Origin of the sequence: Microbacterium sp. NPDC058062 (assembly GCF_042885375.1) — a bacterium.
GTDB lineage: Bacteria > Actinomycetota > Actinomycetes > Actinomycetales > Microbacteriaceae > Microbacterium > Microbacterium trichothecenolyticum_C.
The window spans coordinates 209,016-670,388 of sequence record NZ_JBHVSC010000004.1; the positions used below are offsets into that span (position 1 = coordinate 209,016).

Annotated in this window: 393 protein-coding genes and 3 pseudogenes (2 of these 396 running past the window's edge); 158 read left to right on the plus strand and 238 right to left on the minus strand. The window is 70.3% G+C overall.

What is annotated here, in order from left to right:
* The 6 genes from ACFVSU_RS14335 to ACFVSU_RS14360 all read right to left on the minus strand — a co-directional run.
* On the minus strand, positions 1-1,847 hold the 5' portion of the coding sequence (locus ACFVSU_RS14335; RefSeq protein ID WP_387144084.1) for a CHAT domain-containing protein. 1,090 nt of this gene lie to the left of the window's left edge; the window shows 1,847 of its 2,937 coding nt (coding positions 1-1,847); the start codon lies at positions 1,845-1,847; the stop codon falls past the left edge of the window.
* Positions 1,837-2,550: a hypothetical protein gene (locus ACFVSU_RS14340; RefSeq protein WP_387144087.1), complete on the minus strand. Its 714-nt coding sequence runs from the start codon at positions 2,548-2,550 to the stop codon at positions 1,837-1,839. The genes ACFVSU_RS14335 and ACFVSU_RS14340 overlap by 11 nt, the downstream gene beginning before the upstream one ends.
* 45 nt (positions 2,551-2,595) lie before the next feature.
* The gene (locus ACFVSU_RS14345) at positions 2,596-3,960 is read right to left on the minus strand and encodes a hypothetical protein (protein ID WP_387144090.1); all 1,365 of its coding nucleotides are present in this window, start codon (positions 3,958-3,960) and stop codon (positions 2,596-2,598) included.
* Positions 3,961-3,981: 21 nt separating this feature from the next.
* Positions 3,982-6,234: a CHAT domain-containing protein gene (locus ACFVSU_RS14350; RefSeq protein ID WP_387144093.1), complete on the minus strand. Its 2,253-nt coding sequence runs from the start codon at positions 6,232-6,234 to the stop codon at positions 3,982-3,984.
* Between the two features lie 221 nt (positions 6,235-6,455).
* Entirely contained in the window at positions 6,456-7,118 is a 663-nt protein-coding gene (locus ACFVSU_RS14355) for a YoaK family protein (protein WP_387144096.1), read from the minus strand.
* 94 nt (positions 7,119-7,212) lie between these two features.
* A complete protein-coding gene (locus ACFVSU_RS14360) occupies positions 7,213-11,091 on the minus strand; it encodes a S8 family serine peptidase (protein ID WP_387144099.1) in 3,879 nt (1,292 codons plus the stop codon).
* A gap of 125 nt (positions 11,092-11,216) precedes the next feature.
* Here ACFVSU_RS14360 and ACFVSU_RS14365 point away from each other — a divergent pair, with 125 nt between their 5' ends.
* Positions 11,217-14,102, plus strand: coding sequence for an ATP-binding protein (locus ACFVSU_RS14365; protein WP_387144102.1), 2,886 nt, complete (start codon positions 11,217-11,219; stop codon positions 14,100-14,102).
* Between the two features lie 104 nt (positions 14,103-14,206).
* On the opposite strand, the gene ACFVSU_RS14370 is transcribed toward ACFVSU_RS14365, so the two are convergent.
* Genes ACFVSU_RS14370 through ACFVSU_RS14380 form a run of 3 tightly spaced genes read right to left on the minus strand, consistent with a single transcriptional unit; the run spans position 14,207 to position 16,951 of the window.
* The gene (locus ACFVSU_RS14370) at positions 14,207-14,920 is read right to left on the minus strand and encodes a PepSY domain-containing protein (RefSeq protein WP_387144106.1); all 714 of its coding nucleotides are present in this window, start codon (positions 14,918-14,920) and stop codon (positions 14,207-14,209) included.
* Positions 14,921-14,976: 56 nt separating this feature from the next.
* Complete coding sequence (locus ACFVSU_RS14375) at positions 14,977-16,281, minus strand: sensor histidine kinase (RefSeq protein WP_387144109.1); 1,305 nt, start codon at positions 16,279-16,281, stop codon at positions 14,977-14,979.
* On the minus strand, positions 16,274-16,951 hold the full coding sequence (locus ACFVSU_RS14380) for a response regulator transcription factor (RefSeq protein WP_387144111.1): 678 nt from the start codon (positions 16,949-16,951) through the stop codon (positions 16,274-16,276). Before ACFVSU_RS14380 ends, ACFVSU_RS14375 begins: the two co-directional genes overlap by 8 nt.
* Positions 16,952-17,129: 178 nt before the next feature.
* Between ACFVSU_RS14380 and ACFVSU_RS14385 the strand changes: the two are divergent.
* From ACFVSU_RS14385 to ACFVSU_RS14395, 3 genes and pseudogenes are all read left to right on the plus strand, one after another.
* Positions 17,130-17,588 (plus strand): annotated as a pseudogene (locus tag ACFVSU_RS14385) (O-acetyl-ADP-ribose deacetylase); the annotation flags it as partial.
* Positions 17,589-18,096: 508 nt separating this feature from the next.
* The gene (locus ACFVSU_RS14390) at positions 18,097-18,564 is read left to right on the plus strand and encodes an Hcp family type VI secretion system effector (RefSeq protein ID WP_387144114.1); all 468 of its coding nucleotides are present in this window, start codon (positions 18,097-18,099) and stop codon (positions 18,562-18,564) included.
* A gap of 57 nt (positions 18,565-18,621) precedes the next feature.
* Positions 18,622-19,104, plus strand: coding sequence for a hypothetical protein (locus tag ACFVSU_RS14395; RefSeq protein ID WP_375871499.1), 483 nt, complete (start codon positions 18,622-18,624; stop codon positions 19,102-19,104).
* A gap of 3 nt (positions 19,105-19,107) precedes the next feature.
* Here the strand turns inward: ACFVSU_RS14395 and ACFVSU_RS14400 are convergent, their stop codons facing one another.
* Entirely contained in the window at positions 19,108-19,857 is a 750-nt protein-coding gene (locus tag ACFVSU_RS14400; protein ID WP_387144118.1) for an ABC transporter permease, read from the minus strand.
* Between the two features lie 105 nt (positions 19,858-19,962).
* Here ACFVSU_RS14400 and ACFVSU_RS14405 point away from each other — a divergent pair, with 105 nt between their 5' ends.
* On the plus strand, positions 19,963-20,841 hold the full coding sequence (locus ACFVSU_RS14405; protein WP_387144121.1) for a PhzF family phenazine biosynthesis protein: 879 nt from the start codon (positions 19,963-19,965) through the stop codon (positions 20,839-20,841).
* A 195-nt stretch (positions 20,842-21,036) separates the two neighbouring features.
* Here ACFVSU_RS14405 and ACFVSU_RS14410 read toward each other — a convergent pair whose 3' ends face one another.
* The 6 genes from ACFVSU_RS14410 to ACFVSU_RS14435 all read right to left on the minus strand — a co-directional run bounded on the left by ACFVSU_RS14410 (position 21,037) and on the right by ACFVSU_RS14435 (position 27,963).
* Positions 21,037-22,005 carry a sugar kinase gene (locus ACFVSU_RS14410; protein ID WP_387144124.1) on the minus strand — a complete coding sequence of 323 codons (969 nt, stop codon included), beginning with the start codon at positions 22,003-22,005 and terminating at the stop codon, positions 21,037-21,039.
* Entirely contained in the window at positions 22,002-22,664 is a 663-nt protein-coding gene (locus tag ACFVSU_RS14415; protein ID WP_387144127.1) for a bifunctional 4-hydroxy-2-oxoglutarate aldolase/2-dehydro-3-deoxy-phosphogluconate aldolase, read from the minus strand. Before ACFVSU_RS14415 ends, ACFVSU_RS14410 begins: the two co-directional genes overlap by 4 nt.
* Entirely contained in the window at positions 22,654-23,883 is a 1,230-nt protein-coding gene (manD, locus tag ACFVSU_RS14420; RefSeq protein ID WP_387144130.1) for a D-mannonate dehydratase ManD, read from the minus strand. The genes ACFVSU_RS14415 and manD overlap by 11 nt, the downstream gene beginning before the upstream one ends.
* Positions 23,884-23,961: 78 nt before the next feature.
* Positions 23,962-25,362, minus strand: a complete 1,401-nt coding sequence (locus ACFVSU_RS14425) for an MFS transporter (RefSeq protein WP_387144133.1) — start codon at positions 25,360-25,362, stop codon at positions 23,962-23,964.
* 43 nt (positions 25,363-25,405) lie between these two features.
* Positions 25,406-26,410: an L-idonate 5-dehydrogenase gene (locus ACFVSU_RS14430; protein ID WP_387145241.1), complete on the minus strand. Its 1,005-nt coding sequence runs from the start codon at positions 26,408-26,410 to the stop codon at positions 25,406-25,408.
* A 29-nt stretch (positions 26,411-26,439) separates the two neighbouring features.
* Positions 26,440-27,963, minus strand: coding sequence for a mannitol dehydrogenase family protein (locus tag ACFVSU_RS14435; protein WP_387144135.1), 1,524 nt, complete (start codon positions 27,961-27,963; stop codon positions 26,440-26,442).
* 183 nt (positions 27,964-28,146) lie between these two features.
* Between ACFVSU_RS14435 and ACFVSU_RS14440 the strand changes: the two genes are divergently transcribed.
* The gene (locus ACFVSU_RS14440) at positions 28,147-29,088 is read left to right on the plus strand and encodes a LacI family DNA-binding transcriptional regulator (RefSeq protein WP_387144138.1); all 942 of its coding nucleotides are present in this window, start codon (positions 28,147-28,149) and stop codon (positions 29,086-29,088) included.
* A 77-nt stretch (positions 29,089-29,165) separates the two neighbouring features.
* Positions 29,166-30,038: an SAM-dependent methyltransferase gene (locus tag ACFVSU_RS14445; RefSeq protein WP_387144141.1), complete on the plus strand. Its 873-nt coding sequence runs from the start codon at positions 29,166-29,168 to the stop codon at positions 30,036-30,038.
* Between the two features lie 21 nt (positions 30,039-30,059).
* Here the strand turns inward: ACFVSU_RS14445 and ACFVSU_RS14450 are convergent, their stop codons facing one another.
* Genes ACFVSU_RS14450 through ACFVSU_RS14480 form a run of 7 tightly spaced genes read right to left on the minus strand, consistent with a single transcriptional unit; the run spans position 30,060 to position 40,310 of the window.
* A complete protein-coding gene (locus ACFVSU_RS14450; protein WP_387144144.1) occupies positions 30,060-31,568 on the minus strand; it encodes a sulfatase in 1,509 nt (502 codons plus the stop codon).
* Positions 31,569-31,612: 44 nt separating this feature from the next.
* Entirely contained in the window at positions 31,613-33,253 is a 1,641-nt protein-coding gene (locus tag ACFVSU_RS14455; protein WP_387144147.1) for a sulfatase, read from the minus strand.
* An 11-nt stretch (positions 33,254-33,264) separates the two neighbouring features.
* Entirely contained in the window at positions 33,265-35,025 is a 1,761-nt protein-coding gene (locus ACFVSU_RS14460; protein ID WP_387144150.1) for a sulfatase, read from the minus strand.
* A gap of 28 nt (positions 35,026-35,053) precedes the next feature.
* A complete protein-coding gene (locus ACFVSU_RS14465; protein WP_387144153.1) occupies positions 35,054-35,920 on the minus strand; it encodes an ATP-binding cassette domain-containing protein in 867 nt (288 codons plus the stop codon).
* Complete coding sequence (locus tag ACFVSU_RS14470) at positions 35,917-37,758, minus strand: ATP-binding cassette domain-containing protein (protein ID WP_387144156.1); 1,842 nt, start codon at positions 37,756-37,758, stop codon at positions 35,917-35,919. The genes ACFVSU_RS14465 and ACFVSU_RS14470 overlap by 4 nt, the downstream gene beginning before the upstream one ends.
* Positions 37,755-38,696: an ABC transporter permease gene (locus tag ACFVSU_RS14475; RefSeq protein WP_387144159.1), complete on the minus strand. Its 942-nt coding sequence runs from the start codon at positions 38,694-38,696 to the stop codon at positions 37,755-37,757. The genes ACFVSU_RS14470 and ACFVSU_RS14475 overlap by 4 nt, the downstream gene beginning before the upstream one ends.
* A gap of 57 nt (positions 38,697-38,753) precedes the next feature.
* The gene (locus tag ACFVSU_RS14480; RefSeq protein WP_387144162.1) at positions 38,754-40,310 is read right to left on the minus strand and encodes an ABC transporter substrate-binding protein; all 1,557 of its coding nucleotides are present in this window, start codon (positions 40,308-40,310) and stop codon (positions 38,754-38,756) included.
* A 181-nt stretch (positions 40,311-40,491) separates the two neighbouring features.
* Here ACFVSU_RS14480 and ACFVSU_RS14485 point away from each other — a divergent pair, with 181 nt between their 5' ends.
* From ACFVSU_RS14485 to ACFVSU_RS14505, 5 genes are read left to right on the plus strand one after another with little or no spacing between them, the layout of a single operon-like run.
* Positions 40,492-41,088, plus strand: coding sequence for a PadR family transcriptional regulator (locus tag ACFVSU_RS14485; protein ID WP_387144165.1), 597 nt, complete (start codon positions 40,492-40,494; stop codon positions 41,086-41,088).
* Positions 41,066-42,076: a formylglycine-generating enzyme family protein gene (locus ACFVSU_RS14490; protein ID WP_387144168.1), complete on the plus strand. Its 1,011-nt coding sequence runs from the start codon at positions 41,066-41,068 to the stop codon at positions 42,074-42,076. Before ACFVSU_RS14485 ends, ACFVSU_RS14490 begins: the two co-directional genes overlap by 23 nt.
* Complete coding sequence (locus ACFVSU_RS14495; RefSeq protein ID WP_387144171.1) at positions 42,073-42,774, plus strand: TetR/AcrR family transcriptional regulator; 702 nt, start codon at positions 42,073-42,075, stop codon at positions 42,772-42,774. Before ACFVSU_RS14490 ends, ACFVSU_RS14495 begins: the two co-directional genes overlap by 4 nt.
* Entirely contained in the window at positions 42,771-43,127 is a 357-nt protein-coding gene (locus tag ACFVSU_RS14500; protein ID WP_387144174.1) for a YidH family protein, read from the plus strand. The genes ACFVSU_RS14495 and ACFVSU_RS14500 overlap by 4 nt, the downstream gene beginning before the upstream one ends.
* Complete coding sequence (locus tag ACFVSU_RS14505; RefSeq protein WP_387144177.1) at positions 43,124-43,453, plus strand: DUF202 domain-containing protein; 330 nt, start codon at positions 43,124-43,126, stop codon at positions 43,451-43,453. The genes ACFVSU_RS14500 and ACFVSU_RS14505 overlap by 4 nt, the downstream gene beginning before the upstream one ends.
* On the opposite strand, the gene ACFVSU_RS14510 is transcribed toward ACFVSU_RS14505, so the two are convergent.
* Genes ACFVSU_RS14510 through ACFVSU_RS14520 form a run of 3 tightly spaced genes read right to left on the minus strand, consistent with a single transcriptional unit; the run spans position 43,443 to position 45,858 of the window.
* Entirely contained in the window at positions 43,443-43,910 is a 468-nt protein-coding gene (locus ACFVSU_RS14510; RefSeq protein ID WP_387144180.1) for a heme-degrading domain-containing protein, read from the minus strand. The genes ACFVSU_RS14505 and ACFVSU_RS14510 overlap by 11 nt on opposite strands.
* Positions 43,910-44,827, minus strand: a complete 918-nt coding sequence (locus tag ACFVSU_RS14515; protein ID WP_387144183.1) for a TolB family protein — start codon at positions 44,825-44,827, stop codon at positions 43,910-43,912. The genes ACFVSU_RS14510 and ACFVSU_RS14515 overlap by 1 nt, the downstream gene beginning before the upstream one ends.
* Entirely contained in the window at positions 44,827-45,858 is a 1,032-nt protein-coding gene (locus tag ACFVSU_RS14520; protein ID WP_387144185.1) for a Gfo/Idh/MocA family protein, read from the minus strand. The genes ACFVSU_RS14515 and ACFVSU_RS14520 overlap by 1 nt, the downstream gene beginning before the upstream one ends.
* Positions 45,859-46,016: 158 nt before the next feature.
* On the opposite strand from ACFVSU_RS14520, the gene ACFVSU_RS14525 reads away from it, so the two are divergent.
* Complete coding sequence (locus ACFVSU_RS14525) at positions 46,017-47,549, plus strand: ABC transporter substrate-binding protein (RefSeq protein WP_387144188.1); 1,533 nt, start codon at positions 46,017-46,019, stop codon at positions 47,547-47,549.
* A gap of 92 nt (positions 47,550-47,641) precedes the next feature.
* Here ACFVSU_RS14525 and ACFVSU_RS14530 read toward each other — a convergent pair whose 3' ends face one another.
* Both ACFVSU_RS14530 and ACFVSU_RS14535 read right to left on the minus strand, forming a co-directional pair.
* Positions 47,642-48,301: a TetR/AcrR family transcriptional regulator gene (locus ACFVSU_RS14530; RefSeq protein ID WP_387144192.1), complete on the minus strand. Its 660-nt coding sequence runs from the start codon at positions 48,299-48,301 to the stop codon at positions 47,642-47,644.
* 269 nt (positions 48,302-48,570) lie between these two features.
* The gene (locus ACFVSU_RS14535) at positions 48,571-49,842 is read right to left on the minus strand and encodes an ammonium transporter (protein ID WP_387144195.1); all 1,272 of its coding nucleotides are present in this window, start codon (positions 49,840-49,842) and stop codon (positions 48,571-48,573) included.
* A gap of 268 nt (positions 49,843-50,110) precedes the next feature.
* Between ACFVSU_RS14535 and glnT the strand changes: the two genes are divergently transcribed.
* The 8 genes from glnT to ACFVSU_RS14575 are packed head-to-tail and all read left to right on the plus strand — an operon-like array spanning position 50,111 to position 58,063.
* Positions 50,111-51,481 (plus strand): type III glutamate--ammonia ligase, encoded by a 1,371-nt coding sequence (glnT, locus tag ACFVSU_RS14540; RefSeq protein ID WP_387144198.1) that lies wholly within the window; start codon positions 50,111-50,113, stop codon positions 51,479-51,481.
* Between the two features lie 39 nt (positions 51,482-51,520).
* Positions 51,521-52,462 carry a glutamine amidotransferase gene (locus tag ACFVSU_RS14545; RefSeq protein WP_387144201.1) on the plus strand — a complete coding sequence of 314 codons (942 nt, stop codon included), beginning with the start codon at positions 51,521-51,523 and terminating at the stop codon, positions 52,460-52,462.
* Positions 52,459-53,160, plus strand: a complete 702-nt coding sequence (locus ACFVSU_RS14550; protein ID WP_387144204.1) for a protein glxC — start codon at positions 52,459-52,461, stop codon at positions 53,158-53,160. Before ACFVSU_RS14545 ends, ACFVSU_RS14550 begins: the two co-directional genes overlap by 4 nt.
* A 25-nt stretch (positions 53,161-53,185) precedes the next feature.
* Entirely contained in the window at positions 53,186-54,511 is a 1,326-nt protein-coding gene (locus ACFVSU_RS14555) for an FMN-binding glutamate synthase family protein (RefSeq protein WP_387144207.1), read from the plus strand.
* 4 nt (positions 54,512-54,515) lie between these two features.
* Positions 54,516-55,082 (plus strand): HutD family protein, encoded by a 567-nt coding sequence (locus ACFVSU_RS14560; protein WP_387144210.1) that lies wholly within the window; start codon positions 54,516-54,518, stop codon positions 55,080-55,082.
* A gap of 10 nt (positions 55,083-55,092) precedes the next feature.
* Complete coding sequence (locus tag ACFVSU_RS14565; protein ID WP_387144213.1) at positions 55,093-56,226, plus strand: FAD-dependent oxidoreductase; 1,134 nt, start codon at positions 55,093-55,095, stop codon at positions 56,224-56,226.
* An 11-nt stretch (positions 56,227-56,237) separates the two neighbouring features.
* On the plus strand, positions 56,238-57,473 hold the full coding sequence (locus tag ACFVSU_RS14570; protein ID WP_387144216.1) for an allantoate amidohydrolase: 1,236 nt from the start codon (positions 56,238-56,240) through the stop codon (positions 57,471-57,473).
* Positions 57,470-58,063, plus strand: a complete 594-nt coding sequence (locus tag ACFVSU_RS14575) for a helix-turn-helix domain-containing protein (RefSeq protein WP_374977148.1) — start codon at positions 57,470-57,472, stop codon at positions 58,061-58,063. The genes ACFVSU_RS14570 and ACFVSU_RS14575 overlap by 4 nt, the downstream gene beginning before the upstream one ends.
* A gap of 11 nt (positions 58,064-58,074) precedes the next feature.
* On the opposite strand, the gene ACFVSU_RS14580 is transcribed toward ACFVSU_RS14575, so the two are convergent.
* A complete protein-coding gene (locus ACFVSU_RS14580; RefSeq protein ID WP_387144220.1) occupies positions 58,075-58,395 on the minus strand; it encodes a hypothetical protein in 321 nt (106 codons plus the stop codon).
* 263 nt (positions 58,396-58,658) lie between these two features.
* On the opposite strand from ACFVSU_RS14580, the gene ACFVSU_RS14585 reads away from it, so the two are divergent.
* Positions 58,659-59,435 (plus strand): alpha/beta fold hydrolase, encoded by a 777-nt coding sequence (locus ACFVSU_RS14585; protein WP_387144223.1) that lies wholly within the window; start codon positions 58,659-58,661, stop codon positions 59,433-59,435.
* A gap of 84 nt (positions 59,436-59,519) precedes the next feature.
* Here the strand turns inward: ACFVSU_RS14585 and ACFVSU_RS14590 are convergent, their stop codons facing one another.
* On the minus strand, positions 59,520-59,843 hold the full coding sequence (locus tag ACFVSU_RS14590; RefSeq protein ID WP_387144226.1) for an ArsR/SmtB family transcription factor: 324 nt from the start codon (positions 59,841-59,843) through the stop codon (positions 59,520-59,522).
* A gap of 16 nt (positions 59,844-59,859) precedes the next feature.
* On the opposite strand from ACFVSU_RS14590, the gene ACFVSU_RS14595 reads away from it, so the two are divergent.
* Positions 59,860-60,324, plus strand: a complete 465-nt coding sequence (locus tag ACFVSU_RS14595) for an SRPBCC domain-containing protein (protein WP_387144229.1) — start codon at positions 59,860-59,862, stop codon at positions 60,322-60,324.
* Positions 60,325-60,337: 13 nt separating this feature from the next.
* On the opposite strand, the gene ACFVSU_RS14600 is transcribed toward ACFVSU_RS14595, so the two are convergent.
* The gene (locus tag ACFVSU_RS14600; protein WP_387144232.1) at positions 60,338-61,528 is read right to left on the minus strand and encodes a glycosyltransferase; all 1,191 of its coding nucleotides are present in this window, start codon (positions 61,526-61,528) and stop codon (positions 60,338-60,340) included.
* A gap of 237 nt (positions 61,529-61,765) precedes the next feature.
* Positions 61,766-62,251: a MarR family winged helix-turn-helix transcriptional regulator gene (locus tag ACFVSU_RS14605; protein WP_387144235.1), complete on the minus strand. Its 486-nt coding sequence runs from the start codon at positions 62,249-62,251 to the stop codon at positions 61,766-61,768.
* A 94-nt stretch (positions 62,252-62,345) separates the two neighbouring features.
* On the opposite strand from ACFVSU_RS14605, the gene ACFVSU_RS14610 reads away from it, so the two are divergent.
* Positions 62,346-62,921, plus strand: coding sequence for an NADPH-dependent F420 reductase (locus tag ACFVSU_RS14610; protein ID WP_387144238.1), 576 nt, complete (start codon positions 62,346-62,348; stop codon positions 62,919-62,921).
* A 33-nt stretch (positions 62,922-62,954) separates the two neighbouring features.
* On the opposite strand, the gene ACFVSU_RS14615 is transcribed toward ACFVSU_RS14610, so the two are convergent.
* From ACFVSU_RS14615 to ACFVSU_RS14625, 3 genes are all read right to left on the minus strand, one after another.
* On the minus strand, positions 62,955-64,052 hold the full coding sequence (locus tag ACFVSU_RS14615) for an ABC transporter permease (protein WP_387144241.1): 1,098 nt from the start codon (positions 64,050-64,052) through the stop codon (positions 62,955-62,957).
* Positions 64,049-65,077, minus strand: a complete 1,029-nt coding sequence (locus ACFVSU_RS14620) for an ABC transporter ATP-binding protein (RefSeq protein ID WP_387145244.1) — start codon at positions 65,075-65,077, stop codon at positions 64,049-64,051. Before ACFVSU_RS14620 ends, ACFVSU_RS14615 begins: the two co-directional genes overlap by 4 nt.
* A 125-nt stretch (positions 65,078-65,202) precedes the next feature.
* Positions 65,203-66,213 (minus strand): glycerophosphodiester phosphodiesterase family protein, encoded by a 1,011-nt coding sequence (locus ACFVSU_RS14625; RefSeq protein WP_387144244.1) that lies wholly within the window; start codon positions 66,211-66,213, stop codon positions 65,203-65,205.
* A gap of 216 nt (positions 66,214-66,429) precedes the next feature.
* Here ACFVSU_RS14625 and ACFVSU_RS14630 point away from each other — a divergent pair, with 216 nt between their 5' ends.
* Positions 66,430-67,353 carry a Bax inhibitor-1/YccA family protein gene (locus ACFVSU_RS14630; protein WP_387145247.1) on the plus strand — a complete coding sequence of 308 codons (924 nt, stop codon included), beginning with the start codon at positions 66,430-66,432 and terminating at the stop codon, positions 67,351-67,353.
* An 87-nt stretch (positions 67,354-67,440) separates the two neighbouring features.
* Here the strand turns inward: ACFVSU_RS14630 and ppk2 are convergent, their stop codons facing one another.
* Positions 67,441-68,247 carry a polyphosphate kinase 2 gene (gene ppk2, locus ACFVSU_RS14635; protein ID WP_387144247.1) on the minus strand — a complete coding sequence of 269 codons (807 nt, stop codon included), beginning with the start codon at positions 68,245-68,247 and terminating at the stop codon, positions 67,441-67,443.
* A 223-nt stretch (positions 68,248-68,470) separates the two neighbouring features.
* On the opposite strand from ppk2, the gene ACFVSU_RS14640 reads away from it, so the two are divergent.
* Complete coding sequence (locus ACFVSU_RS14640; protein ID WP_387144250.1) at positions 68,471-68,824, plus strand: hypothetical protein; 354 nt, start codon at positions 68,471-68,473, stop codon at positions 68,822-68,824.
* Positions 68,825-68,990: 166 nt separating this feature from the next.
* Here ACFVSU_RS14640 and ACFVSU_RS14645 read toward each other — a convergent pair whose 3' ends face one another.
* Positions 68,991-72,104 (minus strand): S8 family serine peptidase, encoded by a 3,114-nt coding sequence (locus ACFVSU_RS14645; RefSeq protein ID WP_387144253.1) that lies wholly within the window; start codon positions 72,102-72,104, stop codon positions 68,991-68,993.
* Between the two features lie 236 nt (positions 72,105-72,340).
* On the opposite strand from ACFVSU_RS14645, the gene ACFVSU_RS14650 reads away from it, so the two are divergent.
* Entirely contained in the window at positions 72,341-72,679 is a 339-nt protein-coding gene (locus ACFVSU_RS14650) for a helix-turn-helix domain-containing protein (protein WP_387144256.1), read from the plus strand.
* Between the two features lie 46 nt (positions 72,680-72,725).
* Entirely contained in the window at positions 72,726-74,033 is a 1,308-nt protein-coding gene (ligD, locus tag ACFVSU_RS14655) for a non-homologous end-joining DNA ligase (RefSeq protein WP_387144259.1), read from the plus strand.
* Between the two features lie 69 nt (positions 74,034-74,102).
* Here the strand turns inward: ligD and ACFVSU_RS14660 are convergent, their stop codons facing one another.
* The 12 genes from ACFVSU_RS14660 to ACFVSU_RS14715 form a co-directional block, all read right to left on the minus strand.
* Positions 74,103-74,705, minus strand: coding sequence for a ClpP family protease (locus ACFVSU_RS14660; protein ID WP_387144262.1), 603 nt, complete (start codon positions 74,703-74,705; stop codon positions 74,103-74,105).
* Positions 74,702-75,331 (minus strand): ClpP family protease, encoded by a 630-nt coding sequence (locus tag ACFVSU_RS14665; protein ID WP_387144265.1) that lies wholly within the window; start codon positions 75,329-75,331, stop codon positions 74,702-74,704. Before ACFVSU_RS14665 ends, ACFVSU_RS14660 begins: the two co-directional genes overlap by 4 nt.
* Before the next feature lie 162 nt (positions 75,332-75,493).
* Positions 75,494-76,927 (minus strand): glycosyltransferase, encoded by a 1,434-nt coding sequence (locus ACFVSU_RS14670; RefSeq protein ID WP_387144267.1) that lies wholly within the window; start codon positions 76,925-76,927, stop codon positions 75,494-75,496.
* Complete coding sequence (guaA, locus tag ACFVSU_RS14675; protein WP_387144270.1) at positions 76,924-78,507, minus strand: glutamine-hydrolyzing GMP synthase; 1,584 nt, start codon at positions 78,505-78,507, stop codon at positions 76,924-76,926. Before guaA ends, ACFVSU_RS14670 begins: the two co-directional genes overlap by 4 nt.
* The gene (locus tag ACFVSU_RS14680; protein ID WP_310288618.1) at positions 78,504-79,004 is read right to left on the minus strand and encodes a DUF3817 domain-containing protein; all 501 of its coding nucleotides are present in this window, start codon (positions 79,002-79,004) and stop codon (positions 78,504-78,506) included. The genes guaA and ACFVSU_RS14680 overlap by 4 nt, the downstream gene beginning before the upstream one ends.
* Before the next feature lie 126 nt (positions 79,005-79,130).
* On the minus strand, positions 79,131-82,391 hold the full coding sequence (locus ACFVSU_RS14685; RefSeq protein ID WP_387144274.1) for a metallophosphoesterase: 3,261 nt from the start codon (positions 82,389-82,391) through the stop codon (positions 79,131-79,133).
* Between the two features lie 3 nt (positions 82,392-82,394).
* Positions 82,395-84,314 carry a fibronectin type III domain-containing protein gene (locus ACFVSU_RS14690; RefSeq protein ID WP_387144277.1) on the minus strand — a complete coding sequence of 640 codons (1,920 nt, stop codon included), beginning with the start codon at positions 84,312-84,314 and terminating at the stop codon, positions 82,395-82,397.
* A 269-nt stretch (positions 84,315-84,583) separates the two neighbouring features.
* Complete coding sequence (locus ACFVSU_RS14695; RefSeq protein WP_387145250.1) at positions 84,584-85,390, minus strand: SURF1 family protein; 807 nt, start codon at positions 85,388-85,390, stop codon at positions 84,584-84,586.
* An 80-nt stretch (positions 85,391-85,470) separates the two neighbouring features.
* Positions 85,471-86,589 carry a GuaB3 family IMP dehydrogenase-related protein gene (locus tag ACFVSU_RS14700; RefSeq protein WP_387145253.1) on the minus strand — a complete coding sequence of 373 codons (1,119 nt, stop codon included), beginning with the start codon at positions 86,587-86,589 and terminating at the stop codon, positions 85,471-85,473.
* Between the two features lie 47 nt (positions 86,590-86,636).
* Positions 86,637-88,325: an ABC-F family ATP-binding cassette domain-containing protein gene (locus tag ACFVSU_RS14705; protein ID WP_387144280.1), complete on the minus strand. Its 1,689-nt coding sequence runs from the start codon at positions 88,323-88,325 to the stop codon at positions 86,637-86,639.
* Between the two features lie 191 nt (positions 88,326-88,516).
* Positions 88,517-88,801, minus strand: coding sequence for a DUF2277 domain-containing protein (locus ACFVSU_RS14710; RefSeq protein WP_045297069.1), 285 nt, complete (start codon positions 88,799-88,801; stop codon positions 88,517-88,519).
* Positions 88,802-88,973: 172 nt separating this feature from the next.
* A complete protein-coding gene (locus tag ACFVSU_RS14715) occupies positions 88,974-89,627 on the minus strand; it encodes a TetR/AcrR family transcriptional regulator (protein WP_387144283.1) in 654 nt (217 codons plus the stop codon).
* A 96-nt stretch (positions 89,628-89,723) separates the two neighbouring features.
* On the opposite strand from ACFVSU_RS14715, the gene ACFVSU_RS14720 reads away from it, so the two are divergent.
* Positions 89,724-91,199: an MFS transporter gene (locus ACFVSU_RS14720; protein WP_387144286.1), complete on the plus strand. Its 1,476-nt coding sequence runs from the start codon at positions 89,724-89,726 to the stop codon at positions 91,197-91,199.
* A 50-nt stretch (positions 91,200-91,249) separates the two neighbouring features.
* On the opposite strand, the gene ACFVSU_RS14725 is transcribed toward ACFVSU_RS14720, so the two are convergent.
* Positions 91,250-91,873, minus strand: coding sequence for a TMEM175 family protein (locus tag ACFVSU_RS14725; protein WP_387144289.1), 624 nt, complete (start codon positions 91,871-91,873; stop codon positions 91,250-91,252).
* Positions 91,874-91,983: 110 nt separating this feature from the next.
* Here ACFVSU_RS14725 and ACFVSU_RS14730 point away from each other — a divergent pair, with 110 nt between their 5' ends.
* Positions 91,984-93,129 (plus strand): FAD-dependent oxidoreductase, encoded by a 1,146-nt coding sequence (locus ACFVSU_RS14730; protein WP_387144292.1) that lies wholly within the window; start codon positions 91,984-91,986, stop codon positions 93,127-93,129.
* A 75-nt stretch (positions 93,130-93,204) separates the two neighbouring features.
* Here the strand turns inward: ACFVSU_RS14730 and guaB are convergent, their stop codons facing one another.
* The gene (gene guaB / locus ACFVSU_RS14735) at positions 93,205-94,707 is read right to left on the minus strand and encodes an IMP dehydrogenase (protein WP_310288600.1); all 1,503 of its coding nucleotides are present in this window, start codon (positions 94,705-94,707) and stop codon (positions 93,205-93,207) included.
* Positions 94,708-95,076: 369 nt separating this feature from the next.
* Between guaB and ACFVSU_RS14740 the strand changes: the two genes are divergently transcribed.
* The 4 genes from ACFVSU_RS14740 to ACFVSU_RS14755 all read left to right on the plus strand — a co-directional run bounded on the left by ACFVSU_RS14740 (position 95,077) and on the right by ACFVSU_RS14755 (position 99,200).
* Entirely contained in the window at positions 95,077-96,360 is a 1,284-nt protein-coding gene (locus tag ACFVSU_RS14740) for a branched-chain amino acid ABC transporter permease (protein WP_387145256.1), read from the plus strand.
* A gap of 2 nt (positions 96,361-96,362) precedes the next feature.
* Positions 96,363-97,370, plus strand: a complete 1,008-nt coding sequence (locus tag ACFVSU_RS14745; RefSeq protein WP_387144295.1) for a branched-chain amino acid ABC transporter permease — start codon at positions 96,363-96,365, stop codon at positions 97,368-97,370.
* A 31-nt stretch (positions 97,371-97,401) separates the two neighbouring features.
* A complete protein-coding gene (locus ACFVSU_RS14750; RefSeq protein WP_387145259.1) occupies positions 97,402-98,379 on the plus strand; it encodes an ABC transporter ATP-binding protein in 978 nt (325 codons plus the stop codon).
* A gap of 83 nt (positions 98,380-98,462) precedes the next feature.
* Positions 98,463-99,200, plus strand: coding sequence for an ABC transporter ATP-binding protein (locus ACFVSU_RS14755; protein WP_387145266.1), 738 nt, complete (start codon positions 98,463-98,465; stop codon positions 99,198-99,200).
* Positions 99,201-99,506: 306 nt separating this feature from the next.
* On the opposite strand, the gene ACFVSU_RS14760 is transcribed toward ACFVSU_RS14755, so the two are convergent.
* Complete coding sequence (locus ACFVSU_RS14760) at positions 99,507-100,787, minus strand: ABC transporter substrate-binding protein (protein WP_387144298.1); 1,281 nt, start codon at positions 100,785-100,787, stop codon at positions 99,507-99,509.
* 310 nt (positions 100,788-101,097) lie between these two features.
* Between ACFVSU_RS14760 and ACFVSU_RS14765 the strand changes: the two genes are divergently transcribed.
* Genes ACFVSU_RS14765 through ACFVSU_RS14775 form a run of 3 tightly spaced genes read left to right on the plus strand, consistent with a single transcriptional unit; the run spans position 101,098 to position 104,017 of the window.
* On the plus strand, positions 101,098-101,307 hold the full coding sequence (locus ACFVSU_RS14765) for a heavy-metal-associated domain-containing protein (RefSeq protein ID WP_310288591.1): 210 nt from the start codon (positions 101,098-101,100) through the stop codon (positions 101,305-101,307).
* On the plus strand, positions 101,304-103,670 hold the full coding sequence (locus tag ACFVSU_RS14770) for a heavy metal translocating P-type ATPase (protein WP_387144301.1): 2,367 nt from the start codon (positions 101,304-101,306) through the stop codon (positions 103,668-103,670). The genes ACFVSU_RS14765 and ACFVSU_RS14770 overlap by 4 nt, the downstream gene beginning before the upstream one ends.
* 11 nt (positions 103,671-103,681) lie before the next feature.
* A complete protein-coding gene (locus tag ACFVSU_RS14775) occupies positions 103,682-104,017 on the plus strand; it encodes a metal-sensitive transcriptional regulator (RefSeq protein ID WP_387144304.1) in 336 nt (111 codons plus the stop codon).
* 3 nt (positions 104,018-104,020) lie between these two features.
* Here ACFVSU_RS14775 and rarD read toward each other — a convergent pair whose 3' ends face one another.
* Complete coding sequence (rarD, locus tag ACFVSU_RS14780) at positions 104,021-104,935, minus strand: EamA family transporter RarD (protein ID WP_387145269.1); 915 nt, start codon at positions 104,933-104,935, stop codon at positions 104,021-104,023.
* Between the two features lie 320 nt (positions 104,936-105,255).
* Positions 105,256-105,552: a co-chaperone GroES gene (groES, locus tag ACFVSU_RS14785; RefSeq protein ID WP_045275440.1), complete on the minus strand. Its 297-nt coding sequence runs from the start codon at positions 105,550-105,552 to the stop codon at positions 105,256-105,258.
* A 412-nt stretch (positions 105,553-105,964) separates the two neighbouring features.
* Between groES and ACFVSU_RS14790 the strand changes: the two genes are divergently transcribed.
* From ACFVSU_RS14790 to ACFVSU_RS14800, 3 genes are all read left to right on the plus strand, one after another.
* The gene (locus ACFVSU_RS14790; protein ID WP_387144308.1) at positions 105,965-107,845 is read left to right on the plus strand and encodes an Hsp70 family protein; all 1,881 of its coding nucleotides are present in this window, start codon (positions 105,965-105,967) and stop codon (positions 107,843-107,845) included.
* Between the two features lie 33 nt (positions 107,846-107,878).
* Complete coding sequence (locus ACFVSU_RS14795) at positions 107,879-110,518, plus strand: LuxR C-terminal-related transcriptional regulator (RefSeq protein ID WP_387144311.1); 2,640 nt, start codon at positions 107,879-107,881, stop codon at positions 110,516-110,518.
* Between the two features lie 109 nt (positions 110,519-110,627).
* Entirely contained in the window at positions 110,628-111,497 is an 870-nt protein-coding gene (locus tag ACFVSU_RS14800) for an IniB N-terminal domain-containing protein (protein WP_387144314.1), read from the plus strand.
* Positions 111,498-111,964: 467 nt separating this feature from the next.
* Here the strand turns inward: ACFVSU_RS14800 and ACFVSU_RS14805 are convergent, their stop codons facing one another.
* From ACFVSU_RS14805 to ACFVSU_RS14820, 4 genes are all read right to left on the minus strand, one after another.
* Positions 111,965-113,593 (minus strand): dynamin family protein, encoded by a 1,629-nt coding sequence (locus tag ACFVSU_RS14805; protein WP_387144317.1) that lies wholly within the window; start codon positions 113,591-113,593, stop codon positions 111,965-111,967.
* The gene (locus ACFVSU_RS14810) at positions 113,590-115,542 is read right to left on the minus strand and encodes a dynamin family protein (RefSeq protein WP_387144321.1); all 1,953 of its coding nucleotides are present in this window, start codon (positions 115,540-115,542) and stop codon (positions 113,590-113,592) included. The genes ACFVSU_RS14805 and ACFVSU_RS14810 overlap by 4 nt, the downstream gene beginning before the upstream one ends.
* Positions 115,543-115,647: 105 nt before the next feature.
* Positions 115,648-115,884: a hypothetical protein gene (locus ACFVSU_RS14815; RefSeq protein ID WP_387144324.1), complete on the minus strand. Its 237-nt coding sequence runs from the start codon at positions 115,882-115,884 to the stop codon at positions 115,648-115,650.
* Between the two features lie 122 nt (positions 115,885-116,006).
* Entirely contained in the window at positions 116,007-117,236 is a 1,230-nt protein-coding gene (locus tag ACFVSU_RS14820) for a hypothetical protein (RefSeq protein WP_387144326.1), read from the minus strand.
* A gap of 184 nt (positions 117,237-117,420) precedes the next feature.
* Between ACFVSU_RS14820 and ACFVSU_RS14825 the strand changes: the two genes are divergently transcribed.
* Positions 117,421-118,608, plus strand: a complete 1,188-nt coding sequence (locus ACFVSU_RS14825; protein WP_387144328.1) for an SAM-dependent methyltransferase — start codon at positions 117,421-117,423, stop codon at positions 118,606-118,608.
* A gap of 6 nt (positions 118,609-118,614) precedes the next feature.
* On the opposite strand, the gene ACFVSU_RS14830 is transcribed toward ACFVSU_RS14825, so the two are convergent.
* The 9 genes from ACFVSU_RS14830 to coaA all read right to left on the minus strand — a co-directional run bounded on the left by ACFVSU_RS14830 (position 118,615) and on the right by coaA (position 126,763).
* Positions 118,615-119,031 carry a hypothetical protein gene (locus ACFVSU_RS14830; RefSeq protein WP_387144330.1) on the minus strand — a complete coding sequence of 139 codons (417 nt, stop codon included), beginning with the start codon at positions 119,029-119,031 and terminating at the stop codon, positions 118,615-118,617.
* A gap of 242 nt (positions 119,032-119,273) precedes the next feature.
* The gene (gene tsaD, locus ACFVSU_RS14835; protein WP_387144333.1) at positions 119,274-120,356 is read right to left on the minus strand and encodes a tRNA (adenosine(37)-N6)-threonylcarbamoyltransferase complex transferase subunit TsaD; all 1,083 of its coding nucleotides are present in this window, start codon (positions 120,354-120,356) and stop codon (positions 119,274-119,276) included.
* Entirely contained in the window at positions 120,353-120,856 is a 504-nt protein-coding gene (gene rimI / locus ACFVSU_RS14840; protein WP_387144336.1) for a ribosomal protein S18-alanine N-acetyltransferase, read from the minus strand. Before rimI ends, tsaD begins: the two co-directional genes overlap by 4 nt.
* The gene (gene tsaB / locus ACFVSU_RS14845; protein WP_387144339.1) at positions 120,853-121,512 is read right to left on the minus strand and encodes a tRNA (adenosine(37)-N6)-threonylcarbamoyltransferase complex dimerization subunit type 1 TsaB; all 660 of its coding nucleotides are present in this window, start codon (positions 121,510-121,512) and stop codon (positions 120,853-120,855) included. The genes rimI and tsaB overlap by 4 nt, the downstream gene beginning before the upstream one ends.
* A gap of 200 nt (positions 121,513-121,712) precedes the next feature.
* A complete protein-coding gene (tsaE, locus tag ACFVSU_RS14850; RefSeq protein WP_387145272.1) occupies positions 121,713-122,159 on the minus strand; it encodes a tRNA (adenosine(37)-N6)-threonylcarbamoyltransferase complex ATPase subunit type 1 TsaE in 447 nt (148 codons plus the stop codon).
* Positions 122,160-122,263: 104 nt separating this feature from the next.
* Positions 122,264-123,388, minus strand: coding sequence for an alanine racemase (gene alr, locus ACFVSU_RS14855; protein WP_387144341.1), 1,125 nt, complete (start codon positions 123,386-123,388; stop codon positions 122,264-122,266).
* Positions 123,385-123,765 (minus strand): holo-ACP synthase, encoded by a 381-nt coding sequence (locus ACFVSU_RS14860; protein WP_387144345.1) that lies wholly within the window; start codon positions 123,763-123,765, stop codon positions 123,385-123,387. The genes alr and ACFVSU_RS14860 overlap by 4 nt, the downstream gene beginning before the upstream one ends.
* Positions 123,766-123,866: 101 nt before the next feature.
* A complete protein-coding gene (gene glmS / locus ACFVSU_RS14865; protein ID WP_387144348.1) occupies positions 123,867-125,717 on the minus strand; it encodes a glutamine--fructose-6-phosphate transaminase (isomerizing) in 1,851 nt (616 codons plus the stop codon).
* A 92-nt stretch (positions 125,718-125,809) separates the two neighbouring features.
* Positions 125,810-126,763, minus strand: coding sequence for a type I pantothenate kinase (coaA, locus tag ACFVSU_RS14870; RefSeq protein ID WP_387144351.1), 954 nt, complete (start codon positions 126,761-126,763; stop codon positions 125,810-125,812).
* A gap of 170 nt (positions 126,764-126,933) precedes the next feature.
* On the opposite strand from coaA, the gene ACFVSU_RS14875 reads away from it, so the two are divergent.
* Positions 126,934-128,421 carry a heme peroxidase family protein gene (locus ACFVSU_RS14875; protein ID WP_387144355.1) on the plus strand — a complete coding sequence of 496 codons (1,488 nt, stop codon included), beginning with the start codon at positions 126,934-126,936 and terminating at the stop codon, positions 128,419-128,421.
* A gap of 84 nt (positions 128,422-128,505) precedes the next feature.
* Positions 128,506-129,450, plus strand: a complete 945-nt coding sequence (locus ACFVSU_RS14880) for a Ppx/GppA phosphatase family protein (RefSeq protein WP_387144358.1) — start codon at positions 128,506-128,508, stop codon at positions 129,448-129,450.
* 10 nt (positions 129,451-129,460) lie between these two features.
* Here the strand turns inward: ACFVSU_RS14880 and ACFVSU_RS14885 are convergent, their stop codons facing one another.
* From ACFVSU_RS14885 to ACFVSU_RS14920, 8 genes are all read right to left on the minus strand, one after another.
* Positions 129,461-130,168, minus strand: a complete 708-nt coding sequence (locus tag ACFVSU_RS14885; protein WP_387144361.1) for a hypothetical protein — start codon at positions 130,166-130,168, stop codon at positions 129,461-129,463.
* 283 nt (positions 130,169-130,451) lie between these two features.
* Positions 130,452-132,470 (minus strand): glycoside hydrolase family 32 protein, encoded by a 2,019-nt coding sequence (locus ACFVSU_RS14890; RefSeq protein WP_387144364.1) that lies wholly within the window; start codon positions 132,468-132,470, stop codon positions 130,452-130,454.
* A gap of 85 nt (positions 132,471-132,555) precedes the next feature.
* Positions 132,556-133,521 carry a family 43 glycosylhydrolase gene (locus ACFVSU_RS14895; protein ID WP_387144368.1) on the minus strand — a complete coding sequence of 322 codons (966 nt, stop codon included), beginning with the start codon at positions 133,519-133,521 and terminating at the stop codon, positions 132,556-132,558.
* A 90-nt stretch (positions 133,522-133,611) separates the two neighbouring features.
* Positions 133,612-134,559, minus strand: a complete 948-nt coding sequence (locus ACFVSU_RS14900) for a carbohydrate kinase (RefSeq protein ID WP_387144371.1) — start codon at positions 134,557-134,559, stop codon at positions 133,612-133,614.
* The gene (locus ACFVSU_RS14905; protein WP_387144374.1) at positions 134,556-135,509 is read right to left on the minus strand and encodes a carbohydrate ABC transporter permease; all 954 of its coding nucleotides are present in this window, start codon (positions 135,507-135,509) and stop codon (positions 134,556-134,558) included. Before ACFVSU_RS14905 ends, ACFVSU_RS14900 begins: the two co-directional genes overlap by 4 nt.
* A 1-nt stretch (position 135,510) precedes the next feature.
* Positions 135,511-136,452, minus strand: coding sequence for a carbohydrate ABC transporter permease (locus ACFVSU_RS14910; RefSeq protein ID WP_082497133.1), 942 nt, complete (start codon positions 136,450-136,452; stop codon positions 135,511-135,513).
* A 58-nt stretch (positions 136,453-136,510) separates the two neighbouring features.
* Positions 136,511-137,800, minus strand: a complete 1,290-nt coding sequence (locus tag ACFVSU_RS14915) for an extracellular solute-binding protein (RefSeq protein WP_387144377.1) — start codon at positions 137,798-137,800, stop codon at positions 136,511-136,513.
* 41 nt (positions 137,801-137,841) lie between these two features.
* Positions 137,842-138,903 carry a LacI family DNA-binding transcriptional regulator gene (locus ACFVSU_RS14920; protein WP_387144380.1) on the minus strand — a complete coding sequence of 354 codons (1,062 nt, stop codon included), beginning with the start codon at positions 138,901-138,903 and terminating at the stop codon, positions 137,842-137,844.
* A 222-nt stretch (positions 138,904-139,125) separates the two neighbouring features.
* On the opposite strand from ACFVSU_RS14920, the gene ACFVSU_RS14925 reads away from it, so the two are divergent.
* Together ACFVSU_RS14925 and ACFVSU_RS14930 are read left to right on the plus strand one after the other, a co-directional pair.
* Positions 139,126-140,739: a glycoside hydrolase family 68 protein gene (locus ACFVSU_RS14925; protein ID WP_387144383.1), complete on the plus strand. Its 1,614-nt coding sequence runs from the start codon at positions 139,126-139,128 to the stop codon at positions 140,737-140,739.
* An 81-nt stretch (positions 140,740-140,820) separates the two neighbouring features.
* Positions 140,821-142,461, plus strand: coding sequence for a glycoside hydrolase family 32 protein (locus tag ACFVSU_RS14930; protein WP_387144385.1), 1,641 nt, complete (start codon positions 140,821-140,823; stop codon positions 142,459-142,461).
* A gap of 5 nt (positions 142,462-142,466) precedes the next feature.
* Here ACFVSU_RS14930 and ACFVSU_RS14935 read toward each other — a convergent pair whose 3' ends face one another.
* The 7 genes from ACFVSU_RS14935 to ACFVSU_RS14965 form a co-directional block, all read right to left on the minus strand.
* Positions 142,467-143,507, minus strand: a complete 1,041-nt coding sequence (locus ACFVSU_RS14935) for a LacI family DNA-binding transcriptional regulator (protein ID WP_387144388.1) — start codon at positions 143,505-143,507, stop codon at positions 142,467-142,469.
* A 121-nt stretch (positions 143,508-143,628) separates the two neighbouring features.
* On the minus strand, positions 143,629-145,095 hold the full coding sequence (locus ACFVSU_RS14940; RefSeq protein WP_387144391.1) for a collagen-binding domain-containing protein: 1,467 nt from the start codon (positions 145,093-145,095) through the stop codon (positions 143,629-143,631).
* Between the two features lie 305 nt (positions 145,096-145,400).
* Complete coding sequence (locus ACFVSU_RS14945) at positions 145,401-146,240, minus strand: universal stress protein (RefSeq protein WP_387144394.1); 840 nt, start codon at positions 146,238-146,240, stop codon at positions 145,401-145,403.
* A 147-nt stretch (positions 146,241-146,387) separates the two neighbouring features.
* Positions 146,388-147,746: a phosphoglucosamine mutase gene (glmM, locus tag ACFVSU_RS14950; RefSeq protein WP_387144397.1), complete on the minus strand. Its 1,359-nt coding sequence runs from the start codon at positions 147,744-147,746 to the stop codon at positions 146,388-146,390.
* A gap of 16 nt (positions 147,747-147,762) precedes the next feature.
* Positions 147,763-148,239 (minus strand): 30S ribosomal protein S9, encoded by a 477-nt coding sequence (gene rpsI, locus ACFVSU_RS14955; protein ID WP_203582317.1) that lies wholly within the window; start codon positions 148,237-148,239, stop codon positions 147,763-147,765.
* 25 nt (positions 148,240-148,264) lie between these two features.
* Complete coding sequence (gene rplM, locus ACFVSU_RS14960; protein WP_387144400.1) at positions 148,265-148,711, minus strand: 50S ribosomal protein L13; 447 nt, start codon at positions 148,709-148,711, stop codon at positions 148,265-148,267.
* A gap of 308 nt (positions 148,712-149,019) precedes the next feature.
* Entirely contained in the window at positions 149,020-150,255 is a 1,236-nt protein-coding gene (locus ACFVSU_RS14965) for a DUF222 domain-containing protein (protein ID WP_387144403.1), read from the minus strand.
* Between the two features lie 33 nt (positions 150,256-150,288).
* Between ACFVSU_RS14965 and ACFVSU_RS14970 the strand changes: the two genes are divergently transcribed.
* Positions 150,289-150,621: a hypothetical protein gene (locus ACFVSU_RS14970; RefSeq protein ID WP_387144406.1), complete on the plus strand. Its 333-nt coding sequence runs from the start codon at positions 150,289-150,291 to the stop codon at positions 150,619-150,621.
* A gap of 450 nt (positions 150,622-151,071) precedes the next feature.
* Complete coding sequence (locus ACFVSU_RS14975) at positions 151,072-151,890, plus strand: UTP--glucose-1-phosphate uridylyltransferase (RefSeq protein ID WP_387144409.1); 819 nt, start codon at positions 151,072-151,074, stop codon at positions 151,888-151,890.
* 54 nt (positions 151,891-151,944) lie between these two features.
* Here ACFVSU_RS14975 and ACFVSU_RS14980 read toward each other — a convergent pair whose 3' ends face one another.
* The 3 genes from ACFVSU_RS14980 to ACFVSU_RS14990 all read right to left on the minus strand — a co-directional run bounded on the left by ACFVSU_RS14980 (position 151,945) and on the right by ACFVSU_RS14990 (position 154,305).
* Entirely contained in the window at positions 151,945-152,631 is a 687-nt protein-coding gene (locus ACFVSU_RS14980) for a type II CAAX prenyl endopeptidase Rce1 family protein (RefSeq protein WP_387144412.1), read from the minus strand.
* 88 nt (positions 152,632-152,719) lie between these two features.
* Entirely contained in the window at positions 152,720-153,256 is a 537-nt protein-coding gene (locus tag ACFVSU_RS14985; protein WP_387144416.1) for an LPXTG cell wall anchor domain-containing protein, read from the minus strand.
* Positions 153,257-153,450: 194 nt separating this feature from the next.
* Positions 153,451-154,305, minus strand: coding sequence for a CPBP family intramembrane glutamic endopeptidase (locus ACFVSU_RS14990; RefSeq protein ID WP_387144419.1), 855 nt, complete (start codon positions 154,303-154,305; stop codon positions 153,451-153,453).
* Positions 154,306-154,340: 35 nt separating this feature from the next.
* On the opposite strand from ACFVSU_RS14990, the gene ACFVSU_RS14995 reads away from it, so the two are divergent.
* From ACFVSU_RS14995 to ACFVSU_RS15010, 4 genes are all read left to right on the plus strand, one after another.
* Entirely contained in the window at positions 154,341-154,931 is a 591-nt protein-coding gene (locus ACFVSU_RS14995) for a low molecular weight phosphatase family protein (RefSeq protein WP_387144422.1), read from the plus strand.
* 71 nt (positions 154,932-155,002) lie between these two features.
* Positions 155,003-156,658, plus strand: coding sequence for a polysaccharide biosynthesis tyrosine autokinase (locus ACFVSU_RS15000; RefSeq protein WP_387144425.1), 1,656 nt, complete (start codon positions 155,003-155,005; stop codon positions 156,656-156,658).
* Positions 156,659-156,670: 12 nt separating this feature from the next.
* Entirely contained in the window at positions 156,671-157,555 is an 885-nt protein-coding gene (locus ACFVSU_RS15005) for a hypothetical protein (protein WP_387144428.1), read from the plus strand.
* A gap of 190 nt (positions 157,556-157,745) precedes the next feature.
* Entirely contained in the window at positions 157,746-159,335 is a 1,590-nt protein-coding gene (locus tag ACFVSU_RS15010; RefSeq protein ID WP_387144432.1) for a sugar transferase, read from the plus strand.
* A 237-nt stretch (positions 159,336-159,572) separates the two neighbouring features.
* Here ACFVSU_RS15010 and ACFVSU_RS15015 read toward each other — a convergent pair whose 3' ends face one another.
* Positions 159,573-159,779: a hypothetical protein gene (locus tag ACFVSU_RS15015; RefSeq protein WP_387145290.1), complete on the minus strand. Its 207-nt coding sequence runs from the start codon at positions 159,777-159,779 to the stop codon at positions 159,573-159,575.
* Positions 159,780-159,842: 63 nt separating this feature from the next.
* On the opposite strand from ACFVSU_RS15015, the gene ACFVSU_RS15020 reads away from it, so the two are divergent.
* From ACFVSU_RS15020 to ACFVSU_RS15035, 4 genes are all read left to right on the plus strand, one after another.
* A complete protein-coding gene (locus ACFVSU_RS15020; RefSeq protein WP_387145275.1) occupies positions 159,843-160,589 on the plus strand; it encodes a glycosyltransferase family 4 protein in 747 nt (248 codons plus the stop codon).
* A gap of 261 nt (positions 160,590-160,850) precedes the next feature.
* Complete coding sequence (locus ACFVSU_RS15025) at positions 160,851-162,077, plus strand: lipopolysaccharide biosynthesis protein (RefSeq protein WP_387144435.1); 1,227 nt, start codon at positions 160,851-160,853, stop codon at positions 162,075-162,077.
* Entirely contained in the window at positions 162,070-162,888 is an 819-nt protein-coding gene (locus tag ACFVSU_RS15030; RefSeq protein ID WP_387144438.1) for an alpha-1,2-fucosyltransferase, read from the plus strand. The genes ACFVSU_RS15025 and ACFVSU_RS15030 overlap by 8 nt, the downstream gene beginning before the upstream one ends.
* Positions 162,836-164,134, plus strand: coding sequence for an O-antigen ligase family protein (locus tag ACFVSU_RS15035; RefSeq protein WP_387144441.1), 1,299 nt, complete (start codon positions 162,836-162,838; stop codon positions 164,132-164,134). Before ACFVSU_RS15030 ends, ACFVSU_RS15035 begins: the two co-directional genes overlap by 53 nt.
* A 75-nt stretch (positions 164,135-164,209) precedes the next feature.
* Here the strand turns inward: ACFVSU_RS15035 and ACFVSU_RS15040 are convergent, their stop codons facing one another.
* The 3 genes from ACFVSU_RS15040 to ACFVSU_RS15050 all read right to left on the minus strand — a co-directional run bounded on the left by ACFVSU_RS15040 (position 164,210) and on the right by ACFVSU_RS15050 (position 166,723).
* Positions 164,210-164,803: an acyltransferase gene (locus ACFVSU_RS15040; protein ID WP_387144444.1), complete on the minus strand. Its 594-nt coding sequence runs from the start codon at positions 164,801-164,803 to the stop codon at positions 164,210-164,212.
* Complete coding sequence (locus ACFVSU_RS15045; RefSeq protein WP_387144447.1) at positions 164,796-165,464, minus strand: glycosyltransferase; 669 nt, start codon at positions 165,462-165,464, stop codon at positions 164,796-164,798. The genes ACFVSU_RS15040 and ACFVSU_RS15045 overlap by 8 nt, the downstream gene beginning before the upstream one ends.
* 404 nt (positions 165,465-165,868) lie before the next feature.
* Positions 165,869-166,723: a glycosyltransferase family 2 protein gene (locus ACFVSU_RS15050; protein ID WP_387144450.1), complete on the minus strand. Its 855-nt coding sequence runs from the start codon at positions 166,721-166,723 to the stop codon at positions 165,869-165,871.
* A gap of 620 nt (positions 166,724-167,343) precedes the next feature.
* Between ACFVSU_RS15050 and ACFVSU_RS15055 the strand changes: the two genes are divergently transcribed.
* Genes ACFVSU_RS15055 through ACFVSU_RS15070 form a run of 4 tightly spaced genes read left to right on the plus strand, consistent with a single transcriptional unit; the run spans position 167,344 to position 170,953 of the window.
* Positions 167,344-168,642, plus strand: a complete 1,299-nt coding sequence (locus ACFVSU_RS15055; protein ID WP_387144453.1) for a glycosyltransferase family 4 protein — start codon at positions 167,344-167,346, stop codon at positions 168,640-168,642.
* Complete coding sequence (gene gmd, locus ACFVSU_RS15060) at positions 168,639-169,685, plus strand: GDP-mannose 4,6-dehydratase (protein ID WP_387144456.1); 1,047 nt, start codon at positions 168,639-168,641, stop codon at positions 169,683-169,685. Before ACFVSU_RS15055 ends, gmd (ACFVSU_RS15060) begins: the two co-directional genes overlap by 4 nt.
* On the plus strand, positions 169,682-170,665 hold the full coding sequence (locus ACFVSU_RS15065; RefSeq protein WP_387144459.1) for a GDP-L-fucose synthase family protein: 984 nt from the start codon (positions 169,682-169,684) through the stop codon (positions 170,663-170,665). The genes gmd (ACFVSU_RS15060) and ACFVSU_RS15065 overlap by 4 nt, the downstream gene beginning before the upstream one ends.
* A gap of 3 nt (positions 170,666-170,668) precedes the next feature.
* A complete protein-coding gene (locus tag ACFVSU_RS15070) occupies positions 170,669-170,953 on the plus strand; it encodes a Dabb family protein (RefSeq protein ID WP_387144462.1) in 285 nt (94 codons plus the stop codon).
* Here the strand turns inward: ACFVSU_RS15070 and ACFVSU_RS15075 are convergent.
* A complete protein-coding gene (locus tag ACFVSU_RS15075; protein WP_387144464.1) occupies positions 170,941-171,432 on the minus strand; it encodes a DUF4916 domain-containing protein in 492 nt (163 codons plus the stop codon). The genes ACFVSU_RS15070 and ACFVSU_RS15075 overlap by 13 nt on opposite strands.
* 398 nt (positions 171,433-171,830) lie before the next feature.
* On the opposite strand from ACFVSU_RS15075, the gene ACFVSU_RS15080 reads away from it, so the two are divergent.
* The 6 genes from ACFVSU_RS15080 (at position 171,831) to ACFVSU_RS15105 (ending at position 178,722) form a co-directional block, all read left to right on the plus strand.
* On the plus strand, positions 171,831-171,989 hold the full coding sequence (locus ACFVSU_RS15080; RefSeq protein ID WP_387144466.1) for a hypothetical protein: 159 nt from the start codon (positions 171,831-171,833) through the stop codon (positions 171,987-171,989).
* A 129-nt stretch (positions 171,990-172,118) separates the two neighbouring features.
* Positions 172,119-172,817: a hypothetical protein gene (locus ACFVSU_RS15085; protein WP_387144469.1), complete on the plus strand. Its 699-nt coding sequence runs from the start codon at positions 172,119-172,121 to the stop codon at positions 172,815-172,817.
* Positions 172,818-172,841: 24 nt separating this feature from the next.
* Positions 172,842-173,891: an acyltransferase family protein gene (locus ACFVSU_RS15090; protein WP_387144472.1), complete on the plus strand. Its 1,050-nt coding sequence runs from the start codon at positions 172,842-172,844 to the stop codon at positions 173,889-173,891.
* Entirely contained in the window at positions 173,888-175,174 is a 1,287-nt protein-coding gene (locus ACFVSU_RS15095) for a hypothetical protein (RefSeq protein ID WP_387144475.1), read from the plus strand. Before ACFVSU_RS15090 ends, ACFVSU_RS15095 begins: the two co-directional genes overlap by 4 nt.
* Entirely contained in the window at positions 175,171-176,775 is a 1,605-nt protein-coding gene (locus tag ACFVSU_RS15100) for a lipopolysaccharide biosynthesis protein (RefSeq protein ID WP_387144478.1), read from the plus strand. Before ACFVSU_RS15095 ends, ACFVSU_RS15100 begins: the two co-directional genes overlap by 4 nt.
* Before the next feature lie 438 nt (positions 176,776-177,213).
* Positions 177,214-178,722 (plus strand): HNH endonuclease, encoded by a 1,509-nt coding sequence (locus ACFVSU_RS15105; RefSeq protein ID WP_387144481.1) that lies wholly within the window; start codon positions 177,214-177,216, stop codon positions 178,720-178,722.
* 13 nt (positions 178,723-178,735) lie between these two features.
* Here ACFVSU_RS15105 and ACFVSU_RS15110 read toward each other — a convergent pair whose 3' ends face one another.
* From ACFVSU_RS15110 to ACFVSU_RS15130, 5 genes are read right to left on the minus strand one after another with little or no spacing between them, the layout of a single operon-like run.
* Complete coding sequence (locus tag ACFVSU_RS15110) at positions 178,736-180,412, minus strand: S8 family serine peptidase (protein WP_387144484.1); 1,677 nt, start codon at positions 180,410-180,412, stop codon at positions 178,736-178,738.
* A 4-nt stretch (positions 180,413-180,416) separates the two neighbouring features.
* Positions 180,417-180,992, minus strand: a complete 576-nt coding sequence (locus ACFVSU_RS15115) for an acyltransferase (RefSeq protein WP_387144487.1) — start codon at positions 180,990-180,992, stop codon at positions 180,417-180,419.
* Entirely contained in the window at positions 180,989-182,329 is a 1,341-nt protein-coding gene (locus ACFVSU_RS15120) for a wax ester/triacylglycerol synthase domain-containing protein (RefSeq protein WP_387144490.1), read from the minus strand. Before ACFVSU_RS15120 ends, ACFVSU_RS15115 begins: the two co-directional genes overlap by 4 nt.
* Positions 182,326-183,252, minus strand: a complete 927-nt coding sequence (locus ACFVSU_RS15125) for a glycosyltransferase family 2 protein (protein ID WP_387144493.1) — start codon at positions 183,250-183,252, stop codon at positions 182,326-182,328. Before ACFVSU_RS15125 ends, ACFVSU_RS15120 begins: the two co-directional genes overlap by 4 nt.
* Complete coding sequence (locus tag ACFVSU_RS15130; protein ID WP_387144496.1) at positions 183,239-184,696, minus strand: glycosyltransferase family 4 protein; 1,458 nt, start codon at positions 184,694-184,696, stop codon at positions 183,239-183,241. The genes ACFVSU_RS15125 and ACFVSU_RS15130 overlap by 14 nt, the downstream gene beginning before the upstream one ends.
* 15 nt (positions 184,697-184,711) lie before the next feature.
* Here ACFVSU_RS15130 and ACFVSU_RS15135 point away from each other — a divergent pair, with 15 nt between their 5' ends.
* Genes ACFVSU_RS15135 through ACFVSU_RS15160 form a run of 6 tightly spaced genes read left to right on the plus strand, consistent with a single transcriptional unit; the run spans position 184,712 to position 190,902 of the window.
* Entirely contained in the window at positions 184,712-185,605 is an 894-nt protein-coding gene (locus tag ACFVSU_RS15135; protein ID WP_387144499.1) for a hypothetical protein, read from the plus strand.
* 30 nt (positions 185,606-185,635) lie between these two features.
* Entirely contained in the window at positions 185,636-187,240 is a 1,605-nt protein-coding gene (locus ACFVSU_RS15140; RefSeq protein ID WP_387144502.1) for an O-antigen ligase family protein, read from the plus strand.
* Positions 187,237-188,094: a glycosyltransferase family 2 protein gene (locus ACFVSU_RS15145; RefSeq protein ID WP_387144504.1), complete on the plus strand. Its 858-nt coding sequence runs from the start codon at positions 187,237-187,239 to the stop codon at positions 188,092-188,094. Before ACFVSU_RS15140 ends, ACFVSU_RS15145 begins: the two co-directional genes overlap by 4 nt.
* A complete protein-coding gene (locus tag ACFVSU_RS15150) occupies positions 188,091-188,957 on the plus strand; it encodes an SGNH/GDSL hydrolase family protein (protein WP_387144507.1) in 867 nt (288 codons plus the stop codon). The genes ACFVSU_RS15145 and ACFVSU_RS15150 overlap by 4 nt, the downstream gene beginning before the upstream one ends.
* Complete coding sequence (locus ACFVSU_RS15155) at positions 188,954-189,898, plus strand: glycosyltransferase (protein WP_387144510.1); 945 nt, start codon at positions 188,954-188,956, stop codon at positions 189,896-189,898. Before ACFVSU_RS15150 ends, ACFVSU_RS15155 begins: the two co-directional genes overlap by 4 nt.
* Before the next feature lie 38 nt (positions 189,899-189,936).
* Positions 189,937-190,902, plus strand: a complete 966-nt coding sequence (locus tag ACFVSU_RS15160) for a glycosyltransferase family 2 protein (RefSeq protein ID WP_387144513.1) — start codon at positions 189,937-189,939, stop codon at positions 190,900-190,902.
* Positions 190,903-190,916: 14 nt separating this feature from the next.
* Here ACFVSU_RS15160 and ACFVSU_RS15165 read toward each other — a convergent pair whose 3' ends face one another.
* The 4 genes from ACFVSU_RS15165 to ACFVSU_RS15180 form a co-directional block, all read right to left on the minus strand.
* Positions 190,917-192,110, minus strand: a complete 1,194-nt coding sequence (locus tag ACFVSU_RS15165; protein WP_387144516.1) for a glycosyltransferase — start codon at positions 192,108-192,110, stop codon at positions 190,917-190,919.
* 26 nt (positions 192,111-192,136) lie between these two features.
* Entirely contained in the window at positions 192,137-193,660 is a 1,524-nt protein-coding gene (locus tag ACFVSU_RS15170; RefSeq protein WP_387144519.1) for a sugar transferase, read from the minus strand.
* A 183-nt stretch (positions 193,661-193,843) separates the two neighbouring features.
* A complete protein-coding gene (locus ACFVSU_RS15175) occupies positions 193,844-195,040 on the minus strand; it encodes a glycosyltransferase (protein WP_387144522.1) in 1,197 nt (398 codons plus the stop codon).
* Positions 195,037-195,609: an acyltransferase gene (locus ACFVSU_RS15180; protein WP_387144525.1), complete on the minus strand. Its 573-nt coding sequence runs from the start codon at positions 195,607-195,609 to the stop codon at positions 195,037-195,039. The genes ACFVSU_RS15175 and ACFVSU_RS15180 overlap by 4 nt, the downstream gene beginning before the upstream one ends.
* 207 nt (positions 195,610-195,816) lie before the next feature.
* Here ACFVSU_RS15180 and ACFVSU_RS15185 point away from each other — a divergent pair, with 207 nt between their 5' ends.
* The 6 genes from ACFVSU_RS15185 to ACFVSU_RS15210 are packed head-to-tail and all read left to right on the plus strand — an operon-like array spanning position 195,817 to position 202,669.
* The gene (locus ACFVSU_RS15185; RefSeq protein ID WP_387144528.1) at positions 195,817-197,598 is read left to right on the plus strand and encodes a fatty acyl-AMP ligase; all 1,782 of its coding nucleotides are present in this window, start codon (positions 195,817-195,819) and stop codon (positions 197,596-197,598) included.
* Positions 197,595-199,337: an acyl-CoA dehydrogenase family protein gene (locus tag ACFVSU_RS15190; RefSeq protein ID WP_387144531.1), complete on the plus strand. Its 1,743-nt coding sequence runs from the start codon at positions 197,595-197,597 to the stop codon at positions 199,335-199,337. Before ACFVSU_RS15185 ends, ACFVSU_RS15190 begins: the two co-directional genes overlap by 4 nt.
* The gene (locus ACFVSU_RS15195; protein ID WP_387144534.1) at positions 199,334-200,389 is read left to right on the plus strand and encodes an acyl-CoA dehydrogenase family protein; all 1,056 of its coding nucleotides are present in this window, start codon (positions 199,334-199,336) and stop codon (positions 200,387-200,389) included. Before ACFVSU_RS15190 ends, ACFVSU_RS15195 begins: the two co-directional genes overlap by 4 nt.
* 18 nt (positions 200,390-200,407) lie before the next feature.
* Positions 200,408-200,662 carry an acyl carrier protein gene (locus tag ACFVSU_RS15200; protein ID WP_387144537.1) on the plus strand — a complete coding sequence of 85 codons (255 nt, stop codon included), beginning with the start codon at positions 200,408-200,410 and terminating at the stop codon, positions 200,660-200,662.
* Positions 200,655-201,335 carry a 4'-phosphopantetheinyl transferase family protein gene (locus ACFVSU_RS15205; protein WP_387144540.1) on the plus strand — a complete coding sequence of 227 codons (681 nt, stop codon included), beginning with the start codon at positions 200,655-200,657 and terminating at the stop codon, positions 201,333-201,335. Before ACFVSU_RS15200 ends, ACFVSU_RS15205 begins: the two co-directional genes overlap by 8 nt.
* A gap of 23 nt (positions 201,336-201,358) precedes the next feature.
* Positions 201,359-202,669 (plus strand): UDP-glucose dehydrogenase family protein, encoded by a 1,311-nt coding sequence (locus tag ACFVSU_RS15210; RefSeq protein ID WP_387144543.1) that lies wholly within the window; start codon positions 201,359-201,361, stop codon positions 202,667-202,669.
* A 3-nt stretch (positions 202,670-202,672) separates the two neighbouring features.
* Here the strand turns inward: ACFVSU_RS15210 and ACFVSU_RS15215 are convergent, their stop codons facing one another.
* Positions 202,673-202,948 (minus strand): hypothetical protein, encoded by a 276-nt coding sequence (locus tag ACFVSU_RS15215; RefSeq protein ID WP_387144546.1) that lies wholly within the window; start codon positions 202,946-202,948, stop codon positions 202,673-202,675.
* Between the two features lie 203 nt (positions 202,949-203,151).
* Between ACFVSU_RS15215 and gmd (ACFVSU_RS15220) the strand changes: the two genes are divergently transcribed.
* Both gmd (ACFVSU_RS15220) and ACFVSU_RS15225 read left to right on the plus strand, forming a co-directional pair.
* Positions 203,152-204,195 (plus strand): GDP-mannose 4,6-dehydratase, encoded by a 1,044-nt coding sequence (gmd, locus tag ACFVSU_RS15220; protein WP_387144548.1) that lies wholly within the window; start codon positions 203,152-203,154, stop codon positions 204,193-204,195.
* Positions 204,192-205,175, plus strand: coding sequence for a GDP-L-fucose synthase family protein (locus ACFVSU_RS15225; protein ID WP_387144551.1), 984 nt, complete (start codon positions 204,192-204,194; stop codon positions 205,173-205,175). The genes gmd (ACFVSU_RS15220) and ACFVSU_RS15225 overlap by 4 nt, the downstream gene beginning before the upstream one ends.
* Positions 205,176-205,191: 16 nt before the next feature.
* On the opposite strand, the gene ACFVSU_RS15230 is transcribed toward ACFVSU_RS15225, so the two are convergent.
* Positions 205,192-205,944 (minus strand): SGNH/GDSL hydrolase family protein, encoded by a 753-nt coding sequence (locus tag ACFVSU_RS15230; protein WP_387144554.1) that lies wholly within the window; start codon positions 205,942-205,944, stop codon positions 205,192-205,194.
* A gap of 90 nt (positions 205,945-206,034) precedes the next feature.
* On the opposite strand from ACFVSU_RS15230, the gene ACFVSU_RS15235 reads away from it, so the two are divergent.
* The 4 genes from ACFVSU_RS15235 (at position 206,035) to ACFVSU_RS15250 (ending at position 208,624) form a co-directional block, all read left to right on the plus strand.
* Positions 206,035-207,048, plus strand: coding sequence for a hypothetical protein (locus ACFVSU_RS15235; protein WP_387144557.1), 1,014 nt, complete (start codon positions 206,035-206,037; stop codon positions 207,046-207,048).
* Positions 207,049-207,155: 107 nt separating this feature from the next.
* Positions 207,156-207,518, plus strand: coding sequence for a hypothetical protein (locus ACFVSU_RS15240; protein WP_387144560.1), 363 nt, complete (start codon positions 207,156-207,158; stop codon positions 207,516-207,518).
* Between the two features lie 93 nt (positions 207,519-207,611).
* Complete coding sequence (locus ACFVSU_RS15245; protein ID WP_387144563.1) at positions 207,612-208,235, plus strand: nucleotidyltransferase domain-containing protein; 624 nt, start codon at positions 207,612-207,614, stop codon at positions 208,233-208,235.
* Complete coding sequence (locus ACFVSU_RS15250) at positions 208,232-208,624, plus strand: hypothetical protein (protein ID WP_387144565.1); 393 nt, start codon at positions 208,232-208,234, stop codon at positions 208,622-208,624. The genes ACFVSU_RS15245 and ACFVSU_RS15250 overlap by 4 nt, the downstream gene beginning before the upstream one ends.
* A gap of 104 nt (positions 208,625-208,728) precedes the next feature.
* Here ACFVSU_RS15250 and ACFVSU_RS15255 read toward each other — a convergent pair whose 3' ends face one another.
* Complete coding sequence (locus ACFVSU_RS15255) at positions 208,729-209,253, minus strand: VanZ family protein (protein WP_387144568.1); 525 nt, start codon at positions 209,251-209,253, stop codon at positions 208,729-208,731.
* Between the two features lie 153 nt (positions 209,254-209,406).
* Between ACFVSU_RS15255 and ACFVSU_RS15260 the strand changes: the two genes are divergently transcribed.
* Both ACFVSU_RS15260 and ACFVSU_RS15265 read left to right on the plus strand, forming a co-directional pair.
* On the plus strand, positions 209,407-210,801 hold the full coding sequence (locus ACFVSU_RS15260) for a DUF222 domain-containing protein (RefSeq protein ID WP_387144571.1): 1,395 nt from the start codon (positions 209,407-209,409) through the stop codon (positions 210,799-210,801).
* Positions 210,802-210,870: 69 nt separating this feature from the next.
* The gene (locus tag ACFVSU_RS15265; RefSeq protein ID WP_387144574.1) at positions 210,871-211,812 is read left to right on the plus strand and encodes a nucleotidyltransferase family protein; all 942 of its coding nucleotides are present in this window, start codon (positions 210,871-210,873) and stop codon (positions 211,810-211,812) included.
* On the opposite strand, the gene ACFVSU_RS15270 is transcribed toward ACFVSU_RS15265, so the two are convergent.
* On the minus strand, positions 211,802-211,951 hold the full coding sequence (locus tag ACFVSU_RS15270) for a hypothetical protein (protein WP_387144577.1): 150 nt from the start codon (positions 211,949-211,951) through the stop codon (positions 211,802-211,804). The genes ACFVSU_RS15265 and ACFVSU_RS15270 overlap by 11 nt on opposite strands.
* Positions 211,952-212,241: 290 nt before the next feature.
* On the opposite strand from ACFVSU_RS15270, the gene ACFVSU_RS15275 reads away from it, so the two are divergent.
* Positions 212,242-212,727 carry a hypothetical protein gene (locus tag ACFVSU_RS15275; protein ID WP_387144580.1) on the plus strand — a complete coding sequence of 162 codons (486 nt, stop codon included), beginning with the start codon at positions 212,242-212,244 and terminating at the stop codon, positions 212,725-212,727.
* Between the two features lie 54 nt (positions 212,728-212,781).
* Here the strand turns inward: ACFVSU_RS15275 and ACFVSU_RS15280 are convergent, their stop codons facing one another.
* The gene (locus tag ACFVSU_RS15280) at positions 212,782-214,152 is read right to left on the minus strand and encodes a PqqD family peptide modification chaperone (RefSeq protein ID WP_387144583.1); all 1,371 of its coding nucleotides are present in this window, start codon (positions 214,150-214,152) and stop codon (positions 212,782-212,784) included.
* Between the two features lie 34 nt (positions 214,153-214,186).
* Here ACFVSU_RS15280 and ACFVSU_RS15285 point away from each other — a divergent pair, with 34 nt between their 5' ends.
* The 4 genes from ACFVSU_RS15285 to ACFVSU_RS15300 are packed head-to-tail and all read left to right on the plus strand — an operon-like array spanning position 214,187 to position 218,876.
* Positions 214,187-215,569, plus strand: coding sequence for a polysaccharide biosynthesis tyrosine autokinase (locus ACFVSU_RS15285; protein ID WP_387144587.1), 1,383 nt, complete (start codon positions 214,187-214,189; stop codon positions 215,567-215,569).
* Between the two features lie 41 nt (positions 215,570-215,610).
* The gene (locus ACFVSU_RS15290; protein WP_387144590.1) at positions 215,611-217,401 is read left to right on the plus strand and encodes a DUF4012 domain-containing protein; all 1,791 of its coding nucleotides are present in this window, start codon (positions 215,611-215,613) and stop codon (positions 217,399-217,401) included.
* 10 nt (positions 217,402-217,411) lie between these two features.
* On the plus strand, positions 217,412-217,978 hold the full coding sequence (locus ACFVSU_RS15295; protein WP_387144592.1) for an LPXTG cell wall anchor domain-containing protein: 567 nt from the start codon (positions 217,412-217,414) through the stop codon (positions 217,976-217,978).
* 52 nt (positions 217,979-218,030) lie between these two features.
* Positions 218,031-218,876: a hypothetical protein gene (locus ACFVSU_RS15300; RefSeq protein WP_387144595.1), complete on the plus strand. Its 846-nt coding sequence runs from the start codon at positions 218,031-218,033 to the stop codon at positions 218,874-218,876.
* A 64-nt stretch (positions 218,877-218,940) separates the two neighbouring features.
* Here ACFVSU_RS15300 and ACFVSU_RS15305 read toward each other — a convergent pair whose 3' ends face one another.
* A complete protein-coding gene (locus ACFVSU_RS15305; RefSeq protein ID WP_387144598.1) occupies positions 218,941-220,827 on the minus strand; it encodes a DUF4012 domain-containing protein in 1,887 nt (628 codons plus the stop codon).
* Between the two features lie 58 nt (positions 220,828-220,885).
* A complete protein-coding gene (locus ACFVSU_RS15310) occupies positions 220,886-221,623 on the minus strand; it encodes an endonuclease/exonuclease/phosphatase family protein (protein ID WP_387144601.1) in 738 nt (245 codons plus the stop codon).
* Positions 221,624-221,771: 148 nt separating this feature from the next.
* Here ACFVSU_RS15310 and ACFVSU_RS15315 point away from each other — a divergent pair, with 148 nt between their 5' ends.
* From ACFVSU_RS15315 to ACFVSU_RS15325, 3 genes are all read left to right on the plus strand, one after another.
* Entirely contained in the window at positions 221,772-222,215 is a 444-nt protein-coding gene (locus ACFVSU_RS15315; RefSeq protein WP_387144604.1) for a hypothetical protein, read from the plus strand.
* Positions 222,216-222,267: 52 nt separating this feature from the next.
* Entirely contained in the window at positions 222,268-223,263 is a 996-nt protein-coding gene (locus ACFVSU_RS15320) for a glycoside hydrolase family 6 protein (protein WP_387144607.1), read from the plus strand.
* Between the two features lie 126 nt (positions 223,264-223,389).
* Positions 223,390-224,295, plus strand: a complete 906-nt coding sequence (locus tag ACFVSU_RS15325; RefSeq protein ID WP_387144610.1) for a response regulator — start codon at positions 223,390-223,392, stop codon at positions 224,293-224,295.
* Positions 224,296-224,618: 323 nt separating this feature from the next.
* Here the strand turns inward: ACFVSU_RS15325 and ACFVSU_RS15330 are convergent, their stop codons facing one another.
* A complete protein-coding gene (locus ACFVSU_RS15330) occupies positions 224,619-226,103 on the minus strand; it encodes a glycosyltransferase family 2 protein (RefSeq protein WP_387144613.1) in 1,485 nt (494 codons plus the stop codon).
* 189 nt (positions 226,104-226,292) lie between these two features.
* Here ACFVSU_RS15330 and ACFVSU_RS15335 point away from each other — a divergent pair, with 189 nt between their 5' ends.
* Positions 226,293-227,975 (plus strand): ATP-binding protein, encoded by a 1,683-nt coding sequence (locus tag ACFVSU_RS15335; protein ID WP_387144616.1) that lies wholly within the window; start codon positions 226,293-226,295, stop codon positions 227,973-227,975.
* The gene (locus ACFVSU_RS15340) at positions 227,972-229,147 is read left to right on the plus strand and encodes a hypothetical protein (protein WP_387144619.1); all 1,176 of its coding nucleotides are present in this window, start codon (positions 227,972-227,974) and stop codon (positions 229,145-229,147) included. Before ACFVSU_RS15335 ends, ACFVSU_RS15340 begins: the two co-directional genes overlap by 4 nt.
* On the opposite strand, the gene ACFVSU_RS15345 is transcribed toward ACFVSU_RS15340, so the two are convergent.
* The gene (locus ACFVSU_RS15345; protein ID WP_387144622.1) at positions 229,125-229,718 is read right to left on the minus strand and encodes a hypothetical protein; all 594 of its coding nucleotides are present in this window, start codon (positions 229,716-229,718) and stop codon (positions 229,125-229,127) included. The two genes, ACFVSU_RS15340 and ACFVSU_RS15345, sit on opposite strands and share 23 nt — an antisense overlap.
* A gap of 103 nt (positions 229,719-229,821) precedes the next feature.
* Between ACFVSU_RS15345 and ACFVSU_RS15350 the strand changes: the two genes are divergently transcribed.
* From ACFVSU_RS15350 to ACFVSU_RS15360, 3 genes are read left to right on the plus strand one after another with little or no spacing between them, the layout of a single operon-like run.
* Entirely contained in the window at positions 229,822-230,592 is a 771-nt protein-coding gene (locus ACFVSU_RS15350; protein WP_387144625.1) for a response regulator transcription factor, read from the plus strand.
* Between the two features lie 7 nt (positions 230,593-230,599).
* The gene (locus ACFVSU_RS15355; RefSeq protein ID WP_387144627.1) at positions 230,600-232,261 is read left to right on the plus strand and encodes a sensor histidine kinase; all 1,662 of its coding nucleotides are present in this window, start codon (positions 230,600-230,602) and stop codon (positions 232,259-232,261) included.
* A complete protein-coding gene (locus ACFVSU_RS15360) occupies positions 232,258-233,373 on the plus strand; it encodes a hypothetical protein (protein ID WP_387144631.1) in 1,116 nt (371 codons plus the stop codon). Before ACFVSU_RS15355 ends, ACFVSU_RS15360 begins: the two co-directional genes overlap by 4 nt.
* 7 nt (positions 233,374-233,380) lie before the next feature.
* Here ACFVSU_RS15360 and truA read toward each other — a convergent pair whose 3' ends face one another.
* The 3 genes from truA to ACFVSU_RS15375 are packed head-to-tail and all read right to left on the minus strand — an operon-like array spanning position 233,381 to position 237,866.
* Positions 233,381-234,241 (minus strand): tRNA pseudouridine(38-40) synthase TruA, encoded by an 861-nt coding sequence (gene truA / locus ACFVSU_RS15365; RefSeq protein ID WP_387144634.1) that lies wholly within the window; start codon positions 234,239-234,241, stop codon positions 233,381-233,383.
* Between the two features lie 24 nt (positions 234,242-234,265).
* Positions 234,266-235,699, minus strand: coding sequence for a mechanosensitive ion channel domain-containing protein (locus ACFVSU_RS15370; protein ID WP_387144637.1), 1,434 nt, complete (start codon positions 235,697-235,699; stop codon positions 234,266-234,268).
* A 7-nt stretch (positions 235,700-235,706) separates the two neighbouring features.
* The gene (locus ACFVSU_RS15375; RefSeq protein WP_387144640.1) at positions 235,707-237,866 is read right to left on the minus strand and encodes an adenylate/guanylate cyclase domain-containing protein; all 2,160 of its coding nucleotides are present in this window, start codon (positions 237,864-237,866) and stop codon (positions 235,707-235,709) included.
* Between the two features lie 217 nt (positions 237,867-238,083).
* Between ACFVSU_RS15375 and ACFVSU_RS15380 the strand changes: the two genes are divergently transcribed.
* Positions 238,084-240,105 carry an acyltransferase family protein gene (locus ACFVSU_RS15380; RefSeq protein ID WP_387144643.1) on the plus strand — a complete coding sequence of 674 codons (2,022 nt, stop codon included), beginning with the start codon at positions 238,084-238,086 and terminating at the stop codon, positions 240,103-240,105.
* 244 nt (positions 240,106-240,349) lie between these two features.
* Here ACFVSU_RS15380 and rplQ read toward each other — a convergent pair whose 3' ends face one another.
* The 49 genes from rplQ to ACFVSU_RS15625 all read right to left on the minus strand — a co-directional run bounded on the left by rplQ (position 240,350) and on the right by ACFVSU_RS15625 (position 300,344).
* Complete coding sequence (gene rplQ / locus ACFVSU_RS15385; protein ID WP_387145277.1) at positions 240,350-240,913, minus strand: 50S ribosomal protein L17; 564 nt, start codon at positions 240,911-240,913, stop codon at positions 240,350-240,352.
* Positions 240,914-240,980: 67 nt separating this feature from the next.
* A complete protein-coding gene (locus ACFVSU_RS15390; protein WP_116194480.1) occupies positions 240,981-241,970 on the minus strand; it encodes a DNA-directed RNA polymerase subunit alpha in 990 nt (329 codons plus the stop codon).
* Between the two features lie 163 nt (positions 241,971-242,133).
* Positions 242,134-242,532, minus strand: a complete 399-nt coding sequence (gene rpsK / locus ACFVSU_RS15395) for a 30S ribosomal protein S11 (RefSeq protein WP_018171470.1) — start codon at positions 242,530-242,532, stop codon at positions 242,134-242,136.
* A 34-nt stretch (positions 242,533-242,566) separates the two neighbouring features.
* Entirely contained in the window at positions 242,567-242,941 is a 375-nt protein-coding gene (rpsM, locus tag ACFVSU_RS15400) for a 30S ribosomal protein S13 (protein ID WP_387144648.1), read from the minus strand.
* 158 nt (positions 242,942-243,099) lie between these two features.
* Positions 243,100-243,216: a 50S ribosomal protein L36 gene (gene rpmJ, locus ACFVSU_RS15405; RefSeq protein ID WP_005050492.1), complete on the minus strand. Its 117-nt coding sequence runs from the start codon at positions 243,214-243,216 to the stop codon at positions 243,100-243,102.
* A gap of 64 nt (positions 243,217-243,280) precedes the next feature.
* Positions 243,281-243,502, minus strand: a complete 222-nt coding sequence (gene infA / locus ACFVSU_RS15410) for a translation initiation factor IF-1 (RefSeq protein ID WP_018171468.1) — start codon at positions 243,500-243,502, stop codon at positions 243,281-243,283.
* Positions 243,503-243,652: 150 nt separating this feature from the next.
* Positions 243,653-245,959 (minus strand): choice-of-anchor A family protein, encoded by a 2,307-nt coding sequence (locus ACFVSU_RS15415; protein WP_387144651.1) that lies wholly within the window; start codon positions 245,957-245,959, stop codon positions 243,653-243,655.
* 125 nt (positions 245,960-246,084) lie between these two features.
* Positions 246,085-246,783, minus strand: a complete 699-nt coding sequence (locus tag ACFVSU_RS15420; RefSeq protein WP_387144654.1) for a DsbA family protein — start codon at positions 246,781-246,783, stop codon at positions 246,085-246,087.
* Between the two features lie 10 nt (positions 246,784-246,793).
* A complete protein-coding gene (gene map / locus ACFVSU_RS15425; protein ID WP_375871621.1) occupies positions 246,794-247,636 on the minus strand; it encodes a type I methionyl aminopeptidase in 843 nt (280 codons plus the stop codon).
* Between the two features lie 4 nt (positions 247,637-247,640).
* Positions 247,641-248,234: an adenylate kinase gene (locus ACFVSU_RS15430; RefSeq protein WP_387144658.1), complete on the minus strand. Its 594-nt coding sequence runs from the start codon at positions 248,232-248,234 to the stop codon at positions 247,641-247,643.
* Positions 248,231-249,553, minus strand: coding sequence for a preprotein translocase subunit SecY (gene secY, locus ACFVSU_RS15435; RefSeq protein WP_045301508.1), 1,323 nt, complete (start codon positions 249,551-249,553; stop codon positions 248,231-248,233). Before secY ends, ACFVSU_RS15430 begins: the two co-directional genes overlap by 4 nt.
* Positions 249,554-249,651: 98 nt before the next feature.
* Positions 249,652-250,293 (minus strand): 50S ribosomal protein L15, encoded by a 642-nt coding sequence (gene rplO / locus ACFVSU_RS15440; protein WP_387144662.1) that lies wholly within the window; start codon positions 250,291-250,293, stop codon positions 249,652-249,654.
* Positions 250,293-250,478: a 50S ribosomal protein L30 gene (gene rpmD / locus ACFVSU_RS15445; protein ID WP_018171461.1), complete on the minus strand. Its 186-nt coding sequence runs from the start codon at positions 250,476-250,478 to the stop codon at positions 250,293-250,295. Before rpmD ends, rplO begins: the two co-directional genes overlap by 1 nt.
* A complete protein-coding gene (gene rpsE / locus ACFVSU_RS15450) occupies positions 250,478-251,170 on the minus strand; it encodes a 30S ribosomal protein S5 (protein ID WP_056371379.1) in 693 nt (230 codons plus the stop codon). Before rpsE ends, rpmD begins: the two co-directional genes overlap by 1 nt.
* Positions 251,167-251,526 carry a 50S ribosomal protein L18 gene (rplR, locus tag ACFVSU_RS15455; RefSeq protein ID WP_056371381.1) on the minus strand — a complete coding sequence of 120 codons (360 nt, stop codon included), beginning with the start codon at positions 251,524-251,526 and terminating at the stop codon, positions 251,167-251,169. Before rplR ends, rpsE begins: the two co-directional genes overlap by 4 nt.
* A 2-nt stretch (positions 251,527-251,528) precedes the next feature.
* Positions 251,529-252,065 (minus strand): 50S ribosomal protein L6, encoded by a 537-nt coding sequence (gene rplF / locus ACFVSU_RS15460; RefSeq protein WP_387144667.1) that lies wholly within the window; start codon positions 252,063-252,065, stop codon positions 251,529-251,531.
* 6 nt (positions 252,066-252,071) lie between these two features.
* Complete coding sequence (gene rpsH / locus ACFVSU_RS15465; protein WP_045301501.1) at positions 252,072-252,470, minus strand: 30S ribosomal protein S8; 399 nt, start codon at positions 252,468-252,470, stop codon at positions 252,072-252,074.
* 137 nt (positions 252,471-252,607) lie between these two features.
* Positions 252,608-253,198 (minus strand): 50S ribosomal protein L5, encoded by a 591-nt coding sequence (gene rplE, locus ACFVSU_RS15470; protein ID WP_310288360.1) that lies wholly within the window; start codon positions 253,196-253,198, stop codon positions 252,608-252,610.
* Between the two features lie 2 nt (positions 253,199-253,200).
* Positions 253,201-253,560: a 50S ribosomal protein L24 gene (rplX, locus tag ACFVSU_RS15475; RefSeq protein ID WP_310288358.1), complete on the minus strand. Its 360-nt coding sequence runs from the start codon at positions 253,558-253,560 to the stop codon at positions 253,201-253,203.
* 4 nt (positions 253,561-253,564) lie between these two features.
* Positions 253,565-253,933, minus strand: coding sequence for a 50S ribosomal protein L14 (gene rplN / locus ACFVSU_RS15480; RefSeq protein WP_056371389.1), 369 nt, complete (start codon positions 253,931-253,933; stop codon positions 253,565-253,567).
* Positions 253,930-254,244 (minus strand): 30S ribosomal protein S17, encoded by a 315-nt coding sequence (rpsQ, locus tag ACFVSU_RS15485; RefSeq protein ID WP_056371390.1) that lies wholly within the window; start codon positions 254,242-254,244, stop codon positions 253,930-253,932. Before rpsQ ends, rplN begins: the two co-directional genes overlap by 4 nt.
* Positions 254,244-254,558: a 50S ribosomal protein L29 gene (rpmC, locus tag ACFVSU_RS15490; protein WP_045301493.1), complete on the minus strand. Its 315-nt coding sequence runs from the start codon at positions 254,556-254,558 to the stop codon at positions 254,244-254,246. Before rpmC ends, rpsQ begins: the two co-directional genes overlap by 1 nt.
* On the minus strand, positions 254,558-254,977 hold the full coding sequence (rplP, locus tag ACFVSU_RS15495; protein ID WP_018171451.1) for a 50S ribosomal protein L16: 420 nt from the start codon (positions 254,975-254,977) through the stop codon (positions 254,558-254,560). The genes rpmC and rplP overlap by 1 nt, the downstream gene beginning before the upstream one ends.
* A complete protein-coding gene (gene rpsC, locus ACFVSU_RS15500) occupies positions 254,977-255,759 on the minus strand; it encodes a 30S ribosomal protein S3 (RefSeq protein ID WP_045301490.1) in 783 nt (260 codons plus the stop codon). The genes rplP and rpsC overlap by 1 nt, the downstream gene beginning before the upstream one ends.
* Positions 255,759-256,157: a 50S ribosomal protein L22 gene (rplV, locus tag ACFVSU_RS15505; protein WP_310288351.1), complete on the minus strand. Its 399-nt coding sequence runs from the start codon at positions 256,155-256,157 to the stop codon at positions 255,759-255,761. The genes rpsC and rplV overlap by 1 nt, the downstream gene beginning before the upstream one ends.
* A gap of 22 nt (positions 256,158-256,179) precedes the next feature.
* Positions 256,180-256,461, minus strand: a complete 282-nt coding sequence (gene rpsS / locus ACFVSU_RS15510) for a 30S ribosomal protein S19 (protein WP_045275479.1) — start codon at positions 256,459-256,461, stop codon at positions 256,180-256,182.
* Positions 256,462-256,473: 12 nt separating this feature from the next.
* Positions 256,474-257,313, minus strand: a complete 840-nt coding sequence (rplB, locus tag ACFVSU_RS15515; RefSeq protein ID WP_045301487.1) for a 50S ribosomal protein L2 — start codon at positions 257,311-257,313, stop codon at positions 256,474-256,476.
* 24 nt (positions 257,314-257,337) lie between these two features.
* Complete coding sequence (gene rplW, locus ACFVSU_RS15520) at positions 257,338-257,637, minus strand: 50S ribosomal protein L23 (RefSeq protein ID WP_310288349.1); 300 nt, start codon at positions 257,635-257,637, stop codon at positions 257,338-257,340.
* The gene (gene rplD, locus ACFVSU_RS15525) at positions 257,634-258,296 is read right to left on the minus strand and encodes a 50S ribosomal protein L4 (RefSeq protein WP_387144677.1); all 663 of its coding nucleotides are present in this window, start codon (positions 258,294-258,296) and stop codon (positions 257,634-257,636) included. The genes rplW and rplD overlap by 4 nt, the downstream gene beginning before the upstream one ends.
* Before the next feature lie 4 nt (positions 258,297-258,300).
* Positions 258,301-258,960, minus strand: coding sequence for a 50S ribosomal protein L3 (rplC, locus tag ACFVSU_RS15530; RefSeq protein ID WP_045301481.1), 660 nt, complete (start codon positions 258,958-258,960; stop codon positions 258,301-258,303).
* Between the two features lie 8 nt (positions 258,961-258,968).
* Positions 258,969-259,277 carry a 30S ribosomal protein S10 gene (rpsJ, locus tag ACFVSU_RS15535; RefSeq protein WP_018171443.1) on the minus strand — a complete coding sequence of 103 codons (309 nt, stop codon included), beginning with the start codon at positions 259,275-259,277 and terminating at the stop codon, positions 258,969-258,971.
* Between the two features lie 478 nt (positions 259,278-259,755).
* Positions 259,756-261,363: a hypothetical protein gene (locus tag ACFVSU_RS15540; RefSeq protein WP_387144683.1), complete on the minus strand. Its 1,608-nt coding sequence runs from the start codon at positions 261,361-261,363 to the stop codon at positions 259,756-259,758.
* Positions 261,364-261,919: 556 nt separating this feature from the next.
* Entirely contained in the window at positions 261,920-267,919 is a 6,000-nt protein-coding gene (locus ACFVSU_RS15545; RefSeq protein WP_387144686.1) for a SpaA isopeptide-forming pilin-related protein, read from the minus strand.
* 264 nt (positions 267,920-268,183) lie between these two features.
* On the minus strand, positions 268,184-277,879 hold the full coding sequence (locus tag ACFVSU_RS15550; protein ID WP_387144689.1) for a VWA domain-containing protein: 9,696 nt from the start codon (positions 277,877-277,879) through the stop codon (positions 268,184-268,186).
* A 332-nt stretch (positions 277,880-278,211) separates the two neighbouring features.
* On the minus strand, positions 278,212-278,430 hold the full coding sequence (locus ACFVSU_RS15555) for an Rv0909 family putative TA system antitoxin (protein ID WP_310288339.1): 219 nt from the start codon (positions 278,428-278,430) through the stop codon (positions 278,212-278,214).
* A 177-nt stretch (positions 278,431-278,607) separates the two neighbouring features.
* Positions 278,608-279,801, minus strand: a complete 1,194-nt coding sequence (gene tuf, locus ACFVSU_RS15560) for an elongation factor Tu (protein WP_387144693.1) — start codon at positions 279,799-279,801, stop codon at positions 278,608-278,610.
* Between the two features lie 158 nt (positions 279,802-279,959).
* Positions 279,960-282,074 (minus strand): elongation factor G, encoded by a 2,115-nt coding sequence (fusA, locus tag ACFVSU_RS15565; protein ID WP_387144696.1) that lies wholly within the window; start codon positions 282,072-282,074, stop codon positions 279,960-279,962.
* 74 nt (positions 282,075-282,148) lie between these two features.
* The gene (gene rpsG, locus ACFVSU_RS15570) at positions 282,149-282,619 is read right to left on the minus strand and encodes a 30S ribosomal protein S7 (protein ID WP_056117669.1); all 471 of its coding nucleotides are present in this window, start codon (positions 282,617-282,619) and stop codon (positions 282,149-282,151) included.
* A gap of 5 nt (positions 282,620-282,624) precedes the next feature.
* A complete protein-coding gene (rpsL, locus tag ACFVSU_RS15575) occupies positions 282,625-282,993 on the minus strand; it encodes a 30S ribosomal protein S12 (RefSeq protein ID WP_018171438.1) in 369 nt (122 codons plus the stop codon).
* A 349-nt stretch (positions 282,994-283,342) separates the two neighbouring features.
* The gene (locus ACFVSU_RS15580) at positions 283,343-283,924 is read right to left on the minus strand and encodes a hypothetical protein (protein WP_387144702.1); all 582 of its coding nucleotides are present in this window, start codon (positions 283,922-283,924) and stop codon (positions 283,343-283,345) included.
* Between the two features lie 56 nt (positions 283,925-283,980).
* Positions 283,981-285,555, minus strand: a complete 1,575-nt coding sequence (locus ACFVSU_RS15585) for a DUF5684 domain-containing protein (RefSeq protein ID WP_387144705.1) — start codon at positions 285,553-285,555, stop codon at positions 283,981-283,983.
* Positions 285,552-288,113, minus strand: coding sequence for a transglutaminase domain-containing protein (locus tag ACFVSU_RS15590; RefSeq protein WP_387144708.1), 2,562 nt, complete (start codon positions 288,111-288,113; stop codon positions 285,552-285,554). Before ACFVSU_RS15590 ends, ACFVSU_RS15585 begins: the two co-directional genes overlap by 4 nt.
* Complete coding sequence (locus tag ACFVSU_RS15595) at positions 288,110-289,519, minus strand: DUF58 domain-containing protein (protein ID WP_387144711.1); 1,410 nt, start codon at positions 289,517-289,519, stop codon at positions 288,110-288,112. The genes ACFVSU_RS15590 and ACFVSU_RS15595 overlap by 4 nt, the downstream gene beginning before the upstream one ends.
* A complete protein-coding gene (locus tag ACFVSU_RS15600) occupies positions 289,516-290,481 on the minus strand; it encodes an AAA family ATPase (protein WP_387144714.1) in 966 nt (321 codons plus the stop codon). Before ACFVSU_RS15600 ends, ACFVSU_RS15595 begins: the two co-directional genes overlap by 4 nt.
* Positions 290,482-290,536: 55 nt before the next feature.
* Positions 290,537-296,506 carry an Ig-like domain-containing protein gene (locus tag ACFVSU_RS15605; RefSeq protein ID WP_387144717.1) on the minus strand — a complete coding sequence of 1,990 codons (5,970 nt, stop codon included), beginning with the start codon at positions 296,504-296,506 and terminating at the stop codon, positions 290,537-290,539.
* Complete coding sequence (locus ACFVSU_RS15610) at positions 296,506-297,645, minus strand: serine/threonine-protein kinase (RefSeq protein WP_387144720.1); 1,140 nt, start codon at positions 297,643-297,645, stop codon at positions 296,506-296,508. The genes ACFVSU_RS15605 and ACFVSU_RS15610 overlap by 1 nt, the downstream gene beginning before the upstream one ends.
* A 175-nt stretch (positions 297,646-297,820) precedes the next feature.
* On the minus strand, positions 297,821-298,489 hold the full coding sequence (locus ACFVSU_RS15615; RefSeq protein WP_310288320.1) for a spermidine/putrescine ABC transporter substrate-binding protein: 669 nt from the start codon (positions 298,487-298,489) through the stop codon (positions 297,821-297,823).
* 263 nt (positions 298,490-298,752) lie between these two features.
* Positions 298,753-299,331, minus strand: coding sequence for a hypothetical protein (locus tag ACFVSU_RS15620; protein WP_387144723.1), 579 nt, complete (start codon positions 299,329-299,331; stop codon positions 298,753-298,755).
* A gap of 41 nt (positions 299,332-299,372) precedes the next feature.
* On the minus strand, positions 299,373-300,344 hold the full coding sequence (locus ACFVSU_RS15625) for an ABC transporter (protein ID WP_387144726.1): 972 nt from the start codon (positions 300,342-300,344) through the stop codon (positions 299,373-299,375).
* Positions 300,345-300,457: 113 nt separating this feature from the next.
* On the opposite strand from ACFVSU_RS15625, the gene ACFVSU_RS15630 reads away from it, so the two are divergent.
* Positions 300,458-301,051: a hypothetical protein gene (locus tag ACFVSU_RS15630; protein ID WP_387144729.1), complete on the plus strand. Its 594-nt coding sequence runs from the start codon at positions 300,458-300,460 to the stop codon at positions 301,049-301,051.
* 1 nt (position 301,052) lies between these two features.
* Here the strand turns inward: ACFVSU_RS15630 and ACFVSU_RS15635 are convergent, their stop codons facing one another.
* The 4 genes from ACFVSU_RS15635 to ACFVSU_RS15650 form a co-directional block, all read right to left on the minus strand.
* Positions 301,053-301,667 (minus strand): hypothetical protein, encoded by a 615-nt coding sequence (locus ACFVSU_RS15635; protein ID WP_387144732.1) that lies wholly within the window; start codon positions 301,665-301,667, stop codon positions 301,053-301,055.
* Positions 301,668-301,838: 171 nt separating this feature from the next.
* Positions 301,839-305,711 carry a DNA-directed RNA polymerase subunit beta' gene (gene rpoC, locus ACFVSU_RS15640; protein ID WP_310288308.1) on the minus strand — a complete coding sequence of 1,291 codons (3,873 nt, stop codon included), beginning with the start codon at positions 305,709-305,711 and terminating at the stop codon, positions 301,839-301,841.
* 41 nt (positions 305,712-305,752) lie between these two features.
* On the minus strand, positions 305,753-309,253 hold the full coding sequence (locus ACFVSU_RS15645) for a DNA-directed RNA polymerase subunit beta (protein ID WP_387144737.1): 3,501 nt from the start codon (positions 309,251-309,253) through the stop codon (positions 305,753-305,755).
* 301 nt (positions 309,254-309,554) lie between these two features.
* On the minus strand, positions 309,555-309,902 hold the full coding sequence (locus ACFVSU_RS15650; RefSeq protein ID WP_387144740.1) for a hypothetical protein: 348 nt from the start codon (positions 309,900-309,902) through the stop codon (positions 309,555-309,557).
* 219 nt (positions 309,903-310,121) lie between these two features.
* Between ACFVSU_RS15650 and ACFVSU_RS15655 the strand changes: the two genes are divergently transcribed.
* The 4 genes from ACFVSU_RS15655 to ACFVSU_RS15670 all read left to right on the plus strand — a co-directional run bounded on the left by ACFVSU_RS15655 (position 310,122) and on the right by ACFVSU_RS15670 (position 319,977).
* The gene (locus ACFVSU_RS15655) at positions 310,122-312,740 is read left to right on the plus strand and encodes a DUF4062 domain-containing protein (protein ID WP_387144743.1); all 2,619 of its coding nucleotides are present in this window, start codon (positions 310,122-310,124) and stop codon (positions 312,738-312,740) included.
* The gene (locus ACFVSU_RS15660; protein WP_387144746.1) at positions 312,734-315,373 is read left to right on the plus strand and encodes an ATP-binding protein; all 2,640 of its coding nucleotides are present in this window, start codon (positions 312,734-312,736) and stop codon (positions 315,371-315,373) included. Before ACFVSU_RS15655 ends, ACFVSU_RS15660 begins: the two co-directional genes overlap by 7 nt.
* Before the next feature lie 158 nt (positions 315,374-315,531).
* Entirely contained in the window at positions 315,532-317,733 is a 2,202-nt protein-coding gene (locus ACFVSU_RS15665) for a CHAT domain-containing protein (protein ID WP_387144749.1), read from the plus strand.
* Positions 317,734-317,772: 39 nt separating this feature from the next.
* Positions 317,773-319,977, plus strand: a complete 2,205-nt coding sequence (locus tag ACFVSU_RS15670) for a caspase family protein (RefSeq protein WP_387144752.1) — start codon at positions 317,773-317,775, stop codon at positions 319,975-319,977.
* A gap of 114 nt (positions 319,978-320,091) precedes the next feature.
* Here the strand turns inward: ACFVSU_RS15670 and ACFVSU_RS15675 are convergent, their stop codons facing one another.
* Positions 320,092-321,726 (minus strand): 5-oxoprolinase/urea amidolyase family protein, encoded by a 1,635-nt coding sequence (locus tag ACFVSU_RS15675; RefSeq protein ID WP_387144755.1) that lies wholly within the window; start codon positions 321,724-321,726, stop codon positions 320,092-320,094.
* The gene (locus tag ACFVSU_RS15680) at positions 321,720-322,475 is read right to left on the minus strand and encodes a LamB/YcsF family protein (RefSeq protein ID WP_387144758.1); all 756 of its coding nucleotides are present in this window, start codon (positions 322,473-322,475) and stop codon (positions 321,720-321,722) included. The genes ACFVSU_RS15675 and ACFVSU_RS15680 overlap by 7 nt, the downstream gene beginning before the upstream one ends.
* Positions 322,476-322,566: 91 nt before the next feature.
* Between ACFVSU_RS15680 and ACFVSU_RS15685 the strand changes: the two genes are divergently transcribed.
* The 3 genes from ACFVSU_RS15685 (at position 322,567) to ACFVSU_RS15695 (ending at position 324,597) form a co-directional block, all read left to right on the plus strand.
* Entirely contained in the window at positions 322,567-323,430 is an 864-nt protein-coding gene (locus ACFVSU_RS15685) for a spermidine synthase (RefSeq protein WP_387144760.1), read from the plus strand.
* 97 nt (positions 323,431-323,527) lie between these two features.
* Entirely contained in the window at positions 323,528-324,055 is a 528-nt protein-coding gene (locus ACFVSU_RS15690; protein ID WP_387144763.1) for a hypothetical protein, read from the plus strand.
* A 50-nt stretch (positions 324,056-324,105) separates the two neighbouring features.
* On the plus strand, positions 324,106-324,597 hold the full coding sequence (locus ACFVSU_RS15695; protein ID WP_056372354.1) for a SprT-like domain-containing protein: 492 nt from the start codon (positions 324,106-324,108) through the stop codon (positions 324,595-324,597).
* Positions 324,598-324,603: 6 nt separating this feature from the next.
* Here ACFVSU_RS15695 and ACFVSU_RS15700 read toward each other — a convergent pair whose 3' ends face one another.
* The 4 genes from ACFVSU_RS15700 to ACFVSU_RS15715 form a co-directional block, all read right to left on the minus strand.
* The gene (locus tag ACFVSU_RS15700; RefSeq protein ID WP_387144766.1) at positions 324,604-324,981 is read right to left on the minus strand and encodes a hypothetical protein; all 378 of its coding nucleotides are present in this window, start codon (positions 324,979-324,981) and stop codon (positions 324,604-324,606) included.
* Entirely contained in the window at positions 324,905-325,261 is a 357-nt protein-coding gene (locus tag ACFVSU_RS15705; RefSeq protein WP_387144770.1) for a hypothetical protein, read from the minus strand. The genes ACFVSU_RS15700 and ACFVSU_RS15705 overlap by 77 nt, the downstream gene beginning before the upstream one ends.
* Positions 325,262-325,458: 197 nt before the next feature.
* Positions 325,459-328,257, minus strand: a complete 2,799-nt coding sequence (locus ACFVSU_RS15710) for a LamG-like jellyroll fold domain-containing protein (RefSeq protein ID WP_387144773.1) — start codon at positions 328,255-328,257, stop codon at positions 325,459-325,461.
* 50 nt (positions 328,258-328,307) lie between these two features.
* Positions 328,308-329,867, minus strand: a complete 1,560-nt coding sequence (locus ACFVSU_RS15715; RefSeq protein ID WP_387144776.1) for an Ig-like domain-containing protein — start codon at positions 329,865-329,867, stop codon at positions 328,308-328,310.
* A gap of 300 nt (positions 329,868-330,167) precedes the next feature.
* Between ACFVSU_RS15715 and ACFVSU_RS15720 the strand changes: the two genes are divergently transcribed.
* Positions 330,168-330,677: a hypothetical protein gene (locus ACFVSU_RS15720; RefSeq protein ID WP_387144779.1), complete on the plus strand. Its 510-nt coding sequence runs from the start codon at positions 330,168-330,170 to the stop codon at positions 330,675-330,677.
* 33 nt (positions 330,678-330,710) lie between these two features.
* On the opposite strand, the gene ACFVSU_RS15725 is transcribed toward ACFVSU_RS15720, so the two are convergent.
* Positions 330,711-331,304 carry an NADPH-dependent FMN reductase gene (locus tag ACFVSU_RS15725; protein WP_387144782.1) on the minus strand — a complete coding sequence of 198 codons (594 nt, stop codon included), beginning with the start codon at positions 331,302-331,304 and terminating at the stop codon, positions 330,711-330,713.
* Between the two features lie 139 nt (positions 331,305-331,443).
* Between ACFVSU_RS15725 and ACFVSU_RS15730 the strand changes: the two genes are divergently transcribed.
* Together ACFVSU_RS15730 and ACFVSU_RS15735 are read left to right on the plus strand one after the other, a co-directional pair.
* Positions 331,444-333,186: a hypothetical protein gene (locus ACFVSU_RS15730; RefSeq protein WP_387144785.1), complete on the plus strand. Its 1,743-nt coding sequence runs from the start codon at positions 331,444-331,446 to the stop codon at positions 333,184-333,186.
* A complete protein-coding gene (locus tag ACFVSU_RS15735) occupies positions 333,183-334,508 on the plus strand; it encodes a hypothetical protein (RefSeq protein ID WP_387144788.1) in 1,326 nt (441 codons plus the stop codon). Before ACFVSU_RS15730 ends, ACFVSU_RS15735 begins: the two co-directional genes overlap by 4 nt.
* 112 nt (positions 334,509-334,620) lie before the next feature.
* Here ACFVSU_RS15735 and ACFVSU_RS15740 read toward each other — a convergent pair whose 3' ends face one another.
* Both ACFVSU_RS15740 and ACFVSU_RS15745 read right to left on the minus strand, forming a co-directional pair.
* Positions 334,621-336,099, minus strand: coding sequence for an FtsX-like permease family protein (locus ACFVSU_RS15740; RefSeq protein WP_387144791.1), 1,479 nt, complete (start codon positions 336,097-336,099; stop codon positions 334,621-334,623).
* Positions 336,096-336,878, minus strand: coding sequence for an ABC transporter ATP-binding protein (locus ACFVSU_RS15745; RefSeq protein WP_387144794.1), 783 nt, complete (start codon positions 336,876-336,878; stop codon positions 336,096-336,098). Before ACFVSU_RS15745 ends, ACFVSU_RS15740 begins: the two co-directional genes overlap by 4 nt.
* 139 nt (positions 336,879-337,017) lie before the next feature.
* Here ACFVSU_RS15745 and ACFVSU_RS15750 point away from each other — a divergent pair, with 139 nt between their 5' ends.
* Positions 337,018-337,707: a hemerythrin domain-containing protein gene (locus tag ACFVSU_RS15750; RefSeq protein WP_387144797.1), complete on the plus strand. Its 690-nt coding sequence runs from the start codon at positions 337,018-337,020 to the stop codon at positions 337,705-337,707.
* Between the two features lie 3 nt (positions 337,708-337,710).
* Here ACFVSU_RS15750 and ACFVSU_RS15755 read toward each other — a convergent pair whose 3' ends face one another.
* Both ACFVSU_RS15755 and ACFVSU_RS15760 read right to left on the minus strand, forming a co-directional pair.
* Positions 337,711-338,349 carry a response regulator gene (locus ACFVSU_RS15755; protein ID WP_387144800.1) on the minus strand — a complete coding sequence of 213 codons (639 nt, stop codon included), beginning with the start codon at positions 338,347-338,349 and terminating at the stop codon, positions 337,711-337,713.
* Positions 338,346-339,533 (minus strand): sensor histidine kinase, encoded by a 1,188-nt coding sequence (locus tag ACFVSU_RS15760; protein ID WP_387144803.1) that lies wholly within the window; start codon positions 339,531-339,533, stop codon positions 338,346-338,348. The genes ACFVSU_RS15755 and ACFVSU_RS15760 overlap by 4 nt, the downstream gene beginning before the upstream one ends.
* A gap of 310 nt (positions 339,534-339,843) precedes the next feature.
* On the opposite strand from ACFVSU_RS15760, the gene ACFVSU_RS15765 reads away from it, so the two are divergent.
* The 7 genes from ACFVSU_RS15765 to ACFVSU_RS15795 all read left to right on the plus strand — a co-directional run bounded on the left by ACFVSU_RS15765 (position 339,844) and on the right by ACFVSU_RS15795 (position 347,085).
* Positions 339,844-340,692, plus strand: coding sequence for a nitrilase-related carbon-nitrogen hydrolase (locus ACFVSU_RS15765; RefSeq protein ID WP_310288259.1), 849 nt, complete (start codon positions 339,844-339,846; stop codon positions 340,690-340,692).
* A gap of 30 nt (positions 340,693-340,722) precedes the next feature.
* A complete protein-coding gene (gene hydA, locus ACFVSU_RS15770; RefSeq protein WP_387144806.1) occupies positions 340,723-342,165 on the plus strand; it encodes a dihydropyrimidinase in 1,443 nt (480 codons plus the stop codon).
* Between the two features lie 10 nt (positions 342,166-342,175).
* On the plus strand, positions 342,176-343,195 hold the full coding sequence (locus tag ACFVSU_RS15775; RefSeq protein ID WP_387144809.1) for a TIGR03842 family LLM class F420-dependent oxidoreductase: 1,020 nt from the start codon (positions 342,176-342,178) through the stop codon (positions 343,193-343,195).
* A 10-nt stretch (positions 343,196-343,205) separates the two neighbouring features.
* On the plus strand, positions 343,206-344,135 hold the full coding sequence (locus ACFVSU_RS15780) for an ABC transporter permease (protein WP_387144812.1): 930 nt from the start codon (positions 343,206-343,208) through the stop codon (positions 344,133-344,135).
* Positions 344,132-344,959, plus strand: coding sequence for an ABC transporter ATP-binding protein (locus ACFVSU_RS15785; protein ID WP_387144815.1), 828 nt, complete (start codon positions 344,132-344,134; stop codon positions 344,957-344,959). The genes ACFVSU_RS15780 and ACFVSU_RS15785 overlap by 4 nt, the downstream gene beginning before the upstream one ends.
* 122 nt (positions 344,960-345,081) lie before the next feature.
* Positions 345,082-345,855 carry an ABC transporter permease gene (locus ACFVSU_RS15790; protein ID WP_387144818.1) on the plus strand — a complete coding sequence of 258 codons (774 nt, stop codon included), beginning with the start codon at positions 345,082-345,084 and terminating at the stop codon, positions 345,853-345,855.
* Between the two features lie 51 nt (positions 345,856-345,906).
* Entirely contained in the window at positions 345,907-347,085 is a 1,179-nt protein-coding gene (locus ACFVSU_RS15795) for an ABC transporter substrate-binding protein (RefSeq protein WP_387144821.1), read from the plus strand.
* Positions 347,086-347,111: 26 nt separating this feature from the next.
* Here ACFVSU_RS15795 and ACFVSU_RS15800 read toward each other — a convergent pair whose 3' ends face one another.
* Positions 347,112-347,768 (minus strand): response regulator, encoded by a 657-nt coding sequence (locus tag ACFVSU_RS15800; protein WP_387144824.1) that lies wholly within the window; start codon positions 347,766-347,768, stop codon positions 347,112-347,114.
* Positions 347,765-348,955, minus strand: a complete 1,191-nt coding sequence (locus ACFVSU_RS15805; RefSeq protein ID WP_387144827.1) for a sensor histidine kinase — start codon at positions 348,953-348,955, stop codon at positions 347,765-347,767. The genes ACFVSU_RS15800 and ACFVSU_RS15805 overlap by 4 nt, the downstream gene beginning before the upstream one ends.
* A 178-nt stretch (positions 348,956-349,133) precedes the next feature.
* Between ACFVSU_RS15805 and ACFVSU_RS15810 the strand changes: the two genes are divergently transcribed.
* From ACFVSU_RS15810 to ACFVSU_RS15820, 3 genes are all read left to right on the plus strand, one after another.
* A complete protein-coding gene (locus ACFVSU_RS15810) occupies positions 349,134-349,859 on the plus strand; it encodes a hypothetical protein (protein WP_387144830.1) in 726 nt (241 codons plus the stop codon).
* A 151-nt stretch (positions 349,860-350,010) separates the two neighbouring features.
* A complete protein-coding gene (locus ACFVSU_RS15815) occupies positions 350,011-351,345 on the plus strand; it encodes an aspartate aminotransferase family protein (RefSeq protein WP_387144833.1) in 1,335 nt (444 codons plus the stop codon).
* Between the two features lie 46 nt (positions 351,346-351,391).
* Positions 351,392-352,909, plus strand: coding sequence for a CoA-acylating methylmalonate-semialdehyde dehydrogenase (locus ACFVSU_RS15820; protein ID WP_387144836.1), 1,518 nt, complete (start codon positions 351,392-351,394; stop codon positions 352,907-352,909).
* A 121-nt stretch (positions 352,910-353,030) separates the two neighbouring features.
* Here ACFVSU_RS15820 and ACFVSU_RS15825 read toward each other — a convergent pair whose 3' ends face one another.
* Positions 353,031-353,999 (minus strand): diacylglycerol/lipid kinase family protein, encoded by a 969-nt coding sequence (locus ACFVSU_RS15825; RefSeq protein WP_387144839.1) that lies wholly within the window; start codon positions 353,997-353,999, stop codon positions 353,031-353,033.
* A 101-nt stretch (positions 354,000-354,100) separates the two neighbouring features.
* On the minus strand, positions 354,101-354,547 hold the full coding sequence (locus ACFVSU_RS15830; RefSeq protein ID WP_310289995.1) for an Lrp/AsnC family transcriptional regulator: 447 nt from the start codon (positions 354,545-354,547) through the stop codon (positions 354,101-354,103).
* Between the two features lie 117 nt (positions 354,548-354,664).
* Between ACFVSU_RS15830 and ACFVSU_RS15835 the strand changes: the two genes are divergently transcribed.
* The 3 genes from ACFVSU_RS15835 (at position 354,665) to ACFVSU_RS15845 (ending at position 357,999) form a co-directional block, all read left to right on the plus strand.
* Complete coding sequence (locus ACFVSU_RS15835) at positions 354,665-356,098, plus strand: DUF6421 family protein (RefSeq protein WP_387144842.1); 1,434 nt, start codon at positions 354,665-354,667, stop codon at positions 356,096-356,098.
* Positions 356,099-356,173: 75 nt separating this feature from the next.
* A complete protein-coding gene (locus ACFVSU_RS15840) occupies positions 356,174-356,887 on the plus strand; it encodes an SDR family NAD(P)-dependent oxidoreductase (protein WP_387144845.1) in 714 nt (237 codons plus the stop codon).
* Between the two features lie 41 nt (positions 356,888-356,928).
* Positions 356,929-357,999 (plus strand): threonine aldolase family protein, encoded by a 1,071-nt coding sequence (locus ACFVSU_RS15845; protein ID WP_387144848.1) that lies wholly within the window; start codon positions 356,929-356,931, stop codon positions 357,997-357,999.
* Positions 358,000-358,213: 214 nt separating this feature from the next.
* On the opposite strand, the gene ACFVSU_RS15850 is transcribed toward ACFVSU_RS15845, so the two are convergent.
* The 3 genes from ACFVSU_RS15850 to ACFVSU_RS15860 form a co-directional block, all read right to left on the minus strand.
* The gene (locus ACFVSU_RS15850; RefSeq protein WP_387144851.1) at positions 358,214-359,839 is read right to left on the minus strand and encodes a hypothetical protein; all 1,626 of its coding nucleotides are present in this window, start codon (positions 359,837-359,839) and stop codon (positions 358,214-358,216) included.
* 215 nt (positions 359,840-360,054) lie between these two features.
* On the minus strand, positions 360,055-361,968 hold the full coding sequence (locus ACFVSU_RS15855; protein WP_387144854.1) for a M3 family metallopeptidase: 1,914 nt from the start codon (positions 361,966-361,968) through the stop codon (positions 360,055-360,057).
* Between the two features lie 62 nt (positions 361,969-362,030).
* Positions 362,031-362,618 carry an NUDIX hydrolase family protein gene (locus tag ACFVSU_RS15860; RefSeq protein WP_056372309.1) on the minus strand — a complete coding sequence of 196 codons (588 nt, stop codon included), beginning with the start codon at positions 362,616-362,618 and terminating at the stop codon, positions 362,031-362,033.
* A gap of 88 nt (positions 362,619-362,706) precedes the next feature.
* Between ACFVSU_RS15860 and ACFVSU_RS15865 the strand changes: the two genes are divergently transcribed.
* The 4 genes from ACFVSU_RS15865 (at position 362,707) to ACFVSU_RS15880 (ending at position 365,811) form a co-directional block, all read left to right on the plus strand.
* Entirely contained in the window at positions 362,707-363,375 is a 669-nt protein-coding gene (locus ACFVSU_RS15865) for an alpha/beta hydrolase (protein WP_387144857.1), read from the plus strand.
* A gap of 251 nt (positions 363,376-363,626) precedes the next feature.
* Positions 363,627-365,291 (plus strand): ABC-F family ATP-binding cassette domain-containing protein, encoded by a 1,665-nt coding sequence (locus tag ACFVSU_RS15870; protein WP_387144860.1) that lies wholly within the window; start codon positions 363,627-363,629, stop codon positions 365,289-365,291.
* A 115-nt stretch (positions 365,292-365,406) separates the two neighbouring features.
* The gene (locus tag ACFVSU_RS15875; RefSeq protein WP_387144863.1) at positions 365,407-365,589 is read left to right on the plus strand and encodes a PspC domain-containing protein; all 183 of its coding nucleotides are present in this window, start codon (positions 365,407-365,409) and stop codon (positions 365,587-365,589) included.
* Positions 365,590-365,628: 39 nt separating this feature from the next.
* Positions 365,629-365,811: a PspC domain-containing protein gene (locus ACFVSU_RS15880; RefSeq protein WP_387144866.1), complete on the plus strand. Its 183-nt coding sequence runs from the start codon at positions 365,629-365,631 to the stop codon at positions 365,809-365,811.
* 9 nt (positions 365,812-365,820) lie between these two features.
* Here ACFVSU_RS15880 and ACFVSU_RS15885 read toward each other — a convergent pair whose 3' ends face one another.
* Positions 365,821-366,786: a hypothetical protein gene (locus ACFVSU_RS15885; RefSeq protein ID WP_387144869.1), complete on the minus strand. Its 966-nt coding sequence runs from the start codon at positions 366,784-366,786 to the stop codon at positions 365,821-365,823.
* 175 nt (positions 366,787-366,961) lie between these two features.
* On the minus strand, positions 366,962-367,447 hold the full coding sequence (locus tag ACFVSU_RS15890) for a hypothetical protein (protein WP_387144872.1): 486 nt from the start codon (positions 367,445-367,447) through the stop codon (positions 366,962-366,964).
* Between the two features lie 111 nt (positions 367,448-367,558).
* Between ACFVSU_RS15890 and ACFVSU_RS15895 the strand changes: the two genes are divergently transcribed.
* From ACFVSU_RS15895 to ACFVSU_RS15935, 9 genes are all read left to right on the plus strand, one after another.
* Positions 367,559-372,400 (plus strand): DNA glycosylase AlkZ-like family protein, encoded by a 4,842-nt coding sequence (locus tag ACFVSU_RS15895; protein WP_387144875.1) that lies wholly within the window; start codon positions 367,559-367,561, stop codon positions 372,398-372,400.
* Complete coding sequence (locus ACFVSU_RS15900; protein ID WP_387144878.1) at positions 372,393-373,181, plus strand: DNA-formamidopyrimidine glycosylase family protein; 789 nt, start codon at positions 372,393-372,395, stop codon at positions 373,179-373,181. The genes ACFVSU_RS15895 and ACFVSU_RS15900 overlap by 8 nt, the downstream gene beginning before the upstream one ends.
* A gap of 307 nt (positions 373,182-373,488) precedes the next feature.
* On the plus strand, positions 373,489-374,685 hold the full coding sequence (locus ACFVSU_RS15905) for an ABC transporter ATP-binding protein (protein ID WP_387145281.1): 1,197 nt from the start codon (positions 373,489-373,491) through the stop codon (positions 374,683-374,685).
* Positions 374,686-374,796: 111 nt separating this feature from the next.
* Positions 374,797-375,981 carry a PotD/PotF family extracellular solute-binding protein gene (locus ACFVSU_RS15910; protein ID WP_387144881.1) on the plus strand — a complete coding sequence of 395 codons (1,185 nt, stop codon included), beginning with the start codon at positions 374,797-374,799 and terminating at the stop codon, positions 375,979-375,981.
* On the plus strand, positions 375,974-376,924 hold the full coding sequence (locus tag ACFVSU_RS15915; protein ID WP_387144885.1) for an ABC transporter permease: 951 nt from the start codon (positions 375,974-375,976) through the stop codon (positions 376,922-376,924). Before ACFVSU_RS15910 ends, ACFVSU_RS15915 begins: the two co-directional genes overlap by 8 nt.
* The gene (locus tag ACFVSU_RS15920; RefSeq protein ID WP_387144888.1) at positions 376,921-377,841 is read left to right on the plus strand and encodes an ABC transporter permease; all 921 of its coding nucleotides are present in this window, start codon (positions 376,921-376,923) and stop codon (positions 377,839-377,841) included. Before ACFVSU_RS15915 ends, ACFVSU_RS15920 begins: the two co-directional genes overlap by 4 nt.
* Before the next feature lie 28 nt (positions 377,842-377,869).
* Entirely contained in the window at positions 377,870-378,427 is a 558-nt protein-coding gene (locus ACFVSU_RS15925) for a cysteine hydrolase family protein (protein ID WP_387144891.1), read from the plus strand.
* Positions 378,428-378,539: 112 nt separating this feature from the next.
* Entirely contained in the window at positions 378,540-379,970 is a 1,431-nt protein-coding gene (locus tag ACFVSU_RS15930; RefSeq protein WP_387144894.1) for an NAD(P)/FAD-dependent oxidoreductase, read from the plus strand.
* Positions 379,967-380,308: a cupin domain-containing protein gene (locus tag ACFVSU_RS15935; RefSeq protein ID WP_387144897.1), complete on the plus strand. Its 342-nt coding sequence runs from the start codon at positions 379,967-379,969 to the stop codon at positions 380,306-380,308. Before ACFVSU_RS15930 ends, ACFVSU_RS15935 begins: the two co-directional genes overlap by 4 nt.
* Before the next feature lie 8 nt (positions 380,309-380,316).
* Here the strand turns inward: ACFVSU_RS15935 and ACFVSU_RS15940 are convergent, their stop codons facing one another.
* Positions 380,317-380,667 (minus strand): DUF2695 domain-containing protein, encoded by a 351-nt coding sequence (locus tag ACFVSU_RS15940; protein WP_387144900.1) that lies wholly within the window; start codon positions 380,665-380,667, stop codon positions 380,317-380,319.
* 67 nt (positions 380,668-380,734) lie between these two features.
* Between ACFVSU_RS15940 and ACFVSU_RS15945 the strand changes: the two genes are divergently transcribed.
* Positions 380,735-380,959, plus strand: coding sequence for an Arc family DNA-binding protein (locus ACFVSU_RS15945; RefSeq protein ID WP_387144903.1), 225 nt, complete (start codon positions 380,735-380,737; stop codon positions 380,957-380,959).
* Positions 380,956-381,369 (plus strand): type II toxin-antitoxin system VapC family toxin, encoded by a 414-nt coding sequence (locus ACFVSU_RS15950; RefSeq protein ID WP_387144906.1) that lies wholly within the window; start codon positions 380,956-380,958, stop codon positions 381,367-381,369. Before ACFVSU_RS15945 ends, ACFVSU_RS15950 begins: the two co-directional genes overlap by 4 nt.
* 5 nt (positions 381,370-381,374) lie before the next feature.
* Here ACFVSU_RS15950 and ACFVSU_RS15955 read toward each other — a convergent pair whose 3' ends face one another.
* The gene (locus ACFVSU_RS15955) at positions 381,375-382,958 is read right to left on the minus strand and encodes a PucR family transcriptional regulator (protein ID WP_387144909.1); all 1,584 of its coding nucleotides are present in this window, start codon (positions 382,956-382,958) and stop codon (positions 381,375-381,377) included.
* Positions 382,959-383,126: 168 nt separating this feature from the next.
* On the opposite strand from ACFVSU_RS15955, the gene ACFVSU_RS15960 reads away from it, so the two are divergent.
* The 4 genes from ACFVSU_RS15960 (at position 383,127) to ACFVSU_RS15975 (ending at position 387,307) form a co-directional block, all read left to right on the plus strand.
* Positions 383,127-384,680, plus strand: a complete 1,554-nt coding sequence (locus ACFVSU_RS15960) for a CoA-acylating methylmalonate-semialdehyde dehydrogenase (RefSeq protein ID WP_387144912.1) — start codon at positions 383,127-383,129, stop codon at positions 384,678-384,680.
* A gap of 81 nt (positions 384,681-384,761) precedes the next feature.
* Positions 384,762-386,144 (plus strand): aspartate aminotransferase family protein, encoded by a 1,383-nt coding sequence (locus ACFVSU_RS15965; protein ID WP_387144915.1) that lies wholly within the window; start codon positions 384,762-384,764, stop codon positions 386,142-386,144.
* Between the two features lie 146 nt (positions 386,145-386,290).
* The gene (locus tag ACFVSU_RS15970) at positions 386,291-386,698 is read left to right on the plus strand and encodes a transferase (RefSeq protein ID WP_056372272.1); all 408 of its coding nucleotides are present in this window, start codon (positions 386,291-386,293) and stop codon (positions 386,696-386,698) included.
* Between the two features lie 42 nt (positions 386,699-386,740).
* A complete protein-coding gene (locus tag ACFVSU_RS15975; RefSeq protein ID WP_387144918.1) occupies positions 386,741-387,307 on the plus strand; it encodes a thermonuclease family protein in 567 nt (188 codons plus the stop codon).
* 21 nt (positions 387,308-387,328) lie between these two features.
* Here ACFVSU_RS15975 and ACFVSU_RS15980 read toward each other — a convergent pair.
* Positions 387,329-387,728, minus strand: a pseudogene (locus ACFVSU_RS15980) (DUF1304 domain-containing protein).
* A gap of 35 nt (positions 387,729-387,763) precedes the next feature.
* On the opposite strand from ACFVSU_RS15980, the gene ACFVSU_RS15985 reads away from it, so the two are divergent.
* Positions 387,764-388,522, plus strand: coding sequence for a LysR substrate-binding domain-containing protein (locus ACFVSU_RS15985; protein WP_387144921.1), 759 nt, complete (start codon positions 387,764-387,766; stop codon positions 388,520-388,522).
* Between the two features lie 210 nt (positions 388,523-388,732).
* Here ACFVSU_RS15985 and ACFVSU_RS15990 read toward each other — a convergent pair whose 3' ends face one another.
* From ACFVSU_RS15990 to ACFVSU_RS16005, 4 genes are all read right to left on the minus strand, one after another.
* A complete protein-coding gene (locus ACFVSU_RS15990) occupies positions 388,733-391,222 on the minus strand; it encodes a CHAT domain-containing protein (protein WP_387144924.1) in 2,490 nt (829 codons plus the stop codon).
* 60 nt (positions 391,223-391,282) lie between these two features.
* Positions 391,283-393,001 (minus strand): S8 family serine peptidase, encoded by a 1,719-nt coding sequence (locus ACFVSU_RS15995; protein WP_387144927.1) that lies wholly within the window; start codon positions 392,999-393,001, stop codon positions 391,283-391,285.
* A gap of 133 nt (positions 393,002-393,134) precedes the next feature.
* Positions 393,135-393,602, minus strand: a complete 468-nt coding sequence (locus ACFVSU_RS16000; protein WP_056372401.1) for a hypothetical protein — start codon at positions 393,600-393,602, stop codon at positions 393,135-393,137.
* On the minus strand, positions 393,592-394,209 hold the full coding sequence (locus ACFVSU_RS16005) for an RNA polymerase sigma factor (RefSeq protein WP_045301345.1): 618 nt from the start codon (positions 394,207-394,209) through the stop codon (positions 393,592-393,594). The genes ACFVSU_RS16000 and ACFVSU_RS16005 overlap by 11 nt, the downstream gene beginning before the upstream one ends.
* Before the next feature lie 124 nt (positions 394,210-394,333).
* Between ACFVSU_RS16005 and ACFVSU_RS16010 the strand changes: the two genes are divergently transcribed.
* Positions 394,334-395,077, plus strand: a complete 744-nt coding sequence (locus ACFVSU_RS16010) for a GMP synthase (RefSeq protein WP_387144932.1) — start codon at positions 394,334-394,336, stop codon at positions 395,075-395,077.
* Here ACFVSU_RS16010 and ACFVSU_RS16015 read toward each other — a convergent pair whose 3' ends face one another.
* The 5 genes from ACFVSU_RS16015 to ACFVSU_RS16035 form a co-directional block, all read right to left on the minus strand.
* Positions 395,078-395,878 carry a tryptophan-rich sensory protein gene (locus ACFVSU_RS16015; RefSeq protein WP_387144935.1) on the minus strand — a complete coding sequence of 267 codons (801 nt, stop codon included), beginning with the start codon at positions 395,876-395,878 and terminating at the stop codon, positions 395,078-395,080.
* Between the two features lie 76 nt (positions 395,879-395,954).
* Positions 395,955-396,440, minus strand: coding sequence for a glutaminase (locus ACFVSU_RS16020; RefSeq protein WP_387144937.1), 486 nt, complete (start codon positions 396,438-396,440; stop codon positions 395,955-395,957).
* Positions 396,437-397,630, minus strand: a complete 1,194-nt coding sequence (locus ACFVSU_RS16025; RefSeq protein ID WP_387145284.1) for a cation:proton antiporter — start codon at positions 397,628-397,630, stop codon at positions 396,437-396,439. The genes ACFVSU_RS16020 and ACFVSU_RS16025 overlap by 4 nt, the downstream gene beginning before the upstream one ends.
* 31 nt (positions 397,631-397,661) lie before the next feature.
* A complete protein-coding gene (locus ACFVSU_RS16030) occupies positions 397,662-398,861 on the minus strand; it encodes an alpha/beta fold hydrolase (protein ID WP_387144940.1) in 1,200 nt (399 codons plus the stop codon).
* A gap of 79 nt (positions 398,862-398,940) precedes the next feature.
* Entirely contained in the window at positions 398,941-400,071 is a 1,131-nt protein-coding gene (locus tag ACFVSU_RS16035) for a hypothetical protein (protein ID WP_387144943.1), read from the minus strand.
* 64 nt (positions 400,072-400,135) lie between these two features.
* Here ACFVSU_RS16035 and ACFVSU_RS16040 point away from each other — a divergent pair, with 64 nt between their 5' ends.
* Entirely contained in the window at positions 400,136-400,726 is a 591-nt protein-coding gene (locus ACFVSU_RS16040) for a TetR/AcrR family transcriptional regulator (protein WP_387144946.1), read from the plus strand.
* A gap of 16 nt (positions 400,727-400,742) precedes the next feature.
* On the opposite strand, the gene ACFVSU_RS16045 is transcribed toward ACFVSU_RS16040, so the two are convergent.
* From ACFVSU_RS16045 to xylA, 7 genes are all read right to left on the minus strand, one after another.
* Positions 400,743-401,540 carry a GTP pyrophosphokinase family protein gene (locus ACFVSU_RS16045; RefSeq protein WP_387144949.1) on the minus strand — a complete coding sequence of 266 codons (798 nt, stop codon included), beginning with the start codon at positions 401,538-401,540 and terminating at the stop codon, positions 400,743-400,745.
* Positions 401,541-401,624: 84 nt separating this feature from the next.
* On the minus strand, positions 401,625-402,464 hold the full coding sequence (locus ACFVSU_RS16050; RefSeq protein ID WP_387144952.1) for a transposase: 840 nt from the start codon (positions 402,462-402,464) through the stop codon (positions 401,625-401,627).
* Between the two features lie 117 nt (positions 402,465-402,581).
* Entirely contained in the window at positions 402,582-403,679 is a 1,098-nt protein-coding gene (locus ACFVSU_RS16055) for an SAM-dependent methyltransferase (protein ID WP_387144955.1), read from the minus strand.
* A gap of 145 nt (positions 403,680-403,824) precedes the next feature.
* A complete protein-coding gene (locus ACFVSU_RS16060) occupies positions 403,825-405,447 on the minus strand; it encodes a LuxR C-terminal-related transcriptional regulator (RefSeq protein ID WP_387144958.1) in 1,623 nt (540 codons plus the stop codon).
* Positions 405,392-405,763 carry a hypothetical protein gene (locus ACFVSU_RS16065; RefSeq protein ID WP_387144961.1) on the minus strand — a complete coding sequence of 124 codons (372 nt, stop codon included), beginning with the start codon at positions 405,761-405,763 and terminating at the stop codon, positions 405,392-405,394. The genes ACFVSU_RS16060 and ACFVSU_RS16065 overlap by 56 nt, the downstream gene beginning before the upstream one ends.
* A gap of 328 nt (positions 405,764-406,091) precedes the next feature.
* Positions 406,092-407,396: a xylulokinase gene (gene xylB, locus ACFVSU_RS16070; RefSeq protein WP_387144964.1), complete on the minus strand. Its 1,305-nt coding sequence runs from the start codon at positions 407,394-407,396 to the stop codon at positions 406,092-406,094.
* Positions 407,397-407,503: 107 nt separating this feature from the next.
* Positions 407,504-408,694, minus strand: coding sequence for a xylose isomerase (gene xylA, locus ACFVSU_RS16075; protein ID WP_387144967.1), 1,191 nt, complete (start codon positions 408,692-408,694; stop codon positions 407,504-407,506).
* 98 nt (positions 408,695-408,792) lie between these two features.
* Between xylA and ACFVSU_RS16080 the strand changes: the two genes are divergently transcribed.
* Together ACFVSU_RS16080 and ACFVSU_RS16085 are read left to right on the plus strand one after the other, a co-directional pair.
* The gene (locus tag ACFVSU_RS16080) at positions 408,793-409,800 is read left to right on the plus strand and encodes a LacI family DNA-binding transcriptional regulator (protein WP_387144970.1); all 1,008 of its coding nucleotides are present in this window, start codon (positions 408,793-408,795) and stop codon (positions 409,798-409,800) included.
* 367 nt (positions 409,801-410,167) lie between these two features.
* On the plus strand, positions 410,168-410,476 hold the full coding sequence (locus ACFVSU_RS16085; RefSeq protein ID WP_387144973.1) for a hypothetical protein: 309 nt from the start codon (positions 410,168-410,170) through the stop codon (positions 410,474-410,476).
* Between the two features lie 50 nt (positions 410,477-410,526).
* Here the strand turns inward: ACFVSU_RS16085 and ACFVSU_RS16090 are convergent, their stop codons facing one another.
* Genes ACFVSU_RS16090 through ACFVSU_RS16105 form a run of 4 tightly spaced genes read right to left on the minus strand, consistent with a single transcriptional unit; the run spans position 410,527 to position 416,079 of the window.
* Entirely contained in the window at positions 410,527-412,896 is a 2,370-nt protein-coding gene (locus ACFVSU_RS16090) for a beta-glucosidase (RefSeq protein WP_387144976.1), read from the minus strand.
* Positions 412,897-412,898: 2 nt separating this feature from the next.
* On the minus strand, positions 412,899-413,789 hold the full coding sequence (locus ACFVSU_RS16095; RefSeq protein ID WP_387144979.1) for a carbohydrate ABC transporter permease: 891 nt from the start codon (positions 413,787-413,789) through the stop codon (positions 412,899-412,901).
* Between the two features lies 1 nt (position 413,790).
* On the minus strand, positions 413,791-414,783 hold the full coding sequence (locus ACFVSU_RS16100; protein WP_387144982.1) for a carbohydrate ABC transporter permease: 993 nt from the start codon (positions 414,781-414,783) through the stop codon (positions 413,791-413,793).
* A 3-nt stretch (positions 414,784-414,786) separates the two neighbouring features.
* Positions 414,787-416,079: an ABC transporter substrate-binding protein gene (locus ACFVSU_RS16105; protein ID WP_387144985.1), complete on the minus strand. Its 1,293-nt coding sequence runs from the start codon at positions 416,077-416,079 to the stop codon at positions 414,787-414,789.
* 133 nt (positions 416,080-416,212) lie between these two features.
* On the opposite strand from ACFVSU_RS16105, the gene ACFVSU_RS16110 reads away from it, so the two are divergent.
* Positions 416,213-417,370, plus strand: coding sequence for an ROK family protein (locus tag ACFVSU_RS16110; RefSeq protein ID WP_387144989.1), 1,158 nt, complete (start codon positions 416,213-416,215; stop codon positions 417,368-417,370).
* Positions 417,371-417,548: 178 nt separating this feature from the next.
* Here ACFVSU_RS16110 and ACFVSU_RS16115 read toward each other — a convergent pair whose 3' ends face one another.
* From ACFVSU_RS16115 to ACFVSU_RS16125, 3 genes are read right to left on the minus strand one after another with little or no spacing between them, the layout of a single operon-like run.
* Complete coding sequence (locus ACFVSU_RS16115; protein WP_387144992.1) at positions 417,549-418,628, minus strand: Gfo/Idh/MocA family protein; 1,080 nt, start codon at positions 418,626-418,628, stop codon at positions 417,549-417,551.
* Complete coding sequence (locus ACFVSU_RS16120) at positions 418,625-419,317, minus strand: ThuA domain-containing protein (RefSeq protein WP_387144995.1); 693 nt, start codon at positions 419,315-419,317, stop codon at positions 418,625-418,627. The genes ACFVSU_RS16115 and ACFVSU_RS16120 overlap by 4 nt, the downstream gene beginning before the upstream one ends.
* Positions 419,314-420,528, minus strand: a complete 1,215-nt coding sequence (locus ACFVSU_RS16125) for a Gfo/Idh/MocA family protein (RefSeq protein ID WP_387144998.1) — start codon at positions 420,526-420,528, stop codon at positions 419,314-419,316. The genes ACFVSU_RS16120 and ACFVSU_RS16125 overlap by 4 nt, the downstream gene beginning before the upstream one ends.
* A gap of 75 nt (positions 420,529-420,603) precedes the next feature.
* On the opposite strand from ACFVSU_RS16125, the gene ACFVSU_RS16130 reads away from it, so the two are divergent.
* From ACFVSU_RS16130 to ACFVSU_RS16140, 3 genes and pseudogenes are all read left to right on the plus strand, one after another.
* A complete protein-coding gene (locus tag ACFVSU_RS16130; protein WP_387145001.1) occupies positions 420,604-421,602 on the plus strand; it encodes a LacI family DNA-binding transcriptional regulator in 999 nt (332 codons plus the stop codon).
* Between the two features lie 106 nt (positions 421,603-421,708).
* Positions 421,709-423,112, plus strand: a complete 1,404-nt coding sequence (locus tag ACFVSU_RS16135) for an aspartate aminotransferase family protein (RefSeq protein ID WP_387145004.1) — start codon at positions 421,709-421,711, stop codon at positions 423,110-423,112.
* Between the two features lie 106 nt (positions 423,113-423,218).
* Positions 423,219-423,518: pseudogene (locus ACFVSU_RS16140) on the plus strand (hypothetical protein); the annotation flags it as partial.
* Positions 423,519-423,661: 143 nt separating this feature from the next.
* Here the strand turns inward: ACFVSU_RS16140 and ACFVSU_RS16145 are convergent.
* Both ACFVSU_RS16145 and ACFVSU_RS16150 read right to left on the minus strand, forming a co-directional pair.
* Positions 423,662-423,985: an ATP-dependent DNA ligase gene (locus tag ACFVSU_RS16145; protein WP_387145007.1), complete on the minus strand. Its 324-nt coding sequence runs from the start codon at positions 423,983-423,985 to the stop codon at positions 423,662-423,664.
* A 42-nt stretch (positions 423,986-424,027) separates the two neighbouring features.
* Complete coding sequence (locus ACFVSU_RS16150; protein ID WP_387145010.1) at positions 424,028-424,603, minus strand: TetR/AcrR family transcriptional regulator; 576 nt, start codon at positions 424,601-424,603, stop codon at positions 424,028-424,030.
* Between the two features lie 106 nt (positions 424,604-424,709).
* On the opposite strand from ACFVSU_RS16150, the gene ACFVSU_RS16155 reads away from it, so the two are divergent.
* Entirely contained in the window at positions 424,710-425,738 is a 1,029-nt protein-coding gene (locus ACFVSU_RS16155; RefSeq protein ID WP_387145013.1) for an SDR family NAD(P)-dependent oxidoreductase, read from the plus strand.
* 363 nt (positions 425,739-426,101) lie between these two features.
* Here ACFVSU_RS16155 and ACFVSU_RS16160 read toward each other — a convergent pair whose 3' ends face one another.
* The 6 genes from ACFVSU_RS16160 to ACFVSU_RS16185 form a co-directional block, all read right to left on the minus strand.
* Entirely contained in the window at positions 426,102-427,661 is a 1,560-nt protein-coding gene (locus ACFVSU_RS16160; protein ID WP_387145016.1) for an SLC13 family permease, read from the minus strand.
* 193 nt (positions 427,662-427,854) lie between these two features.
* A complete protein-coding gene (locus ACFVSU_RS16165; protein ID WP_387145020.1) occupies positions 427,855-429,900 on the minus strand; it encodes an FAD-dependent oxidoreductase in 2,046 nt (681 codons plus the stop codon).
* A 25-nt stretch (positions 429,901-429,925) separates the two neighbouring features.
* A complete protein-coding gene (locus ACFVSU_RS16170; RefSeq protein WP_387145023.1) occupies positions 429,926-431,086 on the minus strand; it encodes a cystathionine gamma-synthase in 1,161 nt (386 codons plus the stop codon).
* Positions 431,083-432,114 carry a pyridoxal-phosphate dependent enzyme gene (locus ACFVSU_RS16175; RefSeq protein ID WP_387145026.1) on the minus strand — a complete coding sequence of 344 codons (1,032 nt, stop codon included), beginning with the start codon at positions 432,112-432,114 and terminating at the stop codon, positions 431,083-431,085. The genes ACFVSU_RS16170 and ACFVSU_RS16175 overlap by 4 nt, the downstream gene beginning before the upstream one ends.
* A gap of 159 nt (positions 432,115-432,273) precedes the next feature.
* On the minus strand, positions 432,274-432,891 hold the full coding sequence (gene msuE / locus ACFVSU_RS16180) for an FMN reductase (RefSeq protein ID WP_387145030.1): 618 nt from the start codon (positions 432,889-432,891) through the stop codon (positions 432,274-432,276).
* Entirely contained in the window at positions 432,888-433,748 is an 861-nt protein-coding gene (locus ACFVSU_RS16185; RefSeq protein ID WP_387145033.1) for a sulfurtransferase, read from the minus strand. The genes msuE and ACFVSU_RS16185 overlap by 4 nt, the downstream gene beginning before the upstream one ends.
* Positions 433,749-433,940: 192 nt before the next feature.
* On the opposite strand from ACFVSU_RS16185, the gene ACFVSU_RS16190 reads away from it, so the two are divergent.
* Positions 433,941-434,537: a hypothetical protein gene (locus ACFVSU_RS16190; RefSeq protein WP_387145036.1), complete on the plus strand. Its 597-nt coding sequence runs from the start codon at positions 433,941-433,943 to the stop codon at positions 434,535-434,537.
* Between the two features lie 77 nt (positions 434,538-434,614).
* Here ACFVSU_RS16190 and ACFVSU_RS16195 read toward each other — a convergent pair whose 3' ends face one another.
* The gene (locus ACFVSU_RS16195; protein WP_387145039.1) at positions 434,615-436,756 is read right to left on the minus strand and encodes a DEAD/DEAH box helicase; all 2,142 of its coding nucleotides are present in this window, start codon (positions 436,754-436,756) and stop codon (positions 434,615-434,617) included.
* A gap of 53 nt (positions 436,757-436,809) precedes the next feature.
* Here ACFVSU_RS16195 and ACFVSU_RS16200 point away from each other — a divergent pair, with 53 nt between their 5' ends.
* Positions 436,810-437,178 carry a DUF6412 domain-containing protein gene (locus ACFVSU_RS16200; protein WP_387145042.1) on the plus strand — a complete coding sequence of 123 codons (369 nt, stop codon included), beginning with the start codon at positions 436,810-436,812 and terminating at the stop codon, positions 437,176-437,178.
* A gap of 87 nt (positions 437,179-437,265) precedes the next feature.
* Complete coding sequence (locus ACFVSU_RS16205) at positions 437,266-438,018, plus strand: YidC/Oxa1 family membrane protein insertase (protein WP_387145045.1); 753 nt, start codon at positions 437,266-437,268, stop codon at positions 438,016-438,018.
* 21 nt (positions 438,019-438,039) lie between these two features.
* Here the strand turns inward: ACFVSU_RS16205 and ACFVSU_RS16210 are convergent, their stop codons facing one another.
* Together ACFVSU_RS16210 and ACFVSU_RS16215 are read right to left on the minus strand one after the other, a co-directional pair.
* The gene (locus ACFVSU_RS16210) at positions 438,040-439,095 is read right to left on the minus strand and encodes an FUSC family protein (RefSeq protein WP_387145047.1); all 1,056 of its coding nucleotides are present in this window, start codon (positions 439,093-439,095) and stop codon (positions 438,040-438,042) included.
* 13 nt (positions 439,096-439,108) lie between these two features.
* A complete protein-coding gene (locus ACFVSU_RS16215) occupies positions 439,109-439,735 on the minus strand; it encodes a TetR/AcrR family transcriptional regulator (RefSeq protein ID WP_387145050.1) in 627 nt (208 codons plus the stop codon).
* Positions 439,736-439,794: 59 nt separating this feature from the next.
* On the opposite strand from ACFVSU_RS16215, the gene ACFVSU_RS16220 reads away from it, so the two are divergent.
* A complete protein-coding gene (locus ACFVSU_RS16220) occupies positions 439,795-440,934 on the plus strand; it encodes a Gfo/Idh/MocA family protein (protein WP_387145053.1) in 1,140 nt (379 codons plus the stop codon).
* Between the two features lie 99 nt (positions 440,935-441,033).
* On the opposite strand, the gene ACFVSU_RS16225 is transcribed toward ACFVSU_RS16220, so the two are convergent.
* From ACFVSU_RS16225 to ACFVSU_RS16250, 6 genes are all read right to left on the minus strand, one after another.
* The gene (locus ACFVSU_RS16225) at positions 441,034-441,891 is read right to left on the minus strand and encodes a cation-transporting ATPase (protein ID WP_387145056.1); all 858 of its coding nucleotides are present in this window, start codon (positions 441,889-441,891) and stop codon (positions 441,034-441,036) included.
* Between the two features lie 220 nt (positions 441,892-442,111).
* On the minus strand, positions 442,112-443,389 hold the full coding sequence (locus tag ACFVSU_RS16230) for an ATP-binding protein (RefSeq protein WP_387145059.1): 1,278 nt from the start codon (positions 443,387-443,389) through the stop codon (positions 442,112-442,114).
* A 203-nt stretch (positions 443,390-443,592) separates the two neighbouring features.
* On the minus strand, positions 443,593-444,333 hold the full coding sequence (locus tag ACFVSU_RS16235) for a cupin domain-containing protein (protein WP_387145062.1): 741 nt from the start codon (positions 444,331-444,333) through the stop codon (positions 443,593-443,595).
* Between the two features lie 22 nt (positions 444,334-444,355).
* The gene (locus tag ACFVSU_RS16240) at positions 444,356-445,270 is read right to left on the minus strand and encodes a PmoA family protein (protein ID WP_387145065.1); all 915 of its coding nucleotides are present in this window, start codon (positions 445,268-445,270) and stop codon (positions 444,356-444,358) included.
* The gene (locus ACFVSU_RS16245; RefSeq protein WP_387145068.1) at positions 445,267-446,382 is read right to left on the minus strand and encodes a Gfo/Idh/MocA family protein; all 1,116 of its coding nucleotides are present in this window, start codon (positions 446,380-446,382) and stop codon (positions 445,267-445,269) included. Before ACFVSU_RS16245 ends, ACFVSU_RS16240 begins: the two co-directional genes overlap by 4 nt.
* 79 nt (positions 446,383-446,461) lie before the next feature.
* Positions 446,462-447,778 (minus strand): ABC transporter substrate-binding protein, encoded by a 1,317-nt coding sequence (locus tag ACFVSU_RS16250; protein ID WP_387145072.1) that lies wholly within the window; start codon positions 447,776-447,778, stop codon positions 446,462-446,464.
* Between the two features lie 137 nt (positions 447,779-447,915).
* On the opposite strand from ACFVSU_RS16250, the gene ACFVSU_RS16255 reads away from it, so the two are divergent.
* Positions 447,916-448,923 (plus strand): LacI family DNA-binding transcriptional regulator, encoded by a 1,008-nt coding sequence (locus ACFVSU_RS16255; protein WP_387145075.1) that lies wholly within the window; start codon positions 447,916-447,918, stop codon positions 448,921-448,923.
* A gap of 34 nt (positions 448,924-448,957) precedes the next feature.
* Here ACFVSU_RS16255 and panB read toward each other — a convergent pair whose 3' ends face one another.
* The 11 genes from panB to ACFVSU_RS16310 form a co-directional block, all read right to left on the minus strand.
* Complete coding sequence (panB, locus tag ACFVSU_RS16260; protein WP_387145078.1) at positions 448,958-449,818, minus strand: 3-methyl-2-oxobutanoate hydroxymethyltransferase; 861 nt, start codon at positions 449,816-449,818, stop codon at positions 448,958-448,960.
* Position 449,819: 1 nt separating this feature from the next.
* Complete coding sequence (gene panC, locus ACFVSU_RS16265) at positions 449,820-450,665, minus strand: pantoate--beta-alanine ligase (protein WP_387145081.1); 846 nt, start codon at positions 450,663-450,665, stop codon at positions 449,820-449,822.
* The gene (locus tag ACFVSU_RS16270) at positions 450,662-451,399 is read right to left on the minus strand and encodes a DUF2520 domain-containing protein (RefSeq protein WP_387145085.1); all 738 of its coding nucleotides are present in this window, start codon (positions 451,397-451,399) and stop codon (positions 450,662-450,664) included. The genes panC and ACFVSU_RS16270 overlap by 4 nt, the downstream gene beginning before the upstream one ends.
* 131 nt (positions 451,400-451,530) lie before the next feature.
* Positions 451,531-454,479 carry an exo-alpha-sialidase gene (locus tag ACFVSU_RS16275; RefSeq protein ID WP_387145088.1) on the minus strand — a complete coding sequence of 983 codons (2,949 nt, stop codon included), beginning with the start codon at positions 454,477-454,479 and terminating at the stop codon, positions 451,531-451,533.
* 99 nt (positions 454,480-454,578) lie between these two features.
* Positions 454,579-455,517 (minus strand): DUF4862 family protein, encoded by a 939-nt coding sequence (locus ACFVSU_RS16280; RefSeq protein ID WP_387145090.1) that lies wholly within the window; start codon positions 455,515-455,517, stop codon positions 454,579-454,581.
* Positions 455,514-456,209: an N-acetylmannosamine-6-phosphate 2-epimerase gene (locus ACFVSU_RS16285; RefSeq protein WP_387145093.1), complete on the minus strand. Its 696-nt coding sequence runs from the start codon at positions 456,207-456,209 to the stop codon at positions 455,514-455,516. The genes ACFVSU_RS16280 and ACFVSU_RS16285 overlap by 4 nt, the downstream gene beginning before the upstream one ends.
* Positions 456,206-457,165, minus strand: a complete 960-nt coding sequence (locus tag ACFVSU_RS16290; protein ID WP_387145096.1) for an ROK family protein — start codon at positions 457,163-457,165, stop codon at positions 456,206-456,208. Before ACFVSU_RS16290 ends, ACFVSU_RS16285 begins: the two co-directional genes overlap by 4 nt.
* A complete protein-coding gene (locus ACFVSU_RS16295; protein ID WP_387145098.1) occupies positions 457,165-458,109 on the minus strand; it encodes a dihydrodipicolinate synthase family protein in 945 nt (314 codons plus the stop codon). The genes ACFVSU_RS16290 and ACFVSU_RS16295 overlap by 1 nt, the downstream gene beginning before the upstream one ends.
* 26 nt (positions 458,110-458,135) lie before the next feature.
* The gene (locus tag ACFVSU_RS16300; RefSeq protein ID WP_387145101.1) at positions 458,136-458,942 is read right to left on the minus strand and encodes an ABC transporter ATP-binding protein; all 807 of its coding nucleotides are present in this window, start codon (positions 458,940-458,942) and stop codon (positions 458,136-458,138) included.
* The gene (locus ACFVSU_RS16305) at positions 458,939-461,008 is read right to left on the minus strand and encodes a dipeptide/oligopeptide/nickel ABC transporter permease/ATP-binding protein (RefSeq protein WP_387145104.1); all 2,070 of its coding nucleotides are present in this window, start codon (positions 461,006-461,008) and stop codon (positions 458,939-458,941) included. The genes ACFVSU_RS16300 and ACFVSU_RS16305 overlap by 4 nt, the downstream gene beginning before the upstream one ends.
* 4 nt (positions 461,009-461,012) lie before the next feature.
* Positions 461,013-461,373, minus strand: the end of a protein-coding gene (locus ACFVSU_RS16310; RefSeq protein WP_387145107.1) for an ABC transporter permease. 596 nt of this gene lie beyond the right edge of the window; the window shows 361 of its 957 coding nt (coding positions 597-957); its start codon lies off the right edge, out of view; it ends in the stop codon at positions 461,013-461,015.

Below are 461,373 nucleotides of genomic sequence, written 5' to 3' on the forward strand. Positions count from 1 at the left end.
GTGAGGCGCGTGTCTGCCGAACCCAGCGCATCGAGCACCTCCTGCGTGCTCACCCAGTCCCGCGCGATGGGCTCACCCTCCGGCGGCTCCTCACTCGTCAAGGTCACAGGAAGGCACGCATCGGCGAGCTCGAAAGTGGTGCGAAGCGGCGCGGGTTCTCCACGCTCCAACGCGATCGCGGCCAGGCCCAGGTAGAGGGCGCGGGCGCTGTCCATGATCCAGTCCGCGTCGCGCAGTCGCGTCGCGCGGGCGATTCGATGCTCCACGGCGGTGACCGCGGCGCGGAGTCGATCTTCGGCGGCACGCGTATTGCCGAGCCGACGCTCGATCTCGGCCGCCGCCACCTCCAACGGGATGAGGATCGCAATGTCACTGCGCACCGAATCGAAGGCGGAAAGCACGAAATCCGCGATTGCTAGCGCATTCTCGTGCTCGTCGGTGCGTCGCAGGTCACGGACCAGCTGAATGGCCATCGAGCTCGCCAACATGACGTCACCTTGTGCCACAAGCTCCTGCAGAACCTCGAGCGCGAGAGCGCGTGACTCGCCGGCGAGATCGACGGTCGGCGCATTGAGATACGAGAAGAGAACGTCTAGATCCTGGGTCTCCTCGAAGAGGCGGAAGAGTCGATCTGTCGCTGCTGCCGCTTCGGCGTCATCGCCAGCCTTGTCGAGCGCACTAATCAGGCCGGCAAGAGCGATCATCCGACTTCGCGACTGCTCCGGACGCGCCGTCATGAGCTCCACGTCGGCGTACTCCCTGGCGGCATCCTCCCATCGGTCCTGCCTCATGTAGGCGTGCGCGAGATTGTTCTTGGCAGCCGCCAGCCGCACCTCGTTTCCCGATGACGACTCGGCGATCCGAGCGAAAAGGCTGATTCCCGCGCTGACGCGGCCACGCTTGAGCATGCTTGCGGCGAGGTTCGTCTCGATCTCGAACAGTCTCGCCGCGTCGCCGACTCGGCGACAGCTCTCGATCGCCGCCCGATAGTCCTCCTCGGCCCTCGCGAGGTCGCCGAGATCCTCATACGCGAGCGCTCGCACGTTCAGGATCCGGAGGAGTCGTTCGTGGTCGCCGAACTCCTCACACAGTGGAACCATGCGCGTGAAGAGTTCGACCGCGGCCGCCGGCTTTCCCTGATCTCTGAGGCTGTTCGCGCGCTCCTCCGCCAGCGGAATCATGGCATATGTGAGTTCCAGGTCGGGCTCGTCACCAAGGTCGCCGAGCGCGCCCAACCCCTGACGTTGGCCGAAGGAACGCTGCGCGGCGAGCGCCATCTCCACCAGTTGGGTGTCACCTGTCTCTCGCATGCGAGCGACCCCGAGCGCGAAGTGCCTGATACTGCGATCCGGACGGGCAGCCTCTTGACTGCGGGCATAGGCCACGTGCGCCCAGCCCCGTGCGGACGCGTCGCCGAGGACGCCGATCGCCAGGACAGCCGCAAGGCCACTGGCTTCGTCCGCCACCCCCAGTCGCGCACGCTCCGTGTGCCGCGAAAGGGCCACCCGCATGAAGTCGTCGTCGATGAGCGATCGCGATCGCTTCAGGGCACCCAGGACCAGCGGCCACTCCCCCTCGGCCCAGACGGCGGCCAACAACTCGTTCTGGGCAGCGGTGATACCCTCGTCCTGCTCCCACGCCGCATTCACGGAGAGCTCGTCGTACACGCGCGCGAGGAACTCCGCCTGAGCGGCCTCTGCTGGTCGAGACGCCCCCTCGCGCGCGCCCCACTCCCGAAGGGATCGCGCAACGTCCGGCGGAAGCAGTCGCATCCGCCGAGTCGTGTCGGCGACCTCGGCCAGCGTCTCCAGGTCGAGAAGCCCGCGCACTTCGGCGTCATTGAGCATCGGCCGCTCCCCTCATCTTCGCGAGCGCATCGAGCGCAAGCTCCTCATGCTCGGCGGTCGGCGCTCGACGGACGGCGAGCTGCAGATACGCCTCGGCTTCCGCGTCCTCGCCGCACGAATGGAAGATCGTCCCCAAGTTGTAGGCGTCCTCGAAGCCCCCGTCCTCGATCGCCGCCGCCGCGCGGGCAGTCTCCAGAACGTCGTCGCGTTCTCCGCTCGCTAAGAGGGCGAAGGCGAGGCAGATCGGGTATGTCGAACGCTGCGGGTACATGGCGGCGATCCCACGGAGGTCCTCGAGCGCCTCGCGGACCCGCTGAGGATCACCCGACGAGGCCTCCTCGACTCGGCGCCACGACCACTGTTCGGCGCCCTCAGCCGCCTCTTCACCCGCCGTCCGCGCAGCCGCGAGCACCGCGGAATGCGGGTCGAGCCGACCAAGGCGCCGCGTTGCCGCCTCGAGCTGAGCGGAGTCTCCCTCCCGGCCGGCTGCGAACAGCATCAGCTCCGCGATCGCGACCGAGTCGGGGAATCGGTCCCAGGCTTCCACCAGCACCTGGTGAGCCTCCTCGGCCGGTTCGCCCGGCCCGAGCCGCAGCAGCGACCGCGCCAGCGCTGCGGCGTCGGCGTCCCGACCGTCGATACGGTGTCGCTCCCGTTGCGTGTCGAGCCGCAGCATCCACCATTCATCAACAGTTCGCGCCATCGGTCCACCTCCTTCGACAGGGCCGGATCCCCGACCGCGTCTTGCTCACGTCGCGGAGAGCGCCGTCGCCCACCACAATCGGCCGATCGACGCGTGCGCGATGTCGTTGTGCGCACCGCCCCAGCCGCCGCCCTCGACGTCGTCGATCACGTCGTCGCACTCGACGTTGTAGATGACGCCCCGGTCGAAGTGCGTGTCATCGGAGACATCGCGGAGGCGCAGGTCCTGAGTCCGAGCGCCCTGAGCACCGAACGTGCCGAGCGCACCCCATTTCGGCACCTTCTTCCGGTTGCCGAGCACGAGGTGATCCGGCCCTCCGGGCGTCCACACGGCGGCACGCACACCGGCCGGGTAGAAGCGGGCGAGCGCGTAGTCCCAGCTGCTCTGCGACGTCACGATCGGGCCGTCGACGAACCGACGATCGCGAAGCGGACGGAACCGGCCGCGCCTGCCCGTGCCGTACGCGTCATCAGCGAGGACCCACAGCGACAGCGCCCCCTGCACGAGAAGTACGGAGCCGACAGCCTTCGTTGGCCCTCTGCCTTCTGCCAGCACCGCGCCGCCCACGACGATGCACCCGAAGCTGTGGCCCACGACGTGGACGCGGGCGTTCTCGCCCGCAGCGCGCTGGAGCTCGTTGAGGAGGGGTGCGACACCGGCGGCCCCGATCGTGTACGCCCGCTGCTTCATCTTCCAAAAGGAGAACTGCCGGAGCGCCACCAAGGGAAGCCCGAGGAGTTTCGCCGGCGAGTTCCCACCGAGTACCGGCAGCACCGACCCCGAAACGACCTCGGCGAACGCCACGTCTTCGTCGTCGTCGCTCGGTAGCGGCGGCTCCACCAGGAACGTCGCCTCCTGCAGCTCGCGAAGCCCCTCGCGCCCAGCGGGGGAGCTCTCGAGCGGGGTCCCCGTGGCCTCGGCGACGAGCACTTTGCGCAACGCTTCCCGGATCGCCGTCGTGTCTCCGAGCAGCCGCGCGTACGCATCGATCGCCTCATCGACCGTGACCGGCTCCGAGGTGTCCAGGGACTCCGAACTGTCGGGGGGCGCCGTCGCGCGTGAGGCCGACAGTGTTTTCATCGTGTCCCGCTCGATGCGCGTCGGAGCGAAGGCGAGCGACGGCCAGTGGACCCCGACGAAGAAGGGGCGGAACGGTCGCGGATCCTCGCGCGGCCGGCCCCGCAGAAACGCGCTGACCCACGCGGTGTACTGGTGCTGCGCGCCCTCCCAGCTGCTGTTCCACCCGTGACTGAGCAGGACTACGTCGGTGGCCGTAGAGCGCCCAAGCGCCTCCAGCATCTCCTCGCTGCCGAGCCCCCCGGACTCGAGCACTTCATTGCCGTGCTTGTCGAACTCGATGAGCCAGTATTCGACGTCGCGTCCGCCCGCTGTTGCCCTGACCTGCGCCACGATCCACTCCCTCCGCGTTGCTCACTCGTCGAGGAGACCGGGAATCAGCCGGGTTCCGCTGGCGCCGTGAAGGCCGTACGCCAGGCCGAGGGGATTGCCTCGCTCGAGCATCTGCGTGCGCACGGCGAGCAGCGCCGCACCGACGGTGACGCCGCGCAGGATCTCACCGAAGACCGCCCTGCCGAACTCATCCGCGAAGACGGTGGCGATATCGCATTCGGTGCCGATGACGGTGCGAGCGCCGCGATCGAGGAAGTAGGTGGCGAAGTTCACGCTGAACTGCGGCGAGACGGCGGTCGACTGACACGCGTTCAAGAAGACGAGGGGCCCCTGCTCGAACGACGAGCTCGTGTCGTCCCAAAGCGTCAGCTGCCCGACCGTCACCGGATCCTCGGAAAGCTGCAACCACGAATCGTCGGGGATGGGATCGCCGCCGTCTGTCGTCCCCAGTCCGGCATGACACAGGAAGGCGAGCACCTGATCCCCTGAGCTTGCGCCGAGAGACGAGCGCAGCTCGTCGTTCTTGGTGCGTTCGGCGAACGTGATCGCGGGCGCTCTGTCCATCGCAGCGCGCCAGAACCCCTCCTGATTCGCCACCGCGGGAATACCCTGCTCTTCATCGATCCGTGGGTCCACGTGCAGACCCACAGACAGTCCGTCCTCGACAGAGATCACGGGGCGCGTGCGCCGAGAATTGAGGATCACTTCTTCAATGACATGCCGAAAGCCGATGAAGCGGTCCCATCTCGGTTCGCCTTTCAGCGTGGCGGCCAGATAGAGGGCATGCCACGGGATCGCGAGTCCACGGATGGCGAACTGGATCCGGCGGCTGCCTTCCGCTTCGGCCAGGAGTTCGACAAGGGTGTCGCCTATCGCCTGCGCAGCCGTGTTCTGAGGCCGTAAGTAGAAGAGTTTGCGAAACAGCAGGATGCCGGCCTCGGCGAGCTCGAGCAGCGCCTCAGCCGTGCGCGCTCCATCCATGCCGATGCGATTCTGCGCCGCCGTGTCGTGCGAGACGCGGAGCAGGACCCTTCTCACGTTGAGCACCGCGCTGTTCAGGTCCTCACGGGTCACGTCGAGATCCGCCTCCATGTGGGCGTCGCCCGAGACAACGCAGCGGAATCGGCCGTTCACCTCGGTGAAGGTGAGCCCGAGGAACTGAGAGGTGTCGATCTGCGCCGCGTCGAGCGCACGCCCCACACTCGACACGGGGATCAACGATCCTGGGGCCGTCGGAGCCGGGACGTCGTCGGCCGCCACCTCGAGTGAGAACGACACCTGCGCGACCATGCTCCCGTCTCTCTGGAGAGTCGCGGTGAGATGCGTCGGTCCGGGGCTGCGCGGCGTGACGGTGAACTCGGCCGGGGCTTCCGATGTGCCGTCCCTCCTCATCACGAGAGGCAGTACCGGACGGCGGATGTCGACATTCGACGACGTCAGCTGGACGGCCAGGACAAGCCTGCCCACCCCGGGCGGGAAGGCGATGGAGAAGTCAGCAGATCCGCCGGTGTGCACTCCCGCACTCCGGAGGTCGACGCGAACATTCAGCGGACGATCAACGACGGCGGCGCTTTCGGCCGCCGCAGTGAGTTGCGCAGAGACGACGTCGGCGAACGCCCTCGCCAGCATTTCCCGGTCATCGGCACCCGGTGAGACCTCCAGACGTTCCCGCGCCGAGATTTCGAGCGCCGATCGGAGTCGCCGGACCGCATCGAGTCCCAGTCGGCGGCTACCGGCTCCGCCGGCGCCATCGACAGCGGACGGTCCGTGGGATGGACGCGCCTCGACCGCCGCGAGCACGCCCGGAAGGGTCCAGTCCTGGATAGCGCGACGGCTCAAGGCCGATGCGTACGCACGCGCGAAACGCATCATGGCGTCGGGAGAGTCCGGCCGCCGTTCGAACTCGGCGAGCGCCTCGCTCGACGGTGGGTCCGAGGCGCACAGCGCGTGCGCGTCGGCCGAGGACGCCTCGCCGGCGGCGATCATCGACGCGGAGTATCTGGATACCGCGAGCGCGGCTGCGCTCCGGACAAGCTCGAAGAGCGACTCGTCGTCGCGCAGCACGCTGTCGAGCCCGGCGAGCAGGCGATCGGATGCGGAGCGGATGAATTCCTTCGTCGCGGCGATATCGACCACGCGGACCTGCTCGGGGAACCGTCGAGTGGCCTCGGTCAGCGCGTCCTCGACGGCGGCTCGATCCTGCCGGTTCGGAAGGCGCAGCACGTGCACGACGAGGCCCGCCAGCGGGTTCGCCTCCCTGCGGCGACGCTCCACGCCTGCGAGTGCCCTCGAAGAGCCAGCCCCCATCGATCTCTCGCTTCCCCTGCGAAACATCGTCTGCACACCAGCGCTGGTGTTGTGGAATCGAGGATGCCTCACTGCGTGTCGGCTGTCCATAGGCAGCCCGGCGGCGTCACGACGACGGGCTCATCGACCTATTCGAAGCGGCGAATCAAGCGAACCGCTCCGAGCACCACGGCGAACGGACGGGTGACTCATCCCACGGCGCCGGTGCGCGCACGGCGCGACTCGGCGATCCCACGGATGGCCAGAAGCACGGCCAGCGCGGCCGCGATGATCCAGAGCGCTCCGTGCCCGATCCAGGCGAACGCCGCGGCGCCGAGGACGGCGCCGGAGGCGATCGACGCCCACAGCAGCAGATGCCGCGGCCACCCGGTGCCGGTCTGGCCGCGCATCGCGCCGACGAGACCCTGCCCGACCTTCACCAGGGCGCCCGTCATGTAGGTGACTCCGAACGCGACCTGGCCACCTCGTGCGAAGACGGTGTTGAGCGCTCCCATTGCGAAGGCGAGGCAGCATCCCGTCGCCCACCGCCATTCGAATCCGGCGAGGACCGCGGCGGCACACACGAGGCCGAGGATCAGGAGCAGCACCCGGAGCTGCCCGCGGGCGCGATTCCCGGGAACGAGCGTTCCGGCCATCACGCCCACCACGAACGCGGCGATGAGCGTGAGGGCGAACGCCGCGCTCACGAGCGACAGCAGCGACAGGTCGACGCTCGCGCGAGTGGTGTTGCCGGTCATGAACGAGACGAAGTAGCCGCCGAGGAACACGAACGCGAAGCCGTCGACGTATCCGGCGAGGCCCGCGAGCACCACAGCCGCCGCGAGCCCCCTCCTGCTCAGGCCTCTCACCATGACAGCGAGCGTATCCACCGTGGGGCCACCGGGAACGCCGACGGCCGCCGGACGAGAACGGAGTCCTCGCCCGGCGGCCGCGCCGCCCGGTCGATCAGTCGAACGGGTCGAAGTACGCCACCGTCGCGGCGTCGATGTTGCTGTCGAGTCCGACCGCGTCGAACGCGGTGGTGCTCGCTCCGGTGACGAACACCCGCCGAGTGCCGTCGGCCCGCTGGTCGACCGCCACGCCGTTCGCCCCGTCGCTCGCGCCGGTCGCGTCGTAGTTCGCCGACCACACCTGCTCGCCCGTGACGAGGTCGTAGGCGACCGTGACGTAGTCCCAGGCGGACTCGGCGTCGCGGGACTCGCCGGTGACGACGGCGTGGGTGCCGTCGGCGGTCGGCGCCACGTCGTAGGCGACGTCCAGCCCGTGAGCGGTGCCGTCGTAACGGTTCACCCAGAGCTGCGCGCCGTCGGCCACGTTGTAGGCGACCGACGCGTAATCCATGTCAGCACCGCCCTCGACGTTGCCGACGACCACCACGGTGCCGCCGTCCGGGCTGACCGCGAGCGCCTGCGGCACGTCCGTGCCCGCCTCGCCGTAGCCGGTCGCCCAGCGCTGCTCGCCGGTCGCGAGGTCGTAGGCCACCGTCTCCCAGTCGACCTGGCGGTCGGTGTTGCTCACGACGCCGGCCACGATCACGGAGTCCCCGACGATCGCGATGTTGTCCGCGATGTCGACGTGCCCGTCCGAACCGTTGCGCAGCACATCCCACTTCTGCGCGCCCGTCGCGGCGTCGTAGGCCACCGTGCCCCAGTCGGTGAGACCGGTGCCGTCGCCGGCGCTCTGACCGGTGATGACGACCGTGGAGCCGTCCTCGCTCACCGCGATGCTGCGTGCGTCGTCGGTCCCGTTCACCGGGTCGTCGTACCGCGACACCCAGCGCTCGGCGCCGGTCGCCGCGTCGTACGCGACGGTGGCGTAGTCGAGCTGAGCCTCGCCCGTGGTCTGGTAGCCGGTGACGTAGACGGTCGAGCCGTCCGGGCTGACGGCGAGGTCGTTCAGCGAATCCCCCGCCTGAGCCGGACCGTCCAGTCGCGCGGTCCAGCGCCGCTCACCCGTCGCTCCGTCGTAGGCGACCGTGAGGTAGTCGCCACCGCTGGTGCCGCCGACGTACAGCGTCTCGCCGTCGGGGCTCATTCCGAAGCCCGCGGGCTCGTCAGAACCGCCGTCCGAGGCATCCCACTGCTCCTCCCAGATCACGTCGCCGGTCTCTGGGTCGTACGCAGCAGTCAGGAAGTCGCTCACGAGCCCACCCGCCGACGGCGGACGGCTGAAGCCGCTCATGTAGACGCGCTCACCATCGGGGTGGAGCAGGAGCTCGGTGCCGACATCCGACGAGCTGCCGAACTGCCCGCCCGCTCCGTCGTACCGGGCGGCCCAGTCCTCGTCACCCGGCTGCTTCGCCCGCAGTACGATCGGCGACCGCACCGTGTGCGTGCCGTCGGTCCACGAGAGCTGACCGGCGAGGTAGTCGAACAGCTGGGTCTCCTCGCCGACGGCGAACGTCACCGTGTACGACGCGGTCGCGCCCGGCGCCACTGTGAGCGTGCTCGGCTCGACCGTGACACCCACTCCGGCGAGCCCGGTCACCGTCGACGAATAGGTCGCAGCCTTGTCGTCGACGTTCTTGACCGTGCGGGTGACGGTCTGCGTGCCGTCGAGCAGGCCGATGCCGATCGAGGGCGTGTTCAGGTCGCTGGGGTCCAGCGAGCGCCCTCCCGCCTCGAGGTCGTCGCAGGCGGCGTCGGCCACACTGCGCGTCGAGCCGCACAGGAACGCGGTCCAGTCGTCCACGCCGCTCTCGTAGACAAGGCCCGGGTCCGCCGCGCTCGTGGGCTGCACGTGCCCGGCACCCTGCTTGAAGATGAGGTTCGGGTCGGTGTTCGCCTCGCCGTCCAGCACGTCGGATCCCGTGGTCATCAGCGCCGACTTGATCGCCATCGGCGACCAGTCCGGGTGGAGGTCCTGCAGCAGGGCGGCGAGACCGGCGACGTGGGGCGCCGACATCGACGTGCCGCTCATCAGGTTGAAGTCCATCCCGCCCTGGCCGGGAGGGGCGACTGCGGCGAGGATGTCCTGCCCCGGAGCGATCACATCGGGCTTCAGCACATCGCCGTTGCCGGCGACGAGCGGCCCGCGTGAGGAGAACTCCGCGGTGAAGGGCGCCGTCCCGCCGTTCGCGATGACCGCCTTCTCGATGGTCGCGGTGGCTCCTGCCGTCGCCACGTAGGCGCTGATCGCGCTCCACTCGGTGTCTTGCAGGTGCACCGTGGGCACCGAATGGAAGTCGGCGTTGAGCGAGTTGCCGAAGGCGTTGACGAAGATCATGCCGACCCCGCCCGCCTCGGCGACCGCGCGCGACGAGTTGACGCGGGCGATGTCGCCGCCGCGCTCGCAGAGCACGATCTTTCCGGCGACCTTGGCGGGATCGAGCGCCGGCTTGCCGTTGTTGTCGCTCGCGGGATAGCAGCGGGCACCGGCGCCGATCGAGACACCCGAGAGCCGCGCGGCGGCGCCCGTGATGATCGGCGCGGGGCCGACCGCAGCGCTGCTGAGCGAGACGCCCTCGTAGCGCGCGCCGTTGCCGAGGACGACAGCGCCCGTCGTCGTGCGGTCATGGGTGCCGGCCGCGACCGTGGTCAGCCAGGGACCGGGGTGGGCGACGGTCGCGGCATCAGGGCCGGAGTTGCCGGCGGATGCCGCGACGAAGATGCCCGCGGCGGCGGCGTTGAGGAACGCCGCCTCGGTGGGCTCGAGGAAGTCGGTGCTGGAACCCGAGACCGAGTAATTGATGACGTCGACGCCGTCGGCGACGGCCTTGTCGATCGCGGCGACCATGTCGGACGTGTAGCCGGTCGCGGTGGAGCCGTCCTCGACGGACCAGAGTGCCTTGTACGCGGCGATGCGCGCCCGCGGCGCGATGCCCGAGATCTCACCGAACGGCGCGGCCGGACCCGTCACGTCGACGCCGTAGTTGCCGCCGGCGGTCGAGGCGGTGTGCGTGCCGTGACCGTTGTAGTCACGCGGCGAGAGGAATTCCCAGGGCAGCTGCTGCCTGACGCCCTCGTTGCCTCCCCACGCGGCGTTGAAGTACTGGGCGGTCACGAGCTTGTTGTTGCAGAGGTTGGCGTCCCACGAGTCGTCGCCCACCTTCTCGGCCGACGCGCACGTGCCGCGGAACCCCTGGGGCTTGCCCTGGTACACGAGCTTCTTGTCGCTGCGATCGGAGAAGCTCGCGACCTCGGGCCAGATGCCGCTGTCGATGACGCCGATCACGATGTCCTCGCCGGCTCCCGGCGTCTTCTTGCCGCCGGTCGGACCGCCGAGCTGTGCCCACAGGCCGTCCGGGTCGTCGAGTCCGAGGAACCCTTCCGTGGACGACGTGTCGGTCTCGACCGCCTCGTCGGGGTGCACCGAGATGACGTCCGGCTGCGCCTCGAGCTCTGCGGCCTGTGCGGGGGTGAGCTCGGCCGCGAAGCCGTTGAAGCTGTACACGTAGCTGTACGAGGGCTTGCCGCCCTTGACCTTCGCGAGGGCCGCCCGCTGCTGCCCCTTGAGGTGCGTGCTGTACGCCTCGACCGCGGGATCGGCCGGGTCGACCTTCGCGCCGCCGCGAGGCTTCGTCGACTTCAGCCCCTTCTCGCCGCCCTCGTACGCGACCACGGGCGCGGGCGCCATCTGCACGATGTACGTCTGCGGCTGCGCGGCTTCGCTCACCAGCGCCTGCGCGTCCTCGGCGGTCGTGACCCTCACGCCGCCGGTCCGGTCGCCGAGGTCCTCCACCGCGACCGGCGCCGGATCCACGGCGAGCGCCGCGGTCGGTGCGGCCGGTGCGGCCGTCACCACGAGGGCGAGGGCGGCGGCCGCCGCGATGGTCAGCCGCGTGGAGGCGTGCCTCCGCGGTCGTTGTCTGAGATGTCTGGGCACTGTCTCTCCTCGCACACGGATGATTCGTTTCACACCTTGCGTTGGAGGTTACGGACCGGTGAACGGGGCCTGCATCCGTGACCTACACTGACTTTTGCTCGCGCCCCACGAGACGAATGGCAGTCATGCCTCAGCCCCCCGCTCCACCTCCCGGCGGGGTGTCGCCTGTCCTCGTCGGTCGGCGCGCCGAGTTCGACGCGCTGGCCCGCGCGATCACGTCACCCCCGGCGCTCATCGTCGTCCAGGGCGAGGCCGGGATCGGCAAGAGCCGCCTGGTCCGCGAACTCCTCGCCGCGGCACCACCCTCGTCCGAGGTACTGGTGGGTCAGTGTCAGCCGCTCCACGATCCGTTTCCGCTCGGACCAGTACTGGACGCCTTCCGGCAGCAGCGCGATCGCATCGACGTCCGTGGCCTCAGCCCCGTCGTGGGCAACCTGGCTCCGCTCGTGCCCGAGATCGCCGACCGCCTCCCCGCGCCACCCGAACGCCCGGCCGATCAGCGCGACGCGCGACACCAGATCTTCCGGGCGGCGACCGAACTGATCGAGCATCTTTCCCCCGCGGTGCTGGTGCTCGAGGACGTGCACTGGGCGGACGCCGTCACCTTCGACTTCCTCACCTACCTCATCGCGCACCAGCCGGCCGAGGTGACCGTCGTCGTCACCAGCCGCATCGACCTCGGCGCGACGCCCGTCGGAGAGTCGTTCGCACGCGCTCCGGAGGGCCGGACCCGCACGGCCCGGCTCTCGCCACTCGACGTGGCGCAGGTCGGCGAACTCTCCCGGCACCTGCTCGGGGTGGACGTCCCTGATCCGGTCGCCGCGGCGCTGCACGAGGTCACGGGCGGCGTCCCGTTCGTCGTCGAGGAGGTCCTGCGCACCCTGCTGGCGCAGCTTCCCGCCGCAGACATCCCGACCCACACGAACGCCCTCGCGGCGCTGTCGGTGTCGACGGCGCTGCGTGACGTCGTCGTCCAGAGGCTGATGACGCTGGACGCGACCGCCCGTGAGGTCATCGAGGCGGCCGCCGTGGTCGGGCCGACCGTCGACCCCACCCTCACCGCAGAGCTCACCGAGCGCGACGCCCGGCAGGTGGCGACCGCCCTCACGGCAGCCTATGCCGCGGGCCTGCTGCATGAGCAGGACGGCCGGAGCCGCTTCCGGCATGTGCTCGCGCAGCAGATCGTCTACGACGCCACGCCTCTGCCCACCCGTCAGTGGTGGCATGCCCGGATCGCCCGCGTGCTCGAGGAGCGGCACGACCCGATCCTCTCGGCGCGCATCGCCCACCACTACCAGCGCGCCGGTCTCGTGAAGGACTTCGTCCGCTGGGCGGAGGCCGCGGCCGATGAAGCCGTGCGCCACGGGAACGAGGCCGCAGCGGCCGAGTTCCTCCGCGAGGCGACCGCCGACATGGCCGACCTCTCGATCGACGATCGCGTGCGGATCGCGACCAAGCTCGGTCGTGCCGCCGTGGACGGACTGGCGCACGCCGAGTCGGCCCCGATCCTCACCCGCCTCTTGGAGAGCGAGCAGCTGACGCCGGCAGCCCGCGGCGAACTGCGGTTCGCCCTGGGCCGGCTCTACCGGCAGCAGGGGTTCGCCCGCGACGGATACGGCGAGATCGAGCGCGCGGTCGATGAGCTCGACGAGCGTCCCGACCTCCAGGCGCGTGCGCTGGCCGTACTCGCCGCGCCCGAGACCGTCGTCGATGTGTCACTCGACGCGCATCTGGCGCGGTGCGCGCAAGCCGTGGCGGCGGCTGAGCGCGCCGGATCGGTGGACGTCGAACTCGGGGTGCGCATCGCGCGCGCCTCGCTTCTTCTCGAACAGGGCGATCCGGCCGCGTGGGGGTTGATCGACGCCGCGCGCCGCGATCCCGTGGTGCTCACGCAACCACGAGAACATGCTCGCGCCGCGCTCAACTGGGCGCAGGGCGCCCTCCACATCGGAAACGTGCGCCGCGCGGACGAACTGCTGGCCGAGGGGCTGTCGATCGCCGAGCGATCGCTCTCGCCGCGCCTGCTGGAGGTCTTCGAGCTGGTCGGCGCGATGGTCGACCACGCCGCGGGACGATGGGACGGGCTTGCCGAGCGGGCCGACGCCCTGGCCTCGCGCGCGTTCGGATTCGGCGCCGCCTCTTTCGAGGCGCGATACCTGCACCACCTCGTCCAAGGCTCTCGGGGGAACGCCGCGGAAGCGATCGAAGGTCTCACCGACCTCATCCGGGACTGCGAGCGGGTCGGTGCGGTGTGGCCGCTGGTGCCCGCACGCGCGGCGCTCGCGCGCCTGCGGCTCACGCTGGGCGATCCGCAGGCGGCGTTCGACGAGGCATCCGCCGCCCTCGAGCAGATCCGGCGCAAGGGCACGTGGGCGTGGGCAGCCGACGCCTTGGTCTGCCAGGTCGAGGCCGCGTCGGACCTCGGCACGGTGGACGGTGTCCGCGGGCGGGTCACGGCCGTCGGCGAGCGCGTCCGCGACGCGCAGGCGCCCGCGATCACCGTCGCCGTGACGACGTGCGAGGCGCTGATCGCGCACCACGACGGCGACACCTCCACTGCCGAGGAGCGGCTGTCGCACGCCCGGGCGGCCGCGCATGAGGCGGGACTCGTTTACGTGGCGGCTCGATCGACGGAACGGCTCGGCGACTGGCTCTGCGAACGCGGCGCGGCCGACGGGCCCAACCTCCTCACGGAGGCCCTCACCGCGTACGGCCATCTGTCGGCACGGCAGGACATCGCCCGCGTGACCCGAACCATGAGGCGGCACGGCATTCCCGTGCCGTATCCGTGGCGCGGCGGTCGCCCGACGCACGGCAACGACCTCTCGCGGCGCGAGCAGGAGGTCGTGCAGCGAGCGGCGGCGGGCCGCACGAACCGCGCGATCGCCGCGGAGCTGTACCTCTCTCCTCGCACCGTCGAGACCCACATGTCAAACGCGCTCCGCAAACTCGGCCTGACCTCTCGCGACGAGCTCGACGCGGGCGCTCTCGAGGCCTTGACGAGCGACTGAGCGCGGCCGGCGCGCACCGGCGGTATCCCATCGCGAGCGAGCACCCGACAGGACGCCGAACGGCGGCCGCCCTCTCAGGCCGACCGCCGTCCTCGAACCCACGCTCAGTCGTCGGTGTCGGTTCCCGTGGCCACGACGGCGAACTGGGCGTCGAGGTCGAGCTCGACGAACTCGCCGGCGTCCGTCAGGACCGTGACGTCCCACGGCGACGTGCTGTCGTCGTCGGCCTCGATCTCGACGATGCGACCGTCGGCCTCGGCGAGCGCGGCGTCGACGATCTCGGCGATCGTGTCGGCGTCGAGCACGTTCTGGGGGGCGCCGTCGTCGCCCGCGGATTCCGTGGAGACGACCAATGCCTCGCCGCCGGCGGTGACGCGCACCTCGGTCTCGGCACCATCAGCGGCCTCGAGCGTCACCTCGGCGCTACCGTCGCGCTTCAGATCGATCGACGTGGGCTCGCCCTCACCCTCAGCAGACGCGGCGTCGATCATCGCGACCAGGTCGTCGGCGGAGTCGGTGCCCAGGTTCGACACGTCGCCGCTCGCGCTCGCGTCGTCACTCGAGTCGTCGTCGCTGCGATCGTCGGACAGCGAGGACGTCGTGTCGTCGTCGTCGGCCGCGTCGGCGATCTCCGCGCCGAGGGCGATGCCGCCACCGGCGAGGAACGCCGCGGCGAGCGCCGCACCGCCGCCGATCAACCAGGCGCGCGTGCGGCTGCGCTTCGGAGCGGGTGCGTCGGCCGGCGGCGCCGTGACGACCTCGGTGCGATCTGCGGGCTGAGCGGAGGAAGTCTGGGGGCTGCTGTTCTTGTCATCCATGCTCCGATGGTGCCGAGCGGTCGCTGAAGCAGACCTGAAGTCTGCTGAAGCCGCGTTCAGCGGGCGGCCGGCAGGACGACGGCGAACCGTGCCCCACCGAGCGGCGAGTCCTCGACGCGCACGCTGCCGCCCTCGGCCTCCGCGATCGCGCGGACGATCGCCAGACCCAGACCACTGCCCCCGGCGTCACGCGCGCGGCCCTCGTCGAGCCGCACGAAGCGGTCGAAGATGCGCTCGCGCTCTCCCGCCGGCACGCCTGCTCCATCGTCGTCGACTGTCAGCAGCACCTGTCCGCCCCGCTCGACGACCTCGATCGTCACGGCGCTCCCCGCGTGGCGTGCCGCGTTGTCGGCGAGGTTGCGGACGAGCTGACTCAGCAGGCGGGCATCGCCGCGCACGCGCGCCGCGTGGACGCGGGAGGCATCCACGCCCGTGCCCCCGGCACGCAGCCGCTTCGCCTCGGCGAGAGCGAGGTCGTCCACATCGACGTCGTCCCGCTGCAGCTCCGCCCGCTCGTCGAGCCGGGTCAGCAGCAGCAGGGCGTCGACGAGCTCCTGCATTCTGAGTCCCTCGTCGCGGACCACCTCGGCGAGGTCGCCCACCGAGGTGGCCTTGGGGTGCAGCTGTGCCAGCTCGGCGTGCTGGCGAATCGTCGCCAGCGGCGAGCGCAGCTCGTGGGATGCGTCGGACACGAACCGGCGCTGCGCGGTGGCGGCAGCATCCAATCGGTCCAGCATGCGATTCATCGTCCCCGCGAGCGCGGCGATCTCGTCACCCGACGGCGGCACCGCCACACGGCGGTCGAGGCGGTCGGCCGTGATGTCGTCGACCTCCGCGCGAATGCGCGACACCGGCCGCAGCGCACGCCCGACGACCCACCACGTGGTCGCGGCGACCAGTACGACGACGGCCACGACGGCGACCGCCAGCAGAAGCCCGACTGTCGCGAGCGTCTGCGCGTCGTCTTCCACCGGCAGAGCGAGGAGCAGTGTGCCGTCGTCGAGGTCCTCGCGGACGACGAGCATCGGCTCATCGTCGTAGGTGACGACGGCGGTCTCATCGATGTTCGGCAGGTCGCCGCTGTCGGCCTCCTCGGACGCGGCGACGACACGCCCGTCGTCGTCGAACGCCTGGACGATGTCGTCGTCGAGCTCGGCGACCATCGCGGGGCCCTCGGCGTCGATCCGCGAGGCCAGCTGCTCGGCGCGCGTCTCGGCCGCGCGGACGGTGGCGTTGTGGATGCTGACCGACAGGATGCCGTAGAAGGCCAGGGCGCCGACCACGAGCGCAGCGGCGACGACGAGCGTCGCGGCCCCGGTGATGCGCGTGCGCAAGGAACGGCGGCGCCGCGGCTCAGCCACCGTCGGCCGCCAGACGGTAGCCCGCACCGCGGACGGTCTCGATCGCCTCTCGCCCGAACGGTCGATCGACCTTGCGCCGCAGGTGCCCGACGTACACCTCGACGATGTTCGGGTCGCCCTCGAAGTCGTCGTTCCACACGCCGGCGATGAGGTCGCGCTTGGAGAGCACCTGCCCGCGGTGGCGGATGAGGTGCTCGAGCACGGAGAACTCCCGCGATGTCAGGTCGATCTGGGTGTCGCCGCGCCACACCTGTCGCGCGCCCGGGTCGAGCCTGAGGTCACCCGCTTCGAGCACGGTCGGCCGCTCGACCCCGCCGCGTCGGATCAGCGCGCGCAGCCGGGCGACGAGCACGGCGAACGAGAAGGGCTTGGTGACGTAGTCGTCGGCGCCCGTCTCGAGGGCCTCGACCTGGTCCCATTCGCCGTCCTTCGCCGTGAGCATGAGCACCGGTGTCCAGTTGCGCTCCGCGCGCAGCGCTTCACAGACTTTCCACCCGCTCATGCCGGGCATCATGAGGTCGAGCACGATCGCGTCGTACGCCGTCTCGCGGGCTCGCCACAGTCCGTCCACGCCGTTGTGCGCGACATCCACCCCGAAGCCTTCGGCTTCCAGCCCGCGGCGGATGCCGTCGGCCAGGCGCACCTCGTCATCCACCACCAGAATCCGCATCCGCTCCAGTCTGGCCCGCGGCGCCTGAATCCCGCCTGAAGCGCGCGCTCGCGGCGTTGGCTGCGCGTGGGATGCTGCGGGTGCGACCCCATGCCTCTGCGATGGCGGTGAGCGCAGCATCCATCTCGCTGAAAGCGCTGCAGTCGCGGTCGCCATGGCCCTGCGCGAGACTGGGCACATGGTCACGGTCACCGCCGTTCACGGCGACATCACCCGGCAGCGCGTCGACGCGATCGTGAACGCGGCGAACAACGCGATGCGGGGCGGAGGCGGGGTCGACGGCGCGATCCACCGCGCGGGCGGGCGCGCGATCCTCGATGACTGCATCGCGCGCTTCCCCGATGGACTGCGCACGGGCGACGCCGGCTGGACGACGGCCGGAGACCTCCCGGCGACCTGGGTGATCCACACCGTCGGCCCCAACTATGGCGCCGGCGAGCGCGACCGCGCGCTCCTCGAGTCCTGCTACCGGCGAGCACTGGAGGTCGCCGACGAGATCGGCGCCCGCAGCGTCAGCTTCCCCCTCATCAGTGCCGGGGTCTACGCGTGGCCGCTCAACGACGCCATCGACACGGCGGTCACCACGATCGCGAAGGCTCCGACCCGCGTCGAAGAGGTCGTGCTGGTCTCGTTCAGCGAAGACACGCATCGGCGGGTGCAGTCGCAGGTGCACCGCCTGTTCCCGCCGCCGACGGAACCCGGCTCGGTCGGGGAGCTGTTCGACCGGGCGCCCGCGCAGATGGGCATGCGCGGAGACGCCTACCTGTGGCTCGCTCTCCGCGCGGAGTTCGCCGCGACTCCCCTGCCGTCCACGTGGTTCGAGCTCCGCCCGATGGTCGTGCGGGCAGCGGAAGGAATCATCGGCGCTCCTCTCGCACACACCGATGACCCCATCCACGTACCGGAGTTCGATCCCGGTCACGGGATGTCGGCCGGCAACGTCCTGCCGTCGTGGTGGCACCAGACCGGCATCCCGATCCTCATCGACCGGTTCGAAGCCGCGCAGCAGGCGAACGGTTCGGAAGGTTCGATGGACTGACCGCCGACCCTCTTGCGGGTGCCGCCTGCCGGGAGTATCTGTGAGGTGGTCGCGCGAGCGACCGCGCGACCGGGGGAATCGCGGATACAGGTGGGGAGCGCGTGCGATGGCCGATGAGCAGTTCCTCACGATCGCGTCGATTCCCGGGGAAGTCGTCGACGACCGGCACCCGGGCGCCATCGAGGTCCTCAGCTGGAGCTGGGCGGTGTCGAACGCCGCTCCGGCCGGCGGCGGCGCGGGCGGAGGTCGGGTCGGCAAGCCGACGCTCTCCGATATCGCGGTTTCGCTGCGAATGGATGCTGCGACCCCGCGCCTCTTCGATGCCTGTGCGCGCAGCATCCGTCTGCCCGAAGCGCTGCTGTCGGCACGACGTGTGGGCATGATCGGCGACTACTTCACGGTGCGTCTGGAGGAGGCCGTCGTGACCTCGGCGACCACCGCGTTCGCGGGCGAGGAACCCGCCGTGCAGATCACCCTGGGGTTCGCGACCGTGACCCTGACCTACCAGACGACGCTGCCGGACGGCTCGCTCGGCGATCCGGTCGCGGTCACGATCGGGCGCGCGCAGAGGTGATCGGCCCGGTGTGACGGTGCGTGGAATGCAATCCACCGATCCGAAAGGGAGTCACCGATGAGTTGGAACGAGATCAGCAGCACGGTTCGCATGCTCTCGCTGCTGGGGCGCATCAGGCCGGAGATGTTCGACGTCTTCCCGCCGCACAGCCACCGGGCGCACCTCGCGAGCAGGTTCGATGCGGTGGCGCTCAACCCGCAGCCGCTCCCGCCCCGGTGGATGCTGGCGGCCTCGGAGCTCTCGGGCTACATCGCCGAAGCGGTGCTCGAGGCGGACCTCCGAGGTGAGGACCAGCCCGGCTGGGTGACCGAGGTGCTGGACGACTGGTGCGGCACCGGCTGGCCGCGGCGGCTGCCGATTCCGCTGCCGGGTCCGCGCGGCGAAGGCCCGCAACCCGAGCCGTGGGATGTCGCGGCGGCGCAGATCACGGGCGCGGTGGCATTCGCATCGCTTGCGTCGCGGCTGGCCGGCGGCCACGCGCAGGCGTCGTTCGCCAAGATGGCCGAGAGCCTCGCGGAGGCGTCGAGCAGGGAGATGTAGGCGTCACGCCGGCTGCGTGGGCTTGGTACGGACCGGGCCCATCCACGTCGCGACCAGCACCGACGTGATCGCGCCCGCGGCCATGATCGCGGCGAGCACGACGATCTGGAAGCGACCGGCCTCGATCGGCGAGATGCCGCCGAAGATCGCACCGACGAAGGCGCCGGGCAGCACGACCAGCCCGGTCGTCTTCGTCTGGTCGATCGCGGGCACGAGCGCATCGCGCACGGCGCGGCGTGCGAGCAGCAGAGTCGAGGTTCGCGGCGTCGCTCCGAGCGCGAGCCAGCCTTCCACTTCGTCCCAGTGGTCGACGATCGCGGTCGTGAATATGCGCCCGGTGAGCGTCGCGATGCTCATCGCGTTCCCGATGATGATCGCCCCGATGGCGAGCGCGTAGCGCGGCGTGAGCTCCAGCGCGCCGGTCGCGAACACCACGGTCGTGGCGACGAGGACGCCGACTGCGATCGATGAGGACATCGTGGCGAACCCACGCGTCGACCAGCCGATGCGACCCGTCGCGACGGACGTGGCGATGGTGAACATGACGACGAGCGCGACGGCGATCCACACCGGGTTCGTGATGACGCCCGTGAGGATGACGCTGATCACCGCGAGCTGCACCGCACCGCGCAGGATCGCCACGACCGGCGCCCACATGCTCGGGATGCGGAAGGCCGCCAGGACGGCGGTCGTGACGGCCGCGAGCACCAGCACGCCGACGAGCGTCGGGGCCAGGCCGGCGGGCACGTTCACGATCGGAGCCTACCGACCGGGCGGCGAGCGCCGACGGGCGGACACGGTTGGGGAGGTTCTGCCAGGCTCGTCCTGTCGGAACGCCGCGCGACGGAACGGGATGAGATGGCTGAGCTGCGCTTCTTCTGGGTGGACGTCTTCGCCGAGACCCCGCTGACCGGCAATCCGCTCGCGCTCGTGCCCGACGCCGATGCGCTGAGCGAGCGCGAGATGCGCGCGATCGCGCAGGAGTTCAACCAGTCCGAGACGACGTTCCTCGTCGCGCCGTCGGCCTCCGGCGCGGACCACCGCCTCCGGTCGTTCACCGCCGCCGGCGTCGAGGTGCTCGGCGCGGGTCACAACGCGATGGGCGCCTGGATCTGGCTCGCCGACACCGGCGTACTGCCGCCCGAGCGGAACGAGTTCGCGCAGCAGATCGGCGACGACGTGCTGCCGGTGTGGATCACGCGCACTTCCGGTGGCCGGTCGAGGGTGACGATGCGGCAGGCCGCACCCCGGTTCCTGCACTCGACGACAGAGCACGCGGACTTCGCTGAGGCGCTCGGCCTCACCCCTTCCGCCCTGGCCGATCGACCTGCCGAGGTCGTCTGGACGGGGGCCGAGCACCTCATGCTCGGGCTCCGTACGCGCGCCGACGTCGACGCCGCGGCGCCGGAGCCGGCACGCCTCCGCGCGCTGCTCGCCGGGGTCGGCGCGGAGGGCTGCTACGTCTTCACCACGGAGGGCGGCCGGGACGGCGCCGACGCGTACACCCGGTTCTTCAACCCCACCGTCGGCATCGTCGAAGACCCGGCGACCGGCACAGCCGCCGGGCCTCTCGCCGCACTTCTCGCGCGCGACGGAGAAGCGTCGGGTGGCAGCATCCGTATCCTGCAAGGCCACGCGATGGGAAGGCCGAGCATCCTCGAGGTCGCCGTGGACGGCGATCGCGTCGACCTGTCGGGCAGCGGGCTCGTGGTGGCCGACGGCGTGCTCCGACTCTGACCCCGCCTCGACCTGTGCGCTCCGGGCGAGTCCGTTGAGCCCAGCTTCGGCGCGCCGGGGAGGATCGAGCATGCCCCGGCTCGCACAGAATCGGAGGTTCTGCCCGACACGCCGTGCCGAGCTGTCCGTCACCGGCGAGCCGCCGAGATCCTCCGATTCTGTGCATCCGCGGCGGTCCGCCGGGAACCGTCGGGATCAGCGGCGCACGGGGTCGCTGTCGCCTCCCGAGAGGAACCTCTCGACGTCGCGCAGGGTCGGAGCGGACTCCCAGTCCCCCGGGGAGGTGCACGCGAGTGCGCCGCAGGCATTCGCGCGTCGCAGCCGCTCCGGCACGTCGAGACCGTCGAGCGTGGCGCTGAGGTATCCGGCGACGAACGCGTCGCCGGCGCCCACCGTGTCGACGACGTCGACGACGAAGCCCGGCGACTCGACGGCGCCCGCGGTGGTGTAGACGGTGGCGCCCTCGGCGCCGCGCTTCAGCACGACTTCGGTGCACCCGGCTTCGAGCAGTCGGCGCGCGGCGGTCTCGGCATCCGTCTGCGGGAACAGCAGGCCGAGCTCCTCCACGCCGCCGAACACGACCTCGGCATGCTCGGCGATCTCACGGAAGACCGGGCCGGCTGCCTCGGGGCTCGCCAGCGCCGAGCGGTAGTTGACGTCGAAGCTCACCGCCACGCCGGCGGCGCGCGCCCGATCGACGGCGCCGCGCACGCTCGCGCGCGCCGACTCCGACAGCAGCGGCGTGATGCCCGTGACGTGGAGCAGCGCCGCCTCCTCGACCCAGTCGGCCGGAAGGTCGTCGGGACTCAGCCGCGACCCGGCCGAGCCCGAGCGGTAGTAGTGCACGGCCGTCGATGAGGCGGACGGCCGCTCCTTCACCATGAGTCCCGTCGGCGCGCCGGCGTCGACGACGCCGCGCACGTCGAGTCCCTCGGCGCGGATCTCGCGCACGACGCGCTCGCCGAGCGAGTCGTCGCCGACCCGACCCAGCCACGACGCCGAGACGCCGAGGCGGCCCAGCCCGATGGCGACGTTGCTCTCGGCCCCGCCGATGCCGAGCGCCAGGCCCGACGCGTGACGCAGCGACCCGAACTCGGTCGTGCGCACGAGGGCCATCGTCTCGCCGAGCGTGACGACGGCTCGCCCGTGGCGTGCATCGGTCATCGGTCGCCCGCCTCCGCGCAGACGTCGACGAACGACTTCGCACGGTCGCGGAGGGCTGCGAGGTCGCCCCCGCGGAACGCGTCGCCCAGCAGCGGACCGCCGACGCTCGCGGCGACGGCGCCGGCCTTCAGCCATGCGGCCGCGCCGTCGAGGTCGACGCCCCCCGACGGCATCGCGACGATGTCGGGGAACGGCCCGCGCAGGTCCTTGAGATACGAGGGACCCACCACGCCCGAGGGGAAGATCTTCACCGCGGAAGCGCCGGCCGACCACGACGAGAAAAGCTCGGTGGGCGTGAGCCCTCCGGGAACGATCGGCAGGCCGGCATCCGTCGCCTGCGCGACCAGCGCGGGGTCCGTGATCGGCGTGACCACGTACGCGGCTCCGGCGTCGATGGCCCGGGCGAGGTCGTCCGCGTTCGTCACCGTGCCGATCCCGAGATCGAGCACGCTGTCGTACCGCTCGCGCAGCGCCGCCCACCTGTCGAACGTGCCGGGGGTCGTGAGCGTCAGCTCGACGCTGCGGATACCCGCCTCGACCAGCACGTCGAGCACGCGGTCGTAGTCCTCCGCGCGCTCGGCGCGTGCGACGACGACCAGGCGCGAGGCGACCGTGCGCTCGGGCAGCGCCAGGCGCCCAGGCGCGGCCTCACCAGTCATGGACGGTCCCGTCGAGCAGGCGGTTCACCGGGAGGTAGGCCTTCGTGTACTCGAAGGCCGCGGCGGCGTCCTCGTCGAGCTCGACCCCGAGGCCGGGCGCCTCGCCCGGGTGCAGGAAGCCACGGTCGAACGTGAACGACGTCTGGAACACCTCGAGCGTCTGCTCGTTGTGCGGCATGTACTCCTGGATCCCGAAGTTGTGGATCGCGAGGTCGAGGTGCAGGGCCGCCGCCATGCCGACGGGCGAGATGTCGGTGGGGCCGTGGATGCCCGACTTGATGCCGTAGATCGCCGCGAAGTCCAGCAGCTTCTTCATCGCCGTGATGCCGCCGGTGTGCGTGACCGCCGAGCGCACATAGTCGATGAGCCGCTCGGTGATGAGCGTCTGATAGTCGAACACGGTGTTGAAGACCTCGCCGATGGCGAGCGGCGTCGTGGAGTGCTGGCGCACCAGGCGCAGCGCCGACTGGTCCTCCCCCGGCGTGCAGTCCTCGAGCCAGAAGAGGTCGTAGGGCTCGATGTCTTTGGCGAACCGCGCGGCCTCGATGGGCGACATCCGGTGGTGGCCGTCGTGCAGGATGCGCAGGCCCGTGCCGAAGTCCTCACGGATCTTGGCGAACACGTCGGGCATGTGCGAGAGATAGGTGCGGGTGTCCCACGTCTCCTCGCTCGGCCGGCCGTCGGCAGCGCGCTTGGCGGGCTCGTAGTCGTAGCGGACGCCCGGACCCGCCGACGAGACGCCGTAGATCTGGCCGAGCCCGGGCACACCCGTCTGCACGCGGACCGCGGTGAAGCCGAGCTCCTCGTACCCGGTGATCGCGTTCGCGAGAGCCTGGTAGTCGGTGCCCGAGGCGTGGGCGTAGACACGGATGCCCGTGCGGCTGGCACCGCCGAGGAGCTGGTACAGCGGCATCCCGGCCTTCTTCGCCTTGATGTCCCACAGGGCCATGTCGACCGCGGCGATGGCCGCCATCGTCACGGGGCCCCGACGCCAGTACGGACCGCGGTAGAGGTACTGCCACGTGTCCTCGATGCGATCCTCGTCGCGCCCGATGAGCATCGAGGCGACGTGGTCCGCGAGGTACGAGGCGACCGACAGCTCGCGGCCGTTCAGGGTGGCGTCGCCCCACCCGACGATGCCGTCGGAGGTCACGATCTTGAGCGTCACGAAGTTGCGACCGGGGCTGGTGATGTTGACGGTGACGTTCTCGATCGCCATCTGAGTCTCCTAGGAAGTGTCGGTGCGGCCGCCGCGGAGGACGGCCGCACCAGGGTTCGGATCGGGTGTCCCCGAGGACTACATCGCGGGACGCGGGTCGGTCAGGTCGCGACCGGTCCACTCGGGCGCGACGACCGCCGCGATGAGCGCCGACAGGGTGTACAGCGCGAGGAGCACGATCACCGGGATGACGCTGCCCGTGGTCGCAGCCACCCAGGCGGCGGCCAGCACGGGGCCGATGCCGGTCGCGATGATCGCCGCGATCTCGCGGACGATCGCCGTGAGCGTGTAGCGGTTGCGCGAACCGAAGATCTCGGGGATGGCGATGTTCTCCATCGACGCGAGGCCGAGGACGGCGACGTTGTGGATCACGACGTAGCCGACGAAGATCCAGGCGACCTCCTTGGTGTTGATCGCGAGCATCGTCGGGACGATGAGCACCAGCGCGAGCGAGGTCATGATGATGTACATCCGGCGGCGGCCGAACTTGTCGCCGAGCCAGCCCACGAACGGGATGGTGCCGAACCCGATGAGCGACGAGACGATCACGATCTCGGGCCCGACGCCCTTCTGCACCGCGAGGGTGATCGTGATGAACGAGATCAGGTACGTCTGGATGAGACCCGAGTTGCCGGCCTGCCCGAAGCGCAGGAAGAACGACACGAGGGTGGCCTTGATCGGCTTGCGCTGCAGCGACTCGAGCGTGCGGATGTCGTTGGTCTGCGTCGCGAGGTCGACCATCTCGTCACGCGACAGGGCCTGACCGTCGACGACGTCGGTGCGCTCCTCGAAGACCGGGCTCTCCTTGAGGTTGAGACGCACCCAGACGGCGAACACCATGATCACGGCGGAGGCGATGAACGGGATGCGCCAGCCCCAGGCCAGCACGTCCTCTTCGACCATGACGGCCAGCAGGAGCGCCCAGATCGCGGACGCGAAGAGCGTTCCGCAGTTGGTGCCGAGTGCGACGAGCGAGGCGATGATGCCGCGGCGCTTGGCCGGCGCGTACTCGGCGAGCATGACACCCGCACCCGAGATCTCGGCGCCTGCGCCGAAGCCCTGCGCGAGTCGCAGCAGGACCAGCATGATCGGCGCGATGATGCCGGCCGTCTCGTACGTCGGCAGGAAGCCGATGAGCGTGGTCGCCAGGCCCATGAGCAGGATCGTGTAGAACAGCACCTTGCGGCGGCCGATCTTGTCGCCCATGCGCCCGAAGTACCACGCGCCGAGCGGACGGGCGAGGTAGCCGACGCCGTAGGTGGCCATGGCGAGCACGACGGCCATGCCGGGCTCCTCGCCGGCGAAGAAGAGCTGGCTGAAGACCAGGGCCGCGGCCAGCGAGTACAGCTGGAAGTCCATGAACTCCAGCGCGGTGCCGAGCCAGCCGGAGACGGCGGCGCGGACGAGGTCGCCCGTCGAGCGGGTGACGGTGGGCGGCGGCGCGGGGGCGTCGACGCCGGGGACCTGGGGGGTGCTCATGAGTACTCCTTCGTAGATGAGTGAGCGGTGGAGGGGTGAGAGGTCAGAGTTCGAGCAGGACCTTGGCCGAGGCGGACGAGTCGCGCGCGACCGAGAACGCCTCGACGGCACGGGATGCCTCGATCGTGTGCGAGACGACGGCATCGAGCGCGTCCGATTCGGCGAGCATGGCCACGGCGTCATCGATCTCGGTCGAGAACCGGAACGCCCCGCGCAGGGTGAGCTCCTTCGCGAGCATCGGCGCCAGGTTCACGCCGATCTCGGCGTTCGGGAGCATGCCGACCTGGACGATCGTTCCGGTGCGACGCGCGGCGCGCACCGACTGCGTCAGCGAGACGGCGACGCCGGAGCACTCGAAGACCACGTCGTAGGACTCGTCGGCGATCGTGTCGCGGCCGACGAGCACCAGCTCGCTCGCCCCGAGCGCTGCGGCGCGGTCGAGCGGCTCGGTGCGCACGTCGCTCGCGCCGATGACAGCGGCCCCAGCGTGCGCCGCCGCGGCGACGACGAGAAGTCCGATCGGACCCGCGCCGATGACGAGCACGCGCTTGCCCGTGATGTCGCCGGCGAGGTTGACGGCGTGCAGCGCCACGGCGAGCGGCTCCGCCAGGGCCGCACGCTCGAGCGGCAGCGTCTCGGGCAGCACGCGGATCATGTGCTCCTCGACGACGAGGTACTCGGCGGCGCCGCCCTGACGATGCGGCGTGGTCGCGGCGCTGCCGAAGTAGTCGCCCCCGGGCCGCAGGTGCGGGTGGTCCTCGAGTCCCTGGACGGAGGCACCGTAGCGCGCCGGGTGCACCGTGACCGGGGTTCCCGGCTCGAGACGGCCGGACGGGTCGAGGTCGACCACGGCCGACAGCTCGTGCCCCGGGATCAGCGGCTCCTTGATCGCGTACTCGCCGTTGACGCCGTGGAAGTAGTAGTGCAGGTCGGACCCGCAGATGCCGACGAACCTGACGCGCAGGCGCACCTCGCCGTCGCCGGGCTCGGGAAGCGGGCGGTCCTCCCAGCGGATGTCTTCCTTGCCGTGGATCGCGAGCGCCTTCATGGCGGCTCCTTCCTGGTGCTGTGCCGCGGTCATGCCGAGACCTCGTGACGGATGCCGGATGCGTCGGCCTGCGCGGCGGCTACGCCGTCGGCCACCGCCGCCTCCACGCCGCCAGCGGTGATCGTGTCGATGAGCTCGCCCACCCGCGCGATGAAGGCGGAACGACCCGCGAGCTCCTCGCCGAACAGCTGCAGGCCCGAGATCGCGGCGTCGGCGACGCCCTCGCCGTTGCGCGCGCCCGCGGTGGCCTCGGCGAGACGCGGGCGCGCAGCATCCGTCATCGCATCGGCGAAGCGACCCGGCTGGAAGCCCGGAAGCGGAGCGAAGCACGACAGGTAGGAGGCGACGGTAAGCGCGATCAGGTGCGGCATCGCCCCGTTGTCGAGGGCCTGCACGGCGGGCTCGGGGATGCGCTGGCGGAGCTTCACCGAGCCATCGGTGCCGACCTGCGTCGTGCGGTGGCCGAGAGCGGTGTTGCCCCAGCGCTCGAACAGCTCACGCTGGTAGTCGTCGAAGTCGACGCCCGACGGCATCTCGATCGACGGCGCGTACTCGTCTGCGAGGACGATCCGGGCGGCGGCGTCGATGTCGGCGAGGCCGATCGCCTCGGGGATCGTCTCGACCCCGCGGAGCGCGCCGAGGTAGGCGATGAGCGAGTGGGTGCCGTTGAGCAGCCGCACCTTCATCCGCTCGTACCGGCCGACCTCGTCGGTGAACACGGCTCCCCCGGCCTCCCACGCCGGGCGGCCGGCACGGAAGTCGTCCTCGATCGCCCACATCGTGAAGGGCTCCGCGGGGACGGGGATGTCGTCGCGCGCCCCCAGTAGGTCGGACACACGGGTCTGCAGCTCGGGAGTCGTCGACGGGACGATGCGGTCGACCATGCTCGACGGGAACGACACGCGCTCATCGAGGAACGCGAGCGACTCGGCCCCTTCGATGCCCGGGAGGCTCTGCAGGAACTCGCGCACGAGGCGGCGGGTGTGCGATCCGTTGGCCGCCAGGTTGTCGCAGCTGAGCACCGTGAGCGGAGCACCGGATGCTGCGGCCCGCCGCTGGATGCCGCGTGCGAGCTGACCGATCGTCGAGGTCGGACTGCCGCCCTGCATGTCGGCCGCGATGACCGGGGACGCGACGTCGAGATGGCCGGTCGCGGGCGAGTAGCTGTAGCCGTTCTCGGTCACGGTAAGGGTGACGATGCGGATCGCCGGATCGGCGATGGCCCGCACGACCCGGTCGGGCTCGTCCGCGGCGACGAAGGCGTCGGTGTGGACGGCGGGAACAGCGAGTCGGGTTCCCGCCGGCGAGATCTCGGCGACGGAGTAGAGCATGTCCTGCACGCGCATCGCGTCGACGACCGACCGGGAGCGCGACGCGACTCCCACGATCCCCCAATCATCGCCGCTTCCCGCGGCGAGCGCAGCAGCGGTGTACACGGCCTGGTGCGCCCGGTGGAAGTTGCCGAGGCCGAGGTGGAGGATTCCCGCCGAGCGGGGCGCGTCGGGAACGGCGACCATCGTGGCGTGACCGCGGCCGAGCCGGGCGGCGGTCATGCCGTCGCTCCTGCGAGTGCGCTCGTCCGTCGAGTCGAGGGATCCTCGGTGATCGTCATGGAAAAGATTGTGCATGGTTTGTACAATCTTTGTCAAGGCGTTGCATCACATCGGCATGAGCCATGATGGAAACGCTGGCTGGGCTCGAGATCGGAACGCGGGATGACGGCGACATTGACCGACGTGGCTCGACGCGCGGGCGTGTCGGTCGCGACGGCCTCCCGCGCGTTCGGGGAGCCCGACCGCCTCGCGGTCGCGACGCGGGATCGCGTGCTCCGCGCCGCAAGCGACCTGGGTTACGCGAATCCGCAGGCAGCGACGGCCACGCGCACGATCGGCGTCATCGTCCCCGACGTGGCGAACCCCGTGTACGCCACCCTGCTCAAGGCGATCGAGGGTCAGGCCTGGCACGGCCGCCATCGGATCGTGCTGTTCGACGCGGACGAGGACCTCCGGCGCGAGCGCGAGCAGATCGAGCGCGCGCGCAAGCTCGACGGCATGCTGCTGTGCTCCCCCCGCCTGCCCGACGAAGACGTGCTGGCCCTCGTCGGCAAGACGCCGTACGTCGTGATCAACCGTCTCCTCGAGGGTGCTCCGTGCGTGCTGATGGACCCCGAGCACGGGCCGCGGCAGGCGGTCGAGCACCTGGCCGCCCTCGGCCACCGGCACATCGCCTACGCCGCCGGGCCTATCGGCTCGTGGGCCGACAGCCGGCGATCCGACACGGTCGCGCGCGCGTGCGAGAGCTTCGGCATCCGTCTCACGCGGCTCAGCCACCACGCCGCGTCCATCCAGGGCGGACGCGCCGCGGCGGCGCCCGCGGCCGCGAGCGGCGCGACCGCCGTGATCGCCTACAACGACCTCGTGGCGCTCGGAGTCGAAGCCGGCATGTCGGACCTCGGCCGCTCGTGCCCTGACGACATCAGCATCGTCGGCATCGACGACATCGAGATGGCGGGCGCCGTGACGCCGGGCCTGACCACAGTGCGCATGCCGATCGGCAGGAGCGGGGCCCTCGCCGTCGACCTCCTGCTCCAGGCGATGGCGGGCGCGCCCGTGGAAGAGGCGGCGGTGCTCAACTCGCAGCTGATCGTGCGGGGCTCGACGGCGGCGCCCGCCGCGTGAGGCCGGGCTCCGCCGGAGCGTTGCGCCGGTAGCGAATCCGTCCGGATCCGCCGATCGCGGCGGCGAGGATGGACGCCATGCCCGTTGAAGGTGTGGGAGTCACCGCCGTCGCCGTCGCCGCGGCGCGCGCCCTCGAGACCGATCGCCCCGATCCGCTCGTCGTCGATCCGTGGGCCGCAGCGCTCGTCCGCGAGTCCGGCGTCGCCGTGCCGTTCCCCGAGCACTGGCCCGAGCGCCTCGAGGACACCCCCGCGGTCGAGCACTCGATGCTCCTGGGCGCGATGTACATCGGCATGCGCACGCGGTTCATCGACGACGAGCTGCTCGCCGGCGGGCTGCGGCAGGTCGCCATCCTCGGCAGCGGGCTCGACACCCGCTCGTGGCGCCTCGCCTGGCCGGCGGGAACGCGCGTCTTCGAGCTCGACTCGCCGGAGGTCGTCGACTTCGTCGAGAGGACGATGGATGCTGCGGCCGCGACGCCGACCGCGGACCGCACCGCTCTCGGGGCCGATGTGACGGCGCCCTGGGCCGCCGCCATCGTGCGCAGCGGGTTCCGGCCCGACCAGCCGACGCACTGGGTGCTCGAGGGACTGCTCCCCTACCTCAGCGCCCACGACCAGTCGGCGCTGCTCGACGACATCATCGACCTGTCGGCCCCGGGCTCGCGCGCCGCGATCGAGCGCGCGCCGGCCCTCACCGACACCCCGGAGACGCGGGAGCGACTCGAGACCTTCGCGCTCGCGACCGGCATCCCCTTCGACGAGCTGCTCGCGCGCACCGACCCGCCGGACCCGGCTGAGGTGCTGGGCGCGGCGGGGTGGAGTGTCGAGGAGACCCGGGTCGAGGACCTCGAGCGCCAATACGGCCGGCCTCTCCGCGTCGACCGCGACGAGACCGCGACCGCCGAGCAGCGGGGCGGGTTCGTGAGCGCCCACCTCCCGACCCGCTGACGGCGCCGCGCTCGGGCGACGTCAGCTCGTCGCCCGCACCTCCGACACGTAGTGCTGGACGCGCTCGAGCATGTCGACGTCGTAGGGCCCCCAGGTCGGCTGGGGCGTGTCGGCGCCGACGTAGGGCTCGTCGGCGTAGCGGGCCTGGTACTCGGCCAGCTTTCGCTCGAGCCGCTGCTTGATGTCGGCGTACGCGGGATCGTCGGCGACGTTGCGCACCTCGGTCGGGTCGGACTTCAGGTCGTAGAGCTCCCATTCGGGCTCGAAGATCCGATCCGACGCACCCGGCACGCCGAGCCCCGCGCCGTAGTAGTAGATCAGCTTGTGGTCGTTCGTGCGGATGCCGTAGTGGGCCGGCGCCGCGTGGATGGGGTCGTCGTGCTCCCAGTACCGGTAGTACGCGGCATCCGCCCAGTCCTCGACCTGCTCGCCGCGGAGCAGCTGCCGGAAGCTGCGCCCCTGCGATGACGGCAGCGCACTGGCCGCATCGACGCCGCAGACGTCGAGGAAGGTCGCCGCGAAGTCGACATTCGTGATGATGGCGTCGCATCGTGCGCCCGGCTCGATCTCGGCCGGCCACCGCATCAGCATCGGCATCTGCAGGGACTGGTCGAACATGAGCCGCTTGTCGAACCAGCCGTGGTCGCCCAGGAAGAAGCCCTGGTCGGAGGTGTAGACGACCAGCGTGTTCTCGGCGAGGCCGCGCTCGTCGAGGTGGTCGAGGAGGCGCCCGACGTTGTCGTCGATCGACTGGATGCACTGCAGGTAGTCGCGCATGTAGATCTGGTACTTCCAGCGCATGCGGGCTTCGCGGTTCTCGGGTCCGCGGAGGTGCTCGGGCACCTCGGTCTTGAGGTCGTCCGCCCCCATGTCGTCGGCGATGGTCATGTGCACGCCGCGGACGGCCTTGCTGCGCGTCTCGTAGTCGTCGAAGAACGTGTCGGGCTCGGGGATCGTCCCGTCGGCGTAGAGATGCTTGTGCTTCTCGTCCGGAACCCAGGGACGGTGCGGCGCCTTGTGGTGCACCATCATGCAGAACGGCTGGTCTTCGGGGAGCGAGTCGATCCAGTCCAGCGAGAGGTCGGTCACGATGTCGGTCGCGTACCCGGGAACGACCCGGCTGCCCTCGGCGTCGATCATCTCCGGGTCGACGTAGTCGCCCTGCCCGGGGAAGATCGTCCATGCGTCGAAGCCGCGGGGCAGCGAGACGCCGTGCTCACCGAGGTGCCACTTCCCGAACATGGCGGTCTTGTATCCGCGCGTCTGCAGCACGTCTACGAAGGTGGGCACCCGGTAGTCCATCTCGGTCCAGATCGACGAGACGCCGTTCACGTGGCTGTACGTGCCGGTGAGGATCGTCGCGCGGGAGGGGCTGCAGATCGAGTTCGTGCAGAAGACCGCGTCGAGGCGCATTCCCTCGTCCGCGATGCGGTCGAGGTTCGGAGTGTGGTTGACCCGACTGCCGTAGGCCGAGATGGCGTGCGCGGCATGGTCGTCGGACATGATGAAGATGATGTTGGGACTGGTCATTTCTGCTCCCGAAGTCTGAGGGTCGTCATGGGCGGCGGGTGCGGTCAGACCGGCACCGGGACGCGGACCGGGATGTCGTCGCTCGGCGCGAATCCGATGCGCCAGGCCTTCACCCAGATGGGCTGACCGACGGCCACCGGCCCCGTGTACAGGTTCCAGCTCCGCCCGTCCGGGGCGGGGAGCCCGATCTCGCTCTGGAAGCTCGACGGCTCGGCCGCCGATGCGGGCTCGTCGGGCGTCCAGCCGAGCAGCGTCCCCGGCGTCGTCGCCCGCAGCGACAGCACGCCGGCTTCGAGCGCCACCTCGGGCGGCTCCGTGGCCGGGCGTCGGCCGCCGGGACGCCAGCGCTCCTCGAGGTCGCTCTCGGGGATCGCGCCCAGGTCGCCGTACTCGAGGATCCAGGAGTCGAGCGCGGCGCGGAGGCGCTCCAGGTCGTCGAGGTGCGCCGGTTCGGCCGCCAGGTTTACGGTCTCGTGCGGGTCAGCGAGGATGTCGTACAGCTCCTCCGAGGGCTTGGACTGGGCGACGACAGCGCGCTGCGCGGCAGTCATCGCCGAAGGCAGTTCGCCGCGGGCGCGCTGCTGACATTCGTCGGAGGCCAGCCGGCGGAAGGCGGCCCAGGTCGGCAGCCGATCGGGGTACTCGGTGTGGATCATCGCCGGCTTGTCGGGGAAGTAGTTGCGGATGTAGCGGAACCGAGGGTCCCTCACCGTGCGCGACCGGTCATCTGCTTCGCCCTGGCGGTCACGCCCGCCGAACGTGAACTCGTTCGGCTGCGGTCGCAGCGCGCCCTCGCCGCCGAACAGCGCCACGCCCTGCATCGCCTCGGGGACCTCGAGTCCGGCGAGAGCGAGCATCGTGGGCGCGAGGTCCATCGTGTGGACGAGGTCGGTGACGCCGGCACCGGTCGGGAGGCGATCCGGCCAGCTCACGATGAGCGGCTCGCGCAGCCCCGCCTCGTTCGGCCACCGCTTCGCGCGCGGCATGCCCTTGCCGTGGTCGCTCCAGAACACGACGATCGTGTTCTCGAGGACGCCATCCTCCTCGAGCTCCGCCACCAGACCGCCCACCCAGTGATCCATCTCGGTGATGAGATCGCTGTATCGCGCCCACGCCGTGCGGAAGACCTCGTCGTCCGGGTAGTACGGGGGCAGCGGTGCGTCGGCGGGCAGATGCCGATCGGCCTCGGCGACGTGGGCGGTGGCCGCGGCGAACGCGTCGTCGTCCAGATACAGCTGCGACTCATGCGTCGCCATCCCGTGGAACATCGCGAAGAACGGCGTCTCGGCCGTGGGCCGGTTGCGCCAGTGCGCCTCAGGACTGCAATCGTCGAACACGATCTCGGGCAGGTCGACCTGGAAGTCCGTGAACCAGTTGTTGGTGCAGTAGTAGCCCGCCGCGCGCATGATCTCGGGCAGGAGCCGCACATCCGGCGGCGGCACGGCCTTGGATCGCATGTGCATGGTGCCGATCGACGTCGGGAAGCACCCGGTGATGATCGCGGACCTCGCCGGCGCGCAGATCGGCGCTGCCGCGAACGCGTTGTCGAAGCGCACGCCCCGCCGGGCGAGTGCGTCGAGGTTCGGCGTGCGGGCATACTCCGCGCCGGGCCAGACGCCCGCGTAGCACCCGAGGTCCGGGTTGATGTCGTGCGTCGAGATCCAGACGATGTTCGGGCGCCGCATTCCCGGGATCGTCACGAGACCACCGCCGGTGCGGCGACGAGTGCAAGGTCATCGGCCACGGCGACCAGCGTGCCGGCGTCGATGGCTCCGGCCGCGGCCATGCCGAGGACGCTGGCCCACGGCGTCGCCGTGATGAGCTCGGTGGTGACCAGCCAGGGCATGTGCTCCACCAGCACGGCATGCGTGGCCTCATCCGCCAGCAGTTCGTGCACCGGCGTCTCCAGCAGCTCGAGCGCGGGCAGCTCACTGCGACGCGGCAGCGGCACGGCGATCGCCTGCGCCCGCTGCGCGTCGCGACGCGCGCGGAGGTGCGACTCGTCTGCGTCGCCGTGGGCCGGGAGCCCGAGCCGCACGTACACGCTTTCCGGCGCATCGTTCTCGCGCAGCAGCTCGAGCAGGAGCGCGATCATCTCCCGCTCGACCGCGTCATCGGCGATCGGGGTCGTCTGCGCGGGATCCGTCTCGAGATCCCAGAGCAGCGTGCCGTGTTGCCATGAGTTGATCCGGAATCCGGACATCGCGTCGATCCGCATGGTGCGCAGGCCCTTGGTGAACGCGAACGGCTCGGCGGGCTGCCAGTCCGTGAGCTCGTCCACGGCGAACCGGCTGCGCATGTGCGTCGGCATGAGGGTGTAATCCTCGATCGGGCCGTTCGCGGCATCCGTGCTGGCCCGCATGTACACGTGGCGTCCGTCGGTGACGTTGACGTGGCCGCCGTGGATGCCGAAGAGCGCGCCCTTCTTCCCCTCGCGCAGCGCGAGGTCCTGGCCGAGCATGTCCGGCGTCGGCTCGAGGCCGAAGAACCGCAGCATCGTGGGCGCGATGTCGATCGTCTGGGCGAGCTCGCCGCGACGGGTGTCGGCATCGCCGGTGCGGGGGTCCCAGAGGAACATCGGCAGGCGCACCAGCTCGTTGAACCACGGCTGCACGGACTTCGCCCACCACCCGTGCTCCCCCAGGAGGAACCCGTGGTCGGTGTTGACGAGGAGCATCGTGTCGCCCCACATGTCGTGGTCGTCCATGTAGTCGAGCACGCGTCCCAGCGAGAAGTCGCACATCGACACCAGCGCGGCGTACTCGCGCCGGGCGTGCTCGACCTGGTCCTCGCTCTCGATCAGCTTGCTGTACCCGGGCCAGTCGAACTCCGGCCCGTCGTAGTCGTGGGCGTAGAGGTCCTTGTACTTCTGGTGGGTGAAGAACGGCTCGTGCGGATCGAACAGCTCGATCTGCAGCATCCATCTGTCCGCATGGATGTTCGTGTCGAGGAACTCGATGCCCGCGTCGACCGTGCGCGTCTGCGTGTGCTCCTCCTCCGTCGTCATGTAGCGACGGTTCACCGCGTCCTGCGTCTTCAGCGTCGCCGGGAAGCGCACGCCGCGGAGCGCATCGGCGTCGCCCTTCCAGTTGTCGCCCTCCTGCCCGCGGAAGAACTCCCACGTGTTGTAGCGGGTGTGGTAGGTCCCGCCGCCGTCCTCCCAGTAGTGCTGGTGATCGCTCACCAGGTGGGTGTGCACACCGGCCTCCTTCAGCATCTCCGGCATGGAGTCGTCGAAGGGCTCGAGCGGACCCCAGCTGCGGTGCAGGAAGTTGTAGCGCCCGGTGTGCATCTCGCGCCGTGCGGGCATGCACGGCATCGAACCGGCGTAGAAGTTGTCGAACGTCGCCGCCTTCTGCGCGAGGCGCGCGAAGTTGGGGGCGTCGACGAACGTGTCGGCGTACGGATGCAGCATGTGCCGGTTGAGGCTGTCGAACATGAGGATGATGGCGCGCATCTGCGTCTGGCTCCTGAGGGTCGTGCGGTCACACCGCGATGGTGACGGTGCTGGTCGATTCGCGGTTCTGGCGGGCGAGGAGGGCGTGCCTCTCGGCGCGGCGCTTCGCCTGCAGGCGTGGGTGCGGCACCGGCGCCGCCAGGAAGAGGCGCTGGGTGTACGGGTGCTCCGGCCGAGCCGTGACCTGGTCGGCGTCGCCCCACTCGACGATCTCGCCCCGGTACATGACCGCGACGCGTCGGCTGAGGTGGCGGACGACCGCGAGATCGTGCGACACGAACAGGTACGCGACGCCGGTGCGCTCCTGGATCTCCTTGAAGAGTTCGAGCACGCGCGCCTGGGTCGAGAGATCGAGCGCCGAGACCGGCTCGTCGCACACGATGAGGCGGGGCTGCAGCGCGAGAGCTCGCGCGATGGCGACGCGCTGCCGCTGGCCCCCGCTGAACTCGCGCGGCAGGCGCTGCCCCGCGTTGCTGGGCAGCCGGACCTCGTCGAGGAGGTGTCGCACCCGGGCGCGTGCCTCCTTGACCGGGACGTCGCGCACCGTGAGCGGCTCCATGAGGATCTGCTCGATCGTCATCGACGGGTTGAGCGAGGTGTACGGGTCCTGGAACACCACCTGGATCTCGTCCCCGAGCGCACGGCGCGCCTTCGTCTGCAGCTTCGAGATGTCGCGGCCGTCGTAGGTGATGGTGCCGCCGGTCACGGGCGCGAGCCCGAGCAGCGCACGGCCCAGGGTCGTCTTGCCCGACCCCGACTCCCCGACGAGACCGACCGTCTCCCCCGGCTCGATGTCGATCGAGACCCCCTTGAGAGCCCGGAACGGCTTCTTGCGGAACCCCTTCGCGGGGTACTCCACGACGAGGTCGCGGATGTCGACCAGCTTCTCGGTCACTTCAGCACTCCTTCCGAGGCGCGCGCGAGGTCGGCATCGACCTCGACGACCTCCAGCGGCTCGAGCCCCTCCGGCCCGATCTCCTCGAGCACCGCATCGAACAGCGACTGCGTGTACGGGTGCTCCGGGCGGGCGAAGATGTCCTCGACGGGGCCGGTCTCGACGATCCGGCCGGCGCGCATGACCGACACCGTGTCGCAGAGGTCGGCCACCACCCCGAAGTTGTGGGTGACGAGGATCATGCCCATGTTCAGCTCGGTCTGCAGGCTTCGCAGCAGATCGAGGACGTCGGCCTGGACCGTGACGTCGAGCGCGGTGGTCGGCTCGTCGGCGATCAGCAGGTCGGGGTTGCACGAGACGGCACCGGCGATGAGCACGCGCTGGGCCATGCCTCCCGAGATCTCGTGCGGGTACGCGGCGAACGTCCGCTCGGGCTGGGGGATGCCGACCCGGCTCAGCAGCTCGAGCGCGCGCCGCTTGCCCTCTTTCCTGCTGATGCCGAGCTTCTGGCGCATCGGCTGCACGAGCTGGCTGCCGATGGTGAACGACGGGTCGAGGTTCGACATCGGCTCCTGCGGGATGTAGGCGATCTTCAGTCCACGAAGCCCGCGCATCCTGCTGGTCGACAGCGGGGCGAGATCGACACCCTCGAACTCGATGGATCCGGCGACGATCCGGCCACCCTCCGGAAGGAGGCGCAGCACCGACCACGCGGTCTGCGTCTTGCCCGAACCGGACTCGCCGATCAGACCGTGCACCTCTCCGCGGTGCACGGTCAGTGACACGTCCTCGACCACGGTCTTGACCGAGCCGTCGTCCTGTCCGTAGCCGACCGCCAGACCCTTCACATCGAGCAGCACCTCCGCGTCGGCGAAGCGACTGCCGCTGTGCCGCGCGACCGGCTCCGACGTGATCTCGACCGGAGCGGCGGCCTGCTTGCGCGGGGAACGTCGCGGCGAGCTGCTGCGCTCCAGCGTGTCGCGGAGGGAGTTGGCCAGGAGGACGAGCGACATGCACGTCAGGCCGATCGCGAGGCTGGGCCAGAGCATCAGGACCGGGTTGGTGTAGATGTTCGCGAAGCCCTCGGAGAGCATGCTGCCCCACGTGGGCATGGACAGATCGCCGAGGCCGAGGAATTCGAGCCCGGCCTGGATCGCGATGGCGACGCCGGCGACGAACGAGGCCTGCACGAGTGCAGGGCCGCGGACGACGGTCAGGATGTGCCGTCCGATGATGCGGCCGTCGCTGAGTCCGGAGACCCGCGCGGCGTCGACGTACAGCTCGTCGCGCACGGCCGAGACGGTCGAGTACACGAGGCGATAGAACGCCGGGGAGAGCAGCGCTCCGAAGATCGCCATCGAGGTCCACATCGACGGGCCGAGCACCGCACGCGCGGCCAGCAGCACGACGATGCCGGGCAGCGCCTGGATGAGTCCGACGACCCAGGACGAGGCCCCCTCGAACCACTTGCCGTAGTAGCCGGCGATGAGACCGCTCGTCACGCCGAGGATCGCGGCGACGACCAGGGCGAGGGCGGCACCGGCGATGCTGAAGCGGGTGGCGTACAGCATCCGTGAGAAGACGTCGCGGCCCGCGCTGTCGGTGCCCATCAGGTGCTCGGGCGAGATCGGCCCGAGCACGTTCGCCGCGGACGCCACGTCGGGGTCGTACGGCGCCAGGAGCGGCCCGAAGATCGCGACGAGCACGACCAGCACGAGGAACGAGAGTGAGGCGACGGCGATGGGCTTGCGGACGAGGCGACGGAACAGCGAGCGCGACGAGCGGGTCTTCGCGGCCTGGATCTCGTCGGTGAGATCCCCTGCGAGCGGATCGATCATGACAGACGCACCTTCGGGTTGAGCCAACCTTGCGCGAGGTCGACGAGGAGGTTGAGGATGACGACGAGGATCGCTGTCGCGATGACCAGGCCCATCACGAGCGGGATGTCGCCCTGCGAGGTGGCGGTGACCGCCACCTGCCCCATTCCGGGGATCGCGAAGATCTGCTCGATGATGACCGCGCCGCCGAGCAGACCCACGAAGTGGACGCCGAGCACCGCGAGTCCCGGGCCGGCCGCGTTGCGCAGGACGTGCTGGAGGACGACGGTGCGTCGGCTGAGCCCCCTGCTTTCGAGGGTGCGCACGTAGTCGTGGCGGAGCGAGTCGAGCATCGAGCCGCGGATCTGCTGCGTGACGGCGGCGATGCCGCCCAGTGACAGCGCGATGACCGGCAACGTGATGGAGGCGAGCCAGCCGGCGGGCGAACTCGCGAACTGGACGTACCCGGTCGGGTTGAACCACCCGAGGTTGATCGCGAAGACGAGGACGAGGCCCATGGCGATGAGGAAGGCCGGAATGGCGGTGCCGACCAGCGAGAGCACCTGCACCACCGAGTCGATCCACCCGCGCCGGGTTGCCGCGAGCACACCGAGGATCACGGAGACCACGGCGATCAGGATGGTGGCGCCGAACACGAGCGACAGCGTGACCGCGAGACGACTGAGGATGGCGTCGGTCACCGGCTGGCTCGTGAACCACGAGGCGCCGAAGGAGCCCTGGAACACGCCCGCCGCCCAATCGGCGAACTGCGTCAGCAGCGGCTGGTCGAGCCCGAGCTCGTGCGCCTTCTGTGCGACCGTCTCCGGCGAGGCGTCCTCGCCGAGCAGCCGGCGGGCGATGTCGCCGCCGCCCGCGTAGAGCAGCAGGAAGGCGATGACGCTGATGGTCAGCACCAGGAGGATGCCCGAGACCACGCGTCGGGCGATGAACGAAAGCATGTCGTATTCCTTCGAACGGCCGGGTGGAGGCCGCGCGGCGACCTCCACCCGGTGACGTCATCCCTTGGGGACGAAGTTCCAGAGGTACGGGTAGGCGTTCCCGGTCTGCGTCTGCACCGATGTGTTCGCGTCGGTCGCGTACGTCTGCTGGGGCCGGTACAAGGGCGCGAACCACGCTTGCTCGACGATGTACTGGTTCAGCTCCTGCGCGGCCTTCGCGGCCTCGTCCTCGGAGCCGGACTGGATCGTCGCAGCGAGCTCGGAGACCTTCGGGTCCTCGGTGTGGAACGGGTTCCACCCCGCGGTCGGCAGCAGGTCGAGGGTCAGGGTCTCCCACGACGACGGCGCGGCCTTCAGCTGCATGACGGTGCTCGCATACTTCGCGGCGAGCAGATCGGCCAGGAAGCTCGTCGGCGCGACGTTCACTTCCTCGACCTTGATGCCGATGTCGCCGAGGTACTGCTTGGTCAGCGCATAGGTGGCGGGGGTGAATCCGGACGACGTCGGCATCGTCAGCGTGATGTCGCCGTCGCCGTAGCCGGCCTCGGCGAGGAGGTCCTTCGCCTTGTCGGGGTCGTACGTGTAGTACTGGTCCGCGTCCGCGTCGTAGCCGGAGGAGTCCGGCGAGAAGATGGACGACGTCACGTCGCCGTACCCCTGTCCGACCGCCTCGAGCATGGCGTCGCGGTCGAAGGCGTAGTTGATCGCCTGCCGGACGCGCACGTCGGCGAGCTCGGGCGCGATCGCGCCGTCGCGGTCGAACAGCAGCAGCCCGAAGAAGTTCAGCTGCTGCCCGTTCGCGGTGTACTTGGCGGCCTCGATCTGGCTGATCATCGAGTTGTCGGTGAGCGGTGCGCCGTTGATCTGCCCACCCTTGATGGCGTTGAGGATCGCGGTCGGCGTGGAGTAGACGTTCATCACGAGCTTGGCGTAGTGCTGCTGCTCAGGGGCGAAGTAGTCGGGGTTCTTCGTGAACACGTACGTGGACCCGACGACGGTCGCGCCCTTGTCGAGCACGTACGGTCCGGTGCCCACGGGGTTGGTCTGCTCGTCCGCCGCGCCGAAGGTGGCGGGACTCTGCTGCAGACCGGGGTTCTGCGTGAGGAACGACAGCAGCGACGGGTTCGGGGCGCTCAGCGTGAGCTCGAGCGTCGTCGCATCGATCGCCTTGGCGTCCGCGAGGGTCGCGAGGTACGCCTTCTGCGGCGAGGTGCCGTCGCGGAAGCGCAGGAGGTTCTGGGCGGCCACCGAGGCATCGAACTTCGTGCCGTCGGTGAATTCGACGTCGTCGCGCAGCGTCATCGTGAGGACGGTGTTGTCGTCGTTGTACGACCACTCCGTCGCCAGCCAGGGCTGCACCGTGCCATCGGGGTCGGCGTGGAGCAGCGTGTCGTAGACCGCCTGAAGGTACGGCGACTCGTTCGCCCACGCGGACTTGTTCGCAGCGAACGTCGTCGAGGCCACGATCGTGCCGATCGTGAGCGTGCCGTCACCGGAGGCGGCGCCGCTGCCGGCGGTGCCTCCCGACGCGGTGCCCGCGCACCCGGACAGGGCTGCTGCCGCGATCGCTGTCGCCGCTATCGCGGTCGCCCAGCGCTTCCTGAAGTTGAACATCGATGTCTCTTCCGGTGCCGTGCGGTCCTCCATGGACCGACCTTGCGGCGAAGGTAACAGGATTCGGGGAACTATTCAACAAGTTGAGTAAAAAAGTCTCCATTTGTGGAATACTTGACTCAGGCCGAAGCGCGGCGGATCTAGGCTGATCCGCAATCGGCCGATAGCTGAAGGAGCTGCCGTGAAGCTGGAGCATCTGCTGCTGGGAATCCTGCTCGTCAAGCCGCGGACGGGTTACGACCTCTCGCGGTACATGGAGATGGAGGGCGTCTTCATGCGCCCGCGCACGCAGATGAGCCAGGTCTATCGATCGCTCAGCCAGATGGCGGATCGGGGCTGGGTGGCGTACACCGTCAGCAGCCGCCCCGGAGCCCAGGACGCCAAGATCTACACGGCGACCGAACTCGGGCGCGAGGTCTTCATGAAGTGGCTCGTCAGCCCCTACGAACCGGTGATCGAGCAGGTCAACTTCGAGTTCCGGGCCCGCGTGTTCTTCTCGGGCTTCCTCGGCGAGGAGTCGCTCATCCAGCTGCTCGACACCGAGATCAACGCTCGCCGACGGCAGATCGCGAAGTACCGCTACCGCGACCGCACGATCGAGGCCGACCCGAACGCTGCGTTCGACGTCGAGTTCGTGACGGAGGTCGAGGACTTCATGCACGAAGGCGGAGCGGCGTCGATGGATCTCATGGTGGCGAACCTCGAGCGCCTGCGGGAGGCCGTCCAGCGGCGCCTGAGCGAGAAGGAGAGCGTCGATGACGAACGCCTCCGAGCCTGACTCCGGCTGCGGCGCCGCCTGCGCGTGCGGCGCGCCGGGCCGATCGCAGTTCGTGACGCTCTCCGCACCGTCGGCGTCATCTTCCCGCGCGGCCGGTGGTCGGCACACGGTCGAGCAGGCGCACGTGCCGGCAGGCGTGTTCACGATGGGCGACTCGTCGGGCGACCGCAACCCGGGTGATGGCGAGACCCCCCTGCACGACGTCGACCTCGACGGCTTCGACATCGACGCGACCACGGTGACCAACGACGACTTCGCACGCTTCATCGAATCGACCGGGTACCGGACCGAGGCGGAGACGTGGGGCTTCTCGGCCGTCTTCCACCTCGCCGTGGACGCCGACTCGGACGACATCATCGGGAGCGCCGCGGGCACTCCCTGGTGGAGAGGCGTGCGGGGTGCCGACTGGGCGCACCCCGGAGGTTCGCGCACCTCGCTCGACGGCCTCGGCGATCACCCGGCCGTCCACGTCAGCTGGAACGACGCCGTGGCCTACTGCGCGTGGGCAGGGCGCCGCCTCCCGACGGAGGCGGAGTGGGAGTACGCCGCCCGTGGCGGGCTCGCGGGGGCGAAGTATCCGTGGGGAGACACCGAGGTCGACGCCGGCGGCTGGCGGGCGAACATCTTCCAGGGTGAGTTCCCGCACCGCAACACCGTCGAGGACGGCTGGCCGACGACGGCCCCGGTCCGCTCGTTCGAGCCGAACGGCTACGGGCTCTGGCAGCCCGTCGGAAACGTCTGGGAGTGGTGCGCCGACTGGTTCGACCCGCGCTACTACTCGCGGTCCCCCGCACGGGAACCCCGGGGTTCGTCGCGCGGGCAGGCCCGCGTGCTCCGCGGCGGCAGCTACCTCTGCCACAGCTCGTACTGCAACCGGTACCGCAACTCGGCCCGCTCCTCGAACACGCCCGACTCGTCGATGGGCAACGCGGGCTTCCGTACGGTCTCGCTCCGACCTGGCGGTGCCGGAGACGAGGCGGGCGCATGACCGAGGAGGTCGCGCCGGCGGGCTGCGACCCGAAGCCACAGGAGTCCACCCGGCGAGCGCGGGGACCGTACAGCAAATCGTCCGAGACGCGGCAGCGCGTAGTCGAGGCCGCCGTCGTCGAGTTCGCGGAGAACGGATACAACAGCGGCTCCACCCAGCGCATCGCCTCACGCGCCGGCCTCTCGTCTGCGCAGATCTTCTACTACTTCCCCAAGAAGGAGGATCTGCTGTACGCGGTGCTCGACCACCGCGACGTCGTCTCGGACGAGATCGTCGCGGCGGGTTCGGGAAGGCCGGAAGACGCACCCGAGACGATCCTGCAGATCGCGGCCGCCAATGAGGCGATCCCCGGCTTCATCAGCCTCTACATGATCCTCTTCGCCGAATCCACGACTCCGCGGCATCCCGGCAGCGACTACTTCCGCGCTCGCTACCGGCGCCTCCGGCGCAGTTTCGCCGAGGCGTTCCGCGAGATGGAGGATGCCGGGATGCTGCGCCCCGGCGTCGATGTCGACTACGCGGCGATCTCCACGCTGGCGTCGTGGGACGGCATCCAGCTCCAATGGATGCTCGAGCCCGCGGAGATCAACGTCGTCGAGCACCTGCGACGGCACCTGGGCCAGATCCTGATCCCCGGCGCCGCGTCGGGGTCGGATGGACCGATCGCGACGGATCGCGACAGCGGGTCGACCGCATGAGCAGATTCCCCCGTGCGCTCTATTCGCGCGGCGAAGAGCCGGACCCGCGGTTCACCCTGGCGAACGAGCGCACGTTCCTCGCCTGGATCCGCACGGCGCTCGCGCTCCTGGCGGGAGGCGTCGCCCTCGAGGTGCTCGGCCTCGATCTCCACCCGCAGCTGCGGCTCAGCGCCTCGCTGGTGCTCATCGTCGCCGGCCTGCTGACCCCCGCGCTCGCGTGGATCGGCTGGTTCCGCACGGAAGCGGCCATGCGCGCAGGCACACCGCTGCCCGCATCCCCGCTCGGTCCGGCCCTCGCGATCGCGGTGACCGCTGCCGGCATCCTGGTGACCCTCGCGGTGCTGCTGAAGTGAGCGGGCCGTGGGATGCGGGACTCCAGCCGGAGCGGACCGAGCTGGCGTGGCGCCGCACGGCGCTGTCCATCGCGGTGATCTCGCTGGTGGCGATCCGTCTGCTCCCGGCCGAGCTGGGATCGTGGCTGTGGGCCGCGCCCGGCATCGTCGGCGTCATCGTCTCCGCCGCCCTGTGGCGGGCGGCGAAGAGTCGTCAGAGGGCGACCGTGGAGGCGCTCCGGCGAGGCGCCGGCCATGAGTTGCCGGATGCCTGGCTGCTGCTCATGCTGGCAGGCGTCACCACGCTGGTGGGCGTCGGCGGCGTCCTGCTGCTGATCACCTGGTGAGCGTCGCGCGGATCGCCTCGACGGCGAGCGCGTGATCCTCCTCGGACGACAGCCCCGACAGCGTCAGCGCGGCGACGACGCCGGCACCGCGCACCCGGATGGGCACCGAGCCCCCGGTCACCGCGTAGTCGCTGGCTGCCAGCCACCCGACGGCGGTGGGGTCGTAGCCTGCGGCCGCCATCCGCGCGGCGAACAGCGCCGAGCTCGTCTCGAACCGGAACACCACCGCGCTCTTGCGCCGGATCCAGTCCTCCTGATCCACGGTGACGCCGGGCAGCGCGCTGCGGAACAGGATCATCCCGTTGACACGGCGGATGTCGACGGCCACCCCGTGCCCGCGTTCCTCCGCGAGCGCGCGCACCGCGCTGCCCAAGCGCCACGCTTCATCCGTGCCGAACTCGTCCCAGACGAGCTCGGCCTCTTCCGCCTCCCGCACGGCGACGAGATCCTGTTCCATCACTCCTCCTCGCCGTTGCCGGCGCTTCCGATCGGGTAGTCCACGTAGGCGAAGCGGGTGCCGTCGGGCGACCAGCTGTTGACGTTGATGGTTCCCTGGCCGCCGAACAGCTCGACCGCGACCCGACCCCGGGTCCAGGCATCCGTCTGCGAGATGTCATCCACCACCCGGAGCTGTACAGGCAGGTCGGCGGGGTGGCCCTCGGTGCCGACAGGAAAGCTGAGGTACACGGCGCGGGTGCCCGTGGGGTCGATGTGCGGGAACCAGTTGACCCGTTCGTCGAAGGTCAGCTGCTCGAGCCCTGTGCCATCCGGACGGATGCGGGCGATCTGCGCGTGCCCGGGAGCTTCGGTGAACCGCTCGGTGTTGAAGAAGACCCACTCGCCGTCGGGCGCATACTCCGAGCCGTCGTCGGGCCCGCGGCCATCGGTGAGCGCCGCATCCCACGACCCCGATGCATCGATCACGCGGATGGTGCCGCTGTCCCAGCCGTTCGCGGGGTTCAGCGCCACGTACGCCAGATGCTCGCCATCCGGGCTCACGCCGTGGAGGAAGTGCCAGTGCGGATTGCCGTTCGGCGTCACCTTCCGCACCGCACCGGTCGTGAGGGACGCCGCGTAGAGGTGGCCGTCGTTCGCCGACACGTAGATGGTGTCGCCGTCAGGTGCGAGCACGTGGTCGTTGTTGAGCTCCGGCAGCTTCTCGATCGGCATCGCAGCCGGCGGGGCAGAGCCGTCGGCGGGCATGCGCCAGAGGATCCCGTCGCCGTTGAGGATCAGGTCGCCGCCAGCCGTCCAGTTCGGCGCCTCGAGGAGAGTCTCGCGGTCGACGTGCACCACCCTGCTCTCGCCCGACGTCACGTCGTACACGTGGACGCGCGCGACCTGCCCGTCGGCGAGCGTGCGTGCCCACGCCATCAGCGCGCCCCCAGCTGCCGGCGGGCCTCGTCGATCGTCGCGATGATCGACACCGTCTCGGCGTGCGTGTGCAGCGGGGACTCCGCCCGGCCTTCTCCGATGCAGCGGGCGAGCGCGGTCGCCTCCCAGGCCAGCCCGTCCATGAGCCCCACCCCGGTGGGATCACGCCAGACGACGGGCTCTTCGAAGAGATCGTGCGAGCGCAGGGCGATCGCGGTCGGGATGTGGAACGGCCCTTCGATGTCGATCCGCGCGGCCGTGCCGCAGATCGATGCGACGGTCGGCGTGCGCGTGAGGATCGACGTCATCAGCGTGGACTGCTCCTCGCCGTGGCCGAGCACGACGGTCGAGGTCGCGTCCACCCCCGACCGGGTCAGCGAGCCGACGGCGGTGATCGACGACGGCTCGCCCAGCACCATCGAGTCGAGCTGGATCGGATAGATGCCGAGATCCAGCAGCGCACCGCCGCCGGTCCCCGGCAGCAGCAGCCGATGATTCGGGTCGTCGGCGAGCGGCTGGCCGTGGTCGGCGATGACGCTGCGGACATCGCCGATGATCCCCTCGTCGATGACGCGACGGATCATGCGCGTCTGCGGCAGATACCGCGTCCACATCGCCTCCATGAGGAAGACGCCGGCGGCACGCGCTGCGTCCACCAGCTGCTGCGCGTCGGCGGCGCTCGTCGCGAGCGGCTTCTCCATGAGCACGTGCTTGCCGGCGGCGATCGCGCGCAGTCCGAGCGACAGGTGCTCGCTCTGCGGTGCCGCGACGTAGATCACGTCGACGCCGGGATCATCGAGGAGCGCGTCGACGCTCGAATGAGCGGTCGGGATGCTGTGCGCCTGGGCGAAGCTCTCGGCCTTGGCCTGGGCGCGCGCGGCGACGGCGACCACGTTCTGCGCGGTGTGCTTCTGCACGGCGGCGACGAAGAACCCCGCGATCCAGCCGGCACCGAGGACGCCCCAGCGCAGCGCCGGTTCGCCCCTCTCGGGAAGGAACAGCTCCGGTTCGGGCAGGGATCTGGGCAGCATCGACACTCCTTCGGTCATCGGCGACGCGATGACTTTAGCATCGTAAAAGATTCCTCGACAACCGACGAAGTAATCTTTGACAATGTTCAAAACAAGCTGATAGCTTCTCCGGCCATGGCGATCCACTGGCGGATCACCTCCACGAGAAGGGACCAAGGATGTTCCGTTGGAAGGCCACAGCAGCCCTCGCGATCATCGCTTCGCTCACCCTCGCCGGCTGCGCCGGCGGAGAAGGCGCCGGCGGGGCCACGAGCGACTCGGGGCGCGCGGAGAGACTCACGCTGATCGCGATCGCGTCACCCACGAGCTACGACGTCGGCCAGGGCGCCGAGTACGGCAACCGCAGCGTGTTCTTCCAGGCGGTGTTCGACACGCTGCTGCAGAAGGACGCCGCCGGAGAGATCATTCCCTGGCTGGCGACGGACTGGGAGTACAACGACGACAGCACGGTGCTCACGCTCACCCTGCGCGACGACGTCGAGTTCAGCGACGGCACCGCACTGGATGCCGACGCCGTGGTCGCCAGCCTCGAGCGCTTCCGTGACGGGACGGCCCCGCAGGCGGCGACCTTCGCCGGCAAGGAGTTCGAAGCCGTCGACGCGACGACGGTCACCATCACCCAGCCCGCACCCGACCCCTCCCTCATCAATCTGCTGTCGATCGCACCCGGCCTGATCCAGGCCCCGTCCAGTTTCGACGACCCTTCGTCGGCGACCTCCCCCGTCGGTTCGGGCCCGTATGTGCTCGACAGCGCGGCGTCCGTCACGGGAACGACCTACGTCTACACGGCGAATCCGGACTACTGGAACCCCGACGCCGTCCACTACGACAACCTGACCATCAACGTCATCGACGATCCGACTGCCGCCCTCAACGCGATGAAGGCCGGCGAAGCGAACGGGCTGCCGCTGGTCAACAACGATGCGATCGACGAGGTGTCGGCGTCGGGCTGGGAGGTCGCCTCCAACGAGCTCGACTTCCACGGCCTCATCCTGCTCGATCGCTCCGGCGCGATGGCACCGGAGCTCGCCGACGTCAGGGTGCGGCAGGCCATCAACATGGCTTTCGACCGCGAGGCACTGCTGGGCGTCTTGCAGGCCGGCTACGGAACCCTCACGGAGCAGGTGTTCCCGGCGACATCGGTCGGCTACGACGAGGCCCTCGACAGCACGTACGAATACGACCCCGAGGGCGCCAAGAAGCTCCTCGCCGAAGCGGGCTACCCCGACGGCTTCAGCCTCGCCATGATGTCGACTCCGGCGTTCCAGACGACGTTCGACCTCGTCGCACAGCAGCTGGCCGACATCGGGATCACGGTCGACTACACCGACCCCGGCGCCGGCAACTTCATCACCGACATGCTCGCCCCGAAGTACCCGGCCACCTGGATGTCACTCGAGCAGAACCCCGACTGGCAGGCGATCAACTTCATGATCGCCCCCGAGGCGACCTTCAACCCCTTCCATTCCCAGGACCCGCAGGTCGACGACTACATCTCGACCATCCAGCTGGGCACGCCGGAAGAGGCGGAACAGGCCACGAAGGACCTCAACGCCTACATCACGGACCAGGCGTGGTTCGCGCCGTGGTACCGCAAGCAGGGCAGCTTCGCGCACGACAACGCCACGGCGGTGGCGATGTGGCCGACCAACTCCTACCCGTCGCTGTTCGGGTTCTCCCCTGCGAACTGATCAGCGGCACGACGGCCCCGGCGCGACATCGCGCCGGGGCCGTCGTGTGCGTTCCCGACTCCGCGGTTGCTGCGCACCGTTCGGGCGGTGGGTCACGTGGACGCGGCGATGCCCTTGCGGAGCGAGGCCAGCTGCGGCACCGACTCGTCGCTCAACCGCACAGCCGGGTCGTCGGCCAGCGACCGCAACGCCTCGACGGCGCCCGCGAGCAGGGCGACGGCATCGATCCGCTCGTCGAGCAGCGCCTGCAGCTGCACGCCGTCCGACACGGCGATGAGCCGCTGCGCCTCGTCCGCGGGATCGAGGTCGGCCGGGATGAAGCCGGCATCCTGCTCCACGGTGATCGCCTCCGCGATCTGCTGTGCGACGCGCTCGTAGCGCTCGCGGAAGAACGCGTGCGCCTCGTGGTCGGGCGCGACGGCCTCGGCGGCGAACGAGTGCAGCAGGTGCACGAACCCGGGCACGTAGAGATTGAGGCGCACATGCTCGACGAGGAAGTCCAGAGGCCGGTCGGGCAGGGCGTCGACGGCGCGCGCAGCCTGGGTGTCAGCATCCCATCGCTCGATGACGGCCTGGAGCAGTCCGTCGCGCGAGCCGAAGTAGTAGACGAGGTGCGCGGCCTCGACGTCGCTCTCGCGCGCGATCTCGCGCAGGCTGAGCCGCCGGAAACCGGCCCCCGCGATGGCATGCATGGCCGCCGCGAGCATCTCGTCGCGCCGCGCCATGCCCTTCGCATACGACGGTTGCCTCATGTGCCCACCCTACGGGCGGAGCGCGGCCGTGTGCGTCTGCCGGGGCCGGAAGACCGGCCCCGGACGCGAGCACAGAATCGGAGGATCTGCACGACACGCCGTGCCGAGGCATCCGCAACCGGCGCGTCGCCCGAGTCCTCCGATGCTGTGCGCCCGCGCCGGGGTCAAGAAGTGCGAAGGGGCAGGTTTCCGCACACCGTGATGTGCGGGAACCTGCCCTTTCGTGACTCCAGCGGGCCGGGGACGGATGCTGCGCCCCGGCGCCGGCGTCAGGCCGGCTGCTTCTCGTCCAGCACGTAGCCCGTCTCGCCGTGCTCGGCGAGGTCGACACCGGCGACCTCGTCCTCGTTCTTGACGCGGAACCCGAGGGTCTTGTCGATCACGAAGCCGATCACCAGCGTGAGGACGAGCGAGTAGCCCAGCACCGCGAAGGCGGCGATCGCCTGGACGATCAGCTGCGTGCCGTCACCGCCCATGAAGAGGCCGGTGCCGGTGGCGAAGAAGCCGAGGTACAGCGTGCCGATGAGGCCGCCGACGAGGTGGATGCCCACCACGTCGAGCGAGTCGTCGAAGCCCCACTTGTACTTGAGCTCGATGGCCAGGGCGCAGAGCGCACCGGCGACGAGGCCGAGCACGATCGCCCAGATCGGGGTGAGCGCGGCACAGGCCGGGGTGATCGCGACGAGACCCGCGACGGCACCCGACGCGGCGCCGACGGAGGTGGGCTTGCCGTCCTTGAGCTTCTCGACCACGAGCCAGGCCAGCAGTGCCGCGGCGGTCGCTGCGATCGTGTTGACGTAGACGAGGGCTGCGGTGCCGTCGGCGGCGAGCTCGGAGCCGCCGTTGAACCCGAACCAGCCGAACCACAGCAGGCCCGCGCCGAGCAGCACGTACGGCGGGTTGTGGGGTGTGTGGACGCCCTTCTTGAACCCGACGCGCTTCCCGAGCACGAGCGCGAGGGCGAGCGCTGCGGCACCGGCGTTGATGTGCACCGCGGTGCCGCCGGCGAAGTCGATGACGCCGACGCCGAAGACCTCCTGCAGGCCGTAGGTGATCCAGCCGCCGTAGGCGAAGCTGCCGTCGTCGGCGAGCCCGAAGTTGAAGACCCAGCTGGCGACCGGGAAATACACGACCGTCGCCCACACGCCGGCGAACAGCATCCAGGATCCGAACTTCGCGCGGTCGGCGATGGCGCCGGAGATCAGGGCGACCGTGATGATCGCGAACGTGGCCTGGAAGGCGACGAATGCCATGGGCGGGTAGGCCGCCCCCTCGGGCACCTCGATGACGCTCTCGAGCCCGATGGCCGACCAGTCGATCGACCACGGGGCGACGAGGCCGTCGGAGCCCGGGAACGCGATCGCATAGCCGTAGATCACCCACAGCACGCCGATGAGCCCGGCGGCGCCGAACGTCATCATCATCATGCTGATGACGCTCTTCGCTTTGACGAGGCCTCCGTAGAAGAAGGCCAGACCGGGCGCCATCAGCAGCACGAGTGCTGCCGACAGCAGGATGAAAGTGGTGTTTCCCTGATCCATGACGCGAGCCTCTCTGCAGGCGGCCGCGGGAGGGACCGCCGGGTTGCGGTGCACCTGTGATCTGCGCCTGCGGACAGATCACTGCCGTGCAACCCATTTTCTTCACACGCAACTCAACGGCGATTTCTGCCGCGTGAACCTTGCGTGACATCGAGTGAGACCGGTTTTACGTGCGCGAAACATAGGCGACACCTCCCCGGCGTCCACGGGTTGTTACTGTCAATCAACACGCTTCACCAACAGTCAACCCGACCTGAGGAGAACCGCCATGACCCTTCCCGCTCTCGCCGGGGGTGACGTCGTCACCCTCCCCACCGCACCGCAGTCGCTGCGCGATCGCGCGCTGGCGGACGACATCCGCTTCATCCTCGCGGTTTTCGTCGACCTGAACGGCAAGCCCTGCGCCAAGCTCGTGCCCGTCTCTGCCGCCGACGAGCTCGAGGCCGGCGAGCTCGGCTTCGCGGGCTTCGCCGCCGGCCTCATCGGTCAGCGCCCCCACGACGCCGACCTGATCGCCGTCCCCGACCTCGACTCGTACGCGCCCATCCCGTTCGTGCGCGAGGGACTCGCGATCGTCCACTGCGACCCGTACGTCGACGGCGAGCCGTGGCCCTACGCGCCGCGCGTCATCCTCAAGCGCGCGCTCGCCCGCCTCGCCGAGCGCGGTCTGTCGGCCAAGGTCGGCGCCGAGGTCGAGTACTTCCTCGTCGACCGTTCCGAAGACGGCACGCTGACCGCGGCCGACGCCAAGGACGAAGGCCTGCGCTCCTGCTACGACGCCCGCGGCGTCACGCGCATGTACGACCACCTCGCGGCCGTCAGCGACGCGATGAACGCGCTCGGCTGGGGCAACTACGCCAACGACCACGAGGACGCCCCCGGCCAGTTCGAGCAGAACTTCAAGTACGACGAAGCCCTCGTGACGGCCGACCGCGTCATCACGCTGCGCTACCTGATCGGCATGCTCGCCGAGCAGCGGGGCATGACGGCGACGTTCATGCCGAAGCCGTTCAGCGACCGCGCCGGCAACGGACTGCACTTCCACCTGTCGCTGTGGAACGACGACGACGCCCCGGTGTTTCCCTCCGCGGCCGACGAGCGCGGCCTCGGGCTCTCGGAAGTGGCGTACTCGTTCGTCGCGGGCATGCTGGACCACGCCCCGGGGCTGCAGCTGTTCCTGGCGCCGAGCGTCAACTCCTACAAGCGCCGCGGCGCGACGACGAGCGCCTCGGGCGCGACGTGGTCGCCGAAGCACGCGACCTACGGCGGCAACGACCGCACGCACTTCATCCGCGTGCCCGATGCGAACCGCATCGAGCTGCGCGCGGCCGACGGCTCGGCGAACCCGTACCTCGCCCTCGCGGCCGTGGTGCACGCCGGCCTCGACGGCATCGACCGTGCGGCCGACCCCGGCGCACCGTGCGGACCCGGAGAGTTCCGCGAGACCTCGGCCGTGCTCCCCCGCACCCTCCTGCACGCGGTGCAGTCGCTCCGCGACGACGCCGTGCTGCGCGGCGCGCTCGACGACGGTGGCCACGGGGTCGGCGAGTACTTCGCCGACGCCAAGGAGGACGAATTCCTCGGCTGGCACAACACCGTCACCGAGTGGGAGCTCGACCGCTACCTCACGGCGTACTGAGCGCCGCGGCATCCGTTTTTCGAACGAAAGGAACCACCCATGTGCGGAATCGCTGCACTGCAGATTCGCAACCCCGCGCTGCGCGGCGAGCTCGGCGGCCTCATGCACGGCATGCTGTGCGAGATCGTCGAGCGCGGCCCCGACTCGGCGGGCCTCGCCCTCTACGGCTCGGATCGGCTGACCCCCGAGGGATCGTCGGCGATCACGGTGATCACGGATGCCGACCCCGCGGTTCTCGCGGCGGATCTGCGCGCGCACCTGCCGGAGGGAGCGGAGCCGACGGTCGTCGCGTACGCCGAGTCGGTGCTCGTCAACGCCGAGGTCGAGGCATCCGTGCTGGAAGCCGCCGTGCGCGCCGCGCGTCCCGGTGAGAGCATCATCGGCCGCGGCTCGAACGTGGCCGTGCTGAAGGGCGTCGGCCACCCGGTCGCGCTCGCCGAGGTTTACGGACTCACCGGGATCAGCGGCACGCAGGCTCTGTCGCACACCCGCATGGCGACCGAGTCGGCCGTGACCGCCGTCGGCGCCCACCCGTTCACCGTCGCCGAGGACCTCTGCCTCGTGCACAACGGCTCGTTCAGCAACCACGCCTCGATCCGCCGGTGGCTGCGCGCCGAGGGCGTGGAGTTCGACAGCGAGAACGACTCGGAGGTCGCGGCCCGCTTCATCGCATGGCGCATGGGTCACGGCGACGACCTGACGACCGCGCTCGAGGCGCTGCAAGGCGTGTTCGACGGGTTCTACACGCTCGTCGTCACCACCGCCGACAGCATGGCGGTCGTCCGCGACCCCATCGCGTGCAAGCCGGCGATCATCGCCGAGACCGACGACTGGATCGCGATGGCGTCGGAGTACCGCGCCCTCGCGGGCCTGCCGGGCATCGAGGACGCCCGCATCTTCGAGCCCTCGCCCGGCGTCGTCTACACCTGGACCATCACCACCGGGGCGCTCGCGCCCGTCCTGGAAGGAGCAGCCCGATGACCCTCATCGCCCCCGCTACACCTGTGACCTCGGTCGACCTCGCCGACGCGAGCGTCCGTCAGCTCAACCAGCTGCTGCACGACGCCGGCGACGGCGACGCGTTCGTCGTCTCCTCGCCCGTCGGCAGCCACAACATCGCGGTCGGCATCACCGCCGACATCGACGTGACCGTCGAGGGCGACGTCGGCTACTACTTCGCCGGCATGCACCAGACGGGCACCGCGACCGTGCACGGAAGCGCCGGGGTCGGGCTCGCGGAGAACATCATGTCGGGCGTCGTGCACGTGACCGGCGATGCCTCGCAGTCCACCGGCGCGACCGGCCATGGCGGGCTCGTGATCGTCGACGGCAACACCGGCGCCCGCTGCGGCATCTCCATGAAGGGCGTCGACATCGTCGTGGGTGGCAGCATCGGCCACGCGTCGGCCTTCATGGCGCAGGCCGGCCGCCTCGTCGTCTGCGGCGACGCCGGCGAGGCCCTCGGCGACTCGATCTACGAGGCCCGCCTCTACGTGCGCGGCGAAGTCGCGTCGCTCGGCGCCGACTGCGTCGAGAAGGAGATGCGCCCCGAGCACCTCGCCGAGCTCGCCGAGCTGCTCGAGCGCGCCGGCCGCCCTGAGCGGCCCGAGGAGTTCCGCCGCTACGGCTCGGCGCGCAACCTGTACCACTTCAAGGTCGACAACGCCGGCTCGTACTGACCCTTCGCAACACCTGGAGCACACCATGACCCAAGATCTCGCCGCGCTCGGCCTCCGCGAATCCGCGACCTTCGACCGCGCCACCATCGCCGACATCCAGCGCGCCGCCGACACCGGCATCTACGACATCCGCGGGTGGGGAGCCAAGCGCGCACTCCCCCACTTCGACGACCTGCTGTTCCTCGGGGCGAGCATGTCCCGGTATCCGCTCGAGGGCTACCGCGAGAAATGCGCCACCGACGTCACCCTCGGCGCGCGCAACGCGCTGGAGCCGATCCACCTCGACATCCCGGTGACGATCGCCGGCATGAGCTTCGGCGCCCTGTCCGCCAACGCCAAGGAGGCGCTCGGCCGGGGCGCGAGCGAGGCGGGCACGTCGACGACCACCGGCGACGGCGGCATGACGCCCGAGGAGCGCGGCCAGTCCAAGACGCTCGTCTACCAGTACCTGCCGTCGCGCTACGGCATGAACCCCGACGACCTGCGCAAGGCCGACGCGATCGAGATCGTGCTCGGCCAGGGCGCCAAGCCCGGCGGCGGCGGGATGCTGCTCGGCCAGAAGATCACCGAGCGCGTGGCGGGCATGCGGACGCTCCCCGTCGGCATCGACCAGCGCTCGGCGAGCCGCCACCCCGACTGGACCGGACCCGACGACCTCACCATCAAGATCGCCGAGATCCGGGAGATCACCGACTGGCGCAAGCCCATCTACGTCAAGATCGGCGCCTCGCGGCCGTACTACGACACCGCGCTCGCGGTGAAGGCGGGCGCCGACGTCGTCGTGCTCGACGGCATGCAGGGCGGCACCGCCGCGACGCAGCAGGTGTTCATCGAGCACGTCGGCATTCCGACGCTCGCGGCCATCGGACCCGCGGTCGCCGCGCTGCAGGAGCTCGGCGTGCACCGCACCGGCGTGCAGCTGATCGTGTCGGGCGGCATCCGCAACGGTGCCGACGTCGCGAAGGCGCTGGCATTGGGAGCGGATGCTGTGGCCATCGGCACTGCGGCCCTGATCGCCCTGGGCGACAACGACCCGCGCTACGCCGATGAGTACGCGAAGCTCGGCTCTGCGGCCGGCTTCTACGACGACTTCCAGGACGGACGCGACCCCGCCGGGATCTCGACGCAGGATCTGGAGCTCTCGGCCCGCCTCGACCCGGTCGCCGCCGGACGCCGGCTCGCGAACTACCTCCGCGTGCTCACCCTCGAGGCGCAGACCATCGCCCGCGCGTGCGGCAAGTCGCACGTGCGCAACCTCGAGCCCGAGGACCTGGTCGCCCTCACTGTCGAGTCCGCGGCGATGGCGGGCGTGCCGCTGGCCGGCACATCCTGGATCCCCGGGCGCAGCTGACGCCATGTCCCTCGACCTGGGCGCACTCGCTGACTTGGATGTGGTCACGCCCGCCGACGCCTCGCCGGAGTCGTGGGCGAACGGCCTCGGCGTCACGCGGGTGCTCGCGAAGCGCCTCGCGTGGCGGCTGAGCATCGCGGAGCTGCGGGGACGGATGCCGTTCTCGGCGTTCCCCGGCATCGACCGCGTGCTCATCCCGCTGAGTGCGCCCACGGTCACCCTGGCGGTCGACGGCGTCGAGCGACGGGTGACGCGGGAGCGCGGCATCCGTTTCCGCGGCGAGGCCCGCGTCGTCGCGACCGCAGATCGCGGCGGCGTCTCTGTCGTGAACCTCATGGTCAAACGCGGGCTCGCGGAACCGGCGTACCGCGTCGAACTGCACCGCGGCACGGTGCGCGTCGATCCGACGGCGACCCTCACCGTGCTGCTGGCCGGAGCGGCGACGGTCGACGACCTGCCGCTCCCGCCCGGCGCCCTCCTGCAGAGCCCGCGCGAACGCCGCATCGTCTGCGATTCCGCGCTCATCGCGCGTTTCGACCTCACCCCGTCCGGCGACGAGCCGCACACCTGAAAGGCCCTGAATGTCCACTCACCCGATCGCGATCATCGGTGCCGGCCTCGCGGGCGCCGCCACGGCGTGGCAGCTCGCCCGCCGCGGACATGACGTCGTCATCCTCGAGCGCAGCGTTCCCGCGAGCGAGTGGGGCAGCTCGCACGGCTCAGCGCGGATCCTGCGCTACACCTACCCCGACCCGTTCTACACCGGGCTCATGGTCGAGGCGCGGCGCGGCTGGGACGAGCTCGAGGGTCTCCGCGGCGAGCGCCTCATCACGCCGACCGGCTCGCTGGACTACGGCGCCACCCGCGACCCCGCGGCGCTCGCGAGCGTGCTCGCCGGCGCGGGCATCGCCCACGAACTGCTCACCGCCGCCGAGGCCGGCGACCGCTGGGCGGGCTTCGCGTTCGACGGCCCGGTGCTCTGGCACGAGAACGCCGGCGTCATCGACGCCGAGGAGACGGTGAAGACGATGGTCACCCTCGCGGTCGCCGCGGGTGCGGACCTGCGGCAGAACTGGGCGGCCGCCCGCGTGCTGCCGCACGGGGACGACTACCTCGTCGAGTCGGAGTCCGGTGACTCGGTCGTCGCGTCGCAGGTCGTCGTGGCGGCGGGCGGCTGGCTGCCGGCGCTGCTCGGCGGACTCGGCTTGCCGCAGGAGGCGCTCGACGCGTTCCCGAGGCTGGAGGTGCGGCAGGAGCAGGCGCTGCACTTCCCGTATCGCGACCGCGAAACGGTGTGGCCGACCTTCATCAACAAGCGGTCCGACATCCAGGTGTACGGTCTGCCGGGCGGACGCGACGCGGACTTCCGCGGGCAGAAGGTCGCCGAGTACAACGGCGGCCGCGTCATCGGCTCGGCGCTCGAGCACGACCGCGTCGTCGACCCGGCGCGCCGCGAGCGCCTCGTCCAGTACGTCGCCGAGGCCCTGCCCGGGCTCGTGCCCGAGCCGTACGCCGAGACGACGTGCCTGTTCACGAACGCTCCGGCCGATGAGTTCATCATCGACCGCGTCGGCGGCGTGACCATCCTGTCGCCGTGCTCCGGCCACGGCGCCAAGTTCGCGCCCCTGCTGGGCGAGCTCACCGCGCGTCTCGTCACGGGCGCCGACTCGGGGGTCGCGCGGTTCCGCCCGCTCGCGGCCCTGGCCGGCGCATGAGCGTCGCGGGGATGCTGCGAGAGATCGCAGGAGTCGGCGCAGACCCGACGCGCGGCGGATTCAGCCGCGCCGGATTCTCGGACGCCGACCGCGAGCTCCGCGAGTGGTTCAGGGGGCACGCCGAGGCGCGGGGCCTCGATCTCGAGCGCGACCGCAACGGCACGCTGTGGGCGTGGTGGAACCCCGGAGGCAGCACCGCCGACGCCGTGATCACCGGGAGCCACCTCGACTCCGTGCCCGGCGGGGGCGGTTACGACGGACCCCTGGGCGTGGCATCCGCTCTCGCCGCCGTGGATCTGCTGCGGTCCCGATCCGTGGTGCCCGAGCGCCCGATCGGCATCGCGGTCTTCCCCGAAGAGGAGGGCTCGCGCTTCGGCGTCGCGTGCCTGGGCTCGCGCCTGATGAGCGGTGCGATCAGCCCCGAGCGCGCGCTGGCGCTCACCGACGGCGAGGGCGACACGTTCGCCGAGGCCCTGCGCCGCGACGGCCTGGACCCCGCGCACGTCGGCCCCGACCCCGAGCGGCTCGCGCGCATCTCGTCGTTCGTCGAGCTGCACGTCGAGCAGGGCCGCGGGCTCATCGACCTCGGCCAGCCCGTCGCGATCGCCTCGTCGATCCTCGGCCACGGCCGCTGGCGCGTGACCGTCGACGGCCAGGGCAACCACGCCGGCACGACCCTCATGGACGACCGGCGCGACCCGATGGTCGCCGCCGCGCGGATGGTCGTCGAGATCCGCGACCTCGCCCGCCGCACGCCGGACGCGCGTGCGACGGTCGGTCGTCTCGAACCGGTGCCCGGCGGCACGAACGTGATCGCGTCGCAGGTGCGCTTCTGGATCGACATCCGCCACCCCGACGACCTCGTGACGGCGGCGCTCGTGTCGGAGGCCCGCGACCGCGTCCTCGCGGCAGCCGTCGAGGAGGGGTGTCGCGCCGAGGTCCGCGAGGAGTCGCTCAGCCCCACCGTCGACTTCGACCTCGGCCTGCGCGACACGCTCCGCGCGACGCTCGCCGACGCCCCCGAGCTCGGCACGGGTGCTGGTCACGACGCGGGTGTGCTCGCAGCATCCATCCCCACCGCGATGCTGTTCGTCCGCAACCCGACCGGCATCTCGCACTCCCCCGAGGAGCTCGTGGAGGACGCGGATGCCGAAGTCGGGGCCGTCGCGCTGGCCGACGTTCTGCAGGGCCTCGCCGCACCGGGCGCCGGGGTCGCCGCGGACGCCCGCCATATGATGGCGAGGTGAGTGCCGCGATCCCCGGAGCAGACGGCGCGGGAGGCGTGCTCGAGCCGATCATCGCCCAGCAGGTGCGGCGCTACCGCGCCGAGCAGGGTATCTCGGCGGCCGACCTCGCGGCGCGCACCGGACTCTCGAAGGCGATGATCTCGAAGATCGAGTCGGCGACGACCTCCTGCTCGCTCACGACGCTGCAGCGCCTGGCCGACGGATTCGGCATCCCGGTCACGGCGCTGTTCCGGGGCTCGGCCAGCGACCGCGAGGCCTCGTTCACCAAGGCCGGCGCCGGTAGCGTCAGTGTCCGCAGCGGCACGCAGCACGGGCACCTGTATCGCATGCTCGGCGTGCTGAAAGACACCCCGAACGCGCTCGAGCCGACCCTCGTGACGCTCACCGATGCCTCGAACGTGTTCCCGCTCTTCCAGCACCCGGGCACCGAGTTCCTGTACATGCTCGAGGGGCGCATGAAGTACGGGCACGGCGGCTACGAGTACGAGATGGAGCCCGGCGACGCGCTGCTCCTCGACGGCGAGGCCGCCCACGGCCCCGTCGAGCTCATCGAGGTGCCGATCCGGTTCCTCGCGATCCGGTCGCGCTGAACCCAGCCGGACTACAGCATGTCGGAGATCGGATCCTCGATCCCGCGCGCCGGCGGCGGCGAGAGGATCAGCCGCGTCTGCTCCTGCATGTAGCCCACGGCCTCGTCGTTCGCCGGAGCCTCGATCGAGTTCTGGGTGGTCTGCGTGATCAGCTCGGTGCTGGAGTTCAGCAGGAACGTCGCGTCGACTTCGTCGCCGTCCAGCCCGATCGCGTGGAGCGAGATCGAATCGGTCTGCCCGGCCACGCCGAGGGCACGCGCATACTCCATGAGCCAGTCGGCGGACTCGTCATCGAGGAAGAGCGCCTTGTCTGCGTACGTCACGTGCTTCATGCCGCCAGGGTGCGCTTCGCGTGCCCTTCCCGCTCATGTGGTTGACACCCGTGCCGATACATGCATCCACTGCGCGGACCAGGGTGCTGCCCGGTTGCCCTCGGGGGGACTCTCGATCCTCAATTGAGGACGATTGCCGAGCTGCGGACGAAACGCCTGACTCAGGTCCTCGACTCGGCTCAGGTCCTCGATCGAGGACGTTGTCGGAATCGTGGATGCTGCGCCCCTGTCGCATGTCGGACGCCCGTGGTTGGCTGGCGCCCATGAACACCGTGACCTCTGCGGACGGAACCCCCATCGCGTACGACGAGACCGGAGACGGCGCGGTCGTCGTGATCGTGAACGGCGCCATGTCGAGGGCCGCCGATGCCGCAGGACTGGCGACGGCGTTGGCGGATGCCGGCTTCCGAGCGGTCACGTGGGACCGCCGCGCGCGCGGCTCGAGCGGTGACGCACGCGGATCGACACCCGACCGGGAGGTCGAGGACCTGGCGGCGGTGATCGATGCGGTCGGCGGCGACGCGGCCGTGCTCGGCCACTCGTCGGGCGCGGTGCTCGGGTTGGTCGCGGCCTCGCGGGGCGTGCCCGTGCGGGCGCTGTTCCTGTCGGAGCCACCGCTGCACTTCGGTGAGGATGAGCCGGCGGACGACCTGGCCGAGCGCTTGCAGCTGGCCGTCGACGAGGGCCGGCTCGACGATGCGATCGTCACCTTCCAGCTCGAAGGCGTGGGGCTGCCGAAGGAGATGGTCGACGGCATCCGCGCAAGCGATCAGTTCGCCGCGCTGCTGCCGCTCGCGCAGTCGACCGTGTACGACACCAACCTCACACGCGACGCGTCGACGCCGAGCCCCGAGATGCTCGCGGTCGGAGTGCCGGTCACCGTCCTGCGCGGCGCGCAGACCTTCCCGTTCCTGATCGGTTCCTCCGATCGCCTCGCCGATGCCATCGACGGTGCGGAGCTCGTCGTCGTGCCGGAATCGATCATGCACCGGCCCGATCCCGCCGCGACGGCACGGGTCGTGCGGGAGCGCCTCGCGTAACGCCGCGCCCGGTCGTTGAGCGAGCGAGGAACGAGCGAGACGGAACGCTCCGAACGCGGCGCAGAACCCTGCCCGCGTCCCGCCTCAGTCCCCGAGTCGGTCGAGCAGGTCGACCGCGGCCCGGGCGTACTCGCCGATCCAGCGGTCGTGGATGCGCTTGATCGGCACGGGCGCGAGGGCCAGGTGGCGTTCGCGGCCGATCTTCCGGCCGGTCACGAGCTCGGCCCGTTCCAGCACGCGCAGGTGCTGCAGCACCGTGGTGCGGTCGACTTCGGGGAAGCGGGCGCACAGCGCCCCCGTCGTGAGCGGCTCCTGCTTCAGCGCATCCAGCATGCGACGGCGCAGCGGCGCCGCGAGCGCCTTGAACACCAGGTCGTCGTCGGACCCCTTGTGCTCAGCATCCATCATGTTATAAAACTACAACATGTCTGAAGAACTCACCGCACTGTCGTTCACCGTGTCGGGGCGCGTGGCGCGACCCGTCGCGGAGGTCTACGAGGCCGTCGCCGACCCTGAGCAGCTGTCGCGCTACTTCACGACCGGAGGGGCGCACGGCCGGCTCGAGCAGGGTGCCGACGTCACGTGGGACTTCGCCGATTTCCCCGGCCGCTTCCCCGTGACCGTCGTCGAGTCCGACCCGCCGCGCCGGCTCGTCATCCGCTGGGAGGCCCGAGCCGGCGTGGAAGCCGAGACGACGACCACATTCGAGTTCGAGCCCGTCGACGACGGCGCGCGCACGCTCGTGACGATCACCGAGTCGGCCTGGCAGGCGAACGCCGACGGCGCCAAGAGCGCGTTCGGCAACTGCGAGGGCTGGACCGGCATGCTCGCCGCGCTCAAGGTCTGGGTCGAGCACGGCATCAATCTGCGCGACGGCTTCTACGCCTGACGCGGCCCGCGGTTCACGCCGCGAGGCGGCGACGCTCGGCCAGGCTCTCGATCGCGAGGCGGTACTCGTCGATCATCCGGCCGCGCGACAGGCTCGGGCGGGCGGCGAGCGCGGCGTCGCGGTAGCGTGCCCGATCGTGCAGCACGGCTTCCCACGCGGCGGAGATGGCGTCGGGATCACGCGGCGTCACGAGCCCGAACCCTTCGACACTCCGCGCCGCGTCACCGACGTCGGTGGTGACGGGCGTCGCACCCGAGGCCGCCCCCTCGAGCAGGCACAGCGGCGATGCTTCCCCGTACGCACTCGTGAGCGCGACGATGTCGGCGATCCGGTACAGCGCCGGCATGTCGCCGCGGATGCCCAGGGCGTGCACGAGATCGGCGGGGGCCGCACCATCCACCAACAGCGAAGCGAAGCCTTCGTTGTCGCAGGTCATGCCCGCGCCGCACAGCACATAGTGCGTATCCGGCCGTGCTGCGGCGTGGCGCGCGGCCGCACGGAGGAACAGCCCCGGGTCCTTCATCGCATCGAACCGGGCGGCGAGGAGCACGACGGGAGCGCCGAGCGGGATGCCGAGGCTCGCGCGCAGCGCGGTGCTCTCGAAGTCGTCCGCGGCCGGACCGAACGCGTCGATGTCGATGCCGTTCGGCACGACCCGCCGATCGAGGCCGAAGGGCAGATGCTGAGCGTAGGCATCGTCGGTCGAGCGCGCGCACGAGATCGTGGCGGTGAGGAGTCCGGTCTCGGCCGCCTCACGGAGCCATCCGAGCGCCGGTCCGGAGTGGGTCGGATCCGAGCGGTGCAGGCAGGCGGCGACGGGCACCGACGGCATCAGCCCGTGGGCGCGCAGCGCCAGCAGCAGACCGAGCGGCTGCTCTTTGAGCGAGAGCACGACATCCGCCTGCGCGATCGCCTCGGCGGCGCGGTGCAGGTCGAGCTCGCGGAACGATGACGGATCCATCGGATCCGCACCCGCCGTGCCGCCGAGCGCCGTGATCTCGACACCCGCCGCGGCGAGCCTCCGGTAGCGGGGGTCGTCGTGGGCGAACTGCACGGTGGCGTCGCGGCGCGCCTGCGCCGACAGCGACAGCACCGCATGGGACTGCTCGCCACCGGCATGGAGCCCGGCGACGACATCGGAGTGAAGGATTCTCGCCCCGCCGGCGAAGAAGCCTTCGTACAGGGACAGCACGCGAAGGGTCATGTGGCACCTCTCGGGGGGAGGGACGACGGACGGATCGGAAGCCGGAAACCTTCGTTCCGGCCGGTCGCTGTCGGCGCCGGTGCCGGTCGATCCATCGTCGGGGCCGCGCGCCGCGATGTCGATGAACGGCCGGGGTGCATCGGGTGAACGCTCGACGTGCGCGGGGGCTTCGAGCTGCGCGTCCGTGCGCTCCCCCTCGGCGCGGCGGCCCGGCGCAGCGCGGCGACCCCGGGCGGGTCAGCGCGGGCGGCTCGCCGCCATCCGGCCGTCGGGGTCGAGCCGGGCGAGCACAGCCGCGGTGATCTCGCGCAGCTGCTCCGCCTGCTCGGGCGTGATCACGTCGAGCAGAAGGGAGCGCACGGTCTCGACATGGCCCGGGGTCGCCTGGAGCACCTTGCGGCGGCCGTCGGCGGTGATGACGGCGTCGGTGGCGCGCGCATCGGAGGCGTTGCGCTCCCGGCGCACGAGGCCGCGCGCCTCGAGCCGGGAGATCACGTGCGACAGGCGCGGGAGCGTCGCATTCGTCATCGACGCGAGCTCCTTCATCTGGAGGCGGTGGCCGTCGGAGTTCGACAGCATCGACAGCGCGAAGTAGTCGAAGTGCGTGAGGTCCTCGTCGCGCAGGAGCTGGGCGTCGAGTTCGCGCGGGAGCAGTTCGAGGAGTGCGGCGAACGGCACCCAGGTGTCCTGCTCGTCGCCCGTGTAGAACCGCGGTCTGCTCATTCTTCGATTCTAGGAATAGTTGTGGCGACAAGCGAGTTATCTCCCTCAGATGCTTGAAGCTACAAGCAATTCGTCTGACAGGAGAAGAACAGCCATGACTACGATCACGATCTTCGGAAACGGCAACATGGGCCAGGCCATCAGCGGTGTGCTCGCCCGGGGCGGCGCCGACATCCAGCACATCAGCAGCGCCGATACCGGCGCCACGGTGAACGGCGACATCGTCGTGCTGGCCGTGCCCTACCCGGCGCTCACGCAGATCGCCGCCGCGTACGGCCCGCAGCTCGCCGGCAAGACGGTCGTCGACATCACGAACCCGCTCGACTTCTCGACCTTCGACGCCCTCGTCGTGCCCGCCGGCAGCTCGGCGGCCGCGGAGCTGCAGTCCGCGCTCCCCGAGGCGAAGGTGCTCAAGGCCTTCAACACCAACTTCGCCGCGACGCTCGTGAGCGGACGCGAGGGCGACGCCACCACCACGGTGCTCGTCGCGGGCGACGACGCCGATGCCAAGGCCGGCCTCATCGCCGCGATCACCGCGGGCGGGCTCGCCGCCGTCGACGCGGGCGCGCTGTCCCGCGCCCACGAGCTCGAGTCGGTCGGCTTCCTCCAGCTGACCCTCGCAGTGGGCGAGCAGATCGGCTGGACCGGCGGTCTCGCGCTCGTGCGCTGACCCCACCCCTCGAAACGGGGCCCGACCCCGCTCCTAGGCGATGCGCGTCCCCGCCGGCAGACGGCCGGCGGGGGTGCGCGTGCGCGCCCACGCCCACCACATCAGACCCGCCGCGAGCAGCAGCTGCAGCGTCATGCCGACGAACCAGCTCGGTGTCGACTGGTCGATGACCTCGGCCGGGGTGCGCTGATCGTCCTGGGGTCTGGGGGCGCAGTCGTCCCAGCGCTGTTCGAGCTCGGGCGGCTGCTGAGCCGCGCGCACGCCGAACTTGATCTGGCCGAACAGGTCGTTCGGATTGCCGTACTCGTCGTACTGCGTCGGCGTCGCGTCAGCCAGGATCACGAACGGGTTCGCCGCGAGCAGCCACCACACCTGGTCGAACCGCGGCTGGTCGTACGTCGAGGTCTGCCATTCGCCGCACCGCACCTCGATGTCGTCGTCGCACGGGTACTCGTCGCTCGGCGTCTCGCCGGGCATGCACGGGAAGCCGTCGCCGGAGTACTGGTCGTACTCGATCGAGCGATAGTGGCTCGTCACCTCGGATCGCATCGTCATGCCGACGAGCGCGAACGCGATGAGCGTGCCGACGACGAGCGCCGCGACGACGAGGTACGTGGTCGCGACCGAGAACAGCGGACGCGACAGGATGCCGCTGAGCGCGACTCCGATGGCCGAGATGATGCCCACCTCGAACACCAGCACCAGCAGCGACACCGTGATCGTCGCCGGCGCTCCCCCGCCCCCGAGCGTCGCGAGCACCAGGAACGGCACCGACACCGCGACGAACGCGAGGCCGGTGACCCAGGCGGCGAGGAACTTGCCGATCAGGATCTCGAGGGTCGTCGCCAGCGTGACCTGGACGGGTGCGAGGGTCGCGGCATCCCGGTCGCCGTTGATCGCGTTGCCGCTCAGCGTCGGCGAGACGAGCACCACCAGCAGCAGCGTGATGTAGACGATCGTGGAGTAGATCGCTCCGCCCGGCCGGTACGCCGTCCCCCACGCGAGGAACGAGAGCCCGGTCACGATCGCCAGCAGCACGGCGAAGACGCCGAGCAGCACGTACCAGGCGATGCTGCGGGTGCGCTGCGTCAGCTCGAGGCCGACGATGGTGCCGAGTCGCTGACCACTCACGACGTCGCCTCGCTCTCGTCCTCGCCCGGCACCGGAGGTTCGGACGGAGGCGGGTCTTGGGGCGGTCGTCCGTCGCCGAGGTCGAGGAACGTGCGCTCGAGCGCACCCTGCGCGGCCGCGAACTCCACCACGTCGAGTCCGGCGCCGACGAGGTCGCGCAGCGCGGCGGCCGCGGCATCCTCCGATTCGAACGACACCACGACATCGCGGCGGTCGACGCCGAGGCTCTCGGCCGGGATCCGCAGCGCGCCCGCCACCTGCTCGACGGCGACGGATGCCTCGGCCCCCGCCAGCCGCACCCGCCAGGGGCGCGCGCGGCGCGAGGCCGCCTCGACGCGGGCGGGGTCGACGGTCACGCCTGCCATCAGGAAGACGGCGTCGTCGACGACCTCTTCGAGCTCGGACAGGATGTGGCTCGACACCAGCACGGTGCGCCCCTCGGCGGCGAACCGCCGCAGCAGCAGCCGCAGGTCGATGCGGGCCTGCGGGTCGAGACCCGACGCCGGCTCGTCGAGCAGCAGCACGCGGGGGTCGTGCACGAGAGCTCTCGCGAGTCCGAGGCGCTGCTTCTGCCCCCGTGACAGCACACGGGCGGGGGCGTCGGCGAGGTCGACCAGGCCGACTTCACCCAGGAGGGCGTCGGCGCGGACGGATGCCTCGGCCCGCGGCATCCCGTACAGCCTCGCTGTGACCGCCAGCGTCTCGCGCGACGTGAGCGAGTTCCAGGCGCCGAGCGCGTCGGGCATCCAACCGAGGAGCGCCCGGGCCACCTGCGGGTCGGTGACGGGGTCGACGCCGTCGATGCGGATCGAGCCGGCATCGGGTGCCAGGAGCGACGCGAGCATGAGCAGCAGCGTGGTCTTGCCCGAGCCGTTCGGGCCGACGAGCCCGGTGACCCGGCCCGCGTGCGCCCGCAGCGTGACGTTGCGGACGGCCTGCACCTCGCCGAACGAGCGCCGCACGCCCTGAACGACGATGCCGGGTTCGGCGGGGATTCCTGGGGCCTGAGGGGCCGGACTCGGCATGCTCACGCGCCCCACCCTAGCGAGCCCGCGTGGCCCGGCCGCGCGTTGATGAGACGGGGAGTGTCAAGACACGCCGCATCCCGCGAGCGAAGCGGCGTGTCGCGCCACCCGCGCCGGCGACGAGCTCAGGCGCGGAAGAACTCCACGCCGAGATCGGGGTGGTCGACGAAGACGCCGTCGACGCCGGCCTCGCGGATGACCGCCCACTCGGACTCCCAGTCGCCGAACGACGCCGGGCCGCCGCGAGTGCGGAACTGTCCGATCAGGAACCTGTTCTCGGGACGGCACGTCCACGTGAACACGCGCAGCCCGCGCTCGTGCGCGTCGGCGACGACGCGCGACGGGCCGGCGGTGCGCCCGAGCCGGTCGGGGCGGAGGATGGTGCGCTTGTCGACGCTGATCCCGTCCACGCGCCCGACGAGCCCGTCGAGCCCTTCGGGTGCGGCGGTCTGCCGGTACGTCAGCGATGCCTTGCCGTGTGCGCTGAAGAGGTCGAACGGACGCCCCGCGTCCTCGAGCAGATACACGTAGGAGCCACGGATGCCGCGTTCCTGAAGCGCGAACAGCACCGTCGACTCGAACGACTCGATGGTGAGCGGCAGCTCGCCCGACGCCCAGCCCGCCTCGCGGAGCTCGGCGTCGACGAGCGCGGCGACATCCCACCCGATCGCCGCGAAGTACGTCGCGTGCTTGATCTCGAGCACGACGCCGATCTCACGGCCGAACTCGAGCGAGGCGTCGCGCGCCGCGTCGAGCACGTCCCGCAGCCGCAGCACGGGCTGCTCGTCGTCGAAGCTCGCGCTCGTGGGCCGCACGTCCGAGATCCGCTCGCGGCAGCGCAGCGTCGACAGTTCGTCCCACGTGAAGTCCTCGGTGAACCAGCCGGTCAGCTCGGCGCCGTCCACGTACTTCGTCGCGTGACGGTCGGCGAACTCGGGGCGGGTCGCCACATCGGTCGTTCCCGAGATCTCGTTCTCGTGCCGCACGACGAGCACGCCGTCCTTCGACACCACGACATCCGGTTCGACCGCGTCGACGCCCATCTCGAAGGCGAGCGCGTACGACGAGCGCGAATGCTCGGGCCGATACCCGGGCGCACCGCGGTGTCCGATCACGAGCGGATGACGACGGGGCACCGTCTCAGCGTAACCACGAGCGCCCGAGGGGCCGGGTGCCGCAGCCGGGCCCACGCGCCCGGAGGCTCCCGCCAACGCGCCGGCGTTGCCGGGAGGGGGCGTGGGGACCGTTCATAGTCAGCTCACAGCGCCGACCCGTGCCCGGTCACGGCCGGTCGGATAGTGTTGATCAACAGCATCGTGCTGGGATTCCCTTGACATTGGAGTGTGAGAGCAGTGGCCCTCAACAACCCCGCGTTCAACAACCCGGCCTTCCAGGACCCGAAGGCCGTTCAGACCTACCCCGGCGGTTCGCAGGCGGCGAACCTGGGCGGGCAGTCGCAGTTCGCGACGGCGCAGCGCGCCGGAACGGATGCTTCGGCTCAGGCGCAGCTCGAAGGCATGTACGCGGCACCGTCCGCCGGTGCCGTCGAGACCGGCCGCATGTCGTACGAAGACACCATCTGGAAGACCGTCGGCCTCTTCGCCATCCTTCTCGTCACCGCCACCGTCGGCTGGGTGTGGACGATGGCGGGTGTCACGCCGACAAACCCGAACCCGTCGATCCTCCCCTGGATGATCGGTGCGCTCGGCGGCTTCGTGCTGGCGATGGTCGTCATCTTCACCTCGCGCAAGAAGATCCGCCCGGCGCTGATCTTCGGCTACGCCGCCTTCGAAGGCCTCTTCGTCGGCGCCATCTCGGCCTTCTTCGAGTTCCTGTGGCCAGGCATCGTCGTCCAGGCCACCCTGGCAACGCTCGCGGTCGTCGGTGTGACCCTCGCTCTGTTCGCCAGCGGCAAGATCCGCGCCTCCAAGCGCGCCACCAAGGTGTTCATGATCGCGATGATCGGCTACCTGGTGTTCTCGCTGGTGAACATCTTCCTCATGCTCTTCAACGTCCCGATCGCCGGTGGCGCGTTCGGCCTGCTGAGCGAGAAGAGCCCGCTCTTCGGCATCCCGTGGGGCGTCCTCATCGGTGTGTTCGTCGTGATCATGGCGGCGTACTCCCTGGTGCTCGACTTCGACAACATCCAGCAGGGCGTCCGCAACGGTGCTCCCCGTCAGTTCGGCTGGCTGGGCGCGTTCGGCATCATGGTGACGGTCGTCTGGCTGTACCTGGAGATCCTGCGTATCCTCGCGATCGCGCGCGGCAACAACTGACGCCCAGCGCTTCGCTTTCGAACGGCCGCCCGGTTCTCCGGGCGGCCGTTCTGTTTCGCGGATGCCGCGGACCGCAGCATCCGTGATTCAGAATCTCTCGGGCACGTAGCGGTAGGGGTAGTGCGGGTCGACGTAGTCGCCTGCGTCCTGGCGGTCGGGCAGCACCGGCTCCTCGCGCGGCACCTCCTCGTAGGGGATCTGCGAGAGCAGGTGGGAGATGATGTTGAGCCGCGCGCGCTTCTTGTCGTCGGAGACGGCGACGTGCCAGGGGGCATTCGGGGTGTCGGTTGCCTCGAACATCTCGTCCCGGGCGCGGGAGTAGTCGTACCAGCGGCTGTACGACAGCAGATCCATCGGCGAGAGCTTCCAGGTCTTGCGGCCGTCGGTGATGCGGCCCTCGAGCCGGCGCGTCTGCTCCTCGGGGCTCACCTCGAGCCAGTACTTGACGAGGATGATGCCGGCGTCGACCATCGCCTGCTCGACGAACGGCACCTGCTGCAGGAACTTCTTCGCGGTGGCCTCGTCGGTGAAGCCCATCACGCGCTCGACGCCGGCCCGGTTGTACCAGCTGCGGTCGAAGATGACGACCTCCCCCGCCGCAGGGAAGTGCTGCATATACCGCTGCACGTACATCTGGCTGCGTTCGCGATCGTTCGGCGCGGGCAGGGCGACCACCCGGAAGACACGGGGCGTCACACGCTCGGTGAGCGCCTTGATCACGCCGCCCTTGCCGGCCCCATCCCTCCCCTCGAACACGATGCAGACCTTGAGGCCCTTGTGGCGCACCCACTCCTGCAGCTTCACGAGCTCGATGTGGAGCTTCTTGAGCTCCTTCGCGTACTTCTTGCCGCTCAGAGCGTCTTCACCGGCCGAGTTCTTGGACTTCTTCGACATCCGCGTCTCCTGTGATGCGTCGCGCCGGCGCGCGTCCTCGCGCGCGTGATGGCGCCACATTAGTCCCACCCGCGGACGGCTGACAGCAACCCCGTACCCGATTCCGGCCTGCGTGCTTAGGCTGAAGCCGATTCGAGGGAGTGGCATGGCCAGACGTCGTACGGCCTTCGGCGCAGTGGCGGTGCTGCTCGTCTGCCTCACCGGATGCGGAGGAGGAGCCCCCATGACCGAGCCCACGCCGTTCGAACCGACGCCCGCGCAGCCGACACCGACGCGCACGCCCTTCGAGACGACCACGCGCGGCCCGATCGCGCCGACGGGAGAACCCGTCGCCGTGCCGCCCGCGCGCTGGGACGCAATCGTCGCCGACCTCGCCGAGCGCGGCGTCACCGGTGCACCCGAGCTCGTGTCGGCCCACGCCGTCACGTGGAACAACGGCGCCCTCGGCTGCCCGTCCCCGGGCGTCTCGTACACGCAGGCGATCGTCGACGGCATGCGGGTCATCGTCGAGGTCGACGGCACGACATACGACTACCGGTTCGGCACGACGGACTCGCCCAAACTCTGCACCCGCTGAACGCGAGAACGGTCCCCACGCCCCCTCCCGGCAACGCTGGCGCGTTGGCGAGAGCCTCCGGGCGCGTGGGCCCAGCGGCGCGCCTGGGCGGCAGCATCCGTCTCCCGTTTCATGCAACGAGGTGGCGCCCCGCCCTGCGACGGGACGCCACCTCGTGTGCTGCGGCTTACTTGGCCCTGACCAGGAGCGCCTCGCCGGCGCCCGCCGCGTTGTCCTGCACGACGACCATCACGCCGAGCGGCTTCTGCGCCGAGAACGCCGCCCCGCTCACGGTGACCGGCACGTCGATCTTGCCGCCCACCGGAACCGATTCGAACTGCCCGTTGCTGAGCGCGGGCGCCCACGGGTCGTAGCTCGCCGTGCCGTCGAACGCGTCCTCGCCGTCGTTGACCGACGAGAAGCTCTGCACGGTGTAGTCGAACCCTGCGGTGATGCCGAGGTCGCTCGCGAAGACCGGGAGCAGGATCGTGCTGCTGTCGGTCGGCGCCGAGGCGTTGAAGCCCGCGGCGAACACGTCGCCGGTCGCGATCTCGTACTCGAAGACCTGCGAGATGCCGTTGGCGTCGCCCGCGGTCACGAGACCGCCGTCGGCCGAGAACACGATCCAATCGGGCTCGCCGTCGCCGTTCGTGTCGATGACCACGTCGAACTCGTTGGCGGCGGCGTTCGACCACCGGTTGTGAGTGTTGACCGCGAAGACGAGCAGCTGCTCGCCGTCGATGTCGAACGACTGCACACCCGCGGCACGAAGGTCGTACCCGGTGTCGGTGAACGACTTCGGCGCGTCCTTCTTGTCTTCGAGGCCCCACGTGTAGAAGTCCGCGCCGCCTTCGAAGGCACCCTGGTTGTTCTTCAGCGTGAGCGTGACGTCACCGTCGACGGGCGTGTTCTTCTTCGTCACCTTGAGGTCGCCCGCAGCCGAGACCGCAGTCGTGGCGCGCGGCACGAGCAGGTACGGGACCCGCAGGGTGCTGCCCGCAGACGTGAGCACGACGTCGCCGGAGAACTCGTAGAAGGCGAACCCGCCGGCGCCCGAGCTGCCCACGGCGGTGGCCGGAGCGGTGAGGTTGACCGTGACCTTCTCGGAACGGCCGGGCTTCACCGTGACCTGGGTCGGGCTCGCCGTGACCGTCGCGGCCTCGGACTGTGCGGAAGCCTCGATGCCCACGCTGTAGGTCACCGGCTGGCTGCCGTAGTTCGTCACCGTCACCGTCTTCTTGCCCTGGAAGGTCTTGGCCGTCTCCTGGAAGCCGAAGCTGAGCGCCGTCTCGCGGTGCTTTCCGTCGTCGGTCTTGAACGAGTCGCCCGTCGCCGTCACCTGCTCGGCCACGGCCTGCGCCGCGTCCACCAGTCCCACGCCGCCGCGGACGAGGTTCTGGCCAACGACCTTGTCAGGGTCGGCCGTCGAGACCAGCACGGACGAAACCTCTGCCGCCGACCACGTCGGGTGGGCTTCGACCGCGAGCGCCGCGACACCCGCCACATGCGGCGCTGCCATCGACGTTCCCGAGATGGTCGCCGGGCCGTTGCCGGTGCCGACGCCCGTCGACACGATCGAGACGCCCGGCGCCGCGACATCCACGCCGAGGGCGCTGTCACCGCTGCGGGGTCCGCTCGAGCTGAACGACGCGTACCCGCGGAAGGCGGGGTTGTCGAGCGGAGCGGGCGCCACCGTCGCCTCGGCGTCGTCGACGAGCTTCGGCCCGTCGGACATCCGCACGCCGAGGAACGGGATGGTGACGGTGTAGTCGTCACCGGTGTCGGGGTTCTCGGTGATCTCGCCCTCGAACGGCGGGTAGTCGTTCGTGGTGTTGATCATGACGGCCGCCGCCGCACCGGCCTGCTGCGCGAAGATCGCCTTCGCGACGCGGGCGCAGACACCGCGGGTCGAGACCGCGAGCTGGTTGCCGCCGACCGTGACCCCCGCGTAGTTGTACGCCGCGACCGAGCAGCCGAGCGCCTCGTTCTCCTCCGGCGTCGCGGGGTTGTCGATGAGGCGCACGACGGACATCGCGGGAAGGCCGGTCAGGACCGCGCCGTTCGCGTTGATGGCCGGCACCTGGACGCCGTCGACGGTGATCAGCGCCCCCGGGAAGGTCGCTGTGCTGTCGACAGCCGAGACCGAGACCACGCCGTCGCCGTTGCCGGCGAGGTAGGGGCTCGGGCCCTCGTTGCCCGCGGACTTCACGACGACGACACCGGCGCCGATCGCGTTCGAGGCGGCGACCTCGTCGGGGTCGTCACCGCGGCCGAAGGGCGAGCCCAGCGACATGTTGATGACGTCCATGCCGTTGTCGACGGCCCAGTCGATGGCCGGGACGACCACGTCGGTCGAGCCGCCGCAGCCGAACACGCGGAGCGCATAGAGGTCGGCCTGCGGCGCGACGCCCGGGCCGATCGTCCACTCGGCCGAGGCCGTGGACTCGTCGTACGGACCCTCGTAGGTGTCGCCGGCGGCGGTGACGCCGCTGCCCGCGGCAGTGCCGGCGACGTGGCTGCCGTGGCCGTTGCAGTCGAGCGGGTTGGCGTCGGGCTTCGGAACCGGGTCGTAGTCCTCCGAGGCGGGGTCCGCGTTGTACGCGTCGCCGACGAAGTCCCAGCCGCCCTTGATGCGCGGGGCATTCGGGCCGAACTGCGCCGGATCGGCCGGCTGCGCCTCGGCCGCGTTCGCGGCGGCATAAGCCTCAGGCGTGCCGACGCCGCCGAAGTTCGCGTGCGTGTAATCGATGCCGGTGTCGATCACCGCCACCTTGATGTTCTCACCGGTGAATCCGGTGTTCTCCCACACCTGCGGAACCCCGAGGAAGGGCACCGACACGGCGTTGTCGAGCGTGTAGGTCTTCACCGCGTGGACCGCGACGACGTTGGGCAGCGCGGCCACGGCGTCGACCTGGTCGGCGGGGATGTTCATCTGGATGCCGTTGTACGCCGACTGCATCGTCGCCTCGATCCGGCCGTCCTTGGCCTTGATCGTGCCGGTGATGGCGTCCTGGTTCTTCTTGAGGGAACTCTTGATGGCCTTGCGCTCGGCGGCGCTGAGATCGCTGCCTTTCTTCGCCTGGGCGACGGCGACCGGGTCTCCGGCCATCTCGACGATGACGGTGACGCGCCCGTCGGCGCCGATGCTCAGGGGACGCGCGGTCGTGCCGACCGGTCCTTTGGTGTCGGACTTCTCGAAGCGCGACGACGGGTCGTCGTCTGGCGCGGCGGCCATCGCCGCGGTGGGGGTTGCGATCGCCAGCGCCAGAGCGCCGACCACCGCCAGGGGACGTCGGAACAAGGGGGAGCCTGCCTTCTCGTGTGTATGGGGAAAACAGCGAGGGTTGTGAGGTGGACGTTAGGTGGGATTAACCAAAACGTCAACAGGGAACTCTCAGGCTGAGCAGAGAACGCAGGTTTTCCCGCACCGACTGCACTATTCGGCGCCACGGCGCTCCCGCCGCGCGGATGGATCGCCGCTTCTGCTGTGAGCGGAACGGCTCGCGGAGCGCGGCGCCGTCGTCCTATCGTGACGCCATGGCCGAGATCATCCCGCTGCCGACGAAGGCACCGCGTCCGTCCCGCGAGCCCGAGCCGCTCTGGCGCGACGCGCTGGGTGAGCGGCTGCGCACTCTCCGCCATGAACGAGGCGAACGCCTCTCCGACACGGCTGACCGCGCCGGAGTCTCGCCGCAGTACCTGTCCGAGATCGAGCGGGGTCTCAAGGAACCGTCGAGCGAGATGATCGCCGCGGTCGCCGGCGCCCTCGAGGTGACGCTGATCGAGCTGACCGCGGGCGTCGTCGACGACCTCCGCTCGCGTGCGACCGAGCGCGCGGTGGTCGGATGCCGCGCCACCTACTCCCTCGCCGCGTGACGTCTCGCCTCTGGTCGATGTCCAGGGCCGTCGCTAGCCTGGCCGAGTGACGCCCGCGAAGTCGGAAGCCGAGATCCTCGAGATCGACGGGCACGAGGTACGCATCTCGAGCCCGACGAAGATCGTGTTCCCCGAGCCGGGGATCACCAAGCTCGACGTCGTCCGCTACTACCTCGCGGTCGCCGACGGCGCGCTCCGCGGCGCGGGCGGGCGTCCCATGGTGCTCAAGCGCTTCCCGCGGGGCATCGAGCAGGAGCCGTTCTTCCAGAAGCGCGTCCCCGAGAACCACCCCGAGTTCATCGACACGGCCACTCTGCAGTACGCGCGCGGCACGTCCGCCGAAGAGGCCGTGATCCGGGATGCTGCGGGCCTCGCGTGGGTCGTCAACCTCGGGTGTCTCGACCTGAACCCGCATCCCGTGCGCGCCGAAGACCTCGACCACCCCGACGAGCTGCGCATCGACCTCGACCCGATGCCGGGTGTCGACTGGTCGCAGATCGTCGACGTCGCCTTCGTCGCCCGCGAGGTGCTCGACGACGTCGGCCTCGTCGGCTGGCCGAAGACGAGCGGCTCACGCGGCATGCACATCCTCGTCCGCATCGCTCCGCAGTGGGACTACAAGCAGGTGCGCCTCGCCGCCGAGACCCTCGCCCGCGAAGTCGAGAACCGCGCGCCCGGACTCGCGACCGCCCGCTGGTGGAAGGAGGAGCGTGGCGAGAGCGTGTTCGTCGACTTCAACCAGAACGCGAAAGACCGCACCGTGGCATCCGCGTACTCGATCCGCCCGCTGCCCGACGCACGTGTCTCCACCCCGCTCGACTGGGACGAGGTGCGCGAGCGGCGCCCGGCCGAGTTCACCGTGCTCACGGTGCCCGCGCGATACGCCGAGCTCGGCGACCCGCACGCCGGCATCGACGATGCGGTCGGCACGCTCGACGGGCTGCTCCGCCTCGCCGAGGAACTGGGCCCAGCTGGGCCCCCGCCTCGAGAGGCTCCGCGCGACGCGCCAGCGGCGCGTGGAGGAGAAGCGGGGAAGAAGCCGCCGCGCGGCGGCGACGGGTCGGGGCGGCGTCAATCGACGATGCCGCTCATCGAGATCGCGCGCACCAAGACCAAGCCCGAGGCGGTCCTGGCCCTCGAGACCTGGAAGAGCACGCACGCGGCCGTGGTGGAGCAGCTGCACCCCGCCGACGTGCTCATCGACGGCATGCGCGGCTCGAGTTCGCTCTGGTACCGCGTGCGCGTCAACCTCCAGCACGTGCCCGAGGCCGAGCGGCCGCCCCAGGAAGATCTTCTCGCCGACTACGACCCGTGGGCGGGCAAGACCTGGCCCGGCCCGCTCCTCGACCGCTGAAACGCCTTCAGCCCGGCGCGGTCGCCGGGCTGAGGGCGTTTCGTCTGCGGGCGCCAGAGCGCCCTCCGCTCAACGACCGGTGGTCGGTGTCCGTTCGAGGACGGCGTCCGCGAGGCCGTAGGCGACCGCGTCGGCGGCGGTGAAGACGCGGTCGCGGTCGGTGTCGGCGCGCAGCTTCGCAGCATCCTGTCCGGTATGCCTCGCGAGGATCTCCTCCACCTCGCCGCGCACGCGCACGAGCTCGTCGGCCTGGAGGATCAGGTCGGGGATCGCGCCCCTCCCCTGGCCCGCCGGCTGATGCAGCACGATGCGGGCGTGGGGCAGGACCGAGCGCTTCCCCGCCGCGCCGGCGGCGAGCATCACGGCGCCCACGCCGATCGCCTGTCCCACGACGGTCGTCGCGACATCCGGCCGCACGTGCTGCATCGTGTCGTACACCGCGAGCATCGCCGACGGATCGCCGCCCTCGCAGTTGATGTAGAGCTGGATATCGCGCTCAGGACTGTCGGCGTCGAGGTGCAGCAGCTGCGCGATGAGCGCGTTCGCGACCCCCGCGTCGATGCCCGTGCCGAGGTACACGACCCGCTCGGCGAGGAGGTGCGAGTACACGTCCATGATGCGATCGCCGCGCGGATGCTGCGCCACCACGTTGGGGATCGTGTACGAGCTCATGCCGCCACCTCCGCAGGTCCGAGTCCGAGTCCCGCCGGCCGCCGCCGCCGCGGCACCACCTGCGCGAACGATTCGACGATCCCGTCGATGAACCCGTAGTCGCGCGCCTGGGCGGCGGTGTACCAGCGGTCGTGCAGCGAGTCCTCGAAGATGCGCTCGACGCTCTGCCCGGTGTCGTCGGCGATGAGGCCGAGCACGGTGTCGCGCATGTGGCGCAGGTCGTCGGCCTGCACCTCGACCTCGACCGCCGACCCGCCGATGCCGGCCGAGCCCTGGTGCATGAGGATGCGCGCGTGCGGCAGCGCGCGCCGCTTGCCCTTCGCCCCCGCCGACAGCAGGAACTGCCCGGCACTGCACGCGAGACCGAGCGCGAGGGTTGCGACGTCGTTGGGGATGAGATTCATGACGTCGCGGATCGCGAGCATCGAGGGCACCGATCCGCCGGGCGAGTGGATCCAGAGGGCGATATCGGATGCCTCGTCCTCGGCTGCGAGCGCCAGCAGCTGCGTCGCGATCAGGGTGCCGTTGTCGTCGTCGAGCGGGCCGTCGAGCACGAGCACACGCTGGTGGAACAGCTCGCGTCGCGCCTCGGCCCCGAACTGGGGGATCTTGCCTTCGTCAGCCATGCCCTCAGCCTGCGCGCGCGCCGGGGTCGCAGCATCCGTTTCCGCTCCCGGCGGCTCTGCCGACGGCGGATCTCCCTCGCCGCGGCCGATCTCGGCGACTCGCCAAGATCGACCCGTCCGGGGCGCAGGCTGTGGCGACTCGCCAAAACGTCCGGGGAGAGTTCAGGCGCGGCGCGAGGGACTCTCGACCGCGGCGCGGAGCGCGGCGACGAGCGCCGGACGCACCTCGTCGGCCGTGAACGCGGCTGCAGCGCCACGCGCACGCGACGCCAGTTCGGCACGGCGGTCGTCGTCGCGCAGCAGCTCGATGATCGCGTCCGCGAAGGCGTCGACGTCGCCGGGCGGCACGACGATGCCCGCGTCGGCGATCGCCTCGCGCGGGCCGTACCGGGCGTCGAACGAGACGACCGGCAGTCCGCGGGCGAGCGCCTCGGCGATCGACAGGCCCTGGCCTTCGAACGCCGTCGACGTGACGAACAGCGCGGCTCGGTCGAAGATCGCGTCGCGCTGGTCGGTGGCTCCGTGGAGCGTCACGGATGCTGCGACCCCGAGCTCGTCGATCAGCCTCTGCAGCTCGTCCCGGAGCGGGCCGTCGCCGTACACGTCGAGCCGCGCTTCGGGCACCACCTCGGCCACCCGCTGCCAGGCCCGGATCGCGAGGTCGACGCGCTTCTGCGGGGCGAGGCGGTTCAGCATGACGACGCGGTGTGGATCGCGGGACGCCGCGTCCGGCGGTGTGGCGCCGAGCTCGATCGTGTTGGGCACGACGTGGAACGTGCCGGGGTCGCCGAACCGCGCGGCCACCTCGTCGCGCTGCGCGGCCGTCGGCCACAGCACCGCGTCGTAGCGATCGAACGTCGAAAGCCACCGCTGCCACAGCCCGACGACCGGAGCTTGCGGATCGTCGTGGGGCTCCGGCAGGTGCGAGTTGTGCACGGTGTGGACGAGACGCACGCGAGGGTCGTCCCAGTCGACGAGCGTCTCGCCGATCTGACGCGATTCGAAGATCACCACGAGCAGCCGATCGGGGTCACCCGCCTCGGCGCGCCGCTCGTCGGCGAGGTGGGTGAGCCATGCGGCGTAGAGGCTGCGGAAGCCGCGCAGCACACGGTCGCCGTCGGGGGCGTGCACGACGAGCGGTGCGTCGGTGAGGTGCCACGTCGGGTTGTCGCGGAACACCGGGAGCGACACGATCGCCGAGCCCGAGGCTGGGCCCACGCGGCCGGAGGCTCCGCTCGACGCGCCAGCGGCGAGTGGAGGGGCCGTGGGGACCATGATCACGCGCTGCTCGCCCTCGAACGAGCCGGCCGTGCAGGGCTCGCCGGCGGCGAAGAGCCATGACGGATCCGCGACGATGTCGTCGAAGAGGTTGCGCGCCGAGGCAGTGCTGTCGAGCAGGCCCGCGTCGACGAACGCCTGCCGCTGCGCGGCGTGGTCGTCGGGGGTCCCGCCGTCGACGCTCAGCAGCAGCGGATCGGGCGCTCCGGCCGACGCGAGCAGGCGCAGTCGCGAGGGCACGGCCACCGCGAACCCGCCGTCGAGCCCCAGCGCCACCCGGCTGCCGACCAGGAAGTAGTCGGCCTCGGGCAGCTTCACTCCCACTCGATGGTCCCCGGGGGCTTCGAGGTCACGTCGAGGACGACGCGGTTGACGTCGCGCACCTCGTTGGTGATGCGGTTCGAGATCTTCGAGAGCACGTCGTAGGGCAGGCGCGTCCAGTCGGCGGTCATCGCGTCTTCGCTCGAGACGGGTCGCAGCACGATCGGGTGGCCGTAGGTTCGGCCGTCGCCCTGCACTCCCACCGAGCGCACGTCGGCCAGCAGCACGACCGGGCACTGCCAGATCTCGCCGTCGAGGCCGGCCTTCGTCAGCTCTTCGCGGGCGATGGCGTCGGCATCGCGCAGAATCTCGAGACGGTCAGCGGTGACCTCACCCACGATCCGGATGCCGAGGCCGGGGCCCGGAAACGGCTGGCGGCCGACGATGACCTCCGGGAGTCCGAGCTCACGGCCGATCGCGCGCACCTCGTCCTTGAACAGGGTGCGCAGCGGCTCGACGAGCTCGAACTGCAGGTCCTCGGGAAGGCCGCCCACGTTGTGGTGCGACTTGATGTTCGCGGTGCCGGTGCCGCCGCCGGACTCGACGACGTCGGGGTAGAGCGTGCCCTGGACGAGGAAGCGGATGGGCTCGCCGTCGGCAGCGGCCTCGGCGACGAGGGCCTTCTCGGCCGCCTCGAACGTGCGGATGAACTCGCGCCCGATGATCTTGCGCTTCTGCTCGGGGTCGCTGACGCCGGCGAGCGCGTTCAGGAACTGCTCGCGGGCGTCGACGGTGACCAGGCGGACGCCGGTGGAGGCGACGTAGTCCTGCTCGACCTGCTCGCGCTCGTCTTTACGGAGGAGTCCGTGGTCGACGAAGATGCAGACGAGCTGGTCGCCGACGGCCTTGTGCACGATCGCGGCGGCCACGGCGGAATCGACGCCGCCCGACAGCCCGCAGATGACACGGCCGGAGCCGACCTGCGCCTGGATCTTCGCGACCTGCTCGGCGATGACGTTGCCGCTGTTCCAGTCGGCGGGGAGGCCCGCCGCCTTGTGCAGGAAGTTCTCGATGACGTTCTGCCCGTGGTCGGAGTGCTTGACCTCGGGGTGCCACTGCACGCCGTAGAAGCGGCGCTCGTCGCTGCCGAAGGCGGCCACCGGGGTGGCTCCGGTCGAGGCCAGCACGTCGAAGCCCTCGGGGGCGCGCGAGACCTGGTCGCCGTGGCTCATCCAGACGTTCTGCTCGGCCGGCTGACCGCCCAGCAGCACACCGCCGTCGCCCGTGACCGCGGCATCCGTCGCTCCGTACTCACGGAGTCCGGTGTTGGCCACCTCGCCGCCGAGCGCCTGCGCCATGACCTGGAAGCCGTAGCAGATGCCGAGCGTCGGCACGCCGAGGTCGAAGACGCCGGTGTCGAGCGCCGGCGCGCCCTCTTCGTAGACCGATGACGGGCCGCCCGAGAGGATGATGCCGACCGGGTTCTTCGCCGCGATGTCAGCGGCGGTCGCCGTGTGCGGCACGATCTCGCTGTACACGCCGGCCTCGCGGACGCGGCGCGCGATCAGCTGCGCATACTGGGCGCCGAAGTCGACGACGAGGACGGGACGCTGGGAGGTCTCGGTCTGTGCGGTCAACGCTTGTTCTCCGTCGGGATCGAGTGGGTGAGGGTCGAGTGCGCGGCCTGGGAGTGCAGCTCCGCTGCCTCACGCTCGGCCAGGTAGGTCTTGACGTCGCGGCCGACGCGCGCCTCCATGAAGAACGACAGGAGGGGCACGATACCGCCGGCGGCGAGCATGCCCAGGCGCAGGAGGTTCCAGCGCATGAGGCTCCACACGCGGAAGCACGAGATCAGGTAGACGACGTAGAACCAGCCGTGGGCGACGAGGATGCCGAGCGACAGGTTGAACCCGTCACCGGTCGACTCGAGGCCCGAGGCCGTCTCGACGACGGGGGCGAACCACAGGAACCCGCCGGAACCACCGAGGAACAGCTCGTAGCCGACGACGTACTTGATGATCATCTCGGCGACGAGCAGCAGCAGCATCGTGCCCGTGATGATCGAGCACACCTGGTAGAACTTCAGGGCTCCGCGGATCGCCGGAAAGGAAGCGAGCTTCGGGGCGCGGGGCATGACCCCCAGTCTACCCGCGGGGTTCCGGGGCGTTTCCCGCAGGCGTGCGATGCGGAACCGCCCTCCCCCGGCTCGGGAGAGGGCGGTTCCGGATGCTGCGGCCCGGGGCCGCACCATCCGTCATCGTCACTCGGGCAGGGTCACCTGGATCAGCCCGACCGGATAGCGGTCACGCGCCGAGACGTACAGTGCGTGCGTCGCGGGATCGATCGAGACGCCGTAGACCTTGTTGCCGTAGCGGTTCTCCTCCAGGCGCTCGACCAGCTCGAGGTCGCCGGTGTAGACCGACACCCCCGAGTTGTCGAAGATGATCCCCTGGTGCCCGACCACGACCGTGTCGGCGGCGGGGTCGACGGCGATGGAGCGGAAGTCCGCGTTCGCGTAGGCGAGGCGGTCGACCAGCGTGTAGTCCGATCCTCGGTACACGCGGATGCCCTCGGTCGAGCCGGCCGCGTCACTGTTGCTGACGTAGATCAGATCGTTCTCGGCGTCGTACGCGATGCCGTGCGAGCGCCAGGCTCCGCCGTCAGCGGGGCCTTCCACGAGCGTGATGAGCTCGCCCGTCGAGGCTTTGCGCACCTCGAAGCCCGACTGACGCAGCGCGCCGAACACGCGGTCCCCGGCGGGGTCGATGTCCATACCGCGCACGCCTCCGGGACCGAACGACAGCGGTCCCGAGACCTTGGCGCCGGTCTCGGCATCCATCACCACCCAACTGTCGCCGAACCCGACGGTCAGGTTCCCGCTGGCCGGGTCGAACGCGATGTCGCGCAGCCCGTCCTGGGCCGGGTCGAGCGTGGGCGCCGACAGCACCCGGACGACCGTGTCGGTCTTCGGGTCGACGACATGCACCCGCGCGGGGCGCATCTCGTTCGCCACGTAGACCAGGCCGGTGGCCGGGTCGACCGCCGAGCCGACGGGCTTGATATCGGGGTCGAGCTCGGTCGCGCCCGCGGGGAAGACCGTCAGCGCTGTCGCGGTGAACGGCTCCACGCCGGGATCCGTCGGGTCCGTCGGGTCCGTGGGATCGGTCGGGTCCGTCGGATCGGTCGGGTCCGTCGGATCGGTCGGGTCCGCCACGCGGATGCTGACCGTGACGGCCTTCGGGGCGAGCTCCTCGCCGGGCGGGTTGAGGCGGAAGTCGCGGTTCGCGACGAAGACGCGCTGACGTTCCTCGTCCACGACGATGCCGTAGCCGTCCTTGCCGAACTGCGGACCGACCTTGTCGACCAGCAGCGCCCCCGTCGCCAGCGAGTGCACCGAGAAGCCGCCTCGATCGGCCGACGTGCCGGTGTAGCCGATGTAGAGGAGCCCGTTCGTCGAGTCGATGTCGAGCTGACGTGCGTTCGGACGGACGGCCTTCTCCCACTTCTTGGCGAACCCGTTCTTCGCGTCGAACGCCTGGATGCCGGGGTTGCCCTCGACATCCGTGAACGACGTCGTCACGATCCAGCCCGTCTCCGGGTCGGCGGCGACGTAGTACGCGTCGGCGGTGCCGTTGATCACACCGAGCGACTCGCCCGTCGAGGCACGGAACACCTCGACGCCGCGCGCCGGCACGGCCACATAGACGTAGTCGTTGACCGGGTCGACGTCGATCGAGCGGTTGGACTCGATCACCGGATACGAACCACGCACCACCTCGCCGAACGTGGCGTCGGCGATCGACACCACGACCCAGTTGCGGTTCTGCTGGCCGACGTAGAGCAGCTCGTTCTCTTCGTCGACGCCGAGGTCGCGGATGTTCTCGGGCAGCGTCATCTCCCGCAGCACGGCATCCGTGTCGGGGTCGATCTCGAAGACCTTCCGGCTGTTCTGGTCGCCGAGGTACAGCACATCCCGCGCCTGGTGGTAAGCCACACCCGCCGGCAGGGCCGCGGTGTGCGCGCCGCCGAAGCTGTTCGGCATCACGGCGTCGAGCTGGGCGGTCTGCTCGTAGTCGAAGTCGCTCGCAGGGTCGGTCGGATCTGTCGGGTCGGTGGGGTCGGGACCGCCGGGCTCGCAGCCGAGGCACGGCGAAGGCGTGCCCGGGTCGATCACCTGCGGCTCGACACCATCGACGACGAGCTTCTGGCCGTCCTTCTTGGTGATCGTGAAGCCGTCCAGGAACGAGCCGTCGGCCGTCCGCGACTCGAAGCGCAGCGTGCCGGAGGCGACGTCGACGACCTGGTAGGTCTGCATCCCCGTCACGAGTCGGCGCAGGTGCGCGTCGTTCTCGTTCCAGTGCCGCGGACCCGCCTCGTAGAACTTCGACCCGACGCTCGAGGTGACGTACACCGTGCCGGTGTGGCTCAGCTCGGGGTCGGCGCCGGCCGGCAGGTCTGTCTCGCTCGCCAGGGTGTTGCCGCGACCGTAGGCGTGGTCATGCCCGGTGAGGACGAGGTCGACGCCGTGCTCCTCGAAGATCGGCCCCCACGTCTGGCGGATGCCGAGGTTGTTGCGACCCTCGTCGAGCGAATACACGGGGTGATGGAAGAACACCACCGTCCACTCGGACGGATTGTCGTCGAGCACACCCTCGAGCCACTCCGCCTGGACGTTCAGCCCCTCGGTGTCGACGATGTTGCTGTTGAGCGAGATGAAGCGCACGCCCTCGTGGTCGGTGTAGTAGACGGTGTCGTCGAGCTCGTCATACACCCCGCCCTCACCTTCGGGCCCGTTGTCGGGGAACGTGAACTGGCTCTGCCACTGCTCCGAGAGGCCGCCTTCGTACTCGTGGTTGCCGGGCGTGGTGAGCATGTTCTGCGTGCCCAGCGTGTACGAGAACGCGTCGTAGAGCTCGCCCCACTGCGCGTCGGACTCGGCGTCGTCCACCAGGTCGCCGATCTGCAGCACGAGATCGGCGTTCGGGCGGTCGCGGAACGCGTTGCGGATCACGCGCGATGCGTCGCTCGAGATGCCGTTCTGGATGTCGCCGAGGTACACGAACGAGAAGGTGTCCGCGGTGGCGGACGCCGTCTCGAAGTCCTGCCACTCGCTGAAGTTCGTGCCGTCGCCGACGCGGTACATGTACGCGACGCCGGGGAGCAGCCCCGACAGTGTCGCGGTGTGCACCGCCTGCGTGTAGCCCAGATCGGTCGTCTGCTCGGTGCGCTCCTGCGCGACGAGCTGCTGTACGCCGCCCGGGTACGGAGCCGGGGTGAGCGTGCGGAACTCGACGATGCCGTCCGTGACGTCGGTGGACGTGCGCCACGCGACGACCTGCTGCGTGGTCGGGTCCTCACCGGGGGTGAGCGTGATGCGGTCGGGCACGCGCGAGGCGGCGTACCGCTCCGCGGCGGGGACGGATGCCGCGTGCGCAGGCGCTGCGACGAGCACGCCGGCCGCGATCACGCCGAGGGCGAGACCGCCGGCGAGCAGGCGCCGGGGTGTGCGATGACGAGCCATGGCTCAGGAGGCCTTTCGGTTGCGGAGGACGGTGCGGGTGATGAGGACGCCGCCGGCGGCGGCGAGGAGGCCGCCGAGGGCGATGAGCGCGATCGGCAGTTCCGTGCCGGTGGTGGCGAGCTGGGCCGCGCCGCTTCCCGCCGGGCGGGTCACGATGATGTCGACGCTCACGGTGCGGTCGGACTCGAGTCCCGTCAGCACTATGGTGTGCTCGCCCGGAGTCGTGTCCTGCGGGATCGTCACTGTCGCAGCGACCGCACCCGCGTCGGTCGCGGTCGACAGCGCGAGGGTGACCGGCGTCGAGTGCAGCTCGATCGAGACGCGCTCGTCGGCGAGGAACCCGGTCGCGGTGAGCGTCAGGGTGTCCCCGGGCGCGACGGTGGTGTCACTCAGCGTGAGCGTGGGCTTGTCGGGGTCCGTCGGTCCCGTTGGGTCGGTGGGATCCGTCGGGTCGGTCGGGTCCGTCGGGTCGGTGGGATCCGTCGGGTCGGTGGGATCCGTCGGCAGCGCCGGCGGGGCGACGCCGTCGCGGCTCGAACCGGGGCCGCCGGCCCACAGCGTGTCGTCCGTGACGAGCTTGTCGCCGCCTGGGCCCTTGGTGATCGTGAACGCGTCGAACAGTGCGCCGTCGACCGTACGCGCTTCGACGTGCATGCGGCCGTCGTCGGTCACATCGACCGTCTGGAACAGCTGGACGTCGCGCCCCATGACCCGCAGGTCGGCGCCGTTGCTGGTCCAGTTGTTGTCGCCCTCGGGATCGGGAACGTACATCTTCGGTCCCGCGACGCTGACGAGGTAGACCGGTCCGGTGTGACTGGTCGCCGGGTCGGCGCCGTCCGGGAGGTTCTCCTCGTTCGCGACGAGGTTGCCGCGACCGTAGGCGTGGTCGTGGCCCTGAACGACAAGGTCGACGTCGTACTCCTCGAAGACCGGAAGCCACGACTCGCGCAGCTGCGCGTTGTCTCGGCCGCTGGTGACCGAGAACACCGGGTGGTGGAAACTGACGACGGTCCACGGGTTCGGATTGTCGGCGAGCACCTCCTCGAGCCAGGCGGTCTGCGCTGCGCGCGACTGTGTGCCCATGGCCTGCGTGCTGTCGAGGCTGATGAACCGCACGCCCTGGTAGTCGGTGTAGTACACCGTCTCGGCGAGGGTCGGCTGGTCGGCCGGGCCGTTCTTCGGGTACTCGAACTGCGCACCCCAGTACCGCGAGAGGTCCGGGCCGGGGTAGTACTCGTGGTTGCCCGTCGACGCGATCACGTTGAGGTACTGGTTCGAGAACGCGGCGGCCTCATGCCACTCGCCCCACTCGGCGTCGCTCGTCTCGGTGTCGATCAGGTCGCCGGCGTGCACGACGGCACGCGCGTACGGGCGCGCCTCGAACGCCGCACGGAATGCGCGCGACGTGTACGCCTTGTTGTCGTTCTGGGCGTCGCCCTGCACCAGGAAGCTGAAACCGCCCACCGCGTCGGCGGCGGTCGTGAACTCGAGCCACTCGCTCCACGTCTCGCCGTCGCCCACGCGGTAGACGTAGGTCGTGTCGGCCGCGAGTCCCTCGATGGTCGCGGAGTGATGCGCGACCTTGTAGCCGAGATTCGCGTTGAACTCGGTGTTCGTAGCGGCTGCGAGCGTCTGCGCACCGGAGACGAGGCTCGGGCCGCTCAGCGCCCACTGCACCTGCGGCGACGTCACCGCCTCCGACGTCCGCCATGTCACCGACTGGCTGGTCGTGGGCGTGGTCGTCGGCGTCAGGATGATCCGGTCCGGCACGGCGGTGGGCTTGTGGACGGTCGCGGGGTTGACGGCGGGCGGGGCGAGGCCGCCACCTGCTGCGACGGCCACACCTCCACCCATCGTGCTGAGACCCACGGCCACGGCAAGGGCACCTGCCGTGATCAGTGCGGGGCGAGCGTTTCGGGGCACGCGTGATCACCTCTCGAAGGAGCCGGCAGGGCCGGCTCGGTCGGCGCGCAAGGCGCAGGCCCGCCATATGGCGGGCCCGAGGCGAGTCTTGCGAAGCGGCGAGCCCGATTCCGGGCGGTTCCCCGGCTCTTCCCCGAGTGTTCACCCGCGCCCGAAACATTCACGCGGATGAATCTCGCCGGGCCCTCGGCGCTTCTCCGTCCCGTCGGATTCCGTTCACCTGAAGCCGTGAGGATTCCCCTCGCAGCCACGGAATTGTTGGTCCGGGTTCAGGATGTCGCGGGCTCGGGATCGCCTTCCGACTCGCGGCGGTCGTCCTCGAAGTCCTCGACCTCCTTCTCCCACGCGTCCTTCGCAAGGCGGTACCAGAGGTAGAAGGCGAAGCCGGCGAACACGGCCCACTCGACCGCGTAGAAGATGTTGAGCCAGTTGATGCCCGAGCCCTCCACCGGTGCCGGCGACGAGATCGCATCGAGCCCGGCGACAGCATCCACGGAGGCGATGTACGGGCGGTACACGAAGAGCGCATCGATGTCGTGCCACTGACCGAGCAGGGCCGCGGGCGACATGCGCGTCAGCGTCTGCGGGTCCGCACCACGGGGCGGGAGCAGCGGCCCCTCGTCCGAGATCAGGCGTCCGGTCACCTCGACGGTCTCACCGGCGGATGCTGCGTCCTCGAGTTGCTCGATGGCCGCGCGCGCATCCTCTTCGGTGGCCGCCCACCCGAGCGCCACGGCGACCGACGTCGGGCCGACCGTCGCGCTCACGTCGGGGTCGATGCGCAGCTGCCCGGTCACCCAGTAGCCCTCGGCGCCGTCGTTGTAGCGCGACTCGACGACGATGAAGTCCTCGGGGACCCAGGTTCCGCGGGTCTCCACGCGCTGGCCGACGAGCGGCTCCGGCAGGTACTCGCCCGGCAGGGCGACGTCGGCCAGGGGCTGCACCTCTTCGGTCGCCCCCGGCGGCACCGGATTCGTCGTCACCGCACGACCGAGCTGCCACTGCCCGAGCCACGCGAACACGCCCGCGACGACGAGGCAGAGCAGCAGCATCCCGATCCATCGCGGGCGCAGCATCACCTCGCGCAGGGTCGGCGGGAAGGCCTCGGGCGCGAGGTCAGCCCCTCCCGTCGGGTCGGGGTCGGTCATGGCACCCGTCATCCCGCGGCGTACGGCGCGACGACGACCTCGACCCGCTGGAACTCCTTGAGGTCGGAGTATCCGGTCGTGGCCATCGACTTGCGCAGGGCCCCGATGAGGTTCGCGGTGCCGTCGGCGACCGGCGCGGGGCCGTAGAGGATCTCCTCGAGCGACGCGACCTGGTCGACCTTCACGCGGCGGCCGCGCGGAAGCTTGGCGTGGTGCGCCTCGGGTCCCCAGTGGAAGCCCTGGCCCGGAGCATCCGTCGCGCGCGCGAGCGCCACGCCGAGCATGACGGCGTCGGCGCCCATCGCGATCGCCTTGACGATGTCGCCCGACGTGCCCACGCCGCCGTCCGCGATGACGTGCACGTAGCGCCCGCCCGACTCGTCGAGGTAGTCGCGGCGCGCGCCGGCGACGTCGGCGACCGCGGTCGCCATCGGGGCGTGCAGGCCCAGGGTCGCGCGCGTGGTGGACGCGGCTCCCCCGCCGAAGCCGACGAGAACGCCGGCAGCGCCCGTCCGCATGAGGTGCAGGGCGGCGGTGTACGTCGAGGCGCCGCCCACGATGACGGGGACATCGAGGTCGTAGATGAACTTCTTGAGGTTCAGCGGCTGGTCGACGCTCGAGACGTGCTCGGCCGAGACCGTGGTGCCGCGGATCACGAAGAGGTCGACACCGGCGGCGACGACCGTCTCGTACAGCTCCTGGGTGCGCTGCGGGGTGAGGGAACCGGCGACCGTGACACCGCCCGCGCGGATCTCGGCGAGGCGATCGCGCACGAGCTCGGGCTTGATGGGCTCGCTGTACAGCTCCTGCATGCGACGGGTCGCGGCGGCCTTCTCCATGCCGGCGATCTCGGCCAGCAGCGGCTCGGGGTCGTCGTAGCGGGTCCACAGGCCCTCGAGGTCGAGGACGCCCAGGCCGCCGAGCTGACCCAGCATGATCGCGGTGCGCGGGCTCACGACCGAGTCCATCGGGGCGCCCAGCACCGGGATGTCGAAGCTGAAGGCGTCGATCGTCCACGTGGTCGAGACGTCTTCGGGGTTGCGCGTGCGCCGCGAGGGCACCACCGCGATGTCGTCGAACGTGTAGGCGCGACGCGCCCGCTTGGCCCGGCCGAGTTCGATGTCCATGCTCACGCGACCAGCCTACCTTCCGGGGTTCTCACGACTCGAAAGCGTCAGCGCGCCCGCGCGACGCGGGACTCGTCCCAGACCGGCTCATTCGACTCGAAGACACGGCCGTCGGAGCCGAAGACGAGGAACCGGTCGAAGGACTTCGCGAGCCAGCGGTCGTGCGTCACGGCGAGCACGGTGCCCTCGAAGCGGGCTAGGGCATCCTGCAGCGCCTCGGCCGAGACGAGGTCGAGGTTGTCGGTCGGCTCGTCGAGCAGCAGCAGCGTCGCACCCGAGAGCTCGAGCAGCAGGATCTGGAACCGCGCCTGCTGCCCGCCCGACAGGCTGTCGAACGTCTGCTCGGCCTGCGCGACGAGTCCGTACCGGTCGAGCGCGCTCGACGCGGCCTCGCGGGGCAGCCCGGCGCGGGCGTCCTCGCCGCGATGGAGGATGTCGAGCAGCGTCTTGCCGTCGAACTCGGGGTGGCGGTGGGTCTGCGCGAACCATCCCGGCACGACGCGCGCGCCGAGGATCCCGCGCCCGGTGTGCGCCACGGGATCCAGTGCGGCGCCCGTCGTCGTGAGATGCCCGAGGCGCCCGTCGGGGTCGGTGCCGCCGCGGGCGAGCAGCCGAAGGAAGTGCGACTTGCCCGAGCCGTTCGATCCGAGCACCGCGACCCGGTCGCCGAACCACACCTCGAGATCGAACGGCTTCATGAGCCCCGTGAGCTCGAGCTGCTCGGCGACGACCGCCCGCCGGCCCGTGCGCGCGCCGCGCAGGCGCACGTCGAGGTCCTGCTCCCTCGGGCGCTCCTGCGGCGGACCCGCCTCCTCGAACTTCCGCAGCCGCGTCTGAGCCGCGCGATACCGAGAGGTGAAGGTGTCGTTGGCCGTGGCCTTGACCTTGAGGGTCGCCACGAGCTCTTTGAGCTTGACGTGCTGCTCGTCCCAGCGGCGGCGCAGCTCGTCGAGGCGCAGCATCCGGTCCTCCCGTGCCCGGTGATAGGTGCCGAAGCCGCCGCCGTGCACCCACGCGGTGCTCCCCGCGCCGCCCGCTTCGAGGGTCACGATGCGGTCGGCGGCACGGGCCAGCAGCTCGCGGTCGTGCGACACCAGCAGCACCGTCTTCTGCGTCTCGCGCAGGCGCCCTTCGAGCCACCGCTTGCCGGGAACGTCTAGGTAGTTGTCGGGCTCGTCGAGCAGCAGCACCTGGTCGGGTCCGCGCAGCAGCGCCTCGAGCGCGAGCCGCTTCTGCTCGCCGCCCGACAGCGTGGTGAGCTCGCGGAACCGTGCACGCGAGAACGGGATGCCGAGGGCCGTGGTCGTGCACGTGTCCCAGACGGTCTCGTACTCGTAGCCGCCGGCTTCGGCGTAGTCGGCGAGCGCTCCGGCGTAGCGCATCTGCGTGTCGAGGTCGTCGTGCTCGATGATCGCCGCCTCGGAGTCCTCGAGCTCGCGCGCGGCGCGACGCACGCGGTCGGGGGCGACGGCGATGAGGAGGTCGTGAACCGTCTGCCCGGCCTCGCCGTGGCCGACGAACTGGTCCATGACGCCGAGGCCGCCGTCGATGGACACGACACCGGCGAGCGCCGGAGTCTCACCCCGGATGATGCGCAGCAGCGTCGTCTTGCCGGCGCCGTTCTGGCCGATGAGCGCCGTCGTCGACCCCTCGCCCACGCGGAACGAGACCTCGTCGAGCAGCGGCCGACCGTCCGGCAGCGCATACGAGACGGCGGCGATGTCGATGTACCCCACGGTGTTCCCTGTCTGCTCCGATGCGGCATCCGTCGCCGTTCAGGGAGCCGACCAGACTCCCCACCCCCCGCTCGTCGAGCGAGCGAGGAACGAGTGAGACGAAACGCACCGAACCGGCGTCGACCGCAGGCCCGAGGCGTCTCGTCTTCGCGTGCCAGAGCGCGCTCCACTCAACGAGCGGAGAACCGAGCTCAGGCGGCGGGGGCGGCGTACCTGCCCGAGCGGATCGCGCGCTCACGCGCCTTGGCGGCCTCGACCTCGCGGTTCTTGGGCGGCGTCACCGCGACGAGGTCGTCGAGCAGGTGCTGCGTGATGTGCGCGATCTCGTGCACGGCGTGGTCGAAGGCCTCCTGGTTCGCCTTCGAGGGCTTGGTCGTGCCCGCGATCTTGCGCACGTACTGGAGCGCGGCGGCGTGGACCTCGGCGGACGAGGCTGCGGGCTCGAAGTTGTGGAGCGTGTGGATGTTCCGGCACATGCCCCCGACCCTACGCCGCGCCCCCGACGCGGGCCAGGGAGCAGCATCCGTCCCCCGTTCACATCGCGTGCTGTTACCGAGACCACCCGTTGCGCGCGCGAACGACGTATGCGCTCGGCGAGATCACGTGATGTGAACGGATGCTGCGGCCCGCAGCATCCGTCCCCCGCATCTACCAGCGGTCGGTGCCGCGCGGGAGGACCTCGAGCACGTGGGGCAGCTCGGTCGGGAAGCAGGAGCGGAAGAGCTCGGTGATCTGCGGGTCGGAGCCGTAGTCGTCCACGATGCGCAGGCCGATCATCGTCGAGATGAGCATGCCCTCGGCCATGAACGCGCGCGACTCGTCGGCGTCGAGCCCCATCTCGTCGCGGAAGAACCGCCAGACCTTCGCGAAGCCCTGGCGCGCGGCCGCGCCGATGACGGGATGACTCCCGAGCAGGTAGGCGTGCGCGAGCGTCTGGTGGAGCCCGCGCACCGCGATGAGGTCGACGTAGGCCTGTCCGATGCGCTTGGCCGCCGCCTTCTCCGGCGTGATGTCGGGGTCGTGCGGGGAGTCGTCGGCGAGCGCCGCCCGGAAACCGGCGAGCATGCGCGCCAGGGCGTCTTCGATCGCCGCGAGGAACAGGTTCTCCTTCGAGCCGAAGAGTCGCACGACGTACGGCTGGCTGACCCCGGCGGCGCGGGCCACCTCATCGGTCGTCGCGCCCTCGTAGCCGCGGGCGCCGAACACGGCGAGCGCGGCCACCAGGATCTGACGGCGCCGCTCCTCCGACGACAGGCGCTTGCCCGTCTCGGCCGGTGCCTCGTCCACTGCCGGAGATGTCATGCCGAAAGGTTATCAGCGAATGACTTGACTTTGTAATCAGTCGATTACTACATTAATCTCCAGCAGGTAATCATCCAATTACAACCGGAGCCTCCCATGACCGAATCACCCCTCATCGCGACCCCCCGTCGCACGCGGCCGTTCGCGCTCGTGGTGGCCGCGGCATCCCTCCCGATGTTCATGGCCACGCTCGACAACCTCGTCATGACGAACGCGCTCCCGGTGCTGCACCGCGAGATGGGCGCGAGCGTCGAAGAGCTGCAGTGGTTCGTCAACGCGTACACGCTGGCGTTCGCCGGCGCGATCCTCATCGCTTCGGCGCTCGGCGACCGGTTCGGCCGCCGCACCCTCTTCGCGATCGGCATCGCCGTGTTCGGCGTGGGCTCGGTACTCGCCGCCCTCAGCACCGACCCGGGTCAGCTCATCGCCGCCCGCGCCGTGCAGGGTCTGGGCGCCGCGGGCGTGATGCCCCTCTCTCTGGCGCTCCTGAGCGGGGCGGTGCCACCGGCCAGGCGCGCCCTCGCGATCGGCATCTGGGGCGGCGTCTCGGGCCTCGGCGTCGCGGTCGGCCCGCTCGTCGGCGGGGCGATCATGGAAGGCTGGGACTGGCAGGCGATCTTCTGGATCAACGTGCCCGTCGCGATCATCGCGATCCCCCTCGCGCTCGTCGTGCTGAACAACGACTTCGGCGCACGCGCCCGCATCGACATTCCGGGTGCACTGCTCGCCGCCGCCGGTGTGCTCGCCCTCGTGCACGCCATCGTGCGCGGCAACGACGACGGCTGGGACTCGATCGGGGTCATCGCCGAGATCGTGCTCGGCACGCTGCTCGTCGCCGCGTTCCTCTGGTGGCAGACCCGCGCGCAGGCGCCCCTCATGCCGCTGCGCCTCTTCCGCGACCGCTCGTTCTCGATCACCAACATCGTCGGGTTCGCGTTCAGCTTCGGCACGTTCGGCGCGGTGTTCATCCTGATCCAGTACCTGCAGGTCGTGCAGGGGTCCACGCCCCTCGAAGCCGCGGTGCAGACCACCCCGTGGACCCTCGCGCCCATGATCGTCGCCCCGATCGCCGGCATCCTGGCTCCCCGCGTCGGGACGCGCATCCTGCTGGTGCTCGGTCTCGCCCTGCAGGGCATCGCCCTCACATGGATCGCCGCCGTCATGTCGACCGACCTCGACTACCCGACGCTGATCGCGCCGTTCATCATGGCCGGCGTCGGCATGGCACTCGTGTTCGCCCCGTCGGCGACGGCGCTGCTCGCGACGCTCGGGCTCATCGACCACGCCAAGGCGTCCGGCGTGAACTCCACCGTCCGCGAGCTCGGCGTCGCGCTCGGCACCGCCGTGATGACCGCCATCTTCGTGAGCGCCGGCGGCGAGCTCCTGCCCGACATGTACGTCGACGCCGCCCGCCCCGCGGTCTTCACCGGTGCGGCCGTCCTGTTCGCCGCGACGATCGTGGCGCTGTGGCTCCCCTCCGGCAAGGGGACGACGGATGCTGCGACCCCCGCCACCGATCGGGCCGAGGCGGCCGGGTCAGAGATGGCAGAGGCGACGCCCGCCGCCGTCTGAGCGCTCGCGCAGCACCCCGGGACGAGGCATCCGTCCCGGGGTGCTGCGCGTCAGCTGTTCCGCCCGCGGAGCAGCCTCGTGAACGGCCCGTCGAGGGCGAACAGCAGGAATGCGAGCGACCCGATCCACGGCGCGAGCACCACGACGAGGGCCGAGATGATGAGGGCGCTCAGCGAGCTGCGCCCGTAGGCGATGGCGTCGTCCTTCGTCATGTCGGGGAGCAGCACATCGCGCCGGCGCACCGCCCAGCCCCATTGCAGCCAGCTGAACAGGATCGCGAGGAAGAACGTCACGGGCATCGCGAGCCGGCCCGCGAGCCACTCGGAGTACTCGGTCGTGAGGTTGGTCGCGAACGGCACCAGCACGATGAACAGCAGGCGCGCGTTGTTCAGCCACACCGTCGTCGCATCCACGCGCGCGACGTGCTCGAACTGCTGGACGTGCACCATCCACATGAGGCACAGCAGCACGAAGCTCAGGCCGAAGTTCAGGAACAGCTCGTACATGCCCGCGAGCGCGGCCCACATCTGCGCGTCCGACTCGACCTTGCCGAGCGAGTGCTGGGTGAGGTCGAGCACGAGAAGCGTCGCCGCGATCGCGAAGACCCCGTCCGTGAACGCCTCGAGACGCGTCGTTCGCTGCGTCGCCGCCGGATGCCGCCGCTGCCTGATCATGGCGCCAGGGTAGCGACACTCGCGACGCACGGTGCAGAGCGCCCGCCGTCACACGGGGTCACCGCAGCTTCGCGGCCGCACGTGCTGGGGTTGGATGGAGGAGGAGACGGATGCTGCGCCCCTCGGCATCCGAGACCTGGGAGGCCCACGTGACCGAGCATGTTCCGTACGTCGTGGTCGGCGCGGGTGCCATGGGGCTGGCGGCGACGTGGCAGCTCGCGCGGCGCGGACATCGCGTGGTCGCGCTCGAGCGTTTCGAACGGGGTCACACCCGCGGCGCCTCGCACGGCGCCACCCGCAACTTCAACAACGCCTACGGCGCCGCCCACTACCTCGATCTGCTCACGCTGGCGCGCGCCCAGTGGGACGAGCTCTCGCGCGCGACCGGCGAACCGCTGCTGCGCCTGCACGGGCTCGTGACCCACGGCGACGACGCCGTCGTCGCCGATGTGCACGGCGCGCTCCTCGCCCGCGGCGAGCGCGCCGAGGTGCTCGCCGCGAACGAGGCGGCACGGCGCTGGCACGGGATGCGGTTCACCGGCGACGTGCTGTTCACGCCCGACGCCGGGGTGGTCCGCGCGTCGGCGGCCCTCGAGGCGCTCGAGCAGGACGCGCGCAGCCACGGAGCCGACGTCCGCTTCGGGCACCGCGTGGTCTCGCTCGACGAGCGCGCCGACGGCGTCGCGCTGACGGTCGACGTCGGCGGCGAGCGCCACGACCTCCTGGCCGAGACCGTGGTGGCGACCTCGGGAGCCTGGACTGGCGGCATCCTTCCGGCGTCCTTCCCGCTCCCCCGGTTGACCGTGACCGAGGAGAGCCCCGCGCACTTCGCCCCCATCACGCCGGATGCGCTGTGGCCGTCGTTCAACCATCTCCTGCCGCCCGAGCGGTACCCCGCGAACGTCTACGGCATGCCGACGCCGGGCGAGGGCGTGAAGGTGGGCTTCCACCTCGTCGGCCCCGTGGTCGATCCCGACGCCCGCACCTTCCGCCCGGTGGCCGCGCGGGCCGCGCAGCTGCGCGACTATGTGGCCGAGTGGTTCCCGGGTCTCGACGCCGACTCGGCCGAGCCCATCAGCTGCACCTACACGTCCACGGAATCGCAGGACTTCGTCCTCGACCGACGCGGCCGCATCGTGGTCGGCGCCGGCTTCTCCGGCCACGGCTTCAAGTTCACGCCGGCCGTGGGCTCCGTGCTCGCCGACCTCGCGACGGACGACGCCGCGCGGGCCGCGGAGCCGTTCCGCCTCCCCTGACCACGCTCACCGGGAACGACGGATGCCTCGACCCTGCGCAGCGCGCGGGGCCGAGGCATCCGTTTCCGAAGCGGGTTACTTCTTGTAGTTGGGGGCCTCGACGACGATCTGGACGTCGTGCGGGTGCGACTCCTTGAGGCCGGCCGCGGTGATGCGGACGAACTTGCCCTTGGCCTTGAGCTCGTCGATCGTGCGGGCGCCGACGTAGAACATCGACTGGCGCAGACCGCCGACGAGCTGGTAGGCGACGGCCGAGACCGGACCGCGGTAGGCGACCTGGCCCTCGATGCCCTCGGGGATGAGCTTGTCGTCGGTGGGGACGTCGGCCTGGAAGTAGCGGTCCTTCGAGTACGACGTCTTCTTGCCGCGGGTCTGCATCGCACCCAGCGAGCCCATGCCGCGGTACTGCTTGAACTGCTTGCCGCCCTGGAAGACGATCTCGCCCGGCGACTCGTCGGTGCCGGCGAGGAGCGAGCCCAGCATGACGGTGTCGGCGCCGGCGACGAGCGCCTTGGCGATGTCGCCCGAGTACTGCAGGCCGCCGTCGGCGATCACCGGGATGCCGGCTTCGCGCGCGGCCAGGTAGGCCTCGTACACCGCGGTCACCTGCGGCACGCCGACGCCGGCGACGACGCGGGTGGTGCAGATCGAGCCCGGGCCGACGCCGACCTTGACGGCGTCGACGCCCGCGTCGATGAGCGCCTGTGCGCCCTCGCGGGTCGCGACGTTGCCGCCGATGACGTCGATGTGGTCGAAGCTCGCGTCGGCCTTGATCCGGCGGACGATGTCGATGACACCCTGCGACTGGCCGTTGGCGGTGTCGACGACGATGACGTCGACACCGGCGTCGCGCAGAGCTTCGGCGCGCTGCCAGGCGTCGCCGAAGAAGCCGATGGCGGCACCGACGCGGAGGCGGCCCTGCTCGTCCTTGGTGGCGAGGGGGTACTTCTCGCTCTTGTCGAAGTCCTTGATGGTGATGAGGCCCGCGAGCTTGCCGTGCTCATCGATGAGCGGGAGCTTCTCGACGCGGTGCTGCGCGAAGAGCGCGATGACCTCGCCGGCGCTGATGCCCACGCGGCCGGTGACCAGGCCGTCGGTGGTCATGACGTCGCGCACCTTGGTGGTCTGACGCTCGAAGCCCGAGACGAAGCGCATGTCGCGGTTCGTGACGATGCCCACGAGGTGGTTCTCATCGTCGACGACCGGAAGGCCCGAGATGCGGTACTGCGCGCAGAGCGAGTCGACCTCTTCGATCGTGGTGTCGGGGGTGGTCGTGATGGGGTCGGTGATCATGCCCGACTCACTCCGCTTGACGCGGTCGACCATCGACGCCTGGTCCTCGATCGCGAGGTTGCGGTGGATGATCCCGAGACCGCCTTCGCGGGCGATCGCGATCGCCATGCGCGACTCCGTCACCGTGTCCATCGCGCTCGAGATGAGCGGGGTCGCGACGGTGATGCGTCGCGTCACTCGGGACGAGGTGTCGGCTTCGCTGGGGATCACGTCGGTGTGGCCGGGCAGCAGCAGCACATCGTCGTAGGTCAGTCCGACGAAGCCGAAGGGGTCGTTGTGCTCCATGGGGGTCTCCTCGCGCGGGCGCGCGCGTGCTCTGGGGGTGGACGGCGGCGGCCGGTGCGCTCGTGACGCTCCGTACTCGATTCTAAGCGCGCACGGGCGCCGTTTGTTCCCGGGATAACGGCACGCGCGAGCGCGCGCGAGCCGGTGAGCGCTGTCCGGTTGCGATCGGATCACTTATCCACAAGGGACCTTGGGCGAAACAGTGACGACACATTACAGTCGTAGCGTCGTCATCACGGCCGATGCGACCCGAGCTTCGGTGTCCGCGTGGTGTGCCGAACTGGAGGTTCTGTGGGTCCTACGACTGTGACCACGATCAACAGCCGCCGCTGGATCCTCGTGATCTTCGGCCTGCTCTTGGCCGCGGGAATGGTGTTCCTGTCCGCACCCACCGGTGCGCACGCGGACGCCCCCGACACCCCCGGCGGCGACCAGGAGCAGACCGACTTCTACTTCGGCGGCGTGATCAAGTACAACGACGAGCCCGTCGAGGGCGTGACGATGTCGATCGAAGGCAACGGCTTCAAGGCCGACACCGTGACCGACGCCGAGGGCAAGTGGCGTCTGTACGTGCCCGAGAAGGAGGAGTACGTCCTCACCGTCGACGAGGACACGCTGCCCGACGGCGTGATCGTCGACCCGGCGCAGCTGCCCGAGGGCATCCAGCCCAAGCAGGGGACGACGGCGTCGTTCGACGTGAGCTTCGGCCTCACCGGCTCGAAGATCGTCAACCTCTTCCTCGGCGAGGGTGAACGCGTCACCACGTCATTCTGGGATCAGCTCATCGAGCGGATCATGAACGGCATCAACTTCGGCCTGCTGCTCGCGCTCGCGGCCGTCGGCGTCTCGCTCATCTTCGGCACGACCGGCCTCAGCAACTTCGCCCACGGCGAGATGCTGACCTATGGCGCCGTGATGGCCCTCATCTTCGGCGTGTGGCTCAAGGTGCCGATGTACATCACGATCCCGATCGTCATCGTGCTCGGCGCGATCCTCGGCTGGGCCCTCGACTCCGGACTGTGGCGTCCTCTGCGGCGCCGCGGGCTCGGGCTCGTGCAGCTCATGATCGTGAGCATCGGTCTCTCGCTGGCCGGCAGGTACGTCTTCCAGTTCTTCATCGGCGGAGGCACGTACCAGCTGCCCGGAGCAGGAGCGCCGCGCGACATCGTCATCGGCCCGATCAAGCTGTCGTGGATCGACGTCACCTCGATGGCGATCAGCATCGTGCTCCTCATCGCCGTCGCGTACTGGCTGCTGCGCACCCGCATCGGCAAGGCGACGCGCGCGATCAGCGACAACCCTGGTCTCGCCGCCGCCTCCGGCATCAACGTCGACCGCGTGATCCGGATCGTGTGGATCCTCGCCGCGGCGCTCGCCGCGATCGCCGGTGTGCTGTGGGCGTACTTCCGCCCCGGCGTCAAGTGGGACATGGGCGTGCAGGTCCTGCTGCTGATCTTCGCGGCGGTGACCCTGGGCGGGCTCGGAACGGCCTTCGGCGCTCTCATCGGCGCGCTCATCGTCGGCATCCTGGTCGAGATCTCGACGCTGTGGATTCCGCCGGACATGAAGTACGTCGGCGCGCTCGCCGTACTGATCATCATCCTGCTGGTGAGACCCCAGGGCATCTTGGGCCGGAAAGAGAGGCTCGGTTAGTCATGGACTGGGGACAGATCTTCAACAACACCGCTTACTGGGTCTTCAGCCCGGAGACCATCGCGTACGCGCTCGCGGCGACCGGCCTGGCCGTCCAGTTCGGATTCGGCGGCCTGCTGAACTTCGGTATGGCCGGCTTCATGGCCCTCGGCGCCTACGGGTACGCGATCTCGATCCTGAGCTTCGGCTGGCCCTGGTGGGCGGGCATCCTGGTCGGCTGCGTCGCTGCCGTGATCTTCGCGCTCATCCTCGGTATCCCGACGCTGCGTCTGCGCGCCGACTACCTCGCCATCGTGACGATCGCCGCCGCTGAGATCGTGCGTCTGCTGCTCACGACCCAGCTGTTCGACGAGTGGACGAACTCCGCCGACGGTCTCGGCGGCTACCATGCCGGTTTCCGCGGGGCGAATCCGTTCCCGAAGACCGGAGCCGACGGCGAGCCGATCATCTACGGGTTCGGGCCTTGGCAGTGGACCGCCGACCAGCTGTGGGTGCGCGTCTTCGGTATCATCCTGCTGGCGATCGCCGTCTACATCGTGTGGGCCATCATGCGCAGCCCGTGGGGTCGCGTGCTGAAGGGCATCCGCGAGGACGAGGACGCCGTCCGCTCGCTCGGCAAGAACGTCTTCTCGTACAAGATGCAGGCGCTCATGATCGGTGGCGTCTTCGGCGCCCTCGGCGGTGTGGTGTTCGCCCTCCCGTCGGCGGTGGTCCCGGCGACGTACACGACGAGCCTCACGTTCTTCATCTGGACGATCCTGCTGCTCGGCGGCGCGGCCACCGTGTTCGGCCCCGTCGTGGGCTCGGTCATCTTCTGGGTGATCATGGGCTTCCTCGACAACGTGCTCCCGGTGCTCGCCCAGTCCGACATCCCGATCATCTCGCTGCTGACCGCACAGCAGGCGGCGACGCTGCGGTTCATCCTCGTCGGCGTCGCGCTCATGCTGATCGTCATCTTCCGCCCGCAGGGCATCTTCGGAAACAAGAGGGAGCTGACCTTTGTCAAGTAACCCGCCCAGCAACCCGCCGGCCGATGAGCCGGTGGTCCCGGTCACGACCGCGACCGGCAGCATCCGTCGCCCGAAGACCACGGGTCTCGCGAAGGGCGATGCCGTCCCCGGCGTCGCGAAGAACGATCCGATCCTCGTCATCGACGACGTCACCCGCCGCTTCGGCGGTCTGACCGCCGTCGACGTCGAGCACCTCGAGATCCCGCGGAACGCGATCACGGCTCTCATCGGCCCCAACGGCGCCGGCAAGACGACCCTCTTCAACCTGCTGTGCGGCTTCGACAAGCCGAACTCGGGAACGTGGAGCTTCGACGGACAGAACCTGTCGGGCATCCCGTCGTTCAAAGTCGCCCGCATGGGCCAGGTCCGCACGTTCCAGCTCACCAAGGCCCTGTCGCTTCTCACGGTGCTCGAGAACATGAAGCTCGGCGCCACCGGCCAGCGAGGCGAGAGCCTGTGGGCCAGCATCGTCCCGGCGATCTGGCGCAAACAGGACAACGACATCGAAGACAAGGCGATGGAGCTGCTCACGCGGTTCAAGCTCGACGCCAAGTCCGACGACTATGCGGCATCGCTCTCGGGTGGCCAGCGCAAGCTCCTCGAGATGGCGCGCGCCCTCATGAGCGACCCGACGCTGGTGATGCTCGACGAGCCCATGGCCGGCGTCAACCCGGCACTCACCGAGTCGCTGCTCGACCACATCCTCGACCTCAAGGACCTCGGCATGACCGTGCTCTTCGTCGAGCACGACATGCACATGGTGCGCCACATCGCCGACTGGGTCGTCGTCATGGCCGAGGGCAAGGTCGTGGCCGAAGGCCCGCCCGACACCGTCATGCAGGACGCGGCGGTGATCGACGCCTACCTCGGAAGCCACCAGGACGTCGACCTCGGCGTCGTGACCGGGCGCGTGGCCGGCGAACTCGACGCGTCGGCGGAGGAGCTGCTCGAGGAGATCAAGGAGGCCGAGGAGGCCTCGATCGCCGAGGCCGAGGAGGAGAACAAGTGACCGACCCTTCGACAGGCTCAGGAACCGGCGCCGGCTCGGGCAACGGGGCCGGCACCGCACCCGCCGGCGGCATCGCCACCGAGATCAAGAGCGACCGCATCGTCGTCGAGGTCAAGGACCTCACCGCCGGCTACCTGCCGGGCATCAACATCATCAACGGGGCCAACCTCGTCGCCCGCAAGGGCGAGCTGATCGGCATCATCGGCCCGAACGGCGCCGGGAAGTCGACGCTGCTGAAGTCGATCTTCGGCATGGTCAAGGTGCGCGGCGGCGAGATCACGGTCGACGGCACCAGCGTCGTCGGCCTCAAGTCCGACAAGCTCGTGCAGCGCGGCGTCGGCTTCGTGCCGCAGACGAACAACGTCTTCCCCTCGCTCACGATCGAGGAGAACCTGCAGATGGGGCTCTACCAGCGCCCCAAGGCGTACGCCGAGCGGCTCGACTTCGTCACCGGGATCTTCGCCGAGCTCGGCAAGCGCCTCAAGCAGCGCGCGGGCTCGCTCTCGGGCGGTGAGCGCCAGATGGTCGCGATGTCGCGCGCGCTCATGATGAACCCGTCCGTCCTGCTCCTCGACGAGCCCTCGGCCGGCCTGTCGCCCGTCCGCCAGGACGACGCCTTCATCCGCGTCTCCGACATCAACAAGGCCGGCGTGACCACGATCATGGTCGAGCAGAACGCCCGCCGCTGCCTGCAGATCTGCGACCGCGGCTACGTCCTCGACCAGGGCCGCGACGCCTACGAGGGCACCGGGCGCGAGCTGCTCAGCGACCCCAAGGTCATCGGTCTCTACCTCGGCAGCCTCGGCGCCGACGGGGCCTGATCCGATACAGCCCATAAGAAGGAGGGGACCGGATGCTGCAGCATCCGGTCCCCTCCTTCTTCTCTGTCTGCGCCGGGCCGAGCCCGCGAGCCCCGACCCCGCCCTCCGCGCCGAGACCGCAGTGTCCGGCCGAGACCTCGGGGAATCCCCACGGTCTCGTCCGCCGACTGTCGTCTCACGGATGAAGGGGGTGTCGCGGCCGCCCGTGCCCGGAGCGCCCCCTGGCCTCGGCGAGGCGCAGCGCACACGCCGGGAACGCGACAGGGCCCCGGATCGCTCCGGGGCCCTGCGCTGCGTCAGCCTGTTTTACAGGTCGATGCGGGTGTACAGGTTGTCGGCACCGTACTGGAAGACACCGATGGTGGCCTCGGTCGGGTCGCCGTTCTCGTCGAACGTGATCGGGCCCGAGAAGCCGTCGTAGTCCGCGACGCCGCCGCCGAGGATGATGTCGGCGCAGTCGGCGAAGTTGTCGCACTTCTCGCCGTCACCCGAGCCGCCCGAGACCTCCTGCAGCTTGCCGGCGATGTCGGCCGGGTCGGTGGAGTTCGCGGCCAGCGACGCGAGCGCGAGCAGCACGACGGCGTCGTAGGCCTCGTTGGCGTACGAGAAGTCGGTCAGCTCGGGGTTGCCCTCGCCGGTCCACCACTCGTTGAGGCGTCCCTGGAACTCGGTGTCGGGAGCCGGACCCGCGGGGGTCGTGCCCTTCGCACCCTCCATGCTCACGCCGGCCGGCCACTTCTCGTCCGAACCGAAGTTCTTCAGGTTGCCGTCGACGAGGTACAGGTCCTCGGCGGGGTAGCCCGCGGCGATGAGCGCCGGGCCGATCGTGTAGATCTCGTCGAACGTGATCAGCGCGATGGCGTCGGGGTTCGAGGCGAGGATCGCGGAGATCTGCGCGTCGAAGTTCGTGTCACCGGTGTTGTAGGACTGCTCGGCGACGATCTCGCCGCCCGAGCTCGTGAAGGTGTCCTGGAACACCTTGTTGAGGCCGGTGCCGTACGAGTCGTTCTGGTACAGGACCGCGACGTTCTCGTGGCCGTCCTCGGCGACGAGGTTGCCGAGCACCTCGCCCTGGAGCGTGTCGGCCGGGGCCGTGCGCCAGTAGAGGTTGTTGTCGTCCCACGTGGTGAAGTCCAGCGAGGTGTTCGCCGGGGAGAACGTGATGATGCCGGCCGCGACGGCGTCGTCGAGGAAGAGCTTCGTCACACCCGAGGACGCGGCGCCGATGGCGGCCGAGACCTTCTCGGAGATCAGCTTCTGGATGGTGGTGGCGTACGCCTTGTTGTCGGTGTCGCCCGAGTCGCCCCAGACGATGTCGGGGATCGTGATGCCCTTGGCGGCGTCGTTGATGTCGGCGGCAGCCAGGCCGACGCCGGCCTCCTCGGGCGGTCCGAGGAACGCGAGCGTGCCCGTCTGGGGCAGGATCGTGCCGATCTTCATGGTGAGGTCGCGCTCCTCCGTGGGCGGAGTGGTTTCGCTGCTCCCACCGCCGCCGCCGGAACAACCGGCGAGGACGAGGGCGCTGGCGCCGATGAGCGCGATGCCACCGAGGACGGTGGTGGTGCGCGAGCGGGTGAAGACGCTCATGTTGCTCCTTGCTGTGCGATTACAACGGGAACGGCTCGGGCGCCGACCCAGTGCACTAAACCTAATCGCCGTCAAGCGTCGGCAATGTTGCCTTTCGTTAACGATCTGTAACAGCTTGAAAACCGTGATCGGACCGTAATTCTGGACGCTCGCAGGGTCGGCCTGCTGTGGATAACTCGCCGGCCTGTTCGCGTGCTGCGCCGGAAAGGATTGCGGATCCGGCGCCGGCCGCCCATACCCCTTGCGGGTATACACTGGAGCGATCGGGTACCCCTGAGGGGTATCCCCCACGATCCACGGAGGAGAAATCATGGCTGAGGCCGAGTACACGGTGACGGGAATGAGCTGCGGGCACTGCGAGGCGTCCGTGCGCGGCGAGGTGTCGAAGCTCGATGGCGTCCAGGACGTCCAGGTGAGCGCGGCCGCCGGAACGCTCAGGATCGTCTCCGCCGCCGAGCTCGCCGACGACGCCGTCATCGCAGCCGTCGACGAGGCCGGCTACAGCGCGGTCCGCGCATGAGCGAGGCCTCGATCCCCGCCGCCCGGTTCGAACTCGAGATCGGCGGGATGACGTGCGCGTCGTGCGCCGCGCGGATCGAGAAGCGGCTGAACCGGATGGACGGGGTCGAGGCATCCGTCAACTACGCCACCGAGAAGGCGTTCGTCACCGCTCCCACGGGACTCGACCCGCAGGAGCTCATCCAGGAGGTGGAGAAGACCGGCTACACCGCCGCGCTCCCCGCGCCGCCGGCCGCCGAGCCCGCCACCGAAGAGCCCGCCGACCCCGAGCTCACGAGCCTCAGGCAGCGACTCATCGGGTCGATCGTGCTGTCGGTGCCGGTGATCCTTCTGGCGATGATCCCGGCCCTGCAGTTCACCTACTGGCAGTGGGCGTCACTGGCGCTCGCGGCGCCGGTGGTGGTGTGGGGCGCGTGGCCGTTCCACCGTGCCGCCTGGATCAACCTGCGCCACGGCGCGGCCACGATGGACACACTGATCTCGCTCGGCGTCTCTGCGGCGTTCCTGTGGTCGCTGTACGCGCTGTTCTTCGGCCATGCGGGCATGCCGGGCATGACCCACACCTTCGAGTGGTCCGTCACCCCGCAGGGCGGCGCGGGCGACATCTACCTCGAGGTCGCCGCCGGCGTCACGACATTCGTGCTCGCGGGCCGATACTTCGAGCAGCGGTCGAAGCGCCGGGCGGGTGCCGCACTGCGCGCCCTGCTCGAGATCGGCGCGAAGGACGTCGCGGTGCTGCGTCCCTCCGGCGACGGCGTCGCCGAGGTGCGCGTGCCGGTCGCCGACCTCCGCGTCGGCGAGGAGTTCGTCGTGCGGCCCGGCGAGAAGATCGCCACCGACGGCGTCGTGACCTCCGGCACCTCCGCCGTCGACGCCTCGATGGTGACGGGCGAATCGGTCCCCGTGGAGGTCTCCCCCGGCGATGCGGTCGTCGGTGCCACCGTCAACGCGGGCGGCCGGCTGGTCGTGCGAGCGACACGCGTCGGCGACGACACGCAGCTCGCGCAGATGGCGCGGCTCGTCGAAGACGCCCAGTCGGGCAAGGCTGAGGTGCAGCGGCTGGCCGATCGCATCTCGGGCGTGTTCGTCCCGATCGTGCTGCTGATCTCGCTCGGCACGCTCGTGGCCTGGCTCCTCACCGGCGCTCCGGCTTCCATGGCCTTCACCGCGGCCGTCGCGGTGCTCATCATCGCGTGCCCGTGCGCGCTGGGGCTCGCCACCCCGACCGCCCTCCTCGTCGGCACCGGCCGGGGCGCGCAGCTCGGCATCCTCATCAAGGGGCCCGAGGTGCTCGAGTCCACGCGCACGGTCGACACGGTCGTGCTCGACAAGACCGGCACCGTCACGAGCGGACGCATGTCGCTCATCGACGTCGTGGTACCCGGATCGCTCGATCCTCACACCAATGAGGCATCCGCGGCCCGCGCCGAGCTGCTGCGTCTCGCGGGCGCCCTGGAGCACGCCTCCGAGCATCCGATCGCGCAGGCGATCGCCCGCGCCGCGACCGCCGAGGCCGGAGACCTGCCGCCCGTCGAGTCGTTCCAGAGCGTGCCGGGCAAGGGGGTCTCGGGCGTCGTCGAGGGGCACGCGGTGCTCGTCGGCCGCGAGGCTCTCCTCGCCGACTGGGCACTGCCCCTCCCCGACGACCTGGCCGTCGCCAAGGCCGCGGCCGAGGCGCTCGGCCGCACTCCGGTCCTCGCCGCGTGGGACGGCGCGGTGCACGGCCTCCTCGTCGTCGCCGACCAGGTCAAGCCCACCAGCCGCGAGGCGGTGCGGCAGCTCAAGGCCCTCGGTCTCGCGCCCGTGCTCCTCACCGGCGACAACGCCGCCGCGGCACAGGCCATCGCCGACGAGGTCGGCATCGAGCGCGTGATCGCCGAGGTGCTCCCGCAGGACAAGGTCGCCGTCGTGACCGAGCTCCAGAGCGAGGGCCGTGTCGTCGCGATGGTCGGTGACGGCGTGAACGACGCCGCCGCCCTCGCGCAGGTCGACCTCGGCCTCGCGATGGGAACCGGGACGGATGCGGCGATCGAGGCGTCCGACATCACCCTGGTCCGCGGTGATCTGCGCAGCGCTGCCGACGCGATCCGCCTCTCGCGCGCGACCCTCGGCACGATCAAGGTCAACCTGTTCTGGGCCTTCGCGTACAACGTCGCCGCGATCCCGTTGGCGGCGCTGGGCCTCTTGAACCCTATGATCGCCGGAGCGGCGATGGCGTTCTCGAGCGTCTTCGTCGTGGGCAACAGCCTGCGCCTGCGTCGCTTCCAGAGCCAATCCCGGCCCCAGGGCCGTTCCCGGCCCCGAGGCCGTTCCCGGTCCCTGAGCCCGTCGAAGGGCCGCAGCCTCTCGACCGCTCACCGTTGAAGGAGTCCGACATGACCGACACCGCTCTCGAGCACTCCGCCGAGCACACGCACGCCGCCGATCACGCCCACCACGGCTACATCACCGACAAGGACAAGTACCTCAATCGCCTCAAGCGCATCGAGGGGCAGGCCCGCGGCATCCACAAGATGGTCGAGGACGAGAAGTACTGCATCGACATCCTCACGCAGATCAGCGCGCTGACCTCCGCGCTCGAAGCCGTCGCCGTGGGTCTGCTGGACGACCACCTGCGCCACTGCGTGGTGGATGCCGCCCGCCTGGGCGGCGCCGAGGCCGACGCCAAGATCACCGAGGCCACGCAGGCCATCGCCCGCCTGGTGCGCTGAGCGTCAGGCCGCGACCCGGCTGCGGCGGGCGTGGATGAGCGAATCGACCGTGAGGACGACGAGCGCCACCCACACCAGGCCGAAGCCGATCCAGCGCTCGAGCGGCATCGGCTCGCCGAGCCAGAGCCAGCCCACGAGGAACTGCAGGACCGGCGCGACGAACTGCAGCAGCCCGATGGTCGTGAGCGAGACGCGGCGCGCCCCCGCGGCGAAGAGCAGCAGCGGCACCGCGGTGATGACACCGGTCAGGCTGAGGAGCACCGTGTGCTGCCAGCCGTCCGCACCCATCGTGAGTCCTTCGGTCGCGCCGACGATCACGAGCACGACCACCGCGATCGGCGTGAGCCACAGCGTCTCGAGGGTCAGCCCGCTCACGGCGTCGACCGACGGGCCGACCTTCTTCTTCACAAGGCCGTAGACGCCGAAGGACGCTGCGAGCGTGAGTGCGATCCACGGGAAGGCGCGGTAGCCGATCACGATCACCGCGACCGCCGCCGCGGCGATGCCGATGGCGACCCACTGCGTCGGCCGCAGCCGTTCGCGCAGCACGAGCACGGCGAGCAGGACCGTCGCGATCGGGTTGATGAAGTAGCCCAGGCTGGTCTCGATCACGTGACCGTTCAAGGCCCCGTAGATGAACACCTGCCAGTTGACGTAGATCAGGAGGCCCGCGATCACGGTGAGGCCGAGCACCCTCGGCTGCCGGAAGATCGCCGCGAGTCGCGGCCACGTGCGGGTCACCGTGAGCAGGAGCGCGCAGAAGACCAGCGACAGCAGGATGCGCCACGCCACGATCTCCCACGGCCCGGTGGGCGCGAGGAGCAGGAAGTACAGCGGAAGGAAGCCCCACAGCAGGTACGCGGAGAACGTGAAGACCCCGCCGAGCCGGCGCTCCCGGGCCTCGGCCGCATCGGACACGGCCCTGCGGGTCCCGGTGGTGACGCCCAGGTCGAGCGCCGTCGAGTCGTCGAGTCCGTCCACCACGTCGCGATCGGGAGGGGAAGACTGCTCGTGACTCACCGAGTCAGCCTACGCCCGCCCCGTCGCGGCACGGCCCGCGGGCCAGGGCCCGCAGCTGGGCCCACGCGCCCGGAGGCTCCGCGCAGCGCGCCAGCGCTGCGTGGAGGGGGCGTGGGGACCGTTTTCCGTCGTCCGTGGTGTCATTCCTGCCACCGCGGACGACGAAAGGGCCGGATGCCGAAGCATCCGACCCTTTCGGTACGCGCAGTGCGCGGAACTCAGCGAACGACGACCGCGAGGACGTCACGAGCCGACAGGACGAGGAACTCGTCGCCGCCGAACTTGACCTCGGTCCCGCCGTACTTGCTGTAGATCACGCGGTCGCCGACGGCGACGTCGAGCGGGATGCGGTTGCCGTTGTCGTCGATACGACCCGGGCCCACCGCCACGACCTCGCCCTCCTGGGGCTTCTCCTTGGCGGTGTCGGGGATGACCAGACCGCTGGACGTGGTCTGCTCAGCCTCGACCTGCTTGATGACGATGCGGTCCTCGAGCGGCTTGATGGAAACCGACACGGTCTACCTCTTCTTTCTTGAGACTAAGACTCGTTAGCACTCTGACGTTGAGAGTGCTTACGTCAGTCTAGGCAACCGGCTGGCACTCATGCAACGTGAGTGCCAATGAGTCGTCACACGGATGCTGCGCCCCGCCGTTGCGCCGAACCGGACACCGATTCGCACGCGGATGTATCAGAACCGCGCCGGGCGACTCCGTGAATGTGTCTTCGTTTTGCGGGCATCCCCTCGCGCTCGACTGTCTGCGGTGGTAGACCAGTCGCGGGGGGAGACTCGTCCTGAACTCTTTGGGGGAGTTTCAGCGATGGTTTCGCATGAGTACGCACTCGCGGTCGATGTCGGCACGAGTAGAACGGCCGCCGCGACGGCCCGAACCGGATCCAGCGGCCAAGCGACGGTCACACCTGTGCCGTTGGGCCGAAGAGGCGACAACGTCGCCTCCGTCGCCTTCGTCACGGACGACGGAGACCTCCTGTTCGCCGACGCCGGCGAGCGCCGCGGCCTGAGTCAGCCCGAACGCCTGATCCGCGAGTTCAAACGCGGCGTGGGCGACGACGTCCCGATCGCGGTGGGGGGACGCTCGCTCAGATCCGAGGACCTCTTCGCGCGCGCCTTCGCCGCGGTCGTGCAGACCGTGACCGAGCGCGAGGGCGCTCCCCCGGCAGCGATCGCGCTGACGCATCCGACGGCGTGGGGACCGCACCGGCTCGCCCTGGTCACGCAATCGCTCGGCGGTCTCGGCATCCGCGATGTCGAGCTCATCCCGGAGCCGGAGGCCGCGGCCCGTCACTACGGCGCGACGCACCCGCTCGCTGTCGGCCAGGCGCTGGCGGTCTACGACCTGGGCGGCGGGACGTTCGACGCCGTCGTGCTCCAGCAGGGTGCCGGGTCGTCGTTCGCGGTGCGCGGCGAGGCCGCAGGCATCGACGACCTCGGCGGCGCCGACTTCGACGACGCCGTGCTGCGCCACGCGCTCACCGTCTCGGGCCTCGCGGCGAGCGCGCTGTCACTCGACGACGCGGACACCCGCCTCGCCCTGCAGCAGCTGCGACGGGACTGCGTCGAGGCGAAGGAGGCGCTCTCCTTCGACTCGGATGCCGTGATCCCGGTGTTCGTCGGAGGCGCACGTTCGAGCATCCGGGTGACGCGGGCCGAGTTCGAGTCGATGATCGAGCCGGCGCTGGAGCGCACGGTGGACGCCCTGGAGCGGACGATCGACTCGGCGGATCTCGCGCCCGGTCAGCTCGCGGCGCTCGTGCTCATCGGCGGCTCGTCGCGCATCCCGCTGGTCGCTCAGCGACTGTCGGAGAGGTTCGACCGTCCCGTGGCGATCGACGCCGATCCGAAGGCGTCCATCTCGCTCGGCGCCGCGCGCACGGCGCTCGCACGCCTCGAGGAGCGCGCGCTCGCCGTCGTTCCGGAGACGCCGGCGACGTTCGACGACCTCGTGTCGCAGGCCGCACGCGGGCTCGATCTTCTTCCGCCGCGCGCCGTGGGCGCCGCAGCGCGACCGGAGCACGCGGCGAAGCGCGGACTGTCGCTGCTGATCAGCGCCGCCGCGGTGGCGGTGGCGGGTGGGCTCGTCTTCGCCGGCACGATGGCGGCCGGGTCGCTCGCCGACGCGGAGGACCCGCGCCCGGCGCCCAGCAGCACCGCGGACGAGGAGGAGCCGTCGTCGGCCCCGCCCGCCGCGCTGCCGAAGGCGGCACCGGTGTCGGCTGCGGCGCCCCTCACCGAGCACGCCGCCGCGCCGGTCGAGGAGAACACCACGACGCCCGCGCCGAAGACGGCGAACCCCCGCAAAGCGACCGCGACCAAGGCGATGGCGGAGTCGGACGCACGGACCCCCGCCACCAGCCCGAGCCAGGCCGCGAAGGCTGCGGGGCCGTCGTCGGGCTCCGGTTCGGGCTCAGGGTCCGGTTCGGGATCGGGCTCAGGGCCCGGTTCGGGGTCGGGCTCGAACTCCGCGTCGACCAGCCCCTCGACGAGCACCACTCCCGGCGGGTCGACGGCGGACGATCCGCCCACCGGCCCGACGCCGAGCGATCCGCCGTCCGATCCGACGCCGACGGACCCGCCCGCCGATCCCACTCCGTCCGACCCGCCCGCGGACCCGACACCCAGCGACCCGCCCGCGGATCCGACGCCGACCGACCCGCCGGCGGACCCCACCCCGACCGATCCGCCCGCGGACCCGCCCGCGGATCCGGCCCCGAGCGACCCTCCTCCCGATCCCGCCCCGAGCGAGCCCGCCCCGACCCCCGAACCGACGGACGTGCCGATCCCGCAGTGAGCGGGAGAGACACACGACACGCAAGGGTTCGACATGCTTCTCACGACAGATCGCCCGGCCACGACGGCCGCTCGCAGCGGTGCACCCGGCCTCCCCCGGCGCCTCCGGCCCGTCGTGGACGCGCTGGCCTCACGGGCGGGGCGCGCACCGCGTGCGCTGGTGGTGGGCACGGCGGGCTCCGGCAAGACCGCGCTGCTGCAGCGCCTGCAGGTCGCGCTCGCCGCCGGCGAGCGCGACGTCGCGGCGATGCCGGACACCGCGGGTGAGATCGTCCGTCTTCCCGCTGCGCACGTGCTCCTCGTCGACGACCTGCACCTGCTGCGACCGGAACTGCTCGCCGCGGTGCGCCGTCGGGCCGACGACCCCGACGCGGGTCTCATCGTCGCGAGCAGGCCCTGGCCGACGACGGATGCCACCGTCACCATCGCGCGCCTGCTCGAGCACACGCAGCCCGCGATCGTCCTGGGGCACGTCTCGCGCTCGGACGTGCTCGATGATCTGGAGACACGCCGGCTGTCCATCCTGACGGCGTGCGTGGACCGCATCCTCGAGGTCACGGACGGGGTCTCGTGGCTCGTCGCCGAGGCCATCGCCGCCCACGACGAGCGCGACTGCGTCGACGACGCCTCCCATCGCGCGCTGTCGCGCGTGCTCGACGACCGCGTCGCGCACCGGCTCGAGACCGTCGATGCCGACGTCCGCACCTTCGTCGAGCGCCGCTGCCTCGTCGCGGCCCACGGCCATGCGCCGGCGGACGACGAGGGGGACGACGAACTCGCCCTCCGCGCCTACGCGGAGGGGCTGCTGCTCCGCGGCGGACGCGCGGCGCCGGCGGTGCGCTCGGCCGTGCGGTCCGCGGCGTCGGCGCAGACCATCGCCCTGCTGACGGCGGAGCTCGGCGACGGCCTCACCCTCGCCGTCGCGAGCGACGACCCGGACTACGCCGCGATGCTGTCGCGCCTGCACACACCCGGGCTCGGTGCCGCGCTGGCCGACCAGGGCGACCGGCTGCTCGACACGCACCCGGAGCGCGCACGGGAGCTGTACCAGGCGGCGTGGGATGCCGGTCTTCAGACGACCGCGGTCCTCGAACGCCGCGCGCAGGCGGCCTGGGCCGTCGGCGATCTCGACGAGGCCGCAGTCCTCACCGAAGCAGCCGCGCGCACCCGGGCGGGCGAAGAGCCCGGCACCGGCGACTCGGGTGCCCTCGAGCATGCCGAGCCCCTCACCGACCTCGCCGCGGCCGTCTGGGCCGCACGGGGCATGCTCACCCAGAGCGCTGCGACCTACCGGGCGATGCCACCCCGGACCGCGACCGCTTCGGCCCGCGCGACCATCGCGGCGCTGGGCGTCGGCGACGGCGCCGCCCTCGCCGCCGCGAAGACGGAGCCCGACGGGCTCCCCGCCTTGCCGTCGACCCTCGGCACCGCGATGAGCCTCGTCGACCGGGGCCTCCGCGCGACGCTCGCCGCCGACGCGACGGACACGGTGCTCGTCGACCTCATCCGGGCGTCCGAGATGTACAGCTCCGCACGCACGTCGGCGCCGATCGCCGAGCCGCCTGCGGTGATCGCCGCGATCGTCGCGCTCAACCTCGGCGACACCGTCACGGCGCAGTCCGTCGTCGACGATGCGATCGCGGGCGGGCATGGCGGGCAGTGGGCGCGCCCGCGGCTCCTGCTGTGGCGCGCGTGGATCGCCGTACAGCGCGTGCGCCCGCACGACGCACGCCTCGCGCTGGCGCAGGCCGAAGCCCAGCCGGGCGCGCGCTCGCCCCGCGACCGGCTCCTCGCGCGGGCGGTGGAGGTGGCGCTCGCGCGCCGATACGGCGACGCCGCCGATCTCGCCGCCGCCTGGCGCACCGCCCACACCGCGCTCCTCCGCGTCGACGTGGACGCCTTCCTCTTCCTGCCCCTGACCGAGCTCGTGTGCGCGGCCGCGAAGACCGGCGACGCCGATCGCGCCGCGCAGGCGCTGGAGCGGGCTCTGGAGGTCGCGGACGGGCTCGGGGGGTCGCCGCTGTGGACGGCGGCCGTGCGATGGGCGGGCGTGCAGCGCAGCATCCTTCTCGGTCGTCCGGATGAGCTGATCCCGCACGCGCACGCCCTCGTCGCCGCCGGCCACCACAGCGCCGTGGCCGCCGCGATGGCGAAGGCGGGCCGCATCTGGACGTCGGTGCTCGCGGGCACCGTCGACCCCGACGCCGTGGAAGCGGCCGCCCAGCAGCTCGCCTCGTACGGAATGGCATGGGATGCTGCGCGCCTGGCCGGTCACGGAGCCGCACGCTCGACGGATCGGCGCGTGAGCGCGCGGCTGCTGGCCCGGGCACGGGAGCTGCATCCGATCGAGCTGGAGCGGACCACGGCGCCCGCGTCCGGCGAGCCCGCCGCACGCGCCGAGAGCGACGCGTCGCCGGCCGCCGAGGTGCTCAGCGAGCGCGAGCGCGAAGTCGCGCGGCTCGTGCTGCAGGGCAAGACCTACGCCGAGATCGGCGAGGCCATCTTCATCTCGCCGCGCACCGCCGAGCACCATATCGCGCACATCCGCCGCCGCCTCGGCGCGACGTCGCGCTCGGACGTGATCGCGAAGCTGCGCCTGCTCATGAGCGAACCCGCCACGACGGCGGACGCTCCGGGCACCGAGACCGACGCGGGCCCCCATCGGGCCGCGTGACGCCATAGGGGTTAGCCCCGATGCCGACCCCACGACATCTGAATACCGTGAGCAAGACGTTCAGTATTGCGGACACCTGTGCCGCAACCACCCGACGCTGGAGGGGACCATGACTACGCCGATCGAGACGGTCGCGGATGCGCTGATCGCGTTCATCCTGAGCCTGCTGCGCGATCCGAATGCGGTGGAGGAGTTCAACGACGACCCCGGCGCCGCGATGGCCGCACGGGGACTGCAGGGCGCCTGTGCCGCCGACGTGCGCAGCGTCGCGCCCGTCATCGTCGACCACCCCTCCGTGGCGCCACGGCCCGCGTCGAGCCAGCACACGCACCCGCCGGTCGGCTCCGACGACGACAACCCCGGCGGAACCCCCTTCGACACAGACCCGCAGGTGATCCGCGAGATCTCGCGCATCATCAACCAGTTCACGACGATCGACGCACGCTCGACCATCGTCGACCAGTCCACGAACCAGAACATCTGGACGCAGGGCGGCGACCTCACCCAGATCTTCGACCAGAGCGCGGTCGTCGCCGCGGGCGACGGATCCGTGGCAGCGGGCGACGACGTCCTGGTCGACGAGTCCGAGACGACGATCGGCGTCGGCGACGTCGCGGTCGGCAACACCACCGGCAGCCACAACACCACCACGACCGGCGACGCCGACGACGAGGCCGACGCGCCCGTCGACGCCGATGTCGCGGACCCGGACGCGGCGGACACGGATGCCGCAGCATCCGTCCTCGCGGATCCCGTGCTCGACGACGGCCTGTCGCAGGTGACGGACGCGGTGGACACGGCAGCGGATGCCGCTGCCACCGCGGCGACGGAAGCACCGGCGCCCGCCGAGCCCGCACCTGCGGAGGACGCGGCACCGCTCATGGCGGACATGACGGACACGTCGGGCGTCGACGCCGCGGAGCCGCTGACGCCGCCTGAGCCCGAGGCATATCCCGACGAGCCGCTCGAGGACCAATGAGCAATCCGGCCGTGACCGACCCGACGACTCCTCCGCCCGGCGCGCCCGCGGCGTCGTCCTCGCCGGCCTCCGGTCCGGCGCGACCCGCGCCGGAGCGCCCACCTGTCGCGCGACCGAGCACGGCGCCGGTGATCGTGAAGCTGACGCCGCCGTTCTCGGTGAGGCTGAGCCAGTTCTGCTGGATCCTGAGCTTCGCGGTCGGCGCGTTCGCGATCGTCTACATGTTCGTGATCCGCGAGACGCAGCTGCCCCTGATGGCCGACGTGGTGCGTGGCGTCACGGAGGGGCGGAGCGACGAGACCTACACGACGGCGGCCGACATCATCTTCTGGTCGGTCTTCGGCACGCTGGTGGCGGTGCTGCTGACCCAGGTCACGCTGCTCGTGTCGTTCATGAGCCGCAAGCCGCACGTGCGGTGGTGGCAGCTGGGCACCCTGCTGCTGCAGGTGATCGTGGTGCTGCTGGCGTCAGAGGTCGTCGCGATCGGCGAGCGCGGCGAGCCGCTCTTTCCCGTGCTCGCCGGACAATGCGGACTCGTCGCGCTCGCTCTGCTCATCAGCGCGCTCCCCCGAGCGATCGCCTGGTCCGCCCGGCGTCACGACGTCCGCCACGGGGCGGACGCCCCCACCCTCGGGGATTTCTGACACGATCGCCTCGAGGCTGCGGATCACGACGCGGCACACCGCGACCGCGGCGCGGTCGGTGAGCGGGGAGTCGCTCAGCCGCCGCCAGTGGTCGAGCTGCGCGAGGGCGCGCTGTCGCACCGCCTCCGCTCCCGCGTCCTCCGGGAGCCCCAACCGGGTGGTCGCGGGCGTGCCGTCCCCGCCGATGATCGCGACGGCCTGCGCCGCGTCGGGCCCCGCGAGCGGGAGCCCCTCAGCGCGGGCCGTCGCGAGCAGCGAGAGCTCGCGCAGGGCGTGGGCGCCGGCCGACAGCCGCTCGATGCCGGCGCGGATGACGACGGCGCCGGCGACGGGGCGCTCGTCGATGAGCCGCTCGAGCCCGAGGAGCACACCGCGGACCTTGAGCGTCGCCTCGCGGGTGCGGAACTGATCGCGGACGAACTGCTGCAGCGGGATCAGGCCGCTCTGCTCGACCAGCTCGCGCGACAGGTCGGACGACGAATGCGCCCCTCCCCGGATGAGCGCGGTCGCCAGCCGCACGCCGAAGATGCCGAACCGCTCCAGCAGGGCGGTGCGCTCGTCGGCGCCGAGGGTGGTGAGGGTCGTGTCACGGACGAACCGGTCCGCCGACACCAGGAGCCGCTCCCGGTCGGCCCGCTCGAGAGCGGCGAGCTCGCGGAACGCGGCGTACTCACGTTCGCGCAGCGTGCGCGCCCCCTCGGCGAGGAGCCCGGCGACGGGGATCACCCCCAGGAGCAGCGATGCGAGCGAACTGTCGCGCGCGTAGCGCCGCGCCACCTTCCCCGCTGAGAGGAGGGAGTCGATGCGGCCCGACCCGATCTCGTCGGCGCGCGACAGCACGCTGACGGCGCAGATCGTCTGTGCGGCGCCCGCGGCGGTGTCGCGGAACGCCTCCAGGAACTTCACGTCCGACGGATGCAGATGGCGAAGGAGGTAGACGACGGCGTCCGCGCCGGAAGCGGACTCCTCGGGCGCGAGGAAGGTCGCCGCGCGCGCGGAGGTCGAGGCCGACAGCGACGCGATGCCGGGGGTGTCGATGAGGATCACCGATTTCAAGGCATCCAACGGCCACCCGACGTCGATCCACGAGACGTCCTCCGCGGCGGTGTCGCCGAGGTCCAGGACGAGGCGGCCGTCGTCGCGACGCACGGGCATCCGACGGGTCTCTCCGGTCCGCAGGTGCAGCGTGATCGTCGGCGTCATCGAGTAGCGGTACCAGGTGACGACCTTGGTGCACTCGCCGGCATCGGTGGGGGCGATCTGCTCGCCCAGCATCGCGTTGAGGAGCGTCGACTTGCCCGCCTTGACCATGCCGGCGAGCGCGAGCCGCAGGGGCTCGGCGAGACGCCGGTCGAGCTCGTCGAGCACGCTCAGCGCGGTCGCATCGCCGGCGTACGCGTCGCGTGCCTCGGCCAGCAGCGCCCGTGCGTCCTCCCGCATCGACGTGCTCACCGGTCGGCCGCCGCGGGCTGCGGCTCGTGCGGCGAAGCCGCCGGCGTCACGGCCGGCCGCGGGGGCGCGGGTGTCACCGCCCGCGTCTCGCCCTTCGGCAGCGGAGGGATCGCCTTGCCGAAGGTCTCGAGGCGCCCGAGCTGTGCGCGCAGCTGGGCGACGCGCTCGTCGCGCTGCGAGGTGTAGGTGACCGCGGACTGCTTCGCCGCGTTGAGGGCGTCGGTCAGCGACCGGTGCAGCTCGTCTGCGATGGCGCCGAAATGGTCGCGTCCCGCGCGCTGGACGAGCCGCAGGCGGTCCTTGAGCTGCTTGCCGACCTGGAAGCTGACTTCGTCGATGTACCGGCGCACGAGGGTCTTCGCCTCGTGCTGCCGGCGCGACAGCCGCGCCGACATGTCTTCGCGGTAGGCCCGGCGCCCGACGAGCACACCCGCCAGCAGGGAGAAGGGGTTGATGAGCGACAGCCCGACGAGGCCCGTGGCGAGCCCCACCATGAGCACCCCGCCGTACGAGCCGCGCACGCCGATGTAGATGCGCTCGGCGGCGTTCATGCGTCCGGGGTCGAGGCCGGCGAGCTCTTCGACCGGATCCATCACGCCCCGCGTGTCGCCCACGTCGATGTGCGGCAGCGAGAGCTCACCCTCGGCGAAGAGCTGCGCGACTTCCTCCGACAGCCACTTGGAGCGTTCGTCGGTCCAGACGAAGGTCTCCGACACCGCCGCGACCACGCGCTGGCTCAGCCACTCCGAGAACTGGTCCCAGATGGGCCCGGGGTCGCCGTCCTCGATCGCGTTCTCGGCCTCGCGCTGAACCTTGCGCAGCCGATCGCGCAGATCGTGCTCCATGTCGGCGATGAGGTCGGCGATGCCGTCGGTCAGGGTCACCTGCCATCGCGCCGAGCGGCTGCGGAACTCGTCGGCGCGCGCTTTCGCCTCCTCGAGCCGGGCGATCATCTGCGGCGTGCCCTCGGGGTTGAGGATCGTGCTCAGCTCGGTGCGCAGCGACATCGCGAGCTGCTCGACGACCGAGGTCAGATCGTGCACCGCGCTGCGCTCGTGGATCAGCTCCGCCTGGGCGAGCACGTCGCGCCTCAGGTGCGCGACGAGCGCCGGGAAGCCCGACTCGTCGTTCAGCGTGCCGTCCTGCAGCTCTGCGGCGAGCAGGCGCAGGTCGCTGGAGACCGAATAGAGCGGCACATCGCCGATTCCTTCGAGGTGCCCCTTGTCGATCGACTCGATCTCACGCCACGACGGGTAGAGGTCGGTCTTGGCGAGCACAGCGGCGACGTTCGGCGAGATGCGCATCGCGTGCTTGAGCAGCTGCATCTCGGGCTCGGTGTACTCCTGCGACGCATCCGAGACGAGCAGCACCGCGTGCGCCGTCGACAGCGCCGACAGCGTGCTGAGGGCGTTGAACGACTCGAGGCCGCCGACACCGGGCGAATCGACGAGCTTGAGCCCACCCTTGAGGATCTCGCGCGGCAGCAGCACCTCCGCCGACACGATGCGGCGTTCGTTGCCCGGGTTGCCGCGTTCGGAGACGTACTCGGCCACGGATGAGAGGGGGATGGTGCGCCGTTCGACCGCGTCCGCAGCATCCGTCTCCCTGATGAGCACGGATGCCGACGGCTCCGCCGCGTAGCCGACGGAGGTCGACACGCTCGTCGCGATGTCGTCGTCGACGGGGCAGGCGGGGGCGTTGACCAGGGCGTTGATGAGCTTGCTCTTGCCCTGCTTGAACTCGCCGACGATGATGACGCGCACATCCGGGTCGAGCAGGCGGGCCCGGGTCTGCTCGAGACGGCGGAACAGGTCGGCCCGCCCGGTCTCGGACGCGATCTTCTCGACGCCGGAGGCGACCTCGATGAGGTCGGAGGTGCGGTGGGCGGCGGGCGCGAGAGCGGGCGCGGCGGCGGTCGGGTTGCCTGCGGGTACAGGGGTTTCGGCCATCGTGGCCTCCTCAGGGTCGCGTGTGTCAGCGCCCCCTCCCCTCCCCCATGCTGGCAGAGGGAGCGAAGGGATGCACCGGGTGCGGTTGCGGCCGATCCGGTGCGCTCAGAAGGGAAGGTCGTCGCCGCCGTCGGCCGGCGTGTCCGGCCCCCAGAGAAGGTCGGCATCCCACTCCGAGGCGTCGACGTCGGCGATCTCGGCAGAGAACGGGTCGGTCGAGTCCGCGAACGCGGAATCCGCGAACGGGTCCGGCGCGGCGTCCGCGGCGCTCGACCAGTCGTCGGGCTCTGTGGGCACGGAGTCGTCGGGCGTCGGGTCACCGGGGATACGCCAGTCCGACATGACCTGCACCTCCCTCGCGCCGCTCCGACTCTAGCCCGAGCCCGATTCCCGGGGCATCCCCCGGCGTGCGACGTGCCCGGCCGCCGGTGTGGGGGCGGCCGGGCGTGTCGCTCGGGTGTGACTCAGAGATCGAGATCGAAGTCGTTCGCGTCAGCGCCGGGGCTGAGCAGGTTCACGTCTTCGACGTCGACGTCCACCGAGTGGTCGTCTTCCCAAGAGTTGTCGACCGAGTTGTCGTTGAAGGCGTCGCTGACGTCGACCGTCCAGTTGTCGGAGTAGTCGTAGTCGTCGTTGTACGAGTCGGTCGTGTTGCCGATGTTGACGTCGCCGACGTTCACCTCGAACGAGGAGTTGTCGATGTTGACGTCTCCGCCGGCCGCGGCAGACCCGTCGCCCGAGGCGACGACGTTGTCGTTGCTGAACACCTGCGTGACGTTGCCACCGGTCGCCCAGCCGCCGGCTGCGCCGGTGTCGCCGGCCGCGCCGCCCGACCCCGCACCGCCCGTGCCCGCGCCGCCGGCAGCGCCGGTGCCGGCGCCTCCTGCCGCGCCCGTGCCCGAGCCGCCGGTGCCGTTGGCCGCGGCATCGGCACCCGTGCCGAGACCGACCGTTGCCGTCGCGGTTCCGCCGGAGCCCGAACCGCCCGTGCCCGCACCGCCTGCCGCGCCCGTGCCCGAGCCGCCTGAGCCCCCAGTGCCCAGGCCGCCCGTGCCGGACCCGCCGTCGGCGCCGATCGCCCACGCAGCTCCACCCGAACCCGACGCCGTCGTGATGTTCTGGTTGACGGAGTTGTCGACGTTCGTCGAGCGGTTGTCGATCGACAGGTTGAACGCGCCGCCGCCGTCGTCGAGAGCCGCGAAGCCCGCGCCGCCACCGCCGCCACCGTCACCGGTCGAGCCGATGATGTTGAGGTCCTCGAAGCCGACGTTGTACTGCCGCACGCCGGCGTTGACCGAGAAGTCGTTGGCCGAGTCGTGGACCGACTTGTCGTTGAACGCGTCCTCGATGTCGACGTCGATGTGGGTCGAGTTGTCCGAATTGTCGGAATTGTCGGAGTTGTCCGAGTTGTCCGAGTTGTCGGAGTTGTCCGAGTTGTCGCTGTTGTCCGAGTTGTCGCTGTTGTCGGAGTTGTCCGAGTTGTCGCTGTTGTCCGAGTTATCGGAGTTGTCGCTGTTGTCGGAGTTGTCCGAGTTGTCGGAGTTGTCGCTGTTGTCCGAGTTGTCGTTGAACGAGTCGGAGATGCCGACCCCGATGTCGGTCGAGTTGTCGTTGTTCGAGAGGAGATCGTTGTTCGACAGGATGTCGTCCGTGACGGTCTGGATCCCCAGCAGGTTGTTGTTGTCGTCGGCCATGATCTTCCTTCTCTCAGAGTGCCGAAAAACCGCTTCCAGATGAGTGTCCCGAGGCGGGCGAACCCGCACATCGGGGGTGTTCCCGGGGCTTGCCCCCGATGAGAGGGGGATTCGGATGGGGGTTCCGGGGGGAGCTGCGGGGTCAGCGGTGCCCGCGCGGGCGCCCGCGCCGTAGGCTCGGCGGGTGGAACTCTCCGAACTCGAAGCGCTCCTGACACCCGAGGGCCTGCGCCTGCTCGACGCGATGCCGCCGGTGGACTCCTCCGACGACGTCGCGCGCACCGTGACGCGGCTGCGCCGCGACGGCCACTCCCCCGACCTGGTCTCGGCGGTCGTCGGCCAGGCACGCCTCCGCACGCGCGCGCGGGCGAAGTTCGGCGATCTGGCGGAGCGGATGCTGTTCACCCGCGCCGGACTCGAACAGGCGACGCGTCTCGGCATCGCGGCCCGCCATGCGGCACGGTTCCGCGACGCGGGCTTCACACGGGTCGCCGACCTCGGCTGCGGCATCGGCGGGGACGCCCTCGGCCTCGCCGGGCTCGGCCTGCGCGTGACGGCGGTCGACGCCGACGAGGTGACCGCCGGCATCGCCGCCTACAACCTCGCGCCGTTCGGCGCGGACGCCGAGGTGCGTCTCGGCACCGCGGAGGACACCGACCTCGACGGCATCGAGGCCGTGTGGCTCGACCCGGCACGCCGCACCGCCGGGCACTCCGAGACCGCGCGCACGCGCCCGGAGGACTGGTCGCCCTCGCTCGACTGGGTCTTCGACCTCGCGCGTCGCATGCCCGTCGGCGTGAAGCTCGGTCCCGGCCTCGATCGCGACCTCATCCCCGACGAGGTCGAGGCCCAGTGGGTGAGCGCGGACGGCGCCACGGTCGAGCTCGTGCTGTGGTCGGGCGCGCTCGCGCGCCCCGGCGTGCGCCGCGCTGCGCTCGTCATCCGTGGCGACCAGGCTCACGAGATGACGGCGGAGACGGATGCTGCGGACGAGCCCGCCCGCGAACTCGGCGCCTTCCTGCACGAGCCCGACGGCGCCGTCATCCGCGCGCGGCTGATCGGCGACGTCGCACGCACCCTCGAGGCGGGGATGCTCGACGAGCACATCGCCTACCTCACCTCCGACGCCGCCCTCACGTCGCCGTTCGTCTCGACGTTCCGCGTGCGGGAGGTGCTGCCCGCCGATGAGAAGGCACTCGGCAAGGCGCTGCGCGAGCGCGACATCGGCCGACTCGAGATCAAGAAGCGGGGCGTGGACGTCGACCCCGCCACCCTCCGCACCCGCCTGAAGCTCCGTGGCTCGGCGGCCGCGACCCTCCTCCTCACGCGGATCGGCACCCGCCGCACCGCGATCCTCGCCGACCGCGTCTGACGCGGATCAGCCGATGATGTTGGCGCGCGCCGCGGCGTAGAGGAGCCAACCGGCGCTGTACAGGATCGACAGCGTGCCGAGCACGATCGCCCAGACGGCCACCGCGCGGCTCTCGAGCGGGCGGCGCAGCGCGATGATCGCGGACACGACCGCGACGAGCCCGATCGGGAAGCCCCAGCCGACGAACATCGACACCAGGAGCCCGAGGATCGCGAACCCGAGCGACCAGCCCGCGAGCCCGCGGTGGAACGCCGAGTCGGACGCCGTCCACGACGTGGCGTCGGGCGTGAACTCGCCTCCCGGCTCTGCGGGTGCGGTCTCCACCGTGACGGCGACCGGCGCCGTCGGCAGCCTCTGGAACCCGCCGCGGTGAGCGCCGGGCAGCGGCGACGCGTCCTGCGCGAGGTCGACGTCGGGTGACACGGAAGACACTGTCGGCCCGGCCGGCCGAGCCGGAGCCTCAGGGGGAACAGACGCTGCGGCCTCCGAAGTCGCCGAGTCGAGGTCGCCCGGATCCTCGGGGCGCTTCGTCTCGCTCGCTCCTCGCTCGCTCAACGAACGGGATCGGGCGTCGGGTCCTCCCGAGGGGGCTTCGGCCTGATCAGTCCCGGGCGTCGCGACCTCGGGCTTGCCGGGGTCGCCGGGCTGCGGCATCCGTTCGTCCGTCATGCCGACTCCGCGACCTGGATCTCCGTGACCGGAAGCGTCGAATCGGCGCCGAACTCGAGGCTCGAGGGCGCGCGGCCCGACATGATGAGCTCGGAGGTCAGCGCCGCGATCATCGCGCCGTTGTCGGTGCACAGCGACAGCGGCGGGATGCGCACGGTGACGCCTTCGGCGGCGCCGCGCTCGAGTGCGACGTCGCGCAGCCGGCGGTTGGCGATGACGCCGCCGCCCAGCAGCAGACGCGGTACGCCGTAGTCGCGGCACGCGGCCAGGGCCTTGGTGACGAGCACGTCGACGACCGCCTCGCGGAAGCTCGCCGCGACGTCCGCGACGGGCACCGGCTCACCCGCGGCCTCGCGCTGCTCGACCCAGCGGGCGACGGCCGTCTTGAGCCCCGAGAACGAGAAGTCGTAGCGGTGATTCGCCATGTCGCTCGCGCGCGAGAGTCCGCGCGGGAACGGGATCGCCTTGGGATCACCGGATGCTGCGGCCCGGTCGATCTCGGGACCACCGGGGTACGGCAGCCCGAGCAGCCGCGCGACCTTGTCGAAGGCTTCGCCGGCGGCGTCGTCCATCGTCTCGCCGAGCAGCTCGACGTCGGTGGTGAGGTCGCGGACCAGGAGCAGCGAGGTGTGCCCGCCCGAGACGAGCAGCGCGACGGTCGGGTACTCGAGCGGCGGCGCGTCGGCGTCGAGGATGTCGGCGGCGATGTGCCCGACGAGGTGGTTGACGGCGTAGAGCGGCTTCTCGAGGGAGACCGACAGCGCCTTGGCGGCGCCCACGCCGACCATCAGCGCGCCGGCGAGCCCCGGTCCGCTCGTGACGGCCACGGCGTCGAGGTCGGCGAGCGCGACGCCCGACTCGGCGAGCGCCGCCTCGATCGACGGCTGCAGCGCCTCGAGGTGCGCTCGCGCGGCGACCTCCGGCACGACACCGCCATAGCGGGCGTGATCGTCCATCGAGCTCGCGATCGTGTTCGACAGCAGGGTGCGACCGCGCACGATCCCGATCCCGGTCTCGTCGCAGCTCGTCTCGATGCCCAGCACCAGCGGTTCGCTCGCTGAGCCCGTCGAAGCGTTCACGTGCACACCCCTCCGTCGAATCCGGTCGCTGAGCCTGTCGAAGCGCGGGCCCACCCGCGCAGATCGAGCTTCATCACCACGGCGTCGACGTCGTCGGGCTGGTAGTACCGGGGCTTGCGGCCGATCTCGGCGAAGCCCTCCGACACGTACAGCGCCTGCGCGACGGGGTTGTCGGCGCGCACCTCGAGGAACACGTCTGTCACGCCGCGGCGCGCGGCCTCCTCCAGCAGCGCCCGCAGCATCGCGCGGCCGCGGCCGCGGCCCCGCGACACCTCGGCGATCGCGATGGTCTGGATGTCGGCGTCCCGTGCCCCGGCGACGGCGCGGAGTCCCGCGTACCCGACGAGGCGGCCGGCCTCGTCGTCGACGACGTACCAGCCGTGCGGCGAGGCGAGCTCTTCGCGCATCATGGCCTCGGACCACGCGTCGGTCGGGAACGACGTCCGCTCGAGCGTCATGATCGCGGCGAGGTCTTCGCCGGTCGCAGGGCGGAGCGTCACGAACCCACCCGCTTCGGAGCGTGCGGGAGCGTCACGTCGGGCGAGCGCAGGTAGAGCGCATCGGCAGGACCGATCGTGCGCCCGGCGGCGAGCGCGCGGGCCGCGGCGAGCGCGAGCATGGCCGCGGGGATGCGGTCGGCGTCGCGGCGTGCGGCCGCGGCGTCCGCGAGCACGGCGTCGAGGTCGTCGCGGGGTGTCAGCGCGGACTCCGCCACGCGGATCGGCAGCCCGTCGTCGTCGATCCCGCGGTACAGCGTGTACGCGAACTCGCGGCGACGCGCGTCGGTGACGACGGCGAACGTCTCGTCGGCGGCATCCTCGTACCCACCCGTGAGCGCGTCGTGCAGAAGCAGTTCGAGGGCGACCGCGTCATGGCTCGGGACCGGAACGACCGGCACGCCGCGCCCGAGGGCGAAGGTGCGCGCCGCGGCGATGCCCACCCGCAGCCCCGTGAACGGGCCGGGTCCCATACCCGCGGCGACATGCGTCACGTCGGACGCGGAGATGGATGCCTCCGCCAGCGCCCGTTCGATCAGCGTGCCAATGACCTCGGCGTGGCCGCGCGGGTCTGCGCTCTCGACCTGGGAGCGGATCACGCCGTCCGGCTCGACCACCGCCACCGCGGAGCCGAGCGACGTGTCGATGCCGAGGATCACCCTTCCAGGGTAGTCGGGCGCGGTGGGAGCCTCTCCGCCCGACCCTCCCGGCCTCCTCATTCGAGGACGAGGGCCGAATCGAGGAGCCGAACCGGCGGTGCGATCCGCATCTCGGCACACATCCTCAATTGAGGGCAGGGGGAGGAGTGGGCGCCCGATCGCCTCGCGTCGACTCGGCCGCTGTCGCGAGGCGACGTCGGCTAGGGGTGGCGGGTGATCTTCACCAGGCGAGGGGTGTCGGCGTCGAGGTCGGCCTCGTGGGCGATGGTGCCGCAGGCGTTGTCGACGCCGCGGCCGTGCCACTCGCGCTCGAGCTCGACCTCCCACCACTGCTCACGGAGTCCGTCGACCAGGCCCCGACCCCACTCCACGATCACGACGGAGCCGTCGAAGTCGATGTCGAGGTCGTCGAGCTCGGCAGCCGAGCCCAGGCGGTACGCGTCCACATGCACGAGCGGCGCGCCGCCCGAGAGCGACGGGTGCGTCCGGGCGAGCACGAACGTCGGGCTCTGGATGGGTCCGCGCACGTCGAGACCGCGGCCGATGCCGCGGGTGAGGGTGGTCTTGCCTGCGCCGAGCGGACCGGTGAGCACCACCATGTCGCCGGGGTGCAGCATCCGTCCCATCTCTTCGCCGAGTGCCTCCATCGCGTCGGGCGAGGTGATCTCGCGCGTGCCGACGAGTGCGTCCAAACCTTGTGCCGTGGTGTCCACGCCCGGTGCAACAACGGCGGCGTCGTCCGCGTTCCCGCTCACTCCGACACCTGCCGGCGGGGCACGCGGGGGCCGATGCGCGTGACGATCTCGTAGTTGATGGTGCCCGCGGCCTCCGCCCACTCGGTCGCCGACGGCGCCCCGAGGGTCGGGTCTCCGAACAGCACCGCCGTGTCGCCGACCGAAACCTGCGCGTCGCCCACGTCGACGACGAACTGGTCCATCGCGATGCGGCCCGCGACGGGGAACCGCCGTCCGCCGATCACGACGGGCCCGGCACCCGACGCCTGACGTGGCACCCCGTCGGCGTAGCCGAGGGGCACGAGTGCGAGGGTCGTGTCGCGCTCGGCGCGGTAGTCGTAGCCGTACGACACGCCCTTGCCCGCCGGCACGCGGCGCACGGCGGCGACTGCGCCGCGCAGGGTCATCGCGGGACGCAGGCCGAGATCGGCGGACGTGCGGTCGTCGAACGGCGAGAGTCCGTAGAGACCGATGCCGATGCGCACGCAGCCGAGGCGCGCCTCGGGAAGGTCGATCGCGGCGTGCGTCGCCGCGATGTGCCGCAGCGGCGGCGCGAGACCGAGCGAGGCGGCAGCGGCGACGCCGTCTTCGAAGGCGCGCAGCGCCGCGCGGTCGTCTTCGGTCGACGCGTTCGAGAGGTGGCTGAACAGTGCGATGACGCGGACGCGGCCGATCCGCTCGAGGCGCGCGGCCTCGGCGAAGACCACGCGGTAGTCCTCGGGTGCGATGCCGTTTCGCGAGAGTCCGGTCTCGAGCTTCAGGTGCACCCCGACGGGTCGATCGGCGGATGCTGCCGCCGCCGCCTTCTGCAGCTGCTCGAGGCTCGAGATGCCGAGTTCGATCCCCCGCGCGGCGGCTTCGGCGAAGTCGGCGGTCGGCGCGTGCAGCCATGCGACGATCGGCGCGTCGATGCCGGCGCGACGCAGGGCCAGCGCCTCGGTGATGTCGGAGACGCCGAGCCGCGACGCGCCGCCGGCGAGCGCCGCGAGCGCCGAGCGCACGGCGCCGTGCCCGTATCCGTCGGCCTTGACGACCGCGATGATCTCGGAGCCCGTGAGCCGGCGGAGGTGCCGCACGTTGTCCTCGATCGCGCCGACGTCGATCAGGGCCTCGCGCAGGACTCCGGCCGGCAGGCGGCTCATGCGCTCTCCTCGGATTCGCCGGCGGGCACGGCCTCGGCGATGACGTACGCGGTCGCGAGGCCTGCGTCGTGCGAGAGCGACAGGTGGAGCGCCGTGATCCCGCGCTCAGCGACGACCGCGGCCGTCGATCCGCACAGCGAGAACACGGGACGACCGGATGCCTCGGACGCGATCTCGATCTCGGTCCAGTGCACCCCGTCGGAGCCGCCGAGCGCCTTGATGAGCGCCTCCTTGGCGGCGTACCGCGCGGCCTGCGAGTGCGGCTTGAGCTGCTGCTCGGCCTCCGAGAAGAGGCGCGGCAGCAGTTGCGGGGTGCGTTCGATCGTCCGCTCGAACCGAGGGATGTCGACGAGGTCGACGCCGATACCGACGATCATGTGGTCCTCCTGCGTGCTGCAGCCGCAGCATCCGCCACCCTATCGCGCGGGCGCGTCACCGCCGCCTGCCGCGCAGCGCACGGCAGGCGGAACGGATGCTGCTACTCGACCGTGACCGACTTCGCGAGGTTGCGGGGCTGGTCGACGTCGAGACCCTTGGCCGTGGCGAGACCCATCGCGAAGATGTGCAGCGGCACGACGGCGAGGAGCGGCTCGAAGAACGGGCCGGCCAGCGGGATGCGGAGCACTTCGTCGGCCTTGGGCAGCACCGCCGCGTCACCCTCTTCGGCGATCGCGATGACGCGGGCGCCGCGCGCACGGATCTCCTCGATGCTCGAGATGACCTTCTTGTGCATCTCCGACGACTTGCGGGGCGACGGAACCACGACGAACACGGGCTGGCCGGGCTCGATGAGCGCGATCGGGCCGTGCTTGAGCTCGCCGGCGGCGAAGCCCTCGGCGTGGATGTAGGCGAGCTCCTTGAGCTTGAGCGCACCCTCGAGGGCGATCGGGAAGCCGACGTGGCGGCCGAGGAACAGCACCGAGCGGGTGTCGGCCATCCAGCCGGCGAACTGCTCGATGTGCGCCTGCTCGCGCTCGAGGATCTGCGCGATCTTGCCGGGGACGGCCTCGAGTTCGCGCACGTGATCGGCCGCGGCCTCCGCGGTGATCGCGCCGCGGACGCGACCGATGTGCAGGGCCATGAGGTACAGCGCCGTGATCTGCGCCACGAACGCCTTGGTCGACGCGACCGCGACCTCGGGGCCGGCGTGCGTGTAGACGATCGCGTCGGACTCGCGCGGGATCGTCGCGCCCTGGGTGTTGCAGACCGACAGCGTCTTCGCGCCGTGCTCGCGGGCGTACTTGACGGCCATGAGGGTGTCCATGGTCTCGCCCGACTGGCTGATCGAGACGACGAGGGTGTCGGGGCCGATCACCGGGTCGCGGTAGCGGAACTCGTGGGCGAGCTCGACGTCGACGGGGATGCGGGTCCACTGCTCGATCGCGTACTTGCCGACCTGGCCGGCGTATGCCGCGGTGCCGCACGCGATCACGATGATGCGCGAGACGCCGGCGAAGAGCTCGTCGAGTCCGTCGAGCTCGGGGATCACGACTTCGCCGTCGCGGACGCGGCCGCGCAGCGTGTTGGCGACGGCCTCGGGCTCCTCCGAGATCTCCTTCGCCATGAACGACGGCCAGCCGCCCTTCTCGGCGGCGGCCGCATCCCACGTCACCTCGAACGGCTCGACCTCGACCTCGTTGCCGGCGAAGTCCGTGACGGTCACGGCGTCGGGGGTGATCGCGACGATCTGGTCCTGGCCGATCGCGAGGGCGTTGCGGGTGTGCTCGACGAAGGCTGCGACGTCCGACCCGAGGAAGTTCTCCCCCTCGCCCAGGCCGATCACCAGCGGGGAGTTGCGGCGGGCACCGACGACGAGGCCCGGCTGGTCCTCATGCAGCGCGAGAAGCGTGAAGGCGCCCTCGAGGCGCGAGACGACGGCACGGAAGGCCTCCTCGAGATCGCCGGCGCGGCGGTACTCGCGGCCGAGGAGCACAGCGGCCACCTCGGTGTCGGTCTCGCTGCGGAAGGTGAACCCGTCGGCGACGAGCTCATCCTTCAGCTCGGAGAAATTCTCGATGATGCCGTTGTGGATCACGGCCAGCTTGTCGTCGTCGGCGAGGTGCGGGTGCGCGTTGCCGTCGGTCGGCCCGCCGTGCGTGGCCCAGCGGGTGTGGCCGATGCCGGTCGTCCCATCGGCGAGGGGGTGGGCGGCGAGGTCGTCGCGCAGCACCTTCAGCTTGCCGGCGCGCTTGCGCATCCCCAGTCCGCCGTCGCCGGCGATCACCGCGATGCCCGCAGAGTCATAGCCGCGGTACTCGAGGCGCGAAAGTCCCGAGATCAGGACGGCCTGGCTCTGGCGCGGGCCCACGTATCCGACGATTCCACACATGCGCTCAATGGTAGGCGGCGGGTTTCGCTAGGAACCCTTACGAATCCGAACTCCCCGTTCACGGCGGAAAACGGATGCTCCACCGACGCGCGTCAAAGCTTGCGCAGGAGCACTGTCTCCACGGTGTGGTCGGCCGCCTTCTGCAGCACGAGGTTCGCGCGGTGGCGCGTCGGGAGCACGTTCTCCTCGAGGTTCGGGAGGTTGATCGAGTTCCAGAAGCCGAGCGCGCGCTCCACCGCCTCCTCGTCCGACAGCTGCGCGAACACGTTGAAGAACGACTTCGGGTTGCTGAACGCGGCCCGGCGCAGGGCGAGGAAGCGGTCGACGTACCACTGCGCGATGTGGGAGGCATCCGCATCGACGTAGATCGAGAAGTCGAAGAGGTCGCTGACGGCGACGTCGTTCGGGGTGGGCGGCGGCTGCAGCACGTTGAGGCCCTCGACGATGACGATGTCGGGGCGGCGCACGGTGACGACCGCGTCGGGCACGATGTCGTACCGCATGTGCGAATAGAACGGTGCCTTCACCTCGGGGGCGCCGCTCTTCACCTCGGTGAGGAACGACACGAGGGCGCGGCGGTCGTACGACTCGGGGAATCCCTTGCGCTCCATGAGGCCGCGGCGCTCGAGCTCGGCGTTCGGATAGAGGAAGCCGTCGGTCGTGACCAGCTCGACGCGGGGAGTGCCCGGCCAGCGCGAGGTCAGCTCGCGCAGCAGGCGCGCGATCGTCGATTTGCCCACGGCGACCGAGCCCGCGACTCCGACGATGAAGGGCGTGGTGGAGTCGTCCTCGCCGAGGAACCCGGACTCCTCCGCGCCGAGGCGCTTCGTCGACTCCGCGTACAGCGACAGCAGGCGCGACAGCGGCACGTACACCTGCGCGACCTCGGCCATGTCGAGGCGGTCCCCGAGCCCGCGGATCTGCACGATCTCGGTCTCGGTGAGCGGCTGCGTCATGCCCGACGCCAGGCGGGCCCACTCGGCTCGGTCGATCTCGCGGTACAGCGAGAGTGCGGGGGCGACAGCGGTCGCTTCGTCGGCGGACATCGCGCCCATCGTAACCGCTGGTGCGGGAGATGACGGATGCTGCGTCCACAGGCACGGCGTGCGGGCACCGGGGCGCAGCATCCACGTGCCGATGTATCTCACGACAGCGGAGACCGCTCCCCCAGAGTGCGCGTCCGCGCGCAGGGGGAGTCCGTTCGAAGGAGATGATCATGACCCGCCACGGCTCGTATCCGGTCGACATCGTGCCGCCCCGGTCGAAGTACTACGACTCGGGACGCTTCGGCCGCATGTTCGGCAAGCTGCCGCCGTTCGCCGCCGACACCCCGGAGGTGCGCGCGGCACTGCTCGACATCGGGAAGCCGGAGGGGATCATGGACGCCCGCGACGATCTCGCGGCCGGGCCGGTCCAGCTCATCGTCGACCCCGCCCTGTCGCACCAGAACCGCAACAGCACGACCCACGTCGCGGGTGACACGTTCCTCGGGCAGTTCATCGACCACGACATCACGTTCGATCCGACGTCGAGCCTCGAGCGCCAGGCGGACCCCGAGTACATCTCGAACTTCCGCACCCCGAGCCTCGGCCTCGACAACGTGTACGGGTCTGGCCCGAACGCATCACCGTTCCTCTACGACCAGCAGACGGGCCACGGCGTCACGATGCTCGTCGAGGAGTGCGGCACGCCGGGCAAGTCGGACCTCCCCCGCAACGCACAGGGCGTCGCACTGATCGGCGACCCCCGCAACGACGAGAACCTCATCGTCTCGCAGCTGCAGACCGCGATGCTGCGGTTCCACAACGCCGTCGCCGAGCACGTCCGCACCGACCTCGGGATCACCGCGCCGGGCGAGCTGTTCGCCGAGACGCAGCGCATCGTCCGCTGGCACTACCAGTGGATCGTCGTGCAGCAGTTCCTCCGCAAGCTCTGCGGGTCGGCCGTCGTCGACGACGTGCTCCAGAAGGGACGCAAGTTCTACGCCTGGCACAACGAGCCGTTCATCCCGGTCGAGTTCTCGGTCGCGGCGTACCGGTTCGGCCACAGCCAGATCCGTCCGTCGTACCGGGCGAACTTCACCGGCAACCCGGGCGGCACGCCGTTCTTCGGCATGATCTTCACTCCGACGGGCGGCCCTGCGGGCGACCCCGACGACCTGTCAGGCGGATGCCGCGCCCCGCGCCGCTTCATCGACTGGCCGACCTTCTTCGACTTCGGCGACGGCAACGTGCGTCCGAACAAGAAGATCGACACGACGCTCTCGTCGGCGCTGTTCGCGCTGCCGGGCTCGGTCGTCGCCCGCCCGGACGCCGCCACGAACCCCGCGTCGCTCGCGCAGCGCAACCTGCTGCGGCACCTGACGTTCTCGCTGCCGTCGGGGCAGCGGGTCGCCCGCGCGATGAACCTGCCCGAGCTCGCGCGGCGGGACCTCGACGACCTCCAGCAGTACGGCATGGACGACCGCACGCCGCTGTGGTTCTACATCCTCCGTGAGGCCGACATCGTCGAAGACGGCGAGCGCCTCGGCCCCGTCGGGGCGCGGATCGTCGCCGAGGTGTTCCTCGGCCTTCTGCAGGGCGACCGCGCCTCGTACCTCGCGCAGGACCCCGACTGGCAGCCGTCGCTCCCGACGATCGACCCCGGTCGCACGGGCGACGACTTCCTCATGATCGACCTGCTCCGCTACGCCGGCGTCGCGTAGAAGACGGGAGACGGATGCTTCGGCCCGGCCGCTCCGGCCGGGTCGAGGCATCCGTGTGTCCGGTCGTGCCGCTACTCTTTTTGCGTGCGCCTCGGAGTTCTCGACATCGGCTCGAACACCGTCCACCTGCTGGTCGCCGACGTCCGCCCCGGCGGCCGGCCGCTCGCCACGACGAGCCAGCGCACGGTGCTGCGGCTGATGCGGTACCTCGCGCCCGACGGCTCCATCACCGAGGAGGGCGTCACGGCGCTCGTCGCCGCGGTGACCGAGGCGCGCAAGATCGCGTCGGCCGAGTCGGTCGACGAGCTGCTGGCCACCGCGACGAGCGCTGTCCGCGAGGCGAAGAACGGCCCTGAGGTCATCGCCCTCATCGAAGAGGCGCTGGGCCAGCCGCTGCAGGTGCTGGGCGGCGAGACGGAGGCGCGGTACACGTTCCTCGCGGTGCGGCGCTGGTTCGGGTGGGCCGCCGGGCAGATCCTGCTGTTCGACATCGGCGGCGGCTCGCTCGAGATCGCGGCCGGAGCCGACGAGCTGCCCGAGCAGGCAGCATCCGTCCCCCTCGGCGCCGGGCGCATGACGGTGCAGTTCCTTCCCGACGACCCGCCCGGCGAAGCCGCGGTCGAGCAGCTGCGCGACCACGCGCGCGCCACCCTCGCCCCGGTCGCGGCGTCGTTCGGCTCCCTCGCGAAGCCCGACCACGTCGTGGGCTCGTCGAAGGCGATCCGCTCGCTCGCGAAGCTGGTCGGCTATCCGGTTCCGGGCTGGTCGGGCATCGAACGGATGCTGCTCCCCCGCGCGTCCCTCGGGTCGTGGATCCCGCGCCTGGCGCGCATCCCCGCGTCGGCGCGTCAGGAGCTTCCCGGTATCACGCCGGACCGGACGTTCCAGATCGTCGCCGGCGCGGTCGTGCTGCACGAGGCGATGCGCGCGATGGACGTCGACGAGCTCGAGGTCTCGCCATGGGCCCTGCGGGAGGGCGTGCTGCTGCGCTACATCGAGTCGCTCAGCTGGAGCGCGCCGAGCGTCTGAGCGCTGCGCGCTACGCCTCGACCGCCTCGGTGTAGGCGGTGTAGATGCCGTAGACCGCGATGCCGGCGAGGTGCCAGTCGCGCGGGCCCTCGGGACCGAGGGCGGTGACACGGGGCGCGTCGACCATCGCCGGGTTGATGCGGCGGTGGTCGCTCATGCCGTCGACCATCGCCATGATGGCCACGGCCAGGTCGCGTTCGTCGACGCCCTCGCGCATGCGGAGGTCGAAGGCGGCATTGAGCCCGCGGTAGGTCTCGGCCATGTGGGTGAGGTAGCGGTCCTCGATCTCCGACAGCAGCGCACGCACCTCCACCCCGCCCGGCACGGCGTCGCCGCTGGAGAGCGCGGCCGACATCGCCCGGTATGCCCGGAATGCCACGGTGTGCTCCACGGCGGTCATGTTGTGCGACACGGTGATCCGCAGCGCCTCGCGGAGCGCGATCTGCCGCCCTTCGGGAGTGCTCATCGCCTGAGGGTCGCCGGCCACCGCCTCCTCGAGGTGATGCAGCGTCTCGCCGTCGAACCCCTTGTCGAAGCCCGGGTCCGCTTCGAACAGGGCGCGCACCAGGTCGGCGACGAACGCCACGCGGTCCGGCCAGATGCGGAAGACGGTCGACCGGGGCACGCCGGCCGTTCGGATCAGGTCCTCGAGCTCGATGTTGGCGTAGTCGAGCAGCAGACCTTCTTCTTTGACGCGGTCGACCGCGACCGCGAGCATGAGTGCGCGCGTTTCGCCGGCAGGCCGCCGCGATCGGGATTCGGGTTGCTCCACCACTCGATTATCGTCCTCGACGCGCTGTCCGGTAGGCCCCTTCGCCCCCGCAGAAACTCGCGGTGCCGGGTCCCCAGAACCCGGCACCGACTAGATCGAACGCAACGGCATGGGGCCGCCGGCAAGATCGGTGTGCATGAGCCCCCCGACTCGTGCACGCATTCCAGACTAGAGACTGGGAGTCTCATATCTCAAGTCGACTCGAGAATGCGTCGTCCTCGCGTTCCCGTCAGTCCGCGAGGACGACCTGGTCGACCATGAGATGACCCCACTGTCCGGTCGCGTCATCCAGGATCTGGAATTGCGCCGTGCGCCCGGCGAGGTCGCGGAGGTCCCACTGCACGTGCCGCAGGTCCGCCGAGTCCGCGCCCGTCGCGCTCCGGACCGGCTGTCCGTCGATGAGCAGCTGCACGGAGGTGGCGGGTTCCACGCCCAACGCGTGATCGCCGCCGCCGATGAGGAAGTGCAGGAAGTTCCTGTCGATGGTGAACGCCGGCGAGGTGATCGTGCCGGTGGCCGGATCTCCCCCGCCCGCGAACGTGTCGGCTGCCCGCGCACCGACGCGTCCGCGCAGGTCGGCCGCGCTCGGCCCTGCGCCGATGAAGCTGCCCGTCGCCGTCCACCCCTGACCCCACGTGGCGCCCTCGAAATCGGCGATCGCCCGAGCCGGCCGCTGCACGACGCTGCCGAACTCGGTGATCGTCAGATCGTGGAACACGGCCGTACCGCCGGACGTGTACAGCGCGACGCCGTCGTCACCCGGCGGCGCGAACACCTGGCTCGAGTGCACGTACCTCCCGTCGTCGACGAAGACCTCGATCGTCGTACGGTCGACCAGGATGCGCAGATGCACACTGCCGGCGCTGCCGGCGAAGGGCGTGCGGCTCTCGGTCTTCCAGGTTCCGGCCGGATGGCCGGTCTGGCCGCGATTCAGGTAGGCGTACGCGCCGGTCACGCCGACATCGGCGTGACGCGTCCCGTCGGCGGAGCGTCGCAGCTGCAGGCCGATGTTGGTCGCGGTCTCCCATGTCACGTCGGCTTCGATCTGATACGCGTCGCCCTCGTAGGCGAGCGGCAGGAATCCGTCCACGGCCACGTCGCCGAGAGTCGTTCGAGCCGTCGCGATGTCGGCAAGGGCCGCCGCCGGCTGCGACACCAGGCTGAACGTCGAGCCGTACCTCTTGAGGCGGATCTGGCGGGTGATCGAGTCCGTGCCGTTGAAGCCGTCCGCGGTCCAGGTCGGGGTGGAATGCGCGTAGTCCCAGTTGTTCATCCATCCCACGGCGTACCGGCGGTCCAGCGGCGCGGCGGGATCCTCCCACGTGACCGCCCCGTACCAGTCGAACCCGTGATCGAGCCACTGCGGAGCGCTCGAGTCGAAGGCGAACGACGTGCCGTCGTACGCGCCCGTCCAGTACGCGAACGTCGCCGGCTCCCCAGTGGCGTACCCGTTCGCGCTGACGCCGAACACCCACTTCACGGTGCCGTCGTCGGCGCGGATCCGGAACAGGTCCGGGCACTCGATCGTGCCGATGCCGGGGTTCACGTACTCCCAGGTGCGGGACCACGTCTTCAGGTCCGGCGACGTGTAGAAGCTCACCCGGTCGCGCTCCGCGATGAGTGCGAGCCAGCGGCCGCGCTCGGCATCCCACACCATCTTGGGGTCGCGGAAGTCCGCGCGCCCGCCGTTGGGGATGACGGGCTGTTCGCCGTACGGCCGGAAGTTGCGACCGCCGTCCGTCGAGTACCAGAGGAACTGCGCCTGCGGCCCCGAGGCGTTCGCCTGCTGCGCCGGTGTCGGATGGTCCATCTGCGTCACGAGCATCACGACGGCGCCGGCGCCGAACCCTGCGGTGTTCGCTTCGTCGACCACGGTCGACCCCGACCAGAGGTCGTAGTTCGCGTTCGTCTTCTTGGGCGCGGCGACGCCCTGATCGGCGAAGACGACCCCGTCGTACGAGGTCGCGAGCCGCCACTCCGTTCCGAAGTTCGCTGCCGGGTCCGCGTCGTAGTCGCTGTTGTAGAGGTAGTAGTAGTGGAACTTGCCGTCCACGAAGACCGGCCGCTGGGGGTCGTTCTTCCAGTGGTCGGGCACCGTGAAGTGGTACTGCGCGCGGTAGTCGTCGGCGGACTCGGCGGCGATGGCGTCATCGCCGACGCCGGCCACGACACCTCCTCCAGCCCCCACCGCGATCACGGCCAGCGCGCCGGCCGTCAGACGCACAGAGCGTCGCTTCGAAACTGACATCATCGTCATCCTTCTGTCGACGCGGACACCGTCCGCCGCGAGGCGGGCCGGCCGGGGCTCGTCCGCGAAGCCCCGGCCTCGAGCGTCAGGCGGAGACGGACACCGCCTCACGGCGGACGAGCCGCCCGCCGTCCCACCGCACCGGCATCGGGTCGGTGACGCCACCGACGAACCGTCCGTCCTCGCCGACGTTGCGGAACGCGAACAGCAGCCATTGACCGTCCGAACGGCGCTGCAGCAGGCGCCCGACGTACAAGTCCTCATCGGTCAGCGGATACGCGGCGTCGATGTCGAACGGTCCGAGCAGGCTCTCCGCCGGAACCGCCCAGGTGCCGGCGGCTGCGGCGCGCCGGGAATCGGTACTCTGCTCCTTCAGGCACGAGAAGATCACCACCGGACGCCCGTCGACGATCTCGGCCTGCAGCACCTCGAGCTGCCCGAAACCCTCGACGCTGGGCGCGCTGAGCGGTTCGCGCAGCTCCCATGCGCGCAGGTCCGCCGACCAGGCGTGCCCGATGACGCCGCGCCCGTCCGCCGGTCCCTCGGGGGAACGGGCCGTGATCAGCATGTGCCAGCCGTTCCCGTCCGGGTCGGCGAACACCCACGGGTCGCGGAAGGCCTCGTCGTGCCACGCGCCGCTCGAGAGCTTCTCGTACCACGGCCCCTTCGCCTCGAGCACCGGCCCGCCGGCCTTCGTCCACGTGAAGAGGTCGGGCGAGGTGGCGTACCCGATCCGCTGGACGTTCTGACCGCCGGGAGCGAGGGTGGCGCCGGTGTAGAACATGAACCACGTTCCATCCGGGTGGCGCACCACCGATCCGGTCCAGGTGGCGAGCTCGTCGAAAGCGGGGGCGTCGCTGCGCACCAGCGCATCCGCGACCTGCGTCCACTCGACGAGGTCCGTCGAGACCGCGTGCCCGATCGAGGCGCGGTAGTGGCGGGCTTCTGGGTCGTGGAGCGCCCGCGAGGCGTAGAGGAAGAAGAGGTGGTAGCGCTCGCCGTCGTCGGCGAACCAGTAGTCCCATACCCAGGAATCGGGGAGGTCGAACACGAGAGTTCCTTCAAGAGTCGTGCGCGGGAGATCGCGCGATGGTGTGCCCCTCCGCCGGGCGGGCGGGGAGAGCGAGTGCGGGAGTTCGGCCTACCGAGCCGTCGCCGGTGCGGCGAGCTCGGCGCGGCGGGGCGGGTCGGCCCCCGGTCGCGAGACGGTGATCGCCGCGGCGAGCGCGGATCTCTGCAGGAGCGATTCGACGGCGGACGACGGGATGCTGCCACCCGTCGTCGCGAGCGACGCCCGCAGACCGTCGCTGCCGACGATGCCGTCGATGAGCACGCCCATGAACGTGTCGCCGGCGCCGACCGTGTCGACCACCTCGGTCACGACGGCGGGCACGGTGACCTCGCCATCGGCGGTCACGCCGATCGCACCCTCCGACCCGAGGGTGACCACGACGAGTCGCGGGCCCTGAGCGACCCACTCCCGGGCGACTTCCACGGGTTCCCGCTCCGGGTGGAGCCACCGGAGGTCTTCGTCGCTCGCCTTCACGACGTCGGCGAGCTCGACCACCTCGGCGACACGCTGCCGCACGCGGTCCGCGTCGTCGACGAGCGACGGACGGATGTTGGGGTCATACGTCACGATCGCCTTCCCCCGCGCCGATCGCACGAGCGCGAGGACATGGTCCGCGCCGGGTTCGAGCACCGCGGCGACGGAGCCGACGTGCACGACGTCGGCGGCGCTCGCGAGTTCCTCGAGGCGGGCGGTGTCCGCCCCGAGGTCCCACTCGAGGTCGAAGTCGTACGTGGCGGCACCGCTGACATCGAGATGGGCGGCGGCCGTCGACGTGCGCGCCGACGCGACGGCGATCACCTCGACATCCGACTCCCCGAGCCACCGTCGCACACGGCCGCCCCGGTCGTCCTCCGCCAGGCAGGTGATCAGCGTCGGGCGCCGTCCCAGCCGTCCCAGCGTCAGCGCGGTGTTGGCGGGGCTGCCGCCGGGCGCCTCTTCGACACGGCCATCCGCGCGATGGACGATGTCGACGAGGGCCTCTCCGATGACCACGAGGCGCAGCATCCGATCCGTCATCCCTTCACCCCGCTCGCCGCGATGCTGCTGACGAACGCCCGCTGGAACACCAGGAAGACGATGAGCACCGGGATCGTGATGAGCGAGGTGTAGGCCATCACCTCGCCCCACGCGGTGTTCAGCTGGAAGAAGTACTGCATGCCGACCATGACGGGCCGCAGCTCCTCCTTCTGCACCACCATGAGGGGCCAGAGGTACTGGTTCCACGCCGGCAGGAAGGTGAGGATCGCCACGGTCGCGAAGGCCGGACCCGACAGCGGCACGAGGATGCGCCGGTAGATCGTGAACCAGCTCGCGCCGTCGATGCGGGCCGCCTCGTCGAGCGACTTCGGGATGGTCGAGAAGTACTGCGTGAACAGGAAGATCGAGAACGCGTTCGCGATGAACGGGACGATCTGCACCTCGTACGTGTTGAGCCATCCGAAGTCGTACTTCAGCACGCCCCCCTCCATCACGAGCGTCGGAAGCTGGGCAACCCAGTAGACCATCGGCACCGCGATCGTCTCGAACGGGACGATCAGCGTCGCGATGATCAGCGCGAGCACGACGATCCGGCCCTTCCACGCCAGCCGGGAGAGCGCGAAGCCCGCCATCGAGTTCACGATGAGCCCGAGCCCCACCGTGAGCACCGTCACGAGCACCGAGTTGAACAGGAACTGCGCGACGGGTACGCGGTCGAACACCCCGAAGTAGTTGTCGAGGCTGATGTCGCCCACCGGGAGGAAGGCCGCGGGCGAGTCGATGTCCTGCAGGATCTGGCTGTCGGGCTTGAGGCTCGACACGAACATGAACACCAGCGGGAACAGGAAGATGATCCCGAACAGCGACAGGGCGATGTAGAGGAACACCTTGCCCCTGATGCGCTGCGCCTTCTCGCTGCGAGCCGGCGCCGGGCGCACGGCACGGCGCGAATCGGCAGGTGCCGTCGTCAGAGTCTGGGTGGCGGTCATGTCAGTCCTTCTCTCGCGTGAGCCGGCGCTGGATGAGCGCGATGGCGAGGACCGCGACGAAGAAGATCAGCGAGATCGCCGCGGCGTAGCCGATCTCCTGCTGCTCATAGCCCTTGCGCACGGCGTGGAACACGATGGTCGAGGTCGAGTTCACCGGGCCGCCCTGGGTCATGACGTCGACCTGCACGAACAGTCCGAGGGCGGCGATGGTGATCGTGACGAGGACGAACACCATGGTGGGCCTGAGGCCTGGCCACGTCACGTTCGTGAACTGGCGCCACGGGCTCGCGCCGTCCATCTTGGCGGCTTCGTAGAGCTCCTCGGGGATCGTCTGCAGGCCCGCGAGCCAGATGATCATGTGGAACCCGACGGCCTGCCAGATCGACAGCACGATGATCGCGCCGAGGGCCGTCTTCGGGTCGTTCAGCCAGTCGACGTTCGACCACGCCCCGAAGGTGAGCGCATCGAACATGGCGTTGATGAGGCCGTCCTTCTGGTACATGAACTTCCACAGGATCGAGACCACGACGATCGAGGTCACGACGGGGACGAAGAAGATCACGCGGAAGGCGGTCACGCCGCGCATGCGCCGGTTGACGAGCACCGCGAGGAGCAGTCCGAGCGCCGCCTGCACCGGCACCACGACGAGTGCGAACAGCGCGGTGTTGCCGACCGACTGCACGAACACCGGGTCGGCGGTGAAGGCGCGGATGAAGTTGTCGAAGCCGACGAACCGCGGCGGGTTCGGCGAGATGAGACGCGCGTTCGTGAAGGACAGCCCGAAGGCGAGGATCACGGGGATCACGAGGAACAGCACGAGGAGGACGGCCGCGGGGGCGATCATCCCCAGTCCTGCCCAGGTCTCGCGACCCTTGATGGAGCGGAAGCGACGGTAGGCGCGCCGAGGCTCTTCGGCGGCGACCGTCGGAGGAGTGACAGTCATGACAGATCTCTCGGGGAGTGCGCCGGCGAGGGCTCGAGGCCCTCGCCGGCACGGTGGATCACTGGAAGCCGTAGCCGTCGTTCGACTCGATGTTGGCGTCGATCTCAGAGACGGCGCGGTCGAGCGTCTCCTGGACGTCGGCGCCGTTCATGATGTCCTTCGCCGCCGTCTCGAACGTCGTCGAGATGACCGCGTACGCGGGCGTCTCGGGGCGCAGCACCGCGTACTTCTGCGAGAACTCGACGAACGGGCGCAGGGCGCCGTCATCGCCGAAGTACTCCGACGCCTGGGCGGCGGCATCCGTCGCGGGAATGACGACCTGCTTGTCGGCGAACTCGGTGATGTACTTGTCCTGGAAGCTGAACTCGAGGTACGCACGCGCGCCGTCGGCGTCGTCGCATTCGGACGAGATCGCCCACTGCCACGAGCCGCCGCCGATCCTGGGGCCATTGCCGAGGTCCGGCGGGGGCAGGATCAGCAGGTCGTCGCCGACCTCGTCGAGCGCGGCCACCGCGTTCCACACGCCGGTGTAGCTGAGCGCCACCTCGTCGTCGATGAACTCCTGGTTGCCCACGGTGCCGCTGTTGCCGGCGTAGCCGTCGGCGAAGAGGCCCGCGAACCAGTCGCCCCACGCGACCGCCTCGGGTCCGTTGAGGGCGCCGTCGGCCGACAGCATGGTGTCGCGATCGATGAGGTCGCCGCCGAAGCTCTGCAGGAACGGCGAGTAGGCGTACGGCCACCACTCCCCGGTGTCCTCCGCCCCGATGTCGATCGGTGTCTCGTAGCCGGCGTCCTTCAGCGTGGCGAGCGCCGCGTCGAACTCGTCCGCGGTCCACGGCTCCTCGACGGTCGGGATGCGGATGCCGTTGGCGTCGAGCACCGATTTGCGGGCGAAGATGCCGAGTGCGGCGTCCCAGTAGCCGGCCGAGTAGATCTCGTCGTCCCACACGCCGACGGCCGTGGGCAGCAGGGAGTCGGTGATCTCGGTGGGAAGGTCGAGCGGCTGCAGGTAGCCCGCCCAGGCCCAGTTCGGCATGATCGGACCGTCGAGGTCGAGAAGGCACGGAAGATCGCCGGATGCCGCGGCCGCGACGATCGCGTCGTTGTAGGCGCCCTGCGGGAACGACTCGTGCACGACCTCGTAGTCGTCCTGCGACGCGTTGAAGTCGGAGATGATCTGCTCGTAAACCTCGAGCTCGGCCGGGTTGCCCGCCGAGTGGGTCCACATCGTCAACTGGGTGCGGCCGTCCGCGGTGGTGGTGTCACCTTGGCCGGCTTGCCCGCACCCGGTCAGGGCGATCGCCGTGACCAGGCCCGCGGACACGAGGATCGGGGTCCTTGTGCGCATTGTTGTGGTTTCCTTTTCTTGGTGACTCACGCCCGCGTGGGTCACCGATCGGGGGCCGCCTGCGGCGGCCGCTCGGTGTGTGAAGCCCGTCGCCGGTTCGGTTTGGCGACTTGCGCCGGCGGCGGGCCTACGGAGTCTCGTCGGATGACGGGACACTCCATCAGGTGCGTGGCGTCCTCATCCCCTTCCGCGCGGACGCCGAGCGCGACCTCCATCGCCCAGCGACCCATGTCGTAGTGGGGCAGAGCGATGGTGGTGAGAGGGGGATCCTGTTCCGCCGCGATCAGCTGCTGGTCGTCGTAGCCGACGACGGAGAGATCGCGCGGGATGTCGAGGCCGCGACGGTGCGCTGCGATGTACACGCCGGCCGCCATGCGGTCGTTGAAGCAGAAGATGCCGGTGGGGCGCTCGTCGTCGGGGAGATCGAGGAGGACCTCGGCCGCCGCGCGACCACCGTGGGCCGAGGTGTCACCGGTGATGTGGAGCGCCGGGTCGGCCGGGATCCCGGCCTCTGCGAGCGCCTCGAGATAGCCCTCGTGGCGCAGCCTCGAGGCGATGGGGCCGTCGTCGGTGTCGATGTAGGCGATCCGCCGGTGGCCGGCGGCGACGAGCTCGCGCACCGCGGCCGCTCCTCCGGCGCGGTCGTCGGGGACGACGCTGCGGTAGCCCCCGTTCGCCGGGCGGCAGTCGAGCATCACGGTCTGCGCCGAGACGCCCTGCGGGACGTCGACCACGCGGTGCCACATGCACGCGTAGATCATCGCGTCGACCTGCTGCGCGGTGAGCGCGTCGATGGCCTCGCGTTCGATCTCGGCGTCGCCGCCGGTGTCGATCAGATAGACGAGGTGGCCGTTGTCGCGTGCGGCGTCCTGCGCACCGGCGAGCATGCGACCGGCGAACGGCGTCGTCGCGATCTGGTCGGAGATGAGTCCGACCGTGCGCGTGCGTTGCGTGCGAAGCCCCCGGGCCACCGAACTCGGAGCGTAGCCGACCGCCCGGGCCGCCTCGCGGACGCGCTGACGCGTCTCCTCCGAGATGCGCGATTCGACGTCGTTCATGACGAGCGAGACCGTGGTCACCGAGACGCCGGCCGCTGCCGCCACGTCTGAGATCCGCGCCCTCGCCATCAGTGACACTCCCTCGTGCTAAATCGATTTATCGAGCGGATCCGATTATGGACCGAGCGACGGCGAGCCGTCAAGTGCGACGTTCCGGCGGAGTCCATGCACCTGGATCCACATGTGCATGATCGGCTCGCACGTGCAACGATGAGTTCGCAATGCAAATCGATTTGCATTGCTGAGAATCCAAGGAGCGAACCAGAAATGCACACTCCCCCGAAGAAGGTCAGGCGCGTCCTGACCGGCGGCCTCACCGCCGCGGCGGTCGCGGCTTCCGTGCTCGTCGGCCTGCCCGCGGCAGCCCTCGCGGCCCCGGCCGCGCCGGCGACGCCCGAGCTGCAGGACGGGCCCCAGTCGACCGAGCACTCGCAGCAGGCGTACGCCCCCGAAGACGACTTCACCGCGAAGTGGACTCGCGCAGACGCCCGGCAGCTCAAGCGCCTGTCGGACCCTTCCGCGGGCTCGAAGCAGAACTCGATGCCCGCCGAGCTCACCATGCCCGCGGTTTCGCAGGACTTCCCCGACATGAGCAACGAGCAGGTGTGGGTCTGGGACTCGTGGCCGCTGACCGATGAGGACGCCAACCAGTACAGCGTCAACGGCCAGGAGATCATCTTCTCGCTCGTGGCCGACCGCAACCTCGTGTTCGACGAGCGCCACGTGTTCGCGAAGATCGGCTACTTCTACCGCCCCGCCGGCGTCCCCGCCGATGAGCGTCCGGCGAACGGCGGCTGGACGTATGGCGGCCTCGTCTTCGATGAGGGCGTGACCGGCAAGATCTTCCCCGACCAGTCGTACAGCCACCAGACCCAGTGGTCGGGTTCGGCGCGCATCTCGAAGGGCGGCGAGATCAAGCTGTTCTTCACGGACGTCGCGTTCTACCGCAACGAGGACGGCAGCAACCGCAAGCCCTACGACCCGCGCATCGCACTGAGCGTCGGCAAGGTGCACGCCAACAAGAACGGCGTGAAGCTGACCGGGTTCGACAAGGTCACCGACCTGCTGCAGGCCGATGGCACGTACTACCAGACCGGTGCGCAGAACGAGTTCTTCAACTTCCGCGACCCGTTCACGTTCGAGGACCCGGCCCACCCCGGTGAGACCTACATGGTCTTCGAGGGCAACTCCGCCATGCCCCGCGAGACCGCGACGTGCGACGAAGAGGACCTCGGCTACCGCGAGGGAGATCCCTTCGCAGAGACGGTCGACCAGGTGAACGCCTCGGGCGCCACGTACCAGATCGGCAACGTCGGTCTCGCGAAGGCGAAGAACAAGGACCTCACCGAGTGGGAGTTCCTGCCGCCCATCCTGTCGGCGAACTGCGTCACCGACCAGACCGAGCGTCCGCAGATCTACATGAAGGACGGCAAGTACTACCTCTTCACCATCAGCCACCGCGGCACGTTCGCGAACGGCATCGACGGCCCCGAGGGCGTCTACGGGTTCGTCGGCGACGGCATCCGCAGCGACTACCAGCCCATGAACTCCGGCTCGGGCCTGGCGCTGGGCAACCCGACGAACCTGAACTTCGCGGGCGGACAGCCGTTCGCGCCGGACTACAATCAGCCGATCGGGCACTTCCAGGCGTACTCGCACTACGTGATGCCCGGCGGACTGGTGCAGTCGTTCATCGACACGGTCGGCACGGAGGGCGACTTCCGCCGCGGCGGCACTCTCGCGCCGACCGTCAAGATCGACATCGACGGCGCCTCGTCGGCGGTCGACTACTCGTACGGCAACGGCGGGCTCGGCGGCTACGCCGACATCCCGGCGAACATCAACGTCAACAACGGCGGCAAGGTCACCCCGCTGCCGTGACCTGACAGTCGAGCGGATGCCTCGGCACGACCCCGTGCCGAGGCATCCGTTCGTCCCGTTCCGAGCCGAGAAGGAGACCGAATGCACACGCAGAACACCCGATCCGCGTCGCCCCGGCGGCGCCTCTTCGCCCTGCTCGCCGGAGCGGCGGCCGCGATCGTGCTCGTGGCGGCGATCGCCGTCGCGCTGTCGCAACGGAGCGGGACGGATGCCGCGCCCTCGCCGTCTGCGACGACCGACGGGCTCGAGCGGCCCGCGCACTGGTCTCCGCACCGCCCGGGAGTGCACCTCACCCCGGAGAAGGACTGGATGAACGACCCGCAGAAGCCGTTCCTCCTGGACGGCGTGTGGCACTACTACTACCTCTACAACGCCGACTACCCGGACGGGAACGGCACCGCGTGGTACCACGCGACCTCGACCGACCTCGTCCACTGGAAGGACGAGGGCGTCGCGATCGACAAGTACGCCAACGGGCTCGGCGACATCTGGACCGGCACGGCGGTCGTGGATGAACACGGCACCGCAGGGTTCGGCGAGGGCGCCGTCATCGCGCTCGTCACGCAGCAGGTCGACGGGGTGCAGAGGCAGTCCCTGTTCGTCTCGCGCGACGGCGGCTATCGTTTCGAGTCGTTCGACGGCAATCCCGTGATGGAGAACCCCGGCGTCGCGGACTGGCGCGATCCACGCGTGTTCTGGGATGACGCGGCCGGGCACTGGGTGATGGCCCTCGCCGAGCACGACCGGATCGGGTTCTACACCTCGCCGAACCTTCGCGACTGGACCTACTCCTCCGACTTCGTCACCACCGACCTCGGCGTCCTGGAGTGCCCCGACCTGTTCCCCATGGCGGTCGACGGCGATCCCGACGACGTGCGGTGGGTGCTCGTCGCGGGCGCGAACGGCGCCGCGGAGGGGATGACGACAGGCACCGCGTACTGGGTGGGCGCGTGGGACGGCGAGCGCTTCACCTCCGACGGCGCCGGCCACCAGTGGCTGGACCACGGCCCCGACTACTACGCGGCCGTCACGTGGGACGACCCACGCCTGGATGAGCACGACCGCCTCGCGTCGCGGTACGGCATCGGCTGGATGAACAACTGGGCTTACGCCGGCGGGTTCCCCACCGAGGACTGGCACGGCGGGTCGGACTCCCTCGTGCGCACGATCACCCTGAGCGACGAAGAGGGGCGCGCGACGCTGCACTCCGAGCCGGCGGCCGAGCTGGGATCGCTGGAAGGCGAGGCCGAGGACCTCGCCGATGCGCGGCTCGCCGACGGCGAGACCGTGGACGTCGCTGTGCCCGCCTCGGGCGCGTATCGACTGCGATTGGATGCTGCGAGCCCGGCCGGCGAGCTTCGGGTCAAGGTCCTCACGGGGGACGGCAGCTTCGCGACGGTCGGCTACGACTTCGCGGCGCGGTCCGTGTTCGTCGCACGGGATGCCGACGCCGTCGCCGACCCGATGCCTGAGGCGTACCGCGAGGTGCGCACGGCGGCGGTGGAGCCGGAGGATGGGCGCATCGCGCTCGACATCGTCGTGGACGCTTCCTCGATCGAGGTCTTCGCGGGCGGCGGTCGCGCGGCGCTCACGATGGCCACGTTCGGGACGAGCGGCGCGCGAGGGCTGCAGATCGAGGGCACGCGGGAGCCGGTCGCCGTCACGAGCGCCAGCCTCACCCCGTTGCGGGTTGCTCCGGTCGAACGGGAATCGCGCCGGTAGCGCCCCTAGCGAGCGAGCGGCACCCCGACGGACTCGCGCTCGACCAGCCACCCGCGGAGCAGGTGGATGCCGTCACCGACCGGCGGCGCGGTCCCGTCGATCCGGTCGAGCAGGCGGGTCATGCCCCACCTCCCCATCTCGTCGTGGGGCAGCGCGACCGTGGTGAGCCCGGGGTCCAGGGCGTCGGCGACCGGATGCAGATCGTCGATTCCCACGACGCTGATGCCGTGCGGGACGGGGACGCCGCGCCGCGCTGCGGCCTGCATCACGCCCATGGCGATCTGGTCGTTGAAGCAGATGACGGCTGTGGGCGGGACGATCTGATCGAGGAGTCGCCCTCCCGCTTCTCGACCGCCTGCCGCATCGGAGGTGCAGAAGTCGAGGCGACCGTCGGCCAGGGCGATCCCCGAGTCGCCCAGGGCGGATCGCACGCCGATGAGGCGGCCGCGAGCGGCGCGGGACTCGTCGGTGGTCCCGACGTAGGCGATGTCGCGGTGTCCCTCACGCGTGAGCCGCTCGCAGGCGAGAGCCGCGATCTGCGCCTCGTCTGGCACGACGGCGTCGACCTCCCAGCCGGGCCCAGGCGCCGCGTCCACGAGCACGACGGGCACGTCATCTGGGACGTCGGGCTGCTCGACGCGCTGGTGGTACATGCGGGCGATCAAGAGGCCGTCGACCCGCTGGGCGAGGAAGCGCGCGACGAGGTCGCGCTCCGCCTCGGCATCGCCGCCGCTCTCGGCGACCATCAGCAGCACGTCGCGCTCGAGCCCGGCTCGACGGGCCCCCTCGATGATGCGGCCCGCGAACGGGGTCGCCGCCAGGTCGTCGCCGATGAGCCCGACGACACCGGTGCGGCGGCGGCGCAGTCCGCTGGCCACCCGATCGGGGACGTATCCGAGCTCACGGGCGACGGCGAGGATCCGCTCGCGGGTCTCGGCGTTCACCGCCCGCGCGCCACTCAGCGCATGCGACACCGTCGTCGCCGAGACGCCCGCGGCGGCGGCGACGTCGCTGACGCGCGCGCGCCCGCCGGTCTTGCCAGACATACGCCCAGCCTATGGGCCGCGGCCGCCCGGGGCTCGCCCTCGATCGGCGCTGCCGGTGCGCGCGGGGCATGAACGACAGCGGCGCCCCGCCGATGCATGAGCGCCGCTGACGTACGTCAGATCAGGCCGCTCTGCGGCGACGGGCGAGCCACAGGAGCACCCCGCCGGCGATTGCCAGCACGGCGGCCGCACCGCCGAACGCCCATGGCGCTGTGGCACCGGTCACCGCGAGGGCGGCCGGCGTCTCCACGGCCGGCTGGGCGGCGTCGGGCTCCTCCGTCCTGGGTTGCTCGGTGCCCGGCTGATCCGTGCCAGGCTCGTCCGTGCCAGGCTCGTCCGTACCCGGCTCGTCCGTACCCGGCTCGTCCGTACCCGGCTTGTCCGTGCCGGGCTCCTCCGTCCCAGGCTCCTCCGTGCCGGGCTCCTCCGTGCCCGGTACGCCGGGCTGGGTGCCCTCGACGCACGGCAGCATGCCGAGGAAAAGGTTGGTGTGCAGCTCCTTGCCGCCATTGAGCGCCGTGAAGGATGCCGCGACCAGCTGCCCTTCGAACTCACGACCGCCCGCGCTCTCGGCCGGGAAGATCACGTGCGCCACAGGTGCGTAGATCGCACCACGCACCGGTTCGTTGAACGAGACGATCTCGACGTCGCCTGCGATCGACGACAGATCCCACAGCACGTACCCCAGGGCCGCGTTGCCCGGCGCGTTCTTGCCGGCGTTCAGTTCCGACGGCACCGTGAGCACGCCGTCGATGAGGTCGGTGGGCTCCACCTTCACGACGAGCGGCGACGTCGCGCTGTACCCCTCGAGCCGGAACTTCGCCGCCCCGTCGATCTGCCCCAGCGTGACGCGGTTGGGTCCGGCGGGGTCGAGCACGATGCGGGTCTCGCCGCCGGGGATCACCTGCGGCGAGCGCCAGATGCCCTCCTGCGCCAGCAGCGCCGCGCCCTCGTCGGCGGCGAAATAGTCGTCGAACGCGTCGAGCTCGGTGGCGAAGCTCTCCGCGCCGGCGCCGCCGTTCCACGGCTGAACGTGCGACTCGATCTGCGGACTCATGTTGCCGCCGCCGACCGGGAGATAGGTGGTGCCGGTGCCCCCGAACTGCGGGCCGAACGCGTAGCCGGCGGTCGGCGTGACGATCTTCGCGCCGGCCGAGACCGACCCCTCGGGGATCCGCTTGACCTGCGCGACCTTCACGGTGTCGAGGTTCGGGCTGAAACGGTTGAGCAGCACGCGGTTGGGCGCGCCGTCGATCGTCGGCACGGCGTAGTCGGCGCTGCCGCCGACGCCGCCCTGCAGCAGCGGGTACTGGCCGGCCGCGAAGCCGCGCGGGTCGCCGAACGTGGCGTCGCCGCCGACGGCGAGGGTCCCCTCCAGCTCGCTGTTGGCGAGGATCGCATCGCCCGTCACAAAGATGCTGTAGCCGCTCGCCGACCCGATCGGCGTCGCGGCGCCCATCGGGTTCGCGTAGCAGGCGACGCCCGTCTCGGTCGCGACGGCCGGCAGAGCAGATGCCCCGACGAGCCCTCCCGCGATCAGTGCGGCCGCCGCCGCAACCGTGGCGAGCTTGTTCCTGTTGCCTGACATGGTTCTGTCCCCCAGATATCGTCCGCGCAGGCGCGCGCAACGCCCCCGCTCTCTACGCGGGCGTTCCCCCCATCCGCGCACACGTGAGCACGGAGGCCGGCAGACGGGTCACCCCGTCGCCATGACTCGTCCGTGCTCTGCGTTTCGGGTGCGTGAGCGCCGGATCGAAAGTCCCCTCTTCGAACCTATCGAGATGAGAGCGCTCTCACAAATCGCCCACGGAGCTCTGCTGGTTCTCCGCGCGAGACCGCACAACACCGGCGCACGACGCCGGTCGCGGTCTCAGGCCTGGTGCGACCCCGAGCTCAGCGCACCACGGCGGTCGCGGTCTCGAGGCGCGCGAGCACTTCCTGGCTGATGGAGCCGAGGAGGAAGCGCGCCAGCGCGCCGCGCCCGTGCGAGCCGACCACCGCGAGGCGCGCCGTGCCCGCGAGCTCGTTGATGATGTGCGACGGATACCCGCGCTCGACGCGGCGCACGATCTCCAGATCGGGGTAGCGCGAGGCGAGTCCGGCGAGCGAGAGCCCGAGCGCCTCGCCCGTGAGCTTCTCCATGTTCTCGAGGTACTGCACGGGGTACGCCCCTATGTTGCGCGGCACCTCGAGCGGCGTCCACACCGCCACGGCGATGAGCGGCTCGCGGAGCCGGTCGGCCTCGGCGGCGGCGAACGCCACTGCCTTCTCCGACACCGGCGAGCCGTCGACGCCGACCACGACTCCGGTGCGGTCCGCGACGTCGAAGTCCGGGATCACCACGACCGGCGAGTGCGCGCCGGCGGCGATGCGGAGGCCGTGGGCACCGCGGTGCGCCCGCGATCCCGACCCCTGGTAGTCGCTGCCGATGACCAGCAGCGCGGCGTCGGTCGAGGCATCCAACAGCTTCGCGACCGGGTTGCCCCGTTCGACCCGGGTGCGCACGTCGAGACCTGTCGACGCGATGCGGGATGCCTCGGCCTCGGCGAGCTCGACAGCTTGGGCGAGTGCGGCGTCGACGAGGGAGTCCTCCCCCACGGCGCCGACCGCTCCTCCGACGACGGCGAACAGCTCGATCGGCTGCCGCCTCTCGACCGCGCGCTGCGCCGCCCAGTCGACCGCTCGACGCGTGACCGCAGCATCCGTGATTCCGACGACGATCGCTTCACCCACGATTGGCTCCTCTCGGATGCCCCCAGGCTAGCCCCGCCGCCGACCCCGGCGCAGGGTGGTGGGCCGTGACAAAACCGCCGGTGGGAGAGACGAACGCGGCGGGCCCGAAGGCCCGCCGCGTTCGATGTGAGGTCGTCCCGCCTGGAGTTACAGCGAGAGGCGCTCGCGTACGACGCCGGCGAGCTCGTCGGCGTGGCGGCGGGCTTCATCTTCGGAGGATGCCTCGACCATCACGCGCACGAGCTGCTCGGTGCCCGACGGGCGCAGCAGCACGCGCCCCGAGAGGCCGAGCTCTGCGGATGCGCGGGCGACAGCATCCTGAACTCCCTCGTCGGTGGCCGCGCGGGTACGGTCGACGTCCTTCACGTTCACGAGCACCTGCGGGTACACGGTCATGATCGACGCGAGCTCTTCCAGCGTCTTGCCGGTGCGCGCCATCTCGGCGACCAGGTGCAGACCGGTGAGCAGACCGTCGCCGGTCGTCGCGTAATCGCTCATGATGACGTGGCCCGACTGCTCGCCACCCAGCGAGAAGCCCTGCTCGTTCATGCGCTCGAGCACGTAGCGGTCGCCGACCGCAGTGGTCTCGACGTGGATGCCGTGGGTCGACATCGCGCGGTGGAGCCCGAGGTTGCTCATCACGGTGGCGACCAGCGTGTCGTCCTTGAGCTCGCCGCGGCCCTTCATCGACACCGCGAGAATGGCCATGATCTGGTCGCCGTCGACGACCTTGCCGGTCGCGTCGACCGCGAGGCAGCGGTCGGCGTCGCCGTCGTGCGCGATGCCCACGTCGGCACCGACGCGCACCACGTGCTCGGCGAGCTTGTCGAGGTGCGTCGAGCCGACGCCGTCGTTGATGTTCCAGCCATCGGGGTCTGCGCCGATGACGGTGACTTTGGCGCCGGCATCGGCGAAGGTCTCGGGCGAGACACCGGATGCCGCGCCGTGCGCGCAGTCGAGCACGACGTGGATGCCGTCGAGGCGATGCGGGAGTGACGCGAGCAGGTGGACGACGTAGCGGTCCTCGGCGTCGGCGAACCGGCGGATGCGGCCTACCTCAGCACCGGTGGGCTGCAGCTTCGGGCCGGCCATGGCAGCCTCGATGCGCTCTTCGACGACGTCGGGCAGCTTCACGCCGCCGCGGGCGAAGATCTTGATGCCGTTGTCGGGAGCAGGATTGTGGGATGCCGACACCATGACGCCGAAGTCGGCATCCATGTCGGCGATCAGGAACGCCGCCGCGGGGGTCGGGAGCACGCCGGCGTCGAGGACGTCGACGCCCGACGAGGCCAGGCCGGCTTCGACCGCGGCGGAGAGGAACTCGCCGGAGACGCGCGGGTCGCGGGCGACGACGGCGGTGAGCCGCTTGCCCGCGGCGCGGCGCGCCTCGGCGGAACGGCCCTGGCCCAGGACGACGGCGGTCGCCTGGGCCAGGGACAGTGCGAGATCGGCGGTGAGGGGGCCGTTGGCCAGCCCCCTCACCCCGTCCGTGCCAAAGATCGGCATACGGGATGGAAGCCGATCAGCGCTTCGAGTACTGCGGCGCCTTGCGGGCCTTCTTGAGACCGGCCTTCTTGCGCTCGATGACGCGGGCGTCGCGCGAGAGGAAGCCGGCCTTCTTGAGGGTCGGGCGGTTGTTCTCGACGTCGATCTCGTTCAGCGCACGGGCGATGCCGAGGCGGAGCGCGCCGGCCTGGCCCGAGGGGCCGCCACCCGAGATGCGGACGATGACGTCGTACGCACCCGTGAGGTTGAGGACCGTGAACGGGTCGGTGATGAGCTGCTGGTGGAGCTTGTTCGGGAAGTAGTCCTCGAACGCACGGCCGTTGACCGTGATCGTGCCCGAGCCGGGGATGACGCGCACGCGGGCGATGGCCTGCTTGCGGCGACCGACAGCGGCGCCCGAGACCGAGAGCACGGGGCGCTCGGCGGCGACGACGGTCTCGTCGACGGTGGACTCGGTGGAGTAGCTCGTGGGGGTTTCTTCGATGTTCGCCATCAGTGTGTCCTGTTCTGTGCGGCGCTTACTGGGCGACCTGGTCGAAAACGTACGCGGTGGGCTTCTGCGCGGCGTGCGGGTGCTCGGCACCGCGGTACACCTTGAGCTTCGACAGCTGGTTGGCGCCGAGGCTGTTCTTCGGGAGCATGCCGCGGACGGCCTTCTCGACGGCGCGGACCGGGTTCTTCTCGAGGAGCTCCGCGTAGGTGACCGACTTGAGGCCGCCCGGGTAGCCCGAGTGACGGTAGGCCTTCTTCTGCTCGAGCTTCTGGCCCGTCAGCGCGACCTTGTCGGCGTTGATGATGATGACGAAGTCGCCCATGTCGATGTGGGGGGCGAAGGTCGCCTTGTGCTTGCCACGCAGGAGCGCGGCAGCGTGCGAGGCGAGGCGGCCGAGGACGACGTCAGTCGCGTCGATGACCAGCCACTCGCGCTGGGCTTCGCCAGCCTTGGGGGTGTAAGTGCGCGTCACAGTAGTGCTGCTTTCTTGATTCGAACGGAGAGGTTCGTGAATCCCACTCCGGGGTGGTTCTGTCTCTCGATGAGGGACGGAACACGCCAGTGGAGGGCTCACGTTCGCGGCGCCGGGTCAGCTGAGCCGGACACCAAAGATCAATAGTACGCGACGCGGATGCCTCGACCAAACCGGCGCCCTACCCGCCGGCCTCCCCGGTTCGTGGTCGCCACGCCGGGCGCGCCGAAGACGAGGGTGCGATCAGCACCTCCTCATTCGGCGCCCTCTTCGCATGGCGTGTTCCCGGGGATCGCGACCCTCCTTGGTCAGGTACCGGATCTCCGTCCGCTACCCCCGGCACGCTCGGCCGAACTCTGCGTTTCGGGAACCCACGCTCGGGGACTGCCAGGTCTTGGTGGAAGGTCCGGCGGCTGCCGCCATTCGACTCGGTCGGGTGGTCGTGGCGGATCCCACGCCCAACTCCAGGCCGCCTTCGAGACCAGCACGACCGGGGCGCCCTCGCCGGCCGGTGGGCGCAGCACGAACGCCCCCTTGCCGTCCCGGGTGATGCGCCACCCGGTGTTGTGCAGCTTCATATGGTGGAACCGACAGAGCAGCACACCGCGATCCACGTCGGTGCTGCCACCCTCGGCGAAATGGTCGATGTGGTGCGCCTCGCAGTACGACGGCGGCCGGTCACATCCCGGCCACACGCAGCCGCCGTCACGAACGGCGAGCACCAGCCGCTGCGCCGACGAGTACATGCGGGCCTCACGCCCGAGGTCGAACGGGTTGCCCTCGGGATCGACGATGACCTCGATGAACCCGTTCGCGCACGCGGTGCGGTCGATCACGGAGCCGGGAAAGGCGCAGCCACCATCCATGTCGTGCCCAACGGCGAGGAGTCGTCCGAACGGGTCGCGGGGACCGGCGTCTTTCACGACGACCATTCGCACCCCGGGCTGCCGCGAGCCGAAAACACTCTTCGCTTCGGCGAGCGCGCCCGCTCGGATGATGTCCATCAGCAGGTCATAGGCGAGCTGGTCATTCGTTCGGGGGTCCTCGATCAGGTTCTCGGCGGCGGCGCGTTCTTCATCGGTCATGAAGCGAGGGCCGCCTCGCCGCGGACGCAACCCCGCGGCCAGCATCGACCTGACGAACGCTCCCATCTCATCATCGAAGACGATCGTGCCGCGGTCCTGCCCGTCGGAGTCCGTCCAGATCCTGAATCCGCGGTTCCCGAATCGCCGGCCGTACCGTTCCTCGGCGCCGATGGGGTCGAGCATGTCGCGCATCGTGCGCGCCCGCTTCGCGAGCTCCTCCACCGGCAGCCCCGCGGCCTCCGCCGCGAGCGCTTCCGCCGCGAGCATCCACGCCTCGCGGACCATCGCGTCGCGGGCGGCCTGCTCGGCCGGATCCCCCGGATCGAAGAGCTCGGACTCCGCCACCTGATCGCCATCCGCGCCGGGCACCCCGGCGGCACCGCCGACTGGCGCATTGTCGCCCGTGGGCGCATCGCTGGTGCGCGGCACTCGATCTGCGCCGCGCGCAACGGTCGCCACCAGAGGCTCGCCGAGCCCACGTTGGATCGCGTCATGCTGCGCCGTCGTCAGCCGCCCCTCGAGAAGGCCTCGCCGGAGCGGCTCATCCCACGCCACCACCCGCACCGGCGCATCGATCTGCTCGGCAGCCCCGCCGACGCCATCGTCACCACCGAGCCCCGGAAGTCCCTCACCCGGCGCCCCCGCCACCCCGAGCCCAGGAACGAAGCCGGGGCTCGCAGCATCCGCCCCCTCCACCAACGACGTTCCGACGCGCACCTGGCGCACGGCATCGGCCCGGGTGCCGCCCGTGATCGACTGGATCAGCTTCTCGGGGGTCGAGAACCCCTGCCCGGCGGCGAGTCCGCCGCGCCCGCGGTCGCGTGAGGATCGCGTGGCCGCGACTCCGGCGAGCACCGCCTGCAAGCGGTCCGCATCGTTCGCGATCGCGCCGACCTCGGCGAGGATCTCGAGCACCGACGAATCGCTCAGTTGCGCCGCACTCGACGGGAGCACCTCAGCCTCGACATCCAGCTCCGACCATGCCGCGAGCCGGTTCAGGCGGCCCTGCAGATCGGTGAGGATGTTCATATCTGAAGCATGTCACCAACCTCGGACATTCGAATGCCTCTTCGCAATGGTCGAAATCGCCCGCCCTCGGCGCTGCGAGGAATGCGCGCGCGAGCATCGCCCCCTGGGCGACCTGTCACGGGTCATGTCATCTGTAACACCCGGTTCACCGAGCCTCTCTAATGTCGTTCTCATGAAAGAACCGTCGATCAAAGCTGTGACCCCGCCGCCGGCCTGGGCACGCGCTTCCTTCCCGCCACCAAGGCGATGCCGAAGGAGATGCTCCCCGTCGTCGACAAGCCCGCCATCCAGTACGTCGTCGAGGAGGCGGTGGCAGCGGGCATCGACGATGTGCTCGTCATCATCGGTCGCAACAAGAACGCGTTGGCGAACCACTTCGACCGCGTCACCGAGCTCGAAGACACGCTTCACCGCAAGGGCGACCTGACCAAGCTCGAGCGGGTCATGCATCCCAGCTCGCTCGCCGACGTGCACTTCGTCCGCCAGGGCGACCCGCGCGGTCTCGGTCACGCCGTGCTGCGCGCCCGCAAGCATGTCGGCAACGAGACGTTCGCGGTGATGCTCGGCGATGACCTCATCGATGCCCGCGACCCCCTGCTCTCGCGCATGATCGAGGTCTCGCGCGAGCGCTCCGCCACCGTGGTCGCCCTGATGGAGGTCGACCCCGGCCAGATCCATCTCTACGGATGCGCCGACGTCGAGTCGACCGACGAAGGCGACGTGGTGAAGATCAACGCCCTCGTCGAGAAGCCGTCGGCCGACGAGGCCCCCAGCAATCTCGCCATCATCGGGCGGTACGTGCTCAAGCCCGAGATCTTCGACGTGCTCGAGCGCACCGAACCGGGCAAGGGCGGCGAGATCCAGCTCACCGACGCGCTCGAGGTGCTCGCGGGCGACGAGCAGATCGCCGGTCCGGTGCTCGGGGTCGTGTTCGGCGGACGCCGGTACGACACCGGCGACCGCCTCGACTACCTGAAGTCCAGCATCCAGCTCGCCCTTGACCGGGACGACCTCGGCCCCGAACTGGCCGCCTGGATCAAGGAGCTCGCACCGACGCTCCCCTGAGCGCACACCTGAAGCGGAACGGATGCTGCGACCCGAGGCACCCGTTCCCCTGCGTCACCAGAGCAGCAGCGCCGCCCCGATCGCGTTGAAGACGACGTGCGCGATCAAGGCTCCGGCGAGCCTTCCGGTCAGCAGCGTCAGAAACCCGCAGCCAAGTCCCACGGCCACGGTGCCGAGGAGCAGCCCGACGGGCACGAACTCCCCCGCCGCGAGCACGTGGAGTCCGGTGAAGATCGCCGTCGCGACCAGCACAGCCGCCACACCCGCGACGAGCCGCCCCGCTCCCGCGAGGGCATCACCGAGCGCGCGCTGCAGCAATCCGCGGAAGAACAGCTCCTCTATTAAGGGAGTCACGAGCACGGCCCCTGCGAGAGCCACGATCGTCGCCGCGATCGCGTCCGCTGCATCCCCCAGGAACACCCCGCCGACGGAGGGTGCGACGAGCTCCACCAACCCCCGTGCCACGAGCCCGACACCCAACCCGGCGACGAGGTCGATCCACGAGAACCCACGGAGTCCCACCGCAGCGGCGAACCGGTCTCCCGACACCCGCACGGCGACGATGACCGCGACGAGCAGCGACGCCGACAGCAGCACGAGGTCGATGATCCCGACCACCACCGCCGGCCATCGCAGCAGCGCCGAATGCAGAGACGGCAGCCACAGGATCGCGACCGCGAGCAGCAGCGCTCCGACCGCGGCGACCGCAACGGCCGCCCACGGATGCTTCCATGCGCGCACGCCCGATTCCTCCACCATCACACTCCCGGGTGTCCGGCTTAAGACGAAGACCCCGGGCGGGAGCCCGGGGTCTTCGAGGAGTTGGTGATCAGCGGTTGCCGGCCGCGCGACGACGGGCGACGGCCGCCGCGACCGCGATGCCGCCGAGGCCGATCGCGCCGACGCCGAGCCAGATGATCGCGCCGGGGACCTCGCCACCGGTCGCGGGGAGCTGGCCCGAGCCGCCGGTGCCACCCGAGCCGGAGCCCGCGGCCGCGACGTTCAGCGTGACCGAGCCGATCGTGGTCTCGCCGTCCGAGACGCTGACGACGTAGGTGCCGGCGGTCTGCGCGGTGAACGTGGCCGAGGCCGAGCCGTTCGTGACAGGCTTCTCGACCGAGCTGCCGCCGCTCGAGGCGACGACGATCGATGCCAGCGTGGCGCCCGTGCTGGGCGTGACCGAGAAGAAGACGGTCTGGAGGTCACCGAGTTCGGTGAACGTGACGGTGACGGACTGCCCCACAGTCGGCGTCGTGTCACTGACGGTGCCGGGAACACCGGCGGGGTAATCAGCGGAGGCTGCCCCAGCGCCTCCGAGGACGAGCAGGCCTGCCACGGCGAGCGCGGCGACAGTCTTCTTGAACATGGCGTAGATCTCCCGAGTTATGTGCGCGTCATCGGCGGTATTTTCGTGTCGGCAAACGTTCGCCCGAGGGGCCGACCCGTGACACGCTACCGCATTCTGAGAGTTCGATGAGAGGCCCGGAGTTTCCAGAAGGTAACAAGTTGTAGCGTTTGTCCCCCCTTCGGGGGACAGAATCGAGCCAAATGCGCAATGACCTAGGTCATTGCGCTCGCGAGCACCGCGAGCGCAACGTACGACGCGTTGTAGACGGCGTGTACCAAGACGGCGCCCCAGATGCGGCCCGTCAGCAGCACCAGTGCTGCGCACACGACCCCGAGCAGCGACAGCGAGACGACCCCGCTCACATCCGCGGCGCCGGAGATCCCGTGTATCACGACGAACAGCGCCGTCGACCCGAGCGCGGCAGCAAGGCCGGCGGTGACCTTGCCGAATGGTCGGCGCAGCACCGTGTACAGCGACACCAGAACGACGGCACGGAAGAACAGCTCCTCCACGACCGGCGCCACCATCACAGGCCCCACGACATCGAACAACATCGACCACAGCGGCACCGATCCACCCACCTGCACGATGCCCGGCCACTCGGCCGGCGTCCCGTCGAGTCCCTCGATCCATCCCTGCGTCGTCCGCAGCAGCGCGCCGAGCACGACCCCGTAGAGCACGTCGATCGCCCGCACTCGCAGCAGCCCGATCGGGCGCGACCGGGTGAAGGCCCACACGACGGGCAGCAGCATCCCGATCCAGACGATGGCGGTGGAGGATGCCGCGGCCCACGGCGAATCCCACACCGCCGCCACGAGCGACCCGAGCAGCACACCGGCGCCGAGCGAGATCAGTGCGGTCGCCAGCAGGCCCTCGCGCCACCGGAAGACGGTGCGCCCACCGAGCCGCCAGTCCGTGCGGGCCTCGTGCGAGCTGCGCCTAGACCGGCGCGGCGCCTGCTCTTCGATAGGCGCTTCTTCCGCGGCGACAGCGGCCGAGGAACCCGCCGGCGGCTGCAGCGACCACAGGTCGACCGTGGGTGCGGCGTCGCTAGGCTGGTCGGGCACGCGCCTACGTTACCCCGCCGTGTGGAGGCACCTTCTTGTTCGAGATCCTCACGGTGTGCACGGGCAACATCTGCCGCTCACCCCTCGCCGAGCAGCTGCTGCGTGCTCGCCTGGCCGACCTGGCACCGCACGTATCGAGCGCCGGCACGCGTGGCCTCGCCGCCGCACCGATGACTCCCGAAGCCGCGCACATCGCCGAGGCGCTCGGCGTGCCGCCGACCGACACGGCCGCGCACCGGTCGCGGTTCCTCACCGAGCAGCACCTCGTGAAGCCCGACCTGATCCTCGCGATGACCCGCACGCATCGCCGTGCGATCGCCGAGCTGGCGCCCTCGCGCCTGCGCTCCACGTTCACGATCCGCGAGTTCGCGCGCATCGCCGCGGCCGTACCTGAAGACGAGATCAGAGCAGCGACGGATGCTGCCACCTCCCCCTCCGAGAAGCTCAGGGCGGCAGCATCCGTCGTCGCGTCATACCGGGGCCTCGTTCCGCCTCCGGAAGACCCGGAAGACGATGACGTGATCGACCCGTACCGGCACCCGTGGGAGACGTACCTGCTGTCGGCGCGGCAGCTCGAGCCGGCCGTGACAGCGGTCGCCGCCACGGTGCGGCTGGCCGTGGCGTAACGCTTTCCGGGCCGTGACCTGGCCCTGTGGAAGAATGCTCGGAGCACACCTGCCAGCCAGCGAGAGGCGACATGGAGCTCACCGACTACATCCGGATCCTGCGCAAGAACTGGGTCATCATCGTGGTCGCCACCCTGGTCGGGATCGGGGTCGCCGCCGCATGGTCGCTCACCCGCACCCCTCAGTACGAGGCGCAGAGCACGGTTTTCGTGTCGACCCAGTCGGGTTCGACGATCCAGGATCTGCAGCAGGGATCGAACTTCACCCAGTCGCGCGTGCAGACGTACACGAATCTCGTGACGACGCCGATCGTGATGAACCCGGTGATCGCCGAGCTCGGGCTCGGCATGACCGCGAGCGAGCTGTCGGCCGAGGTCGAGGCATCCGCCGCCCTCAACACGACCCTCATCACGATCACCGTGACGGGCGCTGATCCGGTGCAGGCGGCCGATGTCGCGAACGCCCTCGGCGCGTCGCTCAAGTCGGTGGTCGAGCGGCTCGAGACGCCGAACGGCACCGACACGAGCCCCGTGCGCGTCGAGCGCGTGAAGGACGCGCTGCCGCCGCTCAGCCCGTCGAGCCCGAACGTTCCGCTCAACCTGGCGCTGGGTGCGCTGGTGGGTCTCGCGATCGGCATCGGCACGGCGGTACTGCGCGCGGTGCTCGACACGCGCATCCGCACGCCGCGTGACGTGGAGCAGGTCACCGACCGCCCGCTCATCGGCGCGATCGCCTTCGATCCGAAGGCGAAGGAGCGCCCGCTCATCGTGCACGCCGATCCGCTCAGCCCTCGGGCCGAGTCGTTCCGCGCGATGCGCACGAACCTCCAGTTCCTCGAGACCGACGAGGGCCGCGCGTCGTACGTCATCACCTCGAGCGTGCCGAGCGAGGGCAAGTCGACCACGACCATCAACCTCGCCATCGCCCTGGCCGACGCCGGCAAGCGCGTCGCGCTGCTCGACACCGACCTGCGCAAGCCGAAGATCGCCGAGTACCTGGGCATCGAGGGTGGCGCCGGCCTCACCGACGTGCTGATCGGCCGCGCGCGCCTGGCCGACGTGATGCTCCCGTGGGGCAACCGCAGCCTCTACGTGCTGCCCGCCGGCAAGATCCCGCCGAACCCGAGCGAGCTGCTCGGTTCGAAGAGCATGCTCCAGCTGCTCGAGGCCCTCGAGCGGGATGTCGACGTCGTGCTCTGCGACGCTCCTCCCCTGCTTCCGGTGACGGATGCCGCGATCCTCGCGAAGGCGACCAGCGGGGCGATCCTCGTGGTCAGCGCCGGCCACACCAACCGCCACCAGCTGTCGGGCGCGGTCGACGCGCTGAACACCGCCGGCGCGCACATCGCCGGCATCGCGATTACGATGGTCCCGACGCGCGGGCCGGACTCGTACGCCTACGGCTACGGGTACGGCACGTACGGCTACGGGTACGTCGAGGAGAAGCCGGCGAAGAAGGTCAAGAAGGCGAAGGCTGCGCCCGCTCCTACGCCAACTCGTCCGGCGGCTGGCCCCGTGCGAACCGCTGCACCAGCGGCTCCCGCCGGCCGCCCGGCAAAGCCCGCTGCGCCCGCCGCGCGTCCAGCTCCTGCCGCCGCGCCCGCTCGATCGATCCCGGCGTCCGCCGACGAGGCCGGCGGTTCCGACGACGGGCTCACGATCGACGACATCATCCGCCAGGCGGGCGGGGCGTCGACCGCACCCGGTCGCAACGATCCTCTTCCCTGACGCGGGCGCCTGATGCAACGCCTCGGCGCCGCGAGATGGGTCGCGATCGCGGGCATCGCCGTGCTCGTCGCGGCGGTGCTCGTGCTCGTGTGGGCCGCGTTGCAGCACGCGAACCCGGAATCCGCGGCCGGCGAGGCCGAGCCCGTGCCGACCTTCACACTCGGCGTGCAAACCCAGACGCCGACCCCGACGCCCACCGAGAACTCCGTAACTCTCGAGCAGACTCGCTTCCTGGCGATCGGTTCGGAGATCTGGTGGCGTGCCACGGCGGGCTCGTGCTCGGGCGTCCCGCCTCTGGTCGAGCGCTCGTCGGACCAAGGCAAGACCTGGTCCGACGTGACGCCGGCCTACCTCGGCATCACGCAGGTGCAGACGCTCGAGGCTTTCTCCGCCCGCGACGCGGAGCTGGTGGCCGCAATGGCCGGCTGCGAGCCCCAGGCGCTGCGGACGTACACGCGTGGCGAGTTCTGGGACTCGTACCCCGACGTGCTCGCCGCTTCGCGCTACATCGACCCGCGCGATCCCGGTTCGGTGCGCCTGCCGTCGGGTCCGGTGCCCGCGCCATGTCCGACCGCGTTCGGACTTCACGCGTTCGGCGACGTGATCGCGCTGGTGTGCGATCAGCGGGCGTGGTCGTGGTCGGGCAAAGAGTGGGTCGCGTTGGCTCCAGAGGGAGCACTCGCGGTGTCTGTCGACACGCCCGACATCCTCGTCGCGCACCTCTCACCCGATTGCGCAGGAGTGGCAGTTTCTCGCGTCGTGCCCGCTAGCCCGGCTGCCGCAACCGTGATCGGCTGCGCCGAGGGAACGGATGCTGGCGCCGCTGTCGCGATCGACACGGCGGGCGACGAGATCGTGGTGTCGACAGGCGACGCATTCTCCGCCGTCGGGCCTTGAGCGAATCCTGAGTCTGCAAGCCATATGCAGAAACATGAGCATGGGCAGGATGAGACGTCTCTCATAATGGGATGGCGTTTCCCCTCAACTCAGGATCTGGATGCCGACCTCGTATATTCCCCCGCAACGGCCGACTGGTACCCTGCCCCTAGTGGTGGTCGGGAAACCCACCGCGAAGCGAGAAGGCATCGTGACGTCGAATCCCCAGATCGACGCGCCAACGGAGTCGCCGTCCAATATTCCGGCCCGGGCAGCCGCTGCCTTGGCGACCCCTGCAGACCCGCCGCTTGTTGACGACGCGAGGAACGAGCGAGCCGAAACGCCCCAGGCTGCCCGGCAACGCCGCCGCTCCTGGCGCCGCGACTATGCCAGCCGCCTCTGGGTCAGCGATCTCTTCGTTCTCATCTGGGTGGTCTACGGCACCCAGCTCCTCTGGTTCGGCTGGGGCAACGCCCAGGTCGCGATTCGGGAAGACTCGCGCTTCAACGAGCTCTCGTACTGGTTCTTCTCAGGCGTTCTGATCGCCGCCTGGATGTGGGCACTCGGGCTCATCGACTCCCGAGACCACCGCGTGATTGGCGCCGGCAACACCGAGTACGTGCGCGTTGCTCGGGCAAGCTTTACCTTCTTCGGCGCTATCGCGATCCTGGCGTTTCTCTTCCGCGTCGACGTGGCGCGGGGCTACCTGCTCATCGCTCTCCCTCTCGGAATCTTCACGCTTCTCCTCGAACGCTGGCTATGGCGCCAGTGGCTGATCGCTCACCGATGGCTTGGGCAGTACTCGGCGAAAGTGCTTCTGGTGGGCTCTGAAGAATCGGTTGCGGCGATCGCGCGCGAACTCCATCGTTCCCCCACTGCGGGATATCGAGTAGTCGGTGCGTGCGTTCCCTCCGGCAAGATTGCGGGCACCATTCCCGGTACCACCGTTCCGGTCATGGGCAGCGTCGACAACGTCGAGCGCGCTCTCGCGGCCACTGGCGCCGACACGGTGGCGGTTACCAGCACCGACGACCTGCCACCGATGAAGGTCAAGCAGATCTCATGGGCACTCGAGGCTGGTCACCAGCACTTGGTCTTGGCACCGAGCATCGTCGATATTGCCGGACCTCGCATTCACACGCGTCCGGTAGCAGGGCTTCCCCTGATCCACGTCGAGACACCGAAGTTCAGCCGCGGTCAGCGCATCGCGAAGCGAACGATGGACCTCATCGTCGCCTCGATCGGAATCATCGTGATCAGCCCGATAGTACTCGGGCTCGCCGTCGCAGTGCGATGGTCTGGGCCTGGGCCGATCTTATTTCGACAGGTTCGAATCGGTCGCAGGGGCCGCGAATTCGAGATGCTCAAGTTTCGCTCGATGGTGGCCAACGCTGAAGAGCTCCTTCCGTCGCTACTTGAGCGGCGAGACGCCGGTAATGAGGTCCTCTTCAAGATGACCGACGATCCCCGGGTGACCAAAGTCGGCCGGTTCATGCGCAAGTACAGCCTCGACGAGCTACCCCAGCTGCTTAACGTCATTGCAGGCAGCATGTCTTTGGTTGGCCCGCGGCCTCCGCTGCGGCATGAAGTAGAGAAGTACGCGGAGCACGTCCATCGCCGCTTCCTGATGAAGCCGGGCATTACCGGCGCGTGGCAGGTCGGGGGGCGGTCATCTCTGTCATGGGAGGACTCGGTCCGCCTGGACCTGGCCTACGTGGAAAACTGGTCTCTGCTCGGCGACTTCGTGATCCTGCTACGCACGGTGAAGGCTGCGCTCGCGCCTGGTGCGTCGCCTACCTGAGCGTGCGCGCGCGGCCGACCCGCGAGTGCTATGGTCGGGACGCGCCGAGCGGTGGGGTTCCGCCGGTTGCAGTCTGGGGACGCCGTGCGGATCGCTGTTTTGTGGACCTTTAGGACCGACTACATTGTCGCATGCCTCGTCGCCGCCGCCACGGCGGGTCATGATGTTCTATTTATCACCCAGGATGATCACGCGGATATACCACAGGGTCCGCTTCCCAAGGAAGCAGATTTTCGGCTAATAGACCGACCCGATGTCGACACGCTCATCGCCGCAATGGAACAGTTTGAGCCTGACACCATCGTTATCGCGGGCTGGCACATTCCTCAATACCGATTTGTCGCGGCCCGATGGAAGAACCGCGCCGAACGCGTGATGGCGCTCGATAACCAATGGCATGGCACGCTCCGGCAGCGATTGGGTCAGCTCGCCTTCCGTTGGCACCTACGCCGACTGTACGACTGGGCACTAGTGCCAGGCGAGCGCCAGTTCGAGTTCGCGCGGCGAATGGGATTTCCCCCGCCCGCGATACACTTCGGCTCCATTCCAGCGAATTTCACACTCTTCGATTCCGTGAACCCAAGGGGGAGCGGTGGGGATACGCGGCGGAATCGGGCTTTCTTGTCCGTTAGCCGCCTGTCCCCAGAGAAGGGCCTCGACACACTCATCTCTGCCTACGCGACGTATCGACAAGAGGTGAGCGACCCGTGGGAATTGTGGATCGCGGGGACGGGCGACGTGACCATCCCGGAAGCTGCCGGCATTCGAGTGCTCGGCTTTCTCTGGCCCGCCGAGGTATCGGAGATGATGCACTCGGCCTCTGCACTTGTCTTGGCCAGCTCGTTCGAGCCTTGGGGAGTGGTACTCCAGGAAGGCGCGCTCGCGGGGCTACCGCTCATCGCAACGGAGGACTGCGGGGGCGTCGGCTCAATGCTCCACAATGGGGTGAACGGGGTTGTCGTCAGGTCCAATGACGTGCCGGGACTGGCACGTGCTTTGCGAGATATCGCGTCGGCTTCCCCGACCAGATGGGCAGCGCTTTCATCTGCAGGTCAGGTGATCGCCCGCCGTGCAACCCCCACGACCTGGGTGGCCTCGCTCGAGTGGATACGCGAACGCACCCTCCCGGGCCACGAACAGGAATCCGTCTCCCGCGGTGACTTCTGGAATCTTGCCAGACGGTCTGCCGCCAGGGGTCGCATGGACTCGGACCCTCGTCCACATCACCCCGCGTCAGACGGTCGCGACTCATGAACCACGAGTTACTTGACTCGTTAGCGGGTGGCATCGATCTCTGGGATGGAAGCCACCCAGTCGAAGCCGCACGATATAGTGCGCACGCCGAAGTCGTATGCGCTAACCCCGACTAACAGCACGAGACGCTCGGTGCTGATAGCGTCTTCTGTGGGACCGCCGACGTTCGTTAGCGGTCCCTACTTCGTCATCTCGCCTGCCGTTGCCACCACCGCGAGTGACTTCCTCCCCAGTCGACCTGCCCCGCCGAGACACTCGCCCATGAGACGCATCCTCCACGCCTTGCGCCGACATGGCGTCATCGATGGCATGTGGACGCTCGCTGCCTCGGTTGGATCAAAGATCCAGACACTTGTCCTCTTAGCGATCGCGGGGCGACTGGGCGGGATCGAAATCGTCGGAGCCACGGTGCTCGCCACGTCGATCGCCGTGCTGGTTGCGTCTGTATGCGACCTTGGCCTGTCCACTCAGGGAATGCGCTGGTTTGCCGTTGAGCCCGAGGCCGGTCGACGGGGCATCCGGAACGCACTTGTTGCTCGGTCGGCCTCCGCCGTTCCAATTGCTGGAATCGTCGCGTGGTTCTTCTTTGCGCATACATATGGGCAATCAACGGCGCTTCTTTGGGCGGCGGCGGTTGCAGCGTACGCTGGTGCCTTCTGCGCAAGCTTCATCGCAACCAACTGTGGGTACGGCTCTGGCCGCTTCAAGGGTGCCGCCACGCTCAATGGGACGGTCCGCTCCGCTTCGGTAGTCGTGCTCCTGGGAGTCGGAACGGCTGGCTTGCCTGCGTGGAGCTTGATACTTGTATTGGCATTGGCAGAAGTTGTGATCGCCTTCGCGCAATACAAGCATTTGCCCACGGGCAACGGAGCCGTGCGCGCGCCAATCGCGCTGCGGCAGACATGGCAATACGCCGTTGGCCCCATCGCGAATAACCTGATGAACAGAAGCGACTCGGTCGTCGTCGCCGCCTTCTCGTCGGCTACCGTCGTAGGCTTTTACGGTCTGGCGAGCCAGCTTCAGAACGCTCTCACCACCGTCGCACTCATTCCTTCTGGCGCTTCCGTGGCATACGCGGCCCGAGCCGAATCTGCGAATCGGGCGTCCCGGCAACTGTTGGTCGTCTCATCACTCGTAGCCACGATCTACGTCGTCGTCGCAACCCCGTTCTTCCTGTGGCCCACCGATCTTTGCGCCCTGGTGTTCGGCGTGAGCGATATCGACGCCCTCACGATTCGCATTTGCTTGGTCGCAGGCATCTTTTCCTGCGTTGCTGGCGTGGCAATGCAAGTCTTGACCGGTGTCGGAGACCGAGCAGGGATCGCCACCATATGGGCCCTTACTGCGATAGTGGCGATTGTTCTGCTCGCCTTCGGCGCCAAGATTTTCGGCGCTCCGGGGGCGGCGGTGGCCGCGTTGGTGCGCGACATACTGTTCCTGACGGCAACCCTTGTACGATCGCATACCTGGAGGCGACGCCATGGATGACCACTTCGACTACGTGTATGCACGAGTCGGTCGCGCGGGCCTGGGTAACGAACTCTTCCCGGTGATGCGCGCCCTTGAATACGGGATGATTCACAGCGCAACGGTAATTCCGCCAAAGTGGGGCGCACTGCGAATTGGGCCTTGGCTAAGAAATGACCGCGATAAACGAACCTATTGGCGTCTATTCGATTCGCCCAGCTCCTCGGAGCGGATTACTCGCGCGATAGCGCTGCGCCGCGATAGGTCGGTGCGAACATTCGTGGGCATGGGCTCCTTCTTCGAAGAATTCGAGCTGAGTCATCGGTGGCATGCTGACCGGCTAGCGCGGGTTGCTCGACGTGGAGTTCTGAGCGAGCCTGAAGTAGGTCCGTATATCAGCGCGCACGTTCGTTTGGGCGACTTCGCGCGGCCCACGGCCGACGTCACCGCCCAAACGTCGAACAACGTAAGCACGCCGATTGAGTGGTACGAGGACGCTATCCAACGTATCCGTCAAAAGGACTCGACGTTGCCCGTTCTCATCTCATCCGATGGCACCGATCTTGAGTTGCGGCCGCTTCTCGACATTTCAGGCGTTCGCAGAACTGCCGCTCGGAACGCCCTCGATGAGATCTTCATCATGTCGCGTGGCCTCGGCATAATCGGGAGCCGGTCAACCTTCACCGCCTGGGGCGCCTACCTCGGCGGCGCGCCGTTGCTGGTGATGCCCGGCGCAAACGCGTACCGACCTCACGACCGTGTGTGGGAGGCCGAAATGGGTGATCCAATCGATGCTTGGTGGACCAGTGTCGCGCGTGCAGATTCCGCATAGCGGCTCGCGCCCGACGCGGTTCCCAACTTTTCTTTCGTTGGGAGCAAGCGTTGCTTACTTGTGGGCCGCCCTGACACCACTTCGAACCCTCACTGTCGCCGGGGTCCAGCTATCAGATATAGCTCTCATCATTGCGGCCATCCTTTTCGCTCTCGGTGCAGGTCAGTCCGGGCTCGCACTAGGACTGCCCGCCCTCCTGGCAACCTTCGTGGTGCTTGGCCTGGCGGCCTCAATCTGGGCGAGCAGCGCTGGAGCCTTCGATCAGATTGAGTCACTAAGCCAAGCATTGCAGTTCTCGATTGCACTCCTACTGGTGGCGTTTGTCCTTCTGTTCGCATCAGCTGTCAGGAACGGCGTTCATAATATTGTTCTCGCCTACTCCGTTGGCGCCACGGCACTGGGAGTCTCCGTGCTGGTCTTGCCGAACGAGGTTGCAGGCAGAAGCGTCGGCCTTGCGGGCCATCCAGTTGAAGTCGGCGGGTCACTCGGAGTAGCCGTTGCCTACCTGAGCGTTCGGCTGATCCGCCAACCCCGGCGAGCGCTGCTTCTATCGCCACCGATCTTGATCATGGTGAGTGCGATCCTGGCGGCGGAGGCCGCTACGGGACTCGTCGCAGCCGTTCTCGGGATCGTGGTAGGCCTGCTAATGGACAAGCGTGCCGTACGTGGAGTCCTGTTCGGCGTATTAGGTATCGGTCTGGCTTACGTCATAGTCTCCACGTCCGCGGTGGGCGTAGAACTCCTGGCAAAGATGACCACCTCTTTCGAAGGCGGGCTGCAAACCACTTCATCCGATCTGGCCAGCGTTAGCACGTTGCAGTCGCGTTGGGTAACTATCCAGGTCGGACTTGAGCGCGCCCTTGAGGCGCCATGGTTTGGACACGGTTTTGACGAGTCCGGCCAACGCGTTGTGGAAAAGCTTGCACCTCACAATGTACTGGTGCTGGCCTGGGTGTCAGGCGGGGTAATCCCACTCTTGCTTCTTGTGACGTTGTTAGTTTTCTCGGTAGCGACGGCGCTACAGATCCGTCGAGGCGCGCCACACCTGAACTGGTCGGGTGCAGACGCTGCGGTCGTCGCTGGCGTAGCGGCTGCCTGGGCCGCGGCGTTGTCTGGACCGCAGATGTACCAAAGAAGTTGGTTGCTGTTCGCGCTCGTGCTCCCGATGCTGTGGCTGGGTAGCGCATGCGCGCGTTCGCGCATCTCGGTCGAAAGCAAGCAGAAGGCCGGCCCAGACCACGGTTAGAGTCAACCCCTCGACGAGTTTGCTTTTCGATACGGTGCCGCCGCACAGGAACCGAGCGTTCTCCGGCGGTTCGCTCTAGTGCTTCGAGTTCACTCCGTAGAGCCTCACGCACAACTCGTCCAGCAAGCGGGAGTGGTCAATTTGATCTTCCTTATCAAACCGATCGCCGATGACTTTCGCCGGGTTGCCTACAGCGATCGCATAGCGTGGAATGTCGCGGGTAACCACCGATCCCGATCCGATCAGCGCACCCTCGCCGATCGAGACGCCGCTGAGAACTATCGAACCGCCGCCGATCCACACATCCCTTCCAATACGAACCTTGTCGCGATTTGTCCCTACACGATCACCAGCCCACGTCGAGAAAACGTACGGCCGACCTACCTCGTCAATCGCGTGATCGTCGCGTCCAACGATCTGCACTCCCATACCGATAAGTGTGAAATCGCCAATTACTCCATCAACCTGAATGATCGAGCGCGGCCCAACGGAAACACCGTTGCCGATATTCAGACCGTGCGGGGAGCTTACGACTACCCCCCGCCCCACGCGGAAATTTCGACCGAATTGGACATTTTCGTGAACCGCAAGTTTCCGCAGCACGTACCGTAACGTCTTCTGACCTACGCCTCGCAACGTCGACCGGCCAGTCAAGTTGTCGTCAGACATCGTCTTTCCTATCAGCAAGTGCATTCAGCAATCCCTGTGCCATCATTTCCGCTGAGTAGTGGCCTTCAACATAATCCCGAACCTTATTCAGCGGTAATTGATCGCGACGCGCCCATGCGCGCTTCAGTGCCTCACTCATCGACGTGACGCTGTCGGAATCGAACCAGTCCACCCCGCCAACTTCTGCAAGTTCGATCTCGGGGGAATGCGGTTCATTTTGAGCGACGATCATCGGAACGCCAAAACCCAGCGACTGTGTCAAACCTAGTCCCGCGAAACCGGGCGAAACACTGACGAATGTGGTGGCGTAGCGATCAGCCAACGCCTGCGCGCTATCAATCCAGCCTGGGAAAGCCACATGTTCGCCGATCTGGAGCTCATCCGCGAGATCTCTCAATTCCCGTTCACCCGAACCACCACCGATCATCACAAGCCTGGCCCCAAACCGGTGCAGCCCACTCTCTGCAAAGGCGCGCAAAGCCAGATGGACCTTCTTCTTCGGTTCGAACCGACCGACGTAGATCGCATCTTGGCGGTCGCGGGTCTCACTTGCGGATTCGACCAGAACCTGCCGCGGATACAACGCGTTCGCTGCCACCCACACGGGTTGGTTTGGCAGGTCGACGCGAGCGCGATCCCGGTTGGTGTAGGTATAGGTCACTGTGCCGTCCGCCAACATCCGCATCCACGTGCGAAGGCGACTTGTGCGTGATCGCGGTCCAGCTTGCGGGTACAAGTGTCCCCAAACGAGCGTACGCCGGCGCATGAGGCGGCGAGCGAGAAGAAAGCTCCACGCTGTAATGCTTCGTGGATTCAGGTCCACAATGAGGCTTCTGGACCGAATCGCCCGTGGCCACGACCCAATCTGGAGGAACGCCTTTCCGCCAAGACGAACCATTCTCACAGCGCGGAACTGTTCGCTTCTAATACCAGTTCGAACCGTTGGGTCGAGGTGGCTCTTGCTCGCGAACAGCTCGACCGACGGGCGCTTCCTTAGCAACTCATTAACACATGCCTGACGGTAGCTCGGAAGGACGGCCACGTACATAACTTCCGTGGCGCGGCTCACGATCGTTCCTGCGCTGCCGCCTGCAACCGTAGCGCCTCGCGCGTCTTTAGACCAATCTGCCAATAGTAGGTAGTTAGCGCTGTCGCGTAGTCCAACCCCGCCCGACCGTCGAGGAACCCAAGGCGCGCGACATACGCGTACCCGAAGAACATCGCTGGCTTGAACGGAAGCCCATCGAATATCCGCCCCTTGAGGGTCCGCTTACTAGCGATGTCCCGTCGAAGTCGCGCATTAAGTCGCAGATGAGCTTCCCAGTCCGAGTAGCGGTTGTGGCGTGCGAACCAGCTTGACACGGGATCACGATCGTCGTGCACAATCCGATGCCGAAGCCTACCAATCGGTGCGGCCACCTCAGGCTGGTAATGCCCTTCTACCTCTCGGATTCCTGGCGCTGACAGGTCATCAATAACCGGGAACGCGGCGCGATTTATGTGGAGCAAAGACCGCTTTGTGACGACATGACCGTACCGAAGATACCGACCCCCGAATCGATACAGCAGGTTGATATCAAACGCGCCTTCCCGACGTCGTGCTAGTGATTTCTCAAGAGTGACAAGCTCATCGCGCAGAGATGGCGATGGAAATTCATCGGCGTCGAGTAGAAGAACCCACTGGTTGACAGTCCCCGCGTTCTCAAGCGCCCATTGCTTCTTCTTCGGGTACTCCCCGTTCCAGACGAAATCAACAACGCGAGCTCCACTCGCGATAGCGATCTCCACAGTGCGGTCATCGCTCTGCGAGTCAACGACAATGACGTCCTCAAAGTCCCGCAACTGTGCCAGCGTGCTCGCGATCCCCGCCTCCTCATTCTTTGTGAGTACGATGACGGAAATATTCGAGATTCGAGTCATGACGCCTGCGCCTCCGCGAACCGACTGCCGACAAAACACGCTGGGTTTCCACCCCAGACTTCCCCCGCCCCCACCGCATCTCCAGAAAGAAGTGACAGGGGACGAATCAAGGCACTCGCACCGACCGTCGTCCCGCCCAAGAGGACACAACGCGAGGTGATCCACGCACCTGGCCCAATCTGGATCGGTCTGGTGATGAGCGCCATATCGCGCCGGTGTGCGTGGCTCCCGGTCGTCAAGAATGTCTCCTGCGAGATCACGACGTCGTTGGCGATGCGGATGTGATCCTGATTATGCAACCACACACCCTCCCCGATCCAACTCCTGTCACCAACCTGCAACTTCCAGGGAAAGCGCACTCGGGTGCGCGGCCGGAAGATCACCCCTCTTCCGATGTCGGCGCCAAAAGCCCGAAGCACTGCAACGCGAAACCTCGAACTGACTTGGAGTGGGTTGGTAATGAAGAGGAGTTCGCACAGTCCCCACAGATAGACGACCCACGCTGATCGTCCCCACGACTGCCGTTCGCCGGGTGCTTTGGACAGATCAATGACCGGCACGTGTGACATCGCTCGACTCCCGAGATCTGGGGTAACGCTCTCCACGATAGCCTCGTGGTTATGTCGCGCTCGTCGTCGCAGGTCCTCGTGCTGGGGCTCAACTATCCCCCGGAACCAACAGGGATCTCGCCCTACACTGGCGCGATTGCCAGGGGATTGGTGCGCCGCGACGTCGAGACACGCGCGCTGACGGCGCACCCCCATTATCCCGACTGGAAGGTGACGCCGGGTTACGGCCAGTGGTCGAAGCTCGAAAATCTGGACGGAGTGCAGGTACGCCGCCTCCGCCACTACATCCCGCGCAATCCAACCGGGATTCGGCGCGCGGCGTCCGAGATGAGCTTCGGACTGCGCCAGTCCTTCGCCCGATGGGGTGAACCAGATGCCGTGATCGCCGTCTCCCCCGCGCTCATCTCGACCTGGGTCACGATGCTCCGCGCGCGCGTGACGCATAGGCACACCCCTCTCGTGGTCTGGGTTCAGGATCTCTACAGCCTTGGATTGAGCGAGACAGGTCAGGGCGGCGGGATGGTTCACCGGGCCATGAAACTCATCGAGGGTTCGGTGCTGCGCCACGCGACTCGCGTTGTCGTGATCCATGAGCGATTCGCTCGCCGTGTGGCCGACGACTTCGGAATCCCGCGCGATCGCATCGAAGTGGTACGCAACTGGACCCACTTGCCGCCTACACCTGTAACGGACACCAGGGCGACACGCCGGGCCCTGGGCTGGAGCGACGACGAGACAGTCATCCTTCACGCCGGAAACATGGGTGTGAAGCAGGGTCTGGACAACGTGATCGCGGCCGCGCGCCTCGCAGATGCCGCAAGTGCACCCGTCCGTTTCGTGTTGCTTGGCGGCGGAAGTCAGCGGGAGATGCTTCGAGCTCTTGCCGACGGGGTGACGCGCGTCCAGTTTCTCGACTCGCTCCCAGACGACGAGTATGCGGCGGCGATGCAGAGCGCTGACGTGCTTCTCGTCAACGAGAAGCCCGGAGTCGCCGAGATGGCAGTGCCGAGCAAGCTGACGTCCTACTTCAATTCCGGCAAGCCCGTGGTCGCGGCAACCGACCTGAGTGGAATCACGGCCGAGGAACTACGAGCCGCGGGCGCAGGGATCGTCGTTCCCGCGGGCGATCCGAATTCGCTGCTTGAAGCAGCGATGGAGTTGGCTCGTAATCCTGCCGTGGCCCGGTCATTAGGAGAGAGCGGGCTGCGGTATCGTCACACTGTCCTCGACGAGGAGACGGCTCTCGACAGATTCACCGAGATCCTCGCTGCCGTCGTCGCGGAACGCGCGACTTCGAGCGGAGACCACCCAACCGCACCTGCGGTCCGTATCGAACGGAGTACCACTTGACCAAGCGCGCGCTCATCACCGGGATCACCGGCCAGGATGGCTCCTACCTCGCAGAGCTCCTCCTCAACAAGGGGTACGAGGTTCACGGACTGATCCGTCGAGCGTCGACCTTCAATACGCACCGCATCGACCACCTGTATGTGGATCCGCACGACCCGAACGCGAAGCTCTTCCTGCACTATGGGGACCTGAGCGACGGTGCGCGCCTGGTGACGCTCATGGCGGAGATCAACCCGGACGAGGTGTACAACCTGGCGGCGCAGTCGCACGTGCGGGTGTCTTTCGACGAGCCGGAGCACACCGCCGACACCACTGGCACCGGCACCATCCGGCTGCTCGAAGCGGTGCGCCTCTCCGGCATCGACACGAAGTTCTACCAGGCCTCCACCTCAGAGCTCTACGGCGCCACGCCCCCACCGCAGAACGAGCAGACCCCGTTCTACCCGCGGTCGCCCTACGCCGCCGCCAAGCTCTACAGCTACTGGATCACGAAGAACTACCGCGAGGCCTACAACCTGTTCGCGGTCAACGGCATCCTGTTCAACCACGAGTCCCCCCGCCGCGGTGAGACGTTCGTGACCCGCAAGATCACCCGTGCGGTCGCTCGTATCAAGGCAGGTATCCAGAAGGACCTCTACCTCGGCAACCTCGACTCGATCCGGGACTGGGGCTACGCGGCGGAGTACGTCGAGGGTATGTGGCGCATGCTGCAGGTCGACGAGCCGGAGGACTTCGTCCTCGCCACCGGTGTCGGGTACACCATCCGCGACTTCCTGGAGACCTCGTTCGGCCACGTCGGGCTGGACTGGCAGGAGTTCGTGAAGTTCGACGAGCGTTACCTCCGCCCGACCGAGGTCGATGCGCTGATCGGCGACCCGACGAAGGCGGGCGAGAAGCTCGGCTGGACTCCCACGATCGATGGGAAGGAACTGGCGAAGCTGATGGTTGACGCCGACGTGATCGCGTTGCAGAAGGGTCCCGAGTGGATCGACACCGTCAACCTCGCCTCCTGGACGACCGAGCCTTCGCTGGCGCTGCGGTGAGCACCGCCATCGACGGAGTCCAGTACGCCCCAACCGAGCTGGACCGCGACGCGACGTTCTACGTCGCGGGCCATCGTGGCCTAGTGGGATCGGCGATCGTTCGCAGGCTGGAAGCAGCCGGGTTCACGAACATCGTCGGCAAGACCTCTGCCGAACTTGACTTGAAGAACCGCGACGCGGTCTTCGAGTACCTCGGCGAGGTCAGGCCGAGGTACCTCGTGCTCGCGGCGGCGAAGGTCGGCGGAATCCTGGCGAACAGCACCTACCCCGTCGACTTCCTCAGCGACAACCTCCGCATCCAGTCGAACGTGCTGGACGCGGCGGTCGCGAACGAGGTCGAGCGGGTCGCGTTCCTGGGTTCGTCGTGCATCTACCCAAAGTTCGCGGAGCAGCCCATCCGGGAGGACTCGCTGCTCACTGGGCACCTCGAGCCGACGAACGACGCGTACGCGATCGCGAAGATCGCCGGCATCCTGAACGTGCAGGCAGTGCGCCGCCAGTACGGACTGCCGTGGATCTCGGCGATGCCCACGAACCTGTACGGGCCGAACGACAACTTCTCCCCCAAGGGCTCCCACGTCCTTCCGGCGTTGATCCGCAGGTACGACGCGGCCGTGAAGTCGGGCTCTGCTTCGGTGACGAACTGGGGCACCGGAACACCGAGGCGCGAGTTCCTGCACTCCGACGACATGGCGGATGCCGTCCTCCACCTGCTCGAGCACTACGACGGCCCCGATCAGGTCAACGTGGGTACCGGCAGCGATGTCACGATCCGCGAGATTGCGGAGACGATCGCGGGAGTCGTCGGCTACACAGGCGAGACCGAGTGGGACACCACAAAACCCGACGGCACCCCGCAGAAGCTGCTGGACGTATCCAAGCTCGCCGACGCTGGATGGACTGCGAAGATCAGCCTCGCCGAAGGACTCGACCGGACTGTCGCGTGGTACCGCGACCACGTCGACACCATCCGCGAATAGTCCATGAGCTTTCGCCACATCGTGCTCTTCCGAATTCGTGAAGGCGTCGGCGAGGCAGAGATCGAGGGCGCGCAGTCAGAACTGCGCGCCCTCTCCTCGTCGCCGGAGGTCATTCGGTGGCGTATCGAGCGGTCGTCGGACTACCGGAAGGGGACGATCCTGATCGAGGATGCAACGTTCGCCGATGTGTCAGCATTCACGCGATTCCGCGAGACACCCGCACATCGCGCCGCCGGGGCACGGCTCGCGAGCATCGCCGATTGGTGGATCGGCGATTACGAGGAATGACCGCGCCCGAGCAGCTGATGGATCAGGTGTTCGGTGCCCGGCCAGATGTCAGCAGGCAGTGAATCGACGGCGTGCCAGGCGAAGTCAGAGGCCTCATTGTCTGGTTGCGGGTGGCCAGTCATCTCCACGACGAACGACAGACCGATGGCGTGCTTGCGCGGGTCATCGCCGTGAGCTGTTCCGTCGGCGGGAGCGATCTCGGCGGGGAACCACTGGTACACGTAGTCGGGCTGCGGATCTGCCGGCAACACGAGGCCAACGGCGAGCGTGTCCGCCGCGTGGCGGCGTAGTGCTTGCGCAACCGTCTCGCCCCGGAGAATGCGGCCACCGAGGTGGCACCAGACGACGCCGAAGGGGGACTCGCGCTTGATGAGTCCGACTCTGAGCTCGGGAGCGCTCTGAAACGAGACGAAGTCCACACAGGCGATCGGTATGGATTGCTCGATCCGCTCATAGAGCGGCGCGGGGAGAAGACTCACCCCACCATCAGACCATGTCGAGACGTGCATGCTCGAGCGAGCAGTACACCTGCCTACTCGACTCTCGATACGCCGCACGGGGCGCAACCTCTATGCCGCACTCTGCGCACGCCTCCGGCGCGGATCCCCACAGCAGTGCATCCCAAAACGACCGCCCGCCATCGCTGCGACGAGCTTTCCCCCCGTGCACCCGTGACGAGCGCGCACGGACAGGGTGGATCGAGAGACCAACCATCGTCCTGCTCCCAGGTACGGCCGACAGCGCTTGTCGGGTGGCAACCGGGCCGACCGTGGCCACAAGGGTACGCTTGCCATCGCGCAAGCGCGAGTGCGGGTTGCACGTAAGCTTGACCCGCGCCACCACCTCGCCCATCCGTCTCCGGAGCCTCGCCCCCACCGTGATCCGAGTCATCGTCACCGTCGTCCTTGCGTTCGTCGCCCTCGTCGCGACGGCGGCCGCTACCCTCTACGCGCTCCTTGTCGTCGACTCGCGCAAGTCCGTGCGGTACTACTACGGCGACACCCCGGCCGGCCAAACTCCTGAACACGGGGCTTAACCGAGACGAAACGCGGCAGTAACCCCCCGCCGGCCGGATCGCCGTAGCGTGGCACCCAGATGGGGCATCGCCGCCCGGAGCCGGCAGGGAATCGGCCCCGGGCGTTCTCTTTGGGGTTGGGGGAACACCGTGCACACCAGCAAGCGCAGACGCGTCGGACTGCTGGCGACGGCAGTCGCGATCGGACTGGCCAGTACCGCGTTCGCAGCGGCACAGGCCGCGACGGCCGACAGCCCGGTCCTCGGCGAAGCGAGCGTCGTGCTCGACTTCACGACAGCCGGCGAGGTGCACATCTCGGTGCACACCCGCAATGCATCCTCGATCCCGGCGTGGGGCGCCGCGCGCGTCACCACCCCCGAGGGCATCGAATACTCATGGGGTCCGAGTCGGTACGAGCCTGGCGAGGTCCGTAACTACGACGTCACCGAATCAGGACGCACCTGCGCCGACCTGCCCGACGCCTCTGCGGTCGCATACGGGTATGCCGCAGCATCCGATACCGTCCCCTCCTGGACCACCGGCATCGTCACGTATCCGAGCCCGCTCGTCACCGTCATCGGCTGCGACCCGACGCCGACACCGACACCGACCTCCACGCCGACCGTCCAGCCCACGCCCCTCTCGCCCGCACCCGAGGCGACGGCCACACCGTCGGGAACCCCAAACCCCGACACCACACCCGCGGCCGCCGCGGCATCCGGGAACTCCTCCGCGGACGGGGCACTCGCCGCAACTGGGGCGGCGGTGGGCTGGACGGTCGCTGCCACCATCGCTGCGGCTGTGGCGATCCTCGCCGGAATCGCACTGCGCCGGCGGCGGAGAACCTGAGCGGGCCGCAGCTCGGAGTACCTGATGGCAGCGGTCGAGAAGTCGCGCATCGAGTGGATGGACGTCCTCCGCGGGACGTCGATCATCCTCGTGGTGTTCAACCACGCCATCCTGTTCGCGAGCTCATCCCCCCTCGGCGCACCCGAGGTCGCCTGGGTGGTCAACACGATCTTCTCCCCCGTGCGCATGCCGCTCATGGTGTTCCTGTCGGGCCTGCTGGTCGCGGGCTCGCTCGCCCGGGGGCCGCGCGCCTACGTCACCGGCAAGGTGCGCCGGGTGCTCTGGCCGTACGTCGTGTGGTCGATCATCGCGCTCGCCCTGCTGTACGGGTTCGACATCCGTGAAGGCGTCGTCGGTGGCGTCACCGCACACGTCGTCACCGCGTGGGACCTGCTCCTGCCGCTCTACGACCCTGTCGAACACCTATGGTTCCTGTACGACCTGTTCCTCTTCTATATGGTCGCCCTCGTCACGCCCCGGGTACCGCCGCTGTGGATCGCCGGCGGCGCGCTCGTCGCCGCCGCACTGGTGCCCGACTTCGGCGTGCGCCGGTTCTTCCTGCTGCTCGTGTTCTTCATGATCGGCGTGTGGTTCTCGCAGCACGTCGGCGCCCTCGAGCGCACGCTCGCGCGCCGCTGGGTGGTCTGGGCGTGCGCGGCACTTGCGCTCGCCACGGTCGCCGCCGCGGCGGTGGGCGTCGGCCTGCGCTACACCGCGCTGTCTGCGCCGTTCGCCGCCGGCGGCATCGGGATCGCCATCGTGCTCGCGCGCCGGTTCGGATCGGCACGGATGCTGCGTCCCCTACGCGCCGTCGGACGCGACTCGCTCGTCTACTACATCGTGCACTGGTGGCCGGCCAGCGCGGGCGTCGCGCTCGGCGCCCTCACCGGGAGCGCCTGGATCGCCCTCGCGGTCGGGTTCGCGTTCGGGCTCGGCGCCGGCGTCGTCATGGTGCAGCTGCTGCGCGTGCTGCCCGCCCTCGACCTGCTGTTCGCGTGGCCCGCCCGCCGTACGGGAACCGTCGCGCATTCCTCCGGATCGCTGTCCACCTCCGACGGAAGGCCCACATCATGACCGCTCGCCCGTTCAGCCGCCGATCGTTCGTCCGACTCGTCGCCGCCGCCGCGCCCGCCGCGGCCACCGCCATGTGCGCGCCCGCCCAGACATCGGGCGGGCCCTCGGCGACAGCATCCGTCCCCTCCGCGTCGGCGACCACCGTCGCGCCCACCGGCGCAGCCGCGGCCATCGTCGGCACCGCCCGGCCGGCGGTGGTGCGCTCGTTCGGGCCCAACGGCACCCACTGGCCCGCCCACACGCCCTGGATCAAAGACACCGTCACGACGGTGGAGGTCGCGTGCACGTGGGCGGCGATCCGCACCGCCCTCCTCGCGGTGACCGCGTCGCAGGCGGCGGCCGGTGTGCACATCAAGGTGCGGCCCGGCACCCTGCCCGGCCTCGGCGCCTCGTCGGGGTCGAAAGCCGTGCTGCAAGGGCTCGGCAGCGCGCAGTGGGCGAAGAACGTGCTCGTGTCACCGCGCGATGGCTGGGGCTCGGTCATCATCACCGAGCCGGCGCGCCTGCGCGAGGTGTACGGCGTGACGTTCGCCCGCATCAACGGCGTCGACGTGCTGCTCACCAACTGCACGCGCAGCGCGTGGGCGCAGTCGGTCATGTCGGACGGCCTCAGCATGGCCTCGTCGTACGGCGCGACGACCCGCGAGGTCGGCGCGTACGAGATCGTCATGAGCAACGTGAAATCCGACATCTCCGACCCGCTGGGGTACGCCGCCGGCGCCGACTGCGTGCTCACCGACAGTGTGTGGGACGGATGCTACTCAGCACCGGTGTTCCGACCCACCGGCGCCACCGACCACGTCGACACCCTGCAGATGTACGGGTCGGGCTGGTACCGGGGGCTCACGGTGCGCGACACGACGTTCTTCGGATCTCTCAACTGCGCCCTGCAGATCGGCGGCATGCGCGACGACGACCCGAACAAGGGCACGCGATTCCTCACGGTGGATCACAGCATCCTGACGTCGCAGGCCACCGCGATCCGCGTGCGCTACCCCACGCCTTCGGGCGCCGATACGCCCTCGCTCGCGCAGGCCATCAACGGCATCGGCGAGGACTTCCAGCTCTACGCCAACGACTCGTACATCTTCGGCTCGATGTACCGCAGCAAGTGGGGCGGCGTCACGAACACGAAGGTGTCGTACGGGCAGGCGGTGACCCGCAACCCGGTCGCCGACGGCAAGTGGACGCACGACAGCTCAATGGACTCGTGGGGCGCCTCGCAGTTCGACGCGCTGACGCCCGTCCCGACTGACGCCTACCTGAAGTCGATCTGGAAATGACCGACCTCGCTCACCGCGCCTCGCGCGGCATCGTCGTGACCATGGGCGGGATGTGGGGCAAGACCCTCATCCAGATGGCCGCGATCATGCTGCTCGGGCGCCTCTTGAGCCCCGAGGACTTCGGTCTGGTCGCGATGGTCACGGCGATCTCGGGCATCATCGACCTCGTCCGCGACTTCGGCCTCACGGGCGCGATCATCCAGGCGCGCGAGATCTCGGAGCGCGCCTGGCGAAGCCTTTTCTGGCTCGCGCTCGGGCTCGGCGTGCTGCTGGGCGGCATCCTGGCGGCCTGCGCGCCGCTGATCGCCGATCTGTATGACGAACCGCAGCTCGTGCTCATCACGCTGGTGATCGCACCGAGCCTCATCGTCAACGGGCTCACCATGCCGCTGCAGGCCCGCGCGACGCGCGAGCTGAAGTTCGCGCTGCTGGCCCGCATCGACGTCGTGTCGATGGTGGGCGGGGTCGCGGCGGCCATCGCGGGAGGTCTGCTCGGATGGGGCTATTGGGCGCTCATCCTCATGGTCGGCACGGGACTCGTCGTGCGGCTCGTGATGCTGTGGATCGCGATCAAGCCGAGGCCGGGCTGGCCGCGCATCCACCGCGACGTCGTGCCGCTCGTGTCGCGCGGCGGCAGCATCTTCGGTGCCGAGCTGCTCAACTACGTCGAGCGCAACGCCGACACCGTCATCATCGGCCAGCAGCTCGGCCCCGCTGTGCTCGGCCAGTACTCGCGGGCGTACGCGCTGTTCCTCATGCCCCTGCAGCAGCTGAACGGGCCCATCGGGCGCGTCGCCCTCCCGGTGCTCAGCAAGCTGCAGGACGACGGCGACCGCTACCGCCGGTACATCCGAGGCGCGCTCCTCGTCATCGGCTACCTCACGCTACCGACCTACGCGATCCTCGCGACGATCTCGGAGCCGCTGTTCGCCATCCTCCTCGGACCCGGCTGGGAGCAGGCCGCCGCGCTGTTCAGCATCCTCGCCATCGCCGGCATCGCCCAGGGCATCGGAAAGGTGCGCGGCTGGCTCTTCATCACCATGGGCCGCTCGCACCAGCAGCTGCTCTACGACCTCGTCGCACGACCGCTGGTCGTGGTCGGGTTCTTCGTCGGGATCTGGTGGGGCGGGATCTACGGACTCGCCCTGACCTACGGCATCCTGTCGGCCCTGCTCCTCATCCCCGGCTTCGCGTTCGCGATCCGCGGCACCTTCGTGCGCGGCAGCGACATCGTGTTCCCCGTGCTCCGCCCGCTGGTGTTCGCGTTGCTCGCCTTCGGCTCGGCGTTCGCCGCGACGCGCGCCGTCGACCTCATCCCGATCCTCGAGATCGTCGTCGGGGGCGCCGCGGGTGCGATCGTGATCGCTCCCCTGCTGCTGATCCCCGCCTACCGGCGTGATGTCGCGCAGATCATGGGCTTCGTGAAGCAGATGCGCAAGCCCAAGCCCCGCCCCGAGGCGACGGACGAGGACGGGACGGATGCTGCGACCCCTGCGGCCGCGCAGGCGTACGAGAGCGTGCTGCTCGAGGACGCGGCCACTCCCGAGGATGTGCTGGACGCCGAGATCGAGACGCGGCGCACTCAAAGCTCAGGTCGTTGACCCGCCACGCCTGTCGAACCCAATCCGAATCGGTCGAGTCTCCGAAGACAGAACGGGCCTGCCGCGAGGCACGTCTCTGCATGCTCTCGATCACTCCCTCCTCCGGGCCGAGAGCCCCTGCGCCCGTTCCGAATGTCGGGTGACGCCCTCTGACACAGTCGGGTAGGAGAGGGCGTTGTGTCGTTCGCTCCCCGGAGGCTGTGGGGCTGGTGCCCCGGGCTCGGACGTGCGTGCCCGGCCGCCGTTGCCGCCGGGGCGATGTCGGAGGTCCCTGTCATGATGGGCGTAGACGAAGAAGCTGGTGATCCGGAACCGATCTGATGGTTCGATCACCGCGTGCCTCCGGCGCGCAGGACGGGTGCTGCCCCTCGTGGGGACCAGGTCGCGCACCACCGCGCGACGTAACGGATCGCGCACCCGCGCGACGGAAGGCACGACGTGGACGACGTGGAACTCGACGAGGCGGAGGCGCAACGCGCCGGCACCCTCGCCGACGAGCTGCGCCGAATCCAGGCCGACGAGTCGGCGCTGTATGCCAGACGGACGCGATTGCTGGCCGAGGCGTGGGAGATCGCCGAGGTGCAGACGGCACGCATTCCTTCGGCCGCGTCCAAGCTCCGCGAAATGCCGTTGAGGTCGATGGCGGCCGAGCTGGGGATGGCGGTGCGGATGAACGACCGCACGATGCAGTCCCACCTCTGGGATGCGCACGTGCTCGCGACATCGTTCGAGTCGACGCTCGCCGCGCTCGAGGAGGGACGCATCACACGAGCGCACGCGACTGCAATCGTCGACATCGGGCGCGTGATCGATGAGCCGTCCGCCCGCGCCGCCTTCGAGCAGACTGTGCTTGGCTACGCCGAGACGACGACCGCGGCGCGCACCCGCGCCTTCGCCCGCTCCCAGGGCGACATCTTCAACCCGCGCACGATGCAGGAGCGGCACGATCTGGCGATGCTTGGCCGCCGCATCTGGGTGACCGACCTCGACGACGGAATGTCGCTTCTGAACCACCTGCTGCCCACGGTCATCGCCCACGGCATCCTCGACCGCACCACCCAGCAGGCCAAGCTGATCAAGAAGACCGACACCGCGCACCGGCGCGAGGTCGCCGAGGCACGGGAGAAGGCCGCCGCCGCTCGGACGACGTCCGCCCAAGTTGATGAGTCAGGAGCGTTCGCGGCGGACGCCGGAAAGTCTGATTCGTCAGATCCCACCGACGGCGCCCGGGCCGAAGGTTCGGGGGCTGGCTGTGCAGGAGTCGGCGGTGCCGGGGTCGGCGATGTCGGGGTTGGCGGTTACGGCGCCGAGGGGGAGACAGAGGTCTGGTTCGACGAGCGGACGATCGATCAGGTCAGGGCCGATCTGGTCGCCGACATGCTCCTCACGGGATCGCCCTTCATCGATCCGATGCTCGACAAGACCCCTGGCGGACTCGGTGCGATCCGGGCCCGCGTGCAGATCACCATCCCGGTCACGACGATGACCGGAGTCACGACCGGCGGCGCCGAGCTCGATGGCATCTCCCCCATCGATTCCGAGACCGCCAAGCGGCTGGCGGGCGATGCGCCCGGGTGGGATCGCGTCATGACCGACCCGGTCACCGGCATCGTGCTGGCCGTCGATCGCTACGAAGTCAGCCCGGCGCAGAAGAGATTCCTCAACGCCCGCGACCGGCATTGCCGAACACCCGGGTGCCGCAGACCAGCGCGACTGTGCGACCACGACCACACGCACGATCACGCACTCGGCGGGGAGACCGCATTGTGCAATCTCGCCTGTCAATGCAAACGACACCACATGCTGAGGCACGCGACGGAGTGGAAGGTCCGCCAGCTGCCCGGCGGAGTGCTCGAGTTCACGAGCCCGTCCGGCAGGTCGTACATCGACACCCCGACCCCGCGCGTCGTCTTCCTCCCCAGCGATGAGCCCGCGGCACCGTTCTGAGCGACCGTCCGCGTCAGTTGCGTAGCGTCAGCGAGATCGTCGGGCTGTAACCCGTATTGCCCGCGGCGTCCACCGCGCGCGCGTGCACGGAGTAGGTCGCGTTCGGATAGCTGCGCGACGGGAGAGTGCCGCCCCACGAGCCGTCGGACTGCTTCGTCAGGGTGCCGAGCTTCGTCGTGCCCGACCACAGCGTCACGCCCGTGACCGCCACGTTGTCGCCGGCCGTGACCCGCACGGTGACGTTGCCCGAGACCGTCGAACCGTCGGCGGGCGCCGTGATCGTCGCCGACGGCGCCTGTGCATCTGGCGTCGGAGTCGGGGTTGGGGTCGGCGTCGGGGTTGGGGTCGGCGTCGGAGTCGGCGTCGGAGTCGGAGTCGGAGTCGGGGTCGGGGTCGGCGTCGGCGTCGGCGTCGGCGTGGTGCCGGTGGGCACCGTCGACGCGAGCCAGCCCGAGTAGCGGCCCGAGATCGGGCTGAGCGGGTCGCCCGCGAAGCGCTTGCCCCGCGTGGTCGCCGCGGCCTGCGCCTGCCCCTCGACGATCTGGAACACCTCGCGCGGGGTGCGCCCCTCGCATGACCCCTCGGCGAAGCAGGCGAGCACAACGCCCGACATCACCGCCGCCGACATGCTCGTGCCCGACGCGATGTAGCCGTACCGGTTGCCCTTCTTCGTCGAGTACGGGCACGTACCCGGCGCGGCGATCGTGTGCGCGCGGTCGGCGGCACTCACCGCCCAATTGCTCTTCGGGTTGATCGTGTCATCGACCGGGGCATTCGACTCGGTGCACGTCTTCGCGCCGCGCGAGCCCGGCTTGCCGTCGTAGTCGGCGACGTTGGTAACGGTGATCACCTCGTCGAAGTTGCCCGGCGAGTACTGCGCCAGGTCGCGCGTCGAGTTGCCCGCGGCCGCCACCACGACGACGCCGTCCTCGACGAGCGCGCAGATCGCCTGGTGGATGACGTCGCCGTTGGTGTACCCGCAGTTGCCGTCGTCTGCCTGGCCGAACTGCATGCTCATGTTCATCACAGCGATGTCGTAGCGCTCGTGGTTCTCCATCACCCACTCGAGGCCGCACATGAGGGTGGCGAGCGTGCCCTGCATCTTGTTGTCGAGCACACGGACCGAGGTGATGGGTGCGCCCGGCGCGACGCCGACGAGCCCCACGCTGTTGTTGATCGCCGCCGCGGCGCCGGCCACACCTGTGCCGTGGCCGTTCGCGTCGGTGCCGTCGCCGCTGCCGAAGCAGTTGATCTGCCGGGCGACGTTGAGGTCGGTGTGCACGCTCACGCCCGAGTCGACGATGGCGAGCCCCGGTCCGTCCCAGGCGCCCGCCGACGTGGCGCTGGTCGGCGGCACGTCGGCCTCCACCGTTCCCACGGCCGGCGGCACCGTCTGCGCGGCACCGGTCACGACCTTGTTCGCCGAGATCCCCCGCACGGTCGACGACACCCGCAGCAGGGCGACCTCGTCGGCCGTCAGATACCCGCTGAAACCCTTCACGACGCTGTCGTAGACCGCGTCGGGCTCTGCCGCGATGCCCTCCAGCGCAGCATCCAATCCCGCCGTCGACCGGAAGCTGACGGTGTACACGCCCGGCTCGTCGCCGGCCCCGAACGAGGCGGACGCCATGCCGCCGCCTACGAGCGCCACCACGACCGCGGTCCCCACCGCGAGTCCGGCGACGCGCATCGCCCTATTCGACTCTCTCCTTCTGAGCTTCCCCACTGCTCGTCCCCGCTTCCTGGCCCGAGGGCCTCTCGCCGATGACCCGCGCCGGAACCCCTCCGACGATCGAGAACGCCGGAACGTCCTTCGTCACCACCGCCCCGGCCGCGACCACGGCGCCTTCGCCGATCGTCACGCCCGCCAGAACCACCACGTTCGCGCCCAGCCAGGCGCCGGCGCCGATCACCACATCGCGCTCGATCTTGGGCTGATCCATGATCGCGACCGGCCCCATCTCGACGCCGTAGTTCGACGCCGTCACCATCACGTGCGGCGCGAACAGGCACTTCTCGCCGATCTCGATGCGACCGGTCTCGTTGCCCGCCCAGATCAGGCTGAACTCGCCGATGTGCGTGCCCGCGCCGATCGAGATGCGCTCACCGTTGCGGAACGACACGTTCGGCGCCATCGAGACCCCCGGCCCGGTCCGGATCAGGGGCACCTGCCGCACGAACGAGTAGCCGTGGAAATGCGCCAGGCGCAGCGCATGCAGCAGCGTGCGGGGGTCGAGGACCGACCCGAGCGCACCCCGGAGACGGCTCATCGCGCCGCCCCCGCAGCATCCGCCACCGTCACTTGAATCGGCGCCAGCAGCTCACGATAGACCGCCATGAGCGCGGGAAGATCGACCGACTCGCGCGCCGTCACGCTGATCACGAGGTCGCGGCGGTACGAGCAGGCCAGGCACGCGACCTCGTCGCGCAGGTCGCCCGCCGGCCATCCGGTCACCGTCTCGACGGGAGCGGTGCCGAAGAACCGCTCGTCGCGGCCCCAGGTGACCGAGGTGGCGTAGCCCACCCAGTCCTCGGCGCCCTCGACCACCGAGCCGCCGGAGTCCACCGCCGCCTGCACCTGCGCGCGCACGCTCGGCACGATTTCTTCGACCGGAGCGGATGCTGCGACCGACACTTTCACGACGCTGATGTCGTTGCGCACGCCGCCGTCACCAGCCCCGCGTCGCGAGATCGGCACAAGGATCGACAGGGTCTCGGCGGCGGGGCGCTGCCGGGCCATCGCGATGAGGGTGGCGGCCGTGACGAGGTCGTTCACGGTGCCGCCGAGCTTGTACGCGCGCCGGGTGGCGGCGGCGAGGTCGACCGCCTCGTACGCGGAGCTGCGCCCTTCCCGCACGTCGGCGAGGAGGCCGGTGCGTGCGATGCGCGCATTCTTGACAGGGCGCAGCAGCCGCCCACCCCAGCGCCGCAGCCGCATGCGGAACGACTTGCGCCAGTACGCCCTCCACGCCCGCCGCAGGCCCGGGTTGCGCTCGCGCCACTGGGCGAACGCGAGAGCGAGCACCTCGACGCCGTTGCGGGGCGGGATGCCGAGCTCGGCGCGCTGCGCTTCGCCCGGCTGCGGCGGCTCGGGCGACGGCGTGGTACCGGCGATCACGTCGCCGATGCGCAGGCCGTACATCGCGTCGCCGACCACGTGGTGGTAGCGCATGACGATCGCCACCCGCCCGGAGTCGAGCTCGACGAACTCGAAGTCCCACAGCGGCCGCGACGGGTCCATCGTCGGGCTCAGGCGCCCCGTGAACCGCTCGACGCGCGTCGGGTCGTCGGGCTCGATCCCGTCGTGGAATCGGACGTGGTAGTCGAGGTCGAGGGTCGTCACCGGCACCCACGCCGGCGTCGTGAGACGCAGCGGCGTCGGGACGAGCCGCTGCCGCATCGCCGGCGCGAACCAGCTCAGCCGCTCGACGCGGCTGCGGATCGCGGCGCGGTCGAGGGCGCCGTCGGGCCCGCGCAGCGGTGTGCCGTCGACGATCATCGTGCCGGCGGCGTGCATCGCGGCGAACGTGACCGCATTCGACACGTACTTCTCGTCGAGCGAGCTGATCAGCTGCGCCCGCCGGGCGAGTTCGGGGTGCGGGCTCATTGCTCTCCTCCGTGCGTCGCGACGCCGAGCGTGATCGGCGTCGGCGGGTCGTCGTCGACGAAGACGCGCCCGTCGAGCGCGAAGCGCACGGCGGTGAAGAACCCGGCGAGGAATCCGCGGAACAGCGCGAGGTCGGCATCCCGGCGCCGAAGCTCGCGCCGGTTGTGCACCGCGCGCGACAGGGTGCGCTTCGCGACCACCGCGAAGAGGCGCAGGCCCACCCCTGCGCGCAGCCGCACCCATTTCGTGGTGAGCGCGCCGAGGCCGAGTCCGTAGCCGTGGTGCAGCTGCGTGTACGCATCGTCGGCGCGCGTGTGCACGTGATGCACGACGCATGACGGGTCGTAGACGATGTGCCCGCCGTCGTCGAGCACGCGGCAGAACATGTCGAGGTCCTCCGCGCCGGCGAGGCGGCGCCCCGCCCCCAGCACCGGATCGAAGCCGCCGAGCGCGACGAGCTGGTCGCGCCGGAAGGCCATGATCGCGCCGTGACCGGCATCGATGCCCTCGATCGTGCGGGTGAAGCGCCGCGGGGGTGGCGCCTGCTGCGTGCCGACGAGCGTGTGGTCCAGCATCCGTCCCGTCACCGCACCGACCGTCGGATCGTCGAATCCCTCGAGGATCGGCGCCATCCAGCCCTCGACTGCGGCGCAGTCGTCGTCGGTGAACACCACGATCGGGCGCCGGCTCGTCTCGAGCGCGAGGTTGCGGGCGATCGAGAGCCCCTTGATGTCGCTGCGCACGTAGTCGACGCCCGCGGCGTCGGCCACCTCCCAGGTGGCCGGCGTGGTCGACGCCGAGTCGACCACGAGGATCTGCACCCCCGGCGGGGTCACCGCAGTGAACGAGGCGAGCGCCGCGGCGAGCATCTCCGGCCTCTCGCGGGTGCAGATCGCGAGGGTCACGTCCTCAGGCCGCGGCATCCGTCGATCCCCTCACCAGACGCGCGGCCTGTCGGTAGGCAGCGAGCGTCGCCTGCGCGGCCGACGCCCAGCTCAGCTCGTCGGCCCGCGCCATCGCCACGCGCGACATCGAGGCGAGCACCTCCGGGCGCTCCACCAGCAGGTCGAGCTGCGCCGTCAGCACGTCTACCTGGCCGACGTCGTGCGTGAGTCCGGTCACGCCCTCGTCGATCACCGCACCCGCGGCGGTCGACACCAGCGGGACGCACCCCGCCACCTGCGCCTCGTATGTCACGAGCGCGCTGCCCTCCTCCACAGACGGGAGCAGCAGCACATCAGCCGAGGCCAGCACGCGCATTGGCTCCGACGTGACGCCCCGCACCTCCACGCTCGGGTGCGCGAGCAGCGGCGCCAGGTACGCGGCGTAGTCCTCGTCGAGCAGGCCGTAGATCAGGAAGCGCCCCTCGGTCGCGGCTTTCGAGGCCGTCCACGCCTGCAGCGCCGTGTGCAGGCCTTTGCGCGGGGTGCCCCGGCCGAGGAACACGGCGGTGAACGGCCCGTCGGTGTCGCGCGCGGGCGGCGCGCTCACCGTGCAGCCGTAGCGGTGCCTCAACAGCCGGTCGTCAGCGAACCCGCGCGCCAGGAACGTGTCGGCGACGGCCTCGCTCGGAACGAGCAGTCCGGCGGCAGCCGCGTACTCGCTCTCTTCGATGGCGAGCCGGTGCGGGTCGACGGTGTGGCTCTCGCCGCGGCGGGGTTCGAGACCGAGCGCCGCGTACTCGCGCGCGACGACCTCGTACGCGTGCGCGGTATGCGTGTTCGGCACCTCACGCACGCCCGGGATGCCGCGTCGGCGCGCCACCCTCAGCGTGCGGGCGGACGCCAGCGGCCACGCGTGCACGACGTCGTCGGCACCGCCGTCGAGCAACCGCCCGACGAGGCCCGCGGTGACAGCGTCGTGGATGCGCATGGCACGACTGCGCCCGACCAGGCGGTGCGGGACGCGCCGGCCGCGCACGGTGAGCGTCGTGCGCACAGATGCCGCGCCCTCGACCGGTCTCGCTATTGACGCCGCGACGACGTGCACGTCGACGCCGGCGCGTACCAGTTCGTTCGCCTGGTTCCACGCGGTCCACCCGATGCCGGGCGAGCCGAGCGCGAACGGGAAGCTGTACAGGACTGCCAGAACGCCACCTCCCCCAGGACGAGGCCCGCCTCCATAGGAGCCGTGCCGGGCTCTCGCTGACCACTCTGTGGGAGCCCTTCGAAGCGGCACAACCCGGGCCGTCGAATGTCGCCCAGTCTTTACACCCGTGCAACAAAGGCACAGGGCGCCGTTAACAATCCGGGGCGACCATGGCAGAGCAAGTCTTGTCGCGACACCACGTTTCTGGGATCCGGTGTGCGACGCGGACGGCCCGATGACGTGCTGGGGGTTTCGGGCGGTCTGCGTCCGGAAGCACACGGAGAGAGGTGTCTGATGGAGACTCCGAAGTACCTGCAAGTGCTGTGGAACTACAAGTGGCTGCTCGCTTTCGGCGCTCTCGTTGCCGCGGTGGCCGCCTTCTTCGCCGGCTTCGCGGTCGTCGACGGCCAGGTCGTCTCGAGAGCCCAGCAGACGTGGTCGGCCGCGACCACCATGCTGCTCACAAGCGAATCCGACCGGCTCTACCAGGCCGAGGTGCCGGGCGTCCCGATCGAACAGGGCACGTCCGACCCGCAGGTCATCGACATGTCGTCGACCGCGCTCGTGTACGCATACATCCTGTCGAGCGACATCATCCAGGATGCCGTCGAGGCCGAGATCGGCACGCTCGACAGCGAGACCGAGTCGATCAGCGCGCTGCGCCGCACGACGCAGCCCACCGGTGACGAGCGGTTCCCCGGCCGGTACAACCTGCCGGTGCTCGAGGCGGTCGGCACCGCCGAGACCGCGGACCGCGCCGAGGAGATCTCGCGAGCCGCGGCGGCCGCCTTCACGACCTACGTCGTCGCCCAGCAGGACGAGCAGCAGCTGGCACCCGAGCTGCGGGTGCTGCTCGAGCCGCTCGGCGCGAGCCCCGCGGTCGAGGGCGACTCGTCCAACCCCGCGATCCCCGTCGTCGTCACGTTCGTGGGCGTCTTCCTCGCGTTCGTCGTCCTGGTGTTCATCATCGCCGGTCTGCGCTCACGCTCCGCCAGACGCAAGGCCGCTCGCGCGGAGGACACGGCCCATGCGGCGAACGAGCCGGAGGGTGAGACGGATGCTGCGCCCGCCACTCCTGCGGAGAGCGCCGACGACATCGCGCTCGACGCCGAAGTAGGCGAGCTGGTCGGAGCCGGCCCGCCGTCGCGCCGATCCGGCCGCGGTTCGCGCGAGGACGAGACCGCGTAGGCGTCGACGGCACCTCCCCGGAGCACCGACATGTCGACCCGCACCGCGCACGCACCCGCGGACGAGACCGACGCGCCAGCCGGCGAGATCGCGCCCGGCGACGGAGCACGGCCCCATTGGGCCGCCGTCGCCGGGATCGCGATCCTCTTCGCCGCGATCGTGATCGCCGGGGTGATCTTCCTCCCGCCCATCGCGATGGGCGCCGCCCTCCTCGGCATCGCGCTCGTCGTGCTGCTGCGGCGCATCCTGTTCACGTGGCCGGCGCTGCTGTTCCTGCTCGCGGCGACCATCATGTTCATTCCGGCTCGTCGCTACGCGCTGCCGATCCCGCTGCCGTTCGCACTCGAGGCGTACCGCCTCATGATCTTCGTCGCGATCGTCGCGCTCGGGCTCGCGTTCCTGTTCGACCGGTCGCGCCGCTGGCGGCCCGTCGCCTTCGGCTGGCCGCTCGGCATCTTCCTCGCGACCCTGCTGGTGTCGTTCATCGCGAATGGCATGCGGCTCGTGAACGAGGGGCTGGCCACGACTGCCCTGTCGGGCTTCTTCCAGCTCGGCGTCCTCCTGTCGGTGTTCTTCTCCGTGCGCCAGCTGCTCACGAGCGAGCGCATCGTCCAGGGCTTCGTGATGATGCTCGCGTGGATGGCCGTGATCGTGGCCTTCTTCGCCGTCATCGAGCGGGTCGCGCGCACCAACGTGTTCCTGATGCTCGCGAACTTCCTGCCCCTGATGGTGCTGCGCGAGGACGGCGGCGACGCCACGCGGGCCGGTGTGAATCGCGCATACGGATCGGCGCAGCATCCGATCGCCCTCGCGGTCATGCTCTGCATGTTCCTGCCGATCCTCATCTACCTGGCCAAGTACGCGATCTGGCCGCGGAACATCTGGAACCGGCGCATCGTCTACGGCATCGGCACGTTCCTCGTGTTCGGCGGCATCATCGCCGCCATCTCGCGCACCGCAGTCGTCGTCATGGGCGTGATGTTCCTGATCGCTCTGGTGCTGCGGCCCAAGGTCGCCCTGCTGCTCCTGGCCTTCGCGGTGCCGGGACTGCTGCTGGCGATGTTCGTCGTGCCCGCGCAGGTCGAGTCCATGCTGTTGTCGTTCCTCGATGTCGACACCCTGATCGCGTCGCAGTACACATCGGCGGGAATGGCGGGGGCCGGGCGGCTCGCCGACCTGGAACCCGCGTTCGTCGAAGTGCGGCAGTACCCGTTCTTCGGGCAGGGTTTCGGCAGCCGAGTCGTCGTGGGCGACGAGGCGAACTCGTTCATCCTCGACAACCAGGTGCTCGGAATCCTGATGGAGGCCGGCGCGCTCGGCGTCATCGGCTACGCGGTGTTCATGCTCGCGCCCGTCGTCATGCTCATCGTCTACGCCCTGCGCTGGGCGGCTGAGCCGCGTCACGCCCTCCTCGCCTTCGCCCTCGCGGTCTCGATCGCCGGGTACAGCGCGGCACTCTTCTTCTTCGACGCGTTCGGCTTCTTCCAGTCGTTCCTCGTGCACATGATGCTGCTCGCCGTCGCCGCGTGGGTGTACACGGAGGGCTCGCGCAAGGCGTCCGCGCCGAAGCCGGCATGGAGGCCGGAGCCGGTGAGCGCCCCGGAGCCGGCATCGACCCCGGAGGCTGTGCGGTGAGCCCGCGGCTGAGCGTCATCATCCCGGCGCACGACGAGGGCGCGGTGATCGACCGTGTGCTGGGAGCGCTGTGCGCGCCGGACCGGCGGGACGAATTCGAAGTCGTCGTCGCGGCGAACGGCTGCACCGACGACACCGTTGCGCGGGCGCTTTCGTACGACGGTGTGCGCATGGTCGAGACGCCGCGTGCTTCGAAGATCGCGGCTCTGCAGGCCGGCGATGACGCAGCATCCGTATTCCCGCGTGTGTATCTCGACGCGGACGTGCTGATCGACCCCGGAGCGCTGCTGGCCCTCGCCGATGCGCTCGATGAGCCCGGTGTCGAGGTCGCTTCGCCGCGACTGAACGTCGACACGTCGGCGGCGTCGTGGCTCGTTCGCCAGCACTATCGCATCTGGGAGCTCAGCGACTACCGCCGTCGCGGACACATCGGGTCGGGGGTGTACGCGATGACGGCCGCCGGTCGTGCGCGGTTCGACGCGTGGCCCGACGTCATCGCCGACGACCGGTTCGTGCAGCAGCTGTTCGCACCCGCCGAGCGCGCGACGCTCGCCGATCACTCGTTCAGCGTGCGCTCGGCCGCCGACATGCGGACGCACGTGCGCCGCTCGGTGCGCATCGCGCGCGGCAACCGCGAGCTGCCCGACGGCGCGCAGCACGAGTACGCCGACCGGCCCACCGCGCGTACGCGGGGTGGGCTGGTGCGGCGGGTCGCGGTGAGGCCTCGCCTGTGGGTGCCGTTCGCCGTGTACTGCGTGAGCTGGACGCTCCCCAACGTGCTCGCCCGTCGCGACATCGCCCGCGCGCGCACCTCGACCTGGAACCGCGACGACACGAGCCGGGTGATGGCATGAGAAGAAGACGTACAGCGACGACCGCCGCGATCGCGCTCCTCCTGGCGGTGCTCACCGCCTGTGCGGGAGCACCCGCGCCGGAGCCGGTCGACCTCGCAGAACTCGAAACGAATCCGACGCTGTCGGACGTCGCCTCGATCGGCGCCCTCGGCGACTCGATGACCCTGGGGGTGAACGCGTGCGGGCAGCCGGGACGCTGCACCGCCGCGAGCTGGGCGACCGGTGACGATCCCGCGGTCGGCTCGATCGCGATGCGCATCGGCGCGGCGTCCGGAAGCGTTCCCGACACCGTCAACGCCGCGAAGGACGGCGGCACCGTCGCCGACGCAGTCGCCCGCGTCGACGAGGTGATCGCCGCGCAGCCCGAGCTCGTGCTCGTGCTGCTCGGCGGAAACGACGTGTGCGACGCTGACGTCGAGGGGATGACGAGCGTCGACGACTTCCGCGCGTCGTACACCGCGCTGCTCACCGCGCTGAGCGCCGGCCTTCCCGACGCCCGCGTGCTCGCGCTGTCGATCCCCGATCTCTACCGACTGTGGGAGGTCGGCCGCGACGACGAGGGCACCCGACAGATCTGGGACAGCAGCCCGTCCTGCAGCAACCTGCTGGGCGACGCGGCGGCCACCGACGCGGCCGCCACCGAGCGGCGCGACGCCGTCGCCGCACGCACCGACGAGTTCAACGCGGTCATCGCCGAGGCCTGCGCCGCTGACAGCGCCTGCACCTCAGACGGCGGCGCCGTCTTCGACTACGAGTTCTCGCCCGCCGAGATCTCGGCGATCGACCATTTCCACCCGTCCGTGGCGGGGCAGCAGGTGATCGCCGAGATCGCCTGGAACACCCTCGTGGAGGCCGCACCATGACAACGCTCCTCGTCGCGATCTCGGGCGGCCACCTCACGCAGCTCACGATGCTCGCCCCGCGCGTCGCCGACGGCGACGACGTCGTGTGGCTGACCGACGACACCGCGCAGAGCCGGTCGCTGCTCGAAGGGCAGACGGTGTACCACGTGCCCACCCGGCCGCCGCGCGACTACGCCGGCGTCATGCGCGACACGGGCATCGCCCTGCAGGCGATGAAGGACCACCGGGTCGACCGCGTCATCAGCACCGGCGCCCAGATCGCACTGTCGGCCCTCGTGCCCGCGTCGGCGCGGCGGCTGCCGTTCACCTACATCGAGAGCGCGACCCGCGTCACCGGCATCTCGGCGACGGGCAAGGTGATGGAACGGGTGCCGTGGGTCGACCGGTACGTGCAGTACCCGCATGCCGTCAACGCCCGCTGGCGCTACGCACTGTCGGTGTTCGACGGCTTCCGCGTCGAGCCCGTCGACGACCCCGCACCGATCCGCCGTGCCGTGGTCACCGTGGGCGGCAACGGCGACTTCGGATACCGTCGGCTCGTCGACGGCGCCCGCGCCGCGCTCGACCACCTCCATGGCGACATCGAGACGCTGTGGCAGGTCGGCGCCACGGACGTGTCGGACCTCCCCCTCGACGCGGTCGCGTCGCTGCCGTCGAGCGAGCTCGCCACCGCCCTGCAACGCGCCGACGTCGTCATCGGTCACGCCGGGACCGGCACCGCGCTGGCCGCGCTCTCCGCCGGCAAGGTGCCGGTGCTGGCACCGCGCTCGGTCGAGCACGGGGAGCACGTCGACGCGCACCAGCAGGATCTCGCACGGTTCCTCGGCGACCGCGGACTCGCCGTCGTGTGCGACGCCGACGCGATCCGCCCGTCGACCCTCGACACCGCGCGGCGCTGGCGCGCGGCGCGGACCGAAGGCCTGGCGCCGGTTCCGCTCTGAGCGCCGGCACCCGTCGCGACAGCCCTGGAGGACCGCTCGTGCAGACACCCGACGTCACCGTCGTCATCGTCAACTACGAGACCCGCGACGACACCGTCGCGTGCGTCGGCTCGGTGCTCGCGCACCTCGGCGGCGTCCACGCGCAGGTGGTCGTGGTCGACAACGGCTCTCGCGACGGCAGTGCCCCCGCGCTGCGCGCCGCGCACCCGGGAATCGACGTCGTCGAGGCCGGCGAGAACCTCGGGTTCGCGCGCGCGGTCAACCGCGGCGTGGCGCTCGCCCGCGGCGAGTTCGTGCTCCTGCTCAACCCCGACGCGGTCATGCTCGAGGAGTCCCTCCCGCGGCTGATCGCCTTCGCCCGCGAGAACCCGCAGTACCGCATCGTCGGCGGGCGCACGCTGCGCGAGGATCTCACGCTCGAGCCGTCGTCGTGCTGGGGCGCCCCCACGCTGTGGTCACTCACCATGTACGCCACGATGCTCTCGACCGTGTTCAAGCACTCGCGCGTGTTCGACCCCGAGTCGCTGGGCACCTGGCAGCGCGACACGATCCGCGAGGTGCCGATCATCACCGGATGCCTGCTGCTCATCCGCCGCGACGACTTCGCCGAACTCGGCGGCATGGACGAGGACTTCTTCCTCTACGGCGAGGACGCCGAGTTCAGCATGCGGGCCGCCGCTCGGGGCATGGCACGGGTCGTGTATCCGCCGGCCGCAATCGTCCATGCCGTGGGCGGGTCTTCTGCGGGCTCATCGAAGGGCTCGATGGTGCTCGCCGGCAAGGTCACCTACCTCGAGAAGACCTGGCCGCGACGGCGGGCCGCCGTCGGGGTGCTGCTGCTCAAGGCCGGTGTCGCCGTACGCGCGGGGCTCGAGTCGCTGACACGGCGCCCGAACCGGCCGTGGTCGACGGTGTGGCGCCGCCGCGCCGACTGGGGCTCCGGCTACCCGCACGCCGAAGCCGCGCTGTTCGGCCGTACGTTGCCGGAGCCCGCCCCGGCCTAGGTCGTTCGAGAACGTCAGGCCGACACACGAACCGACGACGGGTCGCGGTCGGTCGCGGGTGCCGCGGCGGCGGCCGGTGGCGCAGCATCCGTCGCGTCCTCCCTCAGCACCCACGTCCGCACGTCCGCGATGAAGCGCGAGATGTCGAACTCGGCGGCGCGAGCCCGCGCGGCCGCGGGATCGATGCGGTCGAGGCCGGCCACGGCGGCGGCGAGCTCGACGGGGTCGTCGGGGTCGACGGTGAAACCGGTCACACCGTCGACCACGGACTCCGCAGCGCCGCCGACGCGGTTGACGATGACCGGGCACCCCGCGGCCATGGCCTCGACGGGGATGATGCCGAAGTCCTCCACCGGCGGGAACACGAAGGCGAGCGCCCGCTGGAACAGCGCCCGCATGAAGGCGTCCGACACGAAGCCGAGCATGTGAACCGGCACGGAGGCCGACTCCGCCAGCGCCTGGAGATGGTCGCGCTCCGGACCCGTGCCCGCGACCACCACGGGTACTCCCAGCCGATCGCCCATGCGGATCACCGCATCGTGGCGCTTGTACGGCACGAGGCGCGAAGCCGCCATGAGGTAGCCGCGCTCCGGGAGGGCTTCGAGCACCGCCGCCTCCTGGGCGGTGAGCGCCCCCGCCCAATCGCCGCCGTCGATGATCTCGCGCGCCTTCACCGGTGGGTGGATGACCCGCGCGTCGCGCCCCCACGAGCGCTGGATGCGGCGGCGCACGAACTCACTGTTCGCCGCCAGGTCGCCGGCGTGCGCCGCCGCCCCGCGGTCCACGCGCTTGAGCGCGCTGCGGGCGGCGGCGAGCGCCGGAGAGCTCCCGCGCCCGTCGAGCTCGGGCTCCCACAGGTACCGGGCCGGCGAGTGCACGTACGAGAACTTGGGGACACCCTCACGGCGTGTTCCGAAGTCGCAGTGGTGCGCGAACACGTAGCTGCTCGTGAGCACCCAGTCCGGCAGCGACCGGACCTTCGCCGCACGCCACGTCGCCGGCATCAGGGGCAGCCCCATCGCCTTGTGGTGGCGAAGCGGCGTGCGCGCCATCCATGATTCGCTCACGGTGCTGCGCGGGAACCGCTCGCCATCGTCGCTCCACAGGGCGAACATGCGCGAGTCGGGCAGGGCCACGCGGAACGCATCGAGCACCTGTTCGGCGCCTCCTGAGCGTTCGATCCATTCCTGGACGATGAGACCTGGCATGAGTCATACGACCTCTCGGGTGAGTGTCAGTACGCGCCGTCGCTGTGCAGCACGGCTTTGACGGTCTTGGCGAGCACGACGATGTCGCCGGTGATGGACCAGTTCTCGACGTAGTAGAGATCCAGCCGCACGCTGTCCTCCCACGAGAGGTTGGAGCGGCCGTTGACCTGCCAGAGGCCGGTGATGCCCGGGCGGGTGAGCAGCCGGCGACTGACCGGTCCCTCGTACTGCTCGACCTCGCTCGGCAGCGGCGGACGCGGCCCGACGAGGCTCATATCGCCGCGCAGCACGTTCCACAGCTGCGGCAGCTCGTCGAGCGAATAGGCACGGAGGAAGCGGCCCGTTCGGGTGACGCGAGGGTCGTGCTTCATCTTGAAGAGCACGCCGTTGCCCTCGTCGAGCGCCTGCAGCTGCGCCAGTCGCGCCTCGGCGTCGACGACCATGGAGCGGAACTTGAGCATGGTGAACCGCGTGCCGTGCGCTCCGACGCGCTCTTGGCGGAAGACCACGGGGCCCGGGCTGTCGAGGCGGACCGCCACCGCGATCGCGGCGAACACCGGCGACAGCAGCACCAGCGCGACCGTGACGATAGAGACGTCGAACAGCCGTTTCACGGTGTGGCTGTAGCCCGAATATCGCGGCAGGTCGACGTGCACCATCGGCAGGCCGTTGATGGGCCGCATGTGGATGCGTGGACCCGCCACATCGGTGAGCCGGGACATCAGGATGAGCTCGACCTGCGAGTTCTCGAGGTCCCAGCCGAGCCGGCGGATGGCGTCGTTGCCGCCGGGGAGGCTCCCCGCGACGATGACCGCGCGCGCCCGGCGACGCTTCGATACCCGGGCGACGTCGTCGAGCGGCACGAACGGCAGCACGCCGGCGGTCGCCTCGGCGGGACCGGGGAGCGCGCCCGGCTGGCCCGGCATGCTCACGGCGATCGCGCGATACCCGATGCGGTAGTGGCTGCGCAGCTGCGACAGCACCCGCACCACGTCCTCCCGGCCGCCGACGACGATCGCGCCTGTCATGCACCGCCCCACACGCCGGAGCGCATGCAGGTAGGTGCGCCAGAGACCGCGCGCGAGGAGAAGCAGCACCAGCCCGAGGGGCAGCGCGATCGCCAGGTACCCGCGCGCGGTCTGCCATTGGAAGAGGTAGGCGACGATCGCGAACGCGCCGAACGTGAACAGCGTCGACTGCAGCACGCGCTGGTACTCGACCATTCCGGTGCCGATGTTTCGCAGCAGCCGGCTGCGCGTCGCGGCGAGCGCGACGAGCCACACGACGATGAGCACGAGGCTGGTCAGCGCGTACGCGACGTCGGCGCTCCAGCCGCCCGCCGCGCGTACGGGATCACCGAACCGCAGCAGCTGGGCGGTGAACACGGCGACCGCGATGGCCGCAGCATCCGTCGCGATCATCCCCCAGGCGAGACGGCGTCGCCAGCCCAGCCTGCGCGGCTGTGGCGCGATCTCGGCGACAGAAGAGAAGAGCTCGACCGGTGACGCAGGCCGGGCTGTGGAACGAAGATCGAGAAAAGCAGATGACACGGGCGCACCCCCAAAGAACGCAACCGAACGCGCAAACCGGGGCCCACCGGCCCCAGTGCCTTGTCGATGCGATCCCGCCTCGCGAAGGCCACGCTAGCCTCGCCTCCCGGCAGAGGCCAGGGTCGTCACCACCTGTTTACACAGGCTTCGGGCGCGTGTGACACGCGCGAAACACCGCCGGCGTCAGGCGCCGCGGGCGAGCGCGATGATCCGCTCGTGGCGGGCGGTCCACGAGTTCGCCTCGACGAAGGCCACGCGCGCGGCCTCGTCGGCCTGTCCCGCCTCCAGCGCCACATCCACCACGTCGATGAAGTCGGGCACCGCGGGCGTGAGCCACACGCGGTCGCTGATGCCCCGCACCGGAGGCAGGTCGATGGACAGCACCGGCAGGCCCGCCGCGAGGTATTCGTAGAGCTTCAGCGGGCTCATCGCCTCGGTCAGCGGTGTGCGTCTGTGCGAGACGAGCGCCAGATCGCAGTTCCGCAGCGTCGCGATGAGCTCGGCGCGCCCCACGCTGCCGTGCACGTGGACGTTGGCGAGCGCCCGCAGCGGCGCGATGTACGACGCGTCGGGCAGGGGCCCCAGCAGCACCGTGTGCACGTCTGGCCGCGCGCGAGCGAACGCGGCGATGCCCTCGACGTCGAGCCGGCTGTCGAGCGTGCCGACGTAGACGGCGCGCGACCGCGGCACGCGGGCGAGCCAGTCGGGCTCCATCGGTGGCGCCTGCAGCCACTCGGCGGGCTCGACGCCGTTCGCCACGACCTCGTGCGGACCTGTGGGCTCGATGCGTTCGAGGATCTGCGCCGAGACCGCGGCCACGCCGCGACCGGAGGCCGAGATCCGGCGGTACGCCTCGCGGAACGCCGGCCAGTACTCGCTGCGCCCGGGCGAGCTCAGCCAGTCATCGCGGGCGAAGAAGGTCGTCTGCCGCGTCCAGTCGAAGGGCGAGAAGCCGGCTACGAGCGGGTTGCAGGTCAGCGCGACCGGATCGCTGAGCCCCCGGCGCTCCGCTTCGCGCCGCAGCGACGCGTCGTACTCCTCGTACTCGGCCGCGACCTCCGCCGGGTCGAGTCGGTCGGAACGCCGACGGCGGGCCGGTGAGTGGAGCCAGATCCGATCGGATGCGGGAAACCTGGCGTCGCGATCGAGCACCGGCGACATCGCGACGCGAGGGAGCCATCGGAATGGGTTCGCCACGACCATGCGGCCGACGTTCGAGCTGCGCATGAGGCTGGAGACGATCCGGTCCGGCGGACGCATCATGCCGCGGCGCACCGCGTCGGCGTAGGTCTCGAACGAGAAAGTGAACACGAAGTCGTCGGTGCCTTCGGCTGTGCTTCCGGCCGCCGTGCGGCCGATGCGCGACTCCGCTTCGGTCACCCGGGCACCAGCTCTCTCACCACACGCGCGGGTGCGCCGACCGCGACCGTGCGCGGCGGGATGTCGCGCGTCACGACGGCGTTCGCACCGATCACCGCCTGCTCCCCGATCGTGACGCCGGGCATCACGACGACGTTCTGGCCGAGCCACGCGCCGCGCCCGATGCGCACCGGGCGTGGCTCGGTCAGCGGCTGGTCGCGGATGGGCATGTCGATGCGGTCGAACCCGTGGCTGTGGTCGGAGATGTACACCCCGGCCGCGATGCCGACGGCTTCCTCGATGACGACGCTCCGCACCGCCGAGATCGACGCGCCGCGCATGCGCACGCGGTCGTGGAGCTCGATCACGGGACCGGGCTCGTCGCGCGACGGGACCATGAGCCACGAGCCGGCGCCGATGAGCACGCCCGCCCCGACGGCGATCCGGTCGGGGTTCGCGATGCGTGTGGGCAGCAGGATGCGCGATCCCGCGCCGAACGACTGGAAGCCTCCCGCGACGATCCGGCTGTATGCCGAATCGCGCAGTCGCTGGGCCCCCAGCAGCACCCCAAACCCATTGATCCGCCCCACGCGGCTCAGAGTAGCCGCCGCGATCCGCGGCGCGAGGAGGGTGCCCGAGAGTTAACGCGCGTGTAACAGCGGCGTCGCTTGCGTCGGCCACTCTGGACCACGAGGGTGCCGCAGTGTCGCCGCTGGATCCGTCGGCCGGCACGGCTATGGGGAATTTCGGGGACGGACTCGCGGGACGCACGGCGTCAGGACCGAGGGGAGTCCGCGATGACCGAAATCGAAGTGCACGTGCCGGGGGCCGAGGCGCCCACGAGGGAGGGCGGCGCACCGCAGCGCGGGAGCGAGTTCGTGCGCCGGCTGCGCCTGACGGCGACGACCGCCGAAGGACGCGGCATCCGCTTCTATCGTTCGCCCACCGACTTCACGGAGGCGACATACGCGGAGCTCGACGCCGACGCGCGTGCCCGCGCGGTCGAACTCGGCCGCGCCGGTCTCGCGCCAGGTGACGTCGCGATCCTCGCGTTCGAGCCGGGCCTGCCGTTCGTACGCGCACTGCTCGCGTGCCTGTACGCGGGCGTCGCGGCCGCGCCGGTGCCGATCACGGCGATGCGGAACGCGGATGCTGTGCGCCAGCGCCTGCTCGCGATCCTGCAGGACGCCGGCGCCAAGGCGGTGCTCACCGAGACGGGTGCTCTCGGCGGGCTCGGGCTCGCGGACGAGACGTCGATCGCGGATGCCGTGGTCATCGCGGTCGACGGACCGTCGTCGGCGTCGCCCGACGACTGGAGCATGCCCGACATCGCGGAGTCGTCGCTCGCGATCCTGCAGTACACCTCCGGGTCGACCGGGTTGCCCAAGGGCGTGATGGTGTCGCACGGCAACCTGTACGCGAACCAGCACGCGATCGGCGGGGTCGTCGGCCTGACAGCGGACTCGGTCGCCGTCGGGTGGCTGCCGCACTACCACGACATGGGTCTGATCGGGCAGATCCTGCAGCCGATCTTCGCCGGCGCGAGCCTGCACATGACATCGCCGTCGCAGTTCCTGCGGCGGCCGGTGCTGTGGCTGCGGCTGATCACCGAGCACAAGGCGACGCACACCGTCGGGCCGGATTTCGCGTTCGCGCTGTGCAGCCGCCTGGTGACCGACGAGCAGCTCGCCGAGCTCGACCTGTCGTCGCTCGAGACCGTCATCACCGGCGCGGAGCCCGTGCGGATCGACACCCTGGACGCGTTCACGACGCGGTTCGCGCCGGCCGGGTTCCGGGGCGAGGCGTTCGTGCCGGCGTTCGGCATGGCCGAGACGACGCTCCTCGTCACCGCGCATCGCGACGCCGTGCCGCCGCGCGCGGTCGTCGTGAGCGCCGACGCGCTCGAGCGCGACGAGATCGCACCCGCCGCCGACGGCGAGCGCAGCGCGCGGCTCGTGCCATGCGGCGCGCCCGGACGGGGCATGGACATCGCGATCGTCGACCCGGCGACGGCGACGGAGCTGCGGGACGGACGCATCGGCGAGATCTGGGTGCGCGGCACGAGCGTGACGCAGGGGTACTGGCGCCGACCGGAGCAGACCGCGGAGGACTTCGGCGCGACCCTGGCCGGCACTCCCGACGAGGTGTACCTGCGCACCGGCGACCTCGGCGCGATGATCGACGGCGAACTCGTCATCACCGGCCGGCTCAAGGACCTCATCATCGTGCGCGGGCGCAACATCTATCCGCAGGACCTCGAGCACAGCGCCGCCGCCCTGCTGGGAACCGGATGCCTCAGCGCGGCGTTCGAACGCCCGGGCGCGGCGCCGGAGGTAGGGATCGTCGCCGAGGTGGAGCCCTCGACGACCGCCGAAGAGCTCGACGCGCTCACGGCGGCACTGCGCGCGCGTGTCGGCGGCGAGTTCACGTTGCCTGCGCTGGGGGTGGCGCTCATCCGCAAGGGCACGCTGCCGCGCACCACCAGCGGGAAGGTGCAGCGCGCTCTCACACGCCGGCTCCTTCACGAGCACCGTCTGCAGCTCGTGCATCTCGACGGGTTCGAGGCGGTGCCGGCGTGACCGCGGTCGCGGCCGGAGTCGAGGCGGGCGTTCTCGCGCCGGTGCGCGCGTTCGACGCGTTCCTCGGCGATCCCGCCGTCGACGACGCTGTCATCTCGACGCGGCGATCTGTGCTGCTCGATGAGTCGTCCGCCTTCCCCGAAGACGAGATCGCAGCCGTCACGGCGTTCGGCCTGCAGCGGTGGTACATCCCTTCGGCGCACGGCGGCATGCTCGACGACGCCCTGGTGCCGCTCCTCATGATCCGCCAGCTCGCCCGGCGCGACTTCACCGTCGCCGCCGCGCACGGCAAGACATTCCTCGGGGCGATCTGCGCGTGGGTCGCCGACGACGGGATCGCGACGCGCATGGCTCGCCTCGTCGAGACCGGCCGGCCCGTGTCGTGGGGGCTCACAGAGCGCGGCCGCGGCTCGGACCTCTCGCGATCGGCGACCACCGCACGGATCGGCGCCGGCTCAGTCCGCGTCGACGGCGGGAAATGGCCGATCAACAACGCCGTCCGCTGCCGCGCGATGACCGTGCTCGCCCGCTCCGACGACCGACCCGGGCCGCGTTCGCTGTCGCTCGTGCTCGTCGACAAGGAAGAGGCCGGCCCCGCGACGATCGGGTACGAGCCGAAGGTCTCGTCGCACGGGCTGCGCGGGGCGAACCTCGCGGGCATCCGGTTCGAAGGATCCGTCGTCGGCGCGGACGCCGTCGTCGGCCCCGAGGGCCACGGCCTCGAGATCGTGCTGAAGAGCCTGCAGCTGACCCGCCCGTTCACGACCGGCCTGTCCATGGGCGCCGTCGACCGTGCCCTGCAGACCGCGCTGGACGCCGCCGCCGTGCCGGACGGCGCGCGCGGACGGCTCCTCGACGCGCCGGTGGCGCGGCGGGTGCTCGGCACCGCCGTCGCCGACGCGCTGCTCGTCGAGTGCTTGATGCTGGTCGGCGTGCGGTCCGCCCACGCGTTCCCCGGCGAGATGGCACTCGTCAACGCGCTGGTGAAGTTCCTCGGACCCGACACCGCGGACCTCCTGTTCCGCGACCTCACCCGGCTGCTCGGAGCGCGAGCGGTCGTCGTGGGCACCGAGGACGCGGGCGTGCTGCATCCGTCCGTCTTCGGGGCGTTCCAGAAGGCCGCGCGCGACAGCCGCGTCGTCGGCATCTTCGACGGCAACTCCGTGGTCAACCTCAACATGATCATCAACGAGCTGCCGAACCAGCTTCGGCCGGCGGCGCCGCCGTCGCTGGATGAGGTGCTGGCGCCGCTGCACGCCGACGCCCGGCACGCCGCGATCGATACGACGTCGCTGCGTCTCGTCACCCGGCACGGCTCGCGCCTCCTGCGGGCGCTGCCTGCGCTCGTCGACGCCATCGACGACGGCCGCACGTCGCGCGCCGCCGTCAGCGCGGCGCGACGCATCGGCGACGAGTACACCGCGCTGCTCGCCGAGGCCGAGGAGCTGCCCCGGCAATCCCAGCCCGATCCGTTCGCCTTCCACCTCGCGGAACGCTTCGCACTGGTCTTCGGCTGCGCGTGCGCTCTGGCCGTCCACCTGGCGCGGTCCCCGGCGATCCCCGGGCCACTGGGCGAAAGCGACGCATGGCTCGCGGCCGTGCTGCAGAGGGTGGCGAACCGCCTCGGAGCCGATCCGGTCCAGGCCCCGGTCGCCGACGCGCTGCTCGACGCCGCAGTTCGGGCGCACGAGGGCGGCGGCACCGTGACGCTGCTCGGTTCGTGGACGGAGCGATCGTGAGCATCGCAGAGGGCGTGGAGCGGGCGCGGCCTGCGTTCGGGCGCGATGTCTCGGCCGGGCTCGACGCCCTCGAGCCGTTCATCGGCCGGGTCGGCGCGGCGATGCCCCGGGGCGGCCGGGTGGTGACCAGCGCGCTCCGGGGCTACCGATTCGAGGCCGCCGCTGCGGATGCCACTGCGCCGGCCACCCTCGTGCGCGCCGCGGTGCCCGCCGCCGCCCTCGGCGCGATCGACGCCGCGCTGCGCGAGTCCGTGCGGTACGCGCACGCCCGCCACCTCTACGGCGGGACTGTGCTCGACATCCCGCATGCACGAAGCCTCCTTGCCGCGGCGCTCGCCGATGCCCTCACCGCCGACGCGCTGAGCAGCGCGGCCGTGTGCCTCGCGGATGCCCATGCCCCTGCAGCATCCATCGCCGTCGCTGTGAGCGCCCATCTCTCGTGCCTGCTTCTCGCCGACGCGGCCCAGCAGGTGTCTGTGCTCGCCGGCTCGACGTTCTACGCGCGCATCTCGCCGTTCGAGATCATCGAACAGCACGTGCGCGACCTCGCGGCTCTCTCCGTGCTCGTGCCCGACCTCGCCGATCCGCTTCCGGCGGCACTCGAAGGGGTGAGTCGGTGGTGCTCGGATACGGATGCTGCGGCCCCGGCCTCTCTGCTGCGCCCCGAGGTCATGGCGGCGATCGCCGCTGACGCCCCGGGCGCCGTCGAGGTGCACGTCGCGCTCGCGGCCGCCGCGGCAGAGACCGCGGCCGAGGCGGGAGAACCGGCGGACGCGCACGCAGCGCTCGAACTCGCCCATCGGGTCTCGCTCCTCACCGCGGCTGCCGCCGTGGTGGCGGGATGGATGCAGGCGCGCGGCTCGGAGGCCATCGCCGGCGACCCGCTCGCGATGGAGGCGTGTCTGCGACGTATCCGTGGGCGGGTGGTGCGGCGACAGCCGCCGCTTGCCGCCGACCTCGTGGCCCGGCTCGTCGCGCACGCCGAAGCACGCGCCGCGAGCGGCGAGGAGATGGCCATCGGTCCCGCCCGCGCGACCGTGCCGCTGATCTGAAAACCGAAAGGACGACACATGCCTGTTCAGCTGACCGCTACCGAGATCGAGCAGTGGCTCGTCGGACGCGTCGTCGCCTACGGCAAGATCCAGGCCGACGACTTCACCGTCGACACGCCGCTCGCCGAGCTGGGCCTCGACTCCGTCTACGCCCTCACGCTCTGCGGCGACATCGAGGACGCGTTCCAGCTCGAGGTCGACCCGACCATCGTGTGGGATCACCCCACGATCCGCGAACTCGCCGAGGGCATCCGGCAGCGCGCCGATGAGTGACGCCCGTCGCACGCTCGTCTCCGCGCGCGGGGTGCACGTCGTGACCGGCCACATCCCCGCCGTCGCATCCGGCTTCGACGCCGAGGATCCCGACGAGCTTCTCGGAACGGATGCTGCGACCCTCCGCACTCTCGACGCGACCCGCGTCGCGTCGTACCTGACGGCGCGCCGGTGGGTGCGCGACATCGTCACCGTACGTCTGCGGCGCCCGTGGCGGGGTTTCGAGGCGACCCCGCGCGGGGTGAAGCCGCGGCTCGCGGACTCGACACTGGACGTGAGCATCGCCCACGCGGGCGATCGACTCGTGGTCGGGGTGGTCGAACACGGGCGGATCGGCGTGGACATCGAGCTCGTCGCATCCGTCTTCGATCAGCCGTCGCTCGCCCGTCGCCTCTGCACGCCGTCCGAACGCCGTCGCGCCGACGGGCTGGGGCCTGCCGAGCGGAGGGCGTGGCTCACGCAGCTGTGGGCGGTGAAGGAGTCCTACGCGAAGGCGCTCGGCGTGGGTCTCGCGCTGGACTTCCGGCAGGTCGATGCTGCGGGCCTGCGTCACAGAGACGCCGTTCGCGGTGTGCTGACGCCCGCGGCGGGGACGAGTCATGCGAAGATCGCTGTCAGCTGGGTCACTGCCGCCCCTCCCCGTTCACGGTCGACCATCCGGTCGACCGGCTAGTCCCACCCCGGAAGGGCACTCTCATGCGTCTGTCTGTCATCGGCTGCGGATATCTCGGAGCGGTCCACGCCGCGGCAATGGCCTCGATCGGCCACGAGGTTGTCGGCATCGACGTCGACGAACGCAAGGTCGCGTCCCTCTCCCGCGGCGAGGCCCCGTTCTTCGAACCCGGCCTGCAGGAGATCCTCACCGAAGGCATCGCCTCCGGGCGCCTGCAGTTCACGACCGACATGGCGCAAGCCCAGGGCGCGAAGGTGCACTTCGTCGGCGTCGGCACCCCGCAGCAGAAAGACGGCTACGCCGCCGACCTCACCTACGTCAACGCCGCCATCGACGGGCTCCTGCCCTACCTGTCGCCCGATGACATCGTCGCGGGCAAGTCCACCGTCCCCGTCGGCACCGCCGCCGACCTCAGCCCCCGCGTGGAGGCCACCGGGGCGACGCTGGTGTGGAACCCCGAGTTCCTGCGCGAAGGGTTCGCGGTCAAGGACACCATCGACCCCGACCGGCTCGTCGTCGGCGTGCCCGCAGGCGACGCCGGTGAAGCGGCCGCCGACCTGCTGCGCGAGGTCTACCACCCCTCTGTCGCGAAGAACACGCCGTTCATCGTCACCGACCTCGCCACCGCCGAGCTCGTCAAGGTCGCCGCCAACGCGTTCCTCGCCACCAAGATCTCGTTCATCAACGCGATGGCCGAGATCGCCGAGGTCACCGGCGCCGACGTCACACAGCTCGCCGACGCGATCGGCCACGACGTCCGCATCGGCCGCCGCTTCCTCGGCGCCGGCATCGGCTTCGGCGGCGGCTGCCTCCCCAAAGACATCCGCGCGTTCTCCGCCCGCGCCGAAGAACTCGGCCGCGGCGAATCGGTCGCGTTCCTCCGCGAGGTCGACGCGATCAACCTGCGCCGCCGCGAGCGCGCCGTGCAACTCGTCCTCGAGGCGTTCGGCGGATCCGTCTTCAAGAAGAACGTGACCGTGCTCGGCGCCGCGTTCAAGCCGTACAGCGACGACATCCGCGACTCCCCCGCACTCGACGTCGCCGTCCGCCTGCACGGCCTCGGCGCCTGGGTCACCGTCACCGACCCCGCCGCACTCGACAACGCGCAGCGCCTGCACCCGCAGCTGAACTACGTCGCCGACCGCGACGAAGCCCTCCGCGCAGCCGACGCCATCATCCTCGTCACCGAATGGGACGAATACCGCCGCGAACTCACCCCAGAGCACGCATCGACTCTCACCGAAGGCCGCGTAGCTGTCGATGGCCGCAACGGGTGGGACGCCGCCGCCTGGCGCAACGCCGGATGGACCTACTACGGCATGGGGCGTCCGTAATCGTCAGAGCTCGTAGACGCCGAGCAGCTGCCAGCCCTCCGGGACCTTCGCCTCGAGCGCGGCCATGTCGTCCGCCTCGATCTGCTCGACACCGTCGCGGCGAGCCATCGTCGCGGTCGACGTGAGCAGCTGCGATCCCTTGGGCATCGCGGCCGGGACGTCGGTCACGACCCAACCCGCCGCCAACTCCGCCCTGGCGGCGGTGCTGAGGGCCTCGAGCGAGGCGCCTTCCACATCGACGGTGCGGGTTTCGACAGGGCGGATGCGGCCGATGAGCATGCATCGATCCTATGAGCGCCGTCCGCCAGGCCATCGGAAGGCGGCCTGTTTTCCGCGAGCGGCCTGCGGTATCGTCACTCTATTCTCGACGGTGAGACAGCTCCCGACAGGATCACCCGAGCCTGGCTGCCCGCGTCGCGGATCCGTGACTGCGCGAAGACGGCCGTACGACCTCCGCGCGTCGCTGGGGGACGGAGTACGACGTGAAGCGTGCACTCATCACCGGGATCACCGGTCAGGATGGCTCTTACCTCGCCGAGCTTCTGCTCGGAAAGGGTTACGAGGTCCACGGCCTCATACGCCGGGCGTCGACCTTCAATACGCAGCGCATCGACCATCTCTACGTCGATCCGCACGATCCGAGCGCGAGGCTCTTCCTTCACTACGGCGACCTCAGCGACGGCGCCGGGCTGGTGAGCCTCCTCGTGAAGATCCATCCGCACGAGGTCTACAACCTCGCCGCGCAGTCGCATGTGCGCGTGTCGTTTGACGAGCCCGTGCACACGGCCGACACGACGGGAATCGGCACGGTTCGTCTGCTCGAGGCTGTACGGTCGTCCGGCATCGACACGAAGTTCTACCAGGCGTCCACGTCTGAGCTCTACGGCGCCACGCCCCCGCCGCAGAACGAGGTGTCGCCGTTCTCTCCGCGCTCACCGTACGCGGCCGCAAAGCTGTACAGCTTCTGGATCACGAAGAACTACCGCGAGGCGTACGACCTGTTCGCCGTGAACGGCATCCTCTTCAACCACGAGTCCCCGCGGCGCGGCGAGACCTTCGTCACGCGCAAGATCACGCGCGCGGTCGCCCGCATCCAGGCGGGTGAACAGAAGGACCTCTACCTCGGCAACCTGGACTCGATTCGCGACTGGGGATATGCGGCGGAGTATGTAGAAGGAATGTGGCGGATGCTGCAGGTCGACGAGCCCGAAGACTTCGTGCTCGCGACCGGCCGGGGTTATACGATCCGCGATTTCCTCGAGGCATCCTTCGGTCATGTCGGCCTGGATTGGCAGGAGTTCGTGAAGTTCGACGAACGCTACCTGCGCCCGACCGAGGTGGACGCCCTCATCGGCGACCCGACGAAGGCCGCGGAGAAGCTCGGCTGGCAGGCAACGCTCGACGGCAAGGACCTCGCCACGCTGATGGTCGACGCCGACATCGAGGCGCTCGACAAGAAGCCGGAGTGGATCGACTCGGTCAACCTCGCCTCCTGGACGCCCGAGCCGTCGCTGGTCGGCCGATGACCGGTGCGACCGACGGCGTCGAGTACATGGCCGGCGAGCTGGATCGCGACGCGACGTTCTACGTGGCCGGCCACCGGGGCCTTGTCGGCTCGGCCATCGTGCGCCGGTTACAGGCGGCGGGCTTCACGCACGTCGTCGGCAAGACGTCCGCTGAATTGGACCTCAAGAACCGCGACGAGGTCTTCGCCTACCTGGCCGAGATCAGGCCGCGATACCTCGTGCTCGCCGCTGCCAAGGTCGGCGGCATCCTGGCGAACAGCAGGTACCCGGTCGACTTCTTGAGCGACAACCTCCGCATCCAATCGAACGTGCTCGACGCGGCGCTGGCGAACGAGGTCGAGCGTGTGGCGTTCCTCGGCTCGTCGTGCATCTATCCCAAGTTCGCGGAGCAGCCGATCAGCGAGAATGCGCTGCTCACCGGGCGTCTGGAACCGACGAACGATGCCTACGCGATCGCCAAGATCGCCGGCATCCTGAACATCCAGGCCGTGCGCCGCCAGTACGGGCTGCCGTGGATCTCGGCGATGCCCACCAACCTCTACGGGCCGAACGACAACTTCTCGCCGGAGGACTCGCACGTGCTCCCGGCACTGATCCGCCGGTACGACGAGGCCGCCCGGTCCGGCGCCTGGTCGGTGACGAACTGGGGCACGGGGAAGCCCCGACGCGAGTTCCTGCACTCCGACGACATGGCCGATGCCGTCCTCCATCTGCTCGAGCACTACGACGGCCCCGAGCAGGTGAACGTCGGCACCGGGTCGGACCTCACCATCCGCGAGATCGCGGACATGATCGCCGGGATCGTGGGGTTCGATGGCGACACCGAGTGGGACGCGTCCAAGCCCGACGGAACTCCGCAGAAGCTGCTCGAAGTGTCGAAGCTGGCCGAGGCCGGCTGGACATCGAGGATCCCGCTCGAAGACGGCCTCTCCCGAACGGTCGACTGGTACCGGGCGAACGTCGAGACGGCCCGCGTCTGACCTGAGCCGGCTCCGGTCAGTGGTGGTCCGCTCCCGCGACCGGAACGCCGGCCTCCCGCAGCGCGGCGGTGAAGTATGCGCCTGCCGCCACGTGACCGTACGCGCCGAAGTGCTTCGCGTCGACGAGGTACGCGTCGAGATCGTGCTCGGACCACCAGTTCCGAGGATCCACGAAGAGCGTGTCCTCGTCCTCGGCGACCTGCTCCAGCACGTCCGCGATCTCGGCGCGACGACCCGTGCCATCGCCGATCGGCGCGACCACGACGATCGGCACGGCGGGGTAGTCGGCCCGCGCCACCTCGATCAGGTCGGCGGCCGCGTCTGTGATGTCGTCGTCCTGCGCGGTGATGTCGTTGCCGCCGCCTTCGATGACGATGAGGCTCGGCGTCTTCGGCTTGGTCCACAGCTCGTAGGCCTGTGGGAACGCCTCGAGATCCGCTTCCGGACGCGCGGTCACGAAGCCCGTGCCCCCGGCGCCCTGCACGTAGGGCAGGTATCCGAGCCCGGCCACCCCCCGCGCCACCCACGTGGAGTTCGGGTTGATCGTCGCCGAGCCCATCGCCTGCGAGTCCCCGATGACGAACGCGACCGGCTGCGCCACGGGGAAGGCAGCGCGTGTCGGCTGTGCGCCCCGCGAGGGCTCGGGCGCGGGCGGCCGCACGAGCAGCGCGACCGCCAGGGCCGCGGCGACCGCGAACGTCACGACCAGGCCAACGCTCAACAGCATCGTCAGGCGGGAACGCGCGGCGCCGGCGGCGGGTTTCGTCATCGGACCAACCCTACGGTCAACGCCTGTCGAGACTGCGCCTCTCCGTCCACCGTCACGGGGCACCGCGTGTGGCGAGGGTAGACTGCGCCGGTGCCTCGCCTCCCCTCGATCGATGTGCTGCGCGTGCTCGCGGTCGCCATCATCGTGTTCCGGCACACCTACCCGGGTCCCCCGGACGGATCGCAGCCCCTGATCATCACCATCAGCGTCGCGTTCTTCTTCTTCCTCACCGGCTGGCTCTGGCGCCCGCGCAGACGCACGGTCGCCGAAGAGGCCGCAAACCGGTGGCGAACCCTCGGCCGGCCGTACGTGTCGTGGCTGTTGGTCATCCTGTCGCTCTACGCGCTGTGGCTTCACGGACAGGGCGGCCTCGACCCGGCGATGCTGAGGGGCCCCCTGCTCGGCGGCATGTACGCCGGTGCACCCTTCTCGACGTTCTGGTTCGTGAGCGCCCTCTTCTTCGTCGCCATCCTGATGCGAGCGATCGAACGGATGCCGCTTCCGTGGCTGGTCGCGCTCGGCACGGTGCTGCTCGCGATCGGCGGCATCTGGGGACACGAGCTCGCGACCGTTCCACTGGCGCTCGGCGTCGCGCTTCCGAGCCTCTCGTTCGCGATCGCAGGACGCGCGCTGCGGGCGTGGATGCCCTCGCACACGCGTCGCCGGGCGATGATCGCCGCCGTCGCCCTACCCCTCGCGGTCGCCGCGACCTTCGGGTTCACCAGGCTTGACCTCAAGTACGGCCAGTTCGGAACCCTCCTGGTGAGCGGTCTGCTCGCGATCATCGTGATCTGGTGCGCGATCGCGCTGCTCGACGCGCTGTTCTCGTCGATCGATTCCACCGTGGTTCGAGGAATCCAGCCCGCGCTGTCGCGGGTCACGACCGTCGCAATCGTGGTCGTGCTCATCCACCCGGTTCTCATCTGGATCTACCGGATGCTGCGCCCCGAGGCGACGGCACCATGGTGGGTCTACGTGGTCATTCTGATCGGGTCGTGGACCGCGGCACTGCTGCTCGAACGAACCCGACTTTCGCCGTGGTTCGTCGGGCAGCCGCGCTGGATCAGCCGGCGCGCCTCGGCGCGTCAGCCCGTCGCGCGCTGAGAGGCCGGCAGGAGTCCGGGTCTCAGCATCCGATCCCCCGATCCGGGGAAGCGAGCCGCTACGTTGGACCCACGCAACCGACTTCTGTCTCGCCACGGAGGACCGAAATGAATCAGCGCCCGCTCGGCGTCACCCTCGTCGCCATCATCGCCTGGATCTCGGGCTTCCTGCAGATCATCGGCTCGATCTTCGTGATCATCGCCGGCCTCTTCATCACCTGGCCCGCGATCGTCGGATGGATCAGCCTCATCATCGGCATCGTGACGCTCGCCGTCGGCGTGGGGCTCTGGCGCGGCAACCACACGGCCCGCACGATCGCGACGATCGTGTTCATCGCCAACATCGTGCTCGAGGTGCTCGGGATGTTCAACGGCGAGAGCCTCTGGTCAGCCATCGGCGGCAGCATCCTGTCGATCATCGGCCTGATCCTGCTCTACACGCGCTCGGCCAGGCAGTACTTCGGGAGCTGACGACTCCTCCCCTGGCGTCTTTCGGCGTTCGCCCGTGAGAAGAATTTCCTTCCCTAGAGACAGAAATCTGTCTCCAGGGATAGAATTCCTTCCGTGGAGATCCAGCGCCCGTTCACCGTCGTCACGACGAGCGTCGACGGTGATGTGCTGCGCGTGCTCGCTTCCAGCGACGCCGAGTACAGCGTCCCCCGGTTGCACCAGCTGATTCCGGAGCGTTCGGTCGTCGGCATCCGCTCTTCGCTCGGGCGGCTCGTCGCGCAGGGAATCGTGGTGCAGCACGGCTTCGGCCGCACACACGCTTACGCACTCAACGACGATCACCTGGCAGCATCCGCCATCCGCCAGATCGCCGGGCTCAAGCAGGCACTGCTCACGCGACTGCGCGGGCACGTCGCCGCGTGGGACGAGCCGCCGGTGTTCGGAGCACTCTTCGGCTCCGCCGCCCGCGGCGAGATGCGGGGCGACAGCGACCTCGACATCCTGCTCGTCCGCCGTGACGAAGCCTCTCTCGACGAGTGGGGCGCGCAGCTCGCCCGCCTCACCAAGGGAGCCACGGCGTGGACGGGCAACGACACGCGCATCGTCGACCTCACCGTCGAGGAGGTGATGGATGCTGCCACCCAGCCGCTGCTGCGCACCGTCGTCGACGAAGGCATCGCCTTCACCGAAGACAGCGACTGGCTGCGCAAGACCCTCAGAAGGAAAGGACGCCCGTGACGCCCAAGAACCAGCGCACGAAGACCTGCACCGCCGCCGATCGGGCCGGGCGCCTGACGCAGGCTGAGGGGTTCTGGCGTGACGCGGAAGACCTCCAAGAACTCGGTGAGGCCAGCCCCAACAGCATCGTCACCCTCTACGTGCACGCGGGCATCGCGGCGTCCGACGCCATCTGCTGCGCGAAGCTCGGCGAGTACTCCAACTCGGCCAATCACGCGGAGGCCATCACACTGCTCGAGAAGACCGATTCGTCGCTGGCCCCATCGCTCGCCCGGTTGGTAGGCGTGAAGACGGCCGCCGGCTACAGCGCGACCACCATGTCGGCGCAGAAGGTGTCCACCGCGCGCAGCGCCGCGGAGAAGCTGGTGCTCGCGGCGCGCGCCGTGTGAACGGGACCAGTTCTCGTAGTTCTCAAAGGCGAGCTGGGTATCCATCGACGCCGAGCGCCGAACGAGCGCCTGAGAACCGGACGAGCCGCGAGGCGCAGCATCCGTCAATCCCGAATCTTGCGCCACTCCATCAGGTGCACGATCGCGAGGCCGATGGTGGCGCCCAGCACGTTGGCGACGATGTCGCGCAGGCTCGGCGTGCGCTCGGACAGGAGCAGCGCCTGCCCCGACTCGATCACGAGCGTGGTGGCGAGGGCCATCGGCACGACGAGTCCGCGGTGCAGCGGAAGCACGAGCGCCAGCAGCACCCCGAACGGCACGAACAGGGCGACGTTCGCCGTCGTCTCGATGAGGTCGTACGTCAGCCACGGAACCGCCCGCGTGATCGCGTCGAGCAGGCCGGAGGCTCCGCGATCCACGGGTGTCGGCCAGAACGCGACGAGTGCCAGCAGCACGCCATAGATGACGATCAGACGGATGCCTCGCCCCTGCGTGCGACGCAGGTGCAGGGTTGCGACGGCCGCGGTGGATGGTTGCGCGGGCGCGAGGGTGGGCGCGTCGGTGATGGCGAACTCCCCTCGATCGGGCGCCGCGACCTTGCCGCGCAGTGCGGCGATTCTACTCGGCACCGGGCGCGAGCGAGAGGGGGCGCGAGATCATAGAAGATACGTTCTATTATCTCGCGAGTGCCGGATTGCTCCGCGTGGAGATGAGTCAGGGAATGGAGGCACTGATTCGAACAAATGTTTGACACTCATGCTCGCACCCGATACGCTGATTGCATGACCACCGCACTGTCGTCCCTCGCCGAGGCGATCGACATTGCGCGGGGAATCCTTCCCGACGGGCGCGACATCGCATCGCTCGCGCCGGCCGAGCTCATCGCCCTCAACGAGCAGATCGGGCGGGGCAAACGCCTCGCCGAGAGCGTTCAGGCGCTGGTGGCTTCCGAGATCCAGCGACAGTCACGGCCCGAGCTCGGGCCCGACAGCCTCGCGAAGATCCAGGGCTTCCGCAATCCCACGCAGTTCATCGCCGCGACGATGGGCACGACCACCGGCGACGCCGCCCGGCTCGTGAAGGTCGGCGAAGCCACGACGCCGCGCATGCTGCTGTCAGGCGACAAGGCGCCTGCCCGGCATCCGCACGTCGGGCAAGGGCTCAGCGACGGCCGCATCGGAGCGCAGGCGGCGTCGGCGATCATCGCCATGCTCGACCGTGTCGCGATCCGCGCCGGCGCCGAGAAGGTCGATGAGGCCGAGAAGCTCCTCGTCGGGCAGGCCGCCGGGCTCCCCCTCGACGCCCTGTCGAAGCTCATCCTCCGCGCCGAGGCATGGCTCGACCCCGACGGGGTCGAGCCCCGTGAAGCCGACCTGGCCGCCGAGACCGCGCTGACCATCCGCCGCGATCGCTCGGGCATGATCATCATCAACGGCAAATTCGACCCCGTGAGCGGCGCGCCGGTCGTGACTGCGCTCGAAGGCATGGTCACCGCGAAGCTCCGCGCCCAGCGCGACGCCGAGAACGCCCGCCTCACGCAGTCACTCGATGCGCCCGCGACGCCCCTGCTCGATGAGACGACGGATGCTGAGCGCCGCACGATCCCGCAGATGCAGGCTGACGCGCTCGTGAGCCTCTGCGAGCATGCGCTCGGGTGCGACGAGCAGGACCTTCCCCTCAACGGGGTCACCGTGGTCGTGCGCATGGACCTCGAGACGCTTCGCGAGGGCATCGGCACCGCCGAGATCGACGGCATCGATGCTCCGATCTCGGCCTCCGCGGCCCGCAAGCTCGCGTCGAGCGCCTCGGTGATCCCCGTCGTGCTCGGCGGCGACAGCGAGATCCTCGACTGGGGTCGCGAGCGACGCCTCTACTCCAAGTCCCAGAAGCTCGCCCTCGGCGAGCGCGACGGCGGGTGCGCCGGGTGCGGCCTTCCACCCCAGTTCACGAAGGTGCATCACATCCGCTGGTGGATGCGAGACGCCGGCCCCACCGACCTCGACAACGGCGTGCTGCTCTGTGAATCCTGTCACCACCGGATACATGACAACGGGTGGGACATACGCACCGAAGGCACCGGCCGAAAAGCCAGGGTGTGGCTCATCCCACCCGCCTACGTCGATCCCGCTCGCACTCCACGCCTGGGCGGACGCGCCCGCTACGACTTCGCCGCCTGACCGGGCGAGGGGGCTGGTCGGGCGCGCCCGCGAGGACTTCGCGGCGTGAACCCCCGTTATCGTGGGCCCGTGCCCACCGATGCCTCGACCGACGCGACGGTTCTGCTGCGCCTCGACGAGGCCGACGAGCTCGCCGCCGCCTGGGTGTGCGCGCTGGCCGAGAGGCGAGGCATCCGCGCCCTCCTCATCAAGGGGCCGGCGCTGCACCTCCATGGCCTGCGCGAGGAGCGGGTGTCGGCCGACGTAGACCTGCTCGTCGAGCCGGCACGATTCGAGGAGCTGTGCGAGGCGATCGTCGGATCGGGATGGAGGGAACGCCCTTCCTTGCTGATCAGCAAGCTGACCACCGTGCACTCGAAGACGTACCTGCGCGACGGGTGGCCGTGCGACCTCGACGTGCACAGTTTCTATCCGGGCTTCCTCGCAGATCCGGCTGACGTGTTCGAGGCCCTGTGGCGGCACCGGTGGGTGCTGTCGCTCGCGCACCGCGATTGCCTCGCGCTCGACAAGACTGCCGGCGCGCTCGTGCTCGCACTGCATTCGCTGCGCGGAGCGACGATCCAGCCTCGCCATCTCGACGAACTCGAGCAACTCGTGCGCGCGCCGTTCACCGACGACGAACGAGCCGAGCTTGCCGCACTCGCTCGCGAGACGGGCTGCGTCGCGACGCTGGAGAGCGTCCTTCCCCGGCTCGGTGTGGAAGTCGAGCCGACTGCGGCCGAACGAGCCGCGCCCGAGCTCCGGTACTGGCGCGAGCGCGTCACGGCCGGGTCGCACGGCTCCTACTTCTGGATGCTCGCACTCAGGAAATCCCGGTGGCGCGACCGCCCCCGCTTGTTGTGGCGTGCCTTCTGGCCCACCCGCCGCGACTTGCTGGTGGCGCGACCCGAGGCTGTCGACACTATTCGTGGGCGCACGCGGGCGCGGCTGGCGCGTTGGGGTCGAGGCATCCGTTCCGCTCCTGCCGGCGCACGGGCCGTCTGGACCCACCGCCGCGGCGTCAGCCCATGACGAACCACAGCACACCGACTGCGGCGAGGAAGCCGGCCGCGATGCAGATGAGCCACATGGGCGCCCCGCCGTATTCGCGGAGCAGCCACCGCTCCTGCCCGATCTCGTAGCGCCGCCGCCGACGTCGTGATTTCGCCATCCCGCACCTCTCCCTTGGTACGCGACGCCGTCGTCACGAGCACAACGTATCCGCGCATGGTTGCCGATCGGCGACGCCGATGTTTCGTGCTCGCCGCGGGACGCTCAGGATCGCGTAAAGAAGCGGGTGCTGTTACCGAGCGTTAACGAGAGCCCTCTGCCGTTCCGCTAGGGTGAGCATCACGTCGGTTGCCTGGGGCGACCGCACGGCGGGCGAGGGGTCGCCCGTTCTGTTCACGGCTGTGGGAGCCCGAACGCCCGTCAGCCACGACTGTTCTCTGGGGGAACACAGTGACCGACACGCTCGCGCGCGCTCTCGCAACTGCCGACGACCACACGATCGACCGCCGCAAACTGCTCAAGATGGGAGTCTGGGCTGCGCCCGTCGTCGTGCTAGCGAATGCTGCACCCGCCGCGGCCGCGTCGCCGGACCTCACGGTGACGGCCACCACAAGCCGGCAGGTCGGTGCAACCACCACCAACCCCCCTCGCGACACGATCATCGTGTCGACGGACGTGACCGTCAATAAGACGGCGACTCTCATCGTCGTGCTTCAGATCGCTGAGTCCGGGGTGTGGGCTGCCGGCATCCCGAATCAGGACAACATCTCGGGCGAGTCCGTGACGAAGACGATCGGCCTCGCGGCGGGGACGACGAAGCTCACGTTCCCGAAGTTCACCCGCAGCAACAACGGCAAGAAGCCCAGCGTCACGCTCACGTACAAGCTTGTCAGTGGGGGCCCTGAGGTTCTCCCTGCAAAATCGGTCGCCTGGTAGCCGCTCTCTGGGAGCCGACTTCGGCGTTGCCAGTCCAGAAGGCCTCGTCGCTCGTCAGCCCGTGAAGACGAGGTCCTGATCGCGGAGGGTTCCGAGGAACGACTCGACGTCGGGGCGGATGGTGTCGTGGTCGACGTCGGCTGACGCGGCGACACGAGCCACGATCTCGTCGGACTGACCCGGACCGGCGGCGAGGGCGATCCAGATCAGCGCCGCCGAACCTTCGAGCGCCAAGGGCGAAGCGGCGGGGTTCGCGAGAGCCAGCACCACCACGCGCGATGACTCGCCCGTCCAGGCGACGTCGTCGTGGATGCGCCACAACGCCGGATCCGCGGCCTCGGCCGACGACGAGACCTTCAGCACGTCGGCCGCAACCAGCTCCTCGACGGCGGCTTCGACGGCGGCCGTGGCGTCCTTATCCCCAGGAGTGCCGTAGGCAGAAACCGCCGCAGCCACCAACGGCTCGAGACCGACGCCATCGGCGGCGCGCCACAGCGCCGGAGCGATGCCCGCCAGCACCCGCACCGTACCGGCGTGGTCGGCGTCGACGTGGAACAGGGCCACGCGATCGGGATCGACGAGCGGCAGTTCGTCCAGCGGGGCGACGCGACGGAACACCCGATCCGCGGGCGAACCGGCGATCGCCGGCTGCCCCGGAGGCACCGGCTTCGACACCCGCGGTTCCGACGGCGAGACCGCGGCCAGCTCGGGGAGGACTGCGACGAGGGCCGCAGCATCCCTATACGACACCCGACGCACACCGCCGACCGACGCGACGTGCGCGGCGATCGTGCGCAGCGGCGCAGGCAGGTTCGTGAGATAGCTCGACTGGGCCACGAGCTCCTCGAGCGCGTCGCCGAGGTCGACGTCCGAGATGATCGCACCCGAGACGTCCTCGCGCCGGTCGAGCAGCACAACACCCGCGAGCCGCAGGGAGGCATCGCGCAGCGAGCCCAGCCCCAGCGCCGAGGGCGGGCGCTGCGCCTTCTCGGACTCGCCCGGCTCGATGATCGACAGCGGCTTGCGGTACGGGTGCACGCGACCCGAAGCGTCGACCGCCACCGTTTCATCCGACACATACCCGTACACCTCACCCAGCACACGCGACGCCGTCGTCTTGCCCCGACCACTCGGCCCCACGAGCGCGACCACCCGTCCGTCAGGCAGGGCGATGCCGGCGGCGTGCAGCATCCACAAGCGTCCGCGCTGGGCCTCGATAGCCGCGAGCGTCACGCGCTGGGACAGCGACGACAGCAGAGAACGGATGCTGCCACCCGCCTCCGCCACCACCTCGATGTCGGCGGTACCCGCGGTCGCAGCATCCGTCCATGCCTCTTCGACAGCGGTCCGCGATTCCGCATCCAGGCCGTCGCAGACGATGCCCACCTGCACCCCGAGGGCAGCGATCACGAGGTTGCCGGTCACACGCGGTAGTGTACGGGGGACTGGGAGGGGGCCCATGGAGCTGCGGGATTACCTGCGCATCTTGCGAGCGCATTGGCTCGCCATCGTGATCCTCACCCTCCTGGGCGTGGCCGTGGCGTGGGGATGGACCGCCCTGCAGCCCAAGGTCTACACCGCGAACGCGAGCGGGATCGTCACGGCGACCAACGCCGGATCCGACACCGGCTCATCCCTCGTCGGCGACCAGCTCGCCCGCAGCAAGGTGACGTCATACGTCGAGCTCGGATCATGGCGCGCCGTCGCCGAGTGCGCGATCGACGAGCTCGGCCTGAACACGACGCCCGAGTCCCTGGTCACCCGCGTCGACGTCTCGAACCCGCTCGACACCGTCATCGTGCGCGTCACCGCGAGCGCGTCGAGCCCCGAAGAGGCCCGCGACCTCGCCGAGTCGTGGCTCGGGTGCATGGTCGAGCAGATCAACAACGTCGAGGGCACCGATGAGACCGGCACCGCCGCCGTCACCCTCGTCACCGGCGACTCGGCCCGTCTCCCCACCGCCCCGTCGTCGCCGAATGTGCGCCTCGCTCTCGCGCTCGGCGCACTCGTCGGCCTCGCCCTCGGCATCGGCTACGCGGTCGTGCGCCACGTGCTCGACCGGCGCCTGCGCGACCCGCGCGACATCGAACGCGAGACGGGCGTTCCCGTCGTCGGAACCTTGCCGGTCGACAAGGGCCTCAGCGTCGAGCGCGGCCTCGCCGACTTCGAGAGCCAGAACTCCTCGTCGGCCCCGCTCGCGGAGGCGATGCGCGAGCTGCGCACGAACCTGCAGTTCATGGACGTCGACAACCCGCCTCGCGCGATCGTCGTCACCAGCCCGCTGCCCGGCGACGGCAAGTCGACGATGGCCGCCAACCTCGCGGTGAGCCTCGCCGCCGCCGGTCGTCACGTCGTGCTGCTCGACGCCGACCTCCGGCGCCCCATGGTCTCGACGGTGTTCGGCCTGCCCGACGGCGCCGGTCTCACCGACGTTCTCGCCGGACGCGCCGAGCTCAACGACGTCGTCCACAACGTCGGCGCGAGCCGCAACCTCGCCGTCATCACCGCCGGCCGCGTCCCGCCGAACCCCAGCGAGGTGCTCGGCTCGAACCGCATGCAGGCGCTCGTGCGCAGCCTCACCGAGCACGCCCTCGTCATCATCGACTCCCCGCCCCTTCTTCCGGTGACGGATGCTGCGGTCCTCACGGCCGCCGCAGACGGAGCGCTCGTCGTGGTCAGCGCCGGCAAGACCACGTACGACATGCTGCACAAGGCGCTCGCGAACCTCGGCAAGGCCAACGCCCGCGTGCTCGGCGTCGTGCTGAACCGCGTGCCACGCAAGAACGGCGGCTACTACGGCTACCAGTACCAGGGCGACTACGCCGGAGCAGACTCCCGCTGAGCTCGGAGCAGTTGTTCGGATCGGCCCCGTAGGGTGGAGCGGTGACCGACTCTCCCCTGCCCCGCTCCGTGCGCCGCGGGGGCGTCGTCTTCGCCGCCATCCTCGGCGGCCTGCTCATCCTCGCGGTGGTCGCCACGGTGTGGATCGCGGTGCGCGGAGCTCTCGCCTACAGCCATCTCCGCGACGCCCAGCAGACCGCGGCGGCAGTCCGGGAGAACCTCGCCGACCCGGCGGCCGCCAGTGACGCGATCGCCGCCCTCGCCGCCGACACCGGCGCCGCGCACGCGATGACGTCCGACCCGGTGTGGGAGCTCGCGGAGGGTCTCCCCTGGATCGGCCCGCAGCTCGCCGCGGTCGCGACGGTCGCCGAGTCCCTCGACGGCGTCACGGGCACGGCGCTGCGTCCGCTCGCAGAGGTCGCCGCCTCGTTCAGCGTCGACGCGCTCAAGCCCCAGGACGGACGCCTCGACCTCGCGCCCCTGCAGCAGATCAGCGGCGCCGCACAGACCGCGAGCGACGGGGTCGGGGCGGCGGCTGCATCCGTCTCGTCCATCGATCGCGCCGCGCTCGTCGCTCCCGTCCGCGAAGCCGTGGACGAGGTCGACGCACTCCTCGTCGAGGCGGGCACCGCCACCGACGCGCTCGCCCGTGCGACGCAGCTCATCCCCTCCATGCTCGGCGCGGACGCGCCCCGCGACTACCTCGTGCTGTTCCAGAACAACGCCGAATGGCGGTCGCTGGGCGGTATCCCCGGCGCGATGGCCCTGATCCACACCGAGGGCGGCGCGATCAGCCTCGCCGCGCAGGAGTCGTCGGGCGACTACCCCCGCTATGACTCGTCCGTGCTGCCGCTCGGCGACGAGGTCACCGCGATCTACGGCGAGCGCCCCGGCCGGTGGATCCAGAACGTCACGCAGGTGCCCGACTTCGCCGTCAGCGGTGCGCTCGCCCGCGAGATGTGGGCACGACAGCACGGCGGTCAGCAGGTGGACGGCGTGATCGCCCTCGATCCCGTCGCGCTCTCGTACCTGCTCGAGGCGACCGGCCCGATCACCCTCCCCACCGGGGACGTGCTCGCTCCCGACAACGCCGTGCAACTGCTGCTCAACGACGTCTACGCGCGTTACACGCGCCCCTCCGATCAGGACGACTTCTTCGCCATGGCCGCGGCCGCGGTGTTCCAGAAGCTCTCGAGCGGCGACGTCGACCCCGCCGAGCTCGTCGGGGCGCTCACCCGCGCGGGCGACGAGGACCGGCTTCTGCTGTGGAGCACGCACGAGAACGAGCAGAGCGTCCTCGCCGACACGACCCTCGCAGGTGGCCTGCCGGTCTCGGACGACGAGGCCGCGCGCTTCGGCGTCTACGTCAACGACGGCACCGGCTCGAAGATGGACTTCTACCAGAACGCGACGACCGCGCTCGAGTGGTCGAGCTGCACCCTCGACGCCGCCGGAACGGCGACGGGCGACGCCGTGCTCACGGTCACGATCGGCAACACCGCCCCGGCGGATGCCGCGTCCCTTCCGGCGTACATCACCGGTGACAGCGCCTTCGGCGTGCCGGCGGGCATCACCCGCACCATCGGCTACCTGTACCTGCCCGAGGGCTTTGAACTGGTCGATGCGACCATGTCGGACGGCACCGGATTCGGCGGCGGCACGCACGACGGGCGCCGCGTCGTGAGCTTCGCGATCGACCTGCCGCCGGGCGGATCCACTACGGCGACGCTCACGGCACGGGCGAGCGAGCCGGTCGCCGCGACGCTCGAGGCCGTGACCACGCCGACGCTCACTCCGCCGACCGTAGTTGCCGCGGTGTGCGGTGGTTCGTAGACTGCTCCCGATGCCCCACATCACTCGATCGACCACGCCCCGGCTCCTCCCCCGAGCCGCCTTCGCTGCGACGCTCGCTCTCGGAGCGGTCCTCGCGGTACCCGCCGCGGCCCACGCGTCGACCATCTACCCGCCCTCGGGCTCGTGCACCGCGACGCCCACGGCACAGGCCGGCGGCACCATCTCGTTCGAGTGCGCCGCCGAGACCTTCTCTCCCGATGAGGCCATCACGATCACCGTCACCGGCGAGAACGGCGCCGCCTCGCGCATCGGCATGCTGAAGTTCGCGATCACCACCGCGAGCGGCAACGCCTCGTCGGAGGCCGACGGCTCACTCGCAGCCGTCGACATCACGCTCCCCTCGAACGCCACGGGCACCTACAACATCGCCGCGGTGTCGTCGACGTCCGCCGGCGGCACCGCCGCCGTCACGATCACCGGCGCCGACGGACTGCCCTCGACGGGTCTCGACCAGGGCCAGACCCTCGGCCTGTGGATCGGCGGCGGAGCGCTCCTGCTCGCCGGCGCCGCACTCGCTGTCGTCGCCGCAGTGCGCCGCTCCCGCGACTCGCGCTGACCCGCGACTCCGGTCCGCGCCGCCGTCGGGGCCGACGACTATCGTGATCGCCATGGCATCCGCTGCGTCGACGTCGCTCGAGCGCACCTACCGCTACCTGCGGATCGGGCTGGCCGGCACCGTCATCGCGATCTTCGTCGCCATCGCCCAGGCGGCGACGACGTACGGCTGGCTGACGTCGATCAGCGACTACTTCTACACGCCGGCCCGCGACGTGTTCGTCGGAGCGCTGATCGCCGTCTCCCTCGCGCTGTTCGCCCTGTCGGGGCGTGGCGCCGAGCGGGCGCTCCTCGATGCCGCGGCACTGTTCGCGCCGCTCATCGCCCTGGTGCCGACGACTCTCGCACCCGGCGCCGTGCCCGGGGTCGACGTCCTGTGCACGGGACGCTGCTTCCCACCCGCGTACGAGGCGGACGTCGCGAACGGCGTCGTCGTCTACCTCGTGCTCGGGATGCTGCTGCTCCTCGTCGCGCTGCTGCTCGGCGCGCTCGGCCAGGTCTCGCTCGCGGCGGTGTGGCCGTCGCTGCTGATCGCGGCCGTCGTGATCGCCGTCACGGGCCTGACATGGGCGTTCGCCCGGGACGCGTTCCTGCAGAACGCGCATTTCATCGCGACGACGGCGTTCTTCGCACTGTTCGCGGCGGTCGCCGTGCGCAACGCGTTCCCCCGGCAGGGTCCGCCCCCGGCCCCGGTGTTCCGCCTGCTGTACATCGCGATCGCGGTGGGGCTCGTGCTGGTGCTCGTGGCGTACGTCGTGCTGCTGCCGCAGGCGAGCGGCTCCGGCATCCCCATCGTCCTGATCGTCGAAGCGATCGCGCTCGCGCTCTTCTTCGTGTTCTGGGTGGTGCAGGGGATCGAGAAATGGAGCGATCCCGACCCGTCGATCATCGCGGGTTAGGGACGAAACGCCCCCGGGGGTTCGGGAGGGTCCGGGAACGTTTCGTCGTCGGCTCCGCGCTGCGTCACCCTCCGGACGCAGCAGGGAAGAGTGCACTGCAGCTCGCGTCGATCGTGACGGGCGTCGAGCCGGCAGTCGGGGTGTGACGCAGGCGCAGCGGCCCCAGGTCGCCGGCGGGCAACACGGCGGTGAACGAGACGGTCTCGGTCTCCCCCTTGCCGATGAACACCGTCTTGCTCACTGCCGTGTTGCCCTTCTCGACGCCGCTCCGCTCCCAGCGGGCGACATCGCCGCGCGCCGGCACGGTCTGGGTGATCTGCGCGCCCGGCGGCGCGAAGAACAGCACGTCGAGGATCATCGTCGTGCGGGGCACTCCCAGGTTCCGGTTGCGGTACCCCAGGGTGAACTTGCTCCTGATGTCGTCGGTGATCCCGTTGTGCATCGTCATCGTGGTCGTGATGGTGCGTGCCGCGGCGTCGCAGGTCGCGGCGACCGATGTCGCGAGGTGGTATTCGAGCTTGCCGACCGAGGAGTCGTTGAGATAGATCCCCACCTGCGTCTGCGTCGTATTGTCGCCGGGGAGCGCTCCGTCCAGTCCGAACTCGACGGCGAGCGCCTGCGCGGCCGGATCGGTGAAGGCGAGGTAGACGCGCTGCTCGTCCGCGGAGCGCTTGAGGGCCGCGAGCATCTGGAGCGGGTCCCAGGACGACGTCGTGAGGTGGTCGAACACCTGACGAGCGGCATCCGCGAAGAACGCGTCGGAGTCGAGGCCGTTCGGGTAACGCTCGTATGCGTCACTGAGCAGCACCTTGACCGCGTTGTCGGCGGTCAGCTGCTCGCCGGTTCCCAGCGTCACCGGCCCGGACACCGCGAGCATGTAGGAGAGCACGACCGGATCGATGGACACGACGCCGTCGAACGTCGCGCCCGTCGTGTGCACCCACAGCGCCTGGAAGAGCTGTGCGGTCGTCGGGAAGTCGGGGGTGAAGGTGAAGTCCTGCGAATGCCTCGTCAGCGTCGGCAGGTACAGGCCGGTCGTCTCGCCGGGCAGCGTCACGTACTCATCGCCCTGGGTTCCCGCGTCATAGAACGTCCGTGAGCTTGCCTGATCGACGTAGCCGAGCTTGCCGTCGGTGACCGTCACGATCATGCTGGCCGCGGGATTGCCGCCCGTGGCGCGGATCTCGGCGTTGTTCTGGAACATCATCAGATAGGTCTTCGTACCCGCGGATCCGGCCATGTCGAGCAGCGTGGGCAGGTACTTCTCGGCGACGCCCAGGGCCGGGGTCGCGAGATCGATGACGCTGAGGATGTCGGAGATCGACCCGCTGACCTCGGGGAGCAGAGTCGACGTGTCGATCGGCGCGACGATGGCCTGCGCGTCGGCGAAGGCGGCGGCGATCTCGGGGATCGAGTTCTGCAGCTGCCGGAAGGGCTCGAGGTCGATCCCACCCCCTTCGACGGTGAGTCGGTCGAAGTCGGTGGTCGCCATGAACTGCAGCCCTGCCGGCAGCGCGCGCTCGACGAGGATGTCGACGGCGTGCGTCACACGCCGCACCGCGTCGACGTTCTGCCCGACGAACGGCACGTGGGTCGCGATGTCCCACAGCGGGCCGTCGACCGTCCGGACGGCCAGTGTGACGTTTGCCTGGATCTCATCGGTCTCGGCGCGGACCTGCGCCGTGTCGGAATCGGCGAAATCGGTGCGCAGCGCCTCGATCCCCGCCGCCGCCCGCTCGACGGCGGCGCGGGCGCGCTGGGCCTCGGACCAGAACTGCAGCGCGAAGGCGCCGACGACGACGCCGCCCACCAGCAGAACGGTGAGCAACGCGACCACGATCCACGGCCACGCGCGCCGGCGGCGCGACGGAACAGGCGTCGCCTCAGCTTCGAGAACGGCCCCAGTTTGCGCACCCTCGGGTTCGGAGCGCGTGACGATCCCCCTCGTCACGCGCCCAATGGTACTCTTCGCGCCCCCGGATGTCAGGGGTGAAGGGCGACGGGCGAGCTCAGGCGGCGCCGGTTCCGGCGGCGGCCGCCGCCTCGGGATCAGCGATCTCGACCACGCGGCGCACACCCGGGGCGGGGTGGGCGGTCACCAGGATCGGCAGGTGGTCGCTGAGGCCCTGGGGCAGCGTCCGCACGCGGTCGATCTCGAAGCCGATCGACGTCGCGAAGTCGTAGTGGCCCCGGAAGAAGCGGTAGCGCGTGTACGTGCGCGAGTCCGACAGATTGAGCTCGTATCCCTGCTCGCGGATGTGCTGGCCCAGCCGCTCCTTGAACACCGGGTAGTTGTAGTCGCCGACCATGAGCGCCGGCAGGCCTTCGCCGAGCTGCTGCAGCTCGCCGAGCGCCGTGCGGATCTGGTGGCGCCGCAGCGAGTTCAAAGCCGTGAGCGGCGCGGCGTGGAACGAGGCCACGATGAGATCGGTGTTCTCGTCGATGTCGTGCAGGCGGACGCCGAGCAGCCGCTCCTCCGCGGGCTTGAGCACGCGGTCGTGCAGCGACTTCTTCAGCGCCAGCGCCCGCACTTCGACGGCGCGGTAGGTGTTCTGGCGGTAGTACACGGCGAGCCCGAGGCGATTGCGCTGCGTGGAGTCCGCGAGCCGCAGGCCCGAGATCTCTTCGGGGATGTCGGACGTGTCGGCTTCCTGGAGGCACAGCACGTCGGCGCCATGGCGCTCGACCAGGTGGGCGAGCTCCCCCGCCGCCCGGTGCTTGCGCAGGTTGTACGAGATGACCTTCATGACGACCACAGCCTATGCCGTGGACGTTTCGAACGGATGGCCTTGACAGGAAGCTCGTATGTACGAAAACCGGATGCTGCGGCTCTTGAGTGGTGTGCCGATTCACGGCATCCGAGCGTGAAGCCGCACCCCGATCCTGGAGGACCCCATGACCGCTGCATCCCCGAAGACCGTCCGCGCCGAGCTCGCCGACGCCCTCGACGCGAGCCGCCTCGCCCGTGAGACCGCCGAGCGCGAGCTGCACCGCAGCATCGCCCTGCGCTCCCGCGCCGCGGAGACGCTCGAGCGCACCGCGCGGCGACCCGGGCTCGAGGAGTCCGAGCGCGCCCGCCTCCGCGCAGAGTACGCCACCGCCGACCGCGTCGTGGCAGAGTGCCGCGCGGCCGTGGAGAAGGCGCAGGAGTTCGAGCGCGCAGCATCCGTCGTCGCCGGCGCGTTCGAAGCCGAAGCGACCTCGGCGAGCCCGCTGGCGGCCGCCCTGCTGCAGCTCGTCGGCTCGAAGCGCGGCGGCACCGCCCGCCGGGGCACACTCGCCTCCGGACGCACCGCACCCGCCGCACGAGTGCGCAGCCCGCGCCCGCGCACGGCCTGACGCGACACGCCGCGACACCTCGCCGCGGCACGGGTCTCGTAGGCTCGCCTTCGTGCCCACATCGCGACGGACCATCACGATCCTGGCGATCACGGGCGTCGTCGCCGTCGTCGCCGTCGTCGCGGCCGTCGTCCTCCTGCGCGGGCAGTCGCCCGAGCCGCCCGCGCGCGGCACGAAGATCGTCGCCTCCGCGCTCTCGAAGGCGACGGATGCTGCGACCCGAGCGGCCGACGGCAGCCCCGAGCAGTCCGCGGCGAAGTACCTGAGCGCCCAGCCGACGGCCGTCTGGCTCACGCCGGAGGGCGACCCCGTCGACGTCGTGGGAGAGCGCATCGCCGGCCTCGCCGCCGAGGCACGCGACCAGTCCGCGCGAGTCGCGGTCGTCGTCTACGGCCTGCCCGAGCGCGACTGCGGCGGGCACTCCGCCGGCGGCCTCGACGGCGACGCGTACGTCGAGTGGACGCGTGCGATCGGCGACGCCCTGCGCGCGGCCGCCGACACCGCGCCGATCGTGATCCTCGAGCCCGACAGCCTCGCCCTCGCGCCCGAGTGCGGCAATGTCGACGAGCGGGTCGAGCAGTTGAGCGACGCGGTCGAAGGGCTCGCCGCCGAGAGCACCTGGATCTACGTCGACGGCGGACACTCCGACTGGCTGGCCCCGGCTGAGATGGCCGACCTCATCGACCAGGTCGACCGGGCGTCGCGCGGCGAGGATCGACGCATCCGCGGATTCGTCACCAACGTGTCGAACTTCGAGATGACCGACGACGAGGTGGCCTACGCGCACGACGTCGCCGGGTACCTCGACGGCCTGCACGCGATCATCGACACCGGCCGCAACGGCGCGGGCTCGAACGGCGAGTGGTGCAACCCGCCCGGGCGGCTCGTCGGAGAGCCCGGAGGCACGATCGGCGACGATGTCGTCGACACCAACCTGTGGATCAAACCTCCGGGCGAGAGCGACGGCGACTGCAACGGCGGTCCGTCGGCCGGACGGTGGTGGCCGGAGGCCGCCGTCGAGCTCACCCGCGACGTCGTATCGGATTGATCTCCGACCAGGCATTACCGGCGTTGTGTAGCATCGGGAGTACTTTGCGCATGCGTCGGGGGCCGCGGCTGGGGTCGGTAATCGGCGCATAACCGGTTCCACCCACGTCCGAGAAAGATCGCACGCATGAGCACCCCTTCTGACGAGCTGAAGACAGCGGTCATCATCGAGGACGACACGGAGATCCGCCACGTCCTGGCCGAGGTCCTCGAGTCGTCGGGGTTCTCGACGGTCTCGGTCGGCAACGGCATCGACGGCGTGCGGGCGGTGCTCACCTACAAGCCCGTGCTGACGACCATCGACGTCAACATGCCCGGCATCGACGGCATCGAGGCGGCGCGGCGCATCCGCGCGCAGTCCGACACGTACATCATCATGCTGACCGGCATGAACGATGAGGCCGACGTCATCGCGGGCCTCGGCGCCGGCGCCGACGACTATCTCCTCAAGCCGTTCCGCCCGCGGGAGCTGCGCGCCCGCGTCGAGGCGCTCATGCGACGCCGGACCACCGAGACGGAGCGCGCCGTCGCCGCGCCCGCCGCGCCGTCGCAGGGCAGCGTCGGTCCGTCTTTCCCCGGCATGCGGCCGACGACCACCGCCGTGCCCACCGCACCCGGGATCGAGGAGCGTGACCTCGCGACCCCCGCGACCGTGATCGTGCCTGCGGGCGCGGCATCCGTCCCCGCCATCGCCGACGCGGCCGGCGAGTGGCTGACGCATCGCGATCTGCGGCTGCACCCCGAGAACCGCATCGTGCTCATCGGCGGTGAGGAGCTCGATCTCACGCGCACCGAGTTCGACCTGCTCGCGACGCTGCTCGAATCGAAGCGGCGCGTGCGCAGCAAGGCCGACCTGACGCTAGTGCTGCGCGGCGAGTCCTACGTCACGAGCTACTTCGTGGGCGACGCCGACAAGCGTGCGGTCGAGGCCCACATGACGAACCTGCGACGCAAACTCGGCGAGAGCGCCGCGAACCCCCGTTACATCGAGACCGTGCGCGGCGTCGGGTACCGGCTGACCTCGGAGGGCTGACCCCGGCGACGCAGAAGAGGAGGCATCCGCTCGCCCCACGCGAGCGGATGCCTCCTCTTCCTCTTCGGCCGGGTGTCCGCCTCTCCCCTTGCGAACCCCCTGCCTTTCCTCCCCCTGCGCCGTGCTCCCCAGCCGCGGCGCTTCCCCAGCGTTCCGGCACGCTTCGGGTGCGTGCCGTTCGGGCGGATGCCTCCCCCGTGGACCGTGTGTAGTTTTCGGCGAGGGTGCCCGCCCTCCCCAGGCGGGCGCCCTCACCTCCTCCCCCGCGCCGTGCTCCCCAGCCGCGGCGCTTTCCCCAGTTTCTGACCCGATTCGGGTTCGGGTCAGACCTTGTATCCGTGGTGACGACGGATGAGCTTGAAGAACATGGACAGCGTCTGCAGCACCGTGACGACGCCGACGATCGGCCAGCCGATCCAGAGGACGGTGGACTGCACCATCACGGGCAGCATCATCCAGATCGCGACCATCGCGACGATGACGGCGATGGCGAGGATGAGCGGCGTCCAGTGGCCGAAGCCGCCCCCGCGCTCGGCCTTGGCCTGCATCGCCCAGTTGTCCACCTTCTTGCGCGACAGGAACCGCGTCCACGAGCGCACGAAGTGGCTGCAGCGGATCCACATGTAGATCTCGGCCGGGACCAGCGTCAGGCCGAAGAGCACATCGCGCGCGTTGCGGTTGTGCATCGTGAGCGCCATGCGGGTGTTGAGCGCGATCGCGACCACCGGCGGGATGAGCCACCAGTACGAGAAGACGAACGCCCCGATCGACAGCGACGCCGCGAGCAGCGTGACGAACGCGATGCGCACGAACATGTTCATGAGCATGTCGAAGTGCTCGAGCCAACGGACGCGCAGGTTCGGGTGGAACGGCTGCCCCTTGGTGTCGCCGCGCTGGCCCGGCCACATGAGCTCGATGGCACCGTAGGTCCACTTGACCTGCTGCGCGTCGAGCGCGCGGAGGGTCGTCATGCCGCCGACGTCGGCGCGCGCGAACGGGCTGATCTTGGTGAGGTAGCCGGCGCTCTTGATCTGCAGCGACAGGAGCGAGTCCTCGACCTCGGAGTCCTTGACCCACGGCGTGGACTGGTGGTTCTCCTTCATGACGTCGCGCAGGGCGTGCGTCGAGAAGATCGAGAACTGGCCTCCGAGCACGGCCATGTTGCGGCCGCGGAGCAGGTTGTGCAGGTTGAAGGCCGCGAACTGCGAGCGCTGGCCGGTCGTGAGGAACTTCGCGAGCCCGCCCTTGATCGGCTTGTCGTCGATCGAGTAGATCGCCGAGATGCCGCCGATGCGGGTGTCGCTGGTCGCCTCGGCCTCGAGGTACTCGACGGCCTTCGCATCGGCGACGGTGTCGCCGTCGACGCCGAGCAGGTAGTCGTAGCCCTCGACCAGCGTGTAGCCGTAGTTGAGCGCGCCGACCTTCTTGTCGGGGTTCTTGCCGATGTCGTGGACGAAGACCTCGGTGAACTGCTCGCCGAGCTCGGTGACGACCTCGTGCGGGCCGGCGTACTGCGACGCGAGCTTCACGGTCGCGTCCGACGTGTTGTTGACGACGACGTGGATGACATCCGGCACGCGGGTCTGGCCGAGCAGCGACTCGATCACCTGGGCGATCGACTCCTCCTCGTTGTACGCCGGGATGACGCAGCCGATGGTCGAGCGGTGCACCGAAGTGTCGTCGAGCACGGCTTCGAAGTCGTCGGCGAATCCGTGGACGGGGTGGACCGTCGCCACGTCCTCCAGCGAAGCGGTCGCGTCACTGTGGTGCGTCCGCCGGCTGCGGGTGAGGGGGACGATGTCGGTCACGTTCGTCGCCTTTCGGATTCTCGGGCCGGTGTCTCCGGCACATGAAGAGCTTCTCCCACCGACCGCAAGGCCCCTCCGAGAGACCGCGAACAGAACCGCAAGGTTTGCGCAAGGGATCCGCAAGAGAGCGTTTGCCGACTGTCGGCTCGGCGCCGAAATGCCAGGTGGCCGGGTCAATAGAATCGCCGTATGGCTACCGGGGCTGCACGACGGACGCTCGTCGTGGGCGCGCCCGACGGCCGTACCCGGTCGATCTGGCTCACGCAGCTCGTGCTCGCCGCCAGCGTGCTCATCACCGCGATCCTCGTGATGGTGCTGCAGCCGGCGCTCTTCGGTCGCTGGAACTTCCTCCTGGGCACGTTCGCGGTCGTCGTCCTCACCATCGCCACGCTCGCCCTGCCGTGGTCGCGTCTGCCCGCGGCGGCGGTGCTCGTGATCCCGTTCGCCGACGCGCTCGCCATCGGCTTGATGTCCAGCGGCATGGAGCTGCGCCTCGGCTACCTGTGGGGCTTCCCGGTGATGTGGGTCGCGATGCACTTCCGGGCGACGGCGCTGGCCGGGCTTCTCGCCACGATCGGAGTCATCCTCCTCGTCGAGTCGGCGGTCTCGACCGGCAACATCGCGGCGCTCCGCGCCTTCGTCGTGCTGCTGTCGCTGACATTCATCGGCATCACCGCGCACCTCGCCCTCCGCCGCACCCGATCGCTGCGCCGCCTGCTCAAGCGGCAGGCCGATCGCCTCACCGCGACGTACACGCGCCGTGCCGACCAGGAGCGCCGCACCAACGAGATCCTCAACGGCGTCGACACCGGCATCGCGCGCATCTCAGACGACGGCTCCGTCCTCGCCGTCAACGACGCGTACTCGCGCCTGTACGGTCTCGACCCGCTCGATGCGACGCTGCCCGCCCGCTCCGTCGAATACACCGGGCGCCGCGGCATGCCGGTGCCTTTCTCCGAACGGCCGTTCGCGCGCGCCTCACGCGGTGAGACCTTCACGGATGCCTCGGTCTGGCTGTTCACCGCAGAAGGCGAGTGGCGCGCGCTCTCGGTGACGGCCAAGCGCCTCGCCGCTGGCGGCGACGAGGGATCCAGCATCCTTCTCCTCGTCCATGACGTGACCGCCCTCACCTACGCCCAGCGCGAGCGGGAGCGGTTCACCGCCATGGCGTCGCACGAGCTGAAGCACCCGCTCACCGTGATGATCGGCAATGCGGAGCTCGCCCTCGAACTCGACGACCTCACCCCCCGCACGCGCGAGCGCTTCGAGTCGATCGTCGCGGCGAGCGACCGCATGCTGACGATGATCCAGAGCCTCGGCACGACGTCGAAGCGCGGCTTCTCGGCCCGCGACGAAGTCGACGACATCGACCTGCGCCAGATCTTGCTCGAGTCGGTCGCCTCGTTCCGCCCGACCGCGGTGTCGGGCGACATCTCGGTCGACGTGCGCGCCGACGACGCCCTTCCGATCACGGCGGACGGGTTCCGGCTGCGGCAGGTCGTCGACAACGTCGTGAGCAACGCGATCAAGTACACCCCGCGCGACGGGCGCGTGCGGATCACCGGAGCCGTCGAGGACCACCGCGTCGTGCTGTCTGTCGCCGACACCGGCATCGGCATCGCCGCGGACGACCTGCCCAACATCCTGACGCCGTACTTCCGCACCGAGGAGGCGAAGAAGAAGTCCGGCGGCACCGGGCTCGGCCTCGGCATCAGCAACGACATCGTGCTCGCCCACGGGGGCACACTGACGATCGAGAGCGAGCCGGGCGCGGGCACCACCATCACGATCCGCCTGCCCCTGGCGGGCGAGCTGGCCGGGGATCCGGCCGCGCGGCCGGACGACCGGCGCGACACAGAAGGACGAGCATGACCGACCTCATCGCCGGAGCCGGCGTGGACCTCGGCATCGCCCAGGCGGTGATCACCACCCTGGCGACGATGCTCACCATCGGCATCGCGTTCCTCGTGCGGCCCGGACTCCCCACGCTCTACTGGAGCATCGCCTTCACCCTCGCGATGCTCGCCACCTACGGCGTCGTCGCGGGCGACGTCGCCGGCATCGAGCAGCTTCGTCGCGCGTCGCTCGGCGCACTGATGGGTGCGCCGGCATTCCTGTGGTCCGGCTTCCGCGCGGCGTGGGGGCTGCGTCCGCACGTCTGGGCGGGAGCGGCCATGGCCGCGGTGTCGGCGTTCTCGCTGGCGATCGTCGACGACCTGGCGTGGTTCACCGTGGCGTACCGCACCGTCTTCTTCGCGGCATCCGTGTTCGCGGGCCTCTTCGTGCTCGACTGGGCGCGCGCCTCGTCGCGGCGCAACGACCGCCTGCTGCTGCCGCTCGTGATCGTGTCGATCGCGTTCTTCGTCACCGGTGTCGGCACCTTGATCGCGGGCTTCGTCTACCCGCCGTCCGGTGGCGACGACTTCGAGCTCGTACGACTGATCTCGTCGGTCGGGATGCTGGTGTACGTGGCGTGCGCTCTCATCGCGGTGGTCGGCACCACCGCTCGCGACAGCGGGCTCGGCCGCAGCGCGGCCGTCTCGACGGCGTGGCAGCAGTTCGAGCGGACCGCCGGCGACCGCCTCTCGCGGGCGCAGAAGACCTCGGAGCCGTGGTCGGTGGTGTATCTCGGGCTCGACGACGCCGCCGACATCCGCCAGACCGCGGGAGCCGCGGCGTTCGCGACGCTGTCGGAACGACTCGAAGAGGAGGTGCGCGCTGCCTTCCCCGCCGAGTCGGACGTGGGATCACCTTCGGCGGGCGCCGTCGTGGTGCTCGTGCCCCGCCCGGATGCGGTGGTGCGGGATCTGCTGCGTGCGACGCTCGAGCGCGTGACCCTCCTCGACGTGCACGGCGCGCTCCCCATCCGACCGACCGCGAGCGCCGGTTGGGCGCCGGTCTCGGTGCTCGGGTACGACCTCGACACCCTCGTGTACACCGGCCGCGAGGCCGCGCGAGTCGCGAGCGGCAAGGGCGGCGACCGATGGGAGCGCGTCGGCGCCACCATCGTCAACCGCCTGATCAGTCAGTCAGAGCTACCGTGAGTGTGTCGGTCGCCGTCTGCTTGGCGTACTCGCTCGAGGTCGGCGTCGTCTGCACCAGGAAGTCGTAGCTGAACTGCAGCGTGACGTACGTCGCCTCGGCCGGCACCGGGCCGACATTGAACGTCTGCGAGTAGCTGTAGGGGTCCAGCACGAGGTAGCCGGGGCTCACCGTCGCGGCGTCGACCTGCGGGGCGAGCGCGTCCAGCGCGCCCGTCGGTGACGACGGCACGGCGGTCATGGTGGCGCGCTGCAGGTAGACCTTCTGCCCGTCGTTCGGGGTGATGGTCGTGATCAGCGAGATGCTGACGGGCTTGACCGCCTCCGCGGTCCACTTGTCCATCGACAGCGTCGACCAGTAGTCGATCGTCGCGGCGACAGCACCCGCGGTGAGCTCGCGCTGCGTGGCCCCGCCCGAGAGGTCATTGGGCACGGGGGTCGGGACCGCCGTCGACGTGGGGGTCGGCGTGCTCCCGCCGGCGCCCTCCTCCCACGGGGCGGGCCCGCAGCCGGCGAGGGAAAGGGCGGCTGCCGCCGCCACGACGGCGCCGGCGGCACGGTGAGCGATGCGCATGTAACCCCCAAATCCGTCCTGCCGGACGCGTCCGGTCAGTCTAGCGAGGCGTCCGACGACCGCGTGTGGAACAATTCGGGCAAGCCCCAATCGAGGAGTGAACATGGACGACGAGCCCGTGACCGCGGCGGCTGTGGTCATCGAGGACGACGACGTCGTGCGCGACCTCCTCGTCGACATCTTCGAATCAGCGGGTTTCAGGGCCTTCGGCGCGGTCTCGGGTGCCCAGGGCATCGAGGCCGTGGCCTCCTACGAGCCACTCATCACGACGGTCGACATCAACATGCCCGGGATCGACGGACTCGAGACGACCAGGCGCATCCGGGACCGCAGCGGCACCCACATCATCGTGGTCTCCGCTCTGACGGATGAGGCCGATGCGGTGCTGGCGCTGTCGTCGGGGGCCGACGACTTCGTCGCCAAGCCGTTCCGCGCGCGGGAGTTCCGGGCGAGGATCGACGCGGTGCTGCGGCGCGCGAAGACGGCGCATGTCTCTCCTCCGAGCACGGCGCGGTCGTCTTCGGCACACATCGAGGGTCCGTTCCTCCACGATGACCTGGTCGTTGATCCCGCCACGAGGATCGCGCAACGGGATGGTGGCGCCGATCTCGGGCTGACACGCACCGAGTTCGACCTGCTCGTCGCGCTGCTCTCGACCGGTCGGCGGGTGCGGACCAAGGAGGAACTGGTGCGCGTGTCGCGGGGTGAGGCCGCGGACGCGCCATCGACCGTGACCGACGTCGAAATGCGCACGATCGAGACGCACATCGCGAAGCTCCGTCGCAAACTCGGCGAGGACGCGGGCACACCGCGCTACATCGAGACCGTGCGCGGTGTCGGCTATCGCCTCACGCCGGGCGCCGCGGCCGATTAGGCTCCCCGTGGCGACGACGCAAACCTCGAGGGGCCTGATCGCCGCCGCGGATCCCGTCTACGACCCGCGGGAGGCCGACAGCCGCGTCCGCACGGTCTGGATCTGGCAGCTGTCGTTCGCCGCCGTCGTCGGGATCATCGTCGTCGTCGCCGCGCTCATCGATCCCGAGGTCCTTGCGATCCCCGCGTTCGTCGGTGGCGTCACGGGCGTGATGGCCACCACGGTGGTCGCCCTCGTCATCCCCTGGCACCGGCTGGCGGATTCCGCCGTCACCGCGCTGCCGTATCTCGACCTGATCTGGGTCGGCCTGCTCACGTTCAGCACGGAGCTGCGGCTGTCGCACCTCTGGGTCTTTCCCATCGCCTGGCTGGCCGCACTCTTCAGCCTGGCGCGACTGGCGCTGGGACTGTCCGCGGTCGGGGTCATCGCGCTCATCGAGGTTCTGGTCAACGAGACGACGCCGGTCAGCGCGCTGCGGGTCATGATCACGGTGCTCGCGCTCGCCTTCGTCGGCATCACCGTGCACGCCACCGCCCGGCAAGGACGGGCGTACCGGACGCTCCTCCGCCGGCAGGCGCGCCGGATCCATCACACGCTCGACACGGTGTCGGTCGAACAGCGGCGCGTGAGCGAGACGCTGGACGGCGTCCACATCGCGATCGCCCGCATCGCGCGCTCGGGCGAGCTGATCTCGTCGAATTCGGCCTACCGCGAACTGTACGCCTTCGACGAGGTCGACCCGCGCCAGCCCGCGCACTCCGTCGAGTACGACGCGCTGCGCGGCACCGCGCTGCGCGAGAGTGCGAGGACGTACGCCAGGGCCGCCCGCGGGGAGGAGCTCGACGCCGAACGCGTGTGGCTGTTCGATCCCGGGGGCACCTGGCATGCGCTGTCGATCACGAGCCGCCGCCAGGAACCCCGGCCGGGCGAGGAGCCCAGCACCGTCCTGATCGCCGAGGACATCACCGCGGTGCTCGCGGCGGCACGTCGCCGCGACGAACTGGCCGCGGTCGTCTCCCACGAGCTGCGGAACCCGCTCACCGGAATCCTCGGGCACACGGATCGACTGCTGGAGCGCGAGGGTCTTGATCCCGACGTCCGCGACCGCCTCACCATCATCGAGGAGTCGGGCGAACGTATGATGCGCCTCATCAGCGCGATCCTGTCCGCCGCTCCCGAGAGTGCCAGTCGCCCCGAGAGAGACGCCCGTGCCGTCACCGACCTGCGCAGCATCGTCGAGGCCTCTGTCGAGTCATATGCCGCCAACGCCGCCGAGCGGGTCGTCGCGCTGACCCTCGCATCGGGACCGCCGCTCCCGATGTGGGGCGATGCCTTCCGCCTTCGCCAGATGCTCGACAACGTCATCGGCAACGCGATCAAGTACACCGCCGGCGGAGGCACGGTCAAGGTGTCGGCGCGCCGCGACGGCGCCGACGTGGAGATCTCCGTCGTCGACACGGGAATCGGCATCCCCTCCGTGGATCTCCCACGGGTGTTCGAGCACTACTTCCGGTCGTCGGCCGCTTTGGACAGCGGGATCCCCGGCACCGGCATCGGACTGCGGATCGTCCGCGATGTCGTGGACGCCCATGCCGGCACCATCGACATCTCCAGCGAACCGGGCACCGGTACAACCGTCACCGTGCGGATCCCCTCGGAGGCGACATGACCTTCTCCACCCTCGACGACGCCGTCGTTCTCGCCGCCCTGGCGACACTCACGTCGATGATCATGATCGGCCTGGGGTTCCTCTACCGGCCAAGCCTTGCGACACTGCTCTGGTCGCTGATGTTCGTCCTGGTGACCCTCTCCGCCTACGGCACGGTCATCGCGGGCGCGGCGTCGATCCACCTGCTCGGGGACGCGTCGGCGGGATTCGCGATGGGAGCCCCGGCGCTGGTGTGGTCCGGCCTTCGCGCGGATCGGGGGGAGAAGTCCTTCCCCTGGCTCGGACCGGTCCAGGGAGTCCTGTCCGCGGCCGCCTATGTGGCCACGGACGGGATGGCTCTGCACTCGCTGGTCTTCTCGCTGCTGTATCTGGCGCTCGCTGCCATGGCCGCACTGACGGTCGCCGAGCTCGTGCGCCGCCCCGAGCACGGCGGCGGCAGGCTCCTGCCGCTGACGATCGCCTCGGCGGTCCTCCCCGTCATCGCCGTCGCCAGCATCATCACTTCGGCCGTGATGCTGGCCTCATCGCCGGCGGAACCTGCCCTGCCCGACCTGAAGGCGCTCGGGCAGATCGCCTATCTCACCTGCGCGCTCGTCACGCTGCTGTCGCTGGCGCGTGTTCCCGGGGCCTCGAGCGTCGAGGAGTCGGCAGATCCCTTCACGCGGACGGCCGCGGATCGCCTGAGCCGTGCGCGACAGACCGGGGAAGCCGGTTGGTCATTGCTCTCCGTGTCGCTGGACGACACGGAGACGCTGCGGATCGCGGGAGGCGAGGTCGCGTTCCGGCGGATCCTCACGCGGTTCCGCGCGGATGTGACCTCGTCGTTCCCCGTCGAGGCCGACATCGGCGCCGACGGCCCCCACGGCTATCTCGTGCTCGTCTCGCGGCCGGACGGTGTCGTCCGCGACTGCATCCGGGACCTCCTGGACCGCGTGTCCACGGTGACGGACGATCAGCCGCTCGCGGTCGAATTCTCCGCAAGTGTGGGGTGGGCGAAAGTGACGACCGCGGGGTACGAGCTCACCGCGCTGACCGCGGACGCGCACGCGGCGATGGAGCGCGCTCGCCTGGCCGGGGGGCACCGGTGGGAGCGCTCCGAGCCGGTGGGGTGAACCGGCGTCACTCGCGGTCGCGCCGCGCGCGCGTCTGTTCGGCGCGCTGCGCGAGCAGTTCGTCGCCCGGGTAGCCCACCTCGGTGAGCGTGAGACCGCGCGCCGCGAGCACTTTCACCTCGGGCACGCGCTCCTGCGCGTCGCGGATGTCGACGACGTCGTCCACGTCGAGCCGACCCTCGCCGACCGCGACGCACGCGCCGACGAGCGCGCGCACCATGCTGTGGCAGAACGCGTCGGCCTTGACGTTCGCGACCAGCACGCCGGCCTCGTCGCGATGCCAGTCGAACTCGAGCAGCGTCCGGATCGTCGTCGCCTCCTCGCGCGGCTTGCAGTACGCGGCGAAGTCGTGGAGTCCAATCAGAGCGCGGGCGGCAGCATCCATCGCCTCCGCATCGAGGGATGCCCGCACCGAGGTGGTGCGATGGCGCTCGAGCGGGTCGTAGCCCGTCACGGTGTCGCCGATGCGGTACTCGTAGCGGCGCCACACCGCCGAGAAGCGGGCGTCGAACCCGTCGGGCGCGATGCGCGAGCCCGTGACCGCGACGTCGGAGTACGCGCCGACCACCCCCGTCATTCGCGCGGCCAGCGCCGCCGCGCGGTCTTCGGCGGTGGCGACACCGGCGTCCGGACGCGCGTGCCGGGTGAGCATGCGCCGCTGCTGCGCCTCGTCGAGGTCGACGTGCGCCGCCTGGCCGGTGGCGTGCACGCCCGCATCGGTGCGCCCGGCGACCACGAGCCGCGGATCACCGCCGAGGACGCGCGCGAGGGAGGATTCGAGCGTCTCCTGTACCGTGCGCAGCCCGGGCTGACGCGCCCACCCGCGGAAATGCGTGCCGTCGTAGGCGATGTCGAGGCGGATGCGCACGGGCTCCAGCCTACCGAGGCGCCCTCACCCGACGACGAAGCGGCCTCGGGGCAGCGTCTCGCCGACCGCGGCGAGCGCCGCGCCGGCCTGGCGGAGCCGGTTCTCGCTCTCGCGGACGATCTCGCGCGCGACCACCGGGTGCGCCCGCACGATGTCGTCTAGTGCGGCGACCGGCACCACCACGACGTCGACCTCGCTCGTGGCCACGGCCCGCGAGATGGTCGGCGTGCGCGAGAGGGCGGTGAGACCGACGGCGTCGCCCTCAGCAAGGACCCCTACCTGCACAAACCCGTCGTCCTCGGTCGGGATGCCGAGCACGACTGAGCCGGCGAGGATGAAGCGCGTCTCCACGGGCACGATGCCGGGCCGCAGCAGCGACTCCCCCGCGCAGTACCGCTCGAGGCGCGCGTGGGCGGCGAGCGCCTCGGCCTCTCCGGGAGCGAGGCTCAGCGACGGCGCGATCTGCCGCAGCGCGTCCTGCAGTCGCGCCGATGTGCGCCAGTCGTCGGTGAGGTCGCCGTCCAGGTGCAGGTCGGAGCGGCGAGCGGCGTACCAGACCCGGGTCGCGAACGCGTCGAGGGCGTCCGCGCGGTCGCCGGGCGTGCGGAGCGGGATCGACACCTCGTACCGCGAGCCGCCCAGGGTGACGGCCGACGGTTCGAGGTCGGGAGACAGCAGCGGGATGTCCCGCGCCACCGCGACGAGCAGCTCGCGCACGCGCCCGGGCGGGTCGTCCGTCCCGAACTCGACCTCGAGGGTCGCGGCGTACGGTTCCGGGTTGCGCGAGAGGTTCACGAACGAGCCGCCCGCGAGTTCCGCAGTGGGGATGATCACCGTGCCGTTGCCGGTCTCGAGGTGCACGGCGCGCCAGTTCACCTCGACGATCTGCCCGCGCGTGCCGCCGGTCTCGATCCAGTCGCCGAGCTCGAACGGCGCCTCGAACACGAGGAAGAGGCCCGAGACGATCGATCCGACCGCGTTCTGCAGCGCCAGGCCGACCACGATCGAGGTGATGCCGAGTGCGGCGAACACGCCGGCGACGTCGGCATCCCACACCCACCAGAACACCGCCGCGATGCCGAGGATGATGAAGACGAACCGGATGAGGTCGCTGAAGATCGTGGGGAAGCGGTCGCGCCACGACCCCTTCTCGGCGCGGTGGAACACGAGGTGGTTGACGGCGTTGATCGTGACGACGATCACGAGCAGGCCGAAGATCGTCCACACGACCTTCGGCCACGTGCCCGACCCCTCCCACGCACCCGGCTGGCTGAGTAGCACCAGGATGCCGGCGACCGGGACGAGGTAGTTGCGCACCATCAGCACGATCGGCGCCGCGCGGCTGCCGCGGCGGGCGAGCGCGTTGTGGAACTCCGTCAGCCCGATGAGCGCGAGCGGCAGCCCCACCGAGACGACGACGGCGGGCCAGAACCACGGCTGCGAGACGATATCGGCCACGGATGCCTCACCCCTCGGCCACGACGACGCTCGGGGCCTGCACCTTCCAGACGCGCTGGCCGCCCGACTGCGTCTCGATCTCGCCCGCCGGCAGCGTCGTGATCGAGTCGGGCAGTCGCTCGGCGACGCGCTGGGTGATGTAGATGCCGGGTTCGTCGGAGTCGCCCTGCACGCGGAACGCGAGGTTCACGGCATCCCCCCACATGTCGTACACGACGCGCGCGCGGCCGATCAGCCCGCTGGTCACCTTGCCGGAGTCGAGGCCTGCGCGCAGCGTCAGCGCGACGCCCTGCTGGGTCGAGTAGCGCTCGAGGATCGTGTCGAGCTCGAGGGCGAATTCGACGGCACGGCGGGCGTTGTCGACGCGCGGCGTGGCGAGCCCGCAGCTGGCCAGGTAGCTCTGCCGCGTCGTGCGGACGCGCTCGACCCCGTGCCGCTCGGCCGCCTCGTCGAACGCCCGGATGAGGTCGTTGAGGCGCGCGACCGCGTCGTCGGACGACATCGACAGCGCGAGTGCCTCGAAGCCCACGATGTCGGCGAAGACGACGGTGACGTCGTCGCTGTCCTGCGTGATCGCGTCGTCGCCGAGCTTGTAGCGGCTCGCCATGCCCTCGGGCATGAACGACAGGATGAGGTCTTCGTTGGCTTTCTCCTGCTGGGCGATGAGGTGCGACTTCACCTGCAGGCTGCGGCTCATGTCGTTGAAGGCGTTCGCGACGTCGGCGAGCTCGTCGCTCGAACCGGCGTCGACCTGCACGCCCTCGTCGCCCGCGGCGATGCGCTGAGCCGCGGTCTTGAGGCGGCGCAGTGGCCGCACGAACACCTGCGCGAGCACCAGCGAGAGCACGCACACGAAGATGATCATCGCCGCGGTCGAGAGGATGAGGTTGCGCGTGAAGTCCTCGACGGGGACCATCGCCTCCTGCTCGGTCTCCTGCGCGACGATCACCCAGTCCAGACCGTCGACCTCGAGCGGCGCATAGGCGGTGAGGCTGGCACGGCCGAGGTAGTCGCTCTCCAGCAGCGTGCCCGAATCGCCGGCGAGAGCGCGGGTCACGGCGGTGCCCGCGATCGCCTGGCTGAGGAGCGTGTTGCCATTGTTCACGGCGAGTGCAGCCGCGGCCGGCGCAAGGCCCGCGGCCACAGCATCCGTCTCGTACGTCGCCGCGTCGTCGAGCAGCGCGCGGGAGACGGATCGCATCGTGCCGTCGGCGCCCACGAGGTACGTCTCGCCCGTCGCACCGAGGCCGTTGAGCTCCCACTCGCCGGCGACGGTCATGACGTCGTCGATGCGCTCGATCGGCAGCTCGATCGCGAGCGCGCCGAGCACCTCGCCGTCATCGGCGATCGGCACCACGGCCCAGCCGGCCGGCGCGCCGAGGCTCGGACCGTACGACGCGAAGTCGGCGAGCACCACGTCGCCGACGATGTTGCGGTCCATCGCCTCGCGGTACGCGACCGCGAGGTTCGACAGCCGGTACGGCCCGTCGAAGAGGTTCGTGCCGAGGTCCACGCCCTTGTAGGCGCTGTAGACGACGTTGCCCTCGGTGTCGAGCATGAGCACGTCCTCGTACTCCTGCAGCTCGGTCATCGTGCGGTAGTAGTCGTGGTACTTCGCGTGCGCCGCCGACCATGCGCTGCCGTCGCCCGCGTCGTCGGCGACGATTGCGTCCTCCCAGCTGTCGTACGGGATCACGTAGTGGTTCTGCAGGTACGTCTGGGCAGCCCCGCGCGGGGCGAACGCCGAGCCGTCGACGTCCTCGCCGGTCGCCTCCTCGAGATCGGCGGCGAACGTGTCGCGATAGTACGCGTTCACGGCGGCGGATGCTGCGGCATCCGTCTCCTGCGCGTTCAGCTCGTCGAAGCCCTCGGTGAAGGCGCGCACGGCTGCCGTGCTGGTGTCGTTCAGCGCCGACAGCCGCACCGAGTTCTCGATGGAGCGGAACAGCTGCGACACCTCGCGCGCGCGGTTCTCGCGGATCTCGACGAGCTTCTCGTACGCGATCGCGCGCAGCGCCTCGGTGCCGTTGACGTATCCGATGATGCCGACGACGATGCTCGAGAGCACGCTCACCGACAGCAGCATGATGAGCAGGCTCGAGTAGATCGACAGGCCCGCACGCGCGCGGGCGCGTGGCGTGCCCACCCAATGCGCGGGTGTCGCCACGGGCGTCTCCGATCCGGACACGCTCTCTCCCCTCGTACGCCGCCGTTCGATCACGTGCAGCGGCGCTGGAAGCATCCCCAATCACCCCGGCCCGCCGAGGTTGGGGCCAAGAGTAGCGCTCGGCCTGCTTCTGGCATAGAGCCGCGACCGCGCGCCGTGATACGCCCAGACGCGCCGCGTATGATTGCCGTTTCCCCTCCTTCGTTCGTGAGAACCCATGACGTCGACTGCGCCCTCCCCAGCCCCGCCCGCCCGCTTCGCCGGGCTGGACGGCATGCGCGCGATCGCCGTCCTGCTCGTGGTCGTCTACCACCTGTTCCCTCCGGCGCTGCTGCCGGGCGGGTTCGTCGGCGTGGACGTGTTCTTCGTGATCAGCGGATTCCTCATTACGAGCCTGCTGCTGCGGGAGCAGCTCTCGACCGGGCACGTCGCCCTCGGACGGTTCTGGCAGAGGCGCGCGCGGAGGCTCGTGCCCGCCCTCACGGTAGTGGTCGTGGTCTGCTCGGCGCTCGCCTGGATCGTGGGCGGCGACGTGCTCGTCGACCTGGACGACCAGGTGCTCGGAGCGGCGACCTTCAGCTACAACTGGGTCTCGGTCGCGGGGGGCGGCGGATACTTCGCCGCCGCGACGCCCGAGCTCTTCCGCAACTTCTGGTCGCTCGCGGTCGAGGAGCAGTTCTATGTGCTCTGGCCGCTGATCTTCCCGCTGTTCCTGCTGCTCCCGCGCACGTGGGCGCGCACGGCGGCCGCCTTCGCGCTGGCGGCGGCGTCGGCCGTCTGGATGGGCGTCGCGGTCTCGGGCGGCGGCGACGTCACGCGTGCCTACTTCGGCACCGACACGCACGCGTTCGGCCTGCTCCTGGGCGTCGGCCTCGCGTTCCTGCTCACTCCCCTGTTCCGGGCGACGGATGCTGCCCCCGCTGCGCTCGTCGCGACCACCAGCGACGGCACCCGCGGGCCGCACTGGCGCGCGGTGCCGGGGGCGGGGCCGGTCGGCGCCGTCGCGGCCGTGCGTCCGCGCTGGGTCGAGTCGCGTGTCGCGCGGGACGTCACCGGAACAGCCGGTGTGCTCGCCCTCGCCGGCCTGGCCGCGCTCGCCATGGTGCCGCAGACCTCCTCGGCGGCGACGTTCCCCGGTGCCCTCCTCGCCGCGAGCCTTCTCAGCGCAGTCGCGATCGTCGCAGGCGTGTGGCCCGGCTCGTGGTTCGGACGCGCGATCGACGTGCGGCCGATGCGCTGGATCGGCGACCGCTCCTACGGCATCTACCTGTGGCACTGGCCGCTCCTCGTGCTCGCGGTCGCGGCGTTCGCACCCGACGCGACCGTCGCCACGGCGCCGGTCTGGATCGGCCTGGGGGTCCTCGCGGCGACGGCCGCAGCATCCGCCCTGTCGTTCCGCTACATCGAGACCCCCGTGCGCCGGCACGGATTCCGCGCCTCGGTGCGCCTGCTCACCACACGGCTGCAGAGCGGGCCCGGCGCCCGGCTCCGCGCCGTCGGCGTGGCGCTCAGCGCCGCACTCGTGCTCGCCGGTGCAGGCACCGCCATCGCGGTCTCGCCCGACGAGACCAGCGCCGAGGCCGCCGTCGCGGCAGGTCGCGCCGCCCTCGAGAAGGCGCTGCGCGAGGCCCCCGCGCCGATCGCTCCCTCCCCTTCGGGAACGGATGCCGCGTCCCCCGCGGCTGCCGACATCACCGGCGACCAGATCAGCGCCGTGGGCGACTCCGTCATGCTGGCGTCCGCCGGCGGGCTCGTGGAGCGCCTGCCGGGCATCGACGTCGACGCCGAGGTCTCGCGCTCGATGTGGGCCGGGCCCGACATCGTCGACGACCTCGAGGCCACCGGCCGGCTGCGGCCGTACGTCGTCGTCGCCCTGGGCACGAACGGCGCGGTCGACCCCTCGACGCTGGAGCAGCTCGCCGACACCGTCGGACCGAAGCGCAACCTCGTGCTCGTGAACGCGTACGCCCCGCGCGACTGGATCCCCGGCGTCAACGCCGAGCTCGCCGCATTCGCCGAGGACCACCGCAACGTCATCGTCGCCGACTGGTCGGGCGCCATCGCACCCCACGAGGACCTCCTCGCCGGCGACAGGATCCACCCCGGCGCCGCCGGCGGCCGCATCTTCGCCGACACCGTCGCGGCCGCCGTCGACGAACTCGCCGACGAGCGCCGCGAGTATGCCGCCGACCGCGCGGACCGCCTCGCCGAGATCCTCAGCGCCGACCTCACCCCCTGAGCCGGCGCCGCGTCGAGCCCCGGCATTGCGCCGGGTCGCAGCATCCGTCTCCCCTCCCCCGCTTGTTCGTTCGTCACAGATGTACGCGGAATCGCCCTTCGGGCGTACATCCGTGACGAACGAACGGGGGCGCGACGAACGAACAGGGAGGGGGCGCCCGAGAACGCAGCGAGGCCCGTCACCCAGGGGGTGACGGGCCTCGCGGTGCAAGGGGTGCCGGGCTGCTGCGCCCGGCGGCATCCGATTACTCGGACTTCTCCTCGGCGGGGGCCTCGACGGCCTCCTCGGCGGCAGCCTCAGCGGCGGCGCCCTCGTCCTGCGACTCGGCGCCGGCCTCGGCGGCCTCGTCGGCGGCGGGAGCCTCCTCGGCGGGGGTCTCCTCGGCGGGAGCCTCGTCGGCGGGAGCAGCCTTGGCGGCGGCAGCCTTCTTGGCGGACGGCTTCTTCGTCACGGGCTCGAGGACGAGCTCGATGACGGCCATGGGCGCGTTGTCGCCCTTGCGGTTGCCGACCTTGGTGATGCGGGTGTAGCCGCCGTCACGGTCCGCGACCAGCGGAGCGATCTCGGTGAAGAGGACGTGCACGACTTCCTTGTCACCGATGACCGACAGCACGCGACGACGCGCGTGCAGGTCGCCGCGCTTCGCGAACGTGATGAGACGCTCGGCGAGCGGACGCAGGCGCTTGGCCTTGGTCTCGGTCGTCTTGATCGACTTGTGGGTGAACAGCGCAGCGGCCAGGTTCGCAAGCAGCAGGCGCTCGTGGGCGGGGCCGCCTCCGAGGCGGGGACCCTTGGTGGGCTTGGGCATTCTCATTTACTCCAGTGTGAAAAGTCGGTCGGGAAACGGATGCTGCGGCATCCGGTATCCGGCTGGCTCAGACGGTCTCGTCGTCGTAGCCGCCGTAGAAGTGCGCACCGTCGAACCCGGGGACCGAATCCTTCAGCGACAGGCCGAGCGAGACGAGCTTGTCGCGCACCTCGTCGACCGACTTCTGACCGAAGTTGCGGATGTTCATGAGCTGCGTCTCCGAGAGGGCGACGAGCTCCGACACGGTGTTGATGCCCTCGCGCTTGAGGCAGTTGTACGAACGCACCGAGAGGTCGAGGTCCTCGATGGGCATCGACAGCTCGTTCGACAGGACGGTCTCGACCGGCGCGGGGCCGATCTCGATGCCCTCGGCCTCGACGTTGAGCTCGCGGGCCAGGCCGAAGAGCTCCGTCAGGGTGCGACCGGCCGAGGCGACGGCGTCACGCGGGGCGATCGAGGACTTGGTCTCGACGTCCAGCACGAGCTTGTCGAAGTCGGTGCGCTCACCGGCACGCGTCGCGTCGACGCGGTACGAGACCTTGAGGACCGGCGAGTAGATCGAGTCGACCGGGATCTGACCGGCCTCGGCGTACTCGTTGCGGTTCTGGGTCGCCGAGACGTAGCCGCGGCCACGCTCGATGGTGAGCTCGAGCTCGAACTTGGCGGTGTCGTTCAGCGTCGCGATGACGAGCTCGGGGTTGTGCACCTCGACACCGGCCGGAGCCGAGATGTCGGCGGCGGTGACCTCACCGGCGCCGGTCTTGCGGAGGTACGCGGTGATGGGCTCGTCGCGCTCGCTGGACACGACCAGCTGCTTGATGTTGAGGATGATCTCGGTGACATCCTCCTTGACACCGGGAATGGTGCTGAACTCGTGGAGGACGCCGTCGATGCGGATCGACGTCACGGCTGCGCCGGGGATGGACGACAGGAGGCTGCGACGCAGCGCGTTGCCGATCGTGTAACCGAAGCCGGGCTCCAGCGGCTCGATGACGAAACGGCTGCGGAACTCCCCGATCTTCTCCTCGGTCAGAGTGGGACGCTGTGCGATGAGCACTATGTGTTCCTTTCGATCACGTGCCCGCTATATGACACGTGCGGTGGGTGAGGTGTTGAGTTTTACTCGGGATGCTGCGGCCGCCGCTCGCGCGCCTGGCCGGGCATCCGTGAAACGTGCCGGAGCCGGGGCACCGACGAACGGTGCCCCGGCTTACGGGATGTCAGACGCGGCGGCGCTTGGGCGGACGGCAGCCGTTGTGGGCCTGCGGCGTCACGTCCTGGATCGAGCCGACCTCGAGGCCGGCGGCCGTCAGCGAGCGGATCGCGGTCTCGCGGCCCGAGCCCGGACCCTTCACGAAGACGTCGACCTTCTTGACGCCGTGCTCCTGCGCCTGGCGGGCAGCGGACTCCGCGGCCATGCCGGCGGCGTACGGCGTCGACTTGCGCGAGCCCTTGAAGCCCACGCCACCCGACGACGCCCAGCTGATGACGGCGCCCGACGGGTCGGTGATCGAGACGATCGTGTTGTTGAACGTCGACTTGATGTGGGCCTGGCCCAGCGCGATGTTCTTCTTCTCCTTGCGGCGCGGCTTGCGCGCGGCGGACTTGGCCTGTGCCATTGCTCTGCTCTCCTAAAACCCTGGGGGCCGCGCCTTAGCGCGCCTTCTTCTTGCCGGCGACGGTGCGCTTCGGGCCCTTGCGGGTACGCGCGTTCGTCTTCGTGCGCTGACCGCGCACCGGGAGGCCGCGGCGGTGGCGCAGGCCCTCGTAGGAACCGATCTCGACCTTGCGGCGGATGTCGGCGGCAACCTCACGACGGAGGTCACCCTCGACCTTGTAGGTGCCTTCGATGTAGTCGCGGAGCGCGACGAGCTGGTCGTCGCTGAGGTCCTTGACGCGGATGTTCTCGTCGATCTCCGTCGCGGCGAGGATCTCGTTCGAGCGGGTACGGCCGACGCCGTAGATGTACGTGAGGGCGATCACCACGCGCTTGTCGCGCGGGATGTCAACGCCGGCAAGACGTGCCATGCGATTCTCCTGAGAGTTGGTGGAGGTGTGGAGCAGTGTCGGTGCCCGGGCCCCCAGCCCGAGGTGTCCCCTCCGGAGAGGTTCTGACGCTGCCTGTAGTCGTATTCAGTTGTGGGATGACGGATGCCGCGGCTCGCGGCATCCGTCCAGACCTGAGGTCAGCCCTGGCGCTGCTTGTGACGCGGGTTGCTCTTGCAGATCACCATGACGCGACCGTGGCGACGGATGACCTTGCAGTGGTCGCAGATGGGCTTGACGGAGGGGTTGACCTTCATGATTTCTTCTCTTCGCTGTCTTCACCGGGCAGGCCGGAGCCTGGGGTGTTACTTCTCGACCGGTCTAGCGGTAGCGGTAGACGATGCGCCCGCGGGTGAGGTCGTAGGGCGAGAGCTCCACGACGACACGGTCCTCGGGGATGATGCGGATGTAGTTCTGCCGCATCTTGCCGGAGATCGTCGCGAGGACCTTGTGGCCGTTGCTGAGCTCAACGCGGAACATCGCGTTGGGCAGCGCCTCGGACACGACGCCCTCGATCTCGATGACACCGTCTTTCTTCGCCATACGCTCGCTAACACTTGTGCAGACCGGTCGATCTGCGGTGGATGGGATTCGGTGCGGCGACACGCCAATACAGGCGCAACGCACCAAAGATCAAGCATACGTGATAGTGGATGCCTCGGCAAATGACCGCGGTGCGGTCACGGCTCGCACTCAGGAACGCCGGCGACGCACCACCGTGATGAGCACGACCGCGGCTCCTCCGATGAGCAGCGCCCCGCCCACCGCGATCGCCCACCACGGCACGGTGGTGCCCGTGGCCGGGAGCTCGCCGTCGGGTCCGGGGCCCGGGTCGGGCTCCGGCGTCGGCGTGGGAGTGGGCGTCGGGGTCACTCCGGGTTGGCCTGCGGTGAGCGTGTTCGTCACCGTGAACGCGAGCGGCTGCTGCGCGCTGGCGTCCGTGATCACGAGCGACGCGGGGCTGAGCTCGGGCTCGCCCCAGGAGGCGCCCTCGGGATCCTGGGGCTGCACCTCCGCGACGGAGCAGACCGCGCCGACCGGGGCTTCGATGGCGTCGGTCGTCTCGCCCGCCGCGAGCGACCACGTGCCCACGAGCACCTCGCGCAGTCCGTCGGGGGTCGTGCACATCCAGGTGCCGCGGAACCCGTCGGAGAACACGACGTCGTCGGGATTCTCGACGGCCTTCGTGATCGTGAAGGCGCCGAGCGCAGCCGCCGGGACGAAGACGTTCGTGACGACCACCTGAAGCGGGACCTCCGCCGACCCCGCGGTCACGACGATCGAGTCCGGGTCGATCACGGGGATCTCCCACAGCCCGTCCCCCGGGTCCCCGGGAGTGGTCTCGCTCACGGTGCACGTCGCCCCCACGGGCGCCGCGATCGGATCGCTCGTCTCACCGGCGGAGAGCGACCACGTCCCGGAGCCGGCGAGCGTGGCGCCGAGCGTGCACTGCCAGGCGCCCGAGAACTCGACGTCCGGTGCGCCGTCGCCCGTCACCGCCTTCTCGATCGTGAAGGCGCCGCGCGCGATCGTGTTCGTGAGGGTGAAGTCGATCTGCGGCTCCACGCCCGGCACGACGGTGAACGTGGGCGGTGCCGGGTCCCACACCGGCGTCTCCCATGCGAAGTGCGCGGCGGGGTCCGCACGCGTTCCGCTCACCGGAGGCGCGAAGACGCGCGCGCCGACGCCGAGGTGCTCGGCGACCACGCACTGCGCACCGGCCGGAAGTCCGTCCACGAGGGTCGTCTCCCCCGGGGCGACGGCCCATTCGGCGACGGCGACCCCGTCTTCCGGGATGTCGCACGTCACGGTGCCGAGGAACAGGGTGTCCTCGGGCAGGAGCGCCGCATCCTCCGGCGAGACGTTCTTCGTGATGGTGACCGAGCCGGTCTGCAGGATCGGCGGGTTCACGTCCGGGATGCACGCGAACGGCGCGTCGACGAACGGGTAGTTGTGGTGCTCGTTGCCGACGCCGTCCATCACGATCGAGCCGTTCGTGTACAGGCGGCCGTTGGTGCTGGCTGTGACACGCAGCACCGGCTGATCCGCCGCCGGGTCTGCCGCGGGGACGAGAATCGTGCCGAGCACCTGCGACGAGCCTGCGACGTGCACCGACGTCGCCGCGGTGAAGTTCCAGAGGGTGCGCTGCGAAACGACGCCGAACATGGGCGAGGCGGGGTCGTCGACGCGGTCGGCGCCGTCGCCGAAGTAGTACGGCGCCCATGTCACCGGGCCGGAGCCGGTCACGTTGACGATGACGGTCGCGCCGTCGGGGATGCCGCTGAAGTGGATCTCGGGGTTCGCCGCGAGCGCCGACGACGCGATCGTGAAGACCTGCTGCGTCGCCGCGCCGTCGCCGGCGAAGTCGATCCGTGTGAAGGCGGCCGTCGTGGTCCCCGTGGGCGCGAGGGCCGCGTAGGACGTCGACGCGGCCGTGATGTCGGTGCCCCAGGTCGCCCAGTCCGCGATCGCGTCGGCGCCCATGTCCTGGGTGAGCGTGCCGTTGTTGAGCCGGTAGCGCGAGCCGTCGGTCTCGTAATCGGGCGTGGTCGCACCGCCGACCTGCACGCTGCCGCCGAGGAGCTCGCCGCTGACGACGGCATTCGCCCCGACGTCGAGCACCGTGCCCGCGCCGACCGAGAGGTCGCCGCCGACCGCGAGCATCACTTCCCCGGGCGTCGGAGCGACACCCGATCCCACACCGACCCAGCCCACGTTGACGGTGCCGTTGTTCCCGGCGAAGTCCGCCGAGCCCGCGACGACGACGAGGCCTTCGACCTCGGCCGACGACGGCAGCGCCGAGAAGTCGCCGCCCGCGTAGACGGCGACGTTGTTGTCGGTGAAGACGGGGTTGTCGTTGCCTGGACCGGGGATCGTGCCCGGCGGGCACTCCCCCACCGCGGCGACGGCCGCCTCGGGCTGCGCCAGCGGCGAGACCGCGATCACCCCGGCGCCGGCGAGCGCGCCGATCGCGAGCACGGCACCGATCCGACGAACCATTGCCTGCGGCATCCGCTCTCCCACCCTCTCCTCCGACAGAGCGACTCTATGGGGTCGGGGGAGGCCCGCGACGAACGCGCGAGAGAACGGATGCCGCGAGTCGCGGCATCCGTTCCCCGGAAGAATTATCCGAACAGCGTCGCGAGCGAGCCGGCGGGCGGGAGCGACGAGTTCGCGATGACCTGGCCGTTGACGGTGATGGTCGGGGTGCCGATGCCCGAGGAGCCCGGCTGGATCGGAGTTTCGGGCGTCATCGCGGTGACGTAGCCGGCGTAGGTGCCGTCGTTGACGCACGAGTCGATGCCCGTGACGCCGACGCCCGACGCGATGTCGAGGATCTCGTTGTTCGTGAGGCCCTTCGAACCCTCGGAGGGCTGGTTCTCGAACATCGCCTGGAGGAAGGGCAGCGACGCGTCGGCGTCGGCGACGGCGACGCAGTAGGCGGCGTTCGCGGAGCGGGTCGAGTACTGGGTGCCGCTGGACTGGCTGTCGAGGATCGAGATCGGGTGGATCTCGAGCGTCATGCTGCCGTCGTCGACCATGCTCTGGATCTCGGCGCCGTAGACCTGCTCGAACTGGTTGCAGACGGGGCACATGAAGTCGACGTAGGTGCCGAGGGTGTCCTCACCGGTGCCGACGACGATCGCGCCGGTCTCGCTATCGATGTTCGACGCCGACGGCGTGTTCACCTCGGTCGGCAGCGGCTTGGGCGTCGCCGCGTTGTTCAGGGTGACCACGAGCACGGTGACGAGCACGAGCGCCACCACGACGCCCAGGGTCACCCAGATCGCGAACCAGTTGGTCTTGCGTGCCGTCTGTGCCATGTGGAGCCTCCTAGGCGATCTCGCGCGGGGTCACACCGAAGGGCGCAAGGCCCGCGGCGCCGCCGTCGGGTGCGGTGAGCACCCAGATTCCGTCTTCGTGAACGGCGACGCTGTGCTCCCAGTGGGAGCCGGCGGTGCCGTCGATCGTGGAGACCGTCCATCCGTCGTCTTCGACGAACGTGGCCTGGTCGCCGATCACGACCATGGGCTCGATGGCGAGCACCAGTCCGGGCCGCACCTCGGGGCCCGGATCGGCGACGCGGTAGTTGAACACCGAGGGCGACTCGTGCATCTTCCGGCCGATGCCGTGCCCGACGTACTCGCGCAGGATGCCGTAGGTGCCGGACTCGGGCGAGTTCGCCTCGATGTGCGCCTGGATGGCGGTGCCGACCTCGCCGATGTGCTTCGCGGTCGCGAGCGCGGCGATGCCGGCCCACAGCGACCCCTCGGTCACGTCCGACAGGTGCTGCCGCTGAGCGACGACCTCAGGACGGCTGTCGTCGGGGAGGACGAACGTGAACGCGGAGTCCCCGTTCCAGCCCTTGTACTCGGCGCCGGCGTCGACGGAGAGGATGTCGCCGGGTGCGAGCACCCGGTCGCCGGGGATGCCGTGCACGACCTCCTCGTTGACCGAGGCGCAGATGGTGTGGCGGTACCCGCGCACCATCTGGAAGTTGGACTTCGCGCCCCGGCCGGTGATGAGAGCGGATGCCGCGGCATCCAGCTCCGCCGTCGTCACGCCCGGAGCGATCAGGCTGCGGGCCGCGTCGAGTGCCGCAGCCGTGATGAGCCCGGGCTCCACCATCGCCCGCAGCTGGGCGGGCGACTTGTAGATCGAACGGCGGAGCGACACGGGATCAGGCGACGGGGACGCGGACGAGCCCGCGCGCCTCGAGGGCGGAGACGATCCGCTCGGTGATCTCGTCGAGGCTGCCCACACCGTCGACCGGCACGACGAGGTCGCGCGTCTCGTACACGCCGAGAATGGGCGCCGTCTCGCGCTCGTAGATCGCCAGACGGTTGGCGATGACCTCTTCGGTGTCGTCGCTGCGACCCTGCTCGGCAGCACGGCCCGCGATGCGGGAGATGCTCTCCTCACGCGGCACGTCGAGCAGGATCACGGCGTCCAGCGCCTCGTCGCGTCCTTCGAGGAACTCGTCGAGGTGCATGACCTGAGCCACGTTGCGGGGGTAGCCGTCAAGCAGGAAGCCGCCCTCGGCGTCGCCCTGCGAGAGGCGCTCGCGCACCACGGCGCTGGTCAGCTCGTCGGGGACCAGGTCGCCCGCCTCGATGATGGCCTTCACCTGGCTGCCGAGGTCCGAGCCGTCCGCGACGGCGGCGCGGAACACGTCGCCCGTCGAGATGGCCGGGACGCCGAACGCCTCGGCGATGCGGATGCCCTGCGTGCCCTTGCCCGAACCCTGTGGGCCGACGATCAGAAGTCGCGTCATCGGAGGAGCCCTTCGTAGTGGCGCTGCTGCAGCTGCGCGTCGATCTGCTTCACCGTCTCGAGACCCACGCCGACGATGATCAGGATCGAGGCGCCGCCGAACGGGAAGTTCTGGTTGGCGCCGACCGTCGCGAGGGCGATGAGCGGCAGGAGCGCGATCAGACCGAGGTAGATCGAGCCCGGGAGCGTGATGCGCGTGAGCACGTAGTCCAGGTACTCCGCCGTGGGGCGACCGGCACGGATGCCGGGGATGAAGCCGCCGTACTTCTTCATGTTGTCGGCGACCTCGACCGGGTTGAACGTGATCGCGACGTAGAAGTACGTGAAGCCGACGATGAGGAGGAAGTACAGCGCCATGTACAGCGGGTGGTCGCCGCGCACCAGGTACAGCTGGATCCATGCGACCCAGGCCGGAACCTCTTCGCCCGCCTGCGGCTGGTTGAACTGCGCGATGAGCGCCGGGATGTACAGCAGCGACGAGGCGAAGATGACGGGCACGACGCCGGCCATGTTGACCTTGATCGGGATGTACGTGTTCGTGCCGCCGTAGGTGCGGCGTCCGACCATGCGCTTGGCGTACTGGACGGGGATGCGGCGCTGCGACTGCTCGACGAAGACGACGAGCGCGACGACGACGATGCCGACGGCCAGGACGAGCAGGAAGACCTCGAAGCCCTTGGACTGCCAGATCGCCCACATCGAGGCGGGGAACGCTGCAGCGATCGAGGTGAAGATCAGCAGCGACATGCCGTTGCCGATGCCGCGCTCGGTGACGAGCTCGGCGAACCACATGATGAGGCCGGTGCCGGCGGTCATCGTGATGATCATGAGCAGCTGAGCCCACCACACGTCGTTCGTGAGGAGGTTCTCGCACTCGGGAACACCGGTGGTCCCGAAGAGCTGGCCGCTGCGCGCAACGGTGACGAGCGTGGTCGACTGCAGCAGTGCGAGCGCGATCGTGAGGTAGCGCGTGTACTGCGTGAGCTTGGCCTGGCCCGCCTGGCCCTCCTTGTAGAGGGTCTCGAAGTGCGGGATGACGACGCGCAGCAGCTGCACGATGATCGTCGCCGTGATGTACGGCATGACGCCGAGGGCGAAGATCGACAGCTGCAGGAGGGCGCCGCCGGAGAAGAGATTCACCAGCGAGAGGAGGCCCTCGGTGCCGGCGGACTGCCGCAGACACGACTGCACGTTCGGGAAGTCGACGAACGGCGCAGGAACGTGCGCGCCGAAGCGATACAGGGCGATGATCGCCAGTGTGAATGCGATCTTCCGCCGAAGGTCGGGTGTGCGGAAGATCCGCGCGATGGCGCTGAACAAGAGGATTCCTCCAGAGGGGGCGTCGGCACGCAGACGTACCGACGTCCAGGGTAACCCAGTGGGGGCCGGAGCAAGCTCCGACCCCCACTGTGTGCGTATTACTTGACGGCGCCGCCCGCGGCGACGATCTTCTGCTCGGCCGAAGCCGAGACCTTGTCGACCGACACGTTGAGCTTCACCGCGATGTCGCCGGTGCCGAGCACCTTGACCTTCTCGTTCTTGCGCACTGCACCCTTGGCGACCAGGTCGCCGATGGTGACGTCGCCACCAGCCGGGTACAGCTCCGCGAGCTTGTCCAGGTTCACGACCTGGTACTCGACGCGGAACGGGTTCTTGAAGCCGCGGAGCTTCGGGGTGCGCATGTGCAGCGGCATCTGCCCACCCTCGAAGCCGACCTTGACCTGGTAGCGGGCCTTCGTACCCTTGGTACCGCGACCCGCCGTCTTGCCCTTCGAGCCCTCACCGCGACCGACACGGGTCTTCGCGGTGTTGGAGCCGGGGACCGGACGAAGGTGGTGCACCTTCAGCACGCCCGGGCGCGAGGCCGGAGCGTCCTTCTTCGGGGCAGCCTTCTTGGCGGGGGCCTTCTCAGCCTTGTCCGCCTTGGCAGCGGCCGCCTTCGCGGGGGCCTTCTCGGCGGCCGCCTTGGGAGCAGCAGCCTTCTTCTCGGCGGCCGCCTTGGGAGCAGCAGCCTTCTTCGGGGCCTTCTCGGCCTCGACGGCGTCGTTCTTCTCAGCCATCAGTCGATCTCCTCAACCTTCACGAGGTGCGCGACGGTCCGGACGTAGCCGCGCGTCTGCGCGTCGTCGGGGCGGACGACCGAGTCGCCGATCCGCTTCAGACCGAGCGAACGCAGCGTGTCACGCTGGTTCTGCTTCTCGCTCACCTTGGACTTGACCTGCGTAACCTTCAGGCGCGCAGCCATCAGACACCTGCCTTCGCAGCGGCCGCGGCCTCAGCCTCGGCACGGACGAGACGGGCGGGGGCGACCTGGTCGAAGTCGAGACCGCGACGCGCGGCGACCGCACGGGGCTCCTCGAGCTGCTTCAGGGCCTCCACCGTCGCGTGGACGATGTTGATCGTGTTCGACGAGCCGAGCGACTTCGACAGCACGTCGTGGATACCGGCGCACTCGAGGACGGCACGCACCGGGCCACCGGCGATAACACCGGTACCGGCGGCGGCGGGGCGCAGCAGCACCACACCGGCAGCGGCCTCACCCTGCACGGGGTGCGGGATGGTCGAGCCGACGCGCGGCACGCGGAAGAAGTTGCGCTTGGCCTCTTCGACACCCTTCGAGATCGCCAGGGGCACCTCGCGGGCCTTGCCGTAGCCGACGCCCACCACACCGTTGCCGTCGCCGACGACGACGAGCGCGGTGAAGCTGAAGCGACGACCACCCTTGACGACCTTCGACACGCGGTTGATGGTGACGACGCGCTCGAGGAACTGGCTCTCGTTGCGATCGCGACCACCGCGGTCACCGCGGGTCTGGTTGCGCTCGCGCCCACCGCGGCGCGGCTCGCGCTCGCGCTCGGCGGGAGCCGTCGCGGCGGCGTCGGCCGGAGCCTCGGCAGCAGCCTGCTCGGTCACGATGTTCTCCTTGTTGTCACTCACAGGTTCAGACCTCCCTCGCGGGCGCCGTCGGCGATCGCCGCGACACGGCCGGCGTAGCGGTTGCCGCCACGGTCGAACACGACGTCCGAGACGCCGGCGGCCTTCGCGCGCTCGGCGACGAGCTCGCCGACCTTGCGGGCCTTGGCGGTCTTGTCACCGTCGAACGTGCGCAGACCGGTCTCGAGCGTCGAGGCCGAGGCCACGGTGTGGCCCTTGCTGTCGTCCACGACCTGCACGAAGACGTGGCGGGCCGAACGGGTGACGACGAGGCGCGGACGCAGCTCGGTGCCGACGACCTTCTTGCGGAGGCGGGCATGACGGCGCGAACGCGCCTGGGTCTTTGTCTTGACAGCCATGGTCACTTACCACTCTTTCCGGCCTTGCGACGAACGACCTCGCCGGCATACCGCACACCCTTGCCCTTGTACGGCTCGGGCTTGCGGATCTTGCGGATGTTGGCCGCGGCCTCGCCGACGGCCTGCTTGTCGATGCCCGCGACCGTGAGCTTGTTGTTGCCCTCGACGGTCAGGGTGATGCCCTCGGGCGCCTCGACGAGGACGGGGTGCGAGAAGCCGAGAGCGAACTCGACCGCCGTGCCCTTCTGCGCGACACGGTAACCCGTGCCGACGACCTCGAGACCCTTGGTGTAGCCCTGGGTGACACCGATGATGTTGTTGTTGATGAGCGTGCGGGTCAGGCCGTGCAGCGAACGCGAGGCGCGCTCGTCGTCGGGACGGGTCACGACGACCTGTGCCTCTTCGACCTTGACTTCGATGGGACGGGCCACGGTGAGCAGGAGCTCGCCCTTGGGGCCCTTGACGGCGACATCCTGGCCATCGACCGAAACGGTCACGCCGGCGGGGATGTCGATCGGAAGACGACCGATTCTCGACATGTCAGATCACCACACGTAGGCGAGGACTTCCCCACCCACGCCCTTCTGCTCTGCCTGACGGTCCGTGAGAAGACCGGAGGAGGTGGACAGGATCGCGACGCCGAGGCCGCCGAGGACGCGGGGGATCTCGGTCGACTTCGCGTACACGCGGAGGCCGGGCTTCGAGACGCGCTTGATGCCGGCGATCGACCGCTCGCGGTTCGGGCCGTACTTGAGCGTCAGGGTGAGGGTCGAGCCGACGCGGGCGTCGCTGACCTCCCACGCGGAGATGTAGCCCTCCTGCTTGAGGATCTCGGCGATGTGGGTCTTGAGCTTGGAGCTCGGCAGCGACACGGAGTCGTGGTGCGCCGAGTTCGCGTTGCGCAGACGGGTCAGCATGTCTGCGACCGGGTCTGTCATTGTCATTTCTTGATTCCTTTGTTCACGAGGTATCGGCAGGCGTTACACGCCGGACGACCTTCCATGATTGCCATGTTCAGTTGTGGGATCCGGATGCCTCGACCCGCGCGCATGCGCCCGGGTCGAGGCATCCGATTCAGGAATTACGCCTGCGCCTCGTCCGACTTGAACGGGAAGCCCAGGGCGCGCAGGAGTGCGCGGCCCTCGGCGTCCGTCTTCGCCGTCGTGACGATGGTGATGTCGAAGCCGCGGACGCGGTCGATCTTGTCCTGGTTGATCTCGTGGAACACCGACTGCTCCTGGAGACCGAAGGTGTAGTTGCCGTGACCGTCGAACTGGGCGCCCGAGAGGCCGCGGAAGTCGCGGATGCGGGGCAGCGCCAGGTTGACGAGGCGGTCGATGAACTCCCACGCGCGGTCACCACGGAGGGTGACGTGCGCGCCGATGGCCTGGCCCTCACGCAGCTTGAACTGCGCGATGGACTTGCGGGCCTTGGTCACGACCGGCTTCTGACCGGTGATCTTGGTGAGGTCGTCGACCGCGCCATCGATCACCTTGCTGTCGCGAGCTGCCTCGCCGACACCGGTGTTCACGACGACCTTGACCAGGCCGGGGATCTGCATGACGTTGGCGTAGCCGAACTCGTCCTGCAGAGCCTTCTTGATCTCGCCGTTGTACTTCTGCTTCAGGCGGGGCTGGATCTTGCCAGCCTCCACGGCAGTGGTGCTGCTCATGTTCAGAGGTCCTTGCCTGACTTCTTCGCGTAGCGCACGCGGACGGTGCGCTTCACGCCGTCCTTGGTCTGCTCCTCGACACGGTGGCCGACGCGGGTCGGCTTCTTGGTCGAGGGGTCGACGACCTGGACGTTGGAGATGTGGATGGGGGCTTCCATCGTCTCGATGCCGCCCGTCTTGGTGCCGCGCTGCGACTGACCGACACGGTTGTGCTTCGTGACGAAGTTGACGCCTTCGACGATCACGCGGTTCTGCTCGGCGAAGATCTCGAGGACCTTGCCCTGCTTGCCGCGGTCGCCGCCCTTGTCCTGCTTCTTGCCCGTGATGACCTGAACCAGGTCACCCTTCTTGATCTTGGCCATGGGGTCAGATCACCTCCGGTGCGAGCGAGACGATCTTCATGAACTTCTTGTCACGAAGCTCACGACCGACCGGTCCGAAGATGCGGGTGCCGCGGGGCTCCCCGTCGTTCTTCAGGATGACGGCGGCGTTCTCGTCGAACTTGATGTACGAACCGTCGGGACGACGGGTCTCCTTCTTGGTGCGAACGACGACGGCCTTGACGACGTCGCCCTTCTTGACGTTGCCGCCCGGGATCGCGTCCTTGACGGTGGCCACGATGATGTCACCGAGACCCGCGTAACGGCGGTTCGAGCCACCGAGAACGCGGATGGTGAGCAGCTCCTTGGCGCCCGTGTTGTCGGCGACCTTGAGGCGGGACTCGTTCTGAATCACTTGGCCTTCTCCAGGATCTCGACCAGACGCCAGCGCTTGGTGGCGCTGAGCGGGCGGGTCTCGTTGATGAGGACGAGGTCGCCGATGCCGGCGGAGTTCGTCTCGTCGTGCGCCTTCACCTTGGAGGTGCGGCGGATGACCTTGCCGTAGAGCGGGTGCTTCACGCGGTCCTCGACCTCGACGACGATGGTCTTGTCCATCTTGTCGCTGACGACGTAGCCACGGCGGGCCTTGCGGTAGCCACGGGCGTCGGCGTCGCGAACGTCGTGCTCGCCGTGCTCGACCTCAGCGGCCTGCTTCTTGTCAGCCATCACTCGGCCTCTTCCTTCGCGGCCTCGTCAGCGGCATCCGCCTTCTTGGCCTTCGTCTTCTTCGCCTTCGTCGCGGTCTCCAGCGGCGCGGGCGTGGCACGGATGCCGAGCTCGCGCTCACGGATCACGGTGTAGAGCCGCGCGATGTCGCGCTTGACCGCGCGGATGCGGCCGTGGCTCTCGAGCTGGCCGGTCGCCGACTGGAAGCGCAGGTTGAACAGCTCTTCCTTGGCCTTGCGCAGCTCCTCGACGAGGCGCTGGTCTTCGAACGTGTCGAGCTCGCTCGGGGCGAGCGTCTTGGTGCCGATCGCCATTACGCGTCGCCCTCCTCGCGCTTGATGATGCGTGCCTTGAGAGGCAGCTTGTGGATGGCACGGGTCAGGGCCTCACGAGCGAGTTCCTCGTTGACGCCGGCGACCTCGAAGAGGACGCGACCCGGCTTGACGTTTGCGACCCACCACTCGGGCGAACCCTTACCGGAACCCATGCGGGTTTCGGCCGGCTTCTTGGTGAGCGGACGGTCGGGGTAGATGTTGATCCACACCTTGCCGCCACGCTTGATGTGACGGGTCATCGCGATACGAGCGGACTCGATCTGACGGTTCGTCACGTAAGCGGGCGTGAGGGCCTGGATGCCGAACTCACCGAACGACACCTTGGTGCCACCGGTGGCCTGGCCCGAGCGGCCGGGGTGGTGCTGCTTGCGGTACTTGACCTTGCGGGGGATGAGCATTACGCCGACGCTCCTTCTGCCACGGGGGCCTCGTTGCGGCGGTCGCCGCCACGCTCGCCGCGGTCGCCACGCGGGCCGCCACGACGGTCGTCACGACGACGGTCCGACTTCGGCGCGTTGGCCTGCTCGCGAGCGAGCTCCTTGTTGGTGAGGTCGCCCTTGTAGATCCAGACCTTCACGCCGATGCGGCCGAAGGTGGTCTTCGCCTCGTAGAAGCCGTAGTCGATGTTCGCGCGCAGCGTGTGCAGCGGCACACGACCCTCGCGGTAGAACTCCGAGCGGCTCATCTCGGCGCCGCCGAGGCGGCCGGAGACCTGGATGCGGACGCCCTTGGCGCCGGCGCGCTGAGCGCCCTGCAGGCCCTTGCGCATCGCGCGACGGAACGCCACGCGAGCGGTGAGCTGCTCGGCGATGCCCTGCGCGACGAGCTGAGCGTCGGCCTCGGGGTTCTTGACCTCGAGGATGTTCAGCTGGATCTGCTTGCCGGTGAGCTTCTCGAGGTCGGCGCGGATGCGCTCGGCCTCGGCGCCGCGGCGACCGATCACGATGCCCGGGCGGGCGGTGTGGATGTCGACGCGAACGCGGTCACGGGTGCGCTCGATCTCGATGTTGCTCACGCCGGCCCGGTCGAGCTGGGTCTGCAGGAGCTTGCGGATGCGGATGTCCTCGGCGACGTAGTCGGCGTAACGCTGGCCGGGCTTCGTCGAGTCCGAGAACCAACGCGACACGTGGTCGGTCGTGATGCCGAGGCGGAAGCCGTACGGGTGGACTTTCTGTCCCATTACTTGCTCGCCTTCTTGCTCTTGGCAGCCGGCGCCGTCTCCGCGACCTCGGGGGTCGAGAGCACGACGGTGATGTGGCTGGTGCGCTTCTTGATCTGGAAGGCACGACCCTGCGCGCGGGGCTGGAAACGCTTGAGCGTCGTGCCCTCGTCGACGTACGCGTTCTTCACGTACAGGTCCTGCTCGTCCAGGTACTCGCCGTTCTTGTCTGCCGTGACGCGAGCGTTCGCGATGCCGGCGGCGACGAGCTTGTAGATCGGCTCGCTCGCACCCTGCGGTGCGAACTTGAGGATGGCCAGGGCCTCCTCAGCCTGCTTGCCCTTGATGAGCGCAACGACACGACGAGCCTTCTGAGGGGTCACGCGGATGTGTCGCACGCGTGCGATGGACTCCACCATTTCTCTCTCCTCTGCCCCCGCGTCAGCGGCGGCGGCCCTTCTTGTCGTCCTTCACGTGGCCGCGGAAGGTGCGGGTGGGCGCGAACTCGCCCAGCTTGTGGCCGACCATGGTCTCGGACACGAACACGGGGATGTGCTTGCGTCCGTCGTGCACGGCGATGGTGTGACCCAGCATCGCCGGGATGATCATCGAACGGCGCGACCAGGTCTTGATGACGTTCTTGGTGCCGGCTTCGTTCTGGACGACGACCTTGCGAAGCAGGTGCTCGTCGACGAAGGGGCCCTTCTTAAGGCTGCGAGGCATCTTCCTCTACTCCTACTTCCGCTTCTTGCCGGCGTTGCGACGACGGACGATGTACTTGTCGCTTTCCTTGTTCGCGTGACGGGTGCGGCCTTCGGCCTGACCCCACGGCGAAACCGGGTGACGACCACCGGAGGTCTTACCCTCACCACCACCGTGCGGGTGGTCGACCGGGTTCATGGCGACACCGCGGACGGTCGGGCGGATGCCCTTCCAGCGGTTACGGCCGGCCTTGCCCCAGTTGATGTTCGACTGCTCGGCGTTGCCCACCTCGCCGACGGTCGCGCGGCAGCGCGCGTCGACGTTGCGGATCTCGCCCGAGGGCAGACGCAGCTGGGCGTACGGGCCGTCCTTCGCCACGAGGCGAACCGACGCACCGGCCGAGCGGGCCAGCTTCGCGCCGCCGCCGGGGCGGAGCTCGATCGCGTGGATCACGGTACCGGTGGGGATGTTCTTCAGCGGCAGGTTGTTGCCCGGCTTGATGTCGGCCGAGGGACCCGACTCGACGATGTCGCCCTGCGACAGCTTGTTCGGCGCGATGATGTAGCGCTTCTCGCCGTCGAAGTAGTGCAGGAGCGCGATGCGCGCGGTGCGGTTGGGGTCGTACTCGATGTGAGCGACCTTGGCGTTGATGCCGTCCTTGTCGTTACGACGGAAGTCGATGACGCGGTACTGACGCTTGTGGCCACCACCGATGTGACGCGTGGTGATGCGGCCCTGGTTGTTGCGGCCACCGGTCTTGCTGAGCGGGCGGAGGAGCGACTTCTCAGGCGTCGATCGGGTGATCTCGGCGAAGTCGGCCACCGACGAGCCGCGGCGACCCGGGGTCGTGGGCTTGTACTTGCGAATAGCCATATCTCTAGTCCTCTATCCCGACCGTCAGCCGACTGCCGTGAAGATGTCGATGGTGCCCGACTTCAGGGTCACGATGGCGCGCTTGGTGTCCTTGCGCTTGCCCGTGCCGAAGCGGGTGCGACGGGCCTTGCCCGTGCGGTTGAGCGTGTTGACCGCTGCGACCTTGACGCCGAAGATCTTCTCGATGGCGAGCTTGATCTCGGTCTTCGAGGCACGGGGGTCGACGAGGAAGGTGTACTTGCCCTCGTCGATGAGCCCGTAGCTCTTCTCCGAAACGACCGGCTTCAGGATGATGTCGCGCGGGTCCTTGTTGACGTTCGTCATGCCGAGACCTCCTGGGTGGCGGCGCTCTTCGACGCGACGAACGCGTCGTAGGCGGCCTTGGTGAAGACGATGTCGTCCGAGACGAGCACGTCGTAGGCGTTGAGCTGGTCAGCCGGCAGCACGTGCGCGAACGCGATGTTGCGGACGCTGAGGACGCTGATGTCGTCCGAGCGGTCCACGACCACGAGCACGTTCTTGGTGGCGCCGAGTGCCGTCAGGACCGCGACAGCGGCCTTGGTCGACGGGGCACCCTCGATCGCGAACGACTCCACGACGTGGAGGCGCTCACCGCGAGCACGGTCGCTGAGCGCGCCCAGCAGGGCGGCGGCGATCATCTTCTTGGGGGTGCGCTGCGAGTAGTCGCGCGGCTTCGGACCGTGGACGATGCCACCACCGGTCATGTGCGGCGCGCGGATCGAGCCCTGGCGGGCGTTACCCGTGCCCTTCTGCTTGAAGGGCTTGCGGCCGGCGCCCGAGACCTCACCGCGACGCTTGGTCGAGTGAGTGCCCTGGCGAGCCGCCGCGAGCTGCGCGACGACGACCTGGTGGATGAGCGGGATGTTCGTCTTGACGTCGAAGAGCTCGGCGGGAAGCTGGACGGAACCAGCCTTCTTGCCGTCTGCCTTCACGACGTCGAGCGCGAGAGTCGAGTCAGCCATGAGATCAGGCACCCTTCACTGCGTTGCGGACGTAGACGATGCGGCCGCGAGCACCGGGGACGGCGCCCTTGACGAGCAGCAGACCCTTCTCGGCGTCGATGGCGTGCACCTTGAGGTTGAGGACGGTCACGCGCTCGCCACCCATACGGCCGGCCATGCGCATGCCCTTGAAGACGCGGCTCGGGGTCGACGAGGCGCCGATCGAGCCGGGCTTGCGGTGGTTGCGGTGCGCACCGTGCGAAGCGGAGACGCCCTTGAAGTTGTGGCGCTTCATGACACCCGCGGTGCCCTTGCCCTTGCTGGTGCCGACGACGTCGACCAGCTGGCCGGCCTCGAACGTGCCGTCCACCGTGAGCTCCTGACCGAGTGAGTAGTCAGCGGCGTCCGCGGTGCGGATCTCGGTGAGGTGACGGCGCGGGGTGACACCCGCGGCCTCGAAGTGGGCCGTGAGGGGCTGGTTCACCTTGCGGGGGTCGATCTGCCCGTAGCCGATCTGCACGGCCTTGTAGCCGTCCTTCTCGGGGGTGCGAACCTGGGTGACCACGTTCGGGGCGATCTCGATGACGGTGACGGGAACGAGCTTGCCGTTCTCATCCCAGACCTGGGTCATGCCGAGCTTGGTGCCCAGCAGGCCCTTGGAAACCTTGTTGTTGATGTCAGCCATGTCGAACCTCAGAGCTTGATCTCGATGTTGACATCGGCCGGGAGGTCGAGGCGCATGAGCGAGTCGACAGCCTTGGGCGTCGGATCGATGATGTCGATCAGACGCTTGTGGGTGCGCATCTCGAAGTGCTCGCGGCTGTCCTTGTACTTGTGGGGAGAACGGATCACGGCGATCACGTTCTTCTCCGTCGGAAGGGGCACGGGGCCCACGACCGTCGCGCCCGCACGGGTCACGGTGTCGACGATCTTCCGGGCCGACGAGTCGATGACCTCGTGGTCGTACGACTTCAGGCGAATGCGGATCTTCTGTCCCGCCATTGTCTGCTCACTCTCTTTCTCGCGTCATACCCCTGTGGCATTGGACGCACGTGGCGCAAAGCGCCATGGCACTTCTGCACCGCTTTCGCAGTGCGTGCTGCACCGCTGTTCTGCTGTCAATCCGGGTGCCGCGCCGAAGCGCCGCGTCCCGGCATCCGTCCTCCCCCGCGCGCGAAGCAAAGCTCCGCCCGAGGTGGAATCGTGATGTGGTGGTTCTGCTGCCCGCGGCCTAGGACCCTGCGCTTATGCGCTGCCTATGCACTGCCCTGGCAGTGATCCGGCGCACGCCAAGAGGGGCGTCGGAATGTGGAACCTCACTAGTCTACGTGCAGCCCGGGCGTGTCGCAAACTCGGGCGTGTCGCGACGCGGGTATGCTCGGTCGTTTCTCAGGAGGGTTCGCAGGACGGATGCTGCGCCCTCATGCGAAAGGGCGGTCGCGCTGTGCGCGACCGCCCTTTCTACCTATCTGTTAAGGCGTCACTCCGCGCTCGCGTGGCGGCGACGGTAGGCCGCGAAGGCGACCGCTGCGATGCCGGCGAGGAGCACGGCACCACCCGCGACAGCGAACATCGGGCTGATACCGCCACCCGTGACCGCGAGGGCCTCAGGGTTGGACGATGCCGGCGTGCCGGTGGTCGGGGTCGACGGGTCGTCGCCGCCGCCCACGGGCGGGTTCGCGCACAGCGCGCTGGCCGCGGGGTACTCGACCTCGGTCTCGTACGACGGGTTCACCTCGAAGCGCACGGTGACGCCGTTGCGGGTCCAGTCGAAGTTTCCATCGGTCTTCACGTACTCGCCGTTCACGAGCTCCCAGCCCGGCCACATCTTCGGCGTGCCGTTCGAGGCGCCCGGCCACAGGACGACGCTGCTGAGCGGGTGCGTGCCCGGCACGACGTAGTTCTCGCCGTCGGGGTTGACGAAGGTGATGGTGACGGGCGTCTCGTCGTCCGTCTCGAAGCCCTCGGGCAGCGTGACCTCGTAGCCGAGGAACGGAACATCACCCACGCAGACGGACTCGATCTCACCGGGAACCAGGTCGCAGACCTCTCCGATCTCATCGGACTCGAGCTCGCGCGTCTGCGTCTCGGTCTCCAGGTCGGTCGTCGACGTGACGTCGCCCTTCTCGTCGTACGAGTAGACCGTCGTGGTGACCTCGCGGGTCTGGGTCACGGTCGTGTCGCCGCACACCCACTCGCCGTCTTCCCACTCACCCGTGTCGGTGTCGTCCGCAGGAAGCGGGCACTCCATCTTCTCTGCGGGAGTCTTCTCGCGCGTGGTCGTCTCGACCGACTGCGTGGACTTGCCGGGCACCCACGCCTCGCCGTTCCACACGTAGGGCGTGGTGACGGTGGTCGTCTCGATCCGGACCGTCGTGCTCTCGCAGGTCATGATCTCGACGGGAGTGACCGTCTCCTCGGCTTTCGGCTGGTCCGGGCGGCAGGCGTCGCTGTCCAGCGGGAGCTTGGCGAGATTCGGAACGGTCCAGCTGACGCGCGCCCCGACCGGGAAGACGGTGCCGGTCTTCGGCGTGGCCGTCCACGTGGTCGTGCCGTCGTCGTTCTTGACCGACGTCCAGGTCACGTCGTCGTTCTTGCGCAGAACGCCCGCGACCTCACAGGTGGCCGGATCCCAGTCGAGCGCCGGAACGACCGTCACCGGCGGCGTCTCGGGCGTGGTGCCCTTGCACACGATCCAGTGCGACACGTCGGACTGCTTGCCACCGTCATTGACCGGCGATGCGTAGGCCACGCCTGGCTTCGGGTGCTCGATCACGTTGTTCGAGACACTGCCGCCCTTGACGACAAGGAGCTCCCAGTGGTCACCGGGCCACGACTGGTCGAACGGCTTGAGCGTGACCGTCTTGCCGCCGTCGGTGATCTTGCCGTGCGAGGTGTTGCCCTCGGACTTGTAGCAGACCGCCTTGTGGGCCGCGTAGAGCTTCTCCCAGTACGACGTCTTGTTGGTGTCCGAACTCCAGGGTTGCAGGACTCCGACCTCACCCTTCAGCACCGGCTCAGCGGCCGTCGCTCCGGCGGTCACCAAAGGTGCCACCACGAGTGCGGCGGCGACCAGCGCCCCAGCCAATGCTTTCCATGTTCGCTTGCGCAAAGCAGGCACAGCGTTCCTCCCCTTACCGGCGCCGAAGCGCCGTCCCAGCGGTGCACCGAGGCACACCGTTCATCCCAGCGGCACGCCGGAGCGCGCCGTACTTCCCAGCGACGCGCAGAGCGCGCCGTACATCCCAGCGACGTGCGGGGGCACGTCGGTACTTCTGCGGCACGGGGGCACCGCGTTCCTTCGGTGCACGGGGGCGCACCATTCACCCGTCGGGGGAACGGGTGTCAGACCTCACGCGGTTCGGGCCGAATGGGATCCGGGTTCCGCGCCCTTCCCGAAGGTTGCGGAACAGGCGGAGAACCGCCGTTCGTGCAGGCTATCGCGACACGCCCGGATGCGCGAAATCGGCGCGCGGGACGGATGCTGCAGGCTGAGGCATCCATTCCTCTTATATAGGTGCCGTCGCGCGAACGAGCCCCTCGCCTTTGGGGTGCGAGGGGCTCGAACGTCCGGCCCGAAGAGGCGCGCCGGAGTCGGGTGAGAGAGCGGGCCTTGGGGCGGTCCCGCTCTCTCACACGGTCGGTCAGATGGTGGCCTTGGCCTCTCCACGACGGCGGCGGGTGACGATCAGCATCGCCGTGCCTCCGAGCAGAGCGAGCAGGCCGAGGATCACCAGGAGCGGCGGCAGCTCGCCACCCGTCGCCGGCAGTGCCGAGAGCAGGACGACGGCGTCGTCCGAGTCACGGCCCGGGTCGTCCGGGTCACCGAAGGTGTGGTAGTCCACGACCGCCACGTTGGTGATCGAACTGCTCTTGGACGCCGGGTTCACCGTCGCCGCGAGGGTGATGGTCGGAGCCGCCGACGGCGAGTCGTTCGCACCCTGCGGCTGCAGCGGTCCAAAGAGGACGCAGGTGAGCGTTCCGCCGTAGCCCGATCCGTCCTGCCCCGCCACCGCACACGACTCCCAATTTGGGAACACCGCGTCGTCGCCCTTGCCGGGCCACGTCACGTCCGTGATCTTGATGTCGGCCGGGATGTCGTCGGTGACCACGACCCCTTCGGCGGCCGAGTCGTCGCTCATGTTCTCCACCGCAAGGGTGTAGGTGAACGACTTACCGGGCTCAGTCTTCTCGACGCTCGCCGTCTTCTCGATCTGGACGTCCGAGTGACGCGCCACGAAGCACTCGGGGCTCGCCGGCGGGTACTCCACCGAGAACTCGAGCGTCGGGTTGACCGAGAAGGTCACCGTCGACAGCAGACGCCACGAGTAGTCCAGCTCGCTCGGGTCGAGGATCAACCCGTTGAAGACGAAGTCCCCTGCATCCGCCGGTGCGTACTCAATGCCGTTCTCCGGGTTGATGTACCCACCGTTGGGGCCGTAGTCCGACGCCTGGAGTGGTCGCCATCCCGGGTAGTCGATCGAGACACCCGACGGCGTGAACGCGGTGCCGGGCCAGTCGATCAGGTCACTCCAGGTCGACGTGCCACCGGGCTGGGTGATCGCGATCTCCTGCGGGTCGGTCGTCGGCTCGAGGGAGTCCGGCGTCCACAGGAAGTCGATCGGGTCGTCCAGCAGCGTGCCCGACTTGGAGATCGTCCAGCCCAGGAGCGGGGCGTCGCCCACACAGGTGGTGTAGACGATCGCCGTGATCTCGTGCACCGGGATCTCGTTCTCGGAGCAGTCGTTCGTCGGGTCCTGGTCGAGGGGAGCCTCGACGCAGGCCTCGTTCACGAGCGAGTCGATCGGCGTCGGCGGCTCCTCCGCACCCTCCGGGTAGTCCGGCGGCAGGAACTCGACGGTCACGGTGATGTCCACCGATTCGCCGGCTCCGAGCGTCGTGTCAGGCTTCATCCTGACCGAGAGCGTGTTGCCGGGACCGACCAGCCCGCCAACGTTGACGTTCTCCCAGCCGTCGGGAAGGTCGACTGCGGTCACCTGGAGCCGCGCGGGCACCGGGTCAGTGACCACGAGGCCCTTGGCGTCGCGGGTGCCGTTGTTTGTGACGGTGAGCACGTAGTCGAACGTGTCGCCCACCTCGGCCCAGGGCTCCTCCCCCTCTGGCGGCTCGGGCAGGTTGGTCGCCGTCTTCAGGATAGAGACATCGTCATAGTGGACGGTGCCACACGCGCTGTCATCCTCCGTGACCTCGCCGACCGTGAGGTACGCCGTGTTGACGATGCCGATACCCTCGGTCACCTCGGCGTCGCAGGGGTTGGGGTCCTCCGGGATCGCACTGACCTCGACATTCACCGACACCGAGTAGACAGGGTCGTTGGACCCCTCCGGGTCGGCATCGCCGTTGAACGGCGGCGCGACCTCGCCATCCGCAAGCTGAGCAGTGAGGCTCGGCAGCGCGAACGACCCGGTGGTGGGCCCAGTCCACGATGCCCCCGTGTAGGAGACGCCGTCGGCCGGAGCGTCGAGCGTGTCGGACAGGTCGTACGTGATCGGCACGACGACGCTGTTGTTGTGGACCCGGATGTCGTAGGTCACGGTCCAGCTTCCGTCCTCGTGCTGGGTCGACCCTGTCGCCGTCTTCTCAACCGTGAAGCCCTGATCGACGTGCGAGTTGACGATGGTGCACACCACGTTCTCGCCCTTGTCGAGGCCACGCAGGTCTGCCTTCCCCGGCGTGCTGTCCGTCAGGGCGACCTGTCCGTCCTCGTTGAGGCAGGACCACAGCCCGGCCGCGAACTCGTTCGAGCCCGGGAAGTCCCCGATCAGGTCCTCCGAGAGGACGAAGGGTACCCCCGCCACGACGTTCGTCTTGACGACGTCGCCGCCTGCCAGGTTCGTCACCGCGGGCCCGATCTGGGGTGCGGCGATCAGCTGCCAGTTCGTGTCTTCGACCCCGGGAGCGCCCGAGACGATCTTGACCAGCGCGATCGACGGCAGTTCCGCCGTGTTCGTGAACGTGCAGGTCACCGGCGCGCCGGGCATCGTGAACGAGCCTTCGCGCGCGCTGCCGGTGAAGACCACCGTCTCTCCGCTGGTGCAGACCAGCGTCGACGTGTAGTCGGAGGCGTCACCGTGCTCGACGCTCACGATCTCCTTGACGTTCACCGTCTGACCGATCGTCGCCTCGGCGCTGATCGTGTTGTCGAGGTCGGTGAAGGTGCCGCCGTCGGTGTTCGAGGTCGCCGCACCGGTCGCGCCGCCGGTGACCGACAGGGCGGCGCTGTCGCCGTCCTGGCTGTTCACCCAGCTCTTGACGACCGTGAGGTGCGCCGTCTGCGAGGCGTTGATGAACCGGCAGATGGCGGCGCCCGTCACCTTGAGGGTGAACGCGCGACCGTCGACGCCGACCGCCGTGGTCTCACCAGCGGAGCAGGAGAAGGCCGAGGCGTACGTGCCGTTCGCCGTGAGGACCTCCTTCATCGGCAGCACCGCGCCGATGCGGACCTGGAGCCCGACGACGTTGATGTCGTCGAGGAAGTCCTTCGGCGAGTTCGCCAGCATCGTCGAGAGCGCCGTCGCGATCGGCCCCGACTCCGGCGTCACCGAGAGCGAGGTCTTGTCACCGGTGAGGGCGTCGATCCAGTTCTTCTTGAGCAGGACGCCGACCTTCACGGCGGTGTTCGTGAACGTGCAGCTGACGTTCGCCGACGTGGCCTCGAACTCCGGGATCGTGGTGCCCTGCCCCGATGCCTCCGTACCGGTGCAGACGTAGCTCGACGTGTACGAGCCACGGTTGCCTGCGGTGTTCAGCGTCTCGGCGATGTTCACCTGGTCACCGACGCGGACCGTCTCGGTCACGACGGGGGCGTCGGTCTCGTTGACGATGAGCTGACCGGCGGTGCCGGCAGTCGACGTCTCGGTCGTGCCGTTGACCCCGAGCTGGGCGGTGTCGCCGCCGAAGGCGTTGTCCCACGTCTTGTTCACCGTGACCTGGATCGTCTTCGCCGTGTTCACGATGGTGCACACGACCGACTTGGTGACGGTGATCTGACCGAGCTGGGTACCGGTGCCGCTGGTGCCGTCATCGCACGACCAGGTAGAGGTGTAGTCACCCTGGTTGTCGTCGTCGAGCGTCTCGCCCAGGGCCACTTTCTCGCCGATCCGCACCTGCAGAGTCGCGGTCTGCGGCGAGGTGCCGTCACCCTCGGGTGCCACCGCCTCGATGACGTCCAGCGCCGGAGGGGCGGCGATGCCGAGGATCGCGGAGTCGCCCTCGAAGGCGTCCACCCACTGCTTCTTCAGCGTGACCGTCGCCTTCTGCGCCGTGTTGGTGAAGGTGCAGACGACGTCGGCGTTCGGCATGCGGTCCAGCGTGTACGCCTTATCGGAGCCGGTGAGCGTCACGGTCGGCGTGCACGAGAACGTGGTGCCGTAGGCGGCGCCGCTCGGAGCGGTGAGCGCCTCGCCGAAGTTCACCGTCTCACCGACGCGGACGGTGGCCTTTGCGACGTTCACGGTGTCGAGCTGCGATCCGACAGCGCCGGTCGCGGTGCTCTTGGCGCCGTCCGCATCGCCGGTCAGCGACAGCTGAGCGGAGTCGCCCTGGAACGCGTCGACCCACTGCTTCTGCAGCTTCACGTCGCGCGTCTTGGCCGTGTTCGTGAACGTGCACTGCACACCGTTCGCCGACGCGGGGTAGGCGGGCACCGTGATGGATCCGGTCAAGCCGGTGTTGTCCGACACCGACGCACCGACGCACGAGAGAACGGAGGTGTAGAGGCCTCTGTTCTGCGCGTTCAGCACCTCGGACAGATTCAGGCTCGCACCCGGCGCAACACTCACGGAGAGCACGGGACCGTCCGTCGGCGCCGTCGACGTGCCCGTCTTGGTGGCGGCGCCACCGATCGCCAGGTCGGCCTTGTCACCGTCGAACGAGTTGACCCAGTCCTTGGTGAGGGTGACCGTCGCGTACGGGATGTTGACGAACGGGGTCGAGATGGTCGCGTTCGGCGCCGCCTGCGTGACCGCGAAGGTCTTCGCCGACGGGTCCAGCACGTAGCCGGCGGGCGCTGCCGTCTCGGTCACCGAGTAGACGCCGATCGGCAGGTCCACGACCTTGATCTGGCCGGCCACGGGGTCGGCGTCGTTCGCACCGTTGTCGACGACCGTCTTGGGGAAGGTCGCCGCCCACGGCGCCGCGGCGGCCGGACCACTGGTTGCAGCGAGCGAGAAGGTCGCTCCGCCGAGCAGGGCGCCGTTCGCGTCACCCGCGCGCTTGACCCAGGCGCCCGAACCGAGCGGATCCTTGAACGTGAGGGTCTTCGACTCGGCATTGTCACCGAACGTCACCTGCTGCGGCGTCGAGTCGAGCAGGTAGCCCGCGGGAGCCTCGGTCTCGGTCACCGTGTAGGTGCCGGGCTGCACGTTCCCGTTGAACACGATCTTGCCGTTGGCGTCGGTCGTGCCGGTCGTGGAGCCGGTTCCCGTGGTCGGGTTCGGCGTAATGCTGAACTTAGCACCTGCGAGCGGCGTGCCGCCCATGTCGGTCTTGAGGATCGTCAGGGTCGAGCAGGTCGACGGGACGTTCGCGGCGACCGGCTTGATCCAGTCGGCCAGCGATGACGTGTCCTCGGGCGAGGAGCTGGAGCGGACGTTGAGCACGCCGTAGTTGCCGCTGCAGCCGGCGTTGCCGAAGAGGACCGTCAGATCGATGCCCATCTCCGCGAACTCACCCGGCTCGAGGACGTCGCCTGCGAGGTTCTCGATCTGGCCCTGGTTGACCTGGCCCACGAAGCCGGAGAGGGTGCCCAGCGAGACCCATGCGGTTCCGTTCCATCGATCGGCACCGACGAGAGAGATCGTGTTGTTGCCGTTCTGCTCGATCGTCAGCCTCAGGTCGTTGACGGACCGGTCCGGTGTCGGGCCCAACGTGTTCGGCTTCTGGTTGAGCTCGACGTGGTAGGACACCGAGCCGTTGTTCACCTCGCGTTCGAACCCGAGGTACGCGAAGACGTGGCCTCCGACGGTCTGCGTGTATGCGTAGACGTTGCCGATGTCGGTCTTGCCGGGCGCGACACCGTTGCCGCCGATCTGTCCGGCGCTCCACGGCCAGTTGCTCTCCTTGGAGCCCTGCGTGAACTGGGTCGCGTCGCCGTAGCCGTCGTTCGCGACGGGCTGTCCGCCGACGTTCTCCCAGTCCTTGGTGCCCGCGCCGTTCAGGCACAGGTTGCCATCGATCTCGAAGCCGCCAAGGGGCGATCCCGCGACGGGCCAGGCCGTGCAGGGCAGCGCGAACGCGGCGATCTCGGGCTCGGCGACCGGCGCCGCGAGCGCCGTCAGCGGCGCGTCGGCCTCGGGCGCGGTCGCGTCGGGTGCTGCCGCCGGTTCTTCGGCAGCGGGCTCCGCCGCGGCCGGCTCTTCCGCAGGCGGCGGAGGCGCAGCATCCGTCGATGTCGTGTCCGTCGTCGTCGCCTCTGCGGTGGCGGCGGGGTCGGGGGTGGTCACCTCCTCCGCCGATGCCGGGGACATCCCCGAGAACACAAGAGAACTCGCCACGATCGCGGCGAGTCCTCCCACGTACCAGCGGTTCTGGAGCGCGATACGTCGCTCCTCAGTCCGCTCCTGACGCATGCGGCGGCGCGGACCCTCAGACTTCGAGGCGCGCACGAAAGTACGACTGAACATCAACTTCACCCTTGGTCGAATCGACACAGGGTGCCCCAAGTAGAGGCCCCTCCCAGCACGTGACGACTCGCTGTGAGTTGATGAACCCAAGAACCGAGGGATCCCAAGTCCCCAAGGTTCGGCTATCTCCCCAAACACGAGCCGAAACGTGTTCCCGGGGCAAAGGTATGCCCGGCATCCACCCGCGTCAAGTAACGGGTTGAAAACGGATGCCGGGTGGCTGGAGAGGACGGGCCCTTGGGGGATGCCCGCCCTCTCCAGGGATCACAGCGTCGGCTTGACCTCTCCGCGCCGGCGGCGCGAGACCGCGACCACGGCAGCGCCCGTGAGCATCACGACCAGGCCGAGCAGGATGAGCGGCAGCATCGTGCTCCCACCGGTAGCCGGCAGTGTCGACAGCAGCACGGTGGCGTCGTCCGAGTCACGGCCCGGGTCATCCGGGTCGCCGAACGTGTGGTAGTCCACCACTGCGACGTTCGTGATCGTGTTCGTCTTCGACGACGGGTTCACCGTCGCGGAGAGCGTGATCCTCGGAGCGACGGACGAACCGCCGTTGTCGGAGTTGATCGGCTGCAGGGGTCCGAACAGCACGCACGTGAGCGTGCCGCCGTAGCCGGAGCCGTTCTGCCCCGTCACCGCGCAGGACTGCCAGTTCGGGAACGTGTTCGCGTCGCCCTTGCCCGGCCAGTTCACCGCAGTGATCTTGATGTCGGCCGGGATCTGGTCGGTCACGACCACACCCTCCGCCGCCGCGTCGTCGCTCACGTTCGCCACGTCGAGCGTGTAGGTGAACGACTTGCCCGGCTCGGTCTTCTCGACGCTCGCGGTCTTCTCGATCTGCACCTCGGTGTGGCGTGCGACGAAGCACTCCGGGGTCGCCGGCGGGTACGAGGTCGAGAACGTCTCGCTCGGGTTGACCGAGAGCGTGACCTCGGTGTTGCCGCGCCAGGCGAAGTCGAGCTCGCTCGGGTCGAGGATCAGGCCGTTGAAGATGAACTCGGCCTGCTGCGCCGGCGTCATGACGTTGCTCGTTCCCGGCAGGTAGTACTGCGTGGGGTTGGAGCCCGGCACGATGTCGGTCACCTCGATGGCGCGCCATCCCGGGTAGTCGATCGAGATGCCGGACGGCGTGAACGCCGCACCGGGCCACGAGATCTCGTCAGCCCACGTCAGGGTCCCGCCCGGCTGGGTGAGAGTGACGTCGGCCGGCGTCGTGGTCGGCTTCACGTCGTCGTTGACCGGCTCCCAGAAGAAGTCGATCGGCTCGGCGAGCAACGTCTGCGACTTCGTGACCGACCATCCGAGGAACGGGGCGTCGCCCACGCACTTCGTGTAGACGACCACCGAGATGTCGCGGACCGGGATCTCGTTCGTGTCGCAGTTGTTGGACTCGACGGCATCGATGTCGGCCTCGACACAGGCCGTGTTGACGAATTCCTCGATCGCGGCCGGAGCCTCCGGCGGCGTGCCGGTGCCTACGTCGATCACGTCGCTCTCGACCTCGGTGAACTCGACGTGCACCTTGATCGTCACCGACGCACCGACCGCGAGGGTCGGAGTGCTCACACTGAGCTCACCGTTCTCATCCACCAAATCGGGCGAGTTGTCGTTGACCCAGCCCGCGGGCAGCTCGATTCCGGTGACCTCGAGACGATCCGGGATCGGGTCGGTCACGACGACGTTCGTGGCGTCTCGCGTGCCCAGGTTGGTCACCGTGAGCTCGTACGTGAACTCGTCGCCCGGCTCGACGCTGCCCACCTCGGGCAGGCCGGACGCGGTCTTCTCGATCTTCACGTCGTCATAGTGCACGACCTGGCAGCCGTCGTCGGACTTGACGTACTCGCCCGACGTGATGGTGCCGACGTTGGGGATCAGGATGCCCGATTCCTCCGTGTCTTCACACATCACAGGCTCGCCCGCCGGCGGCTCGGTGACCGCGACCGTCGCGAACACCCGGTAGGTGTGCACCTTGTTCTCGGGAGTGAGCTCCCCGTCGTCGACGACCGTCCACGTGCCTGAGCCGTTCCACGTCGGATTGGTCGGGTCGGGAGTGACGTCGGTCCACGCCTCGGCGTGCCAGTCACCGTCGAGCTCGACGCCTGCCGGGAGCGCCGGGGCGTCCGTCAGGTCGTAAGCCACCGATTCGGGCAGCGGGTCGGCGTCGGACACCGGGTAGCTCACCGTGACGATGTACTCGATGTCCCACGTGCCGTCACCGTTGTCCGTCGTCTCGCCACCGTGCTTCTCGATCTCGGGGAACACCGGCTCGGAGCAGGCGTCCACCGGCGTCTCGGAGCCACCCGACGTCAGCAGCGCGGTGTTGAGGAAGCCGCCGGCCTCCGGGCCCTCCCCGCTGATGCAGTCGGTGGTGTGACCGTCGATCGCCTCCGTGGTCACCGAGGCCACGACCGTCACCGTGTAGGTGTGGGTCTCACCCGCGTCGATCGTCCGGTCGTTCGCGAGCGTCTCGGTCGAATCGGGTCCCGCGAAGTCGTGCGACGTGCCGTCGAACTCCCACTCGGCGCTGCCGATGTTGATGTCGCCGCCGAAGTCGAGGGTGTCGGTGAGGTCGTACTCGGCCGACAGGCCCTTCGGGTTCTGCGGACCTTCACCGGCCAGCGCGACGTCGATCTCGTAGACGATGGTCCAGTCACCCGTCTCGGGGTCCTGAGTCGTCGATGTCACCGTCTTCGTCGGCACCGGGTAAACACGGTCCTCGACCGGGATGCAGTCCTCCCCGGGGATCTCGATCTGGCCGATCGAGAGCAGCGCCGTGTTGAAGAATCCGGTCCCCTCGCCCTCGCAGGCTGCGAGGTCGGGGTCGAACGTGTCGGAGATGTCGACGAGCCACGCGATCGTGTACACGTGCGGTTCGTCCTCTGCGCCCAACGGCACGTTCGTCACGAAGTCGGTGCCGGCCGTGACCGGGATGGGAGTACCCACCGGGTCGGTGTCGGTCCGCTGCGCCACACCCGAGATCACGTCGATCCCCGGAGCGAACGCCGGCGTGTCGGACAGCGAGTAGAACGTGTCATAACCGCTGCCGGTGACCCGGAGTTCGTAGGTCACGAGCCACTTCGAGGCGTCGTCCTCGTCCTGTGCGGCCGAGACCCCGATCTTCTGGAACGTGGGCAGCTTCGGCTCGGAGCAGTCGTCGGCAGGGATCGCCTCACCGTTCACCGTGACAGTCGCCACGTTGAGGAAGCCGCCCGCCGTCGGGCCCTCGTCGTCCTGGCAGACGAGGGTGTCGCCGTCCCACGCCTCAGCGTCGACGTTCGCGTGCACCGTCACCGTGTAGGTGTCGACTCCCGCCGCGTCCACGCGAGGTGCGAGCACCTGGTCGGTCGCGAGGCTCGCGTTCCAGGCCGGGTCGGCGAAGTCGCCATCTCCGGTCGGACCCGTCCACGAGGCATCCACGATCTCGATGTCGCCACCGAACTCGAGGGTGTCGTCGAGGTCGTAGACCGCCGCCAGCGTGGTCGACGTGTTCGTGACGACCACGTCGTACGTGATCTCCCACGTGCCGTCCACCAGCTGCTTCGTGCCGGTCACCGTCTTGGCGATGTCGACCGTCGGGCGATCGATCTGCGCGCACGCCTCGGCGTCGTTGCCGCCGATGCCGTTCGTGACCGCCGTGCCGTTCCAGAGCCCGCCATCCTCGCTCTCACAGTCCAGCAGAGCATTCGGGATGGATGCCGGGATCTTGACCGTCCGCGTGATCGTGAACGTGTGCGTGGCGCCGTTCGGGATCTGGCCGGTTGCAAGGTCGTCGACGCCATCGCCGTTCCACAACGGGTTCAGCACGGCTTCGCCGCCGCCCGAGATGGTCGGCGCGAGGACCTGCCAGGCACCGCCGGTCGCCCCGAGGGGCAGCGTCTCAGGCGTGTCCTTGAGGGAATACGAGAGATCGATGCCGCTCGGGTTGCTGACCGCGACCGCGTAGCGGATGGTCCACTCACCGGTCGCCGCGTTCTGCGTCGACGGCAGTGCCGCTTTCGCCACGACGGGCTTCGCCGGGATGGCGCAGCCGGAGTCGCTGTCGCTGCCGCCCGGGAACGTCACGCTGGCCACGTTGAAGAAGCCGCCGCCGTTCTCGGTACAGCGCAGGCCAGAGGCGGGAACCGGATCGACCTTCGACTTCGCGGTCACGAGGTACGTGTACTCGTGCGCCGCCGCGCCCGTCGCGTTCGCCGCGATCGGGACGTCGGTCGTGTCGGGCGAACCCACCCAGCCCTGCGTCAGGATCTCGAAGCTCGCCGCGTCGAACTGCGGCGTGTCGGTGAGCGTGTAGACGGTCGGAAGCGGGTTCGGGTTCGACACCGTCACCTTGTATGCGATCGTCCAGATGCCGCCCGCGCCCTGCGAGACGACGCCGTCGGACTTCACCACCTCCACAGGCAGCGGGTTGACCGAGGTGCAGCCGTCGTCGTTCGTCGTGCTGACGCCGTTGGTCACCGTCGCCGTGTTGATGATCGCGACACCGGTTGCGGTGCCCTCACCGCACGCGTTCGCCACCGGGCTCAGTGTTCCCGTGATGGTGACCGTCGCCGTGATCGTGAACGTGTGCGTCGCACCATTCGCGATCGACTGCGCCGCGATGACGTTCGGCGTCGGCCATGCGGCCGAGGCGTTCGGCCCCGTCACCTTCCAGTTCGAGAGCGCGGTCCCCGCCGGCGCGGCCGGCGGCGTATCGGTCAGCGAGTAGTACAGCGTCTTCCCGCTGGCGTTCGACACCGCGACGTCGTACGAGATCGTCCAGGTGCCGTCCTCGTTCGCGGTCGCCGGCTTGCCGGTCTTCACGATGGTCGGGGCACCCGGCGTCGCACAGCCGGTGTCGGTCGCGGTCCCGCCCGGGAACGTCACCGTCGCCCGGTTGAAGAAGCCGCCGCCGTTCGAGAGGTCGCACGTCAGCGACGGGTTCTCGACTTGCGCGTTGCGGTTCACGACCATGCGGTACTTGAACGTGTGCGATGCGCCCGCCGCGATCGGCGTGTTCGGCGCCGGCACGGGCGGCTGGTCAGCCGTCGGAACCCATCCGCTGGAGGGGTCGGCAGTCCAGCCTGCGCCCGGCTGCGGGGTGTCGGTCAGGGTGTAGACCGTCGCCGTCGTCTGGCTGGAGTTCTGCACCGTGACGTCGTAGAGGATCTCCCACTGGGTGAGCGAGATCTGCGTCACGACGCCCGCGTTCGACTTCACGACCGTCACCGGCGGGAGCACGATCGACACACAGCCCGTGGCATCCTTCACGATCTGACCAGACGTCACCGTCGCCTTGTTCTTGAGGCCTGCTTCAGCCGCGCAGTCGCCGATCGAGGTCGCCGACGTCGAGGGAACGAGCTTGCCCGTCACGGTGTACGCGTAGCTCGTGTTGGCGGGCAGCGTGCCCGTCCAGATCGTCGCCGATCCGGGTGCGTAGGGCGACGCCGCGGGAGCCGGCGCACTGCCGACCGCGGTGACCGTCCAGGTGTTCGGGTCGAGCGTCCAGCCGGCGGGAGCGGCAGGGAACGCGTCGCTCAGCGTCGCCTGCACCGCCGTGGTGGCGCTGGGGTTGCCGACCGTGACCGTGTACTCCACGTTCCACGAGGCATCCGGGTTCTGCGTTGCGGGGTTCTTGCCGACCTTGATGATCGTCGGGAACACCGGCTGTGCGCAGTCCTGCACGGTCGTCGGCTTACCGTCGACCGTGAGAGTCGCCGTGTTGAGGAAGGCACGCTTCGGCTCGGTCGAGGTGCAGACCGAGGTGGTCGCGCCTGCCGCGCTCGGTGCGACATCGGCGATCACCGTCACCGTGTAGACGTGGGTCGCCAGCGGCTGGTTCACGTTCGTCTGCGGCGCAAGCGACCCGCTGGGCGCCAGCGTCGCGGTGCCGGCCGGCAGAGCGAAGGCACCGCTCGTGCCGTTCGGACCGGTCCAGCTCGCGGACGAGGCCGTGATGCCGGCGCCGAGCTGCAGCGCGTCTGTGAGCGAATAGAAGAGCGTCGACGTGCGCGACTGGTTGGTCACCGTGATGTCGTAGACGATCTGCCACTTGCCCGCATCCGGACCGGCAGCGATCTGCTGCGGCGAGCCGGCGCGCACCTTCTTGACGATGCCGCCCTCGGCCGGAATCGCGGTGTTCGTGATCTCACACGTCACGTTCTTGCCGACGACCGGGACCACGACGTCGTCGTCGACCGGGAACGCCACCCGCGGGTCGCTGCCCGTGATGTAGCAGCTCCAGTCGCCGGCGGTGTAGCCGGAGACGTTCTGGCTCTCGGAGAGGGTATATTCCGCTCCGGGCATGACCGCTCCGGATGCCGTTCCCTGGCCCGTCACCGACGGCTGGCCGTCGGCCGCCGCGGTGAGCGTCCACATGTCGGGCGTGGCGGAGCCGGCGCCGTTCTTGTTGTCGACGATCTTGACGAGGTTCAGCGTCGGCTTGATCGCGCGGTTGGTGAAGGTACAGGTCACGTTCGCGCCGTTGGCGACCGTCACCGTCTTGTCCTGCAGCGAGGTGCCGCCGGTCGAGCAGACGAGGTTCGTCCACTCGTAGCCGGTGATCTGGTTGATCTCGTTGAGCGTGTAGACGCCCGCCGGGACATCCTTCGTCTCATTGTGGTTGAACGTCAGGGTCGCGTCCTGGCCACGCTTGGCCGTGAGCTTCTGGTTCCAGTCGCTCGGGACCGCGGAGCCGCCGTTGCTGTCATCGACGACCTTGACGAGCGTGAGCTTGCCCGGCTTGTCGTCGTTGGTGAAGGTACATGTGACGTTGTCGCCCGGCTTGAGGGTCAGCGTGGGGCTGTCCTTGGTGGTGTTCGCGTAGCCCGTGCAGGAGAGCGTCGTCCAGTCGTAGCCGGCGATCACCGACTCCGAGAGCGTGTAGACGACACCAGCCTTGACGTTCTGGCTCGATACCGCCGGAGTGCCGGTCACACCGCTGAGGCTGGGACCGCCGGGGGTGTTCGCGGCGAGCGTCCATGCCGTGTTCGCCGCGGTGCCGCCGTTGTTGTTGACGACCTCCTTGACGAGGGTCAGCTTCGGCGCCACATCGTCGTTCACGAAGCGGTACACCGGCGTGTCCAGACCGGCGACCTGGATCATCCAGTTGCCCTGACCGTTCTGACGCGGGTACCCGTTCGGGTCGACGCTGGCCACGACATCGACCCACGACCCGTTCACGAGCTGCTGCAGCTTCTGGAACTGGTAGCCCGCGACGGTCGACTCGGTGAGCGTGTAGGTGTGGCGCGGGCGCACCTGGAAGGTGCTCGCGGCGACCTGGGTCTCGGACCCGTCCACCGTGGTCGCCGACAGCCCGGCGAGGATCGCGGGCGTTCCGGTCAGCTTCCAGTCATCGGCCTCCGCCGAGCCGCCGTTGTCGTTCACGACGTGCTTCAGCAGCGTCAGCGACGCGGTCTGGTTCACCAGCGTGCATCGCACGTTGTAGCCGAGCGGCACGTTCACGCCGCCGTTGATGCCGTCCGAGAAGCCGCTGCCCTGTACCGGGTTTCCGTTGCCGTCGACCTGGATACAGGTCGCCGAGCCGGTCGAGAGCGGGTTCGACTGCAGGTTCGTGCGGTTGTCGGTCTGCGCGTAGAGGGCGTTGCCGTTCGTCTCGAACAGCTGGTAGCGCGCATCCGGCGTGACGTCGTGCTTCACACCCGTGGTGCCCGGTGCGAACGCCAGCGGGTTGCCCGGGTCCGTGCTCTGCGCGTTGAGCGTCCACGCGGTCGGCTGGGCGTTGCCGCCCTGCACCTGCTTGACGAGCGTCAGCGTGCTGCGGCAGGTCACGTTGTTCGTGATCGTCGCGGTGTTGTGCTCCTGCGAGAGCGCGACCTGGTAGCCCGAGCCCAGCGCTGTGTTCTGCGCGACGCCGTTGACCTCGGTCACCCGAGCGTCGTTGGTGCACAGCTGCGGGTCGATGAGGCCGACCGTCTCGCTGAGGGTCGTCGAGTTGCCCTGGGTGTAGCCGGTGCGGGTGACGCCCCAGCCCTGCGGGGTGGCGCCGGCCGCGCCGGGACCGGTGAGGCTCAGCTGCGAGGTGAGCCCGCCGGGCTGCGCACCGTTGGCGTACGCCGTTCCGTTGACCACCCACTTCTTGGTGACCGTGACGTCGGCCTCTGGGCTCGGCGCTCGGTTGTAGACGATGCAGTTGACCGCTTCGGTGCTCGGGACGTTCGCCGAGAAGCCGAGAGCCCCCTGGTTGGTGACCGTGACGGCCGCCCCCGTGTTGAGGTTCGTACACACGGCGTTCTTGCCGCCGACCTGCGTCAGCGTGAATCCGGCCTGCTGGGTCTCGGTGACGGTGATGTTCCCCTGCGTGATCCCGCCGCCGAAGTTCAGCGGGTAGGTCACGGTGCCCGTACCGTCGGCGATCGTGGTGCGGTTGGCCGTCGGCGTGGTCACGCCCGCGGTGTTCGAGACACCGGTGAACTGCCAGCCGGCACCCGCGGGAGTGGCGCCCGCGATCGAGCCCGCCGGAGCGGTGTTCGGGACGATCTGCTTGGTCACCGTCAGGTTGCCGGAGCAGTTGCCGAGGGCGAGGTTGCGCAACGCCGTGCCGACCGCCGCGTAGTCGGCGGTCTGGTAGTAGTCCGCGACGGCGCCGTTGCTGCCGGTGTACGCGGTCGGGCCGGAGATGGCGCGGATGTTCAGCGCGTTGTTCGCACCCGTCGCACCGGCGCCGACGCCGAACGCGAGGACGCGGGTGCCCGCGGCCTTGAGCGCGTTGGCCGAGAAGACGCCGTTCTCGGTCTCACGGAAGCGATTGTCGCTGCCGCTGCCCTGGTACGGCTGGTTGTAGGTGGTCGGGTTGCCGTCGGTGATGACCACCGCGACATCGAACTTGTTGGCGCCGGTGTTCGACGAGGCCGCGATGCCGAGACCGCGGTCCCAGTTCGTGCCGCCGGACGACGTCCAGCCCGAGTACCGGTTCTTGAAGGTCGTGCCCTGGCCTGCGGTCGAGACCGACACGAGGTCGGGGTAGTTCTGCGAGGCGCCGGCACCCGGGGTCTGCCAGGAGAACGAGAACAGCGACATGCGCGAGGGCGTTCCCTGCAGCGCATCGACGAAGGTGTTGGCCGCCTGCTTGAGGTTCGGGAGCGCGTCGCCGACCGAACCCGAGATGTCGAGGATCAGCGCGACGTCCAGACCACACGCCGGGGCGAGCGTGGGGTTGTTGCGCGACTGCTGCCAGATGCCGCCCGACGCGTTGTCGTTCGTGCCCGACGAGAGCATGAAGTCGTTGGCGTCCTGCGACGAGTACGTCTCGCCGGCACGCAGCAGCGAGCCGGTGCGGAACTGGTAGGTCAACTGCGAACCGGCGCCGCTCGCCCCGCCGACGCGAAGCACGGGGTTCATGTAGTAGCCGGACGGGACGCTCGACTGGACGACCCAGAAACGGGCGTCACGGTTTCCACCGGCCACCACGTTGGGAACGACGAACGAACAGTCGCCGTCGGCGTCGGACGTGCATTTGGCCCATCCGTCGCCGGTACCGGCGACGCCGTCGGGACGGGTCCCGCTCGGCGAGTTCACCCCGGTGTTCAGCAGCAGCACGACCCCCATGAGGTTCGTCACGCCGGTGATCCCGGTGCGGTCGGATCCGACCTTCACCGTGATCACAGCCTGGTTCGCACCCGGCTCAGGCACCGCCATCACGCCGACGCCGGCGTCCTCGGTGGACGGCGCCACGCGCGACTGCGACTGGTCGGCCGGCGGATCGGTCGGCTCGGTGGACTCCTCCGACGGAGCCGGTGCGGGCTCGGACGGAGCAGGCTCCGCCGGGGCGGGCGCCGGGTCGGACGGTGCCGGCTCAGCCGGCGTCTCCTCGGCGGGAGGAGTCGATTCCTCCGGAGGAGTCGTCGCTTCGGTCGACGGCGTGGGCGTCGGAACGACCTCCGCAATCGCCGGAGTGACCCCCGTGAAGATCAGCGCGCCCGACAGCAGCGTGGCGATGCCACCGGCGTACCACCGGTGCCTCATCGTCAGCTTGCGGTCGCGCTCACGCGCCTCCCGAAGCCTCCGCCGCACTCCCGAGCGTGCCGAACCGTCAATTCCCCAGTGCCCAGACATCAAGGTTTCCCCTTCTCGCTGATGTCAGCTCAAGGGGACCCCGAATTTCCCGGTCGGACTCCCCAAGTGTGCGTTCCCATCCGGTGTTAACTCCCCAGTCGCACCGGACGCACGTAGCCCACGGTCAAGGTATCGGCGCTTCGGGCGGGACGTCAAGTCTCAATGATCACGCGCCGGTCACGATCGCCTCAGGAAACGCGAAAGCGGCCCGGGTCTCCCCGGGCCGCTTCTCGATGATTCCGCTACTGGTTGCCGACTGCTCCGTCGACGTTCCCGCGGATGTCGTCGACCGTGTCGTGGTGCTCCTCCGGCACGACCTTCTTGGCGAGACCCGACGCGCCGTCGAGCACCTTGTCGCTGATGTCCTCGGCCTGCTCGGACTTCAGGAACTCGCCGATCTTGTCCTTGTTCTGCTCGTACAGGTCCTTGCCCTGGTTCACCAGGTCGTCGAAACCGCCCATGCTCACTCCTTCGCGCACCCCCCGGCGAGGCGCCCAGACCCATCCTGTCGGGATGGATGCTGCAGCGGAACCCCTGCGCACCGTCAGCCGCCCGCACGCCCCTCAGACGCCCGCAGACGCGGAGAAGCCCCCGGGATCTCTCCCGGGGGCTTCTCGCAGCAGTTGCGCCGAAGAACCTTACTTGAGGATCTTCGTGACCGTGCCGGCGCCGACGGTGCGGCCACCCTCACGGATGGCGTAGCCGAGGCCCTCCTCCATGGCGATCGGCTGGATCAGCTCGACCGTCATGTCGGTGGTGTCGCCGGGCATGACCATCTCGGTGCCCTCGGGCAGCGTGATGACGCCGGTGACGTCGGTGGTGCGGAAGTAGAACTGCGGGCGGTAGTTCGTGAAGAACGGGTTGTGACGGCCGCCCTCCTCCTTGGACAGGATGTACGCCGTGCCCTCGAAGTTGGTGTGCGGGGTGACCGAACCGGGCTTCACGACGACCTGGCCGCGCTCGACGTCGTCACGCTTGGTGCCGCGCAGGAGCAGACCGCAGTTCTCGCCGGCCCAGGCCTCGTCGAGCTGCTTGTGGAACATCTCGATACCGGTGACGATCGTCTTCTGCGTCGGGCGCAGACCCACGATCTCGACCTCGGAGTTGATGGCCAGCGTGCCACGCTCGGCGCGGCCCGTGACGACCGTGCCACGGCCGGTGATGGTGAAGACGTCCTCGATGGGCATGAGGAACGGCTTGTCCTTGTCACGCACCGGGTCGGGGATCGACGCGTCGACCGCCTCCATGAGCTCGAGGATCTTCGCGGTCCACTCGGCGTCGCCCTCGAGAGCCTTGAGGCCCGAGACGCGGACGACCGGAGCGTTGTCACCGTCGAAGTCCTGCGACGAGAGGAGCTCGCGAACCTCGAGCTCGACGAGCTCCAGGATCTCCTCGTCGTCGACCATGTCCGACTTGTTCAGCGCGACGAGCAGGTAGGGCACGCCGACCTGCTTGGCGAGCAGCACGTGCTCACGCGTCTGAGCCATCGGGCCGTCGGTGGCGGCGACCACGAGGATCGCGCCGTCCATCTGAGCGGCACCGGTGATCATGTTCTTGATGTAGTCGGCGTGACCCGGGGCGTCGACGTGGGCGTAGTGACGCTTCGGGGTCTCGTACTCGACGTGCGAGATGTTGATCGTGATGCCGCGCTGACGCTCCTCGGGAGCCGAGTCGATCGACGCGAAGTCGCGCTGCACGTTGGTGGCCGACGGGTACGTGTCGGCGAGCACCTTCGAGATTGCGGCGGTGAGCGTGGTCTTGCCGTGGTCGACGTGACCGATCGTTCCGATGTTCACGTGCGGCTTGGTGCGCTCGAACTTGGCCTTAGCCACTGGGTCCTCCTCAGGACGTTCGTGTAGAGGTTCCGGGCGCTGGTGTGCGCCGGTCGTCTACGGGGATATCTCCACCTTAGTAGAGACGGTTCTGTTGATTCTGTGTGAAGTTGTGCCGTCGGGATGCCGCGTCACCGAGGCATCCCGACGGAAAAGGGTTACTCGCCCTTGACCTTCTGGACGATCTCGTCGGCCACGTTGCGAGGAACCTCGGCGTAGCTGTCGAACTCCATCGAGTACACGGCGCGGCCCGAGGTCTTCGAGCGCAGGTCGCCGATGTAGCCGAACATCTCGGACAGCGGGACCAGCGCGCGGACGACCTTGACGCCCTGGGCGTCCTCCATCGACTGGATCTGGCCACGACGCGAGTTGAGGTCGCCGATGACGTCGCCCATGTACTCCTCAGGAGTACGCACCTCGACCGCCATGAGCGGCTCGAGGATGACGGGGTTCGCCTTGCGGACGGCCTCCTTGAAGCCCATGGAGCCGGCGATCTTGAACGCCATCTCGGACGAGTCGACGTCGTGCGACGCACCGTCCATGAGGATGGCCTTCACGCCCACCATGGGGTAGCCGGCGAGCACGCCGACGTTCATGGCGTCCTGGAAGCCCTGGTTGGTCGGCTCGATGTACTCGCGCGGGATGCGGCCACCGGTGACCTTGTTCTCGAACTCGTACGTCTTGTCGGCCGTGACCTCGAGGGGCTCGAGCGCGAACTGGATCTTCGCGAACTGACCCGAACCACCGGTCTGCTTCTTGTGCGTGTAGTCGTGACGCTCGACGGTCTTCTTGATCGTCTCGCGGTACGCCACCTGGGGCTTGCCGACGTTGGCCTCGACCTTGAACTCGCGCTTCATGCGGTCCACGAGGATGTCGAGGTGCAGCTCGCCCATGCCCTTGATGACCGTCTGGCCGGTCTCGGCGTTCTGCTCGACGCGGAACGTCGGGTCCTCTTCGGCGAGCTTCTGGATCGCGAGACCCAGCTTCTCCTGGTCGGCCTTGGTCTTCGGCTCGATGGCGACCTCGATGACCGGCTCCGGGAACGTCATCGACTCGAGGACGACCTGGTTCTGGCTGTCGGCCAGGGTGTCACCGGTGGTGGTGTCCTTGAGGCCGATGACCGCGTAGATGTGACCGGCGGTGACCGAGTCGACCGGCATCTCCTTGTTGGCGTGCATCTGGAAGATCTTCCCGATGCGCTCCTTCTTGCCCTTGGTCGCGTTGACGACCTGGGCACCCGAGTCGAGGTGACCCGAGTAGACGCGGATGTAGGTCAGGCGACCGAAGAAGGGGTGCGTGACGATCTTGAACGCGAGCGCCGCGAACGGCTCGTCGCGGTCGGCGTGACGCTCGATGATGATCTCTTCGTCCTTCGGGTCCTTCGCCTCGATGGCGGGGACGTCGAGGGGCGACGGGAGGTAGTCCACGACGGCGTCGAGCATCGGCTGAACGCCGCGGTTCTTGAACGCCGAGCCGCAGAGCACGGGGTAGAGCTCCGAGGCGATGGTGAGCTTGCGGATCGCAGCCTTGATCTCGGCGACCGTGAGCTCCTCGCCGCCGAAGTGCTTCTCGAGAAGCTCCTCGTCGGACTCGGCGACCGTCTCGAGCAGGATCTCGCGGTACTCCGCGGCCTTGTCGGCGAGGTCGGCCGGGATTTCCTGGATCTCGTACTTGGCGCCCATGGTCACGTCGCCCTTGGCGTCGCCGGGCCACACCAGTGCGCGCATCTCGACGAGGTCGATGACGCCCACGAAGTCGCTCTCCGAGCCGATGGGCAGCTGGAGCACGAGCGGCTTGGCCTTCAGGCGGTTGACGATGGTGTCGACCGTGAAGTAGAAGTCGGCGCCCAGCTTGTCCATCTTGTTGACGAAGCAGATGCGGGGCACGTCGTACTTGTCGGCCTGACGCCAGACGGTCTCGGACTGGGGCTCGACGCCCTCCTTGCCGTCGAAGACGGCGACCGCGCCGTCGAGGACGCGCAGCGACCGCTCGACCTCGACCGTGAAGTCGACGTGGCCGGGCGTGTCGATGATGTTGATCTGGTTCTTGTTCCAGAAGCAGGTGACGGCGGCCGACGTGATCGTGATGCCGCGCTCCTGCTCCTGCTCCATCCAGTCGGTGGTGGCAGCGCCGTCGTGCGTCTCGCCGATCTTGTGGTTGACGCCCGTGTAGAACAGGATGCGCTCGGTCGTCGTCGTCTTGCCGGCATCGATGTGCGCCATGATGCCGATGTTGCGGACCTTGTTGAGGTCGGTGAGCACTTCTTGTGCCACGGGGTGTCCTTAGCTGTTGAAGGTGGTAGCGGGCCCACCGCTCCCGCGGTTCGCGGGAGCGGTGGGGATGCTGGTTACCAGCGGTAGTGCGCGAAGGCGCGGTTCGACTCGGCCATCTTGTGGGTGTCTTCGCGGCGCTTGACCGCGGCACCGAGGCCGTTCGAGGCGTCCAGGATCTCGTTCTGGAGGCGCTCGGTCATCGTCTTCTCACGACGACCCTTCGCGTAGCTCACGAGCCAGCGGAGGGCGAGCGTGTTGGCGCGGTGAGGCTTGACCTCGACCGGCACCTGGTAGGTCGAGCCGCCGACGCGGCGCGACTTGACCTCGAGGGTCGGGCGCACGTTGTCGAGCGCCTTCTTGAGCGTGGCGACGGCGTCCTGGCCGTTCTTCGCCTCGACACCCTTGAGGGCGGTGTACACGATCGACTCGGCGAGCGACTTCTTGCCGTCGACGAGGATCTTGTTCACGAGCTGGCTGACGATCGGAGCGCCGTAGACCGGGTCGTTGACGACGGGGCGCTTCGGGGCGGGTCCCTTACGAGGCATCTTTCTCAGCCCTTCTTCGCGCCGTAGCGGCTGCGAGCCTGCTTACGGTTCTTGACTGCCTGGGTGTCGAGCGCACCACGGACGATCTTGTAGCGGACACCGGGGAGGTCCTTCACGCGGCCGCCGCGGACCAGCACGAGCGAGTGCTCCTGCAGGTTGTGGCCCTCGCCGGGGATGTACGCGGTGACCTCGGTGCCGTTGCGGAGCTTGACACGGGCGACCTTGCGCATCGCCGAGTTCGGCTTCTTCGGGGTGGTCGTGTACACGCGGGTGCAGACACCCGCCTGCTGCGGGTTCGCCTTGAGCGCCGGCGCCTTGGTCTTCGAGACCTTGGGCGAGCGACCCTTGCGAACCAACTGCTGAATGGTTGGCACGTTCTCTCCTTGTTGTGCTGCACGGTGACAGCGTCGTGGTCTCCCCCGCGGCATCCGGATCTTTCGATTCGTGACGCTGCGGGCTCACGCTGACCCACCGACGCGCCAGAATGACTGTCGCGCTTTCGTTGGTGGGTATGCCGTGGGGGTGGCCTGTTCGCAGGCTGTTCCCTGAGATGCGGCGCTCGCACCGGTTCCCGCGCCGAGGCACGGTCGACGGCGCGCGTGAGCGCACACCCGATCCATGATACGTGGGATTCGGGGGTCGGGCAAACGCGGAAGCACGTTGCAGCCCCAACCGGACGACGACACGCCGCGACACGGCCGAGATCGCCTCCCGGCGTCTGGGTCAGCCGGTCGTCAGGAGGACGACGAGCGCCAGCGCGACGACGATGACGAGGACGGATGCCGCGGCCACGACGGCGATCATCCGCCGGCGTCGGCGACGCCTGCGGGTCGTCTCGGCGGCAGCCGTGTCGACGTGATCCTGCGGCGTTCGGCGAACCGGCTCGGCACGCACCGCGGTGACCGCAGGGACGGCGCGGGCGCGGTAGGCCTCAGCCGCCGATGCGGGCGGAGCCGCGACACGGCCGGGTGCCGCCGACGTCTCTCCGGCGGGCTCCGGGGCCACCGGCGACGGGGATGAAGCGCGTCGCGCGCCTGCGGAGGCATCGCCGGGTTCGGGTGCCGGCGGATGGGCGGTCCGTCGCGGGCCGGCCGGCGCCGACTCGGTCGCGGCCTGCGTGGGGATCTCGGAGTCGGAGGCGACCGCCGACCTCCCGGCGATCACGGTGTCGTCGACGGCGTCGATCTCCGTCGACGAGCGCCGCGACGGCAGCGTCCGCTCGTCGAACGCGTCGTGGTCGTCCGGCGGGGTCGCCGCGGTCCTCCGCCGGGAGACGGCGGTGCGCTCGTCGTCGGGTGGGCCCACGCAGCCAGAGGCTCCGCTCGACGCGCCAGCGTCGAGTGGAGGGGGCGCGGGGACGATCACCCGTCGCTCCGGCGCAGCCGGACCTCGGCGTCGCCCAGCAGGAACCGGTCGCCGGCCTCGACCTCCTCACCCGGAGGGGCCTCGACCTCGGTGCCCATCACGGTCGCGAACAGCACGCCGTTGGTGGAATCGAGGTCCGTCACGTACCACTTGTCGTCGCGCAGCTGGAGTCGCGCGTGCGTCTTCGACACGGTGCCGTCCTGGATCGAGACGAGCTGCGCGCTCGGGTGGTCCGGGTCGGCGGCGGGCCGGCGGCCCAGGATGACGACCTCCGACGAGAGCGCGACGGGCTCGCCGGTCGGCGGCACGAGCGCCCAGTCGGTGCGCTTGCGCCGGGCGATGATCGTCTCTTCGAGGAGGTCCTGCTCGTCCGGGATCTCGGGCTTGCTGTGGAATGCCGACACCGACGACCGCGCCGATCGCGGTGATCCGGCGTCGGGCGCGCCGTAGATCGCGGACACCGGTCCGGAGGTCTCGGGGAAGGCGTCGGCCTCGCTCATCGGCGAGCGCGCGGGAGCCCACGGCTCGCGGTCGTCGCCCGTCGAGGGGGCCGCCGGCACGCGAGTGACGGGGGGCCGCGTGATGCCCTCCTCGCCGGTGGTCGCGGCGTCGGGTGCCGTGAACGGCTCGGCCGCGGTGCGCGTGGGCCCGGAGGGCGCGGGCGACGCGGCGGCGGTCGGGAGGGATGCGAGCGGCGTGGCGGGCACGGCGGAGATGGGCGCCGGAGCACCGGGCACGGCCCCCGTGACCTCGGCGCTCAGGTCGATCCCGTCCAGCGCGAAGCCCTGCCACGGGTCCGCGTCGCCGGTGCCGTTGCCGCCCGCCTCGGCAGGCGACGCGGAGACGGGGCGGCCCGGCAGCGGCGGGGGCGTCCACCCCGCGGCTGCCGGCGCGACGTCGGCCGCGGCGGACTCCTGAGGAGCCACGGGCGCGGCGGCGGCAGGGGCGGAAGCGGGTGCAGGCGCAGCTGCCGCTGGAGCCGGAACCGCCGGCGCCTGCGGAACGTCGGCGGAGGGCGGCGCGAACCCTGCGCCGGCGCTCGTCGGCACCGGCGGGACGGCCGTCGGCGCCGGCGGATAGGCGGCCCCATCGGTCCGTGCACCGGGAGTCGGGAACGGCGGCAGCGGAGGAAGCGTCGCCGTCTCGCCCGACGTGCGCCGCACGCCGGCGCCGAAGGGGGCACGGGCAGCATCCGTTTCGCGTCCTACCCAGCGCGCGCTCCCCCAGCCGACGATCGACGCCCAGACCGGGAACAGCAGGAAGCCGAGGACGGTCATGCCGGCGCCGAAGCCGAACGCGACGTCGACGCGGTACAGCGCGATCGCCCAGACCACCAGGAATGCGATGTTGACGAACGGGATGAACGCGAGCACGACCAGCCACGGCGAGAGTCCGGCGAGCTGCAGGAGCACGATGGTGTTGAGGACCGGCACCCACGCCTTCCAGGCCTCGACGCCGGACTTGCGGAACACCGCCGACAGTGCGAGCGCGGTCCAGACGTAGAGACCCGCGAACAGCAGCAGGCTGATCAGCGTGCCGAAGACGGCTGCGGTGGCATCTGTGGCGTTCATGGCGTGGGACGCACGGGCTCGGCCCGTCGTCTCCCCCTCTCGGCGAATCGCGTGCGGCCGCCCGGTTCGGGCGCCATCGGACGGAACAACGATCTCAACGATACGGTCGCCAGCGCTCCGCGCCAGAACCCGCGTTCGCGGCGCAGGGCGCGTCGCTCCGCGTCGACGGCTTCCCAGTAGCGCTGCGCGGCGTCGGCGGAGTGGTCCGTGTGCGAGAACACGGCGCGGTCGGCGTCTCGCGCGAGCGCGGCCCCCGCGGGCGTCGCGAATGCCGCGGCGAGCTCGCTGCGGGTGGCGGTCCGGGATGCCGTGCGCCCGCTGTCGAGCGCCGCGTCGACGTACTCGTCCCAGCCCCCGGCGATCCGGGTCGCCGGTGTGCCGGTGTGCCGGCGGGAGCGGCGGCGGGCGGCCTTCGTGCCGATCACGATGAGGAAGGGCCCGAGCGCGAGCACGAGCACCAGGAGCGCGATGCCGCCGATCCGCAGCATCGGCCAGAGCCACGCCAGGTCGGCGCCGGTGTCCTCGTCGGCCGGGCGGTCGGCGGCGGAGTCCTCCTGCGTGGGGTCGGGCGGCACGACCTCCTCGACCGAGTCGGGGCGCACCTCGGTGACGTTCTCGGGGTCGCGCTGCTCGGTCGTGTCGAGGCTCGGCGACTGCGCATGCTGCGGAGTCACGTCGACCGCGACCCACTCGCCCGCCGCCGACTGCACCTCGGTCCACGCGGTGAGGTCCTGCGCGCGGCAGGCGCCCTCGTCGCACGTCGCGAGATCGGGCTCGGTCGCGGACAGTCTCGCTCCCAGCACGACCCGCGACGGGAATCCGAGCTCCCGCGCCATCAGCGCCACCGCGACGGCGAACTGCTCGTCGTCGCCGATCGCCGCGACGTAGTTCCCCGACGCCACGGCCCTCTGGTCCGTCTCACGTTCGAGCAGGCGCGCGAACATCGTGTCGACGCGGGCGAGCGAGTGGCCCGAGGCACTGGGCTGGAACGCGTAGTCGGGCAGGGCCGCCGCCCAGGCCGGCTCCTGCGCCCCCTCGTCGAGGCCGTGGCTGAGGTAGCCGCGCTCGCGCAGCAGCGCGACCAGGCCCGCGAGGGCCGAGCCGGCCGACCCGACGGCGTGCTCGTCCATCCACGACCGGAGGCTGTCGGGGGCGGCCACGCCACCCGGGTTCCCCGGCGCGTCGAGCTCGGTGAGCTCGGGAGCCGAGGGCTCGACGCCGCGCACGACGAACGCGTCGCCGGACTCGAAGCCTCCCCCGGCGGTCTGCACGCCGGCGGAGGCCGAGGCGTTGTAGTAGAACCGGTCCGCCAGGGAGGCGGCGCGATCGCCGTCGAACGCCACCGCCTCGAGCCGGCCGGCCGTCGGCATCCAGATCCCGTCCCACGCGTCGATGTCGATCCGCGCCGCGACCGCCGTGCCCTCGCCGGCGTCGAGCGCCGACGGCACGCGGACGAACCGGCCGGCGTCGACCGCGCCCTCGCCCCCCGACCGGAAGATCTCGCCGTCGTAGGCGTCGAGGGTGGCCAGGCGCACGCGTTCGGGGAGCGTGCCGACGACGCCGTCCGTCACCACCGGCTCGACCGTGAACAGCACGTCGTCGGCTCGGGCGTCGGCGAACAGCGCGCGGTACTGCGAGAGCGGGCTCACCTCGGCCGACAGGTCGATGTCGGGGCCGACGGCCGAGCGCAGCACCTCGCGCTCCACGCCGCGCGCGGCGAACGGCACGACCGCCACCGCGACCACGAGAGCGACCGCGACCATGCCCGCGCCGAGCGCGGTGCGACGACGGTCGGCCGCGGAGGGGCGCCGCGAGATGCGGACGCCGCTGGATGCCGCTGCCCGCTGCAGTGCGCGGACGCGCTCGTCGTGGGTGCGCCAGGCCAGCCAGAGCAGGCACGCGACGAGGGCCGTGACGCCGACCGCGGTCTCGACGGGCGCGTAGAGGAACACCGGGCCGACCTCGAGCGGGGCGCTCACGGTCGTGCGGCCGAAGAAGAGCCCGAAGGTCACCATCCCGAGCGCCACCGGAATCGCGGCGTAGGCCGCGCGATCCTCGCGCCAGGCGAGCAGCAGCACCGTGCACGTTCCGATGAGGAAGACGACCAGCGCGGGGACGAGCAGGTTGCGGTACGAGCCCACCGGCAGTTCGACGGTGACGAGGTCCTTCCAGCCGAGCACCAGGCCGCTCGCCAGCTCGCCGAGACCCCGCACGAGATCGTCGGGCGTGCCGAGGCGCGAGGGCACCGCGAGCGGCACGCCGAGGATCAGCTCCGCGAGCGCCAGCGCACCGGCCGCGGTCCAGCCGCTCCAGCGGCGCCACCACGCGACAGCGGCGATCCCGCCGCCGACCAGGGTGCCGACCAGCACGAGGAGCGCGAAGGTGCCCGAGCGGTAGATCGGCCACGCGGCGACGGCCGCGACGACGGCGATCACCGCGGCGAACCCGGTGCCGACCCACACGCGGGCCACGAACCGCGGTGCGCGCACGCCGAGGGTGTCGGCCGCACCGCGGGGCGCAGCATCCATCCGCTCCATCACGGGGATCGGGCCGCTCACGATGTCGCTCCCCGCAGCAGGAGGCCCGACAGGTCTTCGAGGGTTCCGACGGTGAGCACCGTCATGCCCGACAGCGGCTGCATGCGCGGGTGCGCGCGCTCGTCGCAGATGAGGCCGACGACCGCGGTGTCGGCCGGGAACGCGAGGGCCGCCTGCTGCAGCCGCGTCAGCGGCACGCGCGAGCCGACCACGATGAACGCGATCGACAGCCGCTCGCCCGACTCGGCGGCCAGGCGGCACACCTCGCCCACGGGCATCGTGCTCTCGAGAAGATCAACGCCGCTGAAGCCGTCCAGCATGGGGCGGGGTGCCGCGGCGGGGATGTGCCGGATCGCGCGCAGGCGTCCGCGCACCACCCGCGGGATCTCTGATCCGGTCACGATCTGCACGTCGCGGGCGTCGTGGACGGCGCGCAGGCCCAGCGACGCCGCGCACGACACCGCCAGCTCGAATTCGTCGGCGTCCGCGTACTCGGCTTCGGCGACCGCGAGGACCACCGCCATGCGCGAGCGCCGCGACTCCTCGTACTGACGCACCATCAGCCGCCCGGTCTTGGCCGTCGACCGCCAGTGGATCTGGCGGCGCGAATCGCCGGGCGCGTACTCGCGGATGGCGTGGAACGACATGTCGGCGTCGACAAGACGGCGCGTCGGCGCGCCTTCGAGGTCGCGGATGAGCCCCGCGCTCGTGGACGGGAGCGCGGCCGTGCGGGGGTGGACGTAGAGGTCGTGCACGTCGTGGAACGAGTGCTCGCGGCGCAGCATCCCGATCGGGTCGCTCCGAACCGTCGTCGCCGGGCCGACCCTCACGATGCCGCGCGGGAGACCCGGGATGTCGAGCGGCTGCTCGACGGCGTTCCCCGGTCGCAGCAGCGGCACGCCGAATTCGACGAGGCCTGCTCCGACAGGGATGTCGATGCGGCCCGGCAGCGCCGTGCGGTGGCCGTCGTTGCGCACGTCGATGCGGCCGGTGACGCCCTCGCCGGCCACGATCCGCTCGTGCGTCAGCGACAGGTCGACGTCGTACGCGCGGGCGCCGAACAGGAACGGCACGGCTGCGACGATGAGGACGACGGATGCCGCGCCCGCGACCATGAACTCCACCCAGCCGAAGACGACCCCGAGCACGAGTCCCACGGTCGCCGCGAGGGCCACCAGGGCTCCTGCCGGCCGGATGGTCTGAGCGGCCCACTCGGCCGCGGTCGTGATGCCCGAGCCCGCCGCCCGCCACACGCCGGTCCACCACACCGCGGCGCGCACGAAGGCGCGCCCGCGGCGCGACTCGCCGACGCTCGTGGCCGTGGCGGTCACGTGCGTGCGGCCGGTCGTGCCGGTGGACTGGACGGTGCGCGTGATGCGCGGCTCCACCGTTCCGGTGGCGCCGCCGCGGCGCTCGGGGCTCGTCATACCGCTTCGCGCCTGGAGGGCGGTGCCACGTCGAGCAGCACCTGCCCGATCACGGTCTCGGGGGTGACGCCGTCGAACTCGGCTTCGGGGTGAAGGATCAGGCGGTGAGACAGCACGGGCACGGCGAGCGTCTTGACGTCGTCGGGGGTCGAGTAGGTGCGGCCCTGCGACGCGGCCCGCGTGCGGGCGGCGCGCGTCAGGGCGAGCGCGCCACGGATGCTGACGCCCAGGCGCACCTCGTCGGCCGTGCGCGTGCTGTCGACCAGGCGGGCGATGTAGTCGAGCACGAGCGCGTCGACGTACACATCGGCGGCGAGGTCGGCCATGCCGACGAGCGCCTGCGGCGTGATGATCGGCGTGAGCTCGGCGGTGGCGACGGCCGCCCCGTCGAGGATGCGGACGGTCGCCGCATGGTCGGGGTAGCCGAGCGACGTGCGCATCATGAAGCGGTCGAGCTGAGCCTCGGGCAGGCGGTAGGTGCCCGCCTGCTCGACGGGGTTCTGCGTCGCGAGCACGAGGAACGGCACGCCCGCCTCCCGTGAGACGCCGTCGATCGTGACGCGCCCCTCCTCCATCACCTCGAGGAGGGCGGACTGCGTCTTCGGGCTCGCGCGGTTGATCTCGTCGGCGAGCACGATGTTCGCGAAGATCGGGCCGGCGTGGAACTCGAACACGCCCTCCTTCTGGTCGTAGACGCTGAGTCCCGTGATGTCGCTCGGCAGCAGGTCGGGTGTGAACTGGATGCGCGTGTTCGTGCCCTGCACCGACTGCGCCATCGCCCGCGCCAGCGACGTCTTGCCGGTCCCCGGCACGTCCTCGAGGAGCACGTGCCCGTCGCTGAGCATCGCGGTGAGCACGAGCTCGACGACATGGCGCTTGCCGAGGACGGCGCGCTCGACGTTGTCGGCGATCTGCCCGAACGTCTGCGCGAACCAGTCGGCCTGCTCCTGCGTGATCGTCATGTGGTGTCGTCCTTCGTCGTGTGGGGAAGATCGTGGGGAGAGCGGATGCTGCCGCTCAGGGTGTGGGCGGCGGTTCCGGGTTGCCGTTGCCCGGCTGGCAGATCGCCGAGAACTCGGTGCTCACGGGGGCCAGACCCCAGCCCTGGGCGTCCCAGTTCACGGACACCGAGATGCCCTCGACGCGGACCGCGCCCTGCGGCACGTCCCACGTGCCGGCGGCGTGGGTGAGGAGCCGGTCCTGCTTGTCGTAGTACCGCAGTCCGGCGTTGCCGAAGGCGAACACCGCCGACGAGCCGTTCGGGGCGTTCGACGACTGGCCGCGATAGGCGAGCGGGCTGCCGCCGACGCAGGAGGTGACCGTCCAGTTCGCCTGCACCTGGTACGGGGCGCTGCCGGCGCGCGGCGTCACGGTCGACCACGGGGTGGCGGTGCCCCAGAAGTCGTGCACGTAGCGCACCTGGATGGCGGGGTCCTGACCGAAGACCGAGGTGCTCCCGCCCCAGCCCTGGAACTCGGCGTGATTGCGGTTGGGGAGCCGCTCGGTCGAGGTCGGGTTCTGGCGGATCACCCAGTCGGCGCGCTGCGACTGGACGTTCGGCGTGCCGTCGACGACGAACGTCCACCCCTGCGGCGCCTTGCCGGACTGGAAGGCGCGCACGCTGTGGGTGACCTCCGCGCGGCCGAACGACGTGCCGTCGTCCCACGACTCGACGCACGCGCGGAACGTGTACTCCTCGCCGTCGGTGAGGCCCGGGAAGGTGGCCGTCGCGCCGTCCTCGGTCACGGTGCACCGCTGACCGTCCTGCACGATCCCGTAGCGCAGCTCCGAGCCGTCGCCGTTGCGCTGTGCGGAGGCGCGCGCGGTCACCGTCGCGGTGCCGTCGCCGTTGGACACCGAGCTGAGCGTCAGCTGCGGCGACAGCGGGCTGCCGATGCCGTTGGTCTGCACCGTCGCGGTCCCGCCCGACGCGCTGCCGCCGAGCCCGGGCGGCAGGTCGAAGCGCGAGTAGGGGGTGATCGTCACGAGCGTGCCGGTGTTGCTCCCCACGCGGAACCAGGGCACCTCGACGCGGGTCTGGTTGCGGTTCACCGGCACCCGCACCGTCTCGCCGGCGGGACTCGCGATCTCAAGGCTGCCGGTCTCGCCGGCCTCGATCCCGTCGATGACCAGAGACACGATGCCGCCCGCACCGTCACCGGTGGGGACCGGGGCGGCGGTCACGCTCGTGGGCGCGAGCGGCGCGTCGTACGCCCACGCGACGGTGCGCACGCCCGCCTTCGACTCGCCCACGGCGTTGACGGCCCAGGCGTCGTAGGTGCGCTGCTCGCCGTTCGGCGCGGCGATCGCGGGGCACACGCCGTCCGCGGTGCACCGCGCGACTTCCTGCCCGCCGGAGCGGATGACGAAGCCGGTGAGCGCCGGGTACGCCAGTCGAGCCTCCCCGGGATCGACCCTCAGCGTCACCGTTCCGTCGGCATATGCCGTCTGGGTAATACTGGCGGGCGTCTTGGGGAATCCGAGCAGGTCGAGCAGCACGCGGCCGTCGCGTTCGGCGTTCGTCACGCGACCCTGCGCGTCGCGCACCGAGAACGTGGCGGTGCACGTCGCGCCCGGGGCATCCGTCGTCCACGTCGCCGTGATCGACGTCGCCGACGCCACCTGGAAGCCCACTCCGGCGCACGCGCCCGTCGGGCGCACGTCGACGACGTCGAGCGGAGTGCGGGGCAGCGGATTGACCTCGCCGCCGGCGCCGATCACGGGGATCGTGCACGACGACCCCGCGGCCTGCGAGCACTGCTGCACGACCGAGCCGCCCTGCGGAAGCGTCGACGGCGCGGCGCCGACGCGGAGGATGAGCCGCGCGGGCGTCACCGAGGTGTGGCTCGTGACGGAGACGAGCACGGCCTCCTCGGAGCCGGGGACAGCGCGGTCCGCGCCGGTCACGGTCACGATGGAGCCCTCCTGCGTCACCTCGAACGCGGTGCCCGCGTGCTCGGTCGCGTAGACGATCTCGTCCCAGTCCGGGCGCAGCTGCCACGTGGTCATGTTCCGGAGGTCGAAGGACGCGGTCTCGCCGGGACCCACCGTGATGGATCCGGGACGCAGCTCCGGCTGCGGGTCGCGCGGGTGCACCACGATCGGCACCGACAGGTAGGTCCAGTCCTCCTGGCCGGTCAGGCGCACGGGCACCTGGCAGGCGTCGACCCACGGTGCGCCCGAACCCGCGTCGTAGCGCACGACGGTGCCCGACTCGACGGTGCAGGACGCCTCGGGACGGGCGCCCGACGCCCGTACGTCCTCGCCGAGCTCGACCACCGCGCCCCGGGGGCGGGCGACGAGGTCCGCCATGTCGAAGGTCGTGGACTCGAGCTCGGTGACCTCGGGCGAGGCGGCGTTCGCGCGCAGCGTCAGCGCCAGGTCGTTCTCGCCCGGCACGCGGAGGAAGCCATAGGACGTCACCTCGCCGGCGGTGCCCTCACCGGTGACCGCGAACGGGATCAGCCGGGTGGTGTCGGTGAGCTCGCCCCGCAGCTGCGAGCCCCGCACCGAGACGCCGTCGGGATCGCCCCACAGCGACAGCTCGAGGTCGTCGACGTCGCCGCCCGACCAGGTGACCTTGCCGCCCAGCACGTCGACTCCCCGGGGGAAGTCCTCACGAGTCTCGACGGTGAGGTTGGTGTCGGCGACGACCGGGAAGTCGGGGACGTTCTCTCGCACCACGCGCACCACGATGAGACCGCGTCCCGTGTTGCCGGAGGAGGACTCGACATCGTAGAGGAACGACATCGTCGCGGGCTCGTCTCCCGCCGCGATCCGCACCGTGGTGTCGTCCGCGCCCACGATCCGTTCGTTCAGCCGTGCGAACTCGGGGTTGGCGCTGCCGTCCACGAGCGTCGCCGGCACGTCGGGACGGATGTCGGTGACCCGCAGCTCGCCCAACGTCGGGTCGACGTCGTTGGAGAGCGGACTGACGCGGATCGTGTTGCCCTCACCGGCCTGCACCTGCACGTAGTCGGTGAACGTGACCGGGCTCGGGTTGGCCTGACTGTCGAGCACGCCGATGCGCACCGTCCCGTCGGCTGTCGCGCCGAACGCGTCCACGACGCGGTAGCGGAACGACACCTGGCCGCTGTCGCCGGGCACGCTCGTGTACATGAGGGATCCGCCGTCGGCGGTGATGGTGGCCGCGCCCCGGGCGGGCTGCTCGACGATGCGGTCGAGGGTCACGACGTCGCCGTCGGGGTCGGTGCCGAAGTCGTCGAACTCGATGAGGGTCGACTGGCCGCTGAGGACGCGGCCCTCGAGCGTGTCGGCGGTGGGGGCGCGGTTGGCCTCCGCGTCGATCACCGTCACCCGCACCGTCGCCGTGTCCGCGAGCGCCGGAGCCCCCGTCGTGAACACGGAGTACTCGATCGCGTACTGCCCGGGTTCGTCGGGAGCGAGGTAGCGGAGCAGGTCGCCCGACGCGAAGGCGAGCGCGCCCTCCGACGACGAGGTCACCGAGGCCGGGTTCAGGGTCGGCCTGCCGCCGGCAGGCGAGATGTCGTTGTCGAGCACCGGGATGTCGATCTGCGCGCCGGCGCGCACCATCACGGCATCGTCGACGGCGATCGGCGCGAGCTCCGGCGCGGGTGGCAGCAGGTAGACCGTCGCCTCTCCCTCGACGCTCGCGCCCGCGTCCTCGGTGCCGTCGCTCACCACGTACGAGACGGTGCCGAGTCGTCCGGCGGCGCCGTCGGCCGTGGTCCCCGACACGCGGAGGTGATTCTGCCCGACGCCGTCGACCGACAGCGTGGCGCCGTCATCCGCCCGCGCGACGACGTCGCTCAGCAACAGCACGCGGCGCGTCGGGTTCGAGACGGCGTCGAAGATCTCGAGGGTCGCGTCCTGCTGGGGGTGCACGAACGCGACCACCGGCGACGTGGCCAGCTGGGCCGGCGCGTCGGCGGGCAGCAGGGTGATGCGGGCCGTGGCACTCGCCTCGCTCACGCCGTCGGTCACCGTGAAGTCGACGCGGAACGTGCCCGGACTCTTCGCCGCGAAGTCGAACGAGGTCGAGCCGCTGACAGCCGTCGCGGTGGCCGCGGCATCGTCGAGCACCCGCACCGATTCCAGAGACAGCGTGCCCGCGGTGCCCGTGACGTGGTCGGCGACGTCGACGGTGATCCCGGATGCGACGGTGTCGGTGACGGCGAACGACTGCGCCGCGAGCTGAGGCTGCGGCGAGACCTTGATCATGAGAGGCTTCACGGTCGTCCCGCCCTGGGTGTCGGCGACCGTCACCTCGAGCTCCACGAGCTGCTCTCCGCCGTCGCCGGCGTCGTCGTGCTGGTAGACGACGTCGCCGCCGGGCGTCGCCGCGACGCTGCCGACGCCGCTCTTGTTCTCGACCGACAGGAGCAGCAGGGGGTCGCCCTCCGGGTCGACCCAGCCCGGCAGCACCGGCACGGTCACCGTGCCGCCCCGGGCGACCTCGGGTTCGGGCCATTCGACGAGGCATCGCTCGACGCCGCACCATTCCGGCGCCGAGTCGGTGGCGGCGTCCGCCACCGTCACCGTGACCGTGGTCGGGTCGGACATCAGGCCGTTCTCGGTGGTGCCGTCGGTGACCGCGTACGAGAAGGTCGCCGATCCCGTCGCGCCGGGCTGCACCCGGAGGGCGAGGCGCTGGTCGTCGTCGGTCACCGACACGGTCCCGAACGCGGGATCGAGCCCGGCGATCGACGCCGGGTCGATCGTGAGGACGTCCTCGTTCGGATCGTGGTCGTTCATGAGCACCGGCAGCGATGCGAGGGCGCCCGCACGCACGCCGAACGCGTCGGGCTCGGCGATCGGCGGCTTGGGATCGAGCACGACCTGCAGCTGCTCTTCGCTGGGAACGGCGTCGGGGTCGGTGCGGTCGTCGAGGCTCCAGTCCTGGCTCGACGGGATCAGCGCGCCGTCGGGCACCGACCAGGCCCACCCCGAGCGGGTGTCGTTGAGGATGACCGCGGAGTCGCTCGAGACGAACACGGGGCGCTGCTGGTCGCCCATCGTCTCGTCACCGTAGTCGAGCGGCGCGGTGGCGCCGCTCGAGCGCCACAGCAGACCGCCCGCGTCGCCCTGGCCGAGCCACGCGGCGTAGGTCTCGCCGCCGTGCGCGACCGGCTGCGCGGGGGTCCCGAGCACCGTTCCTGCGCCGTCTCCGACCGGGGTCTCCATGACCGACCCGTCGGCCGGCACCCGCACCAGCCCGGTCTCGTCGGCGAGATAGACCGCGGTGCCCTGCGCGTCCGGTGCGCCGACGACCACCGCACCCGTCGTGGGCGCCTGGGCCGCGGCATCCTGCCCGCGAAGCCACACGTCGCCGTCCTCGGTGTCGACCAGCGCCCACGTGTCGCCCGCCGCCGTGATGGCCGGCGTGTCGAGGCCGTCGGGGTCGAACGCGTCGCGCGCGCGCACCTGGCTCTCGCCGATGTCGTAGCGCAGCACCGAGCCGTCGGCGCCCGAGTACGCGAACAGCATGCCGCGCTCGTCGACGGCGATCGCTTCGGCGGTGTACTGCGGGGCGTCCTCGTCGTCCGCGCCGAACGGGTCGAGCTGCGACGACGTGCCGCTCGAAAGACGTCCAGCGAAGACGGCGCCCGAGTCGGTGAGATAGGCGACCCAGTCTCCGGAGGTGACGACCTCGGTGGTGCCGGACGGGGTCTTCTGCGAGGACTGCAGCGCCTCCTCGTCGAGGTCGGTGGGCATCGCGGCGTCGATGCGCGTGAGCGTCGAGTAGCTGTCGCTGAAGAGGTACGCGGCATCCCCCGTCTGCACCACCTGGTCGGGGTTGCTGATGCTGCGCACGGTGTCGAGCTCGCCGACCGAGGTGTTCACGCGGGCGTAGCGGCGGCCGTCGCCGGTCTGCAGCGCCCAGACCGCGGTGTCGACGTCGGGTGTCTCCTGCGCGTCGAGCCCCGGCCACACGATGCTGATGCCGATGACGGTGGCCACCACCGCGCCGGCGGCGACGATGCCGGCGATGGTGCCGCGTCGCATCAGAGCACCCCCGCGGCCATCAGCGCCACGACGACCGCGCCGGCGCCGGCGATGACCCCCGCTCCGATGCCGATCGCCCAGGGCAGCACCGCGCGCCCGCGCCGACGGGCGGGCGCCGAGATCTCGGTGTCCTCGTCGCGGGCGAGCTGCGCGACACCGGTGCCGGCGCGCGTCTTGCGGGTGAGGTCGCGCTCCACGTGCGAGCGCGCGGGTCCTCGCAGCGCCGAATCCCCGAAATCGACGGGGGCGGATGCCGGGGACCACTCCGCGTCGGGGATCTCGAGCGGTGTCGGCGAGAGGCCGAGCCCTGACTGCACCTCTCGCAGCGCCTCGCCGAAGGCCCGCGCCGAGTCGTACCGGCGACCGGGATCGCGGCTCATCGCGGTCGCGAGGACGGCCTGCAGCGACGCCGGGACGTCGGCCCGCGGGATCTCGACGTAGGTGGCGCGCGCGATGCGCTTGCGCAGCAGCTCCTTCGTGTTCTGCCCGCGCTCACGGCGCTCGAAGGGGCTGTGGCCTGCGAGGAGCGAGTAGACCGTGGCGCCCAGGCTCCACACCTCGCTCGTCACCGTGCCGCTCGTCTGCTCGGCGACGACCTCCGGAGCACTCCACGGGATCGACATCGCGAGCACCTCGCCGCCGCTCTTGCGCTGCAGCGATGCCGAGATGCCGAAGTCGGCGAGCACAGGCGTGCCGAAGGTGGTGATGAGGATGTTGCTCGGCTTGACGTCCCGGTGGATGAGGCCGGCGCGGTGCGCGGACTCGAGCGCGCTGGCCATGCGCACGCCGGTCGCGAGCACCTCCTCGACGGGGACGCGCTCGACGCGGTACCGCTGCGCGAGCGAGCCGGGGCAGTACTCCATCACGATGTACGGGCGGCCGTCGGCCGAGATGCTCGCCTGGTAGACCGTCACGATCGAGGGATGGGCCGACAGGTGCGCGAGCACGTCGGCCTCGGCGTTGAACATGCGCCGCAGCTCCGGGTCGCGCACGTCGCTCGGCATGACCTTCACCGCGACGTTGCGGCGGGGCATGTCCTGCTCGTAGAGGAAGACGTCGGCGAAGCCGCCGGAGCCGAGCGGGCGGATGTAGGCGAGCCCCGGAAGGATCGGAGGCGCCGAAGGAAGCCGTGCAGCCACCAGCACACCTCCCCCGCAGTCCGCTACCGTCACACCCATGTCGCCAGGGCAACAACAAACCCGGTCATGCTAACAAAACCCACCTCCCGAGAACCCGCGTGACGAGCAGGGATGTGGAGAATGGAGCGCGTGCGGCGGTCCGGCGCCGGAGCGTGCCGCAGTGACGGGGCCGGCGTCAGTCTAGCCGCGGAGTGTCGCCGGGGTCGTGGGGGTCGAACGGTGCGTCGAGCGACTTCGTGAGATCGGCGAGCATCGCCTCGATCTGGGGCTCGACGTACTCGGTTACCGCGGCCTGGATGCGCAGGCGATGGTGCAGCAGGATCGTGCACACCTCGCGGCCGACCATGTTCGCGTAGTCGTCGGCGAGCCCGACCTCCTGGCGCAGTGCCGCCTTCGCTTCCTCGCTCAGCGGGGGCAGCGCGGGCACGTGCGCGTCGGCCTCCTCGGCGAGTCCCGCGATCGTGAACAGGAAGGGGGCCCCGGGCACCGGATCGGGGTCCATGGGAAGACCCTCGAACTCGGGATCGAGCCCTTCGCCGGGGCGGTAGGTGCGGGCGCGGTTGCGGGCGGCCTGCTGATCGAGCTCGGCCTGCAGCATCGGCAGGTTCAGCGCGGTGTACTCGGCGACCGAGCGGTCGACGATCGTCTTGATGCGGGTCGACAGGCCGTGCTGCACGCCGTGCGGCACGTCGGCGCCGAGGCCCGCAGCCGAGAGCACGGGCGACCCGAAGCAACGACGGCAGGGGGCGGTCCGGCCGTGGTGCGTCGCGGGCTCCCAGCGGGGCACCCACGCGAGCCAGGCGTCCACCGCCTGGCTGACCTGGGTCTCGAGCGACCGCTCCACGCGTTCCACGCTAGTGCCCGGCCTCCGCCCTCGCGCGGATTTCCGCGGCCGCCTGCCCTGTTTCCCGTCCTGCGAAGTCCGGACCGCACGGCGCGCGCAGCGCGGAATCCTGCGAAGTCCGGACCGCGCCGTTGCCCGGCCGGACGCCGCGCACCTGCGAAGTCCGGACATGGCGTGAGGGGGAGCACAGAGTCCCGCGAAGTCCGGACTTCGCGGGACGGATGCTGCGATGAAGGGTGTTCGCGGCGCCGTCGGCCGCCGGATCACTCGTCGAACTCGTCCTCCCACGGCCATCTCGGGCGGCGGGCGCGGGTGCGCACGATCGCGATGCCCGCCCACGACGAGACGAACGCCGCCGCCGCGACGACGAGCCCGAACCACGTGGTCGCGAGGCGTCCGACCACCGCGGTCGCGACGCCGAGATCGGCGCCCGTGAACACGGCGCCGAACCACACTCCCCCGAGGTACGCGAGAAAGGTCGCGGCGGTCGTCCACGCGGCACCCCAGTACGACGGATGCCTCGCCCCGGCGCCGGCGCTCGACCCGGAGCCCGCGGCAGCCGGTGCAGCGCCGCGCGCCGGGGCCGCAGCATCCGTCCGGCTCGAGGCGCGTGCGATCGCGGCCCACAGGCCGCCGGCGAACGCGAGTGTCGCGCACACGACGCCGGTGATCCCGGGAGCCTGTCCGAGCCCGGGGCTCGCGATGACGTCCTCCCCCGTCGCCAGACTGGTCATGCCGAGCCCGAAGATGAGGAGCGCGATGAAGCCCATCGTCGCGAAGGCCAGGGCGACGGGCGGTCGCACGGGTCCCTGCGACGGCCCGTCCGAACCGTCAGCGGCCATGCCGCCAGCCTACGTCGGCGGGCACGGCTGCGAACGGGGGCTTACTGCTGGACGAGCTGCGGGCCCGCCTCCAGCGTGCGCTCGTACTCGCGCTGCGCCTCGATGTTGAGCTCGGTGACGCGCTTCGCACGCGCGGCCGCCCAGGCGCCGAACCAGATCGTGAGCTCGCGGCCGATGATGAACGCGGCGATCGCGAGCGGCGCCAGCAGCTCGCCCTCGACGAGCTTGGCGCCCTCGCTGGCGGTGAGGTTCCAGAACGGGGCCTGGAACAGTGCGCCCAGGATGTGCCCGCCGTAGGCGGCGACGCCCACGAGGATGCCGAAGACCACCCAGTGGCCCCAGCGGCCGCGGTTGATGATCGCGCCGAGCAGCCAGAAGCCGATGAAGAACACCACGACGGGCACCCAGAGCGACCAGGTCGCGAGTGCCTCGAGGGCGGTCGTGCCGACGTTCGCGCCGGTGACGTCGCCCTTGATCGCGTCGACACCGAGCCACACCGCGAGGTAGAGCACGGCGAACGCGACGGCGGCGAGCAGGCCGATGGCTCCGGCGGCGGCGCGGTTGCCCCGCGGACGCGGAGCCTCGGGCGCCTGAACGAAGATCGGCTGCGGGGCGGCGGCCGCGGCGACGACCGCGGGCTCGGCGACGACCGGCTCGCTCGGGGTCACGACCGGCGGGACCACGACCGTGGGCGAGTCGTCGGCGGCGGGAGCCGGCGTCGCGGACGAGGTGTAGTCCAGCGAAGCCGCCTCCGGCGAGTCCCACGGGTCGGGCTCGGCGGCGGCCGGCGCCTCGGCGGTGGTCGAGGAGGCGTCGGCGGACGCCTCCGCGTCGGCGGTGCGGGATGCCTCGGTCTCGTCGGCGGGGGTCTCTGCGGCGGGAGTCTCGGTGGCGCCGGTGTCACGGCGGGCGGCCTCGGCGTCGGCGAGACCTTCGTTCGCACGGCCGACGACGTCGTCGACGCCGTTGGGCTCGTCGACGGGTTCGCCGTAGGACGACTTGGGGTCACTCATCGCAGGCACTCCTCACGCAGGGCTCATCCCCGCAGAGGCAGAGTAGCCCGCGGTCCCGCGCACACGACGGAGGCGTGCCGGGGGAATCCGCGCCCGCCCACTACCCTGAGCCCATGGCACCACGGGCGTTCCGGCTCGCCGCGGCCGCGGCATCGACCCTCCTCGCACTCGCCGCGCTGACGGCGTGCGCACCCGACGCGCCCTCGGGGGGCGGGCTCACCTTCACGCCCACGCCGTCCACGTCGACATCCGGATCGGCGACGCCCACCCCGACGCCGTCGCCCACCGCGAAGGCGGAGATCCCCGACGACTGCCGCGCGATCCTGACCGCCGACGTTCTCGCGCAGCTCGAGGGCGTGCCGCTCAACGACCCCGCCTTCGGCGCATCGGGACCGCAGCCCGACGGCAGCCTGGTGTGCGTGTGGGGAGATCCCGCCGCCGACACGACGGGTCTGGTCACCAAGATCTCCTACATGTCGCGGGGTCCGGCGCTCGACATGCTCAACAAGCTCGTCACCGACGAGGGCTACACCTGCTACACCCCCGATGGCGGCAAGCGCTGCGAGAAGACCTGGCCGAACGAGACGTACCCCGTCACCGACGGGCGCACGCTGTTCTGGCGCGACGACATCCTCATCGACACGCAGTACTCGAACCTGGCGCCGACCGGCTACACGGCCGCCGTCGTCGCGAGCATCTTCGGCTGAGTCAGCCCCAGACCGTGTGGTCGAGCCGCGGGCCGTAGTCCTCGGGGTGCCACGTCGTCTCGACGCTCACGAGCCACAGTCCGTCGCGGAGGGTGTGCTCCTCGAGCACCGCGCCGCGCGTGCGGTCGCAGACGGTGGCGGCGTCCGCCGTCCGGCATGAGAACCCGTCGCCCGCCAGCGCGGCCTCGGCGATCGTCGCGGCGTCCGCGTCCACCTTGGACAGCGTGGTGACGATCCCGCCCGAGTCGAACCGCCACGTGCACGTCACCAGCACCTCGGGCGCGGCGGCATCGGCGAACGCCGTCGCCGCCGTCGCGGGAGCCGCCATCGACTGGTTGAGCAGCGATCCCTCACGCCATGTCAGCTCGTTCCAAAGGTCGTCGGAGTACAGCGTGCGGCAGTCGATCGCGCCGCCGTCCGCCGCGGTCCGGGCGGGCGTCTGCACCGGCGTCGCCTCGGGCCGGGGCGCGGTGGCACTGCGCAGCGTGTCGCCGACCCACGCGACGGCCACCGGGATCATCGGCAGCGCCAGCCACACGAGCGAGGCGACGACCGCGGCGCACAGCATCCCCGCGGGCACGGCGATCCACGAGTTGCGTCCACCGATCCTCGCCATGGGGCCCCCACCTCCGTCTCCACGGTAAGCCGGAGAGACGGATGCTGCGCCGCGGCGCGCGCGGGGCCTCCGAGGATGCCGGGGGCGAGGCATCCGTCCCCGAAAACGGCGAGAGGCCCCGGCGATGCCGGGGCCTCTCGTTCGAGCGTCAGGGTCTTTCAGACCCGGGACTCAGTTGTAGTCGGTGGTGAAACCGTCCGTGGAGAAGCTGTCGAAGTCGACGTAACTCAGGTCAGCGTCGGTGTACGCGCCGTCCGAGGCGAAGATGCGGTTGGGGTACCGCTCGCTCTTGGCCTCCTCCGTCGCCTCGACCGTGACATCGCGGTACTTCGCGAGTCCAGTTCCGGCGGGGATGAGCTTTCCGATGATGACGTTCTCCTTGAGGCCCATGAGCGGGTCGCTCTTGCCCTCCATGGCCGCCTGCGTCAGGACGCGGGTGGTCTCCTGGAACGACGCGGCCGACAGCCACGACTCGGTCGCGAGCGACGCCTTCGTGATACCCATCAGCTCGGGACGACCCGATGCGGGGCGCTTGCCCTCGCCGACCGCCTCGCGGTTGATGGTCTGGTACTTCTTGAAGTCGACCAGCTCACCCGGGAGCAGCGTGGTGTCGCCGTGGTCGACCACGGTGACCTTCCGCAGCATCTGACGGACGATGACCTCGATGTGCTTGTCGTGGATCGGCACACCCTGCGAGCGGTACACGCCCTGGACGCCGTTCACGAGGTACTTCTGCACCTCGCGGGCACCCATGACACGCATGACCTCCTTGGGGTCGAGCGTGCCGACCAGGATCGGCTGACCGACGGTGACGTGCTGACCGTCCTCGACCAGGAGCGTCGCGCGCTTCAGGACCGGGTAGACGTGCGGCTCGTCGCCGTTGTCGGGCGTGAGGATGACCTTCTTGGCCTTGTCGGTCTCGTCGATCGTGATGCGGCCGTCGGCCTCGGCGATCGGCGACGCACCCTTCGGGGTGCGGGCCTCGAACAGCTCCTGCACGCGGGGAAGACCCTGCGTGATGTCGTCTGCCGACGCCGAACCACCGGTGTGGAAGGTACGCATCGTCAGCTGCGTACCGGGCTCACCGATCGACTGGGCCGCGATGATGCCGACGGCCTCGCCGATGTCGACGATCTTGCCGGTCGCGAGCGAACGGCCGTAGCACTTCGCGCAGACGCCGACGGCCGAGTCGCACGTGAGCACCGAGCGCACCTTGATGGACTCGACACCCGCCGCGACCAGCTTGTCGATGAGCACGTCGCCGACGTCCTCACCGGCCGAGGCGACGACCTCGCCCTTCGGGTCGACCGCGTCGGCCGCGAGCGTACGGGCGAACACCGAGTTCTCGACGTTCGCGTCGCGCACCAGCGTTCCGTCGGCACCGGGAGCGGCGATGGTGAACTCGAGGCCCTTGGTCGTGCTGCAGTCCTCCTCGCGGATGATGACATCCTGCGAGACGTCCACGAGACGACGGGTCAGGTAGCCCGAGTCGGCGGTACGGAGGGCCGTGTCGGCCAGACCCTTACGGGCACCGTGCGTCGCGATGAAGTACTCCGCCACCGACAGACCCTCGCGGTACGAGGAGATGATCGGGCGCGGGATGATCTCACCCTTCGGGTTGTTCACCAGGCCTCGCATACCCGCGATGTTGCGGATCTGCAGCCAGTTACCACGGGCGCCCGACGAGACCATGCGGTTGATGGTGTTGTCGGCCGGGAAGTGGTCGCGCATCGCCTTCTGGACCTCGTCGGTCGCCTCGGTCCAGATCTTGATGAGCTCCTGACGACGCTCGGCGTCGGTGGTGAGACCCTTCTCGAACTGCGCCTGGACCTTCGCGGCCTGCTTCTCGTAGCCCGCGACGATCTCGCCCTTGTTCGGGGGCGTGAGGATGTCGCTGAGCGCCACGGTGACACCCGAACGGGTGGCCCAGTAGAAGCCGGCGTCCTTGATGCGGTCGAGGGATGCTGCGACCTCCACCTTCGGGTACTCCTCGGCGAGCTTGTTCACGATCTGCGACAGCTTGCCCTTGTCGGCCTGCTCGCGGACGAACGGGTAGCCCTTGGGGAGCGTGTCGTTGAAGATCGCCTGGCCGAGCGACGCGTCCACGAGGCCGTGGCGCTCGTAGCCCTCGGGGGCTTCGCCCTCGAGGAACGCGAGACCCGGGATGCGGATGCGGACCTTGGCCTGCAGGTCGAGGGTGCCCTCGTCCTTGGCCAGGATCGCCTCGCCGACCGAGCCGAACACGCGGCCCTCGCCGGCAGCACCCTCGATGACCGTGGTCAGGTGGTGCAGACCGATGATCATGTCCTGCGAGGGCAGGGTCACCGGGCGGCCGTCCGACGGCTTCAGGATGTTGTTCGACGCCAGCATGAGGATGCGGGCCTCGGCCTGAGCCTCGACCGACAGCGGCAGGTGGACGGCCATCTGGTCACCGTCGAAGTCCGCGTTGAAGGCGGCGCAGACGAGCGGGTGCAACTGGATGGCCTTGCCCTCGACGAGCTGCGGCTCGAAGGCCTGGATGCCGAGACGGTGCAGCGTGGGCGCACGGTTGAGCAGCACGGGACGCTCGCGGATGATCTCCTCGAGCACGTCCCAGACCTCGGGACGCGTGCGCTCGACGGCGCGCTTGGCCGCCTTGATGTTCTGCGAGTGACCGAGGTCGATCAGGCGCTTGATCACGAACGGCTTGAACAGCTCGAGCGCCATCTGCTTGGGCAGACCGCACTGGTGCAGCTTGAGCTGCGGACCCACGATGATGACCGAACGGCCCGAGTAGTCCACGCGCTTGCCGAGCAGGTTCTGGCGGAAGCGACCCTGCTTTCCCTTGAGCATGTCGCTCAGGGACTTCAGGGCGCGGTTGCCGGTACCGGTGACGGGGCGACCGCGGCGGCCGTTGTCGAACAGCGCGTCGACGGCCTCCTGCAGCATGCGCTTCTCGTTGTTGACGATGATCTCGGGGGCACCGAGGTCGATCAGGCGACGGAGGCGGTTGTTGCGGTTGATCACGCGGCGGTACAGGTCGTTCAGGTCGGAGGTCGCGAAGCGGCCACCGTCCAGCTGCACCATCGGGCGCAGCTCCGGCGGGATCACCGGGACGACGTCGAGCACCATCGAGGCCGGCGACATGCCGGTCTGCAGGAACGAGTTGACGACCTTCAGGCGCTTGATCGCACGGATCTTGCGCTGGCCCTTGCCCTCGGAGATCTGCAGGTGCAGGCTGTCGGCCTCGGCCGCCAGGTCGAACGCCTCGAGGCGACGCTTGATCGACTCCGCGCCCATGTGGGCCTCGAAGTACTGACCGAAGCGGTCCTGGAGCTCGTGGAAGATCTCGTCCTCGCCCTTGAGCTGGCCGACCTCGAGCGTGCGGAAGTCCTCCCACACCTTCTCGAGACGCGTGATCTGGTCGTCGGTGCCCTTGCGGATCGACGCCATCTCCTTCTCGGCGGCGTCCTTGACCTTCTTCTTCTGGTCGGCCTTGGCACCCTCCTCCTCGAGCGCGGCGAGCTCCTCCTCCAGCTTCTGGAGGCGGGCTGCGACACGCGCGTCGCGGCGGTCGGCGAGCGTCTTCAGCTCGAGGCGGATGTTGTTCTCCTGCGTCGACAGGTCGCGGTGGCGAGCGTCCTGATCGACCGAGATCACCATGTAGGCGGCGAAGTAGATGACCTTCTCGAGGTCCTTCGGCGCCATGTCGAGCAGGTAGCCGAGGCGCGAGGGCACGCCCTTGAAGTACCAGATGTGCGTGACGGGCGCGGCGAGCTCGATGTGGCCCATGCGCTCACGGCGGACCGAGGACTTGGTGACCTCGACGCCGCAGCGCTCGCAGACGATGCCCTTGAAGCGGACGCGCTTGTACTTGCCGCACGCGCACTCCCAGTCGCGCGAGGGTCCGAAGATCTGCTCGCCGAACAGACCGTCCTTCTCGGGCTTCAGGGTGCGGTAGTTGATGGTCTCGGGCTTCTTGACCTCGCCGTAGGACCAACGACGGATGTCGTCAGCGGTGGCCAGGCCGATGCGAAGCTGATCGAAAGTGGTTGATTCGAGCACTGGTTCTCCTGTGTCGGAAATTCGTTCGTTACCTGGCGCGCTTAGATCTCGTCGATCGACGAGGACTCGAAGCGGCTGGAGATGTTGATGCCGAGCTCTTCAGCGGCGCGGAAGGCGTCATCGTCGGTGTCGCGGAGGTTGACCGCGGTGCCGTCGGCCGAGAGGACCTCGACGTTCAGGCAAAGCGACTGCATCTCCTTCATGAGCACCTTGAACGACTCGGGGATGCCGGGCTCCTGGATGTTCTCGCCCTTGACGATCGCCTCGTAGACCTTGACGCGGCCGAGGATGTCGTCGGACTTGATCGTGAGGAGCTCCTGGAGCGCGTACGCGGCGCCGTAGGCCTCGAGGGCCCACACCTCCATCTCACCGAAGCGCTGGCCACCGAACTGCGCCTTACCACCGAGCGGCTGCTGGGTGATCATCGAGTACGGACCCGTCGAGCGCGCGTGGATCTTGTCGTCCACGAGGTGGTGCAGCTTCAGGATGTACATGTAGCCGACCGAGATCGGAGCCGGGAACGGCTCGCCGGAGCGACCGTCGAACAGCTGCGTCTTGCCCGACGAGTCGATCAGGCGCTCGCCGTCGCGGGTCGGGTTCGTCGAGTCGAGCAGACCCGCGATCTCGGCCTCGAACGCGCCGTCGAACACCGGCGTGGCGACCTTGGTGCCGGCCGGAGCCTCGAAGGCCTGCTCGGGCAGCTGGGCGGCCCACTCGGGGGTGCCCTCCACCTTCCAGCCCTGCTTGGCGATCCAGCCGAGGTGGAGCTCCAGGACCTGGCCGAAGTTCATTCGACCGGGGATGCCGAGCGGGTTCAGGATGACCTGGACCGGCGTGCCGTCCGCGAGGAACGGCATGTCTTCGACGGGGAGGATCTTCGCGATGACGCCCTTGTTGCCGTGACGGCCGGCGAGCTTGTCACCCTCGGTGATCTTGCGCTTCTGGGCGATGTAGACCACGACGCGGCGGTTGACGCCCGAGCCGAGCTCGTCGTCGCCGTCCTCGGCGTTGAACTCCTTGACCGCGATGATCGTGCCCTGCTCACCGTGGGGCACCTTCAGCGACGTGTCGCGGACCTCACGGCTCTTCTCGTTGAAGATCGCGCGGAGCAGGCGCTCCTCGGCCGACAGCTCGGTCTCGCCCTTCGGCGTGACCTTGCCGACGAGGATGTCGCCGGGACGCACCTCGGCGCCGATGCGGATGATGCCGCGCTCGTCGAGGTCCTTCAGGAGGTCGGGGCTGACGTTGGGGAGGTCACGCGTGATCTCCTCCTTGCCGAGCTTCGTGTCGCGGGCGTCGACCTCGTACTCCTCGATGTGGATCGAGGAGAGGGTGTCGTCCTTCACCAGGTCCTGGCTGAGGATGATCGCGTCCTCGAAGTTGTGACCCTCCCACGTCATGAACGCGACGAGCAGGTTCTTGCCGAGGGCGAGCTCGCCGTTCTCGGTCGCGGGACCGTCGGCGATGACCTCGCCGGCCTCGACGCGCTCACCGGCCGAGACGACCACGCGCTGGTTGTACGACGTGCCCTGGTTCGAGCGGTCGAACTTGCGCAGGAAGTAGTCCTGGGTGCCGCCCTCGTCGAGCTGCACGGTCACGACGTCGGCCGAGACCTCGACGACGACACCGGCCTTGTCGGCGGTGACGACGTCACCGGCGTCGATCGCGGCGAAGCCCTCCATGCCCGTGCCGACCACCGGCGACTCCGAGCGGAGAAGCGGAACGGCCTGGCGCTGCATGTTCGCACCCATGAGGGCGCGGTTCGCGTCGTCGTGCTCGAGGAACGGGATGAGCGAGGTCGCCACCGACACCATCTGGCGCGGCGAGACGTCCATGTAGCCGATCTCCTCCGAGTGGAAGAGGTCGACCTCGCCGCCGTTGCCGCGACGGGCGAGGACGCGGTCCTGCGCGAAGCTGCCGTCGGCCTTCAGCTCGACACCGGCCTGGGCGACGATGTAGTCGCTCTCCTCGGAGGCGGTCAGGTAGTCGATCTCGTCGGTGACCTTGCCCTCGACGACACGACGGTACGGCGTCTCGATGAAGCCGAACGCGTTGATGCGCGCGAACGAGGCGAGCGAGCCGATCAGACCGATGTTCGGGCCTTCCGGCGTCTCGATGGGGCACATGCGGCCGTAGTGCGACGGGTGGACGTCGCGGACCTCGACGCCTGCGCGCTCACGCGACAGACCGCCGGGGCCGAGGGCCGAGAGGCGGCGCTTGTGGGTCAGACCCGCGAGCGGGTTGTTCTGGTCCATGAACTGCGACAGCTGCGACGTTCCGAAGAACTCCTTGATCGCGGCCACGACGGGGCGGACGTTGATCAGGGTCTGCGGCGTGATCGCCTCGATGTCCTGCGTGGTCATGCGCTCGCGGACGACGCGCTCCATGCGCGACAGACCGGTGCGGACCTGGTTCTGGATGAGCTCGCCGACCGCGCGGATGCGACGGTTGCCGAAGTTGTCGATGTCGTCGACGTCGAGACGGATCTCGGCCGGCTTGCCGCCGCGCACGCCGTCGAACGTCACGTCGCCGCGGTGCAGGCGGACGAGGTACTTGATCGTCGCGACGATGTCGTCGACCGTCAGCACCGAGTCGGTGAGCGGCTTGTCGAGACCGAGCTTGTGGTTGATCTTGTACCGGCCGACCTTGGCGAGGTCGTAGCGCTTCGGGTTGAAGTAGAAGTTGTCCAGGAGCGCGCGGGCGGCCTCGGCGGCGACCTGCTCGCCCGGACGGAGCTTGCGGTAGATGTCGCGGAGCGCGTCCTCCTTGGTGAGGATCGTGTCCTTCGACAGGGTCTCTTCGATCGAGTCGAAGCCGGCGAACTCGGCGAGGATGTCCTCGCTGGTGAGGCCGAGGGCCTTCAGGAAGACGGTGACCGACTGCTTGCGCTTGCGGTCGATGCGGACGCCGACCTGGTCGCGCTTGTCGATCTCGAACTCGAGCCAGGCGCCGCGCGACGGGATGACGCGCGCCGACACGATGTCCTTGTCGGACGTCTTGTCGGGGGTCTTGTCGAAGTAGACACCGGGCGAACGGACGAGCTGCGACACGACGACGCGCTCGGTGCCGTTGATGATGAACGTGCCCTTGTCGGTCTGGAGCGGGAAGTCGCCCATGAAGACCGTCTGGGTCTTGATCTCACCGGTCTGGTGGTTCATGAACTCGGCCTCGACGTAGAGCGGGGCCGCGTACGTCTTGCCGCGCTCCTTGCACTCCTCGATGGAGTACTTCTCTGGCTCGAGGTACGGGTTCGTGAACGAGAGCTGCATGGTCTCGCTCAGGTCCTCGATCGGCGAGATCTCCTCGAAGATCTCCTCGAGGCCGCTGACCTCGGGCACGTCGGTGCGACCGGCGGCCTTCGCGTCCGCGACGCGCGCCTTCCAGGCCTCGTTGCCGACGAGCCAGTCGAACGACTCGGTCTGCAGCGCGAGAAGGTCGGGGACCGTCAGCGTGTCGGAGATCTTGGCGAACGAGAGGCGGGATGCTCCGCGTCCGTTCTTGGGGGTGGTGGTGGGGTTGGATGCGTTGCGCGCAGCAGCCAAGGGGATTACCTCCGTGGGCCCGTAGGGCTCGTTTCCTTGTCGTCAGGTGGAGTGCTCCTCATCCCCGAAACCCGCGCGGCACTCCTCACGTGAACGTGAGGGGGCGCAGGCACAGCCGACCACCATATGAGGGCAGGGGGAATCCAAGAGCGCAAAGACCCACTATACGTCGCACGACGCGCCGTGTCCAGTCGGATTCTTGAAAAGTTCTGGATGCTGCGGTATAAGCCGCAAGACGACCGCACCCACGCGCCCGGCACAGGGCCGGAACACGCGGGTGCGGTGTGGCGCCGAGGTCAGGTCAGTGCTTCTTCCCCAGATTTCCGCGGCACGCGTCGCCCGGGTTGATCGGGATGTCGATCTTTGCCTTCTTGAACATGCCGTAGTTCTGCACGCCGTGGTAACCGTTCTTCTGGTTGCCCCGCATCGCGAAGCCGTCGTCGTTGAACGCCGGGTCGTAGCCGGGGCCGCCCGGCGGGTTCTCGATGGCGTCGAGCGTGTCCTGACCCGAGAACGCGCACTCGGATGCCGAGTTCGCGGCGCCGTTCGCCGCCCCGCCGTTCCCATTGACCTCGCCCGCCATCGCGGCTCCGCCGCTGCCGAGCACCAGCCCGATCGCCACGACCGCGCACGCCAAAGCCTTCTTCATCGCATTCCCCTCCCATGAGTGACGCCCGGAGCCCCGATCCGGACCAACGGCGTCCACTCCGACGCCGTCACCGCCGCAACTTACTCCTGGGCGTGCCGGCGCGGAAGGGACGCGTCGGATGCGAAACGGATGCACTCGAACCGAAGCGGCGCGAGGATTCCGATACATCCGTGCACCGAAACCATGGCGAAACGCCGCCGATCGCGCCAATATATGCACATGACTGGGGTGGAACACCCCGTGATCCGCACGCCCGACCAGCGGATCCGGGTGTTCGTGAGCTCGACCCTGCGCGAGCTCGCGGAAGAACGCGAAGCAGTGCGGTCGGCCATCGAGCGACTCCGGCTCGCCCCCGTGATGTTCGAACTCGGCGCCCGCCCCCACCCGCCCCGAGACCTCTACCGCTCCTACCTCGCCCAATCCGACGTCTTCATCGGCATCTACGGCGCCAGCTACGGCTGGGTCGCCCCCGACGAAGACGTCTCCGGCCTCGAAGACGAATACAACCTCGCCCCCGCCGGCATGCCCAAACTCATCTACGTCAAAGACGCCGACACCCGAGACGAACGACTCACCGACCTCATCGCCCGCATCCAAGCCGACGACACCGCCGCCTACCTCCACTTCCACAACACCCAAGACCTCGAAGACCACGTCGCCGGCGACCTCGCCATGCTCCTCGCCGAACGCTTCGACCAGTCGCGGCGGACCGAGCCGGCCACGGCGGCCGAGATCTCGCTCGCGGCGCGCGTGCCCGAGCCGTACACCGAGACGATCGGGCGCGAGGGCGAGCTCGCCGAGATCCGGGCACTGCTGGCCGGAGGCCTCCACCGCGTGGTGAGCCTCATCGGGCCCGGCGGCATCGGCAAGAGCCGGCTCGCGATCGAAGCGGCCCACGCGAACACCGACCTGTTCCCCGACGGCGTGTACTTCGTGCCGCTGGAGGGCGTGCTCGAACCAGGGCTCCTGCTGCCGACGATCGCCTACATCCTCGGCGTGCGCGACACCGGGGCGGCCACGCTCGAGGAGCGCATCGCGCAGGCGATCGGCGACCGCCACGTCCTCATCGTGCTCGACAACTTCGAGCAGATCATCGACGAGGCCCCCGTCCTCGTGCGCCTGTACTCGCTCGCGCCACGTGCGTGCTTCCTGGTGACGAGCCGGATCGTGCTGCGCATCCGCGGGGAGCGCGTGTTCGAGGTCGAGACGCTCGAGACACCCCCGCCGGATGTCCCTGCCACGCTCGCGCAGGCGCAGGCATCGTCGGCATGCGTGCTGTTCGCCGAGCGTGCCGCGTCCGCACTCCCCGGCTTCGAGCTGTCCGCCGAGAACGCGGCCGACGTCATCGGCATCTGCCGCCGGCTCGACGGGCTGCCGCTCGCCATCGAACTGGCCGCGGCGAAGATCCGGCTGCTCTCGCCGCACGACGTCGCCGAGCGTCTCGGGCGCACCCTCCCGCTGCTGTCGACCTCGGTGCGTGATCTGCCGGACCGCCATCGCACCATGCGGGCGACGATCGATTGGAGCGTGGGCCTGCTGTCCGACGATCAGCGCGCGATGCTCGAGGACCTCGGCGTGTTCGCCGCACGGTTCAGCCTCGAGTCGGTCGAGGCGGTGGGCGAGACCCGCTCGTGGGGTCCTCACACGATCGAGACGCTGGCCGGGCTGATCGATGCTTCGCTGGTGCAGCGCATCGACTCGGGCGGCCGCTCGGTGTTCTCGCTCCTCGCGATCGTCCGCGAGTACGCCCTCGAGACGCTCGAGTCCCGCCGGGCGGCGGATGCGATGCGGATCGCGCACGCCGACTACTACCTCGACCTGGTGCGCCGGGTCGCGCCGCGGCTGCGCGGAGCCGAGCAGATCGATGCCGTCGCCGAACTGGGGCTCGAGGTGCCGAACCTCCGCGCCGCCGCCCGCCATCTGGTCTCGATGGACCGGCTCGACGATGCCGGCGACTTCGCGTGGACGATGCTCGCCTATTGGTGGATCTGCGGGTACTTCGCCGACGTGCGGCTGTGGATGCTGGAGCTTCTCGAGAAGCGGATGCCGCTGACACCGCGCACACGCGCGATCGCGACGTTCTTCCCGCTGTGGGCAGAGCTGTGGCAGCGCCCGAGCGACCAGGTGGTGGAGGACCTCGGCGAGGTCGTGAGGCTCTTCACCGAGAGCGGCGACGAGCAGGCCGCCGCGATGGCGCTCGCTGCGAAGGCGTCGACGCGGCTGCAGTTCGCCGACCTCGACGAAGAGGTGTTCCGGGCCGAGATCGGCGAGGCGATCGCGACGCTCCACGAGCTCGGCGACCGCTGGGCCGAGTCGCTCGCCGAAGTGGTGCTCGGCCAGTTCGGCATGCTGCGCCGCGACATCCCGGCGGCTCTCGAGCACCTCGGCCGGGCGGTCGACATCGCCGATGCCGCCGATGACGCGTTCACCCGCGTCGTGGCGGGCAACAACCGCGCGCGCCTGCGCTTCGTGCTGGGCGAGCGCGACGAGGCGGAGGCGGAGTTCCTGTTGACGCTGATGCTGTCGATCCGGCTGCACTTCGTCGACGGCGCCACGTACGGGCTGGAGGGAATGTCGGCGATCGCCGCCTCGCACGGCGACGCGTGGCGCGCCGGAGCCCTGGCCGCGGTGGCGGCGACGATCCGCGAGACGACGGGCATCTACGACATCGAAGGGTTCGCCGTGCATCTCGCTCCGCTGGAGGCGCTGCGGGCGGTCGACCCCGACAGCGTCGAGGCCGGTGAGCGCGCGGGCAGGGAGATGGGCCTCGCGGAGGCCATCGCCATCGCGCTGCCCGACGCCGACGCGGACGTCCGCGAGAAGGTCCCTTCGTGGTGACGGGCCTCGAGCGGGCGCCCGTGATCCGCACGCCCGACCAGCGAATCCGGGTGTTCGTGAGCTCGACCCTGCGCGAGCTCGCGGAAGAACGCGAAGCAGTGCGGTCGGCCATCGAGCGACTCCGGCTCGCCCCCGTGATGTTCGAACTCGGCGCCCGCCCCCACCCGCCCCGAGACCTCTACCGCTCCTACCTCGCCCAATCCGACGTCTTCATCGGCATCTACGGCGCCAGCTACGGCTGGGTCGCCCCCGACGAAGACGTCTCCGGCCTCGAAGACGAATACAACCTCGCCCCCGCCGGCATGCCCAAACTCATCTACGTCAAAGACGCCGACACCCGAGACGAACGACTCACCGACCTCATCGCCCGCATCCAAGCCGACGACACCGCCGCCTACCTCCACTTCCACAACACCCAAGACCTCGAAGACCACGTCGCCGGCGACCTCGCCATGCTCCTCGCCGAACGCTTCGACGAATCCCGGACTCCGCAGGCGCCCGACACCGGTGCCGCGCCGGTCAGCCTGGTGGGCCGGGTCCCGGTGCCCTACACGACCACCATCGGGCGCGAGGGCGACATCGATGCGGTGCGCACTCTGCTCGCGAGGGGCACGGACCGCGTCGTGAGCCTCATCGGGCCGGGCGGCATCGGCAAGAGCCGGCTCGCGATCGAGGCGGCCCTGGCCTGCGCCGACCTCTTCCCGGACGGGGTCTACTTCGTCCTCCTCGAGGGCGTGCTCGAGCCGGGCCTGCTGCTGCCGACGATCGCCTACTATCTCGGCATCCGCGACAACGGCGAGGCCGCGCTCGAGGAGCGCATCGCCCACGCCCTCGCGGATCGCCGCGTGCTGATCGTGCTCGACAACTTCGAGCAGATCGTGGATGCCGCACCCGTGCTCGTGCGGCTGTACACGGTCGCTCCGACGGCGACCTTCCTGGTGACGAGCCGCATCGTCCTGCGGATCCGCGGCGAGCGCGTCTACGACGTGCCGCCGCTCACGACGCCCGCCGGCGAGGGCCCCGCGAGCCTGGACCGCACCTCACGCTCGGCGGCGGTGTCGCTGTTCGTCGACCGGGCACGCGCGATCGATCCGCAGTTCGACGTGACACCCGACAACGCGCGGGATCTCGCCGACATCTGCCGCAGGCTCGAGGGGCTGCCGCTGGCGATCGAGCTCGCGGCGGCGAAGGTGCGCATCCTGAACCCGGCGCAGATCGCCGGGCGCCTCGAGAAGAGCCTGCCCCTGCTCACGGCCGCGGTGCGCGATCTGCCCGAACGGCACCGCACGATGCGGGCGACGATCGACTGGAGCGTGAGCCTCCTGCCGCCCGCGCAGCGCGACCTGCTCGAGGACCTCGGCGTGTTCGCGACGCGGTTCACGCTCGATGCGGTCGAGGCCCTCGGCGAGGGCCGTCCGTGGGGCGGTCACGCGATCGACGCCCTCGCCGCCCTGGCGGACGGCTCGCTCGTGAAGCAGAGCGAGCTGGGCGGACGCCGCGTCTTCTCGCTGCTCGCGATCGTGCGGGAGTACGCGCTGGACCATCTCAAGGAACGCGGCGACGCGCAGCGCGTGCGGCGTGCCCACGCCGACTACTACCGGGAGCTCGTCCAGCAGATCGCCCCCGACCTCGGCGGGCGCGGGCAGGCCGACGCCGTGGTGCGGCTCGGGCTCGAGCTGCCGAACCTGCGCGCGGCCGTGCGCCACCTCGTCTACACGAACCGTCTCGACGACGCCGGCGACTTCGCGTGGTGCCTGCTCATCTACTGGTGGATCTCCGGCTTCTTCGCGGAGGTGCGCGTGTGGATGCTCGAGCTGCTTGAGAAGCAGCACGAGCAGCCGATCACGCCGCACACCCGCGCGATCGCGTGGTTCTTCGCGCTGTGGGGCGAGATGTGGCAGCGGCCGAGCGAGCAGGTGGTGGCGGGCCTCGGTGAGTGCGTGCGCCTGTTCCGTGAGAGCGGCGACGAGGATGCCGCGGCGATGGCGCTCGCCGCTCGCGCGACGGCCCGCGTGCAGTTCTCGCATCTCGACACCGACAAGGCCGAAGCCGAGCTGCGCGAGGCCGTGGTCACGCTGCGCGAGCGCGGGAACACGTGGGCGGAGGCGATCACCGAGGTCTCGCTCGGCCGGCTCGCCTGGGTGCGCGGATCCACCGACGACGCCCTCGCGCACTTCGACCGTGCCACCTCGGTCGCCGAGTCGCGGGGCGACCTGTTCACGACCTCGGTCGCCGGCAACCTGCGGTCCCGCCTGAACTTCCAGCTCGGCCGCATCGAGGAGGCGGAGCGCGAGTTCGTGCACACCCTGCTGCTCTCGGTCGGGCTGCACTACGAAGAGGGCGTCGCGTACGGCCTCGAGGGCGTGTGCGCGGTCGCGGCGGCCCACGGCGAAGCGTGGCGGGCGGCGGCGCTCGCCGTCGCCGCCGGCGAGATACGCCGGCGCATCGGCATCTTCGACGTGGAGTCGTTCACGGTGCACACGCCGTACCTCGAGATCCTCCGCGGCCGCGATGCGCAGAGCGTCGAGGCCGGCGAGATCGCCGGGGCCGAGCTCACCGTCGCCGAATCGGTTCAGCTGGCACTGCCGGAGCACGAGTTCGCGACGGTCGTCGACGCGCTGCGCGCCTGGTAGAGCCGAGTGGATGCCGCGGGCCGCAGCATCCACTCGGTCCAGAGGTATCAGCCGCCCACGACGCCGCTCTGGTGTGGTGAGGAGCGCGCTCGTATGCTGTGCACCGAGCAGCGCTCTCGGATCGTCAGGTGACTGGGCACCGGTGCGAGGGGGTCGACATGGCGCGTGTTCCAGACGTGCCGCACGGCGCAGTCGACGTCGATTCCGACGCCGACGCCGTGGACGTGCGCGTCGACGCGGCGCCGCCGCACGTCGAGCCGAACGAATTCGGCGTGACCCTCCTGGCCGACATCATGCTGCACGGCCTCTCCGACACCGTGGTGCGGGTGCGCGTCAAGGGCAGCGACGACGTCCACTACGCGGCGATCGTCGTACGCGGCGGGGTTGCCCAACTCGTCCATTTCGAGGACCTCGGCGCCGGCCGGTACAGCGCGCGGATCGCGGTCGCACGCGACGAGACCCTCCACCTCACGGTCGTGGCGAGCGACTTCGAGACGGGCATCGCGTGGCTCGAGCATCAAGTCGCCCAGGGCGGCATGGGGATGGGCGGCGAGCTCGAGGCGGCCGCGGAACCGCCCCCGCCGCCCCTCGTCCCCGATGTCGTGCTCGGCGGCGGTGGATTCGGCGGACGCTCACCCGGGCTCGCGCCCGTGGTCCCCCCACCATCGCCCGCCCCGGCTCCGATGCCCGCGCCCGCGCCGCCCCCCGTGGCAGCCGAGCCGGCGCCGGCCCCCGAGGCTGTCACGCCGTCCGGGGGGCTCGACGGTGCGGCTCCCGTCCCGGCGTTCGTCGATGCCGAGGTGCCCGCGCGCGTCGTGGAGGGCGTCCCGTTCGACGCGGTCGTGCGGCTGTCGCTCGCGGACCTCGCTCCGACGGCCGGGACGGCACGCAAGAAGGCCAAGGCGCTGTTCGACCCGGCGCGCGAGATCGAGGTGGCCATGCAGCTGCGGGGCCTCGCCTTCGCCGACGGCACGCCGTCGATCCTCTCCACCACGCTCCCCGCGAAGGTCACCGATCCGCGTCGACTCGTCTTCGCGCTGGTCCCCGACGGCCCCGGACGCGGACACATCACCGTCACGTTCACGCAGCCGCCCATCGTGACGCCGCTCGCGGTGCTGGCGCTGAGCACGCCGATCCTCGCGGCCGACGACGCGGTCGAGGGGATCGTGGCCGAGGACCCGCGCACCACGGTCGCCTCGGTCGCGGCCCCGCCCCGCAGCATCGCCGACCTTCCGACGCTCGTCATCGACGAGTCCATGTCGCGCGGCGCCTCGCAGCTGCTCGTCACGGCGAAGATCGGGCGCACCGTCGCCAAGAACTCCGTGCGGCTGCCCGACAAGAGCGCGTACGTCGAGGGCATCTACGCGGAGCTCTCCAGGATTCGCAAGACGTTCCTCGAATCCGTCGAAGACGATCCCGACGAGGCCGCCGACACCGCCCGGCGCGACGTGCGCACCCTCGGTGCCCGGGTCGCCGAGGAGCTCCTCGGCGACGACGTCAACGCACTGCTCTGGAGCCGACGCCGCCGGATCTCGCAGTTCGTGCTGCAGACCTCCGGCGAACTCGACATCCCCTGGGAGATCGTGCATCTCGTGCCGGTCGGCAAGCAACGGCCCGATCCGGAGCGCTACTTCCTCGGTGACCTCGGACTCACCCGATGGATGTACGGCACGTCGCGACCCACGGTCATCCCCGTCGACCCCACGCGCGTGGTCGCGATCGCACCCGACTACGTCGACCACAGTCTGGACCTCCCGCGCGCCCGGGAGGAGATCGAGACACTCGGCGACCTGCTCGCGGGTCCGCCGCGATCCGCCGCCGACCCGGTCGAGTTCCGCCAGGCGATCGAGGACGGCTTCGACCTGCTCCACTTCGCCGGGCACGGCCGCTGGCGCGACATCGCGCCGCTCGGTCAGGAGATCGCCTTCGCGGCGTTCTCCGAGGACCACGACGACGGGTCGGCGTCGTACACCGATTCCGACGCGCGGCGGGATCTCCCCGAGCTCGACACGTCTGCCGCGACCTCCACCCCCTTCGTCTTCCTCAGCGCGTGCGACGTCGGCCGGCTGCGCTCGGGCGCCACCGGCCTCGGCGGCTTCGCGGAGGTCTTCCTCCGCGGCGGCGTCGGTGTGTTCATCGGCTGCTCGTGGGCCGTGCGAGACGACGTCACGGCGCTCTTCGTCCGCACCTTCTACCAGCGCACGCTCGGCCAGAACGCGACAGTCGGCGAGGCGGTCCTCGCGGCGCGGCAGGCGGCGCGCGAGGCGGGCGATCTCACGTCGCTGGCCTTCACCGTGTTCGCCGACCCGCGCGCGAGGCTCGTGCCCCACGGCGCAGGGGACGCCGGCGACACCCCTTGACCTTCAGCCACCCATCACCAGCAGACAGGACGTGACACCATGCCCGAGACCACGACGACCGCCCGGGGCGCGAGCCTCACGGCGGCCGAGCTCACCGCGCTGCGCAAGCACGTCGTCCACACCGCGGACGGCCGTCTCGCCAAGACCGCGGTCGCGAAGCCCCGCACCGTGGCGGACTTCGCCACGACGGCCTCCGACGTCCGCCGCATGATCGAGGTCGATCTCGCCGCGTTCGTCGACCAGCAGGCGAAGAAGACCCCCGCCGGCGAGACGCCCGCACCCGTCCCGGTGTTCATCTGGGCGCACGGCGGTCTCACCGACAAGGACGCGGGCCTGCTGACGGCGCAGCGGCAGACCGGCTGGTGGAAGAAGAACGGGGTGTACCCGATCCACCTCGTGTGGGAGAGCGGGTTCAAGACCACTCTCGAGGACGTCGTCCGCGGCAAGGCGGGCAAGCGTGGCTTCACCGACCTCACGGACCTCGCGGTCGAGGCGGCGGCGCGCGTCCTCGGAGGTCGCAAGTTCTGGGACGACATGAAGCTCGACTCCGCCGGCGCGTGCCTTCCGAGTGTCGACGGCGGCGACCCGGGCGGGGCCTTCGTGCTGGCCGGCGCGTTGCGCGAGTTCATGGCGGCGAACGCGGGCGCCATCGAACTGCACATCGGCGGACACAGCGCGGGCTCGATCTACCACTCGCACTTCGTCCCGCGGCTGTTCGAGGGCGATGACCGCGTGGACAGCGTCAAGACGGTGACGTTGCTCGCCCCGGCGGTGCGCATCGACACCTTCGAGGCGACGCTGCTGCCGCTCGCGGAGGCCGGGAAGATCGAGAACCTCTCGATCTTCACGATGGACGAGAACCACGAGAAGCGCGACAACACCGCGGGGGTGTACCGCAAGTCGCTCCTGTATCTCGTCTCACGGGCCTTTGAAGCGGAGAAGGATGCCGAGATCCTCGGTGTCGAGGAGCACCTGCGCGGCTCCGGCCGCACGATGGCGTACCTGGGCGACCGGAGCGAGCGCCTGGTTCTCGGCCCCGTCACCCGCGGGCCCCGCAGCAGCACGCAGGCGACGTCGCACGGCGACTTCGACAACGACGAGCAGACCATGATGAGTCTCGCCCGGCGCGTGGTCGGCGTGCCCGACAGCAACGAGGCGGACCACGTCGCCGTGTTCCCGGCGCGGGCGCGCGAAGTCGGAGAGTTCGTCCCGGCGCCCCGCCCCGAGCCGACCGGCGCGCGAGGCGCGGCATCGCGCAAGCTCGCCCTGTGCATCGGCATCGACGCGTACCCGAGGGACCCGCTCAGCGGCTGCGTCGCCGATGCGGAGTCCTGGGCCAAGGCGCTCGGCGACGCGGGCTTCCAGGTGGAGTCGATCCACAACGGCGACGCGACCCGCGACGCGATCCTGCGCGCGATGCTCGACAAGGTCTCGTCGGCCCGCGACGGCGACATCGTCGCGATCCAGTTCGCCGGCCACGGCACGTTCGTGCCCGATCTCGACGGCGACGAGACCGACGAGTTCGGCCCGAAGGACGAGGCCCTCTGCCCGGTCGACTTCCGCGACGGACAGCTGATCGTCGACGACGATCTCGGCGTCATCTGGGACGCGATCCCCGAGGGCGTCGCGGTGACGCTGTTCTTCGACTCGTGCCACTCCGGCTCGGTGAACCGCGAGATCACGCCGACCGAGTTCGAGTCGCGCAAGATCCCGGCAGGTGCGACGCCGCGCATGACGGTGCTGAACGCCGCCGAAGAGGCGGCGTTCCGCGAGGAGCGGGCGGCGTCGCCGGACGATCCCTTACGCACGGCCGCGTGGAAGCGGGTGGTCGAGGTCGAGACCGACCGCGCGGCGGTGCCGACGAAGCCCCGCGCCGACGGCAAGGAGGTGCTCATCAGCGCCTGCCAGCCCGACCAGGTCGCGCTCGAGACCAACGGCCACGGCGTGTTCACCACGGCCGCCCTCGGCGTGCTGGCGAAGACACCGAAGCTGAGCAACACCGCCTTCGTGGCGGCCGTCTTCGACGTCCTCGACGACACCTACGAGCAGCGTCCGATGCTGTCCGCCGCCGGCGACCTCGGCGCCCGCGGGCTGCTGACCTCGGTGCACGACGCCCTCGCGGCGGCGGCCCCGGCGGCCGCCGAGACGGACGGCCACCGCGCGGCGGGCGACGTGCGCACGGCCGCGATCGTCGCGATCCTGCGGGCGACCGCCGACCTGCTGGAGGCGGGCGGCGACGACTGACGCCGTCGGGGGTGTCACGACACGCGGGATGGCCTCGGCGAGCCCGCGTGTCGCGCCCCCGGAAGCGGGTGTCGAGCACACGAGAGTGGGACGGATGCCTCGGCCCGGCGCTGCTCAGGCGCCCGGGCGGGCGTGGCGGAAGCGGATGCGCGTGCCCGGCCGGGCCTGCGCGACGAGGTCGAGGCTCGCGTCCGTCACCACCGCGATCACGGGGTAGCCGCCGGTGACGGGGCCGTCCGCGAGCAGGATCGTGGGACGGCCGCTCGGCGGCACCTGCAGCGCGCCGGGCACCATCCCCTCACTCGCGAGCTCGCCGGTTCGCACGCGCGCCAGCTCGGGTCCGTCGAGGCGTGCGCCGACACGGTCGGCGTGGTTCGAGACGGTCCAGACCGTGTCGTAGAGGGCGGCGAGCGCCGCCGGGGCGAACCAGTCGGCCCGCGGACCCGGCGCGAGCTCCAGCTCGAGCTCCTCGTCGTGCGGCGGACCCCACCCGGCGGGCGGCGCCAACGGGATCGGCCCGGCCACGTCGTCGCGCACGCCCACGACCTCACCGGTGCGCAGCGCCGCGGGTCCGAGCCCCGCGAGCAGATCCGTCGCCCGCGAGCCGAGCGCGGCACGGGCGTGGAGCCCGCCACGGACGGCGACGTAACCGCGCGCACCGTGCGCGAACCAGTCGAGGTACAGCTCGGAGCCCGCCCGCCACTCGTGAGCCTCGTACGGATCCACCTCGCGCTCGTCGAGTCGCACCGTGCCCCACGCGCCGGTCACCGCGACCCACAGGTCGGCCTCGGCCACGGCGCGCAGCCCGCCCATCGTGACCTCGAGCCCGGCGGCCCCCTCAGGGTTGCCCACCAGGCGGTTCGCGGTGCGCAGCGCCCCGCGGTCGAGGGCCCCCGAGACAGCGACGCCGACCGACGCCGAGCCTTCGCGCCCCAGATCCTGCAGCGTCGTCAGAAGGCCCGATTCGACGACGCGGATGCTGCGGCCCGTCGCCACCGGTCCGGCAGGCGCTCCGGCATCCCCGGCAGGTGACCCCTCCCCTGTCGCGACCTGCCGCTCCGGCCGGCCGTTCGTGACGGGCGAGCGGCTCTCGATCGGGGTCGAGGGGGCTGCGGTGACTGCGGCGGACACGGGGCGGAACCGCACGCGCGCTCCGGGTTCGAGGAGCGCGGGGGACGCGGCATCCGGGTCGAAGAGGGGCGCCGTGGTCGTGCCGATGAGCCGCCAGCCGCCGGGGGTGTCGCGGGGGTAGGCGCCGCTGAAGACGCCGGCGAGTCCGACGGATCCGGCCGGCACGCGGGTGCGGGGCGACTCGAGCCGGGGCACGTCGAACGTCCAGTCGTCGCTCACGAGGTACCCGAAGCCGGGCGCGAAGCCCGTGAACGCGACCCGCCAGTCCGCCTCGGCGTGGCGCCGCGCGAGTTCGTGGGCGTCGACACCCAGCAGGCGCGCGGTGTCGGCCAGATCGGCCCCGTCGTACGCGATGTCGAGCTCGACGGGCGGGGCCGCAGCATCCGTCGCCTCCCGGGTCTCGGTCGCCGCGCCGAGCGCCCACGAGCGCGCAGCCGCCGGCGGAAGCACCCGCGGGTCGACCCGGACGAGCACTGTGCGCGCGGCAGGAACGAGGTCGATGACGCCATCCGGACGCGAGGCGGCGAGCGCGGCGTGCAGCGGGAGCACCTCATCGAGCGCGCTGACCTCCAGGAGGAACGCGCGCTCCCCCATCGCCCGCACGCGCGGGGTCACCATGGCGCCCGCACCTCCACGCCGGCGGCGTCGAGCGCCGCGCGCACGGCGCGGGCCATGTCGACCGCCGACGGCGAGTCGCCGTGCACGCACAGCGACGCGGCATCCGCGCGTACGAGGGAGCCGTCGATCGCCACGACCACGCCCTCGTCTGCGAGGAGGACGGCTCTCGCCGCCACCAGTGCGGGGTCGTCGAGCAGCGCGCCCGGCTGCGTGCGCGGCACGAGTGCGCCGTCCGGGAGGTAGCCGCGATCGAGGAACGCCTCGCGGACGAACGGCAGACCGACGGATGCCGCGGCCCGCACGATCTCGCCGCCCAGGCCCAGCACGGGCAAGGGCCGGCCGAGCAGCGCGGAGCGATCCGCGATCGCCCGGGCGACGGCGCCTGCCTGCTCCCGGTCGACGGTGACCGCGTGATACAGGGCGCCGTGGGGCTTGACGTAGCGGAGGTCGGCGCCGGCGTCGGCGAGCGCGGCGAGCTGCTCCGCGACCGTGGCGGCGAGCTCGGCGGGGTCGATCACGACGGCGACGCGGCCGAAGTTCGCGCGATCCGGGTACGACGGGTGGGCCCCGACGGCGACCCCGAAGCGCTGCGCGCGGACCACGGCCTCGCGCATCGACGCCGCATCGCCTGCGTGCCCGCCGCAGGCCACGTTGGCGCTCGAGATGACCGCGAACATCGCCTCGTCGTCGGCCGTGGGCACTCCCTCGACGGTCTCGCCGAGGTCCGCGTTGAGGTCGATCGCCGCCATGCTTCCACGGTATCCCCGCCCCACCCCCTGTTCGGGCGGCCGGCGAGGGGCGGCCGGGTGGCGCTCGGCCCGTGCGGCTAACGTGGAGGCCATGGCACGCGCGCGGGAGGAAGGATCCGTCCCCTCCGTCCGGCTCTCGGACGGAACGCTCGCCCGCGTGGTGCGCTCGCCGTTCGGCGGCGGGTGGGAGCTCGACGTCGACGGGACGCCGCAGTCGCACGTGGACCTCGACGATCCGACGCACCTGCACTTCGAGTACGTCGCGCGCATGGGCGCCGTGATCGACCGGCTGCGGATGCCCGGGCAGCCGCTCACCGCGATCCATCTGGGCGCCGGAGCGCTGACGATCCCGCGGTACATCGAGCAGACGCGTCCGGGCTCGCGGCAACAGGTGGTCGAGCTCGAGCCGGCGCTGTGGGACCTGGTGCGCGAGAACCTGCCGCTCCCCCGCGGTGCCTCGATCCGGGTGCGCATCGGCGACGCGCGCGAGACGCTCGGGCGCCTGCCCGCGGGTCTCGTGGGTGCTGCCGACCTCGTCGTCTCGGACGTGTACTCGGGCGCGCAGACACCCGCGCACCTCACGACCGTGGAGTTCTTCACCGAGGCCGCACGGTTCCTCGCCCCCGACGGAGTGCTCCTCGTGAACGTCGCCGACGGCGCGGGCCTCGCCTTCGCCCGCCGCGAGGTCGCGACCGTGCAGGCCGTGCTCGAGCACGTCATCGTGCTCGCCGAGGTGCAGACGCTCAAGGGCCGCCGCTTCGGCAACCTCGTGATCGCCGCATCGCGCGCGCCCCTTCCGACCGAGTGGCTCCCGCGCCTCATGGCCGCGGGTCCGCACCCCGCCAAGGTCGCCGAAGGACGCGAGCTCGACGAGTTCGCGCGCGGCGCGCGGGTGGCCACCGACGCCGACGCGACGCCGTCACCCAAGCCCTCGGCATCCGTCTTCACCCGCTGACGGTTCACGGATGCCGCGACCCGGCGTGGCACGACCGCGTCCCGGGAAGCGGCAAGGCACACTGGAGAGGCCACCGGCGCGGCGAAGGGAGTCAGACGTGAGCTACATCAGCGGGTACGACCCCGACACTCTCCGCGAGAAGGTGAACGCGAGCCAGTGCAAGGAGCGGCTCGAAGAGATCGGCGGTCAGCGCAGTCTTCCGGCGCTGCTCGAGCGCGTGTGGCTGCTCAAGGTCCTGGATCGCCCTGACGAGGCCCTCGTGATCTCGGAGCAGTCGGTGCGCGTCGCGCGCATGGCCGGCACCCGCAAGGACCTGCTGCGCGCCCGCATCCTGCACGCCACGGTGCTGCAGGCCCGCGGCGCGTACGCCGCCGCCGATCAGGAGCTCACCACGTGCGCCGAAGAGGCGGACGGGCAGGGCTGGGCCGGCATCGGCGCCTTCGCCTACCAGCACCGCGGCAAGGTCAACTACGACGCCGGCGACTTCGAGGCCGCCCGCAAGGACTTCAAGCGCGCACTGTTCCTGCGCCAGGAGTCCGGCGCCACCGAGGACCAGCTCGAGTCGACCCTCCTCGCGATCGACGCCGCCGACCGGCGCCGGGCCGCGGCATCCGTCGCCAGCTGAGGTGGGCACCCTGAGCCGGAGTGTCGGAGATACGTTCTAGTCTCGCGCACATGTCGGATCTGCATCGCGTGCGGCACTGGGCCGAGGCCCTCATCGCCCTCCACCTCGACGACTCGTGGAGCTTCGCGTTCGACAACGCGAAGCGCCGAGCAGGACTGTGCGACTACACGCACAAGCGCATCAGCGTCTCGCGCTACCTCGCGGCGCGGTACGACGACGACACCAACCACCAGACGCTGCTGCACGAGGTGGCCCACGCCCTCGCCGGGCCGCGTGCCGGCCACGGCGCGCGGTGGAAGGCCGTCGCGCGCGACCTCGGCTACGTCGGCGGCACCACGCACAACGGCGAGACGGCTACCGAGCTCGCGCCGTGGATCGGCGTCTGCCCCGCGGGGCACGTCGCGTACCGGCACCGCAAGGCGACCCGGCCGACGTCGTGCGCGAAGTGCGCCCCGCACTTCGACGAACGCCACGCCTTCACCTGGACACGCCGCGAGATCACGCGAGCGACGCGCCTGGCAGCGATGACCCCGCGCGACTGAGCCGCGTCAGTACGCGACGAACGCCCCGTCGCGCAGGACCGGGACGACGGATGCCGCATCCACCGCGGCCGCGTTCAGCACCTCGTCGCGGGCGTTCCCCGGTTGCTGAGCCGGTCGAAGCAGAAGTTCCTGCCCCGAGCCACTCGCAGTGAGCAGGTGCCGGACGGCGCCGCGCAGCCCGCGAAACGCCTCGCACGCCGCCGCCGCCTCGGGCGAGGTGTGGTCCACGCCGAGGCCGCCGAGCGCGTCGACGATCGCCCCTGCACCGAGCTGGTCCTCGACCGCGAACCGGAGTGGAGCGCCGGGGTCACGGCCGGCGAGCTCGCCCGCCGCGATCACGGCGATGCTCGTGCGCGCACCGCGCTCGTGCTGGAGGTCGAGCACGGCCCGGGCGACCGCGGCGGCGTTGCGGAGGCAGCCGCAGCACGACGGCGCCGGACTCCGCCGCCGCGTCGGCCACCGCCGCGCCGTTGATCGACACCGCGTGCGCCGAAGCGTCGAGGGCCACGGCTTCGCCCCGGGCGACGGCATCCGTCACCGTCGTGGAGAACCGGAGCACGTCCACGACCACCACGACGTCCGCGGGGGCGAGGCGACGGAGCCCTTCGATCCCCCAGTCGTGGCGGACCTGGTAGCGGTGCTGGTCGAACGGGCTCTCGGGCATCCGTCCAGCGTAGGCGGCAGCATCGCGCTTCCCGTCCTCGGTTGCCCGCGTTCGGATCGTGTGCTCTCACCGAGACGACACGTCCTGCCCGCGCATATCGTGTGCCCTCGGCGAGAGCACGCGATGTGGTCGCGCCGGCGGGCATGCGAGGGGGCCGGGCGGAACCTCGTTCCGCCCGGCCCCTGAACCCGCGTCGGTCAGCCGACGCGGCGGCGGCGCACCGCGAACACACCGAGCACGACCGCCGCGGCCGCGGCCAGCGCGAGCACCACGAGCATGGTCGTGGTGATGCCGGTCACGGCGAGCTCATCGGCCGACGGGCTGCCCGCGGCCTCCCCCGCCGGATCGCCCGACCCCGCCGAGCCGGCTGCCGGGTCGACGAACACGGTGTTCCAGCCGACCATCTCACCCTCGGCGGTGTACGCCGCGACGCGGTGCACACCGGCCGCGAGCGTCACGGGCGTCGTGACGGTGATCGCGCCGTCGGCCACGGTTCCCGAGCCGAGCGCCGTCGGGGCCGAGAAGGCGAAGGCGTTGATCGCGGCGCCTTCGTACCCTTCGGGCAGCGCGATCGTGATCGTGTCGCCGGGAGCGAACGTCTCGGGCGTGATGGTGATGCGGCCCTCGAGGTCGGGCATCGACTCGGGGTCGGCCGGCGTCCAGCCCGCGTCCTCGGCGATCACGACGACCGCCTCGTACGGCTCGCCGTCGCGGGTGCCGATCGACTGCACGAACGACAGCTCGTGCGTGCCCGATCCGGCGACGGCCTCGTCGAGCGCGATCGACCAGCGCCCGTCGGAGGCGACCTCGGCCGAGCCGCGGACCTCGCCCGCGACCTCGACGCGGACGGCGGCGCCGGCGTGGCCGGTGCCCTCGAACGCGGCGATCTCGGCATCGGCCGGCTGCACCTGGCTCAGGTCCGTCGCGAGCGTGAACGAGCCGCCGTCACCGTCGATGTCGACGCGGTTGTAGAGGAACTCGCCGGTGTCGAGCGCCTGCTCGACGATGCGGGTCTCGCCCACGCATCCGTGCCAGCCGTGGTCGGGCTCCGTGTACCAGGTCGACGTGCCGATCAGCCAGGGCATGTAGTCCTCGGCGACCATGCCGGCCACGCCCGACGCGTTGCGCAGCACCGGGACGCCGTCGACGTACATGATGACGGTGTTCTTGGCGGGGTCGTTGACGATGGCGACGTGGTGCCAGGCGCCGGGCATGATCTCACCCGACCACAGCGTGTACGAGTTCGAGCTCGCGGCGTCGGCCGCGGAGAACTGGTACTCCCGCAGGTTCGAGATGCCGAGCCACGAGACGCCGGCGCCCGGGTCGGAGCCGTCTTTGATCCCGGCCCACTCGCGCGCGCCGCCGCGGGTGAGCGCGGCGCTCCAGCGGTTGTCGGTCTCGGTCCAGTCGGCGTCGAGCTGCAGGAACGTCTCGATCGTGTAGCCCGCGTCCGAGTCCAGGTCGGCGAAGGTCGCCGGCGCGCCGTACTCGGTCGTCAGGAACGAGAGGCGGTCGGGCCCGCCGGCCGCGTCGCGGGAGACGTTCGTGAAGCACGAGGCGCCCGCGTCGGCCGAGTAGAACGCCGTGTTCTCGTGGGTGACGGTGAGGTCCTCGAGCTCTTCGGGCGCGTCGGTCTCGTCGATCGGGTTGCGGTGCATCGGGCTCTCGCCGGCGATGTCGGGCACGACGGTGTTCTCGTCGACCACGCCCTCCGCGACGTCGCCGAAGCGCCAGTGCGCGACGGTCCCGTCGGCCTCGATGTAGTCGGCCGGGCTGCCGGCGGGATGCAGCGCGGCGCCCGCGCCGTCACTGTCCCAGCCTTCGGACGCGATGGCCTTGGCGAGCTCGGACAGGTCGGCGCCGGTCTCGTCGGCGGGGTCCACGGTCCAGCCGAAGCGCGCGCCGAAGTCCAGGGGCAGGCTGAACGACTGCCAGGGGCCGTCGAGCACGGGGGCGTCCGACGAGGTCAGCGACGCCTCGTGCTTGACGGTGACCCACGGCGAGACCGTCTCGACGTCGATGGCGTTGTTCGACAGGTCGAATTCGAACAGCGACATGATGCCGTTGCCGCCGTCGGCGGCCATCTGGTAGTCGGTGAGCACCTGGTGCACGGGGTTGCCGGCGTCGTTGAGGCGCGTCTGCGAGGTCGCGCCGTGGAAGTGGCCGTTGAGCGTCAGGATGATCTGGTCGTTGTGGCGGATCAGCTTCTCCCAGAGCTCCTCACCCCACCCCCAGCTGGCGGGCGACACCTGGTCCTCGGCGATGTTGATGATCGCGTGCGACGACAGGATGACCGGCACGCCCGGGTGCGCGTCGAGGATGCCCTGCGCCCACGCGAACGTGTCGTCCGACGCGTTCCACGCCAGTGCGAGCGACATCCACGTGTGCCCCTCGGCTTCGAACAGGTACGCGCTCGACAGCCCGTCCTGGAACGTGCCGATCAGCGCCGGACCGGCCTGTGCGGCGAGGTCGGCCGCGCCGAAGCGGGCGAGGTAGTTGCCCGAGCTCGCCACCGACGAGCGGGCGCCGGAGTTCTTCACATCGTGGTTGCCGGGGACGACCGAGTACGGCATGCCGCCGTCCGTGAGGATGCGCATCGCCTTCTCGGCGGCATCCCATTCGGTGGCGACCCACTCCTGATCGACGACGTCGCCGACGTGCACCGTGAAGGGCATGTCGAGCTCGTCCTGGTGATCGACGATCCACTTCGCCTGCACCTGGAACGGGTTGGTGCCGTAGCTCGGCACGAACTGCGAGGCGCTGTAGCGGGAGTAGAACTGGGTGTCGGGCAGCACCGGCAGCACGAAGCTCGACCGGTCGCCGGCGGGCGCCTCGGCCGCGGCGGCCACGCTCGTGGCGGACGATGGGATGCTGCGGGGCGGCGCCTGCGGTGCGGCCGCTGCAGCGCCGCCCGTCGTGACGATGAGGCCTGCCGCGACGGCGAGCGACGCGGTGGCGAGCACGCCGCGGGCGCGGCGCGTTGCGGGGGAAGGCATCGGGGTTCCTTGCGAGTGGGGTTCGGGAGGGGTTGTGGCGGTGCGCATCATCAGCTCGCCGGCACGGTGCCGGGTCCGTAGACCTCGACCTCGGACAGCGACATCCAGGTGGCGGTCGACTTGTTGCCGATCGCGACGCGCACGCCGGTGGCGAGCACGGTCTCGCTGTCGACGACGAGGCTGAGGTCCGCCGTCGGGTTGGTGGCGGGCCACGTCGTGCTCTCGGCCGGAAGGTCGCGCCAGCCGCCGGTGAGCGTGCGGTACTGCACCGTCACCGAGCCGATGTTCTTCGTGCCGCCGATGTCGTACACCGCGGCACCGGTGATCTGACGCGGCGCGTCGAAGTAGAACGACACGGTGTTCGGGTTGACCCGGTTGGCCGCGCCGCCGCTGCGCCAGTCGGCGAAGCCGGGGACCGTTCGCACCCCGTCGGTCAGGGCGAAGCGGGTGTCGTCCTTGTGCGTGAAGGTGTAGTGCACGCCTGCCTCGCGGAGGATGTTGACCTCCTCGACGGCGACGACCGTGACGACGAGCTGCGCGGCGAAGCCGGTCGCGGCGGTCGCGGGCACGGTGAAGGTGCCTTCCTCGGCCATCGACGCGTCGGTCACCGCGGACCAGTCCCACGCGACCGGGGCCGTGACGGTGACGTCGGAGCCCGAGACGGTGCGCTCGACCTTGCTCGGGGCGAGCATCCGCAGCTGCGCCACCGTCATGCCCACGTGCGCCGACACGGGCACATCGCGGGCGGCGCCGAGCGACCCGACGAGGTATTCCGCGGCGACGGGCACTGCCTCGCCGAAGTATCCGGTCGCAGTGCCGGTGACACGGACGGTGCCTTCGGTCTGCCACGCGCCGGCTCCGGGGTCGGTCCACGCGATCGGGGTGAGCGTGTGGCTCAGCCCCCAGCTGTACGAGGCGACGAGCGAAGAGGGCAGCGTCGGGGCGACGCCCAGGTCGGTGCGGCCGGTCTGCGGCGCGACGGTCGCGTCGAGCGAGCGCAGGTACCACTTCTGCACCGCGGCGCTGCCGGCGTCGTAGGTCTGGATCTCGGCGCCGTCGGCGGTGGCCCAGTTGTACATGTCGAGCGCGGCGGTGGCGCCGTTCGTGTATGGACGCACGTTGTGCAGGTACACCGCGCCTCCGCCCGCATCGACGGCGCGCCACTGGGCGCCCGGGTCGGTCGCAGCCTCGGCGACCGTCAGATCCGAGATCTCCACGTAGCGCGCCCACGGGTCGTCGTTCGCCTTGCGCGCGAGCACGTCGCCGTCGGCGTTCGCGAACACGTAGGTGTCGGCGGCACCGGTCACGGGGTACGCCAGCACGGCTTGCGCGCGCAGGGAGGCGGCATCCGTCTCCTTCGAGAAGATCGCGGCAGCGGCGAGCCGAGGCGCGTCCGATGGGCCGGTCGACTGGGCGTCGTCGGCGCCGATCTCGAGCACCTTGCCGGCGGCGTGCACGTTCTCGATGAGATACGGCACCGGCTCGCCGAGCGTGGCCGTCGCCTCGGCGGGGGCCGATGCGACGGAGGGCGCGGCGATCGCCAAGGTGAGTGCGACGGCTCCGCCGATCGCGATGATGTGCCGGAGTGTCCGGCTGGGGTGGGGCCTCATTCCCGGGGTCCTTTCACGGCCGCGCTCGGGGCTGGCGCAGGCCAGGGCGAAGCTATCGAGCGGTTGTCCGGTACCGGAGAGCATCGGGTAAACGTTCACCGACGCCGAGGTGAATGTCGAGCGCTGCTCGGTTTTGTGGTATCCCCGGGCGGGAGCGTCCGCCCGGCCGCGCACGGATCGTGTGCTCTCACCGAGGCGACGCGTCGTGCACGCGCATCGTGTGATCTCGGCGAGATCGCACGATGTCGACGCGCGCGCAAGCCCGAGCCCCGCCGCGAGGCGGGTGCGACACTGGAGCGCATGCGGATTCTGCTGAAGTTCGTGATCGACTGCGACGCCGATGCCGCGTGGCGGGCGGTGCATTCGCCCCGAGCCGTCGCCGAGCTCTACGGCCCGCTGATGGACCTCGCTCCGCTCGTGCCGAGCGGGCTGCCGACGACGTGGACCCCCGGCGACGACGTGCCGGTGCAGCTGTCGGCGTTCGGCGCGGTGCCGATGGGGCGCCAGCTCATCCACGTCAGCGAGCGTTCGGTGGACGAGTCCGGCGGCCGCGTCCGGATCTTCCGCGACAGCGGCATCCCGCTCACGGGCCCGCTCGCCAGCCTCGACGTGTGGGACCACCAGATGGCGGTCTCGCCGGCGCCCGGTCAGCCCGGCAAGACGCTGTGGCGCGACCGGCTCGTCATCGGCGGCCCGACGGCACCCCTCCTGTGGCCGGTGCTGTGGGGCATGTGGCAATGGCGCGCCGCACGCGTGCGCGCCCTCGCGCCCTCGTGGGCCCACGACCCCGAACTCGTCGACGAGGAGTGAACAGGATGCTGCGGGCCGCAGCATCCGTTCCCATCACGCCTGCGGGATCACCGTCAGCACGCGCGCGGTGTACTCCAGGAACTTCACCATGAAGGTGCGGAGGAACTCCTCCGTCGAGGCGACGGTCACCTCGCCGTCGGCCTCGATGAGCCCAGGCGTGAAGTGGATGTACGCCTCGGGGGTGGTCATCTGGCGTGCGTTGAGGAAGCTCAGGGTGCTCCGCAGCGACTGCTGGCCGACGGCGGTGCCGATCTGCCCGGGCGAGGCGCCGATGACGGCGACCGGCTTGTCGCTCCACGCGTTCTGACCCCACGGCCGGCTGCCCCAGTCGATCGCGTTCTTGAGCGCGCCGGGGATCGAGCGGTTGTACTCGGGCGTCACGAAGAGCAGCGCGTCGGAGGAGCGCACCGCCTCCTTGAAGTCGAGCGCCGGCTGCGGGTAGTCGGCGTCGAGGTCGCGGTTGTACAGCGGGAGATCGGCGTACGAGATCTCGAAGAACTCGAGTTCGGGCGGCGCGAGGCGCTGCAAGGCGAGTGCCAGACGCCGGTTGACGGATTCGCGAGAGAGGCTGCCGACGATGACGCCGACGCGATAGGGCGGTTCGTGCTCGACGATCTCGATCTGCATGCGGCCAGCCTGCACCCGTGCAACCGCTCACGCACCCCCTTGCGCTCGGGACCCCGCGGGTATCAGGCCTGCGCGGCGACCCTCTTCCAGAGCGGGGCAAGTCGCTGCATTGTGGAGCCGTAGACCCTGGGGGTGTGACATGGCGGACGGTGTCGAATACGCGGAACCGGCCGACGAACCGCGCACGCACGTGACGCTGCGGCTCATCGCGCAGGATCCGTCGGTGAGCGGGGACGACGCGAGCATCCTCACCGCCAACGTGAAGGTGCCGTGGTCGCGCATGGAGGACGGACCCCGCGGAGCCCGCCTGCACGTGGTCGATTACGACACCGCCACCGGCCGCTACGTCAAGCATGAGCCGCTGGGCAAGGACGACCTCTTCGCGGAGGCGACCGACGACGTGCTGCGCACCGACTGGGCCTTCCATGCGCAGCATGTGTACGCGACCGCCGCGCGCACGCTCGCGACGTTCGAGACGGCATTGGGCCGGCGGCTTCCGTGGGGGTTCCGCAGCCACCAGCTGTTCCTCGTGCCGCACGCGTTCGCCGAGGCGAACGCCTACTACTCGTTCGAGGACCGCGCGCTGCTGTTCGGCTACGTGCCGCCTGCGGACCCGACCGGAGACACGATCTACACGTGCCTGAGCCACGACGTGGTGGTGCACGAGACGACGCACGCCGTGCTCGACGGACTGCGGGGCCGGTTCCTCGAGCCGAGCCTCCCCGACCAGGCCGCGTTCCACGAGGGCTTCGCCGACATCGTGGCGCTGCTCTCGGTGTTCTCGATGCGCCCCGTCATCGAGCAGGCGCTCGGCAAGCCCGACAAGAGCGGGCGCATCCCGAGAAGCCACGTGGAGCCCGAGGCGCTGCGCAGGAACATGCTCGCCCGCGTCGCCGAGCAGATCGGCAGCGTGCTGACGCAGGGCCGCGGCGCGCTGCGGGAGTCGGCGCTGACTCCGCCGCCCGCGGACTGGGCGAAGCAGGCCGACTTCCTCGAGCCGCACCGGCGCGGCGAGGTGCTGGTGGCGATCGCCTTCGATCTGCTCATCGACATCTGGTACATGCGGCTGCAGGCGCTGTTCTCGCGGCCGAACGGCGAGGCGGCGACCGGCAAGGGGATCACCGTCGACCGGGCCCGGGCCGCCGAGGAGGGTGCGAAGGCGGCGTCCCAGCTGCTCACGATGCTGATCCGCGGCCTCGACTACTTGCCGCCCGTCGAGTTCGACTTCGGCGACCTCCTCAACGCGGTGCTGCTGGCAGACAACGAGGTCGTGCCCGACGACGACCTCGGCTATCGCAAGCTCCTCGTCGACGGGTTCGCCAAGGCCGGCATCAAGCTCCCGTCCGGTCGGGTGACCGACGTGCTCGAGTCGGAGCTGCCGCCGCGCTACCTCGGGATCAACTTCGCGGGTCTCCGCAGCGACCGTGACGAGGTGTCGCGATTCCTCTGGCAGAACGCCCGCCGCCTCGACGTGTCGACCGACTACTACACCGTGATCGAGTCGGTGCTCCCGACGCAGCGGATCGGTCCCGACGGACTGATCGTGCCGGAGTCGGTCGCCACGTACGTCCAGATGGCCGACATGACCGCGCGGGAGTTCACCGACGAGTCGGGGCTCCAGCTCTCCCCGCTGATCGATCCGAGCACGCCCGTGCAGCTGTTCGGCGGCGGGACGCTGATCTTCGACCAGTTCGGCCGGCTCAAGCTGCACATCCACAAGCGGCTCGACGACTGGCGTCGCCAGCAGCTGCGGCTCGACCACCTCGCCCGCACGGGCCGCATGGACTCGAAGCGCCGCCTCGGTTTCTCGGACGGGGCGGCCCGCGGGCAGACGTTCGCCGAGCTGCACCGCACCGAGCAGAGCTCCGGGGAGACATGGTGAGCACTCCGATCCGCGTTCGCGTCCGCATGTACCAGGTCGGCTTCGGCGATTGCTTCCTGGTGTCCGTCGAGTACGACGAGCCCCTCCCCGACGGCCGCGCCGAGCGGCACATCCTCATCGACTACGGCACGAGCCACTCCCCCCGCGAAGGCATGGCCCGGGGCCGTATGGGCGACGTCGCCGCGTTGATCGAGAAGCACACGGGCGGCCGGCTCGACGTGCTCGTGGTCACCCACCGCCACCGGGACCACCTGCGCGGGTTCGAGGTCGACGCGGGCGCGGCGATCATGAAGAAGCTCGCGCCCACGCTCGTGCTGCGGTCGTGGACCGAGGATCCGAAGCTGTCGGCGACGGCGAACGGCCCCGGCGACCCGGGCCTCGCTGCGGCCGAGCCGCCGAACGGCCTCACCAGCGCGTCCGTGCGGTACGCCGCGCTGCTCGCACAGGCCCAGGAGCACGTCGCCAAACTGACCCAGCTCGTGGGGCTCGACGACGATGTCAGGGCCGCCGCCGAGGACCAGCTCAAGAACGCCGAAGCGGTGGCCCTGCTGGACGAACTGTCGCTCGACGACCGGGGCCGCTACCTGCACGCCGGGATGGACTCGGGCATCGACGACCTGGTGCCGGGGATGCGCACGACCGTGCTCGGCCCTCCCACCGTGGACCAGGACCCGCGCGTCGCGAAGCAGCGCGAGGACGACCCGGAGTACTGGCTCCGCGCGCTCGGCGCCTCCCTGCGCGTCGTCGGCTCGGCCGCCGACGTCGGCGCCCCCGCCCCGATCGCGCACGGTCCCGGTCCGGTGCGCTGGCTCATCGACCGCCTCGCGAACCAGCGGTCGCACTCGGCGGCGCGTCTGGTGCGCGACCTCGACGACGCCCTCAACAACACGAGCATCATCCTGCTGCTGGAGATCGAGGGACTGTCGATGCTGTTCCCGGGCGATGCGCAGATCGAGAACTGGCGGCTCACGCTCGAGCGCCTCACGGACGAGCCGCAGCTTCGCGAGCGGCTCGCCGGCATCGACCTGTACAAGGTCGGTCACCACGGCAGCCGCAACGCCACGCCCCGTTCGCTGCACGCGCTGTGGAAGGACCGCAAGCCCGACCGTCCCCGGCTCGCCGCCGTCATGTCGACCCGCCAGGACGTCCACGGCGAGGGCGACGGCGCCGTGCCGCAGCCGCAGCTCGTCACCGCCCTCCGCGAGGTCGCCGACCTCTACTCGACCGACGACCTCACCAGCGGTGAGGAGTGGATCGAGCTCGAGGCCGACGCCGCGCACGGCCCCTTCCGTCAGGTCCCGTTCGTTCGCCCCGGTCGTTGAGCGAGCGAGGAACGAGCGAGTCGAAACGCCCCGGGCTTCCGAGGAAACCCAGGACGTTTCGACTTCGGGCGCTGGAGCGCCCTCCGCTCAACGACCGGGGAGAACGCCGGCCTCAGTCCGCGAGCGCCTCGACCGGGACGACCCGCGTCGCGAGCCGCGTCGGGACGACCGCCGCGACGAGGGTGAGCACCGCCGTCGCGACCACGATGATCGCCACGGGGAGCCACGGCACGGCGGGCGCGACGAGCGTCGGCGACGAGAACGACGGCGGCATCGGCACGGCGCCGAGCAGCGACTGCGCCCCGGCCCAGCCGTAGGCGATGCCGAGCACGAGGCCCGTGATGGTCGCGGTGATCGTGATGTGCGCGGCCTCGAGCAGCACCATGCGGCGCACCTGCCCGGTCGAGACGCCGAGCGCGCGCAGGAGCCCCAGCTCGCGGCGGCGCTGCACCACGCCGATCGTGAGGAGGTTCACGAGCCCCACCGCGGCGATGACCGCCGAGACCGCGACGAGACCCATCATGGTCCCGGCGAACGTGTCGAGCAGCGTGGTCATCTCCTGCGGGGCCTCGCCGCCGGCCGACGTCGTCAACACGGCCTTCACGGTCTCGAGCGCGACCGCGAACATCGTCACGAGCGTCACGCCCATCACGACGCCGATCGCCATGCGGCTGGAGCGCTCCGGGTAGCGCAGCGCGTTCTCCGACGCCAGCCGCGCCGTCGCCGACGCACCGAACAGCTTGCCCACGAGCCGCAGGACCGGAGGCATCACGAGCGTGGCGCCGAGCGCGAGCCCGGTGAACGAGAAGATCCCGCCGAAGAACGCGACGATCACCCCGAGCGGCGACACCAGTCCGAGGGCGATGCCTCCCGCGAGCAGCGCCCCGCCGATCGCGAACAGCGTGATCGCCGCGCCGTTGCGTGCTCCCCTGCGGGTGAACGCGTCGTGGGATGCCTCGACCGAGCCGCCGAGCGCCTGCAGCGGCGTGACGGTCAGCACGCGCCGGGACCCCGCCCACGCGGCTGCCCACGTCGTGAGCGCGACCACCACCGCCGGGACCACGAGCACCGGCTGGACGACGGCGTACTCCACGTCCGCGATGCCGAACGCGACACCCGCGAGCACGACGCCCGCCCACGACGCGAGCGTCCCGCCGACGAGCCCGAGCACGGCGCCGATGACGCCGACGACGAGCCCCTGGCGCGCGACCTCGGAACGCTGCGAGCGCGCCGAGGCGCCGATCAGCCGCAGCAGCGCGATGCGCCGCGTACGCCCCGCGATGACCGTGGCGAAGGTGTTCGCGGTGACGATGGCCGCGACGTACACCGCGACGCCGATCAGCAGGAAGCTCATGATCGCGAGCACCACGGCCAATGTGCCGCTCTCGCCGATGAACGGATCGGCCTTCAGCACGGCGGCGATGAATCCGGTCGCGCTCAGCAGGATCGCACCGAACGCGCTCGAGATCGCGGCGACCAGGATGCTCGCGCCCATCCCGCGCTCCCGCAGCCACCCGAGCGGGGCGGCGGCGCCTCGGGGGACGGATGCCGCGGACCGCGGGACCCGCGCGGTCTCGGCGATCGCGGTCACGATGCCACCGCCGCGGCGCCCGCGCCGAGCTCGGACGCGAGCATGTAGGCCGAGATCTCCTCGGCGCTCTGGCGCGGCTTGTCGGCGACGATGCGTCCGTCGCCGAGGAACAGCACGCGGCCCGCGTGGGAGGCCGCGACCGGGTCGTGCGTGACCATGGCGATGGACTGGCCGTGCTCGCGCGTGGCGGCGGAGAGGAGCATGAGCACCTCGCGGCCCGAGCGCGAGTCGAGGTTGCCCGTGGGCTCGTCGGCGAAGACCAGGTCGGGTGCGGTGGCGAGCGCGCGGGCGATCGCGACGCGCTGCTGCTGGCCGCCCGACAGCTGGTGGGGGCGGTGGTTCAGGCGCGACGCGAGCCCCAGGCGCTCGACGAGGCCGTCGATCCGCGCCCGCTCGAGCGTCGTCGGCCGGCGGCCGTCGAGGTCGAACGGCAGCAGGATGTTGCCCAGCGCGTCGAGCGTGGGTACGAGGTTGAACGCCTGGAACACGAACCCGACGCGGCGGCGCCGCAGGATCGTGAGCTCGAGGTCCGAGAGGCCGGTGATGTCGGTGTCGCCGATCCACGCGCGCCCCGACGAGGGGGCGTCGAGTCCCGCCATGATGTGCATGAGCGTCGACTTGCCCGAGCCCGACGGGCCCATGATCGCGGTGAACTCGCCGCGGCGGATGCCGACGCTCACGCCGTCGAGCGCGTGCACCGTGCTCTCGCCGGTTCCGTAGGTCTTGGTGAGCTGCTGCACCCGGGCGGCCAGGCCCAGGTCGGTCGATGAGAGTTCCATGCTTCGACGGTAGGAACGACCCGGTGTCGCCCGCGTCGCCCGGGAGAGGCATCCGTCTACATCTCGAGGATGACCTTCCGCGCGCCGGTGCTCAGGACTAGCCTCGCGGGGAGCCCGAACACCGACGCGAGGAGCAACGATGCCCGCCACGCCCCTGCCGCCCAGCGGCGATCTGCCCGGCGGTCCGAAGACGTGCGATGCGAGCGGGATGGCCGAGATCCACCGCATGTTCACGCGCGGGTTCGGCGAGGGCCCGGACCTCGTGCGCGGCGTGCGCGAGGGCGACACGGCACACGCCGCCGCGGTCGCGACGCAGCTCGAGACGCTGTCACTGGGTCTGCACGCCCACCACGAGGGCGAGGACGAGCGGTTGTGGCCCGCGCTCGACGAGCGCGCACCGTCGTGCGCCGCGCACGTCGAGCGCATGAAGGCGCAGCACGCCGAGCTGCTCGTGCACCTGACGGCGCTCGACCTGGCGCTGCCCGCGTGGCGGGCGTCGGCCGCGGCGACGGATGCCGAGCCGGTGCTGTCCGCACTCGCCGGCGTGAACAAGGCGATGGCCGTGCACCTCCCCGACGAGGAGACCAACATCGTGCCGGTGATGGAGTACACCATCACCGAGCCCGAGATCGAGTGGTTCGCGGAGCACGGCCGCAACGCGATCCCGAAGGGCCAGACCTGGCAGCAGCTCGGCGAGATCCTCGCGGCGCAGCCGGACGGCGGCGACGAGTGGCTCCACAAGCACATGCCCGCGCCAGGCCGGCTGGCGTGGCGACTGATCGGGCGACGCGCCTACGCCAAGCATCGCGCCGCCCTCGAGGGCCGCTGAGCGCTATGCGAGGCCGTGCTCGAAGGCGAAGACCACGAGTTGCACGCGGTCGCGCAGGCCGAGCTTCGTGAGGATGCGGCTGATGTGCGTCTTCACCGTCGCCTCCGACAGGTATTCGCGCGCGGCGATCTCGGCGTTCGAGAGCCCGCGTGCGGCGAGCGCGAAGATCTCGCGCTCGCGCTCGGTGAGCTCCGCGTAGGCGGCCGGGACAGGCCGGGGCGCAGCATCCGTGAATCTCTCGAACAGCTCTCGCGTGGCGGATGCTGCGATCACGGCCGACCCCGCATGCACGGTGCGGATCGCCGCGAGGAGGAACTCGGGGTCGGCGTCCTTGAGGAGGAACCCGCTCGCGCCCTGGCGGATCGCGCGGGCGGCGGCCTCGTCGAGGTCGAACGTCGTCAGCATCACGATGCGCGGAGGCTCCGGGTCGGTGAGCAGCTCGGCCGTGGCGGCGAGGCCGTCCATGACGGGCATGCGGATGTCCATGAGGACGACGTCGGGCCGCGACTGGCGCACGGCGTCGATCGCCTCGCGACCGTCGGATGCCTCGGCCACCACCTCGAGGTCGGGTTGCGAGTCCACGAGCATGCGGATGCCGGCGCGGAACAGCGACTGGTCGTCGACGAGCGCGACGCGGATCATGCGGGTCCTCCCAGGGGAATGGTGGCACGCACGATGAAGGCGCCGCCTTCGTCGGCGGCGTCGAGCCGGCCGCCGGCGAGCTGGGCGCGCTCCCGCATGCCGATGATGCCGTGGCCCGACCGTCCGGGCTGCGAGCCCGGGGAGACGGGATTGCGGACGTCGAGCTCGACGCGGTCCGGGAGCCACGACAGCCGCACGTCGACCGAGCCGCCGGGCGCGCCGTGCCGGAGCGTGTTGGTGAGCGCCTCCTGCAGGATGCGGTACACCGCGAGTTGCACGGCCGCCGGGGGCTCGCCCGGAGGCGCAGGGTCGACGTCGACCCGCAGCTGCACCCCGGCCGTGCGCACCTGGGCGTACAGCTCCTCGAGATCGGCGATGGTGGGCTGCGGCCCGTCGCCCTGGCGGTGCCGCAGCTGCCCGAGCAGCAGCCGCACGTCGGCGAGGGCCGAGCGGGCGGTGGTCGAGATCGTCGCGAGGGCGTCGGTCGCGATCGCGGGATCGGATGCTGCCGCGTAGCGTGCGCCGTCGGCCTGGGCGATCACCACCGCGAGCGAGTGGGCGACGACGTCGTGCATGTCGCGAGCAATGCGCACGCGCTCCTGCTCGGCCGCGGTCTCGGCCTCGGCGCGCTGCTGGGCCTCGCGATTCTCGCGCGCCCGCACGGCGGTGCGCACGAGGGCGCCGACCGTCCACGACAGCCCGAGCGCGAACGCGCCCGCGACGAGCACGACGAGCGCCAGCGGCAGCGTCTGCCACGACAGCCCGCCGCCGGCGAACACCGGGCCGGCGAAGAGGTAGACGGTGATCACGAGCGCTCCGACGAGCGCCGAGGCGAAGCCGGCCCAGTAGACGAGCCGGGTCCCGTAGGCGGCGGTCGTGTAGAGGATGCCGAAGATGGCGACGTCCGAGAAGCTGGGCGGGCGTCCGAGCCCCATCTGCACGAGAGCCCCGACCCACGCGATGCCGAGGGCGAGCGGAGGTGACAGCCGGCGGAGCGCCAGGGCGCCGCTGAACAGGGCGGCGATGAGCAGGCCGGTGATGATCTGGCCGAGGGACCCGAGCCGGTACTCGAGGCCCAGCGTGCCGGTCGACAGCACCGTCTCCACCGGCCACGCGATGAGGAAGAAGCCGACTGCCACGATGACGTCGACGACGAGCTGGGACGTCTTCAGGCGGCGGAACACCGTCTCACGCTACGCGAGCGCCTCGCGCCGAGGCATCCGTCCCGCGCTGTATCCGTCAGGGGCGGGGATCATTCGAGGGATGTACGGACCGGATGCCGCAGCATCCCGTTCCCCTGGATCCATAAGGTCTGCCCAGCCGACCATTGCGCCGCACCGGGCAAGGCTTTACTGTCGCGTCACAGGCCGAAACCGACGGGAAACGTCGGATCGCCAGGATCGGGAAGCGGGGCTGCTCCATCGATCGGACCCCGCCCGACCCGCCCGAGGGACGGACGAACACGGCGCCAGCCGGTTCATGAACGGAGAGACGATGACGACGGTACGCGCGGCGATTTCGCAGACCACCTGGACGGGCGACAAGGAGTCGATGCTCGACAAGCACGAAGGGTTCGCGCGGGACGCCGCGGCCCAGGGTGCGCAGGTGGTGTGCTTCCAGGAGCTGTTCTACGGTCCCTATTTCGGGATCACGCAGGACAAGAAGTACTACCGCTTCGCGGAGTCGTCGGAGGGGCCGATCGTGCAGCGCTTCGCCGCGATCGCTAAGGAGCTCGGGATCGTCACCGTGCTGCCGATCTACGAGGAGGCGGAGACCGGCGTGTACTACAACACGGCCGTGCTCGTCGACGCCGACGGCACCATCCTCGGCAAGTACCGCAAGCACCACCTCCCGCACCTCGACCGGTTCTGGGAGAAGTTCTACTTCCGGCCGGGCAACATGGGCTACCCCGTGTTCGACACCGCCGTCGGCCGGATCGGCATGTACATCTGCTACGACCGCCACTTCCCCGAGGGATGGCGCGAACTCGGCCTGAACGACGCCCACATCGTCTTCAACCCGAACGCCACCAAGCCCGGTCTCTCGAACCGGCTGTGGGAGGTCGAAGGTCCGGCCGCCGCCGTCGCGAACGGGTACTTCGTGCTGCAGCCGAACCGCGTGGGTCGCGAGGACAACGAGTACGGCGACCTCGCCGTCGACTTCTACGGCACGAGCCAGGTCATCGATCCGCGGGGCAACTTCGTCGGCGAGCGCGGCTCGGGCACCCACGAGGAGCTGCTGGTGCGCGACCTCGACCTCGAGATGGTGCGCGAGATGCGCGACGACTGGCAGTTCTACCGCGATCGCCGCCCCGACTCCTACACGAAGATCGCGAAGCCGTGATTTCGACAAGCTCAATCACCGGAGAATGACATGGCGACGACACTGATCAAGGGCGGCACCGTCGTCTCGGCGACGGGCCGGGGCGAAGCGGACGTGCTCATCGACGGCGAGACGATCACCGCGGTGCTCGCGCCCGGCTCGCAGCTTCTCGGGACGGATGTCGCGGCATCCGTCGACACCGTCATCGACGCCACCGGAAAGTACGTGATCCCGGGCGGCATCGACGCGCACACCCACATGGAGCTGCCGTTCGGCGGCACCAACGCGTCCGACACGTTCGAGACCGGCACGCGCGCAGCGGCGTGGGGCGGCACGACGAGCATCATCGACTTCGCCGTGCAGCGCTACGGCGAGCGCGTGCAGGACGGCCTCGCCGCCTGGCACGAGAAGGCCGCGGGCAACTGCGCGATCGACTACGGCTTCCACCAGATCGTCGGCGGCGTCGACGACGACTCCCTCGCCGCGATGCGAGGACTCGTCGACGAGGGGGTGTCCAGTTTCAAGCTCTTCATGGCCTACCCCGGCGTCTTCTACTCCGACGACGCCCAGGTGCTGAAGGCGATGCAGGTCTCGCAGGAGACCGGACTCCTCACGATGATGCACGCGGAGAACGGGCCGGCGATCGACGTGCTGGCGGCGCAGCTGGCCGAGGCCGGCAAGAAGGCGCCGTACTACCACGGCATCGCCCGCGCCTGGCAGATGGAGGAGGAGGCCACGCACCGCGCGATCATGCTCGCGAACCTCACCGGTGCCCCGCTGTACGTCGTGCACGTGTCGGCGAAGCAGGCCGTCGACCAGCTCGCGTGGGCGCGCGACCAGGGCTGGAACGTCTTCGGCGAGACGTGCCCGCAGTACCTGTACCTCTCGCTCGAGGAGCAGCTGGGCGCGTTCAGCGAGGAGTGGGGGCAGTTCGAGGGCGCCAAGTGGGTGTGCTCGACGCCGCTGCGCTCGCGTCAGGAGGGCCACCAGCACCACATGTGGCAGGCGCTGCGCACGAACGACATCCAGATGGTGTCGACCGACCACTGCCCGTTCTGCATGAAGGGCCAGAAGGAGCTCGGGCTCGACGACTTCCGCGCGATCCCGAACGGCATCGGCTCGGTCGAGCACCGCATGGACCTCATGTACCAGGGCGTCGTGACCGGCAAGATCACGCTCGAGCGGTGGGTCGAGCTCACCTCGACCACCCCGGCGCGCATGTTCGGCCTGTACGGGCGCAAGGGTGTCATCCAGCCCGGCGCCGACGGCGACGTCGTGGTCTACGACCCGAACGGCCACACCTCGATCGGGTTCGGTGAAGGCAGGACCCACCACATGAACATGGACCACTCCGCCTGGGAGGGCTACGAGATCGACGGGCACGTCGACACCGTCATCTCGCGCGGCAAGGTCGTGGTCGACGGCGGCCAGTACCTCGGCGCCAAGGGCGACGGCCGGTTCCTCAAGCGCGGCCTGTCGCAGTACCTGATCTGAGGAGCAGCCCATGGACTTCGGTGTCGTCCTCCAGACCAATCCGCCCGCCGCGCGCACGGTGCAGCTCGCGAAGCTCGCCGAGGCGCACGGCTTCAGCCACGTGTGGACGTTCGACTCGCACCTGCTGTGGCAGGAGCCGTACGTCATCCACTCCGCGATCCTCGCCGAGACCAAGCGCGTCACGGTGGGGCCGTTCGTGACCAACCCCGCGACGAGGGACTGGACGGTCACGGCATCCGTCTTCGCCACGCTCAACGAGATGTACGGCAACCGCACGATCTGCGGCATCGGCCGCGGCGACTCGGCGGTGCGGGTGACGAACGGCCGGCCCACGACGATGGCCGAGCTGCGCGAGTCGATCCACGTGATCCGCGAGCTCGCCAACTCGCGGGCCGTGGAGTACAAGGGCGCCACGCTGCAGTTCCCGTGGAGCCGGGGATCCGAGCTCGACGTCTGGGTCGCCGCGTACGGGCCGATGGCGCTGAAGCTCACCGGCGAGGTGGGCGACGGCTTCATCCTTCAGCTCGCGGACGCCGACATCGCCGCCTGGATGATCAAGACGGTGAAGGATGCCGCGGCCGCTGCCGGCCGCGACCCCGAGTCGCTGGCATTCTGCGTGGCGGCGCCGATGTACATCGGCGACGACTGGGAGCACATGCGCGAGCAGTGCCGCTGGTTCGGCGGCATGGTCGGCAACCACGTCGCCGACATCGTGGCGAAGTACGGCCATCACGGCGAGGGGGTGCCCGAAGCGCTCACCGACTACATCGAGCGGCGCCAGGGCTACGACTACAACACCCACGGCAAGGCCGACAACGATCACGTCGACTTCGTGCCGGACGACATCGTCGACCGGTTCTGCATCCTCGGCACGGCCGACGAGCACATCGCGAAGCTCGAGCAGCTGCGCGAGCTCGGCGTGACGCAGTTCGCCGGCTACCTGCAGCACGACAACAAGGAGGAGACCCTCCGTGTCTACGGCGAGACGGTGATCCCGGCGCTGTCGGCCCACGTGACGGCGAAGAAGTGACGGCGGCCGCATGAGGCCCATCGGCTGGTCGGCCCGGCGACAGGGCGAGCTGCGGGGGTGGATCGCGGCAGGATGGGGCGCGCTCGGGGTACTCGCGGTGCTGGTGCTCTGGGAGCTGTACAAGTTCGCCGGGCCGAGCGAAGGATTCGTCGTCGGCGCCGTGCCGGGAGAGTCCGGCTCGGGTGTCATGCTGCTCCCCCGTACCCACGACCGCGCGATGCCGCACGTGTGGGACATGGCCGCACGGCTGTTCGCCCCGACCAGCGGCGGCGACACCCCGCCGCTGTGGGTCTCGGTGGCGGGCGCGGCGCTCGTGACGCTCGGGATCGCGGCCGTCGGCTGGCTGATCGGCGTCGCCGTGGGCGCGGTGCTGGGTCTCGTGATGCAGCGCTGGCGACTGCTGGAGTGGGGGCTTCTCCCCTGGATCGTCGTGAGCCAGATCGTGCCGCTGATCGCGTTCGCGCCCGTGGTCAACGCGATCGGCAACCAGATCGACCGCGGCGGCGGCACCTGGCCGCAGTGGCTGTCGGTGGCCGTCATCGCGTCGTACCTCGCGTTCTTCCCGGTCGCCGTCGGCGTGCTGCGCGGACTCGCGTCGCCCGACCGCATCCACCTCGACCTCATGAATAGCTACGCCGCCGGCTACTGGGCGACCCTGTTCCGGCTCCGCCTTCCCGCCGCGGTCCCCCACCTCCTCCCCGCACTGCGGCTTGCGGCCGCGAACGCGGTGCTCGGCGCCGTCGTCGCCGAGGTGTCGATCGGCATGCGCGGCGGCATCGGCCGCATGCTCATCCAGCTCGCGGGTCAGGCCTCGTCGGACCCCGCGGCGCCGTGGGGTCCCACCTTCGGCTCGATCGCCCTGGGCCTCATCGCCGCCGGCTCCGTCGCCCTCATCGGTCTCGGACTCGCCAACTACCGCAGAGGAGAAGCGACCGCATGACCACGAGACCGGTTGCTGAGCCTGTCGAAGCACAGGGACCGTTCGCCGTCCACGCCGCCGGCGTCGGGAAGGTCTTCCCGACGAAGACCGGGGAGGTCGTCGCGCTGACCGACGTCGAGCTCGAGGTCTCGGCCGGAGAGTTCGTGTCGCTCATCGGGCCGTCCGGCTGCGGCAAGTCCACGCTGCTGCGCCTCATCGCCGACCTCGATCAGGCCACGAGCGGAACCCTCGAGATCTTCGGCAAGCCCGCCAAGCGCGCCCGGATCGACCAGGACTACGGCATCGCCTTCCAGCAGGCCGGGCTCCTGCCCTGGCGCACGGTGGGCGCGAACATCGGCCTGCCGCTCGAGCTCCACGGCACGGGCAAGTCCGATCGCGCCGCACGCGTCGCCGAGCTCGCCGAACTCGTCGGCCTCTCGGACTTCTCAGGCCGGTACCCCGATCAACTATCCGGCGGCATGCAGCAGCGCGTCGCGATCGCACGGGCGCTCGCGGCGCGGCCGAAGCTCCTCCTCATGGACGAGCCGTTCGGCGCGCTGGACGAGATGACCCGCGAGCGTCTGCAGTCCGAGCTCACCCGCATCGCCGCCGAGACCTCCGCCGCAGTGGTGTTCGTGACGCACTCGATCCCCGAGGCGGTCTTCCTCTCCGACCGCGTCGTCGTGATGAGCCCGCGTCCCGGCCGCATCACCGACGTCATCGAGACGGGCCTGGGCGACGTGCGGGACGAGGCCCTGCGGGAGTCGCCGGAGTTCTTCGACCGCGTCACCGCGGTCCGCGAGGCGCTCCACGGCACCCCCGTCACGAGGGCGAGCGAATCATGACGGTCCCCACGCCCCCTCCACGCAGCGCTGGCGCGCTGCGCGGAGCCTCCGGGCGCGTGGGCCCAGCTGCGACCACGATGCTCCCGGCTCCGCCGAAGCCGTCCGGCAGGGCGCCGCGGCCGATGCCCGCCGAGCGCGAGCTTCCGGGCTGGCTCAAGTGGGTGGCGCCCATCGTGGTGGGCATCCTGATCCTCGCCGTCTGGATCTTCTGGGTCGACGTGCTCGGCACCGCACCGCGCATGCTGCCGAGCCCGATCGCGATCGCCGAGGAGTTCGTGAGGCGCTTCCCGATCATCCTCGACGACATGAAGATCACGGCCACGAATGCGCTGATCGGCCTCGTCGTCGGCTCGCTCCTCGCGCTGCTCTTCGCCGGTCTCGCCGCGGCCGCCAAGCCCGTCGACGGCATGCTCGCGCCGCTCGTGTCGGCGCTGGCCGTCATCCCGATCGTCGCGGTGACGCCGATCCTGAACACGATGTTCGGCGCATCGAGCCAGTTCGGGCGCCAGGCTGTCGCGACGATCGCCGCGTTCATCCCCGTGTTCGTCAACGTGCTGCGAGGACTCCGGCAGACCCGCCCTGTGCACCGTGACCTACTCCGCGCGTCCGCGGCCTCCGGCTGGCAGACCTTCCGCTTCCTGACGCTTCCGACGGCGCTGCCCTACCTCATGACGGGCCTGCGCATCGCGAGCTCGCTTGCCGTGATCGCCGCGCTCGTGGCCGAGTACTTCGGCGGCCCCGCCGACGGCATCGGCACGGCGATCGCGACCTATGCGAAATCGGGCCGCGCCGCGCTCGCCTGGGCGTACGTGCTCGGCGGCATCATCATCGGCCTCGTGTTCTTCCTCGTGACCTCGCTCCTGGAGCGGCTGGCGACGAGGCGGACGTCGGCCTGACGGATTCCCGACCACCGAGGGAAAGACAACGCACCACACGAAAGGAACGCAATGAGACACAGCATCAGACGCGGCCTGGCCGCAGCATCCGTGTTCACCGTCGCCGCACTCGCGCTCGCGGCGTGTGCCGGTTCCGGTGACTCCGGCGACGACGGAGGGGGCGGGGGCGAGGACTTCGAGCCGCTCACCTCGATCAAGCTGCAGCTGCAGTGGCTGCCGCAGGCGCAGTTCGCGGGGTACTACGTCGCCCAGGAGAAGGGCTACTTCGAGGAGGAGGGCTTCGACGACGTCGAGATCGTCCCGTCGGGCGGCGACATCGTGCCGCAGGACGCCCTCGTCGCCGGCGACGTCGACTTCGCCATCGCGTGGGTTCCCAAGGTGCTCGGCACCCTCGAGGCCACCGGCGTCGAGCTCACCGACATCGCGCAGGTGTTCCAGAAGTCGGGGACGCTCCAGGTGTCGTGGAAGGGCGACGGCATCGAATCGGTCGCGGACTTCGAGGGCAAGCGGATCGGATCGTGGGGCTTCGGCAACGAGTGGGAGATCTTCGCGGCGATGGCCGCCGAAGACCTCGACTCGACCACGGTGTCGATCACGACGCAGGACTTCTCGATGAACGCCCTCCTCGACAAGGACGTGGACGCCGCCCAGGCGATGACGTACAACGAGTGGGCGCAGATCCTCGAGGTCGTGAACCCGGCGACCGGTGAGCTCTACCAGCCGGAGGACTTCGACGTCATCTCGTACGAGGAGACCGACGGCGCCATGCTGCAGGACGCCATCTGGGCCGACACGCAGCGCCTCGAAGACGACCCCGCCTACGCCGACGCCGCGGTGCGGTTCCTCAAGGCCGTCACCAAGGGCTGGATCTTCGCGCGCGACAATCCCGAGGAGGCCGCGTCGATCGTCTACGACATCGCCTCCAACGCCGAGGCGGCCTTCCCGGTCGGCCCGGTGCACCAGCAGTGGCAGATGAACGAGGTCAACAAGCTCATCTGGACCGGCGCCGACTTCGGCCTGGTCGACAAGGCCGCGTGGGACAAGACGGTCGCGGGCGCGCTGTCGGCGAAGAACCAGGACGACCTCGAGCTCATCACGACCGAACCCGCCGCCTCGGCGTACTCGAACGAGTACATCGAGAAGGCGCTGGCCGCGCTGAAGGACGAGGGCGTCGAGGTCGCCGGCGAGTACACGCCGATCGACGTCACCCTCACCGAGGGCGGCCAATAGCCGCGTGACCCCGGGCGGCCGAGCGATCAGCCGCCCGGGGTCAGCAGCCCGCTCTCATACGCGAACGCGACGGCCTGTACGCGATCGCGAAGGCCCAGCTTGAGCAGCATCCGGCTCACGTGCGTCTTCACCGTCGCCTCGCCGAGGAACAGGATCGACGCGATCTCGGCGTTGCTGCGACCGGCGGCGACGAGCTTCAGCACGTCGACCTCCCGCGGGCTGAGGGCCGCGAGCGTGGCCGCGGCACCTGGATCCACGCGCGGGGCCGTCGCGAACCGGTCGATCACGTGCCGCGTGATGGCGGGGTCGAGCACGCCCGACCCCGCGGCGACAGCACGCACCGCGTCCACCAGCTGCTCCGGCGACGAGGCCTTGAGGAGGAAGCCGGCCACCCCGGTCGAGAGCGCCTCGTCGACGATCTCGTGCTCGTCGAACGTCGTGAGCATGAGGATGCCGGGGCCTTCGGCATCCTGCGACATCCGGCGTGCCGCCTCGAGGCCGTCCATCCCGGGCATGCGCACGTCGAGCAGCACGACGTCGGGGGCGTGGCGGGCGACGAGCCGCAGGGCCTCGGCCCCATCGGATGCCTCGCCGACGACCTCGACATCGGTCTCGGCGCTCAGCACCATGCGCAGACCCGCGCGCACCATCGCCTGGTCGTCGACCAGCAGCACGCGGATCACGGCGCCACCGCGCTCTCGGCGAGCGGCGCAGGGCTCTCGCGCACCGGGACCTCGGCGACGACGCGCCAACCGGCCCCCAGCGGCCCGGCGCTGAGCGAGCCGCCGGCCACCGTCATCCGCTCCCGCATGATGCGGACGCCATGACCGCTGGCGGAACCCACCGCATCCGCCGACCGGAAGACCCCGTCGTCGGTCACGGTCACGCGCACGCTGCCCGCGAGGTACACGACCTCGATCGCCGTGGCGGCCGCGCCCGCGTGGCGCACGACGTTCGACAGGGACTCCTGGATCACCCGCACGAGGGCGGTGTCCTGCAGCGGCGGAAGCGCCACGGGGTCCCCGACGACGTCGAGCGCGATCGGCATCCCGGAGTCCCGCAGCGGCGCGAGCACCTTCTCGAGCCGGCTGAGCGACGGGTGCTCGTCGGGGGCGGGCTCGCGCATCAGCCCGACGACGCGGCGCATCTCGTCCACCGCCTCACGGCCGACGCCCTCGAGGCCTCGCAGCACCTCCTGCGCATCCGGCCGCTCGGGCAGCAGTCGCCGGAGGCCCCCGATCTGCAGCACCATCACGCTCACCTGGTGGGCGACCGAGTCGTGCACGTCCCGTGCGATGCGCGCGCGCTCGGCCATCACCGCCGCCGCAGCAGCGGCCTCACGCTGCTCGGTGAGCTCGACGGCGAGCTCGCGCAGGCGCTGTGCCTGACGGCGTTCCCGGCGCACAAGCAGTCCGACGCCGAAACCGGCGACGTACACCGACACCGTGAAGAGTCCCTCCCACAGGGCGGCCGACCCCATCACACCGGCGGCGAGCGCGGCGGCGGCCCCGATGACGAGCGCCCAGACCGCACGCCGGGTGGGCAGCACCGCGGCCGCGCGCCCGATGAGCAGGATGATCGCGAGCAGCTGCACACCGCCCGGTCCGGGAGCACCGAGAAGGAGGTTGAACGGCGGCGACAGCGCCGCGATGATCGCCGCCGTGAGGGGCAGGCGCGGCGCCAGCATGACGACGACGCCGACCACGATCGGCGGGATCAGAACCTGCGGCGGCACCACGACGCGGTCGTCGAGTACGAACTCCATGACCGAGAGGGCGATCACGAGGGCGCCGCCGGCGATGTAGAGCAGGGCTGAGCCGTAGCGCGACATCCAGGAGGCAGCGGTCGGGGCGGGATCGCGCGGCGTCATGCCCGACACACTAGGGCCCGCGCGGCGCGCCCCGCGTCCGTCGTAAGACGGAACGGAGGCTTCCGGGATTCCCCCGCGCGGCGCGAGGTCTCGATACGGGCGGGCGATCCGCCGCAGCATCCGCCGCCCATAGCTTCGGTGACGGCTCACAGCGAGCTCCTGAACCGGAAGGACCGACATGACCGCCCACGACACCCCGCCCGCCGCCGCACCGGCGCAGACCCCGATCGCCGCACAGCCCGCAGCACCGGCCTCGGTGCCCGGCCGCCGGCTCGCCGCCCTCGGCGGGCTCGCGCTCATCGCGGGCGCCGCCCTGTACACCGTGGGCATCGCGACCTCGCCGCCGCAGGCCTCGGAGTCGACCGCGGACTACATCGCCTCCCTGGCCGCCGATCCCGCCCTCACACAGCTGTCGGCCACCCTGCTGCACGTCGGCAACCTGTTCCTCGCGCTGGGCTTCCTCGCGGTGCCCGGACTCGTCCGCGGCGCCCGCGGAGGCTGGCTCACGCTGATCGGGGCTCTGCTCGCGACGCTCAGCCACGCGCTGGTCTCCGGCTGGGTGCTGTTCGACCTCTGGACGATGACGATCGGTCTCGAGCTCGACCCGGCGACCGCGGTCGCGATCTCGGAGGGCGTGCAGGGCGGTGCGGTCTTCGGCATCCTTTCGATGCTCCCGATGCTCAATCTCATCGCGACCCCGCTCGCCACGGCAGGCCTCGCCCGCGCCGGCGTCGTGCCGTGGTGGCTGCTCGCATTCGCGATCGTGCCGACCGTCGTGATGTTCGTGGTGCCCTTCACGCCCATGCTGTTCGCCGCCGTCACAGCGGTCGGGTTCGTGCCGGCCGTGTGGTTCGGCGTCGCGATCCTGCAGCGGGTCCGCGCGGAGCGCGCCGTGGGTGTCTGAGCGCGCTCGCGTCGAACCAGGGCATCTCCGCCGAAACCGGGGGCACCATCCCCGGTTTCGGCGGAAACCCTTTGTCCCGGCGCCCTCGCGGGGGCGTCGGGCGGGCGAACGGGGTCTTGCGCCGGCCGTCGCGATCCAGCAACGTGGCCGCATGACCGAAGACCTCGACGCCCTCGCGAAGCAGCTCGACCGCGAGTTCGTGTTCCACTCGTGGTCCGCGCAGGCGGGCCTGGACCTCCCCGTGATCGCCGGCGGCTCGGGCACCGTCGTGTGGGACCACGCCGGCAACCGCCTGCTCGATTTCTCCAGCCAGCTGGTCAACGTCAACATCGGGCATCAGCATCCTGCCGTCGTCGCCGCCATCCGCGAGCAGGCCGAGCGACTCGCGACCATCGGCCCCGCCACCGCGAATGTGCACCGCGGGCAGGCCGCAGAGCGCATCCTCGACAAGGCGCCCGACGGGTTCGCCAAGGTCTTCTTCACCAACGGCGGTGCCGACGCCATCGAGAACGCCATCCGCATGGCACGCCTCCACTGTGCTGCTCGAGGGGAAGGGGGCCGCGACACGGTGCTCTCGACGTACCGCTCGTACCACGGCAACACCGGCGCCGCGATCGTCGCCACCGGCGACTGGCGACGGATGCCGAACCAGTTCGCCCGCGGGCACGTGCACTTCTTCGGTCCCTTCCTGTATCGCACCGAGTTCTGGGCGACGACCCCCGAGGAGGAGTCCGAGCGGGCGCTGCAGCACCTGGAGCGGGTCATCCAGTCCGAGGGCCCGGCGACGATCGCGGCGCTGCTGCTCGAGTCGATCCCGGGCACCGCCGGGATCATGCTCCCGCCGCCCGGCTACCTCGCCGGAGTGCGGGCCCTGGCCGACAAGTACGGGATCGTCCTCATCCTCGACGAGGTCATGGCGGGGTTCGGCCGCACCGGCCGCTGGTTCGCGTTCCAGGGCTACGACGTCGTGCCCGACCTCATCACCTTCGCCAAGGGCGTGAACTCCGGCTACGTCCCGGTGGGCGGCGTCATCATCTCGCCCGAGATCTCGGCGACGTTCGACGATCGCGTCTTCCCCGGCGGGCTCACGTACTCCGGTCATCCGCTGGCCGCGGCATCCATCATCGCCGCGATCGACGCGATGGAGTCGGAGGGGATCGTCGACAACGCCCGCCGCGTGGGCGAGGAGGCGATCGGCCCCGGACTGGCCGCGCTGGCCGAGAAGCACCCGCTCATCGGCGAGGTGCGGGGCGAGGGCGTATTCTGGGCGCTCGACCTCGTCTCGGACCGGGAAACCCGTGAGCCGGTCGGCGCCGATGTGATCGGGCGTCTCAAGAAGGAGCTCACCTCGCGAGGCCTTCTGCCCTTCGCCGCGGAGAACCGCATCCACGTCGTGCCGCCGTGCGTGGTGACCGACGGGGAGGTGCACGAGGCGATGTCGATTTACGATGAAGCTCTGACGAAGGTCGAAGGCGACCTCGCGTGACACGTGCACGCCCTCTCACGAGGAGGGCTTCCGAAGGAGGAACACGATGACTGACACCCTGCCGCGCACCGAGACGGCGGTTCTCGACCACTGGGTGAACGGGGCCCCCTGGGCCGGGGCATCCGAGCGCACCGGCCAGGTGTTCAACCCCGCGCTGGGAACGGTCCAGAAGGAGGTGCGGTTCGCGTCGCGCGAAGATGTCGGCGAAGCGGTGGATGCCGCGTCCGCGGCGTGGCTGCAGTGGCGCGACGCGTCGATCGCCAAGCGCCAGGGCGTGCTGTTCGCGTTCCGTGAGCTGCTCAACGCCCGCAAGGAGGAGCTCGCCGAGATCCTCACCGCCGAGCACGGCAAGGTGCTCTCCGACGCGCGCGGCGAGATCGCCCGCGGCATGGAGGTCGTCGAGTTCGCGTGCGGCCTCGGGCACCTGACCAAGGGTGCGTACTCCGAGAACGTCTCGACCGGCATCGACGTGTACACGATGCGCCAGCCGCTGGGTGTGGTGGGCATCATCAGCCCGTTCAACTTCCCGGCCATGGTGCCGCTGTGGTTCTTCTCGATCGCGCTGGCCGCCGGCAACGCCGTGGTCTTGAAGCCCTCCGAGAAGGACCCGACGGCCGCGAATTGGCTCGCCGGCCTCCTCACCGAGGCGGGGCTCCCGGACGGCGTCTTCAACGTCGTGCACGGCGACAAGGAGGCGGTCGACGCGCTCCTCGAGCACCCCGACGTGCGGGCGATCTCTTTCGTCGGCTCGACGCCCATCGCCAAGTACGTCTACGAGACCGCGACCTCGCACGGCAAGCGGGTGCAGGCGCTCGGCGGCGCGAAGAACCACATGCTGGTGCTGCCGGACGCCGACCTCGACCTCGCCGCCGACGCCGCCGTGAACGCGGGCTTCGGCTCGGCCGGCGAGCGCTGCATGGCGATCTCGGTCGTGCTCGCCGTCGACACCGTCGCCGACGCGTTCGTCGCGAAGGTCGCCGAGCGCATGGCGGGACTCAAGGTGGGCGACGGCACCCGCGGCTGCGACATGGGTCCGCTCATCACGGGTCAGCACCGCGACAAGGTGACGTCGTACCTCGACGTCGCCGGAGCCGACGGCGCCTCGGTCGTGGTCGACGGGCGCGACGTCGAGATCGACGGCGACGAGAACGGCTTCTGGCTCGGACCGACCCTGATCGACAACGTGCCGACGACCTCGACGGTCTACACCGACGAGATCTTCGGCCCGGTGCTGTCGGTCGTGCGCGTCGAGGGCTACGAGGAGGGCCTCGACATCATCAACTCGAGCCGCTACGGCAACGGCACGGCCATCTTCACGAACGACGGCGGCGCGGCCCGGCGCTTCCAGCGGGAGGCGACCGTGGGCATGATCGGCATCAACGTGCCGATCCCCGTCCCGGTGGCGTACCACTCCTTCGGCGGCTGGAAGGCGTCGCTCTTCGGCGACGCCAAGGCCTACGGCCCGCACGGCTTCGAGTTCTTCACGGCCGAGAAGGCGATCACCTCGCGCTGGCTCGACCCGTCGCACGGCGGCATCAACCTGGGCTTCCCCCAGCACGACTGACCCGCCGGCGTCACGCCCGCATCCGCCGCTCTCTCCTTCGCTCGTTCGTCACGGATGTACGCCCGTATGGGCATTCCACGTACATCCGTGACGAACGAACCAAGGGGGTTGGTAGGGGCGCTCAGCGACCGACGTCCGGTCGCTGAGCGGGCGCGAACACCGTCACCGCCCGCGGCACGGCGACGCACCGCAGCGTGAAGCCGCCGGGAGCCCGCTCCTCGAGCTCGCCGTCGTGGACGAAGACGGACGGATGCCCCGGCTCGGGGCGCACCTGGAGTTCGAGCTCCCGCACCACGAGCCGCTCGATGTCGGCGTCGCGGGGGAACAGCCCGATCGCGCGCAGCACGGCCGCCGACCGCTTGCCGAACGCGAGCGACGCGAAGGCGCGGACCTTGGATCCGCGCGCGTGGTGGATGCGCACATCCAGCACGGCGGCATCCGTCTCCTGCCGCTGCATCGTCGCGACACGGTCGGGATCGTTGCGGCCGACGCTGACGAAGACCGACCAGACTCGGGCCCGCCTGCCGCCGCGGACGATCGTCAGCGGCTCGGCGCGCCGCAGCGCGACCGCTGTGGCCACCGCGCCGCCGAGCCACTTGCCCAGGCTGCTGCGGCGCTCGCGCTCTTCGATGAGTTCCGGGTACGCACCCACGGACACCACGTTGAGGACGGTCACCGTCTCGTCGGCGTCGGCCGTCGCCTCCACCACACCGACCTCCACGGTCGAGCTGGCCGCGAGAGCATCGATGGCATCGTCGACGCTCTCCACGCCGAGTGCCCGCACGAAGTGGTTGAACGTGCCGCCGGGCATGGCCAGCAACGGTCGATCGTGCTGTCGTGCGAGGTGCGCCATGCGCGACACCGAGCCGTCGCCGCCGTAGATCCCCAGCACGTCGGGTGCGGCATCCGTCTGCATCGCCGCATCGACGACCTCGGCGAGGTCCTCCCCCTCGGCGAGCTCGTGCACCCGTGCGGCCGGCAGTCGCTCGGCGAACGTGCCCGCCGGATCCGAGCGGATCACGGCGGACCCGGATCGCACGTTCCGCACGATGAGCAGACCACGGCCGTCGGAGCATGTCCTGGGGTCCATGCCGCGAGGGTACCGACGCAGACAGGGCTGAACGAGGGCTTGCGCCGGCGCCCGCGATCTGCGCGGAACAGCGAGACCCCCGCGCTGCGAGTTCGGCGCGCTCAGGCCGGGAGGATCGGCCGGTTCTCGTAGAACGTCTGCAGCACCACGGTCGTGCGCGTGTTGACCGAGGCGGCGGCACGGATGTCGCGGATCAGCGACTCCAGATGGCGCGGCGACGCGACCCGCACGAGCAGGATGTAGCTCGCGTCGCCCGCGATCGAGTGGCACGCCTCGATCTCGGTGAGGTGTTCGAGCAGCTCGGGCGCGTTGTCAGGCTGCGCGGGGTCGAGCGGCGTGATCTCGACGAACGCGGCGAGCGGCTTTCCGACGGCCTCGGCGTCGACGAGGGTGCGGTAGCCCGTGATGACGCCGCGGCTCTCGAGGCGGCGGAGTCGCGCCTGCACGGCGGACACCGACAGCCCGACGGCTGCGGACAGGTCGGCGAGCGTGGCGCGGGCGTCCTTCGACACCTCGCGCACGATGGCGGCATCGATCGCGTCATCCAGGGTGGGCATGATTCGACACTAGTCGCGCGAACAGGAAACTTTCCTGCCGAATCTCGGAACCAAGGGAACTTCTCTAGAATCAGGAGTGAAACCGCACTCGAAGATCGGAGGTTCACCATGTCCAGCAGCACCCTTCACACGTCGAAGGCGATCGTCGGCGAACCCGAGGTCGTCGAGGACGCCCGCGTGGCCGAGTCGAGTGACGCCTGGCTGCGCCTCAAGGCCGCGGCGACCGCGATCCAGAGCCTCCAGGTGCAGGACGGATCGATTCCGGATGCTGCCGCCCACGCCGAAGCACGCGCCCTGGTCACCGAGATCACGAGCGGCATCCGCGCGCTCGCGCCCGCCTTCCCGCACGACGCCGAGTACCTCACCGCGTCGGTGCGCGACTTCGATCGCTGGATGGACCAGGGGTTCGGCGTCCCGGACTTCCTCGAGTCGCTCGAAGCCTTCCAGCCGCAGCAGCACCGGGCCGACGGCATCCGTCATCTCGTCGTGTTCCCGATGTACACGCAGAACGGCTCGAGCGACCGCCACGTCGAGGCCGTGCTCGTCGAGGTGATCTGGCCGGAGTTCATCGCGCAGCTCGAGGCCGGCGACTACGGCAACAAGCTGTTCGTGTCGCTGCGGTTCGTCGACTTCACCCCCGGGTACGACACGAACTCCGCGGTGCTGTTCCCCGAGACCGTCGCGATGCGCGAGATCCCGACGTTCACGTGGGGCGCGATCTTCCAGGACCGCGAGGCCGCGCGCTACCGCCGCGTCGTCCGTGCCGCGGCAGGCATCACGAAGCTCCACCTCCCCGCCGACGCCGCGCGCATGCTCGACGACCAGGAGCTGACCGAGAAGACGTTCGTGATGTGGGACATCATCCACGACCGCACGCACATGCGCGGCGACCTGCCGTTCGATCCGTTCATGATCAAGCAGCGGATGCCATACTTCCTGTACTCGCTCGAAGAGCTGCGGTGCGACCTCACGGCGTTCCGCGAGTGCGTCGCGATCGAGCGACGCCTGACGGCGCGGGTCGAGGCGGGCGAGAGCCTGGACGCCGCCGAGGCCGAGATGCTCGACCACGCGAAGCTCGTGCAGTACGCGGTGATCTTCGACCGCATCTTCCGGTTCTCGATCACGGGCTCGCGCGTGCGCAACTACGACGGACTCGGCGGCCAGCTGCTGTTCGCGTGGCTGCACCAGCGCGACGTGCTGCACTGGACCGACACCGCGCTCGCCTTCGACTGGGACGACGTGCCCGCCGCGGTGATCGCGCTCGGCGAGGCGATCGACGAGCTGTACTGGCGATCGATCGACCGGCCGAAGACCGCGCACTGGCTCGCGGCGTACGATCTCGTGCGCTCCACGCTGACGCCCAACCCCGCTTCGCGGTGGGCGCGGGGGCTCCCCGTCGAGATCCTCGCCGGCGCCCCGAGGGGCTACACCGACGCGGTCCTGGACGACGAGTTCCCGCTGTCGATGTTCTTCGAGGCGCTCGACAAGAAGATGAAGCCGGTCATCGAGTCCACCGCCGGGATCACGGGGCGCGATTCCTGACGCCGACACGGGCGTTCTCGGCGAGGCCTCGCCTCTCGCCGAGAACGCCCCTTCGCGACGTGGAAGGGTGGACACATGAGCGTCTCGAACAGACTCGTGATCATCGCCGGAGCGACCAGCGCGTCGGGCCTCACCGCCGCCCGCGTCCTCCGCGACGCCGGTGCGCGCGTGGTGGCCGTCGGCCGCAATGAGGGCAAGCTGCGGGATCTTGTCGAATCACTGGAGACGGATGCCGCATCCCTGGCCGGGGGCACCGCGGGGAGGGTACGCACCGAGGTGTGCGACCTGGGTGACGAGGCTCAGGTAGCGGCGCTGGCAGATCGCATCCACGCGGAGGACGGCCCGGTCGACGGGGTGCTGCACCTCGTGGGCGGGTGGCGCGGCGGAGGCGGCCTGGCCGGGCAGAGCGACGCCGACTTCCGCTTCCTGGAGGGCTCCCTCACGGCGCTGCGCCACGTGAGCCGTGCGTTCGACGCCGATCTGCGGGCCTCCGAGGCGGGCCGGCTCGCGGTGGTGTCGTCCACGGCGGTGGCGCGTCCGCTCGCCGGCGGCGCGAACTACGCCGCGGTGAAGGCCGCGACCGAGGCGTGGGCCCGTGCCGTCGCACAGGGCTTCGCGAAGGACGCCCGGGATTCCGGGAAGCCGCAGGCCGCAGCATCCGTGATCTTCCGCGTGAAGAGCCTCGACGGACTCGAAGAGGCCCTCGCGCACCGGTTCGCCGACCTCTGGATCGCCGAGGCCGCCGACATCAACGACACCATCGTCGAGCTCACCGACCCCTCGCTGTGACGGCCGCGGTGCGGCCGCACGCGATACGAGATTGGACACCCGTGACCACGATCCACGACCCGAACCTGCGCGGCTTCGCCAGCGACAACTACTCCGGCATCCACCCCGAGGTGCTCGCGGCGATCGCCGCCGCCAACGACGGCCACCAGGTCGCGTACGGCGACGACGTCTACACCGAGCGTCTGCAGTCGGTGATGGCGCGCCACTTCGGCGAAGGCGTCGAGGCGTACCCGGTGTTCAACGGCACCGGTGCGAACGTCGTCGGGCTGCAGTCGATGCTCCCCCGCTGGGGCGCGGTGGTCTCGGCCGGGACGGCGCACATCAACGTCGACGAGGGCGGCGCGCCCGAGCGCGTGGCCGGCATCAAGCTGCTGACCGTCCCGACGGGCGACGGCAAGCTCACCCCCGAGCTCATCGACCGTGAGGCGTGGGGCTGGGGCGACGAGCACCGCGCGCAGCCGCTCGTGGTGTCGATCACCCAGTCGACCGAGCTCGGCACGCTGTACACGGTGGACGAGATCACGGCGATCGCGGACCACGCGCACAGCCTCGGCATGCATGTCCACATGGACGGCTCGCGCATCTCGAACGCGGCGGCATCCCTCGATGTGCCGTTCCGCGCGTTCACGCGCGACGCGGGCGTGGATGTGCTGAGCTTCGGAGGGACCAAGAACGGTGCGATGCTCGGCGAGGCCGTGGTCGTGCTCAACCCGTCGGCGTCGGAAGGACTCAAGTTCCTCCGCAAGCTCGACATGCAGCTCGCGTCGAAGATGCGCTTCGTGTCGGCGCAGCTGCTCGCGCTCCTCGAGGGCGACCTGTGGCACCGCAACGCCTCGCACTCCAACGCCATGGCCCAGCGCCTGCGCCACGGCATCGAGGCGGGGCTCGCCGACGGCTCGATCTCGGGCATCGAGTTCACGCAGCCGACGCAGGCGAACGGCGTCTTCGCCACCCTGCCCGACGGCGTCGCCGAGCGCCTGCGCACCTCGTTCAAGTTCTATGACTGGGATGCTGCGAAGAACGAGGTCCGCTGGATGTGCAGCTTCGACACCTCCGAGAACGACATCGACGCCTTCCTCGCCGCCATCGCCCGCGAGACTTCGCCGGCCTGACTCCCCGCGAAACTCGGATTTCTGGCGAGAGTCGGACCGATCCCCGCGGGATCGTCCGACTTCCGCGGGATCTCCGAACTCGGCCACCTCGTTCCTCGCTCGTTGAGCGAGCGAGGCACGAGCGAGACGAAACGCCCCGGACTTTGCGGAATGTCCGGGGCGTTTCGTCTTCGCGCGCCGGAGCGCGCTCCGCTCGACGAGCGGGGGGAAGGGGTCAGCCTTCGGCGTGCTCGCCCTCGGTCTGCTCGCCCTCGGTCTGCTCGCCGTCCCCGTGCTCACCCTCGGGTCCTGCGCCCTCGCCGTCCGCAACCTCGGCGGCCTCAGCCTGGTCGACCTCGGTCACGGCGACCGCGGTCTCGGCGTCCACGGCGGCGGCAGCATCCGTGTCGTCCGTCTCGATCTCGTCGCTGGCGGCGTCTTCGGCCGACGTGAGGGGGGTCTCGGGGCGAATCAGCTCCTTGACCTCGGCCATGAAGCTCATCAGCTGGTGCTGCTGCCAGCGCAGCTGGCGGGTGCGGTCCTCGGCGTCGCGGAGCACGGACTGCGAGTGGGTCGTCACGAGGTCGATGATGCGCTCGGCCTTCACGTGTGCGCGGTCGAGGTGCTCGCGGGCGCGCAGCTGCGCGTCGGCCTCGATCTGCTGCGACTGGGCGCGCATGAGGCGCTCGAAGTCCTCGGCCTTCACCGACACACGCTGGGCGTGCTCGAGCGATGCGGTGACCTGCTCGTTGGCGTCCTGCGTGATGCGCTCGGCGTGCGCGACCGCCTGGTTGTGCAGCACGAGGAACTCCTGGTGCGCGTCATCCTGGCGGCGGGTGAGGGATGCCTCGAACTCGAGGGCACGCAGACGCAGCTCGCGCACCGTCTCTTCGGCCTCCGAGCGGTCGCGGGCGGTCTCGCGGGCCACGGTCGAGCGCAGCACGGCCGCGCCCTTCTCGGCCTCGGAACGGATGGCAGCGGCCTCGCGCTCGGCCTGCGACACCTTCTCGGCCGCATGCGCGGCCTCGCGCTCGAGGCGCGCCTCGTGCGCGGTGAGCTCGGTGTCGATCTTCAGCTGGATCTGCTGGGCGTCGTGCTGCGCCTGCGAGACGATGCCGTCGGCCTCGGCCTGCGCGGATGCGCGGCGGTTCGCGATCTCTTCGCGCGCGGCCTCGAGCAGGCGGTCGCCCTGGATCGTGGCATTGCGGATGAGCAGGCTCGCCTGGTCCTCGGCGACGCGCAGCACCTCTTCGAACTGCTGACGGTTGGGCGACTCGGTGGTCGCGCCGACGAGCTCGTCGCTCAGGGTCTGCACGCGCTGCTCGGCATCGGCGATCTTGGCGTTCGCGAGTTCGAGCTCGCCCTGCAGCCGCTGGACCGCGTCGCCCTCTTCCTCGCGGGCGGCCGATGCCTCGGCCGCGACGCGCTCGAGGTCGGCCTGGCGCGTCTGCTCGGCTTCGGCGAGAGCCGCTTCGAGACGCTCGACCTCTTCCTGCCGAGCGACGAGGGTGGCGTCGATCTCGGCCTGGCGTTCGGCGATCGCCGCATCGATCTCGGCCTGACGGCGCTCGTTGGCCGTCTGCAGCTCGGCCTCGAGGCGCTCGGCCTTCGCGCGGCTCTGGGCGACGGCGGCACCCGCGCGGCGCTGGTGCTGCTTCAGCTGTGCGACCTCGTCGCTGGCGGCGCGCATGCGCGCGTCGAGCCCGGCGATGGCCGCGTCGACCTCTTCCTTGTCGTATCCGCGGAACGTCGTCGTGAAGCCCGATCCGAACGCGGTGGTCGCCGTGTCGCCGATGAGGTTGTCGAACGGGGTCGGGTCGTCCTGACCCGTGTTTCCGGCGCTCTGGGCGTGGTCGGACATCGGTATCTCCGCTTTCTGTGGCGAGGGTGGTGCAACTTCGGCGAGTGCTCGCGGCGGAGGCGTGCGGTACCGCGCCCGCCGCGCCGGCGAACGGATCGCCGCGCGCGCGGGCAGCGGTGGCCGCACCGTCCTCGACGACACCGGGGGGTGTGTCGCGGGTGACTGCGCTTCGGGGGTAGGTGAACCCTACAACGCCGCGCTGTGTGCGCGAAACGTCATTCGCCCGCGAGCCACTCGCGGTACGCGTCGAACGACGAAGGGCGCCCCAGGAACGCTTCGACGAGGTCCCGCGCGTCCCGCGATCCGCCCCGTTCCAGCACCTCCGCGCGGTAGCGATGGGCGGCTTCGGGGTCCATCAATCCCGCCCCGAACCCGCTCAGCAGGTCGCGCGCGATCACCAGGCTCCATTGGTAGGTGTAGTAGCAGGCGCCGTACCCCGTGAGGTGCCCGAATCCGGCATACGAGTGAAGTCCGCCCAGCGGCTGGACGGGACTGGATGCTGCGTACAGCCGCTCCGTCTCGGCCTGAAGGTCGGTGGGCCGGTCGACGTGCAGGTGATACGACACGTTGGCATGCCCCAGCTGGCGGCGCACCTCGAGCGCACGCCCGAAGGCGTCGGCGGTGCGCATGCGCTCGACGAGATCGGCCGGGATCGGCTCGCCGTCGGCGTTCGCGCTGAACGAGGCCAGGACCTCGGCGTCCCATGCCCACTCCTCGAGGAGCTGGCTGGGAGCTTCGACGAAGTCCCACTCGGTCGCGACCCCGCTGAAGCGGGCGAAGCGCTGCCGGCCGCCCAGGATGTCGTGCACGAGATGCCCGAACTCGTGGAAGAACGTCACCACCTCGTCGTGCTCGAGCAGTCCGCGCGAGAAGTTGCACAGGAGCGCCGCCTCGGGAAGCACGCGTCCGGAGACGCCGGGCGCGAGCGGGAAGCAAGCGGCGTGGCTGAACTTGCCCTCGCGCGGGTGCAGGTCGAGGTGGATGCGCCCGAGGCGATCGCCGTCGCGCACGACGTCGTAGGTCCGCACGTCGTCGTGCCACGCGGGGGCGTCGACCGGCACATACTCGACGTCGAGCAGCCGGCCGGTGACATCGAGAATGCCCGCGACGACGCGCTCGAACGGGAAGTACGACCGCACGAGCTGTGCGTCGACGTCATACTGCTCGCGCTTGATCGCGCCGAGCAGGTACCAGAAGTCGGCGATCGAGACGACGTCGGCATCGGGGATGTCACGGCGCAGGCGTTCGAGCAGGATCGGGTACTCGGCATCCGTCGCCGCCCGTGACGCGTCGTCGAGCCGGGAGAGGAATGCCGGGATCTCGGCCCCCGACCCGATCATGCGGGTCTCGGTCTCGTAGTCGGCCCAGTCCGCGTACCCGAGCAGACGGGCGCGCTCGGCGCGCACGTCGAGCAGCTCGGCCAGGATCCCGTCGTTCTCGGGCCACGCGAGGTCGTTGTAGGCGCTCACCAGCGCGACGCGGGTCGCACGGTCGTGCGCGTAGTCGCGGACCGGCATGAGGTCGGGGTAGTCGGTCGACAGCGTCACCCGGCCCTCTGCATCGGCGGGGTGGGCGTCGATGAAGTCCTGCGGCATTCCGCCCAGGCCCTCCGCCGGAACGGTGATCTCGCGGCGCCCGTCGCGGATGTTGCGCGAGAACGCCAGCGACAGCTCGGTGTCGCGGTCGGCCAGCTGCCGGGCACGCTCGCGGTCCGCCTCGTCCAGCTCGACGCCACCGCGGCGGAAGTCGCGCAGCAGGTGCGTGAGCAGACGCGCCTGGTCTGCGTCGAGACCGTCGGTCGAGGCATCCGCGAACGAATTCCACAGATCGCGGTTCAAGAGGCGCGCCGCCGACAGCGACTCGACCGCCTGCACCTGCGACTCCGCGATCTCGCGCACCTCGGCGTCGGGGTGCGCCTCGCTCACGACGTAGGCCTCGCTCAGCGCCTCGGCGAGGGCGATGTCGGCGTCGTTCCAGAGCTCGAGGCGTGCCGCGGTCGTCAGTTCCGCGCCGGAGGTCAGGCGGGCGTCGATCTCGTGCACGCGGGCGATGCGCTCGGCCGGGCGCGCGGTCGCGAAGGCCGCCCAGCCGGCGGCGTCGGACGGGAAGGGCAGGGGTGCGAGAGTCACCCTGCGAGCCTATGCGCGGGCGGCGACACCGCGCGAGGGCGGGATCCGGGCGGGCGCGAGGGTCAGCGCAGCGCGCCGACGCTTGCGAGCGCCATGCGCACGAGGGTGCCGCGGCCGCCCTCCATCTCGGCGGAGAGGGCATCGGATGCCGCCTCCTCCGGCGTCAGCCAGGTCACCTCGAGCGCGTCCTGACGTGGCTCGCACGTGCCGGTGACGGGGACGACGAACGCGAGCGACACCGCGTGCTGCCGGTCGTCGTGGTAGGCGCTGACGCCCGGGAGCGGGAAGTACTCGGCGACGGTGAACGGCGTCGGCTGCGGCGGCAGCATGGGGAAGGCCATCGGCCCGAGGTCGTTCTCGAGGTGCCGGAACAGCGCGTCGCGGACGGTCTCGCCGTACCGCACGCGACCCGACACGATGGTGCGCGAGATCTCCCCGATGGGCGTCGCCCGCAGCAGAATGCCGACCTGCGTGACCTGACCCATGCCGTCGGTGCGCACCGGAACGCCCTCGACGTAGAGCATGGGCAGCCGGCGACGAGCCTCTTCGAGCTCGATGTCGCTCAGCCACGCAGGGTTCGAGACATTGCCGGCCGGCGGGCCGAACGGCTCGTCGCCCGCAGGTTCGGGGTCGGGAGTGCGCACGGACATGCCTCTTGTATACCCCGCGCGACCCACCCGCGACGAGGACCGCTGTTCCGGCCTCGGCCGTGTCGGCGTCGCGTGCCAGGATGAGGGCATGCCGGAAGCGCTCGTTCTCGATGCCGACGCCGTGCTGTGGTCGACCGAGCGGTCGGCCCTCGCAGGACGCCACCTCCTCCTTCTCCTGCACGGCTACGGCGCCGATGAGCATGATCTCTATCCCCTGCGCGGCTACCTTCCCGACGCCTTCGTCGTCGCGAGCCTCGCCGCTCCCCTCGTTCCGCCGTGGCCGGCGCCCGGTCGCTCCTGGTACCCGATCGACGGCCTGGACGGCCGCGACCCCTCGCACGTCACGCGCGCTGCCGAGGCAGTGATCGCCTGGGTCGACGCGCACGCGGAGGGCGCAGCATCCGTCGGTCTGCTCGGTTTCTCGCAGGGCGGAGCGGTGTCGCTGCAGGCCATGCGTCTCGCCCCGCAGCGGTTCGCGTTCGCCGCCAACCTGTCGGGCTACGTGACGCCCGGCGAGCTGCCGAAGGATGCCGAGCTCGCCGAGCGGAGACCCCCGGTGTTCTGGGGCCGGGGCACCAACGACGACGTCATCCCGGGCTTCCTGGTCGAACACACGACGCAATGGCTGCCCGAGCACGTCGACCTGAGCGGTCGCGTGTACCCGGGCCTCACGCACAGCGTCTCGGAGCAGGAGCTCGACGACGTGCGGGTCTTCCTCGACAAGCAGCTCGAAGACCTGACGAAAGCCGAGATCTGACCCTGTCCCTGGCCCTGTCCAGGGATGTCGGCTATGGTGGCTGACGGCCTTGTCCCCTCCGTGAGGAACTCCCTTGAAGCTGATCGACGCGACCGCGCTGTAATCGCGCTGCTCCGTCGACTCTCGACGCGCCAGCGCTTGAACCACTTCGCGCTGCCGTCGATCCGCCGCTTCCTCACCCCGCTCCGGCATGCCCGGGCGCCGGTTCTGCGGCCCCTCGGTGTCAGCGCACGTCTGACACAGGAGGCCTCATGCCCGCTCACACCCTCACCCCTGCCATCGTCCTCGACCGGGTCTCGTTCGCCTGGCCCGACGGCACCGCCGCGCTCTCGGATGTCTCCGGAGCGTTCGGCACGGGCCGCACCGGTCTCGTCGGCCGCAACGGCTCCGGCAAGTCCACGCTCATGCGGCTCATCGCCGGCGAGCTCACGCCCTCGGGCGGTCACATCGCACGGACGACGGATGCTGCGTACCTTCCGCAGCGCCTGACGCTCGACGTCGACCGGCCCGTCGCCGACCTGCTCGGCGTGGGCGACACGCTCCGGGCGCTGCGCGCCATCGAGTCCGGCGATGCCGACCCGCGTCACTTCGACGCGGTCGGCTCCGACTGGGACATCGAGGCGCGCGCGCACGCGGCGCTCGCTGACGCCGGTCTCGTCCCCGACATGCTCGACCGCAGCGTCGGGCAGCTGTCCGGCGGCGAGGCGGTGCTCACCGCGATCGCCGGCATCCGGCTGCGTGGCGCGTCGATCGCGCTGCTCGACGAGCCCACCAACAACCTCGACCGCGAGGCGCGTGCACGTCTGCACGACATGGTGCGCTCGTGGCGCGGTGCGCTGATCGTGGTCAGCCACGACACGTCGCTGCTCGAGCTGATGGACGACACCGCCGAGCTCTACGCCAACTCGCTGTCGGTCTTCGGCGGCCCGTACTCCGAGTGGCGGGCGTGGCTGGATGCCGAGCAAGGCGCCGCCCGCGATGCCGAGCGCGCCGCGCGCCAGGCCGTCAAACGCGAGAAGCGCCAGCGCATCGAGGCCGAGACGACGATCTCGCGCCGCGCAGCGATGGGGCAGAAGGCGTTCGAGGAGAAGCGCGTGCCGAAGATCGTCGCGAACGGACGCCGGATGGCCGCGCAGGTGTCGGCGGGCAAGCTGCGCGGTGAGAAGGCCGATCGCGAGGCATCCGCCCGCGACGCGCTCGATGCCGCGGAGCGCCGCGTGCGCGACGACGACATCGTGAAGATCGACCTGCCCGACCCGGGTGTTCCGGCCGGGCGTCGGATCGCCACGCTCGGCGACGGCGAGCGCTCGTGGATCATCCAAGGACCCGAGCGGGTCGCGCTGATCGGCCCAAACGGCGCCGGAAAGACGACGCTGCTCGAGAAGCTGGTCGGCAGCGGCGACACGAACTCCTCAGTTTCCGACGCCTCAGGGTCCGCAGGGCGGTCGGACGGCCGTTCTGACGAATTCTTGAGGAGTTCCGCCCACGGAACGCTGCACACCGACCGGGTCGGCTACCTCCCGCAGCGCGTGGACGGACTCGATGACGCGGCATCCGTGCTCGAGAACGTCGCCCCGTCGGCGCCGAACGTCACGATCGTCGAGCTGCGCAACCGGCTCGCACGGTTCCTCATCCGAGGAGCCGCGGTCGAGCGTCCGGTCGGGACGCTGTCGGGCGGTGAGCGGTTCCGGGTCGCGCTCGCGCGGCTCATGCTCGCCGATCCGCCGCCGCAGCTGCTCGTGTTCGACGAGCCGACGAACAACCTCGACCTCGACACGGTCGACCGGTTCGTCGACGCGATCGCCGCGTACCGCGGCGCGGTGCTGATCGTGAGCCACGACGACGCGTTCCTCGAACGCATCGGCGTGAGCCTCGTGCTCGAGCTCGACCGCGACGGCACGCTCACCGAGCGCTGACGCCGGGTCGCGGCATCCTTCTTCGGAACAGGGACGGATGCCGCGGCCTGGCCCCCGCGCGAAGCGGGGGGCTCGCACCCGTGCGGGCGCTCACCGACACGAGCAGGATGGAGCCATGAACGCACTCGTCAGACCTCAGCAGGGCCGATGGATCGCCGGCGTCTGCGCCGCCATCGCCAACCGCTTCGGGTGGAACGTCACCCTCGTGCGCATCCTCACCCTGATCGCGGTCGTCTTCTTCGGTCTGTCGCTGTGGATCTACATCCTGCTGTGGATCCTGGTGCCCTCCGAGCGCTGACCTCTGGCGCCGGCGGTGCCACCGGGCCATGATGAACGCATGCATCGCCTGGTCCGCCCGCTGAAAGGGCGCATGATCGCCGGAGTCTGCCAGGGCATCGCCGACCGCTTCGGCTGCAGCGTGGTGCCGGTGCGTGTGCTGTGGGTCGGCTCGACCGTGTTCTTCGGCGTCTCGATCCTGATGTACCTGCTGTTCTGGATCCTCATGCCCGACGAGCACTGACGACCGCGCTCAGGGCGCGACGAACGCAGCCGCGAACACCGCGGCGAGTTCCTGTTGTCCCCAGCCACTGTCGGGGGCGATCTCGACGTTCATGGCGTTGACGCCGTCGGTCGCTTCGTACACGGCGCCGCCCAGGTAGCCGCCCTGGGTCGATGAGAACGCGCGCACGCCGGGCACGCCCAGGTCCACGGGTTCTCCCAGGTCTGCCCACGGGAGATCCCAGGCGGCTCCGGACTCGAAGACCGCGAGCGCGATCTGCTGCCCCGCACTCGAGAATCCGCACCACGTGCGGTGACTCGCGATGTCTGCCAGAGCGGTAGCCGGACTGGGCGAGTCGTGGTAGCCGGCCGCCTCGCCGGTGACGTCGGCACCGATGTGCGAGGCGAGTTCGGCGGCGAGATCCGCACACTCAGCTGTGGGCCACCACTGCTCGCGATCCCGCTGCCAACCGAGCCCCGCGACGGCGGTGCGACTCGCGATTCCCGCACCGATCTGGGCACCGATCCGGTCGGCCTCGTCTCGCCCGCGATCGGCGAGATCGCTCGAGTAGCCCATGACCCAGAGCTCCGGCGACTCCCACTGCCAAGCGCAGTCCCACCCGCAGAGACCGAAGTAGGCGTCCGAGACGTCGCCAGGAAGGCGCGCGCCCTCGAGGCCGGACTTCGGGAGGATCGTGACATTGCCGGTGACGCCGCCTCCCTGCCACTCGCACACGAGACCGCCGACGTTGTCGATCGAGCGGGTCCACCTCTGGTCGCGTCGGGCGACCTCGATGCCGTCCACACCGGTGGCGGCGATCAGTTGCGCCGTCGAGACGGCGGAGGCGCAGTCCCCCGCGAACACCGTGGGAGGAGCTTCACCGCCGGGGATGATCGGCACCGTCGGGGTCGGTGACGGCTGGATCGATTCCGCCGGATCCGGCGTGGGGATCGACGCCGGTTCAGCAGTCGGGGCACAGGCGGTGATGACGCCCACCACTGCCAGGGCAGCGAAGGCGAGAGGAAGCGGTCGTCGCAAGGCGTCTCCATCGAGGGGGTGCAGCGACACTATCGGCTTCGCCGATTCAGGCCGCGATCGTGCTCCCAACGATTCGGTCACGGCACGCGCTGCGGGCGGTCGCGACGGGCGAAGCGCCGAGGGCCGCGGTCGGTCAGGGCTGCTTCTTCTGGCGGCCCGGGGCGTTGTCGCTGTTGCCGCGGCCGTTGGTCGGCTCCGTGCCCTGGTCGTCGCTCGCCGGCGGCTGCGTCTGGGTCGGCGCCGGAGCGGGCATGGGAGCCGGAACCGCGACCACCGGCTGCTCGGCGGGCGCTTCCGGCTCGGTGGCGGCATCCGTCTCCTCCGCCGGCTCGGTCGTCGGCGCTGAGGACGGCGACGGCGTGGCGGGGAAGGATGCCGAGGGCCGCGGCTCAGAGACGGGCGCCGGGTCGGCGGGCACCAGCGGCGCCTGGTTCTGCGACGCTCCGAGGATCGTGGTGACGACCACCAGGAGCGAGAGCCCCAGCGCGCCGCAGAGGGCGCCGAGCCCGAACGTCTGCACGCGGCGGGAGCGCATCCACGAGCGGTCGGCGAGCGCCGGACTGGTGCGGCGGGTGAGCGGAGCCGGGGCCGTGGGCTCGCTCGAGGGCATCGGTTCCATCACGGTCCTCGGCGGTGAGCGCGTGCCGGGGGTGCACGCACGCAGGGAGCCTACGCGACGGTCCTGGACGGAACCTGGCCCGATGTCGGCGATCACGACGAAGATGGAGTGATGGGCGACGTCCTCGAGCGGTTCGGTCCTGCTACGCAGGACTGGTTCCGCGGCGCGTTCCATGCCCCGACCGACGCGCAGAAGGGCGCGTGGGAGGCGATCTCCGCCGGCAAGCACGCTCTCGTCGTCGCGCCGACCGGTTCGGGCAAGACGCTGTCGGCGTTCCTGTGGGCGATCGACCGCGTCTTCCACGACAAGGCCCCCGCATCGCTGGCTCCCGAGGGCAAGAAGAAACGACGGGATGCTGCCGCCCCTGCCACCCGGATCCTCTACATCTCCCCCCTCAAGGCGCTCGGCGTCGACGTCGAGCGCAACCTCCGGTCGCCGCTCGTCGGGATCGGGCAGTCCGCGCGGCGCCTGGGCCTCAGCGTCCCCGACGTCACCGTCGGCGTGCGGTCGGGCGACACCCCCGCGGGTGACCGGCGCAAGCTCGTGCAGACGCCGCCCGACATCCTCATCACGACCCCCGAGTCGCTGTACCTGATGCTCACGAGCCGCGCGGGCGAGACGCTGCGCGACGTCCACACCGTGATCGTCGACGAGGTGCACGCGGTCGCGGCCACGAAGCGCGGAGCGCACCTGGCGGTGAGCATGGAGCGTCTCGACGCGCTGCGACGCTCGTTCGCACCCGATGCTCCGCCTGCGCAGCGCATCGGCCTGTCGGCGACCGTGCGTCCGATCGACGAGGTGGCACGGTTCCTCGGCGGTGCGGAGCCCGTCGAGATCGTGGCGCCGCGCGCGAGCAAGGCCTTCGACATGAAGGTCGTCGTGCCCATCGTCGACATGCTGAACCCGCCTCCGCCGCCGAGCCCGTTCGGCTCTGACGGCGACGGCTCCTGGGACGAGCCGGGCGCGGCGGACGAACCGATCGACGAGGACTGGTTCGCCGACGGACAGTCCTCGGCCTCGCGACCGAAGGCCTCCGGGGCCGGCGAGACCGAGATGACGGGGTCGGTCTGGCCGCACGTCGAGGAGGCGATCGTCGATCGCATCCTGCTGCACCGCTCGACCATCGTGTTCTGCAACTCCCGTCGCCTCGCCGAACGGCTGACCGGCCGGCTGAACGAGATCTACTCCGAGCGCCTCGGACTCGACCTGCCGGATCCGACCGTGCCCGCCGCGATGATGGCGCAGGCCGGCGCGACGGCGGGGGCCGATGCCGTGCTCGCGAAGGCGCACCATGGATCGGTCTCGAAGGAGCAGCGAGCGCAGGTCGAGGAAGAGCTGAAGTCCGGCATCCTGCGCTGCGTGGTCGCGACCTCGAGTCTCGAGCTCGGCATCGACATGGGGGCGGTCGACCTCGTGATCCAGGTCGAGGCCCCGCCGAGCGCGGCTTCGGGACTCCAGCGCATCGGCCGCGCCGGTCACCAGGTCGGCGAGGTGAGCCGTGCCGCCCTGTTCCCGAAGCACCGCGGCGACGTGCTGCACACCGCGATCGTCACCGAGCGCATGCTCGCGGGTCAGATCGAGGCGATCGCGATCCCCCAGAACCCGCTCGACATCCTCGCCCAGCAGACGGTGGCCGCCGCCGCGATCGGTCCCGTCGACGTCGAGGGCTGGTACGAGACGCTCAAGCGCAGCGCGCCCTTCCGCTCCCTCCCGCGCTCGGCGTACGAGGCGACCCTCGACCTCATCGCCGGCAGGTTCCCGTCCGACGAATTCGCCGAACTGCGTCCCCGGGTCATCTGGGACCGCGACCTCGGCGTGCTGACCGGGCGCCCGGGCGCGCAGCACATCGCCGTGACGAGCGGCGGCACGATCCCCGATCGGGGCCTTTTCGGCGTCTTCATCGCGGGCGAATCCCAGAACGCGCGGGTCGGCGAGCTCGACGAGGAGATGGTCTACGAGTCGCGCGTCAACGACGTCTTCACCCTGGGCACCACGAGCTGGCGCATCGTCGAGATCACCCACGATCGTGTCAACGTGCTGCCCGCATTCGGGCAGCCCGGCAAGGTGCCGTTCTGGCACGGCGACGGCATCGGCCGTCCCGCCGAGCTCGGCGAAGCGCTCGGCAAGTTCTCGCGCGAGGTGTCCGCGGCGAAGCCCGACAAGGCCGAGTCGCGGCTGCGCGACGCGGGCCTCGACGAGTTCGCGCAAGACAACCTGCTGGCATACCTGGCCGAGCAGCGCGAGGCCACCGGCACGCTGCCGACCGACCGCCAGCTCACTGTCGAGCGAGGCAGGGACGAGGTCGGCGACTGGCGCGTGATCCTGCACTCGCCGTACGGCATGCAGGTGCACGCGCCGTGGGCCCTCGCGGTGAACGCCCGCATCCGTGAGCGGCTCGGAGTCGACGGATCGGCGGTGGCGAGCGACGACGGGATCATCGCGCGGATTCCGGATGCTACGGCCGAGCCGCCGGGCGCGGACCTCTTCGTCTTCGATCCCGACGAGCTCGACCAGATCGTCACCGAGGAGGTCGGCGGCTCGGCGCTGTTCGCCTCCCGGTTCCGCGAGTGCGCGGCGCGCGCGCTCCTGATGCCGCGCCGAAACCCCGGCAAGCGCACGCCGCTGTGGCAGCAGCGGCAGCGATCGGCGCAGCTGCTCGAGGTCGCCCGCCGCTATCCGACCTTCCCGATCATCCTCGAGACGCTCCGCGAGGTCCTGCAGGACGTCTACGACGTGCCGTCGCTGCTGCGCCTCATGCGCGGGATCGGCGAGCGGCGCATCCGGCTCATCGAGACCGAGCCCGCGCAGCCCTCGCCGTTCGCGCGCGACCTCCTCTTCGGCTACGTCGGCGCGTTCATGTACGAGGGCGACTCGCCGCTCGCCGAGCGTCGCGCCGCGGCGCTCTCCGTCGACCCCGCCCTGCTCTCCGAGCTGCTCGGCAAGGTCGAGATGCGGGAGCTGCTCGACCCTGACGTGATCGCCCAGTTCGAGCGCGAGGCCCAGCGCGTCGACCCCGAGCGCCGCGCGCGGGGGCTCGAGGGCGTCGCCGATCTGCTCCGCCTCCTCGGCCCGCTCGACGCGGCCGAGGTCGCCGCCCGCCTGGAATCCGCCGTCGAGGCGAACGGTGCCGGTGCTCCGAACGCGACCGAGGCCGAGGCATCCGCTCTCCTCGATGCCCTCGTCTCGGCGCGCCGCGCGATCCCGGTGACCATCGCCGGCATCACGCGCATCGCCGCGATCGAAGACGCGGGGCGGCTGCGCGATGCCCTCGGCGCGGCGCTGCCCGTCGGCATCCCGACCGCGTTCCTCGAGCCCGTGGCCGACCCGCTCGGCGATCTCGTGGCGCGGTACGCGCGCACCCACGGACCCTTCACGGCGGATGCCGCGGCCGATCGCCTCGGCATCGGCGTCGCGGTCGCGCGGCTCACACTGCAGCGCCTCGAGTCGCAGGGACGCGTCACCAGCGGCTTCTTCCTGCCCGACCCTTCGACGGGCTCGGGAGCGTCGGGGGCGACGCGCGCGGATGAGACGGAGTGGTGCGACACCGAGGTGCTCCGCCGCCTCCGCATGCGCTCGCTCGCGGCGATCCGCGGCAGCGTCGAGCCGGTGCCGCAGCATGCGTACGCCCGTTTCCTCCCGGTGTGGCAGCACGTGACGCGGCCGCTCGAGGGGATCGACGGCGTCGCCGCGGTCGTCGAGCAGCTCGCAGGCGTGCCGATCCCCGCGAGCGCGTGGGAGTCGCTCGTGCTCCCCGCCCGCGTCGCGGACTACACGTCCGGCATGCTCGACGAGCTCACGGCCACCGGCGAAGTGGTGTGGTCGGGCCACGGCAGTCTGCCCGGCCGCGACGGCTGGATCGCCCTGCACCCGGCCGACGCGGTACCGCTCACGCTGGCACTCCCGGACGAGGCGGAAGAGGTCGCACCCGGCTCGCTCGACGCGCAGCTGCTCGCGGCGCTCGGCGGTGGCGGGGCGTACTTCGCCTCGCAGTTGCGGCAGACCACCGGCGCCGAGAACGAGCAGTCCGTCGTCGACGCGCTGTGGCGACTGACGTGGGCGGGCCTCGTGACCAACGACACGTTCGCGCCGGTCCGCGCGCTCGTGTCGGGAGGATCGCAGGCCCATCGGGTGAGCCGCCGCACACCCCGCGCACGGCTCTACCGGGGTGCGGCGGTGCGCGCGGTGGCAGCATCTGTTCCCGCTCGTCCACCGGCGATCGGCGGACGGTGGTCGCTGCTGCCCAGCGCCGAACCCGACGCCGCCTTGCGGGCGACCGCGACGGCGAGCCTGCTGCTCGACCGGTACGGCGTGGTGACGCGCGGCGCGGTGCAGTCGGAGGGCGTGCCCGGCGGGTTCGCGCAGACCTATCGCGTGCTCGCGGGTTTCGAGGAAGCGGGCCACTGCCGCCGCGGCTACGTGATCGAGAAGCTCGGCGCGGCGCAGTTCGCGGCCTCGGCCACCGTCGACCGGCTGCGCGAGTTCGCCGGGCTCTCCGACCCTCCGCCCTTACGGGCGGTGACGCTGGCGGCGACCGATCCGGCAAATCCTTACGGCGCCGCGCTCGCATGGCCGGCGTTGGAGGGTGTCTCCCACCGCCCGGGTCGCAAGGCGGGCGCCCTCGTCGTGCTGGTCGACGGCGCGCTCACGCTGTACCTCGAGCGTGGCGGCAAGTCCGCGCTCGCGTTCACAGGCGACGAAGCGGCGCTGGCCGCCGCCACGCGCGACCTCGCGGCGACCGCTCGCGCGCGGCGCCTCGACACCCTCACCATCGAGCAGGTGAACGGCGTGTTCGTCTACGGCACCTCTGTGGGCAGGACGCTTCGCGATGCCGGCTTCGTGGAGTCGCCGCGCGGTCTCACACTGCGCCGCCTCACTGCGGGCGATGCCCTCCGACAGGCTCAGGGGCCGGGAGGCGCTCCGGGACCGGAGGACAGGACAGGCGCACGTGCCTGAGGGCGACACCGTCTACCGCGCTGCACGGCGGCTCGACGCGGCGCTCGCAGGGGCGACCGTGACGCGCTTCGAGCTGCGGGTCCCGCAGCTGGCCACCGCGGACCTGCGCGGTGAAGTGGTGCATGACGTGGTCTCGCGCGGCAAGCACCTGCTCCACCGCATCGGGTCCTGGACGCTCCACACGCACCTCAAGATGGAGGGCGAATGGCACGTCTACCGACGCGGTGAGCGCTGGCACGCTCCCGCCTTCCGTGCGCGGGCGATCATCGGGGCGACGGCCCCCGACGGTGTCCAGTGGGAGACCGTCGGGTTCGACCTCGCCGACATCAAGCTCGTCCCGACGACCGACGAGGACCAGCTCGTCGGCTATCTCGGTCCCGATCCGCTGTCCGACTCGTGGGATCCCGCTGAGGCGACCCGTCGACTGGCGGCCGACACCCGCGCGGTGCACGTCGCCGTGCAGGACCAGCGCAACATCGCGGGGTTCGGCAACGAGTACGCGAACGAGATCCTGTTCGTGCGCGGCGTCCTGCCCACGACGCCCGCGAATGAGACGGATGCTGCGGCCATCGTGGATCTCGGAGCCCGCATGATCCGCGCGAACCGCGACCGTTCAGGACGCACCTTCACGGGTGACGCGCGCGCCGGCCGATCGACGTGGGTGTATCGACGAGAAGGTCGCCCCTGTCGCCGATGCGGCACTCTCATCCTGGGTGGCAGCATGGGCGCCGATCCGACGCGCGAGCGCATCGTGTTCTGGTGCCCCACCTGCCAGCGCTGAGTCTCGGTACCAACCTCGCTGAACCCCGGTTCCAGCACGCTTTGATCACGATGCACGGCGGACGAAATGTCGCGCCGGGGCGAGGCATCCGTTCCCGCGCGTCGTGCCACCGCGGAAACGCCGCGGTTTCCTGACCGTCACACAAGCCCGGACGATCTGTCCCACCGGACGTCAGGACCGGCCCGGATCGTCCGGTTCGGTCGCGGCTCCGTTGCGGGTGTGTGCGTCGCCATATTGAATACCCCCACACCCGATAGGCCGTGCATCGTTGCGCGGCCCGCACCAGAAGGACCCTCACGAGGTGACGATGTCCACAGGCACGGCGACCGCAGCGCAGGCTTCGGCGGAGCAGGTTCCCCCCGACGGCGACGGCGCACGCGGGGCCGTCACCCTGTCGGGGATCACGAAGTATTACGGCGAGCAGCTCGCGGTCGACGACCTGTCACTCGAGATCCAGCCCGGCGAGTTCATCTCGCTGCTCGGGCCGTCAGGCTGCGGCAAGACCACCACGCTGCGGATGATCGCGGGATTCGAGCACCCCGATGCCGGTGACATCCGCATCTCCGGCCGCTCGGTGCTCGCCGCGCCGCCGTACAAGCGCGACGTCAACACGGTCTTCCAGGCCTACGCCCTGTTCCCGCACCTGTCGGTCGCGGAGAACGTCGCCTACGGGCTGCAGCAGCGACGCACTCCGAAGAGCGAGGTGCGCGATCGCGTCACCCAGGCCCTCGACATGGTGCAGATGCGCCAGTACGGCGACCGCAAGCCGACCCAGTTGTCGGGCGGGCAGCAGCAGCGCATCGCGCTGGCGCGCGCCCTGGTGAACCGGCCTGCGGTGCTCCTGCTCGACGAGCCGCTGGGCGCGCTGGACCGCCAGCTGCGCGAGGAGATGCAGCTCGAGCTGAAGTTGCTGCAGTCCCGCCTGGGCATCACGTTCGTCTTCGTCACGCACGACCAGGGCGAGGCCCTGTCGATGAGCGACCGCATCGCGATCATGCGGGCCGGCCGCATCGAGCAGCTCGCCGACGCCGACACCGTGTACGCGCGACCGGCCTCGGCCTATGTCGCCGCGTTCGTCGGCCAGCAGAACTTCTTCCGCGGACCGGCCGCAGAGGCCGGTGCGGCGATCACCTCGCCGCACGCGCTGGTGCGTGCCGCTTCGCCGGTGCTCACGACCACGAACCTCGGCGAGGCCGCGGTGCGGCCCGAGTTCATCCGCATCGAGAAGGCGGGCTCCGGGGCCGCAGGCCCGAGCCTTCCGGACGCGAACACGGCCCGCGGCGAGCTGATCGGGGTGTCGCATCTCGGCGACACGATGCAGTACCTGGTGCGGCTCGGCGCCGACCAGAGCCTCATCGTGCGGCGGCCGACGCCGGACGCGCCGACCCTCTCGATCGGCGATCCCGTCGTCTGCACGTGGGCCGCGCATCACGTGCTGCTGTTCCCCGCCGCCGACGAGGACGCCGCGCAGCAGGGCGGCTACATCGCACCGCCGACCGCCTGACCCGCACGACTCGACCCGCACCCGACGCTCCACCGCACGACCTGCACGCCCGTCGCACGCCCGCAGCCGCAGCACCCGTCTCGGCTCCCGACCCGACTCCAGGAGTACCCGATGACCCAGCCTCGTACGCAGCTCCGCATCCTCGCCCCCGAGGGCGCAGCGCCCCTGATCGCACGCGAGCTGTCGCGCCGCCGCTTCCTGAGCCTCGCCGCGCTCGCCGGTGGCGCCACGGTGCTGGCGGCCTGCACCCCCGGCGGCAGCGGGGCGCCGGCCCCGCAGGCGACCGGCGGGGCACTCGAGGACAGCCTGTCGGTGTACACATGGGCCGAGTACGACGCGCCCGAGGTCGTGGAGGCGTTCAGCGCCGAGCTCGGGCCGAAGGTCACGCTCGACTCGTACGGATCGAATGAGGAGCTCATCGCCAAGCTCGTCGCGGCGAAGGGCACGTCCGGCTACGACATCGTGGTGCCCACGGGCGTCTTCATCCCCCAGATGATCGAGCAGGGACTGCTGCAGAAGCTCAACAAGGACCTGCTCCCCAACATCGCGAACATGGACCCGGCCTTCCTCGGCCGCGCGTGGGATCCGAGCAACGACTACTCGATCTGCAAGGCGTGGGGCACGACGGGCTACGTCTACGACAAGACCGTGATCACCCGCGAACTGACGACGTGGGCCGACTACTTCGACGCCGCGCAGAACGAGGCGAGCGGGAAGACCGCCATGTCGGACGATCCCGCCGGCGTCGTCGGCTCGTACTTCTGGGCGAACGACGTGGACTGGAACACCGACGACGCCGACGAGCTCGAGGCGGCGCGCGCCTTCCTCGTCGAGAAGATCGCCCCGCACGTCGCGGCGTTCGACTCCTCCGCAGGGGCCAACACGATCCCCCAGGGCACCCATGCTCTGCTCATGGCCTGGAACGGCGACGCGCGACTCGGCATCCAGGAGTCGTCCGACCCCGACCGCTGGCAGTGGGTGCTCCCCGGCCCGCAGACGGAGCTGTGGATGGACAACTGGGCGATCGCGACCGGGGCGGCGCATCCCGAGGCCGCCCACGCCTTCATCAACTTCGCGATGGCCCCCGAGAACCAGATGCTGAACCTCGAATGGGTCGGCTACAACGTCGGCGGCAAAGACATGCAGGGCGCGGCCGAGGAGGCCGAAGTCGAGCGGCTCGACATGATCTTCTTCACTCCGGAGCAGCTCGAGAGCATGCACGAGCAGGTGCTCAACGACTCCTTGAGCACCCGCGTCGAGATCTACAACGAGGTGAAGGCTGCCGCCGGTGCGTAATCGCGCCACCGGTGCGGTCGGGCCCGCGCTCGCGGTCCCCGCCTGGGCGTGGCTGCTCCTCTTCTTCGTCGCGCCGGTCGCCATGGTCGTGTGGTTCAGCTTCGGCTACAAGCCCGGCGTCTTCGGCACCCACGCCAACGACGTCCTGTCGTTCGACCGGTACGTCGAGGCCATCTCGCCGACGTTCTTCGCGACCTTCCAGAACACCCTGTGGGTGGGGATCATCGGCACGGTGCTCTGCTTCGCGATCGGGGCCCCGGTGGCGTATTGGATGGCCTTCAAGGTCAAACCCCAGCGCCGCGGCATCCTCATCGCCCTCGTCCTCGTGCCGTTCTGGACCAACTTCCTCGTCCGGACGATCGGCTGGCAGGTGATCCTCGCTCCCGAGGGGTGGCTGTCGACCGTGCTTCAGGGCATCGGCGTGCTCGACGGCCCGCTCGAGCTGCTCTACACGCGCGCGGCCGTGATCATCGGCGTCGTCTACAACTACCTGCCTCTGATGGTCCTTCCGCTGTTCGTCGCCTTCGACCGCGTCGGGCCGGCACTGCGCGAGGCCTCGAAGGACCTCGGCGCCGGCAAGATCGTGACCTTCTTCCGCGTCACGCTGCCGCTGTCGCAGCCGGGCATCATCGCGGGCGTGCTGCTGGTCTTCATCCCGCTGATGGGCGACTACATCACCGCCACGGTGCTGGGCGGCGCGAAGGGCAACATGGTGGGTCAGCTCGTCGCCGGACAGTTCCAGACCGCGCAGAACTGGGCGCTGGGATCCGCGATGGCGGTGCTGCTCATGCTCTTGATCATGGTCACGATCGGGGTGTGCGCCGTGATCATCTGGCTCGTCGCGCTGCCGTTCCGCTCTCGAAACCGGCTGGTTCTGGGGCCGGTTCCCGAGACCGCGAAGACGGATGCTGCCCCCGCCGCGATCCTGGAGGCCACGACGTGACCACGCAGACCGAGACCGAGACGATCCTGCAGGCAGAGGCGCGGGCCGCCCGCCCGGGCGCCGCGCCGCGCCGGCGCCCCCGCAGGTCATGGTCGGACGTCGGCTTCGGCGTCTGGGGCCTTCTCGTCATGCTGTTCCTGTTCCTGCCGATCATCGTGATCGTCGTCTACTCGTTCAACACCGGCCGCCTGCTGGCGGTGTGGGACGGGTTCGGATTCGACGCCTTCGCCTCGATCCTGGTGAAGCCGGCGATTCAGAACGCCGTGCGGGTATCGCTCATCACTGCGCTGATCGCGGCGATCATCGCGACCGTCCTGGGCACCCTGGCCGGGATCGCGATGGCGCGGCACCCAGGCAAGTGGGTGTGGTGGTTCCTGGGGCTCCTTCTATTGGTGTCGGTCACGCCCGAGATCGTCGACGCCGTCGCGCTGCTCCCCTTCATGGTCTTCCTCGGCCAGGACCTCGGCCTGTCGATGTTCAACGACGGCATCGTCCGCCTGTCGGTCGGCTCGTCGCTGTTCGCGACCGCGGTCGTGTCGTACATCGTGCGCGCCCGGCTCGTGGGTCAGGACGCGCAGCTGGAGGAGGCATCCGCCGATCTCTACGCCACGCCCTTCACGACGTTCCGACGGATCACCCTCGCCCTCGCGATGCCCGCGGTGCTCGCCGGCTTCCTGCTGGCGTTCACGCTGAGTCTCGACAACACGATCGTGGCGGCCTTCGTGCAGGTGTCGGGCACGACGCCGTGGCCCGTGTACGTGCTCAGTGCACTGCGGACCGGGCTGCGTCCCGAGATCGCGGCCGTGTCGACGATCATGCTGCTGCTGACGCTCGTCGCGCTCGCCCTCGTGGCGCTCGTGCTCAAGCGCGCGGGCGACTCCGCGACGCAGATCGCGCGCACGATGACGGGCGGCTGATGCGGTTGTGCGACCCTATGCTGTTGCGGTGACCCGACTCCTGCTCCTCATCGACATCCAGCGCGACTACTTCCCCGGCGGGCGGCACCCGCTCGTCGACCCGGACTCCGCCGCCGATGCCGCTGCCCGACTCCTCGCCGGATTCCGCACGTCGGGCGAGCGGGTCGTGCACGTCCAGCACGTGTGGGACGCACCGGACGCCGCGTTCTTCGCCCCCGGAACCCCCGGGGTGGAGTTCGATCCGCGGGTCGCACCCGACGGCGAGGAGCACGTCATCGTCAAGCATGAGCCGAACGCGTTCCTGGGGACGGGGCTCGAGTCGCTGCTGCGCGCAGCGGACGCCGACGAGGTCGTCGTCGCGGGCATGATGTCCAGCATGTGCGTGGACGCGACGGTGCGTGCGGCGTCCGACCTCGGCTTCACCATCGCCGTCGCGCAGGACGCGTGCGCCGCACCCGACCTCGCCTACGACGGCCGTACGGTGCCGGGCGCCCAGGTGCACCTCGCCTTCATGGCGGCGCTCGACGGCACGTATGCCCGGGTCGCCGACGTCGATGCGCTCGTGGGGGAGCTCGTCGCCGGCTGAGTCCGCGACAACCTGTCCGACCCGCCGGACAACTTCCGACACGCAAGCCCTGCATCGACCCGGCCGACGGGTGAGGATGGGAGCACCACACACCGCATCGGAGTTGATAACCGTGGGCACGACCGTCTTCGAACGACAGCGGCCGGCAGCATCCGTCGTCCAGCATTCCCTCGCCGACACGAAGCACTCGGTGTTCTGGCGCGACGACCTTCCCGACAGCCTCCTTCCCGACCGGCCCGCGCTCGTCGGCACGCACCGCGCCGACCTCGTCGTCGTGGGTGGCGGATACACGGGCCTGTGGACGGCGCTCCTCGCCACCGAGCGCGACCCCGACGCGAAGGTCGTGGTCGTCGAGGCGCAGCGCGTCGGCTGGGCCGCGTCGGGCCGCAACGGCGGCTTCTGCGAGGCCAGCCTCACCCACGGCCACGAGAACGGCATGGCCCGCTGGCCGAAGGAGATGCCCACGCTCGACCGGCTCGGCCAGGAGAACCTCGATGCGATCGAGGCCTCCGAGGCCCGCTTCGGCATGGACTTCCAGTTCGAGCGCACCGGGCAGCTCGCTCCCGCGATCGAGCCGCACCAGGTGGAGTGGCTGAAGGAGTGGGCCGCCGAGGGCGAGGAAGGCGTGGTCTATCTCGACCGGGCCGAGGCCCAGGCATCCGTCCACTCCCCCACGTACCTCGCTGCGGTGTGGGAGAAGAACGCGTGCGGCATGGTCCATCCCGCCCGCATGGCCGCCGAGCTCGCTCGCGTCTGCGAGGAACGCGGCGTCGTGATCTTCGAGCGCTCCCACGTCACCGGCCTCGACACGAGCGGACCGGGCGTGGTCGTGACGACCGCCGACGGCCGGGTCGAGGCATCCCGTGCCGCGCTCGGCACCAACGTGTTCCCGTCGCTCATCAAGCGCAACCGGCTCATGACGGTTCCCGTGTACGACTACGTGCTCATGACGGAGCCGCTCACCGACATCCAGCTCGCATCGATCGGCTGGCAGGACCGCCAGGGCATCGGCGACATGGCGAACCAGTTCCACTACTACCGGATTACCCAGGACAACCGGATCCTCTTCGGCGGCTACGACGCGATCTACCGGTACGGCCGAAAGGTGGATCCCGAGTACGAGAATCGGCCCGAGACCTGGGCCAAGCTCGCCAGCCACTTCTTCACCACCTTCCCGCAGCTCGAGGGGCTGCGCTTCACTCACCAGTGGGCCGGTGCGATCGACACCTCGACCCAGTTCACGGCGTTCTTCGGCACCGCGCGCGACCGCCGCGTCGCGTACGCCGCCGGCTTCACCGGGCTCGGCGTCGGGTCGACCCGCTTCGCCGGCGAGGTCATGCTCGACCTGCTCGACGGCGTCGAGAACGAGCGCACTCAGCTCGAGATGGTGCGCAAGCGCCCGCTCCCGTTCCCTCCCGAGCCCGCGGCGTCGATGGGCATCAACGCCACCCGCTGGTCGCTGGACCGCGCCGACCACAACAAGGGCAAGCGCAACCTGCTGCTCAAGACGCTCGACGCGCTCGGTCTGGGGTTCGACTCGTGAACCCCGCGATCGTGACGGATGCCGCGTCCCTCGAGCTCGACCTCGAGCCGCTGCCCGCCGACCAGGTCGTGCAGGGCTCCCCGGCCACCGGGTTCGCCGAACTCGGCGGATTCGGGGGGATCGAACTCGGCGTGTGGGAGCACACGCCGGGCGCGTCGACCGACGTCGAGGCCGACGAGGTCTTCGTCGTGCTGTCCGGCTCGGCCACCGTGTCATTCGACGACCCGGCCCTCGAGCCGATCGAGCTCCGCGCGGGGTCGGTCGCGCGCCTGACGGCAGGCATGCGCACGGTGTGGACGGTGCGCGAGACGCTGCGCAAGGTCTACATCGCGGGCTGATTCCGGGCTCACCACCGATCCCCGCGTCTGCGGCGCAGCCAGAGGTCGCACGGCTTCGTGGACCCGCGCCTCGCGCCGTGGCAGGGCTTCACCTCGTCGGTCTTCGACCAGTAGACGTTCATCAGCACCTCGCAGTCGCAGAAGCCGCCGCCGCTCTCGAGACGACCCTCGAGGGCGACGGCACGCGGCGCCAGCGCATTGCGGTAGGTGCGCGCAAGGTGCAGCGAGCCGTCGCAAGGCGCGTCGCGCAGGACGCGGTCGAGATAGCACGCCAGGCATTCACCACCCCGCGGAGCGATGATCGCGGCGGCGAGCTCACGAACGAACGATTCGGCTTGGAGGTCGATGGCTGTTTCCATGGCGAGAGCATGACGCCGGGCTCCGACATCGAAGTGCTAGCATTGCCAGCAGTCGGAAGGAGCAGCCATGGGTGCCATCACCGTCCGCAACCTCGACGACGATGTCCAGCAGCGTCTCAAGGAGCGTGCAGCCGCGCACGGCCGCTCGATGGAGGCGGAAGCGCGAGCGATCCTGACGAGCGCGGTGTCGCCCAGCAGCATGATCGTCGATTGGGTCGACGCGGCGAGCAGTCTCGCCATCGACCTCGAACCGCCCGCGCGCAGCCTCCCCCGCGAGCTCGATCTGTCGTGATCATCCTCGACACGAATGTGCTGTCCGAACCGCTGCGCTCGACGCCTGACACCGCCGTCGTCGCCTGGATGACATCGCAGACGGATGCCGCGATCACCGCGATCACCGTCGCTGAGCTCCTCGTCGGTGCCCGGCGGCTTCCGGAGGGTGCGCGCCGCGAGCGGTTGATCGCGGCCATCGAGTCGATCCTCTCGGGGAGTCGTGTGCTGCCATTCGACGAGCGGGCCGCTCGGAGGTACGCACGCCTGCAGGAGGCTCGCCGGATCGCCGGACGCCCCTTGTCTGTGGAGGACGGGATGATCGCCGCGATTGCGGCCGCGCACGGTGCGACGCTTGCGACGCGCAACACGAAGGACTTCGAGGATCTCGGCATCGACCTCGTCGACCCCTGGGAGCCCGCGGACGCGTAGACGCGTCAGCGTCCTGCCGACCTCCGCACGAGCAGCGCCAGATGCAACGCGGTCTGGGTCTCGCCGTCGTCGAGATCGGCGCCGAGGAGCTCCTCGATGAGCGCGATGCGCTGGTAGAACACCGACCGGGACAGATGGGATGCCCCCGCCGCCGCGGTGCGATTGCCCGGGTGGGCGAGCATCGCCTCGAGGACGTCGAGCAGGTCGCCCGACCGCGAGAGGTCGTAGGCGATGAGCGGCGCCAGCATGCGCTCGCCATGCTCGAGCACGCGATGGTCATCACGCAGGGCGGTGACCAACTGCACGAGCGGACGATTCTCGGCGCGCCGCAGGTGCGGGCCGCGCCCCGAGCGCCGCCTCCGGCCGCCCGCGAGGTCGACCGCCTCGTGCACCGAGGCGAGCGCGGCATCGATGCCCTCAGCACTGCGCCCGACCGAGACGGTGACGCGCTCGACGTCACCGGCATCGACGAGGGCACGCACGAATGCGACCACGGCGGCATCGTCGAACACGGCCTCCGGCGGCAGCGACACCAGCATCGTGGTCGCCGGCGCAACGACGCCCGCCGGCGCCGACCCCGCCAGCGCGCGCCCTCGCAGGGCGCGGGCGGCAGCATCCGCCCGCTCCACCGCCACCGGCGCGCCCGACACGACCAGCCCGTGGAGCTTTGCACCGCGCAGCGGCAGGCCGGCCGCCTCGAGGCGCGCAGCGGCGCCGCCGACCCCGGCGAAGCGTCCGGCGAGCAGCCCGTCGACGAGGCGGCGCCGGCCGATCCGCGTCCATTCGTCGGCGTCGCCGTCCGCGAGACGGCCCACCGCGAGGGCGATCGCGCCCTGCTCGAGCACGGCGGTGCGTCCGGCTGCGTGCTCCGGTCCCGGCAGCGCGATGAGATTTCCCCAACGGATGCCTCGTGCCTCGACCGGGACGATCAGCCAGTCGTCCGCTCCGGCAGGGATGCCGCGCTCCCGGCGCTGCTCGGAGCGCCGGTGCGCGGAGCGCGATCGCAGCTCCCACTCGGTGAAGAGCTCCTCCTCCATCGCCAGCGGCACCTCTGCCGCGACGACCTCGTAGCCGAGGTTCTCGAGCACGATGGGCGCGCCGAGGGTCTGCGCGAGCTGGTGGACGATGAAGTCCGCGGGCGATCCGCGCAGCACGAGCGCCGTGAACCGCTCGCGCACCTCGTCACGCGCGCGCAGCGCGTCGGTCTGCCCCGTGATGATGCGGCTGTGGACGGCCTCGGTGACCGTGACGAACTTCAGCTCCCGGTGGAGCACGACCAGGGCGAGGCCGCGCTCGCGGGCGGCCTCGACGACCACCGCGGGAACGTACCGATAGTGGGTGCCCAGCTCGAGCACGAGGCCGGAGAGCCCCGCGTCGGCGAGCTCGTCGACGAACCGGCGCAGGTCCCCCGGCTCCACCGGCCACGACGAACCGGTCGACAGCAGCATCTCGCCGCCGTCCAGCAGGCGAGCGACGCCGGCGCTGTCGGAGACGTGCAGCCAGCGCACGCGCGCATCGAGCGCATCATCGCCGACGAGCACTTCGGGAACGCCCTGCGCGACCGCTTCGAGCGCGATCACTTCGCGCACGGTCGGGAGGATCTCATCTGCGGATCGATCTGCCGGACGATCCGTGTGGATCGTCCGATCTTCGCGACGGTCGGGCACCGTGGCCGCCTCTTCTTCTCTGACAGGCTGGGACCCGTCAAGCCTAGGGGATCACCACACGATCTGTCCGACACCGAGAAGGAGCCACCCATGAGCATTGCCGAGAGCGCCGTCGCGCCCGCGACCACGGACGCCGACGTCCGGGTGATTTCGCACTGGATCGATGGTGCGGAGCGTGCGTCGTCGTCCGGTCGGACGGCGCCGGTCTACAACCCCGCGACGGGCGCCGTGTCGGCCCGGGTCGCGTTGGCCGATCAGGCGGAGGTCGATGCAGCGATCGCGTCGGCGGTGGCCGGGTTCCAGGTGTGGAAGGGCTTCTCGATCGCGCGGCGGCAGACGGTGCTGTTCGCCTTCCGGGAGCTGTTGAATTCGCGGAAGCGGGAGCTGGCGGAGATCATCACGGCGGAGCACGGCAAGGTGCTCTCGGACGCGATGGGTGAGATCCTCCGCGGCCAGGAGGTCGTGGAGCTCGCGACCGGGTTCCCGCACCTGATCAAGGGCGCCTTCTCGGAGAACGCGTCGACCGGGATCGACGTGTACTCCCTCAAGCAGCCGCTCGGGGTGGTGGGGATCATCAGTCCGTTCAACTTCCCGGCGATGGTGCCGATGTGGTTCTTCCCGATCGCGATCGCCGCCGGCAACGCCGTGATCCTCAAGCCCAGTGAGAAGGACCCGTCCGCCGCGCTGTGGCTCGCGCAGCTCTGGAAGGAGGCGGGACTGCCGGATGGGGTGTTCACGGTGTTGCAGGGTGACAAGCTCGCCGTCGACGGGCTGCTCACCTCCCCGGATGTCGCGTCGATCTCGTTCGTGGGGTCGACGCCGATCGCGCAGTACATCTACGAAACTGCCAGCAAGCACGGCAAGCGGGTGCAGGCGCTCGGTGGCGCGAAGAACCACATGCTGGTGCTCCCCGACGCGGACCTGGACCTGGTCGCCGACCAGGCCGTGAACGCCGGGTACGGCGCCGCCGGGGAACGCTGCATGGCCATTTCCGTCGTCCTCGCCGTCGAGCCGGTCGCCGACGGCCTGATCGCCAAGATCTCCGACCGCATGGCGAAGCTGAAAATCGGAAACGGGGCGGGGGTGGACGGTGTCGAGCCCGACATGGGCCCGCTCATCACCGACATCCACCGCGACAAGGTCTCCTCCTATGTCGACATCGCCGAGCAGGACGGGGCGAAGATCGTGGTCGACGGCCGCAACTACACCGTGGACGGTCATGAGGATGGGTTCTTCTTCGGGCCGACGCTGATCGATGACATCCCCACCACCAGCCGGGCGTATCAGGAGGAGATCTTCGGACCGGTCCTCTCCGTCGTCCGCGTCTCCTCGTACGACGAGGGTCTCGACCTCATCAACAGTGGCCAGTTCGGCAACGGCACCGCGATCTTCACCAACGACGGCGGCGCGGCCCGCCGGTTCCAGAACGAGGTGCAGGTCGGCATGATCGGCATCAACGTCCCGATCCCGGTGCCCGTCGCGTACCACTCGTTCGGCGGCTGGAAGCAGTCCCTGTTCGGCGACGCGAAAGCCTACGGCGTCCACGGCTTCGACTTCTTCACCCGCGAAAAGGCCATCACCTCCCGCTGGCTCGACCCCGCCACCCACGGCGGCATCAACCTCGGCTTCCCCCAGAACAACTGACGCGACTCGCAATCAGCGTCGCCCGGATTGCCGACGCGTTTCGTCTCGCTCGTTCCTCGCTCGCTCAACGACCGGAGCAAAATGACTGACACACTCATCCCCGCCCCCGCCATCTACACCGATCCCGAGGCCGACGCCCGCGTCCGCGCGGACGACCGCGGCCACGTGTTCCACTCGTGGAGCGCGCAGGCGCTCATCGATCCGCTCCCCATCGCCGCGGGTGAGGGGTCGACCTTCTGGGACTACAACGGCAACGCCTACCTCGATTTCAGCTCCCAGCTGGTGAACCTCAACCTCGGGCATCAGCATCCGGATCTCGTCCGGGCGATCCAGAATCAGGCGGGTCGTCTCGCGACGATCCAGCCGTCGATGGCGAACGACGTGCGCGGCGAACTCGCCCGCCGCATCGCCGAGGTCGCGGGCGACGGCTTCGAGAAGGTGTTCTTCACGAACGGCGGCGCCGATGCGAACGAGAACGCCGTGCGCATGGCTCGCCTCGTGACCGGTCGCCGCAAGGTGCTGTCGATGTACCGCAGCTACCACGGCAACACCACCACGGCGATCTCGCTGACCGGCGACCCGCGCCGCTGGCCGAATGAGCCCGCGGACGGCTCGACCGCGAAGTTCTTCGGTCCGTACCCCTACCGCTCGGCGTTCCACTCGTCGAGCGCCGAGGAGGAGACGCAGCGCGCGCTCGAGCACCTCGAGCAGACCATCGTGCTCGAGGGTGCGTCGACGATCGCGGCGATCATCATCGAGACCATCGTGGGCACGAACGGCGTGCTGGTGCCTCCCCCCGGCTACCTCGCCGGCGTGCGCGAGCTGTGCGACCGCTACGGCATCGTCTACATCGCCGACGAGGTCATGGTGGGCTTCGGCCGCGTGGGCGAGTGGTTCGCGTTCCAGGCGTTCGACGTGCAGCCCGACCTCATCACGTTCGCGAAGGGCGTGAACTCGGGCTACGTGCCGCTCGGCGGCGTCGTCATCTCCGACCGGATCGCCTCGCACTTCGACACCGTCTCCTTCCCCGGCGGGCTCACGTACTCGGGCCACCCGCTGGCGTGCGCGGCGGGCGTCGCCACGTTCGAGGTGTTCGAACGCGACGGCATCCTCGAGCGCGTGCGCGACCTCGGGTCGCGCGTCGTCGAGCCGCGTCTGCGCGACCTCGCTTCGCGGCATCCATCCGTCGGGGATGTGCGGGGAATGGGCCTCTTCTGGGCGATCGAGCTCGTCAAAGACCCCGAGACCCGCGAGCAGCTCGTCCCCTTCAACGCGAGCGGGACGGATGCTGCACCCATCGCCGCGGTCGCCGCGGCGTGCAAGCGGGAAGGGGTGTGGCCCTTCACGCACTTCAACCGCGTGCACGTGGCGCCTCCGCTGGTGATCACCGAGGACGAGCTGGTGCGTGGACTCGACGTCATCGACCGGGCCCTCTCGACCGCCGACGAGTACGTCACGCGCTGATCAGCACCCCTTTCCGGCCCCGCGTCCATTCCGGGCGCGGGGCCGTTGCACGCCCGTCACCGAATCGTTCCGATGCGCGGGAATGAATCACCCCTCCCCACCGTTATTTCTGTACTCAGCACCATGTGCTGCTCCAGGAGGGGACCGTGGGAAAGAACTACATCGACATCGAGAACGACCAGGGCGAGATGCTGCGGTACCGCAAGCACGTCAACGGTCGGGGCCTGATCGCGCACGGAGCGAAGGTGCACCCCAGCGCCATCGTCGAAGCGGGGGCGTATGTCGAACCGGGCGTGCAGATCGCCGCAGGCGCGCACGTCGGCCGGGGCGTATGGGTCGAGACGGATGCCGTCATCGGACCTGACGCCGAGATCGCACCGCACGCCCACATCGGGCCGCGCGCGGCCATCGGCCCGCGCGCGAAGATCGGCGTGCGCACCCAGGTCGGGCACGACGCCCGTGTCGCCGGAGGCTCGCTCATCGGCGACGACGAGACGATCGCCGACGGCGAGCGCGTCGCCACCGACAAGCGCGGACTGCGCCTGGCTGCCTGATCGTCGCGGTGGCGCGTCGGCGCCACCGCATAGGCTCGCGGCGTGCTTAGACGCGTCCTCATCGGAATCCTGCTGCTCGTCATCGCGGGCACGGCCTACTGGTGGTTCATCGGGCGCGACGTGGGCGCCGAGGTCGCGCCGCCGGCGCCGGGCATCTCCGCCACGATGCCGGCGATCCCGGCGGATGCCTTCGAGATGACCGTCGAGAGCGTCCACGACGGCGACACGCTGCGCGCCCGCGTCTCAACTCCGAACGACGTCGTCGGCGATCTCGAATCCACGCGCGTCCGCCTGCTGGGCATCGATACCCCCGAGATCTCGCCCGAACTCGACTGCTGGGGTGCGGAGGCGACGGCGAAGCTGACCTCACTCGTCCCTGTGGGATCGACGATCTGGGTCGCCGCCGACGTCGAGGTGCACGACCAGTACGGCAGAACACTGCTCTACGTCTGGACGCCCGACGGCCGGTTCGTGAACGGCGAGCTCGTCGCGCAGGGCGATGCGCGGGTCGAGGTCTATTCGCCGAACCGCAGCCAGGAGACCCTGCTGCGCTCACTCGAATCCGCGGCCGTCGCCGAGGCTTCCGGACAGTGGGGCGCGTGCGGCTGAGCCGTCACGCGGGTGCGGCGGTCAAGCGAAGAGGAACAGCACGAACCCGATGAGCGGCAGCGTGCCCTGGATGAGAGCCGCCCGCAGGTACCGCAGGCCGGTCGTGAGCAGCACCAGCGCCGCTGCCACCATCGAGCCCAGGGCGAACAGCACGAGCGCCAGCCCCGCCGCGTGCACGGGCGCGGTGTCGCTTCCCGCGAAGAGCAGCACGAGCCCGATCACGACGCCGATGGCGAGGAACAGGTTGTAGAAGCCCTGGTTTGTACGCCATCGGCTTCGTCGTGTCGGCAGCCGCCTGGTCGGCCACGCCGAACCGTTTCCAGATCTTGGGCTGCGTCCACTGGACGCTCTCCATCACAAAGATGTAGACGTGCAGCAGCGCGGCGAGCGCCGCGAAGACCGTTGCCAGAATCGCCACCATGAGCGAACCATATCGCCCCGACTACGCTGAACAGCATGGCGAAGGGCGGGTCGCGCACAGGCGGACGAGGACGCGGCGCATCGGGCAAGCGTCCGGGCGCGGCATCCGGATCGTCCTCGAAGGCGAAGCCCGCCAAGACGCGGCGGCCGCAGCCTTCGCCCGGGCCGTCGCCGACGCCTCCCGTCGAGCCTGCCATGCCCGCGACCTTCACACTCGGTGCGATCCCGGGCGCGACGCCCGGCAAGTGGATCGACACCTGGAACGAACGGATGCCGCAGACCACCCTCGAGCTCGTGCCCCTGATCGTCGCCGATCAGCGTCGCGTGCTCCTCGACGGCGAAGTCGACGCGGCGCTCGTGCGGCTGCCGCTCGACAAGGACGGCCTTCACGTCATCCCGCTGTACGACGAGCTTCCGGTCGTCGTGTGCGCGAAGGACTCGCACCTGACCGCTGCCGAGGACGAGCTCGACCCGGCGGACCTCGTGGGCGAGGTGCTCATCGTGCCGCAGGACGACGTGCTCGCCGTCCAGCTCCCCGGCACCGTCGCGCCGCGGTTCGCTCCACCTGCCGACACCGGCGAGGCGATCGCCACCGTCGCGGCGGGTGTCGGGATCGTGGTCGTGCCGATGTCGGTCGCACGACTGCACCGTCGCAAGGACGTCGAATACCGTCCGCTGAGCGGGGGCCCGATCTCGACGGTGGCACTCGCGTGGGCAGCTGAGCGGACCACTCCCGCGGTCGAGGCCTTCGTCGGCATCGTGCGCGGGCGCACGGCCAACTCATCGCGTGGCTGAGCGCGGCTGAGCCGAAGCATGGATTGAGGGGTGCCGCCCCAGTCCCATGCAGCACCCCTCGAGGATCGGCGGCGAAGACCCACAGCCGATTCTGCGTTCCCCAAGAAGGTCTTCTGTCAGCGCCCCCGACCCCCCGTCGGCCAAGCGCAAGCCGTTCCGATGACCAGGAGCATGCAGTATCCGTCCTGATACACGGAACGCGAAGAATCTTCAGAAGCCGGCGCCGTGCACCTGGAACGGGGCGACGATGCCGGTGCGGACGGATGCCGCGGCCAGCGCTTCCGAGGGGGCGACGCCCGCGGCGAGGCCCTCGTGGACCGCACCCAGCAGCTCGCACGCGTCGTCGTCGGCGACCACGACGGGAGCGGCGATGACGGCACGAGCACCGGCGTGCAGCCAGATGCGTGTCATCCCGACGGCTTCCTCTCCCCAGCGCACGGACGACCGTCCCACCTCGCAGGCCGAGAGGATGACGGTGTCGGGCACCTCGGGGATGAGGTCGATGTCGTAGCCGAACAGCGTCCCGTCCGCGAGCTCGAACCCCGAGAACATGGGGTTGTCCAGCGCGTGCCTGCCGTGCGCGGCGACGTGCAGCACGTCGACCTCGCCTGCCAGCGCAGTGACGGCACGCACCTCTGCCGCATCCCCCGTGAGCACGGCGGGCTCACGCCACGAGTCGGCCGCCAGAAGCACCTCCTCGTCGCCGCGCGGGACCCGCGGCCCCACGGCGAACCCTGCGCTCGCGGGGTGCCGATACGGCTGCTCGCGCCGACGGAGCCACCCGCTCGCGGAGCCCGCCACCGAAATGGCGACGCCGCGGAACGCCGGCAGCATCGCCCAGGGCACCCCTGCCAGCACGCCCGGAATGGTAAGGGCGACGCGAGACGCGCCGACGCGGGCGAGCCACGGCTCTAGCAGCGCTGCTGACAGGGCGGCCAGCCGATCGGTCAGAGACGCCCGCACGATCTCGGCCATCGGGCCCGTGGAGACCGCTGCATGCACGTCGAGGTCTGCGCGAAGGCCGCGCATCACGCGGCGGCACGCCGCCCAGTCGAGCTCGGTCATCTCCGCGTCGTCGCTGTCGATGACGAGCACCGCCAGTCGCTCGCCATCGAAGACGAAGTTCGCGAGCGCCTCGCCCGCCTCGATTCCGGCCTGGACTTCGGCGAGGCTCACCCGGCGCTGAACCCCCGCGGCGCCCGTTCCGGACCACTGGTGCTCGCGCGCTCGATCCTGGAGGGCGCGCGCCCGGGGATCGGCCAGCCATCCGCCGTCGGGGCTGTTCATACGGAGGACCCGGAGTTCCGCCAGATCGGCCGCGAGCCCAGGATCGGGTGAGGGGCGCACCGGCATGACCCGCTCGCTGCCCAGTCGGGCCCGTTCCGACCAGTCGAACACCGTGTCGGGCCGACCCGACCTCAGCGCCGCCCCGATCCCCGCGGTGAGCAGACCGAGGCCGCGCATCATCACGGAGCCGTGCAGGTCGAGGCTAGCGCCGTCGCTGAACGACGCGTCGAGCAGGTCGAGGCCGCGTTGAGCGTGACGTCGCGCCTCCCCGTCCCGGCGCCGCCGCATCGCATCGGCAGCGCGCAGCTCCTGCACCAGCAAGGCTGATTCGAGTCGGGTGTTCTTCGCGACGCGGAACGCGGGTGCCGCTGTGCCGCTCCCGCGCCGCACGCGCGCCAGCGCATCGGCGATGACGAGGACCTCCGCGTCGGCGGAGAAGCCCAGGTCTGCGAGCCGCACCGCGACGCCGTCCACGGTGGCTTTCGAGGGCAGCCGCCCCGCGGGCGCGAGCGGATCGCCGGAGCGGTCGTGGTTCCTCGTCGACAACCGCGCGCGCAGGCGCACTGCTTCAGCGCGTGCGGCCCCACCCGGGCTTCCCACGCGCCGGAATCGCCGGGCAGCGTTTCCGGCCACGGTGGCGGCACCCTCGGGGTCGTGGTTCAGGAGCGAACGTGCGAGCTGATACTCCGCGGCAGCCCGCTCGCTCGGCGCGTGGTGGCGCCCGAGCGAGGCAGCGACCGCGACGAGGCTGCGTTCGGCTTCCGTGGTCAGTCCGGCATCGCGCAGCACCTCGGCACGGTCGAGCTCGTTGATCGCCGCCCACAGCGCGGACTCGTTGTCGAGGGGTTCCCGCACCGACTGCATCGTCCTCAACGCGGAGACGAGGTCGCCGGCGAGCATGAGCGCGTAGCCCCGGTTATGGACCGCGAGATTCGCCTCCTGCTCGAGGCCCGCGGTCCGGTAGACCTCCTCCGCCGCTTCGAGATCCTCGATCGCTGCGTCGAGCTTGCCTGTCTGCATCAGCGCGATGCTGCGGTTCACGCGTGTGTTGGCCTGGCGCACGGGCTCGTCGGACAGGCCATGAATGCTCTTGCCGAACCATCCGATCGCCTCGTCGATCCGGCCGCGCTCGGTGGCGAGCATCCCGAGCTGCCCCTGCAGCTGCGCGACGGCCCCGGCCGAGAGGCCCGGCCGATCGAGGGCCTCGAGGCAGATGCGTTCGCCCGCATCGACGTCGCCTAACCGTGCCAGGACGTAGGCCGTCGTGCCGGCGATGCGGGCGCTGAGTTCGGTGTCTCCGTCGGCATCCGCGGCTTCGGCTGCCGACACGAGCGCACGCTTGGCCTCGAGGTAGCTGCCACGGGTCGCCAGATGACGTCCCTGCTGATACAGCTGATCGGCGCTCTCCTCCACAGAGCCATGATGGACCCGCCCGCCGCCCGATGGCGAGCGGCAGGCGGGTCCGACGATGGGCTACGTCGTCTTCTTGGAGCGATCGGCGTCGACCACCCTCTTCAGCGCCTTCTCGATCACCGCATCCGTCGACTCGGGCACGGCGCTCGGGTTCATCAGCACAGGGCTCAAGGCCTGGGCGATCACGCCGGAGACATACGGCGCGGCGAACGAGGTCCCGCTCCAGATGGCGAATCCGCCCGAATGGTCGTCCGGGTCGAGGCTCAGACGCACGCGGTCTTCGGTGTCGGCGCTGGAGCCCGCCTGCACGCCACCCTGGAACCTCGGGAAGGTGCTGACGATCGACGTTCCCGGCGCGAAGTGCGTGACCCACGGCCCGACGTTGCTGAACAGCGCCGCGGAGGTGCCCTGCGGGTTGAGCGCGCCGACGGCGAGGTGGCGCGCGAGACCTTCGGCGTCATCGAGGCCGAGGTCGGGGTCACCCCCTTCCCAGAGGGCTGCGGGGAACGCCGGCCGCGCGGTTGCGTCATTGCCCGCCGAGCAGACGATCGCACAGCCCTTCGCCCGCAGCCGGACGAGCGCCTTGTACAGTCGATCGCTGTACTGCCCGTCTTCGGGGGTCTCGTGGTAGTAACCGAGCGAGAGGTTCACGACATCGACCTTGTTCTTGTCGGTGTCGGCCTCGACCCAGTCCGCCAGCTCCTCCAGCGCGATGATCAGCTCGTTCTCGAGCGCCGTCCCGTTGCTGTCGGCCACCCGGATCGCGATGATCTCCGCCTCGGGTGCCACTTGACGGACGATGCCGCTGACGAAGGTGCCGTGGCCTGAAGCCGCGTCGAGATACCCGTCAAGGGGGCCGGACTGGTCGCCGTGCACCTCCGGGTCAGTCAGGGGATCCTGCAAGCCGATGAGCTGTCCGTCGGGCAGCGTGCCGCGGTAGACGATGGCTGTGGAGTCCGCGGCCACGCCAGGCCCCGCCTCGCCCGCCCCGAACGGCGGAAGCCACCGATGCTTGCCGCAGCCGGTGTCGACGACAGCCACGACCGGCCTCCTGCCGGGGAACTTCGCCTCCGAGCGCACCGGATCGGGTCCGATGTACGACACGATCTCGAGGCCGCCGTTGCCGGGATACGCGTAGCCGTCCGTGCCCGAGGGGTTCGTGATCGAGTGCGGGTTGGTGATGCTGTGCGGGTTCGTGATCGAGTGCGGGTTCGTGATCGAGTGCGGATTCAGTCCGATGGGATCGACCGTCAGGACGTGGTCCAGGCTCACGTTGCGCAGCCGCGTCTCGGGTGCCACCGACTTCTCCGGGCCGCGGGATCGGACCGGCGGACGCCGGGAGGCGAATTCCTCCCGCTGGTTGGCCGCCTCGACCGCGACCTTGCGGCGCACCTCCGCCCGGACCCGGCTCTCTTCCGCCGCGTCGGTGAGCGCCCGCTCGCGGGTCGTTCCCCCGGACCGCTGGTCGATCTCCGCCTGTTCGATCTCGAGTCGCCTCGCGTGCTGGAGCAGGCGCCAGGCGTCGACCGGCGGCACCGGCTCGTCGTCGCGCGTCGGACTCGGCAGCTGGATGATCGTCGCCTTCCACAGGTCGTCCTTCGACGAGTCCTCGGGGCGGATGCGGTCGACCTCCAAGTCCCAGCCGAGCTCCTGCGCTGCGGCGAGCAGGGTGCTCTCGGAGTCGGTCCTGTCGCCGAAGATCAGCAGATGCCCCGGCGCGTACGCGCTCGGGAACGCCTCGTAGCCCGGCACCACGTTGCGCGTCGGGTCGAGAACCACTCCGCGAGGCGCTCCGGCTTTGACCCGGTCCCGCCAGGATCCGCTTGCGCTGGCCATATCGTCTTCTCCTCACACACATGGGAGCCGCGGCCCCCAGGCCGCGGCATCCGATCTTCGTATCTCGAACTGGTTGTCAGACTTCGAACTGCGGGGTCTGGAAGTCGCGCAGCGCGCCGTCGGCGTCGCGCACCACCAGGCGAAGCCGCGCCATCCCGGGCGTGACCTCGTCGAAGGCGAAGCGACCGTGCTCGCCCGGTTCGGCCGACCACTCACGGTCGCCCTGGATGAGACGGATGGCGAGGGCTGTGGCATCCACCCATCCGTCTACGCGCCGGTCGCCGCCCTCGGTGGCTGTCACGTGCAGCAGCACACTGGTCGTGCCGTCGCTGAACTGGAGCGTCGCCGTATCGGTCTCTCCCCGCACGGCCGCGAACGTCCCCTCGACGAGTGTCAGGAGGGCGTACTCCCGCGACAGGTCCTCGACGGCGACCGCGGCGACCATCTGGTCCACCAGGTCGGCCGGCACGGGGTCGACGTCCTCCCACATGCGCCGCATCCGTGCGAAGAGCGCGGCGTCGGCCGCAAAGTCTTCAGTTTCCATCGTCGTCACCTCTCCATCCGTCTCCCTCGAGTACGGCGCGTAGCTTCGCGAGGCAGCGCTGGCGGGTCGGTCCGATCGATCCGATGGGCATCGCGAGGTCTTCGGCGATGCGGGCATAGTCGGGGCGGTCCTCGAACGCGACGATCCGCAGCAGGCGCTGGCATCGTTCGTTGAGCGTTCCGACCGCTGTCCAGAGGCGACGGGTCTCGTCGTCCTGCGCGGCCGTCTGCTCGGCGGATTCGTGGACCGGAAGGTGCGGTTCGAGCGACTCGGCCTCTGTCGCATCGGCACGCCGATGCTGTTTGCCGACCCGCCACGCCTCACGGCGCGCGCACATCGTGAGCCACCCCGACACCGCGAGCGGGTCGTTGATGGTCTCGTGACGGCGTACGAGCGTCAGCCAGGTCGTCTGCACGACGTCCTGCGCCAACGAATGATCGAGCCCGTACGCCCTCACGACGTGCCATAGCGGCGGCGTCATCAGGCGGACGAGTTCGTCCATCGCACGGCTGTCGCCTTCACGCCACCGCACGAAGAGTGCGGCGGCGCGCTCCCATCGCGCCGGCTCCACGGAGTCGACGGATGGTTCGGCGCCAGCCTGCGTCATAGCGCCCATTCTGTCCACACCATGCCCGAGCGCGGTAGTGGCGATTTGATACACGGATACCTGGTGAATACCGACCATTTCAGCCGTCTCGCAGCGTCCGGGAGCGGAGACCTAGACTTCCTGCATGACGACCGCGCCGCTGCTCTATGTCTGCGTGCGCCCGCAGCTGGGTGCGGCCGCCGCCGAATACGAGTCCTTCCGCACCGCGATGCACCTCGACGAGAGCCGCCTCGCGCACCACGACCTGGTGCGCGATCCGCTTCCCGACGACGCCTTCGAGCGCTACTCCGGCTTCCTCGTCGGCGGCAGTCCGTTCAACGTCACCGACCCCGAGTCGACCAAGACCGACGCACAGCGGCGCCTCGAGGCGGGTCTCGCGCGCATCGCCGAACGCACCGCGGCCGGCGACGGTCCGGCCGCCCTGTTCACCTGCTACGGCATCGGCATCGCGACCCGCACGCTCGGCGGCACGGTGAGCCGCGCCTTCCCCGAGGACACCGGCCCTGTTGCGGTGGCGCTCACGAAGCAGGCCTCGGCCGACCCGCTGTTCGGCGCGCTCGCGAACAGCTTCACGGCGCTCACCGCCCACAAGGAGGGGACCGAGAGCCTGCCGCAGGGCGCGGTCCTGCTGGCGAGGAACGACGGATGCCCCGTCCAGGCGTACCGCGTGGGCGACCGGCTCTACGCGACCCAGTTCCACCCCGAGCCGACCACGAAGGCGTTCACAGAGCGCATGGCGGTGTACCGCGACGACGGCTACTTCGATTCCGCGGACTACGACGCGATCGCCGGACGCGTGCTCGCGGCATCCGTCACGGAGCCCACGCGTCTGCTGCGGGCGTTCGCCGACCGCTTCGCGCCCGCCTGATCACACCTCGGCGTTGCGGACCGCGGTCAGCTCGCGCGCCGCGGTGCCGATGATCGCCGTGCCGAGGATCACGGCAGCGACGACGATCGCCGTCACCCCGATCGCGGTGCTCTGCGGCTCGCCCTCGAGCCGGCCGACCGCGAGCCAGATCAGCCCCCACGCAAGCGCGAGCGCCGGCCCGAGGCGCCAGCGGCTCGCGACCTCGATTCCGAGTCCGATGACGGCGACGGCGATGAGGACGACCACGCCCCACAGGTCCGCGGATGCCTCCCACTCGGGCGATCCGATCGAGGTCAGCCAGGCCGCGACGTTCGCGACGGTGGCGAGCGTCACCCAGCCGAGGTGGAGGCCCGTGACCCCGTCGACCAGCAGCCGATCGGCCCAGCCGTCGGCGGGCTCGATGACGGTGCGGCTGAACGTGACGCCCAGGAGCGCGAGCAGCACGATGATCGCGAGCACCGTCAGCGCGAGCGAGCCGAACTGCGCCGTCACGAGCCACAGCCCGTTGAGCGCCATCGTGCCGGCGATGAGGTACCCGAGCGCCCGCTGCCGCTCGCTGCCCCGCTGGCGCGGGAGCGCCTGCCACACCGTGTAGGCGAACAGGCCGACGTAGATCGCGGTCCAGATCGAGAACGCCGGTCGCGCCGGCGCGAGGTACGAGCCGTCCTGGTCGAGCGCGCCGTCCTGCAGCGCCTGCACCGGCGTGCCGCCGAACAGGCCGGTTCCGACCATGGCGGCCACGATCATGAAGCAGAACGCGCTGATGACGATGATCTGCCGGGCGAGGTCCTTGGCGGTCATGCTCACACGGTAGGGCGCGCGTCATCCCGCCACGAGGGCTCTTGACATCCCGCCCCACGGCGGATATCGAGCGCTCTCATGCGCCGCCTGGCGGATCGAGCAGCAGGACGACCCGCTCCGACAGATACGTCTCGAGCGGCATGAGCCCTCCGGCGGCGCTCCACCGCACGCTGGGCACGCCGTCGGAGGAGAAGAGCGGGGCGGATGCCTCGCCCCTGTCGACCGCGCCGGGCTGCAGCATCCGCCATCCGATGTGCACGGTCTCGCCCTCCGCGAAACCGCCGCGACGTGCGGCGGCGGCGAGTTCGGCGCGCTGCCGCTGGGACTCGGCGGTGTAGCCGCGCCGGGCCTCGTGGCGCGCGCGGAGGATGTCGCCGGTCGCGAAGACCGCATCGTCGGTGAGGAGCAGCACTCCCAGGTGCCACGCCTCCCCGCGCCGTTCGATGCGGGGAGCGCGTGCCAGCCCCAGGAAGCGCTTGGGCACGACGAGCTCGCCGAGGGCCTCCCGGGGCGCATCGGCGAGCCGCGAGCGGGCGGCGTCGAGCAGGTCGAGGGCGGTCACGCCATGTCGTCCAGGAGTGAGGGGCTGGCCTTCAGCCTCTCGCCGCGCAGTGCCATTCCGACCAGCGGGAACAGCAGCACCGACAGCATGCCGCCCGCGACGAGCACGGTCTGCTGCGTCGTGTCGAGGATCTTCTCGTCGACGCCGATCTGGGTCACGGCGACGATGATCGGAAGCCCCGTCGCCCCGAGCAGGGCGACGGAGAGCCGCTCACGGCGTGTGGATCCCACGGGCGCCGCGAGCGTCGACGGCAGACCGCGGACCACGAACAGCGCGACGAGCACCAGCGGCACGAGCCAGAAGAGGGCCGGGTCGTCGAGCAGCCCCTGCAGGTCGAACGTGATTCCGGTGTACACGAAGAAGATCGGGACGAGGAACCCGAAGGCGACGCCCTCGATCTTGCTCTCGACGGCGTGGCGGTCGTGCTCGGACGCGTCGCGCATGAGCAGGCGCCAGATGATGCCGGCGGTGAAGGCCCCCAGCAGCATGTCGAGGTCGAGGATGACGCTCAGCGCGACCAGGGCCGCGAGGATCACGAACACGACGCGGATCGCGAACTGCCCCGACGTGTGCAGCGTGGAGTTGACGAACGAGTGCATGGCGCCGCGGGGCACGCGGAAGGCGAGCCAGAGAGCGAGGCCGGCGAACACGGCGAAGAGTGCCAGCACGATCGTCGACAGGCCCGGCTCGCGTCCGCCGAGGAAGATCGAGATCGCGATGAGGGGCCCGAACTCGCCGACGGCGCCGATCGCCGCGACCGCCTTGCCGAACGGGGTGGGGAGCTCGCCGGCATCCCGCAGGATCGGCAGGAGGGTGCCGAGCGCCGTCGAGCACAGCGCCACGCCGATCACGATGGCGGCCTCGCCGGGGGCGAGCAGCCATCCCGCCGCGACGCCGGCTGCGAGGCTGATGAGCCAGCCGAGCGATGCGCGCACACCGAGCCGCCCGCGGAACGACCCGAATTCGATCTCGGTGCCGGCGACGAAGAACAGCATCGCGAGGCCGAAGTTCGCGAGCGTATCGACGAAGGCGTTGGGCCCCGTCCATCCCAGCACCGCCGGGCCGATCAGGATGCCGAGCAGAAGCTCGAACACCACCACCGGAACCCGCACCCAGTGGCCGATCCCGCGCGCGAGCAGGGGCGCGAGCACGGCCATCAGCGGGATCAGCAGGAGCGTCGAGGGTGTCATACCGTCCACGCGAACAGACTAGCCAGCCGGGTCACCCCGCCGAGACCCCGTCGAGCCAGCGGAGCATCGCCGGCAGTGACAGATAGGCCACCGTGCCATGGTTCGCGAACGGGATCTCGTGGTACGTCACGTCCATGCCGAGGTCCGCCTCGTGCTGTGCGAACTCCGTCGTGTCGGACGGCACGACGAGCTCGTCCTCGAGCCCCTGCGCCAGGAACAGCGGTGCGTCGAACGCGGTCGCCCCCGCCGAGTTCGCTTCCAGCAGGCTCGCCCACGGCTCGGTCTTCGTGGGATCGCTCGTGGTGAAGTCCCCCACGAGCGGCTGCCCGATCTCGTGGAGCTTCGGGATGTTGGTGAGCAGGCACAGCTGGTTCATGCGTGGCACGATCTCCTGCGCGGTCGGCGTGAGGATCATGTCGAGGGATGCCTCGGGGTAGACGTCCGCGTAGGCGGTGAACGCGTACGACCCGATGGTCACCCCCGAGATGTCGTCGAGGTGCGCGCTCATGAGGCCGGGCAGGTCGGCAGCCGGCGCCGCGGCGGCGACGGCCTGGATGTCGAGCTCGGGCGCGTAGTCGGCTGCCTGCTGAGCGGCGAAGAGCACCGCCTGACCACCCTGCGAGTGGCCCCACAGCACGACCCGCTCGCTCGCACGGGCGTCCGGCACGGCCCGGGCGGCCCGCACGGCGTCGAGCACGGCGTTGCCGCCGGTGACGCCGACGAGGTACGAGTCGGGGCCGGCCGTGCCCATGCCGACGTAGTCGGTCGCGACGACCGCGTACCCGCGGTCGAGCAGGAACCTGAGCCCCTCGATGCCGACGAACGGGTCGAACCCGTACGACGGCGCGCAGTCCCGGGCCGCCCCGGTCGTGGGATGGCCCCACGACACGACGGTGCGCCCCGACGACGGCGCCGGCGTCAGCGGCGCGACGAGTACGCCGGTGGCCACCGCCGCATCGCCGTGCACGTCGGTGGTGCGGTACATGATCCGCCACGCCCGCGCCGCGAGCGGAGCGCCGAGGAGCGCATCGACCTTCACGAGCGAGCCCGGGTCGCCGTCGGCGGCGTCGTCGGGCTGGGCGTAGAACGCGTCGATTCCGGGGCGCTCGAGCGCGTCACCGACGAACCGGACCTCCTCGGCCGCGACGACTCCGCCCACGACGGCGAGCGTCGCCGCCACGAAGGCGAAGACGAATCGCTGCCGGCGCGCGCGGCGCGTCGAGGTCCCCATTGCTGCGACGCTATCGTGCGGCGCCCGCTGCGCGAAGGATCCGGCGGTTCCCCGCTTCGCCGGATCCTACGGTCGTGCGTCAGTGTTCCAGCTGGCGCTCAGGCGGCGTCAGCTCGGCGCGATCGCGCTGGTGCCCGATGAGCGCCAGCACCACACCGGCCACGAGCCAGGCACCGAGGATCGTCCACTGCGCCCAGGTGGCGGCATCCGGGAAGTACATCACCGAGCGCAGCAGGTGCGCCGATGCCCCCGGAACGAAGAACTGGCCGAGCGCGCCCCACGGCTCGGGCAGGAACTCCGGCGGCTGCGCGGCACCGGCGATCGGGTTCGCGATGAACATGGTGATGATCGCGCCGACGGCGATCCCCGGAGGACCCATCAGGGCGGCGAGCCCCACGATGAGTGCGGACGTCGCCGTCACGCCGAGGCCGAGCACGGCGGCGTTGAGCAGCCAGTCCCCCGTCAGGACGCCGAACCACGTCTGCATCACCAGTGCGATCAGCGCACCGGCCGCGATGCCGAAGACGAGCAGGCCCACCAGGCGGCGGACGACGCCCTGCACCAGCAGCGTCAGCAGGATGCCGCCGAGCATGCCGCCCAGCACCATGGGGAAGACGGATGCCGCGAGCCCGGCGCCGGTGCTGTCACCGTCGGCCAGCGGCACGACGTCTGTGACGGTGACCGTGGGGATCTCCGGCGCCGCACCCACCGCACCAGCGGGAAGCTGTGGCATCTGGCCTGCCTTCAGCGCCCCGACGATCGCCGTGAGCTGGTCGGTGAGCGCGGTCTTGGCCGCCGTGTCGATCTGCGACTGCAGCTGCGTGGCGACGCCGCGCAGCGCTTGCGCGGCGATGGGGCTCGCCGCCGTCGCGATGAGCACCTCCGGCTCGTCGCCGAGAAGGATCGCGCCGTACAGCGCGCGCGACTCGATCTGCGACACGGCGTCGTCACGCGAGTCGACCTCATGGAGATCGAAGGGAGCGGGGTCCTGCTCGGCGAGCTTGTCCTCGACGGCGGCGACGGCGTCGGCCGGTCCTGAGATGCCGACGGGGAGGTTCTGCGGCTGCGAGGTGGCCGCAGGCCAGACGAAGGCCATGACGATCACGGCGACGATCAGCGATCCGATCAGGCCGAACAGCGCGGCGACGCCCCACTTCGTGGGCCGGGCGGGTGCAGCATCCTTCGATGCCGTTTCACGATGAGTGCTCATCGCGTCCTCCTAAAAAGAATGGTGATTCTGTTTGCGAGAATAACAGAATCGGTATTCTGTTTCCATGCCCAAGGTGTCGGAGGAGTACCGCGAGGCCCGCCGCGACGAGATCGCCCGCGCCGCTTTGCGCGTCCTGGCCCGCAACGGCGTGCGCGACACGTCGATCGCCGACATCGTCGAGGAGTCGGGTCTGTCGACAGGCGCGATCTATTCGCATTTCTCGAACAAGGCGGAGCTCGCCCGCTACGTGGTGGGGCGGTTCCTCCTCCCCCGCATCGACGCCCTCGAGGCCGCCGGCCGGAGTGGGCGCATCGTCACGCCCCGGGAGGCGCTCCAGGGGATGCTCTCGATGTTCGCCGAGGCCGGGCTCTCCCCCTCGCTCGTCCTGCAGTTCTGGGGGGAGGCGATGGTCGAGCCTGGTCTGCACGATGAGATGCTGCGCACCGCCGCACGACTGCGGGCCTCGCTCACCCTCGCGATCGACCCGTGGGCGCGCACGCAGACTCCGGATGACGCGGATGCCTCAACCCTCGCCGCCGAGACGGCCCGGTCGATCGTCGCCCTCGCTCAGGGTTACATCGCGAACAGCGCCGTCTTCGGCCCCCGCCCGGTCGACGAGTACCTCGAAAGCGCGGTCGCGGTCCTCGCGAGCTGAACGGTTCCGCCCCCCCTTAGACGGGGCGGGCCTCGGCGTCGTCGCGGCGGAGGGTGGCAGCATCCGGAATCGCCTCGACGGGAGGGGGAACCGCGGTGATCTCGCGGACGGCCACGGGCGCCGTCTGGCCCGCGCCGCCGCCTCGGATCTGCCGGTGCAGGCGCTCCATGCGGGCGTCGAGCTCGGCGGCGGTCTCGGCGGCGTCCTTCAGGCTCTCGAGCAGCTCGTCGGGCACGCGCGTCGCGTACTTGTAGTAGATCTTGTGCTCGAGACTCGCCCAGAAGTCCATCGCGATGGTGCGGAACTGCACCTCGACCGGCACCTCGATGCGCCCGGTCGACAGGAACACCGGCACCTCGAGGATCGCGTGCAGGCTCTTGTAGCCGTTGGACTTCGGCGACGCGATGTAGTCCTTGACCTGCAGGACGCGCACGTCGTCCTGCGCGGTCAGCAGGTCGAAGAGGCGGTACACGTCGGCCGTGAAGCTGCACGTGATGCGGATGCCCGCGATGTCGGTGATGCTCCGGCGGATCGAGGCGAAGTCCCCGTCGATGCCCTTGCGCTGCACCTTCTCGACGAGGCTGTCGGGCGACTTCACGCGGCTCGAGACGTGCTCGATCGGGTTGTAGTCGTGAGTCAGCAGGAACTCGTCGCGCAGGATGCCGATCTTCGTCTCGACCTCCTGCAGGCCGAACCGGTACTCCATCATGAAGCGCTGCAGCTCGTCCCGCAGCTCCCGGAGCTCGCTCGGGGAGACCGTGATCTCACCCTCGTCGGACGCCGTCGCGGGCACCAGAGGTGCAGGAGTCGCCATGCCGTTCACGCTAGGCGGCGGTTCTACGAGAGTCCTGTGAGGAGTGGATGCTGCGCCTGCGGCGCCCGTCGCGCGGCAGGAGCGTCAGGCGTCGTCGAGGGCCCGCTGCGCACGCTCGTTCGCCTGCGCGGCGTCGCGGGCCTTCGCCGCCGCAACCGACCGTTCGTCCTCGACCGCGTCGAGCTTCTCCACGGCCGCCCGCTCGTCACCTTCGAGGACGGCGAGGTCACGACGGAGGTCGCCGATGCGCTCCCGCACGTGGTCGACCCGCTCCTGCGCCTTCGCGCGGCGCACGTCGACGCGGGCGAGCTCGCGCTCCGCCTCGTTCGCGAGGCGCTCGGCCTCGCGCGCCGCCTTCTCTGCCGCCTTGCGCGCGCGGCGCTCGGCGAGGTCGTCGCGCGGGGGCGCGGCGACGGCTCCCGGGAGCGACCCGCCCACGGCGTCGGCGAGCGCGGCCGGCTCGATGTCGCCCGCCTCCAGCGGCTTGACGAGCCGGGCCGTCAGGACGGCGGCCGCGGCCGAGGCATCCATCACCGCCGCGTTGATGGTCTTCTCGACGTCGTCGCGCGCGGCCGTGCTGAGGGTGCCGCCCGCCTCTTCGGCGAGCCCGACCGCCTGCTTCGCGAGGGCGGCCACCAGCTGACGCCGTTGGCGGCCGAGGCGTGCCAGCTCGGCGGCGTCGAGGTCGTCCTGCGCCTCGCGGAGGGCGGCCGACAGCTCCACCGCGTCAGCGAGCTGCCCGTCGCGTGCGAGCAGGTTGACGGCCCACGCCGAGACCGTGGGCTTGCGCAGCGCCTTGAGCTGCTTGGCCAGCGCCGGTGCCGCGAGCCCCGCACGCGCGTTGCGGGCGGCCGTGAACTCCGCCGGCGGGAGGGCGTAGAGCTCGGCTGCGATCGCGTCGAGCTGTTCGTCGGCGTCGGCCATGCGCCCATTGTGTCCCATGGCCCCGACCGTTCTCAGGACCGACTGCGGCGGGGAAGGCCACGGGATGCGGATCCCGGGAGCCCCGCGGCGACGAGCTCGCGACGGGGCCGCGACGACTCAGACGATCTCGTAGAAGCGCCAGAGGCCGAACTCGGGGACCAGCACCTCGACGTCGGACCACCCTGCCGAACGCGCGTAGCCGCGGAGGGTCGAGGGGCGCATCACCGTGCCGGTGCCCGCGCTCGGTGTGTGCGAGCGTCCGTCCGGCAGGCAGACGAAGAGGCTGAAGCCGTAGAGCAGTCGTTCGAGGTCGCTCGCGTTCGCGGCGAAGCGTTCCTCGGTGGCCTCGTCCATGATGACGACCATGCCGTCGTCGCTCACTGCGCCGCGTGCCGCCGAAAGCACCTCCACGGGATGCGGCATGTCGTGCAGGCACTCGAACGCGAAGACGGCGTCGAACGGGCCGTACTCGGCGACGAGCGCCGCGTCGCACAGCAGGAACTCGACGCGGTCGGCGACCCCGGCTCCCGCGGCGTTCTGGCGGGCCGCCTCGACGGAGGCCTCGTCGATGTCGAGGCCGACCACGCGCAGCTGCGGGTACGCCCTCGCCAGGGCGATCGAGGACCAGCCGCCGCCGAAGCCCAGGTCGGCGATGCGGGCATCAGGGCGCCGGAGCACGGCATCGAGCCGGTCGATCGCCGCGAAGAGATCGGGCAGATCGTCGAACCACGGCCGGTTCATGTCGGCCTGCGCCTCGCGGGCGTGCCGGCCGAGCTGCTCCCAGCTGACGCCGCCGCCGGTGCGATAGGCGTCGAGGAGGGCGTCGATCTGGGTCCCCGAGGCCGCCGCCATGCGGGCGAGCGGTTCGAGGTACGACAGACTCCCCCGGTCGAGCAGCACCTCGGCGACACCCGGCGCGAGGCGGAACCGCCGAGCGGCGGGATCGGCGTCCTCATCCGCGCGCAGGATGCCGCTCGCAGACTGCTGCTCGAGCCACTCGCGCGCGTACCGCGCGTCGGCGTGCGTGCGCTCCGCGAGTTCGTCGGCGGTGAGCCCGTCGGCCCGCGACAGTTCGGCGTACCAGCCGAGCTGCGAGCCGAGGTGGACGGCCATGAGGTCCATCCAGCCGAGCGTTGCTTCCATGATCCGGTCGGCGAAGGCCGCCGTGGCCTCGGCCTCGGTCTTCACCCCGGGCTCAGTGGTCGTCGTGGACATCTTGTCCTCCTTCATGAGTGCTCCGTCTGATGTCTGGCCCCGACGCTACGGAGCGTGAGGGAGGCGCCGCGTCGGCAGAACCGCGCAAGTCCGCCGTGTGCGTCTGCACCATTCGATGCAGGGCCGCGCTCGGCGCCGACCTCGGTCACCGGCTGTGCTTCCCCGCGTGCTCGCGCCACCATGCGGCGGCGGCGGTGCGCGAGCCGACGTCGAGCTTCACGTAGATGTTCGCCAGGTGCCGGCTCACGGTCTTCTCGCTGATGAAGAGTTCGTCGGCGATCTGCCGGTTGGCCCTGCCCTGCGCGACGAGCTCGACGATCTCGCGCTCCCTGGCGGTCAGCGGGCCGCCGTCCTCGGCAGCCGCGGATCGCACGACGACCGGCGGCGCGCCGAGGCGCTCGAAGATCACGCCGGCCTGTTCCCGCAGCTGCGCGGCCAGCGCCGGCTCTCCACGGAGCTCCTGGGCGGTGGCGAGCCAGCACAGCACGTTCGCCTGCTCCCAGGGCTGCCCCAAGCGCCGGAAGAGGTCGAGGGCGGCGTGCAGCCGGCCGACGGCGCCCGCGGCGTCGCCGGTGTGGATCAGGATCATCCCGCGCCCGTGGGCCGCCCACGCGTGGAATCCGTCGCTGCCGAAGGCGCGGGCGTCGTCCTCGAGCTCGTCGAGCAGGTGCTCGGCCTCCCGCGGCCGCCCGTCCGCGAGGGCGATCTCGATCCCCGGACGCAGCAGCCGCGCGCGGCCCATCCGATCGCGCTGCTCCAGTGCGGCGGCGATCATCGCGGCCGCGCGCTCGGTGTCGCCGTCCGCGAGCACCAGCAGCGCCTCGCCCGGCACCGGGTCGACCCCGGCCTCGCTCGCACGGCGGTAGGCGTCGCGCGCTCCAGAGGCGTCGCCGCGGAGGCGCCGGATCTCGCCGAGCTGGTTCCAGCCCTCGCCGGCGATCCACGGGTGATCGGATCCGAGGTCCTCGCACGCGCGCTCGAGCGCCGCTTCCGCAGCATCCCATTCCCCACTCGCGGACTGGAGCTCGAGGCGGTGCACGCGGCAGACGCCGGCGTAGAGGACGTGCGCGCCGCGTGCGGCGCACCAGGCCTCGGTCGCGCGCGTCCAGTCGGCCATGCGGCGGAAGTCCGCGAGCTCATGGCACACATGGATGGTGGTGCACAGCACGTCGCCTGCCCACTCCGCCTCGAGTTCGTCCGACACGACGCAGAGCATGGCCTCGTCGAGCTGCGCGAATCCCTCGGCCGTGCGCCCCGCCCGGATCGCGTGCATCCCGGCCATGACCGCGCTCAACGCGGACACCGCGGGCTGGCGCAGCGCGTCGGCCAGCTCGCGCATGCGCGACACGCTCTCGGCCGGCCACAGCGCGCCGGTGCCGTCGAGGTCCATGCTCGCCGTGAGGTACACCTCGTAGGCGTGCCCGCGACCGTCGGGCAGGTCGGCGAGGATCCTCCGCGCGCGCCGCGCCCACGCGGTTCCGACGGTGATCTCGGCGCGGATCAGGCGCACGAGCGCGACGACGAGCGCCGCCTCGGCCGCGCCCATGGCGTCGCCCTCGTCGGAGAGCACGCGGAAGGCCGACTCGAGGCGCTCGAGGCAGGCGTCCTGCCGCCCGAGCCACCACTCGCACGACGCGAGCGCGCGCAGGTCGGCACCGGTGGCCGCGGCGTCGCGGCGGGCCCCCTCGAACGCCTCCCGCGCCGTCTCCCAGTCACCGGACCGGTATGCCGCCCGCGCCTGTTCGAGCACGGCGACCGTGTCCGCCATGCCCGAATGCTACCGCCGTCATCGCGCCGTGTCCGGTCGTCGTCGCGCGACCCCGATGCGCGTGCGCAGAGACCCCGTAGAGCACGAGCATGATCGCCATGGTCGTGAGGTAGAAGCCGTGCAGGATCCAGATCGGCCCGAACGGCAGACTCAGCACGTAGACCGTGTAGACGGCGTTGCCGACGTTGCCCATCACGAGCGCGCTGAGGCTGTACGAGCGCAGGTCGCCGGACCGCACGGCCTTCACCACCATCGGCAGGTTGGCCGCGGCGAACAGCACGGTCGAGACCGTACCGGCGAGCGTCGCAGCATCCATATAGGGAAGATACGGATGCTGCCACCCGCGATACATCGGCAGTTCTACCCATTTCCGCCGAGGCGGCCTGCATGATTCGGCCCGCGGGTCAGGCCCAGTCGGGACGGCTTCTCCACCCACCCGCTGGGAGTGCGGTCCGGGAATCGCAGCATCTCAGGCCCGCAGATTTACGAAATCCGGACTTCGCCGGGAATCGAGCCCGACCCACGGCGATTCCTTGCGAGCCGGAGTCCGGGAATCGCAGCATCTCGGGCCCGTAGATCTGCGAAGTCCGGACTTCGCCGGGACGGGAGAGCACTCCACGCACCCGCGAGCGCAGCCAGGGAACTCAGGAGGCGAGGACGGATGCCGCCTGCCGCGCGGCGCCGAGGGCCACGTACTCCCCCGGCTCGGGCACCTCGACCGGAAGGCCCAGCACGAGCGGCGCGATCTCGCGCACGGCTGCGGACTGCGCGCCGCCGCCGACGAGCAGCGCGCGCTCGAGCGGCACGCCGAGGGCGCGGAGGGCTTCGAGCCCGGCAGCGAGCCCCGAGAGCATTCCCTCGACCGCGGCGCGAGCGAGGTTCTCACGCGTCGTCGAGGCGAGCGTCATGCCGGTGAGCGAGGCCGTGGCGTCGGGAAGGTTGGGCGTGCGCTCGCCCTCGAAGTAAGGCACCAGCGTCAGGCCCGCGGCGCCCGCTTCGGCGGAGAGAGCCAGCCGCGACAGCTCGGCGTGGTCGACGCCGAGCACGCGTCCGACGGCGTCGAGCACGCGCGCGGCGTTGAGCGTCGCGACGAGCGGCAGGAATCGGCCCGTGCAGTCGGCGAATCCCGCGACCGTGCCGGTGGGGTCGATCGTGCGCTCCTCGCTCACCGCGAAGACGGTTCCGCTGGTGCCGATCGACACGACGACGTCGCCGGGACCGGCACCGAGCCCGAGGGCCGCGCCGGCGTTGTCGCCGGCACCGCCGCCGACACGGCGGTCCGCGGCATCCGTCACCCATTCGTCGGGTCCGAGCACTCGCGGCAGCGCGGCGTCGTGGCCGAGGGCGGCGATGAGCAGCTCGTGGTCGTAGCCGCCCGTGGCGGGGTTCCAGTAGCCCGTGCCCGAAGCGTCCGAGCGGTCGGTGACGAGCTCGTCGAGCTCGGGGCCGCGCGGCGACGCACCCTCGGGCCCGAACCCGCGCAGCCGCCAGGTCAGCCAGTCGTGCGGCAGGGCGACGGCCGCGACCCGCGCGGAGTTGTCGGGCTCGTGGTCGCGCAGCCACCGGAGCTTCGTGATCGTGAAGGATGCCACGGGCACGAGGCCCGTGCGCCGCGCGAGCTCCTCGGCGCCGAACTCCGCCGTGAGGTCGGCCGCGGCCTGCGCCGAGCGGGTGTCGTTCCACAGCAGCGCATCGCGGACGACCCGACCCTCGGCGTCGAGCGCCACCATGCCGTGCTGCTGCCCGCCGATCGCCCATGCCTCGACGTCGTCGATCCCTCCGGCGTCGGCGATCGCCTCCTGCAGTGCGCTCCACCAGGCCTCGGGGTCGACCGAGGTGCCGTCGGGGTGCGACGCGCGCCCCTGCCGGGCGACCGCCCCGGTCGCAGCATCCACGATCACGACCTTGCAGGACTGCGTCGACGAATCGACCCCCATCACGAGGCTCATGTGCGCTCCTTCACGCTGTGTTCCGCCGAAACAGGGGATTCCACGCGAGACCGGGGACGGCGCCCCGGGTCTCGACGAGAATCCCCTGGTTCGGTGAGTGGGATGGGTCAGCCGCGGGCGCCGAGCAGGTGCTCAGTCGCGAGCTGCTGCAGGCGGACGAAGCCGAAGCCCTTGCCGCCGAGGTACGCGTTCGCGTCGAACTCCTCGTAGGCCGAGCGGTCCGCGAGGAAGTCGTTGTACGTCTCACCCGGGTTGAGCGTCGGAACCGACAGCTCGTCGACCTTCGCGGCGGCGAGCGCCTCCTGCACCTCGGGGTCGGCGCGGAAGGCCGCGGCGCGCTCCTTGAGCAGCAGGTAGGTGCGCATGTTCGCGGCGGCCGAGTCCCAGACGCCCGTCTCGTCCTCGGTGCGCGAGGGCTTGTAGTCGAAGTGGCGCGGGCCGTCGTACGCGGGCACGCCGCCGGGGCCGCCGTTCTCGAGCAGGTCGACGAGCGCGAACGCGTTGTGCAGGTCGCCGTGGCCGAACACGAGGTCCTGGTCGTACTTGATGCCGCGCTGGCCGTTGAGGTCGATGTGGAAGAGCTTGCCGTGGAACAGCGCCTGGGCGATGCCGGCGGCGAAGTTGAGGCCTGCCATCTGCTCGTGGCCGACCTCGGGGTTGAGGCCCACGAGCTCGGGGCGCTCGAGCGAGTCGATGAACGCGATCGCGTGGCCGAGGGTCGGCAGCAGGATGTCGCCGCGGGGCTCGTTGGGCTTCGGCTCGATGGCGAAGCGGATGTCGTAGCCCTTGTCGGTGACGTAGTCGCCGAGCAGGTTGACGGCCTCGCGGTAGCGCTCGAGCGCGGCGCGGATGTCCTTGGCGGAGTCGTACTCGGCGCCCTCGCGGCCGCCCCACATGACGAAGGTCTTGGCGCCGAGCTCGGCGCCGAGGTCGAGCTGGCGGAAGACCTTGCGCAGCGCGAAGCGGCGCACGTCGCGATCGTTGGACGTGAATCCGCCGTCCTTGAAGACGGGGGCCGAGAAGAGGTTCGTGGTGACCATCGGGATGATCAGGCCGGTGTCGGCGAGCGCACCCTTGAGGCGGTCGATCTGCGTCTGGCGCTCGGCATCCGTCGATCCGAACGCGAACAGGTCGTCGTCGTGGAAGGTGAGGCCGTACGCGCCGAGCTCGGCGAGCTTCTCGACGGCGTGGACGACATCGAGGTGGTTGCGGGTCGGTCCGCCGAAGGGGTCGGTGCCGTTGTAGCCGATGGTCCAGAGACCGAACGAGAACTTGTCGGCGCGGGTGGGGGTGGGCATGACGCTCCTTCGCGGTAAATGTTGCTGCCGACAACCTATACCAGAAACGATGCGGGGTCCAGCGCGGATCCCGATAGTTTCGGCGTTAGCATCGACGCATGACGGAGGGGCCACGGATCACGCTCGCCACCATCGCCGCCGAGGCGGGCGTCTCGCTCGCCACCGTGTCGAAGGTGCTCAACGGGCGCACCGACGTCGCCCCCGGCACGCGCGCACGGCTCGAGACCGAGCTCGCCCGCCACGGGTACACCCGCCGGTCGGGCAAGCAGCGCAGCGAGTTCGTCGAGCTCGTCTTCCACGAGCTGGAGGCGAGCTGGTCGATGGAGGTCATCGAGGGCGTGGAGGACGTCGCCCACGACGCGGGGCTCTCGGTCGTGCTCACGGTGAGCGGCGACCGTCACACCCCCGGCGCCGACTGGATCGACGGCGTGCTGCGCCGCCGGCCGATCGGCGTGATCCTCGTGTTCTCCGACATCGCGGAGCGGTTTCGCGACAAGCTGCGGGCGCAGGGCATCCCGTTCGTCATCGTCGACCCAGCCGGCGACCCCTCTCCCGACGTCCCCTCGGTCGGCTCGGCCAACTGGTCGGGCGGGCTCATGGCCACGCGCCACCTCATCGAGCTGGGCCACCGCCGGATCGCCGCGATCACGGGCCCCGAGGACATGATGTGCTCGCTCGCGCGCGTCGACGGCTACCGCTCGGCGATGAACGCGGCGGGCCTGCCGATCGACGCGAACCTGATCCGCTTCGGCGACTTCCATCCCGGCGGGGGCGAGGCCGCGGGACGCGAGCTGCTCGCCCTCGACGACCCGCCCACCGCGATCTTCGCCGGCAGCGACCTGCAGGCGCTCGGCGTGATCGCCGCCGGGTCCGCGGCCGGGCTGCGCGTGCCGGACGACCTCTCGGTCGTCGGCTACGACGACATCGCGCTGTCGCGCTGGATGAGCCCGCAGCTCACCACCGTCCACCAGCCCCTGCGCCGCATGGGCGAGGAGGCGACGCGCCTGGCGCTGCGCCTCGCCGAGGGTGCGACCCCCGAGACCCTGCGCATGGACCTCGCCACGCACCTGGTGGTGCGCGGCAGCACCGCGCCGTTCGCCGCCTGACCGACGGGGAACGGATGCTGCGCCCCGGCGCCGCGCCGCCCGTCCGGGCTCGGGCGGCGACATCTCGCATCCCAGAGGGATCGTCCGGTTGGGCGCGGTCGGTTCGGCGCGCCTTCGCCGAGCCGGAGGCGCGCCCGACCCCGTCGGTTCATGACATCGCGACCACGGCCAGGAGGGCTGTGTGAACCGGAAGTTCAACAGCCCGTGACACGGACTTAACACACCGAGTGTAGAAATGGTGGTGGCACAGCCGGGCGCGACGACGAGGCCGGAGACCACTTAGTGGCGCTTCCCTCGAAGGTCAAGCCCCCTGCGTCGAAATCACGGTGGGACCAGGATCGTTCCCACGACGACAGGAGGCTCCGCAATGGTGCTCGAACGCCCCACCTCACCTGTGAGGCACGCCCTGCGCGCCCGCGTCCTGCCCTCGCTCAAGGAGCTGCCGCCCCGCCGGCCCGAATCGGCTGCGCCCGAGGACTCCGCCGTCCGCTGGGACCGCATCGACCTCGACCGGTACGAGGTGCGGGCGAACGGCTCGACGGTCGGCTTCGTCGACGTGGTGGGTGCCGTCTTCGTGGTGCTGTCCGGTACGCGGTATGACCGCGCCGTCGAAGTGACGCAGACGCTCGACTTCGCAGCGGCGATCCGTTCGATCTCCCCCGCCGACGCGGCCTGACCGCACGGCCGGGCGCCCGATGGGGGCGGCGGACACCCGGCCGCGCCGGATCACTCGTCTCGGGTCACCGCCACGCCCGCGTGGAGCCGCCGGGTGTGATCGAGGTGGCGTGGCTCGCCCACGACCCGGACCGTTCGCGTCGCGACGATCTCTCCGCTCGATCGACCGAACGCGAGGACGAGGTCACCGGGCTCGACGACGCGCCGGCCATCTCGCCCCGTGAACGCGGCGAGGTCGGCAGGCACGTCGAAGGACACCCGCGCCCTCTCGCCGGCCGCGAGCGGCACCCGCGCGTACGCGATGAGCCGTCGGACGGGACGCACGACGGAGGCGACCGGGTCGTGGAGGTAGAGCTGCACCACCTCGACGCCGTCGCGGTCGCCGGCGTTGCCGACGTGGATCGACACCGTGACCGAGCCCGACGCCGACATCTCGGTCGCCGAGGCGGCAGCATCCGCCCACACCGACGGCGCGTACCCGAGACCGTGGCCGAAGGGATACGCCGCGGTGGGATCGATGTTCGACACGTCGTTGCGGCGCGCGAGCTTCGATGCCAGGTACGTCGAGGGCTGCGCGCCCGGATCCCGCGGGATGCTGACGGGCAGGCGCCCGCTCGGATTCACCCGTCCGCTCAGCACACCGGCGATCGCGCCCGTGCCCTCCTCGCCCGCGAAGAAGCTCTGCACGATCGCGGCAGCCCGCTCGGGAGCCGTGCCGAGCGCATACGGGCGACCGGCGAGGAGCGTCACGACCGTAGGAACACCGGTGTCGAGCACGGCGTCGAGCAGAGCCTGCTGCGCGCCGGGCAGGGTGAGGTCCGCGGCGTCGCACCCCTCGCCGCTCGTGCCGCGGCCGAACAGTCCCGCACGGTCGCCGAGCGCGAGCACGACGACGTCGGCGCCGACCGCGGCGGCGAGCGCCTCGGCGAATCCGCCCGTCTCGCCTCCGTCGATCGTCGTCCCCGCGGCGTGGACGATCTCGGCCGAGGCGAACTCCGCGGCGAGCGCCTCCCGCAGCGTGGGCAGCGAGATGCCGATGGGCAGTTCCGGATGCCGCACGCCGACGTGCGACGGGAACGAATAGCACCCGAGCACGGCGTAGGGATCGTCGGCGACCGGCCCGATCACCGCGATGCGGCGCGGCGCCGCGAGTGGCAGCACCCCGTCGTTGCGCAGCAGCACGATCGCCTCCTCGGCGATACGACGCGCGAGCCCGCGGTTGGCGGGCGGGTCGAGGTCGACGGAGCCGCGCACCGCCTCGAGCGACGCGGTCTCGAGCCCGGCGAGCGCCGGAGGCACCGGCGACCAGTCGGCGTCGAGCAGGCCGAGCTCGGCCTTCTGCCGAAGTACGCGCCGCAGGGCGCGGTCCACGATCGTGCCGTCCACCTCGCCCGCCTCGACGGCGCGCACGAGGTCGGCGCCGAACGTCTTCACCGTGGGCAGCTCGACGTCGATGCCGGCGGAGAGGGCTCGGGCGGCAGCATCCGTCCATCCGTCGGCCACGCCATGCAGGTCCTTGAGGAAGGCGATCGAGAAGTAGTCCGCGACCACCGTGCCCTCGAAGCCCCATTCGTCGCGGAGGAGATCCGTGAGCAGGGAGGCGTCGGCCGCGGTCGGCACGCCGTCGAGGTCGGTGTAGGAGTTCATGACCGAGCGCACGCCGCTCTCGCGGATCGCCATCTCGAACGGCGGGAGCAGCACGTCGGCGAGCTCGCGCGGGCCGACCGAGACGGGCGCGAGGTTGCGTCCGCCCTTCGACGCCGAGTAGCCGACGAAGTGCTTGAGCGTGGCGACGACTCCCGCGCTCTCGACGCCCTGGATGTACGCGGTCGCGACGGTGCCCACGAGGTACGGATCCTCGCCGATCGTCTCTTCCACGCGACCCCAGCGCGCGTCGCGCACGACGTCGAGCACGGGCGCCAGCCCCTGGTGCACGCCCACCGAGCGCATGTCGGCGCCGATGCGGGCGCCCATCTCGCGCACGATGTCGGGGTCGAACGTCGCACCCCAGCTGAGCGGCACCGGGTAGGCGGTGGCGCCCCACGTCGCGAAGCCGGCGAGGCACTCCTCATGCGCGAGGGCGGGGATTCCGAACCGGTTCGCGCCGGCGATGCGCTGCTGGGCGCGCTGGAGCGCGAGCGCTCCGGTCGCCGGGTCGACCGGAGCCGTGCCGAACGGGCGCGTGAGCTGGCCGAGCCCCGAGGACAGCAGGTCGTCGAGGTCGATGTCGTCCGACATGTCGTGCTGGTGCGGCGCGACGTCTTCTCCGTCGGCGGATGCCCCGACCCACACTCCGTACAGCTGCGCGACCTTCTCCGCCACGGTCATCTCGGCGATGAGGGCCTCGACGCGCTCGTCGACCGGCAGCGCCGGGTCGTTCCAGCGGCTCAGGGTCGCAGCATCCAGAGTCTGCTCTTCCATCGTCATCCCTTCACCGCCCCGGTGAGCCCGCCGACGATGCGCTTCTCCGCGAGGAGGAAGAACACGAGGGCGGGGATCATCGCGAGCGACGTGTAGGCCAGCACGGCGCCGGTGTCCTGCGAGTACTGCGTCGAGAACTGGGTCACCCCGAGCGGCAGCGGCCACAGCTCCTGCGGCAGCGTGCCGGTCGAGATCACGAGCAGCGGCAGAAGGTAGCCGTTCCAGCTCGCGACGAACGCCAGGATGCCGACCGTGATGAGGCCGGGCTTGGCCAGCGGCAGGAGGATCCGCCAGAAGAACCCGAGGCGGCTGGCCCCGTCGATCATGGCGGCCTCTTCGAGCTCGTCGGGGATCGCACGCAGGAACGGCACCAGGATGATGATCGTCGTCGGCAGCGCGAACGCGATGCCGGGGATGATCACGCCGAGGTACGTGCCGTGCAGGCCCAGCGTGCGCAGCAGCAGCGTGAGCGGCAGGGCGGCCACCGTCAGCGGGAACATCAGCCCGGCGGCGAACAGGGTGTAGAGCCCCTCGCGTCCCTTGAAGTCGTAGCGGGCGAGCACGAACGCGGCCATGATGCCCGCGATCACGACACCCGCCGTCGTGGCGACGGCGAGGACCGTGCTCGCGAACAGGTTGCCCCAGAACCGCGGCGAGCCGAGCACGGTGATCCAGTTCTGCACGGTGAACGGGTCGGGAAGGCCTGCGGGGTTCGCGTTGAGGTCGGCGGTGGTGCGGAACCCGCCGAGGAAGACGTAGAGCACGGGTCCGACGGCGACCGCGGCGACGACGAGCGCGACGAGGTAGACGAACGGCTGGCCCCAGTCGAAGCGGCGTCCGGCCGGTTCGGCGGCACGGGGCGAACCCGTGACCAGGGTCGTGGTGGCCGACATGTCAGCGGGCTCCGTTCGTGAGGGCGCCCTTGAGGTCGCGCTGCAGCGCGAAGCGCTGGTAGATGAGGGCGATGACGAGCGAGATGACGAAGAGGATCACGGCGATGGCGCTGCCGTAGCCGGGCTGCCCGGCGAACTGGCCCTGCTGCACCATGTAGGTCGCCATCGTCTCGGTGGCGATGCGCCGGACGGCGGGGGCGACCGTGACCCACACCATGTCGAAGACCTGCAGCGAGCCGATGATCGACAGGAACGCCCAGATGCGGATCGTGGGTCCGAGCAGCGGGATCGTGATGTGACGCTGGATCTGCCACCAGCTCGCACCGTCGATCTGCGCCGCCTCGGCGAGCTCCTCGGGGATGCCCTGCAGGCCCGCGAGGAACAGCAGGATCGCGAAGCCGATGTACTTCCACGTCAGCACGAAGAAGATCGTCCAGAGCGCGATGGCGGGGTCGGCCAGCCAGTTCTGGGTGAAGGCGCCCAGGCCGACCGCCTCGAGCGTCGCGTTGACCGCGCCGTCGGGCTGGAGGATCAGCTTGAACGCGAGGCCGGCGATGACCTCGGCGAGCACGTACGGCACGAAGATGAGGAGGCGGAAGACGCCGCGCCCCCGGAGCGGGCGGTTGAGCAGGAGCGCCACCGCGATCGCGATCGGGCCCTGGACGAGCAGCGACATCACGAGGATGAAGAAGGTGTTGCCGATCGCCTTCTGGAACTCGGGGCTGGTGAGGGCACGCACGTAGTTGTCGAAGCCGACGAACCGGCCGGAGTCAGCGAGGTTCTCCCACTGGAACGCGGGCGGGAGGTTGAAGAAGCTGTAGACCGCCGCGAGGAGCACCGGCAGGATCACGAAGCCCACGAACAGGATGAGCGCGGGCGAGACGAACAGGAGGATCTCGAGGCGCTTGCGCGTCGAGCCGCGCCGCGGGGCGCGCACGGGGGTGGGGCCCGGGCCCGCGGTGACCGCGGGCCCGGGGGTGGTGAGGGTCGCCATGATCTACAGGGTCGCCGCCGCGTCCTGCATCTTCTGGACGATCTCTTCGGGGGTGCCGGTGCCGGCGAAGAGGTTGACGATGCCCTCGTTCATGGCGTTGCCGACCGTGGTGCCGAAGGCGGTGTCGAGCCAGAGCTGGACGAAGGATGCCTGCGACAGGCCCTCTGCGACCATCTTGAGGTTCGGGTCCTCGAGGGAGCCCTGCGCCGCCGCGACGGTCGGGATGCCCGAGCCGCTGGCCGCGAACTTCTTCTGGACGTCCTCGCTCATGATGTACTCGAGCAGCTCCGCGCACTCCGGCGGGGCGTCGGCCGAGCAGCCGAAGCCGTCGCCGCCGCCGAGAGCGGCGGTGGGGTCGCCGTCAGCGCCCGCGATGCCGGGGACCGGGAACCAGCCGAGGAAGTCGGGCACCTTCTGATCGGGCGTGAGCCCGCCGATGACGCCGGCGTTCCAGTGCCCCATGAGCTCCATGGCGGCCTGGCCGTTGGCGAGCATGCCCGCCGAGCTGCCGGCGCCCTGTTGTGCCGGCGTGCCGAGGAAGCCGTCCTGGAACGGCTCGATGCCGAGGAACTCCTGCAGCTGGGTGCCCGCGTCGACGAAGCACTCGTCGCTGAAGTCGAAGTCGGTCTCGGCGGCCGAGAGCGCCTCGGGCGAGCACGACTTCAGCGCGAACTGGTACCACCAGTGCGCGGCGGGCCACGCGTCGCCCGCACCGACGGCGATCGGCGTGATGCCGGCGTCGCGGAGCGCGCCGACCGTGTCGACGAGCTCGTCGAACGTGGTGGGGACCTCGGCGCCTGCCTGCTCGAACAGGTCGGTGTTGTACCAGAAGCCCTCGATGCCGAAGGTGAACGGGATGCCGTACGTCTTGCCGTCGACCTGCCACGGGTTGGCCGTCGCGCCGACGCTCGAGATCGTGTCGCCGAGCGCGTCGTCGAGCGGCTGGAGGTAGCCGTTCTCGACCTGGTCGCGCAGCTCGCCGCCCGGCCACACCTGGAAGAGGTCCGGCGGGTCGCCCGCGGCGAGCGCGTTCGGGATCAGCGTGCGCTGCAGCTCCTCGTTCTGGTATCCGGTCTGCTCGACCGTGACGCCCGGGTGGGCCTCTTCGAACTCGGCGGCGACCTCCTCCCAGACCGCGGGGAGCGGACCCGACGTGGCGTTGTGCCACCACGTGATGGTGACCCCGTCGCCGTTGTCGCCTTCGTCACCGCCGCCGGCACAGCCTGCGAGCACGCCGACGGCCAAGCCCGCTGCGGCGACCCCGGCGAAGACGCGCATCCTGCTGCGTGTGTTCATCTTCGAACCTCTCGAAAGTTTCGACTTCTACGTCGAAAGTGATGTGGACGAGGCAAGAGTACGTTCAAACGGATTTGAGGTCAAGAGCAACAAATTACGTTCGAGCAACGGCGCGGGCTCTACAGTGAGACGGATGAGCGATCCGTCACCGGCCGAAGGCGTCCGCCAGCGCAACCTCGCGCGGCTGCTGCGCCTGGTCCATCTCGAAGGACCGCTGTCGCGCGCGACGCTCACCGAGGCCACCGCCCTCAACCGCTCCACGATCGCCGATCTCGTCGGCGAGCTCGTGCGCGAAGGACTCGTCGTCGAGCGCGCCCCCGACCCATCCCGCCGGGTCGGCCGGCCGTCCCCCGTCGTCGCCGCCGACGCGCGCGTCGTCGCGATCGCCGTGAACCCCGAGGTCGACGCGCTGACGATCGCCGCGGTGGGCCTCGACCGCGGCATCCCCCTCCGCGAACGCATCGAACTCGATCACCTGCTCACGCCCGATGAGACCGCGCGACTCATCGCCGAGCACGTCGCGCGGTGGCGCGAGGGCGAACTGGTCGACCCACGCGTCGTCGGCGTAGGACTCGCCGTGCCCGGCCTCGTGCGCGCGGCCGACGGACTCGTGCGCAACGCGCCGCACCTTCGCTGGACCGACGCACCGCTGCGCGACCTCGTGGCCGAGGCCACCGGCCTGCCGACGTCCGTCGGCAACGACGCCACGCTGGGCGCGATCGCCGAGCACCTCTTCGGCGCGGCGGCCGGCTTCGACGACGTCGTGTATCTCAACGGCGGCGCGAGCGGCATCGGCGGCGGGGTGATCGTGCACGGGATGCCGCTGCTCGGCGCCGGCGGCTACACCGGCGAGTTCGGGCAGAACCGTCCCGGGATCGCCTCCGAGGCCGACCGGCGGGCGGGCAACGGCGTGCTGGAGGACGAGGTCAGCCGCGCCCGGCTGCTCGCCGCGGTCGGACTCCAGGCGGCCGACGAGCCCGCCCTCGCCGCAGCGCTCGCGGCAGCGGGCACCGGGGCGGCGGAGGAGGTCGCCCGGCAGCGCCGCATCCTGTCGACGGCGCTGGCGAACGCGGTCAACGCCCTGAACCCGGCCGTGGTGGTGCTCGGCGGGTTCCTGGCGACCGTCGCCGCGCCCGACCTTCCGGGGCTGACGGCGCTGGTGCAGGAGCAGGCGATGTCGGCGAACGCCGAAGACCTCGAGATCCGCGTCGCGTCCCTCGCCGAGGACCGCCTCCTCATCGGCGCCGCCGAAGCAGCCTTCGCCGACCTCCTCCGCGACCCGGCAGCCTGACCACGGTCGCGACCGCGCGGACCGCACGCTCTGTGCCGAGGCATCCGTCGCCCGCGGCCGCCTCAGCCTCCCCTGCGACAGGTCAACCGGGCTTGCACAGGAGGATCAGCCCGCAGAGTCTCCTGCACAACGCCGGTTGACCTGTTGAGCACCCGAGAAGGGATGCCGCGCCCGGGCGTCAGAGGCTGCGCCAGACCTCCGCGGCGGTCAGGGGAACGAGCGAAGGCCGCTCCACCGTCGTCGTCAGCGGCTCGCGCGCACCCGAGGCCGCGGATGCGGCGAGCGCGGTCATGATCTCGAGCACGTGCAGGGCCATCGCCCCGCTCGCTCGTCCCTCGCCCGCGACGAGGTCCAGCAGCCCGATCCCGCGCCCCGCGTCGACGTACCCGGCGGAGGGCTCGAGCGTCTCCCACGACCCGCCGCGCGCATGCAGCTGCACGTCGCCGGCGAAGTTGTTCGGGTCGGGCACGATGAGCGATCCGTCGACCCCGTGCACCTCGATGGGGGCCGCCGTGGAGCGGACGCCGTCGAAGCTCATCGTCACAGTCGAGATCGCCCCCGACGCGTGGTGCAGGATCCCGGTGAGGTGCGTGTCGACCTCCACCGGCACGCGCTCCCCCGCCCGCGGCCCCGAACCGATCACACGCTCGTCGCGCGACCGCGACGACGCACCCGACACCGCGGTCACCGGTCCGAGCAGCTGCACGAGCGACGTGACGTAGTACGGCCCCATGTCCAGGAGCGGCCCACCGCCCTCGCGGTAGTAGAAGTCAGGCTGCGGGTGCCACGACTCGTGGCCCGCCGAGACCCACATCGCCGACGCCGACACGGGTCGCCCGATGCGCCCGCCGTCGATCGCCGCGCGGGCGGTCTGCACGCCGGTGCCGAGCACCGTGTCGGGCGCACCCCCGACGCGCACGCCCGCGGCGGCCGCGGCATCCGTGATCCGCGCAGCGTCCGCGAAGGCCGCCGCGAGCGGCTTCTCGCCGTAGACGTCCTTGCCGTGCGCGATCGCGGCGAGCGCGACCTCGGCGTGCGCGGCCGGGATCGTGAGGTTGAGGACGGTGCGGATGCCGGGATCCGCGAGCAGCTCGGCGGTCGTGAGCGCACGGCAGCCCGGGATCGCCTCGGCGGCCGCCTCCGCGCGCGCGACGTCGAGGTCGGCGACGGCTGCGATGCGCACGCTCGACGCCGGAAGCAGGGTGTCGAGGTACTGCCTGGAGATGACGCCGAGGCCGACGATCCCGATGTCGGTCACCGCGCGGCCCACAGCAGCCCCCGCTCGACGATCGTGCGGACGTTCGCGTCCTGCAGCACCTCGGGAGAGTGGCCGGGCGTGGCCACGAACACGCGACCCTGACCCCAGTCACGCGTCCAGACCGCCGGCGAGACGATGGGGCGGTGCCACGGGTGGTACGGCTGCACGGGGTGCGTCGTCGTCGCCAGCACGTCGATGAGGTCGTCGTGCAGCACCCAGTACTGCTCGGTGGTGAGCGTGAAGTCGTCGATGCCGGCCGTGATGTCGTGCGTGCGACCGAGTCCGGTGATCTCGACCGTGTAGTCGAGGTAGTTGTCGGTCTGGTCGCCGTGCACCTCGTCGGGGTGCTTCGATGGGTGCGTCGCGAACTGGCCGCCGACGAGCTGCAGGTAGTCCGAGCTCGCGCGGAACGAGTCGGCGATGCCGCCGTGCCAGCCGGCGAGGCCGGTGCCGGCGGCGACGGCGTCGCGGAGACCCCGGATCGCCTCATGCGACGCCTGCGACATCGTCACGGACTGCAGCACGAGGTCGGTGGCCGCCATGCGGTCGGCGTCGGCGTAGACCTCGGGGTCTTCTTCGACGGTGACGTCGAACCCGTTCTCGCGGAGGAACGGCAGGAAGAGGTCGGTCGCCTCGATCGGACGGTGGCCGTCCCATCCGCCGCGGACGACGAGGGCGGTGCGGGTCATGCGGGGGTCCCTTCGGGGTCGGCGGCGGCGGGTGCCACCGGCGTGAGGATGCTGTCGTGGGCGGCGCTCTGCTCGACGGCGGCGAGCACGCGCTGCACCTGGGTGGCGTCGGCGAAGCTCGGCGAGACCGGGATCTCGCCGGCGACCGCGCGCACGAAGTCGACGGCCTGGTGCGCGAACAGGTGCTCGTAGCCGAGTCCGTGTCCCGCGGGCCACCATGCTCCGGCATACGGATGCTGCGCCTCGGTCACCTGCACGCGCCGGAAGCCCTGCGCGGCATCGGCCGCGGCGTCGTACACCTCGAGCTCGTTCATGCGCTCGAAGTCGAAGGCGATCGCGCCGCGGTCGCCGTTGATCTCGATGCGGTTGGCGTTGCGGCGGCCGGTCGCCATCCGCGTCGCCTCGAAGACGCCGAGCGCGCCGCCGTCGAAGCGCGCCGTGAACGCCGCAGCGTCGTCGACCGTCACCGGCAGCCGGTCGGACGTGTCGGCGGCGACGCCGCCGAGCCCCTCGACCGCCGAGCGCCGGGGCCGGGACGTGACGAACGTGTGCATCGTGGCCGACACCGCCTCGATGCGCTGACCGGCGAGCCACTGCGCGGTGTCGATGCTGTGCGCGCCGATGTCGCCGAGGGCGCCGGAACCCGCGCGGTCGCGGTCGAGCCGCCACGTGTGAGGCGAGTCCGGGTCGCTCAGCCAGTCCTGCAGGTACTGCGCACGCACGTGCCGGATCTCCCCGATGCGCCCTTCGTCGATGAGCTGACGGGCGAGCGCGAGCGCCGGTGTGCGGCGGTAGCTGAAGCCGCACATCGCGACGACGCCGGACCGAGTGGATGCTGCGGCCGCGGCATCCGTCATCTCCTGCGCTTCGGCGACCGAGTTCGCGAGCGGCTTCTCGCACAGGACGTGCTTGCCGGCGGCGAGCGCCGCGAGCGCGATCTCGGCGTGCGTATCGCCGGGGGTGCAGATGTCGATCGCGTCGATGTCGTCGCGCTCGACGGCTTCGCGCCAGTCGACGCCGTGCTCTGGCCACTCCCAGCGCGCGGCGGCCTCGGCCGTGGCGTCGGGGCGACGACCGACGAGCAGCACCGGCTGCGGCGCGAGCGGGAGGTCGAAGAAGTGCGGCGCCGTGCGCCAGGCCTGCGTGTGCATGCGGCCCATGAAGCCGGTGCCGATCAGCGCGATCCGCAGCGGAGATGTCGTCGTCGTCATCGTGGTGGCCCTTTCCGACCACGACGATGCCATCGGCTCTGGCATCGGTCGAGGATCTTGCGCAAAACTGGTCGGGTGCCAGCCCGCGTGACTCTCGTCGATGTCGCGACCGAGGCCGGAGTGAGCGTCGGCACGGCGTCGAGGGCGCTCTCGGGCCGCGGCGACCTCGCTCCTGCGACGCGGCGCCGCGTGCTCGCCGCGGCGCGTGGGCTGGGGTACACCCGCGATCCGTCGGCCGGCGGGCGCCCGGCCGGCACCGCGCGCCTCGTCGACCTCGTCCTGGGCTCGTACCACAACGCCTATTCCGACGAGGTGACCGCCGGCGCGCGCAGCGCCGCCGCCGCCGCGGGCTACGACCTCGTGCTCACCGAGGAACGCGACACCCCCGACGACGACTGGCCGATGCGCATCCGCCGGCGCGGCTCGGCGGGTGTGGTGCTCGGACTCATCTCGCCGACCGCATCGCAATTGGCCGCGATCACGGATGCCGAGATCCCGGTCGTGCTGATGGATCCGCAGGCCGAGACCTCCCGCGGGCTCGCCAGCGTGCGCACGACCGATCGCGACGGCGCGTTCGGGGCGGCGACCCACCTCGCGGAGCGGGGGGCGACGCGGTTCGCGATCGTGCTCGGCTCGCCGCCGTTCCGCTACGGGCGGGCGCGGAACGCGGGCTTCCGCGAGGGGCTGCGCATGGCCGCCCCCGGCGCCGACCTCGCCGCGGTGCAGGCGGACTGGAGCGGAGCGGCGGCGCGCGAGGCGGCGCTCCCCCTGTTGCGCGGCCTGCGCGCCGGCGATCGGCTCGGAGTCTTCGCGTGCACCGACGAGATGGCGGCCGGCGTGTACGCCGCGGCCGCGGCGACCGGGCGGCGCATCCCGGACGACGTGCTCGTCGTGGGTTTCGACGACCTGCGCGGCGCGCGGTGGCTGACACCTCCCCTCACGACGGTGCGGCAGCCGATCCGCGAGATGGCCGCGGCCGCCGTGACGGCCCTCGCCGATGCCGCGGCCGGCGCTGCGCTTGCGCCGTCGCCGATCGTCCTGCCGACGCAGCTCATCGAGCGCGGCTCGACCTGACGATCCGGACGGACCGGTGGCCGCGGCATCCGAACCGGACGAAACGTCGCATGTCGGCGCGCGGGGCACGCGAGTAGCGTGGGACCAGTCTGACGGAAGGCTCCACATGTCGATCACGACCGAACGCCACGCCCGCACCGAAGCCGAACTGCAGCAGATGGCCAAAGACCACCTGTGGATGCACTTCGCGCGCCAGTCGGTGATGACCGACGGACCGGGGGTCCCGATCATCGTCAAGGGCGAAGGCCACCACATCTGGGACTCGCAGGGCAAGCAGTACATCGACGGGCTCGCCGGCCTGTTCGTCGTCGCCGCGGGCCACGGACGCAAGCGCCTCGCCGAGGTCGCCGCGAAGCAGGCCGAGCAGCTCGCGTTCTTCCCGATCTGGTCGTACGCGCACCCGGCCGCGATCGAGCTCGCGGACCGCCTCGCCGACTACGCGCCCGGCGACCTCAACAAGGTGTTCTTCTCCACCGGCGGCGGCGAGGCCGTCGAGACCGCGTTCAAGCTGGCCAAGTACTACTGGAAGATCCAGGGCCAGCCCACCAAGCACAAGGTGATCTCGCGCTCGGTGGCCTACCACGGCACGCCCCAGGGTGCGCTCGCGATCACGGGCATCCCGGCCATGAAGTCGATGTTCGAGCCGGTCACCCCGGGCGGCTTCCGCGTGCCGAACACCAACTTCTACCGCGCCGACGACATGGGCGCGCCGTCCGGCAGCCTCGAGGAGTTCGGCGTCTGGGCAGCCGACCGCATCGAGGAGATGATCCTCTTCGAAGGTCCCGACACGGTCGCCGCCGTCTTCCTCGAGCCCGTGCAGAACTCGGGCGGCTGCTTCCCGCCGCCTCCCGGGTACTTCCAGCGCGTGCGCCAGATCTGCGACAAGTACGACGTGCTGCTCGTGTCGGACGAGGTGATCTGCGCCTTCGGCCGCATCGGGCACATGTTCGCGTGCGATGCGTACGGCTACGTCCCCGACATGATCACGTGCGCGAAGGCCATGACGAGCGGCTACTCGCCGATCGGCGCCACCATCGTGAGCGACAAGATCTACGAGCCCTTCGCCCACGGCGACCGCGCGTTCTACCACGGCTACACCTTCGGCGGCCACCCGGTGTCGGCCGCGGTCGCACTCGAGAATCTCGACATCTTCGAGGAGGAGGGCCTCAACGAGCACGTGCGGGAGAACTCGCCGCTGTTCCGCTCCACCCTGGAGAAGCTCTCCGACCTGCCGATCGTCGGCGACGTGCGCGGCGACGGGTACTTCTTCGGCATCGAGCTGGTCAAGAACAAGGCGACGAAGGAGACCTTCGACGACGACGAGTCCGAGCGGCTGCTGCGCGGGTTCCTGTCGAAGGCCCTGTTCGACGCCGGCCTCTACTGCCGCGCCGACGACCGCGGCGACCCCGTCATCCAGCTCGCCCCGCCCCTCACGATCGGGCCGAAGGAGTTCGTTGAGATCGAGCAGATCCTGCGGAGCGTGCTGACGGAGGCGTGGACGCGCCTCTGACGTCCTGCACCGGACACCGGAACCCCGGAGGGGTGGATTTCACCACGATCGACGTGCGGAAATCCACCCCTTCGCCGTTCCCCGGGGGCGGGGTTATGGTTGGCGCGTGGGCACGATCTACTACGGCGGCGGCGGGATGCCGATCCATATCGAAGACCGCGCACTCGCGCACCTGAAGGTCGTGATCGCGACCAAGCTGCGGCGCGACGAGAGCTTCACGGTCTCGTGGAAGCATCCGGACGATCAGCCGCGCGGGCGCAGCACCATCTGGCTGCATCCGTCGATCCCGCTGCGGTTCGTGTTCGACGATCCCGAGCCCACCGAGCTCAGCCGGGACTGGATCGAGGAGCTCGCGAACTCCGCCAGCTCGACCGGCGGCATCATGCTCGTCGCCGAGCACTTCGACACCGGTCCGGTCGCCGTGCTGGAGGGGCCGGACGGCGACGCTCGCGACGTGACGCTCGGCAACGTCGACGTGGATCACCTCGATGTCGAGCGACTCACCGTCGGCGGCAGTGAAGTCACCCCCGGCGACGACGCGGACTGAGCTCAGCCCTCCGTCGGCGGCGGGGCGTCTTCCTGCGCGGGTTCCGGCAGGATCGTGAGGCCGTTGGGCCCGCTGGCCGCGAGCATCAGCGCCTCGATCCAGGTGCGGTTGATGCGCGGCTGACGACTGCCGAAGAAGTGGAACTGGATCGGCACCGAAGGATGGATCCAGAAGCTCCGCCGGCCGCTGCCGTCGCCGATCTCGACGTCGAACATGAACGGCTCGGAGCGGCGCAGCTTGTTCATCATCACGATGCGCAGATGCGCCAGCGTGCGGTCGTCGATGTCGACCGAGTTGGCGTTGGTGTCGTAGATGAACCGGCCCATGGCAGGAGCCTAGTGCCGGATCATCACGGCGCGAACGGCTGATCAGCGCGGCGCGAACGCCGCCGCGAACAGCGCACGCGCGCGTCGCGCGACCGCAGGTCGCTGGGCCGGATCGGCGCGGGCGAGCTCGGTCGCCAGCATCCCGGTCGCGAGGGTCACGTCCTCGGTCTCGATGTGGGATCCGATGCGTCCGGCGGCCCGGTCACGCGCGACCAGACGCTCCACGAGCGCCTGGAATCGCGCGCCCAGCGACGCGACCCGGCGGTCGGAGAGGTCCGCGGTGATGAGCTCGATGAACGCCGTCGACACGACGGCCTGATCGACCACGCGGTCGAGCAGGTCGTCGATCGTGCGATCGGGCGACGCCGTGTACTCCTCGAGGTCGCGCACGTTGTCTTCGAAGACGGCGACGGCGAGGGCGGTGCGGTCGGGGAAATGACGGTAAAGGCTTCCTTGCCCGACACCGGCGCGCTTGGCGACGGCGCTGAAGGGAGCCTGAAGGCCTCCTTCGGCATAGACCTCGCGGGCAGCAGCGATCAACGCCTTGCGGTTGTCGGCGGCTGCGGCGGGGCCTCGGTTCTGGCGAGGGAGCGCACGGGGGGATGCGGTGCTCGGCACGGGTGTAGCCTAGTACCGGACAAAGTTGTCCGGTAGGAGCCGCCCCGAAGGATCCTCATCCCCCGGACCCGCAGCCCCGCTGAACTGCATGAAGAAGGGACAGAAAATGAGCACCACCACCGCTCCCCTGACCGGAGCATCCACCATCCAGACCTGGCTCGACGACCCCGCCGGCGGCGCCGCACTGCGCGGTCTGCTCGCCCAGGGCGGCCAGACCGCGGAGACTCTCGCCCCCATCGCGGGCCTGCCGATCAGCAACCTCGTCGCGATGAGCGGCGGCGCCTTCCCGCAGGCCGCCCTCGACGCACTCGTCGCGCAGGTCAACCCCGACGGCGTCCCCGCCGAGGTCGACGCCGCCGAGACCCCGAAGGCCGAGTGGGCCGAGAAGGTCACCGCCGGGCGTTTCACCGGCCAGACCGTCATCGTCACGGGCGCCGGCTCCGGCATCGGCCGCGCCACCGCGTCGCGCGTCGCGCGCGAGGGGGGTCGCGTGATCGCCGTCGACGTGAGCCAGGACCGCCTCGACGAGTTCGTCGCCGCCCACGCCGGCGCCGACGTGGTGGCTCTGACGGCCGACATCACCGACGACGAGGGCGTGGCCCGCATCATCGAGGCGGCCGGCGACCGGATCGACGCCCTCGCGAACATCGCCGGGATCATGGACGACATGACCCCGGTCGGCGACGTCACCGACGCGGTCTGGGACCGTGTCTTCCGCGTGAACGTCACCGGCACGATGAAGCTGATGCGCGCCGTCATCCCCGCCATGCTCGCGCAGGGCAGCGGCTCGATCGTGAACACCTCGTCCGAGGCATCCCTTCGCGGATCCTCCGCCGGCGCCGCCTACACGGCGTCGAAGCACGCGGTCGTCGGCCTCACCAAGTCGAGCGCGTTCATGTACGGCCCGAGCGGCATCCGCGTGAACGCGGTCGCCCCGGGTGCGGTGATCACCAACATCGAGGCGAAGTTCAACTCGCCGCTCGGCGCCGACCGCGTGCGCGCCGGCATGGCGGTCATGACGCCTCCGGTCGCCGCCGACCGCCTCGCCGCGTCGATCACGTTCCTGCTGAGCGATGACGGCGTCAACGTGAACGGCCAGAACCTGGCGAGCGACGGCGGCTGGTCCGCCGCCTGACCCCACCGCGACGCGCCGGCGGACCCGAACCGCGGGTCCGCCGGGGCGTCGCACTGTGCTCCAGGCCCCTTTTGGCGAGTCGCCAAGACCCTGCACCCGGCGGCCCGCTTCGTGGCGAGTCGCCACACCGGCCCCAACGCCGCGTTCTGGCGAGTCGCCAAAACCGAGCCTTCGACGCCACGATCCGTGGCGAGTCGCCACACCCGCCCACACCGCGGCGTTCTGGCGAGTCGCCAAAACCGTGCCCCGACGCCACGATCCGTGGCGAGTCGCCACACCCGCCCACACCGCGACGTTCTGGCGAGTCGCCAAAACCGAGCCCTCGACGCCACGATCCGTGGCTAGTCGCCGAAACCTGCGACCTCAGAACGGCCAGACGAGCGGCACGTACCAGACCGCCACGACGAGGAAGAACAGGGCCAGCGGGAGGCCGAGCTTCCAGTAGTCGCCGAAGCGGTAGCCGGCGGGCTCCATCACCATGAGGTTCGCGGGCGTCGCGATCGGGGTCAGGAACGCGGCCGCACCTGCGACGGTCAGCGCCATCATGAACGGCTGCACCGAGAGGTCGAGCGACTGCGCGACCGAGATCGCGATGGGCGCGACGATGAGCACCGTCGCGGTGTTGCTGATGAGCTGTCCGAGTACCACCGTCAGCCCGCAGAGTGCGAGCAGGGCGACGTGCGGCCCGGCGTCGCCGAGGAACGACAGCATCCAGTTCGCCACGAGGTCCGCCGTGCCGGTGCTGATGAACGCGGTCGACAGCGGGATCATGCCCGCGATGAGGACGACGGTGGTCCACGAGATCGAGTGGTACGCCTGCGTCACGGTGACCGTGCGGGTGAGCACCAGGGCGCAGGCCGCCAGCAGCGCGGCCACCGCGGGCGGGACCAGCCCCGTCGCGAGCAGCAGGATCATCGCGAGCAGGATGCCGATCGCGCGCTTCGCGCCCTTGCCGAGCGGCACCGACCGGCGCAGCTGTGCGGGGTCGTCGACGACGAGCACGCCCGGATCGCTCGTTCGGCGCGTCAGGTCGTCCCACGCGCCCTGCAGCAGCAGCGCGTCACCGGCCTGCACGACGAACTCGGTGCCTTTGAGCTGCTCGTCGCCTCGACGGGCCGCGAGCACGACGAGGTCGCCGTCGGGCGTTGTCATGCCGGCGCACACGTGCTTGCCGATGAGGGGCGACCGGGGTGCCACGACCACCTCGGTGACGCCGGTCTCGGGGCCGAGCAGCATGCCCGTGTCGAGGCTGAGCGAATACTGCTGACGCAGCAGGCGGGCGTGCCGCACGAGGTCGAGCGGCATGAGCGCGCCCTTGCGCTCGGGCACGAGGGCACCTCCGACGAGGAGGATCGCGACCGTGCCGAGGATCACCGGGATGCCGACCAGCGCGAACTCGAAGAACCCGAACTCGCGCCCGCCCGCCGCCGCGGCGAACTCCGAGACGATGATGTTGACCGGCGTGCCGGTGAGCAGCAGCAGCGACCCCGCGGATGCCGCGAACGCGAGCGGCATGAGGAGCTTCGACGACGCGATGCCTGCGCGGGCGGCGACGACGACCACGAGCGGCAGCAGTGCGGCGACCGCGCCGTTGATGCTGATCAGGGCGGTGAGCCCGGCGACGAGCAGCGCGATCACGACCAGCAGGGTGGTCCGCTTCGTGCCGGCACGGCCGATCACCTTCTGCCCCGCCCACGCCGTGACGCCCGTGCCGTCGAGCGCCTCGCTCACCACGAAGAGCCCGGCGATGAACAGCACCGTCGGATCGCCGAACCCCGCGAGCGCCTGCGGCAGCGTCAGCACCCCGGTGAAGAAGAGCGCGAGCGCGACGCCGATGGCCACCACTCCGATCGGCACGCGATTGCTCACGAACGCGATCACCGCGAGCACGAGGATGACGAGCGTTGCGGTGACGGGGTCCACCCGCCCAGCGTAGCCACCGCCCTTCCGGCGGTTCGGGGTCGGCGTCTCTGGGCCCGTGTCCGAGGCGCCGGCTTCGACAGGTCAACCGGGCCTCGACAGGGGCGTCGGCGGGGGAGGACTCCTGCGGAACCCCGGTTGACCTGTCGAAACGGGAGGGGACGGATGGACGGATGCTGCTCCCCAGGCGCGGAGCTCAGCCGCGGAGGGTTGCGAGCCCGGCGACGTCGTAGGCGAGCTCGACGGCCTCGAAGATCGCGGCGTCGATGGTGCGGGGCGCGAAGGCGTCGCCGATCACGACGACACGAGGGGATCCGGATGCTGCGGCCCCGGTGTCCGTCGCGAGGCCGGGGACCCCCACCGCAGCTCGCGGCTCGATCGCCACGACCGCGTCCACGCCGGGGATCGCGTCCGCGGCCTCGGTGAGCATGTCGCGCACGGTCACCGCGCCCGCCTCGATGCTCTCGACGCGGTGCGCGACGCTCCGGCGGAAGCCTCCGTGCGCGCCGAGACGCTCGAGCAGCAGCGGCCGGTCGTACCCGGCGCCGATGTGCGGGAACACGGTCTCGAAGGGGGTGATCAGCTCGAGCTCGTCGACGCGGTCGAGCAGGCTCAGCACGATGCCGGCGGCGTACGCCGTGCCGTCGGCATCCACCACGGCGATCCGCCGGCCGAGCGGCGCCCCCGACGCCGCGGCGAATGCGTCGATCGTGCCCTCGGCGGGGAATCCGTCGGTGTAGGCACCACCGAGCGCGAGCGAGGTCGTCGCGGGCGCGACGGCGCCGGTCGCCACGACGACGCCGTCGACGGTCCCGAGCCCGCGCAGCGTCTCGGCCGTCGCCTCGACGCCGAGCCGCACGTCGACGCCGGCGGTCCCGAGGTCGCGCTCGAGGTCGTCGACCAGGAGCCCGACGCTCTCACGACCCGGCACCTGCCGGGCGAGGCGCAACTGCCCTCCGAGCGCCACCGCGCGCTCCAGCAGCGTGACGGCGTGCCCATCGGTCGCGAGTTCGACGGCGGCGCGCATGCCCGCGGGACCGCCGCCCACGACGACCCACCGCTGGGGCGACGCCGCGCGCGGCCGCTCGCCGCGCTCGAGTTCGCGGCCGGCGAGCGGGTTCACGGTGCACGACATCGCGAGTCCGCGACTGCCGCGGCCGAGGCATCCCTGATTCAGCCGGATGCAATGGCGGATGCCGCGCTCCCCCGTGTCGACGGGTGCGAGTCCGATGAGCTTGCGGCCGAGATCGGGGTCGGCGATCTGGGCGCGCGTGAGCGCGACCATGTCGGCGATGCCCGAGGCGACGACGTCCTCGGCCTCCTCGACCGAGCGGGCCGCGCCGACCCCGAACACCGGCACGTCGGGGTTGGCGGCTTTGACCGCGGCGACGTCGTCGCGCAGCCACGCGTACGGCATGGGCGACGACGGGAAGACGTAGTGCACGTTGTGGTAGCCGCCGGCGGCGAGGTCGAGGAAGTCGATCCGGACCTCCTGACGGAGGCGCGCGATGACCTCGCGCATGCCGGCGCCGTCGATCCCGTCCGGGTGGAACTCGTTCGCGACGATGCGGATGCCCACGGTGAAGTCGTCGCCCACCCGCGCGCGCACCGCCCGCAGCACCTCGCGCGGGAACCGGGTGCGCCCTTCGAGATCGCCGCCGTACTCGTCCTCGCGGGCGTTGTAGAGCGGCGAGAGGAACTGGTGCAGCAGGTAGCCGTGCGCCATGTGGATCTCGACGCCGTCGAACCCGCCGTCGCGCGCGTACTCGGCCGACCGCGCCCAGCCCTCGACGAACGAGGCGATGTCGGCGTGGTCCGTCGCGCGGGTCGCGTGCCCCGTCGACGGCGAGATCAGCCGCGACGGCGCATAGACGGTGCGCGGGCCGTCCGGCCCGTCGGGTTGCGCCTGCGCCCCATGGTGGTTCAGCTGCACGAAGATCTTCGCACCGGCTTCGTGCACGGCATCCGTCATGCCCTTCGAAGCCGCGACGCCCTCGGGACGGAAGGCGTCCTCGAAGCCCCGGATCGATCCGGTCGGGTGCACGAAGTGGTTGCCGGCGACGAAGAGGCCGCATCCGCCGAGCGCGCGGCGCACGTAGTACGCGGTCTCGCGGTCGGACTCGACGCGGTCGGAGTACTGCTTCGAGTGCGCCGTCTGCATGATGCGGTTCGGCACCGTGACGCCGCCGATCCGCAGCGGCTGCGCGAGGACGGACGAACGGATGCCGGGGCTCGCGGTCATGCCTTCGAGCCTACGACCGCCTTCCTCAGAGCGCTGAGAGCGCCTGGTCGAGGTCTGCGAGGAGGTCCGGCGCCGACTCGATGCCGACCGACAGGCGCACGACCTCCGGCGGGACGGCGAGCTCGGTGCCGCGCACCGAGGCGTGCGTCATCTCGTCGGGGTAGTTCATGAGGGACTCGACGCCGCCCAGCGACTCGGCCAGCTGGAACAGGCGCGTCGACTCGGCGAAACGGCGCGCGGATGCGGCGTCCGCCAGCGCCACCGAGACGATGCCGCCGAAGCGGCTCATCTGCCGCGCGGCGAGCTCGTGGCCCGGGTGCGACGCGAGACCGGGGTAGTAGACGCGCGCGACCGCGCCGTGTCCAGACAGGAACTCCGCGATCTGCTGCGCGTTCTCGCTGTGCCGCTGCATACGCAGGGCCAGCGTCTTGATCCCGCGGGTCGTGAGCCACGCGTCGAGGGGGCCCGACACGGCGCCGACCGCGAACTGCAGGAACTTGACCTCGCCGTACAGCGCGTCGTCGTTGAGCACGAGCGCGCCGCCGACGACGTCGGAGTGCCCGCCGAGGTACTTGGTCGTCGAGTGCACGACGACGTCGGCGCCGAGCGCCAGCGGCTGCTGCAGAGCCGGCGACGCGAAGGTGTTGTCGACGACGACGAGCGCGCCCGCCTCGCGGCCGAGGCGAGCGAGCCCTGCGATGTCGGTGATGCGCAGCAGCGGGTTGCTGGGGGTCTCGACCCACACGATGCGGGCCGGGCGCTCCTCGAGCGCCGCGCGCACCGCGTCGAGGTCGCTCATGTCGACGACGCGGATGCCGACGCCCCACCCGCCGAGCACACGCGCGATGAGGCGGTACGTGCCGCCGTAGACGTCGTTGCCGAGCAGCACCTCGTCGCCGGGCTTCAGCGCCGCGCGCAGCAGCGCGTCCTCGGCGGCCAGGCCCGAGGCGAACGACAGCGCGTGGGCACCGCCCTCGAGGGCGGCGAGCTGGGTCTCGAGCGCCGTGCGCGTCGGGTTGCCGCTGCGTCCGTACTCGTACCCCTCGCGGAGTCCGCCGATGCCGTCCTGCGCGTACGTCGTCGAGAAGTGCACCGGCGGGATCACCGCCCCCGTCGTCGGGTCGAAGGCCTGCCCGGCGTGCACCGCCCGGGTCTCGAAGCCGCGGTCGTTCGTGGACTCGGTCATTCGGGTGCTCCTTCGTGGGTGGTTCCGGATGCCTCGGGCGCGGGGTGTGCGCCGGGTGCCGGCGCCGCGGCGCCGGTGTCGAAGCCGTGGTCGCGCATCCAGTCGTCGTCGTAGAACCGGTTGAGGTAGCCGCGACCGTGATCCGGCAGCAGCACGACGACGACCGCGTCGGCGGGGAGATCGCGCGCGGTCCGCAGCGCGGCGACGACGGCCATGCCGCTCGATCCGCCGACGAGGAGGCCCTCCTCGCGGGCGAGTCGACGCGTCATCTCGAACGACTCGGCGTCGGGGATGCGATGGATCTCGTCGGGCACCGACGGGTCGTAGCTCTCGGGCCAGAAGTCCTCGCCGACGCCCTCGACGAGATAGCCGTGCAGCGGTCCACCGGAGTAGATCGACCCCTCGGGGTCGGCGCCCACGACCCGCACCACCCCCTTCGACACCTCGTGCAGAAAGCGGCCGGTGCCCGTGATGGTGCCGCCGGTGCCGATGCCCGCGACGAAGTGGGTGACGCGTCCGTCGGTGTCCCGCCAGATCTCGGGGCCTGTGGTCTCGTAGTGGCTGAGCGGCCCGTTGGGGTTCGCGAACTGGTTCGGCTTGAACGCGCCGGGGATCTCGCGCACGAGACGGTCAGCCACGCTGTAGTACGAGCGCGGGTCCTCCGGCGGCACGCTGGTCTCGGTCACGACGACCTCGGCGCCGTAGGCCTTGAGCACGTCGACCTTGGCGCCGGCGAACTTGTCCGGCACGACGAAGATCATCCGGTAGCCGCGCTGCACGGCGACCAGCGCGAGACCGACGCCGGTGTTGCCGCTCGTCGGCTCCACGATCGTGCCGCCGGGCAACAGCTGCCCGCCACGTTCGGCGGCGTCGATGATGCGACGCGCGATGCGGTCCTTGGCGGAGCCGCCGGGGTTGAAGTACTCGACCTTCGCGAGCACCGTCGCGGCGATGCCGTCGGTGACACGGGTCAGCTGGACGAGGGGGGTGTCGCCGACGAGGTCGGCCACGCTCTGGGCGTAACGCACGTTGTGTCCTGGTGTGTTGCCGCGCGTGTGCGCGGAAGGTTGTCGGGGTCGCTGAGGTCTGCGTGAAGCGGGAGCTTCAACAGCAGGGGCGACAACACCGACAGGTCAACACGGGCGCCAGTCTATGTGCTGGGCCGCATCACGTCGAGAAGCAGCAGATCACCAGGTCGCGACATACTCCGATCGACGGACGAGCGCCGCCTGCTCGACGAGCGGCAGCGATCGGTCGACGGCCTGCACGACGCGGCGGACAACCTCGGGCGAGGAGACCTCGTAGTCCGTGAAGTCGCCGTTCGACGCGTACACGCCGATCGGCAGCGTCAGCGCCTGGAAGAACCCGAAGAGCGGCCGCAGCTGGTGCTCGATGATGAGCGCGTGCCGCTCGCCGCCGCCGGTCGCCGCGAGCAGCACCGGCGTTCCCACGAGGTCGTACTGGCCCACGAAGTCGAAGAGGTGCTTGAACAGCCCCGTGAAGGATGCCCGGTACACGGGGCTTCCCACGACGAGCAGATCGGCCGACTCGATCGCCTGCAGAGCGGATTCGACATCGGGAGCGACGTCCTCCCGCGTGAGCGCGCCCGCGAAGCCCGCGCCGAGCGCGGCGACCTCGACGAGCTCCGTCTCGGCGGGGACGCGCTGCGCGACGGTGGAGAGGATCGTCCTCACCAGGGCCGTCGTGCGGCTCGGCTCGTGGAGCGAGCCCGACACCCCCACCACGCGCAGCGGGCGGTCGGCGATGGTCGGAATGGCGGGCGCGTCCCGCAGCACCTCGGTCATACCGGCACCACGTCCAGCGACGGTGCGGGGCCGACGGCCGCGAGGCGGCCGCGTGAGCGCGACCACTGGCTCCACGAGCCCGGGTAGACCACGACGTCGATGCCGGCGAGAGCACCGGCGAGCGCGGTGTGCGTCGCCGCGATGCCGGAGCCGCAGTACGCGGCGACCGAGACGCCGTCGACGACGCCTGCGGCCGCGAACTCGGCGCGGATCTCGTCGGGCGAACGGAACCGGCCCGCCGTCAGGTGCACGGTCGTGGGAAGGTTCACCGCGCCGGGGATATGCCCGCCGACCGGATCCAGCGGCTCCGCGTCGCCGCGGTACCGCTCGGGCGCACGCACGTCGAGCAGCAGGCCGTGATCGGGCCACTCCTCGACGCCGTCGATGTCGGCGACGCCCTCGGTGATCTCATCGAGCACGACGTCTCCCGGTGGCCGGGGCAGCACGTCGCCGGTCTCGAGCGGGAGGCGCTCGGTCAGCCAGCCGCGCAGGCCCCCGTCGAGCACGCGCACGTCCGCCAGCCCTGATCGCGTCAGCACCCACCATGCGCGTGCGGCGGCGACCGAGTGCACGTCGTCGTACGCGACGACGGTGTCGCCGTCCCGGATGCCCCACCGCCGTGCCGCGGCCTCGAGCTGCGCGCGCGGCGGCAGCGGGTGGCGCCCCTCGCGCGGGTCGCCGCGGCGCGCCAGCTCTTGGTCGAGGTCGACGTAGACCGCGCCGGGCAGGTGCCCGTCGAGGTACGCCGGCCGGCCCTCGGGCTGGTCGAGCCGCCAGCGCACGTCGAGGATCCGCGGCGGGGTGCCGCTGCGGATGAGGTCGGCGAGCTCGGTCGGCGAGATGAGTGGGGAAGGCATGCGGCCATGCTCGCCCGGCCGCAGACCGCGCGGAATGTCGTGACGACACACACCGCGACACGACGACACGGGGCGTCACACGCAGTCATGTGTCGGCGCCGCGCCCGCCGCCCGCGCGGTGTGTCTCGCACCGAATCCGGGTCTGCTCGCGCGCGCGGCCGTACGATTCCGCCAGAACCGATGGAGGAACGGATGCCGCACCCTCGCGCGACACGTGATTCCCGGGCTCCGCGGCGCGCGGCCCGGCTGCTGGCAGGACTCGCCATCGCGGCGGGGCTCACGCTCCTCGCCGGCTGCGGCAACGGCGGGATCCCCGTTCCGACCGCGCTGCCGACCGCCCTTCCCACCACGCTGCCCACGCGGACGACCTCCCCGGAGCCGACGGTCGAGCCGACACCGGAGCCCACGAGGGTGCTGCCGACGCGCTCCCCCGCACCGACCCCGGAGCCCACGGCCGAGCCCACGGCCGAGCCGACCCCGGAGCCGACCGTGGTGCCGGAGCCCACGGCCGAGCCCACGACGCCCGTGCCGGTGCCCACCGTGGTGCCCGAGCCGACGGCGACACCGACTCCCGAACCGACTGTGACTCCGACCCCGACGCCCACGCCGACGCCGACGCCGACACCCACCCCGTCCGCGACACCTTCACCCACGGCCGAGGCGGGGGACAACGCCGCCGCGCCCATCAACTGGGTGCCCTGGGTCGTCCTGGTGGTGCTGCTCGTCGCGGCGGCCGTGATCTACCTCATCGTGCGGCGACCGCGACCGAAGCCCCCGACCGAGACCTGAGTTCTGCGCCGCGCTCGAGGCGTTTCGTCTCGCTCGTTCCTCGCTCGCTCAACGACCGGAGACCGGACGGGTGAACGCTAGCCGCGGAGGGCGAGGGCGAAGGGGAGCACCCCGGTCGCGCCCGCGCGGCGGAGCTCGCGCGCGGCGACCGTGAGGGTCCAGCCGCTGTCGACGCGATCGTCGACGAGGAGCACGGGGCCCGCGGGGATGTCGAGCCCGGCGGCGGAGAACCGGCCCCAGACCCCCGCGACGCGGAAGGCGCTGTTGCCGCCGGGCTGCCCGGTAGGCCCGCCATCGACGAGGTCGAGCGCGCCGAGGAACGGCAGCCGGCCGATCTCGGCGATGCCGCGCGCGAGCGAGTCGACGAGCTGCGGCTTCGTGCGCGACGGCATCGCGACGACCGCGACGGGGCGGGTCTCCCAGCCCCATTCCGCGAGGACGCGCACGCACGCCGCGAGCACGTTCTGCGGTACGGGCACGTCGGCCGCTCCTGCCGCGAACAGGTCGCGCAGCGCGCCGCCCCAGCCGAGGTCGGTGAGACGCGCGAGCGCGCGCCCTTCCGTGGCCTGCTCGTCCGCGGCGATGCGGCCCTTCACCGGCACGCCGAGCCTGTCGGCACCGGTCGGCCACTGCCGCCTCGGCTCGATCGGCACCCCGACGCGGTCGAGGGCGGCGGCCGCGGCATCCGTCGCTCCCGAGGCGATCGCCGTCGGGAACCACGCGCCGGCGCAGTTGTCGCAGCGCCCGCAGGGCGCCGCCGAATCGTCGTCGAGGGAGCGCTGCAGGAACTCCATGCGGCAGCCGGAGGTCTCTTCGTACTCGATCATGTGCTGCTGCTCGGCGACGCGCTCGGCCGCGATGCGGCGGTAGCGCTCCTCGTCGTACGTCCACGGTTCGCCGGTCGCGATCCAGCCGCCGCGCACGCGGCCGACCGCGCCGTCGACGTCGAGCACCTTCAGCAGCAGTTCGAGCGGGGTGCGGCGGATGTCGACCACGGCCTCGAGCGCGGGCGTCGAGAGCGGTCCGCCCGCGACGGCGAGCGCGGCGAGCACCCGCTCGGCACGCTCGCGGTCGGGCATCGACGCGGTCGCGAAGTAGTGCCAGATCTCGCGGTCCTCGACGCCCGGCAGCAGCAGCACGTCCGCGGAGTCGGTGGCGCGACCGGCGCGACCGACCTGCTGGTAGTACGACACCGGCGACGACGGCGCTCCGAGGTGGACGACGAAGCCCAGGTCGGGCTTGTCGAATCCCATGCCGAGCGCGCTCGTCGCCACGAGCGCCTTGACCCGGTTGTCTTTCAGGAGCGCCTCGGACTCCTCACGCTCGTCGGTGTCGGTCTGCCCGGTGTACGCGCGGACGTCGTATCCCCGCTCGCGCAGCAGCCGTGCCGTGTCGTTCGCCGCAGCCACCGTCAGCGTGTAGATGATGCCGGATCCCGGCAGGTCGCCGAGGTGGCTGATCAGCCAGGCGAGCCGGCTCGGAGAGTTGGGCAGGCGCAGCACGCCGAGCCGCAGCGACGCCCGCGCGAGCGCGCCGCGGATGGTGAGCACGCCCTGCGCCGAGGCATCCGATTCCGCGATACCGGCGTCGAGCTGCTCCGCGACGTCGGCCACCACGCGACTGTTGGCGGTCGCGGTGGTCGCGAGCACCGGCACGCCCGCGGGCATGCGTGCGATGAGATCGCGCAGGCGACGGTAGTCGGGGCGGAAGTCATGACCCCAGTCGCTGATGCAGTGCGCCTCGTCGACGACCAGCAGGCCGATGCGGGCGACGAGCTGGGGCAGCTGCTCGTCGCGGAACGAAGGATTGTTGAGGCGTTCGGGCGACACGAGCAGCACGTCGACCTCGTCGCGGTCGAGCTGTGCGAGCACGTCGGTCCACTCGTGCGCATTCGTCGAGTCGATCTTCACGGCCCGCACCCCGGCGCGCGCGGCCGCGGCGATCTGATCCCGCATCAGCGCCAGCAGGGGCGACACGAGCACGGTCGGTCCTGCCCCGCGCCGACGCAGGAGCAGCGTCGACACGAAGTACACGGCCGACTTGCCCCACCCGGTCCGCTGCACGACCAGCGCACGACGGCGTTCGTCGACGAGCGCCTCGATCGCCTCGAACTGCCCCTCGTGGAAGTCGGCGTCGTCGCGTCCGACGAGGGTGCGCAGCACCTCGAGGGCTTCGGTGCGGGTCGTCGTGGTCGCTGTCACCCTCCCAGCCTGCCCCATGGTCCTGACACCCGTGCCGGCGTCCCGACCCGGTCTCCCGGCCCCGTGCTACCGTGGCGGCGACGAGGGAGGTGCGCGTGCTCGAGACGATCGTCGCGGTGCTGCGCCTCGTCGTCGAGGTTCTCGCGGCCGCCCTGCGCCCCGCCATGGAACTGCTCGGCGCCGCCGCGCGCTCGCTGTTCGAGGTCGCGCCCGCGGCCCAGCCCGAAACCGGCGCCCTCGTGATCGCGGTCGCCGTCGCCGCGACGCTGGCCCTCCTCGCCGTCGCGATCGCCGTCTTCCTCGTCCCGGCGCGCACGATCGCCACCGCGGCCCGTCCCCGCCGCGCGATCGCCGACGCGACCAGGCTCACCGCATCCCACCCCGACGCTCCCGGGCACTCCCGTCCGCGCGCCCCGGGTTCCGCGGCCCTGGCCGCGTAGCCCCGACGCCCGTTCCCCTCGAGGACCGCTCGCCGGTGCCTTCGTGGCCGCATGCCGCGAAACAGCACCCGACGAACGGACATCTCCATGGACCTCTACGCCTTCCCGCCTGTCGCCGCGATCCTCGACGCGGCCTACTCCCTGCTCATGGGCGTCGCGGCCCTGCTCGAACCTCTCGCCGGATCCGCGGCGGCCGCAGCATCCGTCATCGTCCTGACGCTGCTGGTACGCGCGGCGCTCATCCCCGCGGGGATCGCGCAGGCGAAGGCCGAGCAGACCCGCAGCCGCCTCGCACCGAAGCTGCGAGACCTGCAGCGCCGCCACAAGAAGGACCCCGAGCGCCTCCAGCGCGAGACGATGAAGCTCTACTCCGACGAGAAGGCGTCGCCCTTCGCGGGGTGCCTGCCGATGCTCGCGCAGGCGCCGGTCGTGGCGATCGTCTACGCGCTCTTCCTCCACACCGCGATCGCCGGACACGCCAACGCGCTGCTCGCGCACGAGCTCTTCACCGTCCCACTCGGCACGAGCCTGGTGAGCGCGATCGCCGCGGGCACGACCTCGGCCGCCACCCTCGGGGTGTTCGCCGGAGTGCTGGCGGTCATCATCGCGGTCGCCGAGATCACGCGGCGAGCGTTCCGCCCGCAGATCGACACGACACCGGATGCTGCGCCCCTGGCCGGTGCCGGCATGGCGAGGCTCGCCGGGGCGCTGCAGTTCACGACCGCGGTGTTCGCCCTCTTCGTGCCGCTCGCCGCCGCGCTCTACCTCGCCACGACGGTGGCGTGGACCCTCGTGCAGCGCGTCGTGCTGCGGAGGGTCTATCCCCTCGCGACGGCATGAGCCCGCGGCATCCGTTCCGGATCAGGCCCGCTCGTCGTGCGCGTGCAGCACGCCGCTCACGGCGCCCAGCGCGGCGCCCGCCAGCGTGTCGATCACGCGCTCGGTCGCGACCGCCACCGTGTCGACGGCGCCCGTCGCCGCGCCCGTGAGCAGGAGGACCAGCGGCGTGATGAAGACGAGGGCCAGGGCGTAGTTGCGCACCACGAACAGCTCGATCGTGAACTGCAGCACGCCCAGGAGCAGCGCGAGCCACAGCGCCGGGATCGGCAGCGGCGCCAGCAGCAGGTAGACGCCCGCGCCGAGGATCGTGCCGATCATGCGGTGCAGCCCGCGGCTGAAGGCGGCCCGCCGGTCGGCGGCGACACCGACGACCGCGATGGCGGCGCCCACGATCCAGTAGGCGCGATCGGGGTCGACGAACAGTCCCACCGCGATCCCGACCACCGTCACGAGGGCGACGCGGATCACGAGCATCCGCTCCCCCGGTGGCCATGCCGGGCCGGGCAGCACCTCGCGCAGCGGCCTCGCGGCGACCCGGCGGCGGCTCGCCAGCACCAGCGGAGCCAGCGACACGACGGAGGCGAACAGGATGCCGCAGGCCACCGCGGCGACGAAGGCGGCGGCATCCGCTCCCGACGCCACGATGTGCGCCGACAGCCCGTAGACGAGCACGACGAACAGCGGGCCGGGCGGACCGACGGCGAAGCCGAACATCGCGACGGCTGCGGCGAGCGCGACGATCGCGAGCCCGATCAGCGTCCAGGTCGGCGACGGTCCTGCGAGGGCGCCGAGCACCGCCGCGACGAGCAGCCCCGCCGCCACGAAGGGCACGACCCGTGCCCGCTCGCGGACCGGGAGGTGCGTCCCGTAGAGCGCGACGAACGCGCCGGTCGCCGCCTGGAAGCCGAGATCGGCGCGCCCGAGCACGGTCATCACCGCGATCGGCACGGCCATGGCGATCGCCGCGCGCAGGCCGATCGCCCAGCGTGGCGCCGGCGCCGGCGCGAGACGGAACAGACTCGACACCGCGTGGCCCAGGTCGGCCGCGAACCGCCGGCCGGCGCTGTGCTGCGGCATCCGTCCTCCCGTCTCAGACCGTCGGGCGCTCGGCCGAGGCCGGCTCCGAGAGCAGCTGGTCGAGGAGCGCGAGGGCGGCGTCCTGCGGAGCGTCGGGGTCGAGCAGCCACTGGGTCTGCAGACCGTCGGATGCCGCGATCACGAGCGCGGCGGTGGCCAGTGGGTCGACGTCGGCCCGGATGCGACCCGCCCGCTGGTTGTGGCGCACCCGTTCGGCGATCTCGGCGCGCACGCGGACGAAGCGCTCCGTGGCGAACTCGCGCGCGGCGGGGTGCCCTTCCTCGAGCGCCGATGCGACGAGCGACGAGTACAGCTGCACGAGCCCCTGCACCTCGTGGTTGGCGTCGCTCCAGCGGCGAAGGAGCTCGGTGGGCGTCACATCGGGAGGGACGGGCTCCCAGTCCTCGCCGCGGGACTCCGACTGGCGGTACACCGCGATCAGGAGCTCCTCGAGCGACCCGAAGTAGTGCTTGAGCGCGGCGTGCGTGACGCCGACCTCCTCGGCGATCGCGCGCAGACTGGTCCGGTCCGAGCCGCGCTTGGCGAACACCTCGATGGCGCGATCGAGGATCTCCTGGCGACGGGCGACGCCCTTCGCGTACGACCCTCGCGGGGTCGGCTGCTGCTCCGCTTCGGCCATGCGGACCATGCTACCGAAGAAAAACCTCCACATGGAGGTTTTCGTGGTACCGTTTGGCGATGACCACGTCTTCCTCCGGAGCCGTCGGCGTCGGCATCATCGGCGCCGGCAACATCAGCGACCAGTATCTGACGCACCTGTCGAGCTTCCCCGACGTGCGCGTGATCGCGATCGGCGACCTCCTCGAGGACCGCGCGAAGGCGCAGGCCTCGACCTACGGCGTGCCCCACGCGGGCGGCATCGACCTCGTGCTGAACGACCCCGACGTCGACATCGTCGTGAACCTCACCATCCCGGCGGTGCACGTCGAGGTCTCGCTGGCGATCATCGCGGCCGGCAAGCACGTCTGGACCGAGAAGCCGATCGGCATCGACCGCGAGGAGTCGCAGCGGCTTCTCACGGCGGCGGATGCTGCGGGCCTGCGCGTCGGCGTCGCGCCCGACACCGTTCTCGGCCCGGGTGTGCAGACGGCCAAGCGCGCGATCGCGCGTGGCGACATCGGGCGCCCGCTGTTCGCATCGACCTCGTTCCAGTGGCAGGGCCCCGAGATCTTCCACCCGAACCCCGCGTTCCTGTACGCCAAGGGCGGCGGACCGCTCCTCGACATGGGTCCGTACTACGTGTCGGCGCTCGTGCACGTGTTCGGCCCCGTCGCGTCGGTCGCGGCCCTCGGCCTGAAAGGCTCCCCCACCCGCAAGGTGCAGGTCGGCGAGCTCGCCGGTCAGGAGTTCCCGGTCGAGATCCCGTCGACCCTGTCGGTGCTGATGGACTTCGAGCAGGGCGGTCAGGCCCAGAGCCTGTACAGCACCGACTCGCCGCTCCTGCGCCACGGCGTCTTCGAGATCAACGGCACCGAGGGCACCATCGTCATCCCCGACCCGAACTACTTCGGCGGGCCGATCACGATCACGCGTCCCCTGACCGAGATGGCGCCGCCCGCATCGCGCGTCCAGGAGGTCGTCGAGGTTCCGCAGGAGGGTGTGCTCACCGGCCGCGGCCTGGGCCTGCTCGACATGGCCCGTTCCATCCGCGACGGCCGTCCGCACATCGCCACCGGCGAGTTCGGGTATCACGTGCTCGACACCCTGCTGTCGATCGAGGAGGCCGCGGCGTCGCGCACCTACGTCGACGTCGAGAGCACCCTCGGCGAGGTCGGCTCGCTCCCCGCGGACTTCGACCCGCTGGCCGCGACGCTCTGACGCATCCCGCTTCACACGAGACCCCCTGCCGCTCGGCAGGGGGTCTCGCGCAGGGGGTGACGGATGCCGCGGCCCGCGGCATCCGCGATCTCCGTGGTGTCAGCCGAACAGGTCGCGGAGACCGGGGAGCTCGAAGTTCGAGATCTGCTCGCCGATGCCGGTGACCGCTTCGCCGGCGCCCGCGAGCTGGTCGGAGGCTCCGGCGATGAGGTCGCCCGCGCCGCCGAAGTCGACACCGCCCGCGATCGCGTCGAGGTCGACACCGCCGGCGATCGTGTCGAAGTCCACGCCCAGCGTCGCCGCCTGCGCCAGGAGCGGGACGGCGACGGCGCTCACCACGGCTGCTCCGGCGACGGCGCCGAGCATCCCTCCGGCACCCGCGAGTGCCGCGCCGCGCGCCATGCCGCCGGGTGTGGACGCACCGCGTCCGCCGCCGCCGACCCGCGCGAGCAGGCCCGCCATCGCCCCGGGCCGCACCGCCTCGGTGCGCGCCGCGGCGCGCGCGAGGTCGGGGGCCTCGGCGGAGCGCGGCTGTTCGGCCGGACGCAGCTCGGCGCGCATCCCGGCCTGCACCTGCGCCCGCTGCTCCGGCGTGAGACGCGCGAAGGCCTCTCGGTGGATGGCCTCGACCTGGTGCGGGTCGGAGGTCTGCAGCAGGTACTCGTAGCGGGCGATCGCAGCCCGGTCGGCCGGGGTCGCGAGCGAACGCGGTGCACCGGCGGCGGGCGCAGCAGGTGGGGTGAGCCCGATCGGCGCCGCGGGTGCGGAGGCGGCCGGCGGCGCCGCCGGGGCGGTCGCGGGCGACGAGGCCGCGGGTCGCCCGTCACCGGTGACGGCTCCGGCCACCTCGCGCACCATCGAACGCCAGTCCGTGCCGCCGCCGGGCTTGGCGTTCGACGAACCGGACGAGTCGAGGGCCTTCGCGGCGAGGCCGAAGAGACGGTTGAGCGAGCTCATGGGGTTTCCTTCCGGATGGGAGACATGGCGTGATGAAGAACGCCAAGGTCTCCTCCGCCCCGGAGGGCCGGCAGCCCGGGATCCGGCGCTGGATCCGTAATGACGAGCGTGCCGCTGGCGGGAGTACTCCCCTTGTGCGATCCAGCCTAGGGTGAGGCCGGCGCGCCGACGGCCGCTCCGGGCCCGGACCCCGCCACTCTCAGCAGATTGATCGATTCCGCTACAGGCGGCCGACCGTCTCGATGTCTTCGAGGAAGTCGGCGGCGACCTGGGCCGAGACCGTTGCCCGCGTGCCCGCGATCGCCGCGGTGTAGTCGGCCATGAACGGGCCCTCGGGCTCGGATGCGCCCGAGTCCACGGCGTTCTCGAGCGCGGACTGCGACGCCTTGCGCGCGGCGAACTCGATGTCGGCGGGCGAGAACCCGTCGGTCATCGCGACGAGCTCGGGCACGTCGATGCCGACCGCGGCCTCCGGAACATACCGGCGCCAGATGGCGTCACGAGCCTGCTCGTCGGGAAGGCCGATCGGGATCACGTAGTCGAAGCGGCCGTGCCGGAGGAACGCGGCATCCAATGATCTGATGAAGTTCGTCGCGCAGATCAGGAGGCGTCCGGGCTGCTCGCGGAAGGCGGGGATGATCTTGAGCAACTCGTTCGTCACGCCCTGCGTGGGCGAGGGCGGCTCGCCCTGGCGGTGCGAGGCGATCTCCTCGACCTCGTCGATGAAGACCACGGCGTGCTCGAGCTCGGCGATCGTCGCGAACGTCTCGCGCAGCGCGCCGGCGAGTCCTCCCGGGTGCGACGCGAGGCGGGAGGGGAAGACCTCGACGAACGACCACTCCAGGCGGGAGGCGATCGCCTTGGCGAACGTCGTCTTGCCGGTGCCGGGCGGCCCGAACAGCACGATCGCGCGCGGCGGCACCACGCCGAACCGCTCGGCGAGTTCGGACTGCGCCAGCGGCAGCACCACGCGGCGTTCGAGGAGCTCCTTCTCCGTGTTCATGCCGCCGACCGCGTCCCAGAGCCCGCGGGGCAGCACGCGACCTCCGAGCTCCGCGAGGCGCTTGAGTTCCTCGCGCTGCACGGGGATGTGCCGCTCGAAGTAGTGGAGGTCCTGCTTGAGGGCGAACCCCTGGCGGAGGAACGCCCCCACTCGCGTCTCGACGGCGGGCATCAGCGCCGACAGCTTCGAGATGCCCTGCGGCGCCATACGCGCCTCGAGCGCCGACAGCAGCGACGAGCCCATGCCCGCTCCGCGCAGGTGGGAGGCGGTCGCGAGGAACACCACCCAGCCCTGCGCGTGCGCGGCGCGGCCGATCGCGGCGCCGACGACCTGCTCGCCCATGACCGCGACCACCGCATGGTCTTTCGCGCACGAGGCGAGCACCTCGGACAGGCTGTAGACCGGCTCGACGCCCTCGGCGGTGACCTGCTCCCAGAGCCGCAGGATGCCGTCGACGTCGTCGGCGTGATAGTCGCGGATGCGCCAGCCTGCCATGCCCGGACTCCCTTCGGTGCGAGGTGGGTCGCCTCAGGCTACCCACGGGGGAAAGGCTCGGACAGTCGTATTAAGCACGTCCGGCCGGACGGACTGTCGGGCGTCGCCGGGCTGCAGCCTCACAGCTTCCAGACGACCCTCGTCGCGAAGTAGCGCACAGACGGGACGGATGCCTCGGTCCGAGGCATCCGTCCCGCCACTGCTCAGCGGGTCACGGGGCCGCCGCTCACGTCGTAGGCGCGCAGCCGGCCGCACATGCCGAATCCTCGTTCGCCCTCGAGCGACGGCGCCTGGGAGACCGCAGCCGAAGCGAGGTGCCCCGCGTCGCCGGCGGCGAGCGCCCGGGTGATGTCGAGGCTGTGCGCGGCCTGCGCCGCGGGACCCCGCTCGACGATGCCGGTCCAGTCCGCGGCCCGTCCCTGCACCAGCCGAGCGGCCGCCGCGTGGAACTCCTGCAGGGGACCGAGGTCGCCGGCCCGCGCGGCGTCACGGAGGACGAGGAATCCCTCGACTGCGAGATCGCGCCGTCGCGCCGCCGCCGCGGCCCGTGCCTCCAGCGGCTCAGCAGGGAGCGCCGCGGCTGCGGCGTATCGCGCGGCGTCGGCGACGATGTCGGCCGGGAAGGTCATCACGGCGTCGCCCGCCTCCGGAAGCCCCGCGTTGCCCATGACCACGAGCACCTCGAGGCCGCCATGGTTCACCGCACGGTGGATCGTGCCGGGGGTGAACCACACCACCGAGCCCTTGCCCAGTTCGGTCTCGCGCAGTCCGCCGGGGTCGAGCGTGTGCAGCTCGCCGTGCCCTCCGATCACGACGTAGCACTCGGTCGAGGCGAGATGCATGTGCGGGCTGCCGCCGCGGAGGCCGTCGGGAGCGAGGTCGTCGTAGACGTCGAGCAGGGTCACGGAGGTGGCGCCGGGGAATGTGGGCGCGGTGTCGGTCACGAAAGCTCCTCTCCCTCTCGACTCAGACTAGGACGGGTTGGAGGATGCCTCGGAGCACGTCGGCGAGCGGCTCCGCAGCATCCGCTCCCCCATCGGCGATGCCGACGGCGTACCGGAACCGCGCGGTCTCGCCGGGAGCGACGACGACCTCTTCGCTGAAGAAGGGCGCGGGATTCAGCGCGGCGAACTCCTCGGAGCGCGCGAACCACTGCGGCGGGTGGTGGGGGTTGGCGCTGTCATCGAGCATGAGCACGAGCGACGTGGCATCCACGTCGTCGTGGCGGCCGACGAAGCCCATCCACTCGAAGCGCGCGCCCCGCACGTCGTCGCCCGCGCCGGAGGCGCCGGGCGCGACGAGCGTGCCGTCGGTGAACGAGCGGGGTCCGCGCCAGAACAGCCCGCCGTAGCCGGCGTTCTCGCGTCCCTTGGTCGTCGGGGAGCCGATGGCGATCGGTGCGCCCGACACGTTGGTCAGCTGCGTGTCGAAGGTGAGGGCCCACGCGTCGTCCGACACGATCTCGGCGGTCAGCGCGCGCTCCTCGGTGAACAGCACGTCTCCTGCCTCCGTGATCCATCGCAGCCCGTGCGCGACCGTGGCGCGCTCGCCCGCCTCGAGCTCGAGCGCCCCGTCGTGCTGCTGCACGCCATTGTTCGGCAGCTGCACGTAGAACTGCCCGTGGACGTACGTGGGGCCGCCCCAGAAGTTCTCGTCGTTCACGACCGGCAGCGCCCAGGCGATGCCCTTGTGCCACACGTGGTCGTGCGGACGGAAGAGGCTGACGACGTCGCCGCGGCGCGTGCGGATCGGGTGCAGATAGGGCTTGGGCGACTCCAAGGGCACCGTCGCGGGCCGATACACGTAGGTGAAGAGGTCGACGTCGCCGTCGCGGACCGTGACCGCTGAGCCGATGTCGTGCGTGATCCGCAGCGCGCTCATGCGAGCACCTCCTTCACGGGAGCCCAGGGCACCATCCCGCCGCTCATGGAGCGGACGAAGGGATCCTCGCCGCGCAGCTCCCCCGCCTGGACCGCGGCCCCACGGAACGCGGAGGCGTAGGTGGCCGCGGCGAACTCGAGCGTGTGCCGCGCTTCGGCGAGGTCGACGCCGGGAGCCTCGCCCGCCTCGAGGGCGTCGAGGATCGCGCGGATCTGGTCACGGTGCCCGCTGGTCGCCCCGCTGTCCAAGCCCTCGGCCCAGCGGGTCGCGAGATGCTCGTGGCCTGGCGCCGGAGTGAAGGTCCAGTCCTCGCTGGTGTATCCGTACAGGTGGCGCACCTCGACGGACGCGAACTCGAAGTCGAACCGCAGCCGCGAGGTCTCGTGCGGCGAGACGAGCGAGTTGACGACGGTCGCGAGGGCGTCGTTCTCGAAGCGCACCAGCGCCATCGAGACGTCCTCGGTGTCGGTCGGTCGCAGCTGCCGTGCGGCGAAGGCGCTCACCTGCGACCAGCGGCCGAAGATCGCGAACAGCAGATCGAACTGATGGATGCCGTGGCCCATGGTCGGGCCGCCGCCCTCGACATCCCATCGCCCGCGCCACGGCACGTCGAAGTACTCGTCGGGGCGGTACCACAGGGTCTCGCAGGTGGCGACGAGGGGCCGGCCGAGCTCGCCACCTGCGACGAGGGCGTCGAGGTGGCGGGCGGCGGCGCCGAACCGGTGCTGGAACACGGTGAGCACCGGCACGCCGGTCTCGGCCTGCACCGCCTCGAGCTCGTCGACCTCGCCGAGGGTGAGTGCCGTGGGCTTCTCGACGAGCGACGGGACGCCCGCGCGCATCGCCTGGATCGCGAGCGGCGTGTGCGTCTGCGGCGGCGTGCACACGTGCACGAGGTCGAGCTCCTCGTTCGCGAAGAGATCGGCCGCGTCCGCGTAGACCCGGTCGACGCCGAAGTTCTCGGCGAAGGCGGCGGCACGCGCACCGTCGAGGTCTACCACGCCGGCGATCTCGACGCGGGGCGAGAGGGCGTTCAGGGCGTCGGCGTGGGCATGGGCGATGCCGCCGGTGCCGATGATGCCGACGCGGAAGGGTGGGCGGGGTGTGGACATCGTGTCTCGGTCCTTCGTGGTGGGGGCGGGGACGGCAGGCGCGGCCCGGGACAAATCGAGCCGCGCCTGCCGGGTCAGGTCACTGGTTGAGGACGACGTCCATCTCGGTGAAGAACTGGTCGACGGCCTCATCGACGGTGATCGTGCCGAAGTTCAGCTCGATGCCGATCTGGCGGAACTTGTCCTCGATGGTGCCGTAGCCGGTCACCGGGACCGGCGGCGCGTCGCCCAGCCGGTCGGCGATGGACTCCTCGTAGTCGGCGATCTGCTGGTTGATGCCGTCGAGGCTCGCGCCCGACATCGCCGTCTCGGAGGCCGGGAACCCTCGGTTGGTGCCGAACACCTCGCCCGTGACCGGGTCGTTCACGAGGAAGTCGATGAGGATCGCGGCGGCCTCGGGGTGATCAGTCCCCGCGGACGCCGAGAGCAGCATGCCGGCCTTCTTGTACAGGTCCTTGGCGCCCTTCTTCGTCACCGGCGGGGCCGTGATCTCGAGCTCGGTGTACGGCTCACCGAGGTTGGCGAGGTAGCTCACGCCGAAGCTGTCCCACGTCATCTCGCTCGTCTGCTGCGCGGTGTCGAAGCCCGTCATCGGCATCGTCTCCTCGAGACGCTGCTGCGGGATGGTGATGCCGTCGCGCAGCTCCTGTCCCGACTCCCAATAGGCACGCAGCTCGTCCTTCGTGAAGTTCACCTCGCCGTCGTCGGTGAAGAGGTCCTTGCCCTTGGCCCGCTGCTGGATCTCGAAGCTCTGGATGCGGCCGGTGTAGTCCGCCCCGCCCCAGACCTCGACGCCCTTGGCCTTCGCGGCGTCGGTGACCTCCGCCATCCAGTCGTTGTAGTCCTGCCAGTCGCCCTCCTCGAACGGCTCGACGCCGATCTCGTCGAGCAGCACGCTGTTCTGGTACATGCTCCACGCGTTCGTGGAGATGGTGATGCCGGTGGTGGCGCCGTCGATCTGTCCGATCTGGAGCACGTTGTCGGGCAGCGGCTCGGTGTCGATGAGCGAGCCGAGATAGGGCGTCAGGTCGAGGAACAGCCCGTTCTCGGCGTATTGCCGGAGGTAGTTGATGTCGGTCTGCATGACGTCGGGGAGCCCGCCGCCGGCCGCCTCCGTCTGCCGCTTCTCCCAGTACTCGGGGAAACCGAGGAACGACGTGTTGACCGTGATATTGGGGTACTCCTCGTGGAAGGCGTCCAGCACCTCGTCGTACAGCTCGGCGCGCACGTCGTTGCCCCAGAACGCGAAGTCCAGGGTCACCTTCTCGTCGGGGTCATAGGTGGGTGCGGTGTCGGCGGCCGGCGCCGAGCCGCTGGCGCAGCCCGTGAGGGCCAAGCCGAACGCGGCCACGGCGACCGTGGCGCCTGCCGCCGTCTTCTTCCTGCGTGTGAACATCATCGTCCTTTCGGAATGCGGTCCTGGTGTCGGGAAGGATCGAGTGAACCTTCACTTAGTGATCGATCACTTCGTTGGGAAGTGAGAATAGTGAAGGTTCACAATCTGTGTCAACATGGATCTCGGAAGGAGGCGCCGTGACCGACACCGCATCGCACCGCCGGCCGACGATCATGGAGGTCGCCCGCCTGGCCGAGGTCTCGCATCAGACCGTCTCGCGCTACTTCCGTGCTCCCGACGGACTCAAGCCCGCCACCAAGGCGCGCGTGCAGGCCGCGGTCGAGCAGCTGAACTACCGCCCGAACCTCGTCGCCCGCTCCATGCGCACCCGGCAGACCGGCCGGCTCGCGGTGGTCGTGCCGACACTCGCCTACAGCCCGGCGCGCATGCTCGCCGGCGCCAGCTCCGCCGCCCACTGGGCGGGGTACGCCGTCGAGGTGCTGGCTCTCGAAGGCGGGGCGGCGGAACGCACCGAGCGCGTCGCGGAACTCGCCGACTCGGGTCAGGTCGACGGCATCGTCTCGTTCGCGCCCGTGCTCGCCTCGCTCGACCTGCAGGCGTCGAGCGGCACGCTCATCGTCGCGTCCGCGGACTTCGACGACGAGATGCGCGGCATTGGCGAGCTCGCGGATGCCTCCGCCCTCGCCGAGGTCATCGAGGGACTCGCGGAGCTCGGCCACCGCAGGTTCCTCCACGTCACCGGAGACCTCCAGTTCGCGTCCGCCCGCGCGCGACGCGACACCTACCTCGAGACGCTCGAGCGACTCGGGCTGGACTCCTTCGGCGTCGTCGAGGGCGACTGGTCGGCCGAGGCCGGCATGGCGGCCGTCGAGGCTCTCCCCGACCGCGACGGACCCACCGCCGTCGTGGCGGCCAACGATCTCGTCGCCGCCGGGGTGATCCGCGCCGCGCTCGACCGTGGATTGCGCGTGCCCGGCGATCTCAGCGTGAGCGGATGGGACGACCAGCCCCTCGGCCGCCTGCTCAGCCCCGCGCTCACGACGGTCGAGATCGACCTCGAGGGCCTGGGCTCACGCGCGATGACCCGGCTCATCGCGGCACTGCGCAACGAGCCCGCACCCACCGAGCCGCAGCAGCTCCACCGCGTCATCTGGCGCGAGTCGACCGGCCCCGCGCCACGATGAACCGCCCCGCGACCGGGGGCCGCAGCGTCCGTCGTCAGTCGCGGGTTCGCGCGTCGAGCTCGGCGCGGGCGGCGTCGATCGCGACGTCGGTCGCGGAGTACCCGTGCTCGGGGCCGGGGAAGACCCCGCCCCGGACTTCGCGGGCGTAGGCCGCGACGCCCGCCACCATGTCGGGTCCGATGGCGCCGTAGCGCTTCACGAACGCGGCCGTCTTGCCCTCCGTGATGCCGAGCAGGTCGTGGATCACGAGCACCTGGCCGTCGGCGGGACCGGCGCCGATGCCGATCACGGGGATCTCGAGCGCCGGCAGCACGACGGCGGCGACGTCCGCGGGCACGGCCTCGATGACGAGCACGCTCGCACCGGCGTCCTGGACGGCGAGCGACTCGCGCACGATGCGCGCGGCCGACTCGGCGGTGCGCCCCTGCGCGCGGAGGCCGCCGAGCGCCACGGCCGTCTGCGGCGTGAGGCCCACGTGCGCGACGACGGGGATGCCGGCCTCGGCGATCGCCCGGATGCGGCTGAGCCGAGCGTCTCCCCCGCCTTCGAGCTTGACGGCGTCGGCGCCGGTCTCCTTGACGAAGCGGATCGCCGTCGTGACGGCCTGCTCGTCCGACACCTCGGTCGATCCGAACGGCAGGTCGGCCACGACGAACGCCGACTGCACCCCCCGGCGCACGGCGCCGGCGAGCACGAGCATCTCCTCGACGGTGACCGCGACGGTGGAGTCGTGCCCGAGCACGACCTGCGCGCCGGAGTCGCCGACGAGCACCATGTCGACCTCGGCCTGCTCCGCGACACGGGCGGTCGGGTAGTCGTAGGCCGTGACCATCACGATCGGCTCGCGGCGGGCCTTCATCTCGGCGAGTCGCTGCAGGGTGACCTGTGCGCGCATGTCACGCACCTCCTAGAACGGTGTTGTCGATGAGCCGCGTGCTTCCGACGCGGGCCGCGATCGCCACCAGCACCGGTCCGTCGACGACGGCGGCGGGAGCGAACGTGATCGGGTCTACGAACGCCACGTACTCGGGACGGATGCCGGATGCCTCGAGCGTCGCGAGGGCTCGCGCGCGCAGCGCCTCGGTGTCGGCGATGCCGGAGGCCGCGGCATCCGTCACCTCCTCCAGGGCGTGCGGGATCGCGAGGGCCTGCGAGCGCTCATCGGGCGAGAGGCGGGAGTTGCGGCTGGAGCGGGCGAGTCCGTCCGCGTCGCGCGACGTGGGGCAGACGACGAGGGTCACCGGGATGCCGAGATCGGCGACGAAGCGGCGGATGACGGCGACCTGCTGGGCGTCCTTCGCGCCGAAGTACGCGTGATCGGGGAGCGCGGCGAGCAGGAGCTTCGTCACGACGGTGGCGACGCCGTCGAAATGCGCACGGCCGCGCTCGGCGCCCTCGAGGGTCTCGGCGATCGGCCCCGACACGCTCACGGCGGTCGCGAAGCCGTCCGGATAGACCTCGGACGCATCCGGGGCGAACACGACGTCGACCCCCTCGGCCTCGGCGAGGGCGAGGTCGGCGTCCTCCGTGCGGGGATAGGCCGCGAGGTCGGACTGCTCGTTGAACTGCGCGGGGTTGACGAAGATCGTCATGACGACGGTGTCGTCGGCGTTGCGGGAGGCACGCAGCAGCGTCGCGTGGCCTTCGTGCAGGGCGCCCATGGTGGGCACGAGGCCGATGCTGGCGCCGCGGCGCTCGCGCAGCGCGGCGCGGAGGTCGGCGACGGTGCGGACGACGATCACGATCCCACCTCCTGTCGTGCGCGGAGGTCGCGCGTCGCGGCGACCAGGGCGTCGAAGAGTTCGACGCGCTCCGGGAGCCGGTCGGCCACCGCGGCGCGTTGACGGGCGACGGTCGCCTCGTCGCCGCGGGCGATCGGACCGGTGAGGGCGGCGGCGCCGTGCGCCTCCCAGTTCGCGACGGTCGCGCGCACGAGCGGGGCGAGTGCCTCTCGCGGAACCCCGGCAGTGGCGGCGAGGTCCTCCGCGAAGGACTCGAGCGTCACGAGGAAGTTCGACGCGATCGACGCCGCCGCGTGGTACGCGGGGCGGTCGTCATCGGCGACGTCGAACGGCGCCATGCCGAGCGCCTCGGCGAGCACATGCGCGGTGGCGAGCGCCCGCGCGGTCGAGCCGGCGAGGGCCGCGGGGACGCCCGCGAACGAGGTGTCGCCGGTCACGGTCGTGAGGGGATGGATGCTGAGCGCCTCGTGCGGTGCGAGCGGCTCGAGCGTGGTCGCGCCCGAGAAATGCCCCACCAGGCGGCCCGGTGCGACGAGTGCCGCCGCTGCGGCGATCTCGGCGTCCGGCACCGCGAGCAGCACGAGGTCGGCGCCGTCGCCGGTCGCGCCGCGGCCGAGCGGGCCCTGCACATCGACGCCCGCGTTCCGGAGGGCCGTCGCGATCGCGCGGCCGACGCGGCCGTCGCCGATGATCGCGACGCGGGCAAGCGCGTGCGCGGGCTGCGAGTCCGGCATCGTCGTCGTCTCCCGTCACGGCGCGTGGATCCGGTCCAGGACGGCTGAACCAGGTTCAAAAATACCCGAGAGGCCACCGGCGGCGTCCACGGGCACCTCCGGCGGCCTCTCCAGGCCCGTCGATCAGCAGATCATCCGGCGATACGGACCCATGGTCCGTTCTTCGCGCCCGGGGTCTGATTGCGCGTCCACCACTTCGCGGTGAACGTCTTGCCGTCATGGACGGCGACGTCGCCGGTGTCGAAGATGCGCGTGGCGGTCCACACGACCGCGGCTGCATCGTCGGTGGCGTACTCCTGCCACGGTCCCCACGGGTCGCCGGGCTTCTGGGCCTGCGTCCACCAGGATGCGACCCACTGGCGGCCGTGATGGAGCACGCGGTCTCCCTCGCTGTAAACGGTCGCCGTCGCCCACTCCGACGGAAGCGGAAGAGCCACCGCGGCGCCGGAGACAACGGCGCTCACCCGACGCGAGCCGTTGGTCGCGGTCGCCTCGAAGCTCGGAGCGGGGACCTCGCCGGCGGCGAGATGCGCGGCGGTGACGACGAGGGTCGACGTGTGGATCGAGGCGGCGCCGCCCACGGCGAGGGTGCCGTCGGCCAGGTCGCCTGCGGAGACGTCGTCGAGCCGCACGTTGCCGGCGTTGATCACCTCGGCGGTGAACGTGACGGTGTCCCCGACGGTGGCGAACTCGTCGCCGTTCACGTCGTTCCAGGTTCCCTCGACCTCCCCGGACAGACGGGGGTCGCGTGCCACGACATCCACCTCGGGTGCCGGCGCGGTCAGCTCCTTCGCGGTCTGGCCTGCGGCTGAGAGGGTCCATGTCGTGGTCGCATCGAAGTAGCCGCGATCGAGGTCGGCCTGGGTCACGGCATGCCGAGCGGTCCCGCACTCGTAGCCGGCGAACCCGGCCAGCGACAGGTAGCGGCAGTTCCCGGCGCCCGGCGGCACGAACGGAGCGAAGGCACCGGTCGTCGGGGTGACCGTCGTCGTCAGCGGCGAGACGTTGTCGACGCGGAACGAGTACGGCACCTGGCCGCCGACCGCATACGGCTGAGCGGCCAGATCGCGCCCGGTGTCGGTGCGCGAACCGGTGATCGACGCATCCAGGATCCCGTCCCGGAGGGCCACGGTCGCCCCCTTCACGGAGACGGTCGTCGCAGCGGACGGATCGGACGCCGGTGCCACGGTGAAGCTGAACTCGGGCGTGTACCAGCCTCGCGCCACGTCATCCGCGGTGATCGTGTGACGAGGCGTCGTGCAGTTGTACGCACCGAGCGCGGGGAGGTTCTGCCAACGGCACGCCGTCGGCAGGAATCCCGTGGTGAAATTCGCCTCCTTCGGGGTGACGAGGGTGACGATGTTCGCCGTGCTCACCACGCGCACCGTGTACGCGAGCACGTCGCCCCCCTGGTACGGGTTCGCGACGACGTCGCGCGCAGGGCTGGTCAAGGTCGAGGTGAGCGTGAGTCCGAGCGGTGCCGGCAGTGCGAACGTCGTCGTGAACTGGCTGACCCGCCCGTCCGACGCCGTGAACGCGGCTTGCAGCCGCTGGGTGCCCTGAGCCCCGGCGGGTGCGGTCACCGTCACGTCGACCGTGGTCGAGGCGCCGGGCGCAAGTCCCGTCACCGCGGCCGTCGACGCCGTCCATCCCGCCGGGGTGTAGAACGAGATGTCGCCGGTCAGCGCCGCGTCCTCCTGGTTGGTGACGGTCACCGGCACGGTGACGGTCGCACCCGCCGCAAGCTGCTGATCGGGGGCCGACAGAGGTGCGCAGGCATAGTTGAGCCAGTCCTCGTCGAAGGTCGAGAGCCGCATGTCGCTGGTGTAGTTGCGCTCCCAGAGGACGCCGATGCGGCCGTCGTCGAGCACACTCGCGCTGGCGTAGGCGAACGATCCGGTGTCGATCGTGCGCAGACCCGGCCAGGTCTCGCCGTCGTCGCACGACACGCGCACCGCGCCGTTGACGCGGCCGCCGTCGGCGCCGTTGTTCGAGTTCACGAACAGCAGCCGCTGCGCGTCGGCGCTCCCCTCGGGGGCGTCGGGGTGCAGTCGTACGATCGCCGCGTTGTTGGTCGGGTCGGGCAGCTCCTTGTCCTGCGTGACCGGCCCGTAGGTGGCGCCGCCGTCGGACGAGATCGCGACTTTGCGGTAGCGGCCGTTCGAGCTGTCGCGTGAGTTGAGCATCACGGTGCCGTCCGAGAGCTCGATGACCTTGTTCTCGTCCATGCCGGTGCCGACGTTCGCGCCCTTGTGCCAGGTGGCGCCGTGGTCGTCGGAGTACACGGAGTAGGCCTGGATGGCGGTGCCGCCCCCGGCCTGCAGCACCGTGCCCGCGTACTGCTGGATCAGGCGGCCGGCGTGCTCGCCGTAGCGGAGTTGGATGCCGCCACCCGAGGTGGCGAAGTTGCCTTTGATGTCGCCCGCGACGGGGGTGTACCGCCCGTTTGTCACCGTGCCCTCGGCCGTCTTCGTGACGTCCGTGATCAAACGGGGCTCGCTCCACGTGAGTCCGCCGTCGTCGGACTGGATCACGGCCGAGCTGATGACCTGACGGTCGGCGTCGTCGTTTCCGTAGGCGCTGCCGCCGAAGCCCTGGTCCTTCGAGAACACGAAGAAGGCGAAGAGGCGGCCCGTCTCGCGGTCGTGGACGTAGCTCGGGTCGGAGTAGCCGTGACGGGGCGCGCTCGCGTCACCGACGTGGCCCGCAGCGATGACCTGCAGCGGTCCCCACGTCACGCCGTTGTCGGTCGAGCGGCGCTGGATGATCGAGTTCGGGTTGGGCGAGTCTGCGGCGCTGCCGGGTCGCGCGTCCCACGCCGCGACGACGACGCCGTCGCCGAGGTGCGCGATGGCGGGGATCCGGTAGAAGAAGTTCGACGCGGTGCGGTCGGCGGCGAGGTTCTGCACGGCATACGTGCCCGGCGCATCAGTGGGATCCGTCAGGTAGCCGGGCGTGGGTGCGGCATTCGCGGGCATCGTGCCGCCGAGGAGGAGCGCCGCGATCAGTGCGGGGACGGCAGCACGTTTCGCCGCGGTGCGCCCGCGTCGGGGTCGGTGCGGGGGAAGGAGACGGTTCATTCGGCCAACCTTTCGCTTGCGTGTCTGACATCAGACATCGTATTTCCGGCGAAGCTATCGGAACCGGCGACGAGGCACAAGAGCTGGATCGCCGATACGTCAGGCGGTCGCGTGTGCGCGGCGGACGACCTCGAGGTTGCGGGCCACCGTCGCCAGCACCTCGGCCGCCGTGCGGTCGGCGGGCAGCCGGCTCACCTTGAGGCCGAGCCACGGCGCGTCCCCCGCGGCGCGGAGTGCGGCGGCCACGTGGGCGTCGTCCAGCAAGGAGCGGGATGACGGATCGGTCGAGAGGATCGGCGGATGCGCGTCGATCCACGCGGAGCCGTACGGGCCGTCGACGGTCGCCACTCCCGAGAACGTGAGGCCCGCGAGGATGCCGGATGCCGCGGCATCCCGGATCTGCGTCGTCACGGCGTCGGCGTCGCGCAGCTCGATCGCCGAGCGGCCCCAGTTCAGCCACAGCCCGATGTCGGCGTCGACTCGGGCGATCGTGGCGATCTCGTCCTCGAGCGGCAGGAACCCCTTCTCGAACGCCTGCCCGGGGCGCACGGCGTCGCAGTGCTCGACCACCAGGCGCGCGTCGCCCCAGTCCCAGCCGCCGACCTCGTCCAGGGAAGCGGCGAGCGCTGCGGGATCGCCACCGCCTCGCGGCGCGGTGTGCAGCGCCACGTAGGCGACGTGCCCGTCGCTGCGCTCCCCCAGCAGCCGCGCGTCGGCGCGGAGCCGCCGGAGGTCGGCGATCGCGGCGGCGCGGCCGGCGGCATCCGTCGACGCGATCCCGTAGGCGGGGTCCTCGGCGGTGCGCCGCATCACCCACGGGAGCGGGGTGAGCGCCAGGCTCGCGCCCGCCGGCACATGGTCGAGGAACCACTGCGGATCGTGCGGGTGCACGGCACCCAGCCACGGAACCTCGAGGCCCGCGACGTCCGGCAGCGCGCAGAGCGCGGGAAGCAGCTCGGCTTCGAGCCCGGGATCCCAGTGCGCGTAGGCCGGGGACGCGGCGTAGGCGCTGATGAGGACGGGTGTCGCTTCGCTCACGGCACGGATGGCCCCTCCAGCGCCCGCACGAACCACGACGTGATCGTGGTCGGGTGGGTGATCGCCGTGCCCACGCAGACGGTGAAGGCTCCCGCCGAGCGCGCGGCCGCGGCATCAGTCGGCGAATGGATGCGCCCCTCCGCGCAGATCGGCCGTGCGCAGCGTGCGGCGATCTGCGCGATGAGCTCGAGGTCGGGCCCCGGCGTGCGGAGCCGCTCACCCGAGTACCCCGACAGTGTCGTGCCCAGGATGTCGGCGCCGGCCCCCTCGGCGGCGATCGCGTCGTCCAGCGACCCGCAGTCGGCCATGACGAGCACGTCGTGGCGTTCTCTCAGTCCTGCGATGGTCTCGGCGAGGGTGCGTCCGTCGGGGCGCGGGCGGCGCGTGCCGTCGAGTGCGACGATGTCGGCGCCGGCCTCCGCGACGGCGAGCGCGTGCGCGAGGGTCGGCGTGATGAAGACGTCGGCGTCGCCGTCCTTCCAGAGCCCGACGATCGGCACCTCGAGGTCTGCGGCCGCCCGGATGTCGTCGAGGCCTTGCAGGCGGATCCCCGCCGCTCCCCCGGCCACGGCGGCGTGCGCGATCTGCACCATGGTGCGCGGGTCGCGCATCGGCTCGCCCGGATAGGCCTGGCACGACACGATCAGGCCACCGGCGAGGCGGCTCAGGATGTTCTCCGCGGTGTCCCTCATGCGGCGTCCTCGCGTTCCTTCCAGATCTCCCAGACGGATGCTGCGGCCCCGCGTAGCGGCGCGTCGCCGGCCAGCACCCCCGGTGTGATCACGACGTCGTGCAGCACGTCGATGACCTCCTCACGGTAGGCGGCACGCAGCGGAGCGAGCCAGTCGTCGCCGATCTGCGCGACGCCGCCCGTGACGACGACGCGCTCCGGATCGAGCAGCGTGACGGCACCGGCGATCCCGCGTCCGACCGCGGCCGCCGACTCGGCGAGCGCGCGGCGCGCGAGAGGGTCGCCCTCGCGGGCGCGGGCGACCACACCACGTGCGTCGGGGGCGACGGGGTCGCCGCCGAGCGACAGGTAGTGACGGTGCATGCCCACGCCGGATCCGATCGCCTCCAGGTGTCCGCCGCGCCCGCACGGGCAGCGCAGATGCTCGGCTCCTGGCACCGGCATGTGCGCGATCTCCCCGGCGACGTGGTGGGCGCCGCGGAGCACGCGCCCCTCGATGACGATCCCCGCCCCGACGCCGGTGCCGACCGCGACCACCAGGGCACTGCGGGCACCGGCGGCTGCGCCGTGGCGGAACTCACCGAGTGCGTGCGCGTCGACGTCGTTCTGCACGTGGACGGGTGCGGTGCGGGCGAGCAGATCGCCGAGCGCTTCGCGCAGGCGCGCCGCGAGCTCCGTGCCGGGCCAGCCGGCCATGGTGTCGGTCGACGAGACGATGGTCCCGCGCGAGACGTCGACGACACCCGCCGTCGCGACGCCGAGGCCGCACGCGACCACGACGCCTTCCTGCGCCATCACGGTCGCCGCGAGTGCGACCACCGTCCGCACGACCGCATCCGGCCCTTCGGCCGCCGGAGTGGGTGCGGTCGCGGCGGCGAGCACGGCGTCGGCGCGATCAGCGACCCCGACGGTCGTCTTCGTGCCGCCGATGTCGACGACGAGCACGACCTCCGGCATCAGGACGCCTGAACGGGCAGCAGATCCAGCTCGGCGAGGATCCCGTGGATGCGCTCCACCGCCGCGTCGTCGAGGGGCTGGGTCGGGAACGCCATGGTCGCGTGATCGATGATGCCTCGCGCCTTCATCGCCGCCTTGAACGCGCCGACCCCGGTCGCGTCGCCCGACAGACCCTGCGGCTGGAACACGATCTCGAACGCACGGTTGATGCGCTCCTGCTCGCCGCGCGCAGCCTCCCAGTCACCGCGGGTCGCAGCATCCCACAGCCGCACGTAACCGGTCGCCTCGACGTTCGCGAAGCCCGGCACCACGCCATCGGCGCCTGCGAGCAGCATGGCGTCGACGACCATCTCGTGCCCCGTCAGGAGCTGGAGCGGGTGCCCTGCGGCGTCGTTCGCGGCGAGCAGTCGCCGGAATCCCACGTCGTCGCCCGACGAATCCTTCACCCCGGCGATGACGCCGTCGCGCCCCAGGCTCATGAGCAGCTCCAGCCCGAGCTTGGAGTGCACCCGCACCGGGACGTCGTATGCCCAGAGCGGAGCGTCGATGCCGGCGGCGACAGCGCGGAAGTGCCGGTCGACCTCGGCCGGCGAGTTGAGCGTGTACAGCGGAGCGGTCGTGACGACCGCATCCGCTCCGGTCGCCACGAGGCGGCGCGAGGTCTCGACGATGCGCGCCGAGGTCAGCTCGATCGCGCCCGCGATGATCGGCACGCGCCCGGCGGCCGCGCTCGCGATCGTGCGCAGGATGTCGACGCGCTGGTCGTCGGTGAAGTAGGCGGTCTCGCCGGTCGAGCCCAGCGCGAAGAGGCCGTGCACGCCCGAGGCGACGAGGTAGTCGACGAGTCGCTCGAGCGAGGCGTGGTCGACGGTGCCGTCCGGCAGGAGGGGCGTGGCGACCGGCGGGACGACGCCGGAGAACGAGCGGGTGGAGGAAGAGGACATCGAGGGTTCCAAGCGGGTTCGCGGCTTCAGCCGAGCGGGGTGGGGTCGAGGAGGGAGGGCGCGGCGCCGAGGAGCGTGCGCGTGTAGTCGTCGAACGGGTCGTCGAACACGCGGGCGGCGTCGCCGTACTCGACGACACGGCCCTTGTTCATGACCGCGATCTCGTCCGACAGGTAGCGGACGGTCTGGATGTCGTGCGAGATGAAGACCATCCCGAGGCCCAGTTCGTTCTTGAGGTCGGTGAGCAGGTTCAGGATCTGAGCCCGCACCGAGACGTCGAGCGCCGACGTCGGCTCGTCGGCGACGATCACCTGCGGCTCCAGCGCCAGCGCCCGTGCGATCGCGACGCGCTGGCGCTGACCGCCGGAGAGCTGGCTCGGAAGCGCGTCCAGCGCCGAGGTCGGCAGCCCGACCAGGCCGATGAGCTCCCTCACCCGGCGCTCGCGCTCGGCCGGCGAGCCGACACGGTGCACCTGCAGCGGGTCGAGCAGGCCGTCGCGCACCGTCATACGGGCGTTGAGTGCTGTCGCCGGGTCCTGGAACACCACCGAGAGGATGCGTCCGAGGCGGCGGCGCACATCGCGGTTGAACGACGTCACCGGCTCGCCGCCGAACACCACCGTGCCCGACGTGGGCTGCTCGAGCCCGACGAGGACTTTGGCCGCCGTGGACTTGCCCGACCCCGACTCGCCCACGATGCCGAGGGTCTGCCCGGCCTTGACGGTGAGCGAGACGCCGGCGAGCGCGTCGACATAGGTCTTCGTGAACAGTCCGGACGTGCGCGTCTTGAACCGCACGTGGACGTCCTGCAGCTCGATGATCGGCTCGGTCATCGCGCACCTCCGATCGGCTGGACGGGCGCATCCTCGGGATGCGCGGCGTAGTAGTGGTCGGTCCCGGGCACGTGTCGACGCACCGGCACGACGCCCTTGTTGCGGGCGGGGTTCGCCGATCGCGGGGCGAACCGATCGCCGGCGGGGAAGTCGTGTGGCGACGGCACCGTGCCGGGCACCTGGTGTAGGCGGTCCGATCCCGACTCGATCGACAGCACCGCCCCGAGCAGGCCTCGCGTGTACTCGTGCACCGGCTGGGTGAGCAGCTCACGGGTGGTGCCCTGCTCGACGACCTGCCCCGCGTACATCACGGTGATGCGGTGCGCGAGCTCCGCGACGAGCGCGAGGTCGTGGGAGACGAACAGCATCGCGAACCCGAGCTCCTCGCGCAGCGAGTTGAGCAGCTCGATCACCTGCGCCTGCACCGTGACGTCGAGCGCGGTCGTCGGCTCGTCGGCGATCACCAGGCGGGGGTTGCGGGTGAGCGCCATGGCGATGAGCACCCGCTGGCGCTGGCCGCCCGACAGCTCGTGCGGGTAGGACGCGAGCGTCCGCTCCGGATCGAGACCGACCAGCGTCAGCAGTTCCTCCGCCGTGCGGGTGCCGCCGCGCGACGTGAGCTGCTTCATCTGCCCGCGGATCAGGATCGCCGGGTTGAGCGAGCTCAGCGCGTCCTGATAGATCATCGCGATGTCGTGGCCGCGCAGCGCGTTGCGCTCGGCGGGCGACATCTGCAGCAGATCCTTGCCGTCGAACATGATGCGGCCGGTGATCGTCGCGCTCTCGTCGAGGAGACCCATGATCGCGAGCGAGGTGATCGACTTGCCGCAGCCGGACTCACCGACCAGCGCCATCGTCTCCCCGGGTCGCACCGTGAAGTTCACGTCGTCGACGACGGAGACGTCGCCGTGGCGCGGGAACGAGATCGACAGATCCTGCACCTCCAGGAGCGGCGGCGCGTCGGAGGTGTAGACCAGCCGGTCCGTGCGCTCCAGCTCGACCTCGCGGAGCTCCGCGAGGCGCTCGTCGAGAGGGACGACGGTCGTCGTGGCTTCGAGCACCGGCGTCGTCACCGTGACCACGGGCGTCTCTGCACGCTCGTACGCACTGCCGTCCGCGACATCCGCCGCCGATGAGTCGTGCCCAGTCGGGGCCTGCACGGCCTCCAGTGCGGAGGTCGACTCCTCCGTCGACACCGCATCGGCACTGAGCCTGCGGGCCTTGGGGGCGACCATGGCATCGGTCATGCCCTCCGACACGATGTTGAGGCACAGCACCGTCGTCATGATCAGCAGGCCCGGGAAGAACGTCGCCCACCAGGCGCCGCTCATGAGCAGGTTGCGGCCCGCGGCGATCACGTTGCCCCACGAGGGCTCGGGGTCGGGGACGCCGGCCTGCAGGAACGACAGGGATGCCTCGAACACGATGGCGTCGGCGACGAGCACCGTCGCGAACACCAGGACAGGGGCCATGGTGTTGCGCGCGACGTGCTTGACGATGATCCGCGAGGTCGACGCGCCCATGACCTTGACGGCCGACACGTAGTCCTCGCCGTACTGGTCGAGCACGTTCGCCCGCACGATGCGGGTGAGCTGCGGCACGTAGAGGAACGCGATCGTCAGGATCAGCACCGGCAGCGACCGGCCGAACACCGCGACGAACACGGCGGCGAGGGCGATGCCGGGGAACGACATCACGACGTCCATGACCCGCATCAGCGTCTCGGAGATCCACTTCGGCGCCGTGGCCGCGATCGTGCCGAGCACGACGGCGGCGATCAGCGCCGCGAGCGTCGCGCCGAGGCCGATCGTCAGGGAGTAGCGACCGCCGTAGACGAGCCGCGAGAAGATGTCGCGGCCCTGTCGGTCGGTGCCGAACCAGTGCTCCGAGCTGGGCGGCTGCACCGGGGGGCCCGAGGCGAGCGGGTCGTACGGCGCCACGAAGGGCGCGAAGATCGCCGCGAGCGCGATGATCGCGATGATCGAGAGGCAGATCACCGTGCCGGTGGACAGCGACCCCAGGCGCAGGCCCGGCGTGGAGAGTCGTTCGGTCAGTTTGCGTCGCATGTCGTCACACCGCCCGGATTCGGGGATTGATGAGCACGTACAGGAGGTCGACGATGATGTTGATCACGACGAAGGCCAGCGCCACGGCGAGTGTGACACCCTGCACGAGGTTGGGTTCGTTGTTGGTGACGCCGTTCAGGATCAGCGTGCCCATGCCGGGGATGGCGAAGATGACCTCGATCACGACGGCGCCGCCGAGCAGGTAGCCGACCCGCAGGCCGAGCACGGTGACCGGGGTGATGAGGGCGTTGCGCAGCACGTTGCGACCGACCACGATCACACGAGGGATGCCGGCGCCAAGCGCGGTGCGGACGTAGTCGCGATCGAGCTCCTCGACCATCGAGGTGCGCACCACGCGCGAGAGC

Excerpts from the sequence above, each read along its gene's own strand:
- ACFVSU_RS14685 (WP_387144274.1), bottom strand. The coding sequence starts at position 82,391 with ATGGCTCGTCATCGCACACCCCGGCGCCTGCTCGCCGGCGGTCTCGCC.
- ACFVSU_RS16145 (WP_387145007.1), bottom strand. The coding sequence starts at position 423,985 with ATGGGCCGGTTCATCTACGACACCAACGCCAACTCGGTCGACATCGAC.
- ACFVSU_RS15430 (WP_387144658.1), bottom strand. The coding sequence starts at position 248,234 with ATGACGCGACTTCTGATCGTCGGCCCACAGGGTTCGGGCAAGGGCACG.
- ACFVSU_RS15140 (WP_387144502.1), top strand. The coding sequence starts at position 185,636 with ATGTCGACCCGCACCGCGCACGCACCCGCGGACGAGACCGACGCGCCA.
- ACFVSU_RS16250 (WP_387145072.1), bottom strand. The coding sequence starts at position 447,778 with ATGTTCACACGCAGGAAGAAGACGGCGGCAGGCGCCACGGTCGCCGTG.
- rpsK (WP_018171470.1), bottom strand. The coding sequence starts at position 242,532 with ATGGCACAGGCCAAGTCCGCCGCGCGCAAGCCGCGCCGCAAGGAGAAG.
- ACFVSU_RS14570 (WP_387144216.1), top strand. The coding sequence starts at position 56,238 with ATGCTGCGAGAGATCGCAGGAGTCGGCGCAGACCCGACGCGCGGCGGA.
- ACFVSU_RS15205 (WP_387144540.1), top strand. The coding sequence starts at position 200,655 with ATGAGTGACGCCCGTCGCACGCTCGTCTCCGCGCGCGGGGTGCACGTC.
- ACFVSU_RS15000 (WP_387144425.1), top strand. The coding sequence starts at position 155,003 with ATGGAGCTCACCGACTACATCCGGATCCTGCGCAAGAACTGGGTCATC.
- ACFVSU_RS16210 (WP_387145047.1), bottom strand. The coding sequence starts at position 439,095 with ATGCCGCAGCACAGCGCCGGCCGGCGGTTCGCGGCCGACCTGGGCCAC.
- ACFVSU_RS14445 (WP_387144141.1), top strand. The coding sequence starts at position 29,166 with ATGCCCGTTGAAGGTGTGGGAGTCACCGCCGTCGCCGTCGCCGCGGCG.
- ACFVSU_RS14905 (WP_387144374.1), bottom strand. The coding sequence starts at position 135,509 with ATGACCGCCACCCAGACTCTGACGACGGCACCTGCCGATTCGCGCCGT.
- ACFVSU_RS15685 (WP_387144760.1), top strand. The coding sequence starts at position 322,567 with ATGGCACGCGCGCGGGAGGAAGGATCCGTCCCCTCCGTCCGGCTCTCG.
- ACFVSU_RS15625 (WP_387144726.1), bottom strand. The coding sequence starts at position 300,344 with ATGAGTGACCCCAAGTCGTCCTACGGCGAACCCGTCGACGAGCCCAAC.
- ACFVSU_RS15965 (WP_387144915.1), top strand. The coding sequence starts at position 384,762 with ATGACTGACACACTCATCCCCGCCCCCGCCATCTACACCGATCCCGAG.
- ACFVSU_RS15670 (WP_387144752.1), top strand. The coding sequence starts at position 317,773 with ATGCCCGAGACCACGACGACCGCCCGGGGCGCGAGCCTCACGGCGGCC.
- ACFVSU_RS15940 (WP_387144900.1), bottom strand. The coding sequence starts at position 380,667 with ATGGAAACAGCCATCGACCTCCAAGCCGAATCGTTCGTTCGTGAGCTC.
- ACFVSU_RS14560 (WP_387144210.1), top strand. The coding sequence starts at position 54,516 with ATGTCCCTCGACCTGGGCGCACTCGCTGACTTGGATGTGGTCACGCCC.
- ACFVSU_RS15135 (WP_387144499.1), top strand. The coding sequence starts at position 184,712 with ATGGAGACTCCGAAGTACCTGCAAGTGCTGTGGAACTACAAGTGGCTG.
- ACFVSU_RS16065 (WP_387144961.1), bottom strand. The coding sequence starts at position 405,763 with ATGGATGCTGCGACGCTCGCCGGTACGGTCTCGACCGTGCTGTTCGCC.
- ACFVSU_RS15415 (WP_387144651.1), bottom strand. The coding sequence starts at position 245,959 with ATGGTTCGTCGGATCGGTGCCGTGCTCGCGATCGGCGCGCTCGCCGGC.
- ACFVSU_RS15605 (WP_387144717.1), bottom strand. The coding sequence starts at position 296,506 with ATGCGACGCGGCACCATCGCCGGCATCGTCGCCGCCGGCGCGGTGGTG.
- ACFVSU_RS15600 (WP_387144714.1), bottom strand. The coding sequence starts at position 290,481 with ATGACGATCACGCAGGAGCAGGCCGACTGGTTCGCGCAGACGTTCGGG.
- ACFVSU_RS15750 (WP_387144797.1), top strand. The coding sequence starts at position 337,018 with ATGCCCGCCACGCCCCTGCCGCCCAGCGGCGATCTGCCCGGCGGTCCG.
- ACFVSU_RS16040 (WP_387144946.1), top strand. The coding sequence starts at position 400,136 with ATGCCCAAGGTGTCGGAGGAGTACCGCGAGGCCCGCCGCGACGAGATC.
- ACFVSU_RS15240 (WP_387144560.1), top strand. The coding sequence starts at position 207,156 with ATGAATCAGCGCCCGCTCGGCGTCACCCTCGTCGCCATCATCGCCTGG.
- ACFVSU_RS14430 (WP_387145241.1), bottom strand. The coding sequence starts at position 26,410 with ATGAAGGCGCTCGCGATCCACGGCAAGGAAGACATCCGCTGGGAGGAC.
- ACFVSU_RS16230 (WP_387145059.1), bottom strand. The coding sequence starts at position 443,389 with ATGGCAGGCTGGCGCATCCGCGACTATCACGCCGACGACGTCGACGGC.
- ACFVSU_RS14810 (WP_387144321.1), bottom strand. The coding sequence starts at position 115,542 with ATGGCCGAAACCCCTGTACCCGCAGGCAACCCGACCGCCGCCGCGCCC.
- ACFVSU_RS16135 (WP_387145004.1), top strand. The coding sequence starts at position 421,709 with ATGTCGATCACGACCGAACGCCACGCCCGCACCGAAGCCGAACTGCAG.
- rplQ (WP_387145277.1), bottom strand. The coding sequence starts at position 240,913 with ATGCCCAAGCCCACCAAGGGTCCCCGCCTCGGAGGCGGCCCCGCCCAC.
- rplX (WP_310288358.1), bottom strand. The coding sequence starts at position 253,560 with ATGGCCAAGATCAAGAAGGGTGACCTGGTTCAGGTCATCACGGGCAAG.
- ACFVSU_RS15795 (WP_387144821.1), top strand. The coding sequence starts at position 345,907 with ATGAGACACAGCATCAGACGCGGCCTGGCCGCAGCATCCGTGTTCACC.
- ACFVSU_RS15725 (WP_387144782.1), bottom strand. The coding sequence starts at position 331,304 with ATGCAGATCGAGATCGTCGAGCACGAACCGCCCTATCGCGTCGGCGTC.
- ACFVSU_RS14460 (WP_387144150.1), bottom strand. The coding sequence starts at position 35,025 with ATGCGCGCCATCATCCTCATGTTCGACAGCCTCAACCGGCACATGCTG.
- rplW (WP_310288349.1), bottom strand. The coding sequence starts at position 257,637 with ATGACGAACGTCAACAAGGACCCGCGCGACATCATCCTGAAGCCGGTC.
- rplO (WP_387144662.1), bottom strand. The coding sequence starts at position 250,293 with ATGGCTGAGAAGAACGACGCCGTCGAGGCCGAGAAGGCCCCGAAGAAG.
- ACFVSU_RS16025 (WP_387145284.1), bottom strand. The coding sequence starts at position 397,630 with ATGACACCCTCGACGCTCCTGCTGATCCCGCTGATGGCCGTGCTCGCG.
- ACFVSU_RS14545 (WP_387144201.1), top strand. The coding sequence starts at position 51,521 with ATGTGCGGAATCGCTGCACTGCAGATTCGCAACCCCGCGCTGCGCGGC.
- ACFVSU_RS14495 (WP_387144171.1), top strand. The coding sequence starts at position 42,073 with ATGACCGAGGAGGTCGCGCCGGCGGGCTGCGACCCGAAGCCACAGGAG.
- ACFVSU_RS15910 (WP_387144881.1), top strand. The coding sequence starts at position 374,797 with ATGACCCAGCCTCGTACGCAGCTCCGCATCCTCGCCCCCGAGGGCGCA.
- ACFVSU_RS14600 (WP_387144232.1), bottom strand. The coding sequence starts at position 61,528 with ATGACCCTTCGCGTGCTGTCCCTGTACGAAGGCTTCTTCGCCGGCGGG.
- ACFVSU_RS15095 (WP_387144475.1), top strand. The coding sequence starts at position 173,888 with ATGACCGCTCGCCCGTTCAGCCGCCGATCGTTCGTCCGACTCGTCGCC.
- ACFVSU_RS15835 (WP_387144842.1), top strand. The coding sequence starts at position 354,665 with ATGTCCAGCAGCACCCTTCACACGTCGAAGGCGATCGTCGGCGAACCC.
- msuE (WP_387145030.1), bottom strand. The coding sequence starts at position 432,891 with ATGACCGAGGTGCTGCGGGACGCGCCCGCCATTCCGACCATCGCCGAC.
- ACFVSU_RS15125 (WP_387144493.1), bottom strand. The coding sequence starts at position 183,252 with ATGCCGCGGCCTGAGGACGTGACCCTCGCGATCTGCACCCGCGAGAGG.
- ACFVSU_RS15945 (WP_387144903.1), top strand. The coding sequence starts at position 380,735 with ATGGGTGCCATCACCGTCCGCAACCTCGACGACGATGTCCAGCAGCGT.
- rpsI (WP_203582317.1), bottom strand. The coding sequence starts at position 148,239 with ATGGCGAACATCGAAGAAACCCCCACGAGCTACTCCACCGAGTCCACC.
- ACFVSU_RS16225 (WP_387145056.1), bottom strand. The coding sequence starts at position 441,891 with ATGAGCTCGCTCAACCGTCTCTTCGGCCTCGCCGCGAAGGCCCTCGAC.
- rplD (WP_387144677.1), bottom strand. The coding sequence starts at position 258,296 with ATGGCTGACTCGACTCTCGCGCTCGACGTCGTGAAGGCAGACGGCAAG.
- ACFVSU_RS15295 (WP_387144592.1), top strand. The coding sequence starts at position 217,412 with ATGCCCCACATCACTCGATCGACCACGCCCCGGCTCCTCCCCCGAGCC.
- ACFVSU_RS16215 (WP_387145050.1), bottom strand. The coding sequence starts at position 439,735 with ATGGCCGAAGCGGAGCAGCAGCCGACCCCGCGAGGGTCGTACGCGAAG.
- ACFVSU_RS14985 (WP_387144416.1), bottom strand. The coding sequence starts at position 153,256 with ATGTTCAAGAAGACTGTCGCCGCGCTCGCCGTGGCAGGCCTGCTCGTC.
- ACFVSU_RS14775 (WP_387144304.1), top strand. The coding sequence starts at position 103,682 with ATGACCGACACCGCTCTCGAGCACTCCGCCGAGCACACGCACGCCGCC.
- ACFVSU_RS14500 (WP_387144174.1), top strand. The coding sequence starts at position 42,771 with ATGAGCAGATTCCCCCGTGCGCTCTATTCGCGCGGCGAAGAGCCGGAC.
- ACFVSU_RS15025 (WP_387144435.1), top strand. The coding sequence starts at position 160,851 with ATGAGACGCATCCTCCACGCCTTGCGCCGACATGGCGTCATCGATGGC.
- ACFVSU_RS15270 (WP_387144577.1), bottom strand. The coding sequence starts at position 211,951 with ATGGCGAAATCACGACGTCGGCGGCGGCGCTACGAGATCGGGCAGGAG.
- rplE (WP_310288360.1), bottom strand. The coding sequence starts at position 253,198 with ATGAGCAGCACCACTGCCGTGGAGGCTGGCAAGATCCAGCCCCGCCTG.
- ACFVSU_RS15285 (WP_387144587.1), top strand. The coding sequence starts at position 214,187 with ATGGAGCTGCGGGATTACCTGCGCATCTTGCGAGCGCATTGGCTCGCC.
- ACFVSU_RS15905 (WP_387145281.1), top strand. The coding sequence starts at position 373,489 with ATGTCCACAGGCACGGCGACCGCAGCGCAGGCTTCGGCGGAGCAGGTT.
- ppk2 (WP_387144247.1), bottom strand. The coding sequence starts at position 68,247 with ATGTCGAAGAAGTCCAAGAACTCGGCCGGTGAAGACGCTCTGAGCGGC.
- ACFVSU_RS14890 (WP_387144364.1), bottom strand. The coding sequence starts at position 132,470 with ATGTCAGTTTCGAAGCGACGCTCTGTGCGTCTGACGGCCGGCGCGCTG.
- ACFVSU_RS14650 (WP_387144256.1), top strand. The coding sequence starts at position 72,341 with ATGGCCGAGATCATCCCGCTGCCGACGAAGGCACCGCGTCCGTCCCGC.
- ACFVSU_RS15115 (WP_387144487.1), bottom strand. The coding sequence starts at position 180,992 with ATGAGCCGTCTCCGGGGTGCGCTCGGGTCGGTCCTCGACCCCCGCACG.
- ACFVSU_RS15755 (WP_387144800.1), bottom strand. The coding sequence starts at position 338,349 with ATGATCCGCGTCGCGCTCGTCGACGACCAGTCGCTGTTCCGCGCCGGC.
- ACFVSU_RS14885 (WP_387144361.1), bottom strand. The coding sequence starts at position 130,168 with ATGCTCGCGGTCGCGGTCGACCGCGTCAAAGAAGAAGGTCTGCTGCTC.
- ACFVSU_RS14410 (WP_387144124.1), bottom strand. The coding sequence starts at position 22,005 with ATGACCGATGCACGCCACGGGCGAGCCGTCGTCACGCTCGGCGAGACG.
- ACFVSU_RS14520 (WP_387144185.1), bottom strand. The coding sequence starts at position 45,858 with ATGCTGCCCAGATCCCTGCCCGAACCGGAGCTGTTCCTTCCCGAGAGG.
- ACFVSU_RS16155 (WP_387145013.1), top strand. The coding sequence starts at position 424,710 with ATGAGCACCACCACCGCTCCCCTGACCGGAGCATCCACCATCCAGACC.
- ACFVSU_RS15810 (WP_387144830.1), top strand. The coding sequence starts at position 349,134 with ATGACCGCCCACGACACCCCGCCCGCCGCCGCACCGGCGCAGACCCCG.
- ACFVSU_RS14925 (WP_387144383.1), top strand. The coding sequence starts at position 139,126 with ATGCACACTCCCCCGAAGAAGGTCAGGCGCGTCCTGACCGGCGGCCTC.
- ACFVSU_RS16045 (WP_387144949.1), bottom strand. The coding sequence starts at position 401,540 with ATGGCGACTCCTGCACCTCTGGTGCCCGCGACGGCGTCCGACGAGGGT.
- ACFVSU_RS15880 (WP_387144866.1), top strand. The coding sequence starts at position 365,629 with ATGCATCGCCTGGTCCGCCCGCTGAAAGGGCGCATGATCGCCGGAGTC.
- ACFVSU_RS15775 (WP_387144809.1), top strand. The coding sequence starts at position 342,176 with ATGGACTTCGGTGTCGTCCTCCAGACCAATCCGCCCGCCGCGCGCACG.
- rpsJ (WP_018171443.1), bottom strand. The coding sequence starts at position 259,277 with ATGGCGGGACAGAAGATCCGCATTCGCCTGAAGTCGTACGACCACGAG.
- ACFVSU_RS14815 (WP_387144324.1), bottom strand. The coding sequence starts at position 115,884 with ATGTCGGACTGGCGTATCCCCGGTGACCCGACGCCCGACGACTCCGTG.
- ACFVSU_RS15650 (WP_387144740.1), bottom strand. The coding sequence starts at position 309,902 with ATGAAGAAGGCTTTGGCGTGCGCGGTCGTGGCGATCGGGCTGGTGCTC.
- ACFVSU_RS14390 (WP_387144114.1), top strand. The coding sequence starts at position 18,097 with ATGGCCGATGAGCAGTTCCTCACGATCGCGTCGATTCCCGGGGAAGTC.
- hydA (WP_387144806.1), top strand. The coding sequence starts at position 340,723 with ATGGCGACGACACTGATCAAGGGCGGCACCGTCGTCTCGGCGACGGGC.
- rpsS (WP_045275479.1), bottom strand. The coding sequence starts at position 256,461 with ATGCCTCGCAGCCTTAAGAAGGGCCCCTTCGTCGACGAGCACCTGCTT.
- rplC (WP_045301481.1), bottom strand. The coding sequence starts at position 258,960 with ATGGCTGACATCAACAACAAGGTTTCCAAGGGCCTGCTGGGCACCAAG.
- ACFVSU_RS15310 (WP_387144601.1), bottom strand. The coding sequence starts at position 221,623 with ATGAAGGTCATCTCGTACAACCTGCGCAAGCACCGGGCGGCGGGGGAG.
- ACFVSU_RS15820 (WP_387144836.1), top strand. The coding sequence starts at position 351,392 with ATGACTGACACCCTGCCGCGCACCGAGACGGCGGTTCTCGACCACTGG.
- alr (WP_387144341.1), bottom strand. The coding sequence starts at position 123,388 with ATGAGCCGCCTGCCGGCCGGAGTCCTGCGCGAGGCCCTGATCGACGTC.
- ACFVSU_RS15890 (WP_387144872.1), bottom strand. The coding sequence starts at position 367,447 with ATGGAACCGATGCCCTCGAGCGAGCCCACGGCCCCGGCTCCGCTCACC.
- ACFVSU_RS16170 (WP_387145023.1), bottom strand. The coding sequence starts at position 431,086 with ATGACCGAGTCCACGAACGACCGCGGCTTCGAGACCCGGGCGGTGCAC.
- ACFVSU_RS15005 (WP_387144428.1), top strand. The coding sequence starts at position 156,671 with ATGCAACGCCTCGGCGCCGCGAGATGGGTCGCGATCGCGGGCATCGCC.
- ACFVSU_RS14665 (WP_387144265.1), bottom strand. The coding sequence starts at position 75,331 with ATGGCTGACGAAGGCAAGATCCCCCAGTTCGGGGCCGAGGCGCGACGC.
- ACFVSU_RS14795 (WP_387144311.1), top strand. The coding sequence starts at position 107,879 with ATGCTTCTCACGACAGATCGCCCGGCCACGACGGCCGCTCGCAGCGGT.
- ACFVSU_RS16125 (WP_387144998.1), bottom strand. The coding sequence starts at position 420,528 with ATGACGACGACGACATCTCCGCTGCGGATCGCGCTGATCGGCACCGGC.
- ACFVSU_RS14450 (WP_387144144.1), bottom strand. The coding sequence starts at position 31,568 with ATGACCAGTCCCAACATCATCTTCATCATGTCCGACGACCATGCCGCG.
- ACFVSU_RS15695 (WP_056372354.1), top strand. The coding sequence starts at position 324,106 with ATGTCGGATCTGCATCGCGTGCGGCACTGGGCCGAGGCCCTCATCGCC.
- ACFVSU_RS14475 (WP_387144159.1), bottom strand. The coding sequence starts at position 38,696 with ATGCTTTCGTTCATCGCCCGACGCGTGGTCTCGGGCATCCTCCTGGTG.
- rpmC (WP_045301493.1), bottom strand. The coding sequence starts at position 254,558 with ATGGCGATCGGCACCAAGACGCTCGCCCCGAGCGAGCTCGACACGTTC.
- ACFVSU_RS15710 (WP_387144773.1), bottom strand. The coding sequence starts at position 328,257 with ATGCCTTCCCCCGCAACGCGCCGCGCCCGCGGCGTGCTCGCCACCGCG.
- ACFVSU_RS15780 (WP_387144812.1), top strand. The coding sequence starts at position 343,206 with ATGAGGCCCATCGGCTGGTCGGCCCGGCGACAGGGCGAGCTGCGGGGG.
- ACFVSU_RS15665 (WP_387144749.1), top strand. The coding sequence starts at position 315,532 with ATGGCGCGTGTTCCAGACGTGCCGCACGGCGCAGTCGACGTCGATTCC.
- ACFVSU_RS16290 (WP_387145096.1), bottom strand. The coding sequence starts at position 457,165 with ATGCCGGAGGTCGTGCTCGTCGTCGACATCGGCGGCACGAAGACGACC.
- ACFVSU_RS16205 (WP_387145045.1), top strand. The coding sequence starts at position 437,266 with ATGGACCTCTACGCCTTCCCGCCTGTCGCCGCGATCCTCGACGCGGCC.
- ACFVSU_RS16110 (WP_387144989.1), top strand. The coding sequence starts at position 416,213 with ATGAGCGATCCGTCACCGGCCGAAGGCGTCCGCCAGCGCAACCTCGCG.
- rplP (WP_018171451.1), bottom strand. The coding sequence starts at position 254,977 with ATGCTCATCCCCCGCAAGGTCAAGTACCGCAAGCAGCACCACCCCGGC.
- ACFVSU_RS14530 (WP_387144192.1), bottom strand. The coding sequence starts at position 48,301 with ATGAGGCAACCGTCGTATGCGAAGGGCATGGCGCGGCGCGACGAGATG.
- rplF (WP_387144667.1), bottom strand. The coding sequence starts at position 252,065 with ATGTCGAGAATCGGTCGTCTTCCGATCGACATCCCCGCCGGCGTGACC.
- ACFVSU_RS14900 (WP_387144371.1), bottom strand. The coding sequence starts at position 134,559 with ATGACGGATCGGATGCTGCGCCTCGTGGTCATCGGAGAGGCCCTCGTC.
- ACFVSU_RS14555 (WP_387144207.1), top strand. The coding sequence starts at position 53,186 with ATGACCCAAGATCTCGCCGCGCTCGGCCTCCGCGAATCCGCGACCTTC.
- ACFVSU_RS14915 (WP_387144377.1), bottom strand. The coding sequence starts at position 137,800 with ATGCGCACAAGGACCCCGATCCTCGTGTCCGCGGGCCTGGTCACGGCG.
- ACFVSU_RS14930 (WP_387144385.1), top strand. The coding sequence starts at position 140,821 with ATGCACACGCAGAACACCCGATCCGCGTCGCCCCGGCGGCGCCTCTTC.
- ACFVSU_RS16010 (WP_387144932.1), top strand. The coding sequence starts at position 394,334 with ATGACGACCGCGCCGCTGCTCTATGTCTGCGTGCGCCCGCAGCTGGGT.
- ACFVSU_RS16305 (WP_387145104.1), bottom strand. The coding sequence starts at position 461,008 with ATGCGACGCAAACTGACCGAACGACTCTCCACGCCGGGCCTGCGCCTG.
- ACFVSU_RS15040 (WP_387144444.1), bottom strand. The coding sequence starts at position 164,803 with ATGTCTGACGACAACTTGACTGGCCGGTCGACGTTGCGAGGCGTAGGT.
- ACFVSU_RS15825 (WP_387144839.1), bottom strand. The coding sequence starts at position 353,999 with ATGGACCCCAGGACATGCTCCGACGGCCGTGGTCTGCTCATCGTGCGG.
- ACFVSU_RS15165 (WP_387144516.1), bottom strand. The coding sequence starts at position 192,110 with ATGCCAGGTCTCATCGTCCAGGAATGGATCGAACGCTCAGGAGGCGCC.
- ACFVSU_RS16080 (WP_387144970.1), top strand. The coding sequence starts at position 408,793 with ATGACGGAGGGGCCACGGATCACGCTCGCCACCATCGCCGCCGAGGCG.
- ACFVSU_RS16270 (WP_387145085.1), bottom strand. The coding sequence starts at position 451,399 with ATGCCGGACTCGCAGCCCGCGCACGCGCTTGCCCGCGTCGCGATCATC.
- ACFVSU_RS16195 (WP_387145039.1), bottom strand. The coding sequence starts at position 436,756 with ATGGGGCAGGCTGGGAGGGTGACAGCGACCACGACGACCCGCACCGAA.
- ACFVSU_RS14490 (WP_387144168.1), top strand. The coding sequence starts at position 41,066 with ATGACGAACGCCTCCGAGCCTGACTCCGGCTGCGGCGCCGCCTGCGCG.
- ACFVSU_RS15850 (WP_387144851.1), bottom strand. The coding sequence starts at position 359,839 with ATGTCCGACCACGCCCAGAGCGCCGGAAACACGGGTCAGGACGACCCG.
- ACFVSU_RS15155 (WP_387144510.1), top strand. The coding sequence starts at position 188,954 with ATGACAACGCTCCTCGTCGCGATCTCGGGCGGCCACCTCACGCAGCTC.
- ACFVSU_RS15345 (WP_387144622.1), bottom strand. The coding sequence starts at position 229,718 with ATGCGCATCGCTCACCGTGCCGCCGGCGCCGTCGTGGCGGCGGCAGCC.
- ACFVSU_RS15200 (WP_387144537.1), top strand. The coding sequence starts at position 200,408 with ATGCCTGTTCAGCTGACCGCTACCGAGATCGAGCAGTGGCTCGTCGGA.
- rplB (WP_045301487.1), bottom strand. The coding sequence starts at position 257,313 with ATGGCTATTCGCAAGTACAAGCCCACGACCCCGGGTCGCCGCGGCTCG.
- ACFVSU_RS15360 (WP_387144631.1), top strand. The coding sequence starts at position 232,258 with ATGACCTTCTCCACCCTCGACGACGCCGTCGTTCTCGCCGCCCTGGCG.
- rpsC (WP_045301490.1), bottom strand. The coding sequence starts at position 255,759 with ATGGGACAGAAAGTCCACCCGTACGGCTTCCGCCTCGGCATCACGACC.
- glmS (WP_387144348.1), bottom strand. The coding sequence starts at position 125,717 with ATGTGTGGAATCGTCGGATACGTGGGCCCGCGCCAGAGCCAGGCCGTC.
- manD (WP_387144130.1), bottom strand. The coding sequence starts at position 23,883 with ATGGCGATCGAGAACGTCACCGTCAACATCACCAGCCCCGGTCGCAAC.
- ACFVSU_RS15090 (WP_387144472.1), top strand. The coding sequence starts at position 172,842 with ATGGCAGCGGTCGAGAAGTCGCGCATCGAGTGGATGGACGTCCTCCGC.
- ACFVSU_RS16120 (WP_387144995.1), bottom strand. The coding sequence starts at position 419,317 with ATGACCCGCACCGCCCTCGTCGTCCGCGGCGGATGGGACGGCCACCGT.
- ACFVSU_RS15300 (WP_387144595.1), top strand. The coding sequence starts at position 218,031 with ATGGCATCCGCTGCGTCGACGTCGCTCGAGCGCACCTACCGCTACCTG.
- ACFVSU_RS14770 (WP_387144301.1), top strand. The coding sequence starts at position 101,304 with ATGAGCGAGGCCTCGATCCCCGCCGCCCGGTTCGAACTCGAGATCGGC.
- ACFVSU_RS15215 (WP_387144546.1), bottom strand. The coding sequence starts at position 202,948 with ATGCTCATCGGCCGCATCCGCCCTGTCGAAACCCGCACCGTCGATGTG.
- ACFVSU_RS14745 (WP_387144295.1), top strand. The coding sequence starts at position 96,363 with ATGGACTGGGGACAGATCTTCAACAACACCGCTTACTGGGTCTTCAGC.
- glmM (WP_387144397.1), bottom strand. The coding sequence starts at position 147,746 with ATGCCGATCTTTGGCACGGACGGGGTGAGGGGGCTGGCCAACGGCCCC.
- ACFVSU_RS15715 (WP_387144776.1), bottom strand. The coding sequence starts at position 329,867 with ATGAGGCCCCACCCCAGCCGGACACTCCGGCACATCATCGCGATCGGC.
- ACFVSU_RS14765 (WP_310288591.1), top strand. The coding sequence starts at position 101,098 with ATGGCTGAGGCCGAGTACACGGTGACGGGAATGAGCTGCGGGCACTGC.
- ACFVSU_RS16295 (WP_387145098.1), bottom strand. The coding sequence starts at position 458,109 with ATGTCCTCTTCCTCCACCCGCTCGTTCTCCGGCGTCGTCCCGCCGGTC.
- ACFVSU_RS16005 (WP_045301345.1), bottom strand. The coding sequence starts at position 394,209 with ATGACGCAGGCTGGCGCCGAACCATCCGTCGACTCCGTGGAGCCGGCG.
- ACFVSU_RS15870 (WP_387144860.1), top strand. The coding sequence starts at position 363,627 with ATGCCCGCTCACACCCTCACCCCTGCCATCGTCCTCGACCGGGTCTCG.
- ACFVSU_RS15420 (WP_387144654.1), bottom strand. The coding sequence starts at position 246,783 with ATGGCACAGACGGCACGCAAGACCAACTGGTTCGCGATCTGGGTGACC.
- rpsQ (WP_056371390.1), bottom strand. The coding sequence starts at position 254,244 with ATGGCTGACAAGAAGCAGGCCGCTGAGGTCGAGCACGGCGAGCACGAC.
- ACFVSU_RS14405 (WP_387144121.1), top strand. The coding sequence starts at position 19,963 with ATGGCTGAGCTGCGCTTCTTCTGGGTGGACGTCTTCGCCGAGACCCCG.
- ACFVSU_RS16245 (WP_387145068.1), bottom strand. The coding sequence starts at position 446,382 with ATGTCCACACCCCGCCCACCCTTCCGCGTCGGCATCATCGGCACCGGC.
- ACFVSU_RS14695 (WP_387145250.1), bottom strand. The coding sequence starts at position 85,390 with ATGCTGCGCCCGCGATGGATCGGGATGCTGCTGCTCTGCCTCGTCGTC.
- rplV (WP_310288351.1), bottom strand. The coding sequence starts at position 256,157 with ATGGTGGAGTCCATCGCACGCGTGCGACACATCCGCGTGACCCCTCAG.
- coaA (WP_387144351.1), bottom strand. The coding sequence starts at position 126,763 with ATGTCCGCCGACGAAGCGACCGCTGTCGCCCCCGCACTCTCGCTGTAC.
- ACFVSU_RS14455 (WP_387144147.1), bottom strand. The coding sequence starts at position 33,253 with ATGCGGCGCCCGAACATCGTCTGGATCTCGACGCACGACATCAACCCG.
- xylB (WP_387144964.1), bottom strand. The coding sequence starts at position 407,396 with ATGAGCCTCGTGATGGGGGTCGATTCGTCGACGCAGTCCTGCAAGGTC.
- ACFVSU_RS15380 (WP_387144643.1), top strand. The coding sequence starts at position 238,084 with ATGACGTCGACTGCGCCCTCCCCAGCCCCGCCCGCCCGCTTCGCCGGG.
- guaB (WP_310288600.1), bottom strand. The coding sequence starts at position 94,707 with ATGGAGCACAACGACCCCTTCGGCTTCGTCGGACTGACCTACGACGAT.
- ACFVSU_RS14595 (WP_387144229.1), top strand. The coding sequence starts at position 59,860 with ATGTCTGAAGAACTCACCGCACTGTCGTTCACCGTGTCGGGGCGCGTG.
- tsaE (WP_387145272.1), bottom strand. The coding sequence starts at position 122,159 with ATGGAGGCACTCGGCGAAGAGATGGGACGGATGCTGCACCCCGGCGAC.
- ACFVSU_RS15790 (WP_387144818.1), top strand. The coding sequence starts at position 345,082 with ATGCCCGCCGAGCGCGAGCTTCCGGGCTGGCTCAAGTGGGTGGCGCCC.
- xylA (WP_387144967.1), bottom strand. The coding sequence starts at position 408,694 with ATGCCCACCCCCACCCGCGCCGACAAGTTCTCGTTCGGTCTCTGGACC.
- ACFVSU_RS15030 (WP_387144438.1), top strand. The coding sequence starts at position 162,070 with ATGGATGACCACTTCGACTACGTGTATGCACGAGTCGGTCGCGCGGGC.
- ACFVSU_RS16220 (WP_387145053.1), top strand. The coding sequence starts at position 439,795 with ATGACCACGTCTTCCTCCGGAGCCGTCGGCGTCGGCATCATCGGCGCC.
- ACFVSU_RS14340 (WP_387144087.1), bottom strand. The coding sequence starts at position 2,550 with ATGGCGCGAACTGTTGATGAATGGTGGATGCTGCGGCTCGACACGCAA.
- ACFVSU_RS14975 (WP_387144409.1), top strand. The coding sequence starts at position 151,072 with ATGCCGAAGGAGATGCTCCCCGTCGTCGACAAGCCCGCCATCCAGTAC.
- ACFVSU_RS15705 (WP_387144770.1), bottom strand. The coding sequence starts at position 325,261 with ATGCCCGAGAGCCCGTTCGACCAGCACCGCTACCAGGTCCGCCACGAC.
- ACFVSU_RS15805 (WP_387144827.1), bottom strand. The coding sequence starts at position 348,955 with ATGACGCCGCGCGATCCCGCCCCGACCGCTGCCTCCTGGATGTCGCGC.
- ACFVSU_RS14395 (WP_375871499.1), top strand. The coding sequence starts at position 18,622 with ATGAGTTGGAACGAGATCAGCAGCACGGTTCGCATGCTCTCGCTGCTG.
- rpsM (WP_387144648.1), bottom strand. The coding sequence starts at position 242,941 with ATGGCACGTCTTGCCGGCGTTGACATCCCGCGCGACAAGCGCGTGGTG.
- ACFVSU_RS14480 (WP_387144162.1), bottom strand. The coding sequence starts at position 40,310 with ATGTTCAACTTCAGGAAGCGCTGGGCGACCGCGATAGCGGCGACAGCG.
- ACFVSU_RS14700 (WP_387145253.1), bottom strand. The coding sequence starts at position 86,589 with ATGGACATCGAACTCGGCCGGGCCAAGCGGGCGCGTCGCGCCTACACG.
- ACFVSU_RS15630 (WP_387144729.1), top strand. The coding sequence starts at position 300,458 with ATGGCACCACGGGCGTTCCGGCTCGCCGCGGCCGCGGCATCGACCCTC.
- ACFVSU_RS15875 (WP_387144863.1), top strand. The coding sequence starts at position 365,407 with ATGAACGCACTCGTCAGACCTCAGCAGGGCCGATGGATCGCCGGCGTC.
- ACFVSU_RS16050 (WP_387144952.1), bottom strand. The coding sequence starts at position 402,464 with ATGGCCGACGCCGACGAACAGCTCGACGCGATCGCAGCCGAGCTCTAC.
- ACFVSU_RS15675 (WP_387144755.1), bottom strand. The coding sequence starts at position 321,726 with ATGGTGACCCCGCGCGTGCGGGCGATGGGGGAGCGCGCGTTCCTCCTG.
- ACFVSU_RS15230 (WP_387144554.1), bottom strand. The coding sequence starts at position 205,944 with ATGACGAAACCCGCCGCCGGCGCCGCGCGTTCCCGCCTGACGATGCTG.
- ACFVSU_RS15545 (WP_387144686.1), bottom strand. The coding sequence starts at position 267,919 with ATGTTCAGTCGTACTTTCGTGCGCGCCTCGAAGTCTGAGGGTCCGCGC.
- ACFVSU_RS15350 (WP_387144625.1), top strand. The coding sequence starts at position 229,822 with ATGGACGACGAGCCCGTGACCGCGGCGGCTGTGGTCATCGAGGACGAC.
- ACFVSU_RS16000 (WP_056372401.1), bottom strand. The coding sequence starts at position 393,602 with ATGGAAACTGAAGACTTTGCGGCCGACGCCGCGCTCTTCGCACGGATG.
- rplR (WP_056371381.1), bottom strand. The coding sequence starts at position 251,526 with ATGGCTGTCAAGACAAAGACCCAGGCGCGTTCGCGCCGTCATGCCCGC.
- ACFVSU_RS16035 (WP_387144943.1), bottom strand. The coding sequence starts at position 400,071 with ATGAGCACTCATCGTGAAACGGCATCGAAGGATGCTGCACCCGCCCGG.
- ACFVSU_RS14715 (WP_387144283.1), bottom strand. The coding sequence starts at position 89,627 with ATGACATCTCCGGCAGTGGACGAGGCACCGGCCGAGACGGGCAAGCGC.
- rpmJ (WP_005050492.1), bottom strand. The coding sequence starts at position 243,216 with ATGAAGGTCAACCCCTCCGTCAAGCCCATCTGCGACCACTGCAAGGTC.
- ACFVSU_RS14875 (WP_387144355.1), top strand. The coding sequence starts at position 126,934 with ATGACCCGCCACGGCTCGTATCCGGTCGACATCGTGCCGCCCCGGTCG.
- ACFVSU_RS14910 (WP_082497133.1), bottom strand. The coding sequence starts at position 136,452 with ATGACTGTCACTCCTCCGACGGTCGCCGCCGAAGAGCCTCGGCGCGCC.
- ACFVSU_RS14605 (WP_387144235.1), bottom strand. The coding sequence starts at position 62,251 with ATGAGCAGACCGCGGTTCTACACGGGCGACGAGCAGGACACCTGGGTG.
- ACFVSU_RS14740 (WP_387145256.1), top strand. The coding sequence starts at position 95,077 with ATGGTGTTCCTGTCCGCACCCACCGGTGCGCACGCGGACGCCCCCGAC.
- ACFVSU_RS14355 (WP_387144096.1), bottom strand. The coding sequence starts at position 7,118 with ATGGTGAGAGGCCTGAGCAGGAGGGGGCTCGCGGCGGCTGTGGTGCTC.
- ACFVSU_RS14435 (WP_387144135.1), bottom strand. The coding sequence starts at position 27,963 with ATGACCGCCGCCCGGCTCGGCCGCGGTCACGCCACGATGGTCGCCGTT.
- ACFVSU_RS16055 (WP_387144955.1), bottom strand. The coding sequence starts at position 403,679 with ATGTCCACGACGACCACTGAGCCCGGGGTGAAGACCGAGGCCGAGGCC.
- ACFVSU_RS16240 (WP_387145065.1), bottom strand. The coding sequence starts at position 445,270 with ATGAGCGCGCTGCGGATCACGCACGACATCGGCTCAGCGGTCACGGTC.
- ACFVSU_RS14940 (WP_387144391.1), bottom strand. The coding sequence starts at position 145,095 with ATGTCAGGCAACAGGAACAAGCTCGCCACGGTTGCGGCGGCGGCCGCA.
- ACFVSU_RS15315 (WP_387144604.1), top strand. The coding sequence starts at position 221,772 with ATGACCGCTGCATCCCCGAAGACCGTCCGCGCCGAGCTCGCCGACGCC.
- ACFVSU_RS16300 (WP_387145101.1), bottom strand. The coding sequence starts at position 458,942 with ATGACCGAGCCGATCATCGAGCTGCAGGACGTCCACGTGCGGTTCAAG.
- ACFVSU_RS16105 (WP_387144985.1), bottom strand. The coding sequence starts at position 416,079 with ATGAACACACGCAGCAGGATGCGCGTCTTCGCCGGGGTCGCCGCAGCG.
- ACFVSU_RS14590 (WP_387144226.1), bottom strand. The coding sequence starts at position 59,843 with ATGATGGATGCTGAGCACAAGGGGTCCGACGACGACCTGGTGTTCAAG.
- ACFVSU_RS15720 (WP_387144779.1), top strand. The coding sequence starts at position 330,168 with ATGCGGATTCTGCTGAAGTTCGTGATCGACTGCGACGCCGATGCCGCG.
- ACFVSU_RS14380 (WP_387144111.1), bottom strand. The coding sequence starts at position 16,951 with ATGCGGATTCTGGTGGTGGATGACGAGGTGCGCCTGGCCGACGGCATC.
- ACFVSU_RS16060 (WP_387144958.1), bottom strand. The coding sequence starts at position 405,447 with ATGGCGGACACGGTCGCCGTGCTCGAACAGGCGCGGGCGGCATACCGG.
- ACFVSU_RS16030 (WP_387144940.1), bottom strand. The coding sequence starts at position 398,861 with ATGGGGACCTCGACGCGCCGCGCGCGCCGGCAGCGATTCGTCTTCGCC.
- ACFVSU_RS15225 (WP_387144551.1), top strand. The coding sequence starts at position 204,192 with ATGACCGGTGCGACCGACGGCGTCGAGTACATGGCCGGCGAGCTGGAT.
- ACFVSU_RS16085 (WP_387144973.1), top strand. The coding sequence starts at position 410,168 with ATGGTGCTCGAACGCCCCACCTCACCTGTGAGGCACGCCCTGCGCGCC.
- ACFVSU_RS15960 (WP_387144912.1), top strand. The coding sequence starts at position 383,127 with ATGAGCATTGCCGAGAGCGCCGTCGCGCCCGCGACCACGGACGCCGAC.
- ACFVSU_RS15765 (WP_310288259.1), top strand. The coding sequence starts at position 339,844 with ATGACGACGGTACGCGCGGCGATTTCGCAGACCACCTGGACGGGCGAC.
- ACFVSU_RS14365 (WP_387144102.1), top strand. The coding sequence starts at position 11,217 with ATGCCTCAGCCCCCCGCTCCACCTCCCGGCGGGGTGTCGCCTGTCCTC.
- ACFVSU_RS14370 (WP_387144106.1), bottom strand. The coding sequence starts at position 14,920 with ATGGATGACAAGAACAGCAGCCCCCAGACTTCCTCCGCTCAGCCCGCA.
- ACFVSU_RS14580 (WP_387144220.1), bottom strand. The coding sequence starts at position 58,395 with ATGAAGCACGTGACGTACGCAGACAAGGCGCTCTTCCTCGATGACGAG.
- infA (WP_018171468.1), bottom strand. The coding sequence starts at position 243,502 with ATGGCGAAGAAAGACGGTGTCATCGAGATCGAGGGCGTCGTGTCCGAG.
- glnT (WP_387144198.1), top strand. The coding sequence starts at position 50,111 with ATGACCCTTCCCGCTCTCGCCGGGGGTGACGTCGTCACCCTCCCCACC.
- ACFVSU_RS14820 (WP_387144326.1), bottom strand. The coding sequence starts at position 117,236 with ATGGCCGACGACAACAACAACCTGCTGGGGATCCAGACCGTCACGGAC.
- ACFVSU_RS15100 (WP_387144478.1), top strand. The coding sequence starts at position 175,171 with ATGACCGACCTCGCTCACCGCGCCTCGCGCGGCATCGTCGTGACCATG.
- ACFVSU_RS15550 (WP_387144689.1), bottom strand. The coding sequence starts at position 277,879 with ATGAGGCACCGGTGGTACGCCGGTGGCATCGCCACGCTGCTGTCGGGC.
- ACFVSU_RS14515 (WP_387144183.1), bottom strand. The coding sequence starts at position 44,827 with ATGGCGTGGGCACGCACGCTCGCCGACGGGCAGGTCGCGCGCGTCCAC.
- ACFVSU_RS15555 (WP_310288339.1), bottom strand. The coding sequence starts at position 278,430 with ATGGGCGGTTTCGACGACCTGGTGAACCAGGGCAAGGACCTGTACGAG.
- ACFVSU_RS14760 (WP_387144298.1), bottom strand. The coding sequence starts at position 100,787 with ATGAGCGTCTTCACCCGCTCGCGCACCACCACCGTCCTCGGTGGCATC.
- ACFVSU_RS15635 (WP_387144732.1), bottom strand. The coding sequence starts at position 301,667 with ATGGCGAGGATCGGTGGACGCAACTCGTGGATCGCCGTGCCCGCGGGG.
- ACFVSU_RS14640 (WP_387144250.1), top strand. The coding sequence starts at position 68,471 with ATGACCGAGCCCACGCCGTTCGAACCGACGCCCGCGCAGCCGACACCG.
- ACFVSU_RS14720 (WP_387144286.1), top strand. The coding sequence starts at position 89,724 with ATGACCGAATCACCCCTCATCGCGACCCCCCGTCGCACGCGGCCGTTC.
- ACFVSU_RS15020 (WP_387145275.1), top strand. The coding sequence starts at position 159,843 with ATGGGATTTCCCCCGCCCGCGATACACTTCGGCTCCATTCCAGCGAAT.
- ACFVSU_RS16090 (WP_387144976.1), bottom strand. The coding sequence starts at position 412,896 with ATGGAAGAGCAGACTCTGGATGCTGCGACCCTGAGCCGCTGGAACGAC.
- ACFVSU_RS16275 (WP_387145088.1), bottom strand. The coding sequence starts at position 454,479 with ATGAACCGTCTCCTTCCCCCGCACCGACCCCGACGCGGGCGCACCGCG.
- ACFVSU_RS15210 (WP_387144543.1), top strand. The coding sequence starts at position 201,359 with ATGCGTCTGTCTGTCATCGGCTGCGGATATCTCGGAGCGGTCCACGCC.
- ACFVSU_RS15895 (WP_387144875.1), top strand. The coding sequence starts at position 367,559 with ATGGGCGACGTCCTCGAGCGGTTCGGTCCTGCTACGCAGGACTGGTTC.
- ACFVSU_RS16100 (WP_387144982.1), bottom strand. The coding sequence starts at position 414,783 with ATGGCGACCCTCACCACCCCCGGGCCCGCGGTCACCGCGGGCCCGGGC.
- ACFVSU_RS14425 (WP_387144133.1), bottom strand. The coding sequence starts at position 25,362 with ATGAGCACCCCCCAGGTCCCCGGCGTCGACGCCCCCGCGCCGCCGCCC.
- ACFVSU_RS14565 (WP_387144213.1), top strand. The coding sequence starts at position 55,093 with ATGTCCACTCACCCGATCGCGATCATCGGTGCCGGCCTCGCGGGCGCC.
- ACFVSU_RS16015 (WP_387144935.1), bottom strand. The coding sequence starts at position 395,878 with ATGACCGCCAAGGACCTCGCCCGGCAGATCATCGTCATCAGCGCGTTC.
- ACFVSU_RS15680 (WP_387144758.1), bottom strand. The coding sequence starts at position 322,475 with ATGGCGGCGATCGACCTCAACGCGGACCTCGGCGAGACCGTCGAGGGA.
- ACFVSU_RS14730 (WP_387144292.1), top strand. The coding sequence starts at position 91,984 with ATGCTGCGCCCCTCGGCATCCGAGACCTGGGAGGCCCACGTGACCGAG.
- ACFVSU_RS14725 (WP_387144289.1), bottom strand. The coding sequence starts at position 91,873 with ATGATCAGGCAGCGGCGGCATCCGGCGGCGACGCAGCGAACGACGCGT.
- ACFVSU_RS14970 (WP_387144406.1), top strand. The coding sequence starts at position 150,289 with ATGCTGCGCCGTCGTCAGCCGCCCCTCGAGAAGGCCTCGCCGGAGCGG.
- ACFVSU_RS15070 (WP_387144462.1), top strand. The coding sequence starts at position 170,669 with ATGAGCTTTCGCCACATCGTGCTCTTCCGAATTCGTGAAGGCGTCGGC.
- ACFVSU_RS15260 (WP_387144571.1), top strand. The coding sequence starts at position 209,407 with ATGACCACCGCACTGTCGTCCCTCGCCGAGGCGATCGACATTGCGCGG.
- ACFVSU_RS14800 (WP_387144314.1), top strand. The coding sequence starts at position 110,628 with ATGACTACGCCGATCGAGACGGTCGCGGATGCGCTGATCGCGTTCATC.
- ACFVSU_RS15840 (WP_387144845.1), top strand. The coding sequence starts at position 356,174 with ATGAGCGTCTCGAACAGACTCGTGATCATCGCCGGAGCGACCAGCGCG.
- ACFVSU_RS14535 (WP_387144195.1), bottom strand. The coding sequence starts at position 49,842 with ATGGATCAGGGAAACACCACTTTCATCCTGCTGTCGGCAGCACTCGTG.
- ACFVSU_RS15860 (WP_056372309.1), bottom strand. The coding sequence starts at position 362,618 with ATGTCCGTGCGCACTCCCGACCCCGAACCTGCGGGCGACGAGCCGTTC.
- ACFVSU_RS15055 (WP_387144453.1), top strand. The coding sequence starts at position 167,344 with ATGTCGCGCTCGTCGTCGCAGGTCCTCGTGCTGGGGCTCAACTATCCC.
- ACFVSU_RS14610 (WP_387144238.1), top strand. The coding sequence starts at position 62,346 with ATGACTACGATCACGATCTTCGGAAACGGCAACATGGGCCAGGCCATC.
- ACFVSU_RS14470 (WP_387144156.1), bottom strand. The coding sequence starts at position 37,758 with ATGATCGATCCGCTCGCAGGGGATCTCACCGACGAGATCCAGGCCGCG.
- ACFVSU_RS15150 (WP_387144507.1), top strand. The coding sequence starts at position 188,091 with ATGAGAAGAAGACGTACAGCGACGACCGCCGCGATCGCGCTCCTCCTG.
- ACFVSU_RS15185 (WP_387144528.1), top strand. The coding sequence starts at position 195,817 with ATGACCGAAATCGAAGTGCACGTGCCGGGGGCCGAGGCGCCCACGAGG.
- ACFVSU_RS15585 (WP_387144705.1), bottom strand. The coding sequence starts at position 285,555 with ATGAACGCCACAGATGCCACCGCAGCCGTCTTCGGCACGCTGATCAGC.
- ACFVSU_RS15335 (WP_387144616.1), top strand. The coding sequence starts at position 226,293 with ATGGCTACCGGGGCTGCACGACGGACGCTCGTCGTGGGCGCGCCCGAC.
- ACFVSU_RS14510 (WP_387144180.1), bottom strand. The coding sequence starts at position 43,910 with ATGGAACAGGATCTCGTCGCCGTGCGGGAGGCGGAAGAGGCCGAGCTC.
- ACFVSU_RS14860 (WP_387144345.1), bottom strand. The coding sequence starts at position 123,765 with ATGATCGTCGGTATCGGCGTCGACCTCGTCGACATCCCTCGGTTCGAG.
- ACFVSU_RS15595 (WP_387144711.1), bottom strand. The coding sequence starts at position 289,519 with ATGACGAGCCCCGAGCGCCGCGGCGGCGCCACCGGAACGGTGGAGCCG.
- ACFVSU_RS16190 (WP_387145036.1), top strand. The coding sequence starts at position 433,941 with ATGCCGCACCCTCGCGCGACACGTGATTCCCGGGCTCCGCGGCGCGCG.
- rpmD (WP_018171461.1), bottom strand. The coding sequence starts at position 250,478 with ATGGCTGCGCGCCTGAAGGTTACGCAGGTCAAGTCCAAGGTGAGCGAG.
- ACFVSU_RS15325 (WP_387144610.1), top strand. The coding sequence starts at position 223,390 with ATGAGCACCCCTTCTGACGAGCTGAAGACAGCGGTCATCATCGAGGAC.
- ACFVSU_RS14660 (WP_387144262.1), bottom strand. The coding sequence starts at position 74,705 with ATGAGCTCGTACACGATCCCCAACGTGGTGGCGCAGCATCCGCGCGGC.
- ACFVSU_RS15985 (WP_387144921.1), top strand. The coding sequence starts at position 387,764 with ATGGCGAAGGGCGGGTCGCGCACAGGCGGACGAGGACGCGGCGCATCG.
- ACFVSU_RS15110 (WP_387144484.1), bottom strand. The coding sequence starts at position 180,412 with ATGCGCGTCGCCGGACTCGCGGTGGGGACCGCGGTCGTGGTGGCGCTC.
- ACFVSU_RS15120 (WP_387144490.1), bottom strand. The coding sequence starts at position 182,329 with ATGAGCCCGCACCCCGAACTCGCCCGGCGGGCGCAGCTGATCAGCTCG.
- ACFVSU_RS14525 (WP_387144188.1), top strand. The coding sequence starts at position 46,017 with ATGTTCCGTTGGAAGGCCACAGCAGCCCTCGCGATCATCGCTTCGCTC.
- ACFVSU_RS14710 (WP_045297069.1), bottom strand. The coding sequence starts at position 88,801 with ATGTGCCGGAACATCCACACGCTCCACAACTTCGAGCCCGCAGCCTCG.
- ACFVSU_RS14935 (WP_387144388.1), bottom strand. The coding sequence starts at position 143,507 with ATGTCTGGCAAGACCGGCGGGCGCGCGCGCGTCAGCGACGTCGCCGCC.
- ACFVSU_RS15620 (WP_387144723.1), bottom strand. The coding sequence starts at position 299,331 with ATGGCCGCTGACGGTTCGGACGGGCCGTCGCAGGGACCCGTGCGACCG.
- ACFVSU_RS14550 (WP_387144204.1), top strand. The coding sequence starts at position 52,459 with ATGACCCTCATCGCCCCCGCTACACCTGTGACCTCGGTCGACCTCGCC.
- ACFVSU_RS16095 (WP_387144979.1), bottom strand. The coding sequence starts at position 413,789 with ATGTCGGCCACCACGACCCTGGTCACGGGTTCGCCCCGTGCCGCCGAA.
- ACFVSU_RS15050 (WP_387144450.1), bottom strand. The coding sequence starts at position 166,723 with ATGACTCGAATCTCGAATATTTCCGTCATCGTACTCACAAAGAATGAG.
- ACFVSU_RS15865 (WP_387144857.1), top strand. The coding sequence starts at position 362,707 with ATGCCGGAAGCGCTCGTTCTCGATGCCGACGCCGTGCTGTGGTCGACC.
- rpsG (WP_056117669.1), bottom strand. The coding sequence starts at position 282,619 with ATGCCTCGTAAGGGACCCGCCCCGAAGCGCCCCGTCGTCAACGACCCG.
- ACFVSU_RS16185 (WP_387145033.1), bottom strand. The coding sequence starts at position 433,748 with ATGCCTTCCCCACTCATCTCGCCGACCGAGCTCGCCGACCTCATCCGC.
- ACFVSU_RS14680 (WP_310288618.1), bottom strand. The coding sequence starts at position 79,004 with ATGCCCCGCGCCCCGAAGCTCGCTTCCTTTCCGGCGATCCGCGGAGCC.
- ACFVSU_RS14620 (WP_387145244.1), bottom strand. The coding sequence starts at position 65,077 with ATGCCGAGTCCGGCCCCTCAGGCCCCAGGAATCCCCGCCGAACCCGGC.
- ACFVSU_RS16285 (WP_387145093.1), bottom strand. The coding sequence starts at position 456,209 with ATGAGGGACACCGCGGAGAACATCCTGAGCCGCCTCGCCGGTGGCCTG.
- ACFVSU_RS15785 (WP_387144815.1), top strand. The coding sequence starts at position 344,132 with ATGACCACGAGACCGGTTGCTGAGCCTGTCGAAGCACAGGGACCGTTC.
- ACFVSU_RS15730 (WP_387144785.1), top strand. The coding sequence starts at position 331,444 with ATGGCGGACGGTGTCGAATACGCGGAACCGGCCGACGAACCGCGCACG.
- panB (WP_387145078.1), bottom strand. The coding sequence starts at position 449,818 with ATGCGCGCACAGGTCACCCTGCAGCGACTCGCCGAGATGAAGGCCCGC.
- ACFVSU_RS14415 (WP_387144127.1), bottom strand. The coding sequence starts at position 22,664 with ATGACTGGTGAGGCCGCGCCTGGGCGCCTGGCGCTGCCCGAGCGCACG.
- ACFVSU_RS15745 (WP_387144794.1), bottom strand. The coding sequence starts at position 336,878 with ATGGAACTCTCATCGACCGACCTGGGCCTGGCCGCCCGGGTGCAGCAG.
- ACFVSU_RS15340 (WP_387144619.1), top strand. The coding sequence starts at position 227,972 with ATGACCGACCTCATCGCCGGAGCCGGCGTGGACCTCGGCATCGCCCAG.
- rpsH (WP_045301501.1), bottom strand. The coding sequence starts at position 252,470 with ATGACAATGACAGACCCGGTCGCAGACATGCTGACCCGTCTGCGCAAC.
- ACFVSU_RS15815 (WP_387144833.1), top strand. The coding sequence starts at position 350,011 with ATGACCGAAGACCTCGACGCCCTCGCGAAGCAGCTCGACCGCGAGTTC.
- ACFVSU_RS16165 (WP_387145020.1), bottom strand. The coding sequence starts at position 429,900 with ATGACCGCGAGCCCCGGCATCCGTTCGTCCGTCCTCGCGCAGCCGCTG.
- ACFVSU_RS15655 (WP_387144743.1), top strand. The coding sequence starts at position 310,122 with ATGACTGGGGTGGAACACCCCGTGATCCGCACGCCCGACCAGCGGATC.
- ACFVSU_RS14585 (WP_387144223.1), top strand. The coding sequence starts at position 58,659 with ATGAACACCGTGACCTCTGCGGACGGAACCCCCATCGCGTACGACGAG.